The 461,373-nt window shown below is 34.6% G+C and carries 274 protein-coding genes, 6 tRNA genes, 1 other RNA gene, 12 pseudogenes and 1 riboswitch (2 of these 294 cut by a window edge); of the genes and pseudogenes, 138 read left to right on the top strand and 155 right to left on the bottom strand.

Annotation, left to right across the window (positions count from 1 at the left end; translation table 11 throughout):
- Positions 1 to 102, bottom strand: partial view of a 50S ribosomal protein L3 gene (gene rplC / locus P3F56_RS02385; protein ID WP_281153214.1) — the start only. 537 nt of this gene lie to the left of the window's left edge; only the first 102 of its 639 coding nucleotides appear in the window; the start codon lies at positions 100 to 102; its stop codon lies off the left edge, out of view.
- A gap of 2,400 nt (positions 103 to 2,502) precedes the next feature.
- On the opposite strand from rplC, the gene dusA reads away from it, so the two are divergent.
- On the top strand, positions 2,503 to 3,498 hold the full coding sequence (dusA, locus tag P3F56_RS02380; RefSeq protein WP_281153213.1) for a tRNA dihydrouridine(20/20a) synthase DusA: 996 nt from the start codon (positions 2,503 to 2,505) through the stop codon (positions 3,496 to 3,498).
- A gap of 1,145 nt (positions 3,499 to 4,643) precedes the next feature.
- Here the strand turns inward: dusA and P3F56_RS02375 are convergent.
- Together P3F56_RS02375 and P3F56_RS02370 are read right to left on the bottom strand one after the other, a co-directional pair.
- On the bottom strand, positions 4,644 to 5,615 hold the full coding sequence (locus P3F56_RS02375; protein ID WP_281153212.1) for a hypothetical protein: 972 nt from the start codon (positions 5,613 to 5,615) through the stop codon (positions 4,644 to 4,646).
- A gap of 169 nt (positions 5,616 to 5,784) precedes the next feature.
- Positions 5,785 to 5,919, bottom strand: coding sequence for a hypothetical protein (locus tag P3F56_RS02370; protein WP_281153211.1), 135 nt, complete (start codon positions 5,917 to 5,919; stop codon positions 5,785 to 5,787).
- A 179-nt stretch (positions 5,920 to 6,098) separates the two neighbouring features.
- On the opposite strand from P3F56_RS02370, the gene htpG reads away from it, so the two are divergent.
- Together htpG and hisC are read left to right on the top strand one after the other, a co-directional pair.
- Positions 6,099 to 8,090 carry a molecular chaperone HtpG gene (gene htpG, locus P3F56_RS02365; protein WP_281153210.1) on the top strand — a complete coding sequence of 664 codons (1,992 nt, stop codon included), beginning with the start codon at positions 6,099 to 6,101 and terminating at the stop codon, positions 8,088 to 8,090.
- 230 nt (positions 8,091 to 8,320) lie between these two features.
- The gene (hisC, locus tag P3F56_RS02360; protein WP_281153209.1) at positions 8,321 to 9,376 is read left to right on the top strand and encodes a histidinol-phosphate transaminase; all 1,056 of its coding nucleotides are present in this window, start codon (positions 8,321 to 8,323) and stop codon (positions 9,374 to 9,376) included.
- Between the two features lie 1,115 nt (positions 9,377 to 10,491).
- Here the strand turns inward: hisC and P3F56_RS02355 are convergent.
- Positions 10,492 to 10,917 carry a helix-turn-helix domain-containing protein gene (locus P3F56_RS02355; RefSeq protein ID WP_281153208.1) on the bottom strand — a complete coding sequence of 142 codons (426 nt, stop codon included), beginning with the start codon at positions 10,915 to 10,917 and terminating at the stop codon, positions 10,492 to 10,494.
- 3,219 nt (positions 10,918 to 14,136) lie between these two features.
- Between P3F56_RS02355 and P3F56_RS10405 the strand changes: the two are divergent.
- A pseudogene (locus P3F56_RS10405) lies at positions 14,137 to 14,223 on the top strand (PQQ-dependent sugar dehydrogenase); the annotation flags it as partial.
- A 726-nt stretch (positions 14,224 to 14,949) separates the two neighbouring features.
- Here the strand turns inward: P3F56_RS10405 and P3F56_RS02350 are convergent.
- A complete protein-coding gene (locus P3F56_RS02350; protein WP_281153207.1) occupies positions 14,950 to 16,305 on the bottom strand; it encodes a cytosine deaminase in 1,356 nt (451 codons plus the stop codon).
- 325 nt (positions 16,306 to 16,630) lie between these two features.
- On the opposite strand from P3F56_RS02350, the gene P3F56_RS02345 reads away from it, so the two are divergent.
- From P3F56_RS02345 to P3F56_RS02335, 3 genes are all read left to right on the top strand, one after another.
- A complete protein-coding gene (locus P3F56_RS02345; RefSeq protein ID WP_281153206.1) occupies positions 16,631 to 16,765 on the top strand; it encodes a hypothetical protein in 135 nt (44 codons plus the stop codon).
- A gap of 64 nt (positions 16,766 to 16,829) precedes the next feature.
- Positions 16,830 to 16,970: a hypothetical protein gene (locus tag P3F56_RS10280; RefSeq protein ID WP_342637178.1), complete on the top strand. Its 141-nt coding sequence runs from the start codon at positions 16,830 to 16,832 to the stop codon at positions 16,968 to 16,970.
- An 835-nt stretch (positions 16,971 to 17,805) separates the two neighbouring features.
- Positions 17,806 to 18,153, top strand: a complete 348-nt coding sequence (locus P3F56_RS02335) for a translation initiation factor (protein ID WP_281153205.1) — start codon at positions 17,806 to 17,808, stop codon at positions 18,151 to 18,153.
- Positions 18,154 to 18,280: 127 nt separating this feature from the next.
- Here P3F56_RS02335 and rpsU read toward each other — a convergent pair whose 3' ends face one another.
- Together rpsU and P3F56_RS02325 are read right to left on the bottom strand one after the other, a co-directional pair.
- Positions 18,281 to 18,463 (bottom strand): 30S ribosomal protein S21, encoded by a 183-nt coding sequence (gene rpsU / locus P3F56_RS02330; RefSeq protein ID WP_012596483.1) that lies wholly within the window; start codon positions 18,461 to 18,463, stop codon positions 18,281 to 18,283.
- Positions 18,464 to 18,636: 173 nt separating this feature from the next.
- On the bottom strand, positions 18,637 to 20,913 hold the full coding sequence (locus P3F56_RS02325) for an IMS domain-containing protein (RefSeq protein WP_281153204.1): 2,277 nt from the start codon (positions 20,911 to 20,913) through the stop codon (positions 18,637 to 18,639).
- 490 nt (positions 20,914 to 21,403) lie between these two features.
- Between P3F56_RS02325 and pdhA the strand changes: the two genes are divergently transcribed.
- Positions 21,404 to 22,438, top strand: a complete 1,035-nt coding sequence (pdhA, locus tag P3F56_RS02320) for a pyruvate dehydrogenase (acetyl-transferring) E1 component subunit alpha (RefSeq protein ID WP_281153203.1) — start codon at positions 21,404 to 21,406, stop codon at positions 22,436 to 22,438.
- Positions 22,439 to 22,532: 94 nt separating this feature from the next.
- Here the strand turns inward: pdhA and P3F56_RS02315 are convergent, their stop codons facing one another.
- From P3F56_RS02315 to P3F56_RS02305, 3 genes are all read right to left on the bottom strand, one after another.
- Positions 22,533 to 22,916 (bottom strand): DUF1815 family protein, encoded by a 384-nt coding sequence (locus P3F56_RS02315; RefSeq protein ID WP_281153202.1) that lies wholly within the window; start codon positions 22,914 to 22,916, stop codon positions 22,533 to 22,535.
- 1,884 nt (positions 22,917 to 24,800) lie between these two features.
- A complete protein-coding gene (locus P3F56_RS02310; protein ID WP_281153201.1) occupies positions 24,801 to 25,640 on the bottom strand; it encodes a CPBP family intramembrane glutamic endopeptidase in 840 nt (279 codons plus the stop codon).
- Between the two features lie 262 nt (positions 25,641 to 25,902).
- Positions 25,903 to 26,298 carry an AbrB family transcriptional regulator gene (locus tag P3F56_RS02305; protein ID WP_119259648.1) on the bottom strand — a complete coding sequence of 132 codons (396 nt, stop codon included), beginning with the start codon at positions 26,296 to 26,298 and terminating at the stop codon, positions 25,903 to 25,905.
- A 570-nt stretch (positions 26,299 to 26,868) separates the two neighbouring features.
- Between P3F56_RS02305 and P3F56_RS02300 the strand changes: the two are divergent.
- From P3F56_RS02300 to sodX, 3 genes and pseudogenes are all read left to right on the top strand, one after another.
- Positions 26,869 to 27,852: pseudogene (locus P3F56_RS02300) on the top strand (succinate dehydrogenase/fumarate reductase iron-sulfur subunit).
- Between the two features lie 346 nt (positions 27,853 to 28,198).
- Positions 28,199 to 28,657 (top strand): superoxide dismutase, Ni, encoded by a 459-nt coding sequence (gene sodN, locus P3F56_RS02295; RefSeq protein ID WP_281153200.1) that lies wholly within the window; start codon positions 28,199 to 28,201, stop codon positions 28,655 to 28,657.
- An 18-nt stretch (positions 28,658 to 28,675) separates the two neighbouring features.
- Positions 28,676 to 29,032 (top strand): nickel-type superoxide dismutase maturation protease, encoded by a 357-nt coding sequence (gene sodX / locus P3F56_RS02290; RefSeq protein ID WP_281153199.1) that lies wholly within the window; start codon positions 28,676 to 28,678, stop codon positions 29,030 to 29,032.
- A 76-nt stretch (positions 29,033 to 29,108) separates the two neighbouring features.
- Here sodX and P3F56_RS02285 read toward each other — a convergent pair whose 3' ends face one another.
- The 3 genes from P3F56_RS02285 to P3F56_RS02275 all read right to left on the bottom strand — a co-directional run bounded on the left by P3F56_RS02285 (position 29,109) and on the right by P3F56_RS02275 (position 34,965).
- Positions 29,109 to 29,237 carry a hypothetical protein gene (locus P3F56_RS02285; RefSeq protein WP_281153198.1) on the bottom strand — a complete coding sequence of 43 codons (129 nt, stop codon included), beginning with the start codon at positions 29,235 to 29,237 and terminating at the stop codon, positions 29,109 to 29,111.
- A 1,857-nt stretch (positions 29,238 to 31,094) separates the two neighbouring features.
- On the bottom strand, positions 31,095 to 32,297 hold the full coding sequence (locus P3F56_RS02280; protein ID WP_281153197.1) for an NHL repeat-containing protein: 1,203 nt from the start codon (positions 32,295 to 32,297) through the stop codon (positions 31,095 to 31,097).
- Between the two features lie 1,987 nt (positions 32,298 to 34,284).
- Positions 34,285 to 34,965: an MBL fold metallo-hydrolase gene (locus tag P3F56_RS02275; RefSeq protein ID WP_281153196.1), complete on the bottom strand. Its 681-nt coding sequence runs from the start codon at positions 34,963 to 34,965 to the stop codon at positions 34,285 to 34,287.
- A 151-nt stretch (positions 34,966 to 35,116) separates the two neighbouring features.
- Between P3F56_RS02275 and P3F56_RS02270 the strand changes: the two genes are divergently transcribed.
- From P3F56_RS02270 to cysK, 4 genes are all read left to right on the top strand, one after another.
- Complete coding sequence (locus tag P3F56_RS02270) at positions 35,117 to 36,601, top strand: site-2 protease family protein (RefSeq protein ID WP_281153195.1); 1,485 nt, start codon at positions 35,117 to 35,119, stop codon at positions 36,599 to 36,601.
- A 484-nt stretch (positions 36,602 to 37,085) separates the two neighbouring features.
- Positions 37,086 to 37,367 (top strand): phosphoribosylformylglycinamidine synthase subunit PurS, encoded by a 282-nt coding sequence (purS, locus tag P3F56_RS02265; protein ID WP_281153194.1) that lies wholly within the window; start codon positions 37,086 to 37,088, stop codon positions 37,365 to 37,367.
- Positions 37,368 to 37,373: 6 nt separating this feature from the next.
- Entirely contained in the window at positions 37,374 to 38,072 is a 699-nt protein-coding gene (gene purQ, locus P3F56_RS02260) for a phosphoribosylformylglycinamidine synthase subunit PurQ (protein WP_281153193.1), read from the top strand.
- Between the two features lie 106 nt (positions 38,073 to 38,178).
- Positions 38,179 to 39,144 carry a cysteine synthase A gene (gene cysK, locus P3F56_RS02255; protein ID WP_281153192.1) on the top strand — a complete coding sequence of 322 codons (966 nt, stop codon included), beginning with the start codon at positions 38,179 to 38,181 and terminating at the stop codon, positions 39,142 to 39,144.
- A 1,259-nt stretch (positions 39,145 to 40,403) separates the two neighbouring features.
- Here the strand turns inward: cysK and P3F56_RS02250 are convergent.
- A complete protein-coding gene (locus P3F56_RS02250; protein WP_281153191.1) occupies positions 40,404 to 40,724 on the bottom strand; it encodes a hypothetical protein in 321 nt (106 codons plus the stop codon).
- A gap of 1,906 nt (positions 40,725 to 42,630) precedes the next feature.
- On the opposite strand from P3F56_RS02250, the gene P3F56_RS02245 reads away from it, so the two are divergent.
- The gene (locus tag P3F56_RS02245) at positions 42,631 to 44,886 is read left to right on the top strand and encodes a PBP1A family penicillin-binding protein (protein WP_281153190.1); all 2,256 of its coding nucleotides are present in this window, start codon (positions 42,631 to 42,633) and stop codon (positions 44,884 to 44,886) included.
- Positions 44,887 to 45,021: 135 nt separating this feature from the next.
- Here P3F56_RS02245 and purH read toward each other — a convergent pair whose 3' ends face one another.
- Positions 45,022 to 46,572, bottom strand: coding sequence for a bifunctional phosphoribosylaminoimidazolecarboxamide formyltransferase/IMP cyclohydrolase (gene purH, locus P3F56_RS02240; RefSeq protein ID WP_281153189.1), 1,551 nt, complete (start codon positions 46,570 to 46,572; stop codon positions 45,022 to 45,024).
- A gap of 115 nt (positions 46,573 to 46,687) precedes the next feature.
- Here purH and P3F56_RS02235 point away from each other — a divergent pair, with 115 nt between their 5' ends.
- Both P3F56_RS02235 and P3F56_RS02230 read left to right on the top strand, forming a co-directional pair.
- On the top strand, positions 46,688 to 47,056 hold the full coding sequence (locus tag P3F56_RS02235; protein ID WP_281153188.1) for a YtxH domain-containing protein: 369 nt from the start codon (positions 46,688 to 46,690) through the stop codon (positions 47,054 to 47,056).
- The gene (locus P3F56_RS02230) at positions 47,053 to 47,448 is read left to right on the top strand and encodes a DUF948 domain-containing protein (protein WP_281153187.1); all 396 of its coding nucleotides are present in this window, start codon (positions 47,053 to 47,055) and stop codon (positions 47,446 to 47,448) included. Before P3F56_RS02235 ends, P3F56_RS02230 begins: the two co-directional genes overlap by 4 nt.
- A 1,252-nt stretch (positions 47,449 to 48,700) precedes the next feature.
- Here the strand turns inward: P3F56_RS02230 and P3F56_RS02225 are convergent.
- Positions 48,701 to 49,999, bottom strand: coding sequence for a dihydrolipoamide acetyltransferase family protein (locus P3F56_RS02225; RefSeq protein ID WP_281153186.1), 1,299 nt, complete (start codon positions 49,997 to 49,999; stop codon positions 48,701 to 48,703).
- A gap of 879 nt (positions 50,000 to 50,878) precedes the next feature.
- Here P3F56_RS02225 and P3F56_RS02220 point away from each other — a divergent pair.
- Entirely contained in the window at positions 50,879 to 54,868 is a 3,990-nt protein-coding gene (locus P3F56_RS02220; RefSeq protein ID WP_281153185.1) for a magnesium chelatase subunit H, read from the top strand.
- Positions 54,869 to 56,446: 1,578 nt separating this feature from the next.
- Here P3F56_RS02220 and P3F56_RS02215 read toward each other — a convergent pair.
- From P3F56_RS02215 to P3F56_RS02165, 11 genes are all read right to left on the bottom strand, one after another.
- Positions 56,447 to 57,823 (bottom strand): MFS transporter, encoded by a 1,377-nt coding sequence (locus P3F56_RS02215; protein WP_281153184.1) that lies wholly within the window; start codon positions 57,821 to 57,823, stop codon positions 56,447 to 56,449.
- Between the two features lie 127 nt (positions 57,824 to 57,950).
- Positions 57,951 to 58,796: a DNA repair protein RecO gene (gene recO, locus P3F56_RS02210; RefSeq protein WP_281153183.1), complete on the bottom strand. Its 846-nt coding sequence runs from the start codon at positions 58,794 to 58,796 to the stop codon at positions 57,951 to 57,953.
- A gap of 19 nt (positions 58,797 to 58,815) precedes the next feature.
- Positions 58,816 to 59,496 carry a deoxyribose-phosphate aldolase gene (deoC, locus tag P3F56_RS02205; RefSeq protein WP_281153182.1) on the bottom strand — a complete coding sequence of 227 codons (681 nt, stop codon included), beginning with the start codon at positions 59,494 to 59,496 and terminating at the stop codon, positions 58,816 to 58,818.
- A gap of 948 nt (positions 59,497 to 60,444) precedes the next feature.
- On the bottom strand, positions 60,445 to 61,389 hold the full coding sequence (locus P3F56_RS02200) for a F0F1 ATP synthase subunit gamma (RefSeq protein ID WP_281153181.1): 945 nt from the start codon (positions 61,387 to 61,389) through the stop codon (positions 60,445 to 60,447).
- 94 nt (positions 61,390 to 61,483) lie between these two features.
- Complete coding sequence (gene atpA, locus P3F56_RS02195; RefSeq protein ID WP_281153180.1) at positions 61,484 to 62,995, bottom strand: F0F1 ATP synthase subunit alpha; 1,512 nt, start codon at positions 62,993 to 62,995, stop codon at positions 61,484 to 61,486.
- A gap of 53 nt (positions 62,996 to 63,048) precedes the next feature.
- Positions 63,049 to 63,606 carry an ATP synthase F1 subunit delta gene (gene atpH, locus P3F56_RS02190; protein ID WP_281153179.1) on the bottom strand — a complete coding sequence of 186 codons (558 nt, stop codon included), beginning with the start codon at positions 63,604 to 63,606 and terminating at the stop codon, positions 63,049 to 63,051.
- 3 nt (positions 63,607 to 63,609) lie between these two features.
- A complete protein-coding gene (locus P3F56_RS02185) occupies positions 63,610 to 64,146 on the bottom strand; it encodes a F0F1 ATP synthase subunit B (protein ID WP_281153178.1) in 537 nt (178 codons plus the stop codon).
- Between the two features lie 37 nt (positions 64,147 to 64,183).
- Positions 64,184 to 64,615 carry a F0F1 ATP synthase subunit B' gene (locus P3F56_RS02180; protein ID WP_281153177.1) on the bottom strand — a complete coding sequence of 144 codons (432 nt, stop codon included), beginning with the start codon at positions 64,613 to 64,615 and terminating at the stop codon, positions 64,184 to 64,186.
- 258 nt (positions 64,616 to 64,873) lie between these two features.
- On the bottom strand, positions 64,874 to 65,119 hold the full coding sequence (gene atpE, locus P3F56_RS02175; RefSeq protein ID WP_267384598.1) for an ATP synthase F0 subunit C: 246 nt from the start codon (positions 65,117 to 65,119) through the stop codon (positions 64,874 to 64,876).
- A gap of 328 nt (positions 65,120 to 65,447) precedes the next feature.
- Complete coding sequence (atpB, locus tag P3F56_RS02170) at positions 65,448 to 66,194, bottom strand: F0F1 ATP synthase subunit A (protein WP_281153173.1); 747 nt, start codon at positions 66,192 to 66,194, stop codon at positions 65,448 to 65,450.
- Positions 66,195 to 66,250: 56 nt separating this feature from the next.
- On the bottom strand, positions 66,251 to 66,673 hold the full coding sequence (locus tag P3F56_RS02165) for an ATP synthase subunit I (protein ID WP_281153171.1): 423 nt from the start codon (positions 66,671 to 66,673) through the stop codon (positions 66,251 to 66,253).
- A gap of 833 nt (positions 66,674 to 67,506) precedes the next feature.
- Here P3F56_RS02165 and psaE point away from each other — a divergent pair.
- Both psaE and P3F56_RS02155 read left to right on the top strand, forming a co-directional pair.
- Positions 67,507 to 67,681 (top strand): annotated as a pseudogene (gene psaE, locus P3F56_RS02160) (photosystem I reaction center subunit IV).
- A 147-nt stretch (positions 67,682 to 67,828) separates the two neighbouring features.
- The gene (locus P3F56_RS02155) at positions 67,829 to 68,677 is read left to right on the top strand and encodes a DNA-formamidopyrimidine glycosylase (RefSeq protein WP_281153170.1); all 849 of its coding nucleotides are present in this window, start codon (positions 67,829 to 67,831) and stop codon (positions 68,675 to 68,677) included.
- Positions 68,678 to 69,390: 713 nt separating this feature from the next.
- Here the strand turns inward: P3F56_RS02155 and P3F56_RS02150 are convergent.
- Positions 69,391 to 70,053 (bottom strand): DUF2301 domain-containing membrane protein, encoded by a 663-nt coding sequence (locus P3F56_RS02150; protein WP_281153168.1) that lies wholly within the window; start codon positions 70,051 to 70,053, stop codon positions 69,391 to 69,393.
- A gap of 408 nt (positions 70,054 to 70,461) precedes the next feature.
- Between P3F56_RS02150 and P3F56_RS02145 the strand changes: the two genes are divergently transcribed.
- The 3 genes from P3F56_RS02145 (at position 70,462) to P3F56_RS02135 (ending at position 75,121) form a co-directional block, all read left to right on the top strand.
- Positions 70,462 to 71,157, top strand: coding sequence for a COP23 domain-containing protein (locus P3F56_RS02145; RefSeq protein WP_281153167.1), 696 nt, complete (start codon positions 70,462 to 70,464; stop codon positions 71,155 to 71,157).
- A gap of 562 nt (positions 71,158 to 71,719) precedes the next feature.
- On the top strand, positions 71,720 to 73,060 hold the full coding sequence (gene miaB, locus P3F56_RS02140; protein WP_281153165.1) for a tRNA (N6-isopentenyl adenosine(37)-C2)-methylthiotransferase MiaB: 1,341 nt from the start codon (positions 71,720 to 71,722) through the stop codon (positions 73,058 to 73,060).
- A gap of 708 nt (positions 73,061 to 73,768) precedes the next feature.
- The gene (locus P3F56_RS02135; protein ID WP_281153163.1) at positions 73,769 to 75,121 is read left to right on the top strand and encodes a DUF3370 domain-containing protein; all 1,353 of its coding nucleotides are present in this window, start codon (positions 73,769 to 73,771) and stop codon (positions 75,119 to 75,121) included.
- A gap of 786 nt (positions 75,122 to 75,907) precedes the next feature.
- Here P3F56_RS02135 and rpiA read toward each other — a convergent pair.
- From rpiA to P3F56_RS02120, 3 genes are all read right to left on the bottom strand, one after another.
- The gene (rpiA, locus tag P3F56_RS02130; RefSeq protein ID WP_281153161.1) at positions 75,908 to 76,618 is read right to left on the bottom strand and encodes a ribose-5-phosphate isomerase RpiA; all 711 of its coding nucleotides are present in this window, start codon (positions 76,616 to 76,618) and stop codon (positions 75,908 to 75,910) included.
- Positions 76,619 to 76,740: 122 nt separating this feature from the next.
- Positions 76,741 to 77,226 (bottom strand): RNA recognition motif domain-containing protein, encoded by a 486-nt coding sequence (locus tag P3F56_RS02125; RefSeq protein WP_281153159.1) that lies wholly within the window; start codon positions 77,224 to 77,226, stop codon positions 76,741 to 76,743.
- A 1,087-nt stretch (positions 77,227 to 78,313) separates the two neighbouring features.
- Positions 78,314 to 78,478 (bottom strand): hypothetical protein, encoded by a 165-nt coding sequence (locus tag P3F56_RS02120; RefSeq protein ID WP_281153158.1) that lies wholly within the window; start codon positions 78,476 to 78,478, stop codon positions 78,314 to 78,316.
- Positions 78,479 to 81,514: 3,036 nt separating this feature from the next.
- Here P3F56_RS02120 and P3F56_RS02115 point away from each other — a divergent pair.
- Positions 81,515 to 82,684: an S-layer homology domain-containing protein gene (locus P3F56_RS02115; RefSeq protein ID WP_281153156.1), complete on the top strand. Its 1,170-nt coding sequence runs from the start codon at positions 81,515 to 81,517 to the stop codon at positions 82,682 to 82,684.
- Between the two features lie 162 nt (positions 82,685 to 82,846).
- Positions 82,847 to 83,907, top strand: a pseudogene (locus P3F56_RS02110) (photosystem II q(b) protein).
- 150 nt (positions 83,908 to 84,057) lie between these two features.
- Here P3F56_RS02110 and gcvH read toward each other — a convergent pair.
- Positions 84,058 to 84,453, bottom strand: a complete 396-nt coding sequence (gcvH, locus tag P3F56_RS02105) for a glycine cleavage system protein GcvH (protein ID WP_281153154.1) — start codon at positions 84,451 to 84,453, stop codon at positions 84,058 to 84,060.
- Positions 84,454 to 85,980: 1,527 nt separating this feature from the next.
- Here gcvH and P3F56_RS02100 point away from each other — a divergent pair.
- Positions 85,981 to 86,499, top strand: coding sequence for a tetratricopeptide repeat protein (locus P3F56_RS02100; RefSeq protein ID WP_281153152.1), 519 nt, complete (start codon positions 85,981 to 85,983; stop codon positions 86,497 to 86,499).
- Positions 86,500 to 86,509: 10 nt separating this feature from the next.
- Positions 86,510 to 87,385, top strand: coding sequence for a 3'(2'),5'-bisphosphate nucleotidase CysQ family protein (locus tag P3F56_RS02095; protein ID WP_281153685.1), 876 nt, complete (start codon positions 86,510 to 86,512; stop codon positions 87,383 to 87,385).
- Positions 87,386 to 87,882: 497 nt separating this feature from the next.
- On the opposite strand, the gene P3F56_RS02090 is transcribed toward P3F56_RS02095, so the two are convergent.
- The 11 genes from P3F56_RS02090 to P3F56_RS02040 all read right to left on the bottom strand — a co-directional run bounded on the left by P3F56_RS02090 (position 87,883) and on the right by P3F56_RS02040 (position 99,419).
- Positions 87,883 to 88,494 carry a hypothetical protein gene (locus P3F56_RS02090; RefSeq protein WP_281153150.1) on the bottom strand — a complete coding sequence of 204 codons (612 nt, stop codon included), beginning with the start codon at positions 88,492 to 88,494 and terminating at the stop codon, positions 87,883 to 87,885.
- A 779-nt stretch (positions 88,495 to 89,273) separates the two neighbouring features.
- Positions 89,274 to 90,011, bottom strand: coding sequence for a photosystem II biogenesis protein Psp29 (gene psb29 / locus P3F56_RS02085; protein WP_281153148.1), 738 nt, complete (start codon positions 90,009 to 90,011; stop codon positions 89,274 to 89,276).
- 144 nt (positions 90,012 to 90,155) lie between these two features.
- Positions 90,156 to 90,488, bottom strand: coding sequence for a hypothetical protein (locus P3F56_RS02080; protein WP_281153684.1), 333 nt, complete (start codon positions 90,486 to 90,488; stop codon positions 90,156 to 90,158).
- Between the two features lie 2,364 nt (positions 90,489 to 92,852).
- Positions 92,853 to 92,915: a hypothetical protein gene (locus P3F56_RS02075; protein ID WP_281153683.1), complete on the bottom strand. Its 63-nt coding sequence runs from the start codon at positions 92,913 to 92,915 to the stop codon at positions 92,853 to 92,855.
- 172 nt (positions 92,916 to 93,087) lie between these two features.
- Positions 93,088 to 93,177: a hypothetical protein gene (locus tag P3F56_RS02070; RefSeq protein WP_281153682.1), complete on the bottom strand. Its 90-nt coding sequence runs from the start codon at positions 93,175 to 93,177 to the stop codon at positions 93,088 to 93,090.
- 429 nt (positions 93,178 to 93,606) lie between these two features.
- Positions 93,607 to 93,831, bottom strand: a complete 225-nt coding sequence (locus P3F56_RS02065; RefSeq protein WP_281153146.1) for a hypothetical protein — start codon at positions 93,829 to 93,831, stop codon at positions 93,607 to 93,609.
- A 12-nt stretch (positions 93,832 to 93,843) separates the two neighbouring features.
- Entirely contained in the window at positions 93,844 to 94,113 is a 270-nt protein-coding gene (locus P3F56_RS02060; protein ID WP_281153144.1) for a hypothetical protein, read from the bottom strand.
- A gap of 31 nt (positions 94,114 to 94,144) precedes the next feature.
- Positions 94,145 to 95,113 carry a hypothetical protein gene (locus P3F56_RS02055; RefSeq protein WP_281153142.1) on the bottom strand — a complete coding sequence of 323 codons (969 nt, stop codon included), beginning with the start codon at positions 95,111 to 95,113 and terminating at the stop codon, positions 94,145 to 94,147.
- A 387-nt stretch (positions 95,114 to 95,500) separates the two neighbouring features.
- Positions 95,501 to 97,471, bottom strand: a complete 1,971-nt coding sequence (gene recJ, locus P3F56_RS02050) for a single-stranded-DNA-specific exonuclease RecJ (protein WP_281153140.1) — start codon at positions 97,469 to 97,471, stop codon at positions 95,501 to 95,503.
- 270 nt (positions 97,472 to 97,741) lie between these two features.
- Positions 97,742 to 97,933 carry a hypothetical protein gene (locus P3F56_RS02045; protein WP_281153138.1) on the bottom strand — a complete coding sequence of 64 codons (192 nt, stop codon included), beginning with the start codon at positions 97,931 to 97,933 and terminating at the stop codon, positions 97,742 to 97,744.
- Positions 97,934 to 98,135: 202 nt separating this feature from the next.
- Positions 98,136 to 99,419 (bottom strand): DUF4912 domain-containing protein, encoded by a 1,284-nt coding sequence (locus P3F56_RS02040; RefSeq protein WP_281153136.1) that lies wholly within the window; start codon positions 99,417 to 99,419, stop codon positions 98,136 to 98,138.
- Between the two features lie 775 nt (positions 99,420 to 100,194).
- On the opposite strand from P3F56_RS02040, the gene P3F56_RS02035 reads away from it, so the two are divergent.
- Entirely contained in the window at positions 100,195 to 102,261 is a 2,067-nt protein-coding gene (locus P3F56_RS02035; RefSeq protein WP_281153681.1) for a DICT sensory domain-containing protein, read from the top strand.
- A 343-nt stretch (positions 102,262 to 102,604) separates the two neighbouring features.
- On the opposite strand, the gene P3F56_RS02030 is transcribed toward P3F56_RS02035, so the two are convergent.
- Together P3F56_RS02030 and P3F56_RS02025 are read right to left on the bottom strand one after the other, a co-directional pair.
- Positions 102,605 to 102,757 carry a hypothetical protein gene (locus P3F56_RS02030; RefSeq protein ID WP_281153134.1) on the bottom strand — a complete coding sequence of 51 codons (153 nt, stop codon included), beginning with the start codon at positions 102,755 to 102,757 and terminating at the stop codon, positions 102,605 to 102,607.
- Positions 102,758 to 103,720: 963 nt separating this feature from the next.
- Positions 103,721 to 104,923, bottom strand: coding sequence for an HhoA/HhoB/HtrA family serine endopeptidase (locus tag P3F56_RS02025; protein ID WP_281153132.1), 1,203 nt, complete (start codon positions 104,921 to 104,923; stop codon positions 103,721 to 103,723).
- Between the two features lie 218 nt (positions 104,924 to 105,141).
- Here P3F56_RS02025 and P3F56_RS02020 point away from each other — a divergent pair.
- A tRNA-Leu gene (locus P3F56_RS02020) sits at positions 105,142 to 105,223 on the top strand.
- 4 nt (positions 105,224 to 105,227) lie between these two features.
- Here P3F56_RS02020 and thrB read toward each other — a convergent pair.
- Positions 105,228 to 106,142 carry a homoserine kinase gene (thrB, locus tag P3F56_RS02015; protein ID WP_281153130.1) on the bottom strand — a complete coding sequence of 305 codons (915 nt, stop codon included), beginning with the start codon at positions 106,140 to 106,142 and terminating at the stop codon, positions 105,228 to 105,230.
- 215 nt (positions 106,143 to 106,357) lie between these two features.
- Between thrB and P3F56_RS02010 the strand changes: the two genes are divergently transcribed.
- Positions 106,358 to 108,301, top strand: coding sequence for a transglycosylase domain-containing protein (locus tag P3F56_RS02010; protein ID WP_281153128.1), 1,944 nt, complete (start codon positions 106,358 to 106,360; stop codon positions 108,299 to 108,301).
- A gap of 2,907 nt (positions 108,302 to 111,208) precedes the next feature.
- On the opposite strand, the gene sbcD is transcribed toward P3F56_RS02010, so the two are convergent.
- On the bottom strand, positions 111,209 to 112,504 hold the full coding sequence (gene sbcD, locus P3F56_RS02005) for an exonuclease subunit SbcD (protein WP_281153126.1): 1,296 nt from the start codon (positions 112,502 to 112,504) through the stop codon (positions 111,209 to 111,211).
- A 2,834-nt stretch (positions 112,505 to 115,338) separates the two neighbouring features.
- Between sbcD and P3F56_RS02000 the strand changes: the two genes are divergently transcribed.
- Complete coding sequence (locus P3F56_RS02000; protein ID WP_281153124.1) at positions 115,339 to 115,710, top strand: NifB/NifX family molybdenum-iron cluster-binding protein; 372 nt, start codon at positions 115,339 to 115,341, stop codon at positions 115,708 to 115,710.
- 1,951 nt (positions 115,711 to 117,661) lie between these two features.
- Here the strand turns inward: P3F56_RS02000 and ndhO are convergent.
- Positions 117,662 to 117,883: an NAD(P)H-quinone oxidoreductase subunit O gene (gene ndhO / locus P3F56_RS01995; RefSeq protein ID WP_281153122.1), complete on the bottom strand. Its 222-nt coding sequence runs from the start codon at positions 117,881 to 117,883 to the stop codon at positions 117,662 to 117,664.
- 451 nt (positions 117,884 to 118,334) lie between these two features.
- On the opposite strand from ndhO, the gene P3F56_RS01990 reads away from it, so the two are divergent.
- Entirely contained in the window at positions 118,335 to 118,559 is a 225-nt protein-coding gene (locus P3F56_RS01990; RefSeq protein ID WP_281153120.1) for a DUF2811 domain-containing protein, read from the top strand.
- Between the two features lie 255 nt (positions 118,560 to 118,814).
- Here P3F56_RS01990 and P3F56_RS01985 read toward each other — a convergent pair whose 3' ends face one another.
- Complete coding sequence (locus P3F56_RS01985) at positions 118,815 to 119,210, bottom strand: Rid family detoxifying hydrolase (RefSeq protein ID WP_281153119.1); 396 nt, start codon at positions 119,208 to 119,210, stop codon at positions 118,815 to 118,817.
- A 192-nt stretch (positions 119,211 to 119,402) separates the two neighbouring features.
- On the opposite strand from P3F56_RS01985, the gene grpE reads away from it, so the two are divergent.
- On the top strand, positions 119,403 to 120,182 hold the full coding sequence (gene grpE / locus P3F56_RS01980; RefSeq protein WP_281153117.1) for a nucleotide exchange factor GrpE: 780 nt from the start codon (positions 119,403 to 119,405) through the stop codon (positions 120,180 to 120,182).
- 519 nt (positions 120,183 to 120,701) lie between these two features.
- On the opposite strand, the gene sds is transcribed toward grpE, so the two are convergent.
- The 5 genes from sds to P3F56_RS01955 all read right to left on the bottom strand — a co-directional run bounded on the left by sds (position 120,702) and on the right by P3F56_RS01955 (position 128,255).
- Positions 120,702 to 121,673: a solanesyl diphosphate synthase gene (sds, locus tag P3F56_RS01975; protein ID WP_281153115.1), complete on the bottom strand. Its 972-nt coding sequence runs from the start codon at positions 121,671 to 121,673 to the stop codon at positions 120,702 to 120,704.
- 809 nt (positions 121,674 to 122,482) lie between these two features.
- Complete coding sequence (murI, locus tag P3F56_RS01970; RefSeq protein WP_281153113.1) at positions 122,483 to 123,328, bottom strand: glutamate racemase; 846 nt, start codon at positions 123,326 to 123,328, stop codon at positions 122,483 to 122,485.
- Positions 123,329 to 123,419: 91 nt separating this feature from the next.
- Positions 123,420 to 125,279: an N-acetylmuramoyl-L-alanine amidase gene (locus P3F56_RS01965; protein ID WP_281153111.1), complete on the bottom strand. Its 1,860-nt coding sequence runs from the start codon at positions 125,277 to 125,279 to the stop codon at positions 123,420 to 123,422.
- A 390-nt stretch (positions 125,280 to 125,669) separates the two neighbouring features.
- Positions 125,670 to 127,061 (bottom strand): cation:proton antiporter, encoded by a 1,392-nt coding sequence (locus P3F56_RS01960; RefSeq protein ID WP_281153109.1) that lies wholly within the window; start codon positions 127,059 to 127,061, stop codon positions 125,670 to 125,672.
- A 357-nt stretch (positions 127,062 to 127,418) separates the two neighbouring features.
- The gene (locus tag P3F56_RS01955) at positions 127,419 to 128,255 is read right to left on the bottom strand and encodes a prephenate/arogenate dehydrogenase (RefSeq protein WP_281153107.1); all 837 of its coding nucleotides are present in this window, start codon (positions 128,253 to 128,255) and stop codon (positions 127,419 to 127,421) included.
- A 794-nt stretch (positions 128,256 to 129,049) separates the two neighbouring features.
- Here P3F56_RS01955 and lpdA point away from each other — a divergent pair.
- Positions 129,050 to 130,480 carry a dihydrolipoyl dehydrogenase gene (gene lpdA, locus P3F56_RS01950; protein ID WP_281153105.1) on the top strand — a complete coding sequence of 477 codons (1,431 nt, stop codon included), beginning with the start codon at positions 129,050 to 129,052 and terminating at the stop codon, positions 130,478 to 130,480.
- 76 nt (positions 130,481 to 130,556) lie between these two features.
- Here lpdA and surE read toward each other — a convergent pair whose 3' ends face one another.
- The 3 genes from surE to P3F56_RS01935 all read right to left on the bottom strand — a co-directional run bounded on the left by surE (position 130,557) and on the right by P3F56_RS01935 (position 133,036).
- Complete coding sequence (gene surE / locus P3F56_RS01945) at positions 130,557 to 131,234, bottom strand: 5'/3'-nucleotidase SurE (protein WP_281153103.1); 678 nt, start codon at positions 131,232 to 131,234, stop codon at positions 130,557 to 130,559.
- Positions 131,235 to 131,876: 642 nt separating this feature from the next.
- Positions 131,877 to 132,443, bottom strand: a complete 567-nt coding sequence (locus tag P3F56_RS01940) for a DUF721 domain-containing protein (RefSeq protein ID WP_281153101.1) — start codon at positions 132,441 to 132,443, stop codon at positions 131,877 to 131,879.
- 410 nt (positions 132,444 to 132,853) lie between these two features.
- Positions 132,854 to 133,036 (bottom strand): hypothetical protein, encoded by a 183-nt coding sequence (locus P3F56_RS01935; RefSeq protein ID WP_281153099.1) that lies wholly within the window; start codon positions 133,034 to 133,036, stop codon positions 132,854 to 132,856.
- Between the two features lie 1,373 nt (positions 133,037 to 134,409).
- Here P3F56_RS01935 and lepA point away from each other — a divergent pair.
- The 5 genes from lepA (at position 134,410) to P3F56_RS01910 (ending at position 140,007) form a co-directional block, all read left to right on the top strand.
- Positions 134,410 to 136,221: a translation elongation factor 4 gene (lepA, locus tag P3F56_RS01930; RefSeq protein ID WP_281153097.1), complete on the top strand. Its 1,812-nt coding sequence runs from the start codon at positions 134,410 to 134,412 to the stop codon at positions 136,219 to 136,221.
- Positions 136,222 to 136,527: 306 nt separating this feature from the next.
- On the top strand, positions 136,528 to 137,637 hold the full coding sequence (locus tag P3F56_RS01925) for a citrate/2-methylcitrate synthase (protein ID WP_281153095.1): 1,110 nt from the start codon (positions 136,528 to 136,530) through the stop codon (positions 137,635 to 137,637).
- A gap of 411 nt (positions 137,638 to 138,048) precedes the next feature.
- Positions 138,049 to 138,882, top strand: a complete 834-nt coding sequence (locus tag P3F56_RS01920) for a Ycf66 family protein (RefSeq protein WP_281153093.1) — start codon at positions 138,049 to 138,051, stop codon at positions 138,880 to 138,882.
- A 117-nt stretch (positions 138,883 to 138,999) separates the two neighbouring features.
- Entirely contained in the window at positions 139,000 to 139,497 is a 498-nt protein-coding gene (locus P3F56_RS01915; protein ID WP_405054773.1) for a TolB family protein, read from the top strand.
- 27 nt (positions 139,498 to 139,524) lie between these two features.
- Positions 139,525 to 140,007 (top strand): TolB family protein, encoded by a 483-nt coding sequence (locus tag P3F56_RS01910; RefSeq protein ID WP_281153089.1) that lies wholly within the window; start codon positions 139,525 to 139,527, stop codon positions 140,005 to 140,007.
- Between the two features lie 55 nt (positions 140,008 to 140,062).
- Here the strand turns inward: P3F56_RS01910 and P3F56_RS01905 are convergent, their stop codons facing one another.
- The 5 genes from P3F56_RS01905 to P3F56_RS01885 form a co-directional block, all read right to left on the bottom strand.
- Positions 140,063 to 140,377: a hypothetical protein gene (locus tag P3F56_RS01905; RefSeq protein WP_281153680.1), complete on the bottom strand. Its 315-nt coding sequence runs from the start codon at positions 140,375 to 140,377 to the stop codon at positions 140,063 to 140,065.
- 109 nt (positions 140,378 to 140,486) lie between these two features.
- Positions 140,487 to 140,780: an FAD-dependent oxidoreductase gene (locus P3F56_RS01900; RefSeq protein ID WP_281153679.1), complete on the bottom strand. Its 294-nt coding sequence runs from the start codon at positions 140,778 to 140,780 to the stop codon at positions 140,487 to 140,489.
- Between the two features lie 137 nt (positions 140,781 to 140,917).
- Entirely contained in the window at positions 140,918 to 141,454 is a 537-nt protein-coding gene (locus P3F56_RS01895) for a hypothetical protein (RefSeq protein ID WP_281153087.1), read from the bottom strand.
- A gap of 833 nt (positions 141,455 to 142,287) precedes the next feature.
- Complete coding sequence (locus P3F56_RS01890) at positions 142,288 to 143,796, bottom strand: UbiD family decarboxylase (protein ID WP_281153085.1); 1,509 nt, start codon at positions 143,794 to 143,796, stop codon at positions 142,288 to 142,290.
- A 3,342-nt stretch (positions 143,797 to 147,138) separates the two neighbouring features.
- Positions 147,139 to 147,393: a hypothetical protein gene (locus P3F56_RS01885; protein ID WP_281153083.1), complete on the bottom strand. Its 255-nt coding sequence runs from the start codon at positions 147,391 to 147,393 to the stop codon at positions 147,139 to 147,141.
- 394 nt (positions 147,394 to 147,787) lie between these two features.
- Here P3F56_RS01885 and mnmG point away from each other — a divergent pair, with 394 nt between their 5' ends.
- The gene (gene mnmG / locus P3F56_RS01880; protein WP_281153081.1) at positions 147,788 to 149,713 is read left to right on the top strand and encodes a tRNA uridine-5-carboxymethylaminomethyl(34) synthesis enzyme MnmG; all 1,926 of its coding nucleotides are present in this window, start codon (positions 147,788 to 147,790) and stop codon (positions 149,711 to 149,713) included.
- Positions 149,714 to 150,638: 925 nt separating this feature from the next.
- Here mnmG and P3F56_RS01875 read toward each other — a convergent pair.
- Together P3F56_RS01875 and P3F56_RS01870 are read right to left on the bottom strand one after the other, a co-directional pair.
- Positions 150,639 to 151,244 carry a nitroreductase family protein gene (locus tag P3F56_RS01875; RefSeq protein ID WP_281153079.1) on the bottom strand — a complete coding sequence of 202 codons (606 nt, stop codon included), beginning with the start codon at positions 151,242 to 151,244 and terminating at the stop codon, positions 150,639 to 150,641.
- A gap of 1,724 nt (positions 151,245 to 152,968) precedes the next feature.
- Positions 152,969 to 153,964 carry a DNA adenine methylase gene (locus P3F56_RS01870; RefSeq protein ID WP_281153078.1) on the bottom strand — a complete coding sequence of 332 codons (996 nt, stop codon included), beginning with the start codon at positions 153,962 to 153,964 and terminating at the stop codon, positions 152,969 to 152,971.
- Between the two features lie 2,242 nt (positions 153,965 to 156,206).
- On the opposite strand from P3F56_RS01870, the gene P3F56_RS01865 reads away from it, so the two are divergent.
- Positions 156,207 to 156,279 (top strand) — tRNA-Phe (locus P3F56_RS01865).
- 554 nt (positions 156,280 to 156,833) lie between these two features.
- Here the strand turns inward: P3F56_RS01865 and P3F56_RS01860 are convergent.
- The 9 genes from P3F56_RS01860 to P3F56_RS01820 form a co-directional block, all read right to left on the bottom strand.
- The gene (locus tag P3F56_RS01860) at positions 156,834 to 157,529 is read right to left on the bottom strand and encodes a response regulator transcription factor (RefSeq protein ID WP_281153076.1); all 696 of its coding nucleotides are present in this window, start codon (positions 157,527 to 157,529) and stop codon (positions 156,834 to 156,836) included.
- A gap of 284 nt (positions 157,530 to 157,813) precedes the next feature.
- On the bottom strand, positions 157,814 to 161,785 hold the full coding sequence (locus P3F56_RS01855) for a DNA-directed RNA polymerase subunit beta' (RefSeq protein ID WP_281153074.1): 3,972 nt from the start codon (positions 161,783 to 161,785) through the stop codon (positions 157,814 to 157,816).
- A gap of 83 nt (positions 161,786 to 161,868) precedes the next feature.
- Positions 161,869 to 165,180 (bottom strand): DNA-directed RNA polymerase subunit beta, encoded by a 3,312-nt coding sequence (gene rpoB / locus P3F56_RS01850; RefSeq protein ID WP_281153072.1) that lies wholly within the window; start codon positions 165,178 to 165,180, stop codon positions 161,869 to 161,871.
- Between the two features lie 39 nt (positions 165,181 to 165,219).
- On the bottom strand, positions 165,220 to 166,008 hold the full coding sequence (locus tag P3F56_RS01845) for a TatD family hydrolase (protein WP_281153071.1): 789 nt from the start codon (positions 166,006 to 166,008) through the stop codon (positions 165,220 to 165,222).
- A gap of 167 nt (positions 166,009 to 166,175) precedes the next feature.
- Entirely contained in the window at positions 166,176 to 166,469 is a 294-nt protein-coding gene (gene rpsT, locus P3F56_RS01840; protein ID WP_281153069.1) for a 30S ribosomal protein S20, read from the bottom strand.
- 399 nt (positions 166,470 to 166,868) lie between these two features.
- Positions 166,869 to 168,089, bottom strand: coding sequence for a (E)-4-hydroxy-3-methylbut-2-enyl-diphosphate synthase (gene ispG / locus P3F56_RS01835; protein ID WP_281153067.1), 1,221 nt, complete (start codon positions 168,087 to 168,089; stop codon positions 166,869 to 166,871).
- Between the two features lie 1,900 nt (positions 168,090 to 169,989).
- Complete coding sequence (metH, locus tag P3F56_RS01830) at positions 169,990 to 173,568, bottom strand: methionine synthase (protein ID WP_281153065.1); 3,579 nt, start codon at positions 173,566 to 173,568, stop codon at positions 169,990 to 169,992.
- Between the two features lie 882 nt (positions 173,569 to 174,450).
- Positions 174,451 to 175,938, bottom strand: coding sequence for an Asp-tRNA(Asn)/Glu-tRNA(Gln) amidotransferase subunit GatB (gene gatB, locus P3F56_RS01825; protein WP_281153063.1), 1,488 nt, complete (start codon positions 175,936 to 175,938; stop codon positions 174,451 to 174,453).
- Between the two features lie 1,653 nt (positions 175,939 to 177,591).
- Positions 177,592 to 177,780: a DUF3479 domain-containing protein gene (locus P3F56_RS01820; protein WP_281153061.1), complete on the bottom strand. Its 189-nt coding sequence runs from the start codon at positions 177,778 to 177,780 to the stop codon at positions 177,592 to 177,594.
- A gap of 261 nt (positions 177,781 to 178,041) precedes the next feature.
- Here P3F56_RS01820 and P3F56_RS10400 point away from each other — a divergent pair.
- A pseudogene (locus P3F56_RS10400) lies at positions 178,042 to 179,102 on the top strand (ABC transporter ATP-binding protein).
- A 182-nt stretch (positions 179,103 to 179,284) separates the two neighbouring features.
- Here the strand turns inward: P3F56_RS10400 and P3F56_RS01810 are convergent.
- The 7 genes from P3F56_RS01810 to P3F56_RS01780 form a co-directional block, all read right to left on the bottom strand.
- Positions 179,285 to 180,097 carry an inositol monophosphatase family protein gene (locus tag P3F56_RS01810; protein ID WP_281153059.1) on the bottom strand — a complete coding sequence of 271 codons (813 nt, stop codon included), beginning with the start codon at positions 180,095 to 180,097 and terminating at the stop codon, positions 179,285 to 179,287.
- A gap of 1,312 nt (positions 180,098 to 181,409) precedes the next feature.
- Positions 181,410 to 182,018, bottom strand: coding sequence for a flavin prenyltransferase UbiX (locus P3F56_RS01805; RefSeq protein ID WP_281153057.1), 609 nt, complete (start codon positions 182,016 to 182,018; stop codon positions 181,410 to 181,412).
- 142 nt (positions 182,019 to 182,160) lie between these two features.
- Positions 182,161 to 182,910, bottom strand: a complete 750-nt coding sequence (locus P3F56_RS01800; RefSeq protein ID WP_281153056.1) for a HEAT repeat domain-containing protein — start codon at positions 182,908 to 182,910, stop codon at positions 182,161 to 182,163.
- Between the two features lie 1,483 nt (positions 182,911 to 184,393).
- Complete coding sequence (locus tag P3F56_RS01795; RefSeq protein WP_281153054.1) at positions 184,394 to 185,146, bottom strand: 16S rRNA (uracil(1498)-N(3))-methyltransferase; 753 nt, start codon at positions 185,144 to 185,146, stop codon at positions 184,394 to 184,396.
- A 268-nt stretch (positions 185,147 to 185,414) separates the two neighbouring features.
- A complete protein-coding gene (locus P3F56_RS01790) occupies positions 185,415 to 186,701 on the bottom strand; it encodes a dihydroorotase (RefSeq protein WP_281153052.1) in 1,287 nt (428 codons plus the stop codon).
- A 490-nt stretch (positions 186,702 to 187,191) separates the two neighbouring features.
- Positions 187,192 to 188,352 carry a sulfate adenylyltransferase gene (gene sat, locus P3F56_RS01785; RefSeq protein WP_281153051.1) on the bottom strand — a complete coding sequence of 387 codons (1,161 nt, stop codon included), beginning with the start codon at positions 188,350 to 188,352 and terminating at the stop codon, positions 187,192 to 187,194.
- Positions 188,353 to 189,167: 815 nt separating this feature from the next.
- Positions 189,168 to 192,662 carry a WD40 domain-containing protein gene (locus tag P3F56_RS01780; RefSeq protein ID WP_281153050.1) on the bottom strand — a complete coding sequence of 1,165 codons (3,495 nt, stop codon included), beginning with the start codon at positions 192,660 to 192,662 and terminating at the stop codon, positions 189,168 to 189,170.
- Positions 192,663 to 193,046: 384 nt separating this feature from the next.
- Here P3F56_RS01780 and P3F56_RS01775 point away from each other — a divergent pair, with 384 nt between their 5' ends.
- From P3F56_RS01775 to P3F56_RS01745, 7 genes are all read left to right on the top strand, one after another.
- The gene (locus tag P3F56_RS01775) at positions 193,047 to 194,480 is read left to right on the top strand and encodes a hypothetical protein (RefSeq protein ID WP_342637162.1); all 1,434 of its coding nucleotides are present in this window, start codon (positions 193,047 to 193,049) and stop codon (positions 194,478 to 194,480) included.
- A 179-nt stretch (positions 194,481 to 194,659) separates the two neighbouring features.
- Complete coding sequence (rimP, locus tag P3F56_RS01770; RefSeq protein WP_281153048.1) at positions 194,660 to 195,121, top strand: ribosome maturation factor RimP; 462 nt, start codon at positions 194,660 to 194,662, stop codon at positions 195,119 to 195,121.
- Positions 195,122 to 195,159: 38 nt separating this feature from the next.
- Complete coding sequence (gene nusA / locus P3F56_RS01765) at positions 195,160 to 196,386, top strand: transcription termination factor NusA (RefSeq protein WP_281153047.1); 1,227 nt, start codon at positions 195,160 to 195,162, stop codon at positions 196,384 to 196,386.
- Positions 196,387 to 196,419: 33 nt separating this feature from the next.
- Positions 196,420 to 196,707: a YlxR family protein gene (locus P3F56_RS01760; protein ID WP_281153046.1), complete on the top strand. Its 288-nt coding sequence runs from the start codon at positions 196,420 to 196,422 to the stop codon at positions 196,705 to 196,707.
- 180 nt (positions 196,708 to 196,887) lie between these two features.
- On the top strand, positions 196,888 to 199,896 hold the full coding sequence (infB, locus tag P3F56_RS01755) for a translation initiation factor IF-2 (RefSeq protein WP_281153045.1): 3,009 nt from the start codon (positions 196,888 to 196,890) through the stop codon (positions 199,894 to 199,896).
- 78 nt (positions 199,897 to 199,974) lie between these two features.
- Positions 199,975 to 200,565 (top strand): low-complexity tail membrane protein, encoded by a 591-nt coding sequence (locus P3F56_RS01750; protein WP_281153044.1) that lies wholly within the window; start codon positions 199,975 to 199,977, stop codon positions 200,563 to 200,565.
- 135 nt (positions 200,566 to 200,700) lie between these two features.
- The gene (locus P3F56_RS01745) at positions 200,701 to 200,898 is read left to right on the top strand and encodes a hypothetical protein (protein ID WP_281153043.1); all 198 of its coding nucleotides are present in this window, start codon (positions 200,701 to 200,703) and stop codon (positions 200,896 to 200,898) included.
- 1,523 nt (positions 200,899 to 202,421) lie between these two features.
- Here the strand turns inward: P3F56_RS01745 and argF are convergent.
- The gene (gene argF / locus P3F56_RS01740) at positions 202,422 to 203,345 is read right to left on the bottom strand and encodes an ornithine carbamoyltransferase (RefSeq protein ID WP_281153042.1); all 924 of its coding nucleotides are present in this window, start codon (positions 203,343 to 203,345) and stop codon (positions 202,422 to 202,424) included.
- Positions 203,346 to 203,596: 251 nt separating this feature from the next.
- Between argF and P3F56_RS01735 the strand changes: the two genes are divergently transcribed.
- Positions 203,597 to 204,724 carry a site-2 protease family protein gene (locus tag P3F56_RS01735; RefSeq protein WP_281153041.1) on the top strand — a complete coding sequence of 376 codons (1,128 nt, stop codon included), beginning with the start codon at positions 203,597 to 203,599 and terminating at the stop codon, positions 204,722 to 204,724.
- Positions 204,725 to 204,826: 102 nt separating this feature from the next.
- Here the strand turns inward: P3F56_RS01735 and P3F56_RS01730 are convergent.
- The 3 genes from P3F56_RS01730 to P3F56_RS01720 form a co-directional block, all read right to left on the bottom strand.
- Positions 204,827 to 204,899 (bottom strand) — tRNA-Ala (locus P3F56_RS01730).
- A gap of 170 nt (positions 204,900 to 205,069) precedes the next feature.
- On the bottom strand, positions 205,070 to 206,410 hold the full coding sequence (locus P3F56_RS01725; RefSeq protein ID WP_281153040.1) for a TonB family protein: 1,341 nt from the start codon (positions 206,408 to 206,410) through the stop codon (positions 205,070 to 205,072).
- A 435-nt stretch (positions 206,411 to 206,845) separates the two neighbouring features.
- Positions 206,846 to 208,060 carry an HhoA/HhoB/HtrA family serine endopeptidase gene (locus tag P3F56_RS01720; protein WP_281153038.1) on the bottom strand — a complete coding sequence of 405 codons (1,215 nt, stop codon included), beginning with the start codon at positions 208,058 to 208,060 and terminating at the stop codon, positions 206,846 to 206,848.
- A gap of 979 nt (positions 208,061 to 209,039) precedes the next feature.
- Here P3F56_RS01720 and P3F56_RS01715 point away from each other — a divergent pair.
- The 9 genes and pseudogenes from P3F56_RS01715 (at position 209,040) to P3F56_RS01675 (ending at position 219,698) form a co-directional block, all read left to right on the top strand.
- Positions 209,040 to 209,408 (top strand): peptidylprolyl isomerase, encoded by a 369-nt coding sequence (locus tag P3F56_RS01715; protein WP_281153037.1) that lies wholly within the window; start codon positions 209,040 to 209,042, stop codon positions 209,406 to 209,408.
- Between the two features lie 57 nt (positions 209,409 to 209,465).
- Positions 209,466 to 210,276: pseudogene (locus tag P3F56_RS01710) on the top strand (ABC transporter transmembrane domain-containing protein); the annotation flags it as partial.
- Positions 210,277 to 210,398: 122 nt separating this feature from the next.
- The gene (locus P3F56_RS01705; protein WP_281153678.1) at positions 210,399 to 211,673 is read left to right on the top strand and encodes an ATP-grasp domain-containing protein; all 1,275 of its coding nucleotides are present in this window, start codon (positions 210,399 to 210,401) and stop codon (positions 211,671 to 211,673) included.
- 117 nt (positions 211,674 to 211,790) lie between these two features.
- A complete protein-coding gene (locus P3F56_RS01700) occupies positions 211,791 to 212,678 on the top strand; it encodes a succinate--CoA ligase subunit alpha (protein ID WP_281153036.1) in 888 nt (295 codons plus the stop codon).
- A gap of 1,572 nt (positions 212,679 to 214,250) precedes the next feature.
- Entirely contained in the window at positions 214,251 to 214,382 is a 132-nt protein-coding gene (locus P3F56_RS01695; protein ID WP_281153035.1) for a hypothetical protein, read from the top strand.
- Between the two features lie 97 nt (positions 214,383 to 214,479).
- Complete coding sequence (locus P3F56_RS01690; protein ID WP_281153034.1) at positions 214,480 to 214,665, top strand: glycosyltransferase; 186 nt, start codon at positions 214,480 to 214,482, stop codon at positions 214,663 to 214,665.
- 190 nt (positions 214,666 to 214,855) lie between these two features.
- A complete protein-coding gene (locus P3F56_RS01685) occupies positions 214,856 to 215,827 on the top strand; it encodes an NAD-dependent epimerase (protein WP_281153033.1) in 972 nt (323 codons plus the stop codon).
- Between the two features lie 831 nt (positions 215,828 to 216,658).
- Positions 216,659 to 217,012 carry an STAS domain-containing protein gene (locus tag P3F56_RS01680; RefSeq protein ID WP_281153032.1) on the top strand — a complete coding sequence of 118 codons (354 nt, stop codon included), beginning with the start codon at positions 216,659 to 216,661 and terminating at the stop codon, positions 217,010 to 217,012.
- Positions 217,013 to 217,100: 88 nt separating this feature from the next.
- Positions 217,101 to 219,698, top strand: coding sequence for a TIGR03960 family B12-binding radical SAM protein (locus tag P3F56_RS01675; protein WP_281153031.1), 2,598 nt, complete (start codon positions 217,101 to 217,103; stop codon positions 219,696 to 219,698).
- Between the two features lie 414 nt (positions 219,699 to 220,112).
- On the opposite strand, the gene P3F56_RS01670 is transcribed toward P3F56_RS01675, so the two are convergent.
- From P3F56_RS01670 to rpmI, 3 genes are all read right to left on the bottom strand, one after another.
- On the bottom strand, positions 220,113 to 221,426 hold the full coding sequence (locus tag P3F56_RS01670) for a four-carbon acid sugar kinase family protein (RefSeq protein WP_281153030.1): 1,314 nt from the start codon (positions 221,424 to 221,426) through the stop codon (positions 220,113 to 220,115).
- A gap of 134 nt (positions 221,427 to 221,560) precedes the next feature.
- Positions 221,561 to 221,914, bottom strand: coding sequence for a 50S ribosomal protein L20 (gene rplT / locus P3F56_RS01665; RefSeq protein ID WP_281153029.1), 354 nt, complete (start codon positions 221,912 to 221,914; stop codon positions 221,561 to 221,563).
- A 77-nt stretch (positions 221,915 to 221,991) separates the two neighbouring features.
- Positions 221,992 to 222,195 carry a 50S ribosomal protein L35 gene (rpmI, locus tag P3F56_RS01660; protein ID WP_281153677.1) on the bottom strand — a complete coding sequence of 68 codons (204 nt, stop codon included), beginning with the start codon at positions 222,193 to 222,195 and terminating at the stop codon, positions 221,992 to 221,994.
- A gap of 1,130 nt (positions 222,196 to 223,325) precedes the next feature.
- On the opposite strand from rpmI, the gene leuS reads away from it, so the two are divergent.
- The 4 genes from leuS (at position 223,326) to P3F56_RS01640 (ending at position 229,661) form a co-directional block, all read left to right on the top strand.
- Complete coding sequence (gene leuS / locus P3F56_RS01655; RefSeq protein WP_281153028.1) at positions 223,326 to 225,902, top strand: leucine--tRNA ligase; 2,577 nt, start codon at positions 223,326 to 223,328, stop codon at positions 225,900 to 225,902.
- 1,738 nt (positions 225,903 to 227,640) lie between these two features.
- Positions 227,641 to 227,713, top strand: a tRNA-Ala gene (locus P3F56_RS01650).
- A gap of 692 nt (positions 227,714 to 228,405) precedes the next feature.
- Positions 228,406 to 228,636: a hypothetical protein gene (locus P3F56_RS01645; RefSeq protein WP_281153027.1), complete on the top strand. Its 231-nt coding sequence runs from the start codon at positions 228,406 to 228,408 to the stop codon at positions 228,634 to 228,636.
- Positions 228,633 to 229,661, top strand: a complete 1,029-nt coding sequence (locus P3F56_RS01640; protein WP_281153026.1) for an AI-2E family transporter — start codon at positions 228,633 to 228,635, stop codon at positions 229,659 to 229,661. Before P3F56_RS01645 ends, P3F56_RS01640 begins: the two co-directional genes overlap by 4 nt.
- A gap of 1,792 nt (positions 229,662 to 231,453) precedes the next feature.
- Here P3F56_RS01640 and P3F56_RS01635 read toward each other — a convergent pair.
- A complete protein-coding gene (locus tag P3F56_RS01635) occupies positions 231,454 to 231,921 on the bottom strand; it encodes a hypothetical protein (RefSeq protein ID WP_281153025.1) in 468 nt (155 codons plus the stop codon).
- Between the two features lie 521 nt (positions 231,922 to 232,442).
- On the opposite strand from P3F56_RS01635, the gene ald reads away from it, so the two are divergent.
- Entirely contained in the window at positions 232,443 to 233,528 is a 1,086-nt protein-coding gene (gene ald, locus P3F56_RS01630) for an alanine dehydrogenase (protein WP_281153023.1), read from the top strand.
- Positions 233,529 to 233,890: 362 nt separating this feature from the next.
- Here ald and P3F56_RS01625 read toward each other — a convergent pair whose 3' ends face one another.
- On the bottom strand, positions 233,891 to 235,177 hold the full coding sequence (locus P3F56_RS01625; RefSeq protein WP_281153022.1) for a TldD/PmbA family protein: 1,287 nt from the start codon (positions 235,175 to 235,177) through the stop codon (positions 233,891 to 233,893).
- 1,500 nt (positions 235,178 to 236,677) lie between these two features.
- Between P3F56_RS01625 and P3F56_RS01620 the strand changes: the two genes are divergently transcribed.
- Both P3F56_RS01620 and P3F56_RS01615 read left to right on the top strand, forming a co-directional pair.
- Complete coding sequence (locus P3F56_RS01620) at positions 236,678 to 237,112, top strand: ferritin-like domain-containing protein (RefSeq protein ID WP_281153021.1); 435 nt, start codon at positions 236,678 to 236,680, stop codon at positions 237,110 to 237,112.
- Positions 237,113 to 239,928: 2,816 nt separating this feature from the next.
- A complete protein-coding gene (locus P3F56_RS01615; RefSeq protein ID WP_281153020.1) occupies positions 239,929 to 241,422 on the top strand; it encodes a sensor histidine kinase in 1,494 nt (497 codons plus the stop codon).
- A gap of 544 nt (positions 241,423 to 241,966) precedes the next feature.
- Here P3F56_RS01615 and P3F56_RS01610 read toward each other — a convergent pair.
- From P3F56_RS01610 to P3F56_RS01600, 3 genes are all read right to left on the bottom strand, one after another.
- Positions 241,967 to 242,878 carry a branched-chain amino acid transaminase gene (locus tag P3F56_RS01610; RefSeq protein ID WP_281153019.1) on the bottom strand — a complete coding sequence of 304 codons (912 nt, stop codon included), beginning with the start codon at positions 242,876 to 242,878 and terminating at the stop codon, positions 241,967 to 241,969.
- Positions 242,879 to 243,044: 166 nt separating this feature from the next.
- Positions 243,045 to 244,823, bottom strand: coding sequence for a M61 family metallopeptidase (locus P3F56_RS01605; protein ID WP_281153018.1), 1,779 nt, complete (start codon positions 244,821 to 244,823; stop codon positions 243,045 to 243,047).
- Between the two features lie 2 nt (positions 244,824 to 244,825).
- On the bottom strand, positions 244,826 to 245,509 hold the full coding sequence (locus tag P3F56_RS01600) for a Crp/Fnr family transcriptional regulator (RefSeq protein ID WP_281153017.1): 684 nt from the start codon (positions 245,507 to 245,509) through the stop codon (positions 244,826 to 244,828).
- A 254-nt stretch (positions 245,510 to 245,763) separates the two neighbouring features.
- On the opposite strand from P3F56_RS01600, the gene P3F56_RS01595 reads away from it, so the two are divergent.
- The gene (locus P3F56_RS01595) at positions 245,764 to 246,840 is read left to right on the top strand and encodes a fatty acid desaturase (protein WP_281153016.1); all 1,077 of its coding nucleotides are present in this window, start codon (positions 245,764 to 245,766) and stop codon (positions 246,838 to 246,840) included.
- Positions 246,841 to 247,686: 846 nt separating this feature from the next.
- A complete protein-coding gene (locus P3F56_RS01590; RefSeq protein WP_281153015.1) occupies positions 247,687 to 249,180 on the top strand; it encodes a UDP-N-acetylmuramoyl-L-alanyl-D-glutamate--2,6-diaminopimelate ligase in 1,494 nt (497 codons plus the stop codon).
- Positions 249,181 to 249,467: 287 nt separating this feature from the next.
- On the opposite strand, the gene P3F56_RS01585 is transcribed toward P3F56_RS01590, so the two are convergent.
- Positions 249,468 to 249,617: a hypothetical protein gene (locus P3F56_RS01585; protein ID WP_281153014.1), complete on the bottom strand. Its 150-nt coding sequence runs from the start codon at positions 249,615 to 249,617 to the stop codon at positions 249,468 to 249,470.
- A 1,040-nt stretch (positions 249,618 to 250,657) separates the two neighbouring features.
- Here P3F56_RS01585 and P3F56_RS01580 point away from each other — a divergent pair.
- The 4 genes and pseudogenes from P3F56_RS01580 to P3F56_RS01565 all read left to right on the top strand — a co-directional run bounded on the left by P3F56_RS01580 (position 250,658) and on the right by P3F56_RS01565 (position 256,186).
- Positions 250,658 to 251,530, top strand: coding sequence for an energy-coupling factor transporter transmembrane component T family protein (locus P3F56_RS01580; RefSeq protein WP_281153013.1), 873 nt, complete (start codon positions 250,658 to 250,660; stop codon positions 251,528 to 251,530).
- Positions 251,531 to 254,280: 2,750 nt separating this feature from the next.
- Positions 254,281 to 254,922, top strand: a pseudogene (locus tag P3F56_RS01575) (ParA family protein).
- A complete protein-coding gene (locus P3F56_RS01570; RefSeq protein ID WP_281153011.1) occupies positions 254,919 to 255,503 on the top strand; it encodes a hypothetical protein in 585 nt (194 codons plus the stop codon). The pseudogene P3F56_RS01575 and the gene P3F56_RS01570 overlap by 4 nt, the downstream one beginning before the upstream one ends.
- A 32-nt stretch (positions 255,504 to 255,535) precedes the next feature.
- Complete coding sequence (locus P3F56_RS01565; RefSeq protein ID WP_281153010.1) at positions 255,536 to 256,186, top strand: lysophospholipid acyltransferase family protein; 651 nt, start codon at positions 255,536 to 255,538, stop codon at positions 256,184 to 256,186.
- Between the two features lie 336 nt (positions 256,187 to 256,522).
- Here the strand turns inward: P3F56_RS01565 and P3F56_RS01560 are convergent, their stop codons facing one another.
- Positions 256,523 to 259,054 (bottom strand): ATP-binding response regulator, encoded by a 2,532-nt coding sequence (locus P3F56_RS01560; RefSeq protein ID WP_281153009.1) that lies wholly within the window; start codon positions 259,052 to 259,054, stop codon positions 256,523 to 256,525.
- A gap of 1,340 nt (positions 259,055 to 260,394) precedes the next feature.
- On the opposite strand from P3F56_RS01560, the gene P3F56_RS01555 reads away from it, so the two are divergent.
- The 3 genes from P3F56_RS01555 to kaiC all read left to right on the top strand — a co-directional run bounded on the left by P3F56_RS01555 (position 260,395) and on the right by kaiC (position 263,572).
- A complete protein-coding gene (locus P3F56_RS01555; protein WP_281153008.1) occupies positions 260,395 to 261,279 on the top strand; it encodes a circadian clock protein KaiA in 885 nt (294 codons plus the stop codon).
- 308 nt (positions 261,280 to 261,587) lie between these two features.
- Complete coding sequence (gene kaiB / locus P3F56_RS01550; RefSeq protein WP_281153007.1) at positions 261,588 to 261,902, top strand: circadian clock protein KaiB; 315 nt, start codon at positions 261,588 to 261,590, stop codon at positions 261,900 to 261,902.
- A gap of 107 nt (positions 261,903 to 262,009) precedes the next feature.
- Positions 262,010 to 263,572: a circadian clock protein KaiC gene (gene kaiC / locus P3F56_RS01545; RefSeq protein WP_281153006.1), complete on the top strand. Its 1,563-nt coding sequence runs from the start codon at positions 262,010 to 262,012 to the stop codon at positions 263,570 to 263,572.
- 97 nt (positions 263,573 to 263,669) lie between these two features.
- Here kaiC and rsmH read toward each other — a convergent pair whose 3' ends face one another.
- Positions 263,670 to 264,605 carry a 16S rRNA (cytosine(1402)-N(4))-methyltransferase RsmH gene (gene rsmH, locus P3F56_RS01540; RefSeq protein ID WP_281153005.1) on the bottom strand — a complete coding sequence of 312 codons (936 nt, stop codon included), beginning with the start codon at positions 264,603 to 264,605 and terminating at the stop codon, positions 263,670 to 263,672.
- Between the two features lie 228 nt (positions 264,606 to 264,833).
- Here rsmH and P3F56_RS01535 point away from each other — a divergent pair, with 228 nt between their 5' ends.
- From P3F56_RS01535 to P3F56_RS01525, 4 genes are all read left to right on the top strand, one after another.
- Positions 264,834 to 265,259 carry a DUF4168 domain-containing protein gene (locus tag P3F56_RS01535; RefSeq protein ID WP_281153004.1) on the top strand — a complete coding sequence of 142 codons (426 nt, stop codon included), beginning with the start codon at positions 264,834 to 264,836 and terminating at the stop codon, positions 265,257 to 265,259.
- 888 nt (positions 265,260 to 266,147) lie between these two features.
- Positions 266,148 to 266,363, top strand: a complete 216-nt coding sequence (locus P3F56_RS10395) for an ATP-binding protein (protein ID WP_405054772.1) — start codon at positions 266,148 to 266,150, stop codon at positions 266,361 to 266,363.
- A gap of 89 nt (positions 266,364 to 266,452) precedes the next feature.
- Positions 266,453 to 267,520, top strand: coding sequence for an amino acid ABC transporter substrate-binding protein (locus P3F56_RS01530; RefSeq protein WP_281153676.1), 1,068 nt, complete (start codon positions 266,453 to 266,455; stop codon positions 267,518 to 267,520).
- 144 nt (positions 267,521 to 267,664) lie between these two features.
- Complete coding sequence (locus P3F56_RS01525) at positions 267,665 to 268,837, top strand: amino acid ABC transporter permease (protein ID WP_281153003.1); 1,173 nt, start codon at positions 267,665 to 267,667, stop codon at positions 268,835 to 268,837.
- 34 nt (positions 268,838 to 268,871) lie between these two features.
- Here P3F56_RS01525 and P3F56_RS01520 read toward each other — a convergent pair whose 3' ends face one another.
- The gene (locus P3F56_RS01520; RefSeq protein WP_281153002.1) at positions 268,872 to 269,030 is read right to left on the bottom strand and encodes a hypothetical protein; all 159 of its coding nucleotides are present in this window, start codon (positions 269,028 to 269,030) and stop codon (positions 268,872 to 268,874) included.
- Positions 269,031 to 269,356: 326 nt separating this feature from the next.
- On the opposite strand from P3F56_RS01520, the gene P3F56_RS01515 reads away from it, so the two are divergent.
- From P3F56_RS01515 to P3F56_RS01495, 5 genes are all read left to right on the top strand, one after another.
- Positions 269,357 to 269,977 (top strand): cobalt-precorrin-8X methylmutase, encoded by a 621-nt coding sequence (locus tag P3F56_RS01515; protein ID WP_281153001.1) that lies wholly within the window; start codon positions 269,357 to 269,359, stop codon positions 269,975 to 269,977.
- 29 nt (positions 269,978 to 270,006) lie between these two features.
- Positions 270,007 to 271,266 (top strand): precorrin-6y C5,15-methyltransferase (decarboxylating) subunit CbiE, encoded by a 1,260-nt coding sequence (cbiE, locus tag P3F56_RS01510; RefSeq protein ID WP_281153000.1) that lies wholly within the window; start codon positions 270,007 to 270,009, stop codon positions 271,264 to 271,266.
- Positions 271,267 to 271,631: 365 nt separating this feature from the next.
- Positions 271,632 to 272,672, top strand: a complete 1,041-nt coding sequence (locus P3F56_RS01505) for a permease (RefSeq protein ID WP_281152999.1) — start codon at positions 271,632 to 271,634, stop codon at positions 272,670 to 272,672.
- A 41-nt stretch (positions 272,673 to 272,713) separates the two neighbouring features.
- Positions 272,714 to 273,532: a TIGR03943 family putative permease subunit gene (locus P3F56_RS01500; RefSeq protein WP_281152998.1), complete on the top strand. Its 819-nt coding sequence runs from the start codon at positions 272,714 to 272,716 to the stop codon at positions 273,530 to 273,532.
- Between the two features lie 53 nt (positions 273,533 to 273,585).
- On the top strand, positions 273,586 to 275,085 hold the full coding sequence (locus tag P3F56_RS01495) for an Ig-like domain-containing protein (RefSeq protein WP_281152997.1): 1,500 nt from the start codon (positions 273,586 to 273,588) through the stop codon (positions 275,083 to 275,085).
- A 1,281-nt stretch (positions 275,086 to 276,366) separates the two neighbouring features.
- On the opposite strand, the gene ftsY is transcribed toward P3F56_RS01495, so the two are convergent.
- Positions 276,367 to 277,869 (bottom strand): signal recognition particle-docking protein FtsY, encoded by a 1,503-nt coding sequence (ftsY, locus tag P3F56_RS01490; RefSeq protein WP_281152996.1) that lies wholly within the window; start codon positions 277,867 to 277,869, stop codon positions 276,367 to 276,369.
- A gap of 4,194 nt (positions 277,870 to 282,063) precedes the next feature.
- On the opposite strand from ftsY, the gene P3F56_RS01485 reads away from it, so the two are divergent.
- Positions 282,064 to 283,458, top strand: coding sequence for a TldD/PmbA family protein (locus tag P3F56_RS01485; RefSeq protein ID WP_281152995.1), 1,395 nt, complete (start codon positions 282,064 to 282,066; stop codon positions 283,456 to 283,458).
- Between the two features lie 1,350 nt (positions 283,459 to 284,808).
- Entirely contained in the window at positions 284,809 to 286,257 is a 1,449-nt protein-coding gene (gene gatA, locus P3F56_RS01480) for an Asp-tRNA(Asn)/Glu-tRNA(Gln) amidotransferase subunit GatA (RefSeq protein ID WP_281152994.1), read from the top strand.
- A gap of 809 nt (positions 286,258 to 287,066) precedes the next feature.
- On the opposite strand, the gene P3F56_RS01475 is transcribed toward gatA, so the two are convergent.
- Positions 287,067 to 288,554: an iron uptake porin gene (locus P3F56_RS01475; protein ID WP_342637177.1), complete on the bottom strand. Its 1,488-nt coding sequence runs from the start codon at positions 288,552 to 288,554 to the stop codon at positions 287,067 to 287,069.
- A gap of 73 nt (positions 288,555 to 288,627) precedes the next feature.
- Here P3F56_RS01475 and P3F56_RS01470 point away from each other — a divergent pair, with 73 nt between their 5' ends.
- The 4 genes from P3F56_RS01470 (at position 288,628) to obgE (ending at position 292,165) form a co-directional block, all read left to right on the top strand.
- Entirely contained in the window at positions 288,628 to 289,011 is a 384-nt protein-coding gene (locus P3F56_RS01470; RefSeq protein ID WP_281153806.1) for a lipocalin/fatty-acid binding family protein, read from the top strand.
- Positions 289,012 to 289,682: 671 nt separating this feature from the next.
- On the top strand, positions 289,683 to 290,282 hold the full coding sequence (locus P3F56_RS01465; RefSeq protein ID WP_281152993.1) for a L,D-transpeptidase: 600 nt from the start codon (positions 289,683 to 289,685) through the stop codon (positions 290,280 to 290,282).
- A gap of 111 nt (positions 290,283 to 290,393) precedes the next feature.
- Positions 290,394 to 291,092 (top strand): Mo-dependent nitrogenase C-terminal domain-containing protein, encoded by a 699-nt coding sequence (locus P3F56_RS01460; RefSeq protein WP_281152992.1) that lies wholly within the window; start codon positions 290,394 to 290,396, stop codon positions 291,090 to 291,092.
- Positions 291,093 to 291,178: 86 nt separating this feature from the next.
- Positions 291,179 to 292,165: a GTPase ObgE gene (obgE, locus tag P3F56_RS01455; protein WP_281152991.1), complete on the top strand. Its 987-nt coding sequence runs from the start codon at positions 291,179 to 291,181 to the stop codon at positions 292,163 to 292,165.
- Between the two features lie 27 nt (positions 292,166 to 292,192).
- Here the strand turns inward: obgE and modA are convergent, their stop codons facing one another.
- Positions 292,193 to 292,960, bottom strand: coding sequence for a molybdate ABC transporter substrate-binding protein (gene modA / locus P3F56_RS01450; protein WP_405054771.1), 768 nt, complete (start codon positions 292,958 to 292,960; stop codon positions 292,193 to 292,195).
- A gap of 588 nt (positions 292,961 to 293,548) precedes the next feature.
- On the opposite strand from modA, the gene P3F56_RS01445 reads away from it, so the two are divergent.
- The 10 genes and pseudogenes from P3F56_RS01445 to P3F56_RS10390 all read left to right on the top strand — a co-directional run bounded on the left by P3F56_RS01445 (position 293,549) and on the right by P3F56_RS10390 (position 306,420).
- Positions 293,549 to 294,706 carry a Re/Si-specific NAD(P)(+) transhydrogenase subunit alpha gene (locus tag P3F56_RS01445; protein WP_281153675.1) on the top strand — a complete coding sequence of 386 codons (1,158 nt, stop codon included), beginning with the start codon at positions 293,549 to 293,551 and terminating at the stop codon, positions 294,704 to 294,706.
- 107 nt (positions 294,707 to 294,813) lie between these two features.
- A complete protein-coding gene (locus tag P3F56_RS01440; protein WP_281152989.1) occupies positions 294,814 to 295,101 on the top strand; it encodes an NAD(P) transhydrogenase subunit alpha in 288 nt (95 codons plus the stop codon).
- A gap of 6 nt (positions 295,102 to 295,107) precedes the next feature.
- Positions 295,108 to 296,538 carry an NAD(P)(+) transhydrogenase (Re/Si-specific) subunit beta gene (locus tag P3F56_RS01435; RefSeq protein WP_405054761.1) on the top strand — a complete coding sequence of 477 codons (1,431 nt, stop codon included), beginning with the start codon at positions 295,108 to 295,110 and terminating at the stop codon, positions 296,536 to 296,538.
- Between the two features lie 324 nt (positions 296,539 to 296,862).
- Positions 296,863 to 298,254: a malic enzyme-like NAD(P)-binding protein gene (locus tag P3F56_RS01430; RefSeq protein WP_281152988.1), complete on the top strand. Its 1,392-nt coding sequence runs from the start codon at positions 296,863 to 296,865 to the stop codon at positions 298,252 to 298,254.
- A gap of 1,991 nt (positions 298,255 to 300,245) precedes the next feature.
- Complete coding sequence (locus P3F56_RS01425; protein WP_281152987.1) at positions 300,246 to 301,013, top strand: M15 family metallopeptidase; 768 nt, start codon at positions 300,246 to 300,248, stop codon at positions 301,011 to 301,013.
- 14 nt (positions 301,014 to 301,027) lie between these two features.
- Positions 301,028 to 301,891, top strand: coding sequence for an SWIM zinc finger family protein (locus tag P3F56_RS01420; RefSeq protein ID WP_281152986.1), 864 nt, complete (start codon positions 301,028 to 301,030; stop codon positions 301,889 to 301,891).
- A gap of 1,208 nt (positions 301,892 to 303,099) precedes the next feature.
- Positions 303,100 to 303,399, top strand: a pseudogene (locus P3F56_RS01415) (glycosyltransferase); the annotation flags it as partial.
- 136 nt (positions 303,400 to 303,535) lie between these two features.
- Complete coding sequence (locus P3F56_RS01410; RefSeq protein ID WP_281153672.1) at positions 303,536 to 303,751, top strand: glycosyltransferase; 216 nt, start codon at positions 303,536 to 303,538, stop codon at positions 303,749 to 303,751.
- 891 nt (positions 303,752 to 304,642) lie between these two features.
- Positions 304,643 to 305,926 carry an ATP-binding protein gene (locus P3F56_RS01405; protein ID WP_281152985.1) on the top strand — a complete coding sequence of 428 codons (1,284 nt, stop codon included), beginning with the start codon at positions 304,643 to 304,645 and terminating at the stop codon, positions 305,924 to 305,926.
- A 389-nt stretch (positions 305,927 to 306,315) separates the two neighbouring features.
- The gene (locus P3F56_RS10390) at positions 306,316 to 306,420 is read left to right on the top strand and encodes a hypothetical protein (protein WP_405054760.1); all 105 of its coding nucleotides are present in this window, start codon (positions 306,316 to 306,318) and stop codon (positions 306,418 to 306,420) included.
- Positions 306,421 to 308,592: 2,172 nt separating this feature from the next.
- Here P3F56_RS10390 and argH read toward each other — a convergent pair.
- The 4 genes from argH to P3F56_RS01385 form a co-directional block, all read right to left on the bottom strand.
- Positions 308,593 to 309,990 carry an argininosuccinate lyase gene (argH, locus tag P3F56_RS01400; protein WP_281152984.1) on the bottom strand — a complete coding sequence of 466 codons (1,398 nt, stop codon included), beginning with the start codon at positions 309,988 to 309,990 and terminating at the stop codon, positions 308,593 to 308,595.
- Positions 309,991 to 311,136: 1,146 nt separating this feature from the next.
- A complete protein-coding gene (locus P3F56_RS01395; protein WP_281153671.1) occupies positions 311,137 to 312,555 on the bottom strand; it encodes a PP2C family protein-serine/threonine phosphatase in 1,419 nt (472 codons plus the stop codon).
- Between the two features lie 378 nt (positions 312,556 to 312,933).
- A complete protein-coding gene (locus P3F56_RS01390) occupies positions 312,934 to 314,019 on the bottom strand; it encodes a hypothetical protein (protein WP_281152983.1) in 1,086 nt (361 codons plus the stop codon).
- 313 nt (positions 314,020 to 314,332) lie between these two features.
- Positions 314,333 to 315,265, bottom strand: coding sequence for a glycosyltransferase family 2 protein (locus P3F56_RS01385; RefSeq protein WP_281152982.1), 933 nt, complete (start codon positions 315,263 to 315,265; stop codon positions 314,333 to 314,335).
- A 4,096-nt stretch (positions 315,266 to 319,361) separates the two neighbouring features.
- Between P3F56_RS01385 and mrdA the strand changes: the two genes are divergently transcribed.
- Complete coding sequence (mrdA, locus tag P3F56_RS01380; RefSeq protein WP_281153670.1) at positions 319,362 to 321,140, top strand: penicillin-binding protein 2; 1,779 nt, start codon at positions 319,362 to 319,364, stop codon at positions 321,138 to 321,140.
- Positions 321,141 to 322,508: 1,368 nt separating this feature from the next.
- Here mrdA and P3F56_RS01375 read toward each other — a convergent pair.
- The gene (locus P3F56_RS01375; protein WP_281152981.1) at positions 322,509 to 323,483 is read right to left on the bottom strand and encodes a methyltransferase domain-containing protein; all 975 of its coding nucleotides are present in this window, start codon (positions 323,481 to 323,483) and stop codon (positions 322,509 to 322,511) included.
- A 2,354-nt stretch (positions 323,484 to 325,837) separates the two neighbouring features.
- On the opposite strand from P3F56_RS01375, the gene ssrA reads away from it, so the two are divergent.
- Positions 325,838 to 326,225, top strand: a transfer-messenger RNA (tmRNA) gene (gene ssrA / locus P3F56_RS01370).
- 190 nt (positions 326,226 to 326,415) lie between these two features.
- Here the strand turns inward: ssrA and P3F56_RS01365 are convergent.
- The 4 genes from P3F56_RS01365 to glpK form a co-directional block, all read right to left on the bottom strand.
- Positions 326,416 to 327,837: a protein adenylyltransferase SelO gene (locus tag P3F56_RS01365; protein ID WP_281152980.1), complete on the bottom strand. Its 1,422-nt coding sequence runs from the start codon at positions 327,835 to 327,837 to the stop codon at positions 326,416 to 326,418.
- A gap of 84 nt (positions 327,838 to 327,921) precedes the next feature.
- A complete protein-coding gene (locus tag P3F56_RS01360; RefSeq protein ID WP_281152979.1) occupies positions 327,922 to 328,995 on the bottom strand; it encodes a phosphotransacetylase family protein in 1,074 nt (357 codons plus the stop codon).
- Positions 328,996 to 329,114: 119 nt separating this feature from the next.
- Positions 329,115 to 329,300, bottom strand: a complete 186-nt coding sequence (ebsA, locus tag P3F56_RS10385; protein ID WP_405054770.1) for a type IV pilus biogenesis protein EbsA — start codon at positions 329,298 to 329,300, stop codon at positions 329,115 to 329,117.
- A gap of 590 nt (positions 329,301 to 329,890) precedes the next feature.
- Positions 329,891 to 331,393: a glycerol kinase GlpK gene (glpK, locus tag P3F56_RS01355; RefSeq protein ID WP_281152978.1), complete on the bottom strand. Its 1,503-nt coding sequence runs from the start codon at positions 331,391 to 331,393 to the stop codon at positions 329,891 to 329,893.
- A gap of 2,641 nt (positions 331,394 to 334,034) precedes the next feature.
- Here glpK and P3F56_RS01350 point away from each other — a divergent pair.
- Entirely contained in the window at positions 334,035 to 334,211 is a 177-nt protein-coding gene (locus tag P3F56_RS01350) for a hypothetical protein (protein WP_281152977.1), read from the top strand.
- 706 nt (positions 334,212 to 334,917) lie between these two features.
- Here the strand turns inward: P3F56_RS01350 and smc are convergent.
- The 6 genes from smc to P3F56_RS01325 all read right to left on the bottom strand — a co-directional run bounded on the left by smc (position 334,918) and on the right by P3F56_RS01325 (position 346,116).
- The gene (gene smc / locus P3F56_RS01345) at positions 334,918 to 338,598 is read right to left on the bottom strand and encodes a chromosome segregation protein SMC (RefSeq protein ID WP_281152976.1); all 3,681 of its coding nucleotides are present in this window, start codon (positions 338,596 to 338,598) and stop codon (positions 334,918 to 334,920) included.
- Positions 338,599 to 339,806: 1,208 nt separating this feature from the next.
- Positions 339,807 to 340,214 (bottom strand): hypothetical protein, encoded by a 408-nt coding sequence (locus tag P3F56_RS01340; protein ID WP_281153669.1) that lies wholly within the window; start codon positions 340,212 to 340,214, stop codon positions 339,807 to 339,809.
- Positions 340,215 to 340,993: 779 nt separating this feature from the next.
- Positions 340,994 to 341,158 carry a PEP/pyruvate-binding domain-containing protein gene (locus tag P3F56_RS10380; protein ID WP_405054759.1) on the bottom strand — a complete coding sequence of 55 codons (165 nt, stop codon included), beginning with the start codon at positions 341,156 to 341,158 and terminating at the stop codon, positions 340,994 to 340,996.
- Between the two features lie 1,998 nt (positions 341,159 to 343,156).
- Positions 343,157 to 343,555, bottom strand: coding sequence for an adenosylmethionine decarboxylase (gene speD, locus P3F56_RS01335; RefSeq protein WP_281152975.1), 399 nt, complete (start codon positions 343,553 to 343,555; stop codon positions 343,157 to 343,159).
- A gap of 1,296 nt (positions 343,556 to 344,851) precedes the next feature.
- On the bottom strand, positions 344,852 to 345,490 hold the full coding sequence (locus tag P3F56_RS01330; RefSeq protein WP_281152974.1) for a DUF4335 domain-containing protein: 639 nt from the start codon (positions 345,488 to 345,490) through the stop codon (positions 344,852 to 344,854).
- Positions 345,487 to 346,116 carry a DUF3038 domain-containing protein gene (locus tag P3F56_RS01325; protein WP_281152973.1) on the bottom strand — a complete coding sequence of 210 codons (630 nt, stop codon included), beginning with the start codon at positions 346,114 to 346,116 and terminating at the stop codon, positions 345,487 to 345,489. The genes P3F56_RS01330 and P3F56_RS01325 overlap by 4 nt, the downstream gene beginning before the upstream one ends.
- Positions 346,117 to 346,674: 558 nt before the next feature.
- On the opposite strand from P3F56_RS01325, the gene P3F56_RS01320 reads away from it, so the two are divergent.
- Both P3F56_RS01320 and P3F56_RS01315 read left to right on the top strand, forming a co-directional pair.
- Complete coding sequence (locus P3F56_RS01320; protein WP_281152972.1) at positions 346,675 to 347,193, top strand: adenine phosphoribosyltransferase; 519 nt, start codon at positions 346,675 to 346,677, stop codon at positions 347,191 to 347,193.
- 153 nt (positions 347,194 to 347,346) lie between these two features.
- Positions 347,347 to 348,396: an ABC transporter permease gene (locus tag P3F56_RS01315; RefSeq protein WP_281152971.1), complete on the top strand. Its 1,050-nt coding sequence runs from the start codon at positions 347,347 to 347,349 to the stop codon at positions 348,394 to 348,396.
- 786 nt (positions 348,397 to 349,182) lie between these two features.
- Here P3F56_RS01315 and P3F56_RS01310 read toward each other — a convergent pair.
- On the bottom strand, positions 349,183 to 349,386 hold the full coding sequence (locus P3F56_RS01310; RefSeq protein ID WP_281152970.1) for a hypothetical protein: 204 nt from the start codon (positions 349,384 to 349,386) through the stop codon (positions 349,183 to 349,185).
- A 498-nt stretch (positions 349,387 to 349,884) separates the two neighbouring features.
- Here P3F56_RS01310 and P3F56_RS01305 point away from each other — a divergent pair, with 498 nt between their 5' ends.
- The 3 genes from P3F56_RS01305 (at position 349,885) to P3F56_RS01295 (ending at position 351,897) form a co-directional block, all read left to right on the top strand.
- Positions 349,885 to 350,463, top strand: coding sequence for a glyoxalase-like domain protein (locus tag P3F56_RS01305; protein ID WP_281152969.1), 579 nt, complete (start codon positions 349,885 to 349,887; stop codon positions 350,461 to 350,463).
- A gap of 746 nt (positions 350,464 to 351,209) precedes the next feature.
- On the top strand, positions 351,210 to 351,716 hold the full coding sequence (gene ndhN, locus P3F56_RS01300; RefSeq protein ID WP_281152968.1) for an NAD(P)H-quinone oxidoreductase subunit N: 507 nt from the start codon (positions 351,210 to 351,212) through the stop codon (positions 351,714 to 351,716).
- A 110-nt stretch (positions 351,717 to 351,826) separates the two neighbouring features.
- Positions 351,827 to 351,897: transfer RNA gene (locus P3F56_RS01295), tRNA-Gly, on the top strand.
- Positions 351,898 to 353,275: 1,378 nt separating this feature from the next.
- Here P3F56_RS01295 and P3F56_RS01290 read toward each other — a convergent pair.
- The 6 genes and pseudogenes from P3F56_RS01290 to P3F56_RS01270 all read right to left on the bottom strand — a co-directional run bounded on the left by P3F56_RS01290 (position 353,276) and on the right by P3F56_RS01270 (position 358,779).
- Positions 353,276 to 353,650: a slr1601 family putative cell division protein gene (locus P3F56_RS01290; protein WP_281152967.1), complete on the bottom strand. Its 375-nt coding sequence runs from the start codon at positions 353,648 to 353,650 to the stop codon at positions 353,276 to 353,278.
- Between the two features lie 447 nt (positions 353,651 to 354,097).
- Complete coding sequence (locus P3F56_RS01285; RefSeq protein ID WP_281152966.1) at positions 354,098 to 355,588, bottom strand: Ig-like domain-containing protein; 1,491 nt, start codon at positions 355,586 to 355,588, stop codon at positions 354,098 to 354,100.
- A gap of 154 nt (positions 355,589 to 355,742) precedes the next feature.
- Positions 355,743 to 355,847 (bottom strand): annotated as a pseudogene (locus tag P3F56_RS10375) (PEP-utilizing enzyme); the annotation flags it as partial.
- A 781-nt stretch (positions 355,848 to 356,628) separates the two neighbouring features.
- Positions 356,629 to 357,762, bottom strand: a complete 1,134-nt coding sequence (gene thrC, locus P3F56_RS01280; protein ID WP_281152965.1) for a threonine synthase — start codon at positions 357,760 to 357,762, stop codon at positions 356,629 to 356,631.
- A 424-nt stretch (positions 357,763 to 358,186) separates the two neighbouring features.
- Positions 358,187 to 358,260: transfer RNA gene (locus tag P3F56_RS01275), tRNA-Arg, on the bottom strand.
- 150 nt (positions 358,261 to 358,410) lie between these two features.
- Positions 358,411 to 358,779 carry an EamA family transporter gene (locus tag P3F56_RS01270; RefSeq protein ID WP_281152964.1) on the bottom strand — a complete coding sequence of 123 codons (369 nt, stop codon included), beginning with the start codon at positions 358,777 to 358,779 and terminating at the stop codon, positions 358,411 to 358,413.
- Positions 358,780 to 358,904: 125 nt separating this feature from the next.
- Between P3F56_RS01270 and cobJ the strand changes: the two genes are divergently transcribed.
- On the top strand, positions 358,905 to 360,752 hold the full coding sequence (gene cobJ / locus P3F56_RS01265) for a precorrin-3B C(17)-methyltransferase (RefSeq protein ID WP_281152963.1): 1,848 nt from the start codon (positions 358,905 to 358,907) through the stop codon (positions 360,750 to 360,752).
- Positions 360,753 to 360,928: 176 nt separating this feature from the next.
- On the opposite strand, the gene P3F56_RS01260 is transcribed toward cobJ, so the two are convergent.
- Positions 360,929 to 361,855, bottom strand: coding sequence for a spermidine synthase (locus P3F56_RS01260; RefSeq protein WP_281152962.1), 927 nt, complete (start codon positions 361,853 to 361,855; stop codon positions 360,929 to 360,931).
- 2,260 nt (positions 361,856 to 364,115) lie between these two features.
- Between P3F56_RS01260 and proA the strand changes: the two genes are divergently transcribed.
- From proA to P3F56_RS01235, 5 genes and pseudogenes are all read left to right on the top strand, one after another.
- On the top strand, positions 364,116 to 365,420 hold the full coding sequence (proA, locus tag P3F56_RS01255) for a glutamate-5-semialdehyde dehydrogenase (RefSeq protein ID WP_281152961.1): 1,305 nt from the start codon (positions 364,116 to 364,118) through the stop codon (positions 365,418 to 365,420).
- A 195-nt stretch (positions 365,421 to 365,615) separates the two neighbouring features.
- Positions 365,616 to 365,825: pseudogene (locus tag P3F56_RS01250) on the top strand (phage holin family protein).
- A 1,318-nt stretch (positions 365,826 to 367,143) separates the two neighbouring features.
- A complete protein-coding gene (locus tag P3F56_RS01245; protein ID WP_281152960.1) occupies positions 367,144 to 367,905 on the top strand; it encodes a YebC/PmpR family DNA-binding transcriptional regulator in 762 nt (253 codons plus the stop codon).
- Positions 367,906 to 368,988: 1,083 nt separating this feature from the next.
- Positions 368,989 to 369,975, top strand: coding sequence for a hopanoid-associated sugar epimerase (gene hpnA, locus P3F56_RS01240; RefSeq protein ID WP_281153668.1), 987 nt, complete (start codon positions 368,989 to 368,991; stop codon positions 369,973 to 369,975).
- A gap of 26 nt (positions 369,976 to 370,001) precedes the next feature.
- Positions 370,002 to 370,982 (top strand): ABC transporter ATP-binding protein, encoded by a 981-nt coding sequence (locus P3F56_RS01235; protein ID WP_281153667.1) that lies wholly within the window; start codon positions 370,002 to 370,004, stop codon positions 370,980 to 370,982.
- Positions 370,983 to 371,208: 226 nt separating this feature from the next.
- Here P3F56_RS01235 and P3F56_RS01230 read toward each other — a convergent pair whose 3' ends face one another.
- From P3F56_RS01230 to wecB, 4 genes are all read right to left on the bottom strand, one after another.
- The gene (locus tag P3F56_RS01230; protein WP_281152959.1) at positions 371,209 to 372,387 is read right to left on the bottom strand and encodes an LptF/LptG family permease; all 1,179 of its coding nucleotides are present in this window, start codon (positions 372,385 to 372,387) and stop codon (positions 371,209 to 371,211) included.
- A gap of 21 nt (positions 372,388 to 372,408) precedes the next feature.
- Positions 372,409 to 373,137 carry an LPS export ABC transporter ATP-binding protein gene (gene lptB, locus P3F56_RS01225; RefSeq protein ID WP_281152958.1) on the bottom strand — a complete coding sequence of 243 codons (729 nt, stop codon included), beginning with the start codon at positions 373,135 to 373,137 and terminating at the stop codon, positions 372,409 to 372,411.
- A gap of 78 nt (positions 373,138 to 373,215) precedes the next feature.
- Positions 373,216 to 373,704, bottom strand: coding sequence for an LptA/OstA family protein (locus P3F56_RS01220; protein ID WP_405054769.1), 489 nt, complete (start codon positions 373,702 to 373,704; stop codon positions 373,216 to 373,218).
- 2,280 nt (positions 373,705 to 375,984) lie between these two features.
- Positions 375,985 to 377,112, bottom strand: coding sequence for a non-hydrolyzing UDP-N-acetylglucosamine 2-epimerase (wecB, locus tag P3F56_RS01215; RefSeq protein ID WP_281153666.1), 1,128 nt, complete (start codon positions 377,110 to 377,112; stop codon positions 375,985 to 375,987).
- Between the two features lie 1,227 nt (positions 377,113 to 378,339).
- Between wecB and P3F56_RS01210 the strand changes: the two genes are divergently transcribed.
- Positions 378,340 to 379,260, top strand: coding sequence for an NAD(+) kinase (locus P3F56_RS01210; protein WP_281152956.1), 921 nt, complete (start codon positions 378,340 to 378,342; stop codon positions 379,258 to 379,260).
- 404 nt (positions 379,261 to 379,664) lie between these two features.
- Here P3F56_RS01210 and P3F56_RS01205 read toward each other — a convergent pair whose 3' ends face one another.
- Together P3F56_RS01205 and P3F56_RS01200 are read right to left on the bottom strand one after the other, a co-directional pair.
- A complete protein-coding gene (locus tag P3F56_RS01205) occupies positions 379,665 to 382,307 on the bottom strand; it encodes a chloride channel protein (protein WP_281152955.1) in 2,643 nt (880 codons plus the stop codon).
- A gap of 2,202 nt (positions 382,308 to 384,509) precedes the next feature.
- Positions 384,510 to 384,707 carry a hypothetical protein gene (locus P3F56_RS01200; RefSeq protein WP_281152954.1) on the bottom strand — a complete coding sequence of 66 codons (198 nt, stop codon included), beginning with the start codon at positions 384,705 to 384,707 and terminating at the stop codon, positions 384,510 to 384,512.
- A 321-nt stretch (positions 384,708 to 385,028) separates the two neighbouring features.
- Between P3F56_RS01200 and P3F56_RS01195 the strand changes: the two genes are divergently transcribed.
- A complete protein-coding gene (locus tag P3F56_RS01195) occupies positions 385,029 to 385,838 on the top strand; it encodes an inositol monophosphatase family protein (RefSeq protein WP_281152953.1) in 810 nt (269 codons plus the stop codon).
- A 33-nt stretch (positions 385,839 to 385,871) separates the two neighbouring features.
- Positions 385,872 to 386,720 (top strand): alpha/beta fold hydrolase, encoded by an 849-nt coding sequence (locus tag P3F56_RS01190; protein WP_281152952.1) that lies wholly within the window; start codon positions 385,872 to 385,874, stop codon positions 386,718 to 386,720.
- Positions 386,721 to 386,740: 20 nt separating this feature from the next.
- Here the strand turns inward: P3F56_RS01190 and P3F56_RS10370 are convergent.
- Positions 386,741 to 388,163: pseudogene (locus tag P3F56_RS10370) on the bottom strand (alanine/glycine:cation symporter family protein).
- Positions 388,164 to 388,285: 122 nt separating this feature from the next.
- Entirely contained in the window at positions 388,286 to 389,974 is a 1,689-nt protein-coding gene (locus P3F56_RS01175) for a TolC family protein (RefSeq protein WP_281152950.1), read from the bottom strand.
- Between the two features lie 1,440 nt (positions 389,975 to 391,414).
- On the opposite strand from P3F56_RS01175, the gene dusB reads away from it, so the two are divergent.
- On the top strand, positions 391,415 to 392,422 hold the full coding sequence (gene dusB / locus P3F56_RS01170; RefSeq protein ID WP_281152949.1) for a tRNA dihydrouridine synthase DusB: 1,008 nt from the start codon (positions 391,415 to 391,417) through the stop codon (positions 392,420 to 392,422).
- 2,599 nt (positions 392,423 to 395,021) lie between these two features.
- Entirely contained in the window at positions 395,022 to 395,201 is a 180-nt protein-coding gene (locus tag P3F56_RS01165; RefSeq protein ID WP_281152948.1) for a hypothetical protein, read from the top strand.
- Between the two features lie 58 nt (positions 395,202 to 395,259).
- On the opposite strand, the gene P3F56_RS01160 is transcribed toward P3F56_RS01165, so the two are convergent.
- On the bottom strand, positions 395,260 to 396,051 hold the full coding sequence (locus P3F56_RS01160) for an alpha/beta fold hydrolase (RefSeq protein WP_281152947.1): 792 nt from the start codon (positions 396,049 to 396,051) through the stop codon (positions 395,260 to 395,262).
- A 1,295-nt stretch (positions 396,052 to 397,346) separates the two neighbouring features.
- Between P3F56_RS01160 and P3F56_RS01155 the strand changes: the two genes are divergently transcribed.
- Complete coding sequence (locus tag P3F56_RS01155; RefSeq protein ID WP_281152946.1) at positions 397,347 to 398,711, top strand: UDP-N-acetylmuramoyl-tripeptide--D-alanyl-D-alanine ligase; 1,365 nt, start codon at positions 397,347 to 397,349, stop codon at positions 398,709 to 398,711.
- 101 nt (positions 398,712 to 398,812) lie between these two features.
- On the opposite strand, the gene ppk1 is transcribed toward P3F56_RS01155, so the two are convergent.
- From ppk1 to priA, 8 genes and pseudogenes are all read right to left on the bottom strand, one after another.
- Positions 398,813 to 400,975, bottom strand: coding sequence for a polyphosphate kinase 1 (gene ppk1 / locus P3F56_RS01150; protein WP_281153665.1), 2,163 nt, complete (start codon positions 400,973 to 400,975; stop codon positions 398,813 to 398,815).
- A gap of 1,192 nt (positions 400,976 to 402,167) precedes the next feature.
- Positions 402,168 to 402,911 carry a peptidylprolyl isomerase gene (locus P3F56_RS01145; protein ID WP_281152945.1) on the bottom strand — a complete coding sequence of 248 codons (744 nt, stop codon included), beginning with the start codon at positions 402,909 to 402,911 and terminating at the stop codon, positions 402,168 to 402,170.
- A 40-nt stretch (positions 402,912 to 402,951) separates the two neighbouring features.
- A pseudogene (locus tag P3F56_RS01140) lies at positions 402,952 to 403,502 on the bottom strand (photosystem I assembly protein Ycf4).
- A 50-nt stretch (positions 403,503 to 403,552) separates the two neighbouring features.
- A complete protein-coding gene (locus tag P3F56_RS01135; protein ID WP_281152944.1) occupies positions 403,553 to 405,223 on the bottom strand; it encodes an acetolactate synthase large subunit in 1,671 nt (556 codons plus the stop codon).
- A 171-nt stretch (positions 405,224 to 405,394) separates the two neighbouring features.
- A complete protein-coding gene (locus tag P3F56_RS01130; protein WP_281152943.1) occupies positions 405,395 to 406,762 on the bottom strand; it encodes an NAD-dependent succinate-semialdehyde dehydrogenase in 1,368 nt (455 codons plus the stop codon).
- A 666-nt stretch (positions 406,763 to 407,428) separates the two neighbouring features.
- Positions 407,429 to 407,557 (bottom strand): hypothetical protein, encoded by a 129-nt coding sequence (locus P3F56_RS01125; protein ID WP_281152942.1) that lies wholly within the window; start codon positions 407,555 to 407,557, stop codon positions 407,429 to 407,431.
- Positions 407,558 to 408,276: 719 nt separating this feature from the next.
- A complete protein-coding gene (locus tag P3F56_RS01120; protein WP_281152941.1) occupies positions 408,277 to 409,233 on the bottom strand; it encodes an RluA family pseudouridine synthase in 957 nt (318 codons plus the stop codon).
- A gap of 1,785 nt (positions 409,234 to 411,018) precedes the next feature.
- A complete protein-coding gene (priA, locus tag P3F56_RS01115; RefSeq protein WP_281152940.1) occupies positions 411,019 to 413,541 on the bottom strand; it encodes a primosomal protein N' in 2,523 nt (840 codons plus the stop codon).
- Positions 413,542 to 414,350: 809 nt separating this feature from the next.
- On the opposite strand from priA, the gene P3F56_RS01110 reads away from it, so the two are divergent.
- Both P3F56_RS01110 and P3F56_RS01105 read left to right on the top strand, forming a co-directional pair.
- Entirely contained in the window at positions 414,351 to 415,478 is a 1,128-nt protein-coding gene (locus P3F56_RS01110; RefSeq protein ID WP_281152939.1) for an RNA polymerase sigma factor, RpoD/SigA family, read from the top strand.
- A 114-nt stretch (positions 415,479 to 415,592) separates the two neighbouring features.
- Positions 415,593 to 416,096 (top strand): GNAT family N-acetyltransferase, encoded by a 504-nt coding sequence (locus P3F56_RS01105; protein ID WP_281152938.1) that lies wholly within the window; start codon positions 415,593 to 415,595, stop codon positions 416,094 to 416,096.
- A 665-nt stretch (positions 416,097 to 416,761) separates the two neighbouring features.
- Here P3F56_RS01105 and P3F56_RS01100 read toward each other — a convergent pair.
- From P3F56_RS01100 to P3F56_RS01090, 3 genes are all read right to left on the bottom strand, one after another.
- Positions 416,762 to 417,547 carry a Stp1/IreP family PP2C-type Ser/Thr phosphatase gene (locus tag P3F56_RS01100; protein ID WP_281152937.1) on the bottom strand — a complete coding sequence of 262 codons (786 nt, stop codon included), beginning with the start codon at positions 417,545 to 417,547 and terminating at the stop codon, positions 416,762 to 416,764.
- 44 nt (positions 417,548 to 417,591) lie between these two features.
- Positions 417,592 to 419,277 carry an ABC1 kinase family protein gene (locus P3F56_RS01095; protein WP_281153664.1) on the bottom strand — a complete coding sequence of 562 codons (1,686 nt, stop codon included), beginning with the start codon at positions 419,275 to 419,277 and terminating at the stop codon, positions 417,592 to 417,594.
- Between the two features lie 133 nt (positions 419,278 to 419,410).
- Entirely contained in the window at positions 419,411 to 419,725 is a 315-nt protein-coding gene (locus P3F56_RS01090) for a DUF6825 family protein (protein WP_281152936.1), read from the bottom strand.
- A 489-nt stretch (positions 419,726 to 420,214) separates the two neighbouring features.
- On the opposite strand from P3F56_RS01090, the gene P3F56_RS01085 reads away from it, so the two are divergent.
- Positions 420,215 to 421,786: a M16 family metallopeptidase gene (locus tag P3F56_RS01085; RefSeq protein ID WP_281153663.1), complete on the top strand. Its 1,572-nt coding sequence runs from the start codon at positions 420,215 to 420,217 to the stop codon at positions 421,784 to 421,786.
- 56 nt (positions 421,787 to 421,842) lie between these two features.
- On the opposite strand, the gene patD is transcribed toward P3F56_RS01085, so the two are convergent.
- A complete protein-coding gene (gene patD, locus P3F56_RS01080) occupies positions 421,843 to 422,202 on the bottom strand; it encodes a heterocyst frequency control protein PatD (RefSeq protein ID WP_281152935.1) in 360 nt (119 codons plus the stop codon).
- A 301-nt stretch (positions 422,203 to 422,503) separates the two neighbouring features.
- On the opposite strand from patD, the gene P3F56_RS01075 reads away from it, so the two are divergent.
- Together P3F56_RS01075 and crcB are read left to right on the top strand one after the other, a co-directional pair.
- Complete coding sequence (locus tag P3F56_RS01075) at positions 422,504 to 424,744, top strand: RelA/SpoT family protein (protein WP_281152934.1); 2,241 nt, start codon at positions 422,504 to 422,506, stop codon at positions 424,742 to 424,744.
- Between the two features lie 46 nt (positions 424,745 to 424,790).
- A complete protein-coding gene (crcB, locus tag P3F56_RS01070) occupies positions 424,791 to 425,174 on the top strand; it encodes a fluoride efflux transporter CrcB (RefSeq protein WP_281152933.1) in 384 nt (127 codons plus the stop codon).
- Positions 425,175 to 425,369: 195 nt separating this feature from the next.
- On the opposite strand, the gene def is transcribed toward crcB, so the two are convergent.
- Together def and bchI are read right to left on the bottom strand one after the other, a co-directional pair.
- Entirely contained in the window at positions 425,370 to 425,933 is a 564-nt protein-coding gene (def, locus tag P3F56_RS01065; protein WP_281152932.1) for a peptide deformylase, read from the bottom strand.
- 240 nt (positions 425,934 to 426,173) lie between these two features.
- Positions 426,174 to 427,250, bottom strand: a complete 1,077-nt coding sequence (gene bchI / locus P3F56_RS01060) for a magnesium chelatase ATPase subunit I (RefSeq protein WP_281152931.1) — start codon at positions 427,248 to 427,250, stop codon at positions 426,174 to 426,176.
- A gap of 728 nt (positions 427,251 to 427,978) precedes the next feature.
- Between bchI and P3F56_RS01055 the strand changes: the two genes are divergently transcribed.
- A complete protein-coding gene (locus tag P3F56_RS01055; protein ID WP_281152929.1) occupies positions 427,979 to 428,143 on the top strand; it encodes a hypothetical protein in 165 nt (54 codons plus the stop codon).
- A 515-nt stretch (positions 428,144 to 428,658) separates the two neighbouring features.
- Here P3F56_RS01055 and P3F56_RS01050 read toward each other — a convergent pair.
- Complete coding sequence (locus tag P3F56_RS01050) at positions 428,659 to 429,021, bottom strand: hypothetical protein (protein ID WP_281152928.1); 363 nt, start codon at positions 429,019 to 429,021, stop codon at positions 428,659 to 428,661.
- Positions 429,022 to 429,940: 919 nt separating this feature from the next.
- Here P3F56_RS01050 and P3F56_RS01045 point away from each other — a divergent pair.
- The 3 genes from P3F56_RS01045 to cysS all read left to right on the top strand — a co-directional run bounded on the left by P3F56_RS01045 (position 429,941) and on the right by cysS (position 436,770).
- Positions 429,941 to 430,720 (top strand): amino acid ABC transporter ATP-binding protein, encoded by a 780-nt coding sequence (locus tag P3F56_RS01045; protein ID WP_281152927.1) that lies wholly within the window; start codon positions 429,941 to 429,943, stop codon positions 430,718 to 430,720.
- Between the two features lie 1,189 nt (positions 430,721 to 431,909).
- Positions 431,910 to 433,742, top strand: a complete 1,833-nt coding sequence (gene thrS, locus P3F56_RS01040) for a threonine--tRNA ligase (protein WP_281152925.1) — start codon at positions 431,910 to 431,912, stop codon at positions 433,740 to 433,742.
- 1,585 nt (positions 433,743 to 435,327) lie between these two features.
- A complete protein-coding gene (cysS, locus tag P3F56_RS01035) occupies positions 435,328 to 436,770 on the top strand; it encodes a cysteine--tRNA ligase (RefSeq protein ID WP_281152924.1) in 1,443 nt (480 codons plus the stop codon).
- A 2,056-nt stretch (positions 436,771 to 438,826) separates the two neighbouring features.
- Here the strand turns inward: cysS and P3F56_RS01030 are convergent.
- The 6 genes from P3F56_RS01030 to P3F56_RS01010 all read right to left on the bottom strand — a co-directional run bounded on the left by P3F56_RS01030 (position 438,827) and on the right by P3F56_RS01010 (position 444,799).
- Entirely contained in the window at positions 438,827 to 439,093 is a 267-nt protein-coding gene (locus P3F56_RS01030) for a hypothetical protein (protein ID WP_281152923.1), read from the bottom strand.
- Positions 439,094 to 439,114: 21 nt separating this feature from the next.
- Positions 439,115 to 439,306: a hypothetical protein gene (locus tag P3F56_RS01025; protein ID WP_281152922.1), complete on the bottom strand. Its 192-nt coding sequence runs from the start codon at positions 439,304 to 439,306 to the stop codon at positions 439,115 to 439,117.
- 185 nt (positions 439,307 to 439,491) lie between these two features.
- Positions 439,492 to 439,629 (bottom strand): hypothetical protein, encoded by a 138-nt coding sequence (locus tag P3F56_RS10255; RefSeq protein WP_342637176.1) that lies wholly within the window; start codon positions 439,627 to 439,629, stop codon positions 439,492 to 439,494.
- A gap of 433 nt (positions 439,630 to 440,062) precedes the next feature.
- Complete coding sequence (locus tag P3F56_RS01020) at positions 440,063 to 440,293, bottom strand: riboflavin synthase subunit alpha (protein WP_119259442.1); 231 nt, start codon at positions 440,291 to 440,293, stop codon at positions 440,063 to 440,065.
- Positions 440,294 to 440,330: 37 nt separating this feature from the next.
- A riboswitch (Glutamine riboswitch) is annotated at positions 440,331 to 440,407 on the bottom strand.
- A gap of 575 nt (positions 440,408 to 440,982) precedes the next feature.
- Complete coding sequence (gene ribE / locus P3F56_RS01015) at positions 440,983 to 441,672, bottom strand: riboflavin synthase (protein WP_281152921.1); 690 nt, start codon at positions 441,670 to 441,672, stop codon at positions 440,983 to 440,985.
- A gap of 2,821 nt (positions 441,673 to 444,493) precedes the next feature.
- Complete coding sequence (locus tag P3F56_RS01010; protein WP_281152919.1) at positions 444,494 to 444,799, bottom strand: hypothetical protein; 306 nt, start codon at positions 444,797 to 444,799, stop codon at positions 444,494 to 444,496.
- Between the two features lie 420 nt (positions 444,800 to 445,219).
- Here P3F56_RS01010 and acsF point away from each other — a divergent pair, with 420 nt between their 5' ends.
- The 5 genes from acsF (at position 445,220) to P3F56_RS00985 (ending at position 450,793) form a co-directional block, all read left to right on the top strand.
- Positions 445,220 to 446,299, top strand: a complete 1,080-nt coding sequence (gene acsF / locus P3F56_RS01005; RefSeq protein ID WP_281152918.1) for a magnesium-protoporphyrin IX monomethyl ester (oxidative) cyclase — start codon at positions 445,220 to 445,222, stop codon at positions 446,297 to 446,299.
- Positions 446,300 to 446,464: 165 nt separating this feature from the next.
- Positions 446,465 to 447,238: a 1-(5-phosphoribosyl)-5-[(5-phosphoribosylamino)methylideneamino]imidazole-4-carboxamide isomerase gene (gene hisA / locus P3F56_RS01000; protein WP_281153662.1), complete on the top strand. Its 774-nt coding sequence runs from the start codon at positions 446,465 to 446,467 to the stop codon at positions 447,236 to 447,238.
- Between the two features lie 145 nt (positions 447,239 to 447,383).
- A complete protein-coding gene (gene rbfA / locus P3F56_RS00995) occupies positions 447,384 to 447,761 on the top strand; it encodes a 30S ribosome-binding factor RbfA (protein ID WP_281152917.1) in 378 nt (125 codons plus the stop codon).
- Between the two features lie 20 nt (positions 447,762 to 447,781).
- A complete protein-coding gene (locus tag P3F56_RS00990; RefSeq protein ID WP_281152916.1) occupies positions 447,782 to 449,404 on the top strand; it encodes a glycoside hydrolase family 3 N-terminal domain-containing protein in 1,623 nt (540 codons plus the stop codon).
- 279 nt (positions 449,405 to 449,683) lie between these two features.
- Positions 449,684 to 450,793, top strand: coding sequence for an S-(hydroxymethyl)glutathione dehydrogenase/class III alcohol dehydrogenase (locus tag P3F56_RS00985; RefSeq protein ID WP_281152915.1), 1,110 nt, complete (start codon positions 449,684 to 449,686; stop codon positions 450,791 to 450,793).
- 2,166 nt (positions 450,794 to 452,959) lie between these two features.
- On the opposite strand, the gene rlmN is transcribed toward P3F56_RS00985, so the two are convergent.
- Positions 452,960 to 453,991: a 23S rRNA (adenine(2503)-C(2))-methyltransferase RlmN gene (gene rlmN / locus P3F56_RS00980; RefSeq protein ID WP_281152914.1), complete on the bottom strand. Its 1,032-nt coding sequence runs from the start codon at positions 453,989 to 453,991 to the stop codon at positions 452,960 to 452,962.
- A gap of 609 nt (positions 453,992 to 454,600) precedes the next feature.
- On the opposite strand from rlmN, the gene remA reads away from it, so the two are divergent.
- Together remA and gmk are read left to right on the top strand one after the other, a co-directional pair.
- On the top strand, positions 454,601 to 454,870 hold the full coding sequence (gene remA, locus P3F56_RS00975; RefSeq protein ID WP_281152913.1) for an extracellular matrix/biofilm regulator RemA: 270 nt from the start codon (positions 454,601 to 454,603) through the stop codon (positions 454,868 to 454,870).
- Positions 454,871 to 454,885: 15 nt separating this feature from the next.
- Positions 454,886 to 455,440 carry a guanylate kinase gene (gene gmk / locus P3F56_RS00970; RefSeq protein ID WP_281152912.1) on the top strand — a complete coding sequence of 185 codons (555 nt, stop codon included), beginning with the start codon at positions 454,886 to 454,888 and terminating at the stop codon, positions 455,438 to 455,440.
- An 874-nt stretch (positions 455,441 to 456,314) separates the two neighbouring features.
- Here the strand turns inward: gmk and P3F56_RS00965 are convergent.
- Entirely contained in the window at positions 456,315 to 457,151 is an 837-nt protein-coding gene (locus tag P3F56_RS00965; protein WP_281152911.1) for an EI24 domain-containing protein, read from the bottom strand.
- Positions 457,152 to 457,270: 119 nt separating this feature from the next.
- Positions 457,271 to 458,500 (bottom strand): HhoA/HhoB/HtrA family serine endopeptidase, encoded by a 1,230-nt coding sequence (locus P3F56_RS00960; protein ID WP_281152910.1) that lies wholly within the window; start codon positions 458,498 to 458,500, stop codon positions 457,271 to 457,273.
- 2,447 nt (positions 458,501 to 460,947) lie between these two features.
- Between P3F56_RS00960 and glgA the strand changes: the two genes are divergently transcribed.
- Positions 460,948 to 461,373 carry the 5' end (the start) of a glycogen synthase GlgA gene (gene glgA / locus P3F56_RS00955; RefSeq protein ID WP_281152909.1) on the top strand. Its footprint extends 1,017 nt past the window's final position, so the window shows 426 of its 1,443 coding nt (coding positions 1-426); the start codon lies at positions 460,948 to 460,950; the stop codon falls past the right edge of the window.

Raw genomic sequence — 461,373 nt, 5'->3', positions numbered from 1 at the left:
ACATGGACCTGCTTGAACCACAGTAACGGGGATTGCTAGTCCCGTCTCCTGGTCGAAGATTTGGGTCATGCCGAGCTTAGTTCCGAGGATACCAACAGCCACGGATTTTTCCCTCTACATTATTATTTAGACAATAGGTGAGCAGCAATCAACCAAAGCCAGAGGCGCGATGATAATATCTCCACACTTCTCCATCTCTGGGTGATGTTTTAGATTCGGTATATCAAGAAGATGCTTGATTACACGTTTAACCAGTTAAATTTATCTGGTTAAGGTCTAGATGCCGTTTTCTCCTTAAGACTTAAGGATAGTTTTTTTCCTCAGTATCTTCAAGGCGGCTTGACAACACTAAGCTGCTGGATGCTTTCACGATACCTTATCAGCTAAGGCAACGGCTATCCGTCGTGGCAGTAGTCATTAATGTTTTTTAGCCACAACCATAGATCTTACAAGCAAGTGCCTATGAAAATCAACCCCTGAGTAGAATTTATTTAACCGTAGAGAGTTTTTAATTTAATAATTGCTATCAAGATTATTAAGCCCCATTTATGCGGTGGTCGCAGCTTCAAGTATTAATCCTACTAAGACAAAACAGTTTTGCTAATAGAGCAATGGCATCAACAACCGCTTCATCTAGTTTAGTTCGGTGTCTTAATGTTTGTTCTCCATTCTTTTAACTGCTACCATTCCGTCGTAGCTTCTCCAGTAGATACTGACGGTATTTAATAAGCCTGGTTTCACTCATCTATTATTTTTGGTGCTGTTATTCCTTATTCGTAATGCCATCGATCTTCACTTCTGTCCTTTTATTAAAAAACCGTTTCTTTTAGATAAATGGCTTTATAATGACAGTCTTTTTTGTAGTGTTTACCTATTCACAATATTCTTTTTGACAAGGTTTTCGTCTGCTCATATTAACATCTTCATTTTTGGTCAAAACTACTTCTTTTAAGATCTTAAGTGTAAAGCCTATTTTTTTTTAAAAACGATCGTATCATCAAATTAGTTATAGATTAGTAATCTACCATTTGAAATCTAAATTGCGGACAATTTTATGAATTATATTTAGTTCTATTAAATATAGTTTAAGTTTTTTAAAATCAAAAAACTTAAACTATAAAAGATAAAAAGGTGTCATTATAGTTTTAATACTCTAGAATTAATTCCATCGCCCTGATTAAGAATTGAATGTTGATCAAACATTGTTTCAATTTCTTCTGCTTAGTATTTCCTCTCAAATACTTCTAGTACTCCTTGTCTAAAAACTGAAGTATAAACACATTTTTAAGATACTTTTGAGTACATCTGTATTAAACAGTCACTGTTGGTGTTACATTTTTAATTCGTTTGTTAAAACTATCCTACTGAATTAGCAATAGATGCTTTGAATGAATAGTTGTAATTTTGCACAGCTTACTGTTAGATACATTTTTTAAAAAATGGGTACTGAAATTGAGTACTTATTGGGGATATCACCTTTCCTATTTTAACCATCTTTTCTATCTTCTCCATCAACAACAAAGCATAAATAATATTTACCATATTAGCAAGTAATTTGAAACTAAAAATTATTTAGCGATGAACTTTTTTCTTAGTTCATTGAATGTTTCAATTTTAATAAATTTTCTACTCTTTTACTTCAAACTATAAAACTAAATAATTAGGGGGTTTTTAAAAAAGCCCTAATTATTTAGTTTAAAAAGTATAAGAATATTTTATATCTAATTTAACTTAATTCTGTTAATCTCGAGAGATTTTTCCATATCACTAGTTTAAATTTATTGCTGCAGTAGCCGAAAAATAAGTTTCGCAGCTAATTAAAGCATAATGTAAGAGTTCTAAGCAATATAAGCTTCTAGCCTGTAATTGTAATCATCACTTCCCTAATTTCTAAAGAAAAAATAGGATATTGTTTCTTTAGATAATGTCTAATCTATAATTAGACTCTAAAAAAACAAGTAACAACAAAGAAAATTATTTAGATTATTTATAAAATTTATGCAAATTAAGCATTGTTTATTTTATTTGGTCAACATAAAGATAAAAAAAAACAAACATAGGTTAGATTGTTTTTGACAGGTCAAATAAACTTTAAGTCTAATTAAGAGAGTTTATTTGGTTCAGAATAACTACACATAAAAACCAGGAGTAACTATTATTTTAATTTTGATTAGTTTGGTATTATAAATTTAGTTAGACAAATGTGTGATCATACTAAATTTTTAAATTTAAATCAAAAGAAACTCTCTATGAGTATTTGGGTATTTTCAAATATTGAGTAGTTGATTTTAGAATAGAACTAATACTTGTATTTAAATTGCAAGACAATCAAAAATTTTAATAAATAATGTTTGTCAGTTTTAAGTAAATTATCTAGTCAGTTTATTAGAATGAACGTAAAACGTTTAAAATAAGAAAGCAATACTAAAGTAGCCAATTAGTTTTCTCAATAAATTTAAGACTCAACAGCAGATGCCGAAGAATAGAAAATTGACTAATCCAATGACTTTGAATTCTATAAATAAGAGGTCTTCAGGATACTCGCTCAGTATAGCACCAATGATGGATCGCACTGATCGCCACTTCCGTTATTTTATGCGTCAGATTACTCGTTATACTCTACTCTATACAGAGATGATTACAACGGGGGCTATTCGTTACGGTGATCGCTCCAAATTACTAGGTTTTTCACCAGAAGAAAAACCTCTCTCTTTACAATTAGGGGGAGACAGTCCGCAAGAATTAGCAGAATGTACAGTTATTGCTGAAGATTTAGGGTACGACGAAGTTAACTTGAATATAGGTTGTCCGAGCAATCGTGTCCAGAGTGGCAACTTTGGGGCCTGTTTAATGGCACAACCAGAATTAGTGGCAGACTGTGTTGAAGCAATGCAAAAACGGGTTCATATTCCCGTAACGGTGAAGCATCGTATTGGAATTGATGAATGCGATCGCTATGAGGACCTTGCTAACTTTGTTCGTATCGTTTCAGAAGCAGGATGTCAACGGTTTATAGTACACGCTCGCAAAGCTTGGTTAAGAGGATTAAGTCCCAAAGAAAATCGGACTCTTCCTCCATTAAGATATGGTGATGTTTATCGCCTTAAGCAACAGTTTCCTCAGCTTTTTATTGAGATTAATGGGGGAATTATTACCTTAGAAAAAATTAAAGAACATTTACGATTTGTAGATGGAGTCATGATTGGTCGAGCAGCATATGATAATCCTTATTTATTTGCTACAGTAGATCGAGATATTTATGGAAAAACAGTTACTCCATTAACACGTCATGAAGTTATTGAAAAAATGTTTCCTTATATTGATTATTGGAGTAATAACGGACTGAAACTTCATAGTATTACTCGTCATTTACTAGCTATTTTTGGAGGTGTTCCAGGGACGAGAGCTTGGAAACGATATATTAGCGAGAATACTCACTTACCTAGGGCAGACGTTAAGGTTATTGAGAAAGCATTGACTAAGATTAGTAGAGAGTAGAAATTATACATTGATAAATTACGTCATATATAAATTTTCTGAAATAAATAAAACGGTTACTAGATATTAATTTAACTTAGATTTTCTCAATAATGAGAACATTTATCAAATAAATAAGAGAACTAAGTTTTAGTGTAAATATTCAGAAATTAAATTGTGATTAACTTTGATAAATAATTTTCCTTTAATCTCATCCTAATTATCAATTAACTTTTTATTACCTCAGATTTTATGGCTATAAATCTACTAAATTTACCTAATTGCTTTAGGACCTAGTAGTGACATTTAATAACTCAATGAAGTAAGTTATTTTCAATTTAAAAAATATGTTTTTACTAACTTTATTTATGTCTATATGTATAAAATAAAACCGAAAAATATTGTTATATAACTGTTATTTTAAAACTTTAACTTTTCCAAACTATTTTAAATAAATAATTGCCCCATTATCCTGTATCTATAGAGTTTCAATTATCTATAAAGTTTTAACTGACTGTTATTCCCCTTCTTTGATTTAAGATAAACTATTTTTAGTTATTGTCATCATGAAACACGACTCCTGCTTATTAGATAAATTATCAAATATTTTCAAAAAAAAATATAGCCTAAACATTGAGTTTCACCAATTCAATACAAGTATAGAAGTATAAATAAAATTTAACTAGTAAAAACTTATTTGTGAGTTAACGCAAGGTTTTATTTACAAATTTAGACAGAAAATCTTCTTTCAATCTAGGATAAAAAGGTAAGCTAGTTTTATCTATTGTTATTTTAGAACAACCATTGTAGTCTTAAATTATTAGGAATTTATATTTTATATAACCGTCAAAATCGTTATATTTTAAGTTAGTTATCAAAAATAATAACCATATTTCTAAAACTTGTTGAACATGCAATTAACACTGTCGCAAAGTGGCAGAAGTTGTTAACAATTAATTGGAAATAGGTAATAAAATAGTTCTAACTGCTTAGAATTTAAACTTAATTTTTTACCGTTATGCATTGTAGTCTATTCCTTGTTGTCTCTCCCCAAGATAAATGAATATATATTCTAACATAATGCCAAATTAACACCGAAACTTTGACATAAAAGATAGTCAAAAATATTGCGATTTATTATTTTTTTAAAAAAATAAATCAAAAAATTATATATTACTCTTATTAACTAATATTTTGAATTGATAGTTAACTATTTTTTTAGCATGAGAGACTATTATTATTTCATAATATCCTGTTTCAGGAAGTATTCCAGACCATTGATATTGTTGAGAATTTTCGATCAAGTTATTATTGCCTGTCGGAGAATAAATGGATAATAAAATATCTCGATCAGCTTTCAAGTCAAACTTCATCCGATCGGAAGCCTCTAAGAAAAGAACATATGCTCTTCCTTCTCCTAGTTTGAGGGTTGCTTCTCGCTGAATAACGTTAGATTCTGTAGCCATAAAAGAAAGTTTCTCATAACTTAAACTAGATTGCAGAGCTTGTAAAGTATCGAACATCATACCATTCCAAATTTGACCGATAGCTTTATCAAGAGAAAATGCTTTTTTTTGCTGAGGAAATACCTGAAAAAAGCGAGCATTAACTAAATCAGAAAGAGCACGACTACTTAAATGTAAATTATTAACCTGTTGTTTCCAGTTATGTCGGTCACTTTTAGTATAGGTCCCCATTTTTCTAACTGCTTCAGGACTCAAAGATGCCACAATATCAAGTAAATAAGCTGCCGTTTGGTCCCACTTTTTTCGCCAAGAAGCATCTTCAGAATTATTACTCAAATGACGACCTTTTTGGCTAGGATATTGCTCACTAAAATATTCATCGACTAAGGTGATAAATAAGCTAGGATTTAATCCTAAACTTCGGCGACGACTACGTAAATTATTTTTGCGTTGTAACTCTTCATTTTTAATGTTAGAAAGATTACTCTCATCGGAAGTCTCTGAAAAAACTTCAGCATTTTTCTTTTCATTAACTCCAACAACCAGAGAGATCCAAGTTTTCCCCGCAAACCATCCGAGGATTCCTGAACCAAGAATTAGGATTGTAAGAAAAATAAGTTTATTTAAACAGCCAGTGGCAGGTGTTTTGCGGGGACTGGTCATGAATGCCATTTCGGTGTTATTTTAAGATAAAAGTAGGATAAGAGTTGCCTTTTCATTGGCATTAGGAGGCATTTTAAGGATTGTAGCAGTACCAATAGATCAAATAAAAAAATTGCTTGTGAAGTAAAGCAAGCTCAAGAGAAACTCAAAGGTGAATGATTGAAGAGTAAGTAAGATTTTATAAATAACCTTTTAAGCAAGGGATAACATCCTCTCTGAGATCGCAACAGTATTTTGCCAAATTGAGTAAAATTAAAGCGTTTGCTGCTAAACCTTTACTGGCCACTATTTGGGACTGACGCGTCTCTGTCAAATCTGTTCCTCGAGAGTCCAGCCAATTTGAGCAATTCTATTCGAGAAGATCTGAATTGTAAATCATAAGTGTACGGAAATCCACATCCGTTTAGGGGGACAATCCCTGAGTGAATATTAACCTGTAATCAGGCACAATTATTATTTAGAATATGTAAACCCTTCCTAGACTAAAAAGTTATGACGGTACTTGAAAAAGGCAATATCACCATTCATACTGAGAATATTTTTCCCATTATTAAGAAGTCCCTCTACACTGATCACGAAATCTTCTTACGGGAGTTAATTTCTAACTCTGTTGATGCCATTTTTAAACTAAAAATGGCTATATTCGCTGGAGAAATGAAGGGAGAAGTTCCTGAGCCTGAAATTATACTTTCGATTGACAAAAATAACAAAACTTTATCTATTTCTGATAATGGCATTGGCATGACAGCTGATGAAATCAAGAAATATATCAATCAAGTTGCGTTCTCTAGCGCGGAAGAATTCATTCATAAATACCAGAAGGATACTAATGATTTAATCGGTCATTTTGGTTTGGGTTTTTATTCGGCTTTCATGGTGGCTAAAAAAGTTGAAATTGACACTCTTTCTTACAAAGAAAGTTCCCAGGCAGTACATTGGTCTTGTGATGGTTCTCCTGAATTTGAATTAACAAACTCTTCTCGGACTGAAATTGGAACAACCATTATTCTAACTTTAATGGATGATGAGGAGGAATACCTTGAACCCTCTCGTATTCGTCAGTTGGTTAAAACTTATTCTGACTTTTTATCAGTTCCTATCAAATTTGAAGGAGAGACTGTTAATAAACAACGATCTTTGTGGAAGGAATCGGCTCAAAATTTAACTAAAGAAGATTACTTAGAATTTTATCGTTATCTCTATCCTTTTCAAGAAGATCCTCTACTTTGGATACATCTGAATACTGACTACCCTTTTTTGGTTACTGGAATTCTCTATTTTCCTAAACTTCGTCCCGATGTAGATGTCTCAAAAGGGTCTATCAAACTCTTCTGTAATCAAGTTTTTGTCAGCGACCATTGTGAAGAGGTTATCCCTGAATTTTTAATGCCATTGCGAGGGGTGATTGACAGTCCTGATATTCCTTTAAATGTTTCTCGTAGTGCATTAACTAATCATCGAACTGTTCGGGGTATCGCTAATCACATTTCTAAAAAAATTGCTGATCGTCTTAAATCACTTTCGGAGGAAACCCCAGAAGAATATATTCGTTGTTGGGAAGATGTAGGAACATTTGTTAAATATGGTTCGATAAAAGAAGATAAATTCAAGAAACAAGTCGAAGATATCCTCATCTATCGTACCACTTATCAGCCTGCTGATACACCAACTAAAACTGAGAGTAAAACGGACAAAATTACAACAGAAGCCAAGGGAGATGTTTGGCAAAGTATAGAAAAAAATAACACAAATCCACAATTAACTTATGAACAATCAGGATTTACTACTTTGAAGGCTTATTTAGAAAGAAACAAGGAAACTCACGAAAATAGAGTATTTTACTGTAGTGATCAAACTACCCAAACAACCTATGTTGAACTCTATAAAAATCAAGGAATAGAAGTACTATTTATGGACTCTTTCATTGATACTAACTACTTTATTCCCTTCTTGGAACGGGAATATTCTGATGTTCAATTCTCTCGTGTGGATGCGGAGTTAGATAAAACCCTGTTACAGGAGAATGAAAACAAAGAAATTGTTGATCCAACTACAAATAAAACTCGAAGTGAACAAATTAAAGAAATTTTCGAGAAAGCACTCAATAAACCCAAGGTAAATATTCGCACTGAGGCGTTAAAATCAAATACTCCTGAAAGTACTCCTTCTGTGATGGTTCTGTTACCTGAGGCAATGCGACGTTTACAGGAAATGACGGCCATGATGCAACAACAAGCTGTAGGATTTCCAGAAGAGCACGTTTTAGTGATTAATACTAACCATCCATTGATTGAAAATATTTATCAATTAAGTCAATCTAGTATTATCCAAGGAAAAGGTGAATCTCCCTCTGGAGAGATTGCTAAAATGCTTTGTCAGCACGTTTATGACTTAGCTGTAATAGCGCAACAAGGATTAAGTTCACAGGGGATGAAGTCCTTTGTAGAACGCTCTAATCAAATATTAACTCGCTTGACAAAATAATAGAATTACCTGCTAAATATATCACTCTTCTCGGGATGTTATTGGTGAATAGCATCCCCACTTTTTATTTTAAAAAAGTCAATTATATTTTTGTTTGTAGTAGTAGATAAATAGAAAACTTAAAGTGATTATTAGCTAGAGATTCTCGTCGTTAAAGTATCGTTAAGAAGTTCATATGTTATTACAACTCTACGCTAGACTTTCTGGGTCTAGCAATAAACTTTATCTCTATGTTACCTATTCGGGAATGCGTTGAACAAACATCAGGTTATATTCCAGGAGAACAACCTCGAACCAATGATTTTATTAAATTGAATACTAACGAAAACCCCTATCCACCTCCTCTTGAGATTTTTGAAGGGCTTCAACAAGAATTAACAAAAGTTAGATTGTATCCTGATCCAGTTTCTACTCAATTACGAAAGGCTGCGGCAAAAGTATTTGGAGTTTCTTCCGTAAATATCTTAGCAGGAAATGGTTCTGACGATATCTTAAATATTGCAGTAAGGACATTTGTAAATCCAGGAGAAACTGTTACTTTCCTCGATTTAACCTACTCTTTATACGAAACAATCGCGCGGGTTCATGGTGCATCTGTTATTAAAATTCCTACAGATAATCGGTTTGCCATTAATCAACCTATTATTTGTCCTAAAGCTAAATTAATATTTATTGCTTCTCCTAACCCTCCTGTGGGGAAACATTTGAACCGTGATTACTTAGAAGAAACTTGTGAAAGAGCTACTGGAATAGTTTTAATTGATGAAGCTTATGCAGATTTTAGCGATGAAAATCATCTTGACTTTTTGAATAAATATGACAACGTTATTATCTCTCGTACTATGTCTAAAAGTTATAGTATAGCAGGAATGCGGGTAGGTTTTGGAATTGCTTCAATCCCCATAATTGAACAAATGAATAAGGTCAAGGACTCCTATAACTTGGATAGGATAGCACAATTATTAGGAACAAATGCTTTTAATTTTCAAGAATATTTTAAAGTAATTTGGCAAAAAGTTCGTCAAACTCGTAGTCATCTTATTGAATCCCTAAAAGCTTTAGATTTTTTAGTATTTGATTCTGATTCAAATTTTGTTTTTGCATCTTCTCAATGGATACCTGCATCAGAACTTTACAAAAAGTTAAAAGAGAGAAAAATCTTGGTAAGATACTTTGAAAATCCTCGTATTAAAGATTATGTCAGAATTTCTGTTGGAACCGATCAGGAAATTGCTCGGTTATTAGAGGTAATTAATGAAATTAAATCTGGTCAGGAATTTACTTAACTTTTACGAAGGAAAACTAATTTGATGATTGTGCATATTGTATTAATTTAAATAGAAGAAAAAGATACTTGGAAGACATCAATTCAGTTGTAATATGCTTACAAACATCAAAAAGACCCCCCAGCTTATATAATTTTCCTGTGGTCAAAATTTTACCGAACGTGCCAAAGTATTTTATAATCGACTCGTTCATTGTAAAATTCAGTGGTCGCACTGCTTTATAAACCTATACTTCCCATTTTCAATATCTAGGGATAGTCGATAAAATCAGTTAAATCTTCAATTGATAGAGAATATAGTTGTCCTATATTACGAAATTTAACTGATAAAATTAGTGAAATTAAATTAGTTGCTATTGTAATTGTTAGTCATAGTTAATTTATAAAGATAAATACTATTTTTACTCTTATTCTAGTTCTTGAGGAACTTATGATTTTTGACGCGATTTAACTTTGATGGCGCCTGTTCTTGTAATTGTGTTAGCTGAGTATTCAGGTAAGTTGACATCTAGAAATTAGTCCATTTTAACTATTTTCTTATTTTAAGTTTATTTAAACTCACCTGCTTGCTAAACAGCATGATAGGTTAGTTGTAAAACTAAAGCAATATAACAATTATTATAATCGGATCAATTTCCGTATATTAGGCAATTATTTCCATAATTTGTACTCACTCTAAATTGCGCTAATTAATAGCTAATCTACATCTCAGTTGATCAAAATCTTACTATTTTGGGAGAGACTATTCTTTCGACCATGATCGCTATTTTTATTATTTTACTTTCTTCTGTTGCATATAGTTTTTACTACGAATCAAGTTATTAACCCACAGACCAATAATAAGGTTTTTGGGGAACTGATTAAGTTAATGTCTTGGATTGGATAACAGAATTTATTATTAATCGCTAAACTACTGCTTTTGCAGCATCATGATGCAATGTCAAAGGGACTAATCCCATATTGATTACTATTGGCCATCCTTAGTAAAATTTTGATAAGATTGTTCTCTTCACTCTCAATCATAATTATTGCGGGGTTAATTTTCAGTGGGCCGCTTTGTTCGCACTAGCTTGGACTCTTTTTCTTCAGAAAATAGATGAATCATCGTCCTCAATTTTATTTGTTTCTATTTCCAGACCTTTTTTTAAGAATCTTACGGATTCTTCCTGGGGTTAACTTGATTTTTCTCTCTTTTTTTAAAAGATTAGATAATTGCCTGCTATTATAAGTTTTTTCATCCTTTTCTGATAGTTCTTCCAAATATTTTATATCTTCTTCTTTCCAAGTTCTTTTTCTTCCGCTTCTCGGAAGATCCCACAGTCCTTCTTTTCCTTGAATAATCCATCTAGAAATCGTTTTTCTAATTGTATTCTCTGATAATTTAACCCAATCTGCAATTTCTTTAACTTTCCATCCTCTTGCATTTAAACATAAAATCTCTGCTCTTGTTCTAGTTCTGGAGGGAATTTTTGGATCGTGGGTTAACTTTAATAGTTCTTGCTCTTCTAATTTTGTTAGCTGAATTTTGAGGCAGGCCGGCATCTAGATGATTGCTCTTTTTTAACTACTTTTCTATTTTAGACTTAATTTGAGCTCACCTACTTAGTTCTGGTAGTAATAATGGAGGTAGTTTGGCTGCAGTTTAACCGTTGGAGATAAAGAGAATGATGATTTTTAAAATATTAAAGTAAAAGTATTAATATCTAGGGATTTTTTTTAAAAAAAACAACCTTTTCTGCCATGAGATGTTTAAAAAAGGAATAACCTCACATTAATTTACAGTCCAGTATTTTGAGATAATGAACTTGCTGTAGGGTTTCACTCCCTTTAGCGATTCCTGCCATTTCTAAACAATCACCTAACGTAATAGAGACAATATCTTAATTTGGAGGACTAACTTCTAAATTTAACACAAATGATCAAACCAATTGTCAGATTAACAATAGCTTGGTAGTCAACAATGAATTGCTATTACATCGATGGTATCTCACAAATTTTGTTCTAAGCGCAATTGTTAAAAATGCTGCTTCGAAGTTTTACCGCAAAATACCATAGCTCTTGTTGTCCTGAAACAACCCATAGATAATCTACTAAAAAATATGTGATCGCTGTTCTATTTCGTATTGACGCTTAACCAATGAATTAAAGTTTATTAGTTCTATTTGATGATGCTTGAACATAGGAAAAAACACTATCTCTATAATTGACATATTGTTTGTATAAGTTGATTGATAGGTAAAACAACTTTTATCTTAAGTAAGTAGTTAATTACTTCAATGGTCATTGAACAACTATAACAATGAAGATAGCAAACATCAGATAGAGTAGGTGGTATTCTAATTCATAGTGAGTTTTATTTGGATAGATTATAGTGAAAAAAACAAAAAAATATTAGTTGCATCAAAAAACGAAGCTGTACTCGATAGATATTTCCACTAAAGTTAGATAAACTAACAATAAGACCAATTAATCAACACAACAACTAACATGTTTTTTAAAATTTTGGTATAGATTCGTTAATCATATCTTTGGACGCTAGAAAACCATGAAAAGAATAAAATTATTACCTTATTTTTTAAAAAAATCACCCTTTACTTGAGAAAAAATAACTTGAGATTGTTGAATAATTGCGAGAACAGAATCACAACGTTTCTCTACACTTACTAAGTGACTACTCGCACAACAAGATAAACATTAAAGTTAGTAAATCTAGCATTTTTACTTTAAAAAACTTAAATTAACAAAAAAAATACTTTATGCCTTTTAAGGTTTATAAAAATTTGGGACAAACTTCGAGACTCTTATATTAGATAAGACTTTAATGACTTAAACTTACAGACCTAGTCTTTATTGATGTAACCAAGTTAATTTTGCTACGATTATTTACTTTACTAGAACAACTGAAAAAAACAATTTTATAGAAATTTGACTGATGATTAAGAAGAAAATATTACGTTAATTATTAGTGATAGCTACATCGTTTTTTTACTTTACGTTTGAATGATGGACAAACGAACTAACTGTCAACCGCAACCATTGCGATCACCATAAATTTACCATTTTTTTAAAAAAAGCATTTTCAGGCTCCCCGTAACACTTTAAGCAACTAATATTATTAACTTTTAAAGGACAAGAGTATCAAAAAGCTACTTATCTTCTAACAACCGATATCTCAATAATCGCTCAATCACATCAGACATTGTCCCCTGATAATTGTCTAAACCTCTCAGAGATTTTCCGCACCCCAAAAGTTTGTACCGTTTTACGAATAAACTCCCTGGCTTTACTCGACTCGTTATTCAAAATTAACATTAAGCTACTGTTTGTATAATTTTAAACATAATTTATAGTTACCGTTAACATAAGATATTCATCTACGGTCTTTATGTTAACTTATCGTTGTAACAATTGAGAAAGAAGTACAATAGAAACCAAAATTATAGCTAAACAGATTAAAATTAATAAAAATATAAACTGCTGAATAAACATTGAATATTTTTTCAAAGTAAAAATATTAAGAACATAAAGGTCCAGATATAAATTTTAATAAAAATTAAATCTAAATAACCGCACCTTTACTCTCAAAATTAAATTTTACTTTCTTTCAAGAGAATTAATATTTTCACTAAGATCTAGGCAAAGTTTTTTTTAACTATTTCTGTACCAACTTTATGATTCGTACCTAATTTTTATTGTTTCATATGAGCATATATTTTATATGATATGATTTATTTATTTATTTATTTAGTAGATCAATATATAGTATCAAATGATTAATAATTAATCATTTGATATATGTGACTTATAGTTATTTTAACTACTTATTAATACTTATTCATTTTATTAAAATCGTTGTGATGGTTTTCTTTTTTTCAGAAAAAATTAAATCGAATTGAATTAAATAGTTAGTCTGTTTTTTATATAGTCTTTAATTATTTTCTTTATAAGTATGTTAAGATCTAACACAATTATCTGCGGCTAGTATATATCTTACAAAATCATTGATTTCTTTAGGAAAATCAAAATTAGGATTATTTTTTAAGGAATTAGCTAAAAAATCTAAATTTTTATCAATATCTGTATAAATTTAATTTAGTAAAAAGTACAATTATATTTTTACTTATGCCCAGTTTTTATAACTAAATTAATCAATCATTACTAAGATTTTTTTGACTATTGCTTCTACTTTAACATGTTCTTATTAAGTTAAACTAGCTAACTTAATAGCTAGAGGAAAATCTGACCTTTATATTAAAAAGTTTATTGCTGATTTAAAGATAAATTGATCGTTCAAAAATTTGTTCTGATTTACTCATAAAATATATCTTTCCACGTTAAGTAAATTTAATCTAAAAGGAGGACCGATGTAGGTGTCATTAAACCGGAATTTGACTGAAAATCGTCTTGCTTATCTCATCTATTCTCACGAAACCACTCAAGCAAACTAGAGATGTATTGCCTGTCCCCCTTTGAGTATTTGGTTTTACAAAACTTAAAAGTAATCTTTTAAATTTATTCTGTGAAGTTAGTGAGACAACACTTTGATTCTTGTTTGGTTTGGCTTTCACAGATTAAAATACTTTTATAAGCGCAGAATATTGGTAGTAATTGAAGTAAAATTATCCGATTAAATTATGATAAATAATTCTTTGATTATGACTTTTTCTAGAGTTTAAAGACGCTGACGATGCCATCCAAAATATTCGTGGGTTAACGGTTGAGAAAGTAACAGGTCAGATTTGGTAAAGGGAACACAGTTCCCTTGGTGGGGATAAATTGAATTTAATTAAATCAGAAGAAAACTATGGTTGGTTAATAATTACCTACAATTGTAAATATCAAGTATAATGAGATTTTTTTATAAAATTCTAAATTCTAGATTTTTAACTATTAAATATTATTAAATCTATTTATTTATCTATAAATATTGTTTTTTTATGATGCAATTAGTTTAATTATTAGTGTGGAGATTTATTTGCGGGCTGTTTAGCCTACCAAACAGTCGATTATATAGATTTAGATCATTACGGTAACATTTAACATTTTAGGATTTTATCAGACCTGTTATATCAATACAAAAAATATAAATACAAAGTTTGATACTCAATAAATATACTTATCAAAAACTCTATCTATTAGACAGACAATACTACACTAAATTTTTCATTTAAACCTAATTGTACTGTATTCAAAATTTTAACTTTATTTATCCATATGGCGTCAAACTCTCAACTCAGTTTAATAAATGAGATTCTAAATTTTAGAGGAATTAACCGTTACCTAATATCAGATTTTCTATGAAGAGTTCTACTTATTGAAATAGTATACAAAACAACGACTGGTATTTATGGTATTTAAACTATCAGAAATTTTTATTAAAAATAAATATCAACTTTTTTTTTATTTATTACCCTCTCTTTCTATATTAAAAATAAAATTTATTTTTAATATTAACTAACTACTCATAAATAAGAAGTGTTTTAATTTCAATAATTCAGTAAAATATTATCCAGGCTAATTTGGATAATATTTATTTATATGTACTACCTATTATTTAATAAATTTAGTCTAAATTTATCTTGAAATTCCTACTTGTACACTTTTATTATAGTCTTTATTGACTAATACTAAATTATCTAACTCTGCATAATCAGGTAAGTTAGTATTAATTGGCTTTCCTCGGCGCAAAACAATGCGATCACTCTGAGGACGCGATAATAATTCACTAAAATAACGGGCTTTAAACAAAATTAAATCTGCATTTAAACCGATTGAAATTCGACCAATACTAGAGAGTCCCATTAAGGTTGCAGGAGTTTTCGTTACACTACTACACCAATCACTATAAGGAGTATCTAAATGGGCAATTCTTACGGATTCTTTAAAGACTTCTAACCCATCATGATCCCCAAATCCAAAAAAAGGATCTCGACAATTATCACTAGCAAATATAATAGGAATCCCTTGTTTTTTAAATTCATGAACTTTTGTTATACCCCTCCAATAAGGCGTTTTGTTCGAGGCTCTATCTTGAAGATATAGATTACACATTGGCAAACTAACAACTCCAATCTTTGCTTGTTTAACTAATTTAATTGTTCGATTAATAATTTCTTGCGATTGAACTGCTAAACTACAACAGTGACTGCAAATAATTTGATTTGAAAATTCATGTTTGATGGCAATTTCAGCAATTTTATGTAAACAAACTGAATTAAAATCATTATTTTCGTCTACATGAAAATCTAAACTTAAGTTACGTTCTTTTGCCAAAGTAAAAACCTGATTAAGTTGTTTTTCTAGATAGGGATTCATATAAGCAACCCCACCTAAAATACCTCCATATTCAGCTACTTTATCTGCTAAAATTACCCCTTCATCCGTCAAAAAATAATCTAAAGAAACTAAACAAACAGCTTGAAGAATGATTTTATCTTGCCATTGAGTTTGTAATCTTTTAAAGACTTCAAAAACTAAGTCAGCTTGTCTCCCAAATGAATCTAAATGAGTTCTAATAGCCGTTGTTCCATGAGCATAACTACACTTCAGACTAAACTCCATGCGAGCATAAACATCTTCGGGTTGCCAAAATGCCTGAACATCCTTTCTAAGGGTTGTTATTGCGGTATCAAATGTACCGTCTAAATTAGGTGATCGTTCGCAAATATGACTCTTATCTAAATGGGTATGAATATCGACAAACCCAGGAAAAATAATACCCCCTTTTAAATCTATGAAAGTATTTTCTATCACAGTAGAATCAGAAAGAACAATTGAGGAAATTTTTTCTTGAACAATTTCTAAATCAACTCGACATAAACCTTCCCTAGTATCAGGAGTAAAATGGCTTTTATCTAATAAACACAAGGGAATATGAACATTTTTAAGCCAGTAGTGACCACTCAAAAAAATCTCAGAAATAATAGACATAGGAACAAATAAAATTTATTTTAATCAATTAATACTATAAACTCTACTAATTAGTAGTTTATAGTATTAATTGATTCTCTTAGGAAAGTACATTAAAACTTACATAATTTGAGTCAACCTATCCCCAATACTGTTGGAATCGACCCTTAATTAACTGAAAAGTTACCTGACCTGATAGTAAACTTACTTCAAAATCATTCTAGCCGTCCTTTGTCATGCCCTGGAAGATTATATCCTACAAATCTGTCTCGAATTCTTGCCAGCCTTTAGTTGTGGTTTCCCTTCAACAAAGATCAGCTTCTTACTTGTAAGAAGCTGATCTTTGTTGGTATATCGCCCAAGTTTTCACCAAATTGTAGTAGTGGCCGTTCCCGATAGTGACTTTATCAGCCATCAAACTAGACAATTAGACCAAATTTCTTTTGTCAAACTAGATACGGTAGGTCCAATGGTGAAATAGTAGATGGAATACTATCATTTAGTCATTCTCGCTTTAGGAGAGTACACTTTGATAGTATTGTCTTATTAATTCTCTGAATAAATGCTACCGTAATGAAAGTCAACCCCAGGCAGACACCAAACGAAAATTTTATGGACTGTGGACAGTTGCTCACACTTTAGTAGAAAAGACAGCCGAAATTTTAATTGAGAGGATGTGTTTCTAAATTGCTCCTACTCCTTACAATATCTCTGTTGATTCGACTAAAGTTGTCTATTGTATCGTTAACTATCTCCAAACAAGTCAACAGCAACTGGTAACCGTAGAACCATCAGACTAAAGACTTGGTAGACTTAAGAATGGCAAGCTTATCGCCTTAGTCAAAAGTTAGTAGTCGGTAAGTTGCAAACTTTTTTGAGAATGTCCCAACGAATAGATCAACATAATCACCATTAACCCTTAGCATTGCTTCAAGTCATCGCTTTGTCGGGAACCATTGGATAACTCCTAGACTTACTCACATTAAGGTTGAGACAATTACTTTTGTTGAAAAACTCTATCGCATTGGGTTAGTAAAAGTTAGAATTTAAGTGTTCAATAAACTCCTATATTATTTATATAATACAAGTTTAGGAGTTTATGTTTTTAGGGTGATCGCTCTTCTATCGGGGCAATACTCTTCAGAACTATGCCTGAATTAGAGGCAATAAAATAAATTTTTGATCACCAATTAGAACAAGGAAATAAATCTCTATTAAACTGCTAATTATAGGTTAATTGAACTACTTTTATGAATTGACTCAACTGCAGGGCGATTCTCTCGCCTTGGATTTAGGAGAGGTTTTGGAAAAGTGCTACGACTCTAAGACTATATAGAAATCGACTCTAATCCCATTTTAGTGGACTTTTGTCTAATCTAGTTCGTTTAGCACGAATGGAGTTAATGACTTTACCTGATCGTTCTAGTAAACTTCCTGTAGTTTAGCTGGAAGAAGCAACTAAGTAAGCTTTGCTCAAAGTTCAAGATCAAGTTAAATTAGGTTATGTCCCTATGGTTTTTTATGTCTTCCAAACGTCAGTATTCTTCTGAGCACATTGCCTATCAAGAGTTTGGTTTATCTTCCAACCCAGAGGTGTTAGAAAGTCAGGTTAAAAATCTACTTCCCCAACAACAAAACATTTTGGTGAAGTCCACCCGATCAGGACGAAAGGGCAAAACCGTGACCGTTATAACTGGTTTTCAACATTCTGCTGAAGAGTTAGTTCAATTACTTAAACAATTAAAAAATCAATGCGGTAGTGGCGGCACTATTAAAGACAATACTCTTGAAATTCAAGGGAATCATTGCCAAAAAATAGTAACTGTTCTCTCTCAATTAGGCTACAAAGTAAAAATTAGTGGTGGTTAACTCCCAAAAAAGTTAACCCTCTCCCATTCAGGAGAGGTTATGGATACCATAGAACTCTTTAGAATATATCAACAACTTTAAGAAAAATTGACTAACCAGGGCACAGCCTGCATTGCAAGTCCTACTTCTAACGACGGCGCGATCGCTGCCTTCTACGAGTCGCTTCTTTGCGCTTCCGTTTCTCTTGCGGCGTTTCAAAGAATTGATGCTTTTTATAATCTGTGTAGATTCCGGCTTTAGCAACCTGTCGCTTAAACCGACGCAAAGCAGATTCAATGGGCTCATTTTGACCGACTACAACTTGGGTCATTGATTAACTCTTATACCTCCTAGTTTTTTTACAGCAGGAAATGGGCCAACAATTTGATTATTGGCTTTCCTAACACAAATCTGTTGAGTTATAGCTTTCTAGCTTATCAGCCACACCACTTTTTGTCAAACTAATTAGTCTAATGACTGAGAAAGTTTGCTCCTCATTGTTCCTTAATTAATAACTTCAAGAGAATAAATTAGCCAACGATCTTGCTTGCGGAGTAACCCATAACGAACTCTCAGTCGATCATCATAAGATTGACTCTTGTTTAGTTGACCACGGTGGTAAAAATCAGCAATTTCTCTAACCTCAGCCTCAATAACTGCTTTATCTGGGGTATTATCAGTAATATTTAGGGACTTTATAGTAACATTATGCTTATATTTCCAATAGTCTTCGTATTTTATAAGACTTTGCGCTCTACTTTTCCAGAGACTGAGAAGAGGAGTTGATAAAGTGTTGTTTAATGACTCAATCTTATGTTCCAAGCCGAAGGCATCAGCTTTACTCGATAACCACGTCTCAATGACTTGTTTCGCGTCTTCTATGGTCAGTTTCTTTATCTGATTTTTTGTTTTATTTTTGATTTTAGTCTCTGGCACTGGAATGGTAATTGGAGGTTGACGTAGTTCCAAAACAAGTTGTTCTTCCTCCAAAGCAACCAAGGGAGACACAATATATTGAATCCATTTAACTGATGATCCTACTGCTCCTAAGACTGTCAATGAAGCAACCAGCATAAACCAAGGCCGGAATTTAAAGATTGTCTTGCCAGTCCTGTAGGGATTGTTTCGTTTATACGACCCACGCTGAGCTCTTTGTTCTGGCTCGTTAGCTGTTGTCGGTAAACTAAAAGACTGGTCAGTCTGGGATTTCCGAAGATAATCCTGGTGAGAAGTTGTAACAACTGACTTGTTTCTAGCTCCTCTCGAAGAATTTTCCCTAAAACTGCGACGATATGGAGTCCTAGGAACAGCAGCAGCTGTGGCCATAGTAGGAATCCCCCCACCTCCACTGACAAGTAACTGAGGTTCTTGATGTTGAAAGCGGGTTTTTCTTAAGTGTCGTCCTTTGGCGAAAGATCTTCTTTCTTGAACGACATGATCATTTCGAGAGATTGTTCTACTAAACATCACTTCATTTCCTTGTTTCCCTTTAAGATAAGTCTTTTGAGAATCAAAAGATAACTGTTCTAAGTAAGTCTGAACTGCTTGATCAGCAAAATAATCTTCTAAAGAGTCAGTCCGTTTTTTAAAATCACGAAAATGAGAAAATACTTCCGTGTGTAACCAATATTGCCCATATAAACACAATCCTGGGAGAAGATCTGGCGCCCCTTGGGATTGTTCTCGAACAAAAGTTAAGACTTCTTCATCTTCACATTGTTCTAATGCTAGGATAGCCTCCCGGGTTTCCCCTAAAAGCAACGCACAAATCCCTTTTTCTAAAGAGACATCTTGAAGTTTCTCTAAGCCGTCAAGAATACCTTTTGCTTCAACAATAAAAGCCGGTTGTTTTCCGGCAAAACCACGGGCAATTAAAGAATATACTCTTAAATAAGCAGCTACGGCCGACCGGTAATTGGTTTCACGAAAAAAAATATCTTCTTGCTCGGTAGCTGTTAGATAAGTCCGTAGTTGTTGAATAAACCGCAAAAAATCATCAATACCAAGCCCAGAGTGATCATCACCCTGACCATCAATCCCCTGTCTTTCCTGTAACATTTCTTGAAGTAGGGTTTTGCCTTGATCTCGATCAGCTCGATTTTTTTCAGGTTGAGCCAACAACTCCAGAATTCGGTAGGGACGTAACTTATAAAGTTCCTTGGTAATTTCGAGTTGTAATGAGGGAAATAAACAATTTTCTTGGAGTATACTGAGTCCTTTTCCCCCTGAAATTCCAGCCTGTTCGTATTCTTCTTGTTGCCATTGTTCCCTGCTCAATTCTAAAGCAGCTAGGGCAATGGTAAGAATAACATCACTTTGAATCTCGCAGATGGAAGAAAACAGCTCCGATCTAGGACTTGACAAGGTGTCAAGAGAAAGTTCACCAAACTTAATGACTAGTTCATATTCTCCCAACTCTTGGAGAATCATTAAGGCCCCTATCCACTGCTTAGGGGCAATTTCTAACGTCTTAGGATCTAATGGCGATGAATCAGGAAGAATTTCTTCCTCTGAGCCAGTTAAAGGAATTTCCAGATTGGACTTTAATTGGTCGGAAAAAGTAGTTTCTAGAAACAAGGCCTCGTGAGCAGCTCTTTGTTCTGAGTCCGATAATACTTCATAGGCTTGAGTAAGCAGCTGCTTCCGCGATGAAATCGCCATCTTGCTATATTCCCGGCGGGGTGATTGCAGACAGCGATCATGATAAGCCTGACTAAGCTGCTTATCTGTAACTTGGGGAAGAACTCCCAAAATTCTGTAGTAGTCGAGGGGGATACGCACGGTTGATTTCCTCAGAGCCGGGTCAAGACAATAAGCTTATCCTTATTCTGATAGCCTATATTTAAGATACATGTCCAGTTTAAGACACTTAGGAAACAGAGCAAGGACAACATAGTAAACCGATAACACTTAAGCTCCAGAATAAGCTCCAGAAAGATTCAGTGACTGGTAAGCATAAGCATAGACAAAGCTGAGAAAGATTATAACTAAAATATTCCAATTAGTAAAACAGTTACTACCTGTCTCAATCTTAGCCTTTATAGAGATCCGCCCTATTCTAACCGCGTTAACTCTATTGGGTTTATTAGAGTTTATTTTAGTAAAAACTTGGAGCTGTAGGGAATCGTATAAGTCTTTTAACATAAAAATCTCATCTCCCTCTATAATCTTTAAGTCAGTATTTTTTGCTCTCATTTGAAGTAGGCAGTTGAGCTAAGTCAACCTTAATCACTCAATGGTCTTAATGAATTATCATTATTCTACAAAATCTATGGTTTCCCAACGAACATTACCCAAATTTAACCAAGCTTCTATCAAAATCACCAAAGAGGAAGGTTTAATCCTCTATGAAGACATGATACTCGGGCGCTTGTTTGAAGATAAGTGTGCTGAGATGTATTACCGGGGTAAAATGTTCGGTTTTGTTCATCTGTACAATGGCCAAGAGGCAGTTTCTACTGGAATAATCAAAGCTTTACGTCCCGGTGAAGACTATGTATCTAGTACCTATCGTGATCACGTTCATGCCCTTAGTTGTGGAGTTCCCCCTCACGAGGTGATGGCAGAATTATTTGGAAAGGAGACTGGATGTAGCAAAGGACGGGGCGGTTCAATGCACCTATTTTCTGCTGAACATCGACTTCTAGGGGGTTATGCCTTTGTCGCTGAAGGTATCCCTGTAGCCACGGGAGCAGCTTTCCAAAGCAAATATCGACGGGAAATGATGGGGGATGAGACATCCGATCAAGTTACTGTATGCTTTTTTGGGGATGGAGCTAGCAACAATGGTCAATTCTTCGAGTGTCTCAACATGGCTTCATTGTGGAAGTTGCCAATTATTTACGTCGTTGAAAATAACAAATGGGCAATTGGCATGGCTCATGATCGGGCAACCTCTCAACCGGAAATTTATCAAAAAGCTACTGTTTTTAATATGGCCGGTGTGGAAGTAGATGGTATGGACGTACTTGCTGTTCGTAGTGTTGCTCAAAAGGCCATCGCCCGTGCCCGTGCCGGAGAAGGCCCAACTTTAATTGAAGCTTTGACTTATCGCTTTCGAGGACATTCCTTAGCTGATCCCGATGAACTTAGATCTTCTGATGAAAAAGAATTTTGGGGAGGCCGAGATCCCATTAATAAACTGACTACTTATCTAGTGGAGCGTAATTTAGCTGATAACCAAGAACTCGAGAACATTAAAAAGCAAGTTCAAGAGAAAATCGATCAAGCGGTTCAATTTGCTCAAGATAGTCCAGAACCTAATGCAAATGAGCTCTATCGCTATGTTTTTGCTGAAGACAAATAAGTTACTTTCCTAAAACAGACTTAAAACAGAGAACAATTTGAGGACAAGATTAAGGAGATTTCCTTGTTTATGTTTCCTCTGAGTTTTCTAAAACTTAAATCGATTGTATCTGAGGTTCAGGAGTAGAATTATCTTCAGAAGTAAAATTATCTGAAGTGTCGGACTTGGATGGCTCAATTTGATATTTAACTAAATCAGCTAACTCCTGCAATTGACTGATGGCCTCAGCCCCTTCAAGTTTCATCAGCTCAAGATCGTCTCGCATCTCTGTCCAGGTAATTCCGTAGTCCGATACCAAAAAGCGAATCAGATGGTTTTCTCCTAGGCTAACCATAAAAGAACCACTGTTCATCTGCCCACCACAAGTGTAGCAAGAAGCTAGATAACCTTGTTTTTCAAGGACAATCGCCAGTGCTTGGAGATTAATTACTAAATCTCTCACAAAGTTACGGTGTTGTTGAGCTAGTCGGGTAAACACTTTTCTTCCTCCGAGTAACACTACCCATTGTAAAACCCTAACACTCTTTTTTAATTTTATTTAAGGTGTTCAAGATATATTCATCTAACAATCTAGGTACCTTCAAAATTAGTTGAGTATATATAGTGACCTGGCACTAGCCTAGTCTAGTTTTACGTAAATTTCTGGTATACACTACTACACTCGACTGTGCTGTTCTTATTCTCTCAAAGTTTTGCGCCATGTAAAAAAGTTTCTGGACAAATCTTAAATTTATCTTAAGGAGATATTAATTCAATATGTCATCTAAACTTTGTGATTTGATTATTAGGATTTTTAACTTTAATAAATTGTCTTTGTTCCCAGTTTGTTAATATTTGACCTAGCTAATTTTCTTTCGATCTAACGTGTCTTACGCCATCGATTTTGGAACTAGCAACATCGTCATCATTTATTCGAGTTCGATCACAGAACAGGCTAAAAGTATTAAGTTATCGAAACTATATATGTCAATTTAAGCAGTAAATCCTTATTAATTCCCAATTTGCCTTATTTAGAAAATACCACTGAGTTTCAAGTAATCATAAGATAATCCATGCCCAGTTGCGAATTAGATTGTAAATTTTTGAAAAAATTTGTTATTTTCTCTAAAATTTAGCTCATAAGTTCGAGATTTGTTGCAAAATTTAGATGAAAAAATTATATTCTTTGAATAAGTAAAAAAAATTACTCTTAACTTAGTTATTCAAATAACTTAAAGCAGAAGAAATTCCCAACTTTGACTCTGTCATATTGACCGTTCCAATAGATATTTTTTAAAGTTATCATTATTGGTTGGGCTAAGTATGTCAGTATCGGTTTATTGAACAAGTGAGACTATGCTGATAAATATACTGCAGCAGCGTTAGTATATGGAGTAATCGAAGAAAATTTATCATTTTAATGGAATTTGGAACTCGATATAAAAGTCAAGGATTTGTTTTAAAATGGGGAAGTAAATTATTCAGCTCAGGTTTTAATAAAAAGAACAAAAATATCATGGATATTTTAATTAATACCAGTTCTAATTTAAGCAGTTCTGATATTAATAATTATTCGATCTAGTATTTTTAGATTACCCAAGGTTTACCACAGTCTTTTCTTGTTTTACTAAAAGTAAAACGATATCAAATAAAACTATTATCTTTAATATAAGCGACGTAAGTCTATTTTAATAATAAACAGTTAAATATTTATAAGTTGAATTTTACTCGAGATCAATTTGAATATTTTGTTTAAAAAAAGCCATTAATTAATTTATTTAATTAATTAATTAATTAAGTCTTATAACAAGAAATTAATTAAAATATCAGGTATTGATGCAATGTTATTAGTGAGGATGAGCTCTCTAATTTTCTAATGCAAACTTCAGTGAAACTGCATTTTAATAAGGCTAGAATCAAATGTAATCGACGTATTAAAGCAATTATATTAATAGCTTTAAAATGAGTTCAAGGATTTCAATTGACTGACTTTTTCTACATCATAACTTTCAGAAAAGTTGTCATAACTGGTATTCTCTTACCAGATTTAGCTAATCTTCTTTCACTAAAGATCTCATCTGATTAACATTGTGAACTTCTACCGAAGATTAACCAAGAATAGAATCAATTATCCTAGAATTAGGTTTTAAAAGGGGAGAACCAGTGGTCTATCTCGATGGTTTTCACTTAGTAACTCGTCGGTCAGAAAGTGAGTTAAGATACTGAGATACAACCCCTTAATAATAAAAATATGGGAAGAAAAATTGCTAAATTAGTTCGGTATAAATTCGAAAAAGTAATTGCCTTAAGCTGTATTTTGGAGTTAATAAACCTCAGCCTACAATCAAATTGTTTCCCAGTTTAGTTGAATGAAATTCCTAAATTAAAATAAAGAAAATTGCCATAAAACTAAACCTGTTCCCAACAGACAAAGAATTCCGGATATTCTGGCTAAAGGTTGTTTCTTCCAGCCAACCACCCCTGCAGCTCCCTTATCAGTATAGGAAATCAATTCGGCCGCATCGATGCACGATAACCCCCAAATCCAACCCACATGGAGTCCTGATGCTAAAGCTAAGCTGCCTTCGTCCATTATTCTAGCCCACACCAAAATCATACCCATTATCCATAATCCAGGAAGTTGAGGAATTGTTTCTTCCCTTTCCCAGAGTAAGTGTAAGAGAGCAAAAACACCACTGGAGATAATAGCGGCTATTTCTAGGGAATAGTCTTGTTGTAGTAAATTGAGTAAAACTCCCCGAAAGATTAATTCTTCAGTAATTCCTACCCAAAGTCCTAACCCCAATAAGGGTAATCCTAATTTACCCAGACGATATAAATTATTTTTTTGCCAAATTAACCAACCAAACCATCCTTCGAGTCCAAAGAGAATCCCTAAACCGGCAATTCCTAATCCTATTCCTAAAAGTAAAGAAATCAAAAAAGTCAGTTGCCACTTTAGTCCGTAGTCTATTACGGAGGTCCCTTCTACTGAAATAGTTAGCCATACTAGAAGAGGAACAGTTAAATAGAGAGATATAACAAGGAGGAGTTTTTCCGAACCTACTAAAGGACTAAAGGGTTGCCAGCTAATTTTTCTGGCTATAGACCAAGCTAAAGGCAGCCAAAGTATAACCCAAGTAATTAAAAAGAGGCATACTTTGACTGTTCCGGAAAGAGTTAAGCTCAAAGTTATATCCAAGAATGCAATTGGTAATGACAAAATTGTTTCTTATACTGTCTATATCTTCTAATGAAGAATCTATAGTTACTACCCTAGTAAAATATTTGAGTTCGGACAGGTTTTACAGAAAAATCTATGGGGGCTAACGTCTGTTTCTTATATTACGCCGCCCCGAGTAAGACGATAGCTTTTAGGACTAATTATCCGTTAGACCCTAATAAGAACAGGTTAAGGCAAACCCATCCAATGGGGTTTTTTAGGCTCAAGAGATTTTATAATCTTTGTTTAGATTAAATAATTCCTAAGCTGCTTCTTCCTCAACGACCTCCCCATCATCTCCAATTTGTTTGAGGTGAATGTGTTTGTATCCTAATTTAATTTCAAACTCATCTCCAGGTTTCAATCCCATCTCTTGGGTGTATGTTGATCCGATGACAATTTGACCATTTTTGTGGACACTTACACGGTAAGTGGGTTCACGTCCTCGACCATCTTTAGCGGTTCCTGGCTCAAGAGGAACTCCTTTGGCTCCTAAAACTGCATCATAGAACTCTGTCAAATTGACGCGGACTTGTCCGTCTTTTGTAACTGAGTAATAGCCACAATCTTTGGCTGTTTCTCTCCGTGGTTTGTGGGATAGCTCTTTGACTTTTTGAAGTAGGGCTTTTCCCGTTAAAGGGATTGGTTTATCGGTCATGATGTTATCAATGTTCCTTGATTGAAGTTTAATGATCGTTGCCTTTATTGACCATATCAAAAATATAGCGTTATCTTCCTAATAAAATCAAGAAAATTTTCAATAATTATAAACGAGAGAAGCAGACAGTTCAAGAAGACAAAATGTAAGGAGAAGTGCATCCCCTTAAGAAAATTTACCCCTAATATCGTGATGGATTTGAGTTACTCAGTCTAAAAATAAGTTTTTTAAAGTTAGCTTCTACAATCTGGATAACCTTTGTGATACTGAGTTTGGGGGAATATACTTATGGATGGATGAAAGGATTAAATCTGAAGGTCACAGAACCATTTACTAGGATTTCAATCTATGGAATTGCCCCAGAAGTTACAAGAACCTCACTATTTAATTCTAGTCTTAAAAGAAGGCTAAGCAAGAGGATACACCATAGAGATTGTCTACTTTCGACAATCTCTATGGTGGCTATGATGGAGTAATGATTGAGAGATTTTAGTGAATGTGTTGGGCTACTAAACTAATAGATAGGGTTATGCTTACTCCCCTTCTGAGAAATCACCCTATATCTTCCCTATGAAAGTTCAATTTAAAATTATGCGACAAAAGTCTAATAAAACACCTCATTTACAGACTTATAACTTGGACGTGGAGTCAAACGCAACTATTTTAGATTGCCTCAATCGTATTAAATGGGAAAAAGATGGAACCCTTGCCTTTCGCAAAAATTGTCGTAATACGATCTGTGGTAGTTGTAGCATGAGAATTAATGGTCGTTCTGCCCTTGCTTGTAAAGAAAATGTGGGCAGTGAACTTGAAAAATTTGGACACTCCGGAAAGGAAAAACTACCAACCATGACTATTGCTCCTCTAAAAAATCTCCCAGTAGTTAAGGATTTGGTAGTGGATATGGCCCTTTTTTGGAAAAAATTAGAAGCTATAGAACCCTATGTCAGGCTCAAGGCAAATTCTATTTTTGAACGGGAATTTCTGCAAACCCCCAAAGAGCGATTACGTCTCAATCAGACCAGCAGCTATATCATGTGTGGAGTCTGTTATTCCGAATGTAACGCTCTTACGGTTAACCCCGATTTTGTTGGTCCTCACGCTCTTGCTAAAACACAACGTATGATAGTCGATTCACAGGATACAGAAACTGAAACTCGTTTAGAAACCTAAAATGACGAAACCAAAGGAGTTTGGGGGTGTACTCGTTGCTATTTTTGTAACGCAATTTGTCCCATAGGTGTTTTCCCCATGGACCAAATTGGTTACATTAAACAAGAAATTTTGGCTCAAAAAAATTTTCGAGATAGTCGTGCCATTCGCCATCGTAAGGTTTTGGTAGACTTAGTCAAACAAGGGGGATGGATTGATGAGCGTAAGTTTGGATTATTTGTAGTAGGGAATTATTTGAAAGATTTAAAAGGATTGTTTAGTCTTGCTCCTTTAGGGTTACGAATGGTAGTCAGTGGTAAGTTTACCCTCTCTTTTGAACTGTCAGAAGGGACTGATGAAGTACGATTACTAATTGAACGGGTACAAGCAGAAACCAGCTAGGAGTTAGTTTTTTTAGTCTGCTTATCAATTCCATTATGTTGGTAGGTTGTTTAATTACTTCTTATCAAGAGGAAGCATAAGAGAAGGTTTTTTCTCAGTTAATTATAACATTTTAAACCTTTTTATTTAAAGGAAAGAACAATATTCAAATAATCAATATAGTGCAACTATTAGGAAGCCATAAGGGTAGGGGCAAGAATCTAGAATTTTAAGATCTGAAATGCCTACACTTTTCAATTAAAATTAGGAGGAAGGGAGTTAGTGGGAAAGTTTTATCCTGACCACAGCCCCTTATAGTAACGTTTGTAAACGTTTTATTGAAAAATTAGATACATCTCAGAAAACTATGCTCAACACAATTGCTACTCAAATTAAAAAACACTTCCGCGCGCCAGAAGTTAGTGCTCACTGCGATGGGCCTTGTGGTGTTTATGATCCCGCCTCTGCTCGCATCTACGCTGAAGCAGTATTATCTATGACTAAGAAGATACTAGACCTTAATCCTTCTGTCGGAGATCATGCCACTGCTAATACCCTTTCCCGCTATATTGCAATTAAGGAAGAGCAAGCACAAAAGACTAAAGAAGAATTACTTATCCTTTGGACTGACTACTTTAAACCTGTACATTTAGAAAAATATCCTGATCTTCATAATACTTTTTGGAAGGCTGCTAAACTTTGCTCTGCGTGCAAGGTAGAAGTTAGCTTGGACCAGGCCACCGAATTACTTGCTACTGTTGAGAAAATTCATACTATGTTCTGGTCCAGCAAGAATCGGGATATAGCCTGGGTAAAAGCTAGCTAGATTTGTTTATTTGAGGTAGTGGGCATACAGTTGATCCTTACTAGTGAAAATAAAGAATTACTTCTTTGGTTGTTAAGATTGCGTCAACGGTTTTGTGTTACAGGGGCTTCTATGTTTCCCCTGCTTAAAGCAGGAGAGGAGGTCCTTGTGGACACAAGAGCCTACCGCCGCCATTTACCCGAAATAGGGGATTTAGTCGTAGCTAGGCACCCTCACCATCAAGATTTAATAATTATTAAACGAGCTGTTTTGGTTGACAACAATGGTGACTGTTTTTTATTGGGAGAAAATAGAACAGAAAGCAATGATAGTCGGCATTTTGGCTTTATAAAGCTTCGTAATATTATTGGTAAAGTTACTAGTAAATTTCCTTGAAACATAGTTATTTTTCCGTGAAATACTTACCCTATAAATAATTTTATTTAGGTGCTCATCTAGAACAATAGGATAATTAGTAGATTGCGTTTGTAACTAATTTCTTGGTATTGTCTGTCATTGTTTTAGGTTGACTCCAAATAACGATCCAACTATCCTCTAATTCTAGGATTTCCATATCATTATCAATAGTAGTCATTACCATATCGGTTCCGTTGATAGGTTCGTGGTTAATTAATTAAATTTTTATAAAAATAAGACTTCAAGTGGTTCATCCAATTAGGGGAAGATTTAGGCAAGTTAATTCTAAGATAATAAAAGAGAGATTGCACGAAGGTCTATCATCATGAGTTGTTTTTTTAAGTTCTTCCTGGCTAGTGCGGTTGTTTTTTTTATTGCTGATTTAATTCCGTTTCCTAATTTCCCTTCTGGTATGATTGTTCATATAATTAGTCAATATCAACAACAAAACCAACACAAATAAAACACGTAGAATATTGCTCTTATTTTGAAAGATATCATGCGTTTAAACTTTTCATTTTAAAGAATAGAATGAATGTTTATGTCAAGTTGATACCTCAAAACTTGCCTTATAGATTTCTCTATCGCCTTCTCCTGCTCTGTTTAATGATTCTAATTTAGCATTTTTGTTTAGAATTATAATTGGATACTATAGCATTTGCGATGTCAAAATAAAGCAGTCTGACAATTAGGTTAGACGTTGACTTGAGAAATTATTGCCTATTTTGACTAAGTAACATTTAAAGAAATTAACAATATCTTGGAGTCTCTTAAAAAGATAGCTTATAAATCCATAAATTTAGTTGATTTTAAACTCTAAAGCTCTTTGATTTGATATTTTACTAGTTAAATTTATATCGTCTTATATCGTCAGTTCAGTATGATTTCCCTGTTGTACGTTTGCAAAAAATTTAAAATTACTCGAAAAACTTAGATTACAAACAGTGATTTTCTACATCATGTCGGACATGATGGCTAGCTTTTATTTGTATTTTCTATAGTAGAGACTTATTTACAATATATGTCATGTCTTGATTTACTTTAAATTAAAATATAATAAAAGGAATGATAACTCTTCATCTCAATACAACTTAGTTTATAAGTTTATTTGGATTGCTTCTTACTTTACCTGAATTCTGTAGCCTTATTAGTAAGTTTCTTTAGGAGACCTATAAAAAAATAAAAGGCTTATAAATGAGTAAAGCTACGATTTGTTAATGAACTTTAAATGTTAAAAATCATCATCTAAAACCTGACTTAAAAATTGGAAATGACTAATGAAAAGCTAATGATAAAAATTAAACATTATAAAATAATTTAAAAAATTAGCATGAGGTACTCCATGTTAGTTTAACTGAATTGTCTAATCGGTTTTTATTAATTTAAAAAAATAATGAATTGTTTCATAACACAAAATATAATTAAGATTATTTTTTTATTTTTTGACTCTTCTTAATAAGTTTAAGATTAACAATCCCTAATTTAGAGATTATTTTTCGTCTAAGTAGAGATAATTTTTTTATCTCTACTAATAAAGTTGATAACTATTAGCAAGTTTTTAAAACAGTTAAAAAAGAGTGATCGCTAGATAGCAGTATACTCAAAGACTCAGTTGATACAATTAGAAGAGCAAACACCATCAAAGTTAATTCGCGATCTACAAATTATTTTTAGAATTACAATAAAAGTAGAAACATCATGTTTAAATACAAAATAATAAAAGGTTAAATAAATTGCAAAGTTGCAGATTTTATGAAATTATTAGCACATACAATCATATTTAAAAGGCTAAAATAACTTGTAATGGCTAAAAATCAACTATCTAACTGTAGTCTATGGAACTTAGTAAGTTTTTCTTGTATAGAATAAGTAAAGATGTTCTATCATAAATATGACTTAGCTAAGTAAATTGTAAAAAAGCAATTGTCTAAAAGAGTTAGCAGAAAAAGTATTATGAAAAGTCATTTAATTGTAACTCTAATTTTTCCAAACATGAGAGATACAAAAAATATACTTTTTACATCCATTTAGAGTTGATTATTTACTTATTTGAACTTTGAACAGACCATAGTAAAACTCGATTGTTTCCAGAATCAGCAATAATAGCCGTATCACCACAAATAGAGATGCCATAAGGCCAACTTAAACTATTACGATAAGTCCTACCGTAAGCACGATTTTCTCCCTTACTACGAAAGTTAAGTTGACCTATTAATCCTTGGGAAGAGATACCCATTTCTAGGAAATTTTTCCACCCTAATAAACGAGAGTTAGAAGTGTCTGCCACCATTAACCATTGCTTACAGACAGCTACGCCATACGGCATACTTAAACTTCTAGAAGATGGCCAATAAACCCCTTGATTAAGTTCTACATCTTCAAAATTTGATTGACCTAAAACTAATTTACAGGGAACATTATTTTCGGTTGGTATTCCATCCCAAATCATTACACGATTATTTCCTGCATCAGTCACAACTAGGTTATCTTGCCAAATTGCTAACGCATGAGGCCAACGCATACTTGAAGCGGTTGGAATTCCTCCTCCATTTTCGTCTCGCAGATTCATCTGGGACTGTCCCAGAACGAAATCTGCCGGTTGTCCATTAACTTCCGGGAGTCGATTCCACACTAAAACCCGTCTATTTCCGGTATCTGCGACAAAAAAATAACCTTGATGGTAAAAAACGCCATAAGGCCAGTGCATTCTATCCGCAGCTGTATTAATTTCTCCTCGGTTAACTTGATTTTGGTGAAAATCTGTTTGCCCTAATACAATATCTGCAGGAACATTATGATCTTGAGGTAATTCTTTCCAAATTAAGACCCGATGGTTCCAAGCATCAGCTACTGCCAATCCTTCTCCACAAGTGCAAATCCCCGTAGGAACACTTAAAGTATTGCTTTGAGGAGTTCCATTAGCGTTTTGTCCTTCCTGGTGAAAATCTGGTTGTCCAATTATCAAGTCTGCGGGTTTGCCATCAGTTTCGGGCAGATTTTTCCATCCCAACAGTCGATGGTGTCCTGTGTCTGCTACCCATAACGGGCCAGTTTCGGAAACTAAACAAACACCTCTTGGACCAAACATAGTAGTGGCATTGGGTTCTAGGGGCATCACCAAAGTATTAGAAAACTGTTCACCTAAAATAATAAATGCGCCTTCGGGAACAAGAAAATGATAAAACGATTCATCGGTGTTAGTTGTGGGGGTGAAGTTTTGGTTGATTTGAAAGAAATTTTTCACAATATATAAATTAGCAAAGTTTGTGCGGTTATTGATGGCATTATATCTTTATATGTAAATTATTTTAATATATAAAAAATATTATTTCTGATTCTTTGATCTTTTTATCACTAGTATTGTCTTTTGATTAAATTTCTTCAACTACTAAGACTCAATAAGAGTAATTTATAAATTTAAACCTAACTTTCTTTTAAAGTTATTATTTCTGACTTTTATTTTTTAGGTTTGTAAAAAATCCAATTTATTTCTTAAATAGAAAACAAAAAAAAGGTTATTAATTTTTAGATTAGCGCTCATTTTTTGTATAGTAGTATTCTTTTATGGGCTGTTTCTGAGGTAGGTTGAACACACCCTAAATTAGGGCTAACTTCTATTTAATAGCTTAACAGCGAAAAATTGATGTCTTAAGGTTATGACTGAAGTAGGGTTTATTCCTTAATAGTTGATTATTTGCTAGCTGTTGCTTCAATAGGGGACTGTTAATGGTAATGTAGGTTGTTGGTGTATTAAAAACATACTTAAAGCTAGCCCCAAAGAAGAAGTAATAATTTTTCCCAGAAAGAAAAAGTTACTAACCAAATTAAAGACTAATAATATTAGTAGTATTTAAGAAACTCAATAAGGAAAATAACAAATCAATAAAATTTTATTGTATAATTATTGAATATTAATATTCCAATCTTAATAGCGAACTTTATTAAGAGCAATAAAAAAACTAGATAAAAAACTTATTGATTTAATCATCATTACTTAACGAACAATATTTATCGCTAAAAAATATTGTTTTTTATTATTTATTTCTCAGAAAGAAAGTTACATAGAACGCATTTCAGAATAAATAAATTTTAAATTTTCTACAGATAATTAGAGTTGATTGAGATTAAAATCAATTAAAGGAATTAATTTGTAATTATATCATTTATAATGATAAGGGAATAAGATCTTTTTTGTAAATCCAGTAAACAAATAGCTAATGTCATGGTAATTAGTTAGGTTAAGTTCAACAGACTTGAAACCGGAGATTTGGAAATTCTAATGATTATTTTAAGTACTTAAAGTATACATATATAAATATTTTTTTCAAGAAACAAGTTCTAATAAGAAAAAAGTAATTGAAATCAAAAAATATTTATATAACCTTAATTAGCTCTACATCGAAAATAGTACTCACCTAGAAAGATATCTTATTAATTATTTTTTTAAAAATGCATTTACTTTTTTAAAAAAACCTTGATAGTAAGTAAATTATCAAATAATATAATTAATGCCAAGAAAAAAAAATATACTAAGAATTTTAAAATAAAAAAATCAAATAATTATAAATACCAGCTCCTATAGCTGCTAAAACATCTAAAATACCTCAAGCGAGGACGATCGCGTACCCTAACATGTTAAAGTTTAACATTAAATTTTTTGATCCTTAATAAATTTGATAGAGTTTCTTGAATTCCACTGAAAGTGATGATAATTGTCACACTATATAGATTTTATGTTTATTTAAAGAAGCTTAAATTACAAGATAAGACAATCCATAACTTATCTCTACCTAACCCAGCTATTTAGCGTTTTATAAAGAATGTTTAGAAAACTAGATCAACTTGTTTGTTAAGCTTACGGGCCATTTGGCAAAACATATCCATGCTGCCGTCGCTGCGACAACGTTGTGTATTTGCTTCTGTTGTAGAACTGAATCAAGGTTTAAGGTAAAGTAGATTGTTAGAAACAAACCCATTGCTGTCAGCATTTACTAAGCTTTTTATATCATTAGATTCGAGAATGAAATCTTTCTTTTTCCTGTTGAAAGGCTTACACACTAAATTCATCAACATACTTGGTTTTGTTACCAAAAAATCTAAATAATCCTGCCTCAGATGATACTCTTCTAAGATTTAAGAGAGTATAATCGCAATATATTAAGATTTGTTAACTAGCCTACAAAATAGGACATAGTTATAAAAAAACGAGAACTAGTGAAAAATAAATAAAATCATTGTATGACGGAATTTTTGCGAAGATTATCCAAATTTAAAGTATATAATTGCTCATAAGCTCTATCAATCAATCCTTTTTCCAGCAGAAATTCTATATTAGCTCCTGGGCAAATATAAGTGAGGGAGCCAGAGTTGAAGTAATCGCGCAACATCTGAACACTCTTTAGCTGACGTAACCAATGGAACGTTTTCGCTAACTGTAAAGGTGTTAAAGTCCCTGAGGAATCACACAAAAGATGCCTTCCAGTGAAAAGAATTCCTCCATAGAAACTCCAATAAAGACAAGAAGAACCTGGAGAATGGCCAGGAGTCCAAACTCCCTTAATACCTGGACTAAGAAAGATTTCTTCTTCGAAAGAAGTCACGTTTACCTCTGGAAGTAGATAAGCTTCTTGTTCTTGGATTACAACTAAGCACTTTAGAGTTTTTTGTAGGGATTTTACCGATCTACTCATCCCACCACGATGAGTGATAAATAAACAACGCACCCCCCCGTGTTGTTGAAGAAAGTCTTCAACTTGTTGATTCCACTCGGGACAATCCACCAAGATATTGCCAGTTTTTTCTAAAATAAAATAAGCTGCCCCGCCTAAAGTATCTTTATTGGAAGGGAAAGCGAACAACCCTTCTAATAGTTGACGAGGGAGTTTAGAGAGCCTAGCTGTCTTTTGAAACATAATGGGTGAAAAGTAGAATCCTTGTTAATTTATTACAGGGAATCTCAAAATTGACTGTGGCCTTGTGATTCCATTATTCCTTAATAATAGTGAATCGTCTCAATCATGAACGATGGAGACGATTTCTTGACACATTTTTCAATAGATAACTATGTGGTTACTTTTACTGTTACTTATTTTAAGTATAATTACTTATATTCTCATTAAGCGCACGGTAACGTCAGTCACTCGTACCCCTGCTTGGCTATTGTGGTTAGTTGTTATGACTCCTCCCATAGCTTGGACAGTATGGTATGTGGTAATGGGAGAAGAAGAACCTATTCCCTTTGTGTGGATTATCTTACCCCTATTTATTTGTTTTATTACCTATGGGTGGTTGATTTCTATCGGACGTATTCTTACAGAAAACCAAGATAGTCAGAATTCTTCTTTATCGCCTAACCTTGAAAAAAAGATAAAGACGCTAGAAAATCCTGTTTTCATTCGTCCGATTACCGCTACTGAGGAACAGTCATTGAGAGATTGTTTCCCTTGGGGAGTGTATTACTTGCAGAATTTAGATTATCGTCCCCAAGCTATTCTTTGTCGGGGAAAGTTACGGACAGCCCCAGAAAAAGCTTATCAGTCAATTAAAACTAATATTGAGCGGGTGTTTGGTGATCGCTTCTTAATTCTTTTTCAGGAAAGCTTACAAGGACAGCCCTTTTTTGCCTTAGTAGCTAATCCCTGGGCTAAGTCTCAACATAAAGAACCCGAACAAGCTACTACCCGTCCTTTATTTGCTTTAGGGTTACTATTACTGACGTTGTTAACTACAACAATTGTTGGGACTGAAATAGCTGGCATTTCAGTGGAACAATGGCAAGATAATCTAAAATTACTATTAAATGGATTACCCTATAGTTTAGGAATAATTATAATTTTAGGGATTCATGAACTTAGTCATTATCTAACTGCTATTCGCTATAAAGTTGTTACGACCCTACCTTACTTTATTCCTATACCTTTTTTCTTGGGAACCTTCGGGGCATTCATACAGATAAAATCTCCTATCCCTCATCGTAAAGCATTATTTGATGTCGGTATAGCAGGACCTTTAGGCGGATTTATTGTCACTATTCCTATTTTATTATGGGGACTATCTTTATCAGAAGTCGTGCCTCAAGTTGAGGAGTCTAACCTATTAAGTCTACAAGCATTTGATCCTAGAGTTTCTCTTCTATTTGCTATTTTGGCTAAATTGATTTTTGGGAGTAGTTTTATTGCTGAAAAAGCAATTCATCTTCATCCGTTAGCCATTGCAGGTTATGTGGGATTAATTATTACTGCTTTAAATTTAATGCCTGTGGGACAACTCGATGGGGGACATATTGTTCATGGAATGTTTGGGCAAAGAACAGCAATTATTATTGGTCAATTTACTCGATTGTTTGTCTTAGCTTTAGGAATTATTAGACAGGAGTTTTTACTATGGGCAATTTTACTCTTTTTTATGCCGACTTCTGAGCAGACTGCCTTAAATGATGTAACAGAATTAGATGACAGACGAGATGTCTTAGGGTTATTTTCATTAGCATTGCTGATAATGATTTTGCTTCCTTTACCTGGGACATTAGCTCAATGGTTAAATCTTTAAACCAGTCAAAAGTCAAATTGATTAGCTAAAAATTAAGTGTGTTAAAATCAAGATTTTTTTTGCTCAATCAAGTTGATATTTTTAAATATAGTCTAAAAAATTCTATGGTATGATAGTGAACTCAAAAACGATGGTAATGCTTCAATCATTCTTTTTAGTCATGTACAGGACACTTGTTTAATGAAAACAGATTGACCGCACTTGACACAGGTTAAGATAGTATTGACTCTGGGGGATTAAACTATAAACAGACTCTCTACCGACTAAGGTTTACATTTACATCGTTTCTTTAAATTTTAAAGTCTTTAAAGCACAATAAACTGTGGCCGGTCTAAAGGTTTAATCTCGATTGTTGAGTTTTAAATATGAACCCTAAGCTGGAGTTAAAATAGCACGATTTTAAAGACTTGAGTAAGCGGAGGATTCGCGCTTGAGAACTAATGTATTTAACTTTCATGATTATCTTAGCAATAATTAACATCCTATGTCTCAACAATATCAGTGTCGTATTTACGTAACCCTTAGACCATCAGTATTAGATCCTGCGGGTACCGCAGTTGAATCTGGATTAAAACAGTTAGGCTATCAAGGGGTTGAAAAAGTGAGAATTGGTAAATATATTGAACTTACTTTAACAGCCAATGGCGAAATCCATGCCAAAGAACAACTTGAGCAAATGTGTGATCAATTATTAGCTAACCCAGTCATTGAAAATTATTGTTTTGAGGTAACATCTGTCAACGTGATTCAATCCTCAATGAGGTAAGTATCCATGAAATTTGGTATTGTAGTTTTCCCAGGGTCTAACTGTGATCGTGATGTAGCAACGGTTACTCGAGGATTATTAAACCAACCAACCCGTATGGTATGGCATCAAGAAACAGATATTTCTGATTTGGATGTAGTGGTAATCCCAGGAGGATTTAGTTATGGAGACTATCTACGCTGTGGGGCGATCGCTCGTTTTTCGTCGGTGATGCAACAACTGATAGTTCACGCTAACCAAGGAAAATGGGTGTTAGGAATCTGTAATGGATTCCAGATACTAACGGAAATTGGGTTATTACCTGGAACATTAATTCGTAATCGAGACTTACATTTCATCTGTGATCGAGTCCCCGTAAGAGTTGAAAATAATCGTCTACCCTGGACACGAATGTATGCATCAAAACAGATTATTACTCTACCTATCGCCCATGGAGAAGGCCGTTATTATGCAAAGCAAAATACTCTTAAAAGTTTAGAAGACAACGGACAGATTTTATTTCGTTATTGCACAGCTAAGGGGGAGCTTAATGAGGCTAAAAACCCTAATGGCTCCCTTAATAATATTGCCGGAATTAGCAATCGAAAAGGAAATATTTTGGGCATGATGCCCCATCCAGAACGTGCCTCAGACCCACTTTTGGGATCCACAGACGGGCGAGGATTGTTTGAAGGGTTAATTGAAAAATTGCCACAACCTCAATAGAGGGGTAAGCTTTAGTGTAAAGAAATTCTAAAAAATATTATCGAATAAGCAGTAGAAATATTACAACGAAAGGATTATAAAGTAAGTAAACATCAATTAAAAAAAGATGAGAATTGCCCACAACATTACAGAGTTAATTGGCCGGACCCCGCTAGTGCAATTAAACCATATTCCTCAAGCAGAGAGATGTGTGGCTCAGATTGTTGTGAAATTAGAGGGAATGAACCCATCGGCTTCAGTAAAAGACCGTATTGGGGTAAATATGATTAATGCCGCAGAACGGGAAGGACTAATTGTTGCTGGTAAAACTCTTTTAGTTGAACCTACTTCCGGTAATACGGGGATTGCATTAGCTATGGCCGCAGCTGCCAAAGGATATAAACTAATTTTGACTATGCCAGAAACCATGAGTCAAGAGCGACGGGCGATGTTAAAAGCCTATGGTGCGCAATTAGAGTTAACCCCCGGAACTGAAGGGATGAGTGGCTGTATTCGACGTGCTGATGAGCTGGTGAGGACTTTGCCCAATGCCTACATGCTGCAACAATTTAACAACCCTGCTAATCCTGAAATTCATCGCCAAACCACTGCTCAAGAAATTTGGGAAGACACAAATGGCCGGGTAGACATCCTCATTGCCGGAGTGGGTACTGGAGGAACTATCACTGGAGTAGCTGAAGTACTTAAACAACGTAAACCAACTTTTCAGGCAATCGCCGTTGAACCGGCTAATAGTCCTGTCTTATCAGGAGGAAGCCCTGGCGGTCACAAAATTCAAGGGATAGGGGCAGGTTTTATTCCTAAAGTTCTCAAAGTAGAGCTAATTAACGAGGTAGTAACGGTGACTGATGATGAAGCTATTATTTATAGTCGTCGTTTAGCTAGAGAAGAAGGGCTATTGTCAGGAATTTCTACGGGGGCAGCTTTAGCTGCTGCTATTAAAGTTGCTCAACGTCCCGAAAATACAGGCAAACTACTTGTTATGATTCAACCTAGTTTTGGGGAACGTTACTTAAGTACTCCTCTCTTCGAAAGTTTGGAAACACTTCAACCGAACAATTGTCAATATTGACAATTGGTTATCTTAGGATAAGTCCGCCAACAAAATTAATGATAAGTTCATGGTAGGTTTATTGAGAGCTTGTCTAATAAATACTGGAGCCCTCATTTTTGAACTTTAAGAAAATCCACGTTTAATTAGATCTAATTAAGTTAGACTACTTGTCTTAAATATCGTCGAGAAGATCAACAAGCCATAAAAATTAATTCATATTCTTAGTTACCATAAATTTATATTCTAATTTATAAGCTCGGTTGGTAAGTTTTATTATTGATTTTTTAGGAGAGTAAATTTATAATTTAGCAGCAGGTCCTTTTGATTATGAATTAATGGAAGCTTTTCAAGATTCTTGACGTTACATTCAAACTAGATTTAATTAGCTATGTTTATGAACAAAATCAAAGTTTTTCAGGGGTTGGAGCAGAGAAAATACTTGTTAGAATTGGTGAATAAAAAAGTTCACTAATTACTTACCTAAACAGTTATTTTAAACCTTAGATAAGCGAGGATAAATTACGGAATTAGCTGAAGTAGCTTATTAAATAGAATTAATAACTTAGGTTTAGTTAATAAGTCTCTTTCAGTTTTGACAAAAAGAATTAATAAAGTAATCTTGTAAACAGCTCTATAATTCTCAATTATACAGTAAGTTTTTTACCTTTGCTGTAGTTTGGAATCAATTATATTAACAATTTCACGGAAGTAAAAGGCAATTACAAAAAAGCTGTTAAAAAAAATGTTATAAACGTTTGCTAGGCGTGATTATTTTCTCTTGTTTCGAGGAGTTTGTACCTCCTTTTTAAGGAGACTATCTTCAAGAAAACGTTCATCACAATTATAGAAACTGACAGTTATCGTGCCCTACCAGACCGTACCAAAATTTTTGAAAAAATACAATTAAACTTAGTAAAAAGTTATTTTAGTTAGACAAGGTTTAGAGAATTGTTAACTGGATTTACCGTTAATCAAGCAACTGCTCACCAACGACACGTCCACGCATGTAGATATCTACATGCGTGGACGTGTCGTTGCAACGGACAAAACCTCTACAAAACAAAACTTGTTTTGTGTCCCAATGAATTTAAATAGTTTATATCTCGCCCATCATTTAGTCTAAAATAAAGGGTCTACAGTTTTTCCGAGTTTACCAAGTACATACTTTATACAACTTGCGTGGCCTCTTAAGTAAATCAGGTTAGTTAATGATAAATACAAAAAAACCTTAACTGTATATTTTGCTACTAAAACTAGATACTTTTCGTGCCTATCTATTAGAAAGGAAGAAAGAACCTAACTTTTTCTTCAGAAGCTGGCTTCTCCTCACGAACATCAATAGAAGGAGAACTATTGAGATCAAGTACCCTGATTCTCGTTTGAGGTCTTCTTTCTTCTTCTAATCCTACATTGAGGCGACCATTTTCAGGATACATTCTTATTTTAGTTCCACGACGGCGACGGCGTTCATTAGAAAAATCGATGCGAACATCATCACCCAGTTCTATAATTTGAGCCTTGACTGGAGAGGTAAATAATGAGAACGAACCGATGAACAAGGTAGTTACCAGCAATTCCAAGACAAAAATTCTCTTCATAGGAAGTTTCTCCGAAAGGATCAGCTAGAATAATTCGAGCAACTAAAAATCCTGAATCTGGTGCCAATCCTATCTCTATTACTATTATCGCTTCTTCACCCATTTGCATGATTGACACGCTTTCCAATTATGTAAATCAGGATTAATTTTATTAAATTAGCATTTGATAAAGTCTATATAATTCTTTGATTACTAAATCTCTCAAAACAATTAAAGTCAATAACATTGCAATCTTAAATTATTAAAAGACTTAAATACTATGGAGTTATTGTAGTAAAGCGACGAAGACAAATAGCTCTTGTAGATCTGGAAAATCTCTTCAGTACCATCAATTTAGATATAGATTGGAGTGACTGTTATAATTGCGGTGAACAATGTTAACTTTCGCAGTATAGTAATAGTCAGAGATATAACTGGGTCGGGGAAGTTCTTAGTGGGGGCTAAAAAACTTTGTACCCATATCGGGAGATTATTGGGAGACTTATGGAGTGAGAGAAAAGCTATTATCTATATAATTGCGTCTTTCGAGACTTACCCAATGTTCTTGCCAGTTCTCTCTTTATTTTAAGTAAAAAAAAATTATTTTAGTGATTGTAAAAGTCAACAAAGTCTCATGATAAAAGCTGTTTATATTTATACGTATAATCACGGTTTCTTATCTTAAAATATAGGGAAAATTATGTTAAATACGAACCAATAATTCAAGAATTAAAAGGGAAAAATAAAATTTAACTGTAATTATCTTAAACTACTTTAAGATACCTATTGAAGAGCAAATTTTTTAAAAGTTGGCAATAGTTAATTATTTGTATGGCAAGACACAATCAAGGTTTTTAAATTAAAAATAATAGTTAAATTAACACCACTAAATAAATAGTCATAAATAACTATTAAAAACATAAAATATCTTATTTTTCTAGCTTTATGTAGTTCTAATAGTTTAGATTTAACTTACTTTATTTGACGTATTTTATATTTTTCAGATAAAAACTTTGTTTAACAACGTTAGTTTAATCATATTTATCTTTAAATATTTTTAAAAAAATTTCATTATTTCAGTTTGGCATTGACTAAATCATTTGTATACACCCAGTCATTCAGTAATTATCAAAAACAGTTACTGTATCTATTGCTTTGTCTTTACCATATTTTTTGGTTGTACCTGTCTCTTTATCTGTAATTTTATAGATTAATCCTCGTTATCACTTTTTTAAGTTTTATTTCTAGCTCTTTTTTTTAAAAAATACGGATTTTTTCTATCAGTTAATTTTAGTTCTCGCCTCTAGGAGAAGTCCATAATTATTTTTGTTCTTGAACCATTTATCTAGAAAATTTTTTCCAAAAATATTTTTCAGAAATTCAACTAAACATACAATTTCTTAAAATTTCTATTGTCTTGTATTTTTATCTAAAAGTTTAGCTCTTTTCTTATTCCAGAGTAATTTGATGGCTCACAAAATAGCTAACATAATTATTATGCTACTAATTATGTTAGCTATTTTATTAAATTTAATTTAATTTAATAAAGATTTTTTGTCTATTTTAATGCTATTATTCTAAATAATGTTATTATAAATAATAGTTACTTCTTTCGAATTTTACTTAAAAATTACAAATAAAATACGTATTTTAAAAATATCCATTTAACGTTTAAAAGTAAGACAAAGTCTGATAAATTTTCTTTTTTTAAGGAAGAGAATATCAAAAAAATTTCCTTTTATAAGGGGCGATTTAGAAAGTGTAAGATACCGAGTACTCAGTAAAACAGATTTGACTTTAGTGATATCCATCTACTTAACAGTTACAATAATAGGCCGTGGTGTTAAAGAAATTAGTAACACATTCTTAACGAGAATACAGAAAATTTTAAGAAATTTAGCTAACCGATTCCTTAACACAGTAAGCTATGTTCTCAAAACCGCCCTCTTTTCCTAAACACCCCTTGAGTCAACTGGTTACCCAAGTAGTAGAAAAACTTGGGAAAGGAAAACTAAGTCCTGAAATTCTCAAAAAAGGGAAAAAAGTTCCTGAATTGCACATACAAGATAAAGAGGGAAATAAACCTCAAGTCTACTCATTAATTGGTGATCGCTATATTTTGGGGCGGAGTTCAAGATTCTGTGACATCCTTATTGCTAATAGTTTTGTTAGTCAAGTTCACTGTTCCCTACGCCGTGACAAAAACGATTCTCAATATTTTGTCCTCGAAGACGAACATTCTACCAACGGTATTTACCACAACAGACAACGCATTAAAAATCTTTCCTTACGTCATGGAGATGTAATTATCCTTGGCCCCCCAGAATTAGCTAAAACCGCTAAATTGACTTATCACAGTCCTCCTCCTGTTTGGCGTAGACTGATTTCCTATACCCTTTACGGAACTGTTGGACTATTTGCCCTTGTCAGTTTCGTTATTATCTGGGAAAGCCGTAAATATGACGTAACTCCCCTCCCATCAGGAGTTAGTGGTCCAGTAGTTGTCTATGCAAGGGATGATAAAATTTCCCTAAACCCCATTACCAAAAGTACCCACCAAGAAGTTAACCGTTTACAAGATTTTTCTCCTTATTTATCTAAAGCCCTCATTGCCTCAGAAGATACTCGCTTCTATTGGCATTTTGGGGTCGATCCCTACGGGATTGTTCGAGCGTTAGTCATCAACTCAAAAAATCAAGGCGTTTATCAAGGAGCAAGTACCTTGACCCAACAATTAGCTCGCAGTCTCTTTACTGAAGTAGGATGGGAAGATACAGCCAGTCGTAAATTACGGGAAATGATTGTTGCCTTAAAATTAGAAGCTGTTTATAGTAAAAATGAAATTTTAAAAACTTATCTAAATAAAGTGTATCTAGGGGGTAGCCTTTATGGGTTTGAAGATGCAGCCAGATTCTATTTTGATAAATCAGCCAGAGATTTAACAATCTCCGAAGCGGCTACGCTGGTGGCGATGTTACCCGCCCCAAACCTCTATAACCCTGTTCAGGACTATGATACTTCTGTTCAACTCCGAAATCGTGTCATCACTCGTATGGCTGACTTAGGGATGATCAAGCCTGAACGAGCTGATCGTGAGCGGCGATCACGAATAAAAATTAGTCCTAAAGCTAGAAAAACTTTATCAAATTTGATTGCTCCATATCTTTATAGTCACGTTTTTAAAGAACTAAGAACTCTCTTAGGGAATGAGTTGGCAAAAGAAGGCAATTTTATTGTAGAAACAGGATTAGATCTTAACCTACAGTCTAAAGCTGAAAAGGAGCTACGAAATCATATTAAAACTGTTGGTTCAACATATAAGTTCTCCCAAGGGGCAATTGTAACCTTAGATACCAGTACTGGAGAAATCTTAGCCTTAGTGGGAGGAGTAGACTATAAACAAAGTCAATTTAACCGCGTCACTCAAGCTAAACGTCAACCTGGATCAATTTTTAAGGTGTTCGGTTATGCGGCGGCTATTGAACAAGGAGTTTCCCCCAGAAAAGTTTATTCCTGTGATAGACTGCGCTGGATGGGACAACAATATAAACCCTGTGAACGCAGTGGTCGAGATGTAGATATGTATCGAGGAATGGCACAATCAGAAAATGCAATCGCTCTTAGAGTCGCTCAAGATGTAGGGTTAAATCGAGTGATTGAAATGGCGCAAAGGTTGGGAGTAGGATCCGCATTAACACGATCACCAGGGTTAATTTTAGGACAAAGTGAAGTCACTGTTTTGGAAATGGCCGGAGCCTATGCTACCTTTGCTAATCAAGGAGTTTGGAACCGTCCTCATGCAATTCAGCGCATACTTGACGGGGGAGACTGTTCCGATGTCAATAATTGGCAGACGTGTCGAGTCATTTACGATCTCAATCAGGATCAGACTAATAAAAAAAGGGTGATCTCATACCAATTAGCCCAGACTATGACTGATTTATTACGAGGAGTCGTACAACGGGGAACCGGAAGATCAGCTAGTATTGGACTCGGAGAAGCAGGGAAGACAGGAACTACCAATAAAGGCGTGGATCTTTGGTTTGTGGGCTATGTTCCCAGTCATAATTTGGTAACAGGGGTATGGTTAGGTAATGACGACAACTCCCCAACCAGGGGCAGCAGTAGTCAAGCAGCGGCCTTGTGGAGAGACTATATGAAGGAAGTGTTAGTTTCTCGGTAGTTCCATTCCATTTTTTCTAGTCGGACGGAATCACTCAGCGACTGAATAGATCAACTTTTTTTGTTCCTCCATTAAATATTTCCCGAAAAAGTCTATCCTTCCTCATTAAGCAATCTAGAAGATTTTTTACAGAAATTAATGTAGAAAATGCCGTCTTCCGGTTAAGACCATCACTAACCCTAACTCATTAGCCGCCGCAATAGAATCTTTATCCCGTAGTGATCCCCCAGGTTGTATGATGGCTACAATTCCCGCTGCTGCTGCTGTGCGCACCGAGTCATCAAAAGGAAAGAACCCATCACTAGCAAGGAATCCCCCTTTCGCTTCATTTCCAGCTTCTTCCAAGGCAATTCTGACGGCACCAACCCGATTCATTTGTCCAGCACCAATTCCTAAAGTTGTACGATTTTTTGTCACGACAATAGCATTCGATTTAACGTGTTTTGTCACTTTCCAAGCAAACAATAATTCCGCTAATTGTTCGGGAGTCAGTTGCTTTTCTGTAACAATTTCCCAACTCTCAGAAGTATCTATCTGATCGTCAGATGCTTGCACTAACAATCCCCCAGCGATTACCTTAACTGTCTGTTTCGGCCCATTCATTAAATCAGGTAACAATAAGACACGAATCTTAGATTTGGCAGCCAAAATCACTTTAGCCTCCTCATCGCATCCCGGGGCAACCACACATTCTAAAAAGGTTTTTGTTAATTGGCTTGCTGTTTCCTTATCTAAAGGTCGATTAACCGCTACAATGCCCCCAAAGGCCGAAATTGAATCCGCATTAAATGCCTTCTCATAAGCATTAGCCAACGTCTTCCCTATCGCCATACCACAAGGATTGGTATGTTTAAGAATAGCAACAGCTGGTTCTTTTGGGTTAAATTCAGCAATAATACGTCGTGCTGCTTCTAAATCTACTAAGTTATTGTAGCTTAGTTCTTTTCCCTGCAATTTACTCGCTTTAGCCCACCCTGATAGTTTAGTTCCAGTTTGATACCAAACTGCATTTTGATGAGGATTTTCTCCATAGCGAAGAGATTGAAATTGAGTACCTGAGAGAGTAAAACGACTTGGTAAAGAAGACTCTGTTTTTGAAGTAAGAGTCATAAAATAATTAGTGATTGCTCCATCATAACTATGAGTCAAAGCAAAGGTCTCCATCGCCATTTTTTGACGGAACTCTAGAGAAACTTCCCCGTTGTTTGTATTTAACTCCTGTAGATAATTATCGTAATATTGAGGATTAGATAAGACCGTGACATGGACAAAATTTTTGGATGCTGCCCTCAACAAGGTCGGTCCGCCAATATCGATTTTCTCAATAGCTTCAGCCATTGTAAAATGGGGCTGAACAATGGTTTTTTCAAAAGGATAGAGATTGACTACCACTAAATCAATCGGATGGATTTGATTTGACTCCATGTCTCGGCCATCTTGGGACAAATCCCGTCGTCCCAAAATACCCCCATGAATCCGAGGATGTAAGGTTTTAACTCGTCCTCCTAAAATTTCTGGTGATCCGGTGTAGTCACTCACTTTAGTAACCGGCAGTCGGGCCCGTTGTAGAACATCTGCAGTTCCTCCACTACTGATTAACTCAAAGTCAAATTCATTAACCAATTGTTGAGCCAGATCGATGATTCCAGTTTTGTCCGATACGCTCAGTAGTGCTAAACGCGCCATTAAGATTTAATCTCCCGATGTTAACCATTACTTAGGAGTATTATGACATTGCTCATCAAAGCCTAAGGTTTGACTTTAGAATAAAATTACAATTACTAAAATTTCGCAGATACCAATGTCTAACAATAACAAGAGTAGTATTTTGGCTGCCGGAATGGTCATCGGTGGAGTGCTGGGGACAGTAACAGGCATTTTGATGGCCCCACGTTCGGGAAAGGAAACAAGACGTATTCTCAAAAAATCAGCAGATGCTTTGCCAGAGATGGCTGAAGATCTATCAACTACAGTGCAGTTACAAGCTGATCGTCTATCAGAATCAGCACTTCAAAACTGGAATGACACTCTGACACGACTCAAAGACACGATAGCGGCTGGACTCGAAGCCAGTAAAGGTAATTTTGAGAACTCTCAAACCTCTTCGTCACAGATGACTATGGATTCTGCATCCTCCTCTGCTAAACCCTCTTCAGGTAAACAAACGTGAGTGATCCCCTTTTATGGCTTGGACTTTCTTTACTTTTGGTGACTGTCAGTTTGACAGCAGTCTTAATGGTCGCTATACCTACTTGTATAGAGTTAATAAGAGCGGCTCGTAGTGTAGAAAAGCTTTGTGATACTCTCAATCGAGAACTTCCCCCTACCCTGGAATCTATTCGTCTGACAGGATTAGAAATTACTGAGTTAACAGATGAGCTCAATAATGGAGTTAAAAGTGCTTCAGACGTAGTCAAAAGAGTCGATCTCACTCTAAGTAAGACCCAAAGGCAAGTCAGTCTTGTTCAACAGGGAACCCGTCGAGTTGCAATCGGCTTTAAAGCAGCTTGGCAGAAATGGCAGAGTTATCCAACACAAAAAGATTGGTCACCGAGAGCATGAGAGATAAGGACTCAAAGTCTAGGAATTACATATTGGTGAATTATCTTAAGTTTTACATATAAATAATTCACATATGTATTTTAATGACTCAAAATTGCTCAATAATAACCAGATATTCTGAGAAGTAAGGAAATTAAATTTTAGTTTTAATACTAAAAAACAAAATTTTGATATGTATTAATAATTTTCCAGAAAAAATACCGATGAAACAACGCCATCTTAAGTCTTTCATTGTGAGTCTTATAACCTGTATCTTCAGTGTAGAAAGCTGAGTTTTTTTCCTGTCTAGCTTGGGCAGTTAATTACCTATAATTTCCACTCGATGTTATCATTACTGCAGTGAACTTAGTAGATTTTTCCCTTAATCTCAAGAATTATCTCTAATTGAAGAAATTGCCAATCTTTAACAAGATACTGGCTGGAAGCTCAGAACTTTAAGCAAATGTGATCTTTCTCTGAAGCAGGCTGTTATCAACATTATGGGGACTTGATAATTAGAGTATTTTATTTAGTGGCTTATTTCCACGACGGCAACTTTCAGCATTTAGTATCAGTGATACCATTTATAATTTATTATCCTGAGCTTTTTCCATATTCGAGATGATAAAAAAACACGGTTATTATTAACATCTTACGTGGGACATTCTATGGCTTACCTTTAGCCCACTGGTCTTCTGTACTTCCAATTTGTGACTTTTATTTCGGAATGTGATGTGATTTGTCCTGGGAATATTAGAGACTTATCTGTTTTTAGTACTGATTCAATACAAAACCTCTTTTAAGACTAAAACTTAAATATTCTGGCTCAATATGGAATGGTATTTAATCATAAAATTCCTTGTTCAAATACTGTCAATTTCCTTCAGCCTAATATGAAACTATTCGTTGGGTGATCCATAAAAATGGATAATTGTGATTACCTTACGTTAATTTGCTCTGATAAAAGGCATATCATTGGAAGCAGTTGAGGCAGTGCTATTCCAGTAAATAATGTATCCATGGTGCAAGTGGAAGTTATGCCTGATTTATAATAAACGTTTGTGAATTCCGTGTATTGCAACACCCTAATCATTACCCGTCCCTAAAAAAACAAAACACAAACAACATAAGGAATTTTAACTCTCACTGAACAATATTCTGAGGAGTGCAGTGGTGGGTCCATAGCTATTGTTAATATTTTGATATGTTTAGCTTGGCAGGTTTGTGGAGAAACTTGAATCGGGGAGTATAATTTCTGTTCGTTAATTGCAGATCACATCGTTAGGAATTGAACATCGGTTTCGATTAACTGAGCTAAATCTTGCAAAAACGCAGCTGCATGGGCCCCATAGATCACTCGATGATCGCAAGTGATACTTACTGTCATCTGACGTTTTACTCCAGTCAATCCTTCTGAGGTTGCTACTACTTGGGGACGAGATTTACCGATAGCTAAAATTGCTCCCTGTCCTGGAGGTAAAATTGCATCGAAACGGTCTACTCCAAACATTCCTAAATTTGATATGGTAATAGTTCCGTTTTTATATTCTTGGGGTTGCAACCGTTTCATTCTAGCGCGTTCGACTAAATCTTTCCAAGTACGAGATAGAGAATAAATATCGACTTGATCTGCATTTTGTAAAACAGGAGTAATCAGTCCTCCATCAGGCATTGCTACTGCTAAAGCAACGTTAACTGACCTATTATAGTTAATTCCTTGGTCGCTGTAACTAGCGTTGACTAAAGGATGTTTTTGAAGGGTAACAGCCACAGCTTTTGCTAATAAAGCTGTCATAGTCACCCCTTTAGATTTAATTATTTTATAGAGTTTATCTAAACTATCGGTAGTTATCGTATAATCCACATGATAAGTAGGAACTTGCACTGTTGCCACCATATTTTGTACTACTGCTTTTTGTAGGACAGTAAGGGGAACGGTTTCTCCTGAGGTAGCAGGGACAGGAGTCGGTGACGTATTTGGAGTGGGAGTTGCTTGAGATGTAGGGGATAAAGTCTGGGTAATAGTTACAGTTGGGGGTTTCCCCGTAGTGCGCTCTACATCTTCAGCAACAATGCGTCCATAGGGGCCACTGCCCTGAAGGGTTTTGAGATCAACACCTAATTGTTTAGCCAGTTTCTTCGCCCGTGGTGAAGCAATTATGCGGCCATCAGTGCCACGACTTCCATTGGTTTTGGGAACATTTGTCGAAAAAGCTGTTGTTGGTGTCGTAGTTGGTTCAAGGGTGGAGGCTGAGGCTACAGTTTGGGAAGTTCCTCGAGAAGTTTTTGCTGAGCTTGAAGGAGCTTTTTGCTGAGCTTGAGCAATTTCTGCTTTGGTCTCTGCCACGAGAGCGATTGCTTTTCCTACAGGGGCCTCTTGGCCAGCTTCTACCAAAATGGTGGCTAGGTAACCCTCATAGAAAGATTCTACATCCATATCCGCTTTATCTGATTCAACTACAACAACAGTTTCTCCTTTTTCCACTTTATCCCCTGGAGACTTTACCCAAGAGACGATTTTTCCCTCGGTCATGGTGGAACTGAGTGCAGGCATGAAGATATCGTGAATCATGAAGTCGCTTTCCCTTTAAGTCGTGTAAATAGGCAGTGAAGTTTATACCAAATTAAATCTTATCATTCTTTGTGAATCTTCTTAACCTTAATGCCATGGCTATTAATGATCACCTGTGTGTTAAGAGTTATCTCGAATCCAATAAAAAAAACTATGATTTTAAAGTTAGACCAAATAAATTATAGACTTACAAACATAAATATTAAAGATACTGTCTGAGTATTTGCTCAATTTTTAAGTATTTTATTGGCTAAATTAACTTCATAAAAGATACTTAAAAGTTTTTATATTTCAGCCATTTTTTTACTCGAGACAAGAACTGACTATAAATTGAGCATAATCGACTAAAGTCAAGAGATTATATTTTAGTCTTCTAAAATTTTAAACAAGTTAAGTTTAACTGTTTCTTGAAATTTAATTGTAGTCTTTTTTTGACTATTACTCTAACTCATGATTTTTAACTCTCAGTATTTAGCTGAGTAAATACCATTTACTGATGAAAACTTGATTTAAAGTATGAAATAAGTTAGGTAATTTTTAATGATTAGTCTTTAATCTCATTAGATCCATTTCTTCGATCACCATCATAGCAATGATGGCATCTGATGTGGGCATATTTAGTAAATAATAAATTCGTCAATAAATATGAAATTAATTTTGATGAACAAGAAAAAGAGAAACGATTATCGTTAGTATGTCAATTTTTGTAAAGGATCATGGAATAATTCTTTACAAATTATGTCAAATACTCGAGAAATTGCTAATTTGATAGCTATTTTTTGGTAAAAACACATATAGGGTCCTGTCAAATTTTTTGCTGACTCTGATTAAGGGTTTACAGCGTTTAGACCATCATAAAATGAAGGAGTACTGTAATAGATGTTTACTCGTGTAAAGTCCACCATTCGCCATATCGTTCCAGAGGCAATTAATGGTCGTTCTTTGTTGAAGGTGGTCTATGTCGTTTTAGAACCACAGTATCAAAGTTCCCTTTCGGCAGCTGTTGAAGCAATCAATAAAAATAACCCTAAATTAGCGATAGAAATTAGTGGTTATTTAATTGAAGAACTGAGAAATCCTGAGAACTATGAAGAATTTAAGCGTGAAATGGCAGATACCAACTTATTTATTGCTTCTTTAATTTTTATTGAAGACTTAGCGGATAAAGTTGTAGACGCGGTGGAACCCCATCGGGATAATTTAGATGCCGTAGTGGTCTTCCCCTCTATGCCCCGGGTAATGCGCTTAAACAAATTAGGCAGCTTTTCTATGGCCCAGTTGGGACAGTCTAAGAATGCAATCGCCCAATTTATGCGGAAGCGAAAGGAAAATTCCGGCGCAGGGTTCCAAGATGCTATGTTAAAACTATTGCGGACTTTGCCTCAAATTTTGAAGTATCTTCCAGTTGACAAAGCTCAAGATGCTCGCAATTTTATGTTAAGTTTCCAATATTGGTTGGGGGGATCACCAGAAAATTTAGAGAATTTTTTGGTGATGTTGGCCCATAAATATTCCTATCCAGGTCTTCTCGAAGATAAGGTTGTTAACTATCAGGATCCGGTGGTCTATCCTGACATGGGAATTTGGCATCCTTTATCGATGGAAATGTTTAAGGACGTCCCTTCTTATTTAAAATGGTTCAATAGTCGCATCGATATTTCTGATAGCCTAAAAGATCCTTCAGCCCCCTGTATTGGATTGATTTTACAACGGACTCATCTGGTAACTGGGGATGATGCTCATTATGTAGCTACAGTGCAGGAATTAGAAGCTATGGGAGCGCGGGTGCTTCCTGTGTTTGCAGGAGGGTTAGACTTTTCTAAACCAGTGGATGCTTATTTCTTAAATTACAGTAAAGGAGGAGAAACAATTTCTATTGTCGACGCAGTAGTTTCTTTGACAGGTTTTGCCCTCGTTGGAGGTCCAGCCCGTCAAGACCATCCAAAAGCAATTGAATCATTAAAACGCCTTAACTGTCCCTATATGTGTGCGTTGCCCCTTGTGTTTCAAACCACCCAAGAATGGGAAGAAAGTGATCTGGGATTACATCCTGTCCAAGTAGCATTGCAAATAGCTATTCCTGAATTAGACGGAGCGATCGAACCTATTATTCTCTCAGGACGGGACGGAAATACAGGAAGAGCAATTGCACTGCAAGATCGTACCGAAGCAGTTGCCCAACGAGCGATAAAATGGGCTAATCTACGGAAAAAACCTAAACTGGAGAAAAGGGTAGCTATTACTGTGTTTAGTTTTCCACCTGATAAGGGGAACGTAGGTACCGCCGCATATCTGAATGTCTTTGGGTCTATTTATGAAGTAATGACCGCATTGAAAGGCAATGGTTACGGGGTAGAAGATTTACCTGACTCTCCTAAGGCATTGATGAACGCAGTGCTTCACGATGCACAAGCAGAATATACCTCACCGGAGTTAAATATAGCCTATCGGATGTCCGTTGAACAATACGAACAGTTAACTCCTTATTCAGTTAGGTTAGAGAAAAACTGGGGTCTTCCTCCTGGACATTTAAACAGTGACGGACAGAATTTATTAATTTATGGAAAACAGTTTGGTAACGTTTTTATTGGAGTTCAACCAACTTTTGGTTATGAGGGAGATCCTATGCGGTTACTCTTTTCAAGATCCGCTAGTCCTCATCATGGATTTGCAGCTTATTACACTTATTTAAACCAAGTTTGGAAAGCGGACGCAGTATTGCATTTTGGAACCCATGGATCGTTGGAATTTATGCCAGGAAAACAGATGGGAATGTCAGGAGAATGTTATCCAGATACTCTCATTGGTATGATTCCTAATCTGTATTATTATGCGGCGAATAATCCTAGTGAAGCAACTATTGCTAAACGTCGTAGTTATGCAGAAACCATATCTTATTTAACTCCTCCTGCTGAAAATGCGGGGTTATACAGAGGGTTAAAAGAATTAAGTGAGTTAATTAGTTCTTATCAAACCCTCAAAGATAGTGGTAGAGGAATTGCCATTGTTAATACCATCATGGATAAATGTCGCTTAGTAAATTTGGATCAAGATATTGAATTACCTGATACTGATGCTAAAGACATGACATCAGAACAACGTGATAATATTGTCGGTTATACCTATCGCAAATTGATAGAAATTGAGTCCCGTTTATTACCATGTGGACTTCATATCATTGGCAAACCTCCCACCGCAGAAGAAGCGATTGCCACTTTAGTCAATATTGCTTCTTTGGATCGTAAAGAAGAAGCAATTATCTCTTTACCTCGCATTATTGCTAACACTTTAGGACGGGATATTGAGGAAATTTATCAAAACGGTGACCGCGGTATTTTAGAAGACGTTGAATTGCTACAAGAAATTATTCTTGCTACCCGTAAAGCAGTTACTTCTTTAGTTCAAGCGCAAGTAAATGCAGATGGACGAATTTCCTTTGTTTCTAAACTAAGTTTCTTTAAAATGAGTAGAAAAGTTCCTTGGGTAGAAACCTTACATCAATTAGGATATAAAAATGTCGATCAAGAAGCGTTAAAATCTCTATTTGAATATCTAGCATTTTGTTTAGAAAAGGTTTGTGCTAATAATGAATTAGAAGGATTACTTAAAGCATTAGAAGGGGAATATGTCTTACCTGGCCCCGGGGGAGATCCTATTCGTAACCCAAACGTTTTGCCCACAGGCAAAAACATTCATGCGTTGGATCCCCAATCGATTCCTACCTTAGAAGCAATTAGATCCGCTAAAATAGTTGTAGATAAGTTATTAGCACGTCAAAAAAATGAAAATGGAGGAAATTATCCCGAAACTATCGCCTGTGTATTATGGGGAACCGATAATATCAAAACTTACGGTGAATCCCTCGCACAAATCATGTGGATGGTAGGAGTTAAACCTGTTCCAGATGCGTTAGGAAGAGTCAATAAATTGGAGTTAATTACCCTCGAAGAATTAGGACGACCTCGTATTGACGTAGTGGTTAACTGTTCTGGTGTTTTTCGTGACTTATTTATTAACCAAATGAATTTATTGGATCAAGCAGTTAAAATAGCAGCAGAAGCAAACGAACCTATTGAAACAAACTACGTTCGTAAACACGCTTTAGAGCAAGCAGACAAACTGGGAATTAACCTCCGCCAAGCAGCAACCCGTATATTTTCTAATGCTTCTGGTTCCTATTCTTCTAATATAAACTTAGCGGTAGAAAATAGCAGTTGGGAAGAGGAAAAAGAGTTGCAGAATATGTACCTAAACCGGAAAGGTTTTGCGTTTGACTCTGATAACCCAGGAGTAATGAAAGATAACCGTAAGATATTTGAATGTGCGTTAAAAACTGCTGATGTTACTTTTCAGAACTTAGATTCATCGGAAATAAGTTTAACGGATGTTTCACATTATTTTGATTCTGATCCAACAAAAATTGTCTCCAGTTTACGGGAAGATGGCAAAAAACCTGCTTCATATATTGCAGATACAACCACTGCTAATGCACAAGTTCGCACCCTATCCGAAACTATCCGTTTAGACACACGGACTAAGTTATTAAACCCTAAATGGTACGAAGGAATGTTATCTCATGGTTATGAAGGAGTCAGGGAAGTTTCTAAGCGTTTAGTTAATACAATGGGATGGTCTGCAACTGCTGATGCAGTAGACAATTGGGTTTATGAAAATGTGAATTCAATTTTCATTGGAGACAAGAAAATGTGTAAACGTCTGATGAATTTAAACCCTAATTCTTTTCGTAAAATAGTATCTACCTTGTTAGAAGTAAATGGACGAGGTTACTGGGAAACTCCAGCAGAAAACTTAGAAAGGTTACAAAATTTATATCAGGAGGTTGAAGACAAAATTGAAGGAGTAGACTGAGTTTTAATAACTTACATTCTTGAGGAGATGTTTAATCATACAAGCATTTTCTCTTATATTAGACATTTTTAATTATACAAAGATTTATCAAAATTATCTAAAGTTAGTTTTAGATGTTTGAATAACTTTTTTACTTACTTTTTAAAAACTCTCAATTATTTAACTTTCCAAAACTTGACTAAAAAGGACAGGATTATATACTAAATAATTTATATTTTTTTATTAATTATGAATTAATTCCATCCATATATTTTTATATTTTACTTAATTGCTTTAGTGTCTACATTTCCCAAATATAAATTATTGGTCTCAAAACTTAAATTAAGAATATTTATTGTCAAATTTATTATTTCTGCCGGAATGATGTTAACTTTGTTTTTTCCAAAATTTTACCAGATTAATTTTTTGTGTTCTTCTTTCATAAGAAATTAACTCAGTTTTCTTCTTATTTAAAATTCCACTGTATTAAATTACAACAAATAGTATGTTACTTTCACTATTCTTTCTAATGTAGAATCTATCCTAAAGACAGATAGAATAAATACTTAACTTGATTTTTTACTACTATTAAAGATTTTCTATAAAAATTAAATAATTGCGACTCTTATCGACTCAGTATGATGAATGAATAGACAATAAGTTTGTATAAGCCTTATAAAGAGGTAATTGAAAAAATACTTCTTTATGCTTAAATAGCAGCGGATAGTTTTAATGTTATTAAACATAATTAAGGGGAAGTTAGATTTTTTAAAAAAGTCTCACATAAGGGAAGTAAAAAAAATAAAAATAAAAGAAAAAAAGATAAATAACTAACTACCATAACCCATAGTAGTTAGTTATCTAGAAAAAGAAAATCTAACTTAAGTTAATTTATTGTTACTGATACAGAATTTACTGTAAAAATAAGTAAAAAATAAAACACAATAAAGAGTCGCAAAATATTTTTTAAAAAAATAAAAAATGTCTTAAATATTCTATTTCAATTTTTATGTTTGATTTCTAACTTACTACGTTATATCCCTCAAGGATAAACTTTCAAAAAAATTACTTTTTTCTAAAAGTAAAAGATATATTTATTAAATAAAAAACTATGGGGGATGTAAAATGGTTAATATAGTACAAATGAGCCTTAATTTAATTTGTCTAAACTTATAGATAATTTTATCAAATTTGTCAATATAATCGAGATTTACAATTTAAAATAAATATCAAAGGGGATTCAATTCATCTACCTTTAAAGGAGAGACGGACAACTGTAATATTTAATTTTCTGATCAACTTTAAGCATAAGTCTTCTAAATAAGTCAGATAAAAGTGAAATGATTTTCTATCGTAACAACGTTGAATACTTTCTACTTTACCTCTTTATTTTGTGATTAAATTGCTTTTTATTAGTTATAAATTAAAACCTTTATAACTAATAAAAAGTTAAAGAGTATATAAAAAATAAAACAAAATTATGATAGCTGATTAATTTTAAGAATAGAAAAATTTAAATTTATTGATAGGAGAAATGAGTAGAAATATTAGATAGTCTAAATACATTCTTAGAAAGAAGTAACAATTAATTTTTTATTACTAGGTCCCATTTTTTCCTATATTCGTTGTGAGAATTACTCCTGCGACTGCTAATCCAGCTAAAGCAAGTAAGACAGGTTTTAAACCCACTAAAGTTTCTGCAATACCAGCTAAAGCTAAAGGTAAAGACAAAGCAATATTAACCGCATTATTTTGTAAACCAAACACCTTACCCCTCATGTCAACAGGCGTTTCCGATTGAATCATAGTTTGCATCGGAACTCCGACAAAAGCTGCAAATAACCCTAAAAATGTGGTCATCAACAGGGTTAACCATAGACTATCTATAGATAAGGATAACCCCACCAAGGAAACTGCCATTCCCAACGATCCCCACAATCCTAATTGGTTTTTACGAAACTGTTGACCCCAGTTGCCCAAAATACCCGCTCCAAAAGCCATTCCCAAGCCTCCAAAAGCTAACAAAAAGCCGAATTGTTCAGCTTTTAATCCCGGAATTGTTTCAGCCATCCTGACAGCCAATACCGACAAGGCGGCAAAAATAGAAAAGAGAATTACCAGTTGGATTAAAGCATTACGAACTCGATGATTATTATTAAGATAATGAAGACCATCACGAATATCGTTAAATATATGGGGGCGTTCTTTTTCGTAGTGTTCTCGCTTTTCTCCTGTCCTTAAAAAGATTAAAATAAAACCCGCTAACAGATAAGATAAGGCAACAACTAAAGATTTACCGAATTCCCAAGACAATCCCACGAACTTAGCTAACGTTGCAGCCAATTCTAATAAAGGATCTCCAATGGCAAACCCGATAATAGTCATAGCCATCATGGTAGTAGTGAAGAGGGAATTAGCCGAAAGCAGATGACGGCGTTCAACAATCAAGGGAATAGTAACTTGTTCTGCTGGGGCAAAAAATTGAGTAATAGTTGAATCTACAAAGGTTAACGTTAGTATGAAGAAAAATCCCAAAGGAACAAAAAAGTTATCTTGAACTTGGAATTGCCACTGTCGTAACCAGAGAGGAAGCCAAGAAACAGGTAACGCTAAGGTTTGATCTTGGGATAACCAGATTAGGGGAGAAATGACAAAAACTAATGCTCCTCGTACAAAATTAGAGATAACTAACACCCCTTTTTTTGACCACCGATCTACATAAACCCCAGCCAAGGAACCGAACAAAACCGCCGGAATAGTAAAAGCAATCATAATCGCCGATACCCAACCACTAATAGGTTGATTGTCTCCTTGAAAGTGACCAGCAATTAAGGAAATCATCAAGACCAGATAAACTTTGTCAGCTAATTGAGAGAAAATTTGTCCAACCCAAAGCGTTAAAAAACGCTGGTTCTGCAGAATAGGGACAAATCCCTGACTTATTGGTGGCTTAGAGGGGGCAGATTGGCGATCCATAGAGTTAGGTGGGGAATCTTGGGGAGAGAAAATGGCATAGGTTAAGGCTTAGAAATAGGGGTTTTACTTGGCTTGATTGTGAGGATAGCAATTATTTTTGTAGTTAATCACACAATTCCATTAAACCTTAAAACTCTAACGGAGATAAAGGATCGATGAGATCGGCTGAACGAAAAGATTTCCCTAAGTGATATTGAGCATAATTACGTAACAGATGTTCAATGTGAACCCAAGCTAGGGATAGGAAATCATTGAGATACTCTGGAGGTAATATTTTTCGTGGTTGCGGGAGATAAGGATGGCCTAATCGTTGCAAAAGACTTAATTCTACGGCATTTAGTTGTTGATTAATTAAAGACCGGGTAATTTTAGGGAATTCTTGTTGAGTTGATAAAGAAGATTCGGGAATTGCCAATTTGATCAAACCTCCTTCTTCAAAACTAAACCCTACTCGCCAATGAGGATTATTAAAGTTGGCTGACAAAGTTTCACTAGTCAAACAACAAGTGTGAACTTGAGGACTAATTCCCGCGATCACCAAGATATGAAACACCCCTTGGGCTAAATGACTATGTAAACTTTGACCAGATGAGATTTCTTCGAGGCGGTGTAAATGTTCGTTGAGGAGTTCGTAAAGTTCTCGTTGAGGTTGTTCATATAAAGCTATAGATAACACCAATTCAGCTAAATACTGACTAGCAGCCATTTTACCTAAATCTCCACTCAATCTGGGGTAAGATTTTAAGGTGTCGGCTTGGATGATTCGATCAAGTGATCGCCCCTTAACTATTAACAAATCATTAACTACAAATAATTCACTACGTCCGCTTAGTCTTGATGTATATTTCCTCGCCCCTGGAACCACTGCCCCAATTAAACCAAATTCTGGTGAAAGAATTTTTACTAAACGATCAGCCTCCCCAAAAGGTGTTCGTTTTAAAATAATCCCTGTAGTTTTATAAATTCGACTCATTAGATTGTGTCAAAATCCCCTAAATGTTTTGGACTAGTCCACGTTGTTGTTTCACTAAGTCGACTCCATGAGAAGTTCCCAAACGAGTTGCCCCTGCTTCGATTAGGGCTAAAGCTTGTTCCAGAGTCCGAATCCCCCCAGAAGCTTTAATACCTACTCGTCCCTTAGCCAGTTGGTTAAGATAACTTACATCGGCGACTGTTGCGCCTCCAAACCATCCGGTACTAGTTTTTAAATAAGTTGCCCCTCCATCCATACAAATTTCGGCAGCGAGTCGTTTTTCTGTATCCGTTAACAAATTAGTTTCGAGAATAACTTTAACCGTTTGTTTTGTTTCTGCACAAATTTCGGCAATTTCCTGATAAATTTTGTCAGAAAGTCCAGTTTTTAACCATCCCAAATTGATTACCACATCGAGCTCCGTTGCTCCATTGTCTACTGCCTCTTTGGCCTCATAAAGCTTAACAGCTGAGGTGGTTGCCCCTGTGGGAAAGCCAATCACTGTACAAACTTGGGATTGCTTACCTTGAAGTAATTCGGTCGCTTTACGTACCATCGAGGGATATACACAAACAGTGGGAAAGCCAAATTGATTAGCCTGTTGACAATACTGTTCTACTTCTTGCGCAATCGCTGTAGGACTAAGTAAACTATGGTCAATATAACTGGCAATGTCAATTTCTGAATTTACTACAGTCATAATTGTTTTTCTCTTAGAACTATTCCCTTATCTTATATTGTATATTGTGACGTGAATTCCCTTACCCAAATCCAAGATTATATTTGAGACTTCTGAATTTGTTGGGAGTTGCAGGTAAGAAGTGATGAATATTATCCCTAGCCGTATTAAACTTCCAAAATTAAGTGTCGCTAGTCCCTGACGAGAGTGTCTATCCGACTTAGTTCTTTGCATTTATTTAATGTGTTGATGTCACTAATTATTATTAGTTCAGTCACATTCGCAAGTCTGATTCTCAAGATGAAGAGGTAATCTATCTACTTAATTTATACAGCTGTTTTAGGTCTTATAACTGGGGAAGAATCTATCAATTTCAATGTAAGTCTTTTATTTCATATTTTAAGTATGGCAGCGAACGTTACTCAACTACTATCACTAATAGTGTTAAATTAGTTTTAGTTTCTTTTAATGTCTTTTACGTCGTTTTTTCTACAGCAATCACTGAGTTTTTATTTACTATACAACGGGATAGCTTGCGCAGAAAATCTACTTTACATCTAGAAATTGCGGAATGGACTTTAGCAACTAGGTTTCTTTCTAGCTTTTAACGAGTATTACCTTTTTTGTGCTTGCAAAATAGCTCTTTTTACTGTATTCATTTTTCTCTTTTGTTAAAGACATATTGGGCGGACCACAATAGACTTAAAGCCACAACTTGTTATCGATAAGCACTCAGAAGAAACATTACTTAGCATCCAAAGGTTTTAGCTAGTACTTGCTTTGGCTCAGTATCGAGGTCAATTCTATAGTGATATTTCCTATATATTATTGTCAACCTATATAACCGATACTACTTAGCACTAAGATAGATAGGATATCAAAGGTGTTTTCTCTTATATTTAAAGAACGAGCGTCTAGAAAAATTTCTAAACGCCCGAAAGATTATTGAACTGTTCTGATAATTAATTCCTACAAAGCATTAGCACCGGCAACCACTTCCATGAGCTGTTGAGTAATTGCTGCTTGACGCGCTTTGTTGTAAGATAAAGTGAGGCTGCCGATTAACTGGCCAGCATTTTCGCTCGCATTACTCATCGCCGTCATCCTAGCTGCTAATTCACTCGCTGATGCTTCTTGCAATCCCCTGAGTAATTGGTTGTTGATGTACAGAGGTAATAAAGAATCAAGAATTTGCAGGGGATCCTGTTCAAAGATCATATCTTGAGGGAAGTTTTCGTGCTCTTGAACAATAGTTTCCCTTTCTATGCTTAATCTCCCTTCACGGGTAATCAAGCGGAATATTTCGTCATCTTCAACTTCCAATCCCTGAAGAGTCAAAGGTAACAAGGTTTGAATCACGGGGCGAGAACTGATCAAAGAGACAAAACGAGTATAAATTAACTCCACTCGGTCAACCGTTTCTGATAAAAACAGAGATAGTAACTCGTCAGCAATAGATCCAGTTTCATCGGCAGTGGGAATTTGATTTAATCCCGTATACTTGCTTACAATGGGAGCCCCGCGACGAGAAAAATATTGAGTTGCTTTACGTCCAATGGTGATGAAACAATAATCAAGTCCTTGAGCTTCTAATTCTTTTTGGCGTTGTTCCGCACGACGAATCAGATAAGAGTTATAGCCACCACATAACCCCCGATCACCTGAAACAACAACCATAGCTACAGTTTTGACCTGTCTTTGTTGCAATAGGGGTAAACTTACATCCCCATACTTAAGACGGTTAAGCAAATTATAAAGAACATTGGCTAAATTATCAGCAAAGGGACGAGTAGACATTACCTGTTCTTGAGCGCGGCGAACCTTAGCAGCGGCTACCAGACGCATGGCCTCGGTAATCTTTTTTGTATTTTTGACGGATTCAATCCGATCACGGATAGCTTTGAGGTTAGGCATATTTTTTTTTGGATCAATTATTCATAAGGGGTCGTGGGTGGTTAGCCTTCCTTCTAGTTTGTCAGGAAATGACTAACCACTAACTTATGGTAAATTACGCTGCAAAGGCCTGTTTATATTCCTCAATAGCTTCTTTGAGGAGGCTTTCTGCTTCATCGGTAAGTTGTTTCTCAGCTCCAATGATCTCAGTAAATTTGGCTTTACTGGTGTTGATATAGTTCCGTAGTCCCGTGGTAAATTTAGTCACCTTTTCCACAGCAACTTCATCAAGATAGCCATTTAACCCTGCATAGGAAATTGCTACCTGTTCCCACACTGCTAAGGGGGAATTTTCAGGTTGCTTCAATACTTGACGTAACCGTTGACCCCGTGATAGTTGAGCCTGAGTAGCGGCATCTAAGTCAGAGGCAAACTGGGAGAACGCTTCCAATTCGGCAAATTGTGCTAATTCTAGCTTCAATTTACCAGCAACCTTCTTCATGGCCTTAGTCTGAGCCGCAGATCCCACCCTACTTACCGAAATACCTGCGTTGATAGCTGGACGGAAACCTGCGTTAAACAAGTCACTAGAAAGGAAAATCTGTCCGTCAGTAATGGAAATTACGTTGGTAGGAATGTAAGCAGAAACGTCACCTGCTTGGGTTTCAATCACGGGTAACGCTGTCATACTACCCCCACCGAGCTTATCGCTAAGTTTTGCAGCGCGTTCTAATAAGCGAGAGTGAATATAGAACACATCTCCAGGATAAGCTTCCCGACCAGGAGGACGTTTTAGTAACAAAGATAACTGACGGTAAGCTTGAGCTTGTTTGGAGAGGTCATCGTAAATGATAAGGGTAGCCTTACCCTTATACATAAAGTATTCAGCGAGGGTGGCTCCTGTATAGGGAGCAAGATACTGTAATGTGGCTGGAGCATTTGCGTTAGCGGCAACGACGATAGTATAGTCCATCGCACCATTGTCTTCGAGGGTTCTTATAACCTGGGCGACAGTAGACGCTTTTTGTCCAATCGCTACATAGACACAGATTACGTCCTCGGACTTCTGATTAATGATGGTATCAATCGCAATTGCCGTTTTTCCCGTTTTGCGATCACCGATAATTAATTCCCGTTGTCCCCGTCCCACAGGAATCATCGCATCAATCGCTGTAATCCCTGTTTGCATAGGTTCACAAACAGATTTACGAGCAACAATCCCCGGGGCCATTGATTCGATTAAACCAGTTTCCGAAGTATTGATGTCCCCTTTACCATCAATAGGACGACCTAGGGAATCAACTACCCGTCCTATCATTGCTTCCCCTACGGGAACTTGGGCAATTTTTCCGGTAGCTTTAACGGTACTCCCTTCTTGGATATCAAGACCGGTTCCCATTAAGACGGCCCCAACATTATCTTCTTCAAGGTTGAGAGCGATTCCGATAGTTCCATCTTCAAATTCAAGAAGTTCTCCAGCCATGGCTTGTTCTAAGCCATAAATACGGGCAGTTCCATCTCCTACTTGAAGCACTGTTCCCACGTTAGAAACCGTTACAGTTTGATCGTAGGATTCAATTTGCTGGCGAATAATGCTGCTAATTTCGTCGGGTCTGATGCTAACCATAGTTAAATTGTTCTAGAAGTCGAATGGATACAATGAAACACAAATGAAATGGACTAAGCGATACCGCCTAAGCTAAGACTGACACGGCGTAGTTGTCCCCGAAGGCTGGCATCGAAGACTTGAGACCCTACTTTAATAGTGACACCCCCAATTAAGTCAGGATCAATTCTCGTTTTAATTTCCACGCCTTGCGCACCAGTAAGTTCTCTAATTTTGTTGGCTACAGACTCACTTTGTTCGTTGCTCAATGCTTTGGCTGATGTAACTTCGGCTAAAACGGTATTGGTCAATTTCCGCAATAGGGTAAGATATTGCTGGCAAATTTTTTTAAGGAAGATAATCCGCCGTTTATCTACCAACAACATAATAAAGTTGAGTAGATAAAGATTAGCCCCTTCTCCCATGATCTGTCTCAAAACAGTTTTTTTATCCGTTTCTTTGATCACTGGAGAGGCAATAAATTCTTCCAAATCAGGGGACTCTTCTAATAAAGCAACTAAAGACCGGCATTCTTCCCCAAATGCATCGGCGAGATTGTCGCTCAAAGCCACTGACATTAACGCCTGAGCGTAAGGTTCAGCAATCGCAGTACTGATGAGGGAACCTTTCATTAATTAACCTCCTAATTGAGCGATACTACGGTCAATTAGGAGGTATTGCATATCCTCATTGACCTGTTCTTTGAGTTGCCTTTCCGCTTGATTGATGGCCATTTGAGCAATTTGCTTTTTCAATTGAGCAATGACTCGTTCTTGTTCATTACTAAGATCAGCTGCCGCTGTTTCTTTCAGACGTTCCACATCTTGCCTACTTTTTTCAGCAATTTCGTTGACCAGAGTGGCAGCTCTGTCTTTAGCTCTTTGACAGATTCGTTCAGCTTCAGCTTGAGCTTGTGTTAATTTTTGCTGTTCCTCTCCCAAAGCAGTGGCTGCTTTGCGTTGGCGTTCCTCAGCTTCTTGAATAGCATTAGCAATCTGCAATCGCCGCTCATTTAGGATTTTCCCCAAAACTTTGCTGCCGTAGAATACCAACAACCCAATGAGAATAGCAAGGTTAAGAAAGTTCGTTTCTAGAAGGTTAAAATCTAAGCCGAACCCGCCTTTACTGGCCTCATGGGCTTCTGTAGCTAATATAAAAAAAGAATCGAGCATACGTATTTTGCTAGTGAAAACTCAATCGATGGTAGATTTAATTTACAAATTCAGGCCCTAGAAGTTTCTCTAGAATTTGATGGCTTAAAATATCAACCTGTTGTTCTAGAACACCCAGTGCTTCTTGACGTTGTCGGGTGATTTCTTGAGCGACTTTCTCTTTTTCCTCTTGGGCTTCTCGTTGAGCTTTAGCTAAAGCTTTAGCTGCAATTTTTTGTGCTTCAGCTTGAGCTTGCGCGATTACTTCTTGAGACCGCTTACGCGCATCAGCAAGCTGCGCTTCATATTCTAGGGCCAATTCCTTAGCTTTAGCTAGACGCTTTTTTTCATCAGTCTCTTTCTGACGAATATAATCTGCTCGCTCGTCTAATGCCTTATTCAAAGGTTTGTAAAAAATACCATTGAGGAGAACTGCTAAGAGAACAAATTGCAAAGCCATTAAAGGCATAGTTGCATCAAAATCAAACATTTTTTACGGTTCCCATTGATGTTTCAGTCAAAACAAAAAAGATCCAAGCAGCTAACGTATCTTTGGTTGGTATGGTAGAGAAATCAGTAGAGACGAGACAATGATTGAAGTCACAAGTGGCCAAGTTAATACAAACTCTTTTTGATTTACCACACCCGATGTTGTCTGAGTTGACATTAGTAAAAGCAGTAAGGCTTGTATCGTCTCTTTTCGCTTTTTGCCTTCACACAACGCGCGTCTCTACTGTTTCAAAACCGCTTATGCAAAGGGGTTAGCGAAAAGTAAAACTAGTGCAATAACTAGACCGTAGATGGTTAAAGATTCCATGAACGCTAAACTTAAAAGTAAAGTACCCCGGATTTTGCCTTCTGCTTCTGGTTGACGGGCAATTCCAGCAACTGCTTCTCCAGAAGCATTACCTTGTCCAAAACCAGGTCCGATAGCCGCTAAACCGACAGCGAGGGCGGCAGCAATAACTGAAGCAGCAGCAATAGTTGGATTCATTGTGATTCTTCCTTTTTTATTGACAGTACAAATTTCGGAGTGAGTTGTTTAGATTAACAACTACGTAGGGTGATGTTCCCAAGCAATGAATAGTTATTGACCGAAGGTTAGAGCCGGCTCCATCGTCGTACGGCGGCGGAATGCTCTTTGATTCTCGAGGAAAAAAGTCCCACTAGTCAACCCCTATGTGCTTGAAGAGTTCAGCAATTCTCGATGTTGAATTGTGAAAATGAACCCATCTGATATTGTCCTATGTTTTGGGCATATTTCAATAACAGATCATATTCAATTTACGACGCTCGATTATTGCATTAATCCCTTATGAGGGTTAATGTCCTTCTTCAGATTCGATCGCCTCATGAATATAAGCCCCCGCTAAGGTGGCAAATACTAAGGCTTGGATCGCACTGGTGAATAATCCCAAGGCCATAATAGGTAAGGGAATGAACAAAGGCACTAAGAAGACCAATACCGCCACCACTAATTCATCAGCGAGGATGTTTCCAAACAAACGGAAACTTAGGGATAAAGGCTTGGTAAAATCTTCTAGGATCTTAATTGGTAAGAGAACAGGAATTGGTTCTACATAGTGAGAAAAATAGCTCAGTCCTTTCTTGCTTAGACCAGCGTAGAAGTACGCTAGAGAAGTTAGTAATGCTAAGGCAACAGTGGTATTGATGTCGTTGGTAGGAGCAGCTAATTCTCCTTCTGGTAGTTCAATGACCGCCCAAGGAATTAACGCACCTGACCAGTTGGAGACAAAGATAAATAGAAACAAGGTCCCAATGAAGGGCAACCAAGGCCGATATTCTTTCTCTCCCAATTGATTTTTAGCCAAGTCTCGCAAAAACTCTAGGACATACTCCATGAAATTTTGCATTCCACTGGGGATGCGTTGCACATTCTGAGTGGCGGCTAAGGATGCGATCACCAAGAGGCCAATTACGAACCAAGAGGTCATGAATACTTGTCCATGAACCCGATAGTTACCAATTTCCCAGTACCAATGCTGACCGACTTCTAATGAAGCAAGAGAAAATGTTTGTACAAAACCCAAACCATCTAACATTGTCATTCGGTGAGATTTATTTACTTAATCAAAATACGAGAATGGTTAATTTCCTCGATGCCCTAAGACCTTGGCTCAGATTCCGGTGTTAAAACACTTTTGAGCATATAGGCGATTATGGCAGCTTTATAAGTCAGAAATCCCAGAAAAGTTGGGAGGATGTGCATTCTCTGCCATTGACTAGCCACAACGATTAAAATCACAAATAATCCCATTCCTCTAGTTCCCATCCGTCTGTTGACTAAACCAAGTTGTGCTACATCCCCGGCTAATAGTTTTAAATAAACAATGCCGACAAAAGCTCCTATTAAGTAATTAAGAGCCGTATTTAGGGAATAAGCAGTCCAGACACAGATAAAAATAATCCCCGTCATAGACACACTCAATAACAACAAAGTGCGTTGCAATTGATGGTAATCTTTCATGGGATCAACTGGGGGTAAAACGGTTTCAGCCGTCGGGGTTTGACGATCAATCACGGGCATAGTTTTAGGCAAATGAAGCTATTAGAATCAATCTATGAAGCCAATAGCGAACCGTCAGCAATGATATCATGGAAGGGGACCGGTTTTGACATTACCTTCACTAGAGGTGAGGGATTTTTGGAATCACCATAACCAGTTCAGGTTGTTCTTAACTGCTGGCATTACGCTATAGTTGCCCAGTCTTTCAATTAACTCCTTCAGCATAAAATTGTTTTTTCTTGATAAGTATTTTTTATAGCAAACTTTTAGAGGTAAGGAGATAGAGAAAATTTGATGAGTAAAAAAATAATTATAGTAGTGAAAAATTCACCGTATACTTCTCAACTATAAGCCGAATCAAGTTGACTGTTAATTATTTCTAACTAGTCTATCTTTACCTTATGAACACCCTTATTAAGTCCACTATTTATCATCTTCTGAATTTGAACTGCTATTCATCTCAACTGATATAGAAATAGTAACTCACTTAAACAATTAGGGTCCATTACAGAGAAAAAAAACTATCCTTGGTGCGTTTAGTCTATCCCTAGAACATTTCATCTATTATCTGGGTCTTAAGTGAAATATCGATAAATTTAGCTTTTTATCTGTTAAGAACCCAAAAGTTACTGAACTTACAACTTGAACGATTTATTGAGTTAGTGGTGACTACCACTTCAGCTACACAATTAGCTTCTAACTTAGAACTATCAGCCCAAAAGTGCGTCACTACCTCTATTTAATTTATTTTATCGAGGTAATATGGTCAAATTTACAACAAAACTCAAAATTTTAGCCATCAAGATTTTACTATTTAATAGTTACTATCCAATAGTATTTAGGAGGTTTAGGCAATCTCAGAAGATATAGGAACTGTTACTAGTGTTGATAAATCTGGAATCATCTATCCTGTCATCGTCAGCTTTTATAAGGTTGATTCTAATAGCTTTAGCGGCAATCTTACGTGACATTGACATCAACAACTTTGCTGAAAATGAATTAGACATCGTATTCTTTGGCATCCGCTAAGTAAGAATTTCTTGACACAAGGTTGATGTTATAACTGAACTGATTAGCATCTGAACCTAGGAGAGTAGAAAACACGAAGTAAGCACTCTTAAATAAGAGTACTTAGGCTAGACTGTTGTTGTCAACCATAATTTTTAGGATAAAATTGTGCCAGAACTTCCTGAAGTAGAAACTGTTTGTCAAGATCTTAATCGGTTAACTTTAGGGACAACAATACAGGGTGGCGAAATATTACTAAATCGTACTCTTGCTTATCCTTTATCGGTTACGGAATTTTTGACTAATATCGTCAATGTCACCGTCAATGGATGGGAGCGACGCGGAAAGTATTTATTAGGAAAATTGAGAAAAGAGTCGGGTAAAAATGGAGGATTTTTAGGTTTTCATTTACGAATGACTGGTCAGTTGTTATGGTTGAACGAACTTGAACCCCTACAAAACCATACGCGTTTACGTTTATTTTGTGGTAGTGGTCAAGAGTTACGTTTTGTTGATATTCGCACTTTTGGTAGACTATGGTTGGTTCCTCCAAACCAAAACCCAGAAATAATTATTACAGGGTTAAAAAAATTGGGTCCTGAACCTTTTTCCGAGGAATTCTCTTTAGGTTATTTGACTGAAAAATCAAGAATTAGTAAACGCAATATTAAAGCCCTGTTATTAGATCAAGGTACTCTGGCAGGATTAGGAAATATTTATGTAGATGAGGCATTATTTAAAAGTGGCATTCGACCAACTACAATAGCTAAAAATTTAAACTGTAAACAACTCCAAAGGTTAAGAATATCAATTGTTGAAGTGTTGAAAGAGGCTATTGAAAAAAGAGGAACGACCTTTCGTAATTTTCGAGGAGTGACAGGCATCAATGGTAATTATGGAAAGATTGCCTGGGTCTATGGTCGCACGGGGGAACCCTGTCGAGTTTGTGGAATAACCATTGAACGTGTAAAATTAGGGGGACGTTCTACTCATTTCTGCCCGCAATGTCAAAGGTAATTTGTTACACTCACCTTTGTCATTTAGAATACCTCTCATTTCGATCCTTCCTAAAGAAGGATGTAAAGTTGGGACTGCCATGGTCTGAGAAGTCACTGTTGTTAGTTTTTTATGATACGTTTGCACCCTAGTCCTGGAAACTCAAATTTAAGATTTTGTTATGGTAGTATAAAATTACTACCACTTTTTTTGTAACTAGTGGTCCCATGATTTAAAGCCTTGAAGTGCTCCTGAGCCTTAGTCTTGAATATAAACTTAAAAAACTTTAAACGAATTATCTATTTTTACCCCTAACTTAGTGTTTGAAATACAGGCTTAGCATTTTGCTTTAAGGTTGATTGCAGTATATAAAATATACAAGATTAGGCTATATATCTTTAATGTTTTGTTGGTATCGGCAGGGCAACTGTGTCAAGGATAAATTATGATAGGAATAAAGAGTGGCCTTCGTAATCATCTTTAAATTGAACTAAGATAACCAGTATTTAACCCCCATAGCTGAGAGGTAAGTTTGGTTGACTTTAACGATAGAATTGATTACAGAAATTATTTTGAGGAAATCCAAACTTTATTGGCAACAGAACCAAACATCAGCCTTAAAAAGTTAAAGTTCACTGAAGTGTTTTGTATGTATATGAAACTATACTGAATAGTTGTTGAAAGATAGGAAAATTTAAAGGATTAAAAGGTCGACTTCATCCCTTACCCATTCACTACGAAGATGATGATATAGAACGTTGTTGTTCAAGATAAGTGAATACGGATTTATCACCAATATCGGGGGGAATAGCTTGAATTGCCTTGCGAAAACCAAAAATAATAAATAACAATCCCCAACTTGCTAAAAATACTGCTTTTATCCTAACCGGTAGAATCCCCGTTAAATGACCTAACAAGAGACTGGGAACTAAAAGAGTCAGAAATTTAGTTTCTAAACGATTAAAACAAAAGGCTTCTTTAAAGAAGATGCCTGTTAAAGCGGCAAAAGTAAAACCAATCCCAAATAAAGTTGAAGGATGATTATAGACAAATAATGCTAGAGGATCAGAACTTCGCCAGGCGATGATTAATGCTGTGATTGTCCCAATCATCCAAAATACCTGTAATAGTCGATGGAGAGGGCGGAGATAAATGTGAATAGTTGCTAGACTAATCCCTAATCCCACTGAAAACATCACAAATAATAGGCTCAGTAAGTTTAGTACCCAGGGTTGTTCTCCAACGATTAACACTAACAGGGTGGCAATCGCAAAATTGAAGGCCGCTAAACATAACCCCAAACGATAGATGATGACCTCTGTGCGATCATTTGGAGTAATAATAAACTCCCCAAATTGTCCTTGATAAACAGCTAGTTGCTCAGTTCCAGTTTTCATAAGATCTTTTTGCCAATCCTAACTCAATTTAACTCCTAAATTTTATTTTTATCCTCTTAAATTATAAAACCAATATTAATTTTTAAAGTGATCTCTTTTCTGTGTACTAGCATTCGGTCTTGAACTATTTTTAGTTATGGGAATTGATTTAAGAAGGAAAATCTTAGTTTCTTAAATCAATTGTAAAATAATGCTATGATTGTAAGTTTTGAACATAATGATAAGGCTAGAATGTTTATTGTTGTAGACAAGGCGCGTAGGTTAAGGCGTGACGATTAACGACCTGTACGATGTCATGTGTGAGGTGAGGAAGTGGAACTATCCTGAAGCCTTTTAGCTAACGGGAAGTTCTATAAAAATATAGCAGTAGCTATTAATCACTGCTTCTTACACTCTTTGGAGGTCAAAATGGTTAACAATTCAGTTAAAGTTGTTGCGGCAAGTGCATTAGCCACCCTTGGTTTACTAAGCACAATTTCTGGAGCTCAAGCTCATCCTAAATATCCCCAGTACAACATGGTCTCAGAAGGATTTCCTTCTAGTGTAGATTGGGACAGTAACCGCGCAGTGATTCCCCATGTTCAAGAAAAGGTTGTTTTTACCTGTCAAGCTCAAGGGGATGGAAGCTATGTAACTGTGGAAAAAGCAGTACGGGAAACAATGGATCCTGATCACTACCCTGTTTATACCACGGAAGATGTTTCTGCTGAGTATGGTCTGGATGGTCAGCCCATGATGGTGTGGACAGCAACCCTGCCTTCCAGCCACCCTGATGGAGCTTATATTCCAGAAAGTCGTTGTCAAACCGTTAGTGCTCGCTTAACCAATCTTTCCTACGCCTTTGGTTTAGTTACCCCCGAACAGGTAGCACAACTTAGCGAATCTAGCTTAGTGGGAAAAGTTAATGGAGAACGGGTAATCTTCCTTTCTCATGATCCCGAAAATGCGTCCACTAGAAACGTAATCTTCACCCTCAAGCCTGAGAACGCACAGCAAGCAGCTACAACCCTAACCCAATTTAAAATTGGTGTTTCTGGCGGTATTGCCGAAGGGATTGGTGGTCCTGAACTTGCTGTTGAGGAATTACCTCCTGTTGTGGAATAATTTCAGATTTTAGGGAAAGGACATTTCAATTATGTAATTCTTTCTTTCCTATTTGATTCGGTTAATCTGCTAGAGAGTAAGCTCTTATGCTACTCTCTACTTTTACTTGTAAGCAATTCCTCTCTTTTCCAGGGACACTCACAACTAGCTACTTAGATGGCAAACAGCTTAAATTTCTCCCCATTACCGATGTATCAGTAAATTATAATCTCCATAATTAAGACAATCCCTTAACCCGACTAGTTAATCTCGAAAATAATGCTTGTCCTGCTCAAATTGCAAGGCCATTAAGACCCCCGATCCTAAAAATGTCCATAAGCTTATGAAATACTGGACGAATATCAAGAATGATTCTTTCTAAGAAAATTACATTACTTGCGATCTTTCCCATTTTAGTTGTTGATATTCTTCACTGAAAGTTAATTTGAAGCCTGGTTGTTTTGCTGTTTGATTTGAGTTGTTTTTATCCGTTTTAGTTTCTAGGACAAGTCATGTGGATGGTGAACAGCTTATAATGGAGGACTAGACTCTTCTAGAAAATATCTAGTCTGCAATCTGCACTATGGCTTCTTCCCAACGTTACTACCACATAACTACTTTTGGCTGTCAGATGAACAAAGCTGACTCGGAACACATGGCAGGTATTCTCGAAGATATGGGGTTTATTTGGTCAGAAAATCCTAATAATGCTGATTTAATTCTCTACAACACTTGTACTATTCGGGATAATGCCGAACAAAAAGTCTATTCGTATTTAGGAAGACAAGCCAAACGAAAACACCAAAACCCCAATTTAACCTTAGTAGTGGCTGGTTGTGTTGCACAACAAGAAGGGCAGAAAATCTTGCGTCGGATTCCTGAATTAGACTTAGTTATGGGACCCCAACACGCTAACCGTCTAGAAGATTTACTACAACAGGTCTCCGATGGGAATCAAGTAATCGCAACTGAGTCCATCCATATTGTTGAAGACATCACAAAACCCCGTCGAGAAAGTACGATTACTGCTTGGGTTAATGTTATCTATGGCTGTAATGAACGTTGTACTTATTGTGTGGTTCCTAATGTACGTGGTGTGGAACAGTCGAGAACTTCAGAAGAGATTTTAAAAGAGATAAAAGTCTTAGGAGAACAAGGATACAAAGAAATTACCCTCTTAGGACAAAATATTGATGCCTATGGACGAGATTTACCGGGAGTGACACAAACAGGTAGACATCTACACACCCTAACAGATTTACTTTACACTATTCATGATATCCCTGGAATTGAGCGCATTCGTTTCGCCACAAGTCACCCTCGTTATTTTACCGAACGTTTAATAGTTGCTTGTCAGAAATTATCTAAAGTATGCGAACACTTCCATATTCCCTTTCAGTCAGGAGATAATGAAATACTTAAAGCCATGAAACGGGGCTATACCCAGGAGAAATATCGCCGAATTATTTCTAAAATTAGGGACCTTATGCCTGACGCTTCCATTAGTGCTGATGCTATTGTAGGGTTTCCTGGGGAAACAGAAAAACAATTTGAAAAAACCTTAAAATTGGTCGCTGATGTTGGATTTGATCAACTTAACACGGCAGCTTATTCCCCCCGTCCCGGAACATCTGCAGCCTTGTGGGAGAATCAATTAAGTGAAGATGTTAAGAGTGATCGCCTACAACGTCTCAATCATTTGGTAGCACAAAAAGCTGCCGAAAGATCACAAAGGTATTTAGGCCGTATAGAAAAGGTATTAGTAGAAGGTCAAAACCCACAAGATAAAACCCAAGTGATGGGACGAACTCAGGGCAATCGTTTGACCTTTTTCAGAGGTGATATTAATCAATTAAAAGGGCAAATTGTTGAAGTAAAAATCACTGAAGTTCGTGCGTTTAGCTTGACAGGTAATTTAGTTTAGGAACTGTTTTTAAATTCAGGGCAACATCAACCAAGAGTTTTAGGCATACTGAACTGAATATTTAACTTTAAGCCTAATTCTTGAACTATTGTTCGCGATAAATTATAGAAAAGAGTCGGAGAAATCATTATTTTTCTTGAGATAGAACCTTAGTTAACCCTATGTGATAGAGTTATACATTGGACTCTCAGATGTAGTTAGATATAGGTTGATAGAAAACTTTATTGGTAACTAACGTGAGTCATTTCCTAGAGGGAAGTATATCAGTCTGGTTAGAGTTATAGTTTTAAACTTATTAGGAATTTCAGAGATTAATGTACTGACTAAAAGTGTCCTTGTCGCGACACTAGTTGCTGGAGCCATCAGTTGTATATTAATGAGTTGAGTCTACTGGAAATACTTAACCATCAGTGGTCCATAAACAGTTATCAAGACAATACTACCCTAATCTAAAATTAACTTAACTGATAACTATAAGGAGAAAGAAGATGACATTAAATCGATCTCACGCTGATAATCCCACCCAACTGTAAAATTCCCTAATTAAAGAATTACTATTAAAACTTTATTAAAATTTCAAGCATTGTTATAATTTTATTTAGGACGATGTCCTGCTAAACTCAAAAATTTAATCATCAGTTAGACAATATTTATTATTAATCCCTCACTTGCTTCAAAAGATGACGTAAAAAGTTTAGATGAATAAACATGGTAATTCCCTTTATTATCTTTGCCCAAACTCTTCTGATTTCCTCTCAGCCTTCTCAAGAAATTGTTCAATCCCACCAGGTTTATCCTTTACCAGGAAAGCTAAATTCGATTCCGGTTTTTAATAGTAATAGTCCTGAATTAGTTATAAATGAAGGAATTTTGCTGTCTACCTTTCCTCCTCAAGGGAAAGTCTATAAAAATGCCCATTTAAATTTTCCATTTCCTGGAAAATTCGATATTTTTGTCCATCATGTAGCAAAAGCCCAGAGTTTCGATAATTTAAGTACCCTATATTTAGGTATATTACTCTATAATCCTCGCCAAACTCAAGTTAACTTAAAAATTATCCACGGAGCTAGTTATCTTAGTCAACCCGATGCTCCATTTATTAAATTACCGTCCCAGGTCGAAGATTCCCTGGGAATTTTGTATGCTGGGCCTGGAAGTCGTGTAATGGGAGATATTCTACGCCGTCACCGCCAGGACATTTTTCCTCCTTATTTGATCATTCATGGAAAGAAAAGTCGAATATTAGTGAATTTACCTATTCCCGTGAAAGATCTCGATCCTCCTTTAAACGGACGATCTACTTATGTTCGTCTTGAGACTAATGGTAATGTCTATGTGGCGAGTTTAGCGAAATTTGCTCCTCTTGATGAAAACGGAAAAGAACGACCACCTACTCTACAAGAATGGAAAACAGTTCTACAAAATGGAAATTTAGTGACTCCCCGTGACCGCCCTCCTACTCCCCCTGGGACTGAACCCATTATTTATGGTCGAGTGGCAGGTGTCTCTCAAGGCTCTATCTGGCAAGGAAGACTAACAAATCGAGGAAATTGGTTGGCAATTCCTCCTAAAGGTTCAGCTATCTCCTACCCATTAAGCTCCTTACAAGGAGGAACTCTAGGTACCAAGCAAGTACAAAGTGCGCCTATGTTAGTCCGTTATCCCGACACCGCTTATCAAGCTCATGGTAACTATGGAATACAGTACAGCCTAACACTACCGTTATATAACCCCACCTTAGAACCTCAAACAGTTACAGTTACATTACAAACTCCCGTTAAACAAGATAAACTAATTGGAGGGTTAAGTTTCCTTTCTCCTCCTGCTCCACAGGTATTTTTTCGAGGGCCAATTAGCGTCCGTTATCTTGATCCAATACAGACTTGGCAAACTCGTTATTTTCATATCGTTCAACATAGAGGAGAATTTGGCAAACCTCTTGTCAAACAAACGATTCTTCCCCAACTATGGAAACTGGTCAGGATAAATTTCCTCTATCCCCCTGATGCTACTCCCCCTCAAGTGTTGACGGTGAGAACAGAGAGTAGTTCACAGCAATAGGGAAGACAGAACTGGGGCGGTATATACTCCACAAAAAAGCTCCCCTATCTCCAAGAAAGTTAAAATAACTCAGATAAAGTCGATGTTGTCCCATGAGCGTCTATAAATTTTATCCTGGATTGTGTAAATGTCATTTGACCTACCATAGCCCAGGTTTGAGCTCATCACTTAAATAGATATCCACTATTTTTTTAAAAAAAAATTAAAAAAATTTTGGCATTAAGTTCTAGATAAAAGAATTTGTCTTTTTATAAAAAAAAGCAAATATGTTTTGTTTATCAGAAGATGACCATTGTGTTTAAGCTTATTTCGTTCACTTTTATTAACTGCCTTATTGAGCTTTATGACCACTCTGTTATTATTAGGGGCAGAATTGGCATAACTGTTGGCTGTTAGTCATATTTCTTGAGTTGTTAAGCCCAGTTAGCTAGAAACAGCAGAACTGCTGATGTTTTGATCGGTTTTTGATGAGGGCTATCCTATTCAAGGAATGTTGACGATAGGCACCACTTACAGCACAGTTGCAGGATTATTTGATGTTTATAATTTTTATTTCTATCAAGATGTACGAGGTCATTATTTAAATTAGAAGTCTTTCGATCTTCATGCTCATGTCCTCAAATCGGGAATAAATATTTTTTCACAATTTTTACTGTTGCTCCTCCATGACACATAAATTCTATTCAAATTGTCTTAACACAAACTAAAGAATAGCCTGGCAGCATAACTCCCCTCGTTTGTGAAAAACGGGGGGATTGATGTTAATTAGAAAAAAGCAGCTATAGTTTATAGTTCTCGTACTATCGGCTTACCGTTGATAATTTCTCCTACTAAGACCAAATCAGTTATCCCAACAAACAAACCGTTTTCTAGTACCCCTGGAATATTGTTAATGGTAACTTCCAAGGTCTCCGGATTGTTAATCTCTTCAAATTTGACATCAATAACTAAATTTCCCTGATCTGTAACCACAGGTCCGGCTTTTCTGACTCCCATTCGTAGTTCCGGTTTTCCTCCCAATTGTTCTAATTGACGCATAACAGGAGTTACCGCTTTGGGGATTACTTCCACAGGTAATAGACAAGTTGAGCCCAATTTATCTACTAGTTTATTACTATCAACTACTACAATAAAAAATCTGGCTAAGCTGTCTACTATTTTTTCTTGGGTGTGAGCAGCACCACCTCCCTTAATTAAGTTTTTCTGCGGATCAACTTCATCGGCGCCATCAATTGCAATGTCAATGTGATCAATCACATCAAGGGTAGTCAGGGGAATATTGTATTTTCTGGCTAGGACTTCTCCTTGAAAGGAAGTCGTCACCCCAACAATATTTTTTAAATCTCCTGATTTGAGGCGTTCTCCAATGTATTGAATGGCATAGGCTGTTGTTGAGCCTGTGCCTAAGCCGACAATGGAATCAGATTGAACACGGGCGACGGCGGCCTTTCCCACCTCTTGTTTCATGAGCACAACAGGATCATTGGTCATTGACATGCCTAAACTCCTTAACAGCAGACTATTTGTCTGGGTTTTTAGATTTCAACCTCAAGAATAGAGGATGAGTAATTACTTAATCAACCATTGTTTATGAACCCATCCTTTACCCTAACGTTATTCTAATTAGATGAAGTAGCTAACATTTCCTTGAGCTTAGCTAACTCATCAGCCCAACGGGGATCAGGTTGAAAGCCATCACCAGAGGAACTACTACTACTACTACTACTACTACTACTACTGCTTTGAGTACGAGACCGTTTTTTTGCACCACCTTTTTTCGATGATGACTTCGGAGACGGAGCTGAAGTTGGAGTCAACTTTTCCTCTTGTTTTTCTTCTTTGCCTGTATTTTTAGCTCTCGGTAAAGCTTTTTCAATCTTGAGAGAACTGTCCATGAAAGGTTGACCGTTATATTTCTCAATAAACGCATCGGCCAACTCATCTGTAGCTACAGTGACAAAAGCAAACCCTCTACATTTTCCTGTTTTGCGATCTTTAATTACTTTCGTAGACATAATTTCACCAGCATCAGCAAACATTTCTTGCAAAGCTTGGCGTTCGATAGGTTCTTTGGGTAAGTTACCGACATATAGGCGAATGGGCATGGGATATACCTCCATTGGTTGGTTTAGAAAAAACTCATTAGCTTAGCACTGATCAGCCATATCGAATATAACTTACGTAGAGATCTGGACGAAAATTTTCCAGAGATGCATCTCCAGAAAACCCAGATTGTTGCTAGTAATATAAGCTCGTGCCGTCAAAATTGCCTTACCTCTAACTGTGCTGATGGGGTGATCACTGACGATTTTGTTTTAATTTTGAACAGTTCTGCCAATGAATAGGGACTTTAAAATACACTGCCCTCTTAGATTATTACAGATTGTTTACAGTATTCGTCAAATAATTTGAAAGAAAGTTATTCGAATTTTCTGATTTTTTGAGTAGATATACTTAATATTTTGTTCATGATGAGTAATTTTTTGAAAAAAATCTTGCTAAAAACAATGTTATATGCTTGTGTTTTGACTCATAAAGGTTATTAATTTGATATAAAAAACTATCAAAGCTAAAAATTCGTGAAGTTAAAAACTAATAAGCGAGATATTGTGTGTAGCTATGGCTATATTGCTTTTTTTTAAAAAAAGCACCTTTGTGGGGTTAACTTTATTAGGGGTAGTATAAATAAAGTTTTTACTCTTTTTAAGAGCTCTGTATGAAGTCAAAATTTTCTAATTCGAGCTTGACGTAACGGTTTGAAATGAAGTGGATGTAAGATGCAGCGGTTCAAATGAGCCAAGCACAAGCTTTGTAATTCCTGATGTAGGCGTTATGGCTGCTAATGATTGAGATAAATGTTGTCCGTAATTTGGCTAATTAACTTAGTACTTAATTGTTTGACTACTAAGTTAATTAGTAATGTAATTTTTAAGTAAAAAAGTTCACTATGAACGTAAATGCTTTTAAGTTGTCATTAGAACAACAATTGTAGCCTCAATGTTTACAGAATAAGTTTCAAGATTTAGAACAAAAATTAATGGTTAACTATATGGTTAAATACCATACAAAAGTTAATTATGCAAGATAATCTCATTCAAGATCTAATTCTAACTATCTAATATGGACAGTCGGAATTAAGAAAATCTTCATTATTAAGAAAATCTTCATTATTAAGAAAATCTTCATTTCAGGTCAAACTTCTTTCCGAATAGAACTTTGACCTGAAATCTTTGAATGGAGATAACCACAGAGGAAACTCTCTGTAATTGGTCGAATGTCCAAATGGAATTCCCAAAAATTTCTTGTCGTATGGTGTGAAGTTTCTGAGCGACATAGAGGAGAACAATAGACTGCCATGGACAAAAGACACATTTAGAGTCGTGGTTGAGATAAAGTTCTTATCCTAATCTATCTTCGATGTCGAAAGAAAGCTGGTATTTTACTAGTAAATTCAGTAATTGTATTTGAGTGCGTCTTCAAAGTAATAAAGAGACTTATACAAGGTTAAAAGATTGGAGTTATAGTTTTTTCGACAATAGAATCGAAGTTTTAGAGCTCCAACTTTCTCTGATTGTCCAAATAAGATTTTTATATCGAACTTTTAAAAAACAATCTGATTGCGGATGTAAGCGTCACGTCTTAAAAGACGAACTTAAATATGAGGTGTATGAAAACATAAAGTGATCGCTTGAACGCTGAAAATAAAGAGTAGAAAGCTAATAAAAAGAGTAAATTATTAAAATAGAAATTCCGACGGCCGAATCTAAATATTTAGGCTGTGATTGCTCATCTAAGCTATTGGGTTTAATTATAGAGATAGCTAAAAATCAATAAGTCTCAATCAAAAAAGAAAAGTACCAGTGAGTTAAAAGTCTAAAGATAGAGAAAAGTAGAAGAATAATCTATTTATAAATACTATCGTTTATTTAAAAAACTTTAGAAAAGTATATTTTTAAATAAAACATCTCAAAAAGATATCATTTGATTTTATCAAGATAATCAAGATTTAAACGAAGTTAACAAAAGTCCAGTTTTTAAACTGAAGATAACTCATCAAGTTATTAAACTGTACCACCAAGTACTAAAGTGATTAGATAGGATAAATAAACTCATTTTATGAACTAAATTTTTATTTATTTTATAAATTTTTATTTTGATAAAGTCAATGAAAGAAAATAGTAGATTAATAACTGATATGATACCTTAATCATTAAGTTTTTTTAAAAAATCGTACTTTGTTATTAGAGCATCTAGAACAAAATCTGTTCTTACTTTTCTAAAAAAACTATACTTATAGTATAAAACTAATCATTTAAATAATAAATTTAAAAGCCTTAAATCTATTATTGATATTTTTTGCTGCATCTTAACTTATATTTGATATATATAGAAAATATTTACTTTAATTAAATATATATTTTCATTTTACATAAATAAAAATAATAAAATTTTGGCATTAATTAGCTAATCTTAATAGTTCAAACAATTGTTGTAACTACTATTGGTGTTTGTTAATTAAATTATTAATTATTTTTCGAATTATTGTATATTTTAAATAAATAACTATATTTTGTATCCCTAGCTTTATTTAGTTTTTCTACTTAATTAGACTCTGATAACAGTAGTTATTTTTACTAGTATTTTACTTTATTGTAATGTTTATTTAAATAAACATTACAATCTTTGATTGTCTGGAATATATTCAATACCATTAAAGCTTGTAGTATTCTTTTTGTTTCATTCTCATAAGTTCACTAAAAATATATATTAATGTATTTAGATTTTATCAGATTTTCTTTATATAAGCTTCTAGTTATTCAACTATTTTTCAGGTTTTATATATTTATATATCTTGTATATTTACTTCCTTGGCTTATTTGAATAAACTGATGCTAAATCATAATTCAATTATCTTTCTTGCAAAAAGATATTGATAATTAATCTTTTATAGCTTTATATTATTTTTAAATTTAAATTAAATTTTTTAAATATTATTTAAATTTTTTAGCCATGGTATTAATACTTTTGTTGGTATCCTCTACTTTTTTACTTTAAATATTAAAATATATTTTCTTTTATTTTTTTAAAAAACTAACTTTTCTATGAAATTATTTGTATGATAATTACATGTCATGTGATTATTATTTTTCTTAAAGTGAAAACCTTTTTTACCCAAAATAAATCTATAACAGTTAGCTCATTATTTTAATAAAATTTACCAGTCATTAAACCGCAATAAATACAAGTTTATGTTGGGTCTATTTCTATCTTATTTTAAATCTAAAAATAGCTTGTTATTAGTCTTTTTGAAGACAAAACCTCATTTATTTAACTTAGTTAAGCAGTTGACGCTATAGATATCAATTAAGAGAAAATATCGAGTTTAGCATAATTAGATTTAAAGACAAAGCTTATTGTTATATAGATATAATAATACTTGTTCATAAAATTATTATTGATTATCAAACTCTTAGAGTAACTAATAACTTAAAATATTCCTGTTATGACTTTATTTTAAAATGTAATGAATTTGATTTTTATGAGAAAAGTTCTTAAAGTATTTTAAATTTTAAGAATTATGAACTTGTCATAGCTAACCTAGAATAACTAGAATTTATTTGCTGAGCAGTTTAATAAGTCTAAAAACTGAAATTTTTAGACTTATTAACAGTAAAATGTTAGTTACCAGCATTACTTTATAAGTAGGATTATAATTCAATATTAATTGAGTAAGTAGATGAACTATTCTAAATATAGAATAGAAAAGTAGTTAAAAAGATTGTTTACTAAATATCAGTATTCTTAAGTCCTAGCAAGATAGATTATCTAATTAAAATAGCAAAATTTTTTTAGAGTTTAATCGCGTCTATTCTTTAAAAAATGAGAAGAAAAATAAAAATATATAAATTCAAATAGAAGAAGATAACAATAGATTTCTACTACAGTAGAAAAAACTTGATATTCAGAATATTAAATATACTTTTATATAAAAAATTATAAATATTCTTTTAAGATATTAAAAGAATAGCAGTATTTTCTAAACAAATAAAACTTATTTTTTGCACAAAAAATAAGTTTTATTTGTTTAGAAAAGCCAAAAAAATTAATTTTATCAAGTAAAACAATTACATGTGATAAAAAATATCTAGATAGATAATTATCTATCTAGTTCTATTAGATAGAAATATACAAAATGATTCTTCTTTCTTAAATTTTGTTTAAAGCTGTCTAATTATTCTGTTACTTACTTTACAAGAACAGTAATACTTGAGATAAAAAAATAATTCTATTTTAGATACTTAGAAGAAATATAATATCTGCTTCCTCTACTTTTGCTGCAATGCGCTAGTCTAGATAAACGAACTCTTAACTATTGAGGTATCGTTTAGGCTTATGGTTGTGATACGTTACAGTATTTTTGTTTCCTTAATAGGACTATTGACAGCGTGTAGTGGAATCGAAGGGTTAGAATATAGATTTTCTGGAAATCCTAAATTAACAAAAAATTTAGAAATTTCCCAAGATTTAACGATTAAACTTCCTGATAGTTTTCCCTCGGAAATTCCCAAATATCCCCAAGCTATTATACAAGAAATAACTCAAGAAATCACACAAGACAACGGGGAAGTTCGTTGGAAAACCGATGAACATACTGAGAAAATAAAGAATTTTTATCAACAGCAATTAAAGTCACGAAAATGGGAAATTATTCAGCCTTTTTCGTCTGACTCTCAAGAAAGTTCATTAATTGCTCAAAAAGATAATCTAAAAATTAGACTATCTCTATTTCCTAGAAAATCAATAACAGAATTTACCATTGAATATAAACAGGCTAATACGACTAAACTAAATAATAGTTTTTCTAACCAGCCTTCAACTTTTATTAGTAAACCCACTAATTTTTCTGATCTTAATCAAGTTCCTGAAGCTTTGCGTACTTATGTTCAAGATTTAGCAAACTTAGGTATTTTAACTGCTAAAGAAAATAATCAATTTAACCCTAATGAACCGATTACCCGTCGAGAATATGCACGATGGTTAGTCAAGGCTAAAAATAAATTTTATCAAGATTCCCCTGAGCAACAAATCCGTTTAGGGTTAAAAAATGCTCAACCGGCTTTTAATGATGTTCCTTCAAATGACGCTGATTTTCCCGTAATTCAAGGACTAGCCGAGGCAGGGTTAATCTCTTCGCATCTGACAGGAGACAGTAACACTTTCTTATTCCGTCCTGATGAATTGTTAACACGGTCTGATTTGATTATTTGGAAAGTCCCTTTAGACATGGGAAAAAGTTTACCTAAAGCTTCTATTGATGGGATTAAAGAAACTTGGGGGTTTCAAGATACTACTCAAATTGGTCCTATAGGATTACGGGGATTATATGCTGATTTCCAAAATGGAGAACAGGGGAACGTTCGCCGTGTCTTTGGTTATACAATGCTGTTTCAACCCCAAAAAACTGTAACTCGTGCTCAAGCTGCAGCCGCCTTATGGTACTTTGGCTATCAAGGGGATGGTATGTCAGCCGAAGATGTTTTAAAGCGAACGGGGAATAGTTAACAGAAGTCAATTACAATAAAAGTTTATAACTTCTATTTAGAGTTTAAAATTTAATAAATTGTTTGACCTAAAGAAGTAAATTTACTTAGACTCTAGATTTAGACAACATAGTCATTGCTAAATTACCGACTTTAAATCTTGTGATTTAGTAGTCATTCTTCCATGACAACAACTTTACAAACTAGAGAAGATATTTCTCTATTGAGAAGGGTTTTGTCAGTGGGCCACCGGCACGAATAACTGTCTATGTGTCGGTTGGTTTGGTGCTGTTCTTATTCTTATTTTTATTCTCACCATTCTTACTGTAACCATTTGTTTTATTATTGCCTTCATTGCGACTCCTCCAAGCTCAGATACTCTTTATCTGACTATGGATATCGATAGTATTAGAGAACCTGTAGCAAGTTCTCTCCTTGATAGAAAGGATATTCTTTTTGGAGCCTTTATCCATTCATCTAAAACTATTAGATGGCACTTTCTTTCATCCCATTTAGGAAATAGTCTCCCTTGATGAGTTGCTGTGTAATGGAAATCACTATCCGTTAGTAATTTTCCATTTTCAGATTATGATTTTCTGTTGGATGAAAAGACAATGAGAACTCTATTAACTGTCTAGGGATAGCTCCTTAAATTTTTATTGCTTATGGTATACCTATTTCTAGCACAACCACTGTCTTTTTCGTTTATCCTAATTAGTCGAGGATCCTTCTCTGATGGAATGCTCATAGAAATCAGTAGAACCTTTCATTTCATAGTTATGTTTTGAGCAAAATACAATATTCTAATACACCAATTTCATATGTTGGGGTTATTAGTATATTTAGTGGTGCACTGTTTTCTGCCATGCACAGTAGTTTAACCACTTCTAGCTTGATACAGGAAACCACAGAAACCGAATCTCAAAACTATAGTTACAAGTTTAGATAAGAAGAAGAAAACAATAATATTGTGGCTATTAACAGTTACTTCCTCCGCTTAATCTTTTAATGATAGCTGTAGCCTACACTTCTTTTTTTTTAGGAGCCTGGCCAGTCATTAGTACCTGGTCAACAGCAATGGAAGTCAACATAATGGCCTTTAACCTTGAATAGATCTAATTTCGACCAAATCAGTATTGAATTTTTTAAGATCGTGCGATTAGTATCTAGACCGATGTCTTAAACCGTGCGGGAATTGAAAGAATGAGAATAATGTACGAACGCAACGCTCACAACTCCCTCTGAGATTTAGCTAGTGATGATCAAACACCAGTAACTTTGACAGCTTCTACTATTCATAACTAACATTTCAACTGTATTTGATTTTAAGGTGTTCCCATCATAGAGAACACCTTTGTTTTGGTTCATTTGTAGCAAAGTAACATATCAATAATGTTATTCTTCTCCTTCTACTTGAGCTTGATATTCACTAGCGGATAAAGTATTGTCCAAGTGATCATCAAGATGTTCAACCCGAACTTTGAGTAACCACCCATCTCCGTATGGGTCATCAGCGATTTGTTCAGGAGTTTCAACCATCTGTTCATTGCGATCTACTACAGTCCCTGATACTGGAGGATAGAGATCTTCAGCGGCTTTTACTGATTCAATTGCCCCAAAAATTTCTCCAACCTCTATCGAATCTCCTACCTCGGGTAATTCCAAAAACACTATATCTCCAAGTTGTTCAATCGCATAAGCACTAATGCCAATAGTAGCGATTTCCCCATCTAAACGAATGTATTCATGGGAGTCTAAGTATCTTAAATCATCGGGATATTCCAAGTCCATTTTTCATTCTCAAATTCACAGCAAACGTAAGTTTAACACCGCTAATGCTGAAGGAGATAGAATTATTGTTACAAATTTTAAGATAGATCTTGTAATTTGTAGCAAGGAAGACAAGCTACTCTTATAAACCTGTAATCATCTGCGGTTTTTTATGGATATACTTTAGTTGACACTTTCTTATTTTTTAAATGGGAGAACGTCATTCCCTTATTACAAACAAGCCTATTTCCTAGTTTTTCTTATGGCAAGAGAATACAAGATTTTTTTGAATAATGTTGATAAACAAGATATTTACTAAGATAGTTTGGATAAACTGCAGTTTTTTGATGGTTAATCTTTTGTCTGTTATAGTCTTCCAAATTTATTTTATCTATATACTTTGCCTTATATAGACTATGATAATTTCCTCCAAATATACTTTATAAAAAGTTAAAGCATTATCTGAAAATAATTAAATTCCTAATTACTGATAGTTTTATGAGTAGATTTAAGTTCTTGATTCTAGAGGTTATCAATCTCCTGAATTAGTTAATTATTCATAAATAAAAAAGTCGGTATTATTTCTTTACTAGGGTCGATATAGGCTTAAATTTTAGCAAAGCTTGTTTCTACTCTAATGTCAATGTCATCTTTAAAATTCTTCTAATTTTACACTTTATTTAAATAAGAAAAATTAGAATTTTTTTGAAGTAAAGATTACTAGAAAAATAAGACGTGTAGTCAATAGCCTGCTTGGGTTGTTCAAACTATTAGGTTAAGGCAACCATAAATTTTTTAAAATTGTTTATAGTAGTTTTCAACTATAAACAATTTTAAGTCAAGAGATAAAAAAATATTAGTTGCATACAAATAATAAAGCTTTTTTTTAGTAAATTGTCCATATGGTTATAATCATACAGGGGAAATTTGCTATGAACTGAAATATATAAATAAGAGAAAAAAGCTAGTTAAATTAGTCTCTTAAAAGAGAAAATGGTCCATCTTTTTAATTGTTTAAAAAGCCAGCAATAAAGATATACTTTAATTTTAATCTTTTTAAAACTTAATTTATGAAAAAAATATTAATGACGTTACTATATAATTCATCGTGATTCTCTTAAGTGATATTTAACTGTTGCCAAGAAACATTATTTTCTAAAACTTTAACTTAATTGTTTTAGACATTAATATCACTAAAATTTAGTATAGCCACTACAAAAAAAAACTCACCTCTAATGAAATTTCAATTTTGTCGCATTAATTGAGGTAGAATAGATTGAACAATAATCTGTTCAAAGACTATTGATCTAGATTTCGCGACTCAATCAATACTTGCTGTATCTTAGTTAGATTAATGCAGCCCTACTCTATCAGTTAACTACTGAAAAGAGATTTGGTAAATTGCTCAATATTCCTGGAAAGGAGCATAGGGAAAATTTAGTTTGATTGAACAGTCTACTCTTTTAAGAATTTCTAGATCTAGATGAGCTAAAAAGTCATAAATAGTCAACGTTGCATATAAAAAACTGTCTTTTATACCTAATGATAATGAGTTTATGTTATTTTAACTATCTTGAGATCTTGATTGTTTTACCCTTCATGCAAGGACACAGTATTTTCTATAGTCCCTTCCGAGAAGTTAATTTTCTGAGTCAACAATCCAATGATTTTCATAACCTCGAAGAAATCTTGATTCGAGGTATGGAAAAAGGGATCAAAGGTGATTATCAAGGGGCAATTACCGATTTTACTCAAGTGATTCGTCTTAATGTTTACGATGCAGAAGCTTACTATAATCGAGGCATTGCTTATACCAAAATTAATAACTACTCCCAAGCAATCGCTGATTTTAACTATGCCTTACGTCTAGATAATGAATTAGCTGAAGTCTACCTCGAACGGGCTGAAGTTTGTCTAGTCTTAAATAATCAACCTGGAGCTATTAGAGATCTGCAAACGGCGGCAAAATTATTTAAAAAACAGGGAAATTCTTTTCTTTATCAAGAAACTCAAAAACTTTTAAGACAAGTACAGCATTCTCCTACAATTAAAAATGAGAAAAAGTAAAGTTTACGGTATGTTGGAAACTACACAGACAGAAAATTTAGACGAAATTGTGGAGGTTGTTCGCGCTGTTGGTTGGGGAGCTGCTGAAATCCTTCGCTCTTACTACTTAGGAGAAGTAAATCAAGGAAATATAGAGGTTAATGGAGACAAAAAGGATGGACCAGTTACTGCAGCTGATTTGGCGGCCAACCACTACATTTTGGAGAAATTACAAGAAGTTTTTGATACTGACAGTTTTGGCTATCTTAGTGAAGAAACTTACCAAGGAACTGATCCTATTCCTCAAGACTGGGTGTGGATTATTGATCCTCTTGATGGAACTAGAGATTTTATCGATAAGACTGGGGAATATGCTCTACATATTGCCCTAGTTTATAAAGGTCATCCTGTTGTTTCTGTAGTTTGCATTCCTGAAGCTGAAAGACTATATTTTGCAGCAAAAGATCAGGGGACCTTTGTAGAAACTCCTGACGGAACAGTTAAACCTATTCGGGTTTCAGGACGCAATCAAATGGAGGACTTATTCTTAGTGGTAAGTCGAACCCATCGTGATAATCGTTTTCAGGAATTGATAAATAGTTTACCGTTGAAAAATTGCAACTATATGGGGAGTGTTGGGGGAAAGATTTCTACTATTCTTGAACAAAAATCTGATGTTTATGTTTCTTTATCTGGTAAATCTGCCCCCAAAGATTGGGACTTCGCTGCTCCTGAGTTGATCTTGATAGAAGCAGGAGGAAAATTCACTAACTTTGATGGCACACCTTTAACCTATAACAAGGGAGATGTTAAACAGTGGGGAGGATTAATGGCCAGTAATGGTCACTGTCATGAACTTCTATGTCAAGAAGCTATCAAGTTGCTAGCCAAAATTGATGGTAAATAATAATCCTCCCTTAAAAAAGTTAATGGCGGTTAATAGCTGTTGAACTCTACAGGTTTTAGCTAGTGGATAGGTTTTTACTACCATAGGCATCAATTTTAAATACAAAAATACTATTTCTGTAGTTGATTCCTTTATAAACCATAGATTTAGACGGGATTTTAAATAATTCATAACCTAGTTTCTCTCGTAGATAGGTTTAGTTTGTTCACTACGGAAATGAGCTGGAATCCTGATCGCTGCGGCAACGACCCAACTAATCAAGAATAAAGTAATAACAAGGTTAACATGTCTTTTATTGAGGTTTCTATGATTTGTTAGATAAACTAAAAACCACTAAGACTTTAATCTTTTTCAGTGATATTTCTCTCGATAAGTCATACAAGTTAACGATGCAGGGCTCTCAACGCGAGCGCTAAAAAGTAGAAGTCAATGGCCATTGACCCCTAATACCACTAATTTAACAACGCATTGACTGCTGATTTGAAATTTTTGCTTATCTAATTACTTCGTTCTTTACCTTTATAAACTCGAACGACGCTTGCAGATAACCCTTTGCTCTGCAATTCAACAACTCGTTTTTGAGCTTGTTGGGATTGCTTAAATATTCCTGCATGAATGACTCCTTCACTTTGACGAATAAATGCGAGAGGTTCCACGGTTTGAACCTGAGATAAAACCAATCTGTTTTTACCAACAACCTCTACCCGATAGAGACTAGGAGTCTTGTTTGATTGAGAAGATGAAGCCGAGCTTCTAGGGGTAACGGGAGTGACTGGGACAGAAGATGGAGGACTAGTAGGAGCTTGAAAGGTATATTCACGAACATTCATAGAAGATATAGGTTCGGCTGGAGCCACATCAACCGAAATACTTCTACTAAACTCAGAACCTGGTTCAGTGGAAGTATTAGGAACTGCATTTTCAGGAACTCGAAGGGGAGGGGGAGGGGGTAGAGTTCCTAAACTTTGGGAAACACTTACCGAAGGAAGACTTACAACAATGGGAATGATGAAAAACAACCAAAGTTGATTGTCAGAAATAAGTTTTGGGAACCATTTATGTAAACCGTAGGTCAGATTGTTAAGCTGGGGAATTCGAGCGGTATCCATGAGTAATAAAATCTTTAATTAATCTCCTCACACCCTTTGACCCAAAAGATTGTATCTTCAGTCTTCGGGTTTATCGCGTAATCATTGTTTATTGTAATGAAGTTGACTGGCAGCTAGGGCCAGCTTCAGTATAGTTAGTATTTTTTTTAGAAAAATTTAACAATTGTTTGCTAATTGTTGAGAATAATCTCAATAGGAGATGAATTTTAGTAAGAATAGTTATGTACTCCCTAAAGTTGAGACTATAATCTTAACTGACTAATATGCAACTATACTAAATATAGTGTATTTTCTAAGTATTTTACTTATAAATGAACTCAAACATAGCAGATTGAAGTAAAAAAATAACGCCTATTAATGCCATAGATAATATCCATAAGTTATTAAAAAGAATATGAATTGGTTCTGCAAAATCTCCTAAATATTCTCTCTCATAAATCACTATTGCAAAATAGACCTTATTTTTAGAAAAACTTAATTTACTTCTTAGAATTTGATAGAAGATTAAGGTTTATGTAGTAATTAATAGGGACGAGCAACAAGGATAGCAATTTGTAGGTCCAGTTGGTGAAAGTTAATTTTTTATCGGTTGGAAGTTTCAACCATAGCGGGAATCAAAAATTAAGAATTAGGGATTAGAAAAAAGTAAAAAGTCTAAACTGGTAATTGTAGTTTTATATTGATAATCCGATGATAATAAGATAATCAAATTCTCTAAACTCTTCCCTTTTCCCTTTTCCTCAGTTAAACCTGGCTAAACCTTTGATCAAATCCATCTATTATGAGTTAGTCGAATCATCGTTAGAATCATCGTTTAAATTAACGGAAGAATCAGTTGTCTGTGTTTGTTGTGTTGCTTGTTTTCGTTTTTTCCGTCCTGCTTCGAGGGCATCTTCAACAACAGCAAGTAACTGTTCCATTTTATCGAGATTACTACGGTAGAGCTCCAAGTCTTTTTGGAGTTTTTCTGAAGATAAATGAAGCACTTCAGCTATTTGACCAAAAATTTGGTTGCGCTTCTCCTTATTTTCGACTAGATCAAAATCAAGTTCCATTATTAGAGTATATAAACCCACCGTAAACAGACGACTATATTTGAACTGAGAATTCTGAGCAATCGCTTGCAAAGTTTCACCTAATATTCCATCATCAGGAACTTGTGAATTAGCAGCTTTGAGAATTCTCATGAAATCTGACACCGACATCCCTTTAACCTGGGTTAAGAGAGTTTGAGCTTCTTGTCGATATTGTTCCGCATTGCCTCCAACTGAATAACACAACGCTGAAAAAATAGAGTCTTTGTCTTTTTGAGGTCGATATCCTTGAACAAAACGCTCGAAAGAAGTGACAACCCCTAGAGCATAAATGGGATCGTAACGAAAATCTACATTAACTGAGAGCAGGTGCATCTCTACCAACAACTCTTCAATAAAACGGCGGTAAATAGAGTTTATGGGTTGGGCGTGATGGGTGTAGAAATCCCGTTTGGTATCCGAAACAGTACGAACTTTATCCACAAAAAAGACTTAGATTTAATTGAGATAGTAACTGCAGTCTATTGTCCCTTGTAAAGACTTCTTTGCCAAGACAAGGAAAAATAAGTCACTCAGTGGAAGTTAACGAGCTAATTTTAGAGTCTTTCTCTCGCTATCTTTCAAAATTTAGGAAGAGGTTGAATTAAGCCAATGCTCAAGAAATTTTTGGAGTTTCATTCGTTCAATATAAGGCCAACCTCCTGTTTCTTCAATGTTTCTTAGAACTTCATATAAGTTCTGCCGAGTATCGGGCAAAGAAGGTTCAAACATATCTGACCGGATTTGTCGGTGTAAAGTTTCTAAAATGCGCAATAAAGACAGCAAGTCATAAGTATTACCTTTACAATCAGAAGCTAGGGTTTCGACAATAGCCACTATTTCTTCAAAACGTTGAGACAGTGAACTGTTTTGCTGATTATACAAATAGTTTGCTTCATGTGGTTTTGCTGGTTGCGTCATCCTTGCTCCTTGAATCTTTTTCCCAATCATTCTCATGATAAAGGGAAGAGGGGGGGAGTAGTTACGAATTTTTGGTAGAGTAGACTCCAATGTCGTTAACCTAACTTATCTAAAATGCTATGTATTATTTTCTTTAATAAAAATACTTATAGAGACAAGGAATTTTTAATTTGAGATGAACAAAACGAGGTAGGATTAAAGGCTTTGTGTCTTAAATTATTGTCTTTCTAAAACTGTGTTTGGTGATGTTAATAGTTTGTAGTGACGGACCTGTAAATTTACTTAACTCTCAGAATTTGACCCATGATGAAATTATAAATGCGGGATTAGCTAACAAATACCCCCAATTTACTCGGAGATCAATTCTTGTCACTATAATAATAGCTTATGTGATAGAAGATTTCTGTCGATAACTCCAAGAACATATTCGTTAAAGAAAAACCTGTTAGAAAACCCAAGAAAGTTTAATTTTTTCCTAGTAAGCTCCTAATTCATTAGACTACTGACTTGGAATAAATCACTGTTGAAATTACTTTTGATTAAAATAGCGTACCGACTTTTGTAGAAACAGGCGGTATTCACTTTCGACCCATTACTGTTCAATGACCTGGAGGAAATAAGTTCCTTTTTTTACTATGAAGAATTTGGTAGACAAAGAGAAAAAATGGGTTAATGTCAAGCAAACTCTCATTAATAGAGGTCCTATGTATCTTTAAGCTATTAAAGTTTATTAGGAAACCGAAAAAGTTACAGGTATCTTTGTATTTTCTGCGCTCGGGTTGAACCGAAAGTATAAATTACTAACTCTAATTTCAATCACTATACTATAAAAATTGTGGAATTTTAATCATCTTTATCTATTATTGTCAAGCTAACTTTATTTCTTAAACAAATAATTTAAGTAGTTTTAAAAAAAATATCTTATCGTTCTAATTTTAAACATGATCATTAATTACTTTATAAGTAGTTTTTCAAAAAAAATATTTAAATTAAATCTTATTAAGACCAAACTTTTTACAAGATTTATATTTAAAATATCAATTATTAAGCTTAGTTTTATCAAAAAAATAATGAATCTTTCTGAAATTATTATTATCCATTAATTCTATTCACAAAAAAATATAAGAAATAGCAAATTTCATTAAAATCATGGATTAATTGTTAGAAAACTTTCTTTCAGAGAAAGTTTTCTAACAATTAATAGATCGTCGCCACATGAAATATAATCAATGTGGAAATAAATTAAAAGAAAAACTAAGCTATCTATTAGGGAAGAAAACATACAGTTAAAAATTCTAAATAAATATTTATAATAACAGTTCAAGACAAAATTTATTGAAGAGTTGTTAAATGGTGACAGTGAGAATATAGTCAAAATGAGCGAAATAAGTGAAAATTAAATATAAACACTACTCAAGGATTTTATTCAAAACTTACAGATAGAAAAATTCAAATATTGAAACGGTTGGTAGTTTATGAAATTGCTGTGATTAAATAAAAGGTAAGTTACTATGTAGTGTTAGTTTATTTAGATAAAAGAGTGAGCGTAGAAAGTATAAAAATAGGAACATTAAAAAATATAATACAACTAGAGACTTTGAGTAAAAAGTTTTGACCGAAATTAAAAAGTTTAGTACATATTTTTGGAACCTTGACGAGAAGATTCTGAGTGAATTAATACCATAGGCTGAAGTAGTAGCAGATAGATTTAATCTAATAAAACTAGTTTAGGCTTAACCAGATAGCCAGAAAAAAATTTTAAAATTAAAACTTAAATTCCTTAAAATACTAGTCAAAAAATATTCTTTCAGTCTTGAATTAAGAGACAATATATTTTGATTAGAAAATGTTTTTAACATCAATTTTAAAAAAATCTAGAGAGCTTATTAATAAATAGTAAACTTAGGTATTAAAACTGCAAAAATAATTAATATATATTAAAAATAATACCTCTAGCAAATAAGAAATGGAGAACAATCAAGCATTTTATTCAAAATAAATATTATCGATCTTTACTGAAAAATAACTTTTAAAAAAGTAGAAGATATTAACGATGAATTAAAGTTGATTCAAAGGAAAGCTTATATAATTAGAAATTATGTCGATTTTAAATCCTAAAAACTTATAAACTTGATAGTTTACTGATTAGTTCTGCATCATTAGTTCGGCATAATCTCAAACATTAATTGTTCAGAAAAAGGTCAACTTCTCTTATGTACAATCAAAGTTAATCTTTTTCTGAACAATTAATGTCATTTCTTCAAAAAAGCTCTAACTAGTACACGATCTCTATATTATTTAACGGAATAAGCTTCCAGAGACATTCCAGGTGCCGTTAAACATTGTCCCGTAGCTAAGCAATATTTAAAACCCATGATATGGGCAAGTTAAAATAGCATCTTCAACTTTTTCAGTGTCTAATGGCATTGCTAAATGATTGCAACTATTACCATACCCAATTATTTGCTCACCTTGTCTGGTTTAAATCAACTTTAATCTTTCGATAATAGCTGTTATTATTACTAATAATTGCATAGTTATCAACTGATAAGACTTTCGTAATTTTACGATAAAAGCTCTTTATCGCCTGTTCAACTCCTTATTTCAAGATTAGGGTAGAAGCTGGATACTTCTTACAAGTCCCAACCAGTTGAACTTTGACACTATTAGGTGGTTCAATAGCCGGCAATTCTACCTCCCTGTTATGACCTTTCAATCCTGCTCGAATAGTTCCTAATGCTTGTTGAAAACGTTCTTTTAAAGGCGGAGTTGGGAGAATTAATTAATTGATGATAACGTAATAATCCATAAACAATTTTATCCTCAACTGCATGGGGCAATATACCGATTAATTCTTGTTTAAGACTACTAACTAGACAAGTTAACCTTTCTTTATATAATTTTTTAACTGCACTTTTTAACCTTTCAACAATCAAAAGGTGATTGTTATCCCATTGGGATATTACTTGTTCACAGGGACTAATTTTTTTACTAGGCTTTCTAAGGTCTTTACTTGTCTTGATGTAGAAGTAGATTGATTTATAATCAACAGCAAAAACTCTATAGTGAATAGTTAATGACTAGTCACTATAGAGTTTGAAGCACTCTATACGAGCAATCACTGCATTTTTATATCTTTAAGCAAAAAAGGCATAAGCATCCCCGTCACTATACTAGATATTGCAATAGCAAAAGCTAAATTAATTTCCATTTTACCTAGTCCAACTAACAACAACAGTCCGATAACAAACCCAAAAGCAAGTTGTTGGTAAAAATGTCTAAGGTCACGGATCAATTTCCCTTTAAAAAATAATTTTACAGAATACCAGGTCAGTTTTAACATTATCTGTAACTCCTACACTAATCTCAATAGAACAAGTCCAATGGCAACAACTGGAATAACCCCAGCAGGACCTAATAAACTCCCCATCATGGCAGACAGTTGATAGCCAATATCCTTCCCTGCTAACAACACTCCACCGATAGCTCCACTGATAACAGAAATAATAGTAGCTACTACTAACCATAGCAAGCCTGTTGCTATGGTTATTTCTCCCATCATTAGATTCACAAAAAAATTATGAAGGGTCGGATTTGTTCCTAAGTCACCTAGAATTTCGGTCATTTCAATTGCGCTCCTTTAATTAATTAAATCATTAGCTTCCAAATCGCACTTCTATATCCTGTAAAGCTTTTTTTACGATCTCTACTTGTTCCCATTGTCCGTATTGACTAAATACTTCTTGAGCTTTTTGATAACAAGTTTTAGCTTCCATCAGATTATTTTGATTACCCTTTTCAGGGTGTTCAACATCATCAGGTAAATTAAACAAAACGTTCGCCTTATTTGACATGGTGTTAGCCCATTCAATAGGAGTATTTTGGGGAGTACGAACTTTTAATGCCTCATCGTATGCAGCTAGAGCTTTCAAGTTATTTTCTATTGGATGAGTACTCGGAAAAGACTGCAGAGCGTTGGCAAGATTATTCTTTAGCATAGCATATTCGCTGGGATGATCGGTTAGCGTCACCCATTTCAAGGCCGCCTCAAAAGACTGAATCGCAATAGCTTGACGCATTTCTTCTCCGTCCAGAGCTAGAGGTGTTGAAAGATAAGCGATCGCAATGTTATTTTGTAATATGGAAAATTCTTGAGGATAATTCTCTCCAATGAACACTTTGGCCGCTTTTTGATAAGCTTTTATAGCATCTTGCATGGTTGCTTTGCCGAAGGGTACCAACCCTTGTAGCACAACTCCTATGTTCATATGTACCTCAGCGACTTCTTCCGAAGATGCATATTTTTCGAGCAGAGGAAGGGCGGTTTCATAAGCGGTTTTTGCTTCTAAAAGTCGACTTTCCCCTTCTGCAGGAATTGTTCGCAATGCAGTTCCCATTCCCGATAAACATCTTGCTTGCAATAAGGGGTAGTCAGGAGAACATAATTCTAAGCCCCTATGGTAAAGAAAAACAGCATCTTCGAGTTGTTGGGAACTTTTAATCCTTTTTTGCAGCCCTGTAGCCATTTCAATTAACATTTCAATTTTTTCATCCAGGGTTGCCCCATCAGATTCAATGGCAGCTAAAGCAGCTTTTACGTTGGCATCATTAAAAGTTATGGTCACAGGGTCAACCTCTCTTAACATAGTTTAACAGGTAACAATATTCTTAAGTAAACTGCAAAGACGACAACTGGTTAGAGTAGTTAATTAGGAATTCTAACTCAGACAATTTTACTTGCCTTCAAAATTTAGCTTTTTTATGTTTTAATTCTTTAATTAACTAGCTTTTGTGCAAATTTAAACAAGACCTACTACTATCTATAGTAGCCAGTAAATTTATATTTGAAAGCTTTTTCTTTACCTTTTTTTAATATAATTAATTATTAATCAATCTAAAAACCTAATTGATTGATTAATAATTAATTATCTGTGTATTTTTGTTCTGCAATCTGAATGATAGGAAATAAAAATTGAGTAACTTAACTGAATGGATTGGGGTAGATTGAGGGTTCATAAGTTTAAAACCTCCATAGCTGTTTTAATTAAATTAAAGTAACGGGGCTGAGTAATATCGACTTTCTGAGAATTTTCTCGCGTTGTTCCTAATAATCCTTGTTGTTGTCCTCTTTTCACTGCTAACACTTTTCCTTTATCATTTCTAATTCTTAATTCTTTCTCGTTTTTAGAAAAACTACATTGATAGTTTCGTCCTTGATATTGAAAAATTTCTAGCTTAAAATCAGAAGTAGATAAAGGGAATAATGGTAATCGTATTCCTACAACTTCTAATTCAATTTTAGAATTACCATTCCAGTAATTTTCTGTTAGTTTATAGGCAATGTCAACTCGTTTAGGTAAGGGAAAATACTTACCCCAACGCCAAACGATTGCCTCCATCTCTACTTGGTTATAATTATTTTGAGAAATTCCCAACTTAATATGATTTTTGCCTACTATTTTTTGTTCAATAATATAAATGTTAGGAGTCCAAAAAATGGGAGTGGGATTTCCAATACCCCAAGGTTGTAGTTGATCAATGGACTGATATAAATTGGAAGTTAATTCTTTTAAATTAGCCTGAGCATCAATCATTACTAAAGGTTTGAGGTGTTTAGTTAGTAAGCATTGATGGGCAAAAAAACTTAATTTTTGTTTAAAAGTCTCTAATTTACTAGCTGATAAACTAAATCCCCCTGCGGCTTTATGTCCTCCATATTTTTCCAATATATCTTGACAAAAATCTAATCCTTCAACTACATTAAATTCTTTAATACCTCGTGCAGACCCTCTAATCTTACTAGAGTTTTCTTCATAGGTTCCGATAAAAACAGGGACCCCGTAGCGTTCCACTAAACGGGAAGCCACAATGCCAATAACCCCATGATGCCATTGAGATTTAATCACAACTAAAATACGGTCACGTTTCCAAAGGATTGGAGTATTTTCTACTAAATGAATGGCTTCTAATTCAATTTGTTCACATATGGCTTTACGTTCGCTGTTAATTTGTTCACACTGCATCGCTCTTTCTAATGCGATTTTATAATCATCAGTAGTTAACAACTCAATTGCTATTTGAGGCTCACCAATGCGTCCGACTGCGTTAATTCTTGGTCCTAACCGAAAGCCAATATCATCGGGTTTAAGTTGTTTTTGTTCTTCACTAATTCCGGTAACTTGCATAAGCGCTTGAACTCCTGCTAATTTTGACTGAGGAAGCTTCCGTAAACCCCGTTTCAGCCAACGTCGGTTGACCCCAATGAGGGGTACTAAATCTGCTATAGTTCCTAACGTGAATAGTTCTAATAATGGGTCTACTAAATCCTTGAGTAACCTAAAATCTTCAGCTATTGTTACAGCTAAAATATATGCTACTCCAACTCCTGCCAATCCACGATAGGGAGAAGTTTCTCGAAGTAATTTAGGATTAAGAATTGCATCGGCTGGGGGTAATTTTTTAGGGAGATTATGGTGATCGGTGATAATAACACTTAACCCTAATTTTACTGCTTGTTCAATCGGTTCATAAGCTGTAATGCCATTGTCAACTGTTATTATCAACCCTACTCCTTCATGAGCAAAAGCTTCTACAATACGTTCATTAATGCCATAACCATCTTTCATCCGACTGGGGATTTTATAGTAAACATCAGCACCCAAGTGGGTTAAAACACGTAATAACAGGGCAGTACTAGTCATCCCGTCAGCATCATAGTCACCACAAATAGCGATTTTTTTCTTTGTGGCGATCGCATTTTTTAACAATTTCACACTGATTTCTAAATCAGGGAATTCCTCTAAGGGCAAAGGAAGAGTTTGGGCTTCAGGATTGAGGTAGATTGCGGTAGCATCTGGAGTCTCAATACCCCGATTAATGATAACCTGGGCAATTAAGGGTGGTAGTCCCGTTGTCTTTATCAGTTGTCTGACTTGTTCGGGATTAGGAATAGCAACTTGCCATCGTTGATCGGGCAATTTCATCGGGATCAAATTTTGATTATTGGAGATTATTTAGTCTAAGGCCTATTTAAAATTCTTGAAATTTGATTTCAACGATCACACCCTACTAGGAGAAATTTTAGAAGTTTTTTTTAGTTATTTATATTGAAGTGCAACACTATAATCAAATATGAAGTGTATGTGATGCAATCAACTTTTGTGAGAAGAGAAAATAAAAAATTTTTTATTCTGTTTGTATTTTGTTTTTCACATTCAAATTTATGGGTTTGTTCTAATTCTTTTTTAGAAAATCTAATGAAGTTGAATCAGATAGTTTAAACAGTTCCCCATCAGAAAATAGACCACTAGCATTGCCGCGGCAGACATGGCTACTAAAGTTCCTGCTAGCATTAAGGAGAATTCTTGTTGGTCAACTGCTTCTTGCATTAAGTGAAGTGACCAGGCAACTAAAGCCACATCAAATATTAAAATTGGGCTCAACATCTCTTAAAGAAAGTTAATATTTACTTTATTCTAATATAGAATTTTGAGAAGGTAACATTCTCTTGGAGAAATTAAGAATTTCTCTATTATTAAAAAATTAAGCCCCCAATGAACTCATCAGGAGCAATCAAGTCGGCGAACTTTTGAAATGCTTAAAAAAAGCAATTATCATCTCGAGTTATAGACTAAATTTAAAGCATTCCTAAACTGCTTCTTCCTTAGCCTTAGTAAGGCACTCAGAAGTTTCACGATTAAACTTCATATGAACGGAACGGGTTTGCTCTCCATCAACAGCTACAGCCACTATAGGATAGTCAATCAAACCATCTTGAAAAGACATCTGGAAGCGGAAAGTGCCATCGGGATTGAGTTCTATAGGACGACCACCAATGGTAACAGTAGCATCAGGTTCAGTAGCCCCATAAACAATTAACTCAGCATCAGCTACTAACCAGAACTTATGAGGATACTCGGACGGTGTAGAAACACGAACTGCTAACCCCACACCAGACATAGTAGAGACATTCACACCAGAAGCGGTAGGAATTGCCCACATTCCAACACTGGAGGGAAAGACATAAGAACTAACTACTTCTTGATAAACGTAGGGATTAAGCATTTCTTGCTTAATGTAGGGACTGATTACTGAACCCGTGACGTGTTGTATAGAACCGAACACAGAACCTGCCATCCGCTGAGCTTCCACTCCTTGAGTCATACCCAAAATTTTGTCGTAGACAAGATTGTCGCCGGGGATTGCTTGACTGTGAGTAGGGCGAACCAAATCGTAAACCATATTACCTTGGAGTTCTTGGTTTGAGTCGACGGTGACAAAGATATCTTCTACCCAGTCAGAAGGATAGACAGGGGGAATATGAACAGAAGCTGAACGAGCGAGAACCAACCAGCGTCCATCGAAACAACGATAACCGATGTCGAGAACATAATCACGATCACTCACAGGAATAGGTAAATACCATTCCTGTGAGTGATCGTCACAGAGGTATTCTTGGATACTGTGGGGATTTTGGTTATTGAGATCAATATCGGTGACATCATAAAGACGTAGGGCTAACTGTTGTCCTCCCTGGCGACGTAATTCTTCTTTATCACTATTAGGAACATCCCAGTATACATAAGCCCATTGCGGATCACGAGGCAAAATGACAATACGGCTTTCTCCATAGCCATCGGGGAGATCACCAAGCCGGTCATCAACAGAGGATAAAAGTCCCTCTACGATATCGTCTTGATCTACTTCAAATTTAGATGTTTCCATTTCTTGTTCCTCCTGAACGAGTTTTGGACTTCTTGTCATTTCTTTAATTTTTGGTTTTTGAACAGTTTGTTCCTGAATCAATTGTTTTATGGCAGACAGCAATTGTGCTTTACCCATTCTGCTGTAAAGAGAGATATTATATTCACTGGCTACTCTGCGTAGCCGTCTGAGGGTCATCTTCTCTAAGAGTAGTTGCTCTTGTACCATGAGATACACTCTCCGATAATTTGGGCAACAAATAGCTCTTGGTAAAGTCTTAAGAGTTTCATACGAATTATGGTTAACTCGTGGAATTTGGATTACGGGGCTCGTCAGCTTAATTTTATGTAACAAAAAATTAGGGGAAATGGTCAAGGGGTGTGATCGTTAACTTACTTTGTAAGTTAACGAATTTATCAGGCTTTGGGAGAGCGTCTTGTCAGTTTTTCTTGATATTTATGACTACTGATAAGATCTTCGATTTTCCCTGAAAAATTAGAAAATTATGACAGATTTTGTAATACCTCAATAAGTAAGGTTATTAGAGGACAGATTAACAAAACATCACTGTCTCGAAAAGGATTTTGGGAAGATTTGGTTACTTTGATAGTGTATTAAGAGTAAAAACGTGTAAAAAAAGTTCTTGGAGTCAAAACTATAGAAAGACATCCAGGGACTTTTTATTGATTGAAGAGTGATTATTGATCTTTATAAGCTAAATAGAGGATGTGCACAGACTTAACAACAAGAATACGTCAAGTTTTTCTAATAGAATGGAGTTTAATGACAAAATAACTTATCTAGGCTATGTCCGTAGAGTTAAGTTAATCCTCATAACATGATCGTTAGCCACTATAGCAATCCCGTTACAATGAGGGGTAATTGTAAACATAGACTTTCTACTTATAGTTTAACACCCCTCTTTAAGGGGACATAATTGCAATATGAAGGCTATAAAGGCGATATGACATCGATTTTGCCAGGAGATATCAAAAAGACGTCGATGAGCAATTCAATATCGGTTTTAACAGAACTGTTGCAAATTTTTCCCTATTGGCGGCCTCAAATGTATTTCAAGGCTTCCTTGACAGCTTTATCTCATGCTATGGAAGATCAAGTCTTAGCCTGTTCAGGTTATCCTCTAGTTATTGCTAGTTTTCAACGAGAACGATTTTATCGGCAAGAAGCCCAACGATATCGGCGAATTGCCCAAAAAACAGATCAGGTTTATGTGTTGGCTGCTCCAGAATCCGACTTTGAAAACAGTTCTGAAGTTTATGAGAAGATTGCCTTTGAATCAACGGACAGCTTGGCTCAAGAATGGAGCTTAATCGTTATTGCTCAAGATTATGCGAGCTGCTTAGTGTGTCAAGAACGCATTGGAATAAATCATGATGATACTAATGACCGTGTTGGCTCAGCTATGGACAATAGCCGACGTTTTGAAGGAATTTGGACATTTGATCGTCAAGTGAGTCAACAAGCTGCAGATACATTATTACGACGCATTCTCACCTATCGACCAGAATTAAAGACTAAAATCAAGCAAGCTCGCCAGAAGTATTTACCCGTGACGACTTTAAGACGAAGAGGAGTAAATCTTGAGCAAAAAGAAGTTAATAATTTAACCTGGGATTGTCCTAACAGACACCCAGATCCCTTTGTGCAACGCCTCGTTAGTTATCTACAAGCTGGTCAATATAAACTGCTTAAGGCGAACCGTTCCCTAGCCTCCAAAGAACATAAGGAACGTCTGATTAATTCGGTTACCACTGCTATTCGACACTCACTAGATCCTGAAGAAATTCTACACCTAGCTGTCCAGAAATTAGGGGAAGGGTTAGGAGTCTGTCGTTGTCTTGTTTATCGCTGTCGGGAAACCGATACCATAGCGACAATTCAACATGAATTTTTAAGTGCCGGTATTGCTTCAATTAAGGGAGAAATTTGGCCATTACACGACAATCCTTTATTCCAAGAAGTGATAAAGTTACGTGATTCTTTAATGATTGAGGATGCAAATAATGATCCGCGTATTTTCAAGCGAACAAAGTCCAATTCAGATTCAAAATCCCTTCAAAGTCTTGTCATTAAGTGTTCGATTTTATCTTGGCTACTAGTTCCTATCCTCTATCGGGGAAGACTATTGGGGATGTTAGAGTTGCATCACTGTGGTCCTAATCCTGTGGACTGGAAAGATGAAGATGTGGCTTTGGTTAATTCGATCACCACTCAAATTGGTGTGGCCCTAATTCAAGCTGAAGCCTATGCTAACCTACAATATCTTAATGAACAACTTGAAGCCCTTGATCGCACTCGTTCTAATTTAGTGGCTATTACTGGCCATGAATTACGTACCCCTCTGTCTACTATTCAAATTTGTTTAGAAAGTTTGGCCACTGAACCGGATATGTCCCCCAAATTGCGTCAAGTGATGCTTAATACCGCCTTGCAAGATGCTGAACGCATGCGTAAGCTAGTCCAAGATTTTCTCACCCTTTCTCGGTTAGAAAGTGGACGGGTGGAATGGCATCCCGAACCGTTAGATTTAGCTGAATGTGTTGAACTATCTCTAAGTAATGTTAGGGCTCGTAATCGAGATAGCAATTTACCTAACATTAAAAACTTAGTGACTTCTGAACTTCCCTTAATTCAAGCCGATGGAGAATGGCTCGTAGAAGTGTTAGCCAAACTGCTCGACAACGCATGCAAGTTTACCAGTTCTAAAGGAAGCGTGACTATTGAAGTTAGTAGCACCCATCCTGGCAGTTTAGAAGTTACAGTCGCTGATACGGGGCGAGGTATTGAGCCCAATTGTTTAGAAACAGTCTTTGATCGATTCTATCAAGAAGAAGGGGCATTACGGCGTAGTACAGGGGGAACGGGGTTAGGTTTAGCTATTTGTCGTCAGATTGTTCAAGGGTGGGGCGGAGAGATTTGGGCAGAATCAGATGGGAAAGATCTCGGAAGTCAATTTCATTTTACGGTTCCTATTTTCCTCAAAACTATTCCTTGCAAAAGGAATAAAAAAACTTCATCGGCTAAGACAAGTAAGTTAGAAAAACAATAGACAGTGAGTGGATTAGTTAAGTTAAATACTCTTAAAAAATCTCTAAAACATTGAATTTTAAGTAAAATATCTCAAGTTTTTTAAAAGTATTTAAGCAGTTTATACTGTAAACTGCTTAAATACTTTGTTGATTTAAAATGTGAGCTTGGTGGAAAAATAGAAAGTATTTACCGAGATTTTTACTGTGAATATAAAATCTAGCCTCAATCTCACAGAGATATTTTTTAATCTAGATGAGCTTCATCAAAGATTTAAACAGTATTGTCATTCTGTTGAGAACAGGTAAAGCTATAACCATGGTAGTTACTTATTATGGTTCAGAATATCGAACTCTTCAAAAATTTTATATATTGCAGGTTATTTCCCATTGCAAAAGAGCATTTCCTAATTTAATCAGACACCGTTGTTTTGTGGAAGTTGTACCTTGGACAATAATGTTACTGCACTGTTTTTGATAGGCTCGCAAGGGAGAAAATACAGGAATTAGTTCTATCAATTCTACTTCGATACAAGTCGATTATAAACCGACAGTAAAATACACAGAATTTTTTTAAAAAACCGGATCTAACTAGAATTCTATGGAATAGAATTTTGGATTTAAACTGTATTTAACTAAAAATGACTGCGGTAAATTATTAGCTTTATAGATGACTGTAAACCTTTCCCTCAGTTAAGGTAAGATTTGATTGAACAATTATTTGAGGACCGAAGATATGTAGATCAATAACTATTTAAAAATCTCCATAAGTAAGTATTTTAATTAATCACTTATTATCAATAAAAAATGAAGTAATAGTTAGTACTATTGATTAGTAAAATTGAATGCTATTAATATTTTTTTATTTAAACAATCAACGACAAATCAAATATATTTGAAGATTGAAAGTTCTATAAAATTTAATATCTAAAACTTTGTTATTTACCTTTTTAATTTACTAATTTTTTATACTTAGTTTACCTAAAAAGTAATCTCTAAATTTAGAATAAAAAAATAAGCTGTTTCTAATTTTAGGCTGTTTTTATCTCAATCATCGTAGTTTTGATTGTTGGCAGTTATTATTTGAGATAATTGTCAACCTTGTTGTATTTTTACTTAGTTATTGAAAATAATAACCGTGTCTTTAAAATTTGTCTAACTAACATTTCTCATAAGTATCCCTCTAAGAAACAGTAACTAAAGAAGTATTAACTTAACTTCTATTACCTAATTATAGCGATACAAAATGACTTGTTTTTTTAGAGTTCATTTCAGAAATATTTACTTAGTAGTGCTGACCCCACCATTAAATAATATTGACAGTATCTCAATTCCTATATTATATTTTTATTCTCAAAGAAATAATATTCATGTTAAATATTGACAGTGTAAAATAAACTAAATAGTGATAAATAATAGAATTAACTGAGATATTTTAAACTACTAAAATCCATAATTAAATCACATTGAAACCATTGAATATTAATTTTTATTGGGAAAAGATTCTGGACATACTGCTAAAGTCTCAGGATTAGAATTTCCTTGACGAATTACCTCTACGTCAAGAATTGTTCCAATAGAACTTAACTCTACTTGTTCTTGTACATCTGTCGCAGTTTCTACTGATTTACCCCCAACTTTTAAAATTACATCCCCAGGTTTAAAACCAGCCTCAGCAGCAGGAGAATTATTCACTACACTAACTACTAAAACTCCTTTAATTTCAGTCACTTCAAAATCTAATTTATTCTCTTTATTAAGTTCTTTTTGTGACTCTCTATCTAACGTAACCATGTAAATACCTAAATAAGGATGATCGACTTTTCCTTTAACAAACAATTGTTGGGCTACCCGTTGGGCTGTTTCGATGGGAATAGCAAACCCTAATCCTTGAGCATCTGCACGAATTGCTGTATTAATCCCCACTACTTCTCCATTAGAATTAAGAAGAGGCCCTCCTGAATTCCCTGGATTAATGGCTGCGTCGGTTTGAATAAATCTTAATCGCTTATCTGGAACCCCAACTTCTGAACTTGACCGCCCCAAAGCACTGATAATTCCTACTGTGACAGTATTATCTAATCCTAAAGGATTCCCAATAGCGATTGCCCATTCTCCAGGTTGTAAATTCTCAGCCGTCCCTAATCTAACTGTTGGCAGATCTGTAGCCCCAATTTTTACCACAGCCACATCAGTCATTTTATCAATCCCTAATACTTGTCCCCGATAGATTTGTCCATTTTTCAAAGTAACTTTAACTTGTTTTGTTCCATCAACCACATGGGCATTCGTCAATAATTGGCCATCCTCACTAAGAATAAATCCTGAGCCCGTCCCTCGCTCAATATGTTCCTTGGGAATCGGAATTTCCTTACCAAAAAAACGACGGAAAAAAGGATTTTCAAAAGAATCGGTAAGGTGGCTAGATACTTGTCTAGCTGCATCAATGCGAACCACTGCTGGACCAACTTTTTGAGCAGCTTTGGCAATAAAATTAAAATTGTTTACATTCGAGGATCTAGAAGGAAAATATAAAGGGTTTAGATTTGTGGGAACCACTGGGGGGTTTTGAACCGTCTGAGTAATTGGGGATTGACTTGTATAGTGACTTCTCCACAATCCGAGACTGCTACCTACAGCTAGGAGTGCAATATAGACACATAATTGTTTGATGGAAATGCTCATGATTCTTTAGTTTGCGGTAAATAGAGGGTTCCCGTGTAAAGATTATTACAGGGTTTTTTGATGGAGGGTTAATCTTAGCCTCTTGTTTTAAGATTTTCTGTATTTTTCTTTTTTTCACTGGTAATTGCTGGTAACTCATTAGAAGACTTGAAGAATGGGTTAAAATCTTCCTTGTATTTTGGCCTTCGATTATGATACTATGCATAGATAGTTATGACGCGGATGTGGTGGAATCGGTAGACACGCACGCTTGAGGGGCGTGTGGCTTGTGCCATGCGAGTTCAAGTCTCGCCATCCGCATATTTTAGATAACAACCCTAGCGCCATCAAAATCAATCGATAGCAATAGCGCTTCCGCTTTAACTCCTACATGCATCCATGCATCAGTAATAGCAAGTGATACCTGCTCTGCGTGCTCAGAAGAAGTTAAGGCAATCACTGTAGGGCCAGCTCCACTAATGACCAGACCATAAGCACCCACGGACAGAGCAGCTTTTTTTAGAGAATTATAGCCCTTGATCAAGGTTTGACGATAAGGCTGATGGAGTTTATCGTCCAAAGCCATCATTAACCAGTCTCGATTGCCTGTTTCTAATCCTTTAATCAATAATCCCAGATGAGCAATATTGAAAATGGCATCATGACGACTTAGGTGCGTAGGTAAAACAGCCCGCGCCTTTTGGGTAGACAGTTCAAAATCAGGAATAACCACCACAGGAATTAAATCTGGATGCCAGACAATGGGGCAAATTTGCCAATTTCCTGCTTTTTCTACAGATAATTGACAATTGCCTAACAAAGCAGGAACCACATTATCAGGATGACCTTCAATGGTGATTGCCAATTCCATAATCTCGGATAAAGAAAGAGGTTCCCCAGCCAATTTATTTCCTCCGATTAAACCGCCAACAATAGCGGTGGCCGAACTTCCTAACCCCCTAGCTAAAGGAATTCCTAATTCAATATTGATGGCGACCTTAGGAGGTGTTTGTCCCAGGTATTGATAGAGTTTAAGAAAAGACTGATAAACCAAATTGGTACGATCACAACTTACTCTTGGGGCTTCTTTCCCCTTTATAGCAATAGTTAAGTCAGGAATTTTCGTTTCAATGGGACTAAACGTAAAGTAGTTATATTGGTTTAAAGCAGCCCCAATGCAGTCGAACCCCGGTCCTAAATTAGCTGTCGTCGCTGGAACTGAAACCTTAACAGTAGACATAATCAAACCCTCATTAAAAAAATTTGCTTAACATAATGGAAAATTCTGTGTATAGACATAATGCTAGGAATTTATTTCGGGTATAGGGCATAATAAATGAGACTAGGGGATTTAATCTCGGCTAAATTCCATGAGCTACTTGTAAAAAACTTTATTTATGCCAGGTCTCCCGCTAATTCATAAACCTATACTCGGAGTGAGGAAGTAAAATTATCGTGTCGTCTAGCACTATTCGACAACAAACTAATCCAAACAAGCCCCCCTCTCCTAAAGCCTCCTTTAGGCAAGGTGTAATCAAAGTGGCTGGAGGAACCGTACTCAGCCTCTCCCTGTTAGCTAGTTCAATTATTGCAGGGGGACTAGTTGGACTTGCGATTAGCTTTCGCAACCTCCCAGACGTTCGGAGTCTAAATAACTACGCTCCACCAGAAACCACTTATATCTACGATATCAAAGGACGGCTCCTATCGAGACTTCATGAAGAAGCCAACCGAGAAGTAACAACTCTAAACTATATGTCTCCTGAACTCAAAAGGGCGGTACTAGCGATTGAGGATAGTCACTTTTATTATCACCACGGAATCAACCTCACAAGTATTGGTCGTGCGCTTTGGGTAAACTATAAAAGTGGTGGTGTGGTAGAAGGCGCGTCTACCATTACCATGCAGTTAGTCAAAAATATCTTTTTGTCAACGGATCGAACTTTTAACCGCAAACTTTCTGAGGCGGTTCTTTCTCTTCGGGTGGAACAGGTTTTTGATAAAGACAAAATCCTAGAAATGTACCTAAATAATATCTATTGGGGTCACAATAACTATGGGGCACAAACTGCAGCCGAAAGTTATTTTAATAAACCGGCATCTGAATTAAACTTAGCTGAATCGGCTTTGATGGCCGGACTTATCCAAGCTCCAGAAACCTATAGCCCTTTTATTAATTATTCCAAATCTAAACAAAGACAAGCAATGGTTTTAGACAGGATGCGGGATTTGGGATGGGTTTCTGCTCAAGAGGCTGAAGCAGCTAAAAAAGAACCCTTGAAGATGGGTAAACCTACGGCATGGCAGAACAGTAAACTTCCCTACGTGACCGACACTGTCATGGAAGAGTTGGAGGATAAATTCGGTGAAGAAGTTACCCTAAAAGGGGGAATGCGAATTCAGACCAGCGTTGACTATTATCTTCAGCTTAAAGCTAAAGAAAGCGTGGAAAAGGGTTATCGTAAGCTGCGGCAATGGGGAATTTCTGCGAAAGATCTACAGGTCGCTTTAGTGGCTGTTGATCCTCGTACTCACTTTATTAAAGCGATCGTGGGAGGAGTTGATTACAATAAAAGTCAGCTAAATCGTGCTACCCAATCTCGTCGCCAACCTGGGTCTTCCTTTAAGCCATTTGTTTATTATACTGCCTTTGCTAGTGGCAAATTTACTCCCGACTCCATTGTCAATGATAATCCGGTAAGTTTCCGCGATGGGAAAAATACCTATAGCCCTAAAAACTATGGAGGGAATTATAGAGGTCCTATGCCCCTTCGTACTGCTTTGATACAATCGCGCAACGTTCCGGCAGTGATTATTGGGAGTAAAGTTGGAGTTAGTAAAGTTATTGAGATCTGTCGTCGAATAGGCATTAAAAGTCCATTACAAGCAGTGACTTCTCTTCCCTTAGGAGCTGGAGATGTCACTCCTCTAGAAATGGCGGGAGCCTATGCTACCTTTGCTAGTAATGGTTGGTACTCTAAACCAACAGCTATTGTTAGAATTACGGACAGTCTTGGCAATGTTTTATTAGACAACACTCCAGAACCCCAATTAGTTCTGGAGCCCTGGGCAACGGCTAACTTAACGGCAGTTTTACAGGGAGTTATTACGAGTGGAACAGGGAGAGCAGCTAATATTGATCGTCCTGCCGCGGGTAAGACAGGAACCACAGATTCAGAACGTGATGTTTGGTTTGTGGGTTATGTTCCTCAATTGGCCACAGCAGTTTGGGTAGGGGATGATGCTAACCGCGCTTTAGGACGAGGGGTCACAGGAGGCGGTAATGCTGCCCCTATTTGGCGAGACTTTATGAAACAAGCAATGGTCAATGAGCCGATTAAATATTTCCCTGCTGCTTCTGAGTTTCCTCGTCCCAAAATACAAAAAAAAGGGAATTGAGCGTTTTGATCCTTAAATCATGTATAAAAGGCTTATCGAATAACCAGTATTGCCCAGATAATATAGGAATGGTTTTGCCTGTTATACCAATGACGAGAGTCTCTAATTATAAACTGTAGTGACCCGTCTGTTGTTATATGAAGAGTTTAGTATTGGAATCATGGTCTTCATAAGAATGACATTAATTTACTGTTATAATTCACAAAAAAATTGGGTTTAAGTATTTTTTAGGAAAATAAGATCAAGCGAAACATTGCCAAAAACAGATATCAACATGTGTTGCTAGAGTTTACCATAAAAACTCTGATAAATTAATATGATCTTATCATTAAAGGATGTTTACCAAGTTGAAGCAGGAAGACACTTCACTCTAGTAAAGTGAAGTTCAAAAAATCTCTTGAAGAACAAAAGATAGAGTTAGTGCGATTGAATTGTTAGCAATAGGGTTGAAGGTTAATAAAATTTCTATCTGTTTAAAATTGGCTTCTTTTATAGTTTACACAAAAGTTTATTGGTGGAATTAACGTTGATTAACGGGATTATGCGATGTTTAGCTAAGCTCTGGAAAAAAATCCGTGTAGAATATCTAGATAAATCAAGTTTTAACTTCTGGTTAGCCGCCACTTATAGTATATATAAAATATAGGGATAAAAAAAATTTAACAGACCGATAAAAAAGTGAAAATTTAAATATATTTAGTTTATTAAAACTAGGAAATTAATTTAAATCAAACTGATTTTAAATAGCTTTTAAAAGGCTATTTTTATTTTATTTTTTAAATATTAAACAGTAAATAAAATTGAGAATAAATCACAAAGAATAAAAAAGACTTAATCAGCAGGTTGAATCTTAAAAGATGAATATAAATTAGTAACGGCAGTGAACGACTACTATACATAGTAGTTTATTGCTTAAAACAAATTAATAATAAGTTTTATAAAAATGAACTTATTTTTTATGAAAACTAATATCTACTTTTTTTAGGTTTATTTAAGTTTCTTAAACTAGAAAAAATTAAAATTTTTTCTAGTTTAGATTAGAGTTTAGATTTATAATTTGATTACTCCTTTAATAGTTTTTGTCATAAAATTGTTTATTCATATTCTGCCACTGTCTTTTTGGGTATCTTTATTGATTAAAAATATCTATAGTTAGATTTTAATAAAATTAAATATTAGCGTTTATCTTAACTAAAGAGATAAAGGATGTCCATTTATATATGGATAAACCATAATTTTTGCTCTATTAGATATTAAAATTAATATTTTCTATATAGAACAAACAACAAATAAAATTTGTTTAATTCTATTTAATTTATTTAGAAAAGAGAATGTAAGAATCAAAGATTTTTTTCACTATAAAGCTAATCATTTTGATAGTATTTAATATACAGTAAGAATTAACATTTAAAATTTAACTGCCTTGACTATTTGTATAAAACATTTAAGAGCTTTCATTACTAAATGAAAGAAGTGGGTACTATTAATATGACAAGTAATTGGTATTTTTCTGAAAATCTTTAAAATGAGCAAGAGATTGAGTGAGCTTATTCTCTATTAGAGCAGATGGAAAAGGGATAATTCAGCAACGGTGAATTCAATAAAAAATTATCGACTTGTTCGAAGTAACATGGTGCTAGAAACTTTTTAGGAAATTATTTAAGCAGTTATAGTGCTATAGCTGAAACTTCTTCTTCTGTGATCATTACTGCTTGACAATCTTTTCCTGATATTGTTAGTCAATTAATGACTAACAATATCAGGACGATCAGCTTATTTAATTTATCAACTTAACCTTGATGCCATTAAACAAAAGTTGCGGTCATTGCTTTATACTATTTATACTCAAAAAGGCGAATACAAATCATTCTTAAATAAGTGGGATTATGATCAAGAATCGAAACAAGCTATGCAAGAAAAAATTACTTAACCCATTAATTAATCTAATGTTACTAGAGTTCTCTGTCCATTTTTATGGCAAGTAGAAGTAGTAGACACAAATTTTCTCTAGAAAAAGCTTTATTCTTACACCAGCTGGCTATTAGCGGAATTGTCCTTAGTTTTTAGTAAAAATTTGGGCTAATTGTGGTTCTTCAGTGTTTTCTCCTTTCATTGTTGATATTGTTTGATTCGGTTATACATAGAAATATTTCATTTAAAAAAATTAACAATTGTGTTGAGCTGTTCAATTTTAAAGTCTTGATTTATAATCGACTTGACTCTTTTAGACTGAGTGTGATTAGTTAATAGCTAATAAGTTAGAGAACTATTATTGTAACTGTATTTGAATATTTTAAAGCAAAATTTATAGCCTTTATTTTTTATGATTCTTTCATATTTTTTTCTTGTTTTTGTTTGGCAATCTGTCTAATTTAAATCAGAATTTTCTAGACTTTTTTCGGTTGATACTTGAGATGATATTCGGGAATAGCAAACTCTTTGGAAGTAAAGGATAATGACTTATTTCTATAAATAACCTGATGGGCACTAGAATCTGGTCATAAATTTTTATTTACTTTAGTAAAAACTATAGTCTTTATCAGATAAAAAAAAGCTAGAATCTGTGCTAATAATATAGATGAATTAAAGACATAATACAATTTATTAGTCTCCGTACCCAACCCCCTAATTTGATCGACGCCAGTATTTGCTAGAGCGGTCATCGTAAAAATCAGTACCTGAAAATACTGAGAGCCTAGCAATTGGCTTACACGAATGTCATTAAACTTAGGAAGAACTGAATCTAGCAAAATTAGACTACAGTTGAGCATCTTAACTCACTGCAACGCGATTTGACTGTCACCAACTACATCAATAAAATCAAACAATCCTAATTAGTCTTGGGAATTATGAGTAGTTATAAATCAATTTAATCAAAATTAATTGAACGAAAATCATCATTATTCCCTATTCCTCAAAACTAAAAGTTTCTAAATCTTCTAATGGTAAAATTTTCTGTTTAACTGATAAATCTAAATTTGGATCGTTATTATTCAGTAAAAATTTAGCTGTTTCTAACATATCTTTAACTATCTCTTTAAGATCTTCTTTGCTATCTAAATAAGCTTGCAAAGCAGATATGGGATCTAAATTATTTCCCACCCCCAATTCTGGTAGACGAGAACGGGATAATTGACTGACCAATTCCGGTCTAATAGTATAACTATGGGACTCTTCTAATGCTTCATAAATCTCCCCTGTATTAATTAATTCTAATTGTTCAGAACGAATTTTGTAAATTAAGCGTACTACTGAATTTTGTATAGACTTTTTTTGAATGGCTTTAAGGATAGCAAATTGAGGGTAAAATTCCTCCGATACATTAATATTAATAGAACAAAAATTACGGCTAGGAAGTGGATTAAATTGCCAATCAACTTTTCCTTTATTTATTTCTAAATAAATATAACCTTTATCCTCTTTTTCTTCACTAAAATCTACCCGTTCAATACTTCCTGAGTAAATTACTGGGGGATCATTAGTAGGATTTAAATTTTGGTGTTTATGAACATGACCAAGTGCAACATAATCAAATTCAGGACGAATTAATAAAGACATAGGAATGGTAAATCCCTTGCCAACAGCAAGAAACTTCTCTGCTCCAAGATTAGCGCGATCTGCCATCAAATGACCTAACAAAATAGTCGGAAGTTGGGGATCTAGTTGACGAATTTCTCCTTCTAAAGCTAAGGTCAGACTTTCAATTAATAAATGCTGAACTTCTTCAAAAGATAAGTTATCAGTTTTTCGACGAGTAAAGAGAGTACAATGGGTTAACCAAGGCAAAGTGATCACCTGAATTTCTCCATTTTTAGTCGATATTTTATTGGTTTTAAGAGTGTCCCCCACAATAAACCCTGGAACACCTAATGTTCGATAAATACAAAGACTTGCGCCTCCATCGCCTTGAGAATGTTGGTCATGATTTCCAACTAATAATATTGTAGGAATCTTGGCATCAGCCAGACGATGAAATTGAGAAGCAAAAGCTTCTTGAACATAGGGAGGAGGGGTTGCATCAGGAAAAGCATCTCCTCCAAATAAAACAAGATCAATCTTTTCTCTCACTGCTCGATCAATACATAAACTTAATGTGTTGATAAAATCTTCAAAGCGGGTGTTTAAACCTGTTTTAGGATTGAGGTGACCATAGGTAAAGCCACTACCAAGATGAATGTCAGATAGATGAATAATTTTTATCATATTTACTTAACTTTTAATTTTTATAGAAAATTTTTTTTTATTTTTCAATATAGAGGATCGCAAACCAATCAACCTATCATCAACTATTAATCATTAACTGTCTATTCATGAAAAAATGAAATAAACATTAAAAATGAATCATGTTACCCCTCTGTATTTAAACAAAAATAGTAAGATTTACATTGCCTTAATTTGTATTCTAATGTTGTTTTCATTAAGACATTTTTTTGACATGTTTAATTAAATTTAATATACTATAAAATATGTCTTTTTTTATAGAATTTCGTTTTAACATATTTATCCTTATAATCTATTTGGTTACAGGTTTTAATTTTTCAGCAAAAGTAGATTTTTCCGGTAGTCATTGTCTTATTTTAGCTTTATCTGTATCTTTACTTTAGTTTCTATCTTTTTTTATAAACCCAGATTTAAAATTCCATGTATCGTCTATTTTTATTACATTTAGTTATTTTTTTTTATTATTTGTAATGTTAGTTCTTCTTTTTAAGCTTGTATAATTGAGTGCAGTTGACTAGGTTTTATTGGACTAATACTTAATCATCCTAAGTCCTAGTTATCTTAAGTTTTTTTATCTTTACAGGTTTATTTATTACTCAATAAAAAAAATCCTATAAGTTACTTTCTTTTTCTAACCTCTTTATACCCAAAATAACATCTTTATGCGATTTCATAGCTTAAATAATTATTAATTATAATAAGTTATTTAATTTTCTTTATGAAAGCTATTCAAGATATTTTATATATTCTTAGGGCTAACTTTTTTCTATTTCTTAGCGAATAAAATATTTATTTCTTAAATAATTTATATAAAAATTATTTTTAAGTTGTATTTGCTGAAAGTTACACTAAATCTACAATTAATTCAAATTTTTGTCTTTTTATATACAACTATGATATTTTGCTCTTAATTCTTATTTAATTTTTTTAAAAAATTGAACAATAACTCTTTAATTTAACTACTTTATATCTTATATTTACTTGATAGTTAAACTTACTTACTCATAAAAAATCTAGTCACAAAAACTTGCTAAGAATTGCACCATAAATAGAGTATAAAATGTCTACTATTTTGCTAGATTTTAATCCTAACATATTGAAAACTAGCCTCTTTTTTATTAAAATTTCAGTAGAATAAAAACTTTTTTTACCTAAATGATTAGAAACCTACTAGAAAAGCCCAACATTTAGTCGTTGGTCAATGAGGATTGCAGTCTACTCTTTTTTATAGTCACTCATATCATGGCCGAATAGTTATCTATTCTCAGTAGAACTATTACTGTCTTATTAGGGTTTTAGCCAGTTTTTCCCCTGTGCTCACAGCCCCATCTCAAAGTCTGTCGCTTCTTATTGCTCCAATTCTCAGAAAACCAAAAAAACTTTATTATAAGTTCAGGCTCTTGTCTTCAACATTTTGGAAAAGTCTCTAAAAACGATTATTGAAATAATTTTTCCTCATGGTGAACATCTTTGGACTTATTATCTCCCCACTCAATAACCAAAAGTCTATCTCTGACAGAAAATTTGAATTTGGACATAACTCAACTTTCTTAGGCTTTTTTTATGTCGTCATTGTCTATCCCAAAATTTTACCCTTGACTAAGTCAACGTCCCCTAAATGAATTTAAGGTTAAAGGATTAGAGACGATCAGACGATCACTTGACCTGAAGATATTATCCTCTGTATCGATAGTGCCTCAGTTTAGCAAAAAGTAATTTTTAGAAAGCTGTTATTATTGCTACTTTATTTAATTTTACTACTATGATAGGTCAACTTAATGTTAAATTTCGAACAGCAATAATCGGGGTAATTTATGGCAACTTTAGAGTATGAAAAACCTTAGTCAACATCTAATAAGAGCAAAAAAATATCTATTTAATATCTATTAAACTCTTTCTAAGAGAGTCAGCTATTGAGCTAAATTAAAACTCTTTTGTCTTAGCTTTTTTTTATAGAAAAGTCAGGTATTTGAGTCAACCTTTACAGCTTCAGCTATGAAAACTCTCATAATGAAATTGGTGGACTTTCTTTAACTAAAAACAACGTCTTCCTACTAGGTCATAACCGTAAATTTAGCTGAAAAACCCAGCTAATCCAAGTATTCAAAAGTTGATAAGTAAAAATTATAAATAAAATATTTAATGATAATTAATAATAATATATTAACTCCTAAAATAGGATGATTCTACTTTTGTGATTGACTAAGACGTTCAGCTTGATACACTTTATTGTCTGCTGTAAAATTGTTAGTCTGTCTATCTTCTTCTCTTCTATAAGAAATAAAAAACCTCTGAAATACTTTTTCGTCATCAGTTGTCATTGGCATACTACAATAAATTTTTGCAAATTAAGCCCTCTAATCAAAGATTTATAAAATAGTTCAATTACTTCAAAAAAGTGTCCAACCGACTCTACGAATTAGAAGGCTTTATTATCACGACAAGTATACCGATAGACAAATTGCTTAATGAAAGTGGGATTAATTATAGTAAGACAGATGATTGACTTAAAACTTTAAATAGTTAGGTTATCCGAACAAGATTCATCTACGTGACTCATTAATTTATCCCGCAAAGACAAACTTTATAGTTCAAGAATAAGGCTTTAGTCTTTTAACTGGGTGTTAGGCTTACATAGTAAATGACGTAGATTTATTAAAATTTTTAGTTTTATCCCTATTGCCTATCTTCATCGAACTGAATTTTATGGATAATTTTTTTCAGAACTTCCTAAATATCCTACTTCTATTCTTGAATCTTAATCATAAATTTGTGTTAGAATTTGGACGATATGGACTTTGGAGAAAGAAAATATAATGAAAGTTGCTGTTGTTAGTCAGAATTTTCAAACTATTACAGGCAAAACTGGACGTGCTCGTAGATTTTTAGTGTATGAAACTAATAAAGAAGGTGAGGTAACTTTATTAGAAAAGTTAGAAGTTCCTGACACAGAACCAACCTTGCATGATCTTCATACTGATGATATTACTCCCCATCGAATTGATAAAATGGTGTTAATTACCAGAGAAGCAGGAGAAGGGTTAACAGAACGTTTAAGTCGTCGAGAAATTACCGTTTATATTACTAGCGAAACTGATCCTAAAACAGCAATCAAAATGGTAGTTGATGGAACTATTCCAACAGTTCCTCCTACTCCTCATAGAGAAGACGAAAGTTGTTTATTTTAAGAAAAATAAGAAGTTATATATAACAATGTCTTTCATTAACTATTTTAAATTTAAATTTTATTATAGATGATTATTGTACATAAGTTAATTCTAGAAACTGTAATTAGTTTATCGGATTGACTAATTGTAATTGATGACCTAACGACAGGTCATCAATTGGTTAGTACACAGACTTTTTAAATTTTTTTTCTATATAAAAGTAACGATAATCTTAAATAGAACCCGCATCCAAAGAATTACCCATTAGTATATGGTCAAGGATTTGGTTACCAGAACAAAGTTACGGATTCTTATAATCCATCACTATTTGGAAATGACAAGGATACGAAGATATTAAGATGAATAAACTCAAATTTTGAATGTTAATCTAGATATTTTAGTGCCTCTTAAAACAACCTTTTCCGTCAGTATTAAATCGTGGTATTTATCTATTTGATATCACTACTCTTATTAAAGAAAACAAGTCTTATAGTTTATATTTAAAAAAATAAACAGATATACTTTATCGAATTAATAATAGTTCCTGTAATTAAGTCAAAATTTAACGTTAATTGCTAAATTATAACTGATAATAACAATCAATAAATACTCAAGAGTAGAACGATATTTATTGAGTAGTTCAATACTATAATATATTCAATATATTCCTCATTTATCACTAATAAAATTTATCTTAATCGTTTTTTATTTAAGCGATAAAGATAATAATTTTTTTAGTTATATTTAAAAGTTATTAGTTTCTTTCTACTATTTTTTCTGGTGTAATATTACGTAGTTTATATAGCTTGTAGCGACAAGTGATAATCTATTTTAGAAACTATTTATAGTCTGTAAATAAGTTCTACTCATTTTTTAAACTTCTTACTTAAGTTATCTAAGTAAATGGCAAAAAACTTACCAAAATACATTTTTTTTATTATAGTTGATAACTATATTTATACATTATTTTTGATGAGTTGGTTATTTCGGCATAACCATAGTTTATCCAATTTTAATTTAAAGATATGTAGTCTCTTTTTATCTATTGCTTATTTCCTGTTTATGCTACTCCCAAACATCCTAAAGTTAACTTGCTATTTTTACAGATACAATTAGCTAGAACATGCAGAGTTTCTTTCTCTATGAGCCGTTAAATTGACTTCTAAAACTTGTTGACCACTACGACATTATGATGAACAGAGAATTACCAAATAGAGATCTCTTCAGCGATATTTCCCTGACAAATAAACAGTAGCTGGAAGCAGTCTTGATGGATCCCTTAGCATTCCTTCCGAAGATTAAACAGACAGAGGAAGCATGAGCATAACTAGGCTTGCTTGTTTATAATCATCGAACGACCTCCGCACTTCCATAAAAGCACGTTCAACTGATCGACAATAGAATCATCGATTCTAACAATTTAGTAATAGGATCCCTACTCATATTATAGTAGCGCAATAGAGGCAACATTAAATCTTCATTTTCCCTTCTAACACCAACACCGTAATATCGACATTACAGATGTCTAATTCCATTCCAATAAAAGTTTATAGTCCTAAGGAGTCTGGAATTTCAATCATATCAATTACTTGGTGAGAAGAAGATTTCATTGCTTTCTGGACCAAATAGATCGTCGCATCTAAAATTAACAGTTTTGACCTTAATTTGCTTTAGCCCTCTTTTTATCAATCCTGTAGGACGAGCACAGCTTCCTATTAATAACCACAATCTGACAGTTAATTGGTCTCCCCAACTGCGACTATTATGTCGCTTAAGACTTTCTTTAAGCAGCCATCAAATCAAGGGCAACTTCTTGGGGCTAATCTTCAACACCATCAATTAAGATAACGTCAGCGAGATTTTTTCAACAACAGGTGAGGTTAAAGTTCTACCGATATTTTCTAGACCAACAACGGAAATGCGAGAGAATTTGCCGAGGAGAAATTTCTCTCATATTTCGAGAAAGTGAGCCCTAATCGACTAGTTCTAGTTGATCGAGACGCAACCAAATATTTGGAGTCGGAGTATAGAATTTAACAAGGGCATATTCATCATTTAACTCAATAATTTCACCCTTACTCTCAAAAATATAGGGAGGAAAGTGCCGCGAATCACTGGCCTGCGCTTCCAAACTATTTTCAAGTTTTTCACGCACGGTACGAACAAGTGAGCCTTTCTTGATTTTAGCTGGCATAACTATATACTGACAAAAGTTTTATCTCAAAGTCTTATCTTACACGCAATTGATACAGAATGACTCTTTAGAATCCTTAAAAAATTTATAATTTACATTTTGCTACGAGTCAATTTTACCTCAATCATTTCCCAGACTTTTCACCGTACTTTCTGCATTTTTCCACAACTGATTACGAAAACATTAATCCTTGAGCATATTGTGACAAATATTGTCAACTAACCTTGATAAACCTAGATTCAATAAGTTTTTTTAAGAAAAAAAGGATTAAAAGCAGCTATTACCTTCAAATAGATTAATATTAGCTTTTTTTGTGATATTTCATAGTATTGACAAGCCAGACTTTTCTTGAGCAGAATGGTATCCACACAAATCTCTCACCCGAAGGTAGCTGAGTTTTGAAAACAATCCCAGTTAATAGGGAAGTTTTTGTTTTTAATTGAGGTATGTTATGAATACATCTGTAAGTATTTTTGCTGAAATTCCCGAAGAGTTACATGAATCTCTAAAAAATTATTTAGAGACCCATCCTAACTGGGATCTTGATCGGGTTTTTACTTCTGCTTTATCTTTATTTATCTTACAAAATGAGAACAATGAGATCTCTCAATCAATTATAAATTATCGCGCTTGCGCTCGTGTTTATCTAGAAACTTTGTTTGAGCAATCTGATTAATTAAAAATGGTTATTGTGGACTAACCGTGGCGAGATCGTAAGAAAAAAAAAGCTAGAACTATTGCTTTTTTAGAGTTTTATAACTCTAAAAAAGCAATAGTTCTTAGAGTTATAAAACACGGTGAGAATAAGAACTTTAGCAGTTACTAGATATAATTGATATTTTTAGTTTAAAAAATATCTAAAAACTAGCTGTAGTAGCTGGTGAGTTAACATAGAGTTATAGAGCTATTGATGGTATTATTTCAAGAAATTTCAGTCAATAACTGCAATACATTCAATTTCTATCAATACATCTTTTGGTAAGCGAGAAACTTCCACACAAACACGGGCCGGAGCCGTAAACTCATCAAAATACTGGGCATAAACTTGATTCATAGAATCGAAATTACTTAAATTACTCATAAAAACCGTTGTTTTAACTACATTACTCCAATTTATTTGAGCTGAAGTTAAAATTGCCTCAATATTAGCCATGACTTGTTGAGTCTGTTGAACAATGTTTCCCGTTCCTATAATATCTCCTGTTTCAGGACTTAGAGGGATTTGCCCTGCCACAAACAAAAATTGACCCCTAGCAGCGATCGCTTGATTGTAAGGTCCAACAGGGATAGGAGCTTTCGTTGTCTTAATTACTTTACGATGAGTCATTATATCGATAAACACTTATGGGGACAAAGGAGTTTCCATTTTGAGTTTACACTTGAGTATGTTTCTTCTCAAAATGTCACGATGAGTCCTTTATACTGGTAGAGATACACCTCAAAAAAACATAATCTCTAAAGAAAGACAATAGAGACCATTAAGTCCGATCTTATTCTATAGGAGTTTAGAAAATCTACTATGAACAACGAGCAACAGCAGCTAGAAAAAACCTTAAAAACCTCTGAAGTATCGAAAAATGTCGATGATTCTTCTGTAAAGCCCAAAACCCAAGTAACTGACCAATTAGATTCAACAAAAACGTCTGAGACTCCCGATTTAGAACTAGATTTAGAATCAGTTGTAACAGAACCGGTGGCATCTGAACCTAAATTCACCGAAGAGGAATATACTCCTGAGCAGATTATAGCTACTCTAACTCAGGAAGTGGAAGTCTTACAAGGAAAACTAATCAAAGAAGATCAACAGTCCGAGGTTTTGAAGAAACGTTACATCGCCTTAGCAGCAGAGTTTGATAACTTCCGTAAACGAACTGAAAAAGAGAGAACAGAACTGGAAATTCAAGTTAAGTGCCGGACGATTAGTGAATTATTGTCAGTAGTCGATAACTTCGAACGGGCAAGAGGCCAAATCCAACCTGCTAACGATGGAGAGTTAGGAATTCATAAAAGCTATCAAGGAGTTTATAAAAATCTTGTCGAGAGTCTTAAACGCTTAGGAGTAGCTCCCATGCGTCCTGAAGGAGAACCATTTAATCCTCTATACCATGAAGCTATGTTAAGAGAATGTACTAACGATTATCCTGAAGGAACAGTGATCGAACAGTTAGTGAGAGGATATCTTCTAGGGGAACAGGTATTACGCCATGCTATGGTCAAAGTAGCAGCCCCGACAGGAGAATCCCCTGTGACTCCCGAAGGGTCTGCTTCAATAAATGGCGGTGGTTCTCCAACTAGTTAACTAGTCTTTTCTTAGAAAAAATCCGAAGGGGAGTGGTCAACATAATAACATTGGGGATAAGTTCTGCTGGCAATGCTTAGGTTTCTAGCTGATCTCTGAATCACTTCCTTCATAAATCAATAGAACTAAACAGATAGCTCTAAATAAACGCTAAAAAAGCAAGGGAATTATCAAAACTAAGCTCATACCCTTAGCATAATAGCAGAATCCATTGCCACAGACTTTGATTCAAATCTTGAACTCTTAACTAAATCAGTTTGTTATGACCTAAGATTTTTTGTCGAAATCTGCTGAAACTCAATTTTGCCGACCTAAGATTTAAGCGTAACATCAACGATAAAGGCACAAAAGTAATGTCTAAATCACAATAGAAAGTGACTATAAGCTCGTCTATTAACTTTACTTAAGTTATCATCATTTTTAATTAGATTTTGTTGGTCTGACCTCGTCGAAGGATATCTAACCTAGAGAACAATTAAAGAATGAAAAAAAATTTATACTTTTAAGGGATAAAAGTATTCAGTAAAGTCTACTTAAGACATAATCTACCAAGTCTTTTAAAATCTGGGAAGAGGTAGAAGGTTTGAGACAATTAAGATGCTGGAAGGCTAACTTTCCATGATGGGAAGCCAACTCCCGTGATCGCTCGATTCCTTGACTTTGATTAACAATAGACAAGGCTTTTTCGATATCTCCTGCCTCACTGAATTCCCGTTCAATTAAAGTTTCTAAATATGGATTTTCCTCCATAGCAAATAAAGCGGGAGCAGTAAGATTGCCACTAATTAAATCAGAACCAGCCGGTTTTCCTAAAACCTCTGTCGGAGTTGTAAAATCTAGGATATCATCGACAATTTGAAAAGCTAATCCTAGGTCTCGTCCGTAAGCATAAAGATGTCCCCTAACTTCAGGTGAAGTTTCGCTTAATACTGCGGCTGCTTTTGCGCTATTGGCTATTAATGAAGCTGTTTTATAGTAACTTTTTTCTAAATAAGCTTCTAGAGTTAGACTGGTGTCAAAACGATTAATTCCTTGAAGAATTTCCCCTTCAGCAAAATCACGGATAACTTTAGATAGAAGTTTAACCACATCTAAATTATCTAAATTAGCCAAATACCAAGAAGACTGAGCAAACAAAAAATCGCCAGCCAAGACAGCAATCCGATTATCAAATAAGTTATTAACGGTGGGGACATTACGACGTAATTCTGCTTCGTCGACTACATCGTCATGCACTAGACTTGCAGTGTGAATCATCTCAGTAATTTCTGCCAGCCGACGATGACGGGGTGTCAGATCTCTATCCAACAGGGTCGCCCGTGAAACTAAGAGAACAATAGCCGGACGAATGCGTTTTCCCCCAGCATCAAACAAATGTTCAGCCGCTGCCCCTAAGATTGGATGGCGGGCTCCGACCAACCGTTTAAGATTATCGGTCAAGAGGCGTAGATCGTCGTCAACAGTAGCAAAGAGAGAGGTGCTTGTTATCATGGGTTAGCTAAACCTGGCGCATCAGTTACGAAAATTTACATATTCTTATATTCATAATAAGCTAACCTTTCCAGACAAGGAAACGAAATTGTCTACTTTTTTGACTAAATACCTCAACTAATTCGGTAAAATCCCTTAAAAAAACTGACCTAACCTAATTTCTTATGTTAACCTAACAATAGGGGTTTTTTAGGATTTCCCAATTTTCTTAATTGTCAAGCTCCTCAGAGGTATCTCCTCAACTGAGGAAGTTCAGGTCAATATGATCCGGCTAGATTCCTGGTATAACTAGTTACTCAGGCGTGTCGACTCAGAATTGCTCGGTTTAAGATTGTCAAGCAATCGGGGGGGGAGATTAGCTTAAGTTAGCCTTAAACTGGTCTTCGACCTTGTTCACTCTTGAAAGCGAGTGTCCTCAAAGCAGAGAGGGAGAATGCTTGTTTTTATACTGCCATCGCTTAACAGTAGTACCCTTAAGGAGCTAAATATTCAGGCAGTTCGATATGACTACTTATGTCATTAACTTCACTTCCATGTCCACCTTAGCAATGAAAGACTAATAACGAAAAATGCCTTTGATCACTGTGCTTCTCGCTGCCCTCTATTTATTAATGATTTACGGATTACTCATCCTTGCTAAGCGGACGGGAAAATGGGTGTTTCCACCTCGCCGTAATTTAGGATAAACAAATCCATAATCATTAACGATGATTAATCAATCAAATGATAAATGTCGAGTCAAAAAAAATTGATTAATCTTTTCGGGATTGGTAACTGTATCAAGGGTACTCTTACAAACCAATCCTTTTCTATTCAAGAATTTCAGTTTCTTCCCAAGCCCAGGAAGATTTCACTATCCTTGGAAGAGAAACCGACTCAACGATTGGGCAATAACCTAACCATTGTTGGGAAACCTTCGAAAAAGTCTTAGGACAACCACTGACATAAAAACGAGTAGGTTGAGCAGTGTGGTTTCGGTATAACCCCATTAATTTCAACTCTTTTTCAGCAGCTTGTACTACAAAATTTGCAGGATCAATAAGGTTGACAGTTGAGGGGAGAATCTCATGAAAGATGGGAGCAAGATGACGGTAATGGGTACACCCGTAGATTAGGGTGTCAATGTTACGCTCCAGTAACGGACTCACATACCTTAGAGCGACCTGTTTTGTGTAAGGGTCATAGATTCGGTTTTGTTCAATCAGGGGGACAAATTCAGTACACCCTACTTGCCAGACTTGGGCATCAGGATTAATTTCTTGAATTGCTTGACGATAAGCACCACTTTTTGCCGTTGCTGGGGTGGAAATAACCCCAATGCGTTGACCTTGTTTGACGGCTGCCCTTGCTCCTGGCAAAATCACTCCCAAAATGGGAAAACTGAACTCACTGCGAACTGTCTCCAATGCCAAGGCTGAACTAGTATTACAAGCCATGATCACCATCTTGACGTTTTGTTGGGCCATCCAGATGAGAATTTCTCGAACAAACCGTAAAATTTCCGCCTCAGAACGATTTCCATAAGGTAAACGAGCTGTGTCCGCAAAATAAATGATCGATTCTTGGGGCAACTGTTGGTAAAGTTCTCGCAAAACGGTTAGCCCCCCCACGCCACTGTCGAAAACACCAATAGGGCTGTTTTGAACGTTGTTCATAAACAATTTAGCACACCACACTTTAAGTTGTTCATAATTGAAACACAGAATCTTTGGAGAAGTAAATATATCTTGGGAAGATAAATATATCTTAAAGTCTTTTTTGTCGAATATAATCTAAAATTCCTTGGGCGATCGCCTGAGCCATTTTAAGACGATAAGCAGGATTACTCAATTTACGATTGTCTTCAGTCCCCGTGACAAAGCCAACTTCGACTAAAGAAGCTGGCATTCCTGACTTTCTCAGGACATAAAACCGTCCCTTTTTTACCCCACGATCATCCACATTAACGCTACGAACAATACTGCTGTGGATAGCCTCTGATAAATCTTTATGTCCATAATAAAAAACTTCCACCCCATTGATGTGGGAACGACTCCCACCAACCGCATTGGCATGGATACTCACAAAAATATCGGCTCCCACTCGATTAGCCAAATCAGCCCGTCCTCGTAAACTTACAAAATAATCTGCGTTGCGTGTCAACTTAACTTGAACCCCTTGTTCCTGTAACAAGCGAGAAACATCTAAAGAAATAGGAAGAATAACATTTTTTTCCTCTAATCCTCTCAGTCCCACTGCTCCTGGATCTTTACCTCCATGGCCAGGGTCAATAATGACAAGTACCCGTCCCTTAGGAGCTCCTGAAGAGGAGTCAGTGGGATAAGAATTAATTGGAGGTACAGAGGCATTTGCCGGAGGTAAAATGTCAAGCGGCTTAGGCTCAGGACTAATAGCCAAAGTTTGTACAGAATTAACATCTAAAGCTAAGACTTGTTGATTAGGCTGAGTTAGCTTTCCAAAGCGAATCCCTGGAGAGGGTTTTACCAAAATTTCTACCGATTCAGGGTTAAGTTGACGAACCTTCAACTCGTAAATAGGACTATTTTTTCCTAATTGGGGGCCTACTACCGGTTCAGCTAGTTGAGTATTGGGAATGTTAATAGTGTAAACTCCTGTCCTTCGGTCAAGATTACCACGTCCTCTAATAGGTTTATTAGACTGAATTAACAGTTGAGTATCATTGTTAATTAGTTGAATGGCAGAAATAGTCGGTAGTTGATTTTGGGAAACTGAATTACTAGGGTTTTGGGAAACTGAATTACTAGGATTATTGTTAGCTGATGGCTCAGGGGAAGTTAAATCTCTGACTCGAGAAATACCTCCTTTTGGCAGGAGAACTAGTCCTCCTAACCTGGAATAATAGCCTTGCCAGTTAGGGCTATCTTTAGCTACCCGCATTGTAATGCGAGCTTCCGGGGGTGAAGTTCGGGTTTGCTCAAATCGAATCTCACCGACCCCATACTTATTTACCAATTTGGTTTGGTTAAGCAGTGACTGAGGAAGGGATGCCTCTGGCAAAATAAACTCAATAGTCTTTCTATCGTCACTACGGTTTACCTGAATCTGACTGTTACTTCCGTTGCGTTCTAATTTAATAAAAAGACCACTACGGGTCACTTGAAAGTCATTGGAAGTTCGAACAGGAGGTCCAGAGAAGGGACGAAGAGGCGCAGGGGTAGAGCCTGGAGGTAGAGAAGGAGAGGTTGATGGACGAGCAATTCGTTGGGGGGTGGGAAGGTCTACACTCCATTGAGTAGGAGAAATCCCTTTAACTGTAACTTTCTGAGGATCGAGAGTATATCCTTCGGCTAGTTCGATCACCAATCGGGTGGTTTGAGCATTGAACTGTCCTATTCGAACACTTTTAATCGTTCCTCCAATGGCTTGATTAACACTGGGACGCTCTAAAATAATTCCAGGTAAGTCAAGGACAACACGGGTTGGATTAGGAATTAATTGGGCTCTAGGTTGAACTTGAGAGTCAGTGGTAAAAACTAAGCGATTATCGTTTGACTCAAAACGCCAATATAAAAGCCTTCCTGCTTGTGCTGGGATGGCAAACAGTAATGTACTTAAGATACTCAGTAATAGCCAGTGAAATCTCACAATGATTGCTCCTGTGACACAAAGGTGGCTTGGCTGTTGGATAGGTTTAAGAGATTATAGCGATTCTCTTGTTGAGTTTGGGGGTTGGTACTGTACGTCGACAAAAGGGATTTTATACAAAAAAACAACAAATCAAGTAAAAGTCTTAGCTGTTTTACTTTGCTTTACTTATTTTGTTAATATCGACGACACACACTACATAGATTCCGGTGACAAAGAAAGGAGATTTTTCCCACTTCCTCCAGTTAACCGTTTAAGCTGTCCCATTAATGATCAAAGGTGCTATTTATTGTTGTAAAGGCCTGCTCCACTAAACCCAAAGGACGAAAAACTTCTTGTTCAGGTTTCGGATAACTTTAGTATGTTGTCAACAAACCTTGATAGCTTTTTTTAAGAACTAGGTTCTTTTTCTTGGGTCGTGGGAACTAGATCTTTAAAGACAATTCGTAACCAAGGGGGAGCAATAAAAGTTGTCAGAATAACCATCACAATAATGCCTGCTTCGGTAGACTGGGTTAAGGCCCCACTTGCAGCTCCCACTCCAGCAAACACCAATCCCACCTCGCCTCGTGGAATCATGCCAATGCCAATGGCAAGTTTATTGAGGTGAGGTTGCCCAAAAATGGTAAATCCAGTAATCACTTTACCAATAATCGCCACAGTAACTAGGAAAGCGGCAATAATTAACCCTTCTCGGTTACTGGGAATAGTTGGATTCAAGACGCTTAAATCTGTTTTTGCTCCCACACAGACAAAGAAAATCGGCACAAAAATATCAGAGACGGTGACAATTTGTTCTTCAAGTTCTTTCCGTTTCTCAGTTTCTGCAAGAATTAAACCAGCTGTAAACGAACCAAGAATTCCTTCTAATTGAATCACCTGAGCAATGTAAGATAAAATAAAAGCAAAACTTAAAGAAACCAATAGAAGTTGTCCTCTAGTTTTCATTTCATTAACTAATCTAACGTAGAGAGGACTTAACAATCGGCCGATTAGAATCGCCCCAATTAAAAAGGCTGCAGCACTAATGACAAGATAAACAAGATTGACTATTTGAATCTCACCAGTTTTAACTAAACTACCTACAACTGCCAGGATAATAATTCCTAGGATGTCGTCTAAGACAGCTGCCCCGATAATAATTTGTCCTTCTGGAGAACTTAGACGACCAATCTCGGCCAAAACCTTGGCGGTAATTCCAATACTGGTAGCAGTTAAAGCGGCCCCTGCAAACACAGAAGGAATTACGGCAATGTTGAATAAATAGACTAAACCTAATGTCCCCAGAATAAAAGGGGTAACAACACCGACAATGGCTATAATCACTGCCTGGGGTCCGACGCGAATTAATTCTTTTAGATCCGATTCTAAGCCAATTTCAAATAACAGAATTATGACCCCTAATTCCGACAATACAGAAATAAATTCTCCTTGAGCTGAAAATATGGCTTGTATGCCTTCGGGGGTTAAATCTGCAGTTAGCTGCAAAAATTGTATGATGGCTGAATCGCTAGCAGTTGCCCCTCCTTCAGGAAAGACTAATAACCCTAGGGCTGAAACTCCGACAGCCACACCTCCAACGAGCTCCCCTAGTACGGGGGGAAGATTAATCCGAAAACAGATCTCTCCTCCGAGTTTACTGGCCAAATAAATAACTACTAAACTCAAAAGGACACTGGCTAAAACTAATGCGCCATCAGCTTCACCTTCGGTTAGTGTAGCCAACAGGGGTAGCTTAGAGGCTAAATCAAGTAGAGATAATGTCGAAGTTAGTGTACTCATCCAAATCTTTATGTCAGCTATGGTATCGGCAAAAATCACTTTGATCTACTGTACAGGTTTCTCTGAAAAATCTCTGATTTTTTTTGCACTACTTTGCTGGGTCAATTTTTGTAGGATACCATAATGATTAGTCAGTTTGAAGGCTACAATTGCCATTAATCTCTACTAAAAAACAGATATTGCATTAAATAAAATTCTGTATTTAACAATATTGAGCACTTTCAATTAATAACTATTAAACTTTTTTTAATTAGAGTTAAGCTAAGTCACATTTATATAACGAAATATTTTGATTAAAAATCAAAAATAATAATTAACTAGACATCCGTACTTTGTTTGGAATTTTTTATACTTTTTTTATAAAAAATTTGTTCTTTCTTGTTGAGTTGTTTTCAAAACACTACTTAACCTGTGCCAATTTTTATGTTCAATAAAACCAATAATCTGGTCTAATTCTTGACGATATTCTAAGAGTGATCGCAACAATGCTTTTTGATTATATTCTGCCATCATTACTCCTAATTCAGGGTTTCCTCCACCGACTCTACTAGTATCTCTAAATCCTGAACTGGCTAAGTTTTGAGCTAATTTTAAAATAAAATCTTCTTTTTCTGCTAAACAGGCACTAATTAAACTAGCACTAATCATAACTGGCAAATGAGAGATCCAAGCAACTGCACAATCATGATTTTCTGAGGTACAAGTATAAACTTTAGATCCTAATTCATTCGCTATATTTTCAAGGATTTCAACGTCTTTAGAGAGATTATTTTGAGTTGGTGTAATAACATAGGGAGCATTCTTAAATAATTTTTTTTGCGCTGCGTCTATTCCCTGCTCTGCAGTTCCAGCCATAGGATGTCCTCCAATAAATTTATCCCACAACCTAGAACCTTGTTCTACAATTGATGTTTTAACTGAACCCACATCAGTAACAATTGTTTTTGCTTTTAAATGAGAAATTAACTGTTCTAACGTAGGAATAATTAATCCGATGGGAGTACAAATAAAAATGATATCTGCATTACTTAATGAGCCTAAATCAATACTAGCCTCATCAACAACTCCTCGTTCTATAGCCCGTTGACAGGTGCTTTCTCTGCGGGAAACCCCCAGAATGGTATGGCCGTGATCTCGTAGATCTAACCCTAATGACCCCCCAATTAAACCCAGTCCAATAATTCCTATTTTCATAAATTAATACTTGAGACTTAACTATGATCAATACAATCAATGGCTTTTTCTCTACCTGCCCTTAATGGAGTGACTGGACAATTTTTAAAATGATTGCTGACGAAACATTGACAAGTATTACACAAAATATAATGTATTATCTTTACTTTTTCTGAAGTATTCTGGATGGCACTCCATATTAACCAATTTAATTTAAACATAAAAGACCAAGTAAGAACAAAATAGGAAGAAACCTAAATATAGGTTAACACAAATTTTTATTTTTTAAATTAATTATCTTCATTGGGTTCATTGCGCAAAATATTGAATTTTTAAAATATAGTTTCAAATCTAATTATTGATTTCTCCAAGTCAGACAAGCAATAATATATCTATTTTTCATGATCAATGTATATATCTTTGTAAATTTGATGTACTTTGATTTATCTTTTTTGTTATTTTTTATATGATATCTTTTAAAAGAAATAAGCGTTTATTATTTTTTGCCCTTAATTTTTTAAAAAAAAGTGAGCACTAAGAAACGTACAATTCATCTAAAATACCTGAATAAGAAAATATTTATAAACAGTTGTTAGCATATATTTTTTTATTAAGAAAATCTAAATTTAGATTTTTAATAGTAAGCACTATTTAGCTGTTTTTAGAATAATCAAGATTATTAAAAGTCCTATTAACTCCAATCAAACTGCTACAATTTTTTTAAATTGGTTCCACAAGTCAAATAATTATATTCGTGTCACTCCTACCCGAACTACTCTAGACTAAAAATTAATAGGATTTCAAGGAGAACGTATATGAGTGATCAGTTTGATTATGATCTAGTTATTATTGGCGCGGGAGTCGGAGGTCATGGGGCAGCTATTCATGCCGTTAAGTGTGGACTAAAAACCGCTATTATTGAAGCAAAAGAAATGGGAGGAACCTGTGTTAATCGAGGGTGTATTCCATCTAAAGCCCTCCTCGCTGCATCAGGAATAGTAAGAGAATTACAAGATACTCATCACCTCAATAGTTTAGGAATTCAAGTCGATGGAATGGTTTTTCAACGAAAAGCGATCGCGGATCATGCTACTAATTTAGTCAATAAAATTCGGGGTGATCTTACCAAGAGTTTAAAACGTCTCAAAGTTGACATCATCAGAGGATGGGGTAAAATCCTTGACAATCAAAAAATCAGTGTGTTAACTGATGATGAGGAAAAATTTATCACCACAAAAGATATTATCTTGTGTCCAGGATCAGTTCCTTTTATCCCTCATGGTATTGAAATTGATCATAAAACTGTTTTCACCAGTGATGAAGCAGTTAAATTAGAAATTTTGCCCCAGTGGATAGCAATCATTGGTAGTGGTTATATTGGGTTAGAATTTTCTGATATCTATACAGCCCTTGGATGTGAAGTAACCATGATTGAAGCATTAGATAATCTAATGCCAGGGTTTGATCCAGAAATTTCAAAAATTGCTGAACGAGTATTAATTAAAACCCGTGATATCGAAACATATTCTGGTGTATTTGCTACCAAAGTTATCCCAGGTTCTCCTGTTACCATTGAATTAACTGATGCAAAGACAAAAGAAGTTGTAAATCTTCTAGAAGTAGATGCTTGTTTAGTAGCAACTGGACGTATTCCTGCAACGAAAAATTTGGGATTGGAAAACATTGGTATTGAAACTCAACAAGGATTTATTCCTGTTAATGATCGTTTAGAAATCTTATTAGACGGGAAAGCTGTCCCTCACTTGTGGGCTGTGGGAGATGCAACAGGCAAAATGATGTTAGCCCATGCTGCTTCAGGACAAGGAGTGATTGCAGTAGAAAATATTTGTGGACGAGATAGAACGATTAATTATCGTAGTATTCCGGCTGCTGCTTTTACCCATCCCGAAATTAGTTATGTTGGGTTAACTGAACCTGCAGCGAGAAAATTAGGGGAAAAAGAAGGGTTTACAGTAGCCTCGGTTAAAACTCATTTTAAGAGTAATTCTAAAGCCTTAGCAGAAGGAGAAACCGATGGTATTGCTAAAGTGATTTATCATCAGGGTACAGGGGAGGTATTGGGAGTTCACATTATTGGTATCCATGCCTCAGACTTAATTCAAGAAGCAGCTAATGCGATCGCGCAACATCAGTCTGTACAAAACTTGGCGTTTAATATTCATACTCATCCTACTTTATCGGAAGTTCTCGATGAAGCATTTAAACGAGCTGATTTAGCAATTTAATTTTGTATGGTGGGCAATGCCCACCTCATTTTTATACAGAAAAATTAATAGTTGATAACACTGGTTGACATTTTTACTAAATGTTAACCAGTGTTACTGTAATATTGCCAGAAAAACAAATATCTACATCTGTTCCTTGTGATCGCTGTCGTTTAGCATATTCCCCTTGATAATAATAAAACTCTCCTTGAGCCCAATAGTCCACCGGTAAGGGATGAGTACTTCTTTCACAAAATACAATTTCAGGTTCTGGGGAACCAATCTCTAAATGAGGCAAATTGACATTCCAAAAACTTCCAGAAGATAATGGGTAACTCCACAGCTTCTCTAAGACTTTAGCTGTCCATTTTGTCGCTAGGTCCCAATCAATAACTAAAGGTCGCTTAATCCAATGGGAAATGGCAATTCCTGGAATCCCATGGATAGCTGCTTCCCTGACGGCAGCTACCGTCCCTGAAATATAAATATCTACTCCTAGATTTCCTCCAGCATTGATCCCTGACAGCACCCATTTTGTTTCCTTAGCCACTTGAGTTAAAGCTAGACGAGTACAGTCTGCAGGGGTTCCATCCACAACATATTCACTGTCAGACCGCTTTTTGAGATGAATAGGTTTATTAGTCGTGACGCGGTGACCACAGCCTGAGTGTTGTTCTTTAGGAGCGATAATAACCCCTTGTCCCCCCAGGGCATTGTGTAAGGCACGAATTCCAGGGGCATCGATCCCATCATCATTAGTCAAAATAAAAGTCATGTTATGTTCTATTTTCTAAATTTATATTCAACCTTTGGCTCTTAATTTAACTCAAAATTACGCTCAGACAAAGCCGAGGTGCTAGCTTTTTAAGAAATCAAAGTTATTAACGTTAAGATTGATATTTAATTTAAACAGACGTTATTCTTACATGGGAATAATTTTTAAGTTCAGAGATAAAAAAATTTACTGAAACGACTGAGTATTTTTTTAGTAAAGCATTTTGTAATTGAATAACTTGTCTAAGATTATCCAACTTGGTAGTAGAAAGTCAAACTGCTGGGGCGCAAGCTTTCCATTCAACTTTAACTGTCACATCTAACTGCTGGCAGATTTATTTCCTACGTCATTTGGTTTAAAAATAACGATAAAAATATGATAGAAACTATTAATTTTTAATCATATTTTTAGGGTAAAAAATCATCATAATAAATGGAGGATTAAATCTCTGAGTTTAAATTATTACTAGATATACATTTAATAGTTTTTGAGGTCACTAAGATCTGAAATATATAGGTGTTTATTTAGATAAACCTATAGAGACCAAATATAAAAAAGATAATAAAAAATAGCCAACGACACTATATTAATGAGTTTATCCTCAATAAACTATTCAAAAATAATTCTTTAATTTAAGTAAAATTACTGAGAAGAAAGAGAATTAGTCTGCCATTGTTGGGTAGCACAATGCATACACAGTGACCAACGTTTTAGTTCACCAGAGGGTGTTGGACAATTACATTGAGGGCATAATGACAGACCTTGTGATTTTGCTTTCATTAACTCAGTCCAGCGCTGGAAAGCGATTGCTGGGGTCACAAAACTATCAGAAGTAGTCTGAGGTACAGGAGCTGAAAAATCAATTTTACTCGGATGAGATGATTCGACAAAAGTGTCTGTAACGAGTTTAGAATTATGCCACTGAGCTGACGAAAAACGAATATCAACAAGAGGTTCTTCAGGAAATCGAGCATTAATATTTTTGAGGAAAAGGTGGCGTTGTAACGATAAATGTTGAGCCCAAACTGAACCTGAAGTAGCTACCCAAAGTGAATTTCTTTGAATGTATAAGGGCCGAGTATGAGAAACAATTTTGGGATCAATCATCTCATGCCAATATTGGCATAGACGGGAATAACGTTGATATTGCGCCCATCCAGGTTGTTTAGCCAAAGCAGTTATTAAATGATTGATGGAATTAAAAGCCATTAAACTTCATCCTTATATACTAGTCCTATTTCAATTATCATTTGTTGTGACACTTAACGATAAAAAAATAATCATCTTAAAGTTACCTACTTTTTTTCAAAAATATTTAGAATGATTATTACTTTATCAACTTCTTGCAACTTATCTGGAGAAATGACTCGTAATGACAATTATACTTTAGTCATACCTAAAAATATCTCTCAAGCTCTCCTTGAGGCAGATATTAATAACCTAATTAACCTATAAAGGTTAATTAGGTTATTAATATAACTATTCAGAATATGCTCCGAAGAAAGTGGTAAATTGAGCACATCAATATAAAGTCTGCTGATACTCATAGACAAACGGTTTTGGACTCATTCCATATACTAGAAGATTCTCACAAAGTCGTCATTCGATGCTGAGAAAAGTTAGCTTGAATACTCGAATGTTTTATTATACCCAGGAAACTTAACCTTTGCCAAAGGGTTAAATCTAGCGCAAACTCCTAAAGAGTCTTTCTTCCTAAAGTCTTCAACAATCTTCTCTACCCAATTTAAATTAACTTCTTTTTCTTCAACTTTTAATTTGGTTGCGGTGACGTCGAAAACCATTATTTTTTTCTCACTCTCTTATGACTTCACTAAAGTTTTATTGACGCTTTTTTGCAACCTCAATTAATCTGAGCCTCTCGTCATATCAGATATATTTTAAAATCTTCTACTCTGATTTATATTAATATGACGCTCAAAATTATACGTGGTTTTAGTTAACATCTAATCCCTGCTAACAGTAACCAGCTAGATAACTTTCTAACAAAAACTACTGACGTCATTTGATAAAAATTAACCCCGCTAAGTAGTTTTAAATAAAAGTCACAAAAATAGATTATTTCCATTTATTTATGTGACAAAATTTTTGGTGTATTTAATAGTATCTTCTTTTCATCAGATTTTATCTGAAAGAATAGATTTTTAATAATAAACTCGTATTTATTTCTTAATAATAGCAGTGTTTTGATTCCATTATTATATATATTATTTTTTTACTTATGAAATATGCAGAAAATTTATAAACAATGATTATTTAATAGTCTTATTATATTTGTTAGCTTCTCTATTTTTTTTGAAAAAATTTCCATGCTTTTAACTTATATTTAATTACATAAACTAATATTAGTTTATGTAAAAACTAATAAAATTAGGCACTGTTTATTTAGAAAAGTGTAGTGCTACTTGGTCTTTCTCTTTGTTATTTTTTTTTCTAATCATTAAAAATATTTTTCTAAAAAGTCTTTTTTTGAAACAATTTTCTACTTTTACTCACTACCTAGAAATTTTATCTAGGTAGTGAGTAAACTTTAATAGTGTCTGCTATGATAATTTTGGTAATTAGATTTTAGACAGGTTTATGTCTAAAATCATAATGTTTAAAAATTAAGTTTAATTAATTTCTAAGTTTAAATTTATACTCATATCTACTATTGAGATTTCTCCCTTGTCTGGGGATATTCAATTCCCTACAACGAAGACCTATCTCCCTGTTTTAATAATTCTGAGGTTTCTCAAGGTGAGCAAGCAGGTAAATAATATCACGGCTTTTGAAAAAGTAACAAATTAATGAATTCCTTTTTCCTTTAGGACATAACCACAAAACCTATTCAGAGAGGAGAAATAGTGAGAATAAAATTATTCTAGCTCAACTTCCCCGACAAATTAAGTAATTACAATATTCTCGATAGCTTAATTTGTTAGATTTAGCCAATTAACATCTATGATTAACTAATCAAGAATTTCAGGTTTGGAAGCCAACAAATATCTGAAAGGCAAAAAGAGGACTCTTAAAAAAGAGGACTCTTAATTTACTAACTTTAAAATTGTGTCCAAGGACTTAGCAGTATTTAGTAAAATCACCATTACAATGAATAATGAGGAAGCTCTAAGTTCTGCTAAACTTATCCCCACTAGCTATTCCCACTAGAAACTATATGACCGACGTTCCTGTTTCTCGTATTCGTAACTTCTCTATCATTGCCCACATCGACCACGGTAAGTCTACTCTGGCTGACCGTATGTTGCAAGATACTGGAACGGTGGAACAACGACAGATGAAAGAACAATTCCTTGACAATATGGATCTAGAACGGGAACGAGGAATTACAATTAAACTACAGACAGCGCGAATGAACTATACTGCTAAAGATGGCGAAAAATATGTTCTGAACCTTATTGATACCCCTGGTCATGTAGATTTTTCTTATGAGGTGTCTCGTTCCTTAGCAGCTTGTGAAGGGGCTTTGTTGGTAGTAGACTCATCCCAAGGAGTAGAAGCCCAAACCTTGGCTAATGTTTATTTGGCTTTAGAAAATAACTTAGAAATTATTCCCATTTTAAACAAAATTGACCTGCCAGGGTCTGAGCCCGAACGGGTGGCTAATGAAATTGAAGAAGTAGTTGGTCTTGATTGTAATAATATTATCAAGGCATCCGCTAAGAACGGTGTCGGAATTGATGAAATTTTAGAGTCTATTGTTCATCTAGTTCCCCCACCAGAAGATATGCTGGATCAGCCCCTGAGGGCTTTAATTTTTGATAGCTATTATGATCCTTATCGGGGAGTTATTGTTTATTTTCGGGTTATGGATGGGACTGTTAAGAATGGTGATCGCATTCGGTTAATGGCTTCTGGCAAAGAGTACGATCTCGATGAGTTAGGGGTTCTTTGTCCTAACCAAGTCCAAGTAGATAGTCTACACGCTGGGGAAGTAGGCTATTTGGCCGCAGCAATCAAAACAGTAGAAGATGCACAAGTCGGGGATACGATTACCCTAGCCACAGAATTAGCCAAAAAACCTCTTCCAGGCTATGCTCAGGCCAAACCAATGGTCTTTTGTGGACTATTTCCTATCGATGCGGATCAATATGAAGATCTACGCGAAGCCTTAGATAAGCTTAAACTTAATGATGCAGCTTTGTCCTATGAACCTGAAACCTCCAGCGCGATGGGGTTCGGTTTCCGTTGTGGTTTCTTGGGATTGCTTCACATGGAAATTGTCCAAGAAAGACTAGAAAGAGAATATAATCTAGATCTAATTACCACTGCACCATCAGTGATTTATCGCGTTACCACTGTCGATGGAGAAGTTATTGAAATTGAAAATCCTAGCTTACTTCCTCCACCTCAAAAACAAGAGAAAATTGAAGAACCTTATATCCAAGTAGAAATGCTTACCCCTGAAACTTATGTGGGGACATTGATGGAATTATGTCAAAGTCGCCGTGGAGTATTTAAGGATATGCGTTACTTCACTCTATCGAGAACTGCTTTGACTTATGAATTACCTTTAGCTGAAGTGGTCACTGACTTTTTTGATCAATTAAAGTCACGCTCACGGGGTTATGCAAGTATGGAATATCATGTAATAGGCTATCGAGAAAACCCCTTAGTTAAATTAGATATTCTTGTGAATGGAGATGGGGTAGATGCCTTGGCTATGATTGTTCACCGAGATAAAGCCTATTTTGTAGGTCGCGCTCTAACAGAAAAACTTAAAGAGTTGATTCCTCGTCATCAATTTAAAGTTCCTATTCAAGCAGCGATCGGGGCAAAAGTGATTGCTAGTGAACACATTCCTGCACTGCGGAAAGATGTGTTAGCAAAATGTTATGGAGGAGACATTTCTCGCAAAAAGAAACTATTACAAAAACAGGCTAAAGGAAAGAAACGAATGAAGTCTATTGGAACTGTTGATGTTCCCCAAGAAGCGTTTATGGCTGTCTTAAAATTAGACCTACAGTAACTAGATAATAGTTAGCCCCTAATAAAAGGGTTAACTATTGTTTTTAACATTTAAGCTAAAAGGCAATGTACAGAGGAATCATAGTCATGCAATATGGCTTTTGTCGCCTTACAAAGATGGTTTTTTTGAAGATGTCAAAATTACTCTAATAACGCATTCCAATTAACTAGGATGGAGATATAAGACGTAATAGGTAAGCTTTTTAAAGCTTTTTACCTAAGTGGTAAATATATAATCTGACTATGCTACAATATGTGGGAGTTCGTGGTGTGATATCCATCTCAGTCAGTCAGATTTTTGAAGTATATGGACAATATTCCCAATCACCTCAGTAAAATCGATGGGCAGTTAGGTAAGTTAACTATATTAGGGTTTCCGTTTGAAGAACTTGCCATTAATGCCTCCTTTGAGGAGATTGTTTTTTTATTTCTGCACAGCCATCTCCCTACACAAGGTGAATTGGAGGAACTCACTGAGAAGTTATTAGGTCATCGATGTCTTGATCCCAAGATATTAGATGTCCTAAAGAGTGCAGCTGAAAATCAGATTGAGCCAACAGAGGCCTTGCGGATTGGAGTAAGTTGCCTGTCAATGGATATGCATTCACATCGTATGGATAAGGAAGGGATTAGTGGTGCACTTAAGATAATTGCATCAATTCCTGTAATTACTGCGACTTATTGGAGATTAATCAATTGCAAAACTGTGATTTCTCCCCACCCCGAATTAGGTCATGCAGCTAACTACCTCTATATGCTTACAGGAAAAGACTCTTCTCCAGAGCATGTTCGAGGACTAGAAATCTATCTCAACACAGTTGTAGAACATGGACTCAATGCGTCCACTTTTGCCGCACGAGTAGTGATGTCAACTCGCTCAGATTTTGTCTCTGCTATAACTGCAGCTATTGGTGCTTTGAAGGGGGTTCTTCACGGGGGCGCACCGGGGCCAGTTATTGACATGTTATTAGAGATCAAAGAATTTCCGGAGATAGAGCCCTACTTGCGGCATAAATTTGAAAGTAGAGAGCGTCTAATGGGTTTTGGTCATCGTATTTATCGGGTTAAAGATCCACGGGCGGTACTTCTTTCTGAAGTAGCCGAGGATCTTTGGCACCACAAGGGATCCTCCAAGTTCTGGACTCTTGCAATTGATGTCGAGAGAATTGCTTTAAGGCTACTTAAGGAATACAAACCCCACCGAAGGATTAAAACAAACGTTGAATATCACACTGCACTAGTTTTGCATGGACTGGATATTCCTACGCCCCTATTTACTAGTACATTCACAATTAGTCGAGTGGTTGGCTGGCTAGCTCATTGTTTTGAACAACTTGAACAAGATCGCATTATTCGTCCTAAATCTATATACACTGGACCGAGCGAACAAAAATGGTCTCCCATCACAGAGAGATAATCTAATCAACAATTGTCTCCTAAAAATTTGTAGTGACTTCGGATACTCCCCTAATTCAGGTTATCTCTAGCTAGTAAATTCATTAACGTAATTGCTTGAAAACCCTTTAAGATAAGGTAGATAAGCGTATCCAAATTAGCAGTGTAGAATTATATGGCACTTTATTTAGCGAACTTCTTGTGGAGTATGGTTTTGAGAAATATTATCGTCGTTATCCTTATCCTTATCACAGTTGATTCAATTTTTATTGGCTAAAGTAACACAGCCGGGCATTTTATAGTAAAAACGTTTGTCCCAATCAAAATATTAACTTTTTTAAAGACGGGGATGTTCTCTAGATATCCTAGAAGTAAAAAGTAGAAATCCCTTGTCAAAACTCGCTACTATAGGAATGGAGAATGGAGAGGGGTAATGGTAAATTTTGGGTTGAACTCAGCCAGCATTCTTGGTATATTTCTGGCAGTGGCGGGAGCCGGCTTATATTTTTTAAGGTCTGTCCGTCCTGAATTATCGAGAGATCATGATATATTTTTTGCGGCAGTAGGTTTATTATGTGGCTTGATTCTATTGTTTCAAGGATGGCGACTTGATCCTATTTTGCAGTTTGGGCAGTTCCTCCTGACTGGTTCAGTCATATTTTTTGCAGTGGAAACTATTCGACTGCGAGGCGCGACAACAGAGCAGGCTAGACGAAACTTCCCTGTCGTAGATGATGAGCGTCGAGTAAGTAAAACCCGTGTCTACACAGAGGCTGAATTGGATCGACTCGAACCCTACGAAGAAGAAGCAAAATATGCTAATAACCGCCGGTTAAGAGGGTATGAAGAACCTCGTAGTTCTAGGAGTAGTCGTCGCTCGACTCAATCCTATAGTGATCGCGAACCTACTCGTCAACGTCGTCCCCGTCGCCCCAGTTCACCCTCCCCTCAACCATATGATGCCTGGAGTGATTCTTCTGATATGTGGGAAGAACGTTCCACCCCCCGTCGTCCTCGTCCAGACACTCAAGCTCCAGAAACTACTCCTAGATCTTCTAGAAAACACCATCTCCATGCCCCATCTGATCAAAACTATTATCCTAATTCTTCATCTGAGGAGGCTACATTAGACGATTATGTCGATTATCAACCTATTAATCAACCACAACGCAAACTAGGAAAGGAAATAAATCCATCGAGTACTGATCAGGAATCAAAGAGTGATCACTATGATGATGATTCGAATCCTACCCGTTTCGATTATTAATCTAGATTAATTCAAGTGAAAATTAGACCAATAAAATTAGCCCCAGAAAATTCGTCCAAACTTTTTTCTAGTAAAAGGTTGGGTTTATGTTTTCCGTTGCATTACTTGGTTCTATTAATTTTAATAAGTTCGCTGAATTCTTGTACTTTTGTTAACCGTTCTCAGGCTTTGGGTGGACTTAATAGTCGCTATAATGATGGTCAACCAGCCCTAAGTGGTGATGGACGCTGGTTGGCTTTAGTCTCCAATCGTAATGGCACCAGCCAGATTTTACTTTATGATTTGCGGGGAAAACAGTTAGTCAATTTACCTGGACTGAATCAGAATAATGTTGTTCTCGACAGTCCCAGTTTAAGCCGAACAGGACGCTATATGGTGTATGTTTCTAGTATTCGAGGACGGCCAGATGTTGCTTTATATGATCGCGCCACCAGACAGGCCGAATTGTTAACCCAAGGGTATCGAAGTTGGGTAAGAAATCCCCAAATTAGCCCCGAGGGACGCTATATTGTTTTTGAAACAGCAAAGCTGGGTCAATGGGATGTTGAAGTGTTCGATCGCGGTCCTTTAATAGAGTTAGATATTCCTGATGGTGCTTCAGTTGTTAACCCTTAAATGGTGAAGTGTTTTGTCTTTATTTTGATGGCAATTTTGACCACTCTTTTGAATAGTTGTGGCGGTTATCCCCGTCTCCTGAGATTTCCCCTTGATCCGGGGGGAAGAGGATTAAATAGTCGCTCTTCAGAATTAACCCCCCAAGTCACTTCTTCCTATATCATTTTTGTGTCTGATCGCAATGGATCTCAAGATGTTTATTTATTTAATGCACAAAAACGACAGTTGATTGATTTACCGGGACTAAATTCTCTCGATGAAGTCGCTTCTCACCCTTCAATTTCTGAAGATGGCCGCTACATTGTTTTTGCGACGAGTCGTCAGGGAAAATCAAATATTTATCTTTATGATCGCCAAAATCAACAAAAACGTAGCCTCACTGAAAATCTACAAGCAGAAGTTCGTAACCCTATGATTAATGCAGATGGTGATCGTGTTGTTTTTGAGATTGCTCAAGATGGTCAATGGGATATCATGGTTTATGATCGTGCAGGAAACCCTATTGATTAATATTTTTGTAGCAGATGTTAACTCGGTTTTCTTCGCTAAAAGAATAACAGCTAGTCTAGAAAAGCCATGATAATTTTTCTGACAACTTGCATAAAAAATTGGTTTTTTGAGATTTTTTATCTTTCCACTGATGGACTTTTTTGGATAAAATCGCAGAAATACTTAGGGACGGGGGAAATAGATGTGCTAAATCTTGAATAGGGATTTTTCGATTGATAGCCAACGCAATTATCCCGATTAATTCTTCCGCTTGAAACCCCAGAAAATGAAACCCCAAAATCTCTCTATTCCACTGGATAATAAGTTGACAAACACCTGTTATTTCCCCCATAATTTTGGCTTTACATGAGGTTTTAAAATATTCTTCAATCGCAATAATATTGGTTTTATATTATTGTCTTACCTCTGTTTCTGTTAGTCCAACAGTGCTAAAAGTAGGGTGAGTAAAAGTTACACAAGAAAGATGACAGTAGTTTACCTTAAAACAAAAAAAATAACCTATTTTTTAGGGCAAAACTAGCTTTATATTTAGCAATATTAGAGGGTTTACAACCACCAATAGCACTGCTACAAGCATAAATTTTAGTGTTAGTTGTTTGGAGTTTTTGATTGACTTTAATTGTCTGAAAAGTAAATTTAACTTTTACTCCTTCTAAATTGAAACCTTTGATATTTGGTTTATTTCCCATAGCTATAATGATTTCATCAGCTTCAATTTCTTTTTTTCCAACGGTTACCCATTTTCTTTTATTAATTTCTTTTACTTCAGTTATAGAACTTTTGGTTAATATTTGTATACCTTCAGCTTCTAATTGTCCTTGAAATAATTAAATAACTGAAAAATCTTTTTCGGGTAAAATATTAGACTGTTCAACAACCAAAGTAATTTTTTACCTAAACAGCCTAAATTTTAGGCTAATTCGATTCCAATGGTAGTTTTACTGAGAATAATTATCTCATGAGGAAGATTATCTAAAGAAATGGTTTCTGCGGTTAAAAAACCTACTTCTAAGAGGCCAATAATAGGAGGAATTAGAGAAATAGAACCAGTCGCAATAAGATAAGTGCGCGAGCGCAATTTTCGACGGGGTAAGACGAAAGCTTGTTGTGGAAAACGACAAAATTCTCCAGATTCAACAATGACATCTACCCCCATTGCTGCTAATACCGCGGGAGAATGTTGTTCTTTTAAATTGGTTTTGAATTGTTGCGTCCAAGTCTTAATATGAGTTGGGTTAAAATTAGATAGAGAAAAGTCAGGAACAAGATCCCATTGAGTTGTTATTTTCCATTGTTGTTCAAGATAAGTTAAATAACCAAGAGTATAGTGCTCAATATTTGTATAATGGTTATTGTTCTTGTCTCCCATAACCCAGGCAACATGGACTTTAAGTTTAACTGCTTCTGGAGTATTTCCAATCACAACTAGATCATAGTCTAGAATCATTTTAAACTTAAAAGCTACTCTGTCTTAACAAGAAGAATTCTAACAGATTTACAATTTTTCTAAACAATAAAAAGTAGGAATTAATCTTCTAAAATGGGAGCACTAATCAGACAGATATTAAAGTTTAGTTATAAACTGATAATGTCTTATATTGACTTTGTTTAAATTTTAATTTTTATAGAAAAAATAGAACTTTTTTTCTATAAAACTACTAATAATATTTTTTTCAGTATTATTTAAATAATTAATTTCCTTTATCAAGGATATATTTATGTCTAAAAACAAGAAAGATATAAATTCACTTGTGCCTAAATATATCGCTCAAAATAAGAATAAAAGTAGTAATTTTATGTTTAAGCAGATGATAATAGAAAGTCAAATAAATTCTATATAGAGTAATTTTTTAAAAAAATTCAATTAAGAAAACAATTTTTAGTTCAGGTAGAGCATTCAAGAAAAAGAAGAATTGTGAAATTTTCAGAGAAGTTACAGAGGAAAGGAATAGATGTAGATTTTTTTAAAAAAATTACTCAGCGCATATTAAGTAGTTTAGTTTAAAGTTTAATTCAGAGAATGGGAAGGAAAAGAATTATATTTGTTCTTTTATAACGATTTATAGTACAAGGGAAATAACATCAACCAAAAATTTATAAAATTGCCGGTAATATATTTAAAGATTAATATGATTTCCATCAGAAAAGTAGAACAAAGTTTTGTACGAAAGAGTTACCATAAAAAGTGTATATTTAAACAATATAATGTTCGCCCTATTTTTTAAAAAAGAGATATAAAAAAATAGCTTACATTCTTAATATTTATTTAGAGCTACCTATTTACCTGATGTCATAACCGAATAGATTGTCATTAACTTTATCCAGGATAATATCCCCTAAACCATACTCAACCCAACGGCGATTAACCATTGTAAATATATCTGTATTAGATTCTAACGGTTCTCCCCATTTGTGGTCGATTTCAGGATACATCTTTGTGGTAGCGTCAATTCCCATTCTGCCTCCTAACCCTAATTTTTGACTTGCAAAATCTAAGGTGTCAAAAGGTGTTTCTGGAAGGATAAAAACATCCCTTGAGGGGTCAACTTTAGAACTAATTGCCCAAACCACTTGACGAGGATCTCGGATATTAATATCTTTGTCTACAATAATCACAAACTTAGTGTAAGTAAACTGAGGCAATGCACTCCAAAAAGCCAAAGCTGCTCGTCTTGCTTGTCCTGGATAAGCTTTATCAATAGATATAATTGCTGCTTTATAACTTAAAGACTCCATGGGTAGAAAAAAGTCCGTAATTTCTGAGACTTGTTGTCGTAAAATCGGGGTATAAATACGGTTTAATGCGATTGCCATCATCGCCTCTTCTTTGGGGGGACGACCACTAAATGTCGTTAAATAAATGGGCTCTTTGCGATGGGTGATGGTGTGAAAGCGAACCAATGGCGAATCTTCTACTCCTCCGTAATATCCCATGTGATCCCCAAAAGGCCCATCAGGTAAAACTTCGCCTGGAGTAATAGTTCCCTCTAGGATAAATTCCGCATCTGCTGGGACTTCTAAATCTAAGGTTTTACACTTCGTCAATGTCACCCCTGACCCTCCATATAATCCTGCGAATAGCCATTCTGAGAGGTCTATCGGAATAGGAGTAGCCGCAGCCATTATAATTAGGGGAGCGACTCCTAAAGCGATGGCAATTTCTAATTTTTTACCATTTTCTGCTGCTTTTCGTAAATGTCTAGCTCCACCTCTGACAGACAACCAATGTACTGTCATGGTAGTTTTAGATTGCAACTGTAAACGATAAACTCCCACATTTGGGATTCCAGTCTCACAGTCTTTAGTAATAACTAGTCCCAACGTAATAATTTTCCCTGCATCCCCACTATAAGGACGAATTAAAGGTAATCTGTTCAGATTTAAGTTTTCCCCTTTAATTACCATTTGTTGACAGGGAGGAAAAAAACTTTTACCTGGTTTTGCTTTAATCACATCAAAAAGAATTTTAGCAAAATCAATTGTTTGGGAGATTTTTTTGGGTGGTTTTGGTTGTTGTAACATGGCTAATTTTCTACCCAGAGTCTCTAAATCTTGAGGTTCTTCCATCCTCATCGCCCAACAGACGCGTTCTAAGGTTCCCATTAAGTTAATAGCCACAGGAAAATCTGATCCCTTGACATTCTCGAATAAAAGTCCAGGTCCTCCTGCTTGTAGTATTCGGTTCGATATTTCTGCAATCTCTAAATCAGGATCAACTAATGCCTTAATCCGGCGTAATTGTCCCCGTTGTTCAAGTTGATTGATAAATTCTCGTAGATCTCTAGCCATGGTGCAATTAGTGACAAATTTCCGTACTCTATTATGACTTATTGTGGTGGAATAATATTTCTGCGACGAATTTTAATAAAAATAAGCCTGTAGTGAAATTACAGAGTATAAAATATATGATCCCATAGAGTGAATAAAAGTATAATTATTTACCATTATCTCTTGAGAAGATTAATTTGCCTGATCTACAGATCTAAATATTAAAAGTAAAATTAAATACTTTTGCTAAAAATATCTATATAATTTTTATTTTTGCAGTTTAAATTTTAATTTAAACTGCAAAAATAAATAACTTATTGATTTAAACTAAGAAAGTTTAACGGCTTTAATTTTATTTAATTAAATCAAGTCTAACATATTAGACTTATTGAGATTTAAGCAAGGGCTTACAAAGACAAGAAACTAATATTTTTTCAAAAAAAGCAACTAATTATTTAAATTTTTATTCTCTAAATGTAGACTACGTATGCTAAATAAACAACTGATAATTCCCAGGACTATTATTAAAAAATATATGCTAGGTAAAAATTTTTATTTTTGCTTATATAACTATTGTTATAGCTCGGTTTCAAACAAACTAGTATTTCGACTTAATTTTAAATTTAGAGCAAGGCAAAAATGTATCTTTCAAAAGCAGTTTCTGATTTCTGACTTCATAAAATTCTTAACATTACACTTCATTCTACCCAAAGATTGTAAGATGGTGCGTTAATAGTAGAAATAAAGAAATATACTTGACGTTCTTCCAGCAATTAATATTTTATAGACAAACTCTTAATCAATCAAAAAATTGGCTGAAATAAATATGACTTCCCTCTAAATAAACAGCAACTTGAGCAAGTTTATCAAAGAGTGTCATTCTTAAGTTTAAGAACACAATTTTTATGTTTCCAATGACTACGCAAAAGTTGATTGTAACTATCGCTACGGCCTTTGAGTCATTAACTAATTAGCATCTGAGAATTTGTTCATCAACTCCTTCATTCATATTTGTCTATCAAATTTTAATTATTCTTTATTTAACCAATAAACTGGTTATTATTGACATTTTTCACTTTTGTATAAAAATTAAACAATTTGTTTTTTTCTATGATGAACTCCATCTACACTGTGTCGTCAGCATTAGTGAACACACCCATACAACCCTCTTTTTTCGGCTATTGGAAATGGTAAAAATTATCTTATCGGCTTACCCTGACTGTAGCCTAATCGGATATGATGAACATGGCTGCTAAAAAAATAATATTTTTAACTTTACTAAAAAATGTTATTTTTAGCCCCAAACCCCACTTTTGACTATGATGATGTTCATTTAAGAGAAAACACTCAGACTGCTTATATTTTGGGTTATATTTATAACTATTTAGTAAATTATTTTTAGCCCTAAAGTATTTATTGAAGTTAATTTAAACACTCTAAAAAATGATTGATAAGTGTTATGTTTTCGTTAGTTTTAAAAAAAAATTTGTTATTGCTAGGTTTAGTTATCTAAATAAAATAGAGATTAAAATACTTTTTACTTTATTTTTAGACTTTTTTATAAAAAGTACTTTTGAAATGGCATTTAAGTAAAATTCTTTTATAGATAAACTATAGAGACTTATGTTCAAAGTAAAAGTTAAGTTAATCTAAAGGTGTATTATATTGCAGTTTAAACCTGATAACAAAAATTTGCCTAATACATCATATTTAATGTCTGTGTTATAAACAGTTATTTATACAAGATTGTTGGTGAATTTGATTGCCATTGTTACCCTTGAATTTTAACCGTTTTAACTAATTAAAACTAAAGAAAACAACTGATCAAGTCTACTGATAAATAAAGTATTCCTACTAAGATAAATATCAACTAATCCTTATTTTTTCTTATAAAAATTTTGCAATTACTATTAAAATCTGACTAAAAGTTCGTCTGTTCTATTCTGTAGCAGATAATTTAGAAATTATTTAGCTAGTAAACGATTTATTACATTAGAAATAAGTCTAGATAGAAAGATAAGTATGACAATAATTTTAGGAGCTGGAGCACCTGGAGAAATAGGTGAGCAAGTAGTTAACCTTCTCCTTTGACAAAATTATGCTATCCGCACTTTAGCTCAAAATATTTAAAAAGCTGACAGAGTTTTTTCAAAAAAGTTAAATTTATTCAAGCAGATATTACTCGTACCGAAACTTTAACTTCATAAATTAGTTGAAAATATTTCAAGGGTAATTAATTGTACCGGAACTCGCGTTGATCCTGTCAAATTAGATACCACCAACTGAGATAAGCACTATCAAGAGAAAAAATTTTATATATCTCAAGTGTCGGATAGCCCTAAAAAAATAGAATATTCAGAGATAAAAAATTTGACAGGTATAGTAAAAAAGTATCTGCGGTCAGGGAAAAAATTATTTTTGATTTTAGTCATCCTAGCGCAACTTTAAAAAGTATTTGAGGTGCGGTAGATAATGTTGTGATTGGAATAGTAAGTAAAATTAGAATATATCTGGGGGAAAACTGTACAGTTTATTTACGTCATGTTTTTATTGTTAATAACGGGGAGTTACTTCTGTAAAAGACTGAGTTTTTAAAACTTATTTTGGTTTATTGGGTTATTAAGTAATAAAACCACAAGTATAAGGAGATAAAATATAGGTTTATTATACGTTGTTGGAGCAAGTGGTGCGGTCTAGGATCTCGTTATTTCTTCGATATCTTTATCTAACGGTTCTTAAAACTATTCGTATCCTCTTTGCTGAATTTAATTCTTATTTTTCGGGCAGAAACCATCCCAAAAGTAAGGGCATTTAATGTCCCTCAGATCTATTCAATGCAACTGATGCAGACGAAATTTGAGTACGAAGAAGCATTCTTGGTCAAACCTAGATCTCTCTATTTATCCTAATTAGTTCCACAGGTTTTACCCTCCGAGGTCAGTCGGTCTTCAATTTAGACAAAGAACCTATTTCCGTCAGCATGGATGATCAACCCGGCAAAATTTCAATTTCGAAACGGCGAGAAGAAAAGTTAGTGGGTCACAGTGGGCTGAACTGTACTATTGTTTAACTCTGTGTATGAACGGAAAAACCTGGGGATAAACAACTTATTTTTCTTCAAGGAGATGCCATTACAGAATGAATGGATCGGGATTTGATTGCTGCTTTGTATCTTGGAGCCTTTCAATTACCTCAGACTGTTCAAAAAACTTTTAAGCTTCGAGAATCAAAAGATCTCATCAATTCTCAAAATTTAGCGAAATCTTTGGAATTTTTTCCACTGATTAATTCATCTACGACAAAAATCTAAATTATTTACACAGAGTAGGGGTCAACAGTCGTTTACCCCTATCGACTTTTAACTTAACGCTTTGAGATAGTCTCTACAGTTTGGCCATGTGAGATAGTCTCTACAGTTTGGCCAATTGGCCAGTCCTGGCGAGGAGGAAAGGACTGTTCCGAATGCAAAACAGTCCCCCCAGGCTCAACAGGACGGTTTAACGTTATGGCAGCTCCAAAACCTAGGCCAGCAGAAGTGCCCAATGCACTAGTTAGTAATAAAAATTCCCAGAGTAAGCCCCAGGGAAGAGTTCGAAGTTGGGGGGTCTGTGCTTTCATTAACTTCTCAACACCACACGAGAAAATTTAGATCAGATTATGATTCCGCTTAGAGCTTAACCTGAGATACAATTTTTGCCAAGTCTCATCGTTTAATACTAAGAACAAAAAATATCAGTTGCTTGGGTCATTTAAAAATGATTACAAGTTCAATAAGTGATACTTAAAAGTTAGTCAAATTTTTAAAATATACCGAGACTTAGCTTTCAGATTTATTTGACTCGAGGGCAAATAAATCATTATAAACGGGCTTGAATTATCTCCATAGATATAATTTTCTCTGAATTTATCTTATCAATGAGTAATTAATTACTCATTGATAAGATAAATTTAAAAATTTGTTATTCTATAAGTCAAAGAGGCTATTTTTTTTCGTAAATATTTCGTAAATATAATGACTATCGACTTCCAAGACACCTTTGATATCATCGTTGTTGGCGCAGGCCATGCAGGATGCGAGGCAGCTTTAGCCAGTGCACGTTGTGGATGTCGCACCCTAATGTTAACCCTCAACCTAGATAAAATCGCTTGGCAACCGTGTAACCCCGCAGTGGGAGGACTAGGGAAGTCTCAACTTACCCATGAGGTAGACGCATTAGGGGGAGAAATCGGCAAAATGGCAGATCGTACCTATCTGCAAAAACGAGTTCTTAACAGCTCAAGAGGTCCTGCAGTGTGGGCTTTACGCGCCCAGACCGATAAACGGGAATATTCAGCTGTAATGAAAAAAATTGTTGATGATCAAGATAATTTAACAATTCGGGAAGGGATGGTGACGGATTTAATCCTAGGAAAAAATGACCAAGTGATCGGCGTTGAAACCTACTTTGGTACTTGCTTTAGCGCACAAGCAGTTGTTTTAACGACCGGAACTTTTTTAAGGGGTCGTATTTGGATTGGGAATAAATCGATGGAAGCGGGAAGAGCAGGAGAATTTGCGGCGGTAGGACTTAGTGAAACTTTGAATAAATTGGGGTTTGAAACTGGAAGACTCAAAACCGGAACCCCTGCTAGAGTGGACAAACGATCTGTAGATTATCGTAATTTAGAACCTCAACCCCCTGATGATGAAGTACGCTGGTTTAGTTTTGATCCTGAAGTTTGGATTGAACGAGAACAAATGAACTGTTATTTAACTAGAACCACAGTCAAAACCCATCAGATCATTAGTGATAATTTACACCTATCTCCAATCTACGGTGGATTTATCGACTCTAAAGGTCCTCGTTACTGTCCTTCTATTGAAGACAAAATTGTTCGGTTTGCAGATAAAGAGAGTCATCAAATTTTTATTGAACCCGAAGGCCGAGATATTCCTGAACTTTATATCCAAGGATTTTCTACGGGACTTCCTGAAGATATTCAATTAGCGATGTTAAGAACCCTTCCAGGGTTAGAAAAATGCGCAATGTTACGGCCAGCCTACGCGGTGGAATATGATTATCTTCCCGCCACCCAATGTTATCCAACCCTGATGACTAAGAAAATTGAAGGGTTATTTTGCGCTGGTCAAGTCAATGGAACTACAGGATATGAAGAAGCAGCTGCCCAAGGTATCGTAGCAGGAATTAATGCAGTTCAGTTAGTTAAAAATAAAGAGATGATTATCTTTCCACGAGAGGAAAGTTATCTGGGAACTTTAATTGATGATTTGTGTACAAAAGATCTACGAGAACCCTATCGAATGTTAACCTCTCGTTCCGAATATCGTTTAATTTTAAGGTCAGATAATGCAGATCAACGGTTAACACCGTTAGGACGAAAAATCGGGTTAATTGATGAGCGTCGTTGGCAACTTTTTCAAACAAAACAAAATAGTATTTCTATAGAAAAAAAACGTCTGCATGAAACTAGAATTAAAGGAATGGATAAGGTAGGAATTACCATCGCAACAGAAACTCAACAAAAGATTAGAGGGTCAATTACCTTAGCAGATTTGTTACGCCGTCCTGGGTTTCATTATGTAGACTTAGATCGCTATGGGTTAGGGAATGCTCAACTTAGTTTAGTAGAAAAACAAGGGACAGAAATCGATATTAAATATTCAGGTTATTTGAAACGCCAACAAAACCAAATTGACCAAATTAGTCGTCATAGTAATCGTCCATTACCAAATAATATTAATTATATGATAATTGAGACATTGTCAATGGAATCTAGGGAAAAGTTAACTAAAATCAGACCTTTAACTTTAGGTCAAGCATCCCGCATTGGGGGGGTTAACCCTGCTGATATTAACGCTTTGTTGGTATATTTGGAACTACGTTCACAGAAAAAAATACATCATTATGCAATGATTTCTGAATCTAGAAAAACTTAATAGCAATGAAAATTAAATGTTCTAAATATGTGTAGATCTAAAATTTAACTTTTTTAAAAGTAGTTAGACTTTGCTCGATTATAAAAATAGGCTTACTATTAATAATAGGCGGGAAATAATCTAGATAAAAATAATCTCTAGAAAACTTTGTTTAACTCCACATCTTAGTTCACTTAAGACTAAAAGTTCATTCCTTTCAAATTTAAAACTTTGTCTAGTTAAGAAAATAGCATTTACTTTTGTAAGTATCTCAAGGATGGACTTTTTAAAAAAGTGAACTCGCTGTGAGAATAAATTTCAGTTATAATGAGGGAATTCTCAAAAATATAATTAATTTGGAGAAGAAAGACTTAAAATGTTTGAGGATAAGAGTTTTAAGTGAAGAAAAGTAAAGAAGCCTGTATTAAGTAAATAAACAACTAAAATTAAGCTAACAAAATATACTGTCTTAATTAACTTCAAGGACAGAAATAAAGGCCTTAACCATGACAAATGTGCTATAAAGATTAGTATTTATTTAAAACTTTAAAAGTTAAATCATATAGTCCGTAAATAATTTACCATCTCTAAATCTGCCAGCATTGTCAATCACTATTTCTACATCCAGAGTGATTTTAGCTGTCTCATAAATATGAGGGAGGAACAATTGGATGAATTAACAGTAGTAGGGACAAATTTATTTATCTATTAAAGTACTTTAATCCTTTTTACCTTACGGACAGCAGTATAGACTTTTAGCTACTCTATTTCCAATCAAAGATTCTAAAGTGATTTTCCTAATACCTTGATTAGAACCTCTTACTAAGACAGCTGAATTGGTTATATTGTACGCGATGATTTAATGTCATATTTTATTTAAATAAATCCTAATTGCGGTCTAAAACTTTTAATAAGATCTTACATTTTTCTTTCTAAAAGCTGCCGTTTAAAATTTATTTTCAACCACTAACTCACCCAGCGGTAATTGTCCAGGTTTAGGCCAAGGCTCTTTGACTTTTTTACCAATTGCTACCATTGGACCCATGACATAATCATCTGGTAAATTAATCAGCTCTGCTACTTTATCAATATCAAAACCAATCATTGGACAGGAATCATAACCCATCGCTTTAGCTGTTAACATTAGAGTCTGCATTGCCATACCAATCGAACGTTGAGCCTCATCCTGCTGCAACCATTCCCGTCCTTCATAAAATATCCCCATCCAATTAACTAATAAATCCGCCACTTCTTGAGGAGCATTACGCCAATAACGTTGAGGTTTTTTCCGCCAAGCTTTCATATCTGCTGTAAATAGAATCAGTAAAGAAGCATCTGTCATTTGAGCTTGATCATTACCAAATTCTTTACGAATTTTTTGTCGTAATTCTGGATCCCGAAGAATAACAAAGCGCCAATGTTGAATATTAAAACTAGTGGGAGACTGAATCGTTGCCTCAAGAAGTTTCTGTTCTTCTTCAGGAGTTATTTTGTGGTTGGGATCGTAACCCTTGACAGAGCGACGTTGATAAATTACCTCTAAAGTTTTCATAAAGTAAAAACCCTTGTTATAAGTTGAACGGTTGAAAAAAAATGAGTTTTTCAAAAAAGCTTAAACAAGCTTTTGTCTATTCTCATTTGCTGGATTAATTTGAAAAGTAAGATCTAGGTATTATTGCTAGTAACAGCAAGTTCAATATTAAATTCCTGAGCTAAAGATAGCACCATTCCTAGTATTTAGTCATTGCTATCTAAAAAATCGTTAACAACTTAAAGTTAGAACAATCAATTGTTGTTACTGTTGTGATTAACATGGTCACCTTTATCCAAAACAGTAACCATAGAAATCAACATCTTTATAGATCTTAGTCATCGGGGCGGGCTGTCAATCTTAATTTTTCTTGTTTTGTAGACCGAGAAAAATACTTTTATCGATAGCCTAGTTCAAGTCATTTTGTATTAGCGATGGGCTCAATTTGCTGAAAGTAAACTGACTCGGGAATAGAAGCATTAAATTTGCTGTGAATAATTCCTGTCTTAGTTAACATTTATTGTATATCCTTTAGAGGAATTACTGAACTGTTCATAACACTATCTTTATTTTCTAATACATCCTTCAAAAGGTAGGAGATAATTCCCACATCTTTGTGATTATGAGAGTCAAATTTTGGGGTTGGTTCAAATTGATATTTATTAATCAATCGCAGATAACTAAAGTCTGTATGATTAAGTTTTTAATAGCTATTAAAAGAAAAAATGCACCGATTGTATAGCTAACTAGAATTAGTTTTATATACTGCTTGGATCTGACGAGTAGTAATCATTGTTAGTACTTCCTATTTTCTAAAAATCACTTTTTTACTATTAATTGTTTTTAAACAAACAAAATATGAATTTTAAATCGCGCATTGTCTCTAAAATTTTAGATAGTTAAACTATTATGAATAAGTTTGGAAGTATGCGTGCATTCACTCAAGTCGTTAACAAGAGTTACTATGTTGCGGCTGTTGGCAAAGTATAGCTATCTCGTTCAGCAGTCAATAAACTGGGGACTGATTTATAAAATTACTTAGGAGCGTCATTATCTTATCGTACTACTCGCCTAGTTACACCAACATCAATAGCTCCAACTTTGTACGGACCCTATCTTGATATTTTCAATAGCCTCAAATAAGCAGCATTAGGAGTTTCTCAGCAATACTTCCATTCAACAGAAATACTTATAATTAATTTAGTACCCCTATTTTTTGTGGAATTTTTGTTTTAGGTTCGAAAATAACTGAATTGATGACTCGCTACAGAGATATTACAATTTAATTGACATTATGAAAACTATTTTGTTTAACTTATAAGTTAAGCTTACGATATAGTGATTCGTACTGGTTTACCATTTAATTCTTCTATTTTAATGATTTATCCTATAACTAAATAACTAGGCACTATACAAATAGTGCCTAGTTATTTAGAAATCAAAGTAATTTACTACAATGCTAATGAATAAAAAAATGCTCCTGTTTATACTGCATCTATTTAGTAAGAGGATGTTGATGGTCATTAATTCATTAAAAACAAGAAGAATGAGTAACCTCTAATAGAGTTTATTAGTCAAAAAATACAGAAATGTTAAGGTATGCAACAGTGAGTCGTTCGGGAATCCTTATTCTTACTTCACAACAAAAGTTGTGAAGTAAGAATAAAAACGAGGAGAACTACAAATTATTTTACTTAGCTATTTCTCACCATAGTTAATTTTTTGAGATTTAGGAGTGATGAGAATTAAATTTTATTGATATAGTCTGAATAATTTGTGACAATAATTTCTCTCACTTTACCACGACCATTTCCCTTAGAGTTAATCATCCGTGAGGCAAAAATGCGTTTAATATTAAATCCACAATATAATTCATCGAAAAAGAAATCTTCGATGTAATTAGTTGGATCAGAATTACTCAACATTTGATAAGCTCCTTGCTGAGATGCTTCCATAAAAGTATCTCTTAACCGTTGTTGTTCATTATCATTAAAATCTAATGAACTATAAGCATTAAAAGTAGCAGTTTTACTAATAGGACGATAAGGAGGATCATGATAAATAAAAGTATTTTTATCCGCATATTTTAGAACTTCAGAAAAATCGCATTGTTTAATTTTTGCAATTTTAAATGCTTGACTAACAGCTCTAATATTGCTGCTGTTAAGTATAGCCGGATTTTTATATCTACCCATCGGGACATTAAACAAACCTTTCCGATTTACTCGATACAACCCATTAAAACAAGTACGGTTCAGGAAAATTGTTAGAGCGGCACGTTCTACCCAATTTTTTTTATAAATATTAGTATCAGCTTCTTTGTCAAAAGTATTGTAATCGTTTCTAGATTGATAGTAAAAATCTTCTTTCTTCTTTTCAGTTAAATGTAGATACTTTTCTTTAATTTTTGATAATTTGTCAATTAGTAATTCAGCGTTATTTTTGATAACTTTATACAAAATAACTAGCTCAATATTTTTGTCGAAAAGGTATGCTTTTTCAATATTAAAATGATTGTAAATATCAAAAAAAACAGAACCTCCTCCGACAAAAGATTCTATGTAAGTTTTTAGATAACCTTGTTGTAATTTTAATGGATATTGCTTTTGAATTTGTGACAATAATTTTGTTTTTCCACCTGCCCATTTTAGCACAGGATAAGCTTTAAATCTTTGGCTACTTTCTAAAGCAGAAATCAATTGCAATTGCTTAATATTTTGATGACTTATTATATGTTTCATCTTGACTTTTTAGTTTAACTAGTTAACTTTAATTAATGCAATTTATGTCAATACAAAAAAAGTTACTATCACCATTAATTTATACTATAATGTCCAAGATTCTAATTTATTTAAATTTAATTAATAAATATTTAATATTTTTTGCAGAACAACTTTTAACTAAGCTTTTTAAAATTTTATTCTTCTGAAGTCAAAATGCTATTATGGAATTTATAAAATTAATGTTAAGAATAATAAAATTTTTCTGACTAAAAAGTTACGGCAAGTTGTTCGCCTAATCATTTATTATAAGCAATGATTAATTATTTCTTAACGAAGACTACACTAAGACTTAATAGTTTTTTATAATTAGAACCTAAATGGACCATAGACTATGAAGAAAGGACAGTATATTTTATACCATCTAATACTTAGAAAAAATCCTATCACAGTATTTAGTGCAGAATACTTTTGCCTATGGATACTTATTACCTTTCTGTCAAGTCCAGCTTCTTGTATTAGAATCTTTTTAACCGCTTTTAGAGATGATGCTTTATTAATATCATTATTCTAATTTATTTAGTATAAATTGGAACTAAAATACAATATTTATCTAGTAATTAGTTAAGCTATAGGCAGTTATTTTTTTCTTTTTTTTAAAAAAAATTGTTAATAACAGCCAGTCATTAAGTTCCCTAAAAATAGGTTAGATTATAACTAATAAATTAATTATTTTAATAAATTTTGCTTTTCTACAAAAAAATCTGTATAGGTGGTACCAGATACAAATTATCTAAAAGTAAAAGTTAATTTGTTAGCTCTAAATATCTAATTTACCTCTGAAAAAGCTAAAGAAACTAAAAAAATAATAGTTTTAATTAACTTTATTTCTTAGTTATTTCTCCTTGTCAAACCTTTGTCTAAACTACAGAAGATACTAGGCTTGGTATTTTCTCTTATACTTATTTTAAACAGTTATTGTAGATCTTTCTTTCTCTTTCTAAAAATAGTCTTTTTAGAAAGAGAAAGAACTTACAGTTTATAGAATAGATTGGCGCTTATATTTAGTAAAAAAAGAGATAAGTTCGGAAGTAATTATTGTACCAGTCATTAAAATTAATTATCATATTCTTCTCTTTTTCAAGATAACGATACAGATTAGTGAATTATCTATTTTTATTTTTAAAAATAAAAATTTTTCTAAATTGTTTACTGTTTGATACTCAACCAAATTATTATATTTTTACAAAAAAATATAAATACTAATGTAATAGTAATTGATTTATTTTTTAATAAACCTGAGAATATTGCTACATTATAGCAATATATTTTTTATTTCATAATTTTTTTGAATTTTATCAACTTAAAACTTATCTACTAACGTCCATAATCTCTTTGGCAACTCTAATTTTGGAGGACAAGTTAGCAAATATTCTCTATTAATTTTATAATAAATTTTTATATTTTTGTTGTAGACTCGTCTTCCATAATTAGACGTCAAACTTTTATTCTGATTGACTACGATTATATTCTGTCATTATTAACAATGCATATATCTACTTCGATTTCTAGATCTAGTTTTTTTAGATTTTGAATTTTAAAAGTATGATTTTTGATCAATATTTCTTATTCAAGAGCTATCCTTTTTTATCTTTAAGTCTCGTACTCTGATAAAAGTATCTTGTTTTTTAGCTTCAAACCTTTCCGAAGCAATTTTTATGTCTATACAATAAACTGCTTTTACCTTTGTCTATTAGAGCTAGTAAAAATATATTTCTTTAGTTCAGAACAACTTATTGGGGCGTTGAATTTCACTAATGGAACCAAAAGCAGTTATGTAAAATAAATAAATAAATAAATAAATTTATATATAAAAAATATGAGGTAATCTTAACTTGCTTTTTTAGTGTATTATGAACTTTTTTAAAGTCAAAATTAATAAAAGCTAAAGAGTTAATCAATGTGTTTTAGAGCATTTACATTAAAATTAAGTCTTCTTATTTCTTGAAATATTTAGTAGTTATTGAATAATTTTGATTAAATCGTAATATAGTGACTGCCATTTTATCTGTTTGAGTCAAAATATATTTGACATAATTTGTTAACGTATAACTTATACATTATAGACCTCTCCAAGCACGTAGAACGTAAAACTTAATTAGGACAAGATAGCCTTTAAAGGTAAACTGCAGAAAATTTTATTTTCTCTCTTGCAATTGTCTCAAGTTTTTGCTAGGCTTGTAAAGGATTAAAAAAGTTAGTTGCCGGGATAGCTCAGTTGGTAGAGCAGTGGACTGAAAATCCTCGTGTCGGCGGTTCAAATCCGCCTCCTGGCATTTTTCCCTCTTACATTAACTGAGCGGTAGAGAATAACCTCTAATATATGAAGTTCGTTGAATATCCGATATCCTTACCAATGAGAAGTGATTGCCATAGTCATAAGATTCATCTATTTCTAAACACGTAAGAAAGTCACCTTATAGATGCCGTTTCCCTTTTTTTTCACAACTTTTTGTTGGACTCATGTTGTAATTATAGGAGAAATGATAAAGTCGACCAGCTATAAAACTAATTTAGATTTTTAGACACACGAACAAGCACATCTGTTAAAAACAGAACAACTAAATCAAATATACTAACAGAATTCTGCCTAAATAGAAGATATAAAACGTTCTAAAAAACGATATTTAGAAAATTGATTCTAAATTTCAGACTTAAATTTTTAAAAAAAGTAATTCTAGCAAAAGTATGTTTTCAGCATATTAAAATCAGTTTTAATAGTCAAATTGAGTAGTTAAACGGCCAATGAAACTCACTTAAACTCTTATAAAAGAACAGCACAAAATTAATTAGACCAGAGTGTCCTTGCCTATTAATTAATGATTGTATTTCAATTGGTTAGACCGTGTTTGAGAGCAAAACGAACTAATTCTGTTCGACTGTTAGTTCCTGTTTTACCAAACAAACGACTAACATATTTTTCTACATTCCTTACACTGGTATTCAAACGCACGGCAATCTCTTTATTCATTAGCCCTTCTGCTACCAGCTCTAAAACACTTTGTTCTCGTGGTGTTAATTCAATTTTAAGAGGAGGAGGAGTAGTTACTAAATGAGGCTGTTGAATAATTTGTGCTTTAAGTTCTCGAATCTCTTGGGCAATTTCTTCTAGTTTTGTTGTCTCACTACTTGACTGAATACTGACTTGTCGGCGTTCAAGCAGACTTTTAATAATAGCTTCCAATTCTTCAGGATCAAATGGTTTAGATAAATAAGCATCACAACCGGACTGATATCCGCGAATGCGATCTGGAGTCATTCCCCTAGCGGTTAAAAAAACAACGGGAAGGGCTTGATACCTGGTATCTTCTCGAAGTTTTTGTAAAAATTGATAGCCATCCACTTGTGGCATCATAATATCAGAAATGATCAAATCAGGGACATCCTTCTCAATAAGTTCCCAGGCTTGATTAGCATTACTAGCAACTTTAACTTCAAAATCTCCACTATATTCTAAGTAAGCTTGTGTGGATTCACGGATTCCAGGTTCATCATCGACTAACAATATCTTTTCAGGATTTGACATAAGTTCTCTCGCTTATTTAACAACGATTAAATATTTAAGTTAATGAGGCCTTATCTTCATCCTCCTATATTTTAACCTAACTTCTAACATCGAACTGAGGTTATATTAACGATTTACTTAAATTTACATCATCTTAACGTCAGTTATTGCTTGAAAAGCCGGTAATTATCCCACTTTGTTTTTATAAAAATAAATTTCCCCAAACTAGGTCTTCAGTTTTACTGAAGACCTAGTTTGGGGTTTAATAAAATCTCTAAGTTGAACTCACATTAATTTAAGTCATCTTATTCTGTAGTATTAGAATCAAGTCCCCAAGGAGCATCAGAAATATCAGAATCAAGTTCCCAAGGAATATCAGATCTAGTGTAAGCACGGGCAATATTATCATCAAGAACCATATGTTCGTCTACTTCATCTAAATTAGACTTTAATAAATGTCCTGACGAGTTAGAGTCTGAGGAGGAAGCCAAAGACTCCCATGGGCAAGATTTTTCCGATTCACTATTGTTATATGAAGTCGAACGGGATAGCCGTTCTGAGTCAATATCTAGATCCCCCATAGAGATGTCCTCATGGGTATGAAAACCTGTTCCAGCTGGAATTAAACGACCAATAATCACATTTTCTTTAAGACCTCGTAACCAGTCAGATTTACCCTCAATCGCTGCCTCAGTCAAGACTCTCGTTGTCTCTTGGAAAGAAGCCGCACTAATAAATGAGTCTGTATTTAACGAAGCTTTGGTAATTCCCAATAGAATTGGGGTATATCGGGCGGGTGCACCTCCTGTAATAGCCATTGCTTCATTGACCTGTTCAATTTGGCGCAGCTCAACCAATTCCCCCGGTAACATAGTGGTATCTCCTCCATCATCTACCCGCACCTTAGCGGTCATCTGGCGAACAATGACTTCAATATGCTTATCAGAAATATCAATCCCCTGGGACTGATAAACCATTTGTACTTGATTTACCAAGAATTTTTGGGCAGCTCGTAGTCCTTTAAGAGCCGCTTCATAAACCCCCAGTAAATCTACATAATAATTGAAAAATACTTCTAGTATTTCATGGGGATTAGCCGGTCCATCGGTTAACTGATCACCGACTTCCACACGGGTTCCATCGGACACCATTACATTCTGGGGGGGAAGAATTGGGTATTCACTCACCGTTCCATCATCTTCAACAATCTTCACATCCACCATTTCATCATCATCTGAATATTCAACTTGAGTAATCCCTGGTTTCCGAGCTAGTATACAACTCTCTTTCGGCTTACGCGCTTCTAACAATTCCTCGATTCGAGGCAGCCCTTGAATAATATCCCCAGTTTTAGAACGTTCAAACACCAATAGGACTAGATTATCTCCCCGTTGCACTAAGTCTCCATCGTCAATATGCAAAATAGCTCCAGGAGAGACTCTATAAGGCCGAGCCCTACGTAAAACAACCTCAAACCCAGAACTATCTTTAGTTTGAGAAACAGCTACTACCCGCCCCGATGATTGTACTGTGACACCAGCGGCTAACTCAGCATCAGCCACCATCAAGTCTTCCGGCTTAACGATTGGTTTTTCGTCAACAGTAATAGTTTCTAGGTCGTCATCACGTACTACTAAGATTCGGCGAATTGCTTCAATTCCTTGCTTGATTCCTCGTACCTCACCGACAGAAGTACATTGAATTTCTGTCTTAGCCACTACTGCTCCAGGCGGAATATGCTCTCCATTGGATACCAGTATATTAGTTTGGATTTTGCCCCCGTGAGGATCACTATCAAGATCTCGACGTAACACCAAAGACTCCAAAATAACTAACTGTAATCGTTGACAGTCAGCGTCCTTATCAGTTTTTAGTTCAATGTCAGCTACGAGATTTGTTCCATGCTCTGATTCTTTCTGATCAATTTCCAAAACTAGTTGGGTACTTAACAACTGGGTGCCATCGACTGACTTAACCCGTTCCCCGTCTTTAAAAAATATTTTTTGACAAGGAAGTAACTCAATAGTCCGCCCCTGATCATCATTAATGGATCCTTGAGAAGGAGCTAGTGGTTCGTCTGAAACAAGATATTCTTCAACTGGACGCAGCAGCAAGCCTAATCCATCGGGACTTTCAATCCATTCTCCTTGACACAGACTTTCAGTAATAACATCAGGTAATACTTGAGTTCCTGGAGGAATTAATGCGCCGTTTTCAATGCCAACTTTGTCTGGGTCAACATCAAAGTAAAAGTCTCCCGGTTTAATAATAATTTCTCGAAGAATGTCATTTTTTTGAACTACTTCGACCACTCCACTGCAGGAACAGAAAATATCTTTGACAACTTCAGTTCCTGCTTCAACAAACTGCCCATCTTCGGATAACAGTAATGAAATATCTTTATTAACTTCATGAGTTTCTTCAGGGATCCATAATAAACTGCCCCCTTTAGTTACCTCATATCCTGTCTTACGACTTCCTTTGGATACTTCAATGCCACCATAACGCAAAATTCCGCCAGTGTTAGTCTGATAGCGATCATCAATTAATTCGGCGATGATGGCATGATTTTGTACTTTGGTTTGAGGAGCTGCCAACAATAAAAACTGCTGTCCATCAGCTGTATGAATAACATATTGTTCTCGACCTCCGGTACCTTCCATTTTAACTTTAGCTTGATCTAACAGAACTGAGGCTGTAATAATCTCAATTTCACGACTACCGGTGGCGGTACGCACCACACCTCCACTGGCTGAGACCAATTTCGTTTCTGCTAAAATTGTCCCCGGTTTGACTTTATCTCCGTTAGCGACAACGGGTTCTGCCGCTGGCGGCAAGTTATAGACTTGCCCTGATAGCACCCACAGTAACCCCCCCCGTTGAGCAATACGGGTACTATTCCCCTGGCGATCTGTTTTTTCTTCTGGCATTAACTGGGCAAAAAGCACTTCTCCTGCTAAATCAGTGGTTACATCTTTGGTTGCCCGTTCAGTTGACTTTTGTACCCGTGCATTAGTCACCTCAGCTAATAGCTGGTCTGGGCTGACTTTCGTTCCATCAGCCACAAAGATAAAGGAGCCTGGGGTAACGGAGTTAGCTACTTTTTTCCCTGAGCCGTTTGGAGTCCAAATGATATCCCCTGCAATTTCCACTTGAAAGGCTTCATCCCCATGACGAGTCCGTACTTTACGAGTGCTCAATCCTTTTCCCCAAGTTACGGTTCCGTTGTCAGGGGCTTTGATTACCCTGGCTACTTCTCCAGTAAAAACTCCTCCAGTGTGGAAAGTACGCATGGTTAGTTGCGTTCCCGGTTCTCCGATGGATTGGGCAGCAATAATGCCTACTGCTTCTCCTAAATCCACGAGACGACCAACAGCTAGACTCCAACCATAGCACTGTTGACAGACCGAGCGAGCTGCCTCACAGGTCAAAGGTGATCGCACCATGACTTCTTCGACATGTTCACTGATCAAGGAGGCAAGCTCTGGATCAATACTTTGATTGCGCCGGACTAACACTTGCCCATCTACGACAATATCTTCGGCCAATACCCGTCCTAATAAACGGTCTACTAGGGGAATTTTGACACGATCACCATCTTTCATGGCAACTACTTTCAGTCCCCGCTTAGTTCCGCAGTCTACTTCCCTTACAATCACATCTTGGGAAACATCCACTAAACGACGAGTTAAATAGCCTGAGTCGGCTGTTCGTAGTGCGGTATCTACTAAGCCTTTACGTGCTCCATAGGAAGAGATAACGTATTCTGTTACGGTCAACCCTTCTCGGAAGTTAGTTTTAATAGGTAAGTCAATAATTTCTCCTTGAGGATCGGCCATTAAGCCCCGCATTCCTACTAATTGACGCACTTGGCTCATATTTCCTCGTGCGCCAGAAAATGCCATCATATATACTGAATTGAGGGAATCCGTTTCTTGAAAGTTCCGAATTACTTCGTTTTTTAGTTCTTCTGAGGTACTATTCCAAGTATCAATTACCTTGGTAAAGCGTTCAACCTCAGTAATTTCCCCTTTAGCATAGCGATCTTGGGTGATACGTATTGATTGTTCAGCACTATCGAGTAATCCCCGTTTGGTGGGGGGAATTGTTAAGTCATCAATACTAATCGACACTCCAGCCTTAGTCGCATAGCGAAATCCTAAATCTTTTAAATTATCAGCCATTTGAGAGCTTCGCGCAGACCCATAATTCCGGTAAGCCCAAGCAATTAACTTTTTTAAACGACCTTTATCAACGATGTGATTATAGAATGTCATATTTTTTGATGTGTTAATAGTTGATAGTTGATAGTTAAGTTTTAGATTGCCCTGTTGGTCAATTTTTACTTACTATTCACCGTTTAGGCTTCTTCCTCTTCAAGGTCTTCGGTAGTTAACGATTCATAGGTAGGACGATTTGGTGCCCGACGTTGGGTATCCACCATCAAGTCAACTTCCACGTCTCGGCTAGTCCCATCAGCTGAAGTTTCCACCTTATGAACGGCAATATCCAAGCCCAAAGATTGCAATTCGCGCATCAACACTTTGAAAGACTCAGGGGTTCCTGGTTCAGGAATAGGCTTCCCTTTGACTATCGCATTGAGAGCCTCATTTCGTCCTTGCATATCGTCAGACTTAACGGTTAATAATTCCTGAAGGGTATAAGCCGCACCATAGGCTTCTAAAGCCCACACCTCCATTTCTCCAAACCGTTGTCCCCCTTGTTGGGCTTTCCCACCGAGGGGTTGTTGGGTCACTAAGGAATAAGGACCAGTCGAGCGAGCATGAATTTTGTCATCCACTAGATGGACCAGTTTTAACATATAGGCTTGACCAACAGTGACTGGACGATCAAAGGGTTCTCCTGTGCGCCCATCAAACACCTGTATTTTTCCGGGATTTTCTGGTTGATAAATCCAACTTCGCTTATGTTTTTGTGAGGCCTTTTTCAACAAACCATGAACTGTATTTCGTGACGCTTCAGCTCCATACATTTCGTCAAAGGGAGTAATCTTAGACCGTACTCCTAAATTTTCTCCTGCCCAACCTAGTAGGCATTCAAAAACTTGACCAACATTCATCCTTGAGGGAACTCCCAGAGGATTAAGCACAATATCAACGGGACGACCATCTGGAAGATAAGGCATATCTTCAATAGGCATAATTCGGGAGATAATCCCTTTATTCCCGTGACGACCTGCCATTTTATCCCCTACTTGGATTTTTCGCTTTTGAGCGACGTAAACCCTGACAACCATATTGGCTCCGGGTGGCAATTCATCTCCCTGTTCACGGGTAAATACCCGTACATCAACTACGCGACCTTTCTCTCCGTTAGGAACACGTAGGGAATTATCCCGTACATCCCTAGCTTTTTCTCCAAAAATTGCCCGCAGAAGCTTTTCTTCTGGTGGTTGGTCTGATTCTCCTTTGGGGGTCACTTTCCCCACCAAAATGTCTCCAGCGTCTGTCCAAGCCCCAACCCGGATGATTCCTTGTTCATCAAGATTTCTTAGCGCATCTTCCCCAACGTTGGGAATTTCTCGGGTAATCTCTTCTGGACCTAACTTGGTCTGTCGGGCTTCAATCTCGTACTTTTCAACGTGAATACTGGTGTAAACATCGTCGTATACCAGTCGTTCACTGATCAGGATTGCATCTTCGTAGTTATAGCCTTCCCAGGGCATATAAGCGACGAGGATGTTTTGTCCGAGGGCTAATTCTCCTCCTTCTGTCGCTGAGCCATCAGCTAACACTTGGCCGGGAACAACATCCTCATTAACATAAACTAACGGACGTTGATTTAAACACGTATCCTGATTAGACCGTTGATATTTTTGCAGAAGATAGACGATCTCATCGCCTAATTTATCGTGGTTTTCCGGTCCTGTGACTCTGACTCGAATTTCTGAAGCATCCACATAGGTTACAATCCCATCGGTGCGGCTGACGATTACCATTCCTGAATCTCGCGCTGCTTGAGCTTCTAATCCAGTCCCCACTAAAGGTCGTTCTGGACGTAGCAGAGGAACCGCTTGGCGTTGCATATTTGACCCCATTAGAGCCCTGTTGGCGTCATCATGTTCAAGGAAAGGAATCATGGAAGTCGCTACTGAGACAATCTGTACTGGAGAGACGGCAATATAATCCACCTGAGCTGGATTGGTGGTAGAAAATTCTTGACGGTAACGAATGGGGACTGTATCGCCTAAGATATTGCCCTCTTCATCAGTGGCCGCATCTCCAGGACAAACTCGTAGATCGTCTTCTTCATCAGCGGTTAAGTATACTGGGTTTAAATCTCGCCGCACCCGGCTATTTTCAACTTTATAATAGGGAGTTTCAATAAATCCATAGGAGTTAACTCTAGCATAGGTAGCTAAAGAGCCAATCAGCCCAGCATTAGGTCCTTCAGGAGTCTCTACAGGACAGATTCTCCCGTGGTGGGATGGATGAATATCTCTTACTGCAAAGCCTGCTCGTTCCCGGGTCAATCCTCCAGGACCTAGGGCAGAGATTCGGCGTTTATGGGTCAATTCCGCTAGGGGATTGGTTTGATCCATAAATTGAGACAGTTGGGAAGAGCCAAAAAATTCTTTAATAGCAGCTACCAAGGGTTTAGGATTGACTAAAGAAGCAGGAGTGAGGCTATCTGACTCACTGACGGTCATCCGTTCTCGAATAATCCTTTCTAGACGATTTAATCCAACTCTCACCTGATTTTGAAGCAGTTCTCCCACGGAGCGTACCCGACGGTTCCCTAGATGATCGATATCATCAGTACTACCAATATCAAATTCTAAATTAATTAAGTAATCGATCGCGGACAAAATATCCTCTGATCTCAAGACCCGAATGGTGTCAGCCGTATTGAGACGTAGTTTTTTATTGAGCTTATAACGTCCTACACGTCCTAAATCATACCGTTTACTGTCAAAAAAACGTGAATCGAGTAGTTGCTGTCCCCCACTGACGGTTGGAGGTTCTCCTGGACGTAATTTGCGATACAATTCGAGCAAAGCTTCTTCTTCGCTAGGGTTCCCTTCTTTATCTAGAGTTTGCTGATAAAAATCAGGGTGGCGTAGAGAATCTAAAATTTCTGAGTCGCTTAGACCGATGGCTTTAAGTAATACTTGAGCTGACAATTTACGTGTTTTATCAATCCGAACCCACACCAATCCATTTTTATCAGTTTCAAACTTTAGCCAAGCTCCTCGGTTAGGGATTAAAGAAGCTGAATAGGTGCGTCGTCCATTCTTATCAGTTTCTGCTTTGTAATAAACCCCTGGAGACCGTACAATCTGGTTAACGATCACCCGTTCTGCTCCATTTATAATGAAGGTTCCCCGTTCGGTCATTAAGGGTAAATCACCAATAAATACTTCTTGCTCTTTAATTTCCCCAGTTTCTTTATTAATTAAACGGGTTGGTACATACATCTGTACTGAATAAGTGCTATCACGTCGTTTTGCTTCATCAACATCATATTTTGGTTGTTTAAGTTTATAGTTTTCTCCCAAAAAATGTAATTCTAACTTCCCAGTATAGTCTGTGATGGGAGAGAAGCTGTTGAGCTCTTCGATTAACCCCTCGTCCAAAAACCACATAAAACTTGATCGTTGAATTTCGATCAAGTCTGGGAGTAAATCATAGTTATAGATTAGATTAGTCATTGCGCATTTATCACCGAGTTAATTGTTTATTATCAACACTTAGTGAGCTATCGATAATTGGAATAGTTGGCAGGCATTTTGGGTAGTTTTTTGAGCCAGACTTTCTAAAGACACCCCCCGCCATCTGGCTAGAAATTCGGCAACATAACGAACGTAGGATGGTTCATTACGTTCACCCCGTTTGGGGACGGGGGCAAGGAAGGGACAGTCAGTTTCGATGAGAAGGCGATCACTTGGCACAACCAACGCACTTTCCTTAATTTGAGTAGCTTTTTTAAAGGTAACAATGCCACTGAAACTGATGTAGAATCCTAGATCTAAAAACCATTGGGTTTCTTCGGGAGTTCCATTCCAACAGTGGATCACCCCTCGTACTGGGCCTTGCTTAGTACAAAATAACTTCAATATTTCTCGGAGGTTAGCCGCGGCATTCCGACAGTGGATAATGACTGGCTTATCAAGTTGATAAGCAATATCCAGTTGAGCCTCTAATACTTGCCTTTGCAAGTCTTTATTATCGGCTTTATAAAAGTCTAGCCCCATTTCTCCAATGGCTACCACTCTCGGGTCTGACTGGGCTGCTGCAAGAATTTCTTCATAAGTTGTCACTGTCCATTTGTGAGCATCTAGCGGGTGTAACCCCACGGAAAAGGACAGTTGACTTTGAAAACGATCCGCTAGAGCTTGTATTCCCTTAAACTCCTTAGGTTCAACACACGAATGGACCAGGTAAACCACTCCGGCCTCCTGCCAACGGGCTTGGAGTAAATCGAGGTCTTGCTCAAAAACGTCGAAGTTAATGTGGACATGGGTATCAATAAGTTGCATCTGGTTAATCTTAAGCCGAGTGCTCAGCTAAGTCTCCTAGACTAGAGGAATTAATACTGACCTGTTTACGGTTATTTTCGGTTTATCAAGGAAGTACAAGTTCTAATTTGTCTTAACCCTCTTGTCCTATTCTTTATATGCTTTATTTAACTCAAAAACTTATCTATTCAAGAAACTGTAGCAACTTTCTTGTGAGCTTTAGCCAAACGAGCTTTTTTCCTGGCTCCATTGTTTTTATGTAAAACTCTCCGTTTGACGGCTTTGTCTATTTTGCTGTAGGCTGCCGATAAAGACTCATCAGCAACTGTTTTGTTATCAGGGGTCGGATTTGCCGCGTATTCTTCTACAGCTTGAAAATGTTTTTTCATCAAAGTTCTCAGTGCCGAGCGGTACGCTTTGTTGCGTAGTCGGTTGCGTTCGGTAATATCAATACGCTTAAGTGCAGACTTCGAGTTGGCCACGGTCGTTTCCTACAACAGATTGCTTAATGTCTAACAATGCTAACTTTTAACACGGACAAACATAATAACATTTATTCCATGAAAATTACAAGGCAAAAACTCTGATAGATTTTAATTTCCTATCGTCTTATACCAAAGCCCTTAGATTGAGAGATTGACCCACGTCCTTGTTCAGTAGTGCAGTTCGAAGTCTTGAGATATTCACCACACTCTGACAGCGTTAACGAACTTAGCGCGACTCCTAAAATCTTACGATTTAGGTCTACCTCAAAGCATTGTCCATCTGAGACTTAACTCTCTTGGGAACTTAACAACCCCCCTACAGACTAACCCCGAAGTTCTATGTCCAATTTTTTCTGGCAATAATTTCCTACTCCTGGTCAAGTTCTCATGTTTGGCTTAAGGGTCAACCCAACGGCCATCAGTTTTTATTAACTCAATTAATTCTTGAACGCCTCGGTCTTCAGGAACTTTCTTGATCTCTTCCCGCCCCCTATATAGGGAGATATATCCGGCTTGTTTCCCCACATAACCATAGTCTGCATCAGCCATTTCTCCTGGCCCATTGACAATACAACCCATTACCGCAATGTCTAACCCTGTCAAATGTTTGGTAGCTTCTCGTACTTTGTGAAGGACTTCTTCCAAATTGAATAGAGTTCGGCCACACGAAGGACAAGCAATGTACTCTACCATGGTCTTACGTAGTCCCAAGGCTTGGAGGATGTTATAACAAACTGGAATTTCTTTCTCAGGGGCTTCAGTCAAGGAAACGCGAATAGTATCTCCAATTCCTTCAGCTAAGAGAGTTCCAATTCCTGCAGTAGATTTAATTCGTCCATATTCACTATCTCCCGCTTCTGTGACTCCCAAATGTAGAGGATAGTCCATTCCTAGGTCATCCATCCGTTTAACCATCAAGCGATAGGCGGCTAACATCACAGGAACACGGGATGATTTGAGTGAGACGACTATTCTATGAAAATCTAGAGATTCACAAATACGGACGAATTCTAGAGCCGATTCTACCATCCCTTCGGGAGTGTCCCCATAGGTAAATAACATTCTCTCAGCTAAGGAACCGTGATTAACTCCAACTCGCATAGCCTTCCCCTGATTCTTCAAGGAAATAACTAATGGCTTCAATGTGTTAGCAATTTTTTCGCCAATTTCATCAAATTCAGCTTGGGTGTATTCACCACGAGTGGGATTGGGTTTTTCAAAGACATATAATCCAGGGTTAACACGAACTTTATCCACGTGCTTAGCGACTTCTAGAGCAATTTTCATGCCATTGTGGTGTACATCGGCCACTAGGGGAACCCGTTGATAGACTTGAGTAAGTTTCTTATTAATATCTGCTAAGGCTTTGGCGTGGGTCATACTAGGAACAGTGACTCGGACAATTTCACAGCCAATTTTATGTAAACGCTGAATAGCGGCGACTGATCCCTCAATATCTAGGGTATCCTCATTAATCATTGATTGCACCACCACAGGATAACCTCCCCCAATGATGATATCTCCTACTGGGACGGGACAGGTTTTGCGACGATGAATGGTAGTATCAAATTTAGGAGTAGAAGATGTTAGAAGCTGGGAGGTTTCCAGAGTTTGCATGGTCTGTCTAGATGAGTTACTAGGGACTATTTTACAAACTCATTTTAATAGATTAAGGACATATTTTACATTTTTTACTGTTATCTCTTTTTTAAGATCTTAAAAAAGAGATAACAGTAAAAAAAACTTTTAAAAAAATATTTAAAATCCTTAAGAAAGCTGGAAATCCAGAAAAAGTGAGGATAGAAGTTGAGTTATATCCTATGTTTAAAAAATAAAAAATATAAAGATTTTGGATAAATAGGCACAAACCTATACTCCAGAACTAAATCTAATAATAGAAAAAGAATTACATCAAATAAAAGTCAATAAATTTGAGGATGATCTGGCTCAGACAATATAAATCAAATATTATTCATATTAGTTACTAGTAAAAGAATAAAACGATATAATTTTAACTATGATTATTGAAATATAGAGATACGAAACAATGTGCTTGTTAACATTTTACTTGGGAGTAATTTTACTCTGAGTTAGAATGGCAGAGTTTTAATAAAATCCCAAGTATGTCTTCAGATTTAAGTTTATTAAAGTAGTTAGTTTTTGCCTTCACTTACTATTGTTCAGAGGTAAAATAGAGAGTAACGGTTATTGACTTCCAACACAAACTTTCGGAATATGCCATATTTTTAAAGTTAAGTTTTTTATATTTGATAAATTTCTTTAGCTACTCTTTTAAGTCACTTTAGTTGTTAGTGTACATCTTGTTTAGTCCAAATCATCGTAAACTCACTAAGTACCAAAGCAATAAGGGGATTATGAATTTTCAATTTAAATTAGTTAATTGACGTAGTTGCTGTTGTTATCAGTTCACATTCCCAGTAATTACGTTCCCTGAAAAACACCTCGAATCTCCAAATAATTAACCCTAAATCTTTTTAAGAATTTTACTAAACAAAGTCGAATTAATAAAAAAAATACTTTTTTTGCTAATCTATGTTGACCATTTTCTAAATAATTAACACTTCAATACAGGATTTAACTAACAGTGTATTTGTTCTATATTTGTAATATATGGTCCAACAAAAGTTCACTAGATTTAATAGGAACTGATTGTTTAAACATGTAATGAAATTACATAGTTTATTTAGAAATAAAGGAATATATATAAAATAAGTATTAAGTTTTCTTCTCTTGTCTTCTATATATCATTTTACTTTATGCCAACTAATACTCCTATCATTAGCATACCAGGCAATAGAATAATGGGCTGCATAGGTGAATTCTATGTCATAGGCTAATTTAACCTGTTGAGTTTCGGTAGGAAATCTTTTTTAACTAGGATTAATGTAGATAGATTCTTAAGTTAAGCTAAAATTTTAGGCTGTTGAGACGACTAAGGTTTACCCAAAAAAATTTGTAAGTAACTTTATTAAAAATGACGCATTATAAGGTGGCTGAGGACAATAAAAGTCGCTTTACTCGACTTTTGATTCTAGTTTTAGTAGACCATAGAATTTTGGTAAACAACGGGAAATATTCGGTTACATTGCATAATCCATAGTTCATAGTGAGACAGCTAAATTTCTCATCTTTAAACTGCAAATTGAGGGCATTTCCTTCAGACTACTCAATTGATAGTGAGGATGATTTACAAAGAGATTGTTGACAGGTGATTGCCTATTGTTCCCGGAAAAAATCCAATCCCACCACTTGTCTTTTTTTTTCGACTTAATGAGCTAATAATTGGGCTAAATCTTAACTCCCACAGCTGACATCTAATGCTTTATCCTCCAATTGGGGTTGACTCTATTTAATAGCCATTAGCTTCCAGATACAATGTTATCCCAAACTTAAAACGTTGTTTATGTCTATTGTCAACTAGGGCGATATTTTAAAAAATACTTGGACTTTATCTTGCAACATGTGGGGTTGGATGGATTATGGGTAAATAGTTAACTTATGCACTGAAATATTTAGCAACAGGGTGATAGGTGATAATTGCTGTTGTAGACTGTTCAGGATAGATTTGTTCACTTTCATCCATGTACATATTAATGCGATTGCACCCTAATACCTCTAATTGTTTATATTGATCTTGAATGTTGGGACAAGCAGGATACCCAAAACTATAACGAGAACCTTGATAGTGCTGTTGTAATATTTCTCGAATATTATTAGGCTCTTTCCTCCCAAAGCCTAATTCTCGACGAATTTTAGCATGTGTCCATTCCGCTAATCCTTCGGCAGTTTGAACAGCCATCCCATGAAAATAAAGATAATTTGTATAATCATTATCGGCAAAAAGTTTCTGTGCGTATTCTGTTGCAATTTTTCCAACGGTAACTGCTTGCATTGGTAATACATCAGTTAGTCCTAATTTTTTAGGAGTAAAGAAGTCTGCAAGACACAAGCGACGACCGGATTTTTGGCGAGGAAATTCAATTATCCAAATAGGGTCTATGTTTTCAGGGATGTTATTCTCTAAGTCTTGAATAATTTCAGGATCATAAACTAACAATTGATTTCCCTCAGACTGACATGGAAAATAACCATAAACTACTGTAGGATGCAATAAATCTTCTGTAATAATTTTCTGTTTCCAGTCTTCTAAAATCGGATAAACCTCCTGGACTAAAAATTGATGGTATTCTTCTCGTGATTGTTCTTTAGGCTTGCGAAATTGCCATTGACCTGCAATTAATGCTTGTAAATCTAAATAACCAAATATTTTACTTAAGTTTAAGTTTTCTGGATTTAAAATCTTAGTTCCCCAGAAAGGAGGGGAAATAGGGTCTATTATTTCTACATCTTCTGATCGTTTTGTATCAATAACTTGTTTGGTATTAATGGAGGTATATTTACCATCTTCTACAGCCAATTTCCTTGCTTTTTTTTCTCCTCTTTCTTTTTGAAATAGGCTATTTTTTTCTTTAAATTCTCCTAAAAATCCTTGTGAATTATTCCAACTTCCAACTAATTTTGCCGGCATTAATGTTTCCATAAATGCTAAGTCCGAGAAAGCATCTTTCCCATAAATAACCTTGCCTTTATAAGCATTTTGACAATCTTCGTAGACAAATTTTGGGGTTAAAGCCGCCCCTCCTAAAATTACAGGAACATTAATTCCACGCTCATTAAAGACTTCTAAATTATCTTTCATAAATGCTGTTGATTTTACCAATAAACCACTCATTGCAATACAATCAGGTTGATGTTTTTCGTAAGCTTGAATGATATTTTCAACCGGTTGTTTAATCCCTAGATTAATTACTTTGTAGCCATTATTGGAAAGAATAATGTCAACCAAGTTTTTGCCAATATCATGAACATCTCCTTTAACAGTTGCAATGATAAACTTACCTTTTCCACTATCGTTACCATTTTTTTCTTTATCCATAAAAGGTTCTAGGTAGGCCACTGCAGCTTTCATAGTTTGGGCAGATTGTAATACAAAGGGCAACTGCATTTGTCCTGAACCAAATAACTCACCTACTACTTTCATTCCATTAAGAAGAAATATGTTAATAATATCGAGAGGATGATATTGTTTTAATGCTTGTTTTAATGCTTCTTCTAAGCCTAACCTTTCTCCATCAATAATATGCTGTTTAAGTCGTTCTTCTATAGAGATAGAAGCTATTTTTGTGAGATCTTTTTTTGTGGTCTTACCTACAAATAATTCCGTCAATTTAGTTAGAGGATCATAGGTACAAATATCTTTATCAAATTCTCGTAGATCGTAAATCAAATCTCGACAGATTTTTTGATGTTCTGGCTCAATTTTAGTGAGGGGTAATATTTTATTTGCGCTAACGATCGCTCCATCCAACCCTACCTGCATTGCTTCATACAAAAATATAGAGTTTAATACCTGTCGCGCTGCGGGATTTAAGCCAAAGGAAATATTAGAAATTCCCAGTAAAATATGACACCCTGGCAATTCTTCTCGAATAAGCTTAATAGATTCAATAGTTGCTTTCCCGTTTTTTCTATCTTCTTCTATCCCTGTAGAAATAGGTAATGCTAACGTATCAAAAAAAAGTTCATGAGCAGGTATTCCGTACTCTATTGCTGCATTATAAGCCCGTTTTGCAATCTTAAATTTTCTATCTTTGGTGCGCCCCATTCCTTCTTCATCAATAGTTCCTATCACAACTCCTGCACCATAATTCCTGGCTAATTCTAATACTTTCAGAAAGCGTGCTTCCCCATCCTCATAGTTAGTAGAATTGAGGATACATTTACCTCCTGCAACCTTTAGTCCTGCCTCCATTTTCTGCCATTCTGTCGAATCAAGCATTAAAGGTAAGGTTATATTCTTAATAAGACATGAGACTAATGTACGCATATCTCGTACCCCATCCCGGCCGACATAATCTACGTTAACATCAAGTATATGTGCTCCTTCTTTCACTTGAGATTTTGCTAAAGATACAAGGCTGTCCCAGTCTTCTTTATCAAGTAAAGTACGACATTTCTTAGAGCCACTAGCGTTTAATCTTTCTCCTACAATTAAGAATGAATTATCTTGAATATAAGGTTGCGCGCTATAAATTGAAGCAGCAGAAGCTTCATAATGGGGGTGGCGTTCTTTAGGTATTAAATTATGGGAAAGTTCTGCTAAGGCTTTGATATGATCTGGACGAGTTCCACAACATCCTCCGACAATTTGTACACCTAAATCTTCAATAAAGTGCATTAACGCCATTTTTAATTCCATTGGAGTTAAGCGATAATGTGCTTGTCCGCCAATGTTTTCGGGTAACCCTGCATTGGGAATACAAGAAATTATAAAGGGGGAATGTTCAGATAAGTATTTAATGTGTTCTTTCATCTGTTCGGGACCTGTAGCACAATTGAGTCCCAAAATATCAATTTTATAAGGTTCTAAGATAGCTAGTGCCGCACTTATTTCCGTTCCTACTAACATCGTTCCCATTACTTCCATTGTGATCGAAACCATAATTGGTAAACGGTCACATTTTTGACGAAAAACCTCTTCAACAGCGTTTAAAGCTGCTTTAATTTGTAGTACATCCTGGCAAGTTTCAATAACGAATAAATCTGCTCCACCATCATATAATCCTTCTGCTTGTTCAATGTATGAGTTTTTAAGGGTATCAAACTCAACATGTCCTAAAGTAGGTAGTTTGGTTCCTGGTCCGATTGAACCTGCTACAAAACGAGGTTTTTCAGGAGTAGAATATTCAGCTGCAATATTTTTTGCTAGTTCGGCGGCTTTTTTGTTGAGATAATAAGCTTTGTCTGCTAAATTATACTCGGCAAGAACAATCGACGTCCCCCCAAAAGAATTAGTTTCAATAACATCTGCACCAACTTCTAAAAATCCCCTATGTACCCTCCCAACTGCTTCTGGTTTGGTTTCGACTAGGTACTCGTTACACCCTTCGTATTCAGGTCCTCCAAAGTCTTCGGCAGTCAAATTTTGAGTCTGTAATGAAGTCCCTGTTGCACCGTCAAAGACAAGAACAGGACGTTTGGGACTTCGAAGATAGTTAAGGAAGGAATTATTCATAGAACTATGCTCAAAATGGCAGGTTAGAACTTAAATTTTATTTTGACATATCTTCTGTCAGCAGAGCCGAGAGCTTCGAGTGAATAGATACTTTTAAGCACACTATGTCCTCGTGGAGATCTTTCTTTATTTTTAATATCTTGAGTGGCTGGTAGATCTAGTGCCACAAAGTATTCACCCTCGTTAGAGTTGTCAACTTTAATATAGAGAGTCTTCTCTCAATGTATGTCAACTACAGTTGGGAAAAGTTCGAGAAGCTTCGTCCCCATTTACCTTAGCAAGGTAAATGGGGACGGAGCTTCTCATTGTAAAATTTTGGGTAAACCGCGAAGATCATTATCAGCACGATGTTCTAAAAACACATCTCTTTGCCGAGCGACAAGATCTATATCCCTTACTAATATCATCCTAACCCCATCATAAGGATAGTGGACTAACTTAAAATGCTAATCTTTTCTCCTATTTAAAATACATTAATGTATTTTAGCTATTTTCCGGTTTAACTTGTGTTTATTAATGGAAGATTTAGGTACAGTAGCTATATATGCTACTGTACCTAGATCACCTTTATTTTAATCTGAGAAATTTCATCTGAATCAAAGGCCTTCCGTATAAATTGTTGAGGGAGATAAGAAAATAGCTCAAGAACCTTAACTGTACTATCTAAGCTATCTTTGATACTCTCCCAATCAAAGTTTGAGTGCTTGTTTTAGTAACAATATCTAGCAGTAATCAGAAAAGTAAACTCTAATTAGTTTGTCATTCACATAGACACGTTTCTGGTTAACCACTTATTATGTATTTTTACTGGACATATGTAAGATTGGTGAAGAAGGCGATTTTATAATCCTCCAATTTTCTAAACGGGAAAGATTCAAATATCTAACTTTCCAGTTTTTTCTCCACTAACTGATTTGTTAATTTAGGATCGGCCCGTCCACCTGTTTTCTTCATTACTTGACCGACAAAAAAACCTTTTAACTTAGTTTTTCCATTACGGAATTTTTCAAGTTCGTTAGGGTTAGCAAGCAGCACTTCATCAATAATTTTTTCAATTTCTTTTGCATCAGAAATTTGGGTCATTCCTTTAGCTTCAACTAGTTTTTCTGGTGATCCACCTTTATCCAAAAGTTCTGGAAGGATTTCTTTAGCAATTTTACCACTAATAGTTCCTTTTTCAATGAGTCGGACTAACTCCCCTAAGTTGACTGGGTTCAAGGAAATTTCAGTTATGTCTAACTTACTATTATTTAAATAAGCGGCAATATCTTGGGTAACCCAATTAGCCACTAACTTAGCGTCAGCCCCAGTCTCTAGAGCTTTTTCATAAAAATTTGCTATATCTCGATCATCGGTTAAAACACGAGCATCATAAGCAGAAATACCTAATTCTTTCTCATAACGTTTCCGTTTTTTAGCAGGAAGTTCGGGAATAGTTTTTCGCCAATTTTCTAATTGTTCAGAAGATATCTCTAAAGGAGGAATATCAGGTTCAGGAAAGTAACGATAGTCACTAGATCCTTCCTTTTTTCTCATACTAACGGTGCACTGATTTTTCTCTTCCCAAAGACGAGTTTCTTGGAATAGAGATTCACCTCTCTCTAAGGTCTCAATTTGCCGTTCAATTTCGTATTCAATAGCTTTTTGAATAGCACTAAAAGAGTTCATATTTTTTATTTCTATCTTAATTCCAAGCTCTTTTTGTCCCACAGGACGAACAGAAATATTAACATCACAGCGCAAGGAACCCTCTTGCATATTACCATCACTAATTCCTAAATAACGGACTAAACGACGTAACTCTTGGGCGTATTCCGCCGCCTCTCGTCCTGAGCGTAAGTCAGGTTCTGAAACAATTTCGAGTAGAGGAACGCCTGTCCGGTTGAAGTCTACTAGGGAGTGAGTTGATCCTGATAGGCGATCACTTCCTGCATGAACTAACTTTCCGGCATCTTCTTCCATGTGTAAGCGGGTAATACCAATAATTTTACGGGTAACTTCTTTGTTTGTTTTGTCCACCAATTCGATTTCGAGGGAACCGTGTTCAACTATGGGGAGATCGTATTGAGAAATTTGGTAATTCTTGGGAAGATCAGCGTAAAAATATTGTTTGCGGTCAAATTTGCTATATAAAGCTATTTTTCCATCGATTGCCAGTCCTAACCTACCCGCAGAGGTTAAAACTTCTTTGTTAAGGACAGGTAAAACTCCCGGATAGCCCAAACAAACCGGACAGATGTTGGTGTTGGGAGGACTGTCAAACTTAGTTGAACAGGCGCAGAAAATTTTACTGCTAGTATTAAGTTGACAATGGGTTTCTAACCCAATAACGGCTTCATATTTAGTTTGAAGGGGGGTTGCAGTAGTCATATCTTGTTAAGAATACTTTAGTCTATAAACCAATAGTAGCGGTTTCTGTCTGATGGTTGAATTAAAGTCAGAACTTGAGAACAACTTATTGGTTTTAACTGAATACTAAAATTGAATATTAAAAGAGACCTACTGGATATCCTAACATGTTTTTATAAAATTGTAGGGTCGGCAAATCTATAGGGAGTTGCGCTAGCTTTATGTCATGCTCATTATAATTGCATTCATGACAGTCAAATGCAATATACAATTTGTTGAGATAAAGAACTTTTTTAGGATAATTTACAACGGATACACATATCCTAATATTTATATTGTTTAGATAAAAAAATCGATAAGTCTAATAGCTATTAATTAAAATTTTCTTTATTAAAGAAGTAATTTATAGAGCAAAAAAATACTTATATTCTATAAACTAATAGTCCATAGATTGTAGTAAAAAACAAAGAATTTTAGAAAAAACCATATAGTTATTTTAACTCTAAAAAATAAGTCATGTCTTGTTAATTTTTGACGTGAGTTAATATCCTTTTCTAAAAAAAAATAATCTGACTTAATTTAAGATATTTTATGAGCTTTTACTTAAGAATATTTTTTATTAAATCTTGTTTTAGCTATGGATTTATTTATAGATTTTTTATGATCATCTATCATATTTTTTTTATTGTGACAGTTTAGCTTTAACTAAATAAACCGTTTATACACGTTAGATCATTATCAATGATAATAATCATACTGAACTTATCATGTATAATGAAGTAATAATATGCAAAAAGTTAAAAACTACGTAGTTTTTAACTTTTTGCGTTTTTTAACCCATAAGCTAGTCTTTTATTTAACTAAAAGTTACCATTAATATCTTTTACTGTTCCTTTAGTTATTTCTTCGTAAGAATCAGTGATAAGACTAAGTATACTTGTAAAAATAACTTATAATAACAGAAAAATAACCTAGATAACAGCGATAGATCTAATCTATTAGATACTATTTACTTTAGTGCAGTGGTTAACCAATCTCTAACTATTACATGACCTTCTATGCCATTAATTACAATGGGTACAGGAATTAATCTTTCTACTTTAACTCTTAGAATTAATTGGGGAATATAGGATTTTATTTATAAAAAAGTATTTGCGGTACAAAATAATTGCCGATAAGGGTAAAAACTTATTTTTATAAAAAGTTTTTACTTGCCAGTTTAAGTAATCTTGAAGTAATGTGCAATAATCATCATACTCAGGGTAAAGTAGACCCATATTCAGCGTATCAATAAGGTCTAGAATTGTTCCGACTTCTAAACTTAAATATTTTTGGGCAATTGTCCAAGACATTACAGGATAATTTTTATTATCACCAGCATTCCAATAACCTTAAATAATAAGCTAGTTACGTAAATATTAAACTTTTTTAGCGGAATCAATTTGAGTAGTTTTAGTCCAATTTTTAGTAAGCTTAAATATCCTATAAGCTTATGTTCTTCTTTTAGACTAGTAAACTTACTCAGGATAAATTTAATTTATTTCGACATTTATTTGGGTTTATTTTTAGTAATAAATTGACCAAACTAAGTTAAATTCATTAACTCTAAAGCTGACTCAAAACTAAGCGAGTAGGAATATCTTGGGCTCGTTATTATAACCAGATTACTGGATCTTAATCAAAGATTAAACTGATAAAGAAAACATCAGTATTTTTCAGGGCATTTTCAATAGCTTCAGGTTCAGTGTTCAAAAAGTAATCTCTAAAAACTTCTACAGCTAGTTCCTGACAACTAGAAGTTGCTAATTGTTCTGCTTGATGATGCGAGTTTGCATTGAAAGATTTAAACCCAGTAATTACCATAATGCGCTTTGTAACTAGCTATGTTAACTTTTATTACATCTATCTTGCCATTTATTTTAGAGTCTTGAACAGACTAGATAGATTTATGTAAATGTGTGTATTTTACAGATAAGGCTAAAGTCAACACGTTTTCCTAAGAACTCATGTAAGGCGATTATGATATTTATGAGATGACTCTCAAGCGCTCACAAAGTTCTCAATCAGTGGTTAACAGTCTTTTCTACCAAGTAATTATCTATAGCTGATGTAACCTTTGAATAAATAACAAAGCGATTTAGAAATTATGTCGCTGTTAATACTTTAAATCTTGACATTAAAGATGATCAATTTCTAGTCCTTGTCGGGCAAAGACCACGTCTTTAAGACTATTGGCGGGGTTATAATCGATTACCAGAGGACAAATTTGTATTGGTGGTCGCCGAGTGAACGAATTACTCCCAAAAAATCGAGATATTGCCATAATTTTCTAATCTTACGCACTTTATCCTCAGATGAACGTCTTTAAAAATATGGCATTTAGTTTGGAATTGCAGGGAAAATCCCACGCTAAAATTAAGCAACGAGTCCATAATGTCACCCAACACCTAGGGATTGGAACATTACTCTATCGCAAACCCAAAGAATCATCTGGGAGTCAACAGCAACGGATGGCAGTGGGTCGGACAATTGTACGAGAACCTGCTGTATTTTTAATGGATAAACCTCTATCCAATTTGGATGCAAAATTGCGGGTAAAAGCAATAAAAGAGATTAGTAAACTCCATTCCACCCTAAAAATTGCCTTTATTCATGTGACTCATAATTAAGCAGAAGCAATGACTATGGGTAATCGCATTGTAGTAATGAAGAATGGCATTTTGCAACAGGTGGATAGCCCAAGCAATATTTATAACCACCCGACCAATATGTTTGTTACGAGATTTATCGGAAGTACAGCTATGAATTTCTTTGTGGGACAAAAGGTAAAATGGGGAGAAAAAGCCTATTTACGATTAGTTCAGGAGTTAATTAACCTAAACTAATATCTTCCTCAATGTCTCCGAAAGACAGGAAATCTTTCCCTTCTTCTAGGTATTCACTCTAAAAATATTTACTATCCTCAATATTTCCCTCCAGATATTCAAGGATTTAAAATAAGATTAGTAGTTAGTCTGATTGAAATGATCGGAAGTAAACTGATTGTTTATCTGAGAACCCAAGATAATTTAGAATTGGTTGCTCGTCTTGATTCCTGTATTAAGGTAAGTCTGGTAGAATCTCTTGATTTATTATTTGATACGCAACGCATTTATCTGTTTTATCAAAATCAGCAAACTATTTAATTTGTCATGAAAAATTTTAAACAATCTTCTAAGTTAGATACACTTTCTGTCTTATTTAGTCAGGTTTTCCCTTTTGGTAAGTTGTCAACCCCTTAATCAAAAGACAAAGAATCGAATAAAAATGACAATGACGGAAATATGGAAGATAGTCAAGTGGATTCTAAATTGAGTTAAAGACTTTATTATTGACGATTTATGACCGCTAAAGCTTGTCGATGTAACGTTTGGTTAGAAGTTGCCAAAACCTCTGTTGACTGACGATTAAGGGGATTTCCTGACCAGTCGGTTATAACACATCCAGCTCCTTCAATAATGGGAATTAAGGCACAAAAATCGTAGTATTTAAGATCTGATTCTAGGATAATCATTGGCATAGAACTCCAACCACTGGCTAACGATACATAATTGTAACAGTCTCCTCCAAAAGCTATTCGTTTACAAACATCCTGTAATTTAGCCGCAATCATTTGTTGTCTTTTAGTGACGAACATCATAGGAGTTGTTGAGGTTAGACAGGCGTCTTTTAAGCGACTATCAGTTAGTTTACAATACAAATTTTCAACCAATTTTCCATTCAAAGTAGGTGGTTTTTCATGTATTCCCAACCACCTTGTTTGTAAAATAGGTTGATTCATACAACCGAGTAGAGGAACATTATAAGCCTCATCTACTAACCCTATTAATGTCCCAAAAATAGGTAACCCTTTGACAAAAGATGAGGTTCCATCAATGGGATCAAGTACCCAATAACGACCATTTTGGGAGGGAATATTATCCCCCTCTTCTCGAATAATTCCATCACTTGAGGCTTTTTGCTGCAAAACTCTGACCATTGCTTCTTCAGCAGCGCGATCAGCAATGGTCACAATAGAAGAGCGGTCAAAGTGTTTTGTTTCAGTCTCAATATTAGGTTGTCTAAAATATTGATAAATAACTTCGCCTGAAACATCAGCAAGTTCATTGATAATGTTGAGTTGTTGGACTAGATCAGTCATAAATAGCTTCCAATATTGTTATTATCGATATCGTCTATCTCAAAACTAAGGAATGACAGGGACAATTCATTGCAAATAAAAAAATCTGTTACAAAAATAGGATACTTAGTTAAACCGTGAGCGAGGGATAACTGGTCAGTTTTAAAAGCTCATAGTGGAACGAGGATAATTTTAACCCAGAAATATTAAACTTGCATACATAAGTTTATCTAATAACAGAGATATTCACTAGATGGAGTCGAATTAACAACTGTAAACTTACGTATCTAAATCAATAGATATAACTGATTTTAAGTTTATAAATTTTTTCAAAAAATTTGAGATTATTTTATTCATTGAAATTGAATAATTTTAAATAACAAACTTATTTAAAAATGGGATAGATATTTTAAAGATTCTAGTTGTATAGACTAAAATTGTTATATTATTAATGCTAATTAATTTTACTTTAAGTAAGTAAAATTTTTTAAAAAAATAAAATTTTACTTTCTCAACAATGACAATAAAATCTTGTATATTAGTAAGTGTCAGTTTGCACTCTTTAATGGTTTTGGTTCAAAAATACTATTTTTTTGACTTATTTTAACTTCTGAATTATTAATCAATAATAAATTTACTTGTTAAAGTCACTGGCTCTTTTTTACTAACTATAAAAAAATATAAACATTAATTTTTATGATTTATTAGCTACTAATTAAGCATTTTCAGTCTAGACTGGCTAAGTAATTTAGATTAAGGTTAGAAAAAATAATGTCTAACATATCTTAATTTTTGATTAAAAGTTTTACTTCTTTTTATAGAGAAGCTTTTAAAAAATTTGAAAATTCCTAGTTCTGCCAGCTTTTAAAAAACTTAAAATATCTATATGCAACTATTTAACTGACTTAATAAATAAACAATAGTTACATAACTATCATTTATTGCCTACTATATCCAACGAAAAAAAATTAGAACCACGTTTATTAAAATAAGTAAAGCATAATTTAGTTGAAACAGAAAAGCTGTCGTTCTATTTATTGAATAAAATAACAACTTTTTTGAAAAAACCTATAATTAGGAATTAAATTTTTTCTTCAAATTTTCGCTTTTAAAATAAAAGGTTAAGTTTAAATATTTTTAACGTTCTGTAATTGCTGAAAAGTTAATAAAATAATCCCAATTGAATCTAACTAGAATTATTATGAATATAGTTTTTGAGAAATTTTTTATTGATGTGCCATTGTTATTACTTAGCTCCATATAAAAGTCCAAAAGCAATATTTATAGAAATATCTGGTAGAACTTGCCAAGCGTCTATAAAAACCTTAACTCACTAATGACCTTGCCAACGGTTAAGAGGAACACAATCAATATCTAGTTGATCTAAAGTTCTAGCTACCACAAAATCTACTAAGTCTTCAATAGTTTGGGGATGATGATACCAAGCAGGAATTGCAGGAACTACCTTGACCCCAACTTCGGCTAAAGTCGTCAAATTTCGGAGGTGAATCAAACTTAAAGGGGTTTCGCGAGGAACAATAACTAAAGAACGACCTTCTTTGATTTGAACATCGGCTGCTCGTTCAAGCAGATCTGAACTTAACCCCATCGCTAACTTAGCTACTGTACTCATGCTACATGGTAGAATTACCATTCCAAACGTCTGAAAAGAACCACTAGCAATAGTTGCTCCTATGTCTCCCCAACGATGACAGTTAAGGATACCTTTTTCGGGTACTTCTGCTTTATTTCGCCAAAATTCTGCTTGTTCTTTAGGTTCAGGAGGTATTCTAGTTCCTTGTTCAGCCTTCCATACCATATAAGTCGCTTTTGAAACCACTACTTCAACCACAGTATCTGCTTCGAGCAGAAACTTCAAGGCACGAACAGCATAAATTAACCCTGATGCGCCACTAATGCCTAAAATCAAAGGTTTTGTCATTGCAAAATGTCCGAGTATGAACTCTATTTCCACACTTTGGGATGGATAAATAATCAATTACTCTATGTTAACAAATATTAATAAATCTGAAAGTCTCACTACTGTTCGATTACGTCTGACGACTTAAGACGACTTAAATTGATTAAATCAGTCCTTCAAGTTCGAGTTCTTCAATCATTTGTAGTCCCCTAGGATCACCAACCTTAAGCAGCGCATTTCTAGCATCATCTTTAACACCTAAGTCTTCATCTTCGGCTAATGCTTTAATCAAGGCATCTATTGCCGTTGCATAAACTATATTAGAAGGTATCTCTCGACATAATTGACCAATTGCCCAGGCGCAATTACCACGGACCGCAGCGACACAGTCTTGTCTTAAACCTTCAACCAAAGGGGCAATAGTCGCTATGACATCCTCGTATTCTAGCTTAGCAATTCGAGCTAAACTACTAGCAGCCCAAAGACGTACTGCTGAAATATCCGTTTTTACAGCATGAATTAGAGGATTTAATGCACGGCGATCGCCTCCATTCCCCAAAGCCCAAACAATACCTTTACGGACATACCCATTCCAGTCTTGTTGTAATAGTTCAATCAATGCTCCTATCGCATCAGGGCTAGTATTTCTCCCCAAGGCGTAGGCTGCACTAACTCTTACTAGAGGACAAATGTCGTTCAACAGGTCAATTAGAGGAGCAATCGCCCGTTGGTCTTGCAGTTCACAGAACACACGTGCTGCTAACATCCGTTGTGATGGGTCTGGATCGGTTAGCAGAGGTAATATTAACTCTGGGTTAGGAGGCGGCAGTTCAGAACGAGCAAAGTCTAAGAAATCTAATGGTTCACCAAGTTGATCCGCCGTCTCGATTACGCTAAGGTCGTCGTCGTGCATAGTTGTTAGGATAGGCCATTGTGCTGTATGAAGCCTACGCAATACTAGACAGTAGGCTGTTCAATCCCCGTTTTATCCCAGGAAGTTTGCTCCTTACTAGTTCACAGGTATGGACTTATAAGCTATCGGTGCTTTTCGGCTACTTTTCGCCATTTTTTTAGAGTAACGACGAAGAGTTTTCAGTTCTTTCTTCACTAACAAGTCTCAAAGTTGTTTTTTGCTCATCGTATTAAGACGCAGTAAGTGATTTCAAGTTATCGTCATGGTCTAACTTATCATACCATTGAATCGAGTAATTTATTCCTAGGACATTTCCTTAAAAAGGGTTAATCTATTAAACAGCTGAAAAGTTACATCTCCAGACATACTTTTACGACGTAGTAAGTTTACATTAGAAGGAATAGACGTAATGGGTTTTCACAAATTGAGGGCTGATTCTCTAAAGAGGAGGAGTTTTAAGCGAACTTTATTATTAAGTAACTACTTAATAATAAAGTCTAGCAAATGAACCTAACTATGATGGGTTGTTTTCCTTTCATCAATCGGTAACTTACTAAGTCTCACAAAAGGAGATACCCTTCTGTTTCGGTAAATTCAAGATTATCAAATTTATTACAGTCTAGAGTTTCAGTTTCACCTTGCAATTTTCTGCGTCACCTTATCTTCGCATATTTCCTAGAGATCGAAAATATTTCTTCTACCAGTTGACCGCTTCAGCTCAGCCAAACGTTAAGATCGGTCTGTGACTTTTTGCCGTTGATAAATTAGGGTAATTTGAGGAATCAGGGACCCAAAGTATAGCACTCGGTACATCCTATTAATGTAGTAACATCTACTAAGTAGCACCACAGAATCGAGGATACCTGCTTGTTGGAATTGTTAAGCATAAAAATGGAGTCTTCCTTTCAGCTTCTGTTCGATTTAATCGCCAATAGCGACTAGGTAATCTTAGATTATCTAGGTCTATTTACATGAGTTTTTAGGCTTTATAAGCCTTTACTTACTTTAGTTGTCTAGAATTGTTCTTATTATTCATTAATAGTCTTTTTTTTGGGCTATCTTTATTTTCCATAACTTGGGCTAAAGCCTGTTGACATTAATTGTCTTCTTTATTCCCGAATACATTGGAGTCCTTGGCATATTTGAGCTATAAACTTAAGATTTATGAGTTGAGTCCTATGCTAGCTTTCTTTAAGTGCAGTTAAATTGCTTTCTAACTCCTGTAGATGAGCTGTATAAAATCAGATCTAAGGATTGTCGAGGTATATTTTGCCCTAATTGTTAGAGTAGTTAGTATGTTGTCGAATAATCTCGACAATTGATAGCTTCAGTGGTCGGCTCGAGCATAAAAATCTAGGAAAGATGACGGAAAAAACAGAGCGAGATAACTAAGGAGAGAGTGATTAACATTAGTACTTCTAACGATTAATTTCAGATTAAATTAGTTTTTTGAAAATTTTTGAGAATTTAGGAAGCTCTTAAGCTATGTTTCGATTGTCATAAGCTCTCGTTCAATAACAGAAGTTACTAAAGATAAAGCAACAATGGGAGCGGTTATGGCGCGGAGAATGCGGCGACCTAAGGTAACGGGTTGAAATCCAGAAGCAACAGCTTTTTCTACTTCTTCATGTGTCCAACCTCCTTCGCATCCTGTAGCAATCACTATGGATTTTTGAGGAGAATTAGGCAAGTAAGTTAATAAGTGTCTTGCTTCCTGACGGGGGACACAAATATAGTGATCAACAGCGGTTTTGTTTATATTTATTAAAATTCTTTCAAACGGTATAGGTTCGATGATCGTGGGAACAACTTGACGTTCCGACTGTTCGGCCGCTTCAGTTGCAATTTTACGCCATCTTTCTAGTTTATGAGAACTGGGTTTAAGTAAAGTACGCTGACTAATGGTTGGGACTAAGGTCGTTACTCCTAATTCAGTACAACAACGAACAATTTCATTGAAGCCATTGCCTTTAGGAAGAGCAATTATTAAAGTAACCGCAATGGGGAGTTCTGTTAATTCCTCAAAAATCTCTAAAATTTGAGCCGAGTTTCCTGTCAGTTGTGCTAGGTAAGATTGACCTTGGCCGTTCATTGCTACAAAGTGATTACCGTCATTTAGTCGCAAAACCCGCCTTAAATAATGCTGTTGTTCAGGATTTAGACTAATCCTCTGATTTAAATTTTGGACGGATTCGATAACTAATCGATACACTTTCGTGAAAATTTCTGATGACACTAGCTTAAACCAACTACCTTAACTATAGCTCAAGTAATAGAGAGAACAAAGTAGCAGTTTACAAAATACAGATCTTTACCCTACCTACCTATTATGAGGATAATTTGTCAATTTCTTTTGATGCTTCTTAACATCTAGTGTCACACTTGCTAACTTACTTCTAAGCGTTAAATAATGTCTTATTTGTCAGCTAGCTATAATTATGTGTCTCCAGTATTTATTATATAAGTTCTCTGAGATAACCGCGGTAGCGTGCGAAAGTTATCTATTAGTTGTTAGACTTTTGAGTTAGCGACCTCACTGACATGACAACCCGTCCTCTAATTTCACGACCCCACCAGGGAGTATTTGTCCCTAAACAGTGAAGATTAGATGAGTTCACTTTCCAGAGTTTTTGGGTATCAAAAAGAATTAATTCTGCGGGTTGTCCCACCTTTAAAGGAGTCAACTCTTGTCCTAAACACCTTTGAGGGTTATTGCTTAAAGCTTTCCACAATTGTAGGGGAGTCAATTCTCCACTAACAACTAGATTCTCCCATAATAGTGGTAGGGCTAATTCTAGCCCAATCGCTCCTGGGGGAGCTTGTGCAAAAGGGACCATTTTTTCTTCATAACTATAAGAGCGATGATTAACGGCAATTGCGTCAATAATTCCTTGTCTTACTCCATCTTTAAGAGCTTGACGGTCTTTTACATTGCCTAACGGTGGTTCTAATCGTAAATTAGGATCATAACTAGCGATATCTTGAGTATCTAATAATAAATTCAGCCAAGAGGTACTAGCAGTTACGGGTATTCCTCTCGCTTTCCCCCAGGCAACTAATTCCACTCCCCGATGAGTCGAGATTCCCCTAAGATGTACAGGAGTGTTAATGACAGTGACCATCTCTAAAATAGCGGCAATAGCCGTTGTTTCACTGATTTGAGGGTTTCCTACAAGTCCGTAGTGAATCGATAGAGGTCCTTCACGCATTACTCCATTTCCTTTAAGAGAGCGACATTCAGGAACCAAAGCTACAGGTTTCCCTATTGGCTTAATATATTCTAATATTCGTCGTAATAACCCTAAATTCTCTATTCCTTGGCTATCGGTAAATCCTAAGACTCCTCCTGTTGCTAATTCTATTAGTTCCGTCATTTCTCTACCTTTTCCTCCCACAGTCAAGTTTCCCCAAAGATAAAGCTTAGGGGATATTTGCAAAGTTTGGGATTTTTGTTGTAAGAAAGATAAGGCAGCTAACGTATCAATGGCTGGCATTGTGTCGGGTAAGATAGCTACACGGGTAAACCCTCCAGCAATCGCCGAAGCAGCAAGAGAAGCTAAAGTTTCTCGGTATTCAAATCCAGGTTCGCCACTATAACTATAAAGCTCGACTAAACCTGGACCTAAAATCAATCCTTCTCCTTCAATAACAGTGGTATTTGGAGTTAAATAGTCAATATGGGAGTTAATAGCTTGAATTTTCTCTTCAGTCAACAAAACATCAGCAATAGTGTCGGTATTGGAGAAAGGATCCAATAATCGGACTTTTCGGAATAGAGTAGAGCTAGTCAAAATAGATTCGTCAAGTCAGAGGTTGAAAGTTGTAAGTTGGCAGAAGTCGGACTTTTTTGTTGTCAAAACAACCAACTCTTGCTAATCATATCAAGTTTATGAACTACTCCAAGTATTAAAGTCGTGGTCAATAGTTGTTGATTACCACTACAAACTATCAATTATTAATTTCATGAAACCTAAATAGTTTATTTTCTCAAAGAGAATTATACAGGTACTAAGAAAGAATTAGGAGAAAATAATGATGACTTTTATAGACTAGTTGTGGCCTATTATAATAGGCAAAAGTTGAATTAATTAACTTTTTAAAGTTTTTAAAATCCCAAAAACTTCATTCTATAAAAATGAAGTTTTTGGGATTTTAACTTAAGAGAATACGGTCAGAATAAAAATTTTAAAAGTTATTAGCCACTAATTTATAATACTCAGTTTGTAAGGGCCAATTTTATTAATATCCTCCACAGGTTAAAATTTACGATACTGGACTAGCTTATTTTAGCTGCATTGATGCAACTAAAATTTGGGCAATTTCTGGACGGCTGAACTCAGGAGGAGGAGTCTTACCATCTTTGAGCATCTTGCGGACTTTAGTCCCAGACAAATTTATTCTTTCTTCAGGAGTGCTAGGACTAGTTTTGGAAGTTGCCATAGTTTGAGTGCGAGTGCAATAAAATGCATGTTCAAATTTCATAGGTTGAATCTTTAATTCATCCTCTTGAAATTCTTCAAAAATATGTTGAGCATCGTAGGTACCATAATAGTCTCCAACCCCTGCGTGATCTCGTCCTACGATAAAATGACTACAGCCATAATTCTGACGAGCAATCGCATGCATAATGGCTTCTCGTGGACCTGCATAACGCATAGCAGCAGGAAAAACGCCTAAAAAGATACGGTTTTGGGGATAGTATTTATCAATTAAAGTTAGATAGCATTGCATTCGTACATCGGCTGGAATATCATCGGATTTTGTCATCCCAACTAAGGGATTGATAAATAATCCATCAACTAGTTCAAGAGCAATTTTAGTAATATACTCGTGGGCACGGTGGATGGGATTACGGGTTTGAAAAGCAACCACAGTTTTCCATTCACGCTTTGCAAACTCTTCTCGAGTCATTTTTGGAGTAAAGCTGTGTTTAGGAAAATTGCCTTGGGGGATAGTATTGACAAGGTTAATAGGACCACCTAGGTAAATTTCTCCCTCAGCTTGTATTGCCTTCACCCCTGGATGATTTTCATCGGTGGTGCGATAGACATTTCGAGCTTCGTAGTTTTGATCGGGCTTAAATTTACTGGTAATGGTCATGACAGCCAAAATATCACCATTAGGATGAACTAAAGCAATATCACTATCTAGGCGATATTTTTCAGAATCAGCTTCAGGAACCTGTAACGTAACAGGAATAGACCACGCCAGACCATTCTTTAAGCGCATATCGTTAATGATTGTTTGATATTCTTCTTCAGTGACAAAGCCATTGAGAGGACTATAAATACCAGTCGCAATACACTCAATATCTGCGAGATTACGCTTAGAAAGTGTTAATGGAGGTAAGGTATGGGCGTTTTCAAAGGCAATTTGTCCCTCAGCATCGCTTAAGATACAATCAATCAATTGACCGCCATGGGGGGCGATTATACTCGTCATGGTTCTTACTCCTAAAATTGGCTCTCTAAAAAGTTCAGTATTCCATAACTTTATACATCAAAACGGAATACGAGTATGTTATAGTTTCTAACTATTTTATCTGTAATTTCCCATATAATCGTCTTCAGCTGTATCCAGGAAGACTAATAGTTGTATGTAAAACTCGTTTTCTTTTCTTTATAATTGAGCTGAACTCTTGATGATTAAAATTTCTGATTTTTCGGAATTTTATGTTCTTTAAATACACTTTTACTGAGCTTATTGTTATTTAAAATTTGCTGATTAATTGGATTAATTGTGCTAATCAATCGTTTTCTACGGTATTATCTTGTTTTGTTTGGGGAGAAGAGTCGTGATCAAAATATAATTATTTCTACTTAAGCATCAACTAACTAAAATTAATCAATTTTTATGTTTAAATAAGCTTCTAATTTTTAACCAAAGTCATCAAAATTAGAAGCTTATAAGCAATTGTTTTAATGACCAATTTATGGACATTCGGATCAATACCATCTTCTAATACAATGTTTCCTGATCTTTCAGGAGAAAGATATAATAGATTGGGGATACGACGCCGATTTTTTCCTCTTTGTTTTGAACAAGCACACCAATTTACTTTAAGCTTTCCCTTACTTCAATTTTAAGTTTTGAGATGATAATCATTTTTTGAACAGGTTCCTTACCAAAGTATTTATAGTTTTTATCAACCTAAGGGAATGAAAGAAGTTCGTACAGGATTAATTTAGTTTAAATTATTGTTTGTATTTATATAAACTTTTAACTTTTAATATAGACACTAAAGAGTAGACTATCAATTACTCACAAACTTTTAGCTTAACTTTTTCTTGGGGACGAGTAACAAAATAGTCTTCTAGCCATTGACATCCTTGAGTTAACAGATTTTTTAAACGAGTAAATTCTTCCTGTACTGGCCAGATTTTTACGATGCCATTCCTAGCGACTGTTATAATCTGTCGACCGTCTTGACTAAATTTAAGTCCCACAATAGGCTGCTGATAGCCTTTTATCTTAGCATGAAGATTTCCTTCAAAATCCCATAATCTGATAGTTCCATCGCTTGAAGCAGTTGCTAAATAATTATTATCAGGACTGATATTGACATGAGAAATGGGGAAAAGATCACTTTTAAATATTTCTAAAAGATTGCCATTGACCTTCCACAATCTGGCAGTTTTGTCTTTAGAAGCAGTTAACAGATATTGACTGTCTGGACTAAAATTTAGCCAATTAACTCTATCTTTATGACCAAGAAACGACTGTTGTAAATTTCCTTGCAAGTCCCATAATTTAGCTGTTCCATCTCCAGACGCAGTGGCTAATCTTTGAGCACTTGGCTCAAAACTAATGTGATGGATGGTTTCATTATGAGCAGTAAATTTATTCATTAACTTTGGAGAAGTATCTTCGATATTCCATAGCCAAACTTCTCCTGAACGAGTCGCTATCGCTAATAATTGACCATCGGGACTAAAAGTAACACTGTAAACCCTGACTGAATTATCAAATAATTCGCTTAGTAATTTGCCTTGTAAGTTCCATAATTTAACACGACCATTGTTATCAGTAGTCACTAGTTTCTGGTCATTCTGACTAAATTTTACATTGTTAATACCACTATTATGGGCTTGAAATTGTCTTACCTGTTTACCGTGTAAATTCCAAAGATAAACGTTCCCATTTTCAGCAGCAATCGCTAATAATTGACTGTCAGAAGAAAAACTAACCGCAGTGACATAATTATTAATGGTTTTAAATCCATTGGTCATAGGAGAAGTCATGTCCCAAAGCTTCACTGTCCCGTCACTTGATGCAGTAGCTAACTTTTGACCATTATTGCTGATGGCAACATCATAAATTGGATCTTGATGTCCATGAAAAACCGTCACTTCTTCCCCATGGCTATTCCATACTCTGGCAGTTCCATCACTTGATCCTGTAACTATCCATTTGCCATCCTTGCTATAAGTTACATTTTTGACCAACTCCTGATGTCCTTTCAAGGTTAAAATTAATTTTCCTTGATTATCCCAAATTCTGACAGTTCCATCCTTGGCTGAGGCAGCTAATCGTTGTCCATCTGGGCTAAAACTGACACTATAAAAGGAGTTTACATCGTCTTTCAGAGTTTTTAGAAGATTACCTTGACTATCCCATACTTTAACGGTTCCATCCCGTGACGCAGTAGCGATACGTTGTCCATCTGGGTTAAATATCCCGTGATCAATGGATTTTTGATGACCTTTTAAGATAGCCAGTTGTCGTCCTTGGAGATCCCAAACTCTGGCTGTATAGTCCCTAGAAGTCGTTACTAAGCGTTTTCCATTAGGACTAAAACTAACACTATAGACTGATGACTTATGGCCTTTCAGGGTTGCTAATTTCTCCCCTTGTAAAGTCCAGACTTTGGCGGTGTCATCTTGAGAGGCGGTGGCGATGCTTTGACCGTCAGGGCTAAAGGCTACACGATATATATTTCCCTGATGATCAGTTATTACCAATCGCTCTCGGCCCTGCCAATCCCACAAACGGATGGTTCCATCACTTGATGAAGTGGCTATCAATTGTCCATTCGGACTAAAACTAACACTATTGACGGCATCTTGATGACCGGTTAATTTATTTTTTTCGTGAATTAGATCGAGAATTTGTTCTAAGGCTAAAATGGGACTGGTAGCGGGATAGTCTTGTAATGTTCGTTTATATCTGACGATAGTTTGTAATTGCCGCACTCCCTCCATTGCTGATAATAACCCCTCAATTTGTTCGAATCTAAATCGTCTCCATGCACTATTTCCAGCTTGTTCTAATTGAGTTCCTTTTTGAGCTTCTTGTTGTTTTTTAATTGCTAATCTTGCCTGAGTAAAGAAAATAATTGCTCCTACTAAAGAAAATACTAAAATGGCGACTCCAAAACGGATCATCTTTTGAGCTTTTTGATTTGCTTTAGTTAAAATTTCGTTAGCTTTTTTTTCGGCTACTAAGTTAATTTCTGCTTGCTGTTTATCTAAATTTTGACTTGCTGTTAAAAATTGATAATCAATATTACTAAGGTTTTTATCTATTGCCCAATACAAGGCATCTTCAAGCGCTTTTCCTCGCAACAAACGAGAGGTATCTTGATAATTTGAGTTGATCCAAGCAGTAATTGCTTCTGAGTAAGGACGAATTTTTTCGAGTTCTTTACTGACCCATTTTTGGTTAAACACTTCCCGATAAATTTTGTTATAAACAATAAGTTTACTATTACATTTAACCACTAATCCAGATAGACGTAGTTCTGTTTTTTCTGGGCTATCATCAGCCTCAATTGAGCCATTATTTAATATCTTTTGATACAATCCTAGTAGTTTCCCAGTTCTTTTTTCATTGAGGAGGAGACGATCTCGAATAGTCTTTAGATGAACAGGTTCATCTTGAGACTCCCAATTTTTTATAATAAATTTCTGTACGATATTAGTGATAATCTCCTCTTCTTTTCCAGGATAAATAATATCCGCTTTATTTAGAAGTAATTGACAGAGTTTTTGCGTTAAAAAAGGTTGTCCTCCTGTCCAATCTAGAACTACTTTTAAAACTTTCTTGGGAAAATTTGTAATAATAGTTAATCCAGAAACTAATGGGTAAACCTCTTCTAAGGTAAATCCTGTTAATTCAATAGGTTGCCCAATATTAAAGGGTGTTTGAGTTTTATCGCGGATTAAATCTGAGGGTGTAGCTACTCCAAATAACGCAAAAACAATCTTATTAAATTGAGGTTTTTCTGCTCGTTGATTATAACAAAATCTAATTAAAGTAAAAAAATCATCAAGGGAAAAATCAAGACTAATAATTTTATCAATTTCATCAATAAAAATATATTTTTTCTCTCCTTGAGAATAGACTAAAAGTACTTCTTCTAAAAAGAGAATAAATTTTTGAACTCCCGATAAATCTTGTCTTTCTTTTAGCCAATTTTTTAAGTTTACTTTTTCAGTTAAATTAAATCCTAAAAACAATTGGGTGATAATTCCACTATACCATTGTTGCTGACTAATATCACTTCCTAAACTAGTGATATCTACAGAGGCACAAGTCATTCCTTCTGCTTGAAGTTGATGCATCATACGAACTCTAAGACTAGATTTACCCATCTGACGACAGTTAAAAATATAACAAAATTTCCCTGCTCTTAAAGCTTCCAATAAATCCTTATCTGCTGCACGTTCTCCATATGTTGGATGATCAAAAGAAAGACTTCCACCTATTTTATATTTATATTTTTTTTGAAAATAAACATTTTTATTTGTCATAAAAATACTAACACTTAAGAATAAAAATAACATTGTTATTATAAATCACTGAAGACGACTCATTCTCTAATTTAGGCAAAATCTTCACAACTTTTATTGATATGATCTCTTAAGTATTGCTTAAAATAAAAAGATATAATGCCAGCACTTATATGTAATTACTTAATCAGGAACAGATAAAATTAATCAAGTGACTTAATCAGCAAAGGACTTAATAGATAAGCATTATTCTTCAAAATAGGGTAAACTAAACTAGTTTGAATAATTTAGTTTAAATATTTCTATCCTTTGACTTTTTAAAGTATGACATCAATAAAATTATTTCCAAACTCTCGAATAAAATATACACGTTTACAATACTTTTTTGAAAAACTAATAGCTTTAATGATCTTAGTTAATTATGGATTTGTTGTTTATGATTTAACCTATATTTCCTTACGAGATTTTTGGTTACAAGGAAGAGTTCAACTCTATTTTAAGATTGGAACGTTTGAGAAAAAAATACCAAAAACTCCTATAAGAGTGTTATCTTTTAAACTAACAAAATACTATGATTGGGTGAAAGGAATTGAACCTAATCGAGATACAGAAAGTTATTTAAATACAGTAAATAAACTAAAAAATGTTATTGATAAAACAGGCGACCCACTTCGAGATCAGAAGATAAATAATCTTCTGTATTCTCTTCGCCAACAAAGTGTAGAAATGATCGAACAAAACCCATTTCTTGTTGCCGACAAAATAGGGACATTAGAAAGAATAAAGAATAAGATGAGAGAGCATATCTTTGGAAGTAAAGATGTTTCAGCTAAAGAATCTTTTGAGTTATTTTGGGATCAAAATAATTGGCAGAAAAATAGATTAGAAAATGAGTTAGTCTTTTTTGACGATCAAATTAGACCATTATTAGAAACTAACTATTTTCGTCCGGTGGGGGAAAATGGAGAACCTATTAATAATTTTGGCTTAATTGATTTTCCTTTTTCTCTTATCTTTTGTATAGAAATTATAGTACGAAGTTGGTATATTAGCCGTCGTCATACCGGGATAAATTGGTTTGATGCCATGTTGTGGCGTTGGTATGACATTCTTTTGTTGATTCCCATATTTCGTTGGTTGAGGATTATTCCCCTAATTATTCGCTTAGATAAATCTAATTTAATTAATGTGAAAGCGATTAAAAAACAAACAAGTCAAGGATTTGTAGCCGGAATCGCCCGAGAAATTACCGAGACAGTGGTTATTAATGTTATTAATCAAGTTCAAGTTTCCGTTCAAAAAGGAACAATCCGTAATATTTTACAAAAACCTAACAATAACGTATATATTAATATTAACAACGTTAATGAAACTGCAGAAATCTTTAAAATAATTAGTGATTTACTGGTTGAAAAAATTATTCCAGAAATTCGTCCAGAAGTAGAGATGTTCATTGAATATAATCTTAAAAAAACTTTAATTGAGACATCAGCATATCCTAACTTAGAAAAGTTACCAGGATTTAAATTTATAGAAAATCAACTAATCCAAAAAATTGCCTCTCAACTTTATCAAGGATTATCTAAAGGACTTAGAGAAGTGTTAATTAAAGATCCTAAACTCGATAAACTTTTTAATAAATTAGTCGATAAATTTAGACAGACTATGATTATAGAATTACAAGATCAACAAAGTATTGAGCATATAGAAATATTTCTTAACGACTTACTAGAAAAAATTAAGATTAATTATGTCAGGCGACTTTCTGCCGAAGATTTTGAACAAATTTTAGAACAAACTCGCACCTTACGCCAAGAAGCTAAGAACACTGGCAGTTGAATATTAACTCTTCAAATATTCCAAAGTGTCCCTAATTCCAGACTAGAAAAAAAGAGACTAAAAGTTTGCTAGACTAGTAAATCAGGACAGGTAATCATGGTACCTTTTGCAACCCTTCCAAATTATTGACGTTCAAAGGAAGTGGGCTAAAACCCGCTTTTTTTAGTGCCTAAGCCGCAATGAATAACCCTGTAATCTCACAAATTATTGAAATAGCTACTCCTATAGCCGAAAATCTCGGACTAGAAGTCGTTGATGTTGTTTTTCAGACTAACGAACGACCCCCTGTGTTGCGTATAGATATTCGTAACCCACAAGGAGATACAAGCTTAAATGATTGTGAAGGGCTAAGTCGATCCCTAGAAACTAGTCTTGATGAGTCCCAAGTCATTCTAGGTTCCTATGTTTTAGAAATTTCTAGCCCAGGAGTTTCTCGACAACTAAATAGTGATCGTGACTTTATAGCCTTTAAAGGATTTGCCGTCATTGTCACAACCTATGCCCCGTACCTAAATCAAAAAGAATGGCGAGGTAGACTTCAAAAACTGGATACGGAGAGCGTTCATCTTAACCAAAAAGGACGAGTAATCATAATTCCTCGGGACCTGATTACCACAATCACACTTGATGACCATCCCTAACCAAACTCTATATTTTTAAGTCAAGGAGGTCCATAACCATGTCCCTTATTAGCTTACCCGGTTTGGCTAAAATGATTGATGAAATTAGCCAACAGCACAATCTGCCAAAATCTGCCGTCCAAGAAGCTTTACGAGAAGCCTTACTCAAAGGATATGAACGTTATCGTCGTTCCCAAAGCTTAGATCGTCAGCAATTCCATGATGAATACTTTAATAACTTTGAAGTAGAACTCGACATTGAAGAAGAAGGGTTTCGCATCCTTTCTACCAAAAGAATTGTGGAAATAGTCGATAACACCGACCATCACATCTCTCTTAAAGAAGTCCAAGAAGTTGCTTCAGAAGCTCAATTAGGGGACGAAGTAGTTTTAGATGTAACCCCAAATCAAAAGGATTTTGGACGCATGGCGGCCATTCAAACCAAACAAGTTCTCTTACAAAAACTACGAGATCAACAGCGTAAACTTATTCAAGAAGAGTTCAATGATCTTGAAGGAACAGTTCTGAATGCGAGATCCTTACGCTTTGAACGCCAAGATGTGATCGTCGCTGTTCAAAGTGCTTTTAGCCAACCCGAAGTTGAAGCAGTCCTACCTAAACGAGAACAGCTACCTAATGACAATTATCGCGCCAATTCTAGTTTTAAAGTTATCCTTAAAAAAGTCCGAGAAGGCTCCCATCGTGGACCCCAACTAATCGTTTCGCGCTCAGCAGCCGGCTTAGTTGTCGATCTATTTACTGTAGAAGTACCTGAAATAGACGAAGAAATCGTAAGGATCGTGGCTGTTTCCCGTGAAGCTAACCCCCCTTCTCGTTATGTCGGGCCAAGAACTAAAATTGCAGTAGATACCCTAGAACGAGATGTTGATCCTGTAGGAGCCTGTATTGGAGCAAGAGGCTCTCGAATTCAAGCAGTGGTTAACGAACTGCGGGGAGAAAAAATTGATGTGATTCGTTGGTCTCCCGATCCTGCTACCTATATTGCCAACTCCCTCAGTCCGGCCCGAGTAGATCAAGTGGTTTTAATTAATCCTGATGAACGCCACGCTCTAGTCTTAGTCGCCGAAGACCAATTGAGCTTGGCTATTGGCAAAGAGGGTCAAAATGTCCGCTTAGCTGCCCGTTTAACTGGGTGGAAAATTGACATCAAAGATACAGCTACCTATCAACTAGAAATAAACAAAGAACAGCAACTCTCTGATAAGTCAGAGCTTTTGAATAATGAAAAAGACAATGACGAAACTAACGTTGTATTTAAATATTGAATCTCAGGAGAGTAAATAATCATTTCATTAGCTATGCAGCCCAATTATCGACGTTGTATTAGTTGTCGGAAGATAGCACCAAAACAAACATTTTGGCGTATTGTTCGAGTTCATTCATCTCGACAGGTACAATTAGACAAGGGGATGGGGAGATCCGCTTATATCTGTCCTCAGGAGAATTGCTTGTACAACGCCAGTAAAAAGAACCGTTTGGGCAAAATGCTTAGGACGAATGTCCCTGATAGCATTTACCAAACCCTATGGAATCGTTGGCAGACACTAAGTGCTGAGTCTGTATCAGCTAAACTTCCTAATTCCTAACATTTAGGTCATTAGGGATGCGTCTCGATGTCTTTGGTAGTTAGCATAGGAGTAAGGTCATTTTTAAAATCATCATGATTGCAGTCGGATGGAACTGACCAAAACCAGAACTTGCCCGTTGCTCAAAAGCCAAGGGTCCAAGTCTTTAAACCAACACAAACCTAGTCAGGGGGATAGTGGATGAACAACGCACAAAAAGTTAGAATTTACGATTTATCGAAAGAGTTGAACCTAGAAAATAAAGATATCCTAGAAATTTGCACCCAGCTTAACATTCCTGTTAAGAGCCACAGTAGCACGATTAGTGAATCCCAGGCTGAACGGATTAAGGCCATGGCAAGTAAATATGTTGCCAGCCAGACAACTAACCAACAAGAAAAAGCATCTCCTACCGGACAAAACAAACAACAAATTTTAGCTATTCATCATAAGCAAATCCAGAAGAGCTCCTCTACTCAAGCTTCAAGACAAGCTCAGGGTTCTTCTCCGACCTTAGTAGCTCCCCCTCGGCCACCTGCTAAGCCACAACCTCCTCAACCCTTCACACACTCCCAAAAATCGCCTCAAAAAGTATCAAATAAAGAGGACACGGTTGTTGCTCCTAGCGAGAAGCCAAAACTTCCTGAAAAAACCAAACCCTCCGAAAAACTTACAACTCCTCTAGTTGAAGATAACCAAGAACCTGAACCTATTCCGACTCTTCTCAATCCTCCCCAACTATCTAAACCTCTAGTTCAATCTTCTAAGACATCTCCTTCCGAGAAGTCAGGTTTAAAACTTACTCCTAAATCTGAACCAACAGACAGAGTTGAGCCACAGAAGAAACTCTCGTTGGAGACCACCCCGACTCCAAAAACGGTTTCCGCGGAAAATCCGGCTCCTAATAAAAAAATAACTAAAATCAAAGCTAAACTGGATTCCCAGCGACCGCAATTTGTGAGGCCACTAAAAGAGGAAACTCTTGAATTAATTGCTCCTTCGGTCAAACCCCCATCAGAAGAAATTGATGATTCAGATGTAGCCGATGATGATGTTCTTGAAACGGCCCTAAAACCGAAACCAACCTTAAAACGTCCAACGTCAGCGCGTCCTTCAAAACAGCAAAAATGGGAAGAAGAAGAGGAAGAACGCGAGTCTAAGATAAAAAACAAAGGAGCTGCCAAAGCTAAGCGTCGGACTAAACGTCTTGACGAAGAAGATGAAGATTTTGAATCAACAACTGGTCTCAATCCCATTCCTTTGATGGCAAGTCTCTCTACAGCCCGTCCCCCTAAACCTCAATCTCAGACGAAACCAGCTGCTGTCAGCAAGCCTAAAAAACCGATGCCCAAACCCGACACTGGTGGGGGATCAACAACACGTCATAAAACAGAACGTCGCGAACGTCAAGAAGTCGTTCAACGTCCTGAAATGATTATTCTCGACAGTAATCTGACAGTTAGAGAACTCGCTAATAGGCTACAAATTCCTGAAACTGAAATTATTAAAAATCTTTTTTCTAAAGGAATTGCAGTCAATATCACCCAAACGCTGGATCTAGAAACTGCTCAATTAGTCACAGAAGAATTAGGGGTAGAAGTGGAAATCCCCGAAGTAAAAGCTGCAGCGACTAAGAATACGGAAATGCTTGATGAACACGACTTGGAGAATCTTGAGCGTCGCCCTCCAGTAGTCACTATTATGGGTCACGTCGATCACGGAAAAACTACCTTGCTCGATTCTATCCGTCAAACCAAAGTTGCCCAAGGAGAAGCTGGAGGAATTACCCAACACATCGGGGCGTACCATGTGGATATTAAACACAATGGACAATCAGAACAGATTGTTTTTTTGGATACCCCTGGTCACGAAGCCTTTACCGCCATGCGAGCGCGCGGAGCTAAGGTAACAGATATTGCAATCCTAGTAGTGGCTGCCGATGATGGGGTTCAACCTCAGACACGAGAAGCAATTAGTCACGCTCAGGCAGCAAAGGTTCCCTTATTAGTGGCTATCAATAAAATCGATAAACCTGAAGCTAACCCTGATCGCATCAAACAAGAATTAGCAGAATTGGGTCTACTCTCTGAAGAATGGGGAGGAGAAACCATTATGGTTCCCGTCAGTGCTCTCAAAGGGGAAAACCTTGATACTCTTCTGGAGATGATTATCCTGCTGTCAGAAGTAGAAGAATTGGTAGCTAACCCCAATCGTCTCGCTAAAGGAACAGTCATCGAAGCTAACCTTGACCGTGCTAGGGGACCAGTAGCCACCCTTCTTATCCAAAATGGAACGTTACGGGTAGGAGATCCCATCGTTGCTGGCTCAGTCTTTGGTAAAATCCGTGCCATGATCGATGATCGCGGAGAAAAAGTCGAGGCCGCTTCTCCCTCATTTGCCGTTGAGGTTCTTGGACTTAATCACGTTCCCTCGGCGGGAGATGAATTTGATGTCTATGCCAGTGAAAAAGAAGCCCGTGTTATAGCTGAACAAGGAGCTGCTGACCAACGCCAAACCCGTCTACAACAAGCAACTTCTTCTCGTCGCGTTACCCTCAGTACCATTTCGGCTCAAGCTCAAGAAGGAGAATTGAAAGAACTCAATCTTATTGTTAAAGCTGATGTTCAAGGATCTGTAGAAGCAATTCTCGGCTCCCTAGAACAGTTACCTCAAGATGAGGTTCAAATCCGAATTCTTCTGGCTGCTCCTGGGGAAATTACTGAAACCGATGTAGACTTAGCGGCCGCCAGTGGTGCAGTAGTAATAGGCTTTAATACTACCCTTGCTAGTGGCTCTAGGGTGGCGGCCGACCACGAAGGGGTGGATATTCGAGAGTACGACATTATCTACAAACTCCTCGATGATATTCAAGGAGCTATGGAAGGATTACTCGAACCCGAAGAAGTGGAATCCCCCCTTGGACAAGCCCAAGTTCGGGCTGTCTTTCCCCTGGGACGAGGAGCAGTAGCCGGTTGTTATGTCCAGTCTGGCAAGGTGGTACGAAACCGCTTTGTTAGAGTGCGGCGCGGCGATAACATCGTTTATCAAGGAAATCTCGATTCTCTCAAACGGGTTAAAGAACTTGCTCGTGAGGTTAACGCCGGCTACGAATGTGGTATCGGAATCGATAAGTTCAGTGATTGGCAAGCAGGAGATATTATTGAGGCTTACGAAATGGTAATGAAACGTCGTACCTTAGCGGGAAGGTAAGACAACAAAAAGTCCATAATAGCTAGTTTATAAGCAATTATGGGCTTTATTTATTCTGGATTATGTTCTTTTTGTGTTATGAATAACTTTCGTTCGGAACCGTTTTTATGGATTCATCTAGCCGGAATTGCTGTTGCTCCTTTAAGTTTACAACTAGTCTTGTTAGGACTAGCAGTAGGAGACCCCTTACCTCTGTTTTGGCTAGAATTTTTAATCGTTGGAGTGTTTGGGGTAGTTCCAATTCTCTTGATGCAGTTGACTAGACCCTTCGATATTTTTAGTGTATTAATGCTCTCCCTTCATCCTGATAGTTTGACCGTTGAACAACGTAAGATTTTAAGGTCATTAAAAACTCGAAACATCCGAATTTTGACGGTGATCGCGGCGTTTGCTATGTTAGGTATTCTATGGGAACTTTATCTACTTGCTCCTCTGGGGGCAATGACGGTCGCTACACTACCTCAATGGCGAATACTAGGATTGTTTATTGCGGCGATTGGTTTTTTGTTGAGTAATTTGTTTGTTCAAATTCCCATCGCAGTTATTGGGATTCTCCTGACTCCTCAACAACAATGGCTAACCACTGAACCTTACACAACCGAAAAAATTCTTCAAGACTTTACCCTTTTTGGACTTCGCGTGCAAAAAATTTTCCCGATCAAGGTTTAATTTTTGTCCTCTTATGAATGAACTTATCCAAAAAATTCATGATTTTTGGGAATTTGTCTCAAAATTATCAGAATCTTCCGAATTGCCTGAGTTATCCTTAAAGAAGGATAATGTTAGTCATTTGATGAATTTCTTATGTTGAGCTCAACTCCCTCCCGTAATCGTAAGTCTGATCAAGATCATGAAATTTGGGAGCATTTAAAACAGGCAATTGCTGATTGTTCTGGTTTTAAACAGTGGCAGTCTGGCCAAACCACGGATCATGATTCCTCTCTTCTCGACCAGCAAGTACGCTGTTATCTCCGAGAAACTCTAGAAACCTTGGCTTACTAACATTTTTAGCGGGGGCTTCTGCCCTCTTTTTGTTATTTTTAATATACGAGCTCCAGTTTGACTCAAATCAAATAGTAAATACTTTAACTTACAATAAGTTTAGATATAGAAAAATATTTCAATAAAGAACGATAGCTAACTAGCAACCTGCCTAGAAATTAAGCAAACAGAATTACAAAAGTCAAGAACTATCAAAGTTAATTTTCTACTTCTTGATTTTAGAGAAAATTAAGAAGTAGAAGCGTTTTGTTCAGATACAAAATGAGGGAAAGTAAAAAAATTGCAGATTGGTAAATATTTCAGAAATTACAATGATAAAAACAATTTCTGTGGTCATTACTCAAGGGAAATGGTGATTGTAGGATTGTCCAAAAAGTAGAAAAGAAAGAAAGAACTTGGAAAGAAAAAATATAGAGTATTTTGAATAGCTCTCGGAGAAGTATTAGAGAACTTGATATGATTCAATAATTATTTAGCTTTTTTAAAAAAAGAGAGAAAAAAGTTAAGTTGACTTCAGAGAGAAACAGTAAAAATAAAAAAAAGACTGGAAATATAAAAGAAAAAAGTAAGAACAAAATTAACTCTATGTCCTAGATAATAAAGAACTTAAAATAGCAAAAATATTTTAACTAGAGAGGCAAATAAAACTAAAAAATACTGCAAAGATAAAGAACTAGATATAGTTTTTTTATAAAAATTAGTGGATATAAGTGGTTAAGGTGAAGTAAAACTGAAACTCTGGAAAGAAAATTGTATCTATTATTTTTACTGATTTATAGTCTAGAAATAAATCTAATAGAAGAGAAATAGGTTTAAATAAACACTTATTTTACTACCAAAATAGTACTCTTAAATAGATATAATTACACTATAAATTTCATTTAAAATTTAAAATTACTATAAAAAATATTAATTAAAGTAATAAAATTTATAGTGTAATTACTTACACACAGAATTGTAAAATAATTTGCTCTTTTAACGTTGATGTTGATTTGAAGTTGCCTACTTATTATCTTCCCTCCCTCAGAAGAAGAGACTTTGGACCCGGCAACAAGCAACATGAAAATTTGAATCACAATTAAAATTTATTAGCATTGTTTTGTTTCTTTTCAAGAAGTTTAAGACCCCCGTTTCTTGGTAGTAAGCTTTGATAGTGGGTTTAATCTGCTGTCATACACCTCTCGGCATTCTTGTTGTCTTAAATACATTTTCAGAATAAATAAGCAGCAGCATCTGGTGGAACTCGAACCAATGACATTCAGATTGGGAAGGTGATATTTCAGCACCAAACTATACCTGCAGTGTTACAATTCTCAATACTTCTGCAAAATATTGTTAGAATTAGCTTCAGCAACCTCTTGAGATTCTTCGACTAATTTATTGACTAATTTATTTTTTAAGTTCTGTAAGTGTTACACGTCAGAGAAAGTTCTCACTTCAAGTCCGTCTCCAGATTGTTCAATAATTTCTAAAATTTTACTCCTAACTAATTTATTTACATATTGACGCAAAGTTCATACCCATCAACTGTTAACTTCTAATAAACTTACTATCAATGCTTTTTGAGCATGCATTCTGTTTTCTGCTTGCTCCCATACCCGGGAATGTTTCCCTTCAATCACTGAATCAGTAATTTCCTCTCCGCGATGAGCAGGTAAACAGTGTAAAACAATAGCTTCCTTATCGGCATAATTCAGTAGGGTTTCATTGACTTGATAAGGCTCAAATAAGGGAATTCTTGAAGCTGCTAAATCTTCTTGTCCCATGCTCGTCCAAACATCAGTATAAAGGACCTGAGAGTCTTTAGCGGCTTTAATAGGGTCATTGGTTATCATAACCTCAAATCCGTCTACTGCTAATTCTTTGGCCTTTTCAACAATCTGACTATTTGGTTGATAGTTATCAGGAGTGGCAATATGAACTTTCATCCCCATTAATGCTCCTCCTAAAATCAGAGAATGGGCAACATTGTTTCCATCCCCAAGATAAGTAACCGTAATACCGGATAGGGTGTTGAAATTCTCTTGAATTGTCAACAAATCGGCTAAAGTTTGACAGGGATGTTCCAAATCAGTTAAGGCATTAATAATAGGAATTTCCGCATAATTAGCAAAGGTTTCTAAGTCTTCTTGTTTATATGTGCGAACGGCTAAAATGTCTAAATAGCGATCTAAAACTCTAGCAGTATCGGCAATGGGTTCCCCTCTCCCTACTTGGGTAACACTAGGGTTAAGATCTATAACTTGTCCTCCTAACTGATACATCGCCACGCTAAAGGAAACACGGGTACGGGTGGAAGCTTTATAAAATAAAAGTCCTAGGACCTTTTGAGAGACAGGCGATTGCCTCCCATTCTTAAGATGTACTGCTAATTCTAGGACATCCTTAAGTTCGGTAGCACTAAGATCAGCAATTCCTAGAATATCTCGTTGACTTAGAGTTGTCATAGTTATTTTACTCTATGTTATAGATGGTGTCTTTTTGTCTGTAGAGAACAGACCGTCATTGTATCGACCGAACTATGGTTAACCGTAGATTCATAAGGCATAATTCATAATTACGGTAGATAACCGAACTTAGTAAGACGGGTTTTACTGTTATTTCTAAGTCTCATTAATTTTACATCTCGTTACAATGGGATTAGGCAAGAGTAAAGTTGTTGAAACAGATTTCACAAATTAAATAGGAGGTTCGACCCATGAATAATAATAATATAAGGGTTGGCAATTTATTCGGGATTCCTTTTTATGTGAACCCTTCTTGGTTTCTAGTTCTGGGGTTAGTTGCCGTCAGTTATGGGAGACAGTTGGCATTATTTCCCCAATTAGTAGGAATTATCCCTTGGATTTTAGGTTTTCTTGCTGCATTGTTACTATTTTTTTCTGTTGTCGTCCATGAATTAGGGCACAGTTTTGTTGCACTTTCCCAAGGGATTAATGTTAACTCCATTACCCTATTTTTATTTGGGGGATTAGCTAGTTTAGAAAAAGAATCTGAGACCCCCTTAGAATCTTTTTTGGTAGCGATTGCGGGGCCTACTGTTAGTTTAGTACTCTTTGCTATATTGAACCTGATTAAAGTTAATTTTTCCTTTAGTGAACCAATTACAGCGATTATTTCACTACTTACTTCAATTAATTTAATTTTAGGATTATTTAACTTAATTCCTGGTCTACCCTTAGATGGTGGTAATATTCTTAAAGCACTAGTTTGGAAAATCACTGGAAACCCAAATAAAGGAATTATTTTTGCCAGTCGCGTTGGACAAGTTTTTGGTTGGTTAGCTGTTTTTATCGGTGGTTTGGCAATTTTAGGAATTAGTCCTATTGGAAATTTTTGGACATTATTAATTGGTTTCTTCCTCTTACAAAATGCAGTATTTTCAGGTCAATCTGCTAGGTTTCAAGAAACTTTAAGTGGTTATACAGCCAAAGATGCTATAATTCCTTATAGTCCAGTAGTTCTTGATAGTTTTAACCTGAGAGAATTTGTTAATAATTATGTAATTGGAAAGAGAAAATGGAAGATTTTCTTAATAACTAATGAAGAAGGAAAACTATCGGGAATTCTTGAACTAAATACTTTGAATAAAGTTTCTACTTCCCAATGGACTGAGTTAAAAATTTCAGAAATAATGCAGCCAATCAACGATAGTGTAACCATGATCGAAGCAGATAAATCTTTGTTAGAAGTAGTAAAAATTTTAGAAAATAACCCTCGTCAGCAACTAACTGTTATTCATAAAAATGGGATTATATTAGGGTTATTAGAAAAAGCATCAATTATCAAGTTTCTCCAAGAACAAACCCAAGCTAAAGCTGCATGATTCTCTAGCCCGAGGGAGGAACTTTTAAAAATAAATAAAGACAAGTCACAAAGATGGACAATAAAACACACATCCATCTTCACCTCTCTTTCTATTTTCTAATGGAGCTAAGCGGACTCGAACCGCTGACTTTCACAATGCCATTGTGACACTCTACCAACTGAGTTATAGCCCCCAGTGTACTATCCGCTCACAATACTACTTGAAATTTAACATCCTTGTCAAGTTTTTCTAGTTTAAAAGTTGTAGACAAAAATTGCTAAACAACCTTCAAAGTCCTCAATAGGTTGTAAAAACATCGTTGAACAGATTCTGCTAAAAGTTTTCTAAATTGACTGGAGTTACCTATTTTTTAGTACTAGGAGGGAGAAGCGGAGCATCCTTGCTAAAAGTCGGAATAGTAATCGGTTCGGTTTTCTTATCAGAAGTCGGTTGAGCTGATTCAGCTGGAGTCTCTGAGGTTGACATTTCTCTAGTCGTCGGTTCGGTTTTCTTATCAGAAGTCGGTTGAGCTGATTCAGCTGGAGTCTCTGGGGTTGACATTTCTCTAGTCGTCGGTTCGGTTTTCTTATCAGAAGTCGGTTGAGCTGATTCAGCTGGAGTCTCTGAGGTTGTGGATTGGTCCTGTTGGTTTTGTGGACTTTGGGTAACAGCAGGGCAAATTTTCGGATCAAAATTAAAAGATATCTTGACTCGGTAGTGTTGAAGTTGACTGTCTGTACTAAAACTAGTGGACTTAATTTGATTAAACGCTTGTTGGTTTAAGATGCCATAACCTGAACTTTTAATGAGATAAGGATTTTTAGCTACATCACCCCCAGGGTTAACAGTGACACCATAAACAGCTGTACCCTCTAAATGTCTTAAACAAGCTGCTTTTGGGTAATCTCCGCTTAAAGCTTGCCAATTCTCTTGTTTAGTAACAGGACTGCCTATTTTCGCCATCCACTGGGCATCATTGCGTCTTGCATCTTCATTAGTTGTATTATCCTTGTTGTAACGAAGATTGTCCGCCCCTTCAATTGTCTCACGTACTAAATTACTGATCAGTTTATCTTTCCGAGCTTGCTCTGAATTTGGGGCTGTTTGAGGGGGCTCAACATTACGGTTAATGGGTTTTTCCGAAGTAAGTGTATCGGGACTATCATTCCCGCCTTGATTGATTAATTGATCAATGGGAACTGGAGCTTTCGACATACCGAAATCGGGTCTTTTAGAAATAGGTGGAAATCGGGAAATTGAAGATTGGGAGTCGTCCAGCTCAGAAGTAGGCTGAGGGGGGACAGGCAGTCTTGAGGGCAGATTTGGACGAGGTGCAATTGGGAATAATTGCTGTGGCTTAGGAAGTGGTCTAGGAAAAGAAGGACGAGGAGAACTTAGGGACGGAAGGGCTGGTAACGCAGGTAACGCGGGAGGGGCTGGTAAAGTAGTGAAAGTGTGGGGTACGGAAGGGTTTAAGGAAGAGGAGTCTAAGACGGGTGGTATATCTGTGGGGGAAATCTCAGGAGAGTCATGTATATCTGACAATGGCAACTGATCTGGTAAACGTGCTATTTCAGCAGAGGTTAATTCGATTATTTCAACGTCACGTTGATTAGAGTCCGACTTTTCTAAGGGGTTTAAGTCAGTTAAGTTAGGAAGCAGCAGACCCAACAACAACGCATGAATCCCAACCGATGTTATCATAGGTAAACTATTGGAGTTAAATACTCTAATAAACATTGGTTTAATAAAAAAAGTGGAAGTCATAACCGTTATTTAATCCATTCCGCAATTATGCCTAAGTTCATTATATATTCTAAACTATAGAAGAAGTTGAGTCCTTGTGAACACTGCATCCACCTTTTGAATGCAGACGGTCGCTTAAGATTCTAAGAATAACGTTACTGGTCTATCATTGATTAGTACTTGCTTACCTCATTGCTCCGAAAATTTTAGTTCTTACCTTTAAACTACAGTTCTTTCATTTGTACACCGTCTAAGTTTGAAACTGCAGTTTTTCTTCGTCAGATTTCAAAATAGTTTTTGACCAGCAGGCAATTCATAACCTCCTCACATAATCTTTTAAACCAATTGTGACGGTGTGGCAAATCAATTACCACACCACCAGGACGTGGTTATTTAAGGTGTTCCTTGTAATTGGGCAGTTTTTACCGTTAAATAAATAACGCGATCACCACGATAAAGTTGAAGCTTTAAGGAAGCATTGAGACCTGAATTTTCTACAATGGATTGTAAGTCACTGCCGTCGGTCACCAATTTTCCATTGACTCCTACAATGACGTCCCCTCGACGGATTCCGGCTCTAGCGGCAGGAGTATTAGGGACAACTTGCACTACTAAAATCCCTTCAACTTCAGGAATCAGAATAGGTGAGTTTGAATTTTTGTTATTTTCCCGAGCCAATTCAGGGGTGAGATTAACCATTTGTACCCCAATATAGGGATGAGGAACTTTTTCTCCACTGACTAAAATATTCTGCAAAGCTTTGGCCTTATTGATGGGAATAGCAAAACCGATTCCCATCGCATCAGCGCGAATAGCGGTATTAATGCCAATTACCTCCCCTTGGGAATTTAAGAGAGGACCTCCAGAATTTCCCGGGTTAATCGCCGCATCAGTTTGAATGAAATCGAGGCGCTTATCGGGAATGCCGGCTTTAGCGGCTGAACGGCCGATTGTACTGATAATCCCCAGGGTGACAGTATTATCCAACCCAACCGGGTTCCCCACGGCAATCGCCCAATCTCCTACTTTAAGATTAGCTGAGTCTCCTAGAGGAGCAACTGGCAATTTAGCTTCTTGGGCAGATATTTTCACCACTGCCAAGTCAGTAACTTCATCGGTTCCTCGAACTTGTCCATTAAAAGTACGCCCATCTTTAAGAGTAACGGTGACTTTATCAGCCTTATTAACTACATGAGCATTGGTTAAAATTATCCCATTTTCGTCAATAATAAACCCTGAACCTTGTCCTGCAATTCTTTGTTCTTGAGGGAGACGAGAGCGAAATTGTTCCCCAAAAAATTCTCGAAAGAAGGGGTCGTTAAAAAATGGATCAATGCTCCGGGTGACAACTGTTTCCGTGTCAATGCGAACCACTGCAGAGCCAGTGCGGGCTACAGCTGCAGAGACAAAGTTATCGCGATCTTCAGCAACGATAACTTTAGCTAAGTTTAAGGGAGCCGAAATATTTTCTTGATCATTTAGGGATGGTTCCACAAAAGGTTCAGCTTGAGACGAAAGAAAGTGGAAGCCACCAAAACACAGAAGCATACCAAGTAAAAGTGATATCAGGCAACTACCCAATTGGCGTAGCAGTTTTGTAAACTTCATAATTTTTCAAAACCTCAAACAGGTTAAATCGACTATATTAATTGGATGAGCTTTGTTACCAGTTCCGACGAGTCGCGTAAGCTTACAGCGCTGGCTTTCTACATCATCTCCAAACCTAACATTTTGAGGATGTTTTGATGAGCTATTTAATGTGTTTTTACTTAAATACAGGATACATAGTTTCTTTTAAAAAACTTGCCAAATTATAATGGTATACCAAAATTTAAGCAGGTTTGCAATAGCCATTAGCTACAATGTAGATGGCTCCAATTAATTGCAAGTAATATAGCTGAGGCTCACTACAAGTCAAAGTTCCAGGTTCTAAAATTCTGTAGAATTCCTCGTACTTTTGTGGTTTGCTTTTCGAATTCTCAAAATTTTAGAATCGATTCTGATTATGGTATCCCTCACCTCATTTGTGTATTTTCTATGATACTCTACCAATCTGTTCATCGTCTTTGCTAAGTTTAGGCTGTATATTTCAAGCAAACAAAGTTAGACATCCATTTTTACAATCGACATAATCTTGAGTGTAAAATCTGGTGTAACTTATTTTTGTTTATCAAAAATAATGGTTGATTATGTCTTAATGAAAAAGGTCAGTGAAGCCCTCCTAGAAGGAGAGAAAAAATGAGTGTTATCTTACAGATTAGTAATTGAAATATTCTAGACCGACATTTACATCTCTTATTAACCCGATATTAACTATTACCCCAGTTAGCTGGAGAGCTAATAATTGACGAGGTAATCACCACTATTAAGTGTAGCCCAGAAGAAACACTCTTAGAGCAACAGTAATTTTATCAAAAAACTAACTGATAAGGATAAAGTCCAAGCTTGGATTGACAAATGGGGGATGACCCGTGAATAGCTAGTTCACCTGAAAGTACGGGATTTAAAAATCGAAAAGTTAAAATAATCAATATGGGATCATTAACTCGAAGACTATCTTTGGCAATGTAAAGGAAAACTTGATCGGGTGGTTTATTTCCTGATTAGGACAAAAAATCCTGGAATCGCCCAAGAATTTTATTTTCGTATTCAAGAGGGAGAAAGCTCTTTTGAGAAACTAGCTAGACGATATTCTGAAGATGCCAAAGCCCAAACAGGAGGATTAATTGGTCCAGTGCATTTAAATGTCCCTCACCCGCAAATATCGCGGATTCTGTCTACCAGTCAATTAGGACAACTTTCAAAGCCAATTCAGATCGGAAAATGGTGGATAATTCTTCGTTTAGAAAGATATTTATCAGCGCAACTTGATAAACCAACAAGAAAAAAACTCCTCAATGAACTATTTCAAGGATGCTTACAAAATCAAATGCTGTTCGATATGAATAGACAATAATATCTAATAAAGACTGAAATCACTTTGAATTTTAACTATATAAACCATAATTCTCTTCTGTTTGTCGATACGATGAGTCTTATCTACATGAGTTTGGGCTTAGAAATTATCGATCACTTACTACGTTTACCATCACGCTACTTTGAAAAACGATCTGTAGGAGAAATTTCTGTTCGAGTTCATTGACTCGAACAGAAATTTCTCACTGGAATAACCTTAACTGTGACACTTGATTCGGTGTTCTCCATCATCTACATTGTTGTTATGGTCTTCTATGGTCCTCCGCTAACCTTAGTGGCTTTAGGGATTGTCCCGATTTGGTGATGACTTTAATTTTCTTCCCAACTATCCGCCGTCAACTATGGACGAAAGTCAAACGTAATGCTCATACTTAATCCTAATCTAGTTGAGGTGATCTCAGGAATTCAAACTGTTAAAGCTTAAAATATGGAATTGTATTCACGTTAGTAATGGCAAGAGAAATACTCCCGTTAGGTTTCAGCTGGATTTAATCCCGTAATTACTTCCAGCTCAGCTACTTCCATCAGTAACTTCTTCAATAAGCTCTCTGAATTGCTGGCATTGTGGATAAGAGCTTGTTTAGTTTTGGAGAAAGAACTCATCCTGGGGCAATTAATCGCTTTTCGTATCATTGCCAGTTATGTGACTTCCCCCACCCTAAGATTGTCCCAACTGTGGCCAAAATTTCCAGAAACCGCTCTTTCTTTAGAAGGGATTAGCTGACATTGTAGATACGCCCCAAGAAGCTGAGGAAAATAAACCAAATATCCCAATGCCCTCAATCAAAGAGGTTGTTAAATACGAAAATGTTTGCTTCAGGTCTAAGAAACATGGACCACTTAGTATAGTCTTGCTTTTTACTTTTTTCTTTAGAATTTGATGATAAATTCCAGATTCGGAGAATGTAGGATACTAACTGAGATGTTCCCCTATTTTTCTAAAAACTATACTTCTCAGATTACAAGTGTCATGGATTTACTTGAATATCAGGCTAAAGAACTTTTTCATCGAGTGGGTATTCCTATTTTACCCTCACAACCTATCGTTAATCTCAGTGAAATAAAACACCTTCATATTCCTTATCCTGTCGTCTTAAAGTCACAAGTCCGTTCTGGAGGTCGTGGAAAAGCCGGGGGCATTCGTTTTGTGGAAAATACGATCGATGCAATCGTAGCTGCCCAAGCAATTTTTAGTCTGGCAATTTTAGGAGAATATCCAGAAGTTATTCTGGCAGAAGCTCGCTACGATACCAAATCTGAGTTTTTTCTTTCGGTTCTGCTTGATTATAAACTTCAGCGTCCAGTTTTGCTTGGTTCACCCAAAGGAGGAATTGATGTGGAAACTCTCCTCGAGCATATGGAAAAAGTGGTAGTTGATAGCGACTTTTCGCCCTTTTATGCCCGCCGTTTAGCCGTAAAAATGGGACTCCAAGGGGAACTAATCCAGACAGTGAGTTCCATTCTTGAAAAGATGTACCAGATTTTTTGGGAAAAGGATTTAGATTCGATTGAGATCAATCCTTTGGCGGTGAGTCCAACCGGAGAAGTTATGGCCCTCGATGGAAAAATTGCGGTTAACGATTCAGCTTTGTCTCGCCATCGAGATTTAGTAGAATTACTTACATCCTCTAAATTAGAAACTTCGTCAATAGTATTCGAACCTGTTATCCCTCAACCTTTAAATCTTCCTCAAGTTTGTGTAATTAAAGCTACCCCAGGAGAAGGTAATATCGGTATCATCAGTAATGGCTGGGGACTGACCATTACTAGTTGGGAGCTGTTAGTTCATGAACAAGGTAATCCTGCCTGTGGCTGGATGCTCAACGAACAGGAAGGATTAATCTCTTTTGCCGAGCAGTTGACTATCGCCTTAGAACAAGCCATTAAGTCAACTCATATAAAGGTTCTGTTAATAAATATTTTGGGTAGTCCTGAGACTTCCGAAGTAATCGCAAAGGGAATTGCTGATTATTTTCAACCTTATCTGAAACGCGAGATAAAATTCTTCCGTGAAGACCTTTTTCCAAGACCCACTAGAGCTAACTCCCTTGAGCATCAACAGGATGGTCAACTTCAAAATCATCTGTCCCAAGTTACGAAACTACCATCTTTAGTAGTTCGTTTGCTCGGGGGCGATCTTGACCCAATTAAAGAAAGTCTTTCTGGATTAGAGATTAACTTGACTGAGGATTTAGGACAAGCGATCACTACAACAGTTTCTTTAGCTAAGGCTCCCAAAAAATAAGCTATCCTCACCCCAGTCTAGGCAAAAGTTAATAAAATATTAGGTTATTTTCTGATTTAATTTTCTGATTTAATCTGACTAAGATTGCAATTCAATCACACGACAACTCATTGATTTATGAAATGGCAAGCTGATAGTAAAGTTATTATCCAGGGAATTACAACTCCTCTGGGAACTATCTACGGAAAACAAATGAAAGCTTTTGGGATGAATATCGTAGCTGGAATTAGTATAAACGGTGACGGTCTAAAGATAGATGGAATTCCAGTTTTTAATTTAGTAGAACAAGCTGTCAGTGAGTTCGAAAACATCGACATTAGTGTTATTTTTACACCCCCCTATAAAGTCTTAGATGCAGCTTTAGAGGCAATGGATTCAGGAATTAGACAACTAGTGATTATATCCGGAGGGGTTCCTCCTCTAGATATGGTTGACCTTCTCCATAAAGCCAAAGTTAACCAGACTTTTATCTTGGGCTCAGGCAGTCAGGGATTAGTTGTTCCTAATCAGTTTTGGTTAGGGATATGTGAGCATTCCTTTTATAGCCCGGGATCTGTGGGGATTATTAGTCGTTGTGATCGCCTAGTTGATGAAGTAGCTAGAGAATTAACCCTAGCTAAGTTAGGTCAGTCTCTCGTTGTTAGTTTAGGCAAAGATTTCATTATTGGCTCAAATTTTGAGCATTGGTTACGGATACTCGAAGAGGACAGTACCACTAAAGTAATTGTTCTTTTAGGAAGAGGCAATAGCCATGCTGAACTCTGTGCGGTTGAATACATTGCCTCAGCTATTAAAAAACCTGTGATTGCTTATATTGCTGGACTTTATGCTCCTATAGACCGTAATTTTCGGGATGCTAAAACAATTGTGGCCGCTCAACTCTCTTCGTCAGTAATAGAAATTTCCTCCGTAAAGTCCATCATAGATGGTTTTGAAAAAGCTAAGGTTAAAGTAGCTCAAAATCAAACTGAGCTTATTAAGCTAGTTAAAATGGCCATCTCTTAAAAATACTTTGCCTAGACAATTAAAACTATGATTTTCTAGGGAAATATCCAAGTAACCATAGGTATTAACTTTAATTCAATCAACGTTTATATCAACGCGTTAGTACTTTCTGCTGAACTGTATAGCTCTAACAGTTATTCTCGAAACAATACTGTCCGTAAAATCTAATTCAATCCCAAACTTAGTTAAGTAAAAAGTAAAGATTCTGTAGAATTAAGAAGATCATATTTATTTTGAAAAGTATTTCAGGCATAGACTATCAAAAATAGCATAATTACTTTAGAAATAAATTTTAGTTTCAGTAGAACATTTATGGAAAATTTAATCCATTAGCAGAATAAAAAAATAAAATTATGAGGAATAAGGATTTGAATTAAAGAGCTAAAAAACTTTATTTATAGAAACAAATCTCTTAATATTAGTTTGTCAACTAACATTAAGTTTAAAATATAAACCAATATAGATAATAATTAAAGTAGTTTTTCAAAAAATATGTTAAATAAATTTAGAACTGAAGATAGAAAAATAAATTTAAAAAGTCTAGATACTGTTATCTGATTAATAGATTAATGAATAAAAGCCTATTCAAGAAAAGAAAATTATTTAATTAAAAATTGAAATAAACTTAAAAAATATATTTAGAAGTTTAAATAAGTCTATTATGTTCTAATAAACATAGAGTGTAATTAAGTACAATGTAGACAGAAAAAATAGAAGATAGTTGAAAAAAGATTTAATTTATTTAAATTACTAAAAAATAAAGTGTTTATCTGCGAAGTAACTTAAGTTTTAAAATGAACAATGAACAATCAATAGTAATAATACAAACTCAAACATTTTTTTATACTACCATCTAGTTCTTGTAGAGTAACATCGTTATTTTCTCCTAAAAGTTTTTTGCCTCAATTAAAGAATATTTGCCTCGGAAATAAGGCAATGATTTTATATTTTCTATTATTTAATAACGTCTAAGGAGAAGACTGAGAAAACTATAACTAACTCAAAAATGTTCTGCTAGTTGTTAAGTTAATTAATTGGTATTATTGTTAGTTTCTATAATTTCAGTAGGAATATCTATGGGGTACGACCTCATTTTTTGTCTGTTCACTTTAATGTTTCTAAATGAAAACCGTTATTATGGAATGTACTAGACGATGCGAGGCAAACTCAAACAAACGCTTACTAAACTCGTCCATACCCAGAATTTTTTCCCATTAATTTTCTCATTAGAGAGATATGCTGCTTCGACTCAAAGAGATTCTCGTATCCAAACTCTACAAAACCATTGCCAACCATACCCCAATAGACTCTTTTTTCAAGATGGACAAGTATGTGAAGATTACTGAGGAAAGTTGTTTTTCTAACTTGGAATCGCTTTTGCTTGTTACTGATAAGACAAAAGTACTACTAGTATAACTACTACTCTCCTCTGCTTACACCTAAATATACCGACCTGGACCAGACAAGTCAATTTATTTCTATGAGCTAGTTTGCACAACATAAATTTATGGAAAAAGAGTGGCTCTAAGAAAAAATTGTAGTTAAGTAAATTTAATTGATAAAAATTAGGTTATGGAACAGGTGGAAGGGGGTTATGCTTTTTCTGTTAGGCTACTTTTTGTAGAAGAACTCAATGTTCTTTTAGTAGCCTGGAAACAGTTTAATTACCCAATTCTCCTGAAAATTGTCGGAGATGTTATTTAGTGTAACTAAGCAATGGAGGCTACTCAAAAATTTTCTGAAATTAGAACGGCTAGGCTATCGACCAATGGCATAAATTTATTAACTGGTAAGAAAAGCTATGTTTTTAGTGTTTTCTTCAAAATGCTATAAAACCTTTAATAAAGTAGTAATTAAGGCTTTTACTAGAGGTAATCTTGTTATTGCTTCTAATACTGAGGTGATCGCTAAACTAGTTGACCACAGTCCTACTGGACTCCTTTTTCATCCTAACAATTCAATTGATTTAGCAGTTAAAATAGAGTGACTATGGAAACATCCAGTCGAGCGTGATGGAATGTGTCATGCAGTCAGAATGAAGTTTACAACTAAATATACAGGAAAAACACACTATAGTCGGCTAATGAAAATTTATGATCCACTCATTAAATAAAAACTGATAAAATCCCTGATTCATTGATTCATTAATTTTAAATTAAAACCTTTAATAAATAAAAATGCAAATTTTAATTACAGGCGTAGCTGGCTTTATTGGATATCATTTAACACAACGATTATTAGTAGAAGGCCACCAAATATGTGGAATCGATAATCTCAACGACTATTATGATGTTACCCTTAAACAAGCTCGTTTAGAGCGATTGTTATCCAAAAATAACTTTGAATTTAACCGTTTAGATATTAGCCATCGATCTTTGGTTATGGAGCTGTTTAAAGAATATTCTTTTGAATATGTTGTGCATCTAGCTGCCCAGGCTGGAGTTCGTTATTCCATAAAAAATCCTGAACCTTATATTGATAGTAATTTAGTTGGATTTGCTAATCTTTTAGAAGGCTGTCGTCATAACCATATTAATCACTTAATTTTTGCTTCTTCTAGTTCAGTTTATGGTTCTAATAAAAAGGTTCCTTTTTCTATTACCGATAATGTAGATAGACCGGTTTCTCTTTATGCAGCTACTAAAAAAGCGAATGAATTAATGGCATATGCCTATAGTCATTTATATCAAATTCCTATTACTGGATTACGCTTTTTTACGGTGTATGGTCCTTGGGGAAGACCAGATATGGCATATTTTAAATTTGTTCGAGCGATTACAGAAAAAAAACCCATTGACGTTTACAATTACGGCAGGATGAAGCGTGATTTTACCTATATTGACGATGTCATTGAAGCTATGGTGAGGATTATCCCTAAGTCTCCCTTAAATAATCTTAATCAACCCCCATATAAAATTTATAATCTCGGAAACAATAACCCAGTAGAATTAACAAAATTTATTGAGGCAATTGAAACAGCTTTAAATATGAAAGCGGTTAAGAATTTCTTACCTATGCAACCTGGAGATGTTTTATCGACTTATGCTGATATAGATGAATTAGTCAACGATATCGGATTCAGACCGACGACTACAATTACCCAAGGTCTTCGACAATTTGTTGCATGGTACCAAAAGTTTTATCAATAACAATGACTGATGATTATTTTATTTTCGTTTGCTGGGAAAGAAAAAAATGGTTTGACTAAACTTAGGTTAGTAAACTGAAAGTTAGAAATCAAGAACAGAAAACATGTTTATAGTCTAAATTTTGATATTAAAGTGATCGCGGTCTCAATCGAAAAAACGAATAGCTATGATATCCACAGTAATATTCGCCGTTATCAGCAGCCTTTCTATAGGTTTTGATCACCATTATCATTACACCATATAGAAGTTTAAACTAAAAATGAAGGGATTTGGACAACTTTATGTAAGCTGAATTTACGTTTGCATTTTTTAAGAAAATTTTAATACTTTAAGGATTTAGATTAAGGTGCCGCAGTGTCTGCGGACTTATCATTTCTTGATGATGACAAACAAGACGCGAACTAAAGGATAAATAGACTATAAATAGCCCGTTGTTTCAGATTGATACTGAGGTCATCGACTAGTTAAAGTCGTCCGGATTTGACTAACTTTAGTAGAGTTTTCGACTTTTTATTTATAGAGTTTTCACTGTGGACCAATTTAAGATTTCAAGTTGAAAGTTGAACTCAAAACAATCCCAGGAATCCATACCTGCTAAAAAACAACTGAAGTTAACTAGGATTTAGTCAAGATTTCTAATGTCAAGAACACTGATTTTCTCTTTGACCAGGAATAACTAAATCATGACACTAGACATTGATGTTAGTTAACTGTCTAAAGTTAAGTTGCAGTTACGCAACTGATTTCGATTAACTGTTTTTCCCAGATAACTGGTTATAATTTGAGTACACATTAATCACGGAAACTGCTTTAAACAGAGGATACATGGCAATGATGAGGAGTAATTTTATTGATCACGAACTAGCCATCCTTGAGCCCAGTGGCTACATCACGGCTGCCAATGCAGCTAGTTTTCAACAGGAATTAACTCAAGCGATAATTTCTTCCAAGCATTCTATCTTTTTGATCGATATGCACAGTGTAGGGTTTCTTGACAGTGCAGGATTAATGGCACTAGTGTATGTCTATTCTTTAGCCGAAAGTTTGGGCAAGCGGTTCAGTGTGTGTTCTTTAGAACCCTCGGTACGTATAATTTTTGAGCTAACCCAATTAGATAAGGCCTTAGAAATTTTTGAGAATCGTCGTCAGTTTGAATTGTTAATGCCCAAAGCTGTAGCAGCCTAAACTTGCATCTCACCTTCCAAAACTTCCGGTATATATTTAGAAAAGCGACAGGGTTTTATTCTGAAGTCTAAGTGCCGGAGGTTTTATTATGACAGTTGCAATAGAAAGATTAATCACCCCTGAGATCAACAAACCTGCCCGTTACCTAGGCAATGAATTGGGAGCTCAGCATAAACCTTGGGATAAGGCGAATGTGTATTGGGTTCTCACCTATCCAGAAATCTACGAAATTGGAGCTTCTAATTTAGGTCATATTATTCTCTACAATATCCTAAACGCTCAACCCAGACAACTATGCGACCGCGCTTATCTCCCAGCCCCAGATTTAGCAACTAAACTTCGAGACACCAAAACTCCCCTATTTGCTCTGGAATCTCGTCGTTCCCTCACTGAGTTCGATATCTTGGGCTTTAACCTCGGCTATGAGCTAGGGATAACTAACGTTTTAGAAATGCTTGATTTAGCCCAAATCCCCCTAACTTGGCAAGAACGCAGCCAGGGAGATTATCCTTTGGTTTTGGCAGGAGGACAAACTGCAACCTCTAACCCTGAGCCCTTTGCAGACTTTTTCGATTTTGTCGCTTTAGGAGATGGGGAAGAATTACTTCCAGAAATTGGCTTAGTGCTCGAAGAGGGAAAAACTAACAACTTGAGTAGAGAAGACTTACTCTTAGATTTAGCTCAAGTTCCAGGGGTTTACGTCCCCCGTTTCTATGATATCGCTGAAGATAGTTCAGTCTATCCTAACCGTCCCGATGTCCCTAAACGAATTTTACGAAGGGTAGCGACCCCTATTCCTGCTTATTCAATTGGGTTAGTCCCCTTCGTAGAAACTATACATGATCGCCTAGTATTAGAAATACGTCGAGGATGCACCCGTGGCTGTCGTTTCTGTCAACCAGGAATGTTGACCCGTCCAGCACGAGATGTAGAACCTAAACAAATCATTGATACTGTTGAAAAAGGAATTCGTCAGACAGGCTATAACGAATTTTCCCTACTTTCGTTAAGCTGTTCCGACTATCTTTCTCTCCCGTCAGTAGGGTTAGAAATCAAAAACCGCCTTAAAGAGGAAAATATTTCCTTGTCCTTGCCTAGTCAACGGGTTGATCGCTTTGATGAAAATATCGCCAAGATCATTGGAGGAATTCGTCAGTCAGGGTTAACCTTTGCCCCCGAAGCAGGAACCCAAAGGCTGCGGGATGTTATTAATAAAGGGTTAACCAACGAAGAATTACTCAGGGGCATCAAAACCGCTGTTGAGCAGGGATGGGATAAAATTAAACTCTATTTTATGATTGGCTTGCCAGGGGAAACAGATTTTGATGTGCTTGGTATTGTAGAAACTGTGCGCTGGTTAAAACAAGAATGTCGTCCCAAGGGCAAGCGACCACTCCAACTTACCTTAACAATTTCTAACTTTACTCCCAAACCCCACACTCCCTTTCAATGGCATTCTGTATCTAGCAGTGAATTTCGTCGTAAACAGGAATTATTGAGAGAAGCGTTTCGTAAAGTTCGGGGAGTTAAAGTTAATTACACTGATATTCGGATCTCCGCTATGGAAGATTTTGTTGGACGGAGTGATCGCTGTTTAGCCCCTGTGGTACGTCGTGCTTGGGAACTAGGAGCAGGAATGGATTCTTGGTGGGAAAATGTAGATAAAGTCCATTCTGCTTGGGAACAAGCCATCGACGAGGCGGAGTTAACCGGAAAATACCGTCAGGTGAAGAATGGAGAATGGAATATTTTTAAAGCGGTAGATGATTATGACGTAGCCTTACCTTGGGATCATCTTGATACGGGAATTAACAAAGCCTGGCTAAAAGCGGATTTGAAAAGGGCCTTAGAAGCAGCAATCGTTCCCGATTGTGCCTTTAATAGTTGCTCTAATTGTGGAGTGTGCGGACCAGATTTTGGTCATAATATAGCAATAGAACCTCCGCCAATTCCTGAGTTTCAGGGAAAGTCTCAACCAAATCAAAATAGGGCGCAACGTATACGAGTTTGGTTTGGTAAAGTTGGGGAAATGGCCTTAGTGAGTCATTTAGATTTAGTCAGATTATTTGATCGAGCAATCCGTCGTGGGGCATTACCAATTTCTTGTACAGGGGGATATCACCCTGGACCCAGAGTTTCGATTGCAAATGCTTTAAGTTTAGGAATTACAAGTAATGGAGAAATTGTTGATTTTGAATTGACTGAAAGAATAAAACTTGGAGAATTCTTTCAAGTTTTATCAACACAACTTCCGTCAGATATTCCAATTTATCAAGTTGAAGAAGTCTCAATTAAATCCTTGGCAGCTACTCAGTTATTAGACAAAGCTGCTTATTTAATTACCGTCAAACCCCATGATTTGGTCTCATTAGGACAATGGCAACATTGGATTGATCAGGTAAATAATTGTCCGAAGATTAGTTTGGAAAAAACTACAAAATCTGGTAAAAAAATTGTAGTAAATTTAGGAGAGTACTTATTTGATTTATACCTAGAATCTTATAATACAGATAATTCTGTCGTATTGAAATATTTAGGAAGTTGTCGCAATGATGGGACAGTATTAAAACCTAAACAAGTGATTTATATGTTAGAACAGATTTCTCAACAGAAATTACAATTATTACAGATTCACCGTCAACAGTTGATTCTAACAAACAACAAATTAAAACAAGACATAAGTTGAGTTGTAGTAGTTGTCAAGGCAGTCCGATTCACTTTATTGACTTTATTGAAGGAACTTGAAGCAATGGATGCTTTTAATTCTTTTTCTCTCACTTGGACTCAAACAGCGTTTATCGTATAACATTTTATTATCTTCATTGTCACGGTGTTGCTAATAGAATTAGACAAGTGTAAATTAGCCAACTTTTTTCTGTGATGGGAGAAAGTTATCGTGGGCAATGGCAAGAATTTTATTATTGTTATTGTGAATATCGACAAGCTTGGTGAGGATAAAGCACTGATTGTTTCCTAGTAGTTCACTCTAACCTTTTGATTTTTTGAGATATTTTTTACAAAACTAAAACTTGAAGTTTAGGCATTTTAAGCTTTTAAATTTAACTTTTTGATCATGGAGCCATTTAGTTAACCCCGCATTTTAACTTAAGCGGCGATAAACTTTAACTAACCCTTGATCATCTCCCACATTACCAGGAAATAAAACTACCGGTAAATCAGGAAAGATTGGGTGATCTACTGATGTTCTTACCATTGAACATCCTGCTAAAATCTGACCCAACAAGCGGACTGTTCTTAAGTTTAGCCCATTACTGAGGACATCATTAGAAGTGATACCCCCTTTACTAATTAAAAATCCGATATCGTGGGGCAACCCTTGCACCACATCCGTTAATAAACTAGACACCTCAACTCCAAAATCTAAGCGTTTTTGTGTCTTTTTAAAGGTTAATTCTTCTCGACTAGTGTATATTACCGGAGTTTTATTTTTTTTGTAAACCACCTTTACTTTATCTAAAGTTTGTGCAAGTAGACTTTCCCGTTGACTGGGATTATCCCGCAACTGTTTAATATCTATTTCAATTCCTGCTACATTTTCTTCTTTTAGTAATTGCTTAAGCTGTTGAGTAGTTTTTTCGACATGAGATCCCACTAAAACAACCCCAGGGTTGATGCTGGGTTTATACTTAGCCATTTCTTCGGGGGCGCTCGGTTGAAGTCCTAATTGTGCCAAAGACGTTAGAATACTAGCTGCACCACGAAGCAAAAATCGCTTACCCGATGCTGCTGCAGTCAATAAATCTTGTGCAAATTGATCCAAATCCTGTTGATTTTCTCCATCAACAACTGCACATTGATTTCTCTTTAATTCCATTAATCTTTTCACACTTCCTTGACGAATATCCCGAAGTAAAAACCGTTTTACTTCTGTTGCCTTAATACGTCCATTGGTCTTTTGTTCTACATAATCAGGAAGATAACTATGATGATAGCCAAAAACAGAATCTTTTGCAAATTCTGTTTCATGAACAGGAGTAGAAACGCCATTCACGTGTAGATAATGAATGCTATCACGGGTTAATCTTCCCCCTTCAAAAAAAGCAGGAATAAGAAAATGAGCATCAAATCCACCTAATTCCTGGGTAATGATATCGGTTTCAATGGGATAATGTCCACGTAGTGTGGAATCAGACCGACTAACTACTAGAAAATCTTCAACTCCCTCTGCTTTAACGGCTAATTTTAGATTGTGACAAACTTCTTTCGTAAGAGTAGCAGCATTTTCTGGAGTTAATGCTCTCGTATTGGTAAGAACAAAGAAAATGGGGACTTTATCTGTTAAACCCAACCGTAGGGTATCGATATCCCAATGCATCAGTAGTAAACAACTATGTACGGTCTGAGAACCTGTGGGGTCATCATCAAGGACAATAATTTTTGGAGGTGAATTCATGGTTATTCTACATACCGCCTTAATTATTGTCCCATAAAAGCTTTATTTATAATGTCTGACCTCTTTCGAGGACTGATGAATTGCAGCGAAGTTTCCTCAATTAACTGAATTCTTCGCTGTTGACTCCATTGTAATCATTGAGCTGTTTTGGCCATTTCAACTACTTTCTCAAACGCTTGGGGATCTGTAATAGCTAATTGCGCTAACATTTTACGGTTAAGTTCAATATTAGCTTTTTTGAGTTGGCCAGTGAGTTGACTATAACTAACCCCGTACATCCGCGCCGCAGCATTAATCCGAGTGATCCATAGACGGCGAAAGTCTCGTTTCCGTTTCCGGCGATCACGGTAAGCATTCCGCAAGGCCTTCATTACCTGTTGATTCGCACTACGGAATAGTTTAGAGTGAGATCCTCTAAACCCTTTGGCTAATTTAAGAATTTTCTTACGGCGTTTGCGAGCAACATTACCTCGTTTTACCCTTGTCATAAATGACTCTCTACTTAATTTTCTAAACAGTTGTCGTGTGAGTTAGGTTTCAGTGATTAGATTCTTGCACCTTTCCCTTACATATAAGGGAGCATTAAACGTACATTTGGTTCATCCTGTTCGCTGACCAAAGACAGTTGGGATAAGCGACGATACTTGCGCTCCGAGCTTTTATGTTGTAACAGGTGGTTTTTAAAAGCTTTTCGACGCAAAATCTTTTTACCACTCCCAGTTGGACGAAAACGCTTAGCGGCAGCTTTGCGAGTTTTTAGTTTAGGCATAAACTTAGGACAAATTTGAAACAATTCCTCACTGTACCACAGTCCAATGGAATTAGACAAGGATAATTTGAGTAATTATACTGCATAAATCAGCTAATTAGGATTAACTCGGAAAGAATAAGGAGTTATGAGAACCTGGATCCAAATAACAAGCAAAGTCAGAGATTAACAATTGTTGATACTTATAGAGATAAAGTCGTAAGTAGATATGTTAATGTACGCTCGCTTATTGATATCAATATGCCTAATCATTTTCAGTTAATCATGAATCCAGACAAGTGCAAGTTAAATTTAAGGAATTTGAGATTGGGATAGACAGCTACAATATCTTTGTTTCTTACTGACACCTTTTCATTTAAAAGAATAGATAACTTAGTCAGTGATAATTATTGAATTATTTATTCCAATATTTGTTTAGGTTTAACCAGCTGTATAGCTTTAGTTTTTTTTGGATTTTGAATTTTATTCATACATCGTATATACTAAAAAATAGTACTATTTTATTTTTTAAAATAAAAAAAAATGTCTCTTAAGTAATTTAAAAAAATATAAAATATAAAAAATGTATTGATGAGGAAGATAATACTCATTTTCAAGAAAAATCAAAAATTTACTTTTTGAAAATTGAGACACTTAATTGTTTAATTTCATTAAGATTAATTTTTACATTTTAAAGGAAAATAATGACAGATAATTTTCATGAATAATCGCTTTTAACCCCTAGTATTAATTACTCCAAATAAATAGAATTTAAATCTATTTTTTAAAAAATCTATGTCTAATAAAAAATTAAAAACATGACTGACTATAACGTTTATACCGTTTAATTGTCAGCCAATGATTTTATTTAATTTCTAAAAAAAAGTACAAAGATAGTAAGAAATAGCAAACAGACAAAAGACGTTCAAACTATTAGGGTAATTAACCTGTTCAATACCTTACTTTTATGAAATACAATCAAATTTTTGTCGACACTTCGGCCAGATCTGAAATTACAGGAATTCTTGATTGCTTATCCCCTCCCGATAAGAACTAATAAAATTTCTGACTTGAGGACTTCAAACTTCTGACTTCCCTCGACAATCATGGATAATTGATAATGAGAAAATGTTAATGGTGGAGAAACATTCGTGGAGTCTCAATATAAGGCAGCAGCAATTGAACAAAAATGGCAACAGGACTGGGTTAAACAGGAGTTAAATAAAACCTTAGAAAACAGCGACAAACCCAAATTTTATGCATTATCCATGTTTCCTTATCCTTCGGGAAACCTACACATGGGTCATGTTCGCAACTATGTTATCACTGATGTTATCGCCCGTCTCAAGCGATTGCAAGGATACCGTGTCTTACACCCAATGGGGTGGGATGCGTTTGGACTTCCGGCTGAAAATGCAGCCATTGATCGCGGTATTCCCCCTGCAGAATGGACATATAAAAACATCGCTCAAATGAAGCAACAATTGCAAACTTTGGGACTTTCTATTGACTGGGACGTAGAGATTATTACTTGTTCTCCTGACTATTATAAATGGACACAATGGCTGTTTTTGCAATTTTATCAAGCAGGGTTAGCTTATCAGAAGGAAGCAGCAGTTAATTGGGACCCCATCGATCAAACTGTGTTAGCAAATGAACAGGTAGATAGTGAGGGTTATTCCTGGCGGTCAGGTGCTAAAGTAGAACGAAGACAATTGCGCCAGTGGTTCTTTAAAATTACTAATTATGCGGAAGAATTATTAAAAGATCTCGACAAACTCCCTGGATGGCCTGAACGCGTTAAATTAATGCAAGAAAATTGGATCGGCAAGTCTGTGGGTGCACATTTGGAATTTCCTATTAAAGGAAGTCAAGAGAAGATAGCTGTCTTTACGACCCGTCCCGATACTGTCTATGGTGTGACCTATGTAGTTTTAGCACCAGAACATCCTTTGACTCCCAAAATTACCACAGAAGAACAGAAAATAGCAGTAGACTTATTTATAAAGACAGTCGCTAACGAAAGTGAAATAGAACGAACTGCCGAGGATAAACCAAAACGCGGTGTTTTAACGGGAGGAATTGCCATAAACCCTTTTAATAATCAGGAAATACCCATTTTAATTGCCGATTATGTCCTCTATGGATATGGTACAGGTGCAGTGATGGGAGTTCCCGGACATGACATCCGTGACTTCGAGTTTGCAATCCAGAAGAAGTTACCCATCAAAGTTGTTATTATTCCCGAAAACTCAAAGGATACTAACCTTACCTTAACAGAAGCATATACTGAACCTGGAATTATGGTTAATTCAGGTAATTTCAATAAAATGCAGTCTACAGAAGCCAAAATAGCAATTGTCAAATATGCAGAAAAAGAAGGCTATGGCAAGGCCAAGATACAGTATCGTTTGCGGGATTGGTTGATTTCTCGTCAGCGTTATTGGGGGTGTCCTATTCCTGTTGTTCATTGTTCCAGTTGCGGTACAGTTGCGGTTCCTGATGAAGCTTTACCTGTAAAATTGCCAGAAAATATCAAATTTACAGGACGGGGTGCATCTCCTCTGGCAAGATTGGAAGGTTGGATCAATGTTACTTGTCCTAGTTGTGGAGAACCGGCAAAACGGGAAACCGATACGATGGATACTTTTATTGACTCTTCTTGGTACTATTTACGCTACACCGATGCAAACAATAAAGACGAAGTTTTTAACTTAGAAAAAGCTAATGATTGGATGGCTATTGATCAATATGTAGGAGGTATTGAACATGCCATTTTACATCTCTTATATTCTCGTTTCTTTACTAAAGTTTTACGAGATAGAGGGTTAATTAATGTAGATGAACCTTTTAACTGTCTTTTAACTCAAGGAATGGTACAGGCAATAACTTACAAAAATCCCCACACAGGTAAATATATTCCCTCAAATCAAGTAAACTCTGAAGATCCTAAAGACCCTAGTACAGGAGATAAATTAGAAGTCTTTTATGAAAAAATGTCAAAGTCTAAATATAATGGGGTTGATCCAGAAAAAGTGATTGAAAAATATGGAATAGATACGGCGCGAATGTTTATTCTGTTTAAAGCACCCCCAGAGAAAGATTTAGAATGGAATGATGCAGATGTTGAAGGACAATTTCGGTTTTTAAATCGAGTTTGGCGGTTAGTTGCTAACTATGTAAACAATAAATCTAACAATAAATCTAAAAAAGTTAAAAAAACTAATGAACTAATCAAAGTTGAAAAAGACTTACGACGGGCAATCCATACGGCAATTAAAGAGATATCCGAAGACTTAAAAGGAGACTATCAATTTAATACTGCTGTCTCAGAACTAATGAAGTTAAGTAATGCACTTAATGAAGGAAAATGTTTAGATTCTGAAGTTTATCAAGAAGGAATAGAAACCTTATTGCTTTTACTTGCACCGTTTGCTCCCCATATCACTGAGGAATTATGGCACAATTTAGGACATAAAAACTCTATTCATTTAGCAAGTTGGCCAAAACTTGATCCTGATGCTTTAATTGTGGATGAAATTACCCTCGTTATTCAGGTCATGGGTAAAACAAGAGGAACTATTCAAGTATCAGCAACTGCAACTAAAGATGAATTAAAAAAACTGGCTTATAAGTCAGAAATTGCACAACACTATTTAGACGGAAAAGAAGTAAAAAAAATTATTGTTGTACCTGGAAAGTTAGTTAATTTTGTAGTTGTACAATAACATTGAAAGGTGGGCAATTATTGTCCACCTCATTGACAGAGATGAATGGAAATAAGTAGCATAAAAAAGTATGAGGTATAAGTTAATTTAAATTAATCGTTAGTTATAACAATAGTGATTGATACAAGTCTTTAAAAGTAAACTAATTTATTTATTTAAATAAATAAATAAATAATGAAGATAAAATTATATATGAGTATAGTATATAAAATTTTAGTATGCTAACCAAGCAGCTATTCAGTAATAATTATTGGCTATTTTTTACGCTAGGCATTAAAAAATAGCTAATAAAGTATGTAGTACTATAAGTTAGCTTTTAATTTTATTTCTAAAATTAAAAGCTAAAAAACTCAGTGTAATTACAAACAAACTAATTGACAGTCTGAAATAGAACGCAACTATGATGATAATAAATACAAATTGTTAAGTGATAATTATTTAGAATTTTGATCTTTTAGTACATTTTTCTTGAGCGATAAAGTCGAGTGAAAAATTATTAGACGTTAAGACAATAATGCATTCGTAAATTCAACTAAAATTAACTTAGTCTGCTATTACCTCAGAAAGTTCAGTTTTATTAATTAGTAATACTGAAAAATAGTAACATTGTTAATCCAAAATTAATGTGCAATATTTTTTGATTAAAACAGTACAGAGAATAGATAAATAAAAATGTTATCTATAGTTTTAATTCTATTTATACTTACTGATATTTTTTTTATAAAAAATCAAAAACCTAAATTATGTATAATTAATAATTAATAAGGTGTAAAATGGTAAATTCATATAATTTATATAGCAGTAAAAAATCAAGTAATTGATGAATTATCATTTTTATATCTAACTTATAACGACTTTTAGTAGATTAAGATCATAAACGTTCCATTATTTTGGTTTCATGAAAAAAATAAAAGATTTTTCTAACTTTCTCTATATATAAAAAAGTTAGAAACAGTTGTCTATATTAAGTAGTATTTATAATTAAAGTGGTGAGTAACTAGTCAAAAACTAAAATACGACAATTCTATCCTTTTAAATTAGATTTCATAAATTTTAAAAATACCTAAAAAACACACTTAAAAATATAGTTATTTTTAAGTGTGTTTTTTATTTTAATTAAATTGTTAAAAACAGAGTATCTATTAATCTATTTTTTACTGCTTTCTCTTTAGAAGAAATATTAACTATCATGGTTACTTTTATCTATTCTTAGTTTTTTTAAAAAAATTACAAATTTTTCCGTGAATTAGTTAAAATTTTTCAGCACAAATAAATTGTGAATGTTGATATTGCACTATGGACAGTTTAGGTCAATCTGTTTGAATTGCTTCAGGGGTAAATTACAAATCAATTAATCAGTTCAAGATTTAACTAAATAATCAATTTATATTGATATTTTATCTATTACTATTTAAAAATGACGTTTACAACAGTAAAATCCTAGATTAATTAACTGTAAACTTTGTTGTAATTTTTGAAGTTTCCAAGTGAGTTTTTGATAAAGTTGTCTGATTTGATAAATTTGGAGTTGTCTATCCATAATTACTACAGAGAGCTGCTTGAAAATGTAGTCGGTATGTCGTTCAATCCTTGTTGAGATTTTAGTAATCTTAACAAGGAGACAGTGAATTTTCCAGAGGCGGAAAGCGACATAAAAATTAAGAATTGTTAGCAAGAAATTACAGAAGATAACAAATACGAGCATTAAATGTTATGATAATGGGTCGTGAAACCTTATGGGGAATTAGCTTAGTTGGTAGAGTGCTGCGATCGCACCGCAGAGGTCAGGGGTTCGACTCCCCTATTCTCCATTTTTAAACAGCAGTTATAAATAATCGGAACTAATTCCGTCACAAGACTTAATATCTCATTGTAGGGTTTAGATTAGATTTTTGAACCTCTGATCTCCAATTTCTTGAGGAGTTCCCTTCGTAGATATTTATATTATGTCCCATAAAAGACGAGACTTGGTCCACTCAAACCAAAGATTTTTACTAGTGATTATGAAAAATAATAAGCCTTAGATTCATCAATGGTCAACTGATATTCGAACTCCTCATTATAAACGCTGGTTAAATCCAGCCAATAAATGCAAATATCGAATTTTAATCTTACTTCTAAGGGATTTAATCTTTCCAGTGGAAACTTGGTTAATTACTTGTTATTGAGATCAATTTTATTTTCCCATCCTGTCTGCGTTACTTTGTTTGACTTGGTCAAGAATGTGATAGATTGTATGATCTTATACTTAATGTCGGTTTAAGGCTGTTAACAATCTTTATAATTAGTAAAATTTTTTATTTTTATTCTTATGTTTAGACATCGAAAATTTTTACAATGCTGCTCATTTAGAGCTTGACTGTATTGATGATTAGTCATTAAACTTAGACTTATATTTTTTAGTAAAAACGCTTAGAATTTTTGTACTTGAGAAGAGAGCCTATCAAGGTAAAAAGTAATAAAGATTTAATTTCGGTTAAATTTAACCAATTTAGACAAAACCATGGACATAATTGATTATCAAATTGGCTTTATGATAAAAGTTTTGGGACTTTTGATCGTTCTTTCGATTGTCATTAAGTATAGAGAAGAACGGGTGGCGATTACCCCCACTACGTTCAATGCAATCATAGGAATTGCCATTTCTCCTCTGTTGATGGTTTGTGCCCTAGTATGGAGACTGAGAAATCAACCCTCAATCGATCCTTATATTGATAAGGATTCAATCAGATGAATTTTTCTCAATGGCTTGGATTTATAGTTATAGCTATTGCTCTCCATATTTTATGGCAAATACGCCAACTATTGTCGTTGTTTTTTGCAGCTGTTGTGATTGCTAATGGATTGAACCATTTAGTTAAATGGTTCCAAGATAAGGGCATTAGACGGAGTTATGGAGTTTTACTTTCCACGGGAATATTACTAGCTACTATAGTTGGTTTTTTTTTAATCATTGTTCCTCCTTTCACTAACCAATTTCCAGAGTTAATTCAGTTAGTTTCTCAAGGCATTGAACAGTTAATCATAAGCTTAAAAGAATTTATTTCTAAACTTGATCCAGAATGGATTCTTAATTTCCCTAATACGCAAGAACTGACTCAACAGTTACGACCTTTAGTTAATCAAATTGCTGGACAGGGCTTGTCTGTATTTTACAATACTATTGCTATTCCCTTAAGTTTACTTTTATTGTTAGCACTAACCCTTATGTTATTGGCTAATCCTCAACCTTATCGCCAGGGATTTATACGGCTATTTCCATCATTTTATAGGAAAAAAATTGATGATATTTTATATCAATGTGATGAAGCATTACAAGGATGGTTGATTGGTGTTTTGTTTGACATTCTAGTGATAGCCTTATTAAGTTTTCTGGGATTATTAGCATTAGAAATTCCTCTAGCACTATCTCAAGCTATGTTAGCAGGAATTCTTGCCTTTATACCTAATATAGGTTTTGTTTTAAGTGTTGTTCCTCCTGTGGCTATTGCTCTTCTAGAAAGTCCCTGGAAATCGATCATTGTTATCATTTTATATGTTTCAATACACCAGATACAAACTCATTTTTTAAACTCCTTAGTTATACATAAAAAAATCTCTTTACTACCAGCACTCATTCTATTGTCTCAACTATTTTTTACTATTATATTTGGTATTTTAGGATTTTTTCTTGCTTTGCCTCTAGCGGTAGTTAGCAAAGTTTGGTTGAAGGAAATATTAGCTACAGATATTTTAGATGTTTGGCAAGACAAATCATAAATAAGAGTATAGCTTAGAAACAAATTAAATTATTGATTACTTCTACTAAATAGACATCGAAAGTGTTATATTTTTTGATAAAAATTAAAGAATATAGAAGTTAAAATACTTTTTATTCTGGTAATCTGAATTATGCTCTTAACTATGCAAATATGATAGTTTTAATTATTAGACTTATAATAGCTTAGTCAAAGGCACTCAACTAACTAGCTCAAGAATACTTTTTACGATCCTTGCCTATTTTATTAGGAAATCCCTTATGTTAATAGAACAGTAAAACTGGAATTAGGAATAAAAATAGTTGGAGACTAATTAGATCAAGATGGTACTATTTTAGCAATCTACGTCAGCTAGAAAAGTGTAACAGTCACCTATCGTTATGTTCAAACTAAAAGATCTCAACAAGAAACCTAAGCTAACCAATTTTTATATTCTAATTTTGGTGTAATTGTCCCAGGATAATTTTTAAAAAATTTGAAAATAAGTTAATAACTTAGCTAAAAACTCAATTTTAGCTTTAAAAGCTAAGTTATTAGCCTTTTGGATGGAAGAGAAGTAAGTTGCCTCTATAGTCTAGAATTAGAAACGTTAAAGTTAGAAACTGTTGGATCAAATTATTTATCTCACTTAAACTTAGAAGAATCTTTGTTCATCCTAAAATTGAGCCAAGAACAGGAAATATTTATAATCATCTATTGGAGTCAAAATAAACCTCAATCTCTATTGAAGTAGTGTAACGACAAAAATTATTAAATAATTATTTAACTTTTTAATAAAGAGTGCATATAATCTTTAATTTTTTGATGGACTAAAAGTATCTAGTTTTTTAGTTTTTTTTATTCGTCTTAACTTATAATTAACTGCTTTAGGATTTTAAAATTTTAGTGATTCCATGGAATGGAACTATGAATTAGACACTGAAGTTTTAGTCTTTAACTATAAAAGTCTCTGCTTAGTTAGTCCCAGTAAAACTAGGTATTGGTTTAAATAGCACCATGAGAATAGATATGTGGATAATGAGGAAAATATTTTTATTAAAATTGTTCGTTATTCTGATTTAATCATTAATCAAAATTAAAAATAAGTTACTATCCAAAAATCATAAAGTACCGCTCAAATAACCATTTGAAATATATATCTTAATTTATAAATAGGCAATGTGTTCAATACAGAATAATTATTTGGATTGTAGTTGCAATTTCCACGTTTTTTTATCCCATGAAGTGGGAAATAATTGGCGTCATACTTGTCTGTAAATTAACTTAGATAATACTTGTTTAAATCAAGAACTATTTGGGGTGATAGCCAGTTTTTATCTTCAAAAAAGAACTCTAACTATTGTAAATATTAGAAAGGTAAGTTATCCATCGAAACCGATTTTGTCCCTAATTTCCCTGATTTTGAACAGGGATAGATATTAATAGTAGTATATGATCGAATTAATTATCATAGCAAGGTTAAAATCTACATATAATAGTCAGAACTTAGATCGTGATTCTCCATCTAGTTTAATTTCGCCAAGTGTTATTCCTCCTGATTTTCAGAAGACTTGAAAATTTAGATAATTGACGTTTTTCTAGACTGGCTGTGAAAACATTATAGTAAATAAAGTTCGAAAGTTTTACTTTACAAAAATTGCAAAATTTTTAAGATTCCAGACACTTAATCTTTACAAAAACCAAGTTTATGAAGTTACAGAATACCGTTCATAATAAGGGTTTTATAATTTGTCGGTTATTAATTTAGTATTTTTAGTCTAAAATATCTAGAACAAATAAAATTTAAATAAAATTTAGTATAAATAAATCCCCCCGTTTTTTTGTAAATTAATAGCTCGATGTCCTAAAAAATCAGGATTTTTTTTACTGATTATGCCTTTTTCAATAATGACGATAATTTGGTTATCTTCTTCTACTTTGACATTGAATCTAAGGGTTAAGGGATTATTAGGATCAACAGAAATGATTGGATAAACAACAATATAAGCAGAGTCACCAAAATTTTTTAATGTTCCCATTTCTCCAGCCTTAAGGGCTTGTGGATTAGTTGACTTTAGATCAGTTATGTCATACTCCAAAGGTATTTCTGTCTTATTAATCAATAAAACTTCTACCGAACGTTGAACATCAAATCTATCTACAGGTTGCCAATAGCCAGGCTGATAGGTTTCAGCCGGTAGATTTTGAGCTAGTATCTGACGGGGAAGAGTTATCGTAAATATCGCTAATAAAGCCGCTATTTTTTGAAAATTAAGTTTCATGGAAAGAATAACTTGAACAAAAAGACAACTTTTTTTATCTTAACAGAAATTTCATAAAAATACTTTTTTCTTAATTTTTAATATCAATCCAATTATTTTTTGGAAGGTAAATATAGAAAGTGAAAAACATATTTTTTAAAAAACTAAATCATCTGCTCAAAAAATTTACTTTTGGTAAACACTAATAGATTACTAGAATAAGCTTTAAAATATGTTCGATTTTTTAACAATACGACCCAGCGTTTAAAGTCTTCTAAAATAAGCTCAAGCGTTTCGCTCCTATGCGTACTCGATAGCCTTGCAAAAAGCTGTCGAGTACGATGCGATAATACCAGAGAACCTAACAACTATTGGTAAACTGTCAGTTTTTAAAGTTTTCTAACGATTGTTAGTAACGAAATTAATCTATTTTCTCTTTCTGAATCGCTTAGACTCAGTGATAATTACTTCTATTAATTACCCCATTAGCTTTAATTCTCGTTACATTATGATAAATAAGATTAATTAGAATAAGGACAAAAATGGAGATAGGCGTTCCTAAGGAAATTAAAGACCAAGAATTCCGTGTCGGGTTGAGTCCCAGCAGTGTTAGGATATTGCATGATCGTGGTCATCTTGTCTTTGTCGAAACTAATGCAGGAATGGGTGCAGGATTCTCCGATATGGACTACCAAAAGGCAGGAGCAAATATTGTTCCTACCGCAATCAATGCTTGGGACAGAGAATTAGTGGTTAAAGTTAAAGAACCTCTTCTTGAAGAATACCTCTATTTAGATAAACCCCAGTTATTATTTACTTATCTTCACCTAGCTGCTGATCGCCATCTAACTGAAGCATTGATAGACTCAGGAATTACGGCTATCGCCTATGAAACTGTAGAATTGCCCGACGGTAAACTTCCCTTATTAACCCCTATGAGTGTCATTGCCGGGCGGTTAGCAGTACAATTTGGCGCAAGATACCTAGAGAAACAACAAGGAGGACGAGGAGTTCTGTTGGGGGGAATTCCTGGGGTGCGTTCAGGTCGTGTTACTATTCTAGGCGGTGGTGTCGTCGGAACTGAAGCGGCTAAAATTGCTGTAGGAATGGGTGCACAGGTACAAATTCTTGATATTAATGTTGACCGATTATTCTACCTAGAAACTCTTTTCGGATCGAGGGTTGAATTACTTCATAGCAATACATATAACATTGAGTCGATTGTTCCCCAAGCTGATTTATTAATCGGAGCGGTGTTACTTTTAGGAAAACGTGCCCCCATTTTAGTTTCACGAGAATTAGTAGGCAAAATGAGCCCAGGTTCAGTCATTATTGATGTAGCTGTAGATCAGGGAGGGTGTATTGAAACTTCACGAACTACATCCCATACTGACCCGATCTACATGGAAGAAGGAGTCATTCATTTTGGGGTTCCTAACATGCCTGGGGCAGTTCCTTGGACAGCCACCCAAGCCCTCAACCACAGTACTTTGCCATATGTGATGAAATTAGCTGATTACAGTTTAGATGTGTTAGACAAAGATGTTGCTTTAGGGAAAGGCTTAAATGTCAAAGGAAGTCGTGTAGTACATCCAGCTATTTTAGATGTTTTTCCTGATTTAAGATAAATGGTGAAAACAGCATACTGTTATTAACTTTCAGAATGTTTTGAACAACAATCAGCTAAAAAACAGCTAAAATACTTATCAATGGATAATTAGAAAGTTGATATACTGTGAGCTGTCAGTTAATGTTTATAATGTTTTAACCAATTTATTTGTTTGGTTTGTGTTGATCAGCGAACTCAAAATCTATATATTTTGGGTTTTAGCTGAAGATAATGAATATCTGGTCCCCGAAACTGTACTGAATAAGGTGGTGTTGTGATAAATAAAATTGATTTTGGTCCAATTACCAATGCTCAAAAGCTTTCAATACATTAGCATTAATAACTTTGCATAACAGGTTTGGCAGAACCATAAATATAAATTTATTCACCGATAACTGACAAGCCTTCTACTACTAATGATGGAGTGTGACAAGAACCATTCCATCGAGAATCATTCCCTAATCCGATCACCTGTTTGAGGGCAGTATAAATATTTCCAGCTACCATAGTATCCTTAACTCGACCCGTAATTTCTCCTTTGTCGATCCGATATCCTAGGTCAACATTAATGGAAAATTCTCCTGAGATATCTGCCCCACCTCCCAGCATTTGATCTACAATTAAGGCATTATCTAATTTACTAATCAATTCCTCAAAAGACTGAGTTCCTGACTCAATAATCATATTCCCTAAACTAGGAGTTGGATAATGTTCTAACCCTGGTCTAAAGCCATTTCCTGTACTATTTTGACCTAACTCCCTGGCGACAGTGTGATCGCTGTAAAATTGTTTTAATTGTCCTTGTGTAATTAAGGATAAGAGTTGAGTAGGAGTTCCTTCATCATCAAAGGGGCAGCTATACGGATCACGCTGGAGATCTTGAAATAAGGTAATTTTTGGGGACATAACCACTTCACCTAATTTACCATTCCAAGGGGAAGAGTTTTCTAGGACTCGCTTTCCATTGATTGCATCAGCAACTGTTTCCCACAACATAGTAACTGCATCAGGAGTAAACAGAATGGGAATTTTTCCTGTAGGGGGACTCACATTTTTGTTAGCCCATTGTAACCTTTGTAAAATCCATTTAATGACCTTATCTGGGTCCAGTTTATTTCGGGTTGATTCACCGTCATAAATGCCTAAAAAATTTTCTCCTCTTATCCATTCTAATCCTAAATAATAGTTTATAGATGTTTCTTTATATTGACAATGGAGTCCTTGAGAATTCATTAATAAAGTCGTATATTCTTCACAGCTAAATTCACCGTTACAAATAGCATCAGGATAAGTATCTCGAAGTTGATTGATCGCAGTTTTTCCCTTCGAAATTAGGGTTTCAACTGAGATAGAAGATCCAATGTTAGGATAGATAGCAATGCGGGGTTTACTTAACTCCATAGTTTTGGGGGGATTTAATTGAGACAGAGCGATCGCTTTCTCTACTAATTCCTGAGGATCAATAGAACCGTAGGCCACTGCTAATCCTGGACGTCCTTGTTTCCATAAGCGTAGTGCAGTTCCTTGGAACTGTTTACTCTGTAGTTGTTTAAGACGGTTAGCTTCAAAAACAACTGGATGAGATAGAGAACTTAACTGATAAATTTCTGCTTCTGACACATCATATGTTAGGGCTAGATCAATAATTTTTTGGGGATTAATTATCATAAGTTTAATAACTAAATACTTAATTTCTATTAGACAAGATAAACACTAATTTAATTTTTTACTGCTCACAATTAATTTCAATCTTATTAGATTTTCCGGCTAATTGCAATTATTTTAATTTTTCATAAATCAAATAAGTAAATTTTAAGATTTCTAGTATATTAATCATTGCAACTAATATAGGTAACTTTTTTTGTTTTTTTTGATGGCGATTAAACTAAATTAGTTTAATCGCCATAGGTAAGCCAATAATTATAATTGGTTTATTTGCAATATAGTTTCAACTATATTTTTTGGCTTTTTATATGAAAGCGCAGTTATTATTTTTTATCCTTGAAGTCATTTTAAATTCAATATAAAAAGTATTATAGTATAATTTGCTTTTTAAGCAAATTTATTGATATAAATAATGTTACCAGTATTCGGTTATATTGTAAATATATAACTAATAAATAGTTAAAAATCAATAAACAGTTTTATTTTAATGTATTTTTTGTAGAAAAACACTACTTTTAAATAGTTTTTAAAGTCAAAATGGTGAATAATTTATTTAAACTTAAGTAAGTTATTAAAACTTTTAAAAAACAAATAAACAGTTTTATTCTTAGTTTAACAAAGATTTTATAAGCAGCAAGTACAATATTTATATCCAAAAAACTTAGATGAATAATCTTATTGTCTACAATAAAGTCAATTTTAAATTTTTATATGAATTAAGTTTGAATCGCTGGTAGCTTGTCACCAATAGTTGCTCCAAAAAAGGATGATATAAAAATGAATAGATTTATTCTACATAAATATCTATGTTTAGAGAAACATAGTTTTAAAGAGTCTAGAAAGATATAATTGTATATAGTTAGTTAACCAGTGAAATTATAAGCTAGCTAATTGATAAATTTTTCTAGTTGTATTTATATACAAATATAACTAGAAAAATATAAGATAAGACATGAAATAAACAAGATTTAAATTTATTTATGATTAGATTCTTTAAGAGAATCTAATCATAAATAAATGACCAAAAAAAATCAAAAAAATTAGTAGGTAATATTTCCAAATATGAATTACTTATAGCAATAATAAAAAACAGATCACAATCTAAAAATTACTTTCAATCGTCATAAAAAATTAAAATTAAGTACTAAAGTGACACTAAATATATATACTATACTGATATATATATTTAGTTTTAAGCTTCTTATACTAGAAAATTTTCTCATCTTTATTTAGAAATAAACAGTTTATTTGCGCTCAAGAAGCTAACTAAACTTCTAATAAATAAAGATAAGTACAAAATTTACATATTAACAGTGACAAAAAAATTTTTTTAAAATAAGTGATTAGAATTAATGTAGTTTAAGATTCAACGAATATCTAAGAAGTCAAAGTTAATTTCTCAATAGTGATCGTCTCTTGACAAGCATTTAAATTTACCTTGACAGATTACTATCAAAAGTGTTTCCATTGGCATAGAACTTTCCTTTGTCGTAGGTACTATAAATGCGAGAACTCAATCGCGAAAAAACCAATAAACTCCTAAACTCAATCATGGAGTATGAACTAGCCGGAGTCGTACGCTACACTCACTATAGTTTAATGGTCACAGGGCCTCATCGTATTCCCATAGTGCAGTTTTTTCAACAACAGGCGACTGAATCTCTTCTTCACGCTCAACAAGTGGGAGAGATATTGACTGGGTTAGAAGGTCATCCTAGTTTATCAATTGCTTCTATGGAGGAAACTAATGAACATGACTTACGTGCAATTTTAACGGAAAGTCTCAACCATGAAAAGAAAGCCTTGGATTTATATAAGGAGTTATTAGAAGTTGTAGAGGACGGGAGTATCTATATCGAAGAGTTCGCTCGCGGAATGATTGGACAAGAAGAACTTCATAATATTGAACTAAAGAAAATGTTACGGGATTATGTCTGAATTTTAAATGTCTAGTTGATAGAAAAAATTAGTAAGGGGTTTAATTTGATTAAACCCCCTCTCTTTGAAAAGAATGGTGTTTCAGCTAGGGATAAACTTCTCTGTATTTAGTTTTGAAAGGAAATTCTCGGAAATTCTGGCTTGTACCAGGCGATTATGAAAAAGGGATAATAAAATGCTAAGAACTCTGGATAGAAGATATTTAAAAAATTTATTGATAGCATAATTGAGGACTCAGGAATTCCGAAATTCTTAAGTTGACAGAAGTTCTTTGATTTTTGACCAATAGTTACCAATGAGATTAAAATCAAGAGAGTAAGGAAATTAAGAATAGGACCTCTACTCTTATAGATTCAATCATTTTTCTAACTTTTGTTGCTTCGCGAACCGGCAGGTTATCCATGAATGTATAAGCTCCTAGCCAGATTTATAATATCAGTACTTCTGTTTTGGAAGTAAGAAAAGCTCCTTTAATTTATTCATTGTTCACAAATATAAGAAGCGAAAAAGTTTGATGTAACGATTACTCCTATTAATATACAATTATTGGTATATTTTTCATAAGCTCGCTCTCCTTTGACTGCTCTAACAAATTATTGCTAAACAAATTCTAGTTTTGTCTATAAAAATACTGATTAATTTGAAGAACCGATTTTTAATTAAAGCTATAATTTCAATGTTTCATGCTATTATTGGACTTTTTTTAAAAAACCTATTGGAATTAATGCACAAAATAAAGTGACGATTATATCGAGTAAAAAAATAGTTTTTTATCTCAGCTTTAGGCTAAATTAGTCAATATATTTTTGAACAATTGATAAAAGTTTAACATAGTTAAACCCTATTTTTTTTCTAAACTATAGCCTACCAAGTATAGAGCCCAGGCATAAAATTATTCACTACACAATTGTCCAATATCGTTATTATATATTTCTAATATACTAGATTAATATCCTAACCCTAATCTGTCAGTGCGAGTTTCAGAAGTAGTAACTCAAATTCCTTTAATTTATTTTGAAGTTTATTGAATCTACTGCTATTTGTAGATATTCTTGGGATTATATTGGGGTGTCCATAAAATTAAAGAAAGCTAAAGACCAATGATTATTGGAGTTTAAAAAATTTTTTTTATTTAAATAAAAGTATGAAAAGTATGTTTTGCTTACAAGGTAAATTTAGACATACGATTTTGTTAAATAATTCCTATTGCTATAATTAAGATCTCACTGTCAAACTCATTTCAATTAGATTGAATAAAATATACTAAAGATACTATTAAGTGAGTATCAACAGTATATAAATTAACAATTCTACCTTTTCTAATTTCAGGAGTTGCTAAAAGCATAGTTTATTAACTAATCAAATTACAACGTTGTCTTATATAAGACTTATCTAAAAGCTGCTCAATAGATACTTTCATGGAGTTTGGATTACAAATATGGTGATAGGTATCAGACAATGTAAGTTTTTTCGCTTAAATTTGATGATGAAAACTTTCCATGAACCCACGAGGACACTTCCGTCTGTCCAATTTTTCTAAAATAAGAACTATTAAAGCGGAAATTTCTTAAGTATTAGAGGACACTTATCACCCTTTTAGTTACTTAACATTGAGTCAGAACAAGAATAACCTATAATAGTTGATATTTGGCTAAATTAAGGGTCGTTTAATATCTTAGAGAGAAACTATAAGATATTAAAGATCTTATTAAATAAACTTCTTTCATAAAAACTTTGTTTAATATTATGACAATTTATTTTGAGATTTAAGTCTTAGGCATAATTGCAATAATTTATGATATTTTTTGGAGTGTGATAACTAAAAATACCCATCTAAACAGACAAAATTCATGAGCAGTTAAAAGTCAATAAATATTCTCTTTTTTAAACAATTGTTTTAACTATTTTTAAAGCTATGGACGTGACCATAGTAGAATTCACACTATTACCACCTAGTTAAAATATTTTTAGGTCAGTGAAGGTTACTAAAGATTGACTAGTGACTACCATGTAATATTGAGTCAACCTCAAGTTATGCTAAGAAGTTAATGAAAAATATTTCTCTTTTAAAATAAATAGAGGAAATTAGTCAGTAGACTAGTGTAGTCAATAAGATCTTTATATTGTACTTTTTTCAAAAAAAATTAGAAAAAACTAAATTAGATAAAATAGTTTGAGTTAAATAGTTCACTGAGTACGTAAGCTTAAATAAATCTAAAATAGACAAGTAGTTAAAAAAGAGTGTTTTGCCAGATCTCAGTTTACCTAAAAATTTAGCTAACATAATTGGAAGAGTGAGCATTGTAAAAGTTATTGAAGAGGCCAGTAGCACAATCTTTTCACTTAGAAATAATTAAGTGAATTTTTGGATAGCTAATTTTTTTAGCACAGTTCCTGAAATACTTACTCTGTTAAAGACAGGTGCAGTGATTAACTTCGGCATAACTTTTGTTCGTACACTTAACAAATATCAAAGAATTAGTAAACCTTAAACCCAAGAGCACTATCCTCCTGACACAATTTTAAAATTTAAGTAGAGTATTATCTCTACTTAAAATTGACCAAATAATTACTAAAAAGTGGTCTATATAAAAGTTCTTTTTACTTGTTAACTTAAAAAAGTTAACAAGTAAAAAGTCTAAAAAATACTCTCAGAGACTCAAAGTTATACACATATGTCGGAGATTTCGACTGATTGGTTCGGTTCTACTACCGCATTTAACTCCTAAATACAATTACCATTGTGGAGACGAAGGGTAGACTATACTGATACTGAATATTTAGGAAAATAAATAGTTGTGTCTAAGGGATTATTGATGAAATTAAGTGACATTATCAATCGTTACGAAGCCATGGCGGTTGATGCTTGTCTGTCGCCAGCTGTGTCAACAATTGTCAAAGACATCGATCATACCCCAGACAAAATTAACCAAGCCAAGACAAAAGCCCAAAGACAATGGTTTGGAGCTATCGCTACTTTAGAAGAAATTTTACTGTCCCAAGTTAATGAGACGAAGACAGACGATACTACTTGTCGAGGATTAATTTTATCGGCTCCTACCACAATCCTTTGCCATCAGTCCCTTAATTGTCAATTCCAAACAGGAGTATTTACACCTCAAACAGGGAAGAAGTTGACCTCGATGCGATCCCAACTTCCGGCTGCTCGCGAGACTGAGTCACACACTATAGAAACGGTAGCCGAACTTCCTTTGTTTCCTAAAGATCCTATCGCTACTGAACAATTCTGCTTAGTGCTAACTCCCTATTTCGGATTGATTGCAGTTTTAGGAGAAGATTCTCAAAGACTTCCTGCTTTTCAGTTTTCCTTTGAACCAGAAGTTATCAACCAAGGATGGTTGGCTCTACGATCTCGACTAGTTGCTATTAATTATCCTAAATTATCTCAGTTTGATGCTTTAGTTAGACATTTTTCCCCGCCAATCCCTGACTATCGCTTAGTTACCCAATTTAGTCGATTATTACTATATTATTTACCTGAAGTACCCGCAGTACATTCAGCACAGCATCGCTTAATTCATTGGGAATCTCAGAATAGAGAAAAATCGTCCTTAGAACTTTTTAATAATGCCCCAGACGTAGCCATACTCCAGGCATTAACCCATGAAATCCGCACACCTTTAACCACTATCCACACTATGACACGGTTATTGTTGCGCAACAGAGGATTAACTCCCCAAATAATTAAATTGCTCGAAGGAATTGATCAAGAATGTACAGAGCAAATTAATCGTATGGAGTTGATTTTTCGGGCTACCGAACTTAAAATCACTTCTAAAAAACAAAACTCAGTTAAATTGGTGTATACGTCGTTAGAAAATGTCCTAAATGAAAGTATTCCTCGTTGGAAAAAACAAGCTCAACGACGCAATGTCATTCTTGATATAGTGGTTCCCCAAAAATTACCCCAAGTTGTCAGTGATCCAGCGATACTTAATCAGGTGTTAATGGGGTTGATCGAAAAGTTTACCCGTAGCTTCTCTGAAGGTGGAAATATTCGCGTTCAAGTTACCACTGCGGGCCATCAACTGAAATTACAATTTCGCACAGAGTCTTCTTGCCCTCATAACCCTTTAAAAGCTTTGGGCCAGTTATTAATGTTTCATCCTAATACTGGAGGGTTAAGTCTCAATTTAGATGTGACTAAACATTTGTTTCATGTCCTAGGAGGTAAATTGATTGTGCGTCAGCGATCACAGTACAAACAAGTTTTTACTATTTTCCTTCCTTTAGGTCAAGATTCTAGTAACCATGATTTAAATCCTCTTTATCAGCAAAAAATTAGGTAGATACAGCTGAAAAAGGGTTTGAGTCAAGATATGAGAGTTCTATGAAACTTAAAACACTGTTGTTATTGTCAATATCTAAGTCAAAACACGACAAAGTTGACGATTATCTAAAATTGTAACCGCTGACAGTCAAGACTGAACAGAAGGCAAGTTAGTTTTGCCTTTTAATCCTAAGTTAAAGAGAAAATAGGTAAATAGGTATTCAGTGATCAGTCAAAAATAAGCTAACAAAACAGTCTTAAATACTCCGATGTCTCTAACGTTTAATATAAGAGATATTTTAAAGTTGGTCGTTGATTGTTTTGGTCGAAAGACACTTAACAAAGTTAAATTTTATCAGTCAGTGTTACTAATTTTTACTTCATCTTTTGTTAATGACAAGTGATCACCTGAAGTTATTATTAATAGAGATTTTCAAAAAAAATTATCGAGCAATATGTCATCAGTTTTCAAGAGCATAACTTTACCTGTCTTTATAAAAAAACAGCATTTTTTTTCTAAAAATCTTTCTTAAGAATCACCTTTTTCTATAACTTGAGAAATTTTAAATAGTAACAGGATATACCCAGTCTTGATACTCTGAATCTTTATTTTCTGTAATGGCAAATAATTTATTCCGCAATTTTTCCATAATGGGACGTTCTTCTGAGAATTTAAAGGTCTCAATTTGTTTAACAGGAATAATTTTTGCGGCAGTTCCACACAAAAATACTTCATCAGCAATAAACAATTCTGATTTATCAACAGGTCTTTCAATGGTCTCAATTCCTAAAATTTTAGCTATGTTTAAAACACTATCTCTGGTGATTCCTTCTAGTACATCTTGGTCAAGTCCAGGAGTAATTAATTTACCATTTCTAACAAAAAAAATGTTCATTCCTGTTGCTTCACAAACTTTACCTTGAGAGTTCATTAAAATAGCTTCATCAAAACCTGATTCTACTGCTTCTGTTTTGGCTAAAGCTGAGGTAATATAGGCAGCACTAATCTTACCCCGTAAGGGAAAACTACGATCCTCTTGACGATACCAAGAACTAATACGACAACTGATTCCGTCTGAGGATAAATAATCGCCCATTTCTAAGCCATAAACAAAAAAATCTTTTTCAATTTTATGAAGTCTGGGCGCAATTCCCAATCCTGAAGTATAGACTAAGGGTCTAATATAAAAAGAAGTTGACGGCTTATTTTTTCTCACAAAGTCAATAATAATCTGTTCAATTTTTTGTGCCGGCAATTCATAGTTTAAAAATTTCGCACTTTGACTTAAACGTTGACAGTGACGATCTAAACGAAATAATAAGATCTGTGAAGAATTTTCGGGATCAGGAATCCCTCGCATTCCTCCGAAAGCTGCTGTTCCGTAATGTAACCCGTGAGTAGCAATGGAAATGTTCGCATTTTCGAAGGGAATAAATTGATTTTGAAAGTAAGCAATAGGAAGAAATTGATGCATCGCTGGTTCTATGAAGTATTGGGTCTAATACCCTAGATATTTTTATTACTTAAGATATTTCCTAATTATAGGCACAAATAAGCCATCTTTCTAGGTATTAGGTTATAGTTTACTGATTGAAAATTTTAGAAAAAAAGTCGATCCTCTATTATCGAGAATAATCTCCTCATTCTTTCCCTAGCCAATCTATCAGATTTTGCTTTTGGCTATCAGATGGATGATCAATACGAATCACCTCATAGCGACTGGGTTGGGGATCTGCTAAAGTAATAGAAAGAGTTTTCAGTTGATCCTGATGAAAGACCGTAATTGAAATAATATCACCACTTTGGTAGTCTTTTAGACGATCGCTTAATTGGCTTGAATTAACGTAAATTCCATCAATAGCCAACAACTCGTCGTTTGCGTCGAGTCCTCCCATCTCGGCTGGTGACCCAGCTTCAACAAACTTAATAATTTCTTTGTTATTTTCCGATTTAATTCGTATTCCCAGAAAGGGAATAGTTTCATAATCTAGGATAGGTTTTAGCTTTAATCCAAAGAGTTCTAGATAATCATCAAAAGGTAAATCTTCAGTGGCATCAAGATAACGTGCGAAGAAGTTTTGTAAATCAATTCCGGCCACTGACTCAATCACGTCTTGTAGTTGTTGGGGGGTAAAACTAATTTCTAGTTTTCCAAATTCTTGCCACATCTGACTCATAACATTATCGAGTGATCGCTGATTATTGTGACGTGCTCGAATTAATAAATCCAGAAGCAATGAGACTAATTCCCCTTTTAAATAATAGGAAATCTGAACATTATCACTGTGAGCATCGCTGCGATACAATTTAATCCAAGCATCAAAACTTGATTCACTTAAAGAGTGAATTTTTCGCCCTGGCGTGTTCAAATATCGAGTAATATCCTTGCTTAGAATGTCGAGAAAGTTAGCGATATTGTAAACTCCTGCCCTTAGGGGCATTATCATATCATAATAGCTAGTCGTACCTTCTAAAAACCAAAGAGATTTAGTGTAATTTTCTCGCCCATAATCAAAAGTTTCTAGGGCTTTTGGTCGAATACGTTTAGCATTCCACAGATGGAAAAATTCATGAGCTACTAACTGAATAAAATGATTATATTTATCCTTAGCTCGAAAACCAAAACGAGGATAAATTAGAGAACAAGAGCTTTTATGTTCTAATCCCCCGAAACTACTCCCTGATAGATGTAGGATAAATAGATAGTGATCATAGGGAAGTTCTCCATATAATTTGGCTTCTATTTCAATAATTTTTTTTATATCCTTAATAAGGGTAATTGGTCGAATATTGCCATGTCCCCAAATGACTAACTGATGAGATTTTCCTAATACTTCAAACGGATAAATGTTCTGGGTTCCAATTTCAAAGGGACTGTCTACTAAGGTATCATAATCATCTGCTTGAAATAAATTGATTTTTCCAGGAATTTCAGGCAGGGCTGTGCTAACTTTCCATTGAGCAATTGGGGGAATTATTTGTACAGTAATGGACTGTTTTTCTAGCCCTGGAATAAAATAGAATAAGGCGGCTCCATTAAAATAGCCATGAGTCCCATCTAAATGATTTGTCCTGACGGTTAGCTCATTGGCATAAACCTGATAGTCTATCGTAATATCGTTAACATTTACTGTTTCAATTATCCAATGGTTTTTGCTAATTTTCTGACTTGATAACTTTGTTTTATCTTGACTAGAAGATGCACGAAAATACTGAATATGTCTAGCGTATTCCCGAACTAAATATGAACCTGGAGTCCACACAGGCATTCCCAATTCTAGGATAGATTTTTGCCATTGGCTAACTTGTAGCTTCACCTCAAAAATATGGGAATTTGGTTGAGACATAGCTACAGTGTAGGCAATAATTGGAGACGTCTTAGAAATATCTGAGCTATCGTTTCTTGTTGCTCTAGTCATGCTTAAAGTTGTTGAGAAAAATGGTGAATCTGCTTAAGATTACTTAAATATAAATTATGACCAATTAGGTCTATTTCTAGACAACCTTGACTTTGTAATTGAGTTATTGCTGACTGTAATTCTTCTAGAGAAACGTCAGCGATGTCTGCTAAATCTTTTTCAGGAAAATACCAAATTTCTGTCCCTTTCTCAGTAGACTTACCGTAGGTTTCTGCTAACTTAATCAAAGTTTTAGCTAACCTAACTTTAGGAGACTGTTGACGCAATAGAAGACGGCGATAAAGTTGACGAACCCGCCGGACTTGTAGCTGTAACATTCGATGATGTAATTGAGGGTCTTTAAACAGCATTTGTAGGAAGCGCTGAGCGGAAATACTCAATAATTGCAACTCAGACAAAGATATGACCTCAATCGACTTAATAGATTCCTCAATAACCTCCATTTCTCCAAAAAAATCTCCTCGACTGAGAATTTCTAGGGTTGTTTCGGAACCCTGGTAATGGGAACGGACTTTAACCCAACCAGAAACGACAAAGTGAACCGCTTTTCCCCAATCATCCTCCCTCACAACTTTAATATCAGGGGAATAGTCCTCTTGGTCTACAACTGATAAAAACCATTCTAATGTTTCTGGATTAGCTGTATGGAACAAGGGAAACAGCTCGCTAATTGATTGAGTCTCCATGCAAAGTGTGTCAGTGTTTCACTGAAATAACGGGTTAGGAAATCACAAGAGATCTACCATTCCATTACACCATACTGTTTGTCAACTAAGATAGGGTGACTCATAGATTGTGATATAACTATTAAGGCTTAACCTAAGAGATTTTTATTCATGGGGGGTATATGTTACTTCCCCACTGGGATAAATTGGTTTCTCTATGTTAATTTGGCTTTTTAATTACTCCGGATTCACCATTTCAATATTATTCATCGTTCATGACAACACTGACTAGTCCTACTCAACACGAAACTTTATCACAACTTGACCCCACAGTACGTTTAAGGGATATTATCAATACCCTTCCCTTAGACGTATTTACTAAAGACCCTCGTAAAGCATGGTTTAAGGTAGTTCTAAGTATTTTTATGGTGGCTTTAGGGATGGGCGCTTTAACGATCACTCCTTGGTATTTACTGCCTATTCTTTGGGTGTTTACAGGAACTGCTTTGACAGGATTTTTTGTGATTGGTCATGACTGTGGCCATCGTTCTTTTTCTAATCGTACTTGGGTTAATGATTTGGTAGGACATTTAGCTTTTTTACCGATTATCTATCCTTTCCATAGTTGGCGTATTCTCCATAATTACCATCATAAACATACCAACAAGCTTAATGTGGACAACGCCTGGAATCCCCTCACCACAGAATCTTATGAAAGTTCTTCCCCGTTGGCTAAATGGGGTTATCGTCAACTCCGAGGACGATTTTGGTGGTTTGCTTCTGTTGTTCATTGGGCTAAGATTCACTTTGACTGGACGACTTTTACTGGAAAAGAACGAGATCAAGTTCGTTTTTCTGTATTAGTTGTGATTACTAGTGCAGTTATTGGTTTTCCTCTTTTATTAATGACCCTGGGAGTCTGGGGTTTTGTTAAATTTTGGTTGTTACCTTGGTTAGTCTTTCACACCTGGATGAGTACCTTTACTCTAGTGCATCATACAGTCCCGAATATTGCTTTTAAAAAGGCTGACGAATGGAACGAGGCCCAGGCTCAGTTAAGTGGTACCGTTCATTGTGACTATCCCCGTTGGATAGAAATTCTTTGCCATGATATCAATGTTCACATTCCCCACCATATTTCTCCGGGAATTCCCAGTTATAATTTGCGCCAAGCCCATCAAAGTTTAAAGGAGAATTGGGGAAATTATCTTTGTGAATACCGTTTTTCTTGGTCTTTAATCCAGGAGATTACAACTAAGTGCCATCTTTATCACCTCGAGTTTAATTACCAATCTTTTAAGAATTACTACCACAAAAAATCAAAAAATACCAATGTTTCTTATCTGATCTAATAGGGAATTTTGGCTCGAAGTTTCCCTCATTTAGGGAAAGTGCCTTTAGAGACGTTGCATACAGCGTCTCTGCGTTAGTCCAACTGTTGGAGTCTTTGAATAGTGTAATTTGTTGATAATTGACTACTGTTTGCTATTTTCTTGTCGGGCAAGTTTAATGAATCTCTATTTTTACCTTTCTTTATAGAAAAAATAGGTAACAACATTTTGACAGACAATCTTATAAAGATATTTTCTTATCTAAAAAGGCAAAAGCTATTATAATTTACCATTGAAGTTTTAAAAACTATAAACAAGTATAATGTAATATTAAAAAATATAAAGTTGATAATTTAGAGATGGCTATAGATAACTGTTGAACTTTTAAATAAGAAACGGTTAGTGGTAATTAAATTTGGCTCATTTAATTTATGAATTTTTAAAAATGTCTAATTATTTTTACTGCTCTAACTTTGGAAAAATAGGGATATTCGAAACACAAAAATTAAAACAAAAAAGTTGTAAATTCTAGAACTTAAATCAAAGAATGTTAAAGTATTAATTTATACACTTATTTAAGTGGCACTCCTCTAAAAAGTTACGGCAATGCTTTGCGATATGTTAGATACGAAGTAAAAAGATGAACTTTATCTCGATTCTCCTAAAGAGCTTTCTTTTGAGAACAAATAATTATGATATAAAATAATTATTTTATATCTTTATCTAATAGCTGAAAACATGTGCACTGTTAATATGCTTGATTTTAGATTTTATCTTTCTGAGAAAACTTATTTAGAGAATTCTGCTAACATCACTCACAACAGATTATAAAATCTGACCCCAATTTATAAAAAACGAAAAACTCTTATGGTAAAAATACGAGATTTACTCAAAAAAATTTCTATCTCTGGTGAATTTTGTACTGATAAGCTACTTGATCGCCAAATTAAAGGCATTTGCACCAATTCTCATGCTTGTAAACCAGGGGATTTATTTATCGGAATGCCAGGAACCCGTGTTGACGGTGGCCAATTTTGGCAAAGTGCCATAGAAGCAGGGGCGATCGCCGCTATTATTACCCCCCAAGCGGCTGCCCAATTTCCTCCTACCCCTGACGTTTGCATTCTTACAGCAGAGGACATGGTGATAGTTTGTGCCCAAGTAGCCACGACATTTTACAACTATCCAAGTCAACAGTTAAACATGATTGGGATTACCGGAACTAATGGAAAAACCACTATTGCCCACTTAATTGAATTTTTCTTGACTAAAGGACAATACCCCACTGCCTTATTCGGAACCCTATATACTCGTTGGCAGGGGTTTCAACAAACGGCTACTCACACCACTCCCTTTGCCGCAGAATTACAAGGACGACTGGCCGAAGCAGTGGCGGCTCAAAATCAATATTGTGTCATGGAAGTGAGTTCCCACGCCTTAGCCCAGGGAAGGGTTAAAGAATGCCAATTTAAGGTAGGAGTTTTTACCAATCTGACCCAAGATCACCTGGACTTTCATAAAGATATGGAAGATTATTTTTTCGCCAAAAGTCTCTTGTTCAGCTCAGAATACCTTACAGAACGGGCAATTATTAACCTAGATGATCCCTATGGAAAACGGTTAATTGAGGGGTTAAATTCTGATCAGGTATGGAGTTACAGTGTTAGTGATAAAACAGCAGACTTTCATACAAGCAATCTTATCTACGAAGCAGCAGGAGTGTCAGGAGCCTTACATACGCCTCAGGGAACTGTTCCCTTTACTTCCCCCTTAGTCGGACAATTCAATCTATCCAACCTTTTAGCCGCAGTCGCAACGGTCTCACATTTTAAGCTAGATTTAGACGAAATTGTTGCTAAATTACCTGAATTTACAGGGGTTCCAGGGCGTATGGAACGGGTAAAAATTAGTGATGAACAGGATATTAGCGTTATTGTAGACTATGCTCATACCCCTGATAGTCTAGAAAATTTGCTCAATGCTGCCCGTCCCTTTATTCGGGGCAAGATGATTTGTGTTTTCGGGTGTGGCGGCGATCGTGATCGCACTAAACGTCCCCTGATGGGTCGAATTTCCAGCCAATTAGCGGACGTGTGCATTGTCACCTCTGATAACCCCCGAACTGAAGATCCCCAGAGGATCTTAGCTGATATTTTAGAAGGGATTTCGGATTCGGTGAACCCCATTGTTATTAGTGATCGTGCTGAGGCTATTGATCAAGCTATTCAACGAGCAAAACCAGGAGATGGGGTCTTAATTGCCGGAAAAGGTCACGAAGATTATCAAATTTTAGGAACAGAAAAAGTACACTTTGATGATCGTGAACAAGCTAGAAAAGCCTTAGCTGTAAAACTACACTAAAGTATGTAACCCTGTGTAAAGTAAATCAAATGTTCTGACTTTTGATGTAAGGTTTCTAACTCAAACTGCTTGCTCACATAAGTCAATAAGTCAACACAGCTTATAAATATTTAGCCTTAGTCTGTCCAAAAATATTACTTTCCATCTGAATCAATTGTGTTAAACCTCAACAACATCGACTTAAGAGTTATGAACATCTTTCCCAAAATCATCATAACCGATGCAATCTAAATTGCCTACGCTAGGCGAGAGAAGTCAACCACACAGAGAGGGGAAGGGCATCAGTTTCAGTAAATTTTTTCTCCTGGGGTAGCCTCAAAAGCATTGACTAATGACAGGGGAACTTCCTGGATCAATCCAACTCTAAAGGTTGCAAAAAGTTGATCAGCGGCATAAACTTCAACGTTAGATAGATGACTCTGAATAAATATCGACAACGTTAATTATCTTATATCTTTATATTGAAGTAATTGAAGGGAAATTTACATTGCTTTAATTCAAACGATTTATAATCGTGTCTTTAGCAAATATTTTGTTTGACTGCCTTAGCTAAATTATATCTCTCTATAAATAGAATTATAACATTTTTGTAAACTTTATTTGAAGCTATATACCTTCGATTAAAGATGTAAATCAACTGCAATTATATACAAAAATTTTTTTACTATTGCTTTAGTTTTACTTTGACTAAAGTACTTCTACATACTAATAGCGTTTTTCCATTCAATAACTCATTATAACAGAAGTGTGACAACTAGCTATTTATGTTTTATCAGTTAGTAAATCAATCGCTTAATTAAAAGTTATAGAGTTATAAAATTATTAATTTTGCAGATATTTAACTTTTAAAAAAATTACTAATGAGGTCTTTATTTTGAAAATAAGGCAATAAAAATATATTTTTCCCTGTAAACTAGATTTTTCTGATTTTAATTGCTTTATAAGCTGGTAAATATTCAAGGAATATATAAGCTTCTAGCTATAAAGATATCAGAACTTCTATAGAGGAGCACCGTTATTTTATTCTAGCAATTATTCTATAGATGAATTGAAAAGGATCTGTTAGTTGTCTGGTTGATTGATTGGTCTTATTTGTTAGTTTCTATGATTTTAATGAGAATATTTATGGAGTACAACTTCATAAATAAATCTTACGATAAAGGTTAATACCTTTGAATATCTGCTTGTCTTTGCGAGGAAAAATCCTCTAATATTCTAAAATTAGAACTGAAGTATTGAAGCATTTAGACAACAGAAATAGTTTTGTCAAAAATCTTCTCATGATGTCACTAATTAGCAAAAAGTCTTGAGTTAAAAAGATTAACTATTAAGACAGTACCCTAAATTTTGAGAAAATGACTCAAGAAATTAATTGGCTATGATAAGATAGGTTAGTATAGAGAAAAAATAACCTTGTTCATATTTACATTAACTGTTATTTTTTTTAGGTTGAAGATAATAGTTTAAATTGTTTACTATGGACTTACTACGATCACTTCCCATTGGACTCTATCTTGAAAAACCTATCACTTGGTTACATCAACTCGATCCTAGAGTGAAGTTAGTTTGGTTAATGACATTTCTTGCTTCCCCAATTTTAGCTAACCCTCTCTGGCAACTTGGGGTTGTTGGAATTCTAATCTTACTGACCATAGCTGCCCGGATTCCACTAAGAGTCTGGCGACAACAAATGGGCTGGTTAATCATTCTCTCAATCTTCATACTTATAATTACAGCAATCGCCCCTGATGGGTTGGCGGTCAATGCCCAACCTCGACTCTTGGATGGTGACTTATCTTTACCACAGCCTACTGATTATAATTATATTTTATTTGATAAGGGACGGTTGATTACCCGTCGGTCTGTTGAGCTAGGAATCCGTATCAGTACCCTAATTTTTATTCTTATTTATAGTACTAACCTTTATCTTTTAACCACCGCTCCAGAAGAAATTACTGCTGGGTTAGAAGACCTATTAGCACCTTTGCGTCATCTTAAACTTCCCATTACAGAAATTATGCTAACTTTAACTCTTTCGTTACGGTTTATTCCCCTGGTGTTAGAAGAGTTACAAAATTTAGCCAGATCAATTCGGACTAGGGCAATTAATTGGAAAAAATTAGGAATTAAGCGCGCTTTACAGGTCTGGCTAGTTGTAGTTGAAAAATTATTAGAAAATTTGCTGATGCGGGCCGAAGAGATTGCAGTTGCCATGGAAGTCAGAGGGTTTACGAATCCTAATGAACACCGAGTTCAATGGCACCAATTACGCTTAATCCAGTGGGATTGGGTTGCTTTAGCAATTTTAATTCCTTTTTGGTGGGCGCGGGTTATTTTAGGAAAAATGTGATGTGAACTTTCTGTATTTCTAGAAAAAAATCGGCGTTAACTAACAGAGCCTTTTCAAGTCATCTATATCTATAGTGTTGTCAATCTTCTCCTTAGACGTTATGAAACAACAAAAAGCATAAAAATTTATTTGATAGCTTAAGAAAGTCTCTTTGATTGAGATAGAATAATTGCTAGAATAAAATTGCAGTGCCACTCTATAAAAACTAAGTACTCGCTTACATAAAAAATAGATATTACAGTTAATATCCTGACCATATATTGTTTAGCATACAAACTTAAGTTAGCCTAAAAAAATACTTTATGCTTTTGCAGTTTGCACAGATAGAGTTCAAACTCTAACATGGAAATATTTGACGATGTTGAGATAACTCTAATTTTTAAAACCTGGTTTTTTTTAGAAAATCTGAGTTTATTTAGCCATGATTTCTCATTGTACCCGAGTAACTGAAGGAAGACGAACTTATGGAAAATTTATTAATAACTGAGAGGAAAATATTATCTTAATTAGATTGCTCAGTACATCAATTTTTTTACTTATTTTACTTTTGAATAATGAACAAATAAAGAAGCTTTAACTTATTCTAAAATAGACGTATTGAGTCTATAATTAGAAGCTTGTGTCGTTATGAATGACTTACTGAAATATAAGTCTAAAAAGATTGAAAAGTTAATATGTTTGTCAGAGAATAATTTTTTAAATAAACTTATTCTCTTGAATTCAGCCTGATTAAAACTATTATTTGATAATAAAAAATTCTAGTTTAAAAAGATTAGAATCATAAAATTTTCAATTAAGTGATTAATTAAGTAACCAATTAAGTTATAATTAACTGGGTTATTCGGCACTCTTAGTATAAGTTATCTACATCATTCTTGAAATTATTTACACATCTATTATTAGTAATAAAACTTTCTTTTTCTGCTTGTGTTTTTTTACACTTTTTTTAGTACCAGCCAAGCTATTTATTCGGCATAGCACACTAATCAATAGCTTGTATACTTTTATGAATTAATAAAATATACATACTTACATTATTGATCTACATTTTTTTCATATTTATGAAAACTAAGCCACGATTATAGCACATATTAAGAGTAATCTTTTTCTACCTCTAAAATAAGCAATTGAATTGTATAGTTATAACTATGAATTATAGTAGTAATTTTTAATTAAAATTTAAAAGTAGTTAAAATATGCTGTTTATTTAAACTTAGTTATATACCTTTAAAGTTATGGTAAAAAAAGTAAGTAAATGTAAGATTACATAGTTTTTTAAATAGGCAATAAAAATATAGTAAAATTGAATATAAACAAAGGTTAAAGTTATTTTCCAAGTGAAATAATGACAAAACTAAAACAAAAATGACTTAATTATGGAGAAATAAAATTGCTTGGTTTTTTAAAAAAACTAAAATAAGAAGAGGATATATAGATAAAATTAGAAGTAATAATAGAGGAAGCTCTCCATATATTTATAGTTCTCTATAATAGAAACAATGATACTACGATAAAACATAAAATAATAAGAAAATATGTAAAGTTTTTTTAAATAGCAGAAATAGTTTTAGTATAAATATATTAATTTATAATTTATAAGTTTCATTATTCGATGATAACTAGAAGGTATTATTATTTTGATAATGCCACTTTTTATAAAAAAATCATAAACATGATAAAAAAACAGGCTCTAAACTAGAGTATCTCTAGCTTTACTATCTATACTTAAAGAAAATTGATAATTAGTTGTAAAAATTTTTATAAAATATATATTGCCTAAATTCAAAATAATTATAGAAATTGTAAATGTTGTGATATATATTTTCAGATATACTTCCAATGATTTCATCAGTTTTTTTTTCTGTTCACGTATAGTCCACAAAAAAAGATGATAGAAAGGAAATAAGTATCCTTCTTGTTATTTCTATCATTTTAATTTTATTAAAACTAAACCACATATATACAGCCAATAATCATTTTTAATGATTATTGGCTGTATATATGTGGTCTTTCTGCAATTTTTTCTAAAAAACTATTTTAGTACGGATTACTTCTAGCTCTGAACTTTGTTTACTTCCATTGACAGTTCTTTTTTAAGGACTTACATATTTCTTCCAGAATTAACTCAACTTTTCTATTTTTTTAAAAAAATTATTGGCTATGATGAGTTTATTTCCTTTTGCCGAGATCTTTTCAAGAAATTTTGTATTGTCCTTGTTCTAGATTTTTCCCACTTCTCGGATACTCACATAGTACTTATTTTTATTAAAGAAATTATCTAGAAGTTGTTTTTCTAATTACTCTCTAAATAATATTTTATGGTATATTTACTTTGTCTACTATCTCTTTAATTTTCCATATTTTTGAATTTAAGCATGATCTTTTTACTCTTTCTCTAGTTCTAGAGAGAATTTTAGGGTTGCCAGTCAACTTTGTATAGTGCTTACCATTCTAATTCTATTAGCTTAATTTTTAGACAAGTTGAAATCTAGAAGATTGCTCTTCTTTAACTACTTTTCTATTTTTAGATTTATCTAAAATTACTTACTCATGCTGGATGTGGAGCAGCCATTGAGTACTTAGATAATTCTCTTAGAGAAGGATTTTCTAAATGATAGTGAGATACTATTATTCAATTTAGCTTAATGACAATTAATGACCAAAGGTCAACCCCCATGATATGGTGAAAAGAATCATCGATGTAGCAAAAACTAACTATGAGCTAAGGGAAGTCTTCCTTAACATCGTCTTTGTCAAAAACGATTATTCTCGCCGTCGTTAATGGTAAAGGGGACGTAAGTAAAACTACCACAGCCGTCAATTTAGCCGCTATTTTATCAAAAAAACAAGAAGTTTTGTTAGTAGATTCTGAGCATCAGAAATCTGCAACTTGGTGGACACGACGTGACAAAGAAGGTATTTATTTTGATTTAACGGTAGAAAACAACGCTAAATTATTAGCACAAATCTATCAAATCAGTAATTATAGACTTGTTGTAGGTACACCTCCAGCATTGCGTTCAGAAGGCCTAAGAGCTGTGATTTTGTCTGCTGATCATTTAATTTTGTCTATACCACCAACTCTGATGGATTTAACAACCTTAATTAAGTCAGTACACACCATGGTAGTGCCGTTTAAAACTGCTCACCTGGTTTTGTTAACTAAGATAGATTCCCGTAGCGTTAAAGAAACCTTAGAGGCAAAAAATACCCTCCTAGAATTGAAAATTACTCCTACTTGCCATACTTTTATCCGTCAGTATAAAGCCCATGAACGAGCGGTATTAGAAGGAGTTCTTATCACAGAATGGTAGAGGAAAAATGCCAAAGAAGCTCAAGCGGATTATCGTAGGGTAACAGAAGAGTCACAACGAGATTCGAGTAAATTATGATAAAGAAAAGTTTATCTGATTTCCTAAGGAAAGAAGCTTTCTCAGATGTTCCTAGAAATACCTCCGACACAACTAAAGAAAAAAGTCCTCAGGCTCTCCCCTCATCGCAATTTACTACCAATGCTAGGTTAAGTCGCATGAATAAAGCTGAACTCGAAATTAAAGTTCGGGAATTAACCGAAACTTTAGATAAAACTAATAAACAAGTTAATGAGCTACAAATGAGCTTAGAACAAGAAAAAATATCGGTCACAAGTCTTAAACTAGATACTCACAAAGCGAATCAATATCAGACAGAATTGGAAAAACAAAAACAACTAGTTGAAAGGCTTAACACGCAACTCAAAAAAAAGGAAGAGATTGCTGTTAAATTAGCTCAACAACAAGTAATTGATAAACTCAAAGCTGAAGTAGCCCAAAAATCAAATTTACCTAAATCTTCTCCTGAGTCTCAAGCAGCAATGGTTCTTAAAATTAAAAAATCTCAGACAAGTCATCCGCCGCGATTATTTGAAGATTATGTTGCATCCTCTTTATCCAAGGAGAAACTGACCAATGAGAATATATGGTGGTTTGATTAGGGGGAAAAAATAGGAAAAAATAAGTAATAACCATGTCTAACAGTGAATTTCGCGAACGAGAGACTCTTAAAAATCTAATTCTTTATTATTTATTTAAGGGAATTATTATTGCTCCAATCTTCTATACTTATTTCCGAGGGAAAATTTATGGACTTGAAAATGTTCCGCTAAAAAATCCTTTAATTATTGTCAGTAACCACGCTAGTTACTTTGATCCTCCTATTTTGGGCAGTGGAGTTGGTCGTCCCGTGGCATACATGGCTAAACAAGAGTTATTTGAGATTCCCTTCTTGAGAAAGGGAATTGAGTTATATGGAGCCTACCCTGTTAAACGAAGTTCAGGTGATCGCGGGGCAATTCGGGCGGCCTTAAATGCTCTCAAAGAAGGATGGATTGTAGGTATTTTCCTTGAAGGAACTCGCACAACAGATGGTCGTATTCATGAACCCAAATTGGGAGCAGCTATGATTGCTGCTAAAGCTCAACTTCCCTTACTTCCAGTCTGTTTATGGGGGACTGATAAAATCCTCCCCAAGGGTGTTCGTGTTCCCCTTCCTGTTCCTATTACTTTACGCATTGGAACCTTAATCGATCCCCCTGCATCAGTTAAACGTCCTGAATTAACAGCTGTTACCCAAAAATGTGCTATGGCCATTAACAAAATGCATGATTTAGGGCGTTAGACTATTGACATTGTTGATGAGCACGGGCTTTTTGTACCTCACAATAAAACCTTGCTACCTCACCTCTACTTTTCTAGATAGAAAATACTTCCATTTACCTACCCCACCTAGGTACCTCCAAAGTCAGCACTACCAACATTCCTATCAGCTTTAGTTGTCAAGTCTTGAGCTCATTTTCATCTCAGCCCTGAGATTATTGCGGAATTCCTCCACGGTTCGAGGCGTTCCCTTTTGTTTATAGCATGGGTCCCCAGTGTGGAAGCTAAAGACCTGATTAACTCCTTGGTAATTCATCGAAGGAGTTGATGAATCACAATATATTATTATTGGGGAATTTTAAAGCGTACTTGAGGCGGCAATAGAAATCACCTGCCATAATTGCTGAGTATTTTTCTGATTCCGAGGAATCAAGCAAGGAAAAACAGATAGATTTTCAACTCGATTGGCTGCTTCAGTTGTTTTTAAGTCTAAGGTGACTAAAGGTAACTCAGCTAATCTAGGTTGTTCAGAAAATAATTGTACGTAATCGGTTGGATCATCAAGATAACGGCCATCTAGGATCACTACATCTACTTGCCAAACACTGGTTAATATTTGTGCTTGTTCGAGATCATCGCCTTCAAGAATACGATGATTCAATTGAGAGGACAAATCCGTTAAAGCCCAGTCTAGAGGAGAGCATAGAACAGAGCTAGTTTTGCCATCAGAATAGTTAGGACAAAGGCTTAATAGAGTCAAAGCACGATCAGAAGTCTTTTTTAGAGGATTAACTTCCCCAAAAATTGTTTTTAACACTGATGAATCAAGAGGAACTGATACAAAGCCGTCCGCTTGATTTGGTTCTTTAAAAGGTTGACGATTCTCCGTAGTTGTCATGAAAACGCGAATTTTCCGAGTTTGGGGATCGGATTTGAGTAATGTCAATACGTCCCATCCCGATAGTAAGGGTAATAAGGGATTTAGCAAAATAGCATAGGGACGTAATCGTCGTGCTTTTTCCACTGCTTCTGTGCCAGTACGGGCGATAACCACTCGATAGCCTAATTCACTCAGCTTACTCATCAAATTTTCGATACATTGAGGAATGGCTTCGACAATCAACACCAAGGGATAAGAACTTGGCGAAGATTGATGGTGATGTTTCTTATCCTGAGATTTAGCATCAGGGGGCAACAGTAGTGTAAACTGACTTCCTTGTCCTGCTTTAGAAATAAAAGAAATCTCACCCCCGTGAGCTCTTGCTAAGCGCTGGGTTAGTATCAGTCCTAAGCCAGTCCCTTCAAATTTACTAGTCAACGGATTTTCTAATTGTTGGAATTTCTGAAAGATCAAGTGTTGGGACTCTTCAGGAATGCCAATGCCTGTATCCCAAACGTTAAACGCAACCCAATCCTCCCAGTAATTTACTTTTATGCCAACTGATCCACCAGATTTGCTAAATTTTATAGCATTATCTAACAGATTCACTAACATCTGATGTAACCGCAGTTCATCGGCTAAGAAAAACTCTAATCCTGGTTCTATTTCTAGGAAAAACGATATGGAGTTATCGATTTTATCCTGGTATTTTTCAGCGATGGAATGGTAGGCTCGTTCACAGACACTTTGGATGTTAAGTGAAATAAAAGTCAACTTAAGCTGCCCCGTTTCTAAGTGAGTAAGATCGAGTAAATCGTTCACTATAGTCATTAATTGACGGCCACTGCGGTAAATTGACTGGGCATAATGGATTTGACGAGAATTAAGTTTACCAACTTTTTGTTCTCTTAAAAGACTCGACAATCCCACCACTGCTGTGAGGGGTGATTTTAACTCATGGCTAATACAAGCGAGGAATTCATCTTTGAGACGATTAAGCTGAACTAAATCAGCATTTTTTGCCGCTAATTCTCGACACAGCCTTTGCTGCTCTGTGACATCAGTGGCTAAGACTAGAGAAACTTCTTCATCTTCTGTGCTTAAGGGACATTTAACAAATTTCCAAACTCTTTCTTTGCCTAGATTAGGGCTGATTAATGAGCTAGGAGAAGGCAACGGAGGATGTAACGAATTGGTATCGTTTATAGGCTCTTGAGGTTTACACTTCTCAGGAATAGATTGAAACCATTGAGAATAAGAAGGATGAGTCGTCAGAGAAGAACGGTCTGCTAAGTAGTAGGGGGAGGGAAAGTGAGAAGCAAGGGTTTGGCCAACTGCGACGACTTGATCCGAGAGAGATTGTAGTTTTTGGCTCGATAAGGAGCAAGTACTAGCATTATTAGAGGGAATTAATTCCCCAATTTGCTCACGCCAAGTACGATTTCGTTGTATCACATTTCCCTGTTTTGTTTGTAACATAACTGGTAAGGGAAATTGCTCTAACAATTCTATCAGTAACGATCCTGAGGTGACTAATGAAGAAAGTTGACTGGCAATAGGGAATGTTTGAGTCAAAAAAGCTTTTAGCATTTTTCGGCTATCGAAAAGTCCCTGAAAGTTTCCACTATCATTCACAAGTCCATAGGTAGGAGAAGTCCTTGGGTCAACGTTCTTGTCTTGTAAATAAGCAGAAAAATCTATGACTTTTAGGTCATAAGGAATAAGTACTAAAGGAGTTAACAAATTCTCCAGGTCATTTAGCGTCAACGATTGAGATACTTGAGTACTGTTTTCAGAAAACCTAGACAATGAAGGCATAGCCTCAAAAGACTGTTGTAGGAGTAATGAAAGAAAATAATGGCTAGAGACCATGCCTAATGGCTTTTGGTCACAATCTACCATTACTACCTGCTCATAGTTCCCTGAGCGAAATAGGGTAGTAATCTCTTCAATGGTGATAGAAGATTGACAAATCGGGACAGGGTGCAGGAATTGTTTTAGGGTCAGCATCGGCCTAACGGGGGTGATTCTGTCCGAATACAAGACAGGTATCTCTATCCTTCATTTTAAATCTTGCCTTGATTAGTAGTCTTTAAAGACTTAGAAATTACAAATGATTACAATTCTTAGAATAAGTTTACAAAAATTTTTTAGTACAAAAACTTATGGCTTATCTAAACCAGCTATGAAGTCTTGCAAAGCAAGACTTCATAGCTTTTACAAACTTGAGCTCTATAAAAATTCAGTTTTTGAACTTGTTCAATACAGTTGAAATGAGAGTCTTGAAAGTCGTTAGCTACTAATTTATCAAACTCAGTTAAAAATATTTCATGTTTAGGCAGATTTATATTCAACAATTATTTCTATAATTGTTCTTAACATTTAAGTTAATTTCAACAAGTAAAAAATAAAAAAATTTCTCGCAAACTCATGGATAAAAAGCACATTTAACTTTTTAAAAGATATTTATACAATTACTTAATTACTAGTAAAACTTGTTTTTATAAGAATTAAATATTATATTATTTTCTCTCTACATAAAATAATATAATATTTTTTGCTCAAGTATTTTTTTATTTCTTTTTTTTAAAAAAAATTAGAGTTAAACACAAAATATTTTGATCGCTATCGTAGTACTTATTTTAAAAAAATCAACTATTCTCTACAATTATATTCATTTTAAAAAACTAAATACTGAAGATTTATTTTTATTTTTCAAGTTTTATTCGATCCTAAATTTTAAAAAATAACGAATGATTCTAAGAGTTTATTGAACTTTTTTTTAAAAAAAAGAAGAAAGATGATTCTTGGTTATTAGAAAGTACGTTCATCCTTTTATAAAGGCTATTCAATAGATTTGATCTTTTCTTTCCTTTACTTGAATAATCCAATCATAAAGATAATTTATGATTGGATTATTCAAATATCTTACCTATTCTGCAATTATTTTGGCTTTGTTTTTTACATTTACATATAAAACTTGGGTTCTTGTCCTCGTTTGGGAGTATTTGTTTATCGCCAGTTAACTCTCAAAGTTCTTGATTTTTAAATTTTTTTAACTAATTTTTAGGCTAAGTTAGTATCTAGCAACTATTATTCTTTAACTATTTTTTAGTAGTAGGCTTATTTAAGCTTACCTGCTATAAAATGTAGCGCTATCTTGATCACGAAGAATTGATAATAGTAAACTTGTAAGTGAGTGCTTGATTTTTCTTGAGAAAGTTTAGTCCAAGACCCTGAATTATCTGATCTGAAAGTATTTGTGTTAACTTTTATGGGAAGGAGTTGCTGATACTCTTCAGTTTGTTCTTTAATAATTCTCTAGTGACCTAGTTCTTAATATTAAAACCTTGCAATCTAGATTATCAATTTTTCTCTATATCAGAGATCACCGCATTGCCAAGAATTTGACGAATATTCTGAGCGGTAAATCCTACTCTATTCAACTAGTTGACTCTTCTCAGGAGCTGCTCAACTTAGTAAACAGTCATGACGTGCAAATTGACTGTCTAGTTATTTTCCGAGATACTACAGTCTCCCCTTTATTTAATCAACTTTACGAGCAAGGAACCATACTTCCGGTGGTTATTATTGAACCAGAGTTAGATCCAGAGGCTCTGCCAGAAACAGTTGGAGCCCTAACGTGCCTCTATCATAGTGCGGAGGTAAGACAGCCAGTGACTACCTTGGATAATATTGAGAAATCTCTTGAGCTAGCCATTGCACAGTTTTTACGTTTGGGGCCAAGTTGTTCTTTAGTGAAAAGTCCAGTTTCCTTGCCCGAAGTCTTGGTTTCTGATAAACAGTTAAGTTTTCTGCTCTTGCAACAACGTCGGTTGGCAGAAAAGCTTAAGGAAAGACTGGGCTATTTAGGGGTGTTTTATAAGAGAAACCCCAGACATTTTTTTCGAAATTTTTCTGAAACGCAACAAGAAGAACTTATAAAGCATTTAACTGAAGAATATCGAAAAATTATTCTTAATTACTTTAGTAATGAGACTGAAATTAACCAATTTATTGATCAATTTGTAAATAAAGCTTTTTTTTCTGATATTGCAATTTCTAAAGTTTTAGAAATTCATATGGAGTTAATCGATGAATTTTCTCAGCAGCTTAAAATAGAAGGCCGCAGTGATGAAATTCTTTTAGATTACCGCTTAACTATCATTGATATTTTGGCGCATCTGGGAGAAATGTATCGCCGCTCAGTTCCCAGGGAAAATCTTTATGTTTGATTTATTTTACAAAACAAATTAAGGCATTGTTGCTATCCTAAACTTTGTGATAAATAAAAAAATTGGCTCTTCCAGATTAAGTATGATAAATTAGTTGCTAATAACTTCTGAAACTTTTATTTTGACTGCATTGTGTGACAATAAAAACTCTGCTTTTTGTTAAAAAAAAGTTTTTTAAGTCTTGGAAGCCTTGTCAAATAAAACTTTAAGCTTTTGTTAATTATGGTTTTATCGCAGCTGGGCTACGAAAGACCAAAAAATATTTTTAAACAATATTCTTGATCTCAAAATATTCTGATCTTTAGCCGATGATAAACTTCAAAAAAACTTATGTTCTTAAGCTTTATGTGGCAGGCAATACCACTAACTCTGTCAAAGCTTTAAAAATGCTCAAAAATATTCTCGAGGATGAATTTAGAGGAGTTTATGCCCTCAAAGTTATTGATGTTCTAAAAAACCCTCGATTAGCTGAGGAAGATAAGATTTTAGCAACCCCAACCTTAGCTAAAATTCTACCCCCCCCTGTTCGTAAGATCATAGGAGATCTTTCAGATAGAGAAAAAGTTCTTATTGGCTTAGATCTTCTTTATGAAGAAATCAAAGAAAGAGAAGATAATTCGTAAAAAGAATATCCATGTTGTTTGCTAATATATTAAGACAAACTTGCATATCTTTACATCTTAACTTAAGTTATCGTTAATCTTTAATAAGAAGAGTCAATAAATCAACAATGAATGAACCGCTTCCTAACGGGCAAACATCAGAAAAACTACCTCCCAAAGGAGTCCGTAAGATTCGGACTATGATTGAAGGGTTTGATGAAATTAGCCATGGCGGACTTCCTATTGGAAGAACTACCTTGGTGAGTGGAACATCAGGAACTGGTAAAACTTTACTAGCAATTCAATTTCTATATCATGGGATTAAATATTTTGATTATCCGGGATTATTTGTAACCTTTGAGGAATCGCCGGCAGACGTTATTCAAAATGCCTATAGTTTTGGTTGGGATTTACAAGAAATTATTGATAAGGGTCAACTATTTATTCTTGATGCTTCACCTGATCCTGATGGACAAGAAGTAGTAGGAAGTTTTGATTTATCGGCCCTAATTGAACGCATTCAGTATGCAATTCATAAGTATAAAGCAAAACTTGTTTCTATCGACTCAGTAACGGCAGTTTTTCAACAATACGATGCAGCCTCCGTGGTACGTCGAGAGATTTTCCGTTTGGTAGCACGGTTAAAACTTCTAGGGGTTACTTCAATTATGACTACAGAACGGGTGGAGGAATACGGGCAGATCGCTCGTTTTGGGGTAGAAGAATTCGTTTCTGATAATGTGGTCATTTTACGAAATGTTTTAGAAGGAGAACGTCGTCGAAGAACAGCCGAAATCCTTAAATTGCGCGGGACAACCCATATGAAAGGAGAGTATCCTTTCACCATTACTAATGATGGAATTAATATTTTTCCGTTAGGAGCTATGCGACTTACTCAGCGTTCTTCAAATGCTCGAGCTTCTTCGGGCATTAAAACTCTTGATGAAATGTGTGGAGGAGGCTTTTTTAAAGACTCAATTATTCTGGCAACTGGAGCAACAGGAACTGGTAAAACTTTGCTGGTAAGTAAGTTTTTGGAAGAAGGTTGTCGTCAAGGAGAAAGGTCAATTTTATTTGCTTACGAAGAGTCACGTGCCCAACTATCTCGGAATGCTTTTTCCTGGGGAATTGATTTTGAAGAAATGGAACAGAAGGGATTACTAAAATTATTATGTAGCTATCCAGAATCTGCTGGATTAGAGGATCATCTACAGATCATTAAATCAGAAATTTCTGAATTTAAACCGTCACGAATTGCCATTGATTCTCTCTCAGCATTAGCAAGAGGAGTTACTAATAACGCCTTTCGTCAGTTTGTGATTGGGGTAACAGGTTACGCGAAACAAGAAGAGATCACAGGGTTTTTTACCAACACAACTGATCAATTTATGGGTTCTCATTCTATTACAGAATCTCATATTTCTACCATTACTGATACTATTCTCATGCTGCAATATGTAGAAATTAGAGGGGAAATGTCTAGAGCAATTAATGTCTTTAAAATGCGAGGGTCCTGGCATGATAAAGGGATTCGAGAATACATTATTGATCAAGGTGGTCCAAGAATTCAGGGTTCATTTCGTAATTACGAAGGCATTATCAGTGGTTCTCCTACTCGAATTACCATTGATGAAAAAAATGAATTTTCCCGTATTGTTCGCGGAGTTAAAGATAAATCTCTTGATGAGTAGTTAATGATTAAGCTGTTATGTATTTGAATCGTTTATTGGAGATTTAAGGACAAAATCTTTCTCACAGTCAAAATTATAAGTTCAGATAACGAACAGCTTAATCTTTTTTTCCATCTTCTAAATCTTTCATCCGTTCAGAAAATCGGAGTTTAGCTGAACGAGAACGGTGATTTCTAGCTTTCTCTTGAGGTTGAGAAGTAATTGGTTTTTTAGTAACTACTATCAACGTTGAAGAGTCACGAAAACGATGCTTTACAATACGATCTTCGAGACTATGAAAACTAATGATTCCGAACCGTCCTCCAGGTTTTAGCCACTGGGGAGCCCGATCTAAAAATCTTTCTAAAGACACAAGTTCCTCATTCACTGCAATTCGTAATGCTTGAAAAACACGAGTAGCGGGATGAATACGTCCATAACGATATTTAGGAGGAACTGTGTCAGCAATAGCCTGGGCTAGTTGGGTAGTTGTACGAAATGGCCTTTGCTGTACGATGCGCCTAGCAATAAGTCGTGATCGCCGTTCTTCTCCATAATGAAAAAAAAGTTCAACTAGAGACTTTTCGTCCCAATGATTAATAATTTTAGCCGCCGTCAGAAACTGGTTTTGATCCATCCGCATATCCAGAGAAGCTTCATGACGAAAACTAAACCCCCGTTCAGGAAGATCAAATTGGGGAGAACTGACCCCCAAGTCGGTGATAATACCCGAAAACTCTGCTTTTTTTCCTGGATAATCAGCAAAATTTCCTTGCCACAACCGAACTCGTTCTCGACCAAATTTTTCTAACTTGCCAGTAGCTGCTGCAATCGCCTGTTGATCGCGATCAATACCAGTTATCCGTACATCTCGAAAGGCATTTAAAATTAAGAGACTATGTCCACCACTTCCCACTGTTGCGTCTAAATAATGTCCTTCCGGACGAATTTTTAATCCAGCAATGACTTCTTGCGATAAAACAGGAATATGGATAAATGAAGTCTCTTGAATGTTGGTAAAAGTTGTCGAAGCAGGATTATTTAAGTAAGTCATAGAAAAGGATAAATAATTGAGAATCACACAGATTGCTAGGGACAGGAGAAATTATGAACAATGTAGTCTAAGTTCCCCTTGGAGATCACAGGAACTTATAATGCTTAAAATAATTCAGATAATTCAGAAAAAGAAGAAACTCGGGCGGAGATTTCAATAGTATTATATACTTGACGGTTAGCGCGCATGGTGTTTATTCACTGTTCCCTATTGAATTTGAACAGAACATTGACTCGTTCTTTAATGGCTAGTTTACTAGCACTTATCGGTATCCTCCACGGATGTAATATTGTCCCTACCTTTTCTCGACAAGATCCGTCGTCAACTTCGGAGATCACTGATACCGATATTGTTAATTATGCTAGAACTGTGTTAACTATAGAATCTCAGCGTCAAATCGCATATCAAAAAATTGAAGATATTATTGATGATTTACCCCCAGAAATTGCTTGCAATAGCCCTAAGAGTTTTAGAAAGTTACCTAGCGAAGTACAAAAAATCGCAGTTGATTTTTGTAATAGTTCTAAAACTATTGCTAAAGAAGGTGGATTAACCGCTAGTAAGTTTAATATAATGACCCAAAAAGCACAAGGAGACAAAACTTTAAAACAACAAATACAAAATGCTATGGTTAAGATCCAGCAAGAAAAATAGAGAAATAATTTCATTTTTTTAAAAAGAATGAACTTTGATTCCCAATCCCTAATTAGCTAAATAGAACTCTTCTAAACCGAGTTTAATAAATTAGGAGCTAATGAGTTTTGAAACTATTAAAAGGTCAAGCACTTAAATTCTTAAATACTTTGTAAAGTTAGAAAATTAGCTTTTTTATTGTGATTTTGTCGCAGCTAGACTAAGAGGTACACGTCTGTTTAATTATTTAAAAATATAAAAAGAAAAGCACTCGTTTAGCAAGCTGAAACATACTGTTGTGAAAGCCATCCTGTTATTACTGTTTGCAACAGGAGTCTTTTTCTGCGTTAGAATTTACACTAATAGACTGTATTGACAGTTCCCTGAAACACGTATGGGAGGAGCTCGCATCTTCAGAAGAAATTACTTAAAAGACTAATCGTGATCGCTATGTCTTAGGATATCTAACGGTCAACTATTCCTAGTTTGAGGTTATTAAAGCCATCCGGTAATTAGGTATCGATTATGATTGCAGAGACTATTATTTAAGTTTCTGTTAAGACTGGCTGTAAGCCCCATCAGGAAATCTTACCTAAAGTACTGAATGATTTTAACCTGCTGTCGATGTGTCTCATAACTTGAGAAGCCCCATCGCCACCATTCGAACTAATGTAAAGATGACCTTAGCTTATTTTGAAGCAAATCACAGCGACAGCTTAAAGTAGTAGGATGCTTGACTCAACAGTTAGGAAATATGGTCAGTGATCTTTTATTTTTAGCGCAACTTAGATAAAAAAAAAGATATGACCAACGTCAAGAAAACCAAAGCATCAATAAAAGTGAGACCACAATCAATCAAGCGCGACCGCCTTGTTCGCCTACAAGTTGCTATAGTAAAGGCATCCTAAAATCATTGTAACTCATCTATTTGACCGTTTCTATCGTCTTAACCGGTCCCATATTCATCGAAATTCAAGAGAATCTAGTTTAGGATTACTTATTGTTGAAGCGATTGTCAAAAATTATCAAAGACAGATCACCAGAAAAAGTAGCTTGAGTCAAAGAACAATCCTTACTGTGACATTACCGTTGAATTACTCTAAATCTGATTTAGCAAAAAGCTGAAGGTTTTTTTAAATCTTTTTAAGCGATAATTTAATATCGATATATAACATCAATCTTAGAAGTAAAAAATGTCTAAGCAAACCTGGTTTATGGCTAAATGGCTGTCCTTAGTTTTGGCAACTTTATGTTCAGTGGTTCCCTTAACTGCTTGTGGAGACAATCAAAGGCTTACTCAAACCACTACCGAGAAAGGAAAAACAGATCCTAATAGAAGTCGTCTAGCAATGGTTAAAGAACGAGGAAACCTAATCTGTGGAGTCAATGGAGAAGTTCCAGGGTTTAGCTTTGTCGATGAAAATGGGCAATATTCTGGTTTGGATGTAGACATCTGTCGAGCGATCGCAGCAGCTTTGTTTGATGATCCTTCCAAAGTTGAATACCGTAAGCTTAGCGCACAAGAGCGCTTTACGGCTGTCCAGGCAGGGGAAGTAGATGTTCTCAATCGCAATACCAGCTGGACAGTGAGTCGAGATACCTCAGTAGGTGTGGCATTTGCCCCTATAGTTTTTTATGATGGTCAAGGAATCATGGTGACTAAAGCAAGTGGGGCAACTAAATTAGAAGATTTGGAAGCTAAATCAATTTGTGTTTTAGCCGGAACTACTACAGAACAGAATTTAGCTGATCAGATGCGTAAACGGGGAGTAGAAAACTATAATTCCGTTATTTCTGATGATGTGGACGCTCTTTATGCCGCCTATCAAGAAGGTCGCTGCGAGGCGGTTACTTCAGATCTGTCTCAACTAGTAGCCCGTCGTTCTGTTTTCCCTCAAAAGGATAATCATGTTATGCTAGGGGTTTTTATGTCTAAAGAACCACTTAGTCCAGTTGTCGCCGATGGAGATTCCAATTGGTTTGATGCAGTGAAATGGATTACTTTCGCTACTATGCAAGCAGAGGAATTTGGCATTATGTCCGAAAATATAGGAACCTTTGAATCTAGTGAAGACCCTAATATTAGAAGGTTTTTAGGGTTGGATGATAAATTAGGTGAGGATATGGGATTACCTAATAATTTTGCTTTCCGTATTATTAAGCATGTAGGGAATTACAGCGAAATTTATGAACGAAACATTGGTAAACCATTGAAATTAGATCGAGGACTTAATAAACTTTGGACTGATGGCGGTTTGCTTTATTCTCCACCGTTTCGATAAGGTGTTGTGTATAGTTAAGGGTCAATACTTAATAGCTGATGTCAAAGCTGTTTTACTGTTAACTTCCTAAGTATGAAGTACTATGTTTGAAAGCTACTAGTAACTTTAAAACTATTCACTATTAATTACTAATCACTAACTAAGATGATTGACAAAGAAAAAATACCTTTATGGCGAGACTCTCGTTTTCTTAAAACTTTATTTCAGGTATTTATTGTCCTAATAATAGGACTAACTATACTGACTTTGGGTAATAATTTAATTAACAATTTTAAACGATTAGGATTAAATTTTGGATTATTTTTTTTAATTGATTCTGATCGAACGGCATCTTTTAGTATTTCTGACTCTTTGATTCCCTATAGTTCTACTGATTCCTACGGCAGGGCAATTTTAGTAGGGTTACTCAATTCTCTAAGAGTAATGATCAGTGGTATTATTTTAGCTTTTATTGTCGGTATTACTGTCGGATTAGGAAGAATCTCTGATAATTGGTTAGTCCGTAAAATGGCTTCAATTTACGTAGAAACTTTACGAAACACTCCTTTACTATTACAATTATTTTTTTGGTATTTTGCCGTTTTTTTAAAATTTCCTAAAATTTATGAGCCTGGTAGTTTTTGGGGGTTAATTTTCTTTTCTAATCAAGGAATTTATCTTCCTCGTCCTTTAGGCAATTTACAAACTTTCTTAGTTCTGGTATTTATTGTCTTTAATAGTTTTTTAGCTGGATTAGTTTGGCGTAAGCGAAATCAAATTATAGTTAAATTTGGAAAAAAAGAACGAACTTACCAAGGACTACTGCTAGGGATATTAATCCTTGTTTCATTAACCTTTATCTTTGGCATTAATTGGCAATTGCCTCGATATAACAGTGACATTAATCTCATTCAAGGGGGATTAAATTTGTCCCCTGAATTTACTACATTGTTATTGGGATTAACTTTTTATACGGCAGCCTTTATTGCTGAGATCGTTAGGTCCGGGATTCAATCAGTGTCTACAGGACAATGGGAGGCAGCTAAAGCATTAGGGTTTAACCCAAGTTTAGTAATGCGTTTAGTAATTTTTCCCCAAGCATTACGAGTTATGATTCCGCCATTAACGAGTGAATTTCTTAATTTAGCTAAAAATTCTAGTTTAGCGGTTGCTATTGGCTACAATGATATTTATGCTGTTGCTAATACTGTTTCTAACCAAACTGGAAAGGCAGTAGAAATGTTGTTGGTCGTTATGGTAACTTATCTAGTTTTTAATTTGATTATATCTACAGCGATGAACCGACTTAACGCAACCGTACGGCTTAAAGAACGTTAAAAACTATTCCTGTTCAGTAGTTAGTTAGCTTCAACTATTGTGTCATGGATGCATATAGAGAAGTTCTCTGTATTGTGAGAGTTTTAATAGCAATATACTTAGTTTTAGCCATAGCAACATAGGTATTAGGAGTAGAAAACACGGAAACATCATAAATAATCTCAAACTCCGTTTCCATTAAGAGAATAGTCATCAAGGCAACGGTGATGAGATAACCCCAAAACAGACATCGAAGCTATTTCCTCGTTACTCACCAACCTTTTAAGGTCTATTTTAGCTGCTTCCAGGGATACTTTCTTTATAAGCTTAATAACAGATAGATAATAAGAAAATAAAATGAACTCTCCGGTAGTATCAGTATCAGAGAAACGGATTTTTCTTTCTTTTATAGATATTCATCAAGTCTTTTCTAGTAGTCTTTTGAGCAATCTATCCATAATGGTTCTATTCGATAGAACTCCTAAACAATTTACAATAAATTTCTTATTACCTATTCTTTGATGGAGGTTTTTGTTAAAAATGAGTCAACAATTTAATCATCCAATTGTTGAAGAAAGTTTTGCGATTATTGATCGTGAAATTGGAGATCATAGCCTTAATGAATTTGAATACGCAATCGCTCGTCGTGTTATCCATTCTACGGCAGATTTTGATTTTATTGATTTACTTAAATTTAGTCCTGATGCAATTACTCAAGCCATGAAATCCTTGCCCGAAAAAAGGGTGATTGTAACTGATGTTACAATGGTTAAACAAGGAATCTCTACTTTAGTTAATAAAACGTTTCAAAATCCTATTATTGCTGCTATAGAACAAGTCAACGATGCCCTACCTGGAAAAACTCGTACCGAAACTGGATTATTAAATTGTTTTAACCAATATCCTCAAGCTATTTATGTAATTGGAAATGCCCCCACTGCTTTAATCGCTTTGTGTAAAGAGTTGATCACTTCTAAAGTTAAACCAACCTTGATTATTGGTTGCCCTGTAGGTTTTGTTTCTGTAATTCACTCAAAAGAAATATTAGCTAAAACTAGCATTCCTCAGATTAGAGTTGAAGGTCGTAAAGGAGGATCAACAGTTGCTTCTGCTATTCTCAATACTTTATTGATATTGGCATATCAACAAAATAGTCAATAAATAGATGACCCATACTTTTTGATTTGATTATGATTAAAGTAATAGGAATTGGTTTAGATGGAGCAATAGGACTAACTAAACCAGTCCAAGAAATTGTAAATAAAGCTACATTACTAGTTGGAAGTAAACGGCACTTAAGCTACTTTCCTAACCATACTGCTGAAATTATAGTTATAAAGGACTTACTTGAAGCTATCGAAAAGATTAATAAGGAAAAAGACAATCACAATTATATTGTTATCTTAGTTAGTGGAGATCCATTTTTTTTTGGTTTTGGACGATTATTAGTAGAGTATTTTCCCGTAAAAGATTTAAAGTTTTATCCCCATATAAGTAGTATACAATTGGTATTTAATCGCCTAAAAATTCCCTGGCAAGACACTAAAATTATTAGTGGTCACGGTCGAGAGATAGATAACTTAATTCCCCTATTTAAACAAGGAGTCGACAAGATTGCTATTTTGACAGATTACAACAATAATCCATCAGTAATTGCTCGTCTTTATCTTAGTTTTAATTTACCTTATCATTATGAATTTTGGGTTTGTGAAAATTTAGGAGATTATACTGAAAAGATACAGTCTTTCTCTGCTAAGGAATTGGCAGAAAAAAATCCTGATGTATTTGCATCTCTTAATATTGTTGTTGTTTTACGAAAGCCTTTAAATAACTTTTTAGAAATTGATTTTAATGAATTACCTTTATTCGGCTTGCCGGATCATGTATTTTCTACTTTTAAAGATAGACCAGGATTGATTACAAAACGAGAAATTCGCATTAGCATTCTGGGAGAATTATCCTTACAGAATAAACAAATTGTTTGGGATGTTGGTGCAGGAACAGGGTCTGTATCCGTTGAAATTGCTAGATTATGTCCTAATTCTAAGATCTATGCTCTAGAAAAAACAGCAGTCGGAATTGCATTGATTCAAAAAAATCGCCAGCGTCTTAAAGCTTTTAATGTTGTTCCCATTCATGGAAAAGCCCCAGATATTTTAGCTAATTTACCCCGACCGCATCGCATTTTTATGGGAGGAAGTGGGGGAGACATTATTCCAATTTTAGAAGTCTGTAAAGATAAGTTGGCTGAGGGTGGAATCTTAGTCATGGTATTAGCAACATTGGAAAACTTAGCCATTGCTATAGACTGGTTTAAGAAAAGATCCTGGGATTATCAGCTATTAAACCTACAAGTTTCCCGTTCTGTCTCCGCCGGTAATTTAACCCGCTTTTCTCCCTTAAATCCTATTATGCTATTACGGGCGGCCTCGATGAGGGAAAGAATGTAGGGGATTAATATTTTACCAACATTAAACTGTGAATTTGTGCGGTACAGGTTTCCATAATCAATTAATCAAGGGAACAGACAACAGAGAGTGCTGAAAGGCTTGCACCGGGGGGGTTAACCCACTGTAAATGCTTGTTCCCAAGAGACAGAGATCTTAAACCCATCGGTTGGGAAAGGAAAGGAAATAGTTCCAATAGATTCTAATCATAAGTCAAATTTTTACTATTATCCGTTGCCTGATCTGAAGTTTCCTCTGCCGAAGGGAGATAATTTTAAAATTGTAGTAACTTTAATTTTTGTAGAGGTACTGATATCCGTTAAGGTTTAGGATAAGTTAAGCCTAAAAAAATCCTCAAATCACTGATAATGGGTCAACTGTATAACGCCTTCACATTATTTCTTAGCCTGCTGATAGAAGCTTTTCCCTTTCTTTTATTAGGGGTATTATTATCAAGTAGTCTACTGCTATTGATTGATAAGGAAAAATTAATCGAAACATTGCCTAAAAACCCTTTTTTAGGAGCATTAGCCGGCAGTTGTATTGGTTTTTTATTTCCTGTGTGTGAATGTGGAAACGTTCCAGTAGCGCGACGACTGTTGATGCAGGGAATACCTACCTCGGCAGCTATTAGTTTTTTATTAGCTGCCCCGACCATTAACCCTGTTGTTGTTTGGTCAACCTGGGTAGCTTTTCGGGCACAACCAGAAATTGTCGTTTTTCGGATTGTATTTTCCTTAACCATTGCTGTGATCATGGGCTGTGTTTTCAGCGTCGAAAAAGATTCCCGTCCTCTGTTGCAACCATTTTTAGCCCAACGAGTTACTCGATTACGCCATCAGACAAGTAAAAGAAATTTGTTAACTCAAGAAGGTTTTCGTCAAGATGGCCCAACACTACTGCAGTCAGGAACTTTTTTACTTGATAAACCAGGAAGACCTCTATCAATCGAGGGAATGGCTGCTTCTGCTATTCCCTTATCCACAAACCTGACTCCAAACTCAAACCAACGACTTAAATTAGTTTTGGATAATGTCATACAAGAATTAAGAGAATTGGGAGGAATGTTGATTTTAGGGAGTGCGATTGCTGCTTGTTTACAGGTCTTTGTTCCCCGTGAAATTATTCTTAACTTAGGTCGAGGAACCATTAGTTCTATCATAGCTATGATGCTCTTAGCGGCAATTGTGTCTATTTGTTCAACAGTAGATTCCTTTTTTGCCCTTTCCTTTGCGTCCACCTTTACGACAAGTTCTTTGCTAGCGTTTTTGGTCTTTGGCCCCATGATTGATATTAAAGCAATTGGCTTGATGCTTTCAATCTTTAAACCCAGAATGTTGATTTATTTATTTGTCTTAATTGCTCAATTAACCTTTATCCTAGCCTTATATCATAGTTATTTCTTCTAAAATAAAAGCAGTGCCTAATCAGGTAATACTAAATTATAATAATGACTTTTCTTTCAAAATTACAATCTTTCCTAAAATGTCTTCTACCAGGGTTAGATGTTTTAGCCTTACTGTCTTGGGCAATTTTATTGTTTAAATATTGGGTAACTGGTCAGTTAAAGTTATTGATTCACCCTAATTACTTTTGGCTGGTTTTTGTCACCAGCATTATTCTCTTGGTGCTAACTGGGCTCAAAACCTCGCAATTAATCAAAAATACACGCATAAAAACCACTAATTTAGTAGATTTTGAGTCCGTTCAACATATTACTTTATTTCCCCCTGGGTGGAGCAGTGGTTTGTTAATTGTTACAGCGATCGCTGGACTGGTGATTCCTCCAACCATTTTCAACAGTCAAATGGCACTACAAAGGGGAATTTCTGAGTCTTTACCCATTACCCAAACCCCAACCCAAACCTTTAGAGCTACTTTGAAACCAGAGGAAAGATCTCTCATAGAATGGATTCGTACCTTGAATGCTTATCCTGAACCTGATGCCTATGAAGGACAAAAGGCCAAAGTCACAGGATTTGTAGTTCACTCCCCCATTCTACCTAACAATTATATTTTTCTAAGTCGTTTTATTATTACTTGTTGTGCAGTAGATGCTTATCCGGTAGGGTTGCCTTTAAAATTAGAGGGTGATCGTAGTGCTTATCCTCCTGATACTTGGTTAGAAGTAGAAGCACTAATGATGACAGAAACTCTCAAAGTTGATACGCAAACCATGAAAGAGACCCCTACAGAAAAACGTCAATTGGTGTTAGAAGCTACGTCTATTAAGACCATTCCAACTCCTGATTCTCCTTATGAATATTAAACTGAATTACAATTTTTTTGAGAAGAAGTTAATTGTTGTTTGACCATGTTCTTATGAAGAAGCTAGCATTGCGACCTATTGACAAAATTTCTTTATTTATAATGGCAGCTTTAATGTTTGTAATTGGAGGTTCTGTCATAGGAGAAAAAAACTGTGGAAGTCAATGTTTTTTAAGAAAAGGACCTCGAGTAAAAAGTTTGACATGGCAAGATAAGCAGATTGGGGCAAAAGATCGAGCATTTATTTTAACCTTTGATCGTCCGATGGATACCGTTAGTGTCGAAAAGAATTTAGTGATTGATCCTCCTGTTCCTGGTAAATTTAGTTGGGCTGGACGACGACTGGCTTACACCTTAAAAAATCCAGTTCCTTACGGACAAACCTATCAAATCCATCTTTCTGGAGCCAGGGAACGGTTTAGACAACAAGGACAACCGGGGGAAGTAATGGAACCATTTCTGGGAGAGTTTGAAAGTCGCGATCGCGCTTTAGCTTACATTGGAACTCAAGGGGAAGAAGAAGGAAGACTAATTTTTTATAATTTAACTCGACAGAATAAGCGAATTCTGACTCCTGGAGAGCTAGTTGTCATTGACTTTGAATTTTATCCACAAGGTAACCACATCCTCTTTTCTGCTGCACCTCAAGGGCGAGGAATTGAGGGATTACGAGAATTGCAACTGTATAAGGTGACAACAGGAGTTGATAATGGGGTGGACAACCCCAAGGCTAACCAACCAGGGAAAATAGAACTGATACTTGATAATGAAGACTATCAAAATAACCAATTTGATTTGTCAGATAATGGCAAAATCATTGTAATACAACGAATTAACCGCCACAATCCGGCAGATTTCGACCTATGGATGCTGAAATCTGGGGACAAACCGGAACGGTTAAAAGTAACGGGGGGGGAGTTTTCCATTACTCCTGATAGTCAAACGTTAGCAGTAGCTAGAGGAGAAGGAATTGGAATTTTACCCTTAGAACCTCGAGCTGAACCCTTGGATTTTTTACCAAAATTCGGTCAATTACTCAATTTTGCTCCTAATGGTTCAGCGGCAGCTATGGTAGATTTTAATACAGATGATGCTAATTTGCGTTACATGAGATCACTTTTTTATGTGAATAATCAAGGGGTACAAAAAGAACTCCTAACAACTCAAGGATCTATTATTGATTGTCAGTTTAATTTAAAGGGAACTATTCTTTATTGTTTACTAACCGAATTGGTAAATACTAACGAATATAAAGAACAACCTTATTTTGCTAAGTTTGATCTTAAAAAAGGAGCGATGGTACCTTTGGCAACTTTATCCGGTAATCAGGACATAAAAATTAGTTTATCTCCCGACGGTTTAGCTCTTGTATTTGATCAGGTTATAACTAGTGACAATCCCCTTTTTAATAATAAATTAACTAGTAATTCAGGAGAAGCAATTATCGGTGGACAATTATGGCTACTGATTCCACCAATACAGAATACTTCGAATACTCAAGTGGAACTGAAAGAATTACCTCTAATCGGATTTCATCCTCAATGGTTGCCTTGATTTTTTAACTCTAACTTTTCACTTTGACTCAGAAGATACTAGTCAATAAAGCTCTCCTAAATTAGATGCAATAAGTTCATATGGAGAAATACTAGCTTAATAAAACTCTTCTAAGAGTATCAAAGTTAGTTCAGCCATAAGCTTATCTGTATAATCAATTTAATTTTGTAATTAATATTTTCTACTACTCCTTGGAAAGGTCGATTGTCAGAATAAATTAAACTTAATTATTTTGTATTTACTTTTGGTACTTAATGCCATAAAGTTTCTTTTGTAAATAGTTTGATCAATGTATAAATATATGACTATTTATAGTTCTATCCTACTCAGAAAAATTGAAATAACATATATCTATTTCGGCCTCTAAATGTGTGTTTTTTTGTCCTTTAAACTTTTTTAAAATTTTTAATAAAAATTAAGACTGAATATTAGGACTATTAAACTTAACTAATCAGTGTCAAAAAACTTATTTATTGTAGCAATATAAAGGTGAAAGAATTAGGCTAGAAGTTGGATTAAAGAATTTATTGTCTATCTTTACTAAGGGACAACTTTGGGAACGAGAAAAAGTACTAATAATAAATTGAAGTTGATTAAAAGGAGAGTTTTTGTAGTTTAAAATAAAGTTTATTTTAAACTACAAAATTAATTGACTTGACAATTTACTATTCAATTTTATATTACCAGTTCGCTAGAATTATCAATATTGACTATATTACAAAAATAGTCAATATTACAGAGATATAAATTGTCTTAATTCCTGTTAATAAACCCTGTTTATTAACAGGAATTTCTATATAAGTATCAGGACTAGCAATTTTAATAAAGGTTTTATTTTTTTATATTTTGTATATCCAGGAAATAAAACTATCTGAATATAATCCAGAATCAAATTGATACATTACATCAGCTTGATTCTTAATTTTACCTTTTTAAATCAGATCGAAAGCAATGCTACTAGAAAAAGTATTCTGTTATCATTAAAATTTTCTTAATAAAGAGAACCACATTGCCAATCCTGTGTGTAGTTTTATTGTTTAATCTATTATTAACTGTTAATAGTTTATGACTTTTTTTAAAAAAATTAAAATTAGAAACACTATTAATCTTGCAATTGTATAATTGTATATAGTTATATGTTCTAACAACATGAGTAATTTTTTAGAAATTTATCCTATTGGAATATTTTATACAGGCAATTAACTTGCAAGTAATTACTGAAGTTCAATCAACAAAAATATGTTAACAATGCTTATCTAAGGACTAAAATCTTTGGAGATGTTAAGCATTGAGTAAAGCTTCAACAAATTCGTAACTAGAAAAAGGCCGTAAGTCTTCAATTTCTTCTCCTGCACTTATAAAACGAATAGGTAAATTAAGTTTTTGAGAAACAGCCAAAGCTACTCCACCTTTAGCGGTTCCATCTAACTTAGTTAAAACTACTCCCGTTAAGTTAGCTGATTGTGAAAAAACTTCAGCTTGGCGTAGTCCATTCTGTCCTAAAGTAGCATCAAGAACTAGTAAAGCTTCAACTTGGGCATTAGGAGCTTTTTTGTCAATAATTCGTCTAATTTTAGACAATTCTTCCATCAGATTCTTTTTATTTTGTAACCGTCCTGCCGTATCCACCAACAAGAGTTCTGTCTTGCGAGATTGGGCAGCTGCAATGCTGTCAAACACTACTGCCGCCGGATCAGTATTTTTGCCTGGGTTGGCAATTACTAGAGTATTACTCCTGTGTCCCCATACTTTTACCTGTTCCACGGCTGCTGCTCGAAAAGTATCGGCTGCCGCAATTATACAGCTATAACCGGATTGTTTAGATAAATGGGCGAGTTTTCCAATGGTGGTTGTTTTCCCAGCACCATTAACCCCTGTCATTAACCAAATATTGAGGGTATCTTTTTGAGGAGCAAACCCTGGATTCTTTATCTGTTTTAAGGGAGCATCAAGAATATCGCGTAGAATTTCTTTAAGATAGGCAATCGCCTGTTCGGGGGGTAATGTCTCTTCGCGAAGTCTACTTTGTAAACTTGTAATAATATGGTCAGTAGCTTCTAACCCTACGTCCGCTTGTAGCAACAGAGCTTCAATTTCTGTCACCGCATCCTGGTTGAGGGGGCCTTGACCAACAACCGCTTTAAGTTTATTAACTAACCCTCGACGGGTTTTACCGAGTCCTTGACGCAGTCGTTTTAACCAGCTGATCTCTTCGGCAGAAATATCTTTAGGTGCACGGCCTTGAGCCGCAAGAACTTTGACTGACCAGACAAATTCTTCATCAAAGGCTAACCCTGATTCTTCTCCCTTTTCTGTCTCTATCGCTGTTTCCTTAAGGATTTCTAGTCGATCAGATTTATGCATCCAAACAGGCGTAGTTTTTTCTTCAATAGAAGCAGGTTCTTCCCCAACTTCTTGTGCTGAGGGTTTAGGAGTTTCAATGGTAGTAGTTACCTTGATGGGAACGAATTCCTCAAAGACTTCTGAGGCTGGAGTCTTAGGAGTTTTTGAATTCTCAGTTTTTTTTGTTTTTTCTTGTTGTAAATCAGCTTCAGTTTCAAGCGTTTCTGGAGTTTTTTCTGATTGAGACTCTCCCTTGCGCTGTTGAATGTTTTTATAAGCTAACTTAGCCCAAGTCAAATAATCCTCTTGACTGGACTGGGATGTTTGTTCTGGGATTTGTTTTTGGGTTTGTGAAGAATCAGAAGGAGTTTTTTCTTCAACAGGTTTTGATTCTGGAGATTTAGCAGACGTTTCAACTTGACGGGAAAACCAATTAAACATAAGAGTGTTTTTAACAAAAGTTGAGTTATATGTTCAAACCATTTTAACAGAAATTTCAGGATAAGTTAATCAACAAAACCCTGTTGCTAGACGATACTAACCTTTCGTTTAATCTGGTTAGGAGACTTATAATTTAATATAAACTTTGACACAGTAGATAACTATAACTAAAGAATAATTCTGTCAGAAAAACCTTAATATTTTATCCATATATAACGAAACGCAGATTTTCTATTTAGTAATGTCGGATTAGAAACTGTCACTACTATGATTCTCAATTGTTGTAATGTTCAATCTAGCTTAGGAGAAGTAATAAGGAATAGCTTACGTTTTTAGTGAAAGTTGCTACAAGTTGGACTAAGTCTCTCCATACAATTTTGGAGAGCTTGAACAGTTCGCAATCGAGTTTTGGATATAATAAAAGACAGTTTACGATTGCTGCCTATTGCCTATGTAGGGATAGAAATTGTAGCAGGGTTATAGGTTCCCGATGCGGTACAAAAAGATCCCGTTGAATGTAGATTTACAGCAAGTCATTATTACATAGGCACATAGGCAACAATCTAGTTTTAGGGTTTGAGGAGTCTATGCCTTTCGGGTTAAATTCTCAACAATAGAGTTCTTGGCTGTATCATGCGAGCGGACTCGAAGTTATGCACAGGCTTTGTGCTGATTTTAATGTGATTAATTTCCCTCTTGGCAACATGGTGGCACAAATGGGGGATAGTTTAAAACAGAAGTTAATTCTATAAGAAATATCAAAGAGTTAAAAATGCATGTTCCTGGGTAAAGAGGTGAGATGATGTCTCGTTTTGGGGTTGATATTTGAGTCTTACTAGAAATAATTTTCCTAGCTCTAGATACGGAGGTGATCTATAAAGTAAAAGAAATAGGACTTAATTAAGGGTAAAAAAATAGGCTGAAATTAAAGTTTACTCTCATTATTATCCAGGATGGTGGAAACCTGAAACAATTTTAGAAATTCAAATCAATGAAACTGTCTGAGGTAAGTTACAGAAAAAAACATCAATAAATTATTGAAATAGAAACTTGCTATGCAAAAACTAAAATTACTTTTCAATCTATCCCTCGAAGTGGCATTAAAATTAATTCCCCATTCTAATGATATTTATAAGCAAAAGATGAGTGATTACATAGATTGTAAACGAGTTTATAAGTTTTAGAATGAGCTTATAAAATAAGTGGATGCAATGAAATACTTTGAATAATTGAAGTCATGCTAATTTTACAGCCAAAAACTTAGGATTATAAAAAATAAGAAGCATAGATGGTCTTAACGATCACAAGTGAACTGAGAGCTAAGGCAGATGAATTATAGCTCTTATTTTAAAAGAATAGTTGTAACTCACCTCTCAGCAGTGGTTGAAAGAATTTACTGTTTTTTCTCTATAAAACACTTAAATGGTTTAAAGTTAGCTAAAGAAAGAAAGCTAAAAGTCGAGAAAAACCTATCCGAGATAACATAGATTTGAGAAACAAGGGGGAAGATGGTCTTTTTATAACCGTCAGAGTAGGGATAAAATTGTGTTGAAAGCCCAAAAACTTAAATCAGGAATTCTTTGCCAGAAAAAATATAGATATGTGGATAAAGTATTTACATTAATTTTAGTGAATTCACCGTTTAAGAGATTGCTTGAAAATCTAACTATTTTTTTTAATGAAACTTAAATTTAATTATGTTTATTTTCTATTCATGACTTTATTATAGGAATACATGAAAAACTATTTTTTGAATAAAAGAACTGATTAATTTCCAAAGATAATATTTATAGTTTTATCAAAATTTAAAAAACAAAGATCTTCTATATTTACCTTTTTAAGATAAATATTATTTAATGATTATCGTTTCCGAATAAAAAAAATTAAAATTAAAAAAAATAATACAATAAGTAGTTACTATTTATCTAGTAGCAGTTAGTATTATGGTCAGATACTTACAGTCAGATGCTTACGCTTTAAGCGATAACAAAAATATTTTTTTCGAGTTTAGAAAGAAAAATAGCTTTATTGAATTTATGTTCTTCCTGAAGATAAATTACGAAAAGATAGTATCTTTAAAATATGTCGTAATAATGAAACTATAAAATTACTAAAGAGTGTAAATTTTAACAATGATGACTCTTCAGATATTCTGTTTACAGATAGAATAAATACTATCTCTATTTATCTATTGCCAATGAATTAATTTTATTTAAAAGCTTTTAAAGCTGTTGGCTTAGTTATTAGTAAATCAGAAAAAACAAGTACATATACAAGTCTTATATATAAGACATAAAACTAATATTTCTATATTTAGAGTTAAAGATTAGTAAATTTTGCTAATCTTTAACTCTAAATATAGAAATATAAATTGCTTACCCAAACAATATCTGCATTGGATAATTATCAGCTATTAAAAGGGGCTATCCGAATTTTAATTAATAACTAATATTAATGTTTAACACCAAAAACTAACAATTATAACTTTTCAAGTTTTCTGAAAAAAACCGCTTTATTATTCATAATATCGCTTTTATTTACCCTATATTTCCTGTAATAAAAAAACCTTTCAGATTATCAAAGCTCAAGTTGATACCTTTAAAGCTCACGATGGAACCATTATTGATCGTCATGACTATGACGAAGTGCAAACTTGTAATCATCTAGTAGATGTATTGCTACGAAAAGTAGAGTTAAATTTAACTCAACCCCTTAACCTAGTATTTTTCCTCGACTATTAGAACTTTCCAGTAAGCTCGTTTTTCTTTAGTTGCTCTAGTACAGTAACGAGCCATGGCTAGATAAACTTCAATTTTGTCAGTTACAACTAGGTCTAAAAATTTAAGTGATCCAAGTCTAGTCAAATATTCCCTTATCCGAGAAAGACCTCTATTTCTGTAAGCTTTCAAGAGATTCAAGATTTTCTTCATGTTAATTTAAGTTTTTGGACTAAATAATGCATAGGAGGTATATTACTTTTAACACTTATTTTTTTGTACAAATGAGTACTTAGTTCTTGTAGAATGGCATTGTTATCTTCTTCTAGAAAGTGTTCTACAATATTAGACTGTTTTGCTTCAATGCATAAATCCTAATAACTTAATAAGTGTCGATTCTATCCCCTTCGTAAGCTACGTTAACATGGGAGATAATCAATTATCAAAGATAATAAATAAAAGGCTAAAGTTAGCATAATAATTATTATTACGTTAACTGTTTCTATTATTAAGCTACAGCAAGCTTATTTTGGAGGACTAACTTAAAGACTATGGCAATATCCTAACTAATTTGTTTCCGTAACTATTAGTTTAATAATATTATTTATCTTATGCTGATAAGATAGTAGTAATATAAAATATTATCAGTGTTTTAAAAAAGTAATTTTTCCAATTTGATTCAGAAATTATTACTCCTGAGTAAAAAATAATAATTGTCTACATAAAACAATTAGCTTCAAATTTAGATTTAAGCTAATATTTGCAATGAAATCTACTTTCTTATCTATTTACTCTTTAGCACAAAAATAAATTGACAGTAGTATGTAGATACTTTAACTCATTTAAGTTATCCTTAAGAGGATTGATATTTATTAAACCTCTTAAGGATAACTCTGTGACAATAGAAAATATACAACAATTTTTTTGATAAAAATTACTTAAATAATCTTAATTAAGTATAAATAGCTAAAATATATCATTTACTAACACAAGATAAAATTTGAGCGTAATAAGTAACAGTAATTTATTTTTTAAAAAATAAGTACTTATATACTATTAACTATCCTATTTCTTTATATAAAGAATATCTAAAGTATCCAGCATACAGAAAGAATAAAGTTATTCAAAGGTTAGTCATAATCTCCAAGTACTAACCATAAAAAAGGTTATGTTAGAGATTGATACTTATAAAAAAAAGTAGGGTTATGACAATAGTATTCAATAACTGTATCTGTTTTGTAGTAAAAATTTGATACTGAAGGCTAAGACAGTAATTAATTGATTAACAACTTACCATGATATTTCCACGACAAAGAGTATAATTAACGTAAAATAGCAACTAATTTTACTCATGATCATCTTAAAATCGCGAATTTTACTTTTTCTAAAAAAAGGTTATTTCTCCTCGCGTCCTCCACTCTCCATTTATCCTTTAAACTAAAAGAAACGTAAATCAAAACTAGCTACGACTGCCTATATGAATGAGATTAGCACCTACAAAAATCAACTAACAGAAATCATTTCCCGTTACCGCGATAACGTGGATTTTTTAGCAATCCGGGTCGAATACTCTGAAGAGACAAATATTATATTGCGAGGAAATAAAATAGACACTCTGAGTGAAGGTATTGCCAGTGGAGGTCAAGTCAGAGCCTGTTACAGAGGGGGATGGGGTTTTGCCACCTTTAATGAATTATCAACTCTAAACCAGCGAGTGGAAGAGGCGGTCGCAGCAGCACGTTTGGTGGGGGATGAGAAAACTCAATTAGCTCCCATTGAATCCGTCCAGACTGACTGTCAGTTACCTTTAACCGGAACTGATCCTCGTCAGATTCCCTTAGCACAAAAAAAAGCCCTGTGTGACCATTACAACGCAATCCTCTGCAGTTTGAGTAACCAAATTACGACTACCTCAGTCAGCTATAAGGATAGTAGCCAAAAAATTTTTTTGGCTACCTCTGAAGGTACATTGATTAAACAGTCTTGGGCAGATTTGGAAATGCGGTTTTCAGCTACGGCTAGAAGTGGCGAAACCTTACAAACAGGACGGGAAACCATAGGATCTCGTCGGGGGTATGAAGATTTGATAGGTTTGGAGCAACAGATACAGGGAGCAGCCCAACGCGCGCTGAATGCTCTGGTTTTGCCTCCTGTGAAAGGAAATAACTATACAGTTGTAGTCGACCCTGTTCTTACAGGTTTGTTTGTTCATGAGGCATTTGGCCACCTTTCTGAAGCGGATATGTTATACGACAATCCCGAGCTTTTAGAGTTGATGAGTATGGGGAGACGATTTGGCCCTGAGATTCTGCAAATTTTTGATGGGGCTGCTCCCCAAGGCCACAGAGGGAGTTATTTTTATGATGATGAAGGAGTTCCTGCAACCAAAACTCAATTAATTCATAATGGGATTTTGGTTGGACGGTTACATTCACGGGAAACCGCCGGAAAATTAAACGAACGGCCTACTGGAAATGCCCGTTGTTTGAACTATCATTATCCTCCTTTAGTACGAATGACAAACACTTGGATCGAACGCGGAGAAACTCCAGTAGAAGATTTATTCACGGATATTCAAGAGGGGATTTATGCCAAAAATTGGTTAGGGGGAATGACAAATGGGGAGATGTTTACTTTTAGTGCAGGGGAAGCTTGGATGATTCGGAATGGAAAGCTAGCTGAGCCTGTCAGAGATGTGACTTTATCAGGGAATGTGTTTAAAACACTAGGTAATATTGAGGCGATCGGGGATGATTTTTATTGGGATGAATCAGGAGGCTGTGGTAAAGGAGGACAAAGTGGTCTAGCCGTTGGTTGTGGGGGACCAAGTCTACGGATTAAAGAGGTTATGGTAGGGGGAGAAGCAGTTTAATATATATAAGATTAATTAATCTATGATTAGAATATTTAGCATTTGGGTTAAATAACTAATTTAAGAAAATAAATATATCCCTCAGAGATAAAAGAATAATTTAAATATAAAATCGTAGTTACTATTGGTTATTTAATAATATATTAAACCGCAAATGTAACTGTCAAACATCCAATTTTAAAACTAGTTAATCATTAAACTAGGTTAGTATTATAACTTTTAGTAAAAGCAGGCAGTAATGATAACAAAATTAATATCAATATTGATAACATTTTAAAAAAATATTAGTAACTAATTAATTTGTTGTTCTTAGTTTTTGCATCAACTAAACTCTATATAAACGTTGTTGCTCAATAAAATTTCATAAACTAAGGTAGTAATAGATAGGCTTCATGTGATGAAAAAACTTAATACTCAAAAAACTTAATACTCAATGAGATAATTGTAAAAACAACTTAAATGAGAGGGTAAATAGCTTAAGAAGCTAGTCAAAAATCAAAAATCATGTAGCGATCAAACAGGAGTCAGTATGTTTTACTTGAAAATAAAAAAGATTTAAGTAAAAAAACAAAAGTTAAATTAATTGGGTGTATAAAACATCACCAGTTCTCTCAAAAATATACCAATCTTAAAAAAGATAAATTTAGAACAGTTTTGAGAAAAATTTGACTATATGTCAGGACTATTAGTTATTTTTTTTTACTTTTAACTCTGAATTGTATTGACTTGGTATTTACTAGTTAAATCTAGATTATAAGTTCGATAAGAATTTTTATTCTGTTACCATTTACCATGGTAATTTTAAATATATAAAAATAAAAAGTAGTGAAAATATTACATCTTTACACAGATAAAAAACGCAAATTAGCTAACTTTAATAAAAGAAACTAATATTGCTTTTATCAAAAAAATGACGGACTTATAGAATATATAAAAAGCATATACTAAAAACTTCGCAATTAATTTTTCAAGAAAAAAATAAAACAATATAGTATTCTCTTCAAGAATAACAATGAAATAACAAAGTTAAAAATAAAAAATATTGTGGGTAGTATTATGGGTGAGTTCACGCTAAAAAATGTAGCATCTATCATAGAATTTTTTTGTTCTCAGATAGTAGTCAAAGTCATCTAATTTAACATTACTGTACTGTTTGTTATGACATTAACTCGGCTAGACTAGAAAATCTAGACTTAATTATTAATCTATACTTATTATTAATTAAATTATCCTTTTAATTGTCAATTATCAGTGACTTATTGCCTAAAAAATGATAGCATTAAGTGCTAGTATTATCTGAACCGTTGGAGTGTTAAGTTATCCCATTCAAAGCATATTAGGTTATACTGTATGACATCTATCCGCGAACTACATAAACAATTAATCACTAAAGAACGTTCTGCTGTCGAAATTACTATAGAAGTATTAGAACGCATCAAGGTGGTAGAGCCCAAGGTGAAGAGTTTTCTCTGTGTCACCGCCAATCGCGCTTTAGAAACCGCCCAAGCAGTAGATAAAAAAATTGCCGCCAAAGAAGAAATTGGACTGTTAGCAGGCATTCCTATCGGTATAAAGGATAATCTTTGTACTGCAGGTATTCCTACCACTTGTGCCTCAAGAATATTAGAAAATTTTATTCCTCCCTACGAATCTACTGTTACTCGTAAATTGCAGGAAATTGGGGCAATTATGGTAGGAAAAACGAACTTAGATGAGTTTGCCATGGGAAGTTCTACAGAAAACTCTAGTTATCAAGTCACTGCTAACCCTTGGGATCTCGAACGGATTCCAGGTGGTTCCTCTGGCGGGTCTGCAGCAGCTGTGGCAGCTGATGAGTGCGTCGTTGCCCTAGGCTCGGATACGGGAGGCTCTATCCGCCAACCGGCCTCTTTGTGCGGCGTCGTCGGATTGAAACCGACTTATGGACTAGTCTCACGGTTTGGGCTAATTGCCTATGGATCATCCTTGGATCAAATCGGTCCGTTGTCAACAAGTGTCGAAGATGCAGCGATTTTATTGGGAGCGATCGCAGGACATGATACTAAAGATTCTACCAGTCTCAATATTCCTATTCCCGATTACACTTCTTTTCTTAAAAAAAGTTTAAAAGGGTTAACAGTTGGTATTATTGAAGAAACCTTTGAAGAAGGGTTAGATCTTGTGGTTGCTAAAACTGTTAATAGCGCTATTGATCAATTAAAAGCATTGGGAGCAAAAGTTAAGAGGGTTTCTTGTCCTCATTTTCGCTATGGTTTACCTGCCTATTATATTATTGCGCCCTCAGAAGCATCAGCTAATTTAGCTCGTTACGATGCGGTTAAATACGGTATTCGAGAAGAAGCAGAAAACCTGTTGGAAATGTACACTAAAACCCGTGCTAAAGGCTTTGGTCCTGAAGTTAAAAGACGCATTATGATTGGAACCTATGCGTTGTCTGCCGGTTACTATGATGCTTTTTATTTAAAAGCGCAAAAAGTTCGCACTTTAATTAAACAGGATTTTAATGAAGCTTTTGGAACCGTTGATGTTTTAGTTTGTCCTACGTCTCCGACCACAGCATTTAAGGCAGGCGAAAAAATCGATGATCCCTTGAGTATGTATTTGTCTGACTTAACGACAATTCCTGTTAATCTAGCCGGACTTCCAGGAATGAGTATTCCTTGTGGTTTCGATAAAAATGGTTTACCTATTGGCTTACAGTTAATTGGAAATGTTTTAGAAGAGGGGAAACTATTTCAAGTTGGTTACGCTTATGAACAAGTCACTGATTGGCATAATCAAAAACCAACGTTAAAATAGTAAATAATCAGTCTTTTATAGCTGATAAAATATACATCTTCAATAAGAACTATTAATTATAAATTAATTATTTATAGGAGACTTTTGAGACAGAATTATTAATTATCTTTAAAGATAGATAGTCAGTGGACTGGAACCAGTCAAAATAAATATCGCCTATCTTGCTACTTATTTAAGGTTGGTAATTTGAGAAGAGCAATCAATTTTTGTTCTCTACTGTTAGGTGAATTATACTTCTCGAAAACTAGGATTAGATTATTAGTATTTTGGGTTAAATATACTGATTATAAATATTGAAAAGTAACACATCTATCGATTGTGGATATCTACTAATTTAAACAGTTATCGCATTTTATACTATGTACATAGTAATGCTGAAAACATTAGTTATGACCTTGGTTTCGCACAACATTGCAAAGTCTAGAATTCTTTATTTTTATGGTTGACTATGGGGAATATATCAAAACTGATAGCGTTTTTTTTGTGAATCATAAGTCAATCGAAATTGATAAAATACTGTAGTATTTACAAAATTTTAAACGCAGACAAAACTAAAAACACGGTAAAGAGGAAAGAATAGACAACAGCAATCATTCTAGCTCTACCGAACTTAGGATAACAAAAGCTTGCTAGATCTTAACATAGCTTAACTAGCCATTAACATTATTGTTAATGGCTAGTTAACTGTCAGAAACTAAAATTACCCTAATTACAAGACCTTTAAAACGTCAATAACAATTCAGTTTTAGTTTTTGTTTTGAGTTTTCTCTTTACAAGAAGGATTGGTATGGGTAAATTATCTACAATAATTAGAAAGTGAAAGTTGTGCGAATCGTTCCAATGACTAAACCCTTATTGCTGTGGCTAAAATCGGGGGCACTAATATAAACTACGCCAGGGGTTACTGTAATATAATTATTGAGCGGAAATTGATAAATTGCCTCCACATGAAAAGAACTATTGCGGTCATTATTTCTTAACCCGTTAGGGAATTTAAGATTGGACTCAGCAACCCAAGGTTCCATCCCAATGATAAATCCGGCGGTATCTCCTTCAACAAAAAGATCAGGAAAACTAACATTTCCCGCCCAGTTCCACGTCCTTTGTTGTCCTCTGCCTATGGGTTCTAAATCTTTTCCTAAATTAATCGCCCCTAAGGTTCTGGTTGTCGTAAAGCCTCCCCAAGCACCTACGACAATTTTCTCATTCAGATGCCAACTAAATTCCACTCTGTAGGAGTTATTAATCGTGTCAAGGGAACCGTCAAAGTGTTCAAAAGTTTTCTCAAGAAACTTGTACATATTAGAACGTTGAGTACCAGTTCCTGAATCAAGATTGTTATGTCCATGCAAATAGGTAAACGCTATTTTAAAATCGTCATGGGGTTCATAAGCCAATTGTCCCATCACACCATAGGGACCATTAAACATCCCTGCACCTAAACGAGGACTCTCACCATCCTTGGCTAAATAACCTCCACTCCATTCAAACACATTAAAAATTCGCCCTCGAAAACCAATCCCTGGCCCCCCGGGCATATAATAAACAGGGTTACGAGTACCAAATGCAGATATTGAACCAAACGCCGCATCCCCATCAAGGAAATTCAGGGTGGGAACGAAGTCATCAAAAGCACCTCCAACTGGCTCAACAAACATCCGCACATTTTCTGCAAGTGCAAAACTATAGATGATCAGTTGTACAGCTAAATCACTCTCATCAGGGTGTGTAAAGCTTGATTTCCCTTCAAATGTATCTGCAATGTCAGAATAATCTGGTGCAGTCCCTGTTGTGAAACGGATATATAGTGAGTCATTCCCATCAAAAGTGGTATTGAATTTCAGTCGTCCCCGATGCCCGATGTTAGTTACCTTAAAGATGTCTTCAGTACCTTCGTTTTTCTCTCCCTGAAAGACCCCCGTTAAACCTGTGATCATTTCACCACTGAAATGACTGGTAACGGAAAATTGATGATTTTCAACAAATGCTACCCGTGATTCTGAATTGTACGTTCTTGCTCCTAAAGCCGCAATTTCCGACTCATACTCTTGTATCATCCTCTTTAATTTTTCTATATCCTGTCTTGTAACTGCAGAATTTACATTCGATAATTTCTCAATGGCTTGTAAACAGGAATCCATTGCACTAACAAGTTCATCACGGGATAGATTCTTGTTTCCTTTCAAAGTGAGATCAGGATACCCCGTAAAGCAATTATATTTCGTTCTCAAGGAATTTAGTGCGTCATAAGCCCAATTTTCTGGGGAAACATCTCTTAAGTCCGCAACATTAGTAATTCGCGTTTGTTGTTCCTCACGAGTACTAACCGTATTTAGTAAACCATCCCTTGATTTTAGTAGTCTTAAGTTCTTGTCGGGAAACTTGGGTAAAGGCGGATTCTGGGAATTACGTGAAAACGAAGTCTGGGAATTAGATGAATTAGGTAAAAACGAAGTCCGGGAATTAGATGAATTAGGTAAAGAGGAAACCTGGGAATTAGATGAATTAAGTAAAAACGAAGCCTGGGAATTAGATGAATTAGGTAAAGAGGAAACCTGGGAATTAGATGAATTAAGTAAAAACGAAGCCTGGGAATTAGATGAATTAGGTAAAGAGGAAACCTGGGAATTAGATGAATTAGGTGAAGACGAAGCCTGGGAATTAGATGAATTAGGTGAAGACGAAGCCTGGGAATTAGATGGAATTATTATCATAATTCCTAGGATGACCAGGGGAAGTTGGACTATGTTTTGAATCTTTAACATTATTTAAATTAACTCTCACACCGGAATTTTCTGTAACGGCCGTTATTGTACTATGTTTTATCAAGAAAAATCCATGCTGTATATCTGTTCAATCAGATAGACTTTATTGTTTCGTCGTTTATCCTGAATTTTGAAAGAAACTAGATTTAGCTAAAATAAAACCAATAAAAGGCTTTTTATTGCACGAATATCAGAGGCTGTTCTTACTAGATCGATACCACCAATATCTATTTATACTCCCTATATATGCTCTCTATCAATATTTACTAAATTTTTATTATTTAACAGCTAACTTGGCTAAATATTAACTATTGGCTATGGTTAGATCAGCGACTAGAGAAGCAAAAACTTTAATTTTTATTACGAATATTGCCTTGGAGTCAACAGGCGAAGTTACTAACTAAATCATTGACACCATTTCTGCGTTGCTCGTTCTCTTAAAAGTCTACGGAATGACGGAATTAGGACGGCATGAATTACCGCAATTGTTAAACCGCACTTAGGAGATGGACAGGTGAAGTGGAGTTTGAAACATCAAGAAAAAACTATGGAAAAATAATATTCAATTTAGATTTTATTGTCTGAGATATCTTCTAGAATACTGGTTAGCTAGTACGATTATTGCCTATAAACCAACTATTGGTGGTTTACATAAAAACAATGAAGTTTAAACAACTTTCAATATCATTGGCCTTAGCTGGTGGGAGTCTTTTTATACCTGCCTCCCTAATCAATAAGCAGGTCGGTGCAGATGAAGGAGCTGCACTGTCAAAGGCAGAAACTACAAAAACCTCTACTTTTTCCATTACGCCAGCTATTTTAGAAGAAGCTAGCCCAATGGACAAAACAACTCCGGTAGAAATTAAAGTATTAGCAACGCGCTTAGTACTGAAATTAAAAGAGCGTAAGGTTTACGCCTATCAAGATGATCAACTGTTAGCTAGTTATCTAGTAGCGATCGGTAAAAAAGGGTGGGAAACCCCACAAGGGAAATTTGAAATCACTCAAATGATAAAAAACCCAAAATGGGAAAATCCTTGGAACGGGAAAATAAGTGCGCCGGGGCCAAACAGTCCCCTCGGAGAACGTTGGATCGGCTTTTGGACGAACGGAAAGGATTATATTGGGTTTCATGGAACCCCTGGGGAACATTTGATAGGTCAAGCAGTTTCTCACGGTTGTGTTCGGATGAGAAATGCTGATGTAAAAGCTTTATTTAAATTGGTAGATAAAGGAATTCCGGTGATTGTTCAACCATAGGGTGACGCGCAAAGTTAAACTCGTAAGGGAGGGAGATAGAAAAAACTAATTGTTCATCGTGCAATTAATTGTCTCTATCCCTCGCTTAATGTGTTTAGTTAGAATATTATTATGGCTGGCGTTGCTCAATCTTCTTACACTGAAACTCAAATTTCTGCTTGGTTACGAGGTTTACTAACTATTGCCTGGGCTGACGGGCATTATGATCCCGAAGAACAAGATTTAATCTCTCAACTCACTCATGATTTAGCTTTAGACAATATAACGGATGTAGCTTTCAAAGCGATCACTCCTAAAAAATTAGCCAGAGCACTAGGTCCTGACGAAAATACTGCCGAAAATTTCTTAAGAACTGCCGTTTTAGTGGCAATTGCCGATGGAATTTACTCCCCCCCCGAAGCTGAGTTATTGCATCAGTTTAGCGATGCTTTAGGGCTCAAGGTAGAAGCCCTCAAATCCCTAGAACATACCTTGTGCAGTTCTCTGAACGAACACTCACAAGCACAGGCTGACGGGGCAGCTGTTTCTTTATCAAGTCCTCCTCATCCCCATCCCGATCTCCTACATCCCCTCAAGGATTGGCTCGATGGAATGGATATTAATGACCCTCGCCTTGCTAGATTTATTTGTAAAATGGTCCCTTCTCAATGTCCCTTTGAGCGAGACGTTAAGCTTTTTGGACATAAAATTGTTCATATTCCTGCTTTATGTAAGCTTAACCCCCTCTATGAACAATTAGTCGGGTTGCGTTTTCGTGCTTTATGCTATTTGTCTGATGATTGTAAAGAGGATATTTCAGAGTACGTTTAAAAAAAGTAAACGATAAACTTAGATAGGGGTCGACGGGTGTTGACCCTTAAGAAGGGTACAGATAAGAACTTACAACGATAATTTTTATGCAATTTATTGATCGCGCTGAGATTGAAGTTGAAGCAGGCAAAGGAGGGGATGGTATAGTTGCCTTCCGACGAGAAAAATATGTTCCTGCTGGAGGACCGGCAGGAGGTAATGGGGGATGGGGAGGCTCAGTTATTCTCGTAGCCAATTCAAACTTACAAACTTTACTGGACTTCTCTTATTCACGTAATTTTAAGGCCGATGATGGGAAGCGAGGCGGACCTAGCAACCGCACAGGAGCTAATGGCAAAAATTGTATAATAGAAGTTCCCTGTGGAACTATTATCTACGATCTGGAAACAGAAGAAATTTTGGGAGATTTGATAGAAAAGGGACAAATACTCTGTGTAGTGGCTGGAGGTAAGGGAGGATTGGGCAATAAACACTTCCTCAGTAACCAAAATCGTGCCCCTGACTATGCTCTCGATGGACTCCCAGGAGAACATCGCTGGTTGCGTCTCGAACTAAAATTACTAGCCGAAGTGGGGATTATCGGCTTACCTAATGCAGGGAAATCTACCTTGATGGCTGCATTGTCGGCAGCACGTCCTAAAATTGCTGACTATCCTTTTACTACTCTGGTTCCCAATTTAGGAGTGGTGCGTAAACCTACAGGAGACGGGACAGTATTTGCGGACATTCCAGGGTTAATTGAAGGGGCTCATGAAGGAGTCGGGTTAGGACATGAATTTTTGCGTCATATTGAACGAACTCGTCTGTTATTGCATTTAGTAGATGTAACTTCTATCGATCCGATCGCTGATTATCAGATTATTCAAGAAGAATTAAACGCTTATGGTAGAGGATTAAGCGATCGGCCCCAGATTATTGCTCTTAATAAAGTAGATGCGGCAGATGAAGAAACTATTCAAACCATTAAAACAGAATTGGGAAATCTTAATTCATCCCCAATTATCACTATTTCTGCAGTAACACGAACGAGATTAGAGGAACTTCTTCAAATCGTTTGGCAAACCCTAGATTAGGAAAAGATTTATCGATTTCTCATTGCTTTAATCTTTAACTAAGCTAAATCCATAATTCTTAAAAACATTTTTTACTTTCTCACTAAAAAGAAACTCTGTGAACTTTTTAGCTTCTTCTGGATGTTTGCTCTGTCTAATGACAGAAATAGGATAAATAATTGGAGAATGATAACTTTCAGGAGCTATATCTACTATTTTAACTTTATCAGAAACTCTGACATCAGTTTCATAAACTAATCCTGCATCAACATTACCTGTCTCTACATAAAATAAAATCTGACGGGTATTTTTTCCGAAAACTAACTTAGAATCAATTTTTTTGTATAGTTCTAAGGAACTTAAAACTTCTTTTCCATACTGTCCGGCAGGAACACTGGCTGGGTCTCCTAAAGCAACTTTTTTAAACTCAGCCTTGTTTAAGTTATTAAAAGTTACATTATTAACTGTCTCTTTAAGAGTAATTAAAACAATTCTATTTTTTAGTAAATCTTGTCGAGTTTCTGTTAACAATAGCTTTTTTCTTTGCAGAGCATTCATCTGTTTAGGAGCTGCAGAAAGAAAAACATCAGTTGGCGCACCCTGTTCAATTTGTTGCTGCAACGAACCAGAAGAACCGAAATTATAGTTAATATTAACATTTGGGGTTTCCTTTCGATAAAGGACTCGAATATCTTTCATTGCATCTTGAACACTAGATGCAGCTGAGATAGTTAAATCAATTTTATGTTGTTTTTTGTTTGTACAAGCCGTCGTCAAAATTGCCAAGTTAAAAGCTATAAATTTTCTTCTATTTATGATCATAATTTATTTTTTAATCTCCTAAAATAATTAACTTGACAAGTTATGTGTTTGAGAACAAAAAAAGTAGAAAATAGTATTTCTTCTTTAAAAGAATTTAGCAAAAAAATTACTTTTTATGAAGACTAAGTAATCTTTGCCTTTAAAATCAATAATAACATATCTTGCTTAAATCAATAACTTTTAAGTTATTGATTTATACTTGTTTTATTGTGAATAAACAACAAGGAATGTAGCTTTTTCTGGAAAAAATTAAATTAATTAGTTTGCATTTATTAAATTTAATTACAGATTTATTCTAATGAGAAAAAAATATTGGCTCAAATCATCAAGTTATAGTTACACCTATCTGTATAGATGGTAATCTATACAGATAAAACCAAAATTAAAGTTTATTTAATACTGAAATCAAAGTGTGATTACTTAAATTGATTGGAAAACAAGAATCAAGTTTTGCTAGACTTTATGAAGCAAAAGTCTTCAAAAAAGAAGAAGGGTTTAAGGTTTGCTCTTAACCAAGAGATAACCCTCAAAATACTAGCAACGCCCTTTTTAACCGATAACAGTATAGAAGGAAGGTTAAGCATGATCAAAATTGCTGTTCCCAAGGAAAGTGAAATAGGAGAATTGCGAGTAGCTCTAGTTCCCGATACCGTCGCTCGTTTTATCAAATTAGGGTTTGAAGTATTAGTTCAATCGGGGGCAGGACTCGGAGGTCATTTTACCGATGCTGAATATACAGCAGCCGGAGCACAGATCATTAGTTCTCCAGAACAATTATGGGGAAAAGCAGATATCCTCCTCAAAGTTGCTCCTCCAGGGGAACAGCATGGAAAAATGGAAATGGATTGGCTTAAATCAGGAGCTAAGATAATCAGTTTTCTTGATCCCCTGGGAAACCCAGAAAAAATTCAAGAATTGGCACAGCGTCAAATCACTGCCTTTAGCATGGAGTTAATCCCTCGTACTAGTCGCGCTCAAAGTATGGATGCTTTGTCGTCTCAAGCAAATATTGCCGGTTATAAATCTGTTCTAATCGCTTCAGCTTCTCTGCCACGAATGTTTCCAATGATGACAACAGCGGCCGGAACCATTCCGCCCGCCAAAGTTTTAGTGATTGGGGCAGGAGTTGCCGGACTACAAGCCATCGCCACTGCACGTCGTTTAGGAGCTTTAGTAGAAGCGTTTGATATTCGTCCCGCCGTCAAAGAGGAAGTACAAAGTGTTGGAGCTAAATTTGTGGAAATTCCTATACAGGAAAATACTACTACCACAGGGGGTTATGCCAAAGAAGTCACCCAAAATACCCAAGAACTTATCCGTCAGGTATTAACTGAGCATGTTAAAAAGTCCGATGTAGTGATCACAACTGCTCAAGTTCAAGGAAAACGAGCTCCCCTTATCGTTTCTGAGGAAATGGTCGCAGAAATGAAAGTAGGCTCGGTTATTGTCGATATTGCGGCTGATCGTGGAGGTAACTGCGCTTGTACTGAACCTGGAAAAAATGTTTGTTACAACGGAGTTCATGTGATTGGTCCCTTGAACTTACCATCTAGTCTTCCCGTTGATGCCAGCCAAGTTTATGCAAAGAATCTCTTGACATTTGTGAAATACCTGGTTAAAGACGGAGTAATGCAGTTGAATTTCGACGATGACATAATTGATGGAGCTTGTGTCACTCACGAAGGACAATTGCGCCATCCCAAAGTAAAAGAAGCTCTATCTAGTTTTGTAAAAGCCTAAAATTAGCCTATCGGGAAGGAAAAAAGCGACAATTTTAACAGATCAAGTTTAGAGTTTTTTTATCTCAACATCGTAATCCTGAATCCTGCTTAGGAGTGAAATTATTTATGACAACTGGACTGTTGGTTGGTTTAGTGGTATTCGTTTTAGCCTCATTTGTCGGGTTTGAGGTAATTAATAAAGTTCCCCCCACTCTGCATACTCCTCTAATGTCAGGGGCTAATGCAATTTCAGGTATTGCTGTTGTTGGGGCGTTATTGATTTCTGGTCCTAAAGAGTGGAGTCTTACTGTTGTTTTGGGCTTAATTGCCGTTGTCCTCGCTACCATTAACGTTGTGGGTGGTTTTTTAGTGACTGACCGTATGTTGCAGATGTTTAAAAAGAAGGGAGCATAGATAACTGTGAACGATACCACCTTATCTAAGGATATTCTGTCAGGATTAACTACTGGTATTGAATTGGCCTATTTAACCGCCGCCGCCCTTTTTATTATAGGGTTAAAACAACTGGGATCTCCGGCAACTGCCCGTCGGGGTAACATTATTGCTTCAGTCGGAATGCTGTTGGCTATTGTTGCCACCATGATTAATCAGTCAGTGGTTAACTATCAAATGATTTTAATTAGTGTGGTAATTGGTTCCCTTATCGGGGGAATTACTGCCCAAAAAGTTGCTATGACAGCTATGCCCCAAATGGTAGGTATTTTTAACGGGTTGGGGGGAGCAGCCAGTGCCTTAATTGCCGTTGGAGAATTTTGGCGGTTATTGGAAGTTGGGGAGACTATCCCGGTTGACGCGACTATCGTGGCAATTTTAGGGGTTTTCATTGGCGGTATTACCCTAACTGGAAGTTTACTAGCTTTTGGGAAATTACAAGGGTTAGTCAGTGGTTCTCCTATTACCTTTCCCTTACAACAGCCATTTAATCTCCTGCTATTCCTTAGCTTTATTTTCGGTAGTGTTTATCTTTTTTTAGATCCCACCAACATCACTATTTTCTTGGGATTGGTCTTGGTCTCACTCATCTTTGGGGTATTATTTGTGCTCCCCATTGGGGGTGGTGATATGCCCGTGGTTATCTCTCTCTTAAACTCCTTCTCTGGTTTAGCTGCTAGTGCTGCGGGGTTTATTTTAATGAACAATATGCTTATAGTTGCAGGGGCGTTAGTAGGAGCTTCAGGGATTATTTTAACGGAAATCATGTGTAAAGCCATGAACCGTTCCCTTTTAAGCGTTCTCTTTGGCGCATTCGGTGGTACAAGCACTGTTACTGGTGAAAGTTCTGGGGAAACAGCTGATAAAACTGTTCACTCCATTGATCCTGAAGAAGGAGCAATGATGTTAGGATACGCCCGTTCCGTAGTAATTGTTCCTGGTTATGGAATGGCAGTAGCGCAAGCACAACACACTGTGCGCGAATTGGCTAATCAACTTGAAAAAATGGGTGTAGAAGTTAAATACGCCATTCATCCTGTTGCCGGAAGAATGCCTGGTCACATGAACGTGCTGTTAGCTGAAGCAAATGTCCCGTACAATCAACTTTATGATATGGAAGACATTAACCCTGAATTTGATACTGTCGATGTTGCCTTGGTAATCGGGGCGAATGATGTGGTTAATCCTGCTGCCAAAAGCGATCAGAACAGTCCCATTTTCGGAATGCCTATCCTCGAAGTAGACAAAGCCCATCATACTATCGTCATTAAGCGAGGTCTTAGCACTGGATTTGCTGGTGTAGATAATCAACTCTTCTACGAAGACAAAACCATGATGCTTTTTGGCAACGCGCAAGACATGCTATCCCAGTTAGTTGCTCAGGTGAAGCAACTATAAACTGTTTTTGTTGATTGGTGAACAGTTGTTCCCTTCTGATCTGGGGACTGTTCACTGCATTTCATGAACAAAAAAATAGCTGATAGAGAAAAATAAATAAGTTGAAGATAGATCTTTAACAGTAATTTGATTTAATGTAACGCAAATAATTTTTTATGTTTCTCCAAATTATGAGTTAACTATGTTCTTCTTGAAAGAAGAGGTCGTCTCATTAACTTACAATCCATGATCGTTGTCTTGAAATATGTTTCCTAAAACTGTACCTAGTACACTGGTCTTTCTGGCTTCTGCCTCATAACTCGTAACCCCTAACCTCTTCTAAATATGGCAAATCTCAATCCCAATCCAAGTTATAGTATCTCGTTAACTATTGAACTTCCCAACATAGCAGGAACTTTTTCCAACGTTACTCAGGCAATAGCCGGAGCAGGAGGGAGTTTTGGAGAAATTTCTTTACTTGAACATACTCGTGCAATTACCCAAAGGGAAATTACGGTAGATGCTTCGAGTGAAAGACACGCGGAGGAAATTGTAGCAGCAGTTCGAGAAATTCCTAACGTTAAAATCCTCAAAGTCTCTGATCGCACTTTTGAGCTCCACAGCAAGGGAAAAATTATGGTCACCAGTCGTATTTCCATAAAATCCAAAGCTGAGTTGGCTATGGCTTATACTCCAGGGGTTGGACGTATTTGTAACGCTATCGCCCGCGATCACTCTCAAGTGTTTAACTTGACCATTAAGCAAAATACCGTCGCAGTTGTTACTGATGGAAGTGCAGTCCTAGGATTAGGGAATTTAGGTCCAGAAGCTGCCCTCCCTGTCATGGAAGGAAAAGCCATGTTATTTAAAGAATTTGCTGATGTTGATGCTTTTCCCATCTGTTTGGCCACCCAGGAAACTGAAGAAATTATTGAAACTGTTAAACGCATTGCTCCAGTGTTTGGAGGGATCAACTTAGAAGATATTGCTGCCCCTCGTTGTTTTGAAATTGAACGGCGGCTGCGACAAGAATTAGATATTCCCGTTTTTCATGACGATCAACATGGAACGGCTATTGTCAGTCTAGCGGCATTAATTAATGCCCTAAAAATAGTCCAAAAGTCCCTAGAAACAGTACGAATTGTGATTAATGGGGCTGGAGCTGCAGGAGTAGCGATCGCAGCTTTATTACGCACTGCTGGAGCCACTACTATTTGGTTATGTGATTCCAAAGGACTTGTCTCCCATTCCCGCACTGATTTAAACCCTCAAAAACAGGAATTTGCCGTTAATACCAGTGGCTCTTTAGTAGATGCCATGCAGGGGGCTGATGTATTCTTGGGCGTGAGCGCGCCAGGGGTAGTGACACTAGAAATGGTCAAATCCATGGCTAGTGAGCCAATTGTGTTTGCCATGGCCAACCCCATCCCAGAAATTCAACCAGAATTAATGAGTGATGATGTAGCAGTTGTAGCCACTGGACGTAGTGATTATCCCAACCAAATTAACAATGTGTTAGCCTTTCCTGGAATCTTTCGTGGAGCCTTAGATTGTCACGCTAAAACTATCACTGAGCATATGTGTTTAGAAGCAGCTAAGGCGATAGCGTCTTTGGTTGATATTAGCCAACTTGAACGTGAATATATTATCCCTTCAGTGTTTGATGAAAGGGTTTATCAAGCAGTTGCGGAGGCGGTTTGTCGCGCAGCCCGTCAAGATGGAGTAGCTTTCGAATAATTATCTAAAAATGCAGGGGATGATTAAAATATTTTATTTCCCCATTTATTTGATTCTCAATCAACCTTGTAACAAAAATACTTTGATTATTTTTTATTGCTTACAATGACAAGATTTTATCTTTTTAACATTGCTTATATTTGTATTTATTTACTGATTTCTTTGCTGGATAAATATCAGATTAAATTATAGTTAATAGCTCTAAGATTTACTAATCTTAAATGTATTCTATTTGCATTAATTTCTATTGCAGAGATTAAGCAATCCATTTTATGGAAGAGCTTTAATAGGGTGCAGCAATCAATTGACCCCTCAAAAGTAATTGATTAGTCCATGAAACTAAAAATAATAATACAGGTAATCTAATAAAAAATAGGGGTTGAGTAAATCGCTCTAAAATTGGAGCTAATGATAATTTATAAGAAATGAATTATCATTGTTTCTTGTCTTAATAGCGAGGCTACACAAGGGGTTGTAGGTGTAATAATCACCTCAACATCCTTAAAAACACTTAATATCAAGACTAAAAAGTTGAAATAAACGCCCGTGCTACAATAATGAATACACGCAGCGGGGTTGAAATATTGAGTACAAGATCGCAATTTATCCAAATCTAGGTTAGACCCTTCCAAAGAAATAAGAAACTAGCAGTTGCTTTGGCTCTCTCAAATTTAAAAAAGTAGATATTTTTAAAAAAATCTGAAACATTAGTAATTTATTTGACAACTAAAAAGACTTCTAATTTATTTTTTTGAAAAAGCTCTCTGAGATAGCAATTTTAAATTCGCCAATTCCTATTCTTGATATTTATTGACAGAACTCTAGTATAGGATTAGGATAAACTGTATATCTCTTAATCTTTCCTTGTAAACTATCGAATACAACTGTAATGTTTTAGACAGAATCAGCAAAAACTTCAAATTGTTTTTGCTCCTAATAATCGTTCACAAGTTTATTTTTACAGCGAAACCTCACATAAAGCCGCAGAAATTTAACTGCTCCATTAGTATATGAGCCTAGACTGATAAAAACTGATTCAACGGCAACGGATGGGCTAATCTATCTATAGATTTCTTAGCAATATAGGTTAAATTATGAGAGTTAATACTAGCTTTATAATGGCTGTTTTTGATAACAAAACCATAAGTATATTCATCGATGTTCAAAGACCCAATCACTATTACTAACTTTGAAAAAGTTAGTAATAGTGATTGGGTCTTTAGTTGCTGATATATTTTTTACATTAATCTTTGAACCAGCTAAGGTTAGGAACTTCAGTAAAATCAAATTATTTGTTAAAAACATAAGCAACTCCCGCTAACATTCCTGGATTTTATCCCCAATAAATTTGAGAACTGATATGTTTCATCTCAGACAAAGATTGCTTAATAAAGCCTATCGTAAAATAATTTAAATTGAGATTGTGTTACTCAATATTTTTAGAACTTAAGTGATGGTATTTCTAGCTGTTATTTTGTCGGATTCAATGAAGTTAGCTAGAGAAACAGCCTCGAAATCAAGGATGTTCATAGTTGAAAAATGGGAATAGATTCAATTGTTTCTAAAAACTGTACTCAAATGCTCAACTTTTCCTCATGAATAGTTTAGATAAACAGATATATTAATTGTTTTTTTGCTTTTTATTGAATATTTTACTTGATTTTTATCAATAAATTTTTTTATAAGCAGTCAGGAAAATTTAAAGTTAACTATAGAGACAAAGAAACAGTGATTTTTTCTAAAGTTAATATTTCTTAATATAGGGGTTTCTCAATTCGAACTAATAACAGAAAGAACTCAACCAAATGTTCAATAAAACTATCCGCCATTTATTGAGGGACTGAATAAGATTATGATCGACAGATTTACTCATTGTTGTCAATATGCTATACCGAATTGAAAATTCCTAGAAAATTGGCAAATGTGAGAGTAGACAAAAAACGATAATACATCAACAATGTTCAATGAACTATTAATCATACGATCATGACATGAATGATATTCCAGAAGCTTTAAGGGAAACTTCTATCAGTCAAGCCAAAATACAATCAAAACGAAGATTGTTAATGCGAAGCATCCTAGGAATAGGGCCCATCCTAATTTTAGGGGGAGCTTTCTTCATGCGTCTAGTGTCCTCACCATCAACCACATCCTCATCTTCTGCAACCTCGGTTAAACTTTCTCCTGCCCCCAAATCGATTCCAGTGGTTAATCCTTCTCCAGAGCCATTAGAAAATGTTCTTGGACATTTAGAATATAAACAAGCTCCCATCTCAAAATTAAAAGCAATTACTTCTGACGGACGCGTCCGATTGCGCCATAATGCAGCTGAGCAATTTATAGAGATGCAAAAGGCAGCTCGATATCAGGGTGTTATTCTGACTCCTATTTCAGGATTTAGGACAGTTTCTGAACAAAATTACTTATTTTTTGAAATCCAACGGCAACGGAACCAAAATCCTAGTGAACGTGCTGAAGTGAGTGCACCCCCTAACTACAGTGAACACCATACTGGATATGCAGTAGATATTGGCGATGCTAAAACTCCTGCTACCCATTTAAGCCATGATTTCGAGAAAACAGTCGCTTTTAGCTGGCTAAAAAATAATGCTGCTAAGTACAGTTTTGAGCTGTCTTTTCCGCCTGATAACCACCAAGGCATTAGTTATGAACCCTGGCACTGGCGATATGTGGGAGATCAAGAAAGTTTAGAGACTTTTTATAGGGCTAGAAATTTACAACAAACCTCTTCTAACTAAAAGGCAATAAAACTATGACCAATCCTAATTTATCAAACGGTGACGCAACTTTTTCTCAAAAAGAATGGTGGGTAGAACGTTGGTTGGAATTACTGGATTCTTATAGATTTAAGAAACGATTAGAAAGGGCGAGGATTTATGTAAGAGAAGGAAAAATTTTAAGTATTGAATTTAAAGAGGCAAAGGTATTTGCAAAAGTTCAAGGTAGTGATACTAATCCATATCAAGTATCACTTTCACTAGTTCCTTTTATTGATGAAGATTGGGATTATATTATTCAAAGTTTATCTAAAAAAGCAATTTTTTCAGCTCAATTGTTAGCCGGAAAAATGCCAGAAAATATTGAAGAAGTTTTTATTGATAATGGACTTAGTGTCTTTCCTTTTACCTTGTCAGATATTAATGCTTATTGTAGTTGTCCCGATAAGGCCAACCCTTGCAAACATATTGGGGCAGTTTATTATCAGTTAGCTGAGTATTTTAGTGAAGATCCTTTTACAATCTTTAAATTAAGAGGACGAACAAAAGAGCAAATTCTTGACGCTTTACGTCAGTTACGCCTTCAGAAACTTAATCAACATAAAGGCCAAAAATTAATGAAAAATAAGGATGGCTTAACAGAGATAACAAAAAAATCAAATCACCAACTAGAAGAATCTAAAACTTTGGACCTTACTAAATTTTGGCAGTATAAGGGAGGATTGGATTCCTCACTAATCGTTATTGTTCCTTTGTCTGATGATCAAACAGTGTTAAATATTTTAGGAAGAATTACTTTAACTTATGAAGAAGCACGAGTCGCCCAACAGCATCTACAACAAGTTTATAAAAATATGAGTCAATATGCAGTAATGGAAGCATTAAATCTGGAAGTCTAATATAGATAGCAATTAAGAGAATAATTAATTTCAATTATATTTAACTTCAGAAAAAAATGACAACTTAATAGTGTACCTGACAACAATAAAAAATATTTTTAATAGGAAAATCATGTAAACTAACTTTATTGAAAAATTTTTAACCTTCACAGTTTCTAGATGATCTCAATTAGGAGAATGATCAAAAGTAGCAAAAGAATCTTGAATTACAGTATAAAAGCTAGTTTTAGGTTTTCGATGGTTAATGAAAGGATGAGGTTATGGATTCAGTCATATACTTTTTTTATAAAAATGCTAAAATTTAACTTATCTTAACGACTGTAATTATAGTCAAATTGATGAATGCGGAGAGTACCAAAAATTTCACTGAAATTGTGACAGTTATTAGAAATTTAAAGACAATAAAATATCTTTTAATTTAACTAAATTAATAAGTAGACAACAACATTATTTAACGAACAATAATATTAAAATTTTCTTTGGTTAACTATTGTTTGAGCTTTTCAACCCATAATCGTTTGGGGTAATCGCCATAAATCTAAATGTTTTATTAGTGGATTAGCATAGAAATTTTTATTTACTTTTCCTAAGAAATCTAGACTCTAATGAGTCAACTCATCATGACTAACTCGATTAATAGTAAAATTACTCCCCAAAAGAACTCCTTAAGCATCACAAGCAATCAACACTTTAACCTTTACCCCAGCTAATTACCAAGCCTAGCCGCCGGTTCTGAATCGTAGCTACAATTACTACACAAAAATTAATAGGGTTTAACTATGGTGAAAAATTGTTCCTACACTGTTGCTTCAAAAGCTGTAGGAGATCTAATCTAGAATAGACTGGATATTGCTCCATTAGAAACACTAAATAAATGACTTAAATCCAAACTTTTTGGTAAATTCATCTATGTTATCCATCGATAAAAGTATCTGTTAATTGTCTAATATGTATCCACGTACAAGTTAGACAAATAAATATTTATTTTAACTTTATAAGTATCTTTTGGTTAGAAATAAGCTGTAAACTTTAGTAGATGTCATTGTATCCTGAAGTAAAGACAATTAGATTTAAAACGAGAGATCAAGGTTAGTGTAAATATTTTCCAGCATGAAAATTGCTTATTTAGTCAATCAATTCAAGCACAAGTACAACAGCATATTCTTGCGTCTCAAGTAATGATTTGATCGAGGTTTACAAAAGAATTACCTGTTGTTATTATAGAAAGTATAGCCTTAAGTCGGCTAGTTATTAGTACTTACGTGACGGAGATTACTGAATTTGTTGTACCTGAAGACTCAGGATGGTTAATTCCTGCAGGATCGGTAGAAGCCTTAGTGATAGCAATGAAAACTGTCCTAGAAACTCCTGTCTCTCGATTAGAAGAAATGGGAATAATAGAGGCTAAACGAATGGTACAACAACACAACGCAACTCAAGAAGCACAGAAGTTACATCAATTATTTAGATCTGTTTACCTATTTTCTCCCATATTAATTTTATTTTAGCAACCTTATTCTTAGTTCTTTATTTGATTTTATTAATTCCTTATTTCGTATTATTTTTATAATGTTATTTAGCTATTTTTTACTATCAAATGAGGTGAACTAACAAGTTACATCCGAACTTAGTTTAAAGGTTTTAATTCCAGCTGATAATGAAGCGAAGAGTATTGAAAATATTTTTCAATCTATATTGAATCAATTTAATAATCCTGATAAAGTCATTATCCTTGTTGATTATTGTACCAATAATACAGCTGAAATTTATCGTAAACATAGAGTAATGGTAATTGAACGACAAGATAATGAAAAATGGGGCAAGTGGTGTGCTCTTAACTATGGACTAAACGTCATTTAAAAGGCACTGTTAGATGTTGTTATTTTGTGGATGTAGATTGTTATTTAAAATTGGAAAGTATTCAAAAAGTAACTTAAAAAGCATCACTAACAATGAAGCATATCCAAGCTCTTTATCTATTAACAATATCTGCTAATCCCAGTGCTAAAGATACCATCTCTAAATTAGCTTTTGATAAAAAATAAGGTTCGTTTTGCGAGTTTATTTCTTTTAGTACTTCCCTACTTATTAGGAAGAACAGAAATAGCTTTCCCTTAGTTTTTTATTCAAAAAACATCTTTGACTAATGGCAATCTTGTGGAAGATATGCAGTTAGAGATCGATTTAGCTCTAGCAGGAGCTTCTCCTCTGTTCTGTCCTAGTGCTCAAGTAATAGGTATTCTTACTGAACAAAGTCACACACACTGCAAAAACTTAAAGAACTCGTTGAGAACATGGTCGTCTTCAAACTATTTTAAGTCAAGTTCCTCGATTAATTAAGGGCGCAATAGTCCACGTTTTGATTTATTTGTCCTAACTTTAGAACTTAGTGTTCTCCCGTTGTCATTATTAGTAGTTTCGTGGACAGGGAGTATAATAATACTATTAATCACTGGATTTATAGGTATTTTCTGGCTGCCGTTGATAATATTGACCATAAAAGGTATCTTGTTAAGAGTAGGTATTTTGAGTGGTTGGGCTAACTTTGCACGTAAAGATATTTCCGCTTTAGCATTATCAACAATCCCATTATATCTGCTGTGAAAAATTCCTCTATAGTTGGAATTTGCACTAAGTCTTCAATCTGAGTGGATTAGAACAGAAAGAGATTAAAAAACTCCTATTTATTAGGAGGACTTATTCACAGATATTTACTTTTAAATTTGCAGGAAACAGTCCATAGTCAACTCAATGAATCAGTTAAAACAGTTTGATGATTTTCTCTACCCTAAAATATCATCCTTACTTCTTTATCAATCAATTTTTAAAAGTGAAGTTGGTCAAACTTTTATTTGCCTGTTATATTCCATCTACTCTAGAGATAAACAAACCTTAAATTTAGAATCTTTAAAAGCTTATGGAAATTTTTTTAACGCTTTAGCAAGAACAGGAAAAAGTTGGCAAGATTACTTAATTAGTGAGATTTTACTAAATGAAAATCCTTTTAGTCAGCAGGTACAATCAATTCCTTTTCAAGAGTTACCTAAATCTTTGATTGATGCAGTCAAACATGATCTGAGCATTTTACAGATTATTTATAATTGTACGACTCAACAAATTGCTAAATGGGTAAAAAAATCCACATTAATAGACTATATTCCTGTAGTCTGGGAATTAGAAAATATTGATAATACTTTTTTACATCGATCTAATAATTGGCAAGACACAATAGAAGAATTAGCTGACTATTATAATCAAGAAGGAACAGGTATTATCGCTAAATATAAGGTGTTAAAATGGGAAAGAAAACAATTAATAGGAATTAATAATCCAGATCCAATTCAATTAACTGAGATTGTTGGTTATGATCCACAAAAGGAAACATTAATTAAAAACACAGAAATTCTATTGGCTGGTTGTACTGCTCTTAATGTTTTATTATATGGGAGTCGGGGCTCGGGTAAGTCTTCTTTAATTAAGGGATTATTAAATAAATATAGTAGCAAGGGATTGAGATTGGTCGAAGTAAGTAAATCTCAGTTAAATCATTTGCCTTGGATACTCGATAAATTAAGGAATTATCCTCAAAAATTCATTGTTTTTGTTGATGATTTATCTTTTGAGGAAGACGACGATACTTTTAAATCATTAAAAGTTGTTTTAGAAGGAAGTGTGACTGCTAGAGCTGACAATGTTGTAGTTTATGCTACTTCTAATAGGAAACATTTAATTAGAGAATTTGTTGGTGATCGCCCCCAACTTAGTGATTTCGATGAAGTCCATGCTTGGGATACTGTACAAGAAAAATTATCTTTTAGTGATCGCTTTGGTTTAACTTTAACTTTTGAACCGGCAAATCAAGAAAAGTACCTCACAATTGTTAATTATCTAGCTCAACAAATAAGACTTGACTTGCCGCAAGAAGAATTAGAATTTAGGGCAAAACAATGGGCAATGAAGCAAAATGGACGTTCAGGACGAACTGCTCGACAATTTATCCATTTTTTGCAAGGAGAATTAAAGATTAATGATTAATAGTCTTGAACAACTAATTGCAAATTTAAATAGTATCTAAATTAGATATTTCTAGTGTGTATAAAAAGCTGCAATAGTAACCTTAAACTTAATATTGTGCCATCCGTCTAGTATTTTATTAATTTTAAATTAAACGGTTATTTTCAAAAAAAAATATAGTATTTTGAATAAGTAAACTAATAACCTTATCATATAAATATGACCTTAATTTATCTTTCTTCTTTTCCCTATAAAAAAAATTAAATTCACAAACTAAATATAAAAAAACTGTTGTTTGTTTGATTTCTTATAAAGAAAATTTTTGATCAAAACAAGACTATATGAACGATTAAAGTTACTAGATACTCACTGTCTTTGATTTAGAATTAAGAATATTTAACTGCAGTTTGATGAAATCAGAAGCAAGACATCCTGGTTCATATTGGATGTTAGCAGATACTTACTTTTTAAACAATTTAGTACAACTCCAATATCAGTATAAACACTCACGATGAGACTGTTTGATGAGTAACGTAATATCCTCAATTTGTTTAAAGTTTGAGTAATTATCCCAAGTTTAGATCGATATTCTATTGACTTTACATCCCAAATCTAGAATCCATAGTTGAGTCTATCTAACCTCTGTGCAAACTTTTGATAAAGACAGTTTAGAAACAGATATTAGTGGAGAGTTTTAAGTAGTAGAGTATTAAAATAAAATCATTGAGACATGTGCTTACTATATTTTTTTTCAAAAAAAATAGTAACATAAAAATATGTAAAATTTATTTATTACCTTTTACTCAGCAAAAAGACTAGTAATAGTTTTTTAAAAGGGATCACAAAAACAGATTTATTTGTTAAATAAAATCTTATAAAGACAGCCAATACTTTTACAAAAGCTGTTGATCTATATAAAAACAATAGCTATCGAACTTTTATGTAAAAAAGACTAAAAAAACAATCTCTAATTAAGTTGTTAATGAAAATTGATAGACACAAAAAAGATTGATAGATAGTATCTAGATAAAATGGAATAAAAATAATAAAAAATAGTTTTAATTAAGAATGAAATCGCACTATATAAATATTTTTATTGGAATTGGAAAAGCTCACAACAAGACCACTAAATAAACTTAAAACTGACATGGTATTTTCAAATTAGTTATAGTTTTATCAATTGTCTCCTTAGACCTTAAGAAGTAATAAAAATTGTAAAATTATTTCTTTATAATCGAGAAAAATTTTCTTTGATTAGCGATGTTATCGACAAAAACTGAGTACTTACTTACAAGGAAAAATAGGTGTTATAGTTAACATTTCTGTTATATGTCGTCTAATCCAAAAACTTAACTTAATACAAAAAATACTTCATGTCTTTACAGCTTACTATAGATAGAGTGTAAACTTTGAAACAAAAATCTTAGACAAGACTTAAAGAAACTACACTGTCAGACCTAGTTTTTCTTTACAAAATCGGAGTCATCTAGTCATTACTAGTTACTGTGTAAAAAACAACTAAATAATAATGAGTTTATAGAAAATGTCTCAATAATTTATATAAAAAGATAACGTTAATTGGAGTATTTACTACATTAAATTGTTTAGCTACTTTTGCTTTTTAATAATGGACAAATAAAAAAATACTCCTAATATAAAAATATTCATGCCACAACTGTAGCTAAAGACTTAAATTATAATGAATAATTAATCAGGTTAAATAATGATAAAATATTTAATTTTATCGAATAAATAGGGGCATATTTTATACTTATGTCTATATATATTTACCTTATTTTAACTTCATTAAAAACTGTTTTTAAAACAAAAAAAATATTTGTAAATTTTAAAAATATGAAATTATAAAAGTCTATAAAATTAGAAAAGTCTTAATAAAACGATTGATTTAGTAACCGATAAAGATAGAATTCGCTGATTTACCCACTGCCGTTATTATGAGCTCCCTAATTAAATTTAAATCCGCTACTGAGGCAACGAGTAACGGGAAATCCCGAAAGGTATATGACAAGGGATTGAACTCACTGTCAACACTACTTGCTGTAAAAAGGTGGAAATTTTACACTGACTGATTAAGAGAGGAAACTGAACAGTTCCAACAGACTCTAATTCCAACTTAAATTTTTACTGTTGTCTGTACTCCATTCCCTCTCCCGAGGTATCTAATAGGATAGATTTCGGTAACTTGTATTTTTTTTTATTTTAAGCTAAGGTCACCAATCCTCGTAAATAATCTTTTAATCTCATTCATAATATTATGAATGAGATTATTCAAGGAAAGACGTGATCAAATGCTTTAATTTTTATAGAGATCGTTAATCTCTAAAGTTCTGAGCACATCTGCTTCGACATATAGAAACGAATTTTAGAATTTTGATTAGGAGGAGAATAAATCCAGACTAAACAGCGAATTTATAACAATTTAGAGCCGTTTTATCTTAACAATTCCCGTTGATTGTTATTAGGATCTCTTCTCCCCAGTCCACAAGTCCTCTAGAGAGTCTTCACGATCTTGTACCCCTTAGTTGCTTAAAGACAATCCGTTCATCAGAAAGAATAAGAATAATCGTTGCTTAGGTGACGGGGCAAGAAAATGAGGTGTAACTCTCATGATGGTTTTAATATGTCGCCGCAACTAACTTATAAAAACAAAAGATAAAACTAAAATCTTAGTTTAATTGGGAAGACTCTATTTGTGCTTTCGCCCTTGCAATAGCTTGGCGAATTTGGTTAAAACCAGTTCCACCGTAGCTATTACGAACTGCTACCACCTGTTTGGGAGTGATTACCTCGTAAATATCAGCCTCAAACAAAGGATGTAAGGCTTGCCATTCTTCTAGAGATAAGTCCTTAAGAAGCTTACCCGATGCTAGACTAGTTTTAACTACCTTTCCTACTAAGTTATAAGCCTCCCGAAAAGGAATCCCGCGGACAGCTAAATAATCAGCCACATCCGTCGCATTGGAAAAGTCCTCGGCTACTGCTTGGGCTAAACGTTCTTGATGAAACTCAATTCCTTCCCCTAACAAAATCGTCATAGCTTCTAAACAGCTTTTAACCGTTGCTACTCCATCAAAAATTCCTTCTTTGTCTTCTTGGAGATCCTTATTGTAAGCTAAAGGCAACCCTTTCATTAAAACTAGCATTCCTTGTAAATGGCCAAAGACTCGTCCAGCTTTTCCTCGGACTAATTCGGGAACATCAGGATTTTTCTTTTGGGGCATAATACTTGACCCCGTGGCGCAGCTATCGGTAAGGCTGATGAACTTAAATTCATGGGAAGCCCAAAGAATTATTTCTTCACTTAGACGGCTAAGATGAACCATAATTAAACTAGCAGCATTGAGAAACTCGATGGCAAAATCGCGATCACTCACTCCGTCCAAACTATTGCCATAAATCCCTTCAAATTCCAATAGTTTAGCACTGTAATGGCGATCAATGGGAAATGTTGTTCCTGCCAATGCACCACATCCTAAGGGGGAAATATTTGTCCTAGCGTAAATTTCTCCCAACCGTTCCCAGTCTCGTTGTGCCATCTCGAAATAAGCTAATAAGTGGTGAGCTAAACTGATCGGTTGTGCCCGTTGTAGATGAGTATAACCTGGAATAAGGGTTTCTATATGATTTTGAGAATGATCGAGTAAAACTTGTTGAAAATCTCGTAATTGACTCCGAATTTGACTAATTTGATCTCGTAGATAAAGACGAATATCAGTCCCTACTTGATCATTACGCGATCTAGCTGTGTGAAGTTTTTTGCCGACATCCCCCACAATGTCTGTTAAACGTCTTTCTATCGCCAAATGAACGTCTTCTTGGTCAATTCCAGGGGTAAATTCTCCATTATGATGTTCTTGACGAATTTTTTCTAGTCCTTGTACTAATTGTTGTGCTTCACTCTCAGCAATAATTCCTGTATGGGCTAACATTTTGGCATGGGCAATCGAACCTGTTAAATCGTATTCAAGTAACTTGATATCAAAGCCAATACTGGCGTTAAATCGAACAATGGAAGGATGAAGATTGCCTTCAAAGCGCTCACTCCACTTTTTTTGTTTGGTCACAGTCTACCCCCTAGATAGCAAAAATAAAAAATTGTTGTCAGAAGTAAATAAGTTCAACCCTGATGGGTCATAAATTTTGAACTTAATGTGTTGTACTTCACTGATTCGAAAAAGATATTCTTTATATAATTATCCGTCATCATTAGTCAGCCATTAGTTTACTATCGACAGTTGACTGAAAATAAAGAGTGTAACAACCAGTAAAGATTCTAAATCTAGATCCTAGAACAAATTCAATATCCAAAGTTTAAACTCGACTCTACTTAATAAAATTTTTCTAAAATGCTTTGAACTCTCTGAATATTATTCAGAGAGTTCAAAGCATTTTGAGGTACGAGACAGTCTAACTCACATTGAGTTGGACGAGATTTAAAAACACAGTTGTTATTTTCAATATCTAAAATCAAAACACGACAAGTTTAACGATTATTTAGAATAGTAACTGTCAATAATTAAGATCACAATAGTCGTATTAAAATAGCAACGTGTGAAGGCATATTTACCTTGTAACTATTGATAGAGAGAAGGTAAATATGATAATTGGGTATGAAGCTGTAAGTTAAGCAAAAGAGTTTATAAAATAGGTCCAAATACTTCAATTTCTCTAAAATTAAATCTGAGATATATTTTTGAGTTAATCGTTAATTATTCCAGTTAAAAAATACTTGTGAAGTAAAATTTCATCAATCAGTTTAACTAACTTTCGCTTTATTTAATTATTTAAAGTATTTGTTGATAGAGCTATCATAGAGAGCTCTGGAGCAATATATCCTCAGTCTCCAAGAAATTTGCCAATTAACTTTTGTTTAAATTAAAGCATAAATTTATAGTTATCTATATCGTTTAGAGTTAACTTGAAAGCAAATAATTCATTGCTTTTTGATAGAAGCGATCCAGGTCAAACAATACCCAGGCAAGTATCAAGACGAAATGTTATATCCAAAATATAAAAGCCCAATAAATTTTATTCTCTAGGATAGAGTTATTGCTCCGTAATTTCTCCGTTAATTTCTGTCAAATTCACGTTGGACCAACTAATTGGTGTGTAGCCAGGGACAAACTATTATGCCAAGCAAACAGAGCTATTATTCCCAGATTTATAGTTAGTTCAAGCAGTACTACAGAAAAATTTCCTATAAATAGGACTTACTCCAATAATTCCACCTGCATGACGACCAAAGTCATATCATCACTGTTATTATTTCCTGTCCCAATAAACTGCTCAACCGCTTTAAATAAATAATTGAGAATGCTCTGGGGACTATCACATTCGTGACAAGCCGCTTGGAAGGCAACAATCAAATTGTCTTCATTGAAGCGATCACCTTTTAGGTTAACCGCATCAGTTAGTCCGTCGGTGTAATAAAGGACAATATCTCCTGGAGTTAACTGAACCTGTCCATCCCCATATTCAGAATTTGGATCTAATCCAATTAACATTCCTTCGGTGTCGAGTCGTTCGATCTCTTGTGTAGCGTACTGCCACCGCAGAGGAGGGTTGTGGGCTGCATTACTAAAAGAGAGAATACAAGTTTTGGGATCATACTCCGAATAAAAAAGTGTTACAAACCGATTAGAGTTCTCTAAATCGGCGTACATTACTCGGTTGAGGTGTTGGAGGATTTGTCCAGGGGAGTTACGGTTTAATACCTCTGCCCTAAGCATTCCTCTCGTCATAGTCATAATCAACCCGGCAGGAACTCCTTTTCCCATTACGTCTCCAATAACAATACTCCAAGGAACGCAATGAGCTAATGCTTGCCCTTGGCTGTCTTGATCTTGAAGGAGTTGATCATAGTTAGTCGGGATAAAGTCATAGTAGTCACCTCCAACTCGGTTAGCAGTTTGACAATGAGCAGCTAACTTTACGCCGTGAATACTTGGGTATTTGCGTGGCAGTAAACGTAATTGAATGTCAGAAGCAATTTCCAGTTCGCGATCCTGTCGTTCTTTAGAACGTAATTCTACCGTTAATTCATTATTAGCAATAGCAACAGCAGTTTGATCCGCTACCAATTGGAGTAATCTTCGTCGGGTTTGGGTCCAAATATATTGAGGATTAGTACTAAAAACGTAAAGCCGCCCCCGTTCTATATTTTTGACTAAAATTGGCGTGTTATACAGACGAATTTTTGTCCCCATTCCATGGCGAATTTGTTCATCTAAGGAAACCGCCAGGGTGCGGGTAACTGAGGCGTTACTGTTAGCCTGATTAATTACGCGAGTCAGAACTTCTTGAATCTCCGACTCGATCTGATGATTTTGACAATGTAACTGTTCTAAAGAGACTTGACCATTTGCTTTATAGAGAATTAAGGCACTCCCATCAGCATCAGTGACCCGTGCTGTCATCAAAGGGGTGAGTTCTAAAAACTGATTGAGATTATTAAAACTTCGTAGGGCAAACCCTAGGGAACTTAATAAGTTTTGAATTTTGTTTTGTTCTCGATAAAGATTGGCAACAAGTTCTTTCAGTGCAAAAACAGGAGTGGTATCGGTTTTGAGACCACAGGTTGGTGTATTTTGAGCAAAAGGAGGCTGGCGGTGAATAGGCACAGCAGTAATGACATCAGATGGTAAAAGTATCGAGAGTATCAAGTGTTTGAATCCTAGACCCTAAGCCTTGAGGAAGAGTAATTGTCTAGTGAGGCAGTCTATCTTAAACGCGCTAGGCTTGAAATGTTATTTTTTTGAGTTAGTTGAGGACAACTTTAAGCACAATTATGACTGGTTAATCATAACGTTAATTCGTTAGATTGCCAATAAATATCTTGAAAAAGTTTTATTATCAGTTTCCTGATGAGCAAAAAATCCCAGAAACTTTCTCCTGGGAATGAAATATCTATAACAAATATCTAGGAACGGGAGTCTGTTATCGAAGATTTTAGAATTTCTTCAAAATTATAATCTTACTCCGATTTCTCATCACTTGTGAGGTTATTGTCATTTGATTAGGTCATTCTGATTATTGTCGTTAGCCTGCTTAAACAGATTGTTTTGTTGAGACTTGTTTTCATTATCTGTTTGTAGCAGATTCGTTGAGTTTTCCTCAGACTCTTCTGTATCTATAAAACTAGAAAAAATTTCGTCAGAGTCCCGGGTTGTCTCTTTGGTTTCTGACTCAAAGAAATCGACATAAGGATTGTTTTTGTCTTTCGTGAAAGTTTCCAATAAGTCTTCGGTCGTTTCTTCATCAGTAGGTAACATCTCAAAAAAGTCTAGATCGTCATATTTTTTTTGTTGAAACAAGTTAGAGACCCTTTTTTTAGTTTCTTCTCCACTCTGCTCTAATGATAGAGCTTCAGTGGTTTTATGGATGAAGTCTTCTGATAAGTTATCAGGATTCATTTCAGGAAAGTCTGGCAGTTCCTCTATGGGCCGCAATCCCTCGGTATCAGAGGCTGATACGACTCCTTCTAATAAACTTCCCGAGTTTAGGGCGTCAGAAGTCTCTTGGTTCTTCCACTCGTCTAAGTCCAAGTTTCCTTCGTCATGGGCTTTTTCTAACTCGTTAATAGCTTGCTGATGAGCTTGTTGCTGTTCTTGCAGTTGAGTTTGATAAGTTTGCTCAATTTGTTGGATGTGTGCCTGATTAGTTTCCGAGACTGGAGCAAACTTTTGGACTTGTTGTAGCGTTTCTTGAAGTTGGGCTTTATAGGTTTGTTCGAGTGCCTCAAGTTGAGTTTGATAAGTTTGTCGAATTTCTTGGATTTGTCGTTCGTTCTGTTCCAATTCAGTTAGTTTAGTTTTAGCGTGAAACAGTTCTTCTGATTGTTCTTGATAAGACTGCTCGAGTGCCTCAAGTTGAACTTGATAAGATTGTTCAATCTCTTGCATCTGTGATGGAGATTGCCGTAGTTGTTTTATTTCTTGTGCTTGTTGTTGCTGAAGTGCTTCAGCTTCCTTTAGAGCCTTTGTACTTCTTTCTAATTGAGCTTCGAGTTTGCGCTCCTTGGAGGAGGTTGATAGAAAAATACCGATAACTCCTCCGATAATTAAACCTACAAAAATGCCAATAGCAATACTCATTATTGTCTCCAAAATTAGGGGTAATTGATTTCCAATATGCCCAGAAGTTTCACCTAAATCAATAAGTTATCATTTCTGGAACAGCCTAGTTTTCAACAAACTTTGACAATGGCTGTTAATATTTCCATGATCTTCGGACATCGACCTTTCCATCAGCCTATTTGTAACGAAAGTTTTCATATTGGCTTTAAAATTGTTTATCCAAAATGAAGAAGACAGAAGGCAGAAGACACATAAGTCTGTCCTAAGCTTCGCCTCGATGGCTATATTTAGATGAGGAATTTGCCTGAAATTTATAAGCTGTATATACCATTTAGGTTTGTAATTCTCGATAAGCAGTATAAACTCCGCGGACATTATACCAATTCAGAAATATTCGAGCGACTTCTAGGGCTAGTTGCGGTTTTCCTTGATCAATTAACCACTGTAAAACAGGTGCAAGCGTGCGTTCATTAAGACTACCTCCTAAAGATAAAAATCCCCATAACAAACGATGTAACCAAGTCATTTGAATCATCAATCTAACCTCCCAGGTGGGATGTTTCTGGTAGAAAAGAATTCCCATCTTTCCCCGTTGAATTTCTCTGTCGATTAGGCTAGGTATTTGATCTAAATTAAAAGATGGATGCCAATGGTAACCAACTGCTTTGGGACACTTAATTAATTTTAATCCTAGTTGTTTGAGTCGCACCCCTAATTCTAAATCTTCCCATCCGTAAAGTTGGAATCTCGTATCGAAAACTCCCACTTTTTCTAACCATTTACGGGCAATGGCTACATTGCCTGTGGCAAAATAGGCTGCAGAAAAATCGGTTATTTTATAAGGTTCTGAGGTAGGATTATCAAAGTTACAAGTGTTAATCACCGCACCGTAAGTAAATAGTTTATTGTTTCCTAATTCTTTTTCTCCTGTAATTAAAGCATTCGCATGGGACTGAATAAATGTCCCAGTTACAACCAGATCACTATCAATGAAGATAATTGTATCACCTTGGGCTTTTTCTATCCCTAAATTTCTCGCTGCGGCAGGACCAAGATGATTTTGAATAAAGAGACGCACATGAGGGAACTCTGCAGTATTTTCTGCTAGCCATTCTAGGGTATTATCTGTCGAGCCATCGTCAACTAAGATAACTTCATATTTACTTACTTTATCATCAGTTAATTGTTGATTTTCTAAGGCTCTTAGGCACTTTTCCAGGATAGGTTTCCGATTATAGGTAGGAATAACAACGCTAAAAAACACAGCTTTTTTTTCTGGGAATAGGGTGTAGTTAATAGTCTAACGAATTTTATCCAAAAGTTGCTCAATTTATTCAGCACTCTGGCTATAGTGTAGTATGGCTAGCTACAGTTTTAGATTATCAACCGCTTATTGCTATAAATAACAGGGCAAATTACGAACGCGTAATTTAATAGGACAATTGGAAAATAGCAGTAATATTCAGTTTAATATATTAACAAAACTTGAGGAAATTGTTAATGTTAAAAACAAATACAAATATATTTTGATTTTATTAGTATTGATTTTATCATTTATTAATGACTGATAATTTATTTAAAACGAAATTATAGTTTAACTACTTACAAATAAATCTATCTAAAGTCTTTAGTTAAGGTCTTTTTTAAAGATTTTTTGTTTAAAAATATTGAAATAATTCAGTATTTTTTAGATTTTCCAATCTAACATAGTATCCTAATATTTAAATTTATTTTCTAGGAAGGTTAATCCATTTAGTAATCTCTACATAAATTATGGCACATTATCTTTATACAATACTTAAGTAACAACCTGTTCAATTTTTTAAATTGTCCATAATTGGGAATTGTACTGTGATAAGTACCTTACTACCTAATTAATGTAATTATGGCAAATCGTCTAATAAAGAAGAATTTAAATTATTTTTGTTCAGCTTTTTTGTGTTAGTAATTACTTTCATATGGAATAAATAAAACTCATGAGTAAGTTAATGAGATTATTATACATATTTAATGGTTAAAAATATCTTTACTTGTTCGTAAATTCTTCTTCTAAAAGACTATATCAATCTGTCTGTAAATCAATTTTTATTAAAAATTGGATAGTGTCTACTGTACCATTTTTTTGTTATAGAAGAATAATGAATAGTATTAAAATAGAAAACTTATTCAGATTTTAATACTATTTAAAATTAGGAAGTTAAAATTAATCAAGGTTAATTTAATTGTACTACTATTAAAAATTTGACAACTATTTTAAAAATACTTAGACTTCTTAAGTTTATTTTTTTATTGCTTAATAAGCAAGCATTAGCTTTTAATATATATATATTATATAATATTTTATTTTCTTTGATTTCTTAAAAATTAATCTAAATATTTATCTACTTTTAATTAAATTATTTTAAATACTTTAAACATCTATATTATTGTTATTTTAGTTTTTTTAGATGATGTTATTTATTTTAAATAAAAATATAAATATTTGCTTTAGATAATTAATCTTTTGCTTTTTAAGCTATAAAATTTTTATTTTTGATAATTGTTTAATATCTATTATTAACTAGGTTCTAGTCTAAGCTAGATCTAGCCTGGCAAGTTGTTTTAACAGTTAATACTAGTAAAAAATAAGTAGTAAATTGATATTTAGTTAGTTTAAAAAAATCAAAAAAATAAAGTTTTTTAAAAGTTTATACTATGTTGTACTAGACTTTTTAACTTGAAATTTGTGATCTAATCACAGACTAGTTGTGTTTAAGTTGCGGTTTTATTGTTCAATAAACAATTGTCTCACTAATCAGAAGTAAATGCCAAGCAAGAATAGTTATAAAAAAATATAGTAGTACTTTACATAAAAAATTTCATCATTATTTCTAGCGATTTACCAAGGTTCAAATATTGGCAAATATAAATTTTAGAGAGCAGTGTAAAGAACAGTAACTAAAAAAAAATTAAAATATAATATTTAGTATTAGTAATAGTGAAGTTAACAAAATTAATTTTTATTCTGACTCTTGCTCTGAACTTAAAGAAAATAATAATATTGTTATTGATGTTCAATTTTTAATAAATCCTCTGTCAGGAAAATAAAAGAAAATTATCAAAAAACATCAATACTCTTGATACAACAGTAAGAAATTTAAAAAAAGATTGAATAATCAAGAGTTGATCAAACTAAGTGCACTTGTTGGTCTATATTATTGCCTTGTTAGAAACACTAGCTAAAATATTTTTAATTATTGGTGATTACTAACTTAAATTTTAAGGATAGCCGTCATAGCCATAAAAAAAGAATAACAATAATCTTTCTCTACAAAAATAGATGTCAATTATAAAAGCCTAACAACTATGACTTTTAACAATTATTTTTTATTAAAAAACTTATTATTCACTGCAATAGCAAAAAAAGTTGCTTTTTTTTTTGTTTATAAAAATAGAAAAAATTTGATAAACTCTAGAAGATAAGAGATTATATAGTACTATTGATGTAGTTTAGAAAGAAATCATATTAAACTGGGAAGAAGCATTGAAAAAATAAACTAAAACATGAATAAAAAAAACTATCCTTGTAGTTTAAGTAAAGATTTAAAACAATTACAATCTTCTCTCAACTACATACAAAAAATAATAACTGTAAAGATTACATTTATTAAAATCTGTAGATTTTTTAAATATTTATCAGACTTTCATAAAATAAATTTTCTTAAAAATACTTAAAGTAGATGATAATTTTCACTAAATTTTGAATATGAAATTCTAGAATTTAGATATTGATTGAAAAAGATTATTTAATTTTAATCTATGTGTTATATCTTCGTGGACTTTACGTATACTTGTCTTAATTTAAGACAAGTATACGTAAAAAAATACAGCTTAATTTATGACAATTCTTTTGGACATTAAAATTTTTATTTCATCAAAGCTAAAGCTTTAACTACAAACTTTTGTATTTTATTATTCTTGACAATATCCCCCAGTCTATATTACCAAGTATTTAAACAATAATTATAATTTTGCTATTAAAAATTAATTTTTAACCGAATAGTTAATCTAATTTCTTTAAAAGAGATAATTGAACATATAAAATTCAAATAAAACAGTAAATTATTCATATCAATAAAGTATTTATTCTTTAGGTAAAAATTGTAATAGTTTATAACGTCAGTATATTTTTATAGTCTTAAAAGACTATTCATTGACTCATTAATTTGATATAGCAAATATGTAAAACAACTTATTTATAAAAAAATAAGTTGTTTTACATATTGATCTCAAAATATTTTTTATTCTAAAAGTTTTTAAAATAAAAACTTTTAGAATAAAAAATGAATACTTAGACTTTTTTGATAAAAAAATTATCATAGTTTTTTAAAGCACTTCTAGAATAGTGAGTAAAAAAAGATAAATTACTCAAAATTAGATTACTATATGAGTATTTTTACTACTTAAATAGTAATCGTATTTTGTTTATTAAGAAATAATGAAATACTAAGACTTATTTTTTAAATAAATAGTCAATAAATACTAAGTACTCTGTTTTTTGTATAAGTAAAAAATTGAGCATAACTTCCAAATGATAAATAAATTATCTTGTTTTTGTTTCTTGCCTTGCTCGTTAAATAAACAGAGAAAATATTATTTATTTTATAAATAAACAAGTTTTAATTATGTTCAATTAGTGTAAATAGTAACCATGTAAGTACGAATATTAGCTGGGAAAACTAGATATTTTTTGGTAAAGTTATTCCTGATTTGATAAACTTATTTTTGAGTTTTTTTTAAAAAAACATGATTAATTTAATATTAAGTGTGTCTCTCACCCAAAGTTTATAGCCTTGATAAGTTAAATCATAGTATATTTATACTTTATTAAGATTTCTTCTTCTCATTTCGTTTTTGATAGTAAATTTAATGTTTAAATATATATAATATATAACGGTAAATATTCTATAAGTGTGCACTTTTACCTAAAACTACCCGTTCAATTAACGTAATCTTCTATCTTGACTGTTGTAGAGATGTAATAATTAAGGTATATCTACGAATTAACATGTCTATATCAAAAACTCTAATTTTAGAGTAAGCTTAAATGATAAACATAAGAAGACTTTTACCACTCCGGCGTAAGTTTTACCAATGATTATCAGGAACTTTAAACTTTTTATAAAAGCCTTCTGGTAAATAAGGAAGTAGAGAATTAGTATTAGTCATAGATTATAGTTTAGGGGTTTTTAATCAAGTTCAACACTTCTATACTAAAAATAATAGTGTTAAAAAAGCTATCCTAGTACGTTGATAATTCTTGAATAGACAATATGCGGCTTACCGATTCTTCCCACTCTCAGTCCAAATGGCAAACACCAATGTTTGGTGATGGTCATGGTTTTTACAATACAAGACAAAATAAAACCAATCGTACTATTGGGCAAAAACGTCAGCCTTGGCTAATTATGATCCTAATTAGTTTAATTCTATTAGGGGCGATTGGGTCACGTCTTGTCTATCTACAACTGTTGGAAGGAGAAGTTTACCGGGAAAAAGCCGAAAATAATCGTATTCGCATCATTCCTAAACCTCCTGTAAGAGGCAATATTTTTGACCGCAAAGGTAGAGTCTTAGCCTCAACCCGCTTAACTCATGCTGCCTATCTTTGGCCTGTTGTCATCAAAGAATCTAACTGGGAAGAAAATTTACGCTACCTATCCCAACTTTTATCTATTCCAGAAGACAATATTGAACGAAAGATTAAACAAGCAGGGTATAATTCCCCCACTCTTATCCGTATAGCCCGTAGTCTTAACCCTGCTCAAATTACTGCACTAGAAGAGTTTAAAAGTGAACTTAACGGACTTGAAGTCGATATCGAAAGTGTACGAAACTATCCTAACCAAGATCTAGCAGCTCATGTCTTAGGATACACTGGAGAACTTAATGCTGAACAATTATCTAAACGTCGTTCCGAAGGATACCGTCTAGGAGATACTGTAGGTAAAATGGGGGTAGAAGCGGCTTATGAACAACAATTACGAGGGGAATGGGGAGGCTTAGAGCTAGAAGTAGACGGCGGAGGAAAAGTAGTAAAAGTTTTGGGACAAAAAATTGGGAAGGCGGGAAAAGATGTTACTCTCACTCTAGATTTAGACGTACAGAAAGCCGCAGAAGCTGCTCTAGGTCAACGTAAAGGGGCTATCGTCGCTATAGATCCAAGAGACGGGGGAGTTTTGGCTATGGTTAGTTATCCACGCTTCAACCCCAATGTATTTTCTAGCCAAATTACGCCTGAAACTTGGGAGAAATGGCGTCGTCAAGGAGACCCTTTTGTTAATCGAGCCTTACGGGGATTTCCTCCTGCCTCTATTTTTAAAATAGTCACGGCGACTGCCGGAATGGAAACAGAGAAATATCCCCCCAATACAGTTTTGAATACCTTCGCCTACCTCAATGTTGGGGGGACGGCTTTTGGGGAGTGGAATCGGGCTGGATTTGGACCGATGGGCTATGTTCGAGCGATGGCCTGGAGTAGTAATACTTTTCATGGACAAATCGGCCGCGGAGTAGGAGGTCCAAACTTAATCAAATGGGCGCGTAACTATGGTTTTGGAGACAAAACCGGCATTGAGTTAGAAGAAGAGGCACGAGGGTTAATTGCCGATGATACCTGGAAACGAAAAAATTACAGTTGGGGATGGACTGATGGAGACACGGTAAATATGTCTATTGGCCAAGGGTTTACTCAGGCAACTCCCCTACAAGTAGCCATCATGTTTGCCGTCCCTGCTAATGGTGGTTATCGAGTCAAACCCCATTTTTTGAAAGGAGACGGGGATGTGAGTAAATGGCGAACGTCTATGAATCTTAAACCTAGTACTATTACGACCTTGAAACAAGGACTACGGGAAGTTGTGTCAAGTGGAACCGGAAAAGCCTTGAATACGCCAAACTTACCACCTGTGGCAGGAAAAACTGGTACTGCAGAAGCTCCTCCAGGGAAGGTACATGCCTGGTTTGGGGGATATGCTCCCTATAATAAACCAGAAATTGTAGTGGTGGCTTTTGCTGAACATTCCGGCGGGGGTGGAGGGTCGGTAGCTGCCCCCATGGTGCGTCAGGTCATGGAAGCTCATTTTAAAAATAAAAAATAACTGTTTTTAGGGTTACTCTTTAAAAGACTGAGTATAACATTGAGTGTATCGAAATGTTCCCTGTTTCCTATGTTCATTAGTTAATTTGTAACTAAGTACAAGATTATGAGTATAGCGATCTTAATTTAGTAAAACTTATTGTTTTTCTCAAAAATTTATGATTTTTGAGGGGGTTTCTTAGTAAACTCTACCCTAATGCTCTTTTAATTTGCGCACAGTCTGATAACTCTTCCCTTGAAGATTCTTTTTAGTGTCACTGCTTGGTTCCAGCTATAAAACAGTTCATAGCCACATTGGATTAAATTTATTGATCTAGAAGCATGTACCTGAATCAAGTAAACATAGGTTTATACTAGATTTTCGTAGTCAACGAAGGCAATTCTCTTCTATAAGAGTATTTCGAGGGAGGGATCCATTCCAGCTTTTGTGCTACACAAACTTGATCAGTTGATAGGTACGATCAGCGGACAATCTCCATTACCTTAGCTTCATAATAGTGAATGTTAATGACAAGCTTTAATCGCTTAATTCAAGGAACGCAGTTTTGATCATAAACACCAAGCAATTTTTTTACTCCCAGTTTTAAGTATTTGAGAGTTTGTAAAATTTTCTGTCTTTGAAAGTTAAGGCAACTATAAAACAATACATGAATGTCTAGGTTGGAGGTAAGGTTGACCTTTGTATCTTTCGACGTAATCAATGGAACAGTACTGCACCTCAGTTACTCCAAAGTCCCATGCTAGAGCGGCAATATTTTGCTCACTGTAGTTTCAAACACTATCGAGTTTGAGCAGATTGATATAAACTGCTTAAACCTAGAGAGACCATAGGGAATTTGTTTTAAGTAGAAGTTAATTATTTACAAATAGACTTAAATATGGTGTTTCTTAACACATAAAATAATCGCTAAAAATAAAGAGCATAAAAGTGGTATGGTGGGGTTGCTCTAAAATTGGGAAATGGTTTTCTAAATTTTCAGGAAGAGGCTGATAGCTAAGTGTCATTCAGACTTTTATACTTGATATTCGATTATTGAAGTTTAATATTTAAGAGACAATTGTTCGTCCAAGATGTTTATAAATTTACCTCATGACCAAGAGTTAGATTTAATTATAGGAATAGCTAAAAATTTACGAGTTTCAATCAAAAAAGGGGGAATTCAGTTGGTTGAAAGCCTAGAGATAATTGAGCAATTTTGAGTTTATCCGATTATTATTATGATTACTTTATCTATTCCAGGCAGACCGTATTTAACGTAAATTATCAATGCGTACTTCTATTTAACCATAAACCTAGCAGTACTTTAGCCTACCTACTTACAATTAACTTTTACTTTTTATTGATGACAATTAGTTCCTTCAGTTTGAACTATTTCCTCTGCGCAGTTAAAGTTAATTCGGGACAAGAATTAACTTTAACTGCGCAGAACATCCCAAATCTACAAATACCACTACCAAAAGCAAGACGCATCAATAACAAAGTGGGAACTTCTCGCAAAGATTTAATAAATCCCGATAGACCAAAACGTAATAATCCTTCAGGTCGAACAACTCCTTGCCAAATAGAATCAAACCAAGAAGGAAGTGTTTCTCGTGTCCAGTCGGCTGTTGTCACTTGTCCTTCTACTAATCCCGTTTCTGCTAATAGTTCAGAAAACTCTTCAATACTAGAAAATGCCGGATGAGACCATTGATCTAGAAGTTGGCGCATTACAAGTTTTTCCCAGAAATTAAGAGGCTTTTTACGATCATCTCTTTGATTCCAATCAGCTACGACCAACAAACCGCCAGGTTTCAATACTCGCATCATTTCTTGAGCATATTTGGCTTTATCTACCATGTGGGGACCTGCTTCAATGGACCACACCACATCAAAACTATTATCTGGGAAAGAAAGAGCTAGGGCATCGTCTACCTTAAATTTAGCATCAACCCCCTTAGGGGTTAACTCCTGGGCACGTTTAACTTGTTGGGAACTAATGGTAATTCCTGTTACATCAAACCCATAATCTTTTGCTAGAATACAACTGCTTCCACCAATGCCACAGCCTACATCTAAAACGGTAGTACCATGAGGCAATTGGTCTAACCCTCCCCATTTGGCCATTTCATCCACAAAGTCAGACTTAGCCGTCAAGAAATCTTTTTTTCGGGGTGGCGAACCATAATGACCTAAGTGGATATGTTTCCCCCAGTAAAATTCTAGAATACCGTCTTGAGTCCATTCATCGTAGGATTTAGCTACCGTGTCGGAAGACTGATAACGACGAGGGGTTATTAGATAGAGTGTAATCCCCATTGCTAGTGAGACTAGTAGAAATCCCAGAGGGTAATATAAGTCCATCAGTTCTCAAACCGTAATATCCGTTTACATTAGTAGTTTTACTATATCAAGTTATGAAATTTACTGTTGTTTTTTACTGGGATTAGGTGGTTGGACATAAATTAAACAGCACTATATTAATACATGTTTTAGATTTAAAAGCGATCATCACGAAAAGTGTGTTAACAGGGTTAGCTATAAGGACTTTGGTTAAGTAATTTTATCTCCTCGTTTAAGAACGTTCTCAATATCGGAGTGGGGATGGCCTTGATTTAAGTTCAGTAAAACTAAAAAATTTTTTAAAAAAAGATAGAGTTAGTTCGATTAAATTGTCAACAATAGTGTTGAAGATAGAGATAATTACCATTTGTTTAAAACTGGTTTCTCGAAAGTTCTCATAGCAATTCATCGGGGTAACAAACTTGGGTTAACGCGACTGAGAAATACTCAGCAAAACTGTGGAATAAATTTGTTTAATTTTTTTAAATTAATCAGATCTAAATCTCTGGTAAGCCGTTAATTATAACTAGTGGAAAAAAAGTAGATAAAATAATTCAATAAATCCGAAAAAGAAATAAAAAATTTAATATGAATATATGTAACCGTCTAAAACCAGAAAAATAGTTTGAATACAGACTAGCTTTTTAAAAAATATATTTAAGTTAATAAACTAACAAGCTGACAAGGTAAAAAAGAGAAAAAATCTATTAAAAAATATTTACCAGTAAAAATTAGGACACTATTCATGTTAGTTGCATTACGAAATATTTTTACTATTTATGAGAAAAATAATGTAAAAGATAGTTGATATATTTTTAGTGTACCTTCATTATCTACTTAATCATTAAAATTGAATATAATGATAATTTATATTTATATTTTCTGCTCTTTATATTTTTTTATTAAAACCTGTTGAACAACAATTAAATAATAATTGATAGCCTAAAAAATTAGTTATTACTGAGTTATTGATTAATGTATAAGCGAAACTAATTTAGTAAACTATGAAGATGCAATTAGCTAGTTTATTCACTATAATTAGTGTGAGTACCTGATTTAAACCAACCTAAAATTAACAACTTAATTATATTATTAATATTTTTATATATAGTGTTGCTCATTTATATTTGAATACTTAGACCTATAAAATTTGCTGGTGTGTTAGGAGTAAACTAGAGAAAAAAATAGCTTTTAATAGTTGTGAGAATGACAGCAATAGTTGTTAGCAAAATTACTCTATTTTCTTGAAAGGTAACTGCCAAAAAAAATTATAATGGCAGAAATTTAATTTTCTTGGCAGCTGGCATCTCTACTAATGAAGATGATGTATGGGGGACTAAAAGATAACGAATTGTAGAATTTAGAAAATGTTTGAATTACTCTGGTAATTGGTGAATCTATGTGGAAGTAAGTTTCTATAAAACAGTGGTTTGGCTTAATGGAAGAGGGAAAGATTTTTAAAACGTTGAATTATTCTTCCAGATAAGCAGACTATCTCAGTCGATGAGCTCTCTAAATGTAAAATTAAAAAGCATTTAAAAAATAGCGATTATCTTAGATCTCAGCTCAACTAAAAATTAGACTGATAGAATCAGAAAAGTAATAACTATTAAAGTTGACTCGTGACCACAGAATTTTGTCCAGGACGATAACAAGAGAAAGACTGTTTAATTTTTTAAAAAATAGAAAAAATAACTTGAATTGAATAAAACAGAAAATGTATTAAACAACTCTTAAAAAGAGATGAAATTAATAACTAATAGTCAATAATTATTTAGTTTTTTAAAAAAAAAGAGAAAGATAAAATAAACTCCAGGAAGAATAAATAAGCTTTAAAAGAAGAGCTCGCAATAAAAATGAACAAAAGTGAGTACGAGAATTGACCCATGTCCTAAAAACAAAGAAGTAAAAAAACTAAAAATTTTAGATAAAGAATCAGATAAAGCAGAATTTTTCAGCTTTATAGTGCCAGACTAAATGTAATAGGATGGGAATAGCATCAAATCAAACTCATGAAATTGTCGTAAGGGTATTCAAAGATAAATACAGTTTGGCTAAGGTTGTAAAATACAGTCTTTATCAAAAAAGTTACTTTTAAAAAGTATTAGTCAGGGCAATATACATTAAACTCTAATTGCTTAAATATAAGGATAAGAAATAATCTGTTTTTTTAAGCGTTTATTTAAAGCTGCTTATATGCAATGTTTCCATAAGTAAGAATGCAATCACAATAACTGGAGATTTAGTGACAACTCCATACAGGTTTTTATGCCATGGGTCCTAGACGAGAAGTGGTTAAATAAATTGGATAATCATCCTTTGTTAAGTTGTCAATATACTAGACCAGGACTTATAATTATAGATAAGACTAGCGGGGGGCCGCAACGGTTTCGACAGGTTGGCGAAAGCTCCTCCGTGATTCAGGTCGAGAGTGAGTCTCCTCTCGTAAATCCAAGGCTCAAACAAAAAAGTAACTGCGAATAAAATCGTCAAGTTTGAGCGAGCAGCAGTAGCTGCATAACTGAACTCTCAAAAGTTCCGCTCGCTTCTAGGGTGACTCCGTTAAGTTCTAGAAGCCTAACCCCAACGGATGCACTTTATAGCCATCTCTAGTTAGCTATTGGGTAAAGACTTTACTGGAGTATCCCACCATTCGGGATAAAGAATGGTTCCCGTTCTGCGGATTAAAAGAACTAAACCTGTGAATGAGCGGACAGTCAATACCCAGTCTGGACAGCAGTTCGACTCTGCTCGGCTCCATAAATAACATTAATTTTAAAAAAGCTCAGCTAACTTATGGTCATAGCTGGGTATTTTTGCTGGACAAAGCCACATTGGTTGATAACCTTAGGGTTATCAACCAATGTGGCTAATTGAATTATTAGGCTTTTCCCTCTTAAAAACTGTGGGGAATATGAAAAATTTTATTAAAGACGACTTTATAGGATATCAGTCACCCTTTTAATTGTAGTTTTTTAATTAAGTTATAAAAAGGTTGCCAATCATCTTTATAGGTAATCGCTTCCCAAACTGTTTCAATAGTTTCTTTTACTAAACTAATTTTTGGATTATGAACTTGCAAACAGTTTTCTACTGTTTCCATCATTTCTATAGGTAACTGATTTAGAATGCGATGATAAATTCTACGCCAACTTTGCCAATCAGCACGGGGCAGTGTTTTGTTTTCTAAAATAGTTAAACTGTCTTCACGCCATCGATAATTGAACTGTTGAGATAAAGTTTTAAAAAATCCAAAATAGCTTATTTGGGTTTCTTGTAAAACTTCTAATGTTTTTTCCACTAAATCTCGTCCCTCAGCAATCATTAAATTATCAAATCCTAATCTTCTTAGGATTAATTTTTGATAAAACTGATGGTAATAATCATCAAATTTTGCTAGAGTTTCTTCCAAGATAGATAGAGGAATGACCGTCATCAAAGGGAGATGCAACATCTCTAAATTTGAACGACAAATAAACGATTGATTCCCATAACTGTAGCGTCCGCCATCGTCAAAACAAGCAGCAACAAACTTTAGATTATAGGTAGGAATAAAAGCATAGGGACCGTAGTCAAAACTTTCTCCTGTAATTGACATATTATCTGTGTTTAATACTCCATGACAAAATCCTGCCGCCATCCACTGTGCTGCTAATTTAGCAACTCGTTTAACTAATTCTCTATAAAAGAGGGGGTAACGGTCTGAAGATTGACCAATTTCGGGATAGTAAACATCAATAACATGGTCTAATAGTTTCTGAATTAAATCGGGACGTTTCAGATAATACAACCGTTCAAAAGTACCAAAACGGATATGGGAGCGATTAACACGAATCATCACTGATGAACGAGCAGGGGAGGGTTCATCTCCACGCCATAGCTTCTCTCCAGTTTCAATTAAACTTAAACAACGTGATGTTTTTACTCCCAAAAAATGTAACGCTTCGGCAGCTAATACTTCTCTAATTCCCCCTTTCAAGGTTAATCTACCATCGCCACCACGAGAGTAAGGAGTTTGACCGGATCCTTTAGTTCCAAAATCATATAATTGATTGTCTGTCCCCTGTATTTGTCCGTAAAGAAAACCCCTTCCATCTCCTAAAAGAGGATTATACTGCCCAAATTGATAACCATGATAACGTAAGGCTAAAAAAGGACGAACTCCCTGGAATTTACCAAACGCTTCAATGAAATGATTATCGGATACAGTTTCAGAAGATAATCCGAACAAGGGTAATAACTCATTGTTGCGGAAACGAAGAATCTGTTGGGGAAATTCAGCAGCAGCAACTTTGTCATAATAATCACTACCCAGATTTTCGAGAATGGGTTCATAATTGAGATTGAAAAAGGGATTATCTGGGGTTTCTATCATATTAGCCAAAAAATTTTTAAATCCAAAATTCTTGATTGTAGAATGTAGAGTTGAACACCAGTTAACTTATACACCAGCATCAATTTAACTAAGTCCTAAGGTTTTGAGCAATCTATCAAAATCAAAATACTCAGTCATTAATTGTTCAATGCAATCTATTTTAATTTGTTCTTGAAGTCTAACAGTTCCAAAGGTGCTATCAACAATTTCTACTGTTTGTAAGGTATCAAGATTAACTGAAAGAATGGGGACTTCTAAATCCTCAGCCCGGTTGATGATTAAAGGTTGAGGGGTAATGTGTCCAGTTAAAATTAGACAACTGGTGGAGGTTTCCAAAGCAGCTAGTTGTAAGTCTGTGCGATCGCCCCCTGTAACCACAGCTTTATGTCGTCCTTGGCGAAAATATTCCAACGCCGAGTTAACATTCATCGCCCCGATAGTGAGACTTTCCACCATTAAATCTAAGCGATCACCACGACATAACACATCTGCTTCTAACTGGTGCGCAATTTCGCGAACACTAACGCTGTGGAGTAAACTACTCGACGGCAACATTCCTAAAATCTTAATTCCTTGGCTTTCGAGATAGGGTTTAATTAGGATTTGAGTGGATTCCAATTCGTCGGCAGGAATATGATTAATAATCACTCCTGTCAGATGATCGCCTAATTGCTGCTTAGCTTTGATAAGGCTATCAACCACTAAAGGTGAATGATAACGGGCAACTAACATGATCGACGCGTCGAGCGTATGAGCAACATCCATTACTGATAAGTCAAATAAACTTCCTTCCCATAGTGTTCCTGCTCCTTCGAGAATTACCACATCAGCTTCTATGTCACCATAGGACTGGCTTAACAATTGGGCATAGTCTTTAGTATCTGTCCCTTTGAGGCGTTTCTCAACAGTTTTTGTTTCCAGGAATAACAAAGGTGATCGCATTTGAGTTGACTTTAAGCCCAAGACATCAGTGATAAACTGCACATCAGCTTCCTTATCTAGAGTCGAGCCATCTTCCAAATAGGTTCCGACGGGTTTACCATAGGCCACAGAAAATCCCTTTTGCTTTAAATGATGAGCAAGTCCGATAATTGTTCCGGACTTGCCACTGCATGCTTCGATTGATCCAACTAGTAAATATTTTGTTGACAGTGCCACGAGGTTACTCCTTAAATATGTCATTCAACGGCAGTTTTTTAGGAAATGGTATAGATGTAGCATCTATCAAACATTGCATTTAACCTTTTTCTCCTCCACTTAACGCTCTGATATAGTTTTCACATTTGAAAGTTGCTGTAAAGGGATGATGAAGAAGATTTTTCTAGGTGCAGTAATCTGCCATAGAATACTCGATAAAAATCGGCAAACCGAACTTCTGTAGAAGTCTTAATCGGGTCAATGAGAAAGTTAATAAATTCTGAGTCAAGAATGATTATTTCATAGATAAAGTCCTTATTACCGATTAAATTGGATCTAACAACAGGCTAATGAAGAGAGAAACTTAAAAACAACTACGTTGCCACAAAAGGAATTCTGTCACTTCCCTCAATACGACATTTTCTTTCTAGATCACCTTGAGTATATAAAGAAAGCTGATGGCGGAGCATTTCATATCCATCTTTGAGATAGCAAAGTTCATAACTGACCACACTCCCTTCGGGGCAGGTTCAAGTTGATCTATAGCAGTCGTCATGAGATTAACAATTTTAAAGTGGTTCTATATTGAATATGGGATAGACAACCTCACTTGAATTGTACTATTTTCAATTTCCGACCTAGATTTGTTTAATCCCTCTTGTCGATTGTATCGCTCTGATGAGACATAAGAAACAGCCAAGCTGCAGTGTCACACAAAGATAAAAGATATTAATTTAAATAAAGTAAACTTAAATAACTTTATAGATGAGGACTTTGGTTGATATTTACTAATTGCGATGAATGAATATAGAGCATACTGTAAAACAAAGAGTAAGGAACAGTTCACTTTCTGATCCCCCGGTGTATCAGTCAAAAGAGTGATACATCGGGGGATCAGTCCCGTTTTGAGGATAGACTATTGAACCCAGTTTTTAGCCCGTTCTACTGCTCGTTGCCAAGGAATAAAGTTAGCTTGAACCTTAGAGGCATTGTCTCCAGGGTTAAAAACTCGATCAATTTTACGGGTAGCAATTAGGTTATCATAACTGTCCCAAAAACCAACGGTCAATCCAGCCCCAAAAGCGGCACCTTGGGCGGTGGCATCTAGTATTGCAGGACGTTCCACCGGAATTCCTAAAGCATCAGCTTGAAACTGCATTAAAAAATTGTTTTGGGAAGCACCTCCATCAACCTTGAGACGAGCTACTCCCATGTCTGACCCTTTATTGACAGCTTCGACTACTTCTTTCACTTGGTAAGCGATCGCTTCTAATACTGCTCTTACCATGTGTTCTCGCTGGGCTCCTCCAGTTATACCTAAAAATGCTCCCCTGGCTGACATATCCCAATGAGGCGCTCCTAATCCACTCAACGCAGGGACAAAGTAAACTCCATTAGTATCAGAAACCTGACGGGCCACAGCTTCAGTTTCGGCCGCGCTACCAATTAATTTTATGCCATCACGTAACCATTGAACTGCTGCTCCAGAGGTAAAGATGGCTCCTTCTAGGGCATAGTTAGCAGAGTTATTTGTTGTCCAAGCAACAGTAGAAAGGAGTTGATTTCTGGAGCGCATGACTTCTTTCCCAGCCTGCAAAATTAGGAAAGAGCCGGTTCCATAAGTGCATTTAAGTAATCCTTTACGGTCACAACCGTGGGCAAATAGGGAGGCCTGTTGATCACCAAAAATGGCGGTGATAGGAATTTCCGCCCCTAATATGTTAGCATCAGTTTTACCAAAAAAGCTCATACTTTCTTGAATTTTTGGCATGAGAGTTGGTGGAATGCTAAACAATTCTAATAAATCTGGGTCCCAAGTTAGGCTATCGATGTTCATTAACATAGTACGACAGGCATTACTATGATCGGTAGCGTGAACTTTACCCCCTGTTAGGTTCCATAGCATCCAAGTGTCAATAGTTCCAGCGATAACGTTCTCGAAGTTGACTAGGGGCTTGTTTTCTTTAACCCAATTGATCAACCAGGCAAGTTTAGTAGCGGAGAAGTAGGGATCGAGGATTAGACCAGTTTTTTGAGTAATTTTAGATGATATTCCCTGTTTGCGTAGTTCACAACATAGATCGGAAGTACGACGGTCTTGCCAGACAATGGCTTTATGTAGGGGTTTTCCCGTGGTCTTATTCCATAAGAGACAGGTTTCTCGTTGTACGGTTAAACCAATGGCTGCGATTGCAGTAATCTCTATTTGTTTTTTTTCCAGAACTTGATCAATAACGCTAAGGGTATCTTGCCAAATTTCTGTTGCATCGTGTTCTAACCAACCCGGATGAGGATAATGTTGGGTTAATTCTTTATATGCCTGAGCAGCAATCGTGCCTTCTTTATTAAAAATAATTGCACGGTTCCCCGTAGTTCCTAAGTCTATCGCCAGGATATATTTGTCGTGTTTTATTGTCATTGGCTATCATTAGTAATAGGTTGTCCAAAGCATTTCTTATTGAAAATTCTTTGGATCGTCATCGTGAATAATTTTGAGCTGCCAAGGCTTAAGACAATATCCATAGACTGTCTTATATATGATTAAGACCTTTTATCTATAATCAAATCAGCCAAAACCCTCACCATGAGACTGTTTGACAAGTAACTTAACCCCTTAAATTTGTTTTAAGGCCGAAAACCGAATTTAAGTTAATCACTTATATGGAGGTTCAGTACTACTGAGACTTTAAAACTAGTACTTCCTACTCTGATGAGAAAAGCACTTGGGAGTCTCGCCATGTTTCGACCCCAAATGCTTTTCTGCTTATTCTTCTCACACCACGATTCATCGAAATTGGTACCGAATCTAGGTATATTATACTGTTGTTATTTTCAATAGGCAAGAAAAATAGGACAGTTTTGTAACTGTCCTATTTTGGCTACTTCTGAAGTCCAAAACAAAAAAAAACGTCCTATGACGAGAGAACAGCCAAAATAATACATAATACAGTTATAGTTATTATTGCTGGTAGTAAATGTTTGTTTTGATTGAATATCGGTGTATTTAGGGATTAGCTCATTCCTTTTTCACTGGGGAAGTCAAATTAAGTGGAAGTTTTTTAAGTGGCAATGATATAAGTGTCTAAAGTATAGGCAAAAATAATAATTGAAATATTCAATATATCCTAATATTTTTTAGACTTTTTCTTGAAAAAATATTAACTACTGAAAGTTTAATTGATATTATTCCTACAGTTTTTCATAAAATGTGTTTTAAATACAATATTTATTTAGCTATTTACGATAAATCATATTTATATTTTATTCTTACGGTAGTTTCATAAGCTTTTATTTAATGCCAATAATCTATGATTGTTAAAAATTAACCTATTAAAATCTTTTTTTTATAAAAAAACAGTAATTTTAATGCTTTATTTTATTTTAAACTGACAGCATAAAATCTTAGATTATATTTAATAGGTAAAATCTTGACCCTATAAAAATCAAGTATTACTTATTGTAAGTGTAATAAACAAAAAAACTGAATGTTAGCTTGTATTTAATCTTGTTTTACAAGGATTAAATTAAATCAAATAAAATATTTTAAATATAGAAATATAAAAATATTTTCCATAAAAAATTACATAAAAATATCTATAAATAGATAAATTTAATAGATAAAAAATGAAGAAAAAATTAAAAATTTAAGCTAAAATTATAGATAGTAAATTTAAGTTTTTTTAATAAAAATATCATCTAAAATTATTATTTTTTAAATCAAAAAATAACTTTAAAAAATATATAAACAAGAAAAATTGGAGAAATAGGAAAAGAGCTAAAGACTTCGAGTAAAAAGATTTTGATCAAAATTTAAAAGGTGCGTATAAAGAGTAAGAAACTTTACAAAAATATTGTTAATCAGCTAATGTCACAAGTTGAAGTAGTAGGAGCAGATAAATTTTATCATAGCTCAATAAGAGCAAAAGCTAATATTTCAAGAAATATATTTAATCGAAAAAAAAGATTTAAATTTAAGCATACGTGTAAAACTTTGCAAACTCTCTCAAGAGTATTATTAACAGTAAAAATAATTTACAATTTTTTTATAAAAACTAAGTTTGGTTATTTAAATTATTTTAATTAACCAATAAGCGTAAAAAAAAATCTAGGTTAGAAACTATTACCCATTTTGATTAGGTAATTATTTAAGAAATACTAGAAGGTTTTAATCGCAAATTGAAATCAATCAAAAATTTCTTTATTTCAATTTTTATGAGTTAATTTTATCTAATTTTAGCAAAAAACTTTCGAATAAAATATAGTATTTGCAACTTTATTATTGCAGTAATTTTCTGGCTTTATTTACATATTTATCTACTAATTCTACAAGATTGTTCTGTTTTAATTTACTTGTTTAAAACACATAAATTAAATAATGATTTAATTCCTAACATTTCTATGATGTTTAGTTGTGTTCATTTTTCTTTGGGTCTGTAGAATTACTATGTTGTTTTTTTTCACCTTTTATGAAAATTCATAATTCTTATCTTTCTTAAAAGAAATACCTATAAACTGTTTTTAACATTATATTCTCTTGTAATTATACCCAATATAATTTCTTTTAAAAAACTTCTATTGTTTTGTATTTAAAAGTAAAAAAATGCTTTTGTCCTCAATTTATATGCAATTTTCATGTTGTAAGTTAGCTCTGATAATTCTTGGTTTTTAGGCAAACTAATATCCCAATTATTGTTAATTTATAATTACTTGTCTATTTTAGATTTATTTAAGCTTACTTATTTACTCTATTTTGATAGCAATGGTTAACTATCCTTCTTTAATTTAAAACATTTATTATATGTTGATAGCGAGTGACTAAATCATAAATAACTGTAATAAGTAACACCCAGACTAGATACGCGGAAATTACTAATTGCAAATTTGTCTGGAATAAGATTTACAATTTTGCGCTCTTAGCAATTGGTTAGACCATTATCAGTTCATTTACAGCTGTTTGCTAGAGTTGGAGCTCAATAAAGTTGACCTTTCTCCAATATTTTTAGGGAAGTCCCTCTATACACCCGTTATCATTGCCTTCATGATGACGGGGAAAACCCTAGATGAAAAACATCAATTTTTGTTCAGGAAAAATTGTTCAAACCCATAATTTAGCTATAGAGTTAGGGTTGCAACGCGTGGCGATTGAAAAAACAGAGTTAGCTGAGACTTTCAATATCAGGATAATTATCCTATATATTCTTTTATTTGCTAATTCAGCATCTGTACAGTTCAATTAAACTTATAGGATAAAACAATCTTCTCAAGTTTTTAAACTTTTACAGACTGATGTTCTAGTTTTTTAGATTAATCTCCCCCAAGAATCTATTCAAAGCTAAGGAAATACTAATTTTAAGGGTCTATCTTAATAAAATCAATAAAGTAGTAAACCTACTATTCCGGTCATTGCCAAAGAAGTTGGAAACAGTATTTCTGGGAAAATGCTACAGCGGTTGATTGAAGTGGAAGTCAGTACCATTTATATAGCGGATGATGACAATGCTTTTGCATACGGGGAATACTAGCTTATCTAAGGTCATTCTGTAGATTATAGTAGCTTTTAGAATTTTGTAAAAAATAGCTAGGTTTCTAACTTTTAAATCTACTTTTTTGAGCTTAATGAAAGGAAGGGCAAATCTTGAGTAGTTACCTCTAAAATTTTGCTCTTAAATTAAAAGAACTTTCTGCATTATTTTTTCCATAAAAAACAGCTTGCTTGAATTAGCCGGATTTCTTAAATCAATTTGTCTATTGGTTAGACTTGATAGTCTATCTTTTATAGTAGAAAATCACTAACTCAGGCATTTTCCCCAGTTTAAATCCTAGCAAAACGTCTACATTATTTTAGTAAGCAAAATTTTTTCTCAAGATTAGACCAAGTAAAGATAATATACAGATATCATATAGGTTAAGAGAGTGTCGTAGAAGAAATTACTAAATTATTATTTATAATTTAATCCCTAATACTTGAGTATAAGCACCCCTTGCTTGAGTTACCCCGATAGTCCTTTCCGACGCTTCAATCATAGGACGACGTAAACTAACTACGATGAATTGGGCTTGTTGCGCCTGTTTTTTAATCATTTTTGATAATCTTTCCACATTTGCCCCATCTAAAAACATATCTACTTCATCGAAAGCATAGAAAGGAGAAGGACGGTATTTTTGCAAAGAAAAAATAAAACTTAAAGCTGTTAAAGATTTTTCTCCTCCTGACATGGAACTTAACCTCTGGACTGGTTTTCCCTTAGGATGGGCAACTAGGTTTAACCCGCCTTCAAAGGGTTTATCTTCATTGTCTAATTGTAAATAGCCATCCCCATCAGAAAGAGTGGCAAAAATAGTTTTAAAGTTTTCATTAATTGCATCAAATGCTTCTTTAAAGGAACGATATCTTAAAGTAGTAAAATTCTCTATTCTCAATAATAATTCTGTTCTTTCTATCTCTATAATCGATAATTTTTCGGTTAATTCAGTTAATCTGCTATGAGTTTTTTCATATTCTTCCAAGGCCAACATATTGACTGGTTCCATTCCTTCAAGACGTTTTTTTTCACTACTAATTTCGTTTTGTATTTGTTCAATATGAGGTATAAAATCTGTGCTATCTAGTTTAATCTTGTTGAGCAAAGGAACTTCAGGTAAGGGCTCAGGAAGTTGAGCTTTTTGGGATTTTAACTGTTCTTTTAACCTTATTAAAGCTTCCTTTCGATCTTGTTGGATCATTTCTAGTTTTTCTAATTTCCACGTTTTTTGTTGCTGATTATTTTGCAAAGAATACAAAGTACTTTCGTAAAGATCGCGTTCTTTTTTAATTTCTCCTAATTTAAAATTAAGTTGTTTTAATGAACTTTCTAATTTTTGAATTTGATCCGTAATCTCATTTAATTGCTTAGTGAGTGTTTCCTGCTCATTAGCAATAGCTATTTTTTTACTTTTATCCCATTCTATTAGCTTCTTTTTTTCATTAATTTTCTCCCATATTTGTTGGGCTTTACCTTGACTGTCTTTAATTTTTTCTTCTCCTTTTCTGAGGTCTTTTTCTCGTTCATTTAACTGATTTTCTTGAGTTTTAATTAACAATTGAATTTTTTGCCATTCGCTATTTATTTGAGACTTTTCTAGCTCAGATAACTGTTGTTGTTTGGCGTTTAATTTACTTTCAAAAATAGTAATTTCTGCTTCTAAAATCACTAGTTTACTAACAATGACTTTTAATTCTTCTTTGTGGGTACCCAATTGTAAGTTTAACTTTCTTTTTTGATCGGTTAATTTTTTAATTTCTTTATCAAGTTGTTGGCATTTTAATTGTTGTTCTCTTTCATTATGTTTAGCTTCTGTTAAAGTTAAAGACAATTCTTTTACTTTAGTTACTTTATCTGTTATTTTACTTTTATTTATAGATAATAAATTATCTAAATTATTTATTCTATTTGTAATAAATTTTATTTCTTCCGATCCTTTTTTTAAAAGAGTTCCAAAGCAAATATTTGATTGTTTTGGTTTACTTCCCCCTGTCATTGCTCCACTGGTTTCGATAAGCTCTCCTTCTAGAGTAACAATACGTTGTTTTCCTATATGAGAACGAGCATCCTTGAGAGTTTCAAAGACAATTGTATTGCCAAAAACATATGAAAAAATCTTAGAATACTCGAGTTTACAAATTACTAAATTAACCGCAAAATCAATAAACCCTGAAGACTGACGTAATAAGGGATTATTTTGCACTTTTGAAGAACGAATTTTACTCATAGGTAAAAAGGTTGCTCGTCCTGCTTTAGCTTGTTTTAATAAATTAATTCCTGCTGCCGCAATGGTATCATCTTCCACCACCACATATCCTAATCTTGCTCCAGCAGAAATTTCTAGGGCTAGTTGATAGCGAGGGTTTACTTGTCCAAGTTGAGCAACTAACCCATAAACTCCAGGAAGATCGGAGGTTAATACTAATTGAGCAGCATAGGTTCCTTGAACTTCCTGTTGTGCCTGTTGAGATGCTTCAAGACGATCAAGTTGGCGTTGTTTTTCTCTATGTTCTTTGATGAGACGATCTTGAGTTTCTTGTAAAATGCTTTGAGCAGTTTCTGTCGCTGCTAACTGTTGAGCAATAGTTTGTATTTGTTCTATTGATGTTGTAATTTGGTTAGATAAAGTTTTTAGTTCTTGTTGTTGATTATTAAGTTCTTCTTCAGTTATTTGTAATTGTTGACTTTCATCTACAATTAGATTTTCTAATTGATGACGGCGTTCTGTTAGTCGTGCCTGTTGACTTTTTTGAGGGTTAAGGGTGTTTTGAAGAACAGAAATTTTGCGGCTGATAGACATTTGTTCTTGAATCCAAGCATCAGAAGTTTCTGCGATTGCGTTAGCTTGTTCTCGTCCCATTTCTAAGGTCTGATAAATGCGATCTCGTTTCTGTTTAAGAAAGGGGATAGTGTTGGTTTCGAGTTCTAAACTATCTTGAGTCAATTGAATGAATGTTTCTTCAAATTGGGTCAGCATAATTTGAGTTTGTTCAAGAGATTTTTGTTTCTCTTGAACCTGGGTCATTAGTTCCTTTTGTCGTTGTTGAAGTTGAATTTTCTGAGCTTTTTTAGTAGCTAATTTGGAAGCAACATTTAATTGTTCATCTTCCCCCAACGCTTTAACCTGACAGTTCAGCTGGTCGAGTTCATTACTAGTTTTTTTAATTTGTTGAGTAAGGTTAATTAGAGTTTCTTTGAGTTGACTAACTTCTTGTTCGCCTTTGCTAATTTGAGAAGTAAGACAAATCACTTTTTGTTGTAAAGAATACCAAAATAAAACAATCATCCATTGTTCTTTTTCGTGAACTTTAGTTTTCAATTTCTGATATTTTTCAGCTTTAATGCGATCTGCTGCTAATTTTTCTAGTGATCGCCTCAATTCCGTTTCAATAATGCGACAGCGTTCTTCTCTTTCCCTAACTTCTTCAAGAGTTTCTTTTGTTTTTTCTATTTTGCGATCAAATTCGGCTACCCCTGCTAACTCATCAATAATTTGTCGTCGTTCCTTAGAATTCATGGATATGATTCGAGTAACATCTCCTTGTAACACAACATTGTACCCTTCAGGATAGATCCGCAAACGGTTCAATTGTTCGTGAAGTTCACTAACATTACAGGGTTCTCCGTTAATATAGTAATTTGAAGAATAGTTCCCGCCTTTTTTCACCCGCAGCCGTCGAGTTACTGTCCATTCACTACTACTTAGCAGGCGTTTACTGTTAATCTGTTCGCACTCATTTAAGAGAGTATTTTCGTCCCCATTTCCATTATTATTAGCTACTGCAACTTGACTAATAAAAGAACTGTTTCGACTAAATTCTTGTAAATCTGAGAAATTAGAGACATCAAAGATGACGGAAACACTTGTTTCTTGAGTCTTGCCGTTATTAATATGATCATGGTTAACTAAGTCAGGCAGACGTTCAGCCCGCATTCCTTTCGAAGTGGCTAGTCCTAAACAAAATAGTAACGCATCGAGGATGTTTGACTTACCAGATCCATTAGGACCAGAAACTACGGTAAACCCTGTCATGAAAGGAATAGAAGTAGTCCCACCAAAAGATTTAAAATGAGAGAGTTCGATGTGCTTGATATGAACCATGGAACGCAGAGCATCAGCCTGATAGTTGTCAAGAGGCTAGTTTACCTTAGTCTAGCAAGTCTTAGCCCTTTTAGCGGTACAAAGGTTCCTTGGTTAAGGAATAGTGGATAGTAATAATAAAAACTTGTTTTGTAGGGTGGGTTAAGTATGGGATGAATTTCAATCTTCAATGTTAATATAATAGCTTTTATCCGCACTTAACTCATCAGTATAGATTCTTTTTAAGATCTATACTAACCTCTTCAATTTTGACTACAATCTTTTCATTTAGGCTTCTAGCTATTTTATTAGCTATTCAGATATTCTTGTTTATATAACTAGCAAAGCTTTTTTAAATTAGCTATAGTTTTTCAATTGTTTATTTAGATTTTTTAAAAAATAAAAAGTGTATAGATATTCCTCTACAGCCTAATATTAATACTTTTAGGCAAGACTAAATAGCTCAATATTATTGAATATTTCTTTTTTTTAAAACATTTTCTCATAAAGTTTAAGTACTTTTTCTAAAAAAAATCAATATTTAAAGTTACTATTTGTAGCTACAACTACAAATCTAGCTATACGCTTACGTAAGCCTAGATCGTGTACCGACTCATAAAGTAACAAAAGTTAGAAAAATTATGGAATTTATCAAGAATATAAGTTGTATCTTTATCTCTTTCTTCTCCTAATTTTAATCCTATTTAAAACTGTCAGTCAAAAAAATAAAATATTTATTACAATCTCAAGAATCCTCATATTCTATAAATTTCAATTTACAAGAAAGCAAAATATATTAACAATATATTGAGGTTAATTTTTTTTAAAAAAAACTCATATATTTAGAAAATTTGTTAGTTTTTAAATCTAAAATTTCTTTACTTGGCATCTCGTTAGTTAATAATTAACTATTAAGTATAACCGAGTTTATCTTAACCGGCTAGATAAGAATTATTTATCTTTACAGAGTTGAGGTTAATCATCTGAGTAATAAAATGAAGTAATGAACTACATTGCATACTAATTAGATTGTATCGCCAGTTTTGACTGTAATGTTTCCCCTACTTTGGAAAGTCTATTATAAAATAATTTTTACTTATTTGTTAATGGAAACATTCAACGTATTAATTTACGATAAACAATCTCTATTTACATAGATCTCATTTTTATCGTTTTACATCATCTCATTTATGAAAAAATTACTGAAATAACTTAGTAAATAATGTTAGTTATTGTCTCAAATTTTCTAGAAAATTTAGCCATTTTACTGCCAAGTCAATTTCGGTAAAAGGAATTTTTATGGGGAGTTTATCACCTGTAAAACTAAATTCTATAGTGGGATTTCCTTTTGTGGGTAAGGTATTGATGTCTACTGGAAAATCATTTACTAATAGACGAATGCCGGTGACATCTTCTAGAGAAAATGAAGGTAAGTTTTTTGGAAGTGATTGGGTTGGTTTTCCCCAAGTTATTTGTTTTTGTTTAACCCCAATGATGGCGTAAATATCATATTTTGATTGATCAAAATTTTCTGCCCATTGACGATACGCTTCAAGTTTTTGATATTCATTTTTACCACTCCAAGCTAACCAGAAGAAAATAATTAGTAAGGGTAGCCACAAAAGACCATGTTCCATATTAGTCATCTTTATTTTAAATTAAGTCTATTTTATCTAATCGGGGAACAAAAATAACTGCTGTTGCGGCTTTGATTAAACTAAATTCTAAGTTAACTACTTGTTATGATACTTTTTAATAAGTCTATATACGCATGGATAATTTCCTAAAATACTGAAATAATACAAAAAAAGACTATATCTATTTCAAAATTGATTAAACTTTAATAAAACAAAAAATGAGTTGTAATATGGTTTACCATGATAAATTTAAACTAGCTAAACTCATACCTCTCGTGAGAATTTCTGCTAAAGACAATACTTTTTAGGGCTGCTCACATTCGTCTAAATTTTAGTACGAGTTTAGGATATTTTATCTAAATAAGTTTTTTAAACTTTAAAGAACAATAACTCTTGATTAACCCTATTTTCATCTTCTTTGCCACAACAAATAGTCGTCTTATGATAAATTTTAATTTCATTGGCAACATTTTTACAGCTATTGTTAGCTGTAATTTCTATTACATGGGAGATAATCGCTTCATGATAAGTTCTTTTCCCTTGATTGGTAATGATTAGCTGACTTTCCTTATGATTTTTGCTGTTCTGAAAGTAGAACTTCTATATTTTTAGTTAATTCTGTGCCACTCTTGCCATAAACTATCTTAACAGTTTTGGTACCTGAATGTTTTTCAATTTTTGAACAATAGATCTCCTTGATGATGGATTTAAAAATCTAATATTTATCAAGGTTAACAGCCAGTTATACAACATTTTTCCCTAACCTTAGACCGCCGCGATCAAAGCAGTTTTTTCAAACCTTGTCGTGTGTTCTTGTCAGCAGAGAATATTGCCCCTGTAGTGGCTAAATCTGAACTGACTATCTTTTCGACTCTAATAGACAGGGCAACTTGAAAATGATTAAACCTCTTGCGATGACTGTAGAAAATTGCGCAGTTAATCAAATAGGGAAGCTAAACAGCAATGACAGATACCTAACACCTTTTTGAACTCGTGAAGGTTAAGAAAGTTTTTCCGTTGATCCGCATAGCTTTGGGTAAGTTCTTGGCAGTTACACTCGATTACACGGCTACATCTATGATCTCCTCATATTCAATTTTATATGGCGTTCACACATTTGTTTATAAGCATTGGTAATCGCATCTTGTATAGTGGTCACATTATCAACATCAAGATCTGCAAAAATGTCTTGCTATTTCACTTTTAATTCTACTGATTTGATCAAATTAAAGTAAGTATAGAAAAGAGTAGTCAACCCTATAGTAACTTTAACGACTTTTAGTTGTAACTATTGAATTATTTGACAAAGGGTGAGTTTTATGTCTCACTGATATCACACGTTTAACTACTTACTTCTTTGAAGTATAGGATAGAAATTAAAGCAACAGAAACTTGTAGCCTCCTCTGAAATTTTATGGCTAATCGTTCTCCATAACTACGATATTTTTGCGCTGAATAAGCTATTAATTAACTGAAACTTTATGGTATTTGTCATAACTAGCGAAGAGAATTACTTATTTTTTAGCATAAATTAAGATACTATTTTTTTCAAAATAAACTATTATTTTTAGTCTAAAAATAGCACAGGTTTCTAAAATAGAATTTGTCCATTAAAATAGACTATTTTATAAATATTTATTCTTAATTATTTAAACAAAATTTAACAGTTAGCTTATAACGCTAGGGCAGGTTAATTTTTTTTCTCTTATCTTTACTACCTTAATAGTTATCTAAATAACAGGGAATAATTATTGCAGGGATGCTTATCCGAAACATGTTCAAAAATATTGCCAAGTGATAACAAGTTTAAGCTAATTCCTTGACTATACTATCTTGGCAGAAGCTTTATACTCTATCATAGATTTTACCTTTGTAAATTCTCATTTAATTACTACCTATAATTTGATATTACGTAACCATAAAATAGTCCATAATTTAGTTCTAAATTTAGTAATCTAAAACGAAGGTATTCTCCCCCAATAAAAAGATTTTAATTTAGCTAAATATCATTTTGATTAGCAATTAAATTATTGATTTAATTGCTAAAAACATTGAACATTAACACAAGTAAATTTATGATTTATAGACAAAATATGAATAGCTTAAGTTATATGCGACTAAAACTAAATCTAAGCAGTTTAATTATTTGTTTTGGCAAAAGCATACTAATAGACTTAAAAAATATTGAGCAATAGATTAATAGAATTTTTATGTAATTTAACTTCCTAAAAATAAGTTAAATTGTTTGGTTACTTTCTAAAATTTTACCTAAAAAAATAAATTATTTTTGCAGCCAAGTTTTAATCAAACTATTCCTTATAGTAATTGAGGAATTGATAGTATTGATTATATTTCATTAACTGCTTTAATAATGGCTTTTAGTTAAAAAAGTGTTCTATTAATCATAAATTTAACTTTGATTAAGGTAACACCAACAAATTGTTTATTAAACATGAATTTTAAAGACGTTTAACACCATCTAAATTAATTTTTAAAACCCGCTACTATATTAACTTTTTTCAACTTTTATTTAAAGAGTTTTTTGCGACTCCCAAAAGTCTAGATTTTTCTCAACTTTGTCAAAATTATCAAATTTAATATCAAAAATCTAGTAACTGGCAATAACTAAAACAACTTCTCAATAAATTTCTTCATCAAGTGATTTTTTTTGTAGGAATAGAAACTAATTTTAAAAAATGTTTTATGGTTAAAAAATAAACTTAATAAATTAGTAAACAATTTAACCTAAAACAAAAAACAGAGCTCCTACCTACAAAAGTCTCTAGAAAAAACTCATGATGTAAGAGTCCATTTATAAACAAAACATTTAACCGTTGCGCAAGGTTATTTAGGTAATGACTAAATTATATAGCATAGTCATTAATAGGAGAATTAGCCGTATATCAAAAGTCAGAAGACTTTTAAGGTTTACCTAATAACCTTTAAGCAACATTTTGACAGATAGTAGTAGTAAGAGAGGGATCGTGATCAAGTAGATTAGGAAACCCTCGTTCGATAATTTTCACTTGAACTTGTTGAGCTTGCAAAGCAGTTTTCAATATAGCTAAAGCTTGTTCTGGATCACCTTGGCCACAGAAAAACAAATCGGCTGCAAAATAACCGTATTCAGGCCAAGTATGAACAGCAATATGGGACTCAGCTAAAGTTGCTGTGGCAGTAACACCGTGAGGACTAAAATGATGAACACATAAATCAATCAAGGTTGCCTCCCCTGCAGTAACTCCTTCTAAGAGTGCATGGCGAATTCGTTCGGGGTCGTTGAGGAGATCTGATGGTGCTTGCCAAGCGTCGACAATCAAATGAGTTCCCAATTTTGTCATTCTTGAATTTATCCCTAATGATTTACCCTTTCAAGATATCTAGATATAGCACAATTTAGCTGATAAGCTCAACCATTTATGGAAATATTTTCATAAGTTTGCTGACAATTAAGATTAATATCTAATCTAATAGAAGTTAAAACTAGTCTAGGCTACAACAAATATTTTAAGAAGGTTTTAATATAGAACTTAAGCAAATTGACATCATGACAGAGAAAATTTTAGTTAGTTTAAGTTTAGCTAGGCGAGAAAATAAAGCCATCAGAACAACTATTTACTTCTATAAAAAAGTTTTTGAAAGGTAATATTAGTAATCTAGATAATTTTACAATTTTATTTTTAATAAAAAAATTGTATTAAAGGATAATAGCTATTTCTTGAGCTTATTTTATATTTAGTCTCCTTTTACATTACTAATCATCAAGTAATAGTTTAGTTAATATTTGTTAATTCTTACTTTTATAAAAATGATTTTTGGATATTGTAGAGAATGTGAGTTTGACAAAAGTTCAGGAAAAGAAAAAAAACAGTAGCTCTACGCCAGAAACGATATTGTCATTCTGTTTTTTAAATTTTTGGAAAAAATGCTGTTTCCAAAGAAGAACAAGTGAATATTGTTATTATTGTAATCGCTTGTGTTTCCTCGGGATATTGAACCTTTTAAAAAATTTATACATTACAAATTCCTACTTATTGCAAAAAAATATGTCCTAATATCTAGTTAACTAGAATTGTTTTGTGAAATTTATGCCCGGGGTAATGATTTTACTGTACTGTTCTACTCCGATAGTGTTCTGTAATCAGTCTCGTAGCAGAGCACACCGAGTTTTTAAAAATTTAGTTGAATTAAATAAAATTCTGTTAGATGACATCAGGAATTTAAGAGGATATATTGCTAAATAATTATTTAAAAAGTTTTATGGGTAAGGAATTTAAGTAATTTCTTCTCATCGACGGTAGATGAAGTAAAAGTTAGTGAAACTAATTGATAGAATTGTTTTTCGTCAGCGTTCCTTGATTGAAAATAACCAATTTTAAAGTATCTCTCAGATCGAACATTTTAAAAATTGAAGTATTTTGAACTGTTTTGTGAACCTTCTTGTTCTACTAATTTCTCATACCTATTTACTGGAAAAACTGTATCTTGTATTTAGGGTTAAAAGGTTAGTTAGCTTTGTCTCCTGTCGTTTGCAGTTATTTTTTTTAAAAAAATCGTCAACATTGTCGTATTTTGACTTATATGTTGGGAATAATAATAATCTTTTTAAATCTCGTAGAACTTGCCTTAGAATAAGGTCAAAAGTTGTTCTTAGGGATAGTTTTAGTGGATGTTTCAGGTGGTGTTAGTTCTGGTTCACGTATTTCGGGAATGGGAAAGAAAAATAAAATTAAGGCCATCAAGGCAAGACTCCCTATTCCCAATGTAGCCGGGACTGCCCGTTGTCCTAACGGTTCATCGGGGGGACGATATCGTCGAGATATTGGGTGTAACTGCAAACTAAAATCAGGAAGTGTTCGACTATCAGCAAAAAACTGATCAAGACTTTCAACCAAATCGAATAATTGAACAGTGTTCAATTCCAACTCCACACAAGATTGACTCATCTGTGTACTAGGTTGCCATTTTAAGAGATGAAGATCAGTGCCTTCAATTTTTTCAAGGCGAATAAGATCTTCGTTTCCTTGAGTATCTTGGGGGTGAGGGATACTACTCAGATATTCTTGGGCGTAGGCACTGACTGTTTTGGCTAAATTTTCCAGAAACGTTCGTCCCCCCTGAAGTGTTTGGGAAGTTCCCACAAAACGACATTCAACATTGACTAAAATTGATAAAAGAGGGCGATTATCTTGAGAATCACTTCTAGTAAGATTATCACTCAACCCTTCTAATATTAAGGTACAATTAGGTAAGCTATATTGTCGTTTGATATTCATGCAACCTCTCCATCAAATAAACTAATCCAAAATCTTTGTATTCCAGTAGTTCCCGTACAAAATAAAAGTTGTTTTAATAAAAACAAAGCCAATTTATTTAATTCATCATTGGAAGTTATATAGACTGAAACTTTAGCGCGACGAGGATTCATCCGACTCTGAAAATGAGCGCGAAATTGGTCTAGATATTCCGCTAACAGAAAATGACAATTTAGTGGTAGTCCTTTTTGTCTCATCTGTTGTTCAGCTAACAAAAGTTGTCGAATCTGAACAGTTAGGGGTTTTGCTTGATGGCTGGCAATAATGACTAATGCTTTAGCTTGAATAAGAGTTAGGGTTTCACGAGTATAGGAACGCCGCAAAGGATTGGTACATCGCAACCGCCACAAAATAATTCGATTTCTAATAATCTCCTGAAATTGTAGTTGTTGAATGGTTTTGAGCATCTGTTCTGATGCTCCCCTTTCTAGGGCTTCTATCGCCAATAATAATAAGTCAATCCGTTGTTGAAGTCGCACAGCACATCGCTGGCCAGAGATAGGAAAATCCGGCAGGACATTTAAAATCACAGGTTTAAACTGAGTAGGAGAACTCGAATCAGACATTATACTAACAGTGGAATTCATCTTACAGAATAGCTTAGTGTTTTGATAATTGGTCCGTTGTCTGCTTTAACTATATCTGGCAAGAGAGACAATTAGTTGACTATTTACCTAATGGTTAGAATTGCACCAATATCAAAGGAACGAAGAATAATGCTTGATTCCAAGCAAAATCATCCATCACAGGTTCAACAATCTATATTTGGACAAAGAAATACAACCATCTTTCAGAAATTAGGTGAGTTAGATTTCGAGACAATCTAGATTTGTTATTCATTGAGATGATAGATTTTGAGGCGCAAAAATGCTGGATGACGTTGAATACCATCAATGACCTACACGAATTATGAAGAACAACGAAAAAAGATCATCAGATAGTTAACCAGAAATAACTGTTGCTTATTGCGGCGAGATCAATTTTTATCAAATGGATGTTGTTTCACTTAGTTCTGAAGAACTAAAAATTCTCTATTTTTGTTAAAATTAATCAGTAATAAAAGCATAAATCTTAAGTGAGAACTTCTACCGACAGTCTGTTAAAGTAATTTTTGACTTCTTACGAACAACTTTAAAATATAACTTATGGATCTTAAAGCGTTGATTAGGGATGTTCCCGACTTTCCTAAACCAGGGATTATGTTTCGAGATATTACCACTCTGCTCAGCAATCAGAAAGGATTGCGCTATACCATTGATACCTTATGCCAGAGATGTCAATATCAGGGTTTATTGCCTGATTATGTGGTGGGGATGGAATCTCGCGGTTTTTTGTTTGGAGTTCCTTTAGCTTACCAACTTGAGGCTGGTTTTGTCCCTGTTCGTAAACCTGGTAAGCTTCCGGCAGCAGTCTATCAAGTTGAGTACGATTTGGAGTATGGAACCAATAAACTCGAAATACACCAAGATGCTTTAGCTGATGATCATAGAGTACTTATTGTTGATGATTTGATTGCCACGGGAGGAACCGCTAGAGCAACAGTAGATTTGTTAGAGAAAATTGGTTGTGAGGTGTTGGGATTTGCTTTTATCATGGAGTTAAAAGCCCTAAAAGGTCGCCAAAAACTTCCTAATGTGCCAATTATTACCCTAGTAGATTATTAAGAAAATAATTCTCAGCTATATTTCCTCTTTAATTGAGATTAATCTTATGTTTTCTCTACAGAAATCTTTTAAAAATTTGGTTATTTACTATTTGTTTAACATGTTTATAATTGACAAAAATTTAAAATTAACAGTGTATAAATTTACTAACCTATGAATTCTTCCTCATCCTCTCAATCTAATAAATTTTTAATAAAACTAAAGAATTGGTTGACAAGTGACACTAATCTCTATGTTATAAAACGAATTATACAAGGACTTTTAACTTTACTTTTAGCTTCTTTTCTTAGTTTCCTTATCATTCAAATTGCTCCAGGAAATTATCTAGATACCCTCAAACAAAATCCCAATATCTCTGCAGAAACACTGGTTAGTTTAACCGAACGTTTTGGATTAGATAAACCTTGGTATGAGCAGTATAGCAAATGGTTATTTCAAGTTGTTACTTATCTTGATTTTGGAGAAAGTTTTGTCTTTAATCGCTCAGTTATTTCTCTCTTAAACGAACGAATTATAGCAACATTATTATTGAGCATAGCTTCAATTATGTTAACTTGGCTGATAGCCTTACCTCTTGGCATATTAAGTGCAGTCAAAAAAAATAGTTTGATTGATAAAATTCTGCGGGTAGTTAGTTATTTAGGACAAGGATTTCCCAGTTTTATTACGGCATTACTATTATTAATTTTCGCTCAAAATGTTTCTCCTATTTTACCTGTAGGGGATATGATAAGTTTGAATCATCCAGAATTATCTCCCATCGGGAAGATATTTGATATTGGATGGCACATGATTTTACCAACTGTTGCCTTAAGTATTACGAGTTTTGCCGGGCTAATGCGCTTGACGCGTGGGCAAATGTTGGATGTGATGCGACAAGATTATATTCAAACTGCACGAGCAAAAGGATTATCTGAAGATAAAGTTATTTATGTTCATGGATTACGCAATGCCATTAACCCCTTGATTACTTTACTGGGGTTCGAGTTTGCCAGTTTATTAGGGGGATCGTTTATTGCAGAATTTTTCTTTAACTGGCCAGGGTTAGGAACTTTAATTTTAGGAGCAGTTCAAGCACAAGATCTTTACCTAGTTATGGGAAGTTTAACGATGGGGGCAACTATGTTGATTGTGGGGAATTTGTTAGCAGATTTATTGCTCAAAGCAGTTGATCCTCGCATCAAACTAGACAATTTGCAATAAGGAAAAGTTTTTTCTTTTTGCGTGAACGAAGAGGTTTTAAACCAAAGGCAATCATTATCAATTATAAAAACTTATCCTTCTCTAAGGAGAACTTAAGTCGGTAGCCCCATTCTGCAATAAACTGCCTAAACTTTTGTCAATTTTACTGATCACAGTCTACAAGACTTAATTTAGTCATTAATGACAACTATGATCAAATCCAATGCAATAGAAATTGCTGCACCTGAATTATCTTAGTCTTTGCGACTTGCCTCCTATTCGAATCCTCGCTATCCTAACGCCATTATGATAAATTTTATCGTAGAGATTAAGAAGTTTGTCTCAGTGTTAGGAGGATACTGGCCTTGTTTCCGTTTTATAAAACAATTAAGGTCGAATATTATGATTGCCATGGACAATTACAGCAGCAGTAATTGACCGATTTTGTAACTAGAATCTTTCAACACGAGCTCGAGCACCTAAAGGGTTCGGTTTTTCTCAAGCAGATCTAAAGTTCTTAAGACTGGCACAATATCACTGATTAATCAATTTAAGAACCTTGAAAAAGGCTCTATTTAATCTAGAATCAGAATCAGATTTAACATGACGAACTCCTAGTGCATAGACCCGTTTGTCCACTAAATGGACTACAATCGTAATTGTTTTGGTTTCACTTTTAAAAATTAATTCCTGACTAGGATAGATATCCATCTGAATGGAACGTTCATCAGTTGGTTGGAATTTTTTTGGGGGAGCGACTTTATTTTGGAGCGCCTAGAAAAATATTGGTAGCTCTTTGCCTTGTTTTCAAGTGATGGAATCAGAATAAGCTATCACAGTGCAATGGCAATTGCCGTTTTGGGAAGTCAGGGAGCAAAAATTCACTGAACTGAGCTTTGTCTCTGATACAACATTTTCTTGAGCAAGAACGCCTGGAGGAATCCAAAAAGACACATTTCCCCGTTTGAAAATAATAAATTGCCAACTATTAGAAGTTTCTCTAGAGGGCACAACCCTATCGAGGGGAATTTAAAACATTAAGCGATCTTCTAAACTGAGACGACCGGTTTTAAAGAGACTCCGGAGTCCTTAGCCTGTAGAAGAATTATTCTGCGCAATTAGCAAAAAAGAAGAGCTTAAACCTACTTAACCCCCATAACCGCAAAGATAGTGATGGATAACTGACAACTTAGTATAATTTATTTCGCCTAATCAAAATACAAGTTGATGAAATTTGGCCTAGTTATACCGTCTTGTCTCGACATAATACTTTTTAGTTTGTCCTTGCCTACTTTCTGAGATTTTTTTAATTTTATGAAAAAGATAGGAAACATATCTGCTAGCCATCACTAATGCAAAAAGCTTAACTCAACAAATGAAGAGTATTGTTATAGTTGAATAGATAACGTTAACTTGTCATTCTTGACATTTAGCTCTTTTTTCAGTTGCTTAATTAAGACAAAAATCTGATATATCTATATCAATAATATTCTATGGATATTGAGTTCTATGGATATTGAGACTAACTTTTCTCTACACCACTATTATTTAGCGACGTTTTTGCCCATTGATAGTCTTTTTTCAACCCAAGGCATTATGGTGATGCTACTAGCATCCTATGGTTTAGCAATGTGGATGTTTCTCACCAGCGCACCCAAAGTTTATACTATTATGGTTTGTGATTTAGAGATAGCTCAACAATTTTATCAGGGCTTGCTAGAATTACCTGTCGCGGAAGTTCCCTTGCATTACTATTACAATTACGAACGGACTTTAGGGACAGAGGCACTTGATTCTTTTTATATGTCTACTACCTCTAGTCCAACAACAGCAACAGCTTTCAGAAATTCTGATGGACTTTGGTATCAATTAAAAAGAAACGCTCAGTTGCATATTATTGCTGGGGCTAGTTATGGACACAAAAACCGTCAACGTCATGTCTGTTTTGACCATGAATGTTTAGAAGACATTTTAATGCGAGTCCAATCGAGACGCTTAAAATACAAAATCCGTCGTAATCAACCTCTCAACTTTTTAGTTAAAGATATTGAAGAAAGAGTGATTGAAATGACTGAGGTCAATAATTAGTTGTTAAGAACATTAACAACTCCATGAAGACAAACACATTGACTAAAAAAAAGCTTTTTTTAATTTTTAAGTCCTCAGTTTTGATTGCTTACTGACAACAATTTTTTATCAGACAATCCATTAACGGTGATTATTTAACGGTTATTTTTTATGTAAACCTTTCCCATCCTTCCAAAATTCTTAATTTTGGAAGGATGGGAAAGGTCTACTTTTGGGTAGTCTAACAAAACAATTTCCTGATCTGAAAGGATTTAGTCTAAACTTATCTCCCATATATTATTGATTGTCAGAATAAGTCCGCCAAAATAGGAAAGATTATCCTTATTTAATTTATTTTTAGGAAAATGTAGAATTTCTTCAGTATGCTGACGATCAGTCTGGTGTGGTGTTTAATACCATTAGCTTTCTTTGCTATTTAAATTCTCAAGCAGTATTTGCTGAAGTGAGTTGAGTGTTGTTTTCCCAAGAGCCTTTTACAGGGTAAATTATAACGTACGTCCTGTTCGTTTTATTTTCTTTTTCTCAGGAAGAATTCACTTTTATAGTCGCCAGCAACGAGAGTAATTGTGACAATAAGCGGGGTCAAATTGCCTGAAACATTAGGATCTATTTGGGCGAGTGGTTATGAGTATATGTTGTGAGTATTGTTCAGTAAAACTGCCTGAACTTTAAAGTTAAGATTTAAATCTTTCTCTCAACGGGAAGGATTCCCTTATAATCAATAAAGGAGTTTTTTTAGGACTGCAATGGCACTGCTAACCATCGGAAAAGGATTGCTACGCGCTTTAGAGACTGGAAAAGGATTAACTCACGCTCTAGAAAGCTCAGGCGCATTAGCAGTATATGCCCCCCTAGAGGGTGGCTTTGAAGGGCGTTATCAACGACGTTTACGAGCCAATGGCTATAATAGCCTTTCTTTAACAGCCAAGGGACTTGGCGATGTTAGTGCCTATTTGATGGGCATTCATGGAGTTCGCCCTCCCCATTTGGGTAAAAAGAATATTGGACAAGATGCGGCTGTTGGCTCTATCTATTTTGTTCCTCCCATTGCCGCGTATCAACTAGAAAACTTACCAACTAAGTCTAAGGGATTAATATTATGGATTTTAGAGGGATATATTCTATCCAAAACCGAATTGGAATATCTCGCTAATTTACCCTCTATTGAACCTCGGATTAAGGTCATTGTGGAAATGGGAGGAGAACGTTATTTTCGTTGGAAAACCTTGTCAGATGCCATTAAAGCGATTTAGTCAAGGACTTGTTCTTCAAGGTCTGGAAAAGTTCTAACCAAGACCTTGACAAGTATTTAATATTTATGTTAATCTTACCTAGATAAGTTGCGGTAAATTGCAACTAACCTGCGGGTGTAGTTTAGTGGTAAAACCTTAGCCTTCCAAGCTAATGATAGGGGTTCGATTCCCCTCACCCGCTTTGATTGAGTAGCAAAAATAGCGTTCGAAGCTTCTTACTATCTCGGGGTTGTTGTCTAGAGTATTAATAATTTTGTAAGTTGGGTTGAATGACGGAGTTCAAGACAGTTGTCTCGGTCAGGATGTCTAAATAATAACTTTAATGTAAATTAATTCACAACCCGAGATTTATTAATAAAATCTTCTAGAGATTTACTGAGATCATTTTATAGGAGTGAAGTATGGGTTACTTAGTATATGCAATGACATTTGTGGAATAATTTATCCTTTTAAGATGAATTTCAATAATTATTTGTACAAGTATTTTATCTTTAAAATCTTCTACCAGAAGATATTATTGTTATAATTGTCTGGTCATTGTAATTAATTTTTACTTATGTCTAAAAAGACTTAGATATTTTCTACTGTTATTTAGACTTAGTAATAGTTAAAAATCTATTGTTATCATCTTTCATTAAAGAAACATCATTTAAGTCAACATATTGAAGACTTTCGGGATTATAGGTAAATAAATAGCTAAAGGTAACGTTAAAAATATAAATTATTCTTTGTTGCTATCGTTAAGTAATTCAAGTTAACTTTATATTGTTTCGACTGATATCTCTTAGAGTAATTCTTTTGAGTAAAACTTTATTTGACTATCTTAGCTCAATAATAATTATCTTTAAATATTTTTTTGGCAATTTTATAAGCTTTTATTTGATCCTCTTTCCTTTTTGTTGAATTTACTTTCGGACAATGAGTTAGTCTAAAAAATAGATATAATCCTTTCTCTTCTCATTGTTTCTATTCGACTTTAACTAAACTATTTATATGTACTGGATCATTATCAATGAATAATCACCTTATCTGTACTTTTATCCTTACGCTATTTTGAGTTTCATCTGTCTCTATTATCTAAAGTCTTTCTTATTTTTTTTAGTACATGAACAATTTTTGTTACTTTCCATTTCCAGCCCTTTCTAGAAGAATCTTACCGATTCTTCTAGAAGTTAATTTTGCCTTTCTTTTTTTTATCTTAAATGATCGCTTTATCCACTCCTTTGATGGAGTTTCCTTCAATAGTTTTGGGATAGATGTATCTAGAATTAGCATCTAGGGTATTCCTGAACAACAACATTCTAAAATTTATACAATACGAGGATAGTTAAACTTGACTTTATCTAATAAAAGAATTATCGAAGTTAAATATTGTTTGAGAGAGGTTGAGGATAAATGTCTTAATCCTCATTTAGCAAATATTTATCAGAAAAAATATCAAGCAATTCAAAATAACCAACAGAAAAAATTGCCAACACACTCTAGTCGCCTAAAAACAAACTAGACTCGACTGGCCTTTTCTGCGTAACACCTTGATTATTGTCTAAAGATATAAAAAATTATTTCCAATAAATCTGCAGTTTATTGGGATCAATTAAAGAGCTATTCTCTTGCATCATTTGTCTGACTTGATGTGGATCGAAACTCCGGCTGAAATCCTTTCTCAACTCTCCCACCCGTCTTTCTGTTTCTTGGACTTGAGTTCGAACTTCCTTTAGTTTTTCCTGTTGTAAAAACTGATAAGGAAGCAGCCTTAGCAAAGTAAAAGCTGCAAGAATTGACAAAGTTCCATTAACGATCAGTTTAACTTTAATTTCGGTAGTCATCCATTGACCCTGAAGATAAATTTCTTTCTGAGTCGGTTTGCAACGACGTCGGCGGACAGAAGAGAAATTGGGACTCCGATGAGTTTCTAAAATTTGAGGTGCAGCCATAAGCATTAAACTGTGTGAGGAAGAATCATCAATAAAAAACTCTGGACAGTAATCAGTCAACAAATGTGCTAACAATTAGTTTTGTAGACTGCTCACACGGTTTTTCAAACGATAAGAATAAAGAAAAATTATTCTTGAATTTAACTATCAACGATGAGCAGCTGACTATTTTATAAAACGAATATTTTACTTACAAAGTTCCATAGATAGGTGAAAAGTAAGAAGTCTAGGAACCAAAGCAATTATTAAAGCAACAACTTGGAGCTCCGATATGGGCATGGGAAATAAACTCCTTGTTAACTACTGTCCACACATTTTGGTGTGTTACTATCCAGTTCTGAACTAAGCCTACCATCTCTGGAGAAGAAACTAAAAAACTTAAGGCATTTCTTGCAAAATGTTGTTACAAACATTAACAAAGTCAACGAATAACCCCTAAATAAAACCTTAAGGCAACCATTGTGGTTTGAACCCGATTTCTAGTTCTTCTGGTTTAATTTTAAGAGTTTTGTCTGATTCTTTTAACTCAGGCAGTGGAAGTAACCACACTTGTCCATCAACAATTGCCTGTTGTTCTGAGGTAATTAAATCATCAGTTGACTTGGGAACCCTTGTCGCCACTTGATCGAATAATAAAGCGACTCCATCAGGAGACATACTTAGTTGGACATCCCGATAGTTGGGTAAAGCAAGTAGAGGAAAATCTACCTTTTTTTCCACATCAATTACTGAAAGAAAAGGTTCTTCACGGTATTTACCTTGTTTATCCTCAACTAAGTCAGTTTTAAGACAATAAAGCAATTTTTCTTCTCTAGGTTCAAACTCACAGTCAATAATTGGATAAAGGGTACGGAATAACTCTTGCTTTTTTTTATTTCGATTGATAATTATCAGTGATTGCGTATAATCTCGATTATCTCTAACCAGAAGTATCTGCTTCCCATCGGCAGAAAATCCTAGACTTTTTTCATACCCTGTTAAAAATTCTGACGATCCCCCATCAGAAGTCAAAGGAACTATTCCCACCCCACCTCGTTGAGAGATAACCACACGCTTACCATCAGGGGAAATAACAAAATCTCCTCCAGGAACTCCTAATGGTCTGGGGTCTTGCCCGTCAAAAACCGTCCATAACCCTGAATCAGCTGGGTTTTTATGATTAATTCGCCAAATGACAATACTTTGACCATTGCGCGACAGATCGAAACTCAAATTTTGATAGTCTTTTCTATCAAGGATGCGTTTGAGTCTCCCAGCTCGTGGTATTTCAACACCATTAGGAGAGACTTGTAAACCAGTGGTGACCGTGTATAACTGCTGGTTGACTAATGTTTTACCCCTGAGACTAGGTTCATAAGCGCTAAACAGAATTTTATTACCATTGGGATAAATTCTAAAATTTGTGACAATTAAGTCTAGAGGGGTTAGAATTGTTTTTTTCGGCTGATTAGCATCAGTAATGTTATAAAGAATTAGCTGCCCTCGTTCTTCTTTAGTAACGCCAATATAAGCAAAGGTACGATCACGAGTGCTAAATAAACTAACAAATGATTCAATCGGTTTCTGATCATAAGTTCTGTGAGCATTTTGCAATTTAATTTGATAATTTGTCCCGTAAATTGGGGGATCATCTAAAGTATAAATTAATTGGCGTCCTTGCCAGCTAATTTTCCCAGGAAGGGGAGGATCAATAGATAGATATTTTTTAACACTATCTTTATCGACAGGACGGTTGAAAGTTATTCTAAAAGCTTTATCTTGTAGCCCAATTTTTTTCCCGTTCCAACTAAAATAACTGACCCGCAAGGGAATTTGTTCTCCTCTCACTAACACTACTCCTAGTGCCAAACTGAGAATAACAATACATCCTAGAGCGATCCAATCGAACAATTTGAATTGTCTGAGTAAAGATTGAGTTTTTTTTGATGAATTTGTCATGATGCTGATAAAGATTATTATAAGTACAGGCTAGACATAGAACCTTTTCAAGGTGGTTTTCGTTAGAGAAACTCTAATTATCTAATAATCGTCTAAAATTTCTGCAATACTTTTCTTGCCCATCAATTGTCACCCGTTGTTCATCTTTTAAGAGTTAAGTAGCATAGGAAATGTCTATAACTGCAGGAATATCATATTCACTTGCTACAATTGCACTATGATACGAAGCTCTTTCTACTTCTGAAATGATACCATCAGCACGGGTGAGTAAAGGATCTCATCTTGAATCAGTATGGGAAACAGCCATAAGTGTTTTGACTCTAATGATAGGAAAAAATTGCGGATTTCTCAGAATTTTAATTTATTACTTAATTTTTACAAAACTAGTACCAATACTATAGAATTGCTGTTTTATTCTTAAATATGAGAACTTAAATAATATTAAAATTGTAGTTACAATTTTATATACAACACAGAAAAAATTTTTATCTCTTTATTTTTTTAGAACTATAAATATCACTCTAATAAAAAAAATATTAGTAGCTTCTAATAGTCAATTTTGTCTAGATTAACTTTATCCTGAGTATAAAAGAGTCCATCACAACTGTAATAACCATGATTTTTTTCCATCATAATTCTATTCTAGATTTTGAGGAGTTCCATGATATAAATCTTCTAGGTCCCTAGCTAAAGTGACAAATTTTCCAAAAAATAACTGGGGACATCTCTGGAAGACTTAGCTGGTAAACCTAAGAGAAACGATAAACTTAAAAACATCTCCTAGATTGAACATTCGGAAAATTTAAGTATTTGTAACTGCTTTTTTAACTTTTTCGCTCGACCAGTTGCTTATACCTACTTACGCGAAAACCATTGTTTTTATTTAAGATAAAAACTATCGAACTCAAATTTCATAGGGGTTAATAGCTATTGACCCCTATGAAATTTGTAGCTAAAACTTAGAAAGTTTGTATCAAATGTCTCAGCTATCTCTTGACCTTTTATCAAAAAGCATAGAGAATTGAGTCTGATACTGAGAATTAAAACCCCATCGCCTCAGCGACAAGAGGTAATTGGGGCTTAACTCCTGATTTTACCTGATTGTTGCTATAGTTAATCGCACAGTCAGGATCTTTAAGTCCGTTGCCTGTTAACACACAAACCACCGTTGCTTCACTAGGAACTTTATCTTTGACTTTTAATAATCCTGCCACAGAAGCGGCACTGGCCGGTTCACAGAAAATCCCTTCTTTAGAAGCTAATAAGCGATAAGCTTCTAGAATTTCCTGGTCGGTGACAGCGTTGAACTCTCCAAGACTAGCTTCTTTAACTGCCCAAGCTTTATCCCAGTTAGCCGGGTTTCCAATACGAATAGCTGTTGCAAGAGTTTCAGGTGATCTAATTGGTTGACCATTAATGAATGGTGCAGACCCTGCAGCTTGAAACCCCATCATTTTTGGTAGGTGATCGCATTTTCCCAAACTATGATATTGACAAAAGCCCATCCAATAAGCACTAATATTCCCTGCATTGCCCACAGGAATACATAACCAGTCAGGGGCATTTCCTAAACAATCTACCACTTCGAAAGCTGCGGTTTTTTGCCCTTCTAAACGATAGGGGTTAATAGAATTAACCAGAGTAATGGGATAATTTTCGGCTATTTCTTGGACGATGGTTAAAGCATCGTCAAAATTCCCTTCAATAGCAATCGCCTCTGCCCCATAAAGCAAGGCCTGCGCTAACTTTCCTAGGGCAACATAGCCATCAGGAATGATGACAAATGCTTGCATATTACCCCGTCTAGCATAGGCAGCCGCTGCTGCTGAAGTGTTCCCCGTACTAGCACAAACTACCGCTTTGGCTCCATTTTCAGCAGCTTTGGAAATCGCCATGGTCATGCCCCGATCTTTGAAACTTCCTGTAGGGTTCAACCCATCATATTTAACCAATACTTTGACTCCGCGCCCAATTTGTCGGGAAATATGGGGAACTGGAATCAGAGGAGTATTTCCTTCTAGAAGGGTTATAATTGGGGTTGCTTCGCTTACAGGGAGATAGGGGCGATAGGTTTCAATTAACCCCGGCCAGGGTTGGCAGTTTGTAGGGGGAAGAGTTGGAACTTCCGAAAATTGAGTTTGAGCGGTTTGTGGCGTTAGATAATCAACTTTCATGGATAAGTTAACTTTGAGGGTTGGTTGCCTTTACTAGTTTCTAGGAGGATTATTCCTCATGATTTTAGCTCGGTCAGGTAAATCAGGATATCACTCTTTTTACCCCATTCAATAACAGATAAACAAGTTTCTAGGTATTTAGTTTTGACTAACAACAAGTTTGAGGAGTCCACAAATATAAGTTGGTTACCCTAGCCATAATCCAGAGAGGTTTGTTTTATTGTTAACAGCCCTATCTGCGATAAATTTCGACTAATCCCATAAATGGTCGGACTTCACTTACACTATCAACTTGGTCAGGAGAGTTGACTAGATTTGTTACTTCAGCTCTTCTATACCAAAGATAATAAGACAAGTCAGTGGTCAAAAAACCGATTAGTCCAGAAGAATAATCAATCTTAACCTTACTAAGTTTCAACGAGTACGGGACTGGAGGGACTCGAACCCCCGACCTCGTGGTTCGTAGCCACGCGCTCTAATCCACTAAGCTACAGTCCCATGTCTTTCTCAACAGTTAACTATCCTAGCACAACTTTTATCAATTGCACAAGGTGACAATGTTAAAAGTCGCGAGTCCCAGGGAAACAAAAGCAGTTGAGCTCCATAAATACCTAATTTCAGAGTCCAAAGTAACATAAAGATTTAGTCTTAAGCTTTCCAAACGACTAAAATAACTCCACAAATAATAAATCCTAACCCACAGGCACGATAGACAGGGATTGACTCTTGAAAGAAGAAATAGCCAATTAAAACCGAAAAAATATAAATTAACGCTGCAGAAGGCCCAGCGATACTTAGTTGAACACGGGTTAATAAAAGAATATAAGCGATCGCTCCTAGCCCATAACAGGATAATCCAGCCAATAATTCTGGGGTCATGACGATATTTAGAATATGACTAACCACATTATCTGCATTGACTTTACCTAGCTTAGTTGCCCCTAGCTTTAGCAATAATTGCCCCATGGTACTCGTTAGCACTGAAAATAACAATAGACACAATTCCTTATAGGTCACAACGGCGATTCCATCCGGATTATATATATAATTTAAGTCAGTATACAGTATATATAAAATTCCAATTAAACTGAAAAGGTCATTGCTTAATAGGCATTAATTATTAATTAATTATTAACTCATATATGATATCTCCGTTTAAACCTTTTTGTCCCATTGCCGTCATTGCAACGACTCCTCAAGCTATCAAGACTTTACACTCATTATGTCAACAAATTGGGGCAACCCTTCATGTTCCAAGTCACCAAACTAGCCTAGATAACACTCAAGTTTATCAAGGTTCTCTTAAAGACTATTTAACTTCTATTTGGAGCCAGAATAGAGTTTTTATTTTTGGATTGGCAATAGGAGCAGTAGTTCGGTTAATTTCTCCTTTACTACAAAATAAATCTAGCGATCCAGCTGTTCTTGTCATTGATCCAACGGGTAAGTTTGTAATTAGCTTATGCAGTGGACATCAAGGAGGAGCAGATCACTTAACTCAATTAATTGCTCATCAACTCAATACAATTCCCATTATTACAGGAGCAACTAATAATTTAAATTTACCAGGAATTGATATTTTAGGATTACCTTTTGGCTGGCGCAAAGGAGAAGGAAATTGGACAGCGGTTAGTAGCCTTATTTCTCGTGGAGAAAAAGTACAAGTCATTCAAGAAGTTGGCTCAACTTTGTGGCAAGATCATTTACCTTCTAATCATCCTTTTTATTTTGGATTTTCTGAATTTAATAAAGATGTAAAATTTTTGGGACAGATTTGGATCAGTGCAACTAAAAGAAAATTTTTGTCTGAATTAAATTTTTATAAAGTACAATGGCATCCTCGTATCTTATGGGCCGGAATTGGTTGTATTAGAGGAACTTCTGAAAGCTTAATTGAGAAGACAATTAATGAAGTATTTCAAAAGTATAATTTAGCGACCGATGCTATAGCAGGAATAGCAACAATTGACATAAAAAATAATGAAGATGGATTATTAAAATACTGTCAAAACAAACAATTACCTTTAAAAACTTTTCCTGCTGACATTTTGATAAAAATACAAGTTCCTAATCCTTCAACTATTGTTCAACAAGAGGTAGGAACTCCCAGTGTTGCTGAAGCATCTGCTATTGCTGCAGCTAATTCTTCTGCTGATTCTCTTTTAGTCTCTAAACAAATTATTCAGTCAGAGAATGAAGGTGCAGTAACTATAGCAATTGCTAAGTCTAGTCTAGAATATACTGGAAGAACCGGAAAACTATATTTAATTGGAACTGGCCCAGGAAGTTTAGCACAAATTACTCCGGCGGCAAAAACGGCTATTACTCAAGCGGATGTAATTATTGGTTACTCTTTGTATTTAGACTTAATTAAACCTTTACAACGCCCTGGACAAGTTATCGAAGCATTCCCAATTACTCAAGAAAAACGACGAGCTACTAGGGCAATAGAATTAGCACAATGGGGGTTAACAGTAGCAGTAGTATCTTCAGGAGATTGTGGTATTTATGGAATGGCAGGATTAGTGTTAGAAGAACTACAAAAAAGGAATTGGGATGGGAACACACCTCAAGTAGAAATATTTCCAGGAATTACTTCCTTACAAGCATCAGCTTCAAGGGTAGGTGCACCTTTGATGCACGATTTTTGTGCTATTAGCCTAAGTGACTTGTTAACTCCTTGGAAAGTAATTAAAAAACGGTTAGTTGCAGCAGCAAAAGAGGACTTTGTAACGGCTATTTATAACCCACAATCACGAACAAGAACTCAACAAATTATTTATGTACAAGAAGTTTTTTTAAAATACCGTAACCCTAAAACTCCGGTAGCTTTAGTCCGTTCTGCTTATCGTCCAGATGAGAAAATAACCTTAACTTCTCTTGAAGAAATGCTTAACTTTACTATTGATATGTTAACCACAGTTATTATCGGCAATTCTAGTACTTATAACCATAAAGGCTGGATGATTACACCCAGGGGATATGATTAAAATAAATAACGAACATCAATATATGACGAATAAGTAAACGTAAAATACAATTTTTTCAAAACTAAATTGAGGAAGATAATAATCTAATTTTGCCCTGAATCTAATTTTATTAGATTCAAATAATTATAGAATTTATCTCAAAAATATACGAGTATTAAAGGCTAATTTTTAGGTCACTAACTAAAAAATTTAGGTGGTTTATTAAAAGTGTAAACATCCGTACATTTTGCAATTGCGTCTCGAATATAAAGAGGAGTTTGTAACATTCCTAATAAAGTTTGTCCATCAATTAAACGTAATCCTCCTGTCGTTTCCTTTGCTAATAAATTATCAACAAATACTGGGTCAGGGAAAGTATTTAAAACTTGATTTCCACAGATAGCAAAACCCCAGGGAGAACCATAGGTAGGAGTAGGAGCACAATAAGAATTAACCTGAGGAAAAACAGCTTTTAGGGTATTCACTAAACGGGCGTGATATTTAATAAATGGAGGAGAAACTTGACCACTTTGAATAATCACTAAACCCTGGGGAGATAAGACCTTCTGCAGCTTGGCAAAATATTCTTTGGTAAATAATGGGAATGACGGACCTTCTTCAATGGGATCAGATAAATCTGAGATAATAATATCCCATTTTTTGGAGATTTTATCTAGAACTTTGAAAGCGTCATCGATAATTAATTCTACCCGTGGATCATCAAAACAGTTCTGGTGCATTTCAGGGAGATATTTTTGACAAGCAGCTACTACTTCTCCGTCAATGTCAATCATCGTCACCTTTTCAATAGATTTCCATCGTAAAATCTCCCGAATAGTTGCTCCTTCTCCACCGCCTAAAATGAGAGCTTTTTTTACAGATTGATGAGCAATCATTGCTGGTTGTACTAAACTTTCATGATAAATAAACTCATCCTTTACACAAGATTGCCATTTTCCGTCCAAGACTAATGCTTTACCATAGGATTCACTTTCAACAATATACATCTCTTGATATGGAGTTTTTTTATAAACTAAAATCTTTTTAACCCCATGACTATAAATATCCCAAGGGGTAATATTTTCATTGATCCACAGATCTGCCTTAGTTTTACTAGTAGTCATAATATTCCCTTCATTTTTAAAATGGTCTAGCTATTAATCTAAGCACATAATTGTTCTATAAGTATAGAACAATTATTTATTTGGATAGTTTCCTTATAAAATTTAACCAAAAGAATCTCTCTTAATATAAGTTATATAGGAAGTGTTTAATTCTTTACTGGCTAGATTTAAGGCATAAGCTAATTTTTAAGTTATTTTTAATTTTTTTTGTACCTCTTAGTATTGAGTGCAATAAGTTACTAGGAATATTATTAGTTTAATAAGAATCTACTTCTGAAATCATCAAAATTGAATTGATCATAAACCTCTCTTTATGATCAATTCAATTTTCAATTGAGCTCTTCTACCATCTCTTGGAGGAGTTGATTGTCGAAGTCAGCTATGATTTTATCAATCTATTTAATTGTTATCTTCCAATTCTTTGGAAGATAACAATTAGTTTTTGTTAATTCTAAAAATTTATTAAAAACTCCATTACTCGCAATTTAAATTTTATAAATATCTTCTGTCTACTCTTTATATTTTTTAAAAAAATTAAAAAATATATTTTCTGAATTTTGTTATTATTTTTTTCTAAATTCATCTATAAATCAAGCTCTAGTTCTTAGAATTATTGTCTTTTTACTCTTTTAAAACTTTATCTGGTGGTCTAACTCCTCATTAATCTATTTCATGACATGAAAAAAGTATTTTTTTGATGATATCTTTAGGAGGCATCTACCAATCCATACAGTTTTATTGTACTTAAGATAATTGTAAAACCTACCTTAGAATAAGGTAGCTATATTTGATATTAATATCAATAACAAGTAGATATCAGAAATTTACAATGATTTTAAATCAGGTTTTTAAGCCGTTAATTTTCATTGACTTACAAAATTATATTGTAAAAACTATATATAAACTTCCTCTATTTAACTTAATAAGGTTTAAGCTAAACTAGACAAATACTTTGCGAGTATTCCCTTATTACTCTTTTCAAAAGAACTATCAGTCTTTAAATTGCTATATCCAAGAAGATTAATATATATTTTTCTTGTTGCCTTAATAAGAACAATATATATTAAGTTTTTTTTATCTCCTATTATTTTATAATCTCTTTTTTGAAAACTATTATGATAGGCTGTTAATCTATAGTAGTATTATTTTAATCTAGCATTTTAGCTTTTATTTTCTCAGACTTATTGAGTGACTTTTGAAGCTACTATTAGTGTATTTGTATAAGTTCTCCTTGTTATAAACATCTAGTTATTCGTTGAACACTTTATGGTATTTAACATATTTCATTAGACTATTCTTTATCTAAAGAAATATTAATACTTCACTTCAACTAACTAAAGAATTACAATTAGCTATTTTTTCCCTTTTAAGATTAATCGTTAAAGTTATGAAATAAAGTAATGGATTGAATGGCATATTGATTGAATCAATAATTTTATTTAAAATATTTTTTATGTTGAATACTTTGTAGTTACTTTTTTAAAAAACGTATTTTATGTATTAAAATACTACAAGTAATGAGGACTTGCGTTTATCATTTATTTTTATTAAAATTAATCTAGCAGAGGTATTTTTCTGATCTATAAATTGTTAGTTTATAAAAATAAAAACACTACTTTATAGACTAGGAATCTTAACAATATACTATTAAACTTAGTTTTGAGATTGTCTAAATAATTATTTAGACAATCTGCTAATCTTCTATTTCGAAATAATCTAAGAAGTTAGACCAATACTTAGCTTTAGGTTGTTTAATTATTACTTATTTTGAATCATTAAAAGCCTGAGTTTGTCTTTATAAGAGATACAGGAATTATCTGTCATTACTAATTCTAATATTATTAGAATCTATGAAACTAGAAATTAAAATTTGATGACAATGCCCTATCTTATAACTCCAAAAATAGTTTTTAGAATCTTGTAAATTTTATAAATCACAATTTTAAACTTTTTAGAATTGTGATTTTGTCATAGCTAGGCTAGAATAGCCTAGCTATGACTGAAAATCAAAATATTAGGTTTAGGTAACTTCATTTCTAAGTTAGCCGCCAGACTTCGCGTTTATGTAAACATAATAATGTTTCTAATCTGCATCTTTACTATTCAATAATTTTCTCATCTACTTTATTCTCTTCATGATTTTTTTATAGAAATATAAAAAAATATTAAAGATATATCTAAAAAATAGAATATTTCGAGATTTTCAGATATTATAGTCCTTAATAAAATAAACAATAATTTTTTTATTGCTATAAAATCTATGGGTTCGACTCCAATCAAAGCTTTATCTTTAGCAGAAATTGCTCATAAAACCCGTGAAGCTGCGCGTCAGTTGGGATTACTATCTACAGATGAGCGTAATAATGCAATTGAAGCCATCGCGCAAGCATTAGAGAACACAATTCCTGAAATTATTACGTCGAACCTAGCTGACTGTGAAACTGCTAAACAAGAAGGAATTTCCCAACCTTTATATAACCGTTTAAAACTTAGCGAGACTAAATTAAAAGCTACGATTAAGGGGGTGAGAGATGTTGGAAAATTGCCAGATCCTGTGGGGATAATTCAAATACATAGGGAGTTAGATAAGGGATTAATCTTAAAAAGAGAAACTTGTCCCTTAGGGGTATTAGGAGTTATCTTTGAAGCCAGACCTGAAGCATTAATTCAAATTACTAGTTTGGCCATAAAATCTGGCAATGGAGTAATTCTTAAAGGAGGAAAAGAAGCAATTAATTCTTGTCAAACTCTGTTTAGAATTATCCGAGAGGCACTCTTAAAAACTCATGTTGATCAAGATAGTGTTGAATTACTAACTACCCGTGAAGAAATTAAAGAATTATTAGCGTTAAAAAACGATATTGATTTAATTATCCCTAGAGGATCTAATGGTTTTGTTAGTTATGTTCAACAAAATACTAATATTCCTGTTTTAGGTCATGCTGATGGAATTTGTCACCTTTATATTGATAAACAAGCAGACTTAAATAAGGCAATTGCCATAACAGTAGATTCTAAAACTCAATATCCTGCGGCTTGCAATGCTATTGAAACCTTATTAGTTCACCAAGACATTGCCCCTCAGTTCTTGCCTAAGATAGCTCAAGTTTTAAAAGAAAATAATGTTGAATTAAGAGGAGATAAAATCTGTCAAGAATTAATTAATATTATACCTGCAACAGAAGAAGATTGGAAAACAGAATATAGTGATCTTATCCTCTCAATTAAAATTGAGGCTTCTTTAGAAGACGCGATTACTCACATCAATACTTATGGTTCAAAACATACCGATGCAATCATTACAGAAAATAACATTTCCGCTACAAAATTTTTAAACCAAGTAGATGCAGCCGGAGTGTTTCATAATTGTTCAACTCGCTTTTCTGATGGGTTTCGCTACGGTTTTGGGGCTGAAGTTGGTATTAGTACTCAAAAAATGCCTCCTAGAGGTCCAGTAGGCTTAGAAGGATTAGTCACCTATAAATATCAAGTGACTGGAGACGCTCACATTGTAGCAACTTATTCAGGAGATAATGCTAAGTCTTTTAACTATTTAGATGTGTAAGAGACTTTTCATTAAAAAAATCTTGAGTCCGTAGAGTAAGCAAATACGACAGTTATTTTAGTTAATTAAATTAAATCAAAAAATAGTTCAATTATTTTTTATAATCTGATGTAAACTAATAAAAAGTAAGTGATGGACTTCTTGATATAGTTGTTACTAACTGCTATTAATTTATTGATTATTGATCAATTACCGATTGGAGTAAAAGTTGATCGTTCTTTAAAGGCATTGGTAACTGCTATTGTATTTGGTATGGTAAACGCCATTGTCAAACCAATATTATAAGTCTTAACAGTTCATATAACTATTTTGACATTGGGGCTGTTTTTGATTATCATCAATACCATAATCTTTAAGCTGGCAGCAGCTTTAGTTCAAGGATTTAGATTGAGGTATGAATTTTAAAGTGCACTTTTTGATTCATTTTTTTTGGGGTTGTGAACAGCCTATTATCTAATAATATATCAAATTTACTGATTCATAACAGAGAAAATGATTATTAATTCAAACATTACTTGATAAATCTAATTGAACAAGATAAACGGCAATTGTTGATTTTAAGAAAAGTTTTTATTAATTAGTTTGGAAGTAAGGATAGAGGTCCCCTTTAAATGACTCCAATAAGTGGAAAAACTATTGCTGTTTCAGCGTTCACTCTAGTTTTAAATAAGAGAATATAGTCAAAGTTTTGTTAGTTATCTATTACTATTAGAATTTAGTTTTCCAATAAGTAAGGTAATCTAAAAAATAAATTTTAATTCTATTCGATATTTTGAAAGGATTTATCAATAGCAAACTTATTTATCCAAATAACTTCATAACAAATATTATAAAGTTATTTGGATAACCACAATTAGTTTTATAATAACAAGTTATATTAACGAGACAGGTATTTAAATTTAATTTTTTTAAAAAATATGTCTATAATGTCTTTTAAGATTAAAATTGATTGGGCTCAAAATTTTACATCGTACAAAATTAAATTAACAAATTAGCTAAGTATTGCAAGCTAATTAAATAAAAATTAGATAAAAAATATATTTTTTATCCGGAGAGTAATTACGCTGATATTTGAAGTAAAAAAATACACAGGCTTTTTTATTCATGTAAACTTATATAAATAGTTTCTATTTTTAGTCTAATTTTATTGAGTGGTAAAATAATCAAAATCTTGAAGAATAATTTCCTATTTTTATAGATAAAAATAGGAAATTATTCTTCAAGATTTAGGTTTTAAATTTAACTAGCTAGTAAACATGCAGATTGCTCAATTTTTTTTGAAAGAAAAAGAAAAACCTAGTCAATAACTTAAATAAAAAAGCTACAAAAAAGCTACAAAAATTAGTATGTATTTGTTCTTTCGATAAAGGTATTAATATTTTTCTAATTTAACTGAATGTTATATTAGTAAGTACTCCATATTTATTAGATTGTTCAATGTCAAGTATTATTTCTATACCTATATTCAGAAAATAAATCAAGAACTTTATTTGATAATATTATCAGGCTACTTAAATTAAATTAAGAAGTCTAGGAGATTAGATTGAATCTATTATACAAATAATTTTAATATTTTATTAGTTTAATTAAACTGAAAATTTAAACGAATGGATCTTGACTTAATTGTTAAAGTTAAGTACTTCTTCTATAAGAAGATTAACTGTTTATAATTTAGTTAAGAATGTAGTAAAATAAAACAGCATATATAGTTTGTTAAAAAATTATGGCAGGTCATAGTAAGTGGGCAAATATCAAACGCCAAAAAGAAAGAGTTGATGAAAAGAAAGGCAAAACTTTTACCCAATTATCTCGTGCCATTATTATGGCAGCAAAACATGGACTCCCTGATCCAGCGGCTAATTTCCAACTTAGGACTGCAATTGAAAAAGCCAAAGCTGCCGGGATTCCTCATGAAAATATCGAACGAGCGATCGCTAAAGGGGCAGGAACCTATGAAAATAACGAGACTATGTATGAAGAAGTTCGCTATGAAGGTTACGGATTAGGAGGCGTGGCTATACTCATTGAAGCCCTAACTGACAATCGCAACCGTACGGCTGCTGATCTGAGGGAAGCTTTTAGTAAAAATGGGGAGAATTTAGGGGAAATTGGTTGTGTAAGTTGGATGTTTGACCAAAAAGTAGTCGTCATCCTTGAAGGAGAAGTAAATGAAGATTTTCTTCTTGAAGCTTCCGTCGAAGGGGGGGCAGATACCTATAAATTATTTGAAGAAGAAATGAGGGCTGAAATCTTTAGTGAAGTTACCAATTTAGATACTCTAACTAAAACCTTAAGAAAGAAAAAAATTAATTTTTTTGAAGTGGAATTACGATGGATTCCCAATTCCATTGTAGCAGTAAATGATCCGGGTCAATACAGATCAATTTTAAAATTAGTTGATACATTAGAAACTCTTGACGATGTGCAGAATGTAACCGCAAATCTTGAAATAGCTGAGATATTAATTGAGGCTAATGTTGCTTAAGTAGACCAGAAACTTTAATCACTAACAAACACCATTTAAATATTTTTACAAGCAATTTTTTTGTAATTATTTTATGAATAAATATCTAGTGAAGTTGTTAAATTACTTCTAAAAACATTTGTGTAACATTAGTCTTTATAAGTAATTTAAATGACATATACTCTCTTTTTTATGTTGACAAATACTAAAGATGTTCGAAAAGTAATTTTAAGCTTCAAAGTCCGTTTCTATTTTACAAATTTGTACTGTGATCGAAATGGGAACAATTTCTTCAAACGAAAACAGAGTCCCTCAACAAAGATTACTGCGCTTAGGGGCAGATTATCTAAAAGTTTCAGTTTCAGGCAGCATTTTCCAAGTTAGAACTGGAACGTTATTAGTAAGTAGATTCAATTTAAACAATAATTAGGAATGTTACAATATTATAAGTTCAGACCCGCATTAGATTAAGTAATCTAACACAAAATAGGCTCTAAAATAGGCGTCAAATCAATTGATCTTCGGTCTACACATAGTTTTTAGTTGAGTTTTGTTTTAATTAAATATCAAGGTGTCAGCACTAATAGATTTATGATGATTTTGCGAGAAAGTACTTTATATATTTCGACCCTTGATAACAAAATGGAACAAATAAAAAAACGTAACTTTGACAATCCTAACTTTCTGTCTAAGTGTTACTTAAAAAGTGTAAATTTATTTACAAGTCAGACATCCAAAAATTGGTTAAATACTGAGAGTATAAATGGAGTTCGTAAAAATATTTAATAAGTAGTATATTTAAAAATTATGGGTAAGGATTATTCAGCATTATTTTCTGCTATTGATAGAAAACTTGTAAAAAACATTTGTGAAGTTAATTTCAATGTAATTGAAGGGTATGTTAGTTTAGGGGAATATGTAAAAGCTTGTTCATGAAAGGTGCGTCACAGTATAATGAAAACCTTAGTTTGTATTCAATAAAAAGAGTTTGCCTAACACATTCTACCTTAATTTTTTGTTTACAAAAAAAGTCTCTTGCTGATTATGCCTATCTAAGCAATGAGAAATCAACGTACATTTGATTACAAAAAAAATACTTCGAAAATGACAATTAAGGCATTTATTACAGGAGGAACGGGATTTGTCGGCGCAAACCTAGTTCGGTTGTTATTACAACAAGGTCATCAAGTGCGAGTATTAGTGCGTCCACAAAGTTGTTTAGATAACCTTAAAGGGCTAGATGTTGAACAGGTGGAAGGCGATCTCAATAGTCCAGACTTGGCTGCAAAAATGCGAGGAACTCACATACTTTTTCACGTTGCAGCTCACTATTCTCTCTATCAACAAGATCGCTACCAACTCTATCAAAGTAATGTTTTAGGAACTCGTTCAATTCTAGAAGCCGCCCGTCAAGCTAGAATTGAACGCACGGTTTACACAAGTTCGGTCGCCGCAATTGGTGTGGGAAAATCCGGTCAAATCATTAATGAAACTTATCAAAGTCCAGTAGAGAAGTTAGTTGGTCACTACAAAAAATCAAAATATTGGGCTGAACAAGAAGCTCACAAAGCTGTCCAAAATGGTCAAGATATAGTAATTGTCAACCCCAGTACCCCTATCGGACCATGGGACATTAAACCTACCCCCACGGGAAAGATTATCTTGAGATTTTTACGCCGTCAAATGCCCGCTTATGTAGACACAGGGTTGAACTTGATTGACGTGCGGGATGTAGCCTGGGGTCATTTATTAGCTTTAGAAAAAGGGAGATCAGGGGAACGTTACCTCCTGGGAAACAAAAATTTAAGCCTTAAAGATCTATTAGAAGAATTAGCCACTATTACTCAGTTAAATGCTCCCCAGCAAACTGTTCCTCTTTGGCTACCTTTAACTGTCGCTTGGATTGAAGAATCTCTGTTAGCTCCTCTGGGAAGATCTCCATCCCTAACCCTAGATGGAGTTCGAATGTCCAAGTTTCCGATGTACTACGATGGAACCAAAGCGGTCCAGGAATTAGGATTGCCCCAATCATCGGTTAAACAAGCCTTACAAGATGCTGTTACCTGGTTTGTTGATCACGGATATTACTAAAAGTTCAACAATTATCAATTTTAACTATAATGTCAATTACTGTCGAAAATCTAGGTAAAACCTACTCCATTCCTATAAAAAAACCTGGAATTAAAGGAACATTATCCCATTTTTTTAATCGAACTTACCGACAAGTAGAAGCTGTTAAAGATATCTCATTTACCATTGAACCGGGAGAAATAGTTGGGTTTCTTGGAGCTAATGGTGCAGGTAAAACTACGACTCTAAAGATGCTTTCTGGACTGATTCATCCCTCAGAAGGAAAAGTAAAAATTGCAGGGTATATTCCCTTTCGTCGCCAATCCCAGTTTCTGCAAAAAACTAGTTTAGTGATGGGACAAAAACAGCAATTATTATGGGATTTACCTACACTAGATTCGTTAAGGATTAACGGGGCAGTCTATAAAATTCCCGACAAAATCTTCAAACAACGACTACAAGAATTGTCTAAAATGCTATCAATTGAAGATAAACTAACCCAACCTGTCCGTAAACTGTCTTTAGGGGAACGGATGAAAGCTGAATTGTTAGCCGCTCTTTTACATCATCCCCAAGTATTATTTTTAGATGAACCGACTTTAGGATTAGATGTTAATGCTCAAGCTGCGATCAGGGAATTTTTACGGGATTATAATCAACAGTATCAAGCAACAATTTTGTTAACCAGTCATTATATGGCTGATATTACGGCTTTATGCAAACGGGTTTTATTGATTCATCAAGGACAATTAATTTACGATGGAGATTTAGAAAAAATTTTAGCAAAATTTGCTCCTTATCGACAGGTAAATGTAGAATTAGCTAATTCTATTTCAACTGATCAATTAGCTAGTTATGGGAAAGTTGAAACCGTTGATGGACAGGCAGTTCGGTTTTTAGTTAAACGGGAAAATTTAATCACTATGATTACCCATATTTTAGATCAATTGGAGGTCATTGATCTTAATGTAACTGACCCTCCCATAGAGGAAGTCATTGGTCATCTATTTCAAACTAGCAGTATTTAATCGCAAATAAATTTTTTACCTTTTAGCTATTGATTTAAACCTACCTAAGTAAATAGCTCTAATTAAGTTAAAAAGTTAAATCTTACAATTACTTAATTTTTGCGCTGGTTCTAATTATAGAGAGTGATTTTACAAATGTTTGCTAGGAATCTATGAAAAAATCTGGATATCTTGCTTACTTTTCATTTAAAAATAATTTTAAATATCATGTTTTTTCCTATTTTAACTATCTTAGATGGGCTGATTGCACTAGTAATAATACTCCGGCACTCAGTCCTAAAATATTAGGAGTCCAAGCTGCTAGAAACGGAGTGAAAATACCCCAAATTCCTAAAGAACTAGTGACGAAAGCAAGAAGATAATAACCGAAAATTAACCCAACACAAATTCCAAAACTGGTGGCTCGATTGGTATTTTGCGGTCTAACTCCGATCGCTGCTCCCACCAACCCAAATACTACACAGACAAAGGGAAGAGCATACTTTTCTTGGATACGAACTTGTATCTTGCGAGCCCGTTTTTCATTACCGCTGAGTTTCATGACTTTTAAATATTCTTTGGTCTCACGAATACTCATTTCCGTAAAGTTTTGACGACGATTTGCTACATCTAAAGGGGCGCGGGGTAAAGCTAATTGCTGATGTTGAAACCGGACAATATTGCGATAGGAACCATCAGGGGCAATTAAATAAATCGTTCCGTTGAAAAAATCCCAGGTATTAGTCAAAATATTCCATGTTGCCGACTGAGATGTAACAATTTGGTTCACCCCTTCTTGAGTGCGATCAAGGATCGTCAGTCCCCGCATTTGTTTCCCATTAAATTCCTCTGCATAGAATAGACGGCTTAAAATAGTTGCTTCCTTTCCATCTTCCTGTTGAATGGTACGGTATTCGGGATAAACAATATTTCGTTCTGTAAAATTAGGACGTTCTTGGTTAACAGCCTTTTCTAGGGTAACGGCCGCTTCGTGGGTGGCTGCTGGGGCGATCCAATCATTCACTACAAAGGCACATCCTGTCACGATTAAGCTAAACAACACTGAAGGAATTACTAAGCGGTAAATACTAACCCCTAAACTCCTCATAGCAATTAATTCACTATCGCTCGATAGACGACTATAAGCCATTAAAGCCGCCAATAACATGGCCATTGGAAAAGCCAAAACAACGAATCCAGGCATTTTCAATGCCAGAATTTTTAAGGCTATGGTAAGCAATAAACCAGATTCTGTGACACGGCGCACCAGATCAAATAAAGTTCCGATTGCAATACCTAATGAGGTAAAAATCCCCATTCCAAAGAGAAAAGGTAATAAAATCTCAATAAAAAGATAGCGATCCATAATGGATAAGCCAGGAAGTTCTAAATTAACCTTTCTAAATTTTAATTGCCCCATATTCATGGTAATTTTAAGTTATTTTTGTTATAACTGGAAGTTTTCCCCTAGATAATACTGTCTCACTAAATCATTGGTATAAAGTTCTTCAGCACTACCAGAAGCTAGAATCTGACCGTCACGCATGATATAGGCACGATTAGTAATAGCAAGGGTTTCTCGGACATTATGGTCGGTAATTAGGATACCTATGTTGCGATCACGTAATTGGGCGATCAAAGTTTGAATTTCCGAAACCGCGATCGGATCAACCCCAGCAAAAGGCTCATCTAATAACAGAAATTCGGGTCCATTGAGTCCTACGGCTAAGGCCCTAGCGAGTTCTGTGCGCCGTCGTTCTCCTCCAGAGACTTGAGAGCCTTGAGTATTGGCAATTTTTTCTAGACGAAATTCTTCCATAAGTTGATGTAGACGGTTCGCCCGTTGGCGAAAGGGAACTTCAGTTTGTTCTAGAGCTAAGTGAATGTTTTCTCGAACACTCAAATGGCGAAAAATACTCGCCTGTTGAGTCATGTAACCGATTCCTAACCGCGCTCTTTTACTCAGGGACAAAGTAGTAACGTCTTGTTGATGAAGCCACACTCTACCCGCATTGGGTTTAATTAACCCTGTCGCAATATAAAAGGTAGTAGTTTTGCCCGCTCCATTAGGACCAAGAAGTCCAACAATTTCCCCAGGAGCTACTTGTAAGTTAACCCGATTAACGACGAAGCGTTTTCCGTAAGATTTATGAATGTTATCTAAAACGAGTGTCATTATATTGAATTCAGAAGTCGCTAATTTAGAAATTTTAAAAAGACACCTTATCGAAAATCGCAACTATTTAATTGCCGATTAAGGATTTAAGAGTGGGGGCAAAGGAGCTGAGTTCAAAGGAGGAGCAGGAGCTACCGATGCAGGGGCAGGGGGACTTTCTTCGTTTTCAGTGACGAGATAGATAGATTCAACTTGCTCGCTAGATTCTGGCGTGGCAATAAATCGTCCTTCATCAATGAGATAGGTCATGATTTCTGCTCGCATACTATTCCCTTCTTGTAAGACGTAAACATTACCTGTTAAAACTAGACGACGTTCTCGACTAAAATATTGTGCTTGGGCAGCAGTTCCTTGAATTTGGTGGGCGGGATAAAAAATTTGCACATTACCTCTAGCGGTGACAACACCCGTTTCCGAGTTGGCCTCTTGAATATCAGCTCGAACGGTTAGGGGACTGTTTGAGGATGGGGTTTGGGCAATCGCGTTTAGGGGTGTCCATTGAATGGTCAAAATTCCTATTATTAGGGCGATAACACTCTCTAGAACTTTTAAGGAATATCTGGGCATTAGTACCGGAACGGACAACATTGCTTTTCTAGTCTAGTGGTTCAAGATTATTGATTCGATTATAGGGATAAAAATAACGAGTTGGTTCGGAAGTTGCAAAAACATCACGTGGACTTTAGTCATTGGGTATCCCGTCGTGTCCTCTTTTATTTAAAAATATTTTCTTTGGGCAGCCCTCTTTAGAAGGAAAATATATAATTGCTGTATGTTAATACTAGGTTTCAAAATAGCAGTCACTGTTTTAAGTTAAAAAGGAATGTTCAAGTAAGTGAGATTGTTATTAATTGAATGCATGAATTTTAATCTTTATTCATATTAAAAATCTGGCTTTTATCTTTAAAAAAGTAAAGATTCTTATATTTCTTAACAAGAAGATAAAAAATATAGAACCATTAAATAACAAATTAAATTTTATAAAAATTTAATTTGTTATTGTCTCTATTGTCCATAGAAAGTTTTTAAATTAAATAAATACAGCTTTAATAAATATGTTATGTAATTTCTTTACAAGAAATATGGTTAATACTACATTAAAATAATAAAAATTAATTTTTATCTAACTAAACAATTAAGCTATTTTTATACTTTTAGCATCCGATAATCAACTTAGTTAAATAAATAATTATTTATGTTTAAAAGAACCTACTAGTTCTTATAGTCAGCTTTAAAATAGGATAAAATAGTTTTATATATATTCGAAATAAAGAACTTTCTGATGGACGCCATTGAATTATTATCACCTTTAATCAAGTTACATACTTTCTAACCATCACTTTATTAATCAAGATAGTTGACATAAAATTATGATGGCTTTTTACTAACTAATTTGACCTATTAAATAGGGGTATAATATAGTTTATATCTTAGATATTTATTTTCAATAAAAATACAAATTTTATATATAAATTTTAGGTCGTTAACTAATTAATTTTTATTTTTTTATTTTTCAAGAAGAAAAGTATCAATAATATATAACTATACTTAACTATATTCTTTTTAGAATAATCTAAACTTAGTAGTCATAAATAAACAGCAAAAAATATTTATTTATCTTGATATCAGTAACTATAATTAAGTTTATTTCGTTTATTTTTTTTATAAAAATGCCTTTGATCGAAACTTTATCTAACTGCTTTATCTAAATCATATTTATCTTAAAACATATTTACGAAATTTAATACGCTTTTATCTAATGTTATTCACCTTCTATATTCTTTTTCTTTTCTACTTCTTCTCTAGCTATTTTAAATTTAAGTAACATTTGTTTGCTCAAAGTTTTTACAACAGACCACCGATTCTAAATTTTGTTAAAATTTGGAGAGTCAGATAGGAGCTGCCATAGTTCACCTCTAGTTTCTTTTACTATCTCTCTAATGGTTTCTTTCTTAAGGATAAATAGTATTATTCAACGCTCTCCCCTAGTTCGGATAAAGTAATCAACTTTTTGGATAACTAAGATTGAAATAAATCTCTATTCTTAACTAGAAATAGGTAAGAATAGAGATTTATTGCTCTTGTAAAGCACTCATAATAAATAGTCTTTGTTTTTTTACCTACAAATTATTTGGATAGTATATTTCTTATTTATGAAAATATTCATATGGATAATTTTCTCTCTTTAATTTTTTTTAGTTTATTTCTTTCTTAATCTTCGTAAGTTTTTTTCTAGTAATTCATAGTTCTTGGCATCTATAACTTATTATTTTGTTTATAAAGGTTAGTCTCTTCATAGTTAATTTATTCTTTTAATAAAGAATATGAACTTTTGTGCGTCCTCAACTTTACTGAAGTTACCATGTTTTATGATCAATTTTAACTATATGAAATTCCCTGACTTTTTTATACTTTTGGTGCTGATTCAATCAATCATTGGTGTAAATCATAACTATAAAATGTTAGCTATGGATGATAGCACTTACTCAATTTAAAAGTATAGAATTACACTATAGTGTAATTCTATAGTAAAGAAAAAAAGTTATTTCTGGTCATAAAAATTCTGTTTTATTCGACATATATTATGCCAAATACAATGGCACAATAGCAATTTCAAAATTTGATTTCAAATTGATAATATTATTTGGCTATTTTTTATCAGTTAGAATGAGAATATTTCAATATTGATAGTTAAGTATTTTATATTTACTGACTATGTTTTAACATGATTACTTTTTCTATAAAAACTAAAAGTTTCTGTTACTAACATATTTATTGATAAATAAAAATGGAATATCAACTATTAATATCAATGATGATTAGTTAGCAAATACTTAGTAAAAATAGTTAATACTTTTCTCCTAAATAACGTTGTACAATCTCTAAGATACGATCACTTGCTTTTCCATCGCCAAAGGGGTTAATCGCATTAGCCATTTTTCTATAAGCATTTTTATTACTTAATAATTTACTCGCTTCTGTTAAAATATTCTGAGAATTAGTCCCCACTAACTTAGCAGTTCCTGCTTCAACAGCTTCGGGACGTTCAGTGGTTTCTCTTAATACTAAAACTGGTTTACCTAAACTGGGGGCTTCTTCTTGTAATCCACCTGAATCTGTCAATAATAGATAACAATTCTGAATTGCCACGACTAATTCTCCATAACCTAAAGGTTCAGTTAAGAAAACCCTTGGATGATCCTTTAATACTTTTTGAATTGGTTCTCTAACCACTGGGTTACGGTGCATTGGCAACAATAAAATTGTATCAGGATATTTATCTAAAATAAGACGAAGACTAGTGAGAATATCTTGTAAAGGTTGACCCCAGTTTTCTCGTCGGTGAACTGTTGTGAGTAACAATCGATATTTATTAGTATCTAACCCTTCAATGTTTAAGGTTTGCTGTTTCTTGGCAACTGTTAATAAAGCATCAATTACTGTATTACCTGTAAGATGAATTTCGCCTGTGACTCCTGAACGCTTAAGATTTTCTACAGCTAATTGAGTGGGAGCAAAATGTAATTGAGCAAGTTGGGAAACTAGACGGCGGTTAGCTTCTTCAGGAAAAGGATTATAAATATTATCAGTACGTAATCCCGCTTCAACATGGCCAATAGGGATTTGCTGATAAAACGCCGCTAATGTAGCTGCAAAAGCAGTGGTGGTGTCTCCTTGAACTATGACTAATTGTGGTTGGATTTTTTTAAAGATAGTTTCTAACCCTTGTAAACTGCGGTAGGTAATATCAGTGAGGGTTTGACGGGGCTGCATAATTTTGAGATTATAATCGCCTTCTAATTCAAATTCAAACAATTTCATCACCTGTTCTACCATTTCCCGATGTTGTCCAGTGAGAATAACATGGGTCTTAAACGCCGGCGATTGACGGAATTTTTTGATCACGGGAGCAAGTTTAATTGCTTCAGGACGAGTTCCTAGGGTAATACAAATGGGGTAAGGCACTGAAAATATTAAGAGGTAGTGTTAGCTTATTGATTCTATAGTATTAGAGATCGACAATGAAGTTGCTCCTCTTATCAAAAGTTGTTCTCAAAGAACACTTTAGCGTTATGGTTGTTTTCATCTATTCCAGATGAAAGTGAAAAAACACGAAAATGTTAGTTGCGCCAAAAAATAAAGCTATATATCATAGATTTTCTCGCTAAAATTATGGACACTAACAATAAGACTAATCAATCAACGCTAAAACTAACAGAGCTTTTTTAAGTCAATTAAAGTTTTATGAATCGTCTGTTTAAACATTATAGAGCGAGAAAAAGTATAAAATTATTCCCTTGTTGCCGAAAAAAATTTTTTTTGATTGACGAATAACAATTGCTAACATGTAAAACAACTATGTTACTCTGCAAGAGATCAGTACTTACTTAAATGAGACGATAGGGATGAGGGTTGGTATTCCTACCATGTTTTTTTTCGTTCAAGAACTTAAACTTAACCCCAAAAAACACTTCATACCTTAGAACTTCATAGAGATAGAGTTTGAACTTTGGAGTAAAAATATTCGACGACACTTAAATAACTAAAACTTTCAGACTTAGTTTTTATTGACAAAACCGAAGTATAGACTGTCTATTACTGATAACTTTGTGGGAATAACTGAACGTGAATGAGCTTATAGAAAATATCCACATAGTCCAGGGGCACATATTATGTTTGTTAGAGCGCTCGCTGAATCAGTCTTTTGAGCCCCTTTTACTTTTGAAAGATAAAAAAAATAAAAAAGCTTTTCTGAATTATGAAATAGGGGGACTGACACACTTTGGACATAAGCTATGTGCCCATGGATAATTTACTGGCTTATAGGACAATAAAAGATTAGAGAACTGATGGAATTTATAGGAGTAAAGGTCGTATTTTTATCTCCTTACTCTCCTGATTTCAATTTCATTGAAAACTATTAGTAAAAAAAGAAAAACTTTGAAAACTGAAGATATTGTGAATTATAGAGAGATAAATCTAGATATTAATTTGTTAAAAACTGATTAAAACATAATTAGCGACTCTAACTACTATTTTTAGTATGAACTACCTAATTAAAATTGCTTATTAGTTGAGTCCAATGCACTGAGTGATCTCATAGATAACTTGATTAGATACAATAATAGGGAAAGTAAGGTTTAGGAATCCCTCGATCCCTCGGTAAGTTGAGGGAAAAAGTAGCAATTAAACTCAACTAACGTGGAACTTAAACAAGTAATTATTGCCCATAAAGCTGCAGACGCCCAAAGTAAATCATGGGCTCAAACCTGCGCTCGACAACTCGAAGCTCGTAACTGTAAAGTCTTGATGGGACCTAGTGGTATTAAAGACAATCCCTACCCTGTGTTTTTATCTTCTGTTACCGAAAAAATTGATCTAGCCATCATTTTAGGAGGAGATGGAACCATATTGGCCGCAGCGCGACAATTGGCGCCAGAAAACATCCCTATCTTGGCAGTAAATGTGGGAGGACATTTAGGGTTTCTCACCGAACCCTTTGAATTATTTCAGGATATAGAAAACGTTTGGGCTCGTTTGTTAGGGGATTGCTATGCGGTACAACAACGCATGATGTTAGAAGCTTGTTTATTTGAAGGAGATAAAACCAACCCAATCCCCAGTAGTGAACACTTTTATTGTCTCAATGAAATGTGTGTCAAACCCGCGAGTATTGATAGGATGCCTACAGCAGTTTTAGAAATGGAACTCGATGGAGAAGTGGTTGATCAATATCAAGGGGATGGGTTATTGGTCGCAACTCCTACGGGGTCAACTTGTTATACTGCTTCAGCTAATGGCCCCATTGTTCATCCAGGCATGGATGCGATCGCTGTTACTCCCATTTGTCCCCTAAGTTTGGCCAGTCGTCCCATTATTATTCCCCCTCGGTCTGTAGTAGATATTTGGTCTCTAGGAGACTTTGAATTAAATACTAAGTTGTGGACTGATGGAGCTCTAGCTACGTCCATTTGGCCAGGACAATGGGTAAGGGTTCATATGGCTGAATGCGTGGCTAAATTTATTATTCTTCAAAAGAATTATTCTTTTTATCAAACCTTGCGAGAAAAACTACAATGGGCTGGAACGAGAATCCACTATGACAACAACCATCGAGGGTGAAGAGTAAACTGGGGTTGGCGCAGCATAACGGACCTAAAACTCACTCATTTTAGTACGTTATGCCATGATTTAACCTTAGTTAAAGATTGTTATCTAAGAAATTAGCCCAATATACCCTAATTAATGTTTTATTGACTAATAATCTACTAAGGTGGTTTGATCCAGAGTTTTTAAAAATTAAACTCTCCATTTTTTTTAGAGAGACCCGAGAGTCTATTTTCTTTTGATTAATGACAATTTTAGATAGACTCAAGCTAAGTAATCCTAGTAAGGGAGGAACTTTATAGCCCATCGAGCGTTAGGTCCTCCAGCAATAAGAATTAACCAGATGGAAGAATCTAACTTGCATGAATTTAAGGCAGATTCTCCCTAGATTTTTGTTTTTTTCTCACAGTGGACCAGTCTTATAATGCATCTCGAACTAAAATAACGGTGCTGTGGACTTGCCGAGCGATTGTTTTGGGAAGATTACCATGTATCACCTGTTCTAACAGACCCTCACGACTGACCCCTAACATTACTACATCACAGGTTTCGGCTGTTGCCAAATGAACCACCGCATCAGCCACCGACTGGGAACGAATAGGTAAGGGAATGACAAGGCGATCAAGAGTTCGTTTTAATTCTTGAGCAGTTTGCTCTAAAGCTTGGTAGTCAGGAAAACTACCATCGGGGGAGAATACCTTACATAACCAAATAATTGGCGATCGTGAACGATTATATAACCCAGTCAGTCCAGGGAGCAACTCCATAGCCCGTCGAGCATTAGGTCCTCCAGCGATAGGAATTAACCAAGTAGCATCCTTATCTAAATTATAAGGATAAACATCATGGTGATTACCCAATTTGACTAAAACTAACTGACAAGGGGCTTTACGAATCAAAAAATCTACTACATGGCCAAAAACTGCTCCAGGAGTCCGAGTGTCTTCGGTCCATTCCAAGATCATCAAATTAATATGACGATCACGGATTGTTTCTAAAATAGCTTGGGCGATATCATGGGCAACCCGAATTTGGGTGTGAACGGGAAGATGCTGATGCCGCCCTAATCTTTCCAGGTGTTGGAGTAATTGGCGATAGGGTTGGCTTGTCAGGGAAGTTTGGGCGGGATTACTGTGTTTTGGAACTTTAATTATCTGTAAACATTCTAATTCTGATTGTTTCTGAGTTGCGATTGCCGCTCCAATTTGAAACAAAGCCGTTGCACTATCCAGGTTAGCCAAAGGTAATAAAATACGTCCCTCTCCAATAGCTGGAGCACGGGTTTGATAGACAACATAGGAAGGTTCTCGCAAGGACTCATTTCCTTGAGCATCATGACCTTCAAGTTTATTAGCCTCTACACGAATAATATCAGTACGAGTAATGATTCCTACTAATTTTGTCCCTTCTGTTACCGGAATACGAGATAATCGATGTCGGTTGAGTATATAGAGAACATCACTTAGGAAGGCATTAGCTGGAACTGTAATCGGGCGTGGGGTCATAAAATCTTTAAGACATGTGTCTGGTGAATATTGAGCCGAGTTGGCTAAATCAGTTTGAGTAACAATTCCTACTAATTTGCCCTTCTCCATCACTGGAAAGCCGCGATGACTAGATATAGACATCGCTTGAAAAACTTCTTCAAGGGTTAAATGACTAGGTAAACTTTCCACCTTGGACTGCATAACATCGGCTGCAGTAAATTGAGACAAAAAATCTTGCGCCGTTTCTGCTTCATTAAGGTAAATTCCCTTAGTCTTAAGCATATCTTCGTATAAAGATCCTCGTGATACACTCTCAGCTACTACGTAAGAAACTGCACAAGTCACCATTAAAGGAAGAACAATATTAAAATCTGTATTTAATTCAAAGACAATAACAATAGCTGTTACCGGAACCCGAACTACTGCAGTAAAAAAGCCCCCCATTCCTGCCAGGGCATAGGTAGATTCGGCCCCCGTCCCTGTCAGAAACTCTTCAAAATCTCCCACTAAATAGCCTAGGGCTGATCCCAAGACTAAAGCGGGGGCAAAAAGTCCCCCCGGAGCATTGGAACTATAGGCTAGTATAGTTAAGAAAAAATGAGCAACGAAGGCCAAAAGAATTTTGTCGCCACTCAATTCACCCGTAACTAAAAAAGCTCTTAATCCTGCATTATCTTGAAAAAAAGGAGGTAAAATGGCAACAACAACCCCAGAAACCATTCCAACTAATCCAATTCGCCAAGGTAAAGGTAAATTAAGACGATTCTGCACTGTCAGACTAAACAGTAGTCCCCGTTTAAAAAGTGAGCCTAATATCCCAGCTAAAATTCCCAACAATAGGTAAAAAGGAATTTCAGAAGCTGAAAAACTAATATTAGGTAGATTTAAAAGGGAAGACGAAAATGATAGAGATGCTGACTGAAGGATCAAAGAGACAACAGCCCCCACAAATGAAGCAACAATGGCAGTTTGTAGAGTTAGACTAGAAACATCGCACATCAACTCTTCAACCACAAACAGAACTCCAGCAATCGGAGTACTAAATCCAGCAGCTAATCCGGCAGCAGCTCCGGCAGCAATCATTTGTCGTCGATGTTCAGGAGAGGTGGGAACCCAACTGCTCAATTGTGCCGCTAAAGCTGCTCCAATATGGACTGTAGGAGCACGACGACCCAGGGTTAACCCAGCCCCTAAGACCATGATTGTACCAATTAATTTGACTAGAACAACCCGTAGAGATAATGGGACAGGATAGCGTGCCAACGAGGCTTTAACTTGGGCAATACCACCTCCTGCAGCAGTAAGAGAAAATTGTTCGATCAACCATCCCGATCCCAATCCTAAAATTAAACCTCCAAGGGGGAGGACCCAGATTGCCCCAAATTGATTGGCTAAACTAACTCGCCATCCTCCCAACCAACCAACTCCTACTTTAAGAATAAGAGCGGCTAAAGCTGAAAGAAATCCAATTAAACAGGCTTGTAATAAGGCATAGCGAGGATCTGTAGTACTGAGCCCAAAGTTACTAGAAGTGAGCCACTGGTAGAGGCGTTTGGGATACAAATGAGGCTGCATGCTTCACTAGATTGAGGCTAAGTGTATTTATCATAGAGGATTATTAGAGCTTTAGCTAATAATCCTCTATATCTCTTTAATACTTGAAGAATTTGACGGTGAAATGATGGTACTTTCGTAAAATATTTTTTGATTTTTATAAGCTGTAAAATGTTACTCGATAGACCTTATTCTGTTAGTCAATATTTCCCTGAACAATTACTTTTTATGAAATTCTAATTTATACTTTTCTCAAAAAAAATATGGAACTATCGCTATTTTTTTAACCAAATATAAAATTAAATAATCACTTTTTAATTTTATATTTATTCATTTTAAATATAATCCTTATATTAATATTTTTTTGCTATTTTTTTTAAAAAACTTTTATTGCAAATAGAATTTAATATAAAAATATTTATTTAATCAATTAAGAGTTTTTTTGTGTTTATACTGATGTTTAAAAGATATTTAGGAGTAAGTAGAATTAGATTGTCTTAATTGGAATAAGTAAAAACAAAATAATCTAGATGATATCCAGCAGACTCTTAGGTTAAATTACCTATATTTTCAAAAAAATGGTAGTTATTGCTTGATTTCTTTAAAAATTAGTCGGATAAATTTCCAATCAAATACTTTCTTTCAAAAAGGTTAATTCAAATAAGTTATACTCCACAGATATTCCCACTAAGGTCATAGAAACTAATATTAATACTAATGAATTAATTTTATAACTAGCAGAGTATTTTTAAGTCAGTTATAGTTTTATCGATTATCTCCTTGGATATTATGAAATGACAAAAAGTATAGAACTATTTCTTCATGAATGGGACAAATTCTTTTTACCTTTAATGGAAGCAGAATAACTTAAACATTGTAAAACAATTGCTATAATAAAATTACTATACTACTCTACAAGAACTAAGTACTCACTCGAACGGCAAAATAAATGTTAAAGTTAGTATTATTAGTATGTGTAATTTTGTCCAGAAACTTAAACCTAATTCAAAAACAAACACTTTATACCTTGGCAGCTTACAAGGATATGGTTTAAACTCTGAGACGGGAGTATTTAACGATATTTAGACAACTCAAACTTTCATCCTTAATTCTAGTTGATGAAACCAGAGTTGAGCTAGCTATGACTTATCAGTATTCCAGGGCAACTAAAAGGAAACGAGATTATGGAAAATATCCCAATAATCAAGAAATAAATATTACTTTAATTGGAACGCTTGCTACATCGTTTTTTTGTCTCTTTTACTTTTAGAAAAAATACAAATAAAGAAAAATTATTGACAATAGGATAAAAGTTTTATTTTATAAATAAAGTTAAAATTCTATATTATTTTGGATATTCTATTGACTTATAAATATCGAATATATCAAAATTAAATTTGATTTAGGCACGATCAAAAAAACTGTTATTTTAAAATTTAAATAATCTTTGTAAAATCAAAAATATTGAAATTATAGATATATCAGTCTAGCTATTGATAAAGTTATTTATTTAGTCGTTAATAACGATATATTATGCTAATTTGCTCATTACTTTTATTAAAAACTACCAAAACCAAAATCGCTATTGAATAAAAAAGTAGTTTGAAGAAGTCGATTATTAGATGGTGGCCTAATGAAAAATTCGGCTGACGTAATTATAAGGACAAGTGTGATCAAAGTTGACTCTCGACTAAGAATTAACTCCATAACGGAAAAAAGTATAAACATTATCTGTAAAATACAAGAGTATAGCAACTTAAAGAGATCCTAGGTTAGGTGAAGCCATCAGAAAATACAATTTTAAAAAATTTCTAGATAGATTATTCAAGTAGGACAAAGATAGCGGAATTATCTTAAAAACTTAAGACAGATAACCTGAGCGAAAAAAGATGTTAAATACATTTAAAATCTCTCAAAAAATAATTTGATCATTTATTGATAACTAATATTTATCTAAGTCTATAAAAAAATTATAGATGGGAAAAAAAAGTAAGTGCGAGAATTGATTCATACCTTCAATAAAAAAAGCTAAAAAGCAGGTTAGGGAATGCTGCATATTTCCTAATATAATGACTCGACAAATAGAAGGCAATTCCAGATAAGAGTGTCCTAGTTGTAGTTCTCATACTTATAAGAAAAAGCTCAGTGGAAAAACCTATAGATATCAGTTCTCCGAACACATTGAGCCAAAAGTATTGTCAACACGAGATTAACAGCAGAGTGTCAACGCCCTAATTTTTGTGTTTGAGCAACAAAACCGGCATTAATGTAGCGAACATAATTATCAATACGATCTTTTTGGCCAACTCGACCAGGATTTTTAAAAATATCCGTTAATCCCACCCCCAAAATCATAACGACTAGAGAAAGAAGAATATAATTACGGATAATGGCAGCTTTGTTAGTTGAGGTTGATAACATTTTCTTATCTCACTAATCTCTTAAAGTTTCATCTATGACGCAGATTTTATAAGCGGTATCGGCCCCAAAAGTCTTGATAATTTTGAGTTCAAATGAATTTAAATTCTTTGCCTTGTCCTTATATAGAAGAAATATCTAAAAAGATCTGAATCGCCAACTAGCATAACACTTTTGTCAAAATCCTATCCGAGGACAACTCATTAAATTTTTCTAACTTTGATCTTGGAGAACAAGAAATAAAAAAACTTGCTTTATCGAGTTATGTTCCTATATCTTTTAAGGGTGAGATCCTATTGTTACTCTCTCATCCTTCAGTTGAACATGGAACAATTTTGGCACGATATCTTAACTTTTTGTCGAACGACAACGCAAAAACTAGGACATCATTTAGTAGCTGATGTAGGTCGAATATCCCCGACACAGAAGGACGATGGTTCTTTAGTTACCAAAGCTGATTATTGGGTTGATCAAACCATTCGGATGGCGATTGCTGCTAAATTTCCTGAACATGGAGTTCTTACTGAAGAAACCAGCCATATCTTCCCTGAAACAGACTGGTGTTGGATCGTTGACCCAATTGATGGAACTACTAACTTCACGCGAGGTATCCCAATTTGGGGCATTTCTCTGGGATTGTTGTATCGAGGAACCCCTGTGTTTGGCTTTGTTTATTTTCCCCAACTTCAGCAATCTTTTCATGGATACTGGTATGGGGAAACTGGAATAACTGGACCTAAAGGGTCTTATTTAAACGGGGTAAAAATTTACACTGGTTCCGACCAGCCTAGTAAAAGTCATCTTTTCAATTTGTGTACCCGTAGTATTAAAATTCTTAGACAACCTTTTCCGTGTAAAATTCGTATGATTGGAGTCGCTAGTTATAACATTTCATTAGTGGCTTGTGGAGCAGCATTAGGGGGGGTAGAGGCAACTCCCAAAATTTGGGATATTGCGGCGGTTTGGGCTATTCTCAAAGGTGCAGGTGGAGTTTTTGTATCTTTGAATGATGATCCCATTTTTCCACTTAAAATTGGTCAGGATTATGGGAAAAAACCTTTTCCTTGTTTAGTGACTAGTCAACCTGAACTAGTTTCTTTTTTTAAGCCCATCGTGCAGTGTATCGTATCCTAAATTTTGATCTAATAACTCTGTTTATAGTAAAAAATGTTTGTTCGTAAAACTGTAAATTTATCAGATATTTGTCTATCTTATTTAGAGTGGAAACGAGGAAACCCCCCACTTTTACTGTTACATGGTTTGGCTGACCATAGCTTAGTTTGGTCAAGTTTAGGAGACTATTTATCGATGGATTATCATATTGTCGCGCCTGATTTACGCGGTCATGGTGATAGCAGTAAACCTCAAAGTGGCTATAAAATTGCTGACTATATTAATGATTTAGAAAAGTTGATGAACTATTTAGGATGGACTGCGGCTAATATTTTATCTCATTCTTGGTCCGCTAAATTAGCTGTTATTTGGGCGACAGAAAATCCTAAAAAGTTCAAGAGTTTAATGTTAATTGATCCTTTTTTTATTTATCGAATGCCATCCATTCTAAAAGTAACTTTTCCGATATTATATAAATTTTTACCTTTCCTCAAAGCGATGGGACCTTTTGAGAGTTATGAGAAAGCTGAAATCTTAGCTCGAAGTTTAAAACAATATCAGGGATGGACTCCTTTACAACAAAAAGTTTTTCAACTAGGAATAGAAGAAAAAGACGAGGGGAAGTGGGGCAGTAAATTTGTAGTACAGGCCCGCAACGAAATTTTTGAAGATGTAATAAAATGTGCAGGGTTGACTGAATCTATTGAGATTCCTACATTGTTTATTAAACCCAAAAAAGGACTTAACAGAACTTCATGGCAAATTAAGCATTATCAAACTTATTTAAATAACTTAAATGTAAAAGAAGTCCCGGGAAATCATTGGGCCTTTTTAGTGGAACCAGAACCTTTTAATCAAGCGATTAAAGCATTTTTACTAGACGAGCAACGAAGTATAGCGTAAATATTTTCTCTTGATAAAAATTATCTACCTTTAATCTCTTTAAACTTCAACTTTTGCCAAAATTTTTTTAAATTTTCGGCCACTTGTTCCGATAATAAAATACAACCTAAAATATTAGCAATAGCTAAGGTAAATAACATCATATAACCAAAATTTACTATAGCTTCTAGATTAATAATAGATCCCAGAAAGATAAAAATTAGAAACATAATTTTGAAGATATGACGACTAGATTCTCCGAAAACATAGGCTCAACATCTTTCTCCGTAATAACACCAAGTGATCATAGTTGAAAAGGCAAACAAACTCATAACTCCAGCTAAAACAAAAGGGAGCCAATTAATGACTTGACCAAAAGCTAGCGCAACTAGAGCTGAACCACTAATGGTTACTCCCACTACATCGCTATAAATTCCTGTCGTTATGATGACCAATGCCGTTAAATTACAGATGATTACCGTATCAACAAACGGCTCTAAGATAGAAATAATTCCTTCTTGAATAGGTTCTTGAGTCTTGGCAACCGAATGGGCGATCGTCGCTGAGCCCATTCCAGCCCCATTAGAAAAGGCACTGCGTCGGACCCTTTGAACCAAAACTCCTACTAGTCCCCCTCAATAGCCTGAGGAGAAAAAGCCTCTTGGATCATAAAAATGCCCTGGGAATCACTGCAAAATTTGCTTTTAAAACCCACAAACAGCTAAAAATGTAAACTACAACCATTACTGGGACTAACTTACTAGTGACAATGCTAATACGGCTAACACCGCCAACAATCACTAATCCCACCAAAAACGCCAAACTCAGACTATAAGCCCAATTATATGATTGTAACCGTGGAATGATGGTGACTAATACTGCAAACGATTGATTAGACTGGAACATATTCCCTGCGCCCATAGCTGACCCAATTCCAGCAACCCCATAAATGATTGCTAAAACCTTACCCAATTGAGCTTGACCTAATGTATTTAACCCGTCACGCAAATAATACATCGGTCCACCAACTACCGTGCCATCAGGATAAAAAATGCGATATTTAAGCCCTAGGGTACATTCGATGAATTTAGTTGACATTCCCAAAATTGCCGTTATAGTCATCCAAAATACTGCCCCTGGCCCTCCGAGTTGAATCGCAATGGCCACCCCAGGAATATTTCCTAGTCCTACACTCGCAGATAGAGCAGTAGCCAAAGCTTGAAAGGAAGTTAGTTCTCCTTTTGAGTTCTCTTGAAGGCAATCATATCGACCTAGGGCGATATCAACAGCGTGTTTAAACCCCCGAATATTAATAAATCCCGTTCGTAGAGTACAAAAAATTCCCCCGACCAACACCCAGAGAACAATTAGGGGAACTCCTCCAAGCTCAAGGAAAAGTATCTGTTCGATAATATAAACAAAACGAGAAAAGAATTGATCAACTAGATCAAAAAAATGATTCACAATTTCAAGAATTAATTTTTCTGTGAAAGAGCCTAACTTAATGTAGATACAAATGAAGTGTAGAGACACGTAAATTGTTCCTACAACGTTTCAAGCAACAGAAAACAGGGAATTGCCTGGGATCAACGTGTCTTAAACAACCCATTGTCAGGTAAATTACTAACTGAGCGTTGTAAAGCATTGAGAGATTGATTGTAGCCAATAACTGCCTGTAGAAAACGCCCCCGTGCATCTGTGAGATCTCGTTGGGCATCAATGACATCAGTTTGAGTTCCAACCCCAGCCTGAAATCGTAGTCGAGCTAGTCTGAGAGCCTCTGTAAAAATTTCAACGTTCTTGCGGGTACTGGTGATATTTTCCCGATTTGCAATAAGGTTATAATAAGCTTCTTCTACCTCAAGACGAATGGCATTACGTTGTTTAGCAAAGTTGGTATTGGCTAAATTTATATTCTGTTCAGCTCGTCTGGCTCCGGCAAAGGCTCTCCCCCCATCAAAAATTCGCCAGCGAACCCGTGCTTCAAATGTCCAGTCCATGAGAATAGGAACGCCATCGTCTAAGTTATCCCGTGCATCATATTCTGCGAGAAAACTAATTTGAGGTCTAATTTCTGACAGAGCAATGTCACGATCTTGTTGACTAATTTCTCGTTGTACTAATTGTTGTTCTAACTCAGCACGATTTTTATAGGCACGGACAATTGTTTCATCAAGGGTCATTGCCCAAGTCCCTGCTTCGGATATCTCGTCTACTGCTGTTAATTGAACGTGCTGTCCGACACTCAAAAATTCAGCTAAACTACGTCTTGCCGTTCGCTGTTCGGCGATTGCACGAGTTAACCCTTGATTAGCCGTAGCTAAGTCTCCTTCGGCCCGCAAAACATCAAATCGTGTTCCCAATCCTGCTTGTTCTAATAATCGAGCATCCCGTAAACTTTGATTTGCATCTTCTACCGCCGCTTGGGCAATGGCAACCTGAGCGTCGGCATTTTGTAACCGATAATAACGATCAGTGGATTCAAAGCGGGTTTGTTCAGAAATTCGCTCTACTTCTAGCTCTTGGTTACGGACTTCTCTTTGAGCCCGTGTAATTTGAGCTGACCGTTCACCCCCACTGTAAATAATGTAATTAAGGGTTGCTAAAGCGCGAAGATCCGTAAAAGTTTCAGCACTGGTTTCTTCAGGAATTAAATTTCCGAGTTGATTCGTACCACCACCGAATACCCGATCATTTCTAAACCTTACAGCACTAGCTCCAATGTCTATTGTAGGAAACAAGTCAGCTTGTTCGACTTTTAAACGAGCCTGACGCTCTTCTAGTTTGATACGAGAGGCTTGAAGTTCTCTATTGTTATGCAAAGCCAGGGAAATAGCTTGGTCTAAGGTAATTGGCTGACTAATAGCGGTCTCCACCTCTGAGGGTTTGGTGGGAAATAATAAGGGGTTGCCACCGGGGTTAAGTTTTTTTGGTAGCAGGTTTTTCAAGATAGCTGGAGAGCGATTAATGGCGTTGGAGACATTTAACGAGTCTATTGGTTCAACACTAACCTGAGTAGAAAATTTCCTGATGGTTGATGATGTTTGTTTTGAAATGGATTGTTTCATCTGCTTGATATCTGCCATATGGAGGTTCGCTTTCTTTACCCAGACTCGCCTATTGGGGGATAACAAAGAAGTTCCTTGAGAGGTTCCCGAAGTTCCATCGTGAGTTTTTACAGAAGATGACGGTACTTGTGTCGCCACCGATACTTTCCAGATTAAGGCTAGAAAAATACCTGCACTCATACTCACACACAAACGTAAAACAAACATAGGATTTATCGAAAATTTGAGTAGGACCGATGATGATTCTCTCAGCTAAATTACACTAAGAGAATCATCATGTTTTTTTGATCTTGACTCTTTAGCTATATAAGTTACATTATTTTCAATAGAAGAGAAAATCGTCCGAGGGCGAAGAAAATCTCTTATTACTGTTCCAGAGTAGTCTAACAAAAATGTCGGCAGGAGTTTTCAACCTAAGTTGAGTATCACGATTTATTGTTGGTTAAATGGACAGTGAGTTCAATCACAAATAAGTCCGCCGAGGATCCTGCCCAATGGTTGCCATTGTGTCACAAGCAGTGTATTGAAACGCACGAACTCCCCTAAAAAATATTTGGTTGTGTTGATTGAATAATTTGTGTCGCCTTTGGCAGGACTAATTGTTCTAAGTTCTCGGGTCAAAGTGTGGATGGGTTATAGCTTCATCCAGGAAATACCCAAAGTAGATTAAATTGGGAATGACTTGTAAATTAGCGGTAATAACACGATTTTTTTCATTATTCTTGAACACTTTCAGGTTTTCCTTGTCTAACGATAATGGTGTGAGACCTAATTGAGGAAGTACGGTGATTAGAAAATCATAGGTGAACCCCTAAGAAATTTAAGTTTGCTTCCCCAAGCATATTATCCAATATAATTCCTATGTTATAAATAACCTAGGATTATCTTTCCCGATTAGAGTTAAAGAAAATTTTTAAACCTGTTAGTGTACCTAAAAAATTACGATTAATGTTCCTGGAGCAACAATCAAACCTAAGCCAATATTAAGCTTCTTAATTACTTGACTAAAGTTAATCTCAACGAGATAGAAATCAATGGCATTGAGAGCAAGTGTTGGATAAAGTGTTTAAGAAAAAAATTAAATAGAATTTCTTGATGATCTTGAGTACAGGCTAATCAAAATCTCCTCGCAGGTGTGTTTAGACACTACCACGCAGAAAGCTAAGACAGTAGCAATTGCTGCATTAAAAGTATTTATTTCTAATTTTTAAAAAACTTATCAGACTCAATAATTTTGTAATATTTAGCCGCAATTACCCTACTAGGTTTTTGACAAATTTAAGATGTTTATTGATTGATAATAGATTTTTTTATTTTAAATAAATTAAAATTTATTGAGATTTACTAGATATGAATTATCTTCAATAATATTTAAGACAAAGATATGTTCAATAAAATAATATACAAGATATATCTACAATTATTATTTACGAGCCTCCTAAACTAGCTATAACAATTTTATAATAAACAGAACTGAAAAGTATTACTTTATGAGGTATTCAAAATTATAGTGACTTAATTAATCTCAAAACTATTATCGTAACTATACTATGTAATTTCAAGATAACAGTTTTGATAGTTATAAACTACTCATTTATTATACTCAGCCTAAAATGGTGTTATTGTTGAAACTTATTCAAGTATCAAATGTTGTCTAATTATCTTAAACAAAAATTATCATCTCCTTTGAAAATTGGATCATTGAAAGTAAAAAGTCGCGTATTTCAGTCTCCCCTATCTGGAGTTACAGATTTAGTATTTCGTCGTTTAGTTAGACGATATGCGCCTCAATCTATGATGTATACTGAGATGATTAATGCTACAGAAATTCATTATTTAAAACAACTTCCAAAACTGATGGAAATTGATAAGGATGAACAGCCAATTAGTATTCAATTATTTGACTCTCGTCCTGATTTTATAGCGGAAGCCGCTCAAAAATCTGTGCAAGAAGGAGCTCAAACTATTGATATAAATATGGGTTGTCCCGTAAATAAAATCACTAAAAAAGGGGGAGGATCTTCTCTACTTCGTCAACCAGATATTGCTCAAGCAATTGTAGAAAAAGTAGTGAAATCTGTTGAAGTCCCTGTTACTATTAAAACTCGCATTGGCTGGAGTGATCAAGAAATTAACATCCTTGATTTTGCAAAAAGGATGGAAGATTCAGGGGCAGCAATGATTACCATTCATGGTAGGACTCGTGCTCAAGGATATAATGGAAAAGCAAAATGGGAATGGATTACTAAAGTCAAAAAAATATTAGGTATTCCTGTTATTGCTAATGGGGATATTTTTTCAGTGGAATCAGCTATTAAGTGTTTGGAAATTACGGGAGCAGATGGAGTGATGTGTTCACGAGGAACATTAGGTTATCCTTTTCTCGTCGGAGAAATTGATTACTTTTTACGAACAGGAATTATGAAAATTTCTCCGACTCCAAAACAACGGCTGGAATGTGCAAAAGAACATCTTAATAATCTATGGGAATATAAGGGACGACGAGGAATTTATCAATCACGAAAGCATCTAGCTTGGTATTGTAAGGCATTTCCAGGAGCACCTGAGTTGCGCGATCTAGTCTCTCGTATTGAAACTATTGATCAGGGTAATCAATTATTAGATAAAGCTATTGAATTTTTCAATAAAAATTAACTTAATTTAGTATTGTTAATTATATTTAAATCTAATTAAATAGAGGGTAGGTACAATTTATGTAAGTTATTTAAGTATTTATGTGGTTTCATTTTTTTACTTTTCAGTGGTAATCTTTTATGTTCATGAAACCTGTAAGTATTTATCTTACTATTTAAGGCTGTATTTTTTGGTCTAAAAGTAAGTAATTAACAATAAAAATACTATTAACCAATAGTATTAAAAATTAAATTACATAAGTTATTTTATGAACTAAAGTTTAAATTTAAGATTTAATGAAATTAATATTTTATCTATTGATAAAGATGAATGAATTCTCATGAATTTACGTATATTACTAAATATAGTATGAAAAAATTATCTTTAGATGATGAGTATCCAATGATAGAGAATAACTTGTTTTGTGATACAAAACAGAGTCTAAAGATTGCTATTTTTGATTTGTGGTTAAGATATATCGATGGCATTAAAATTGCAAAATTATATAAAATAGCTCAGAAGTAGTCATAAAAGATAAAAAACTTATCCCAACTTTTTATTATAAAAAGTGAAAGGTGTTGGCAGCTTTAAACTTTCAACACAACTCATCAGAGTAGTATATGGCTTGATATAGTTATTGTGCGTATTACGAATATGTAATACCAAGTAAACACCCCTTTTTGTTTAGTTTTTCCTAGCAATTCTCATTAATAAAAATCATCTCAAAAATTATTTTGACATCACCATTTGACTAAAACGGAATTACAAGTTCTATAGTTTTATTGATGGTCATATCGATGCGTTTATTTCTCAACGACTTTACATTACTGTAGTAATGCCTAAAATTTATGTTTGTAATATTTTAAACTCATGCTGATGATTGCATTCAAGCAACCGTTGGGGCATTGTGTTATAGTTTAGTTGTCCGACATTTTTGGGTTAACCTTAATAAACATGAAATCAAATAGATTATAACTTTACTGCTTTTTGAGCCCATTGTTATTTCTAAATTTCGTAATTTCCCATTCAGCTTGAGATTAACTTCAGTATTTTATACTGATAAAATTATCCTGTAAAAAGGTGTTTTTTATCTTTAAAAATCCCAAAAAAATATCGCTCTCATACAAAATTGTACCAAGTACAATTTTAGTAAAAAAAGCTTTTCACGGTTATGTTTGCAGTTCTCATGTAGAATAGTATTACCTAATAGCATTAGGAGGCTGGACTAAATTCTATATAGTTACATAATTTATTGATAACCTTCACTTATTAAAAAGTAATTCAATACACAACTAAAAACTTATCATAAAATCACAAAAAATAAAAATTGTGTACGTAATTACCTATTTTTTCTATTGTCTTTATATTTTCTAATTTTATAGATATTTTTTCTTATCATAAGAAAATGAGACTAAAATAAATATCAAACTCTAAAACTATACAAGAGAAAACTAATAAATCGTAGAACCAGATAACAATAAACTAGATAATGAAGAATTAAAAACTCTAAAACCTAAAAGAGTCGAAAAGAAGTTTGTTAATTAGCTCATAGTGACGTTCATCTCGATAGTCATGGCTAATTTGTTGATATCATTTTTTATTGGAACTCAAGAGAGTGTGACTTAATACTAGCTCCATCAGACGATTAAATTAACATTAGTAAATCGTTAACCTGTGGTAAGTTTTAAACATTAAAGAGTATAGTATCGAGTTTTCTCACTCTTAATTTACTCATGGTCAGTGAGGAGAGCGTTTAAGTTATAGAACTTAATAAAGATGCACACTACTATTACACAATTAAACAACTAAGAGACCCTTGGTTATTTTTATTAGAAACAGCCTTTTTAAAATTGTAAATACCTCATGAGAAGTCTGTAATAAACCACAAGAATATAAAATTCTTCACGGAAAATATCTTCTTAACTATTTAGCACCAGCAATCAATATAAATAATAGTACAAATATTGTATATCACATTTTTACTAGCACTGAGCTTGAGACAAAGCGTTATCAAAATGGAGATAGTTGTTATGCTCTCCATGGAAAACTAATAAAAGAACAAAAAACAGTTTCTTGAGGAATTTATACAAGTTGTTAACTTTGTTAATTCACATCGGTCACAGCAAAGACTCTGAACAATGTCAACATATGAAGAACTCTATCATGATGAGTCTTGTCTCAGGTTATGAAATGTATTTGGCTAATATGGTAGGCTCTCGTAAATTTACCAAATTGTTCCCACCAGTTATCACCAAGTAGCCAGCTATTTGATGATGAACTAGTTTCGCGTAAAGTTTGCTTATCTATAATTTGCTGAGAAGCTATTGACTATCCCGAGGTGGGAGATTGAAGACAAGTATCAGGGATGAGTGATGCTAGATTGTCGTATCCTGGTTTGGATAGGTTAATTCTTGATAAGAATTATATTTTTTTGTTATATTCCGATGGATTAAGTGATTATGTTCGCGTTGAGCAGTACTGAAATAGCAAAATTTGTTCTATTGTGCGAGGAAAAACCTATATGATGATAGCGGAGGAGTGAACGTATCAAAATAAAAATTTTTTCAACATAAATATCTGGTACAAAAAAATAAATGCCTAGTACAGAGAACTTTCGCTCTTGAACAACCAGATCTTTGCATTAACATCTGGTTTGGTATCACCGCCTATTATCCTGTTACTGTCGGTAATGGTTTCAGAGTTAATAGCGATCGTAGCAGTTGCATACCTTACAAGGCTATCTCATAAACCTAAAAGTGCTCAAATTATTGTTGAATCCTTGGATATCTCTTCTTCCTAATATTCTCTCGCTATTAAGATATTCAATAATGACTAGAAATTAACCAGTATTATCGGCTTCAGTGTTCATGGGCTGTGATTTTGAGGGGTAAAAAATTATACTTTTGAAGTAGTTTAGTCAAATCAACTTCAGTTTCTAATAAACAAGCATGTCCACTATCAGGTAGGATTACTAAGTTACTATTAGGTAAACAGTTGACTAATCGTTTTCCCTCAGCGACGGAGGGTAATAGGTAATCGCTATCACTAGCGACGGTTAAAATAGGTTGAGTTAACTGTTTTAATTGTGCGTCATCGACGTTGAAATCCCGTAATAACCTCAGTCGATAACTAATCACTAATGGAGGAACTGATTGCATCGCTTTTAATAAAGCGTAATAATCCTTTGTTTCCATTCTTCCTAAAGCTGCCAAAAAAGGTAAAAATCCTAGGGTTGAAGTTTGATGTAAAATGTCCGGTACCCATTGAATTAATTCACCTCCCCAACTTAATAAAGGACGTTTTGTAAAAGATGAAGCAGGATTGATTAAAATCATTTTTTTGATTAACTCAGGAGATTTTAGAGCAAGTTTTATTGCTAAACATCCTCCAAAAGATTCTCCACACAAATAAACGGAGGAACATTGAGGATGATGGTTTAGTTCTTTTTCAATTAAGCTAATGGTTTTAGAAACTAAAGTATTCCAGTTGCTACAATCATTTTGGGGAATTGATAAACAACAAACTTTAAAAAATTGACTCAATTTTTTAACTTGTCGATGTAGCAACTTCCCCGTTCCATCCATTCCCGGTAAATAGATAAATAGAGGTATTTCTGGTGATATTGAGGATTTTGAACAAATTAACCTCATTCTTGATTATGTAGGATTGATGGTCAGTTAGACGTTCCTAAATAGAAAACTTTAAAATCATAGCAAACTTTTCCTTTTTCTATTTAGAAGAAAGGCTTAGAAGTATCGTCAAAGTCGATTATGTTCTCGAACTTTGCCATAATCTAAGTCGATTTTATTTGAATACAATTTTATTTGAGTTAAGGCAGTTTAATCCACTTTTCTACCATGAACACTACTGCCTTTAAACAAAGTACCAATGGTTCTAGTGGTTCCTAAATTCAGATATCATATCAGCAAAAACATAGTGTTCCGGCTGCTGACTACTTTTAATGACGAGAAAATTTAATAATTGACTCTATATTCACATCATTAAAAATTTATTTAGCTTGTGATGATTTTATTCAGGTAGGTATTTTGGAAGACGTTATAGAGAGTTTTTTTGAATTAATCTTTGTATATATTGGAGGTTATAGAGATATGATTAAATACTCATAACAAATCCCCTTGAAATTTTTTAAGAGCTCAGGCGTGAACAATTTGAGTTAGAAAAGTTATGGGACATACTTTCATAAAGTATAGGCACAGCAAGATTTAACCCCATTGAAAACGTAAAATTTTGAACTTGACGAATAAACATTCCAGTGTCATTGACCTAACTCTCGGAAGTAGTATTAGTTGAGCCATCCCAACCTTATAAGCAAAGTTCTGTGTATTGCTTAATAAGTACAACGGTTTGTTCATATTAAGCGCTACTATCGTCTGCCTATAAATAATGGATGAGATTGTCGATGGATTAGTTACTGGTAATTTTAGACTTAATTATCCTCTCTAACCGCTGAAGTCTAGTAAGTTTAATAAATTTACCGAGGTTTTTGACCAAATGGTGAGTTCAATTGGTGGTATGGTAAAAACCACTACAAGGTTCCGCTAAATTTTTAAACAGACTGATTAGGTTAGGAATATAATCTTGTAGTTGAGGCTTCATTTACTAACGGCTGATTAAAATATGACAGTAACAATTCAGTACATAGTCAAATAACCGCTTAGGAGACTTAATTTCCACATAATCTAATATTGACAATGATCCTCACCATTGATTGAGAACTTTGGAAATTAGATAATCATTAGTTATGATGTTGAGTTTTTTAGCATGATTTAGATGCCAACTATGTTTATTAAATTTACTACTATAGTATCATGACTGTAGTTAAAACAAGATAAATTTTTAACGTGATTTCTGTAACTGTATTTTTACCAAAAAATTACTAAATCTCAGATCATTAATTTTGACAGTATAGTTTAATCAAAATATTATGTTATTCCAAATTTCTCTCAGTATTTTTTTTGATTTATTTAAAAGTAATTTAGACGAAGTTTTTGACTTTACTCCTTATGAAAAGGCTAAAGGAATCAATACAGATAGCCGTTCAATCGCCAAAGGAGAAGTATTCTTAGCATTAAGAGGCCGCAATTTTGATGGACATAAATTTGCAGAAGATGCAATAGCAAAGGGAGCAGTAGCTCTGATTGTAGATCACTATTTACCAGTGAATTTAAGTAAAAAAATACCACAGTTTAAAGTGAAAGATACTTTAGTTGCTTATCAACAAATTGCTCATTGGTGGCGTAATCAAGTTGATATTCCTGTGATAGCTGTCACGGGCTCAGTCGGTAAAACAACTACAAAAGAGTTAATTGCAGCTGTATTGAAAACACAGGGGAAAGTTCACAAAACTCAAAGTAATTATAACAATGAAATAGGTGTTCCTAAAACTTTATTAGAGCTAACAACTGATCAAAATTATATGGTAATTGAAATGGGAATGCGAGCTTTAGGAGAGATTGCTTTACTCACTCAAATAGCCCGTCCCACTATTGGACTGATTACAAATGTGGGAACAGCCCATATTGGGCTACTAGGCTCAAAAGAAGCGATCGCCCAAGCTAAATGTGAGTTGCTCGCTCAAATGCCTCAAGAGGGAATTGCCATTCTCAATCACGATAATACTCTTTTAATTCAAACGGCAAAAAAAGTTTGGTCAGGAAAAACCATTACTTATGGGCTTGAAGGAGGAGATATAACTGGAAAATTAATTGATTCTCAAACTTTACAGGTAGAGGGGATAAATTTCCCTCTGCCGTTACCAGGTCGTCACAATGCTTTAAACTATTTAGGGGCTTTGGCTGTAGCCAAATGTCTAAATTTCGATTGGACTCCTTTAACTCAAGGAGTTGAGGTTCATTTACCTGAAGGACGTTCCCGGCAATACCAATTATCAGGCGATATTATCATTCTCGATGAGACCTATAATGCTGGATTAGAGTCTATGAAAGCGGCTCTAAATTTGTTGAAAGAAATTCCTGGCAAACGACATCTAGCGATTTTAGGCACTATGAAGGAATTAGGAGAAAAATCGGCCCAATCTCATTATGAAGTTGGAAAAATGGTAAAGAAGGTGGGAGTAGATCATTTGTTAGTGTTGGTTAATGATCCTGAAGCAGAGGTAATCATCCAAGGCGCACTAGGTGTAATCACTGATTGCATCTCTACCCATCAGGAACTCATTGAACGATTAAAAGAAATTGTCAAACCGGGTGATCGCTTACTTTTTAAAGCCTCTAATTCTGTCGGCTTAAACTTAGTCGTAGAAAAATTTCGGGAACAGTTAAAAGTTTAATCAGAGACTGCCTAATATACTGCCGACGGGTTTTGCTGCACTTCATACCAAGAAAGGAAGATGAGTGTTAACCCCTCCCTATATTCAGTTATTTTTTTAGTTCATTGTTGACTATCTAATGCCATTTTCATGAAAATCTTGTGCGCACCCTGTTCTCGACAATTTTCCCCAGGATGTCTTTGAACATAACTACCATCAGACTGTAATTCCCAAGCTTGACGATTGTCAGCTAGCATAATTCCCAAGATTTCTTGTAACTCCTGCATAATTGATGGCTCCTCGATAGGAGTTATAGCTTCAACTCGACGAGAAAGGTTACGAGTCATCCAGTCTGCACTCCCGATATAGATTTTTTCTTTTCCACCATTGTGAAAATAAAAAATTCGTGAATGTTCTAAAAAACGACCCACAATGCTAATAACATTAATATTGTCACTGATACCTTTCACTCCTGGACGTAGACAACAAATTCCCCGTACAATCAAATCGATTCTAACTCCTACTTGGGAAGCTTCATAGAGGGTTCTAATCATTTGGGAATCGACTAGGGCGTTCATTTTAGCTACAATGCGACCACTTTCTCCATTCTTACAATGTTCTGCTTCTCGATAAATCATTTCTATCATACGATCACGCATATTGACGGGAGCAACTAACAGTTTTCTGTAGGATTTCTGACGAGAATATCCTGTGAGAAAATTAAATAGATCTGTTAAATCAGCCCCCAGTTCTTCTCGACAACTTAATAGGCCTAGATCGGTGTACAATCTAGCGGTTTTATGATTGTAATTTCCTGTTCCAATATGGACATAACGTCGAATTTTGTTATCTTCCTGTCGTACGACTAAGACTACTTTAGTATGGGTTTTGAGTCCAGCTAACCCATAAACAACATGGACTCCGGATTGTTCTAAGCGTCGCGCCCAAAGAATATTATTTTCTTCATCAAATCTGGCTTTTAATTCCACCAAGGCTGCTACTTGCTTACCATTTTCTGCTGCCGCAATTAAAGCATTGACAATAGGAGAATCGCCAGAAGTACGATATAGAGTTATCTTAATTGTTAAAACATTAGGGTCATAAGCAGCTTGGGTAATAAATTCTTCAACAGAAGCACTAAAAGAATCATAGGGATGATGAACTAACAAATCGGAATTGCGAATTAAGGAAAAAATATTTTCTCCTTCCTGTTGGATTATATTATCTTCATTGTTATTAACAACTTGTTTGATTCGTTGTAAAGGACCAGGAATAACTGCACTCCAAGGTTTCTCTTTAAGATCAGGACGAGGAATGAACATAAAATAAAATAAGTCTTTGAGTCCTAATAATCCGTCGATATGGTAAACGTCAATCTCATCTAAAACTAAATCTTTCATCAGTCGTTCCCTAATGTTACTGGGAGTAGAAGCGTGGATTTCTAAACGAACTGCCGATTTACCTACATGACGTTTGCGGAGTTCTTGTTCTATGGCTAATAGAAGATCATCAGCTTCATCTTCTTCCACCGATAAATCCGCATTGCGAGTTAAACGAAAAGGATGACATTCTTGTACAATCATCCCTGGAAATAAAGCCTCCAAGTTATGCGCAATCACTTGTTCAAGAGGAATTCCTGTCCAGATAGCAGTCTGCTCGTCTTCTTGATGGCGTAATTCCTTGGGTAATGCGACAAAACGGGGAAGCACTTGAGGAACTTTCACTCTTGCAAAATGTTCTTTTGCGGTGTTAGGTTCACGAACTACAACCGCCAAATTTAGACTTAGGTTAGAGATATAAGGGAAAGGATGACTCGGATCAACTGCTAATGGTGTTAGTACTGGAAAAATATAATCATCAAAATATTGATGGAGGTAAGTACGTTGTTCTTGATCGAGATCGACGTAGTTAATTAAGTAAATTCCTTGAGCAATTAGGAGGTTTTTGAGGGTGTATTCAAACAGATGATCCTGCTGTTTAACTAGGGGACGGAGACGATCACCAATATCTATTAACTGTTGAGAAGGAGTACGACCATCAGGAGTTAATTTACTTACATCAGCAGCTACTTGTTGTTTTAACCCTGCTACGCGAACCATAAAGAATTCATCGAGGTTAGAGCTAAAAATTGCGATAAATTTTAGGCGTTCTAGAAGTGGAGTTCGTTCGTCTAATGCTTCGTGTAAGACTCGGTAGTTGAATTCTAACCAGCTTAATTCTCGATTGAAATAGTATTGAGGATCTTTAAGGTTAAAGGTACTATTGACTACATTGACTTGGGACATGATTTTCGAAAGCACACAAAAGGCACACAAACTAATTTCGGTATAGAAGTTGTTGCCTTTGATTTTATATTGAACCTGTCCTCTCGGCGTCATATCTATGATCAAGACGACGTAAATTCAACTTAAGTTAAAAAACAACAAGGTTAACGATCATCTGAAATGATAACTGCCAACAATTAAAACTACAATGGTTGTTTCAACATAGTGGTAGATCAAACTAGCTTATCTTGTTCTCCTAAAGAAATTTTTTTGATAAATAAGTATAAATAATCAGTCGAGCAAAAAAGTAAACAAAACAACTCTGAACATTTCAGTATCTTGAGTGTTCAATCCGAGAGATATTTTAAGCTTGTCGTTAACCGTTTTAATTTTAAAATGCCTATTAAATAAAATTTAACTAATCAGTTAAACTAACTTTTACTTCATCTTTGTGTAGATGGTAAATAGTCCCGAGAAGTCCTGTTTAACATAGCTTTTCAAAGGATTTTTGAACAACTATATGCTCCGCAGAACCTTCTAGTACCTCAAGAACAAAGTTTGCTCTATTCTTGAGAACCTAATGAAAGACTTCTATCGGAGCAAAATTGACCTTATTCGTGTAATTTAACCTTTGCAAACACACAAAAACAGCACAGCAACGTCATTGTTCAGGGCATAAGTTCAGAAAACGATTATAGCTGATTAAATTAAGCAATACTTTTTTACAATCGGGCAGAATTTTTAATGTATAAAATGTTTGAACAGTTTAATATCCTGACTTAGGAAAAGTAATTTTAATGTTTGTTAATTCACCTCTTTTAAAAGAAGAACGTCATTTTTTCTCTCTAAATCAATGCTGTCAATTGAGAAATAGTAATGACAATGCTGTTCAAATTTCTAATAGAAGTAATCTAAATCGCGAAATACTCCGGTAGGATTAGGATGAAATTTTATTGGCATAGCACTAGACTTCAACAAATGCTGTTTTTACCAGAGATTTACTGTCTCCCTTTCCGTCTATAATTTTCCGCTACTTTAAAACGTACGCAAGAGCCATGCGAACTAGCGATAGCGTAGTCGCGGGCTTTTAGCAACTACGGTATATTGAATAAGCTAACGGGCTTAAACCTCAGAACTATCTGACACTAAGTCTCATTAAAGCCATCATCAACGAGTCATTCAAATCAGCATTTTAGTTTTAAGCTTCTAGTAATTATTGTTTCAAGTTTTCTAATCCAACAATCACTTTAGCTGAATCAATATGATCGCCCTGTTTAATACTATCTACAGTATCCATTCCTTGAGTTACATAAGCAAATACAGCATAGTCTCCATCAAGAAAAGTTAAATCTGACAGAGCAAAATAGAATTGGGAGGAGGCAGTATCAGGCATTTGAGAACGAGCCATGGCCACTGCGCCACGGGTATGGGGTAGAACTACAGGTTTTTTGATAGAAGCTCCTTGTCGACCTAAAGCCTTACTATAGAAAGGTTTTTCATCTCCTTCTAACTTTATCTCAAGGGGAACATAACGAGTTTTCTTTGTATCAGGATCAATAAAACTGCCGGTCCCGGTCCCTTGGGGATCTCCTCCTTGGGCCACAAAAGGTTGGGGTTCTTTAACTACCCGATGAAAAGTTAATCCATTGTAAAAGCCGCGGTTAACCAAATCAACGAAGTTTCCGGCAGTAACGGGGGCATCTTGTCCATTTACTTCAATCGTAACGGGAGAGCCTTTAATAATCATTTCCACTATTGCTTTACCTTCGAGTCTAGGAACATAATTATCTATATCCAATTGATTCCCTTGGTCAGTCAGCATTGATCGAGTTAAGTTCTCACTAGTATTGACATCAGAAGAAGTTGCCGACGGGCTAGAACATCCCGTTAAGATTAAACCACTAACTAAAACTAAACAAGCCAAGATAGTTGACCAACGCTGTAGTAATTTTTTCATTTCAATCCTCCAATGCTAGGGTTGGCAATTATTATAAGCCCTAGAGGGGAACCCCCAAAAAACAAGCTAATTGAGCCTCCTGGTTTTTTAGTCTTGCAAGAGAGATGGAGCGTCCTGTGCTAGTCGGGGAAATTTTTCTGTATTGCTTCTAGCCGTATATAGAGTTTACGTTTGGAATTTAACCCTTATTGAAGATCAGTTCTTAATAGCTTGGACATCTTTAAATTCGATATGATGGTTGTTTATAGGAAACCCCCAGCGAAACATAGTTAATTTTCCCGTCTCCTTCCTTATTGAATTCATCATAGACTCCTCCGATGTTTAAAATAATTGTCAACCAGAAAGAGAGTCTATAAGCCAAACCCACATTTTCATAGAATAGAAGAGCTATGCTTTGAGGAATAAATTGAAGTTCGCTCGTATCGCTAACAACAAGGAAATTAATTCTGAAATAGCTCGATATTCCAGCTAAAATAGAACTAATTACTCATATTTAGGCTGTTATCACCCACCAAATATTACTGAAGTGGCAAGACTTAAAATTCCTTGATAAAAAATAAGGTGATTGTTTGTCATATCGGGTAGGTTAATCGATTTTTATAATGATGGCTTGGTGTTTCTTACCGGAAAAATCGCAGTTTTTAACCTTCTTTTGAGTTGGCTATACCCAACCTACCTTTTAAATCTCCTGACTTTTGGGAGAAACGGATATTTTCACCATAATCAACAGGACAATCAATGACTGCGGGAACATCTTGTTCTAAAGCAGTCTTTAAAATAGGAATTAAGTCAGTTGCCGACTCAACCCGATATCCCTTTAATCCCATACTTTCAGCAAACTTAACAAAGTCAGGATTGCTAAATCTAATAAAGGCTGATTCTCCGAATTGGTTAAGTTGTTTCCATTCAATCAACCCATAACCATTGTCGTTAAAAATTAACGTAACAAAAGGAGTTCCGACTCGTAAAGCAGTTTCTAATTCCTGACAATTCATCATAAACCCGCCGTCTCCTGTGACGGCTACCACCTTCTTATCAGGATGAACCAATTTAGCAGCTATCGCCCCCGGGATAGCAATTCCCATGGCAGCAAATCCGTTAGAAATCAAACAAGTATTTGGAGTATTACAGTGATAATGGCGGGCAATCCACATTTTATGCGCTCCCACATCAGAAATAACAATATCTTCTGGCCCCATCACCTGACGTAGATCATAAATAATCTTTTGTGGTTTAACAGGATACCCTTCATCATAGGCGTACCGTCTATAATCAGCGACAATTTCTCTTCGTAAATCTGTCACAACTTCTGTTGATTTTCCTTGGCGGTCAGCCCGTTTGAGAATATCCATCAAGGAATCAGAAATATCACCGACCACTTCTACTAAAGGAATATAACTGCTATCAATTTCAGCCGCTTCCATGCCAATATGGATAATGGGAGTTGTCCCTTCAGGGTTCCATTTTTTAGGAGAATATTCAATTAGATCGTACCCCACCGCGATCACTAAGCTGCACTTTTCAAAGGCATAGCTAATTAAATCCCGTTGTTGTAACCCTAAAGTCCATAAGGCTAAGGGATGGGTATAAGGAACTGCCCCTTTGCCCATAAAGGTATTGACCACTGGAATATTCAAGGTAGTGGCAAATTCCGTTAAGGCTTTACTGGCCTGAGCGCGAATAGTTCCATTCCCAACCAAAATTAAGGGGTTTTTGGCTTTAGAAATGGCCATGGCTGCTGCATTTAAACTACGATATGAAGCGTAAGTTTTTTCCTGACAGTCCCGCTTAAGTGGATGACCAAAAGCGGGCATCGCGGCAATATTTTCCGGTAAATCAATGTGAACTGCCCCCGGCTTTTCACTTTTAGCAATTTTAAATGCTTTTCTAGTAATTTCAGGCGTAATACTAGGACGAACAATCTGTTTATTCCATTTGGTTACTGGAGCAAACATTGCTACTAGATCTAGGTACTGATGGGACTCAATGTGCATACGATCAGTTCCCACCTGTCCCGTGATAGCAACTAATGGCGCGCCATCAAGATTAGCATCAGCTACTCCTGTCATCAAATTAGTTGCTCCTGGACCAAGAGTGGATAAACACACCCCTGGGTTTCCCGTCAGTCGTCCATAGACGTCGGCCATGAAGGCTGCTCCTTGTTCGTGACGAGTGGTGATAAATTTGATCGAAGAATGCTTTAATGCTTCGAGAACATGAAGATTTTCTTCCCCAGGAAGTCCGAATATGTATTCTACTCCCTCATTTTCTAGACATTCAACCAGTAATTGAGCTGTTGTTGGTTCCCCCATAATTTCTATCCTCAAGATTAATAAATCATTTTCATATGAGTGATCTTTAGAGAATCTTTCCCTTCGGGAAAGATATTTTTTGATAACTTTCTTCGTACTTTATAATAGTGGAATGTTTATCCAAACTAGCTAAAGATGCTTGACGTAAACTGCTCAGTGTAATCACATTAATCAGTTAATCCAAATAGTCTTTACGTTAACAAATTCTCGAATACCCTGGATACTTAATTCTCGTCCGTAACCTGATCGCTTGATTCCTCCAAAGGGTAAGCGGGGGTCAGATTTGACAATGCTATTGATAAAGACGCATCCAGCCTCGATCTCTTCGACTAATCTTTCTTGTTCTGCAGGATCGTTAGTCCAACCACTAGCTCCTAACCCAAAGATAGTGCTGTTAGCTAATTCGATAGCTTTGTCGATATCTTCAACCCGAAAGAGCAATGCAACAGGACCAAAGAATTCATCGCTATAACCAGGAGAATCTACAGGAATATCTTTTAAAATGGTTGGAGGATAAAAATTTCCAGGAGTATCGCGAGTGGGTTGTCCACCAATCAGAATTTTAGCCCCTTTTGTTACGGTTTCTTGAACTTGTTGATCAATATCTTGAAGAATTCTAGGGGTGGCTAAAGGACCAATGTCTACTTCTTCTGACATGGGATCACCCATTTTCAGGGCTTGAAATTTTTCTACCAAAAGTTTTTCAAAACGACCAGCCACTGACTCGACTACGATCAACCGTTTTGCGGCAATACATGATTGTCCATTATTAAGCATTCGGGCGGTAACCGCAGCAGTAGTAGCAGCTTCAATATTGGCACTGTCTAAGACAATGAAGGGATCACTTCCACCCAGTTCCAATACGGTTTTTTTTATATTTTTCCCTGCTGTAGATACAAAACTAGCTCCGGCTGGTTCACTTCCAGTTAAGGTTCCCGCTTTGACGCGCTCATCAGCCATCACAGCCTCGACCTGCGAAGCCCCTATTAGAAAGGTTTGAAATGCCCCGGCAGGAAATTCGGCAGCTTTCAAAATTACTTCAATGGTTAGGGCACATTGAGGGACGTTGGAAGCATGTTTAAGTATGCCTACATTACCGGACATTAAAGCGGGTGCCGCAAAGCGAAAGACTTGCCAGAAAGGAAAATTCCAGGGCATAACTGCTAAAATTATACCAAGAGGTTGATAACGAACAAAGCTACGACTGGCATCAGTGGCTACTGGAACATCCCTAAGAAATTTATGGGTGTTTTCCGCATAAAAACGACAAATAAGGGTACATTTTTGAATTTCAGCTATTGCTTCTTTGATCGGTTTGCCCATTTCTATAGTTATCAGTTTGGCAAATTTGCGATAGTCCTTTTCTAGAATGTCAGCAGCGTTGTTTAACCATCGACTTCGTTGTGCAATTGTCGTTTTACGATACTCTTTAAAGGTTTTATCCGCTAAGGTAAGTTTGGCTTCTATTTCTGAGTCTGTCAGCGATTCAAAGGTTTTTAAAGTTTTTCCCGTGGTTGGGTTGATTGTGGCTATACTCATAATATTTTCTCTACCCCTATTGATTGGAGTAACTTTGACTTTATGTCCTTGATTCAGTGTGCTGTTTATCTGTTGACTCAAACGGTATTCTTTGTGAATTTTTAACCTCTACGTTCTTAAGAAACCTTCCGTGTCTAGCTTTATGGTTTAAATTTTTAATGTTTTGATACACTACAGACATTATTTTATTCAGGATTATTATTTAAAACTTTAACCTCATTAGTCAGTAATTGCAGGAGCTTACTGGAAAGTAGTCAATGATTTTGAACCACTTAATATGTTTGGGAAGTAGTTTAACTAAATCATATTTTTCTAAAATAGTTTCTCTAGTTTTAACTTGTGCACACGTCATTTTATTGGGATAATCTAATACTTCTTCTACACGATCAGCAATGGTTAAAGGTAAAAAAAATAAACTAATAATCCATTAACGTTATCCTCAATTATTTCTTTAATAGGAGTATTATCTGACCCGATCGTTAAACATTCGGTAGAGATAGCTTCTAACCTTGATCAATACAGAACAAAAGAAAAGGTTCAACGGAGGATACTTGGAGCACTTAAAAACAGCAAGAATAGGGAAGCAGTCCCGTAACAATGAAGACGCGATTAGTCTAAAGAAAGAGTTTATAAAATTCATTGTTTATAGGTTTTTCCATCTGGGAGTTATCGCCCATACGCCACTAGATTTAATCCTACAACAACCACATGATAATTGGGTCGTCGCTTTTGTAAAATGACGATAGTTTCCATAAATTGAGGAACCACTGGATAGGGTTTTATTCCTCTAGCCACATAAGTAATAATTTTATCTGCTTTTGATGAATCTATATTTATATCTTGACTTTTAAAATTTAATTTAGTTCCAGGTTTAAATCTAAAAAAGTTAGTATCAATTACATCATGACAGATGGTAATTTTTTGTCAAAGTTTTAGTCTAAATTGTTACCGTTGCCAATAGGTAGTATATAAAACAAAATCACAAGTACATAAATCTATTAAAATAGTGAAATTATTGATTATTAATCTGACTTAATTTTCCATATCAAGTGATATTTAAAGTCGACGTATACATCGTTTATGGGCAATATTGACTTATTTTAAAAAATAAAAATTTTACTTTAGAAAAGAGACAATTAATGAATCAAGTAACTTACTATCTTGAATAAAGATAAAGTAAATTTTGTAATTTAAGTTGCTCAATTAAGAGATAAACAGCTTATCTCTGAAACACTGCATTTTCTAAAATTCTAACATAATGATGAGTCTCTAGACGAGCTACACGAGAGGGGTAATTCAATGGACTTACTAACCCATTTAATTACTCCTTATTCACATCTAATTCCAAAAACAACTTTATTTTTTAGGTCTTAGGCTAAAGTGAAAAAAATTAGGCTATAAAATTAGGATATAAAAAAGTATTTTCATAAATGTATTAGACAAAAGTTATGATTGACAATATAGTTTGTGTTTATTTAAATGATTTAACTTTTTGCTTTTTTTTATAAAGCGTTTTAACATCGTTTACGCAATGTGGTCAAAAGTTTAGTAAAAGCCTCTCGAAGAGGGGCGACCACCTCAAGTTGCTCTCCTGTAACTGGATGTTCTAAAGTCAACCTATGAGCGTGTAAAGCCTGACCTGGTAAATTTACTCCGACTGATCCTTTAGAAGAATATAGTGGATCACCCACAATAGGATGACCAACATAACTACTATGAACTCGTATTTGATGGGTGCGTCCGGTTTCTAGGAGAAATTTAACTAAAGTATAGTTTCCTAACCTTTCTAACACTTCCCAATGAGTGACTGCCTCGCGTCCTCCTTTTTCCATGGGAACCACTGCCATTTTTTTGCGATCAACTCGATGACGGCCAATAGGTAAATTAATTGTTCCGTTTTCCTTGTACTTGTGAGTAGAAACATTCCCCTTTGACTGAAAATGAGGAACACCATAAACAACCCCTAAATATTCTCGTCGCGCTGTTTTTGTTTTCAGTTGACTTTGTAGGTGCTGGTGGGCATAATCAGTTTTTGCCACCATCAAGGCCCCTGTTGTATCTTTGTCAAGACGATGGACAATGCCCGGTCGTTGTACTCCTGCAATTCCTGCTAATTTAGGAAAATGATACAATAGTCCGTTAACTAATGTTCTACTGGGATGGCCAGGGGCTGGATGAACCACTAACCCTGCAGGTTTGTTAATGATAATGAGGGAATCATCTTCGTAGAGAATATCGAGGGGAATTGGTTCTGGTTTAAGATTCAATGGTTGAGGAGGAGGAAAAGAGATAAGAAGATGATCTCCTAAATTGACTTTAGTTTTTTTATTAGTACAAATTTGACGGTTAACCTGAACATTCCCCTGTTCAATGAGTTTTTGGAGGTGTGATCGGGAGATATCTTTTAAATTTTGGGACAACCAACGATCAAGACGATCACTTTTTTCTACTACAGTTAACTCTATTTCCATTTTCTAACAAATTTTTGGTAAAATTGAATAGTCAATTATTTTTTTTCGTCGATAGACTTGCTCGATAATTTGACTAAATTAATTAAGTTCCCTGAGATCTTAATTAATTTAGATTTAATCAATAAACTATTGATTAAGTCTTTAGTCTGCTCTTTCATAATTAAGAGTCATTAAGAAAAATTGAAAAGCACTCATTGAATTTGGAGTCAGCAATAGTAAAAAGTCTAATTATTAGTGGTTTATCTTCTCTTGACCCTTTCTAGTTCTATTCCTTTTATTTTGATTTCATAATTAGCCATTACTTCTTAACTTAAAAGCTTTGAAGACTCCTCTATCTATTCTTGTAACTTCAATTAGTTTAGCACAATTAAAATTTTTAACCAAGCAAAGAATTCCTAGTTACTTAATCTAAAAATTAGGAATTTTATCGAGTCAAGTTGATGCAAAATTTTAGGCAAAATATCTATCTATACTAGATTTATCTTCTCATATCATCAGTCATAATACTTATTTATATAAATTACACTGTAATCAGATAAATTAACTTTCAGTTAACTTTTTTTATTATTTTGTAGTGTGTGTAAGCTTTGGATGATAAATAATTACTCAAGACTACTATCATAATTGCACATGCTAAGGTTTAGAAGATGGTAGCAAATCTATCTATCTATTTAATAGATAGATTAACTCTCAGTAATAATAGTTTTAAAAGTAGATTTGCTAAATATTAACAGCAATTTTAGCTAATTGTTGTCTAGACTTAATTTATTTTTTAATCTATATATTAGAGTACTTAACAATCACACAATTAATTTCAAAATCACTTTTTCTTATTTAACTGTTCGCTGGTATATTTTTTATTGTCTGATTCGTCATTGAAATCAGTAATTTTTTTCTTAAAAAATAGCTATAGATATGTTTTGTAAGCATAAAAAAATAGATTTAATCTTATTTTTTTACTTATTAATCAGACAGAATAAGACTTTTAGTCTTTATTTTTTAAAAAATTATTACTCTAGTAAAATAGTCATATTTACTAGAGTAATCAATGAGAAAATTCCATCTTGGATATTTAATCTTATTCCAAACTTGTAAATGATTCTATGGTGAAACACATTCCAGGTTATAAGTCTCACTTTTGAAGTTAAACAAATTACTAAAATGGCATTTTGAAAATTCTAATAAAGTCTATAATAATAGAGTTTTACTACAAATATTAATAGGGTGTATTTTTTTTGTAAAAAATATCATGTAGCATTACTTAAATAATATTTATAAACATCAAGATTAAATTTCAAAAAAATTAGATGGTAACAAGGTGATTTTAATAAAAATAGTAATTGTAGCTAAATAGCTACAATTTAGCTTTAGGAACTAAAGTTACATTATCAACATAATTAATACAATTATTTTATAAATATTATTTACGGCAAGTATTTTGATCAGCATTGAGACTATATTCTGTCAGTAAAATAAACCTACTGATAATTAAAAAGTAATGATAGTAATTACTTTTTAATTATCAGTAGGTTTAAAATTTTTACTATCAGATGATAATAAGACTAGATGATCCATAAAACTGACAAGTTTATCGTATTCTCCAAATAAACTTAAAACATTTAGTCAAACACTATTACACCTATTTTCTAGGACATAAAAAATAGGTGTAATAGGTAAAATTTTTGATAAAAAGTTAACAAAAAGTAGAGTAAATTTTATTAAACTTTATAGTTGCCATAGTTAATTTTTTCTTTAATATTTAAAATTATTTATAGATTTAGTTATTTAATCAATTCTTAATGGATCAATATCAAAAGTTAAGTTAACTGATTGAGGGCAAACCTTTTTTAAGTCATTAATATCTGGAATAATTACCTGAGCATTAGGTCTAAACTTTAATAAAATATGCCAGCGATAACGTTTAGCTATTCGCACGATACTCGCTGGAGCAGGACCTAAAATCTCACAACCTTCTCCTACTTTATCCCGACAAACATCCCCTAATACTTGAGAAGTTTTCTGAACTTCTATTCTATTAATTCCACTCAATCTAATTAAAATTAATCGCCCATAGGGCGGATAACTTAATACTTCTCTTTGGGGTAACTCAGTTTTAATAAAGCCCTGATAATCATGGGAACTGACTGATTGAATAACAGGATGTTCCGGTGAATAAGTTTGGATAATTACTCGGCCAGGATCATTTCCTCTGCCTGTCCTTCCTGCTACTTGAGTTAAAGTTTGAAAAGTCCGTTCTGCTGCTGTGTAATCAGATAAGTGTAATAGTTCATCTGCCGTTACTACCCCTACTAACGTTATTTGGGCTAGATCTAACCCTTTTGTTAGCATTTGAGTTCCTACTAATAAATCTGCTTTTCCTTGAGAAAATTTAGTTAATAAACTGCGATGCGATCCTTTAGTTCTTGTTGTATCACTATCAAAACGTAAAGGACGTAGGGAAGGAAACAGTTTAGTTAATTCTTGAGTTACTTTTTGGGTTCCACTGCCGAAAAATTTTAAATAAGGAGAACTACATTGAGGACATTGACTCGGTTGACTTTGACTATAATTACAATAATGACATTTCAGTAGTTCCTTTGCTCCTTCATAAGCATAATGGTAGGACAAAGACACATCACAGTGGGGACATTCTAAAACATAACCGCAACTCCTACAAGAAACAAAAGTACTATGACCCCGACGGTTAATAAACAGAATGCCCTGTTTTTTTGAGATTTCTAATTCAGCTAAAGCGTCTTGTAAAGAACGACTAAAAATAGAACGATTTCCTAATTTTAATTCTCGTCTCATGTCTATAATTTCTACCGGAGGTAAGGGACGAGATTGAGTCCTTTCTGGCAAAGATAAATAGTAAGAATTAGGAGGGGAATAGACAGATAAAGGGGGATAGTTCTCTTTATCCGTATTGGCTATTTTTATCCAAGTTTCTAATGAGGGAGTGGCTGATCCTAAAATTATTGGACAATTATCTATTTCTCCTCGCCATAAGGCAACATTACGGGCGTGATAGGTAGGTGAAATTTGGGTTTGTTTGTAACTAGAATCATGTTCTTCGTCAAGAATAATTAATCCTAAATTAGGTAATGGTGAAAAAATTGCTGATCTGGTTCCAATGACAACTTGAGGTTCTCCTGTTAACATTTGTCGCCAAGTATCATATCTTTCCCCCCTTGATAAATCACTGTGGTAAACACAAACTTTATTCCCAAAACGAGACCGAAACCGATCAGTTAATTGAGGAGTTAAACCAATTTCGGGAACTAAAACTAAGGCGGATTTTTCTTGCTCTAATAAAGGGGCAATTGCTTGTAAATAGACTTCTGTTTTTCCTGAACCCGTTACCCCATGCAATAAAACTTCTGCATAACTTTCTAGGTTTTTAATAATGTCTAAGGCTTTTTTTTGAAATATGGTTAATAGTTTCGGGTGATCGCTATTTACTTGAGGCTGTTCTAATAACCTTAATCTTTCTTTAGATTGAATGACAACACACCCTTTTTCTTCTAACTTTTTAACTACTTGAACACTTCTGTTAGAAAGTTTAACTAATTCCGTCAACCAACACTCCCCACCTTCCTGACGCAATACCTGTAACACTTCTAACTGTTGCTTAGTCAAGTTAGTGGGAAAGCTATCAACCACTAAAGTAACAGCCTTTTGCCGTTTGGGTTGATTTATTTTTGGGGGTTCGAGATAACTTTCGATCCAACCCCGTTTGATTAATTCTCGTATTCCCCGACTTGCTCCTCTAACTTCCCGGTGTAAATATTGACTACTATAGTCTCCGTCTTTTTGCGAGAGCAATAAGTTTAAAATTTGTCCAGCCACTGGACTACAAAAAGTTTCAGCCTTAGAAGGTAGAATTTCAGACTTTAAACGAACACGACGTTGTGATCGCCCCAATAACCCTGGTGGTAACGCTCCTCGAATCACCGTTGTCAAATCCGTACAATAATATTGGGCAACTCGATTAAGTAATTCCCAATATCCAGAGGGAAAAAACTCTGCTGTAATTACATCCTCCACATTTCGAACTCGTTGTAGATCAAGATCATGAGGAAGGGAAGTCACCTGACGGATAGCAATCCCCCCCACCATTTGAGAACCAAAGGGAACATTTAGGATATATCCTGGCTTTATACTTAATTCTGGAGGAATATGGTAAGTATATAATCCTTGTACCCCTGGACAATCAACCAACACTTCAATCCATTGTTCGGGAGAAAATCTTTCATTATAGGGGGATCTCAGTTCAGCTGCAATAAACGTTCTCGTGCTATCAGCCATAGTCCTTGAGGATTTTAAAAAGTAAACTATAGCGATCCTAATAGAATTGTATAAAAAAATTAACCTATTTTTTCATAGTACTAGGTGTGCTAGTAAAGCTGAATTCGCTAATCAAATTAGCTAGTAAACCGCAATTCACTTCTTGAATCTTTGTCTTTTCCTCTTTTCTTTCAAAGACCAGAGTTCTATCGAAAACTTATTTCAACTGATGCCAATACTTTCTCGATATATTTAAAGTATAAAAATATACCATTGTTATTTTTTTTTAAAGTTCAACTATAGCTGATATAGATTTTTTGTAATAAAACTTTATTACAGCCTCAAAAAAATAAACATCTTAAAAATCAGGCTAGTTAGTCATTACTAATTTTCCTGATATTCCGGATTATTACTGGGTTTAAAGACACTAAATTCCCTCTAATTAGAGGTTTTATCTCTAGAGAACAATAGTAAGATTTTATTTATCCGTTTGTCATTTTGTAATTAGACAAACAGAAACCTCAAATAATTCTGGTAGCTTAGTAGACATGACTATTCACCAAGGAACAATCTTGAACAAATTTAAGATGGGAGTCCACTGGTAAATATGATTACTAAGTTCATTCTCTTCCTCATTATTAAGGTGTCATAACTTTTTCTTATCTTGATAGCTGTTTATCTGGGGCAATTACTTAAGAAAATCTTAACTATTTTCTCCAAATTTCATTAAAAGACACGATCAGCTTCACAGAATACTTGACATTGTACCTAGCTCTATTGTTCCCAAATTTATTGATCTTTTTACACCCTATTCTCATCTGTTTATGAATATGAACATGACTAAAATGATCCAAGACCATTCCTTGACTGCTCCATTAGATGAAGAAGTCTTTGAGCCAGACAGTATTGACCAAGTTGATACCGATTTTCACGCGGTTGAAGTAGAGTTTTCTTCCTTATCTAAGGAATTGGGCAATCACCACTCTGATGAATACCGTAAGGCCATTTCAGATGACACGGTTGGAGCATTTTTCAAAGAAATGTCACGTTATCCTCTACTAGAACCAGAAGAAGAGGTTGAATTAGCAAAGAATGTTCAGTTTTTAGTAAAAACAGAAGAAAAACGTCAACAACTTAAAGAAGAACTACAGCGTTTTCCGACCAAAGGAGAATTAGCCGGAGCAATGGGATTTGATAGCCAACGGCAGTTTGAAAGTCGTCTTTATCGAGGACGTACTGCCAAACGAAAAATGATTCGCTCGAATTTAAGGTTAGTGGTTTCTATTGCAAAACGATACCTTAATCGGGGAGTTCCTTTTCTAGATTTGATTCAAGAAGGAGCTATTGGCTTAAATCGTGCAGCTGAAAAATTTGATCCCAATAAAGGTTATAAATTTTCTACCTATGCCTATTGGTGGATTCGTCAAGCCATTACTCGTACTATTGCCAATGATGCACGGACGATTCGCTTACCGATTCACATTGTTGAGAAGCTTAACAAACTCAAAAAAGCACAGCGCGTTTTAAAGCAGAATTTGCAGCGCAACCCTAACGAAAAGGAACTAGCCATGGAGTTGGAAATGACCCCGCCTCAACTGCGCCAGTTACTTCAATTGCGCAGACAATCCCTTTCGTTGAACCATCGCGTTGGGAAGGGAGAAGATACAGAATTAGTGGACTTACTTGAAGATCAAGAGCTACAACTTCCTGAGGAACAAATGAGTGAAGGAATGTTACGCCATGAAATATCAGCGGTGTTAAGTGATGTCCTTACCGAACGAGAAAAAGATGTAATTTCCCTGCGCTATGGATTATCCACTAGTCAGCCCCACACCTTGGAAGAGGTAGGTGGAATGTTCAATCTCTCCCGCGAACGAGTCCGTCAAATTCAAAGTAAAGCCATGCGGAAATTGCGTCGTCCTCAGGTTGCTCGTCGTTTAAAAGGATGGTTACATTAATTGTTAAATAGTTGACAGTGAATTGGTAGATTGTCGTGGTCAAAGTAGCAATTAAGGCTAACCTAAAAAAAGGTCTCGAAACGCTACTGTTCACTGTTACCTTAAATAAAATTTATGAACAAAGATCTCAGAATACGTTTTGCTGAACCATCAGATGTTGTAGACTTATTTTCGCTAATTCAATCCTTAGCTGAGTATGAAAAACTCTCTCATCAAGTAACAGGAGATACAGAGATGTTGCATGAACATTTATTTGGCAAAAGACCCTATGTGGAGGCTATTTTGGCGCAATGGGGAACTAAATCTGTAGGATTTTCTCTCTTTTTTTTCAATTATTCTACCTTTTTAACAAAGCCAGGAATTTATGTCGAAGATTTATTTGTTTTACCTGATTATCGTCGTAAAGGAGTTGGAAAATCTTTATTAATTTATTTAGCTCAATTAGCTGTGAAACGAGGGGTAGGAAGGTTAGAGTGGATGGTTTTGGATTGGAATAGTCTCGCTATTGAATTTTACAAAAAAATGGGTGTTGATATATTACCTGATTGGCGTATATGTCGAGTAACTGAGAGAAATTTATCTAAGTTGGTTAATGATGATCAAAATCATAGTAAATAAAAAAAATATTAAAATTAACCAATTAAAGATAGCAATTGATGACTTTTTGTCTGAAAATTTAGTAAGTGAACTTAAAAAAGTAGTGATAACGAAATATAAACCCGCTTAAAAATTTAGCCAACAGAATTAGAAGAACAAAAACTATCAAGATTGCAGATTGGACAAGTTAAACTATAGAGAAAAATTAAGGGATTTTCCGAGAAGTCGAAGAAAAAATATAGAAGGGAATAGTTTTAAATAAAAGCTTATGAAATTTCGGGGGGTATTTGAATACGATTTAACTAAGGCAATCAAACAAAGTTTCAATAAAAGAAGTTATTCCGAAAGATACCAATTGGAGCAATGTAGGTCGAACTCTAATTCGACTTAAATATAGAGGTAAAAAATTTTAATGTTCATATAGAGCTATCTACTCACTAGAATTTATAAATGATATCTAGATAAAGGTCATAGACAATCCAAAGACTTCAAACAAGAAATTCAAGAACTATAAATCTAAATCTACCCAGAGTAAAAAACTATTCAACCTTTCAATAAACAGGTTACGCCTATGTCGACTTTTGGAAATAAGGTTAACAACTAACAGCATAAACAATTGATAATTACTGACCTGATCTTGTTTTAAAAAATTATGAAACAGTAATTTCTACTAAAAATAGTCTATTTTAATTACCTATCTTGTCAACTCTGGTATCAAGATTGTCCTCTTCAATTCTTTCAGTTTTTTCCCCTTCAACAACAATAACCACTGTGATATTATCCGATCCCCCAGCTTCTTTAGCTGTTTCCACGAGATTTTGAGCTACTATTTTGCAAGATTTTTGTTGTTCAAAAATCTGCTGAATGGTTTTATCAGAGACTTCTTCAGTTAACCCATCACTGCATAATAACAAACGATCGCCAGCTCGAACATCCAGATGGGCAATCTCAATGAGATTAACGTCCTTACGCCCTAAACATTGGAAAAGAACATGTCGCCAAGGATGAGTTTTAGCCTGCTCTCGGGTAATCTCACCCATTTTCAATGCTCGTGCTACCAAAGTATGATCCTCTGTGATTTGCTCAAGATAAAGGTCACGGAAGCGATAAAGGCGAGAATCTCCGATATGAGCTCGCCAAGGCTTATTATCTCGGAAAATGACTACTAAAGCTGTTGTCCCCATATCTCCCCGTTCAGGATGATCTTGTTGATCAGTAAGAATTCCCTGATTAGCTTGTAAAAAAGCCTTTTCAAGGAGGATATGAGAAGGAATATCAGATTTCCAGTGAGTCTCAAGATAGGCTTGAATCTCTCGAGTAGCAATTAGGCTTGCTTCTTCTCCTCCAGCATGGCCTCCCATGCCATCAGCTACGATAAAAAACCGCCCTCCAGGGTCGATATAAAAATTATCTTGGTTAACTGATCGCACGACGCCTGTATCAGTTAGACCCGTGAAGCTACGATTCATCATTGGTGAGTTAGCTACTAACAATTTACAATAGTGATAAACATAAACTAGAACATAATATCTAGACTATCAAGACGACGCAGCAAGCGAAATAAAGCCCACGCTGGAACTAATGCCATTATGATAGTGGCTATTGCCAAAAGAAGCGAACCGTTGACAAATAAAAGGGCTGCAGATATGACTAAAGCACTGGTGAGAATAGTATAGTTAGTCCCCATCTGTATCATACCTAAGCGACGCAATAGACGATCAGATTCAACTGAGCGTACTCTCACGCGAATATCACCACGATCCAACTTTTCTATTGTATCGTCAATTCGTCGCGGTAATCCTAACGCTGTATTGCTAACTTGAACTACTTGTCGTCCTAATTCATTGAGAATGCTAGTTTCGCTATTTCCATTTATATCAGTCATAAGCTTCATAGCAAACGGTTGTGCCACCTCCATAAAATTAAAGTCTGGGTCTAACCCTTTTCCTATCCCTTCTATGGTTAAAAATGCACGCATAACAAAGGTAAAAGTTGCTGGGAAGCGGAAAGGTTGATCATAGACAAGTTCATATAAATCATCACTAATTTGACTAATTGACTGTTCTTTAAAGGGTTTGTCCATAAAATTATCAAGCATGAATTGAATGGAACGACGCACTGGACCCATATCTTCTGCAGGACTTAAGGTATCGAGAGCTACTAAAGACGAGACTACTCGAGCAGCATCTTTTTGAACAATGCCAAACAAGGCATCGATTAACTTCTCACGGACGTTGGCGTTAATACATCCCATCATGCCAAAATCATAAAAAATCAAGGCTCCATCCGTACTTACAGCAATATTTCCAGGATGAGGATCGGCATGGAAAAATCCACTGTTAAGCAATTGGTACAAATAAGCTTTCGCTCCTAGTCTAGCCAAGATTTTACGATTTAATCCTGCTGCTTCTAGTCCTTCATAATGGCTAATCTTAATCCCCGGCATATATTCAAGAGTTAAGACACGGGGAGAAGTATAACGCCAGTAAATTCGGGGTACTTTAACCCAATCTTCATCACGAAAATTACGACGAAAGGTATCGGCATTTTGTCCTTCGTTAAGGTAATCAGTTTCTAGCCAAAGAATACGGCAGCACTCTTCATAGATTCCGGTCCAATCTCGTCCTTTGCCCCAACGGGGATGGTTTTGAAAATAGTGGGTAATGCGTTTGAGAATCGCTAGGTCAATAGTAAAAAGTTGTTTTAACCCTGGCCGTTGAACTTTAACGACTACCTCTTCCCCTGAATGAAGTTGAGCTTTATGGACTTGACCTAAACTAGCTGCTGCAATAGGGATTGGAGCAAAATTATGGAACAGTTTGGGAAGGGGTTTCCCAAAATCCCTTTCAATAATAGTTGTAACTTGTTCGTAGGTGAAAGCCGGAACTTCATCTTGAAGTTTCAATAGTTCCGCAACATATTCGGTGGGAAATAAATCAGCACGAGTAGAGAACAATTGACCTACCTTAATAAAGGTTGGTCCAAGATTGAGTAAATTTTCTCTAATCCACACCGCCTGTTTTTGCCGTCGGGTGGTCCTTTTTTCTTCGCTATAGCCCCCTCGATAGCTCCATTGTTTACCACTGAGCCAAAATTTGGTGATTAAGACCAACACAAAACACCAAATGTCCAGGCGGCGGCTATTAATAGAATATTTTTCCTGATTCCAACGGAATTTCTGGGTATTTTCTAGTTTGGTCACGCGATTAGAGACTAAAGTAGTTTTTAGGGAATAAGAATGATTGACATTGAAGAACAGGGGAGACACTCGATTTTTGGGGCTGAGAGTAACTTAGGTTAATAGGGGCAGAAAATTAAGAGTAATAAAAAAATAATTATGTTTTTTGGGCACGATAAATTTTTAACTCCGCTTTAAGACGAGCAATCTCAGCACGTAAATTGTCTATCGTCTCTTGTAAATCGATGGGGGAATCCTCACTGGGAGTAGTGTTAACAGTATCTTCTTGAGCAACATCGACTTGAGCCCTTACTTGTACTTGTTCGATAAATTGCCGTAGCTGTTCGCGTTGTTCTGCGTCAAATTTGCTCAATTCGCCGAGGGCATTGGTAAAGTTTTCTTCTATTTTCTCACTGAGGACTTCAGCAAAAGCTCGGCCTAAGAAAAAGGCATGAAGGATCGGGTTACTCATTACAAAATCTTCTCTAATCTATTTTGTAACAAATTATATCTTGCTTCTTTAAGACTTACCCAGTAAACTTGAAAAATAGCTTAAGTTTGGAGAGTGTTCGAGAGAAGCCTAGAAGAAGCGAAAAGTTCAGGTTTGACTTTTACTTGGTAGATAAAACAAGCATCTTAGGTAGCGACAAAAAAGACTTTCTAAAAACGTGAGTTCAACAGAAATTTGAGAAAATAGGAGGTAGGATATTTATCCTAGACGTAATATTTTATTAAAGTCTGATGATGTAGATATAAAATTAAAGTCTCGTCTTGATCTTACAGAAGTATTTTGTGATGTAGATGATAATAAAAGTGTTTTTAAATACCACCGAACTCACATTATAAGAAATAATCTTTTTTTATAAAGACAACTCAATCACCCTATGACTTTCTGCTATCACTTCTAAATCCCGATATCCTAGAAAGGAGATTCTAAACGTCGTTTTTTTTGATGGCATCAATGCTAATAAACTCTTCAACTCGATCGCTTCCTGTGCGCTATTCTTTTGCAACTCTCAGTTTGCTATTTTTTATTTGGAGTAGTGTTCCAGTTATTGCTCAACCACTTCTTCATACTTCTTCCACTCTAATAGCCAGCCAATCAATTACACCTTATCTTAATAAGGCAATTGAACAAATAACGGAATTCAAACTCGATAATGGCATGAAGTTCATCGTCATGGAAAATCATGACGCACCTGTGGTGTCTTTCGTCACCTATGCTGATGTGGGAGCGGTAGATGAACCTGATGGACAGACAGGGGTTGCCCATTTTTTAGAACATTTAGCGTTTAAAGGGACGAAAGACATTGGAACTACCAATTATGCAGCAGAAAAACCTCTTTTAGATCAACTGGATACTCTATTTTCCCAAATGAAAGCCGCTCAAGCTGCGGGAAAGATAAAAGAAGCCGAAAAATTAGCTCAAGAATTCCAAAAAGTTCAAACAGAAGCTAACCAATACGTTCAACAAAATGCTTTTGGTCAAATTGTGGAAACGGCTGGAGGAGTTGGGATGAATGCAGCGACTTCGAGTGATTGGACGACCTATTTTTATAGTTTTCCGTCGAATAAATTAGAACTTTGGATGTCGTTGGAATCAGAACGATTTTTAGAACCTGTTTTCCGAGAATTTTATAAAGAACAGGACGTTATTCTGGAAGAGCGTCGCCTCAGAACTGATAATAGTCCTATTGGTAAAATGGTGGAAGCATTTCTCGATATCGCCTTCACTAAACATCCTTATAAACGCCCTGTTATCGGTTATAACCAAGATATTCTTGGACTGACCCGTGAAGATGTACGGCGATTTTTTGAGACTTACTATGGCCCTAACAATTTAACTTTCGCCATTGTAGGAGATGTGAGTCCCGAACAAGTTAAACAATTAGCTCAAGTTTATTTTGGTCGTTATTCGGCTAAACCTAAACCGCCAAAAGTGACTAAAGTAGAACCTCAACAAACTGAAACCAAAGAAGTTACTCTGGAACTACTATCCCAACCTTGGTATCTTGAAGGATATCACCGTCCGGCAATTACTCACCCGGATCATGCTGTCTATGAAGTGATGGCAACTTTATTAAGTTCAGGACGGACCTCTCGTCTTTATAAGTCCCTGGTCGAAGAGAAAAAAGTGGCTTTAGTTGCTCAGGGTTTTAATGGATTTCCAGGGGACAAATATCCTAATTTAATGTTGTTTTATGCTCAGACTGCCCCTAATGGTACAGTTAACCAGGTTGGTAAAGCCTTAGAACAAGAAATTGAACGATTAAAGAAAGAATTTGTTACTAATCAAGAATTGCAAAGGGTAAAAACTCAACTTAGGGCAGCCTTAGTGCGATCACTCGACTCTAATTTAGGTATGGCTCGATCATTGATTGAATATGAAGTTAAAACTGGAAGTTGGCGCAACCTTTTTGATCAATTAACAGCTATTGAAGCGGTGAGTGCAGCAGATATTAAACGGGTAGCTGAAAAAACGTTTATTCCTGAAAATCGAACTATTGGTCGTATTTTATCCAAAACTAAATAATGTTCATGATGGGGAATAAAAATAGCATTTATTCCCCGATAATTTTTTTAAAAAAGTTACTTAGTTAGAACAACTTGACAATAACCTATAAGTTTTTCAATGTGATTAAGTACGCTCTCTAATCGTTGTTCTTCTGTCTTTTGCTTGTAGGAAGAATGTAAAAAGAGGAGATCAGTTCTTAACAAGCGCAACGTCCGATAAATTTCAGTCTGGGTCGATTGCCAAGAAGAGACAACAGAATTCTCTAAACTTTCAGTTGTTAATTCTAAAATCTTATCTTGAAAAATTTCTTGTGCCACCTGAAAATATTGGGATAGTAGCCTCGAGTCTATGTTCTTCATCATGACCTGATCTCTGAGCGTGATCAAGGAAGCGAAGAATTGTTGATAGAATTTTTGATGAGATTTCGGTAACATAGACTACAAGATATGGACAAGATATATTAAATAATAATAAACCATAGCGGTTAATTGCATTGGTCTTAAACTTTTTCTTAGACTAAAACTGTTCAAGCAAGCATTGATTTCTTCGAGTTAGTCTTTCTGCAGATGATACAAAGAAAAAATACAAATTTGGTATCCTGGGCGTTTTTTTGGTTAATTTTTTCGTTGAACGGCAGTCAATCGTTAATTTATACAGTACTAATTGGTACGATAATTTTGCTTTGGGCTACTATAGTTATTTTATTTTGTATCCTATCGCCCTGTTAACCCTTTTATGAACCTAGTTCCCTATCTTGAACCCAAACTTATTGAACTGTCTCTTCCTGACTGGCTGAATCAATGTCTTATCGCCTGTCAATCCGATCAAGATAGTGAAGATATTGGTCTAATCTGTCGGGCATTCAATTTTGCCTATCAACTGCATGAAGGCCAATATCGTAAATCGGGAGAACCATACATTGCCCATCCCATCGCTGTAGCAGAGTTATTGCGAGATTTAGGTGGAGATAAAGCCATGATTGCAGCCGGATTTCTCCATGACGTAGTAGAAGACACAGATGTCACCCTAGAACAAATTGAGGAACAGTTTGGGAAAGAAATACGAAATTTAGTGGAAGGGGTGACTAAGCTGTCTAAATTCAATTTTTCGAGTAAAACAGAACACCAGGCTGAAAATTTTCGTCGGATGTTCTTAGCAATGGCTAAAGATATTCGGGTGATTGTGGTTAAACTAGCTGATCGTCTACACAACATGCGAACCCTAGAACACCTTAAACCAGAAAAGCAAAAACGTATCGCGCTGGAAACTAGAGAAATTTTTGCTCCCTTAGCCAATCGTTTAGGAATTTGGCGGTTAAAGTGGGAGTTAGAAGATCTATCCTTTAAATATTTAGAACCAGAAGCCTATCAAAAAATTCAGTCCCTAGTGGCTGAAAAACGTAGTGATCGCGAAACCCGTTTAGAAAAACTAAAAGAAACCCTACGGCAACGCTTAGAAAGTATTGGGATTCGAGTGTTGGACTTACAAGCTCGCCCCAAACATCTTTACGGGATTTATCATAAAATGCAGCGACAACAAAAAGGATTTCATCAAATTTACGACATTGCTGCCCTGAGAATTATTGTCGAAAATAATGAGGAATGTTATCGTGCCTTAGCGGTAGTTCATGATGCGTTTAAACCAATTCCTGGGCGTTTTAAAGATTATATTGGACTGCCAAAACCCAATCGTTATCAATCTCTTCATACAACGGTGGTAGGGTTAACAGGTCGTCCCCTAGAAGTACAAATTCGTACCTTAGAGATGCACCATATCGCTGAATATGGGATCGCTGCTCACTGGAAATATAAAGAGACAGGGGGATCTCATTATATCACTCTTTCTGAAGAGGACGAAAAATTTACCTGGTTGCGTCAACTTCTCGAATGGCAAAAGGATCTTCAAGATGCTCAGGAATATGTGGATACTCTTAAAGATAATCTTTTTGATGATGATGTTTATGTCTTTACTCCTCAAGGAGATGTGGTTGCCCTAGCGCGAGGGGCTACGCCAGTTGATTTTGCCTATAGTATCCATACAGAAGTAGGAAACCACATGAAAGGAGCAAGAGTAAATGAAAAATGGTCAGTTTTGGATATTCCTCTTAATAATGGAGATATTGTAGAGATTATTACACAAAAAAACGCTCATCCTAGTTTAGACTGGCTTAATTTTGTAGTGACTCCCAGTGCGCGAAATCGTATTCGTCAATGGTATAAGCGATCACACCGAGATGAAAATTTTGCCCGAGGACGCGAGATGTTAGAAAAGGAATTAGGTAAAAGTGGCTTAGATGCTTTGCTTAAATCTGATCCCATGCAAAGTGTGGCTGAACGCTGTAATTATCATTCTGTTGAGGACTTACTAGCGGCTTTGGGGTATGGGGAAATTACTCTAAATCAAGTCGTCAATCGACTTAGAGAAATTACAGTTAAGACTCAAGAAGAAGAAATTCCCGATGATCAAACTCGATCTTCTAATTCTTTTCCTCTTGCTTTTTGTCAAGTAAAACAAAATAAATCCCCGATTATGGGCGTTGAAGGGTTAGTTTATAATATTGCTGGCTGCTGTCATCCCCTGCCTGGAGAACCCATTATCGGTATAGTGACAAGTGGAGCTAGAGGGATTTCAATTCACTGTCAAGGGTGTTCTAACATAGATGATATACTCGGTGACCGCCTGATTCCAGTGCGTTGGAATCCCACAGAAGACAGTGGACATATCCAAACCTATCCCGTGGATATTTTTATTGAAGCTCTTGATCGTGTAGGAATCCTTAAAGATATTTTATCTCGTCTCAGTGACAATAACATTAACGTTCGGAATGCTGGGGTAAAAACCAGTCGTAGTCGGCCTGCAATGATTAACTTACGAATTGATATTCGTGATCGTCAACAATTAGAATGTGTTATCACTCAAATTCGGAATTTGAGTGATATCGTCAATATTCACCGTGTCAATAGTGTGGAATCTTGATACGAGTACTTTAATAAAAGATAGCTTTATAGCTTAACAACAAAAAATGAAACTGCTGCAGTTTTTGATAGTATTTTTAGGGGGTGGCTTAGGTAGTTGCTCTCGATATTTTGTAAGCCAAGCTGTTAATAGTGGATTGGGACTAAAACATACTTTTCCCGTGGCGACATTCACAGTTAACATTGTGGGGTGTTTCATTATTGGGATTTCTATCGGACTAATTGAAAGATTTCAATTCCACTCGAATTGGACATTATTGTTAGCAACTGGATTTTGTGGGGGATTTACTACTTTTTCTTCTTTCTCTTATGAAAACCATCTTTTGTTAAGAAACAATAAATATTTATTAGGATTAAGCTATATATTAGCCAGTTTGCTTTGGGGAGTTGCTGCAACTTTTTTTGCTATCTCTCTCATAAGAAGGGTTTAAAAATTAATTTCTAATCACTACGTATAAGATAAAAGTTACTCATGTAAAAGATAAAACAGAAGTTGTTGTAAATCGAAACTTTCATGGTTAAGCCTAGCTCTAACGGAAAAGTGTCGATCATTTCATGTCAGCTTTTTTTGTGTCTCGCACGGCGCACAAAAAAAGCTGACATGAAATACTAGTGGCTAAAATTGATTATTTTACCGGTTTGACAGCTTGTGGAGAAAATCCATTTTTTTGTAAAGCTTCAGTTAAGGCTAAACCATTCTCAACTCGATCAACAAACATCACCCCATTGAGGTGATCTATTTCATGCTGAATAACCCGCGCTAATAAATTAGTTGCTTGTCGCTTGCAGGGTTTTCCTTGTTCATCTTTAAAGGATACTTCAATCACTTCAGGACGAGTCACATTCAAATAAACCCCTGGAATACTTAAACAACCTTCTTCAAACAGGGATAATTCTTTAGAAACACTGGTAATTTTAGGATTAATTAAGACAACAGGTTGATTGGCAGAGTCATCAGGAGCACAGTCTATAACAATTAATTGTTTATGAATCCCCACTTGAGGTGCGGCTAAACCGATTCCATGGGAACTATACATAGTTTGCAGCATTTCTTTGACTAGCTCGCGTACGGAGTCATCTACCTTCGCAATACGTTTGGCGGGTTGACGTAAAATGCGGTCACCTAAATAGTGAATATCTAACGGAGGATTTTCTAACTTTTCTTTTTCTACAGCGATTACAGAAGTCATAGGACTTTGAGCAGATCAATGGTCAGGCAATTCCCTAATTAACTTTCATCTTAACGAATTTTTTCTGGTTTAGCTCAACTAAAATCTTAGAAAGACAATGAGAAATAACACAAATAATTTATGACTAAAACAAAAAACTTGTTAACCGCCAATTTCCCTAATTCTATCGCAGTAGAGAACATGCGTTAAAAATATTTAAACCCCTTTCAGTGAGCTCAATTTAAACTTTCTCCTCTCTTCTTAATGTTCTTCCATTTCTAAACCAAACACTCGGTTAAACGCTTTATTAACTTTATAACCAGAATCGATGGTTTCAAGAGGATCTTTGCGAAGTCGGTGACGTAAACACAAGACGATAGTACGACCGACATCATTTACAGTGACATCTGTCCGTCCCTCAAAAGCAGCCAACGCTTTAGCAGCGCGGTTGGTAACAATGTCCCCTCTAAGTCCATCCACATCGAGTTCCGAGCAAACTTCAGAAATTTTAATCCGCAATTCATAGTCGATATGAACCTGTTTGAGAAGTTCTCGAGCTTTAACTAAGTGATTTTGCAGTTCTTCTTGTTGGGATTGATATTCCTCATGGAATTTCTGAGGATCTTGGTCAAATTCCGAGCGTTGTTCTACAATTTTTACCCTCAAAACCGGCTCCTTTATGGTATGAATTTCTGCGTGCATCCCGAAACGATCCAGCAACTGAGGTCGTAATTCCCCTTCTTCTGGGTTTCCTGAGCCCACTAGAACAAACCGCGCGGGATGGCGAACAGAAACCCCTTCGCGTTCTACTGTATTCCAACCACTGGCTGCTGAGTCAAGAAGAACATCTACAAGATGATCATCGAGTAGGTTAACCTCATCCACGTAGATGATACCACGGTTTGCTTTAGCCAAGAGTCCAGGTTCAAAAGCTTTTACTCCTTCTGATAGGGCCTTTTCAATATCTATTGAACCACAGACCCTATCTTCAGTAGCTCCTAGAGGAAGATCTACCATGGTAACTTTTTTACTAACGACTTGGAGAGGAATATTTTCTCTGAGTTGTTGACGAACGCGATCACTCATTAAGTCAGGATCATTCGGGTCAGAGTTGAATGGATCATTAGCTACCACGTCGATTTCAGGAAGCAAGTCTGCTAACGCACGAATAGTGGTAGATTTTCCAGTTCCGCGATCGCCCATAATCATTACACCACCAATTTTAGGGTCAATGATGTTGAGCAGCAAAGCCAATTTCATCTCTTCTTGGCCGACAATAGCAGTGAAGGGAAAAACAACGCGACGAGTTTTTGTAGGTGCCTCAAGGGTTGCAGTCATTAGAATTATCTAAAAATTTTGGTTAATGCAGTTTGAAATGACTATTATGTAGTCAACTTCTTCTATTGTGCCATATTATATGAGTATCAGAGGTGTAGAAGGTACGGAAAAATAAATTGATAATATTTCTTATTTCAGTCTGGTTTGATGAATATGATATCTCGATATCCCAAGAACTGAGAAGTAATTGTACACACAATTAAGCAAACTGCGGAGTGTAAATGCACTAGATGTGGAGTACAGTGTCTTAACCCAGAAAAAAAAATTTTCAAAGCTGAGTATTAAAAAGAGAAAAGCCATAACCTTATAAGTCCATTATAGTGATGATAACCCAGCAAATTCTGCTATTCATAATCTTCGCCAACTTTGTTCATTATATTACCTTAATTATCATCAAGAAAAAATGAGAAGTATTCCACCAAAACAACTCTCCTTTTCTTCACTTATTTTCTGCTTTCCAAGAATTATATTTTTTATTGGTTTAAGATTTTAAGTAAAAAGAATTAATCTTAGATACTATCTGTATTTTACAGTTAACATTTTTGATCAAAAAAACTAGCCTACAAGTAGTATAATTCTATGTAAAAGTCGAAGTTTTTTTAGGCTGTTTTTTGGGTTTAATGGTGACTTTTATTGGAGTTATATCGCAGTTTTTTTTATTAGGTGTTACTTTATTTTTTGCTCATTCATACCTCTCCAACCTAGACTATTTTACTAATTCTAATTCTGTGGTTATTCCCTCAGAAACTATTATTACCACTCGCTATAGCTCTTTGGAAAAGATTCCAGCAAATAAAGATAGATATTTATCTCTAGAATTGAATGTAGTAGCTGCTATGCACAATTACAATGATAATTTATTAATTCCAGCTGTAACAATAATTATTGACTAGGTTTAACTAAGTAGATCAGGGTTCCCAATTAATATCCATAAAAACAACCATTGATCATTGATTAATGATCAATGGTTGTTTTTTAGGGCGACTTCAAACGTCATCTCTACGAGAAAAACTATCAACTAAGAGGTAAGGATTAGCGACATTCTGGCAAAAACTTTTACTGAGGCTGGAAGTATACAATTATTGCAGGAACTACAGACGAGCAGAGTATTGACGTCTTCCAAGTATTAGAAGGAGAGCTTTTGGTACATTGACAAGATGGATGTTACCAGAAGAGAAAATTATTGGCGGAGGAGAATAAAATATAATCGTCTATTGATTTTAGCTTAGATTTAACCTTGACTTTATAGTCGGCTTTAACCATATTATCACAAACTACTCGTCAAAGTAGTGGTGTTAATAATTGTAATTTAATTCCCTTCACCAATAGCCCGAATTTTTCTTGTAAACTATAAAAATTAATTGAATTAAATGTAAGATGGACAATGCCCACCTTACTGAGGTTCTCTTTAAAGAGAGTCTTGATAGATTCGTCGTTTTTTGACGGGAATTTTTAAGGAAGTTCCTTCGCCAGCAGGAGGATAGATCTCGATTCTTCCGTTCTCAGTAAAATTTTGTAAATAATGTCCCAGGGCTGCAACATGTTTAAGGATGCGTAAATTAGTTAAATGATCGGGACAGGTGATCACCAAAGTTAAGACATTAGGGGAACTGGTAAAATACCAGCCACATTGAGACAATAAGGTTTGGAGTGAGCGATCACAAGATTCGTAGAAATATTGACCGATGATTTCATCAAGTTTCCGTCGCAGTCCGAAGTCCGTCGTACTTTGTAGAGGTAAGTCTTCGGGGGGAAGGAAGGGAGTGTTCATGAGAAGTATGAGTTAGATACCGGTTATCTTCTCTATTATCTAATGTTAGCGGCAACTTAATAAAAAAAGTTATTATTATTCAATATATTTTTTTAAATGTGATGTGGTAATTTTATTTTTATTTTTAAATAAAATGTCTTAATAAAGAAATCCACAAAATATTAAGATAGGCAACTATTAAATGATTATACCTACGTTTTTGGAACTATTTTTTATTAGACAAAATTTTATTGTTGCTCCCTGTAATTAACCCCAAAATTTATATTTGAATAAGTTATTTTCTGTTTGAAAATAGGATGATATTAATATCTTTATTTTTATTTTATTTAACCTTATGGTAATTTAACTGGTTGTCTACCGTGTATTATTATTTAATAATAAGAAAAGACAGAAAATTCCAGCTCGGCCTTTTACTGCAATATTTTTCACCTTGTATACGTTTGCGCTTTTATCACTATCTTGTTTTCCGAGAACTCATTGCATACATAACATGATTTAACTTAACTTCAAAGAAGTTAATATTTTAAAATTTAAAAGTAAATGGTTACAGATTTTAGAGTCTTGTTGAGTCAGAATTGGAGTCCTAATTGCGATTATGGTCTTACAGATCTATAGTTTTGGGGAATGGGATTGATCAGAATTTTTACAAAAATAGATAAACAAGAAGTTTCATTGCATGTGATGAATCAGAGTTTTTACCTATTGACTATTTTGTTACTTACACTCTTGGGAGATGAGATGAAACAATTAGAGGTAGATCGTCGGCTTTTGTTTTTATCTACAATTTATATTCTTTTTTTGGCTCCAGCACTTTGTATTGTTCTTTCTCCCCAAACGGCTTTAAGTTATAGTTCACAGTGAAAGTTTGAGAATTTTGCAATACAGTGGTAAAAGGCTAAATAATCACTGATCAAAATTGATGACTCAATCTGTCAAAAATAACAATTTATATTCTTGTTCTGAAGAGACCCCTATCATCATTGCTCAAGATGTAGAGAAATGGTACGACAATAACTTTCATGTGTTACGCGGGGTCAGTCTTCGAGTCAACCCCCAAGAGGTTGTGGTCATTATGGGACCGTCAGGGTCAGGAAAATCTACTTTTATTCGCACTTTTAATGCTCTAGAATCTTATCAAAAGGGTAATGTTATCGTTGATGGTGTGAAACTTTCCCATGACCTTAAAAATATTGAAACTATTCGTAGAGAAGTGGGGATGGTATTTCAGCAATTTAATCTATTCCCTCATCTAACAGTTCTTAATAATGTTACTTTAGCTCCCATCTGGGTTCGCCACCAAAAGAAAGAAAAAGCGGAAGTAACAGGCATGCAATTACTCGAAAAAGTTGGTATTCTTGAACAAGCTCATAAATATCCAGGTCAATTATCGGGAGGACAACAGCAGCGAGTGGCGATTGCCCGCGCATTAGCCATGCAACCCAAGATTATGTTGTTTGATGAACCTACCTCTGCTTTAGATCCAGAGATGATCAAAGAAGTGTTAGACACCATGCGGAGTTTAGCTGAGTCCGGGATGACCATGATATGTGTCACTCATGAAGTAGGGTTTGCAAGAGAAGTAGCTGATCGTGTGGTCTTTATGGATGGAGGAAAAATTGTTGAAGTTGCGACTCCTGAAGAATTTTTTAATAACCCTCAAGCAGAAAGATCTAAACAATTTTTATCTCAGATTTTATAATTTTTGATACCATTGTTTTGGTCTAATAACTAGCAGAATAATTATTCAATTATAAACCTAAAAAACTGAGTAAATTCTTGTACATGTAAACGTAACTTCTGCTAGATTTAAGAACACGTTTGTTATTGCCAACATTTAGATTTTAGATATAACGAGGTTAATGATTAACTTAAATAAATACCAACAATGAAGACTATCATGATTTTTAAAGGACAGTAGGAGGTGGAGCCAACTGATACTCTACTCTCAATTGAGAGTAGAGTATCAGTTTAGATTGATATGTCTTTCTGACTTTATCAAATAAATTGATTGTATCAGATAAATTTGTTTGATAGGAGAGTTACCTTGGATTTAAATAGTTATGTAAAATATTTACATCATAAAACTACTCTGGCTCGTCTCGTCTTATTTTTTGAAATCCATCCATATTCCAGCTAATAAAATTTTAAGTGATTGATCTAAGTCCTGTTAAATAACAATGATTATACTAGACCTAGTATGTAAAAATCGTAAATATAAAGACAAAGGTTTGATTGTCAATTACAGACTTACTAAAAGGTATTTCTATAATGGAAGTACCTTCTGGTAGATTTTTTATTCGAATTAAATTTTGCTAAATCAAATATTTGTATGTGTTTTACACTGATGGCATTAAATGCTCAGCCTAATTAAAGAAATGAGTAATAAATAAAAAACTTATTATTTATTACTCATTAATCAGACCTCACGTAGGAATAGTTCGATTCATCAAAAAAAATAAATTAAATAATAACTTCTATTTATAATAGTTAGACTATCATAAAATTTTATCAAATTTCAGGAACAACTCAGACTTGGTATCAATACTATTGAAACTCACTTACTGGTATCAGAAAGCTAACTCACTGTATCTAAAAACTATGTAGTAATTAAGTCTTGAATTGGGAAAATTACTATCTGTTTTTATCGGAAAACAATCCAATTAACAGCAGAAAGTATTAACAATAAATCGAGATTGATTAAAAGGAAAGCTTATGGATTAAGAACTTTTGTCAGTCTTTAACTTAAAAACCCATCAATTTGACATTTAACCAGTTAAATCCACATTATCACAATATTATTAAGATAATTAACTTAAGACTATTCCGCGTTCTCTATTCCCTAACACACAATAAACTAGATAAAGAATTATAGAAAGAGTATGAAGTAAATGCTTGACCAGTCAACTGCTGAACTTAAAGTATCCCAAGAAGTAACACCCATTAAACTTCCCCGTACCAGTGAGTCTGATACAGTGAAGCGCATTCGCCATACAACCTCCCATATTATGGCTATGGCGGTTCAGAAACTTTTCCCTAAAGCGCAAGTAACCATTGGACCTTGGACTGAAACGGGGTTTTACTATGACTTTGATATTCCTGAACCCTTTACTGAACAGAATCTCAAGGCCATCAAAAAAGAAATGGTTAAAATTATTAAACGTAAACTTCCCATTATCCGCGAAGAAGTAACCCCAGAGGAGGCGAAAAAACGTATTATCGACCTCGGAGAACCTTATAAACTCGAAATACTCGAGGGACTTGAACCCCCTATTACCTTTTATCATTTAGGAGATCAATGGTGGGATCTTTGCGCTGGTCCCCATGTGGAAACTACCGGAGATATTCACCCCCAAGCATTTGATCTCGAAAATGTAGCTGGAGCTTATTGGAGAGGGGATGAAACAAAAGCGCAACTGCAACGTATTTATGGGACTGCGTGGGAAACTCCTGAACAACTGGCAGAATATAAACGACGGAAGGAAGAAGCATTAAAACGAGATCACCGTAAATTAGGTAAAGAACTAGGATTATTTATCTTTTCTGACCTCGTAGGACCGGGGTTACCTCTGTGGACTCCCAAAGGAACTATTATTCGGTTTACCCTGGAAAATTTTCTCAAGAACGAACAAATCAAACGGGGTTATCTTGGGGTAGTAACCCCTCATATTGGTCGAATCGATCTCTTTAAAATTTCAGGTCATTGGCAAAATTATAAAAAGGACATGTTCCCTATGATGGCAGAAAATGCTGAGGAAGCAGCAGAAGAAATAGGGTTTGTTCTTAAACCAATGAACTGTCCTTTTCATATCCAAATTTATAAAAGTGAGTTACGTTCCTACCGCGACTTACCGGTTCGGTTAGCAGAATTTGGCACAGTTTACCGACATGAACAGTCAGGAGAGTTAGGAGGATTAACCCGTGTTCGTGGGTTTACTGTTGATGACTCTCATTTATTCGTTACTCCTGATCAATTAGATACAGAATTTCTTAATGTTGTTGATCTAATTCTTACAGTTTTTAAGAGTTTGCAACTAAATAATTTTAAGGCTAGATTAAGTTTTAGAGATGAAGAGTCTGGTAAATATATTGGGTCTGACGAAGCTTGGAAGAAATCTCAAAATGCCATTCTTCGCGCGGTACAAACTCTAAAAATGGACTATTTTGAAGCTCCGGGAGAAGCAGCTTTTTATGGACCTAAATTAGACTTTATTTTTCAAGATGTTTTAGAAAGAGAATGGCAATTGGGAACTGTTCAAGTTGATTATAATTTACCCCAACGATTTGGGTTAGAATATATAGCAGAAAATGGAACTCGTCAACGTCCAGTGATGATTCACCGAGCACCTTTTGGTTCTTTAGAGAGATTAATCGGTATTCTAATCGAAGAGTATGCTGGAGATTTTCCCTTGTGGTTATCTCCTGTTCAAGCGCGTATTTTACCTGTTAGTGATATTCAGTTAGAATATGCTATAGAAATAGCAAACAAAATGCAAAAATTAGGCATTCGCGCAGAAGCAGATACTTCTGGACAAAGACTGGGTAAAATGATTCGTAATGGGGAAAAACAAAAGATACCTGTAATGGCAATTGTAGGTGCAAAAGAAATGGAATCTAACAGTTTAAGTATTCGGACTCGTACATCAGGTGAATTAGGGCAAATTGGAGTTTATGAAGTGATAGAAAAGTTGAGAGAAGCTATCGCTAATCATACTAATTTTTAAGATTTAGGGTGAGTATTGCTCACCCTAAATTTATCAGATTATTAATTAGTTTAAAAGAAAATTGAGTTTATAAAAACTGTTATATAGACATAAAAAATATAAAGATAAGGTTTGATTGTCAATATATTAGTCTACAAAGAGCTATAGTTATAGCACTATGCAAACATATTAGAGTAAGATCCTTCTCATCTAGAACTTTAACTATATAGATAATTTGCTCTATTATAAAACCAAATTTTGTCTAAATAAATTCTTATTTTTTCTGGCAATTTTTTCAGTTTTATTTCTAAATAGTTCTCGGTTTAGGTTACTAATTTTTGATATTAATAAGTGTTTTTTTTAAAAATTTTTTTTTGCATATATAGCTTATATTTCGTTTTTTGTTTATTAAAATTAATCTCTCATAATTTAGCTGTTTTTTAAAAATCACGTTGTATATCTTGCTTTATAGAGAACTTAAATTTTTATATATTCTTAATTTAACTAATTTTTTATCTATTAGTAATTGCAGTATAATCTTTTATTTTCTACTATTTTAAACTGCGAATATAAAGTATTGTTACTAATTTTAGATAAACGATAGACCTTAATTTTTTATATCTTCTTTGTATTAGCTTAATAGTTTTTTATCAAAAAAATTAACTGTAAGATGCCAGAATAACTGATGGTGTTAACTCAATTATTTAATTACTTCTTTTCCAACTAAAAACCAATCCTAATGTTTTTACATTGTGCTCCATTATATAAATAAGTAGTTGAATATAAATAAACAACACTATCTGACTAACTTTTTTAAAAAAATAAATATCTGTTGACTAACACTGAATTATACTGAGAGAATTAGAGAGTTTCTTCGCCTTATAAGCTTAAATAAAACAAAATTAGTAGACGCGTTACTTAATCTAAATTAGATACTATTTTTTAATCTAATCGAATAAGATTTATACTATTTTATTTGGTTTATAATTAATTAATTATAATTTTTTTATGGGCGTAATTTAATAGCTTCTATTATAATCATTATTAATTCATGTTTATATTCCAAAATATAATTAAGTAATTGATTTTATTTTTTTAGTCTTTAAATTATTTAAATAGTGAGAAAAAATTTTAAAAATATCTTAATCCTAAGATATTAAGGTAAGTATATAGCTTTATTTGAATAAAGTATCGATATCTATAGTTCATCAGAATTATTTTAGTTTGTCTTCAATTAATCTTTTTACTTAACTACGTTAATAGCATAAGTCTGTTCTCTTTTAAGGTCTTCTATCTTCTCTCTTAAGTTCTCCTAATTAAGATTCTTTATATTATTATTTAAGGCATTAGCTTATCGAGTTGTCTATATAGAGTTAGTTTCATAGAGTTGCATTGTTCTACCTCTAGAACTTCATAAGTTTAACTTCCATTAAGTCACTAAATTAAGTACATTTTCTTTATTTTATCAATTGTTAAAACTTTGTTTAGATAATTATGAAACGGACCATGCTCTTAACCTTCTTAAAGATCCTCAGTGCAGTGATAGCATTGTAAATAGTTACATACTCTCAACTATAATTGTCAACTGTCAAGTATAAACTCACCAATGACATTAACCATCTATAACACTCTAACCCGTAAAAAAGAACCTTTTAAAACGATTGAAGATAATAAAGTGCGTATGTACTGTTGCGGTATTACTGTTTATGACTATTGTCATTTGGGTCATGCCAGAACCTGTATGGTGTGGGATGTAGTGCGGCGTTACTTACAATGGTGTGGTTATGATGTAACTTACATTCAAAATTTTACGGATATTGACGATAAAATAATCAATCGAGCTAGTAAAGAAAGATTATCAATGGAATTGGTTTCACAACAGTTTATTGAAGCTTATTTTGAGGATATGAAACGTCTTAACATTAAACAAGCAGATGCTTACCCCCGCGCGACTCATACTCTTAATGGGATTAAAAACTTAGTGTCCCAACTTAAACAAAAAGGCTATGTTTATGAATCTGGTGGAGATGTTTATTTCTCAGTACGGCATTTTCAAGACTATGGGAAACTCTCAGGTCGAAAATTAGAAGATTTACAAGTAGGAGCTAGTGGAAGAGTAGATTTAGAAGAACTTGAAACAGCCAAAAAAAAAGATCCCTGTGATTTTGCCGTCTGGAAAAGTGCAAAACCAGGGGAACCCTCTTGGGAATCTCCGTGGGGAAAAGGTCGCCCAGGGTGGCATATTGAATGTTCTGCGATGGTTTTAGAACACCTAGGGGAAACTATAGATCTTCATGTAGGGGGAAGTGACCTAATTTTTCCTCACCATGAAAATGAAATTGCCCAGTCAGAAGCAGCGACAGGAGAACCTTTAGCTCGTTATTGGATGCACAATGGTATGGTGAAAGTAAAAGGAGAAAAGATGTCTAAATCTTTGGGAAATTTCATTACTATTCGGGATTTATTAGATAAAATTCATCCAATGGCTATGCGACTATTTATTCTTCAGGCACATTATCGCAAACCAGTAGACTTTACTGATGAAGTGTTGAAAGCAGCAACTAATAGTTGGCATACTCTTAAAGAAGGATTACTTTTTGGGTATCAATACGGTTCTCAATTAGGTTTTTCTGTTGTAAAGTCTTCCTCTACTTTAAAACAAAGATTTCAAGAAGTAGTTGACGATGACTTCAACTTCGCAGGTGGTTTAGCGATAATATTTCAAATTGCTAAAGAATTACGTAGGGCAGGCAATGTCTTACTACACCAAGGAAATATAGACACTTCACCTAAAGTACTAGAAGAACAATGGAAAACTTTATTGGAATTAGCACAGGTTTTAGGACTAGAAGTTGAGCAAAATGAGAACGAAAAAGAGTTAAGTAATAGGTTAAGTGATGGAGAAATTGAAGATTTGATAGAACAACGAAAAAAAGCCCGTAAAAGTAAAGACTATGCTGAAGCTGACCGTATTCGAGATGAGTTAAAAAATCAAGGTATCATTTTAGTTGATCAATCTGAAGGTGTCACAAATTGGTATCATAGTTAAACTTAAGATATTGCTAACGGATGAAGAAAAAACTATCGATAACCAAAAATAAAAGAAAGTATCATAAAAAATAGCAATTGTAATAAAAAAAATTGAAGGCTATTATTAATAGCACGGTTTTCTATTTCTAGAGGAATTTGTAAAGGTGTTGCCGTAAGTTTAGAAAGAGCAGAAGTGAATTTACTCTATTCAAGAACAAACTCTAAAAAGAAGAAGAAATAATAATATTATTGGTGGTAGTTTAAGGAAAACTCAAGTAACCGTAGGAAAAGCTGATGTTGTGTTTTTTATGACGAAAGTCAACCTTAATAAGCAGGAGAAAATCACCCAATTTTTTTATTTTTTTTAAAAAGAAATTGACTCGATCAACTATTTTTAGTGTTTTATATGGAATAATGAAAACTGCTTATCACTATTCTACAGCAAATATGGCAATCAAATTTAAAGAAAATAATGTTTGTTAATTCTGTTTTTGTTTAGCCAAGGATAGTGGAAATTAAATACATTAGTAATTCTACTAAACAACAAAGCAAGGATAAGTCTAGATTATTATTAGGAGGAGATAAATTATTTTTCTTAGGAGAGAATTTTAATAAGAAAACTACCTTATTAATTGAAAGAGGGAGTGCTACTTTAGCTAAATGATCTTAAACTTACCAAACGTATAAGTAAAGTCCACATTGTAACTACAATTACCAGGAAATACGGACTGTTTAACGAGCAAACTATTGTCTAGTCGCATTAGATTATCTCCGTTTAATTTTGTCAATAACTGTATCTAATTTCAAATAATATCTTCGTATAATTTCTTATTAATACCCTTCCTAGTTGTTGTTATTATTAAACATGCTACCTGCTTTTGATTTTAGATAAATATTCAAGACTTAAGTATTTCTTAAAAAGAAATTAATCAGATAAAAACTTATTGCACTAGAATTTTTTTATATAAATACTGGAAGTTCAATGGTAGTTATTAAAGGTTCTATTATTATTACCACCATATCAAAATGCAAGGAAGTTGATAATTACCTGAAGTGGTAAAGGTTGATCAAATCAATATAAACACTTAGATTTTTTAAATGTTTGATCTATATAGATATTTTTAGGTTAGTTATTAACCATAAAAATAGTAAATTAAGTCACTAGAAAAACTTTCTAGAGTTAGAAAAAGATAAAGTATTAACCCTGACTTTGAGATAATGCAGATTGAGCTTTTAATCCGTGGTTATATCTTAATTTTAAATACTATGAGGCGTTGATAATCTTAATGTTAACTATCACTACATCATGTATCTAAATTTAGGGAAAAATAAATTAATGATGTTACCAGTTATAGCTACAATTGTAATAATTGCTACAGAAAAATTAATAAATTCTTGAAAATTTAACTGTTTATTTATTTATTTTGATCACCCTATTTATTCCGATTGATTGTATAACTTTTCTTCAATACATTTAATAATTTCTGTGCTCGAATAAGTCACTGTATCTTTTTCACTCATAGGTTAGACTACTGATTGGATATGATTGATGTTAATTTAATGTTCTCTAGTTTTCTTTTAGGAAACTGCTTTAGTTATCAACTAAGCCAACTAATTAATGTTATAAGTTCTTTAATTCCTTTTTTTATCTGTTCTAACCCTAGATGGAATCAGACGTTGGTTACCTTTAATAGTAAACCGAATATAATTAATAAGAAGGGAAAAGATTAGACAATAGACAATTTTAATAATACCAAATTTAAATATACAAAAGCTAATTAATTAATAACTGGTATTTGTTCACTGTCCTATTTTCCCTAATTTGTAAACCTTCTGGCTAAAAGAGGAGCAAAAACTAAAGCATTTGTAAATTCAGAAAATAAATAAAGTCCAGTAAGTACTTCAATCCTCCTACTCTAGCACTTAAATTAGGCTTAAATGCAACTAAGAAATTATATAATGTTACCGGCATATTTTCTAAAGTAGGTAACATTGTATAATTTCTTTTCTAAATAGTTTTTTTTACTCAAAATTCGATAAATTTTTACTATTGGGTCAATGCAAATTTGGCTAATTTATCCTAAACAAAAATGACCGTCAAGAAATTGTATGTCTCCAGGCTCCATCACATCAGCAATAATATCTGAACTGAGATTATACCATTGATAATTATTGATTTCCGACTCTGCTATTTTTCTGTTTAAAATAGCAGGCATTACCAACGTTCGTAATTTAATATCTACACGATGAGTCATAATTAACTGTGCATGAGTGAAATAAAGATCAACCGCTACACCAATTTTATTGAGTAAATAACAGCTCAATCCACCTGCACAAACCACAGTATGTTGACTATGATATTTTTAAGTTGCTGTAATCACCTCTACAGTAAGATTTTCTTGTGTTGATAGTTGTTCGACTGGCTCAATTTGTAGCTTTCCTTCGAGTCGAACAAAAGCTTGGAAATATGCTGGATTGGTTTTTTGAGGGTGAATATGTCCATGAGGTAGCTTCAGTCCCCCAGAAATGGCACTTGTATTTAAAAGTGGTTCCAATTCGCATGCTTCTTGAACATTTAAATATTGAGGACAGATCGAAAATTTGTTGTGATTTTGAGCAACCACTTTAGATCATCTTCCGTCCGAATTGTTAATAATAAATAGAGTTCTCGGAATTGTGTATCTTTCCTCAATTCTTCTGACTAATTACGATTAATTTAACTTCCTTAGTAACAAACCGATTATTCATTGGTTTCCGACCAATAACCAAAGCCCTCATAATTATAGCGGGGAGCATTTAGTGGGTTGACTTCCTTGTCTAGAAATAAAACCTTTAAGTCTTTTTTTGCTAATTCATAACTTAATGCTAATCCAGTAATTCCACTATCAACAACAATCCAATCTTAGTTTTTCATAAGTTAGACTATTCTAGCTAGTAAAAAATCTCCAAATATAGCTATCTAGTGTTATTCGAATAGTTTTTTTGAGAAAAAGTTAGGGAGTAAGGATAACTTAGATTCAAGTAATAGATCTTTAACAAAAAAATAGTAATCTAGTTAAATGCATCTAGTCTTTCTATACTAGCTATCACAAAATCATAATAAACAAAAGCTGAGAGTTTTGTATTGCTAACCCTTTGCGTTCCGAAAGCTCAATTGTCATCAAAACTAAGCTTTCAGAGTCATGGAACATAGTCCAAACAAAATCATCTTAGCTACCAACTTATTACACTCAGTCTAGAAGAGGTATAAACCTTTAGCTATCCTATCCCCAGCCCCTACTTAATGTAAGATAACACCGCAATCGGTACTTTTAGCCGTGAGTTGATTCTTCAGTAGTTTTGTTGTTAAGTCTATCGATAATCAAAATAGGAATTGCTAAAATAGCAAGCTTAAGAATCCAAGGTGCAACAATTAAAGTTAAGAAAGTAGACAAAGTAGCGGTACATCCCATGGCTGCCTTGAACACATCCTCTTTAGCATTAAAGCTGAGAAAAACAGACACTGAAGCAATAGTTAAAGTAATTAAAGAAAACATAAGCATCTACGTGTTTCTACCTCATTAATAGTCTATAGGTTGTCTTGCGTTCCTTCAGTTGTCTTTACTTACTTCCGTCCCTTCACAACCCTTTCTGTTAGCTATGTCGAGATGAACGATATTGTGCCGAATCTCACCCCTTACTAAGCTACATAACTTTTAACATAAATGTCAACTCTCAGTAAAAATTTGTTATTTTTTTTGCAGTTTAGTTAGATTTTATTGAGAAAAATAATCAAAAGAGCTAGGCTGAAAGCGGATTGTCTAAGAACACACCATTAGAATTTATTTATTGCTAAGTAGACAAACTTAACACAAATCCAAAAGACTCAAGTATAAAGAGATTTTAGATGAAGAGTGATCTTTTAGATTCCATCCCGTCTAAAAATCCAGCTAATAACAGAATTGGGAGAACGGAAATATCATGTTTGAATACAAAGGGATAGAAAGTTAAAGAAGTTGTAAATTGGGTCTAATTGTTAGATAGTCTTATGAGAAAAAAAATTTCTAGAAAGAATAAAGAAGTATTCTGGGGGTCTCTGAGGAAGTGGAAAAATTACAAAAGTAATCCCAAAAAGTTAAGAGAAAAAAAGATAACTAATTTTTAATTTAAAGATATTCTCCATAACTAACGCACTAATTATCAGACCTTAACTATAACCTCACTATCTATAATTAATATATTGTTCAGATAACTAGAGATATCCATGTTCCGAAAGGAAGACTAAGCTGATGTCTTGAGAAGCTCGATAGACATTTGAAGATTCTCCTAACAACTTGGCAACGTGTTTACCTAGTATATCCCCTTCAATATTCACCCAGTCCCCTTTTTTAAGATAAGAGAGATTGGTTTGATAATAAGTATGGGGAATGACTGCTACTTTAAACCAATGCTCTATAGGATCATATTCAGCGATGGTCAAACTAATGCCATTAACTGCCACACTGCCTTTAGGAAAAAGATACTTTTCAATATTTCCCTGCCACTGTTCCAGAAGGGAAGGGGGTGCGGAAAAGAACATTTCCCAAGCTTTCTCAGTAGTGATCGCCTCTACGAAATAACCTACTCCATCAACATGTCCAGTAACAAAATGTCCGCCTAGTTTGCTACCAACTCGTAAAGAAAGTTCCACGTTGACATAACTGGCAGTTTGGACTTGTTGACCTAGAGTTGTTCTTTGTAAGGTTTCTGGGGAAGCAGTGGCTATAAATCCATCAGAGGTTATTTCCTCAACAGTTAAACAAACCCCATTAATGGCTACACTATCTCCCAGAGCCAGATCTATCCAAATATCGGTTGTCTTGCCGTCTTTTAAGGAAATAATAAAGCGGTCATATCCCTGTGGACGTATCGTACCAAGGCCTTGAATTAATCCAGTGAACACAATTTTTTAAAAAAATAATTTTTGAGTTTTGTTTGTACGTTTTCTTGAAACCATTATACTTGATCTAAGTGGATAATAAATTTTTGTTATAGCAAATATGGAAACTAAGTAAGATTAAAGATTAAAGATTAAAAATTGAAAATTAAACTATTAATTTTGGCAAAGATATGTGTTTTTTATTAAAAGTAAACTAAGTTTTTATTGGAGGGTTATTGTTTAGTTATTTAGCATAATTGTAAAAATTTTGATTATCTTGGAGGTTTAGTTATTTTGATGATTTTAAAAATCATCTTATTAATAACATCAACCATTCTATTTTAGAGATATAGCAATAATTAATCTATTAAAGAATAATAAATCTAAAAAAAATAGAACAAACGATATAGAACCTAATCGTCTAGGACTAAATAAGTGATAAAAGACACTTTTAGTATAAAATACACTTTAGTAAGTTAAATAGCCAAAATGCGTTAATCAAGATATTTGACAAACACCAAAAATATTTTAAAAGTTTTTAACTTGATATTTTTAAAATATGTTGGACATCGGTTAGAATTATCTTTAATCTTGGTTGGGGAAAATATATGTTTTATATTTCTTTTGAAAGCTATATTATTAATAATAGCTATGTAGTTGATGTAAAAACTGTTTTCTTCTTAAAAAGAACTAATAAATTTTAGTTTGATCAGAACAAATATAGAGATTGAATATGAAAAACTAACAGAAAAATTTTTTTAAAAAAATGTTTTCTGTTTATAAGCTTATTGTAATTTTAGGGAAATTAGGAATATTAATAGGAACATATCTCCTTGACTATTGACAATTCAATATTATTGAACATAATTTAAATGAATAACTATTCTTAGTTTACTATAGAATCTATTAATATCTCTTAATTTAAGATCAAACTATTTAAATAGACTAAAATAATTAGATATGATTTATTTTATGGTTTTTAGATAAACTTATTTTTTTCTTTTAAAAGAAGAGAAAGTGAATAAAAACATAATATTTTATTGGTAAAAATAATAAATTGAACAATCGTTAACTTTGATCGAATAATATGATTTTTATTCATTGGCTATAAAAAAATAACAAGTAATAATTATATTCTGCAAATATAGAAATAATTATTGCCTAATAAAATCTTATCTCGACAATATATTTAAAATTATTTAATATTAAAGAATAAGCTTTACAGTTAATCAATGAAATTATAATAATTTATTGATCGCTACACATTTTATCGGTTTAAGCAACTAGAACAACCAGGATTTATTCTGAATGAATAAATAGTATTATAACTAATTTTTTATGAAAAAATAACTGCTTATAACGTTTAAATTCTACTAAAGATTTTTTATTAAAAGATGCGAACTGTCCATTAGATTGTAATCCCAGCAATTAGCTCTATTTTCAATAAATAACCTTCTCTTTATACTTAAAATACTAATAAATAAACAATAGTAAAATCTAGATAAATTAGATTTTCTATAAAAACTCCTGAATAAAGTAGATAGTAGTCAGGGGTGTTAGAGCGGCGTAACATAGCTAAAACTAAATTAGTATTAGTGTTCAATAGTAGAATTTAGTTTTAGTTTAGATTGCTATGAGAGAAATTATCTTAATTTAATTATTTTTTTCTGATAAATAGTTTCTAGTTAACTCAGCTTTTTTAAAAATTAATATTCAGTATGATTTGTCTCAAAAACTTAGTATCAGTACGTTTTGAAAAAATTTATGTTTTTAATATAAATGTTATTTCTTTTAGAAAAGTTAATTATATTATTTAATATAATTTTTCATCAATAAATTTTTAAGAATGGCTATTTAGTTGTGTTTGGATTTATTTGTCTATTAACTGAGTTACTAACTGAACAAAATATTTTATATCAAATGAGTATAATGTTATTTATAGACAGTCTACAGAAGAGAAATAAATCTAAATAAGTGAATTCATCAAGTTTATTATGACAGATAACGATAAAATGATCCTTAGCTCATCGTAAACAGTTAATCCTAACCCTGCTAGTGTAGGTGATTAGTTGTTATTTAACGATTTTTCTGGTATCTATTACTCATTATTAGGTATTCCAGTACTTTATGTATATTTCACTTGCTAACAATTGTTCAAGAAAATGAGCTTACATAATCAGCAAAATGTTCTTAAGAGATAGCTTAATATTAGGTCCGTGACTAACAAAATTCGTAGAACTTTTAATGGCTTGCTAATACTCCATTAATTTAGTTTAAACATAAAGGCTGTTTTATTTCTATAAATTTTTCTCTGATTTATTTACATTAAAACTTAACTTAGGATAGTTATCGGTCTACGGCCTTAAGAGACAAAATCTTCTTCTAGGACAGGTAATCACCCCCAGCTTTAAAAAGTAAAGATTCGGCAAGCTTTCATTTCAGGAGACTATAGCCATTAATCCTACAAAAGTTCAGCCTCTATTTTGACCTAAGTTTTCAATATTTTGGTTTTTTCACTGCTGAGTCATGATAGTTAAGTGTTCTTTTTGACTATTAAAACTAAAAGTTACCCAACAATCACCAATTGCTGCAAACCACCATATGTTCACTTTAAGGGGAAAATACTCTATAAACTGCCTTTAATTATCCAGCTTTATTTCATAAAAGCAACTTAACTGGATTGACAAGGTCCCATTAAGAAATAGCTAAATGACAATATAGGAAGTAAGTTTACTTATAGTGCTTCTCTGAACAATGAGACTTGGAGAATTAAACATCATTCAGAGAATTGAATATTATTAAAGGACAACAACAGGGATAAAACACGAAATCTTGTTTATTTAAGTTAAAATTCGGCAAAAGGGAGGCGACGGGTCGGCCTCTGAACATCCCCTAATCGGCGATCATTGATTTCCAAAGTATCGTTTAGTTTTTCAACTCTAGTCTGATAAGCATCCAAACCTAGTCCATTGGAGTTGTAAGATTCCGGTTGTATGTGATTTGCATACTTACCTCCAACTGCCCAATCCCAGTCGTCAAAAGCTCTCGGTTCAGCTCCGGCTAAGTCTTTAGCCGAAGGCTCCGTTTCAGAGGCGATCACCGTTACTGTTAGAGAAAAACTTAGACTAATGAACAATAAGATAACTTTCATGAAGATGTAAGGGGTGTACAGGGTTATTTCATCCTCAATTTCACACTAAAAATAATCTATTTCCACTCCTAAAAGGATAAAACAAACAACAAAATATCTGCTTCACCTAAACGGATGAAATCAACGAATACGTTAAACTGGTTTTTGTGACTTTTATCAAACCTAGTTCTTAATTTATTAAGATAGGCCAATATAGATGGATTAATGCTTTTAAATTCAATAAAAAATAAAAATAGTTTTCTGGTTTAACTAGTCATTCATATTGAGTTTAAACTCAATATGAATCAATTTTATTTGCTTACAAAATTGAAGATGGATCTAAATATCAGCATTCCGTAACAGTTGAAGAACACCCCCTAGCCAAGGAAGTATCCTTAGCCATAGTATTTTTATATAACTATTCGGTTATATAAAAATACTATGGTTAACACACTAGATCAAGTCACTCCAACACAAGTCGAATCAACAACTAAAGCCCCTATTCAAGAAACTCTTCTCACCCCACGTTTTTACACAACAGATTTTGAAGCCGCTGCTAATCTTTCTTTGACCGAACAAGAGATAGAATTAAACGCGATGTTGACAGAGATGAGAAAAGACTACAATCGCCACCACTTTGTCCGTGATGAAGAATTCAATACAGGTTCTTGGGATCATTTAGATGAAACTGTGAAAAAAGGATTTATTGAATATCTTGAACGGTCTTGTATTTCAGAATTTTCCGGGTTTCTTTTGTTCAAAGAACTTTCTAGAAAATTGAGAGGTCGCAATCCAATTTTATCAGAAATATTCCACTTGATGGCGCGTGACGAAGCCCGTCATGCGGGATTTTTGAATAAGGCAATGGCGGACTTTAACTTATCTCTGGATCTAGGAAGAATCACTAAAACCCGTACCTATACATTTTTTCCATTAGAATGGGTAATTTACACAGTCTATCTCTCTGAAAAAATCGGGTATTGGCGTTATATTATTATTTTTAATCATCTAGAAAAACATCCAGAAAAGCTATTCTATCCTATTTTTAAAAAGTTTGAAAACTGGTGTCAAGACGAAAATCGTCACGGAGATATTTTTACTGCCTTATTACGTTCTCAACCTAAACTTTGGAACACTTGGCAATCTAGATTATGGAGCCGCTTTTTCCTCTTATCTGTCTTTGCTACCCACACTTTAACCGTTCATGAAAGAGCTAGTTTTTATGAATCTTTAGGGTTAAACGCTACAGAATTTGATCAAGAAGTAATCCGTAAAACAAATCAAACATCAGCAAGGGCATTTCCCAGTATTCTTGATGTAGATAGTCCTGAATTTTATCCTCGTTTACAACGATGTTCTAAGCGTAATTTAAAGATAAAAGAAATTGGAGAAAGTAACGTCCCGAAAATTGTGAAATTTTTAAGTCAATTACCGTTAATTGCCGGAATTTTTGGTGATTTATTACGAATTTATTTACTAAAACCTATCGATGCAGAAGCCCTACGAGGAACAGTTCATTAACTTTCTATATCCAATAGGCTTCATTTTCTCTAGAGAAAATGCACTAAAAAACTAAAAACCATCAAACTAGTTTTGTGATTAGGTTTTTTGTCTTTAATCTCTAATTGTGGAACTCTAGGGGATAATGAAAATCAAGGCAAATTAACCCTAAAATATAAATCAAAAATGGATATTATCCCTGCGATCGACCTTCTTGATGGACGTTGTGTACGTCTTTATCAAGGCGACTATCAACAATCCCAAGTCTACGGTGAAAATCCAGTGGAAATAGCCCGCAAATGGGCAGACCTTGGGGCACAATGCCTTCATATAGTAGATCTCAATGGAGCTAAACAAGGAAAACTTGTCAATTTAACTACCATTGAAGCCATTGTGAAATCTATTGCTATTCCTGTCCAAGTAGGAGGAGGTTTACGCAATAGTTCTAGTATTACTCAACTCCTCAACCTGGGAGTTGAGCGTGCTATTGTGGGAACTGTCGCTGTAGAAGATCCTGCTCTAGTTCAAGAATTATGCCAAGAATTTCCTGGAAAAATTGCCGTAGGAATAGATGCTCGTAATGGAAAAGTAGCCACACGAGGATGGTTAGAAACCTCAGAAGTCCTAGCTATAACCCTCGCCCAACAAATGGTAAGATCAGGAGCCGCTGCTGTTATTTATACCGATATTAACCGAGATGGAACTTTGAGCGGGCCTAATCACAAAGCCTTACGAGAATTAGCGAGTCATGTTGAGATTCCAGTCATTGCATCGGGGGGAGTTAGTTCTTTGACTGATTTATTAGGGTTACTTTCTTTAGAAGCTGTAGGGGTAACAGGGGTAATTATAGGAAAAGCCCTATATACAGGAAACCTAAACCTAGTAGAAGCCATTCGGGCTGTTGGGCCTGGGCGTTGGCAAGATATTCCCCCTGATTTAGGATCTTCGGCTTTGGGATAATCCCTCGATTGAGTAAAATTAATGAGGATTATCTTCCCTAATTAGAACAGTGATATATTGATATCCTTATGGACAACAGAATTGTCAACTTGAGATATCCTGTCTTAATTTTGGCCAACAATACATAGAACAATAGGGGGCAAGAATGGCCACTAGTCGTCGAGTTTCTCGTGTTTCCTCATTGATAAAACGCGAAGTCAGTCAAATGTTACTCCACGATATCAAAGATGACCGCGTGGGGACAGGAATGGTTAGTGTTACATCAGTTGATGTCTCAGGAGACTTACAACATGCCAAAATCTTTGTGAGTATTTATGGCAGTGAACAAGCTCAATTAGAAACTATGGCCGGACTTCAATCGTCTGCAGGATATGTTCGTCGAGAATTGGGACAGCGAATGCGGTTAAGACGCACCCCGGAAGTGGTCTTTCTCCAAGATCTTTCCCTAGAAAGAGGGGATAAAATGGTTCATCTACTCAATCAAATTAAGGAAACTCTCCCCGACGAAAATGATCTCGACTAAGAAAAGAATAATTAACCCCTGTGACTAACTCATCATTCCATTTGATTAACGAAACTCTCAAACAACAAATTGGACAAATGGTAGTGGTTCGTGCCTCTGGCCACTTGTTCGATCAGCAAATTCGTTTCCCTACTTGGGAAGCCCCTAATGCTAAATTACGCCATTGGCTACAAACCTTAAATTTAGGAGGCGTTATCTTATTGGGGGGAACTGGAGCTGAATTAGCCCTAAGAACTAAACAGCTACAACAGTGGTCAAAGACTCCTCTGTTAGTGGCTGCTGACACTGAAGAGGGGGTAGGACAGCGATTTTCTGGGGCGACCTGGTTTCCTCCGCCAATGGCCTTGGGAGCTATTGCTAAACAAGATTTAGGTCAAGCAATTGAATATGCAACCCAAATGGGGGTAATTACTGCCCAAGAAGCTCTCGCCATCGGGATTAATTGGATATTAGCCCCTATAGTTGATGTTAATAATAACCCGGAAAATCCGGTAATCAATATCAGGTCTTTTAGTAATGATCCTGAGATTGTTAGTCACTTAGCAACGGCGTTTATAGACGGGGCTAAAACCTACAACGTTCTAACTACTACTAAACATTTTCCAGGCCACGGAGATACTAGCACTGATTCTCATCTAGACTTACCGGTTATACCCCATAAAATGTGTCGACTAGCTGAGGTGGAATTAGTCCCCTTTAAAAAAGCAATAGAGGCTGGTGTCGATAGTGTGATGACGGCCCACTTGTTAATTCGGGCTTGGGATGAACAAAAACCTGCAACCTTATCTAACAAGATTTTAACAGGTCAATTACGAGAAAAGTTGGGTTTTGAAGGCTTAATTGTTACCGATGCTTTGGTAATGGGAGGAGTAACTAATTATGCTACTTCTGAAGAAGTGGCGGTGATGGCAGTAGAGGCGGGGGCTGATATTTTATTAATGCCTCACGATCCCGAAAAAACCATTGAGGCAGTTTACCAAGCGGTTGAGTCAGGACGCATTACCCATGAGAGAATAGAAGCTTCTCTAGCTCGAATTTGGCATGCTAAACAAAAAGTATCGACTACCATTTGTTCCCCTGAAAGTCAGCTTTTATCTTCTCTAAATCAATTATCTCAACCTAGAGCCAAACAAACGGTTGTTCATATTCTCCAATATTCGAGTGAGAAGGGAGGTAATTTACCTCTAAAGAAAAAATATAAACGACGTAATTTAATCGTGGTAGATGATATTCTTAATTGTGATTTTTTAGATCGCCAGACTCCTGCTGTCACTATTCCTAAACAGATGGGGTACAATTTGCAGTTGGTAGATAAAAATACCCTCAGTTTTGTTTTAGAGGACAATCGCAACACTCTATTACAAATATTTGTTAGGGGAAATCCATTTCGAGGAAATGCAGGATTAACTGATAGAGCACAGAAGATTTATAAAAAATTATTAAAGTACAAGATAGTTAAGGGATTAATAATTTATGGAAGTCCTTATGTTAAGGATTGGTTTCTTCGTGAAACTAAAGTATTGAAGGATGATTTACCTTGGGTATTTTCTTACGGACAAATGGCAAAAGGCCAGGAGATATCCTGTAAGACGTTATTTGGTTTGTCAGAAGTTTCTTGTAATTCAGAGGATAATTTTCTCTAGTTAATAACTGTTAGAAAATGTTTATAAAGTAAGTCTTACTTTGATTTTAGAGTATACTAGTGCGCACTAGTATACTCTAAAATTTTTCTATAAAAAGAGTGTTACAGCATGACAAATTAATTCAGTTTATAGAAAGCGACGAAAGTTTGCCTAACGGATTATATTTGATTCTATATTTACAAACAGTCTTCTGGGTATAGCATTCAAGTACATAGTTTGCTATTGTGTGAATGTGTCAATACGCCATTAGACTAACTAAGAACTGGCAATCACAATACAATGGATGTCAAAGCAGCCGTTGCCTTTGAGGCTGGAAAGCCCCTTAGCATCGAAACAGTACAAGTCGAAGGACCAAGGGCAGGAGAAGTCTTGGTAGAAATTAAAGCTACTGGGGTTTGTCATACTGATGCATATACCTTATCTGGAAAAGACCCCGAAGGCTTATTTCCAGCCATTCTCGGGCATGAGGGAGCAGGGGTTGTGCTTGAATTGGGGAAGGGTGTAACCAGTCTCAAACCAGGCGACCACGTCATCCCACTTTACATTCCGGAATGTCGCCAGTGTGAATATTGTTTAAGCTTTAAAACTAATCTCTGTCAGGCAGTTCGTCCAACTCAAGGATTAGGGGTCATGCCCGACGGTACTAGCCGTTTTTCTATAGACGGAAAGGCCCTTTACCACTACATGGGCACCTCTACCTTTTCCAACTTCACCATAGTTCCAGAAATTTCGTTAGCAAAAATTCGCAAAGATGCCCCCTTCGATAAGATTTGTTACATTGGCTGTGGAGTCACAACGGGAATTGGGGCGGTGGTAAATACTGCTAAGGTCGAACCTGGTTCTAATGTAGTGGTATTCGGATTAGGAGGTGTTGGACTAAATGTGATTCAAGGGGCAAAAATGGTGGGTGCTGATATGATTGTAGGGGTCGATATCAACCCATCTAAGCGTCCACTAGCCGAAAAGTTTGGCATGACTCACTTCGTTAACCCCACAGAAATTGATGGTGATTTGGTAGAGTACTTAGTAGAGTTGACCAAAGGGGGAGCAGATTATACTTTTGAATGTATTGGTAATGTTAACGTTATGCGACAAGCTTTAGAATGCTCCCATAAAGGTTGGGGAGTTTCCACTGTTGTTGGAGTGGCTGGTGCAGAAGAAGAAATTAGTACCCGTCCGTTTCAATTAATCACTGGAAGGGTTTGGAAAGGAAGCGCGTTTGGTGGTGCAAGAGGACGTACTGATGTTCCTAAAATTGTTGACTGGTATATGGATGGGAAGATTAATATTGATGATTTAATTACCCACATTATGCCCTTAGAGAAGATTAATAATGCGTTTGAGTTAATGCACCAAGGTAAGTCCATTCGGAGTGTTATTACGTTTTAGTATTTAGGATGAGTTAATTAATAAGTTTAAGTCTCAAGATTAAATACTCGGAGATTTTACTACTTTAAGGATAACACTAACTAACTGTCCTCTAATTCTTGTTCTTTAAACTCATCACTAGAAATATCTTCTAACATCCTCTCAATTAAATCTTACATCACAAAATATCTATTTCCATTCCAGAATTCCAAAGTTTTAATATGTTTCATTCTCAAGGCAAGATTAAGAACTGCTACACTACTATCATCGATGTCAATTCTTAATTCTTCAGTTTGGGGTTAAGCTTGTCTAATCTTTTCTTGAAAAAATGTACTAACTGCTGCGCTTTTCTCTTCGAGATTATCATGTTGAGTGTCAACTTTCATTAGCTCTTTTTCTAAAACTGAAGCAGTACGGATGTCAACATAGTCCTTTTCAAAAAAAATATCAAAATCAGAGATATAAAGTTGAGTATTTTTAGGAAAAGTAAATGATTTATTGAGAATTCGTAGTCGAGTCGGTTTTATTACCCACCAGTTAATTCTACTAGCAAAAAGTTAAAGATACTCAATCACTTCTTCAAAATAAGTTAATTATAATTATATTTCTTGATTAGGTTAGAAAATAAAATAACCATATAACTATGGGATTTTTTTATTTAAAATATCTATCATATGAAATTTAGAATTTTATCTTTTTTACTTATTCTTTATACAACCAAACTCAGCGCTGACATTGTGGATAATAATCTATACATTTTAGTCTTTTTAGAACTCCTAAAATAGTCTTTTTACTTGTGACTTGATAATAAATTACTGGTCAGAAAAATTATCTAGTTATATTTGTGAGAAACAATTCTACTAACATAAATAAATTTAGAGTTAACTGTTTATGGTTAATATTCTGCATTTAATTTTTATTAAACTATCCCATGATAGCAATAAATTGCCCCCATGATTGCAAACAATCAAACTCCTACTTATTGATAAATATACTAAGAATAATCTAATGTACTTCTTTAGTTTTAGAAAAGCCAATAGTCTTTCTTTCTGGTTTTTATATTCTAGTATTCAGTTAAATATGTTTACATTTGAGCTATTAAGTTTTCTTCTCTCCAATTTTGTCTATGTCCATATATAGATATATGTCGTTTATAGGCTTCTAATTCATTCGAAGAATAATGTTTAATTTGAAATAGCTCCAAGAGCTTCTTAAATTTGAAAAATACTTAATCTTTTCTTTGCTAAAAACATAAGCTAATACTTTTTCTCTTATTCTATTTATAGAATATAATGGCTATTTTTGATTACTTTTTTGCTATAAAAATCCACATTTTATTTAGTTTTAAATATCCTTTTTCTGATTCCGTTCTCTGTTTATTTTCTGATTTTTACTTAGTTTCCTCTTCTTCAGTAAAAAAGTTAATTTATTTTTGCTATTATAAAGTGTTTTTTGAATTCTTTAATTACTATCAAGGTAATTTTAAAAAATATACAAACTGTGTCTATAATTAAACTGCCATTGTGTTACATTTCTATGATTTATTGTTTTATTTCTTTATTTCTTTATTGCTACCTGTATAAAAGTTATTTACGATGAGTTTTTAGTGATAGTTAGTTGGAGTTTCCATAACGATATACTTGTTTTTTATCTTCTAAAAATTAATGTTTAAAAAATTTACTATGCTTAACAATGACAGCAAAGTACATAAAGAAAAGTTGCCATGTTATTATACTAATTTAAGGTTATTAAACTAATTTAAGATATTAGCTGTGAAACTTAGTTCGTATTTTATTATGTTCTGAATATAGAAAAAAACATCACCGAATATTGAGTGACAGTCTTTGAAATCTTACTACCTTAGCAAAACTAGGTTTCATGTATTTTTGACTAAATTTACTTAGTTTATCGTTATAAGTCTTGATTTAAAGAGGATCTTCTCTTTGAATTAAGACAACTATAAATAAAACTAAAAAAAATTGCTGTCCTAATTCTGTAGGTCTTGATCAACGATATCACCGCAATCATACCAAAATTATTGAGACTAACTGTCCAGTTGATATTTATTTAATGGTCGATTGTTCTCTAACCCAAAAAATAGTAATATTTCACACTTGGGCTACTTTTATCAGAAATAACTTATAGTTTTAACACACATATAACTTCAAGCTATTTCTTAAAAAAGAATTAGCTTGAAGTTATACGAGAAGACTGTAATTGTCCACAAGCTGCATTAGCTTTTAATCCTCGTGAATAGCGAACACTAACAGCAATTTTATGTTGTTTAAGGACATCAATAAAAGTTTGAGTTTTTTGCTGATTGGGACGTTTATAATTCGCTTTTTCAATGGGATTATAGGGGATTAAATTAACATGACTTTGAAATCCACGTAAGTGATTAGCCAATTCAATGGCGTGATAAGGTAGATCATTGACTCCTTCTAATAAGATATATTCAAAAGTCACCCGCCGTCGAGTGATTTCAACATATTTTTGACAGTCTTCTAATAATTGTTTTATAGGATAAGAGACTGCACTAGGAATTAATTTTTCTCGTAGTGCTTGGTTAGAAGCATGAAGACTGACGGCAAAAGTAACTTGTAGGTGATAGTTAGCCAATTGAATAATTTTTTGAGGAAGTCCCACCGTAGAAATAGTCAGCGATCGTTGACCAATCCGCATATCTTGATTAAGAATTTTTACAGCAGAGATTACTGCGTCGAGGTTGAGTAAAGGTTCTCCCATCCCCATAAAAACAACATGACTTACCCGTCTTTGAAAATCTTCTTGAACTGTTAAAACTTGATCTACAATCTCGTGAGCTTTAAGATTACGGTCATAGCCTCCTTTTCCTGTGGCACAAAAGTCACAAGTCATGGGACATCCTACCTGAGAAGAAACACAAACAGTCAAGCGTTTAGTAGTAGGAATGCCAACAGTTTCAATAATTAAGCCATCATCAAGAGATAATAAATATTTTCGCGTGGCATCAGGGGAAATAGTGCAATAATTAATCTTAGAACGACCAACAGGATAATTACCCAGTTTTTTACGCAAAACTTTCGGAAAAACAGAAATATCCTCCAGTGATCGTGCCCCTTTTTGATATAGCCACTGATGGAGTTGTTTGCCTCGATAGGCAGGTTGTCCCTGTTGTTGTACCCAATAGGTTAATTCCTCTAAAGATTTACCTAAAAGGGTCTCTGCGGTTGAAATCATTGGCAAACATCTACGAATTGTAAAAATCACACTCTTTGAGTGTATCGTGTTCTTTTGTCAACTTTTAACTTGCTACAAAAAATAATCTGAGTAATTGTACAGTGTGATTAATCGGGTAATGTTATATTCAAAGAATATTTATAAAGGAGCCGAGGTTATATTCTGTGGCTTCACCGAAAATTTTACAATTTTTTCCTAAAACAGAGTATCTATTTATTTCATTGAGCACAAAAATAATTATCTTCGTTGAATTTGTCCCCATTGAAAATCTTCTTGATTATGATTGTCTTGCTGATATTGATTTAAATTTCCTCCAAAACAAAGTTAGAGAACATTGATACCGGGACAATAACCTATATAATTCTAAATTTATCAAAATATAGGTATTTTTCAAGGTTCATGGTATTTTTTAGTAATGATAACCATCATGTCTGTTGTGAGTGTAGAGACTACCTAAGGCAATTAGGGAAAAAAGTCTGATAAAAAGGTGAAAAAAACTGAAAAATAAATGGTTAGATAGGTTTTGACGTTGTAAGTCTTAATTTTTATCGATACCATTAGTAATGGTGGTTTATCAATTACTTCTCAAACGGCACAGCCGTTACAACTATGGAAAACATACAACTGATCAACATTGGGTTTGGGAACATCGTTTCTGCTAATCGGGTGATCGCAATTGTTAGCCCTGAATCAGCGCCGATTAAGCGTATTATCACCGATGCCCGTGATCGCGGGCAACTTATCGATGCCACCTATGGCCGTCGAACCCGCGCAGTAATTATGACAGACTCGAGTCATGTGGTACTTTCAGCCATTCAGCCAGAAACCGTCGCCCATCGATTTGTCATCAGCAAAGATACTCATACTAACGGTAATTAAAGGTAAAATCCCCCCATGTCATCAGGACAGCTCATCGTACTGACGGGGCCTAGTGGCGTTGGTAAAGGGACGCTTGTTCGTTCCTTACTAGCACGCCATAATGACCTTTATTTGTCTATCTCTGCTACGACCCGTTCTCCTCGTCGGGGCGAAGTAGATGGGAAAGATTACCACTTTGTCACACGCTCCCAATTTGAGGAGATGATTTACCGGGGAGAGTTATTAGAATGGGCAGAATATGCCGATAATTGCTATGGAACCCCTCGTTTTGAGGTAGAAAAAAAAATTAACTTGGGGACAAAAGTGTTATTAGAAATTGATGTAGTGGGAGCAAGAAATATTAAACAGACTTTTCCTGATGCTCTAAGAATTTTCATTCTCCCTCCATCTCTAGAAGAACTAGAACGTCGTCTGAGAAAACGAGGCAAAGATTCACAAGAGGCCATCACTTGCCGTCTGAAACGGGCCAAAGAAGAATTAACGGCCAGTGGAGAATTTAACCACACTCTTATTAATGATGACCTGGACCAAACATTACAAAAGTTTGAAAGTCTTATTTTGGCTGTTTAGTTCAACACTGTTTATCTTTTATTGAAGATGAGCCAATTATCTATTCTTAACATCATGGCCTTAATTTTTCTATTGGTTTAATTTAAAGACCACAGCGCTCAGAGCAAAAGCCTTTAATTTAAAATTAAAAAGCCAAGTATAGAAATTTAATTAGCTTTATCCACTGTTTTATTGATAGTTATTTTTAATGTTCCTTTATTGTAAAAATACAGATTAGATAATATAAGATCGGTAGGCAGTTATGATCAATTTAAATCAATGTACATCAGAAGAAACTGATTAAAACTTTTAACTTTATGATCGCATCTAATTTGACAAATTTTAACAAACAAATTAAAAAATTAATTTTTTCTATATTTCAAAAATAATTTATTCATAAATGTCTATCTAAATATTAGGAATCGGGTATTGACCAGTAAACTTAGATCCAATTTACTGGAAGACATAAAGTAATCACTAAAAATAAAAAGTAAAAAACTAATACAATAAAAGAGATTTTTAAAAAGTATAGATAGCTATTAGAACTATTTCTAAAAAATTAACAGTTACATATCATTTTATATATATGTAATTGATATTACATAGCTGAATTTTGATATTTGGGTTTTTATAGTTTAACAACAACAATTTTATTTTAAAAAACCTTTTTGATGTCCAATTTTTTTATAATTATTCACTTATTGTTTGGGATAAAATTAATAATGTCACTATTAAAAACTTTTTGATTTTTTTTATAAAAAATACCTCAGCATATATTGTATTAATTTTTTGTTAAAAATAAATAACTCTCTTCTAATTTTTTTCTATATTAATTGACTTTAATTTAACGATGATTAATTTTGAGATAAATACTTTTTCTAACTAAGAAAAACTTCTAAACGTCGTTAAGTAAATTACTACTTGGTAATGATCCGGTTAATAGAACGCGATCACAGACAAATAAAGTACCTCCACCAACACAAAAAGGAATGGTTAATAAATTCACTAAAGGAATACTAATTAATAAAAAACAAACTAAAGCAAATCCTGCACTTCCTGGCAAACTTTTCCAAACAATTCTTAATTTTTGACGAAACCGTAACCGCCGTCTTTCTAAGATTGAATCGAAAAAATCAAGACAAATAATCATCGTGGTTACAGTAATTCCTACCACAGTAGATAATAAAGTTCCTAGAACGGGAACAAAATTAAGTAAAAATAACGGTAATGCAATCAAAGTTACTAATACTAATTTTTTGAGTTCAAAAAGAATTGTTCGCCAAATATCTGAAATTATTCCAACTTCTATTACATCAACTGTTCCTGTCCTTAATTTTTCCAATTTCTCTGAAAGTTTTCCATACCAAGGAGCACCTAAAATCACTCCAAATTGAACTAGAATAAATCCTGTTAAAATTAATAAAATAATTCCCAGTAAAAATCTAACTAAAAATATTAATCCAAGTATAAAATAGTCTAAGGTTTTTAACCAACTGGGAAGATTAGTTAAAACCGTATCTAGGTAAGTAATTAAATTTACCATTACTGTTTGACTGATTTGCCAACCAAAGTATAATAATCCTAGATAAAGAACAATTCCTAAGACAAGATTAATCAAAATAGGAATAATGATATGAGATAAAAGAGAAGGATGAGTCCTGAAGATTTCTAGAAGACGAAAAGGATAAGTCGCTCCCGAAAAAAAGCCAAATCTACTAATGATCCTTTTCATGTCAAACACCATGTGAGTCTTTTCTAGAAAAACTAAGTGATTGCTACTATTTTCTAACGTCAGAATACTTTAAAAGAAAAGATTAATCAATAATAAAAGTATTCACTATTTATAATTAATTAATTAGGTAGCACTCCTACTTTAACATTCAAATTAATAGAACTTCCATTTCGTTCAATCTGTAAATGTAATATCTCGCCAACTTGAGTTTTTTCCACAGCTTTTTGTACTTCTCCTGGATTATTTAGGAGTATTTCACCAATCCCCTGAAGAATATCTCCCGCTTTTAATCCAGCTTGTTCAGCAGGAGAATCTGGCATAACTTTGGCAATTAACACTCCTTGATCCGTTGTTAAATCTAGTCCCTGATTTTCCTGTAGTTTCTTTTGAATTTCAGGAGTGATTTCTACCATTTGGATTCCTAAAAATGGGTGTTCTACTTTCCCGTCTTTAATTAACTTATTAGCAATTCTTTCAGCTTTATTAATCGGAATTGCAAACCCAATTCCTTGAGCATTTTGAATTATAGCGGTATTCATTCCGATAACTTGTCCGTTAGAATTGAGTAAAGGACCCCCTGAATTACCAGGATTAATTGCCGCATCAGTTTGGATAAATTCAATCCGTTTATCACCGACTCCAACCTGGGAACTTAACCTTTTTGTTGCACTAATGATGCCTGTTGTAACTGTATTATCTAATCCTAGAGGATTGCCAATAGCAATCGCCCATTCCCCAACCTGAAGATCATCGGAATTGCCCTGTTGTATTTTGGGTAAATTATTAGCTTCAATTTTAATAACAGCCACATCTGTTAAAGGATCAGTTCCTAACACCTTCCCTTCAAATGTACGTCCATCTTTTAAAGTAACAGTTACCTCTTTTGTTCCAGCAACAACGTGGGCATTAGTAAGAATTTTTCCATCACTACTTAAGATAAATCCTGAACCTGTTCCCCGTTCAATTTGTTCTTGAGGAACTCCAGGAATTTCAGAACTAAAAAAACGGCGAAAAAATGGATCATCAAAAACTGGAGGAACCTTATTTGTTACTGTTCTAGAAGCATCAATACGAACAACAGCAGGCCCAACTCTTTTAACAACATCAGTTACAAAACTTCCGTTATTTTGAGAAGAAACAAATAATTCCGAAGGTTCATTAATATGAGATTTTTCCAAAGAATCACTGGGTTTTGCCAAGAATTTAGACTGACTAATCGTATAAGCTCCCCCAACTCCTATTCCGATTCCTAGCAAAACTAAAGAAACATAGATTAAGGGGGTTCTCAAAACAGGACGTTGAGATTTATTAGAGTGCGAATAATCGAGATTAAGTGTATTGTTTTTCATTACGGATTTTGCCCTGAATAATTTGAGATTAAAACAGTTTGAGATTAAAATAGTTTGAAATTGAAATAGTCATGGAGAGAAAAAGTTGGTTTACCAGTCCGTTATATAAAAAGCTATCTTATAAAATGTAACCTGATACTGACGTAATCTGCCATGTAGAGTATCATGAATACATGACATATTATGTTATCTACATGACATATTATGTCATGTAGATAACATAATATGTCAATCTCGAAGTATTGTAACTCTGATACTCTTGAAATTTAACTACACTAAGAGAAAATTTACTCTCATTAGACAAACGCTCCTATCCTACTACCTATTGTAGTAGAATAAGATGAACCTTACCTAAAAATTAGATTTATAGAGAATGTAATTAGCGATTTTTCGAAAATTTTATATAAGTTAATCTTCTATTCTTAGAATCCACTAGATTACTCAAGTATTTTTGAGAACCTGTATTTAAATTAATTACTTATTTAGTTTAATAAGTTTTTCAGTCTTTTTTAAATAGATAGAAATACACACTTTTTAATCTCTAAGTTAAAAGCCATTAAATTAAAAATAAATATTTTAAAAATAGAGTTGTAAGTTCATTTCTTAGGGATAGATACTTATCGTATAAATACAAGCAATATCTGTGTATTTTTAAATGTTTAAAAAAGACTGAAAAACTTACCTATACCAAAAAAGTATCATTACAAATAATAAGTATAAAGTAGGATAATAAAAACTATTGAACTAACAGAAAACAAAAAACTTAATTTTTTGAGGCTAATTTAGAACGATATGATACGATTTAGTTTAAATTAATCTATAAATTGCTCAGCTGAAGAAAGATAATGTTAAAAACATAACTTATCCTAAGTTATGTTTCAGAGGTACGATAGAAGCTTTACGTCAAAAAATATTATTTCATGAATGCTAATGTAAAGAAACATTTTTAAATAAACATTTGATTTAAGGATATTTAATAATAGTATGTTTCAACGAAAATAGTCAACTAAATTCAGTTTAAGCAATGGTTGATCAAAACTTTTTAAAAGGTGTCTTTAGTAAAAACTAGAAAGTATAAATTTTAGATGTATTTTGCTTTTTACTACTGAATAGAAGTCTTTATTTAAATCTATTAAATAGATATATTTTTAGTACTAATCAAATTATTCTAATTTTTTTATTTCAAGAAAACTTTAAAATAGTAACTATACAACTTAATTATCATTAACTAGAGATATAAAAAATTAATCATTTACATTCATATTTTATTTATTATTTTCAACTAAACTTAAGCTATTAAAGTTTATATAAAGTTAATTTTAGTGATTGTAGTTTTTTTTATTAACACATCTAAATTAGTTCTAATTAATTTAGACATAGCAAAAATAAAAGCTAAAAATTTTAATGGATAAAAGTTAAAAGTATTTTTTAAAAATATTCTACAAATGTATTCAAACCTAAAACTGTTCAAAGTGTTTAAAGAAATAAATATTTTTCTATTGAATTTAAAATTATTAAAAGCAAATTCATAAGAAGAAATTAAGAGCAATCAAATGGGGACAAGGATTTTTAAGAGAAGAACATAGAAAAAAAATAAACTACAATTGAATCTTAGTTTTAATCTAAATAAGAGTGTTATTGTTTATACTTATGTTAGTTTTTATATAAAAAAATAGTTATCAATATAAAGATAATTTATCTCAACATGTTAAAGTTTATAGAAAACATGAATTATACAACGTTTTAAAGAGTTTAAAATTATTAATTTTTAATTTAAGAAATCGATTATTAAAATACTTAGCTTTTTGATTTTTTTTAAAAAAGACTAATCTAAATAATTGTCAACTTGATCTATCTAATCTATAAGTAGAAGATTTTGATTTTCTATTTAAAATAATAATTAAACATCTATTCTTTAAATAGAATTAATCTCTGATTTAATTATTGATTAAAGCTCTTGATAGAACTTAGCTAACAAAAGCTTTGATAGTATTTATAAAATATTGACTTTAGCAACAATAATTTAAGATAAATCAGATTCTCTAATGCCGAACTAGTCTAGATAGGATTAATCGTACTGAATGATACTAAAATGACCATAGCTATCTCTATGTTATTTTTAACAGAAAAAGAATAATTTTGTAGTTTAGTACAGCATATAATTTTTTTTTATCAATTAAAATATCATTTTATAAGACATTATAATTAATATTGCTAACTAAGAAAATGCGAATTGACCATTTTTAAGTAAAGTCAATTACTATCAAGTACTTTTAAATCTAGGAAAGAAATTAAAAATAAAACTGTGTGTCCTTTCAACAACAAAAAGTCAATAGTTGATTTTTACCATTCAAAATTTAACTATCTCAAGAGGGATCAACTCTCGTATAATCAATCAGAGCGCTAACGCCAAGATACACGGAGCAAACAAGACACACGGAGCAAAAATGCGGATTTTATTTGTTGCGGCAGAAGTCGCCCCCCTCGCAAAAGCCGGAGGTATGGGGGATGTAGTCGGTGCTTTACCAAAAATTTTACATAAATTAGGATACGATGTACGGATTTTTATCCCCTATTATGGCTTTTTAGCTGATAAATTAAGAATTCCTCCAACTCCTATTTGGCAGGGGTCTGCTATGTTCCAAAATTTCGTTGTCTATGAGACTACCTTGCCCAATAGTGATATTCCACTCTATCTATTTGGCCATCCAGCTTTTACTCCCCGTCGTATTTATCATGGGGAAGATGAATTTTGGCGATTTACTCTTTTTGCCAATGGGGCAGCTGAATTTGCCTGGAATTTCTGGAAACCAAATATTATTCACTGTCATGACTGGCATACGGGAATGATCCCTGTTTGGATGAACCAATCT

Origin of the sequence: cyanobacterium endosymbiont of Epithemia clementina EcSB (assembly GCF_029919255.1) — a bacterium.
Taxonomy (GTDB): domain Bacteria; phylum Cyanobacteriota; class Cyanobacteriia; order Cyanobacteriales; family Microcystaceae; genus Rippkaea.
This window is presented reverse-complemented; position numbering and strand designations above follow the sequence as displayed.

Coding starts and splice junctions, on each gene's coding strand:
- dusA (WP_281153213.1), top strand. CDS start 2,503: ATGACTTTGAATTCTATAAATAAGAGGTCTTCAGGATACTCGCTCAGT.
- P3F56_RS02375 (WP_281153212.1), bottom strand. CDS start 5,615: ATGGCATTCATGACCAGTCCCCGCAAAACACCTGCCACTGGCTGTTTA.
- htpG (WP_281153210.1), top strand. CDS start 6,099: ATGACGGTACTTGAAAAAGGCAATATCACCATTCATACTGAGAATATT.
- hisC (WP_281153209.1), top strand. CDS start 8,321: ATGTTACCTATTCGGGAATGCGTTGAACAAACATCAGGTTATATTCCA.
- P3F56_RS02355 (WP_281153208.1), bottom strand. CDS start 10,917: ATGCCGGCCTGCCTCAAAATTCAGCTAACAAAATTAGAAGAGCAAGAA.
- P3F56_RS02350 (WP_281153207.1), bottom strand. CDS start 16,305: ATGTCTATTATTTCTGAGATTTTTTTGAGTGGTCACTACTGGCTTAAA.
- P3F56_RS02335 (WP_281153205.1), top strand. CDS start 17,806: ATGTCTTCCAAACGTCAGTATTCTTCTGAGCACATTGCCTATCAAGAG.
- rpsU (WP_012596483.1), bottom strand. CDS start 18,463: ATGACCCAAGTTGTAGTCGGTCAAAATGAGCCCATTGAATCTGCTTTG.
- pdhA (WP_281153203.1), top strand. CDS start 21,404: ATGGTTTCCCAACGAACATTACCCAAATTTAACCAAGCTTCTATCAAA.
- P3F56_RS02305 (WP_119259648.1), bottom strand. CDS start 26,298: ATGACCGATAAACCAATCCCTTTAACGGGAAAAGCCCTACTTCAAAAA.
- sodN (WP_281153200.1), top strand. CDS start 28,199: ATGCTCAACACAATTGCTACTCAAATTAAAAAACACTTCCGCGCGCCA.
- P3F56_RS02285 (WP_281153198.1), bottom strand. CDS start 29,237: ATGGTAATGACTACTATTGATAATGATATGGAAATCCTAGAATTAGAG.
- P3F56_RS02275 (WP_281153196.1), bottom strand. CDS start 34,965: ATGTTTCAAAAGACAGCTAGGCTCTCTAAACTCCCTCGTCAACTATTA.
- P3F56_RS02270 (WP_281153195.1), top strand. CDS start 35,117: ATGTGGTTACTTTTACTGTTACTTATTTTAAGTATAATTACTTATATT.
- purS (WP_281153194.1), top strand. CDS start 37,086: ATGTCTCAACAATATCAGTGTCGTATTTACGTAACCCTTAGACCATCA.
- purQ (WP_281153193.1), top strand. CDS start 37,374: ATGAAATTTGGTATTGTAGTTTTCCCAGGGTCTAACTGTGATCGTGAT.
- cysK (WP_281153192.1), top strand. CDS start 38,179: ATGAGAATTGCCCACAACATTACAGAGTTAATTGGCCGGACCCCGCTA.
- P3F56_RS02250 (WP_281153191.1), bottom strand. CDS start 40,724: ATGAAGAGAATTTTTGTCTTGGAATTGCTGGTAACTACCTTGTTCATC.
- P3F56_RS02245 (WP_281153190.1), top strand. CDS start 42,631: ATGTTCTCAAAACCGCCCTCTTTTCCTAAACACCCCTTGAGTCAACTG.
- purH (WP_281153189.1), bottom strand. CDS start 46,572: ATGGCGCGTTTAGCACTACTGAGCGTATCGGACAAAACTGGAATCATC.
- P3F56_RS02235 (WP_281153188.1), top strand. CDS start 46,688: ATGTCTAACAATAACAAGAGTAGTATTTTGGCTGCCGGAATGGTCATC.
- P3F56_RS02225 (WP_281153186.1), bottom strand. CDS start 49,999: ATGATTCACGATATCTTCATGCCTGCACTCAGTTCCACCATGACCGAG.
- P3F56_RS02220 (WP_281153185.1), top strand. CDS start 50,879: ATGTTTACTCGTGTAAAGTCCACCATTCGCCATATCGTTCCAGAGGCA.
- P3F56_RS02215 (WP_281153184.1), bottom strand. CDS start 57,823: ATGGATCGCCAATCTGCCCCCTCTAAGCCACCAATAAGTCAGGGATTT.
- recO (WP_281153183.1), bottom strand. CDS start 58,796: ATGAGTCGAATTTATAAAACTACAGGGATTATTTTAAAACGAACACCT.
- deoC (WP_281153182.1), bottom strand. CDS start 59,496: ATGACTGTAGTAAATTCAGAAATTGACATTGCCAGTTATATTGACCAT.
- P3F56_RS02200 (WP_281153181.1), bottom strand. CDS start 61,389: ATGCCTAACCTCAAAGCTATCCGTGATCGGATTGAATCCGTCAAAAAT.
- atpA (WP_281153180.1), bottom strand. CDS start 62,995: ATGGTTAGCATCAGACCCGACGAAATTAGCAGCATTATTCGCCAGCAA.
- atpH (WP_281153179.1), bottom strand. CDS start 63,606: ATGAAAGGTTCCCTCATCAGTACTGCGATTGCTGAACCTTACGCTCAG.
- P3F56_RS02185 (WP_281153178.1), bottom strand. CDS start 64,146: ATGCTCGATTCTTTTTTTATATTAGCTACAGAAGCCCATGAGGCCAGT.
- P3F56_RS02180 (WP_281153177.1), bottom strand. CDS start 64,615: ATGTTTGATTTTGATGCAACTATGCCTTTAATGGCTTTGCAATTTGTT.
- atpE (WP_267384598.1), bottom strand. CDS start 65,119: ATGAATCCAACTATTGCTGCTGCTTCAGTTATTGCTGCCGCCCTCGCT.
- atpB (WP_281153173.1), bottom strand. CDS start 66,194: ATGACAATGTTAGATGGTTTGGGTTTTGTACAAACATTTTCTCTTGCT.
- P3F56_RS02165 (WP_281153171.1), bottom strand. CDS start 66,673: ATGCCCGTGATTGATCGTCAAACCCCGACGGCTGAAACCGTTTTACCC.
- P3F56_RS02150 (WP_281153168.1), bottom strand. CDS start 70,053: ATGAAAACTGGAACTGAGCAACTAGCTGTTTATCAAGGACAATTTGGG.
- P3F56_RS02145 (WP_281153167.1), top strand. CDS start 70,462: ATGGTTAACAATTCAGTTAAAGTTGTTGCGGCAAGTGCATTAGCCACC.
- miaB (WP_281153165.1), top strand. CDS start 71,720: ATGGCTTCTTCCCAACGTTACTACCACATAACTACTTTTGGCTGTCAG.
- P3F56_RS02135 (WP_281153163.1), top strand. CDS start 73,769: ATGGTAATTCCCTTTATTATCTTTGCCCAAACTCTTCTGATTTCCTCT.
- rpiA (WP_281153161.1), bottom strand. CDS start 76,618: ATGTCAATGACCAATGATCCTGTTGTGCTCATGAAACAAGAGGTGGGA.
- P3F56_RS02125 (WP_281153159.1), bottom strand. CDS start 77,226: ATGCCCATTCGCCTATATGTCGGTAACTTACCCAAAGAACCTATCGAA.
- P3F56_RS02120 (WP_281153158.1), bottom strand. CDS start 78,478: ATGGCAGTCTATTGTTCTCCTCTATGTCGCTCAGAAACTTCACACCAT.
- P3F56_RS02115 (WP_281153156.1), top strand. CDS start 81,515: ATGGTTGTGATACGTTACAGTATTTTTGTTTCCTTAATAGGACTATTG.
- gcvH (WP_281153154.1), bottom strand. CDS start 84,453: ATGGACTTGGAATATCCCGATGATTTAAGATACTTAGACTCCCATGAA.
- P3F56_RS02100 (WP_281153152.1), top strand. CDS start 85,981: ATGAGTTTATGTTATTTTAACTATCTTGAGATCTTGATTGTTTTACCC.
- P3F56_RS02095 (WP_281153685.1), top strand. CDS start 86,510: ATGTTGGAAACTACACAGACAGAAAATTTAGACGAAATTGTGGAGGTT.
- P3F56_RS02090 (WP_281153150.1), bottom strand. CDS start 88,494: ATGGATACCGCTCGAATTCCCCAGCTTAACAATCTGACCTACGGTTTA.
- P3F56_RS02080 (WP_281153684.1), bottom strand. CDS start 90,488: ATGACGCAACCAGCAAAACCACATGAAGCAAACTATTTGTATAATCAG.
- P3F56_RS02065 (WP_281153146.1), bottom strand. CDS start 93,831: ATGTTAAAACTGACCTGGTATTCTGTAAAATTATTTTTTAAAGGGAAA.
- P3F56_RS02060 (WP_281153144.1), bottom strand. CDS start 94,113: ATGACCGAAATTCTAGGTGACTTAGGAACAAATCCGACCCTTCATAAT.
- recJ (WP_281153140.1), bottom strand. CDS start 97,471: ATGAAATTGCCCGATCAACGATGGCAAGTTGCTATTCCTAATCCCGAA.
- P3F56_RS02045 (WP_281153138.1), bottom strand. CDS start 97,933: ATGTTGAGCCCAATTTTAATATTTGATGTGGCTTTAGTTGCCTGGTCA.
- P3F56_RS02040 (WP_281153136.1), bottom strand. CDS start 99,419: ATGGTACAAGAGCAACTACTCTTAGAGAAGATGACCCTCAGACGGCTA.
- P3F56_RS02035 (WP_281153681.1), top strand. CDS start 100,195: ATGAGCAATTCAATATCGGTTTTAACAGAACTGTTGCAAATTTTTCCC.
- P3F56_RS02025 (WP_281153132.1), bottom strand. CDS start 104,923: ATGAGCATTTCCATCAAACAATTATGTGTCTATATTGCACTCCTAGCT.
- thrB (WP_281153130.1), bottom strand. CDS start 106,142: ATGTCTACTGTTAAGGTTTCAGTTCCAGCGACGACAGCTAATTTAGGA.
- sbcD (WP_281153126.1), bottom strand. CDS start 112,504: ATGATAAAAATTATTCATCTATCTGACATTCATCTTGGTAGTGGCTTT.
- P3F56_RS02000 (WP_281153124.1), top strand. CDS start 115,339: ATGAAAGTTGCTGTTGTTAGTCAGAATTTTCAAACTATTACAGGCAAA.
- ndhO (WP_281153122.1), bottom strand. CDS start 117,883: ATGCCAGCTAAAATCAAGAAAGGCTCACTTGTTCGTACCGTGCGTGAA.
- P3F56_RS01990 (WP_281153120.1), top strand. CDS start 118,335: ATGAATACATCTGTAAGTATTTTTGCTGAAATTCCCGAAGAGTTACAT.
- P3F56_RS01985 (WP_281153119.1), bottom strand. CDS start 119,210: ATGACTCATCGTAAAGTAATTAAGACAACGAAAGCTCCTATCCCTGTT.
- grpE (WP_281153117.1), top strand. CDS start 119,403: ATGAACAACGAGCAACAGCAGCTAGAAAAAACCTTAAAAACCTCTGAA.
- sds (WP_281153115.1), bottom strand. CDS start 121,673: ATGATAACAAGCACCTCTCTCTTTGCTACTGTTGACGACGATCTACGC.
- murI (WP_281153113.1), bottom strand. CDS start 123,328: ATGAACAACGTTCAAAACAGCCCTATTGGTGTTTTCGACAGTGGCGTG.
- P3F56_RS01960 (WP_281153109.1), bottom strand. CDS start 127,061: ATGAGTACACTAACTTCGACATTATCTCTACTTGATTTAGCCTCTAAG.
- P3F56_RS01955 (WP_281153107.1), bottom strand. CDS start 128,255: ATGAAAATAGGAATTATTGGACTGGGTTTAATTGGGGGGTCATTAGGG.
- lpdA (WP_281153105.1), top strand. CDS start 129,050: ATGAGTGATCAGTTTGATTATGATCTAGTTATTATTGGCGCGGGAGTC.
- surE (WP_281153103.1), bottom strand. CDS start 131,234: ATGACTTTTATTTTGACTAATGATGATGGGATCGATGCCCCTGGAATT.
- P3F56_RS01940 (WP_281153101.1), bottom strand. CDS start 132,443: ATGGCTTTTAATTCCATCAATCATTTAATAACTGCTTTGGCTAAACAA.
- P3F56_RS01935 (WP_281153099.1), bottom strand. CDS start 133,036: ATGGTTTTCGACGTCACCGCAACCAAATTAAAAGTTGAAGAAAAAGAA.
- lepA (WP_281153097.1), top strand. CDS start 134,410: ATGACCGACGTTCCTGTTTCTCGTATTCGTAACTTCTCTATCATTGCC.
- P3F56_RS01925 (WP_281153095.1), top strand. CDS start 136,528: ATGGACAATATTCCCAATCACCTCAGTAAAATCGATGGGCAGTTAGGT.
- P3F56_RS01920 (WP_281153093.1), top strand. CDS start 138,049: ATGGTAAATTTTGGGTTGAACTCAGCCAGCATTCTTGGTATATTTCTG.
- P3F56_RS01910 (WP_281153089.1), top strand. CDS start 139,525: ATGGCAATTTTGACCACTCTTTTGAATAGTTGTGGCGGTTATCCCCGT.
- P3F56_RS01895 (WP_281153087.1), bottom strand. CDS start 141,454: ATGATTCTAGACTATGATCTAGTTGTGATTGGAAATACTCCAGAAGCA.
- P3F56_RS01890 (WP_281153085.1), bottom strand. CDS start 143,796: ATGGCTAGAGATCTACGAGAATTTATCAATCAACTTGAACAACGGGGA.
- P3F56_RS01885 (WP_281153083.1), bottom strand. CDS start 147,393: ATGAAAGCACAGACCCCCCAACTTCGAACTCTTCCCTGGGGCTTACTC.
- mnmG (WP_281153081.1), top strand. CDS start 147,788: ATGACTATCGACTTCCAAGACACCTTTGATATCATCGTTGTTGGCGCA.
- P3F56_RS01875 (WP_281153079.1), bottom strand. CDS start 151,244: ATGAAAACTTTAGAGGTAATTTATCAACGTCGCTCTGTCAAGGGTTAC.
- P3F56_RS01870 (WP_281153078.1), bottom strand. CDS start 153,964: ATGAAACATATAATAAGTCATCAAAATATTAAGCAATTGCAATTGATT.
- P3F56_RS01860 (WP_281153076.1), bottom strand. CDS start 157,529: ATGTCAAATCCTGAAAAGATATTGTTAGTCGATGATGAACCTGGAATC.
- P3F56_RS01855 (WP_281153074.1), bottom strand. CDS start 161,785: ATGACATTCTATAATCACATCGTTGATAAAGGTCGTTTAAAAAAGTTA.
- rpoB (WP_281153072.1), bottom strand. CDS start 165,180: ATGACTAATCTAATCTATAACTATGATTTACTCCCAGACTTGATCGAA.
- P3F56_RS01845 (WP_281153071.1), bottom strand. CDS start 166,008: ATGCAACTTATTGATACCCATGTCCACATTAACTTCGACGTTTTTGAG.
- ispG (WP_281153067.1), bottom strand. CDS start 168,089: ATGCAAACTCTGGAAACCTCCCAGCTTCTAACATCTTCTACTCCTAAA.
- metH (WP_281153065.1), bottom strand. CDS start 173,568: ATGAATAATTCCTTCCTTAACTATCTTCGAAGTCCCAAACGTCCTGTT.
- gatB (WP_281153063.1), bottom strand. CDS start 175,938: ATGACTACTGCAACCCCCCTTCAAACTAAATATGAAGCCGTTATTGGG.
- P3F56_RS01820 (WP_281153061.1), bottom strand. CDS start 177,780: ATGGTAATTACTGGGTTTAAATCTTTCAATGCAAACTCGCATCATCAA.
- P3F56_RS01810 (WP_281153059.1), bottom strand. CDS start 180,097: ATGACTGATCTAGTCCAACAACTCAACATTATCAATGAACTTGCTGAT.
- P3F56_RS01805 (WP_281153057.1), bottom strand. CDS start 182,018: ATGACAAAACCTTTGATTTTAGGCATTAGTGGCGCATCAGGGTTAATT.
- P3F56_RS01800 (WP_281153056.1), bottom strand. CDS start 182,910: ATGCACGACGACGACCTTAGCGTAATCGAGACGGCGGATCAACTTGGT.
- sat (WP_281153051.1), bottom strand. CDS start 188,352: ATGACGAGTATAATCGCCCCCCATGGCGGTCAATTGATTGATTGTATC.
- P3F56_RS01780 (WP_281153050.1), bottom strand. CDS start 192,662: ATGACAAATAAAAATGTTTATTTTCAAAAAAAATATAAATATAAAATA.
- P3F56_RS01775 (WP_342637162.1), top strand. CDS start 193,047: ATGATCTTAGTTAATTATGGATTTGTTGTTTATGATTTAACCTATATT.
- rimP (WP_281153048.1), top strand. CDS start 194,660: ATGAATAACCCTGTAATCTCACAAATTATTGAAATAGCTACTCCTATA.
- nusA (WP_281153047.1), top strand. CDS start 195,160: ATGTCCCTTATTAGCTTACCCGGTTTGGCTAAAATGATTGATGAAATT.
- P3F56_RS01760 (WP_281153046.1), top strand. CDS start 196,420: ATGCAGCCCAATTATCGACGTTGTATTAGTTGTCGGAAGATAGCACCA.
- infB (WP_281153045.1), top strand. CDS start 196,888: ATGAACAACGCACAAAAAGTTAGAATTTACGATTTATCGAAAGAGTTG.
- P3F56_RS01750 (WP_281153044.1), top strand. CDS start 199,975: ATGAATAACTTTCGTTCGGAACCGTTTTTATGGATTCATCTAGCCGGA.
- P3F56_RS01745 (WP_281153043.1), top strand. CDS start 200,701: ATGTTGAGCTCAACTCCCTCCCGTAATCGTAAGTCTGATCAAGATCAT.
- argF (WP_281153042.1), bottom strand. CDS start 203,345: ATGACAACTCTAAGTCAACGAGATATTCTAGGAATTGCTGATCTTAGT.
- P3F56_RS01735 (WP_281153041.1), top strand. CDS start 203,597: ATGAATAATAATAATATAAGGGTTGGCAATTTATTCGGGATTCCTTTT.
- P3F56_RS01725 (WP_281153040.1), bottom strand. CDS start 206,410: ATGATAACATCGGTTGGGATTCATGCGTTGTTGTTGGGTCTGCTGCTT.
- P3F56_RS01720 (WP_281153038.1), bottom strand. CDS start 208,060: ATGAAGTTTACAAAACTGCTACGCCAATTGGGTAGTTGCCTGATATCA.
- P3F56_RS01705 (WP_281153678.1), top strand. CDS start 210,399: ATGGATTTACTTGAATATCAGGCTAAAGAACTTTTTCATCGAGTGGGT.
- P3F56_RS01700 (WP_281153036.1), top strand. CDS start 211,791: ATGAAATGGCAAGCTGATAGTAAAGTTATTATCCAGGGAATTACAACT.
- P3F56_RS01695 (WP_281153035.1), top strand. CDS start 214,251: ATGGAACAGGTGGAAGGGGGTTATGCTTTTTCTGTTAGGCTACTTTTT.
- P3F56_RS01690 (WP_281153034.1), top strand. CDS start 214,480: ATGTTTTTAGTGTTTTCTTCAAAATGCTATAAAACCTTTAATAAAGTA.
- P3F56_RS01685 (WP_281153033.1), top strand. CDS start 214,856: ATGCAAATTTTAATTACAGGCGTAGCTGGCTTTATTGGATATCATTTA.
- P3F56_RS01680 (WP_281153032.1), top strand. CDS start 216,659: ATGATGAGGAGTAATTTTATTGATCACGAACTAGCCATCCTTGAGCCC.
- P3F56_RS01675 (WP_281153031.1), top strand. CDS start 217,101: ATGACAGTTGCAATAGAAAGATTAATCACCCCTGAGATCAACAAACCT.
- P3F56_RS01670 (WP_281153030.1), bottom strand. CDS start 221,426: ATGAATTCACCTCCAAAAATTATTGTCCTTGATGATGACCCCACAGGT.
- rplT (WP_281153029.1), bottom strand. CDS start 221,914: ATGACAAGGGTAAAACGAGGTAATGTTGCTCGCAAACGCCGTAAGAAA.
- rpmI (WP_281153677.1), bottom strand. CDS start 222,195: ATGCCTAAACTAAAAACTCGCAAAGCTGCCGCTAAGCGTTTTCGTCCA.
- P3F56_RS01645 (WP_281153027.1), top strand. CDS start 228,406: ATGGACATAATTGATTATCAAATTGGCTTTATGATAAAAGTTTTGGGA.
- P3F56_RS01640 (WP_281153026.1), top strand. CDS start 228,633: ATGAATTTTTCTCAATGGCTTGGATTTATAGTTATAGCTATTGCTCTC.
- P3F56_RS01635 (WP_281153025.1), bottom strand. CDS start 231,921: ATGAAACTTAATTTTCAAAAAATAGCGGCTTTATTAGCGATATTTACG.
- ald (WP_281153023.1), top strand. CDS start 232,443: ATGGAGATAGGCGTTCCTAAGGAAATTAAAGACCAAGAATTCCGTGTC.
- P3F56_RS01625 (WP_281153022.1), bottom strand. CDS start 235,177: ATGATAATTAATCCCCAAAAAATTATTGATCTAGCCCTAACATATGAT.
- P3F56_RS01620 (WP_281153021.1), top strand. CDS start 236,678: ATGCGAGAACTCAATCGCGAAAAAACCAATAAACTCCTAAACTCAATC.
- P3F56_RS01615 (WP_281153020.1), top strand. CDS start 239,929: ATGAAATTAAGTGACATTATCAATCGTTACGAAGCCATGGCGGTTGAT.
- P3F56_RS01610 (WP_281153019.1), bottom strand. CDS start 242,878: ATGCATCAATTTCTTCCTATTGCTTACTTTCAAAATCAATTTATTCCC.
- P3F56_RS01605 (WP_281153018.1), bottom strand. CDS start 244,823: ATGACTAGAGCAACAAGAAACGATAGCTCAGATATTTCTAAGACGTCT.
- P3F56_RS01600 (WP_281153017.1), bottom strand. CDS start 245,509: ATGGAGACTCAATCAATTAGCGAGCTGTTTCCCTTGTTCCATACAGCT.
- P3F56_RS01595 (WP_281153016.1), top strand. CDS start 245,764: ATGACAACACTGACTAGTCCTACTCAACACGAAACTTTATCACAACTT.
- P3F56_RS01590 (WP_281153015.1), top strand. CDS start 247,687: ATGGTAAAAATACGAGATTTACTCAAAAAAATTTCTATCTCTGGTGAA.
- P3F56_RS01580 (WP_281153013.1), top strand. CDS start 250,658: ATGGACTTACTACGATCACTTCCCATTGGACTCTATCTTGAAAAACCT.
- P3F56_RS01570 (WP_281153011.1), top strand. CDS start 254,919: ATGATAAAGAAAAGTTTATCTGATTTCCTAAGGAAAGAAGCTTTCTCA.
- P3F56_RS01565 (WP_281153010.1), top strand. CDS start 255,536: ATGTCTAACAGTGAATTTCGCGAACGAGAGACTCTTAAAAATCTAATT.
- P3F56_RS01560 (WP_281153009.1), bottom strand. CDS start 259,054: ATGCTGACCCTAAAACAATTCCTGCACCCTGTCCCGATTTGTCAATCT.
- kaiB (WP_281153007.1), top strand. CDS start 261,588: ATGATAAACTTCAAAAAAACTTATGTTCTTAAGCTTTATGTGGCAGGC.
- kaiC (WP_281153006.1), top strand. CDS start 262,010: ATGAATGAACCGCTTCCTAACGGGCAAACATCAGAAAAACTACCTCCC.
- rsmH (WP_281153005.1), bottom strand. CDS start 264,605: ATGACTTACTTAAATAATCCTGCTTCGACAACTTTTACCAACATTCAA.
- P3F56_RS01530 (WP_281153676.1), top strand. CDS start 266,453: ATGGCTAAATGGCTGTCCTTAGTTTTGGCAACTTTATGTTCAGTGGTT.
- P3F56_RS01525 (WP_281153003.1), top strand. CDS start 267,665: ATGATTGACAAAGAAAAAATACCTTTATGGCGAGACTCTCGTTTTCTT.
- P3F56_RS01520 (WP_281153002.1), bottom strand. CDS start 269,030: ATGACTATTCTCTTAATGGAAACGGAGTTTGAGATTATTTATGATGTT.
- P3F56_RS01515 (WP_281153001.1), top strand. CDS start 269,357: ATGAGTCAACAATTTAATCATCCAATTGTTGAAGAAAGTTTTGCGATT.
- cbiE (WP_281153000.1), top strand. CDS start 270,007: ATGATTAAAGTAATAGGAATTGGTTTAGATGGAGCAATAGGACTAACT.
- P3F56_RS01505 (WP_281152999.1), top strand. CDS start 271,632: ATGGGTCAACTGTATAACGCCTTCACATTATTTCTTAGCCTGCTGATA.
- P3F56_RS01500 (WP_281152998.1), top strand. CDS start 272,714: ATGACTTTTCTTTCAAAATTACAATCTTTCCTAAAATGTCTTCTACCA.
- P3F56_RS01495 (WP_281152997.1), top strand. CDS start 273,586: ATGAAGAAGCTAGCATTGCGACCTATTGACAAAATTTCTTTATTTATA.
- ftsY (WP_281152996.1), bottom strand. CDS start 277,869: ATGTTTAATTGGTTTTCCCGTCAAGTTGAAACGTCTGCTAAATCTCCA.
- P3F56_RS01485 (WP_281152995.1), top strand. CDS start 282,064: ATGAATGAGATTAGCACCTACAAAAATCAACTAACAGAAATCATTTCC.
- gatA (WP_281152994.1), top strand. CDS start 284,809: ATGACATCTATCCGCGAACTACATAAACAATTAATCACTAAAGAACGT.
- P3F56_RS01465 (WP_281152993.1), top strand. CDS start 289,683: ATGAAGTTTAAACAACTTTCAATATCATTGGCCTTAGCTGGTGGGAGT.
- P3F56_RS01460 (WP_281152992.1), top strand. CDS start 290,394: ATGGCTGGCGTTGCTCAATCTTCTTACACTGAAACTCAAATTTCTGCT.
- obgE (WP_281152991.1), top strand. CDS start 291,179: ATGCAATTTATTGATCGCGCTGAGATTGAAGTTGAAGCAGGCAAAGGA.
- P3F56_RS01445 (WP_281153675.1), top strand. CDS start 293,549: ATGATCAAAATTGCTGTTCCCAAGGAAAGTGAAATAGGAGAATTGCGA.
- P3F56_RS01440 (WP_281152989.1), top strand. CDS start 294,814: ATGACAACTGGACTGTTGGTTGGTTTAGTGGTATTCGTTTTAGCCTCA.
- P3F56_RS01430 (WP_281152988.1), top strand. CDS start 296,863: ATGGCAAATCTCAATCCCAATCCAAGTTATAGTATCTCGTTAACTATT.
- P3F56_RS01425 (WP_281152987.1), top strand. CDS start 300,246: ATGAATGATATTCCAGAAGCTTTAAGGGAAACTTCTATCAGTCAAGCC.
- P3F56_RS01420 (WP_281152986.1), top strand. CDS start 301,028: ATGACCAATCCTAATTTATCAAACGGTGACGCAACTTTTTCTCAAAAA.
- P3F56_RS01405 (WP_281152985.1), top strand. CDS start 304,643: ATGAATCAGTTAAAACAGTTTGATGATTTTCTCTACCCTAAAATATCA.
- P3F56_RS10390 (WP_405054760.1), top strand. CDS start 306,316: ATGAAATCAGAAGCAAGACATCCTGGTTCATATTGGATGTTAGCAGAT.
- P3F56_RS01390 (WP_281152983.1), bottom strand. CDS start 314,019: ATGAGTATTGCTATTGGCATTTTTGTAGGTTTAATTATCGGAGGAGTT.
- mrdA (WP_281153670.1), top strand. CDS start 319,362: ATGTTTGGTGATGGTCATGGTTTTTACAATACAAGACAAAATAAAACC.
- P3F56_RS01375 (WP_281152981.1), bottom strand. CDS start 323,483: ATGGACTTATATTACCCTCTGGGATTTCTACTAGTCTCACTAGCAATG.
- P3F56_RS01365 (WP_281152980.1), bottom strand. CDS start 327,837: ATGATAGAAACCCCAGATAATCCCTTTTTCAATCTCAATTATGAACCC.
- glpK (WP_281152978.1), bottom strand. CDS start 331,393: ATGACAATAAAACACGACAAATATATCCTGGCGATAGACTTAGGAACT.
- P3F56_RS01350 (WP_281152977.1), top strand. CDS start 334,035: ATGAAAAACATCAATTTTTGTTCAGGAAAAATTGTTCAAACCCATAAT.
- smc (WP_281152976.1), bottom strand. CDS start 338,598: ATGGTTCATATCAAGCACATCGAACTCTCTCATTTTAAATCTTTTGGT.
- P3F56_RS01340 (WP_281153669.1), bottom strand. CDS start 340,214: ATGGAACATGGTCTTTTGTGGCTACCCTTACTAATTATTTTCTTCTGG.
- speD (WP_281152975.1), bottom strand. CDS start 343,555: ATGACAAAATTGGGAACTCATTTGATTGTCGACGCTTGGCAAGCACCA.
- P3F56_RS01330 (WP_281152974.1), bottom strand. CDS start 345,490: ATGAATATCAAACGACAATATAGCTTACCTAATTGTACCTTAATATTA.
- P3F56_RS01325 (WP_281152973.1), bottom strand. CDS start 346,116: ATGAATTCCACTGTTAGTATAATGTCTGATTCGAGTTCTCCTACTCAG.
- P3F56_RS01320 (WP_281152972.1), top strand. CDS start 346,675: ATGGATCTTAAAGCGTTGATTAGGGATGTTCCCGACTTTCCTAAACCA.
- P3F56_RS01315 (WP_281152971.1), top strand. CDS start 347,347: ATGAATTCTTCCTCATCCTCTCAATCTAATAAATTTTTAATAAAACTA.
- P3F56_RS01305 (WP_281152969.1), top strand. CDS start 349,885: ATGGATATTGAGACTAACTTTTCTCTACACCACTATTATTTAGCGACG.
- ndhN (WP_281152968.1), top strand. CDS start 351,210: ATGGCACTGCTAACCATCGGAAAAGGATTGCTACGCGCTTTAGAGACT.
- P3F56_RS01290 (WP_281152967.1), bottom strand. CDS start 353,650: ATGGCTGCACCTCAAATTTTAGAAACTCATCGGAGTCCCAATTTCTCT.
- P3F56_RS01285 (WP_281152966.1), bottom strand. CDS start 355,588: ATGACAAATTCATCAAAAAAAACTCAATCTTTACTCAGACAATTCAAA.
- thrC (WP_281152965.1), bottom strand. CDS start 357,762: ATGAAAGTTGATTATCTAACGCCACAAACCGCTCAAACTCAATTTTCG.
- cobJ (WP_281152963.1), top strand. CDS start 358,905: ATGATATCTCCGTTTAAACCTTTTTGTCCCATTGCCGTCATTGCAACG.
- P3F56_RS01260 (WP_281152962.1), bottom strand. CDS start 361,855: ATGACTACTAGTAAAACTAAGGCAGATCTGTGGATCAATGAAAATATT.
- proA (WP_281152961.1), top strand. CDS start 364,116: ATGGGTTCGACTCCAATCAAAGCTTTATCTTTAGCAGAAATTGCTCAT.
- P3F56_RS01245 (WP_281152960.1), top strand. CDS start 367,144: ATGGCAGGTCATAGTAAGTGGGCAAATATCAAACGCCAAAAAGAAAGA.
- hpnA (WP_281153668.1), top strand. CDS start 368,989: ATGACAATTAAGGCATTTATTACAGGAGGAACGGGATTTGTCGGCGCA.
- P3F56_RS01230 (WP_281152959.1), bottom strand. CDS start 372,387: ATGAATATGGGGCAATTAAAATTTAGAAAGGTTAATTTAGAACTTCCT.
- lptB (WP_281152958.1), bottom strand. CDS start 373,137: ATGACACTCGTTTTAGATAACATTCATAAATCTTACGGAAAACGCTTC.
- P3F56_RS01220 (WP_405054769.1), bottom strand. CDS start 373,704: ATGCCCAGATATTCCTTAAAAGTTCTAGAGAGTGTTATCGCCCTAATA.
- P3F56_RS01205 (WP_281152955.1), bottom strand. CDS start 382,307: ATGCAGCCTCATTTGTATCCCAAACGCCTCTACCAGTGGCTCACTTCT.
- P3F56_RS01200 (WP_281152954.1), bottom strand. CDS start 384,707: ATGTTATCAACCTCAACTAACAAAGCTGCCATTATCCGTAATTATATT.
- P3F56_RS01195 (WP_281152953.1), top strand. CDS start 385,029: ATGGAACAATTTTGGCACGATATCTTAACTTTTTGTCGAACGACAACG.
- P3F56_RS01190 (WP_281152952.1), top strand. CDS start 385,872: ATGTTTGTTCGTAAAACTGTAAATTTATCAGATATTTGTCTATCTTAT.
- P3F56_RS01175 (WP_281152950.1), bottom strand. CDS start 389,974: ATGTTTGTTTTACGTTTGTGTGTGAGTATGAGTGCAGGTATTTTTCTA.
- dusB (WP_281152949.1), top strand. CDS start 391,415: ATGTTGTCTAATTATCTTAAACAAAAATTATCATCTCCTTTGAAAATT.
- P3F56_RS01160 (WP_281152947.1), bottom strand. CDS start 396,051: ATGAGGTTAATTTGTTCAAAATCCTCAATATCACCAGAAATACCTCTA.
- P3F56_RS01155 (WP_281152946.1), top strand. CDS start 397,347: ATGTTATTCCAAATTTCTCTCAGTATTTTTTTTGATTTATTTAAAAGT.
- ppk1 (WP_281153665.1), bottom strand. CDS start 400,975: ATGTCCCAAGTCAATGTAGTCAATAGTACCTTTAACCTTAAAGATCCT.
- P3F56_RS01145 (WP_281152945.1), bottom strand. CDS start 402,911: ATGAAAAAATTACTACAGCGTTGGTCAACTATCTTGGCTTGTTTAGTT.
- P3F56_RS01135 (WP_281152944.1), bottom strand. CDS start 405,223: ATGGGGGAACCAACAACAGCTCAATTACTGGTTGAATGTCTAGAAAAT.
- P3F56_RS01130 (WP_281152943.1), bottom strand. CDS start 406,762: ATGAGTATAGCCACAATCAACCCAACCACGGGAAAAACTTTAAAAACC.
- P3F56_RS01120 (WP_281152941.1), bottom strand. CDS start 409,233: ATGGAAATAGAGTTAACTGTAGTAGAAAAAAGTGATCGTCTTGATCGT.
- priA (WP_281152940.1), bottom strand. CDS start 413,541: ATGGCTGATAGCACGAGAACGTTTATTGCAGCTGAACTGAGATCCCCC.
- P3F56_RS01110 (WP_281152939.1), top strand. CDS start 414,351: ATGAACATGACTAAAATGATCCAAGACCATTCCTTGACTGCTCCATTA.
- P3F56_RS01105 (WP_281152938.1), top strand. CDS start 415,593: ATGAACAAAGATCTCAGAATACGTTTTGCTGAACCATCAGATGTTGTA.
- P3F56_RS01100 (WP_281152937.1), bottom strand. CDS start 417,547: ATGATGAATCGTAGCTTCACGGGTCTAACTGATACAGGCGTCGTGCGA.
- P3F56_RS01090 (WP_281152936.1), bottom strand. CDS start 419,725: ATGAGTAACCCGATCCTTCATGCCTTTTTCTTAGGCCGAGCTTTTGCT.
- P3F56_RS01085 (WP_281153663.1), top strand. CDS start 420,215: ATGCTAATAAACTCTTCAACTCGATCGCTTCCTGTGCGCTATTCTTTT.
- patD (WP_281152935.1), bottom strand. CDS start 422,202: ATGTTACCGAAATCTCATCAAAAATTCTATCAACAATTCTTCGCTTCC.
- P3F56_RS01075 (WP_281152934.1), top strand. CDS start 422,504: ATGAACCTAGTTCCCTATCTTGAACCCAAACTTATTGAACTGTCTCTT.
- crcB (WP_281152933.1), top strand. CDS start 424,791: ATGAAACTGCTGCAGTTTTTGATAGTATTTTTAGGGGGTGGCTTAGGT.
- def (WP_281152932.1), bottom strand. CDS start 425,933: ATGACTTCTGTAATCGCTGTAGAAAAAGAAAAGTTAGAAAATCCTCCG.
- bchI (WP_281152931.1), bottom strand. CDS start 427,250: ATGACTGCAACCCTTGAGGCACCTACAAAAACTCGTCGCGTTGTTTTT.
- P3F56_RS01050 (WP_281152928.1), bottom strand. CDS start 429,021: ATGAACACTCCCTTCCTTCCCCCCGAAGACTTACCTCTACAAAGTACG.
- P3F56_RS01045 (WP_281152927.1), top strand. CDS start 429,941: ATGACTCAATCTGTCAAAAATAACAATTTATATTCTTGTTCTGAAGAG.
- thrS (WP_281152925.1), top strand. CDS start 431,910: ATGCTTGACCAGTCAACTGCTGAACTTAAAGTATCCCAAGAAGTAACA.
- cysS (WP_281152924.1), top strand. CDS start 435,328: ATGACATTAACCATCTATAACACTCTAACCCGTAAAAAAGAACCTTTT.
- P3F56_RS01020 (WP_119259442.1), bottom strand. CDS start 440,293: ATGCTTATGTTTTCTTTAATTACTTTAACTATTGCTTCAGTGTCTGTT.
- P3F56_RS01010 (WP_281152919.1), bottom strand. CDS start 444,799: ATGAAAGTTATCTTATTGTTCATTAGTCTAAGTTTTTCTCTAACAGTA.
- acsF (WP_281152918.1), top strand. CDS start 445,220: ATGGTTAACACACTAGATCAAGTCACTCCAACACAAGTCGAATCAACA.
- hisA (WP_281153662.1), top strand. CDS start 446,465: ATGGATATTATCCCTGCGATCGACCTTCTTGATGGACGTTGTGTACGT.
- rbfA (WP_281152917.1), top strand. CDS start 447,384: ATGGCCACTAGTCGTCGAGTTTCTCGTGTTTCCTCATTGATAAAACGC.
- P3F56_RS00985 (WP_281152915.1), top strand. CDS start 449,684: ATGGATGTCAAAGCAGCCGTTGCCTTTGAGGCTGGAAAGCCCCTTAGC.
- rlmN (WP_281152914.1), bottom strand. CDS start 453,991: ATGATTTCAACCGCAGAGACCCTTTTAGGTAAATCTTTAGAGGAATTA.
- remA (WP_281152913.1), top strand. CDS start 454,601: ATGGAAAACATACAACTGATCAACATTGGGTTTGGGAACATCGTTTCT.
- gmk (WP_281152912.1), top strand. CDS start 454,886: ATGTCATCAGGACAGCTCATCGTACTGACGGGGCCTAGTGGCGTTGGT.
- P3F56_RS00965 (WP_281152911.1), bottom strand. CDS start 457,151: ATGAAAAGGATCATTAGTAGATTTGGCTTTTTTTCGGGAGCGACTTAT.
- P3F56_RS00960 (WP_281152910.1), bottom strand. CDS start 458,500: ATGAAAAACAATACACTTAATCTCGATTATTCGCACTCTAATAAATCT.